Source organism: Providencia sp. PROV129 (genome assembly GCF_028482245.1).
GTDB classification, from domain to species: domain Bacteria; phylum Pseudomonadota; class Gammaproteobacteria; order Enterobacterales; family Enterobacteriaceae; genus Providencia; species Providencia vermicola.
Genome location: NZ_JAMPQD010000008.1, coordinates 1 through 361,619, shown reverse-complemented (window position 1 = coordinate 361,619; position 361,619 = coordinate 1). Strand labels below are relative to the sequence as shown.

The following is a 361,619-nucleotide window of genomic DNA, read 5'->3' as shown; positions in this document are numbered from 1 at the left end:
GCTCCTCAAAATTAAAAATTTCAGCAACCTTTAAATTTCGCACTATTGAAGATAGAGACAGGCTCCTCGCAGATGATTTTGACGATAATATACCGGGTATACCGAGGTTTCCTTTTGATAATATAGATTTATATATAGATGCGGTTAATAAGCGAGCTGACCGCGATGCTAGAAATCAATTGCTCGAAATTAAGAGACAACATAAAAGTATTACGGATAAAATTCAGTTTAATGTAAATGAATTAAATAAGCTGAAAATAGCCCAAAGTAGTGTATTTGCTGTTCCCACACCGAATGTTCCTACATTACCTCATGGCGTTGCTTCAAATTCACAAGTAACACAAACGGCAAATAGCAATATTGTAAAAGGCATCGAAAAGACATTAGGCAATATTCGCGATGGCTTAGCTGAAACGTTTGATTGCTCTTTTGGCATGAGTTGCTCAAATGATATAGATAAAGCAGCAAAAAATCCAAATATGGGAATGGAGTTATCTAATTCAGAAAAAGCAAAATTAGGTGGTAGTACTTCTGGTACACCGGATGGTTGGGAGCCAGAGGATGAGGAACATGCTCGCCATAAGGAACAGCAACAAAAGAATTTTGAAGAATTAGCGAGGGTTTATGATAAAGACTCGCCTTCTCAGACTATAACTATTGACGGTCAAACAATTAAACAAGGTGTAGGAGGAAATCGTTATTCAACGAGGATTTATGATAGTCAAAACTTAACAGACCAACAGATATATAATTATGCTGAACAATTAGCTGCTCAACCCCTAACTAAGGTAAAAGATGGTATTTATACTGCCAAACTAACTGATGGTACAATGATAACCCTTAGGAGCGTATCTAGCTCGGCAGAACAAACAGGTGCTCGCTGGACAGTCCAAATAAGAAATAATCCAACTTTACGCCAAGTAGAGAACGGTCTTGGAAGAAACGCAGAGATCAAGTTTAGGTAATAAATAAGATGATATCAAATATTGAATATAAAACTATTGCTGAATACGCTGAAACCCAAGCCCTTGATGGGTTATGGGCGTATCTCACGCCAGATATGCTTCCTTCGCTCCATGCCATGTATGATAATTTTCCTTTTCAGGAAAGGAAAAAAATATTTTTTTGGTTCTTAGACAAGTTACTACGTGATGGAAAGTTAAAATTAGCTAAGTATGGTAAATTTTTAAGTGGTTCAATAGATGAACAATTACAGTGCTTCTATACTGCATTTCCAGAAACAGAAGAGCAATTAATTGATCAGTTTTGGTTTTTTGATGAAGAATGCCCTGGCGGAGCCGTTTGGATACTTAAAGATGGGACAGTAGAATGGACGTAGAACTATCAAGGGCAGATTCTATCTATGGAATGTTTAATTCCAGAACGGCTCCAAGCGAGCATTGATGAGTTAATACAGAAAAGCATCACCGTAATTTCACAAAGTGAAACCTTTGGGCGACTGGTTGATAGAGAAATTAAAGTCGTGGAAGGCTAGTTTTGAGGCTGCAATTAACCAGTTATCCTTTAATATGGAAAAAGTTGTGCATTTTGATGAAATTATTAGTGATGCAAAAGGGCTATGGCTATCAGGGTTGTTTGGTTCAATCGTTGGTTGGAATCCAAACAAATCTTTCTATGAACATAGGATTATATTTTTCTCTATGGTAAAAGCGTTATTAGATGAGCAAGTAATTAAATTTTGTTCTCCAGATGACCCTTTAGGTAGAGTTGTTCCGTATTGGAATGCTAATAGTCAAGAAATTGTTAATTATCTTGAACAGCACTGGCCTGAAAATGCTAAAGCAAAAGATGATGACGACTTGAACTTCTATTTTTATGAAATGCCAGCGATTTTATGGAAAGATGAATCCGGAAAATATATGGGATCCTAAATTTTCTATCTGAGCTGGTTTAAGTTCGTTCCTCTCAATACAAAGAATTGCTTAATTATCCAGATAATCAACTGCCTGTAAGGCATCTTTAATTTATTTAAATTGAATAGCCACCGACTTGATAGACACCTTTAAGTTAGACGATATAGCTCTTCTTTCAGAAAAACCACAGGTACCTAAACTGGGAATTAGTGGTAAAGAAGGAGCTAAAGATGTACCTAGTTGGGCTAAAGGAGAAAAACTATTAGTGGGTGAAAATGGCAATAAATTTGCCGAAAGGTTACTAGATGCTAAATACGGAAAAGGTAATTATTCTAAAGGTGCTAAAAGTGAGTTTAATCAGATCAAGAAATGGGGCGATAGAGCTTTCGTCGATCCTAAATAATATATAGGAGTAAATAATGGTAACAGTTTATATGCTCTACCATATTCGAGATGAAGATACCAAGGATGAAGATATGAAAATCATTGGAATTTATTCAAGTTTTGAACTTGCTCAAAAGGCTCAAGACAAGGTATCTAATCAACCTGGATTCATAGATTACCCTGATGGGTTTAGTATTAGTGAAGAAGTTCTAGATAGAGATGGTTGGGTTGATGGTTTTGTAGTTTAAAGTAATTAAAGAGAGAGTCCAGTTCTGTGCAGGGATCTCCTTAGCCGCTTTACTCCCCCTCAGCCAGCCGTATAATCAACAGTCTGGAGGGGGGAGTGGCTACCTTAGGCAATACGTGATGGCCTAGCGGAAACGTTTGATTGCTCTTTTGGCATGAGTTGCTCAAATGATTTAGATAAAGCAGCAAAAAATCCAAATGTTGGAAAAGAGTTATCAAATTCAGACAAAGTAGAGGTAGGGGGCTCTAGGGCAGGAGGACCGGAGGGGTGGGAACCTGATGAGTTCTCTATAAAAAATAATGGTCTTCCTTCTAAAGAAGAACTAAAGCAAGCAGCATCAGAAATCAATCGTAATGGTTTAACAAATGCTGGCAGATCGCTCCAAAAGCATGGAGGTAGGGAAGGATCTGCATACTCGTATTCCAACCAAAAAGCTTCAGTATTGAATCAGGAAGCTAGAGCATTAATCGATGAAATATTAGATAATCCAAATGTAATAATAAGACCTAGAACTATTTATGAAAATAGGAAAAGAATTGAAGTGATTGATGCTAAATCACCTGATGGTCGGGTATTAAGATTTAGTATAGATGGTAAGAAATTTATTGGTTTTAGAGAGCCATAATGTTTGCAAATGATTGATGGGGGGATTTTATGTTGGAATACAGTGTTGGAAGTTCTTTAAGCCGAGATGATTTATATGCTGAGCTCTCCTTTAATGATGTTCAGTGGGGGGAAATTTCACTTTCTGAAGATAAGAAAGAGGTAAAAATTATTATTTATCCTGACACGGATTTTTTAGAATTTAATTACAGTGAATTTTTATTATTGATAGAGAAAGCTAAAGATCATCTTTTACGTTTAGAACCTTTAGTTTGATTCTCGCATAAGCAGGTTGGTTCCTCCATTTTTAGCGTAGGGTAACCAAAGTGGCAGAGTCATTAATGTGAAAATTAAATGCGGTTGGAGTAATAGGTGACTAGGCTTAATTATAGTATTAGTGATAAACAGACGAGCAAATTTATAAGCTTATTAACTTTAGGTGTATTAACTGCATTAGATAAAAATTTGATATCAATTGATGAAGCGGAAGGATTCATTTTCAAACCGTATTTGGCCAAGTTACTTGAACAAATGGGTTCTGAGGAAAAATTGATAGATATAATAAACCTAGGTTGTGAATTAGATGATGTGGCAAGTTTATATCCAGAAGATCTTCACGTTCAGATAAAAGATCTATTAGACAAAACATTATCAGTAATCTCTCATAGTGAAAATTTAGGACGGTTAATTGATAAAGAAATTAATATTATTGATGACTAACTAAATGTTTAGAACATAAATTGAAACATTTGAAAAGAACATAAATGAAATTAAGAATGGTAAAGGTTAAAATATGAAAATAGAACTGAGTCTACTGGAAGAGGCTATAGTAGCCATTTTCAAAGAAATGAAAGTACAGGGAATGGATAATATAGACTTAGATGCAGATTTTTATTGGAATGTGCCTTCTGAATCTATTTATGATATATACAATGAGCCTACTCAGTTAGATATTGGGCAATTAGAGGCTGATTATGAGATGCTATGTAAAGCTAAAGAAAATGAACTACTTGTAAAATATAACTTAAAGAATATATCAGCCATTCTTCGTTATTTATCAGAAAAACACGCAATATAATTTGATTTGATGACGCTAAAGGTGTAAGCAATAGCTGGTTTTAAGTGAGTCTATAATGGAAAAAACGTTATATTTTAATGAAATTTTGAATGATTCAAAAGGGTTATGGTTATCAGGGCTCTTTGGTTCCATCGTGGGTTGGAATTCAAATAAATCTTTCTATGAACATCGAAGTATATTTTTTTCTATGATAAAAGATTTATTAGATGAGCAAGTAATTAAATTTTGTTCACCAGATGACCCTTTAGGCAAAGTGGTTCCGTACTGGAGTGCGAATAGCCAAGATATTATGAATTATCTTGAACAACACTGGCCTGAAAATGCGAAAGCAGAAGATGATGATGAGTTGAATTTCTACTTTTATGAAATGCCAGCAATTTTATGGCGAGATGAATCAGGAAAATATGTGGGTTCCTAAATTTTTATCTAAATTGGGTTAGAACAATACAATATTACTCTGTAAATAGTTCTGTATATTTACAGAGTCAATGTATTAGCCATTCTTCGTTATTTATCAGAAAAACACGCAATATGATCTGACTTGATGATGCTAAAGGTGTAGGCAAATGTTGGTTTGGCTATTGTTTACACCTTATCTGCATCTACTAACTTTCAATCATTCGTGTAAGCTAAAATAAAATAATACATATCAATAAGAAAGCGCTATGGAACTAAAACCCACTGCAATTTTAATTCATGTACCTGATGTTCAAGCGGGTTTGGCTTGGTACCAACAAGCCTTTCCACATGCTAGGGCGGAGTACCTGCCTGATTTTGATTTCACCTTATTACATGTCGGGGATTTCACCATTGAGGTGGTACAAGCGGATGCCAAAGTGAGCGAGGGTAAAAAAGGGACGGTATTGTATTGGCAGGTCGATAATTTTGATTTGGCTTTTGGGCATTTCACTCAGCTAGGGGCTAAGTTGTATCGTGGACCGATGTTAATCGATGGTAACAAGCAAATGTGTCAGTTCGTTGATCCCTTCGGAAACTTGCTTGGAATAAAAGGTCAATAAAATCAATTAAATCCTTTAAGTTTATAAAAACCAATCGCAATGATTTACCTTATCAATTAGTAATGTAAATAAAATTGCGATAATAAATATAATTTGTGATACCTGAGGGAAAAAGCCACAAAAGAGGGTGCTTTACTCAGTAAAATGCATTATAAAAAGTATGGTTTTTTCAGCTTTTTATGATGATTTATAGTCTCTTAAGCTAAAAAATAACCCGTAATTAAGTGTTAAGGCATGAAGTTAGTAGATAAATGTTACTTTCTTGTGAATGAATTAACATTACGTTTAAATTCTGCTATGCTGAGAGCCCGAAGCTGGGCATAATTTTACCGCCATTGAGATTATGCGAGCAAATTCCTCTGACCTGGCACCGGATGATAATTTTGTCAATAAGGTGCAGACAGCCGGGTATATAAATAACAAAGAAGCGAGGAGAACGTCGTGCTAGAAGAATACCGTAAGCACGTAGCCGAGCGTGCCGCTCAAGGGATTGTCCCTAAGCCATTAGATGCGTCACAAGTAGCTGCACTGGTAGAGTTACTGAAAAACCCACCCAAAGGTGAAGAAGATTTCTTGTTAGACCTGCTGACCAACCGCGTCCCCCCTGGTGTTGACGAAGCAGCGTACGTAAAAGCTGGATTTTTAGCCGCTATCGCAAAAGGCGAAACTTCCTCCCCTCTGATCTCCCCTGAAAAAGCGATTGAACTGCTTGGTACTATGCAGGGTGGATATAATATCCATGCACTGATTGAAGCGCTGGATGATGCTAAATTAGCTCCTATCGCGGCAAAAGCCCTTTCCCACACTTTATTAATGTTCGATAACTTCTACGATGTAGAAGAAAAAGCGAAAGCTGGGAATGCACACGCGAAACAAGTTATTGAATCATGGGCAGATGCCGAGTGGTTTAAACAACGCCCTGCGTTAGCCGAAAAAATGACTGTCACAGTGTTTAAAGTGACAGGCGAAACCAATACCGATGATTTATCACCTGCACCAGATGCATGGTCACGCCCAGATATCCCTCTGCACGCGTTAGCGATGCTGAAAAATGCGCGCGATGGTATTGAACCAGATGACGCAGGTAACGTTGGACCAATCAAACAAATCGAAGCGCTGAGCAAAAAAGGCTTCCCACTGGCGTATGTCGGTGATGTTGTGGGTACGGGCTCTTCACGTAAATCTGCAACTAACTCCGTATTGTGGTTTATGGGCGATGATATTCCATTCGTGCCGAACAAACGCGGTGGCGGTGTGGTATTAGGTGGCAAAATTGCGCCTATCTTCTTTAATACAATGGAAGATGCGGGTGCGCTACCAATAGAAGTGGATGTGTCTAAACTAAATATGGGGGATGTCATTGATATCTATCCATTTAAAGGTGAAGTTCGCAACCACGAAACCAATGAGTTACTCGAAACGTTTGAATTAAAAACTGACGTGCTGATTGATGAAGTGCGTGCAGGTGGTCGTATTCCACTGATTATCGGTCGTGGTTTAACTAGCAAAGCGCGTGAGTCATTAGGGTTAGAAGCAACCGACGTCTTCCGTCATGCGAAATCTGTTGCACAAAGCAATCGTGGTTTCTCATTAGCACAGAAAATGGTGGGTCGTGCTTGCGGTCGTCCGGGTATTCGCCCTGGTGAATACTGTGAGCCAAAAATGACCTCTGTGGGTTCACAAGATACAACAGGCCCAATGACCCGTGATGAGCTCAAAGACTTAGCTTGCCTTGGTTTCTCAGCGGATCTGGTTATGCAGTCATTCTGTCACACGGCGGCGTATCCAAAACCCGTTGACGTAACAACTCACCACACATTACCTGATTTTATCATGAACCGTGGTGGTGTTTCTCTGCGTCCAGGCGATGGTATTATCCACTCATGGTTAAACCGTATGCTGTTACCAGATACCGTTGGTACAGGTGGTGACTCCCATACACGTTTTCCAATCGGTATTTCGTTCCCAGCGGGTTCTGGTTTGGTGGCGTTTGCTGCGGCAACAGGGGTTATGCCTCTGGATATGCCAGAATCTGTATTGGTGCGCTTTAAAGGTGAAATGCAGCCAGGTATCACGTTACGTGACCTTGTACATGCTATCCCATTATATGCGATTAAAGATGGCCTTCTGACGGTTGAGAAAAAAGGGAAGAAAAACATTTTCTCTGGTCGTATTTTAGAAATCGAAGGTCTGCCAGAACTGAAAGTTGAACAAGCGTTTGAATTAGCGGATGCATCCGCTGAGCGTTCAGCCGCAGGTTGTACGATCAAACTGGATAAAGCGCCAATCACAGAATACCTGCAATCTAACATCGTCCTGTTAAAATGGATGATCGCAGAAGGCTACGGCGACCGTCGTACTATCGAACGTCGTATTAAAGGGATGGAAAGTTGGTTAGCGGACCCGCAACTGCTTGAAGGTGATGCAGATGCGGAATATGCAGCTGTAATTGAAATCGACTTAAATGATATCAAAGAGCCAATTCTGTGTGCACCAAATGACCCTGATGATGCGCGTTTGCTGTCTGATGTTCAGAACGAGAAAATCGATGAAGTGTTTATCGGTTCTTGCATGACTAACATTGGTCACTTCCGTGCCGCAGGTAAGTTATTAGACTCGCATAAAGGCCAATTACCAACACGTTTATGGGTTGCTCCACCAACGAAGATGGACGCCGCACAATTAACGGAAGAAGGTTATTACAGCGTATTTGGTAAGAGTGGGGCACGTATTGAAGTCCCAGGCTGTTCACTGTGTATGGGTAACCAAGCACGTGTGGCAGATGGCGCTACCGTCGTTTCGACCTCAACACGTAACTTCCCTAACCGTTTAGGGACTGGGGCGAATGTGTATCTTGCATCCGCTGAGTTGGCCGCTGTTGCGTCATTGTTAGGTCGTTTACCAACGCCTGCGGAATACCTGCAATATATGGACAAGGTGGATGAAACTGCGGCAGATACCTACCGCTATCTGAACTTTGACCAGTTATCACAATATACGGAAAAAGCTGACGGTGTGATTTTCCAAACCGCAGTGTAATCTGTTATTTTGTTAACGATGAGGCCTCTACTGACTAGAGGCCTTTTTTATTGTCTAAAGATATTCCGAAATTTCAATCAGATTTAAATCCACATCACGTAAATAAATAGACAGAATGGGGCCCATTGCCCCTGTTCGTCTAACGGGCCCTTCAATAATCTCGATCCCTTGCTGCTGAATATGCGCCTGAACTTCAGTGAGAGGGATGTCACTGATAAAACACAAATCTAACGCACCGGGTACAGGCAAGTGTGCTTTGGGTTCAAACTCTTTACCATACTGATGAATATTGATTTTTTGCTGGCCAAATTGTAGGGCATAACGCTGTTCACCAAAGGTTATTACCTGCATTTTTAAAACGCGCTGGTAAAAATCAAGGCAGGCGTCTAATTGTGTTGTCGTCAGGACGATATGGTCTAAGCGATTGATCATTGCCGCTCCTATTCATTGCATTCATATCATTTGCATTAATTTTAAGCGAATTTTATCGAGGCGGCGTTGAAATTGATGCCTTTCTTTAAATATCGTGCAATAGGCGTTAATACCGCTCAACAAATCGAATTGTCTCGCGTTATACTGAGCCATAATGACGCAAGAGTAGAGGTATTGCATATGGACTACCAATTTTTCCAAGACATAACAGGCGCTATTTCCGCAAAATTCTCGATGGATCATGAGGCGATTGGATATTGGCTAAATGAAGAGGTTAAAAACGACCTTAGTCTGCTCGATACTATCGAAGAAAATTACGAAAAAATAAAAGGCAGCGAAAATCAGTGGGAGCTGATTGGCCATGAATACACGCTGCTACTTGATGATGAAGAAGTGATGATTAAAGCCAATCAGTTGTCGTTTGAAACTGAGGGGCTTGAAGAGGGAATGAGCTACTATGATAATGAAAGCGTTGCCTTTTGTGGTATTGACGACTTCCTCTTAATGTTAAAGGATTATCGTGTTTTTGTTATCGAAAATCGATAAATGCATTTTTTTTAGTGATAAGTTTTGTATTTTAACAAATTATCATTATTATTTGCAGTGTGAAACTAGCGGTTTAACGCTTTAGTTAAGATAAGCTAGCGGAAATTTATTTTTTGATAACAAAAGCGAAAGGAACACACATATGAATACTGATGATGTTACAGGTGCGTTGAATGATGCAACGAACTGGTTTGTCGCAAACCAAGATCTGTTAGTCCAGTATGTGGTGAATATTGTTTCTGCCATTGTCATCCTGATTGTCGGTATGATGATTGCGAAATGGGTTGGTCGCGGTTTACACCGTGTGATGACCCTAAAAGGTATTGATAGCACTGTTAGTGACTTTTTATCGGCAATTGCGCGTTATACCATTGTTGCATTTACCTTAATTGCTGTTTTAGGCAAGATTGGCGTTCAAACGGCTTCTGTTATTGCGGTGATGGGTGCAGCTGGTTTAGCGGTTGGTTTAGCATTACAAAATTCACTGGGTAACTTTGCTGCAGGCGTATTACTGGTGGTGTTTAGACCACTGAAAGCGGGAGAATATGTGTCTATTGGTGCAGTGGAAGGTACAGTGCAAAATGTCCAGATTTTTTCCACTACACTGAAAACAGCCGATGACCGAATTATTGTTATTCCGAACGGTAAGATAATCGCAGATAATATCATCAACACAACTCGAGAGCCTAACCGTCGTCAAGATATTATTATTGGTGTGGCTTATGATTCTGATATTGATGTGGTGAAAAAAGTTTTAGGTGACATTGTTGCTGCTGATGGCCGTATTCAACACGGTAAAGGTGTGACTATTCGTTTGCATGATATGGCTCCATCGTCATTAAATTATTTAGTTCGTTTTTGGACAACAAATGGTGATGCGTGGCCTGTCTATTGGGATTTGTTAGAAGAATTCAAACGTGCATTAGATAAGCACAACATTGGTATTCCATTCCCACAAATGGATGTACATGTACATAAACAAGGTTCTGAAACCCACAAAATTCAATAAAAGAATTTTTAATTAGACTCAATAAAATAGCGCTATTTATAGCGCTATTTTTGTCTCTGTATTCCCATTCTATTATATAAGCCTAGCTTATGACCTATTAGAGTTAATCATTTCCACTAATAATTTTTTCTCGTTACTATTTGCGTGTACAAACTGAATAATTATTAGGATTTTTTGCATGTTTACAACTTATATCCAGGGTGCACTTCTTGGTGCAGCGATGATTTTACCGCTAGGGCCACAAAATGCCTTTATTTTACAACAAGGCAGTCGTAAACAGTTTCATATGATGAGTGCATTTCTATGCGCTTTAAGTGATACCATGTTAATTATTGGTGGGGTATTTGGTGGCAGCGCTCTATTGAGCCAATCCGAAATATTGATGCAGTTAATTACATGGGCAGGGGTTATTTTTCTGGTGTGGTATGGCTATGGTGCGTTCCGTACTGCACTCAGCCCAGATGATGTTGTTTTACAAGCTGAAAATAAAGTGATTACTCGCTGGAAAGTGATAGTTACGCTATTTGCCGTCACATGGCTAAATCCGCATGTTTACTTGGACACATTCGTGGTGCTTGGTAGCGTGGGAGGGCAATTAGAAAGCCAATTACGGCCTTGGTTTACGGCAGGCGCGCTGACAGCATCATTTGTGTGGTTTTTTGCATTAGCGATTTTGGCTGCTTGGTTCTCGCCTGTATTGAATAAGCCAGCGTCACAGCGAATTATTAATATCTTTGTAGGAAGTGTGATGTGGTTTATTGCATTTCAACTTGCAATACAAGGGCTTAAAGGATTGGGGCTAGTATCCTAATAACAACATAACCTCAACAGAATGATAAATACTATGAATTTCTTATTATTCTGATCTGCACTTTTTTTATGATGTGTTACTGTTAATTTGTACTCGGGATAGTTTATGGTGAACTGTCCCTTTTTTAGCGACAAATTATTGTATTGGGAGGTTCTGTGAAATTAAAATCTTTAGTTCTCGCTGCCATGGTGGCAGGTGCAGCGGTTCCTACCCTGTCTCTGGCCGATGCGCTACCAAATGGCCCGCACATTACCACATCGGGTAATTCTGTTGTGAAAGCAACACCTGATATGGCGACATTGAATATCGTTGTGGAAGTGACAGCAAAAGATGCTGCGGCTGCGAAGGCTGCGGTAGACAAGCGTGTTGCCGAGTATTTCGAATTCTTAAAGAAAAACGGAATCGAGAAACAAGACATTAACGCCGCCAATGTGCGTACGCAGCCAAAATATGATTACAGCAGCGTGAAGCAAAAATCGACGATTGAAGGTTATACCGCAATCCGTTCAGTTGAAGTGAAAGTCACTAAACTTGACCAACTAAACACCCTATTAGACGGTGCGTTAGCCGCAGGTTTAAATGATATTAATTCTGTGCAATTTGGGGTGTTAAAACCTGAGCAATACCGTGATGCCGCTCGTGCGCAAGCTATCAAAAATGCGACAGAGCAAGCGACTGAAGTTGCAAAAGGGTTTAATGCACAGTTGGGCCCAGTGTATAGCATTAGTTACAATGCACCTGCGGCAGTGCCTTATCCAATAGCGGCAAGAGCTTATGGTGGTAAAATGAAAGCCGCTGCTCAAGATCTCAATATTGATGAGACCTATGAACAGCAAAGTATTGATTTTAATGACCAAGTTGATGTTGTATTTGAACTGAAACGTTAACTTTCAGTCTCATTTTCGTCTTCTTGTTTTAGCATCTGACGCCCAGTTTTTAAGAGGGCGTCAGTCACTCTCTTCATGGTACGGCTTTCGGGTGCAAAACGGTGCCAGTACAGCATACGACGTTGGCATAGCCCCGGTGTTAAGTCGACTAACTCACCATTTTTCAATTCTTCGGCAATTTGTAAATGAGGGATCATACAACAGGTAGAACCCTGCTTAGCTAATTGCACAAAGGCTTCTGACGAATTAACAATATGGCAAGGAACGCTGCCCGGCGATAAGCCAAAGTTTTGCTGAACAAAAGCTTGGTGCATATCATCCAAGTGGTCAAATGCGACTGCGGGGGCTTTTAATAGGGATGAGCGAGTGACGCCATCAGGGAAATATTTTGCGGCGAAATCAGGAGAAGCAACAAAGATATAGTCCAAGGCGCCTAGTTTATCTACTAAACAGCCGGGTAACGCTTGTGGCTGGATACTTATTGCACCCACCACTTCACCGCGTCTTAAACGTTCTTGAGTGCGAGTTTCGTCTTCCACTTGGATATTCAACCGAATAGGGCTATTGCCTAGAACTGGATTGAGCGCAGGGAGAAACCACGTTGCTAAACTGTCGGCGTTAACTGCAAGGGAAAGTAATAGAGGTGTTGACCCTGTATTTTCATCTCCAAGCCACTGTTCTTCCAATAATTCAACTTGATGAAGCAGTGCTAACAGTTTTTGCCCTTGTTCAGTCGGATGTGGCGGAACGGTTCGCACAAGTAAAGGTTGCCCGAACAGGTTCTCTAACTGTTTTATCCGTTGTGAAACAGCAGATTGTGTGATGCAAAGCTTTTGAGCTGCACGCTCAAAGCCGCGTTCACGGATAACAGCATCCAGTGCTTGTAATGCGCGGTAGTCAGGGCGCTTCATCAAAAAGTCTCCTTGTTGTTATTCTGCTAAGCACTATGCCATATTTTTATTGATAACACCTGCAATTATTGCGAGCTTCCGACAAATCGCAAGAAGTAACGCACAAATGCAGCGAACAACACTGCAACTTATTTTCGGTTCGGTATATACTCATTCACAATTACGTCTCAATTAAATAGCAAAAGGCATGAGCATGACGCAGGATGAATTAAAAAAAGCGGTGGGTTGGGCAGCACTAGAATACGTCAAACCAGGCACAATTGTCGGTGTAGGTACAGGGTCTACTGCATCGCACTTTATTGATGCTTTAGCGACAATGAAAGGGCAAATTGAAGGCGCTGTTTCTAGCTCTGAAGCGTCAACTCAAAAACTTAAATCATTAGGTATTCCTGTTTTTGATTGTAATGAAGTGGATTCATTAGATGTATACGTTGATGGTGCGGATGAAGTCGATCACCATATGAACATGATCAAGGGCGGTGGTGCTGCGTTAACACGTGAAAAAATCGTTTCTGCGATCGCGAAAACCTTTGTGTGTATTGTTGACCAATCAAAACTGGTTGATGTATTAGGTAAGTTCCCTCTGCCTGTTGAAGTTATCCCAATGGCACGTAGTTATGTGGCACGTGAATTGGTTAAACTGGGCGGTACACCAGAATACCGTCAAAATGTGATCACTGATAACGGCAATGTGATCTTAGATGTTCACAATTTAAGCATTGTTGATCCTGTCGCGTTAGAAAATACCATTAATGGTATTGCGGGCGTTGTCACCGTTGGTTTATTTGCTAATCGCGGTGCTGATGTTGTCCTGATGGGAACAACAGATGAAGGTGTTAAAACGATCAAATTATAATCGCTAATTATTTTGGTGAATTAATTGACCTAATTTATAGGCCAGCAAACTGTTTAGTTGCTGGCTTTTTTATAAGGTAAAAAAGGAATTAACGTATTTAGTTAGTGGGTAGATAGGAAAATAATTGACCAGTTTTATAAATATCATTAATTTGAAATTTATTTCATTATTTTTATTATTCCGCGATTTTGGTGATATATCTCACACTAATATGTATTGTGCAGGAAAAATCCTTATTTTGTGTTACTGCTCCTGATTTTCTACCATTTAACTTCTTTTTCTTCGCGCTTTTTAGCACCTCTTAAGCAAACGGTTGTATTGATACTGCGCGGAATTTTGCTATGTTGGTATACTCTTTTCAGATTTCAAGGTAGATGAATGTGCTGGTATGGATATGCCTTGAATTATGTTGAGCAAAACCATGAGTCAAACAAGCAAATTCATCTGTCACAAATTTAAAACGTTCACGATAGGGTAGGGAAATGGTCAAGGTATCTTTGCATAAAGACAAAATAAAATTTTTACTGCTAGAAGGTGTTCACCAGAGCGCTGTTGATAACCTAAAAGCGGCGGGTTATACCAATATTGAATACCATAAAAGCGCATTATCTGATGAAGAATTAAAAGAAGCGATCAAAGATGCGCGCTTTGTCGGTATCCGTTCCCGCACTCATTTATCTGAAGAGATTTTCGCCGCTGCTGAAAAATTAGTGGCGGTGGGTTGTTTCTGTATCGGAACCAACCAAGTGGATTTGGACGCTGCGGCAAAACGCGGTATCCCTGTCTTTAATGCACCATTCTCAAATACCCGTTCCGTTGCTGAGATGGTATTAGGTCAACTATTACTGCTGTTACGTCGTATTCCTGAAGCGAATATGCAAGCACACCGTGGCATTTGGGAAAAACAAGCAAAAGGCTGTTTTGAAGCACGTGGTAAGCGTCTTGGTATCGTTGGATACGGCCATATCGGTACCCAGCTGGGGATCTTGGCTGAAGGTATTGGTATGAATGTTTTCTTCTATGATATTGAAAATAAATTGCCTTTAGGAAATGCAACACAAGTGCGTTCTTTGACTGAGTTACTCAATATGAGTGATGTCGTCAGCCTCCATGTCCCAGAAACAGCTAGCACGAAAAACATGTTTGCTAAAGAACAGTTTGACCGCATGAAACCAGGTTCAATCTTTATTAATGCGTCACGTGGTACTGTGGTGGATATTCCTGCATTGGCAGCTGCGCTGGAAAGTAAGCATTTATCAGGTGCAGCAGTTGACGTATTCCCAAGTGAGCCTGCGGCAAATAATGATCCGAATGATCCATTTATTTCTGAACTGATTAAATTCGATAATGTGATCTTAACCCCTCACATCGGGGGCTCTACAGAAGAAGCGCAAGAAAATATTGGATTAGAAGTCGCAAGTAAGCTGGCGAAATACTCAGATAACGGTTCAACGCTCTCTGCGGTTAACTTCCCAGAAGTTTCTCTGCCAGTGCATACTGAAGATACTAACCGTTTCTTGCATATCCATGAAAACCGCCCTGGTATCTTGAATAGCATTAACCAAGTGTTTACTGAAAGTAACATTAACGTGGTGGGTCAGTATTTGCGGACATCTGGCAATGTTGGTTACGTCGTTATTGACGTATTGATGCAAACACCAAATCAAACAGATGAAGCGTTACAAAAACTGAAAGACTTACCAGGCACTATTCGTGCACGTCTGTTATTCTAATTTCGTATAACCCGTTTTATTTCTAATGCGATGGCGCAGGTATTGATTACCAGCGCCATATTTTTTTCGGGGTAATAATTTCAGGTAATGGAATATCCCAATGAGCAACAGGCAACTGTTCAACATGTTGGCAATCATGGGCCAGACCGATGGGGTAAAACCCACTTTTCTGCCAATTCGCTAACGTTCTATCGTAAAAACCGCCACCCATTCCTAAGCGTTGTCCTTGGCTATCAAAGGCCACTAGCGGAATTAACATCACATCAAGTTGCTCGGGTGGTAAAACATCACGCACATCTAATGGCGGCTCCGCAATATTAAAGCGATTTTTCACTAGCTGTGAATCTGGGTGATAGTGAAGAAATAGCAAATGGTGGGCACTAAAAGGGTGTAAAACAGGTAAGTAAATCTGTTTATTTTGTTGCCATAAGGCATCAATAAGCGGTTGGGTATTAATTTCACCATCAAACGATAAAAACAGGGCGATATTTTTTGCTTGTGCAATTTTAGGGTGCTGCAACGCATTGAGTTTAGCTTGTTCAGCCGCAATTTTTTGCTGCTCAGGGGTTAACTGACGGCGAGCTTGACGAATGGTTTGGCGAATTTGTTGGCGCTGGGTAGAAAGTGTGTCTTGCATATCAATAACCTACTGTGAACGGCGATAGGAAATAGCAATATTCAAAATAGTATATCGTAAGGTCAGAAATAGTGCAGGTTAATAAATTGGGCTTGAGGGATTAAACAATTGAAAGTACAACAGAAAAAATTGAGGGTCTCCAAGATGCCGTTGTAGGCTGTAACCCTTGAACCCTTGGTTCAAGGTGAACGCAGTTTAGCAACCTTTAGGCTTCCTGAACGAATCAGGCATGCTCACCAGCGCAATAACCGCATTCTTTTTAGTTGAAATATCGGCTCAGGGGACTCGCCCACTCACGCGCATCTCAGAGAAATTTGGTTTGAGAACTTATCGTTACTCAGTGATTTCATTGTACGAAACTAGATTTAAAATGCAACCCTAATTTTGTATATTTTTTTTTACTAGTGTCTGATTAATAAGCAGATTTACTCTAAGGGCAATACTTGCCTCTCAGTGATTTTCACCTGATCGTGCAAGGCTTGTTCAATCGTATGTTGCAACATTTTTATCTTCTCTTCCATATTATAAGCATAATCACGCGTTTTTGTCTTTTCTTGTGCTAATTCGTGACAGACGTTCAATGCTACGATAAAAATAAGTTGTTCCATATTGGTAACACCGCTTTTATCTTTCAGATTTTGCAAGCGTTGTTCTAATTCTTTAGCCGACTCAAGAAGGGCCTCTTTTTGTTCTGATGGGCAATTAACGCGCATTGAACGCCCAAAAATCTGAATGTCGACAGGTTGTGCGGACATGAAACCTCCATACTGAATAATACTCGCCATAAATACATCATATTTGGCGCAATTAATAGATAAGACAAAAGCATACTGGTTAGCGACTACCCTTGATGGTAGCATATCACGAATCATAAGCTAACATGACGAATTCAGATGTCTATACAAAAATCTTTACCAAACTATGAATCACTGGACAAACTGCTGCAACAGCACTCAATAGCACTTACCGCGGCGGAAATCCATGGTTTAATTACGGGCTTAATCTGTGGTGGAAGCCGTGATCATGGCTGGCAAACACTTGTCCATGACCTTGCTAACGATGGTCTTGCATTCCCGCAAACTGTCGCTCAACCTCTGCGTGAATTGTTCGATACCACATTTGAAGCGCTTGATGACAGTGAATTTGCATTTACCATGCTATTCCCTGATGAAGAGGCGTCGATATTTGACCACGCAGACGCATTAGCGGGCTGGGTTAATCACTTTCTATTAGGCGTGGGTGTCGCACAACCGAAATTAGCTGATAAAAAAGAAATCAGTGAAGTCATTACGGATCTGCGTAATATCGGGATGCTTGGTTACGATGAAGATGAAGACCAAGAAGAACTAGAACAGGCACTAGAAGAAGTGGTTGAATACGTGAGAGTGGCTGTGCAGTTATGTTATATCGCGTTAGTTGAGCCGAAAAAAGGCCCAACTGTTGTTGAGAATAACAAGCCGATCCTTCACTAATCCCGACTTGTTTATGACTAAAAACACGCCACTTTGTTTTATCGAAAGGTAGAACGAAGCGGCTTTGGGTCGATTTTAATCAGTGTTAAGTCATTATCGTCGCGCATATTGGCACCAACAATATGTTAGCAACCTAATAATTCAGATAATAAGGCAAAAACGGTATGAATAAACAGGAATTTGTTGCTCGTCGCAATGCATTATTGGCAAAAATGGACGCGGGAAGTGCAGCTGTGGTTTTTTCTGCACCAACTGCGCAGCGTAATGCCGATTGTGAATACCCGTATCGTCAACACAGTGATTTTCTTTATTTGACAGGGTTTAGTGAGCCAGAAGCGGTATTAGTACTGATTAAAAGTGATGAAAAGCATAGCCATACTGTTCTTTTTAACCGCGTTCGTGATTTAACGGCTGAAATTTGGTTTGGTCGTCGCCTTGGTCAAGAAGCCGCCCCTCAAAAACTGGGGATTGATAAAGCATTGCCCTTTGATGAAATTGAAGAACAACTTTACCAATTACTGAATGGATTGGATGTGGTTTATCATGCTCAGGGGGAATTTGCGTATGCAGATAAGCTGGTATTTGATGCGCTGGAAACCTTGCGTAAAGGCAGTCGCCGTAATCTACGTGCACCGCAAGCGGTTATCGATTGGCGTCCAATCGTCCATGAAATGCGCTTGTTTAAATCTGAGGCCGAACTGAATACCATGCGTGAGGCAGGGCGAATTTCCGCTTTAGCACATATTCGTGCGATGGAAACCTGCCGACCAAATATGTATGAATATCAACTCTGTGGCGAGTTAGAACACGAGTTCACTCGTCATGGAGCACGTTTCCCATCGTATAACTCGATTGTGGGTAGCGGCGAAAATGCCTGTATTTTGCATTACACCGAAAATGAATGCCAAATGAAAGATGGCGAGTTAGTGTTGATTGACGCAGGCGCCGAGTTTGACGGCTATGCAGGGGACATCACCCGCACTTTCCCAGTGAACGGTAAGTTTAGTCAAGCACAGCGTGAAATTTATGACATTGTTCTTAAAGCGCTGGATACTGCATTAACGCTGTATCGCCCAGGTACCAGTATCCATGAAGTGACACGTGAAATTGTGCGGATTAAGACTGAAGGGTTAGTTGCACTCGGAATTTTACAGGGCGACGTCGATCAATTGATCGAAAACAAAGCATATCAAGCTTTCTTTATGCATGGTTTAAGTCATTGGTTAGGGTTAGATGTGCACGATGTTGGTTTCTATGGTACAGACCGTGACCGTACACTAGAAGTAGGAATGGTTCTGACGGTTGAACCTGGTTTATATATTGCGCCAGATGCTGACGTACCGCCACAATACCGTGGCATCGGTATTCGTATTGAAGATGATATTGTGATCACTGAAAACGGGAATGAAAACTTAACGGATTTAGTAGTCAAAGACCCTGATGAAATAGAAGCCCTAATGGCGGCTGCAAAGCAGCGTTTAGGGTAGAGGTTATTAACGGTAAAAGGTTAATCATAAAAAGGTAATAAACAACCCATGAATGTGATCATCGTGGGTGGAGGAATGGCTGGGGCGACATTAGCCTTGGCAATTTCTTCACTTAGCCAAGGAAAATTATCGGTTTCATTAATCGAGGCCTCTTTACCAGAAGGTAAACACCCTGGATTCGACGCGCGTGCTATCGCATTAGCCCATGGTACGTGCCAATATTTAGCGAAAATAGGGGTATGGCCAGCGTTTGCCGATTGTGTAACGCCGATTACTCACGTTCATGTTTCTGACCGTGGGCACGCAGGTTTTGTGAATATCAACGCAAAAGACTATCATATTCCTGCTCTTGGCAATGTGATTGAGTTGCACGAAGCGGGTGCTCGTCTTTTTTCGCTATTACGAAAGGCGCCTGGCGTCACGTTATATTGCCCTGCAAAAGTTGACAGTATTCGCCGCGAACAAGATTCAGTCACCGTGACATTAGATACGGGGAAAACGGTGAGTGGTGAACTATTGATTGCTGCAGATGGTAGTCGTTCTTTAGTTGGTCAAGCCTGCAATATGCAGTGGCAGCAGGATGATTATGGCCAAGTCGCCATTATTGCTAATGTGAAAACGGCCATTGACCCGAAAGGCCAAGCTTTTGAACGCTTTACTGAGTTTGGGCCACTGGCTTTATTACCTATGTCAGAGGGGCGCAGCTCGCTAGTTTGGTGTCATCATCAAGAACATGCGGAGGCGATTAATGCATGGGATGATGCAACCTTTATTAACAAATTGCAGACCGCATTTGGTTGGCGTCTAGGGAAAATAGAAATGGCGGGTAAACGCCATTGCTACCCGCTGGCACTTCGCAAAGCACTGAACCCAGTGAGTCACCGTGTCGTTTTAGTCGGTAATGCAGCTCAAACATTACACCCTATCGCGGGGCAAGGGTTTAACCTTGGTATTCGTGATGTGATGCAATTGGCACAAATTGTGGTTAAGGCTCATGAAAATCAGCAAGATATTGGCAGTTATTCCCTATTAAGCCAGTATCAACAGGCTCGTGCAATTGACCGAGAAAAAACCGTGACCATGACTGATGGTTTGGTTCGCGTATTTGCAAATCGCTGTATCCCATTAATTGTGGGAAGAAATTTAGGTTTAATGGCAATGGAGATGTTGCCGCCTGTCCGCGATGTTTTGGCTCGTCAAACATTGGGCTGGGTTGTTCACCAATAACCACGATATAAAGAGGAAAAAAGTATGCAATCGTTTGATGTGGTTATCGCTGGTGGTGGCATGGTGGGGCTTGCCCTTGCATGTGGCCTTGAAGGAAGCGGCCTGCGCGTTGCTGTGGTGGAAAATCATCCACCGAAAAAGACATTTTCTGCGTCGGAGCCTTATGCATTACGAGTATCCGCGATTAATGCGGCAAGTGAAAAACTGTTGACCCATTTGGGCGTTTGGCCAGCGATTAAAAGTATGAGAGCTGCCGCCTATAACGGTATGGAAGTGTGGGACAACAACAGTTTTGGGCGTATCACATTTTCAGCACAAGAGCGCAATCTGACTCATTTAGGCCATATTGTCGAAAATAATGTGGTACGCGATGCATTGTGGCAAAAGGCTTCTGAACTGCGTGATGTGACATTATTGGCACCTGCAACCATTAAAAAAGTCGTATGGGGTGAGAATGATGTGTTTATCACGTTAGATGATGAAAACATGTTGACTGCAAGGCTGATTGTAGGTGCTGATGGCGCGAATTCGTGGTTACGCAGCCATGCCGATATCCCACTGACGTTTTGGGATTACGAACATACCGCGCTGGTGGCAACTATTCGCACAGAAAAACCGCACGAAGGTGTTGCTCGCCAATCTTTTGATGGCGAAGGCATTTTAGCCTTTCTACCATTAGCTGATCCGCATCTTTGCTCCATTGTTTGGTCACAGCCGGCAACAGAAGCCGCAAGGCGCCAAGCGTTGGATAAAGCCGATTTTGATAAAGAACTTGCTGTTGCGTTCGATGTTCAGCTTGGCCTTTGCCAAGTCGAAAGTGACCGTATGACCATTCCGCTCACAGGGCGTTATGCACGGCAGTTTGCGGCGCAGCGATTAGCCTTATTGGGTGATGCAGCCCATACCATTCACCCATTGGCTGGGCAAGGGGTTAACCTTGGTTTCATGGATGTGGCGATGTTAATCGGTGAAATTAAGCGTTTACATCGTGAAGGTAAGGATTTTGGCCAGTATTTTTATTTGCGCGATTATGAGCGTAGTCGTAAACATAGCGCTGCATTGATGTTAGCAGGGATGCAAGGTTTTCGTGAGTTGTTCGATGGCAATAACCCAGCGAAAAAACTCTTGCGTGATATAGGCTTAGTATTGGCAGATAGCCTACCAGGTGTAAAACCCCAATTATTGAACCACGCGATGGGGTTGTTTGATATGCCTAAGTGGTTGGAACAGCTACAAGTTGATGAAGTAGTATAAATTCCTTTCTCAGAAGGCATAATATAAATTATGCCTTCTCAAATGATTAAAACCTTCCAATTTTCCACTATCAGTGACCTATTTTTTCATAACATCAATTGCCAATTTAAATAATTGAGTCATTCATCTTTTTATCTTTTGTCGCCATTGATGATCATTTCTGAGTTAATTTTGCTCTGTTATTATTTCCATCAATGACTGAAAAAAACTAATTATATCAAGTTTTCGCATTAGTTTTTCTAATTTAATGGGCTTTTAATTAATTAAATCATTCATGTGTTTTTAGAGCTACCTGACGATATTTTGAGCTAAATAAGCAGTGTTGGGCTGTTTTTGAGTGATCATTCTCAATTATTTAACAAAAATTACTGGTAAAAGTAGGGGGTAATCAGTAATACAGAGGGAGATATCGCCCTATTTTTTTTTATAGAGTCAGAAGGCAAACAGTGGTAGTTTTTTAACAGAAGTTATCGTTTGCGTTAGGTTAAAAATGCCCATTTAATAATGACCAATTGATATTTTTAACCCGTAAACATTCCAAAATATCTTAATCGAACAAAGAGGGTATTCATGGTAAAGCAGACAACACTGTATGACGAGCATATTGCTTGTGGTGCAAAGATGGTGGATTTTCATGGTTGGATGATGCCATTGCATTATGGTTCGCAAATTAATGAACATAATGTTGTTCGAACGGATGCAGGGATGTTTGATGTTTCCCATATGACCATTGTCGATTTGCATGGCGGTGGCTGCCGTGACTTCCTTCGTTACCTTTTAGCGAATGATATCAATAAACTCACCGAGCAAGGCAAAGCACTGTATACCGGTATGTTGAATGCATCAGGTGGTGTGATTGATGACTTGATTGTGTATTACTTTGCTGATGATTTTTATCGTCTCGTGGTTAACTCGGCAACACGGGAAAAAGACCTTGCATGGATTGAGCAACACGCTGCAGGCTATGCCGTCGATATCCAAGTACGTGATGATTTAGCTCTTCTTGCTGTTCAAGGCCCTAAAGCGCCAGAGAAAGTCCATTCATTATTGAGCCCAGAGCAAAAGCATGCCATTGAGGGTATGAAGCCATTTTATGGCGTTCAAACTGGCGATTTGTTTATCGCAACAACGGGTTATACTGGCGAAAAAGGCTATGAAATTGCAATGCCAAAAGAACAGGTTGTTGATTTTTGGCATAAATTATTGAAAGCAGGTGTTCATCCTGCAGGCTTAGGTGCCCGTGATACATTACGTTTAGAGGCAGGGATGAACCTATACGGCCAAGATATGGATGAAACAATTTCTCCTCTTGCTGCAAATATGGGTTGGACGATTGCGTGGAAACCTGAAGACCGCCAGTTTATTGGCCGTGAAGCGCTCGAAAAATTACGTGAGCAAGGAACAGAAAAACTTGTCGGTATTGTGATGCGCGATAAGGGTATACTGCGTGCAGGGCAAGTGATTCGCTTCACTGATGATTTGGGTGAATTGAAAGAAGGCGTCATTACCAGTGGTTCTTTCTCACCCACTTTAGGCTTTAGTATTGCGTTGGCACGTGTCCCGAACGGAATTCAAGACAAAGCGATTGTTGAAATTCGACAGCGAGAAATGCCTGTTGAAGTGGTTAAACCGGGCTTTGTCCGCGAAGGTAACCGCTTAGTGTAATTTGGGCTAACCCAATCAATAAATTTAAAATGAGAGGCTAATGATGAGCAATACACCTAAAGAGTTAATGTATACCCGTGAACATGAGTGGCTGCGTGATGAAGGCAATGGTGAATATACCGTTGGTATCACTGAACATGCGCAAGAAACGTTAGGGGACATGGTGTTTGTTGATTTACCTGAGGTGGGAAATGTCGTCAGTGCAGGTGATGATGTTGCTGTGGTTGAATCTGTAAAAGCCGCGTCTGATATCTATGCACCACTGAGCGGCGAAATTGTGGCAGTAAACAGCGAACTGAGCGATTCTCCTGAGCTGGTAAATGAACAACCATACCAAGAAGGTTGGATTTTCCGTATTAAAGCATCGGATACCGCAGAGCTGGCGGATTTGATTGATGCGGCGGGGTATACCTCTATGATTGAAGCTGAAGAATAGTTTATTCGTCATATTTTGTGTTGTGGCGGTGTTGGCTGCACTCGACAACTTGGCTCACATACTTGTGTATGCTCCCCAAGATTGTCTTCGTTTGCCGCCTAGCCACAACTCAAGCTATTTAGAATAAAATCCTCGTCATATTTCATCTTGTGGCGGTGTTGGCTTCGCTCACTCGCCCTTGTCACATACTTGTGTATGCTCCTAAGGGCTCATTTGCTTGCCGCCTAGCCACAAGTTGAACTATTTAGAGGATTGATAAAATATAATTCGTTAGAAACAAGAAACAAATCGCTACATCACTGATTTTGAGTGTTATCTCGCAAGTTCCGTAATAACCGCCCGACAACTTATGCATAGCAGACAAAGGATGGGAACACAGATATGTCGATGTCACTGAGTCAATTAGAAAACCGTTCAGAATTTATCTCGCGCCACATTGGATCTTCAGAACAACAAATAAAAACCATGTTAGATACCGTGGGGGCGTCATCGCTCGATAACTTAATGGATAAAATTGTGCCGAAGGCCATTTTACTTCCAGAGCCGCCAAGAGTAGGCGGCGGAGCCACCGAACAAGAAGCATTGGCTGAGTTAAAAGCCATTGCATCGTTGAATAAACGCTATAAAAGCTACATTGGGATGGGCTATGCACCTGCTGTATTGCCACCTGTTATCTTACGTAACTTACTGGAAAACCCAGGTTGGTATACGGCTTATACCCCATATCAACCCGAAGTATCCCAAGGCCGCTTAGAATCTCTGCTTAATTTCCAGCAACTGACTATTGACCTAACAGGGTTAGACCTTGCTTCTGCATCATTATTGGATGAAGCCACTGCCGCGGCAGAAGCGATGGCGATGGCGAAGCGCATTAGTAAATTAAAAAATGCGGAGCGTTTCTTTGTGGCGGATGACGTTCACCCACAAACGCTTGATGTAGTGCGCACGCGTGCAGGGACTTTCGGCTTTGAAATTATTGTCGATAGCGCTGAAAAAGTTTTAGATCATGAAGGCGTATTTGGTGTGTTGTTACAACAAGTTGGCACAACAGGCAATGTTCATGATTACACTGAGCTGCTCGCCCAATTAAAAGAGCGTCAAATTGTCAGCTGTGTTGCGGCAGAAATGATGGCGCTCGTATTATTAACGGCCCCAGGTAAACAAGGGGCGGACATTGTTTTTGGTTCCGCTCAGCGCTTTGGTGTACCGATGGGCTATGGTGGGCCTCACGCAGCATTCTTTGCATGCCGCGATGAGTTTAAACGGGCTATGCCAGGTCGCATTATTGGTGTTTCACGTGATGCAGCGGGTAATACGGCATTACGCATGGCAATGCAAACCCGTGAACAACATATTCGCCGTGAAAAAGCGAACTCGAATATTTGTACATCCCAAGTGTTACTGGCTAATATTGCTGCCATGTACGCGGTGTATCATGGCCCTGAAGGGCTTAAATTGATTGCAGGGCGTATCCACCGCTTTACATCAATTTTGGCGAAAGCGTTAGCAGATGCAGGTTTTGTATCACGTCACAAAACATGGTTTGATACTTTAGCGATTGAGGTGGCAGACAAAACTGCGGTATTAGCGCGTGCAGAAAAAGCAAAAATCAACTTACGTACTGATATTCATGGCGCTGTAGGTGTCACACTAAGTGAAACAACCACTCGCCAAGATATCAATCAATTATTTGCAGTAATCACTGGCTCAGACGAAAAACTAAATTTTGAAAAGCTAGATCAGCAAGTTGCTGAAATTGAACAAGCCATCCCCACTGCATTACAGCGTAAAGACGAAATCTTAGCGCATCCTAATTTTCACCGTTACCACAGCGAAACGGAAATGATGCGTTATATGCATAGCTTAGAGCGCAAAGACTTAGCGCTGAACCAAGCCATGATCCCGCTAGGTTCTTGCACCATGAAGCTCAATGCTGCCGCGGAAATGATCCCAATTACGTGGCCAGAGTTTGGCGAGCTACACCCATTCTGTCCAGCGGATCAAGCTCAAGGCTATCACCAAATGATTGAGCAGCTCTCTCACTGGTTGGTGCAATTAACGGGTTATGATGCGGTTTGTATGCAGCCAAACTCAGGTGCACAAGGGGAATATGCTGGTCTGTTAGCTATTCGCCGTTACCATGAAAGCCGCAATGAAGGTGCGCGTAATATTTGTTTGATCCCTGCTTCTGCGCATGGTACTAACCCTGCATCTGCCCATATGGCAGGAATGGAAGTCGTGGTGGTGCGTTGTGATGATGAAGGTAATATCGACTTAACGGATTTGCGTGAAAAAGCACAGCAGCATAGCGATGATTTATCCTGTGTGATGGTCACTTATCCATCCACCCATGGAGTGTATGAAGAAAGCATTCGCGAAGTGTGTGAAATCATTCACCAGCACGGTGGGCAAGTGTACCTTGATGGTGCCAATATGAATGCGCAGGTTGGGTTGACGACACCTGGCTTCATTGGCGCGGATGTTTCTCATCTTAATTTACATAAAACTTTCTGTATTCCACATGGCGGCGGCGGTCCAGGTATGGGGCCTATTGGTGTGAAAAAGCATCTCGCACCATTTGTGCCAGGGCATAGTGTGGTTGAATTAGATATGGTTACTGACCAAGGCGCGGTTTCCGCTGCTCCGTTTGGTAGTGCGTCAATCTTACCTATCAGCTGGATGTATATTCGCATGATGGGCTCATATGGCTTAAGAAAGGCTAGTCAAGTGGCGATTTTGAATGCGAACTACATCGCTAAGCGCCTTGCGGGTCGTTATGACATTCTGTACACGGGGCAAGAGGGTTATGTGGCTCACGAATGTATCGTCGATTTGCGTCCTATTAAGAAAGATACTGGGATCAGCGAATTAGATATTGCTAAGCGTCTGATTGACTATGGCTTCCATGCGCCAACGATGTCTTTCCCTGTGGCGGGAACATTGATGATTGAGCCAACTGAGTCTGAAAGTATCACAGAAATCAATCGTTTTATCGATGCGATGTTAGCGATACGTGATGAAATTGACCAAGTGGTTGAAGGGAAATGGACATTAGAAGATAACCCGTTAGTGAATTCCCCTCACGTGCAAACTGAACTGGCAAGTGAGTGGCCACACGCTTATAGCCGCGAGCTGGCAGTATTCCCAACGGAACAAACCAAAGCGAACAAATATTGGCCAGCAGTAAAACGCCTTGATGATGTCTATGGCGACCGTCATTTACATTGTTCATGTGTGCCGATTGAAGACTATATGTAATTGATTAATCGGGTAAACTAGATGTATTTAGTTAGATAAATATTAGGCTTGCTTCCTTTTTCATTTTCATTGGGGCAAGCCTTTTTATTCTTCTATCGTTTAACCAGAATATTGGTCAATACCTGTATAACTGTTGCCTTGGTAAATTTTTTCAACCTCACCCGTTGTTATATTAGCTTGATAAACGCCGCCACGGAGATCGGCGACATACATCAGTTGTGTCGATTTATCATAAGTTAGGCCTATTGTTTCTTTGAATCCTCGGCTGATCACGCGGTGATTCGTGAGCCCGTGAAGGGTGACATTGGCACAATTTAGGCTATTACCATCAGGTTCAGCCCCTCTATCAGTCCAATATAAAATATTCGCTTCTTCATCGAGTAACAAATCGATAGGCTCAGGTAAATCAGCCAAGAGTAACTGAATATCACTGCGGCTTTCTGGAGATTGCGGATTTTTGGGTCTTAATGGTGCTCTAAAAATGCGTCCTAAGTTCCCCTTAGGCGTTCCTTTTTGCGTCCAGTAAATCCAATTGTTTTTTAGATCAAGGGCAAAGCCTACACATTGTTCGAGTATGTCAACTTGATCATTTTTATCTCGCGGCCTTGCAATGTGGGTCATTAGATCAGAACCATTAATGCTGCAGGAGCAAACCATTCCACCTTCACGATCGCACCAATATAACCGTTGATTGAGCAGATCGAGTTGTAATTGTTTGGGGGTTCTTATTGCTCCTTTGCCTAATAGCATTTTTCTATTGCTACCATCAAAATGCATAACATTGATTGAGCCATCATTTTCATCAAAATTATCCCCCATGTTGCTCCAATAGATTAAGCGATTATCAGGATCAACTGCAATACCGTCAGGTGTACCCCCGAGTCCTTCAATTAGAGGCATTAGGTGATGAGTTGACTTATTGAACTGAACAATAGAAGGGGAATGAATATCAAGCAATAACAAATAAGGGGAAGCATTTTTATTGTCTTTTGGCATATCTAACCTCATTGACAGCGAATCAAAACTACATAAAAGATAAATTACTAGGTAATTATTTATCTAAGTATAGTGTAATTTGATTTAATAAATGGCTATTAATTAGGCTAGTTTTATTTAAGGAGGAGGTAAGTGAAGAGATGCTTTCTGGATTAGGCTAAAGCGACAGAAAAGCCGCTTTAGCCGATTAATTAAAGCAACCAACCTTTTTGTTGAGCAAGCTCTAATTGTTGCTTAAGTTGTTGGTAGAACTCAGGAAGTATTTGCTCAATGTAATCACATTTACTGAGTACTTGTTCGAGGCGAATATGATTTTCGACCCAACTTTGACCTTGATTATGCAAGTTCATCAGCATTGGCATGGCTCTATCAATCGCATTCGCATAGAGCGACTCAGGGGTTTCTAATGCGTCGTATTCGTTCCACAGTGCTAACAATGTTGTATTTTGTGGGCTTGGTAAAAGATTAAAAATACGGTTTGCGGCTTTGACTTCTTCTGCATGAATAGCATCACGAGCTGCATTATCGAAAACCAATACATCGCCCGCATCAATTTCAACAATATCATGCACGAGAGCCAGTTTAATTGCATGTTCTATATTCACGCCTTGAACATAAGGCGCAAAACTCATTGCGGCAACGGCAAATTGCCAGCTGTGCTCCGCGGTATTTTCATGGCGTTCACGGTTGAGTAGCTTATTTTTACGATAAATACTTTTAAGCTTATCGAGCTCCATTAAAAATTGGACGACTTCAGTAAAAGCCCCAAAATTAACCACCTCAATGGGCTTGTTACTTAATGCAGATGACATAAAAACCTCAATTAATGTTCTTCTTCTAATGAATAAGGTAAAGCAGCAATGGTTAAATGGCTTTGTTCATCAGCCATGACACGAAAAATGCTGTCGGCTTCCATATCGTTATTCATAATGATTTGCACATAAATTTCACCATTACCTAGGCGAACAGCGGCAAGAACAGTTCCTGTGCGGCGCCACTTGTCACCCAATTGCCATTCTACACCTTCGCCAATAGCTGGAAGTGTTGTGGCAGAGCCTTTTAATAAATACATCGCACGTTTATTGGCACCACGGAATTTTGCTCGAGCGACCATTTCTTGGCCAGTATAGCAGCCTTTTTTAAAGCTGATCCCGTGAGGAAGTGCTTGCAGATTAGTTGCTTGCGGCAGGTGCTGTGCGCTGTTTTCTTGGTCGATAACTGCGAAACCCGCTTCGAGATCTAACGCGAGCCATTGGTCATCATTGACTTGAGTAGCACCTAATGTTTCAGCCATTTTTTGTGCAACGTCCTCAGTGGCTAATACTAAAAAACGTTCAGCAGGTAATGAAAAATACAACAACGTAGCATCACCCTCAGAGACAACTTGGTTTTGCTCATCAGGTAACGTGGTAAATAACGTTGCGAGTGCTTCTCTTGCCCCTTTTCCTGCAACACCGAGTAATTTTATCTCGGTTTTTTTCTCAAAAGTTACCTTGGAGAAAACAGCGTATTTTTTAAGCTCAGCTAATTGCGAGTCTGCAACACTGCGCCTAAGCAAATAAGAAAAACCCTCTAAATGATGAAATAAGCGTAGGTCACTCCACATTTTTCCTTTTGGGTCACAATGTGCTGTTAAAGTATGAGCTTGTCCCAGTGTGGTGATATCTGCAGTTACTTGTCCTTGCAGATATTTTTCTGCATCGAGGCCTGCAAGATGAATAAGTTCCCAGTTTTCCAGTGAAATCAAAACGAGTGGTAAAGACTGAGATTCAAGGGGAAATTGCTGTGTACTATCAATGTGGGTAGTCATGATTTCACCTGTTGTTCTTGGATAGATTAAAGGTGCTTAATGGTAAAATAGCTAGATAACATTGCAAGTAGTTATTATGATGCAGCTTGCATTATCTCGGATTTTTTTATCATCTGTTTGTAGAAAAACGGCATTTTACTACTAAAATTACAACAATGTAGTCTATGACATGTTTTCTTCGCAGATAATCTGTTAGAGTATTGAAAATAATCAATCTTATCAGTTAACTGCAACAAAAGGTCGTAGTGGAATGGATATTGAGAATAAAGCACGAATTCATTGGGCTTGTCGTCGTGGAATGCGTGAGCTAGATATTTCAATCATGCCTTTTTTTGAGTATGAATACGATAGCTTAACGGTACACGACAAACAAATTTTTGTTCGTTTATTAGAGTGTGCGGATCCAGACTTATTCAATTGGTTAATGAATCACGGTCGTCCTGAGGATGACGAGTTGTTCCGTATGGTCAAACTTATTCAGGAAAAAAATAAAAATCGTGGTCCTGTGGAAATCTAATCTCTCCATTTCATGGAAGACACAATTTTTTTCTACCTGTGTTCATGGTGTCGTTGGCATATTTTTGCTATTGGCTCCATGGTCACAAGGTAATTCTGTGTTTTGGCTGCCATTACTCGTTGTTGTGGTGGCTAGTTGGGCTAAAAGCCAAAAAAATATCAGCAAAATAAAAGGTGTTGCTGTACTGGTAAACGGTAATAAAGTTCAATGGAAGAAAAACGAATGGAATATCGTGAAAACGCCGTGGCTGAGCCGCTATGGTATATTACTGACACTGGAAGCTCTGCAAGGAAAGGCGCAGAAGATTCATTTGTGGGTTGCCAGAGATTCAGTTTCAGAAGAAAACTGGCGGAATCTCAATCAGTTATTGCTCCAATACCCAGATATTTAAAAGTGAGTTCAATCCATAGTTAAGTAGGAACAATATTTACCGCCAGAATTGCGTCTTAAAGGGACGCTTCAATTTCTTGTAAAATTTGTACGCACCATTGGGCAATGCGTTCATCAGTTTGTTCAAATTGGTGCACTTCATCAAGCGCAAGCCCCACAAACATATCGCCTGTTTCATTTAAAGGTTTTGGGCTATCAAAAGTATATCCTTCGGTTGGCCAAAAACCGATAAACTGCACGCCCGTCGGTTTAAGTTGATGGTATAGCAACCCTAATGCATCGAGGAACCACTCACTATAATCTATTTGATCGCCTAACCCGTACATAGCAACAATTTTGCCCGTTAAGTTAAGGTTGGGAAGTGCGTCCCAAATTTCTAGCCAGTCTTCCTGTATTTCACCGAAATCCCAGGTGGGTATTCCCAAAATTAGAATATCATACTGTTCCATTTCACTGGGGGGAGTATCATTAACATTATTCAGTGTGACGAAATCATCACCGAGAATATCACGTATTTTTTCAGCAACCATTTCGGTATAACAGGTGCTAGAACCGTAAAAAAGGCCTATTTTCATATATATTATTACTACGTCCAGCTATGGTTTTGATGACAAGAGGGGTATTGTAACAGAAGCCCCCCCTTTCAGGCATAATAGAATCGTGTGGTATTATTCAAAGGAAACGAATTAGCTGTGGAAACAAAACACCTTAATCCATTAATTGAGCAATTTCTTGATACAATCTGGCTTGAACAGGATTTAGCGGAAAACACATTAGCATCGTATCGTAATGACCTTCAATCACTAGATAGATGGCTTGATGCGCATCATTTACATTTAGAGAGTGTTCAATCAATTGATTTGCAATCTTTTCTCGCTGAACGTATTGATGGTGGTTATAAGGCCGCTAGCTCTGCTCGTTTATTAAGCGCGATGCGTCGTCTATTTCAATACTTATATCGAGAAAAGTTGCGTAGCGATGATCCTTCAGCTGTCATTGCAGCACCTAAAATACCGCAGCGATTACCAAAAGACCTCAGTGAACAACAAGTCGATGATTTATTAAATGCGCCTGCAACAGAAGACTCCCTAGAATTGCGGGATAAAGCCATGCTAGAGGTTTTATATGCCTGCGGTTTACGTGTTTCTGAACTGATTGGTTTAACGTTTTCTGACATTAGTTTGCGCCAAGGCGTCATTCGTGTTGTCGGTAAAGGCGATAAAGAAAGATTGATTCCTTTGGGGGAAGAGGCAATATATTGGCTGGAAAAATATATTGATGAAGGTCGCCCTGATTTATTAAAGGGTAAAACTAGTGATATTTTGTTTCCGAGTAAACGTGGAACAAAAATGACCCGGCAGACATTTTGGCATCGAATAAAGTACTACGCGGTGCTGGCACAAATTGATGCAGAATCACTCTCGCCTCACGTCCTTAGACATGCCTTTGCAACACATTTATTGAACCATGGGGCAGATTTACGTGTCGTACAGATGTTATTAGGCCACAGCGATTTATCAACAACGCAAATTTATACCCATGTTGCGACTGAACGATTACGCGCGCTACATGAACAACATCATCCAAGAGGATGACAATTAAAGGATTATTAATGAAACGCAAATTGCTATTACTGGCGGTGGCTTGTTTTGCTGCGATTACCGCGAACGCATACAGTGCAACGGAAGAGATAGTCATTCGTGATACATTGGCAAAATACGATATGACAGTGGAGTCAATTAAACCTTCACCTATCGTTGGGTTGAATGTGGTCGAAACGACGACGGGTATCGTCTACATTACGGATGATGGTAAGTATTTACTTCAAGGGCCAATTTACGATATGAGTGGAAAAAACCCCGTGAATATTAGTAACCAGCCGCTAATGAAAAAGGTTGAAGCCCTTAAAAATGAAATGATTTATTTTAAAGCGCCACAAGAAAAATACGTGGTCACTGTCTTCACTGATATTAGTTGCGGATATTGCAAAAAGCTCCATGAAACTGTCGGCGAACTTAATAGTAAAGGTGTGACGGTGCGTTACCTTGCTTACCCTCGTCAAGGGGCCCAAAGTGATGTAGGTAAAAAGATGGCGTCTATTTGGTGTAATGGCTTACCACAAAATGCGTTAACACAAGCGTTTAAGGGGGAAGAAATCGCTATGATAGACAACTGTAAAATTGATCTAAGTAAGCATATGAATGTAGCTAATTTATTTAAAGTGACTGGCACCCCCGCGATTATTTTACCTAATGGTCAAATGTTACCTGGCTTCCTAAAACCTGATGCACTTATTCAATTACTCGACGAAAAATAGTTAATTATTGTGAATGTAGAAACTTTTTTACGACAACGGCACGTTGATGGTGAGTCTGCTCAACTTCCAGGGCTCCCTGAATTATTGCAGCGTATTTACTTGCATCGTGGTATTACGGATATGGCTCAGCTGGAGCGTAAAGCCACAAATTTGCTGGATTATCGTTCGCTATCAGGCATTGAGAATGCACTTGCCTTACTTTACCGAGCACTGACTGAGCACGAATCCATTACCATTGTAGGGGATTTTGATGCGGACGGTGCAACAAGTACAGCACTGGCTATTCGTGCATTAAAATCGATGGGTTATGCCAATTTAAATTATATCGTACCGAATCGTTTTGAAAATGGTTATGGTTTAACACCGCTGGTGGTTGAAGAAGCACACAAGCGGGGGGCAAATTTAATTATCACCGTGGATAATGGTATTTCATCTCATGAAGGTGTAGTCGTTGCAAAGCAATATGGGATTAATGTCATTATTACCGATCACCATTTGCCAGGAGAAACGCTGCCTGAAGCCGACGCTATTATTAATCCAAACCTCAATGAGTGTCACTTTGGCTCAAAATCATTAGCAGGCGTCGGGGTGACATTTTATTTAATGTCAGCACTGCGCGCACATTTACGTCAAAAAGAATGGTTTATCCAACAAGGGTTAAGCGAACCTAATTTAGCCGAATATCTTGATTTGGTGGCATTAGGCACTGTGGCGGACGTGGTACCTCTTGATACCAACAATCGGATACTGGTTCACCAAGGATTAAACCGTGTTAGAGCAGGGCGTTGCTGCGCAGGTATTAAGGCACTCGTTGAGGTGTCAAAGCGTGATTTACCAAGGCTAGTTGCCAATGATTTTGGTTTTGCCCTTGGCCCACGGTTGAATGCGGCGGGTCGGTTGGATGATATGTCTGTGAGTATTGAATTACTGCTGACTGATGATATGGCTTATGCGAGGGAGCTTGCTAACGAATTAGATGGGTTAAATCAAACTCGTCGTGAAATTGAACAGGGAATGCAGCACGAAGCGTCGGTGCTTTTTAACAAATTTGAGTACAGTGATAATCAACTACCCAATGGCCTTGCCATTTATCACCCTGAGTGGCATCAAGGGGTTGTTGGGATTTTAGCATCTCGAATTAAAGAGCAATATCATCGGCCTGTGATTGCATTTGCTCCCGCAGGGGATGGCGTACTCAAAGGTTCTGGGCGTTCAGTTCAAGGTGTGCATATGCGTGATGCCCTTGAACGTTTAAATACCTTGCAACCTGGATTAATGCAAAAGTTTGGTGGCCACGCGATGGCTGCGGGTTTGACTTTAGACGAAAGTAAATTTGAGGATTTTAAGCATCATTTTGAGCGTTTAATGGGGGAGCTCATTAAACCAGAACAATTAGCGGGTGTTGTTTGGAGCGATGGTGAGCTGTCTCGCAACGAGTTTTGCCTAGAAACCGCAGAATTAATTCGTGAAAGCGGGCCATGGGGGCAATCATTCCCCGAACCCGTGTTTGACGGACACTTTTTATTATTACAGCAACGGTTAGTGGGAGAGCGCCACCTTAAACTGATGGTAGAACCTGCCAATGGTGGTCCAATGCTGGATGCAATTATGTTTAACATTGATGTGCGCAGATGGCCAGATAACAGCATTAAGAAAGCTAAAATTGCGTTTAAACTCGATGTAAATGAATACCGAGGGCAACGAAGCGTACAATTAATGGTTGAGCATATTTGGCCTGATTAAACACAAATATTATCGATGAGTATGGGATGAAATAGCGTTTTAGGGTGCTATAAACCTGAGATAAATTCCGTTATACTAATCGGTTTGTAAATAAAAATTATTTTGACCAACCATAAGATATTGAAAATGACGTTTGAAATAAACCCAGTAAAAAGTAAGATTCAGGACCTGTCTGATCGGACATCGGTTCTGAGGGGGTATCTTTGACTATGATGCCAAGAAAGAACGCTTAGAAGAAGTCAACGCAGAGCTAGAGCAACCCGATGTCTGGAATGAGCCAGAAAGAGCGCAAGCTCTTGGTAAAGAACGCTCATCTCTTGAGGCGATAGTTGAAACAATCGATCAACTAACACAAGGTCTTGAGGATGTTGAAGGTTTATTGGAGTTGGCCGTTGAGGCTGACGATGAAGATACCTTCAATGAAGCGGGGGCGGAGCTTGAATTACTACAAGGCAAATTAGAGCAATTGGAATTTCGCCGCATGTTTTCGGGTGAATACGACAGCGCTGATTGCTATATCGACTTACAAGCGGGTTCTGGTGGTACTGAAGCTCAGGATTGGGCAAGTATGTTATTACGTATGTACTTGCGTTGGGCGGAGTCGAAGGGCTTTAAAACCGAGATTATTGAAGAATCTGATGGTGATGTCGCGGGTCTAAAATCAGCGACAGTGAAAATTATTGGCGACTACGCTTACGGCTGGTTAAGAACAGAGACTGGGGTTCACCGTTTAGTTCGTAAGAGTCCATTTGACTCGGGCGGGCGTCGTCATACTTCGTTTAGCTCAGCCTTTATTTACCCTGAAGTTGATGACGATATTGATATCGAAATTAACCCAGCGGACTTACGTATTGATGTGTACCGCGCTTCAGGTGCGGGTGGTCAGCACGTAAACAAAACGGAGTCAGCGGTACGTATTACTCATATTCCAACGAATATTGTGACGCAGTGCCAGAACGACCGTTCGCAGCATAAAAATAAAGACCAAGCAATGCGCCAGTTAAAAGCGAAGCTATATGAACTGGAAATGCAAAAGAAAAATGCGGACAAGCAAGCGATGGAAGAGAACAAATCAGATATTGGCTGGGGAAGCCAAATTCGTTCTTATGTCCTTGATGATGCAAGAATAAAAGATTTACGTACTGGTGTGGAAACGCGTAACACGCAAGCCGTACTGGATGGTGATTTGGATAAATTCATTGAAGCTAGTTTAAAAGCTGGCCTGTGAGGGAAAAATGTCTCAAGAGCAACAGGGTGCAGAACAGGCTCCCGATTTGAATAACGAACTTAAAACCCGTAAAGAAAAACTTGCGGCGTTGCGTGAAAAAGGAATTCCATTCCCAAATGATTTTCGTCGTGAAGATCTTTCAGACAAAATCCATGCTCAGTATGGTGAAAAGTCATCGGAAGAGCTGGAAGACTTGAATATTGAAGTCTCTATCGCGGGTCGTATGATGACGCGCCGTATCATGGGTAAAGCTTCATTTGCAACATTGCAAGATGTTGGTGGCCGTATTCAAATCTACGTATCACGTGATGACTTAGCGGAAGGCGTTTATAACGAACAGTTCAAAAAATGGGACTTGGGTGACATTTTAGGTGCGAAAGGGCGTTTATTTAAAACGAAAACGGGTGAACTCACTGTTCATTGTCATGAAGTACGTTTGTTAACCAAAGCCTTGCGTCCATTGCCAGATAAATTTCACGGTTTATCAGACCAAGAAACACGTTATCGTCAGCGTTATTTGGATTTGATTGCAAATGATGAATCACGTAACACCTTCATTGTGCGCTCTAAAATCTTAGCTGAAGTCCGTAACTTCATGGTTGGTCGTGATTTTATGGAAGTGGAAACCCCAATGATGCAAGTTATTCCAGGTGGCGCATCAGCACGTCCATTTATCACGCACCATAACGCGTTAGATATCGATATGTATTTGCGTATCGCACCAGAACTGTACTTAAAACGGTTAGTGGTCGGTGGTTTCGAACGCGTTTTTGAAATTAACCGTAACTTCCGTAATGAAGGTTTATCGCCTCGTCATAACCCTGAGTTCACTATGATGGAACTCTATATGGCGTATGCAGATTACCGTGATTTGATTGAATTAACGGAAGATTTATTCCGTACACTGACACAAAAAGTGTTAGGCAACACAGTCGTTCAGTATGGCGACCAACAGTTTGATTTTGGTCAGCCGTTCACTAAATTGACCATGAAGCAAGCTATCTGTAAATATCGTCCAGAAACCAATGTGGCTGATTTAGACGATATGGATAAGGCCGTTGAGATTGCAAAATCATTAGGTATTAAGATTGAGAAAAGTTGGGGCTTAGGTCGTGTCCAGTGTGAAATCTTTGAGGAAGTCGCTGAAAGCCACTTAATTCAACCAACATTTATCACTGAATACCCTGCTGAAGTTTCACCTTTAGCACGTCGTAATGATGACAATCCATTTATTACTGACCGTTTTGAGTTCTTTATTGGTGGTCGTGAAATTGGTAATGGTTTCTCGGAATTAAATGATGCAGAAGACCAAGCAGAACGTTTTGCTGAGCAAGTTCGTCAAAAAGACGAAGGTGATGATGAAGCAATGTTCTATGACGAAGACTATGTTACTGCTTTAGAACATGGTTTACCGCCAACTGCAGGTCTTGGTATTGGTATCGACCGTATGGTGATGTTATTCACTAACAGTCATACCATTCGTGATGTTATTTTATTCCCAGCATTACGTCCGACAAAATAGCCGATGTTGTTTTTGTGCCCAGATAATACTGGGCACATCATTTTACTCTTAATATGTTCAAACTTTCCTTGTTTTTTATTCTACGTATCTTGCGACTCCTCAAGCCTATCAATCTAATATCAACATAATATGTGCCAGTCTTTTTTTTGTTCGTATTCGCTAATTAGCAGAAAGTAGTCTATATAATAATGTTAAAAATAAATTTGAGTTACGAATAGTATCAATTTAGTATAAGTAATTATTCCAAAGAGTTGGTATAATTACACAAGTGCTACGTATGGTATATGTTGGTTTTTTGAAATATAACCTATTGAGAATGCATGAAATTTATTGTTCGCTGTCTTTTTTATAAATGAATTCCAAGTAAGTTACTTGTTTTTGAGTTTTTAAGTAAAGTGGTTGCACTGAAATGTTTTTAAAGCAGTACAGATACTGTGAGAGTGCTTAAAACACTCTTCTTGTGTAACAAAAAACTATTTTATTTGTTAGTAAGTGTTACAACAGGAAGATAAAAAAGAACGCGGGTTTTGTGTTATTGAGCTGTTATGTTTATGGTTACATAAACTAGTAAAATAATGTTTGGATAACATAATATAATTAAATAGCACCTTAAATGTGTTAATTTATGACTGTCTTGGTGTATTAATAAGAATAAGCTCATAAAAGTTACGAAAGGGTAGCGATTAAATAAGTTTAAAACTAAAATTATTTTAATCTAAATTTATGAGATGACTCTATTTCTACATTCGGACTTATAGAAAATAGCTAACTTTTAGCTTACACTAGGTTTCTTGGACATCATTATAATAGCGAAGAAAAGTACTGGTAAGGTAACCATATGTTTTTAAAAAATAAATTTCATGTTGCATCTTTGCTTATAGCAGGTACGGCTCTTCTTTCTGGCTGTACATTTGGCTCAGACACATACAATACAGCAACACCGAATACCCCAAGTAAACAAACCGTAACAGCAAATACCGCCCCTGCTGCTGAGCAACCATCAGCAAGTGCGACCCAAGCTGATGATTCTTATCCAGAATCACAAAAAGTTTTAAATAGCGCTATTAATCGTACACCAATAGCGTCAACAACTTATGGACAAAGTGGCGCTGATCAACAAACATTTGCTCACCTAAATACGTGTGTTAAGGAATTAAACGCACTAAAAACACTTTCGCCAAAGGATTACAACCGTTTAGTAGGTTCATTCAAAGAGGTTAGTGAAATCAATCGTCTCTACAGAGAAGTTGAAGGCACTGCTAGCCCTGACACAATTGAATTACTGCAAATGGCGATTGAATCTAAAACGAAAGTACTCTGTGCAAAAGTTCGCTATAACTCAGTATTGTCTACCGAATCAACATTGAAGAAAATTAGTGGATTATGAGAATAAACCTTAGGCTTTGTGTGTCGCTGGCACTTGTTACGACATTTTTTAGTCATGCTCCAAAAGCAGACAAATTTAATAGCGTTATTGATGATTTTGACACTTACCTCCAATTGGAAAGCGAAGGCAAAGTAAAAGAGCAAAAACAACAACAACAGCCAGTTAATACACAAGCTCAAGGTTACGATATTTTCTCTTCACTCTCGACAGTGCCTGCGCCAAAGGAAAAACAAAAGTCTGCGGCAGCGAATAAAGGAACCAAAGGGAAAACTACGGGTAAAAGAAAGTCTGGCGTAGCATCGGCAAGCCAAGTTGATTCGGCTAAAGTGACGCCAACAGAACCAGAAAAAACGATTTTTTCTGATGTCTGTGCGGTGACAACAGATAACGCGTCTGCGCCAATTTTACTCTCATCCTATCCATACTTTTTTCAAAGTAACCAATGGAGCCCTGAATATTTAGCAAGGGACTTTGCTAAATATCAGTTAGTTCTCGATCCTCTTGGGTTGTATTCTTCTAAATTTGCCAGACCCTCAGGAATAGATACCTCAGCCTATCTTGAACAACTTGCAAAATTAATTGAACGCCAGCAGCTAACCAATTTGTATAAATTTGGTATTGCACAAGGTGTAGGACAACTTATTTCGTATAACAATTTGTTAAATGATGAACAACTTGTCGCTGAGCTAATTAACCACAATAAGAGTATCGCGCAATTAACACAGACAATTGCAGAAAAAGAATTTGAAATTAATCAGCTTAATGACGATGTTAAACAAAATAAAAATCAAATTGCGCAATTACAAGCACTATTAAATTCATCTTCAGATGATCAATCGTTAATTGATACGCTAAATCGTAAACTGGCAGAAGCGGAAAAAACGATTGAACAGAAACAGAATAATTTAACGCAGCTTAGCCAAGAGAATCAGCAAACCCAAGAAACGATTGCTCAACTTGAAAAACAATTAAATGAAAGTGCAATTGAACAATCTAAAATCAAACAACAACTTGCTGAGAAAGAGGAGCTGTATGCCTCTGCAAATTTAAAAATTGAGCAGTTAACGGCAGATATTGCAAAATTAGAGCTGGATGCTAAAAACCAATTACAGCTTGCAGGAAATTCAGATGAGCAAGTGAAATTAGTGACCAATGAACTTTTGCAGCAAAAAGAATTACTCAAACAAAAAGAAATTGAACTAAATACTGCAAAAAATGAAAAAGATGTTGCCCAGTCGGCTTTGAGTGCTCAGCAAGCAGACGCCAAACAATTAGAGCAGCAAAATCAACAATTGTTAGCTCAGTTAGCAGAGAAAGAACAGCTAGCGGAAAAAATCCAGGCGTCTTTAACTGAAAAAACAGCACAAGCAGAGCAAAAAGTTGTATTAGAGAAAGCGTTAAAAGAGTCACAAACAGCACAAAATGCGCTGATGGCCCAGTTAGCTTCAAGTGAAAAACAGCAGGCTGAGCTGCAAGCGAAACTAAGCCAAAATGAACAAAATTATGCCACTGCCCAGGCTCAGTTGAAGCAAGCCGATGCGGATTTACAGCAGTTACGTAAAGATGTTGAAAAGCAAACGGCATTACTAAATCAAGCCAGTGATGCACAAGTGAAAGCAATAACGGCTGATTTAAATAAACAGATAGCGTTGCTGAAACAAAAAGAAGATGGGTTGAAAAAAGCGCAAGCAGATAGCGAATCAACCCGCGATGCGCTGGCCAAACAGCAAGCTGCAGCCAAAGAGCTTGAGCAGAAAAATCAGCAATTAGCCGCGCAACTAACAGAAAAATCACAACAGGCCGATAAAATTCAAGCTGCATTAGCTGAACAAACGGCGAAGGCTGCGGATAAAGCCGCGTTAGAAACAGAATTAGCGGCAGCGAAGAAACAGTTAGCTGAACATGAATCACAGCAAAATACGCTGGCGAAACAGCTGGCAAGCAGTGAAAAACAGCAGGCTGAGCTACAAGCGAAACTAAGCCAAAATGAACAAAATTTTACAACGGCTAAAGGGCAGTTGGACAAAGCTAATGCAGACCTGCTAAAACTGCAAAAAGACGTTGAAAAACAAACTGCATTAATGGAGCAAGCGAACGATAAACAAATCAAAGCATTAACGCTTGATCTTAATAAGCAAGTTGCGCGACTTCAAGAGAAAGAAGCCGATTTGAAAAAAGCCCAAGTAGAAAGCCAATCAACCCGTGATGCGCTCGCCAAACAGCAAGCTGCAGCCAAAGAGCTTGAGCAAAAAAACCAACAATTAGCCGCACAATTGAGTGAAAAAGCTCAGCAAGCAGATAAAATTCAAGCATTATTGTCTGCTCAAACAGTTAAAGCGGAAGGCAAAGTTAGCTTGGCAAGTGAGTTAGCATTGGCGCAAAAACAATTGGTTGAACACCAAAATGCACAGAATGCGTTAGCTAAACAAGTGGCTGATAGTGAAAAACAGCAGGCTGAGTTGCAAGCCAAATTAAGCCAAAATGAACAAAATTATGTTGCTGCGCAAGAGCAATTAAACAAAGCTAACTTAGAGCTTAAAACGTTAAAAGCGAATATAGAAACCAAAACTGCATTAATGAACCAAGCTACGGATCAGCAAATTAAAGCATTAACTGTCGATTTAAATAAACAAATTGCATTGTTAAAGCAAAAAGAAGATGGCTTGAAGAAAGCAGAGACAGATAGCCGTTTAGCGAAAGAGGCATTGACGAAACAGCAAGTAACATCGAAAGAATTAGAGCAAAAAAATCAGCAACTTTCTGCTCAATTGAAAGAAAAAACACTGCAAGCAGATAAAATCCAAGCGTCACTCGTTGAGCAATCGGCTAAAGTTGCTCAAAAAATTACGCTAGAATCTGAGCTTGCACTGGCTAAACAGCAATTAAAAGAGCATCAAGTAGCTGAAAATACGCTTTCTAAACAATATACAGAAAGCCAGAAACAGCTGCAGAAACTCCAGGCCACACTAACTCAAAATGAGCAAAATTATGTGTCGGCTCAGAAGCAGTTGACTCAAGCTAATGATAACTTGCAAAAACTGCAAAAAGACGTTGAAAAACAAACGGCATTAATTGGTCAAGCAAGTGACCAGCAAGTAAAAGAATTAACGGCAGATTTGAATAAGCAGTTAGCGTTGTTGAAGCAAAAAGAAGATGCTTTGGGTAAACTTGATTCAGAGAAAAAAGCGATTCAAGATGCACTTATGGCACAAGAAAGTGAAAGAAAAAAACTCGAATTACAAAATTCACAATTTGCAAAACAAACAAAAGAACAAGAATCGCAAATTAGCAAGCTTGAAAATGAAATAGCGGCTAAGGCTAAAAAACAAGCAGAGGTTGAGTCACAACTGGCTGATGCAAATAAACAAATTAGTGCTTTGAAATTAGATACTCAAAAATTGGATTCTGCAACTAAAGCACAAAAAGAATTAGCTTCTGCGCAAGAGCAATTGAAAAAACTACAGGCTGAGTTAGAGAAGCAAAAATCATTCTCAAGTGATGAGGTACTTAAATCACAAATTATGGATTTAAATCGTCGTATAACTTTGTTGCAAGACGAAAATAATGCATTAAAAGCGAAAGGTAACACTGGCTCGAACGCAGGTCTAGCAGGACGCGTGCCACCAAGTAAAGATATCAAGGTCGTTGCCGCAGAAAATGCTAAGAAAAATCAGAAAATAATTCAAGATATTACGGCACAAAAATACAGTAAGCTGGATAATAATACATACTATAAAATTATTCAGCGTGGTACGCCGATTAACGATGTTAAAAAGAAAGACATCACATTTATTATGAGAGAGCAGTTAACGGATGGAACGGTTACTGTCATGTATACGGATAAAAACCCTGTGACGCTGCCTTATAATGAATTACCGACACCATTAAATTCGTTTGTTGAACGTGCAGGGGAAGGCGGGATGGTGAAAGTTTATATTAAGCCAGAAGGTGGTTATGGGGTAGAGGGAGTTCCAGGTGAAATACCACCAAACTCTATGTCTATCATTGACTTGAAGATCATGAAAGTCAAATAACCAAAGAATTCGTTTAGGTTTTTGAAAGGGTGATTTGTCATTCAGGCAAATTGCCTTTTTTTATGGCGAGTAATTGGAGATGAAAAATAGTTAAAAGTGAAATAAAGGAAGGGACTTTGGGTTGCCTTTCTGCCAGATTATAGTTAAATCATAAATTACTATAACTGACAGGGCATGTGTTCAAAATAAAAGCATAACCATTTGTTAATTAATGATTTTATTTGTTCGGTGTCCTCGATTTGTCCACGTTCGACCATTATTGACTTTAGTCCCTCTCTATGAGGGACTTTACTTACTAATTAAATCAGTCTTTAATTTATCTCAAATTCAACAAGAGGATAGATATAGATAATGCCTAGAACATTTTTTGATAATGTAAAAAACACTTTGAGCAGTAACTTTATGGCTCAAACAAAAAAACTTTTAATTTGCTCTGTGTTTTCTGCATTTGCACTAGTAGCGGGTATCAGTTCAGCGTTTGCTGCAACGTATCTAAAATCAAGCGATGATTGCACAAAGCAAAATGAAGTTTATGCAACAATGAATGATGCAATGGAATATTTCAGTGATTATTATCCTGAAAATAACTCACTCGAAATTATCAGTGAGTCACCGTTAAAGGTTAGATTATCTCCGCAAGCAGTTAGCGGCGACTTCACTGATGTAAAAGAATTATTAGCTAAACGTGCTGTTGTTTATGGTGTTTATCGCAGCTTGATTAACACGCCAAATGATTCCGTCACCGTAACTTCTTATCTAATTTCAGATAAAAAGAAATTAAGCGGCAGCCCTGAATATACCGTGACGATTACAAAACCTCAGTTATTAGAAATCACTAAAAAATATATCCCCATTAATGAGCTGAGCGATATTACTGATGAGAGCTGCTCTTTTTCTAATCAGTTTAACGAGCTGCGATATGACGACAGCGGCAAGAAAGGCTTTGACAAGTTTTTTGATGAATTATTGAAAGCAAATAAATAAGTAAACGCCCTCAAATGAGGGCATTTTTTATAATGCTAATGTGGTTTGGTGATATTTCGTTGGGTGGGGATCAACGTAGTTTTCGATTGTTGGACGGCAGACAATTTTATTCACCGATTCATGACTTGTGAATGTGCAGCCACAGTTAATATTTTGGCATTGGTTGTAACGTTCTTTCGTTTCAGAAGAGACTTGATAGGAGCTACGAGTATGTGCAGCAAAACCACAAAGAGGGCAATTCATCATGATGTTGTACCTTTTGTCATGATGTTGATATTAAAGAGAGTATAACATGGGTTTTTATACAGTGTTAGTTTTCTGCATCCTCAATATCCAAATCTGAAATCTTAACCTCCAACTCTAAAGCTGAAGTAAAGCCACTATCATTCAATGAATGGACGATTCGCGTTAATGTCCAATCTGCATTATCAATTTCAGGTTTAAACCCACTGACTGTGATCGGCATTTCTGGGTATAGTTCCGCACGGCCTACCGCCAGTTGAATTGAGAATGAGGCCACACCACGTTGGATTTTTTCCCACTGGGCTTTTGCTGCGCGAGCGGCATTCTCTTTAGTGGCATAAGTGTGGGATAGTGTTAAGACGTTCCCTTGCTCCCCCGCTAAATATTCCCCTTGTTTTTCTTTGGGTTCTGTTGGCTTCGCAGGCTTTTTACTTTTTCGTTTTCGCTTTACAATGACTTCTTTTTTCTTTTGGGGTTCTCGGGTGTTTAGCCAATTAGCCACAACGCCAGTGTATGCACCACGGTCTGCCAGTGAAAAGCGGTGTCCGTCGCCCACTGAACGGGTAATGTGCATGGCCTGAATAGGCTGACCACTGGCAGTTAAGCCTTGGCCTTGCTTCATAAACAGTAAATTTCCATTTTTAACCGCAACGATTGCCCCCTCTGATTTCGCTACTCGCGTTAGAAATGAGCCGTCCGATTCGTTGGTTTGGTCAATATGGGCAAGCTTGATTTTATCTAATTTTTCATCAATGACAGGTTTCAGCTTATTGCGCTCAGCCAACGTTCGCACGATATCGCCAAGCGTTTTCTGGTGATAGGACTGCTCTCGCTTGACGTTTAAGGTGTCTCGAAAATCCGCACTGCGCCCACGAATGGTGAGTTTATCAGGCACGCCGCTATGCTCAACCTCATCAACGGTAAATGTTCCTTTGTAAATCAACGGTGAGTTTTTCCAGCCAAGGTGTAATGACAGGGTTTCACCTCGCTTGGGTAAGGCGAGTTGTCCGTCGCTATCATCCAGCTCAATATCTAACTGGTCAGCTTCAAAGCCGCGATTGTCTGTCATGGTTAATGACATTAAACGCCCTTGAATTTGGGCGTTAATATTTTCACCGCCTGCTGCAAGGGCGAAAGCGGGGGTTAGCTCATCTTTGGTTAAAAAACTCATAGTGGCAGCGCCCCACGAATATCATTTAATTGTTGATTTAAATCCCCAAGCATTTCAGACAGTGATTCATCCGTACGCTTAAGCTTTAAGGTGAAATCAATTTTTCTGGGAGCTCCATCAACAAAAAACTCACTTTTTGACTGCGTGATTTCTTCAATCACATACATACCGTAAATATTTCCCGTTCCATCAATTAGCGACCATGCACGGCCTGTTTCTGCCATTTGCTCTAATACGAGCAATGATAATCTGCCGCCCGTCAGTGACGGCAATAAGGTGCCACTGAGGGTGATATCGTCGTTATCAAGGCCAATAAATTGAACCGCAGGGCGCTTCCCGAAACGGTTATTCGCCCCATAGCGGTATTTTTGGTTAATCTGCATCATTTGGTAGGGGGTTGTATTGAGCTGAAAAACGAACAAGCCTAGCGCTGCCATTGCCATAATTAATCGTCCTCACTGTCTTGGTAGCGGCTTAATTGCCTTGCTTGCTCTCGCCGTTGGTTTTGTGCCAATTGTTTGGCAACTTCACGCGCAATATCGTTTGCTGACTGGTTAGGTAATGGGTAAACATTGATAGTCACTGGTGCCGCATTTGCCCTGTGACTATTTTGATTTACGGTGACTGAAGCGGACTGATATTCGCTGGCAGGCAATGCGTAAGGGTGGATAGGTTTAGCAATGGCAGTCATTGAGCCGAAAGTCAGCGCGGCGGCTGCAAGGGCGGCAGTGCTTTTTCGACTGGTAATATGCGCAGGCCCATTGACAATTTCAGGGCCATATTCCCCCGCAATGCCAAATTGACCACGGGGAATAAACCCGCCACTGTCGAACATGCCCGCATTCTTCATGCCTGCTTGAATGACGGTGACTTGTGACATGGCACGAACCGCCTTGGTTTCATCTGAAAGCATCCAATCGGGCAAAATATTCGTGGCCATTTGCTTAAGTTCGGCAAATTGGGCTTTCAGTGCATCCCATTTTTCAAGTATGCCATTTTTCAAACTATCGATAATTTCGCCGCCGATTTGCTTGAAGCGTTCGGGCAGGCCTTGTACGTCAGCAACAATCTGATCCCATTTATCCGAAATGGTTTTCTTAACCAGCGCGCACATACGGACTGTAATGGACACAATGCTATCCCAATGCTTATAAATCCACCCTGCTGGCGTCCAATTTAAAATGAGTGATTTTATCGCCTCAAATGCATCCTTAAAAATAGTCGTGACTAAATTCCACAGCCCTTTCGCGTAAGGAACAATATCATCCCAATATTTATAAATGAGGTAGGCCGCACCAGCGATAGCCGTGATAATTAAGATAATCGGGTTAGCTAATAAGGCCTTACCCAGCATCATAAATGCCGCCCCAACGAGCTTAATCGGCTTAATCAGCAAGGCAAGAAATCCGCTGCCCTTGATACCCAAAACAGACAGGCTTAATTTCGCCATGGCAAGTGGCCCTATTAATGCCGCAATCATGAGTGAGATACTTCCGCCAACGGCTAACACGGCACCCAAACCTAAAGTGATTAAGGTAATTTGTTTAACCAGCTCAGGGTTTTTCTTCGCCCATTGACCGAATTTTGAAATCAAATCTGTCACGCGTTTGGTGATATCCCGCAACGGGCTATCTGCACCACCGAAAACCTGTATCCCCACATCTTCATAGGCAGAGGTTAGGTTTTTTAAATCGCCGTCAAGGTTATCTGTCATGGTTTTGGCGACTTTTGCCGCTTCCCCTTTAGCGGCTTTAACTTCTGCGATTAAAGTTTGTAATTGCCCGCTTCCCGCTTGGTCAACAAGTACCGTTAGGGCTGCAAATGCCTCTTCTCCCGCAATGTGCTTGAATAATCCTGCACGTTCTGCATTACCCATTTTTTTTGTTTTTTTATCTAGTTCAACAAGTATATCGGTAAATTGGCGCAAGTTACCCTTTGAATCACGGGTTTTAATTTTCAGTTTATCAAGGGCTTCACCTGCCATTTTTGGTGGCTCAGCCAAACGACCTAATATGGATTTTAATCCTGTACCCGCCATGCTAGCCTGAATACCTGCATCACCCAGCTTTCCCGCGGCTGCGGCTGCTGTTTCTATATCAACGCCCAGACCTGACGCCACGGGCGCCACGTACTTCATGGTATCACCGAGCATCGTGAGGTTGACGTTTGAGCGGGTAAAGGTGGCAACAAGGGCGTCACTCACACGGTTCATTTCGTTAGAGTTCAACTTAAAGCCCGTCAAAATATTTGAGCCGATATCTGCCGTGGTGGCTAAGTCGATATCACCCGCCAGTGACATGGATAATGTCCCCGACATGGCATTTTTAATTTGCTCAGGTTTAAAGCCAGCCATGGCATAGAATGCTTGGCCTTGAGCAACTTCATTAGACGTAAACGCCGTGGTTGCCCCTAATTCGCGGGCTTGCTCTCTCAGCATTTTATAGTCAGCTGAATCTCTATTAAGGCGAGTTAAGGCCTGCACTTTTGACATGCCGATTTCAAAGTCATAGCCTGGTACTAATACTTTTTTAGCGGCATAGCCTAAGCCCACGCCTGATGCGAGCATTCCTGCGCCGCCACCCGCTATTTTATTGCGCATGCCCATGGTATTTTGATAGCTGTTTTTTGCTGCAGACATGCGTTTTTCTTGGCTTGCAACCCGTTTTAGTTGCTGCTCTTGCTGCTGCAATCGCCGACTGGTGCTGGCAATGTCGCTATTTAATTTTACTTGGGCTTGGCTTAATTGCCGTGTAGAAATCCCGCTACCTTTTAACGCTTCCCGTTGGCGTTGCAATGAGGTACTCAATACGCCCGTTTCGGCTTTCAGTTTAGCAGCGGCAGCTTTTGCGCGGTCAAACTCCCGTGATTGGGCTTTTGTTGGGTTTTGAATGGTGGATAATTCACGCGCAAGCCGACTGACTTTTGCTGTTGCTTGTTGGTAGGCGTTATTAGCAGCATCAAGGGATTGTTTGGTTTTCTTAAACCCGTCAATTTGCTTGGCTTGGTTATTCAGCTCTTTAAGTTGCTGGCGAGATTGGCGGAGGGTTTCCGCCAGTTTTTTATTCGAGGCTTGGGCGCTCTTAAATGGTTTTGTGAATTTATCAACGGCGCTTAAAATCACCTGTAAACGCAAATCTTTACTCATCTTCTGCACCGCTACGTTTAAGGGCGTGATAACGCCATTCTAATAATTCGGTTAGGGAAAATTCATCTGTGACAGTCGGTGACCAGTGAAAAATAGTGGCAATATCTGCCACTAAATCATTCACGGTTAGTCGTTCTGGAAATCCATAGTCACCGACTTCGGCAACAAAAAAAGCACTAACTCTTTGGTTAAATTGACCATGTCAGCGGGAGCCATCATAAGCAGTTCGGCTTTGGTCAGCGCTGGCGCGGTGACGCGTGGTAGCACTAAGATTGCAGAGTCCACATCCATTTCCATCAGCGCCGCTAAGCGAACGCCGCGTAACGCACCAGAATTGGGCTTGCGTACCACAACCTCTGTTACCGCGGTTGTTCCTCGCGTGATAGGTTCATCTAGTGTGATAGTGATTTGATTTTTCTCTACTTGTTCAGTCATTTACTTTTCCTATAACCCTAATGCGGCACGTTGTTCTGCTAGACGGTCAACACCGTCAACGTTTTCAACCATATTGATCAAATCAATCTCAATGAGCGTTTCGCCATCCCAAATAAGTTTGTAATAGGTGGCATTAAAGGGGGTTTTTACTTGGGTATTTTCGCCCGCTTTGCCATTGCCTGAATCAATTTCACTGAATCGACCACGCAGCACCACCTCAACGGCAGTCACTTCTGCGGTATCTTCACGTTGATATGCGCCATTAAAACGCAACATCACACCATCGATTTGCGTAATGCCCCATTGCTTATAGAGCTGCGCTTCTAGCCCACCAAAAGTAATTTCCGATGAAAGCGCATCCGCCTCTAACCCCATATCCACTTTAACGGCACCATTCATGCCGCCGCCGCGATACTCTTCAAATTTACGGGTGATTTTTGGGAGGGTCATTTCTTCGACGCGGCCTAAGTAACTTTGCCCGTCGTTGAATAAATTCATGTTTTTAAGCTTGCGTGGTAAGGCCATGGTTACCCCTTAATTTTTGAGCCAAAATCTAATAAATAGCGGTCTGTAATACGCTGGCGTAATAGCAGGTTTTCCAGTGGTGGCACTGCCGTATAGTCATAATCAATGTATAACTTGCCGCTCTTCAGCTCTTCTTTGGTGTTCACGTCTGGGTCGAACCAACATTCACCGCCTAACAAATAGCCTTGCGTTGTCATGCTGCGCAGTTTTGCATTGATACTTTCAATAATATCGCGAGCCAGTGAGGGATTGAGCGTACCGTCAATTGACCAGTCTAACCCCTCGGCGATAGTGTCAGATAACACCTGCGCGGTGCGGGTGTAGGACTCAAAGGCAAACAACGGATCATCTGAGCAAGTACGGGAGCCCCAAAACTTAAAGCCGTTATTGCGAATTAGCGTGGTAATGTCGTTTTCGTTGAGTAGACCAGCATCGGTGGCAGGGTCTTGTAAATCCCATGACACATCGGCAGAAATGCCCGTGACGCCATTAACGCCAACGTTTGATATGGTTTTATGCCAGCCAATATCATTATCAATTTTGGCACGTAAGCCCAAGGCACACGCGGTGGCGTAGATATTACTTTCTGCGTTAGTGACCGTGTCCCAACTTTGGAGCTCAGGCCAAATTAACATTAATTCACGTTGACTGAAGTTTTTGCGGTAATCAATCGCATCCGAAATGGTTTTGCTACCATAAGCGCTGACATAGGCCATGGCTCGCATTTTTTGTGCGATACCCGCAAGCGTTGAGGAAACGGCCTGTGTATCGTGAGCGGGCACGGCTAAAATGCGAGGTTTAACACCTAAGCGGCTTTGCGCAACAGTCAATGCCTGCAAGCCTGTTTTGCGTCCATCAGGCGTGGTGCCACCAATGATATTAGACGTGGTTTCTGCTTCGCTTTCGCCTTGCTCAACACGAATAACGACGGTGACAGGTTTTGATTGGTTACCAATGGCATCCAATGAACGCGCTAGCGTGCCTGTTTCACCTGCTTTGCCCGCGGCATTTTTAACATCAGTAATTAAAACGGGGGTATTGAGTGGAAAGGCTTTTTCGTCTGCATCATCGGCAGTACACACCATTCCCACGATTGCGGTGCTGATGGTGCGAATAGGTCGCGTGCCTTCATTGAGTTCAATCACTCGCACGCCGTGGTGATAATCTTGAGCCATTACTTAGCGTCCTCTATTTTGCAATGGCTTAATTTTGGGTTGGGGTTAAGGCAAATGCACGAAATGGGGATTGTGTGAGAGATGGAACAAAGCCCCGTTGATTGGGGCTCTTATCAAAAATCTAATCTAAAAATTACGGGTTTTGCTTAACGTGACACTTGCCCCATCGCCAATGACTTCAAATAGCTTTGTATTTTCACTTTCAATTTTAGCACTGTTAACATGAATTCTTGCTGTCGTTCCCTCTTGTTGACTGATACAACAGTAAACCGAGTTAGTGATCTCTCGACCATCTAAATAACAATTATCATACCAAGCCTCACTTGATTGATCTTGACCGCTAATACAAGCATATTTACCAGCGTATGGTTTACCTGACAATGTATCCGCTGGTTTAGCATTACAGTTATAATGCCAAACTTTTGCACCATAAGCTGGAACCGATGTAGCTGCATAGTTATAATTCATTTCACTATTTACAACATAACCAATACACCCCTCGTGGTGGCTAATCCCATCATCACCGTTATGACTCATCACACAGTCTTTGATTAAGCTAGTTCCTGAATAATGATAATTAAACCCGTCATTTTTATGTGATCTTGCGGTGCTCATAATACATTCAGAATGAATATTATTAATTGCAAAAGCCCCCGAACCTCCCGCCGAAATACCTGCACTACATTGATAAAAGCCTGCAAACTTAGACTCACTAAATTTATCAGGTTGCACCTTCACTGTATCTGATTTAGACGCGTAAAACTTACAACCTGCTGCATAAACAGTTGATGTTGCGTTAATGACATTATCAACTTCACACACATAAAGGTATGCACTCCCATTACTTTTGCCCCAGTTAAAGTACATTTTTTTAGTACTATGCTCATAATAATAAGCATTTTCAGTACGTTTCACGGCCTCAACTGACACAACATTTTTTAAGGCATAAGAAACAACCGAATTAGTTTTACTTTCCGGCACTAAAGCCGCTAAAAAGGGCTGTTTTGTCCCATTTCGAATTGCAGCCTCATGATTTGCATCATAATCATAAATTGCGGAATACATTTTTAAGCCATTATAGTCACCCTCACTCACCCAAGCAGAGGGGATCAACTCAACACCGCCTAAAATAACGGCATTGTGGCCTAATAAGTAATAGTCTTTTTTTAAACTGAGAGCGACGACTCGGCGATATGTCGAGTGCGGCTTATCTCCCTCAAAATACTGCGCATCAAATTGAGGAAAAACCTCATTCCAACGGAGGTTCAATTCTAGCCCCCACTCTTGAGCTGAAATATTATCACGACTCCCATCAGGCCAAGCCGTCATAAAGTTATTCCCATTAAACAAGGATTCTTTTCCAAGCTGCATGTTTACGCCAAAATCAAAGCCTAGCCCTGTACTTTTTGCCCTTAGCACACTAGCTCCACTCCATAACTTCTTAGGGGGGAGTTTATTAAATGGAATAAAAGCGATCCTTTTACCATTTTGAAACGCTGCAAATTTTTTAATTTCAAAAGATTCAATTGCATCAATGCCTAGCCGAACCCCTGCTGAACCAAATCCCGTCAATAATGCGGCTTTTGGAAGCGTAATTGTTAGCATATTTCCATCATATGACGTTATATGTGAACGCATGTTCCAGTTTTCACGTAATAAGCCATCGCAAACACCAGCAACTGCAAACGCTTCTTTTTCGCTCTCTCTGCCTTGGCTAAAATCATATTGGCTTTCTAGTCCTGAAACTTGTACTTTAAAAATCAAATCATACTCAGGGGATGCTGGAACCGTTAAGTCTACTGACTGTAAGAGCGTACTTGGATTAATCGCTAACTCTGTTTTTTCTCGAATATATCGAGACGCGACAAAAGCAAAATCATGCCGCTGTGCGATTGGATTGCGATTTTTTAATGCATTCACGGAGAAATCGGCTAATGGTTTAACTTCTTCGTTATCAGCCTTACTTTTTAATTCCTCTTGTATTTCTTCATTATTTTTACCAATTTGAGTATCTAAATAATCTCGTGTTGCTAAGACAACCGATGGATCGGTTTTTAGCTCAATACACTCTGTTGATTTAACAACAATCATCATTCGAATAATTTGAGTACGCCCAGAGCCTTCAACCATTTTAGGTTTATAAGTTTCTGGGCAATTTCCGACAGCAATTAAATTTCCCTCGGAATCAAACAAACCGATCTCTCTAACATACCAACCACCCTCTGTTTCAGGAATGATATGTTCAGCAATAATGATATTCGGGTTATTTTTATCAATTTCCAGAGAATTAACCGCAGCGCGGCGCTTTTCATTGATTAGTTTTGTTTGCGCAGGGTCTGGTGCGGGCAATTTTCCATTCCCATCACCTACGGCCATTGTTGTTAAATCTAACTTAGTGCCTAATGCGGTTGCTTTAGCGACTAAGTTCTCGCCTATATTAGTTAAAATAGAATAATACGGTTTAGACATTAGAGATCTCCATAACGTCAGCATGATATAAAGCAACAGCACTATATGAATGCGTTGAGGCAATAATTTCAGGAGGTTGCGGTGGATAAATAGATAAAATATCGCCACCAAATAAGGAAACAGCCACATTCATAGCGGCGTTTAAATAAATACACTCGGGCGAATAAGGGTAAATAGTTGTAGAACTACCATCCACAACTAAAGCGCCTACATTGATGACACCCTCGGTTTCTAAGTGCATCGTAATATTTGATAATTTTCGACTTACGGGTTTTGTATCATTGATGATATTCGTCAATTCAATGTGTGTTTCTTCATTGATACCCGTTTCTTTTAATGCAATATCAAGTTTGAATGTCCCCACTTCTGAGTCATCTTCAAACCATTCATCGACATTAATTAGCGTACCAATAGGTGCAACAGCACGGCGTAAGGCACCAATCGTGCCCTTATGCTTATGAATAAACATCGCGGCCTTGATAGCGTTTCGTTTCGCGCTTTCCGCCCAGTCTTTATCCCATCGGTCAACACTGAACGCCCACGCCAAATATGGCAGTAAATGCACAGGGCATAAATCAGGGTTCCAGAGTTTACGAATGGGTATAGGGACTCGCTCAATCTGAGCCAGTGATTCAGCTGCAGCGAGCTCTAATGGTGATGAACCGACGGGCAATAAACGATTATTCATCTGAGCCCCCTAATGCCACATTTATTTGTGTGCAGAAGCTCGCCTGTGTTTTATCCAACTTAATATCTGCGGTTGGCTTTTTCAGTTCGACACGTTGTACGCCTTGAACATGCAATGCGGCATATATCGCACTGAGCACAATGTCACGGCCTAAGCGGTGTTGCTGTGTCGCATAGCGTTTCACTTGCTCCTCTGCCGCCGCCATAATAGGTTCGTACTCTGGGGATGGGTAGCAGTAGATCACCGCGTCGATTTCATAGTTAACGATAGTTGCTGATTGTACGGTCACACGATCAGCCACGGGTCTAACATCTTCATCGTTTAATGCAACATTCACTTTTTCGATTAAATCCGCTGGCGCACTGCCGTTCCCTTCACGAGATAAAACGGTGACCGTGACGTAAGCAGGTAATGGGCTAATGACAGAAGCGTCTGAAACTCGACCATCAGCAGAACGGGCATGATATTCATAACTGCCAATCGGGCCTGCTACGCTTAACGCCTCAAAAGCCGCGGGGATACGCAAGCGTAAATTGGCATCAGACTCATACACTGGCGCAATCGGTGGAATAGCGTTTTCATCGCCCACTGATAACACCAAGCGTTTCACGTTATTATTGGCGGCGAGCTGGTCAAGGTCTGCACCCGTAGCAAAGGCCGTCATACTTGCGCGAGCCGCTTCATTGACACGTTGACGTAAAATCAGTTCTCTATAACAGTTTTCTTGCAATAATTTGGTGAGCGGCTCAGATTCTAATTCTAATGTACGGGCGATAGCTTCCCGCTGTTCTTCTGGCATTGCAGCGATTAATGCGGTTTTGCGCTCGGCAAATAGCACATCAAAATCTAATAGTTCGACCACATCGGGTGCGGGCAATAAACTTAAATCAATACTCGCTGCCATGCTACTACCTCACATTAACCGAAAAATTAAATGACTGGTTGGTGTCTTGGTTTGTGGCTTCAATATCAATCACCATTTGCGCGGCTTCGGTGCTGCTTAAATTAATGCGCGTTAGCAAAATGCGAGGCTCCCATTTTATAAGCGCGGTATAACAGGCTGACATTAGCTGTAATTTCAGTGCGGGATTTTGCGGCTGGTCGATAAGCTCTGATAATAGCGAGCCATAATTTCGCCGTGCGATGCGTGAGCCAATAGGTGTGATCAAGATATCGCGCACGGATTGGCGTATGTGCTCAATATCAGAAAGGCTTTTTCCATCCATTCGGTTCATGCCGCAATATCTCATTGAGGACCATCCGTGCGGCTTCTGCCACGCTCAACACCACCATGATCGTGATCATCCAGAACAACCCCATTTGATGAAAATGTTCCGTTTTTATGAATAACATCTCCTGTCATTTCGCCGCCCTCGGTGACATTGAGTGTGGCGCAGGTCAGATTTTCTGAACAAATCACCGTTGGTGTGGTGAGCTTAATTTGCTTGCTGGCATTGACGACAACCACTTTTGTGGCGGCATTGATTTGCTCACTGGCCTCAATCGTTGCCGTTTTAATCCCTGTTGCTTTCAGTGCGCCAGTGGCGGGCTCATACTCAATGATTGCTCCGTCTGAATACGTGCAATGGTCTGCTGTCAGTGAATCGGTCGGTTCGGCATGCTCATTGGAGAAAATGCCCGTCAGGACAAATGCCGTGGTAAGCTCACCGCCAATCGCTAAAATAATCACTTGCTCTCCCACGCTAGGGGCATTCATTGTTCGCGTGCTGCCAGCGCGTAAAGTGAGCCAATTTAGCCAGTCGGTTTCTAGGTTTCCAATTTGTACGCGACAGCCTTTTTTGGCATCGACGGCGGTCACTATGCCAATACGGATCAGGTTTTTAATTAGGCGGCGAATCTCGGCAGACATTAAATATCAAGCCTCACTGCTAATAGCTGATAAAATTGTTTTTCTAAACCAGTACTGATAAGCAAACCAGATTACGAGCAATGGAATAGAAATCCATTGTTTAGTCACAATTAATAGGAATGCAGCGATAACGTTTAATACAATGACCAACCAGTAAATATTTAGATTAAAAGGAATTAAACTTTTCGTTATTCCTTTTAATGTACAAAAATGATGACCACTTTCTAAATTAGGGCTAAAAGAGAAAAATAATGTTATTACGTAGATATTTATAAGAATTCTAACAACCTCTGCACCTACAACGACTTTATAGCCAGTGTTGCTAATGGCCAGAATTGAAATAAAGATAAAAAGCAGCACAGGTAAAAGCGGAATGTATTTGCGCATAGCAACCTCAAAAAATAATTTTCTTAAGCGTGCCATTGATAGCGCATTGATTGCAGCCACTGCCTTTTGTGCAGTCTTTGATACAAATTATCGTGAGAGAAAATCAATGATCTGGCTTTCAATATGCCTGATTTCTTGCGGCGTCAGCCCTAACAACTGGCGTGATGGGTATGTAATTTTTGCATTTCCAATACGCTCTGTTAATCCAAATTGATGCACGCCAGCAATATTTCCCGCTGAAGGTAAAAAATAAATCGCTGCTTCTTTATCGCTGCTATATGTTCGTAAAAAACGGGCAGTGGCGAGTTTTTTAAACATGCGCGTTTGCTTGGTTTTACGCGCGGTGCTGATTTTATCTTTCTTGATGCTGATATAACGCTGAATATCTGACTTGCGAAATGAGCGCTGGGCTTTTTTATTCGCGTCTTGCCCCGTGATTGTTTTGCTGTTGCCGCGCCAGTTTCGTAAGGTGCGTTTTTGACCGTGCCACATAAATTGAATTTCGCGCTGCACAGTGACAAAGCTGGCCTTGCGTTTGGTGTATGGGCTACCATCGGGGTTTTTCTGCTGTTGAATACGCCTAATTTGAGAACGACGTAAATCGCGGGTAATTTCTTTGGCAAGCTGCCTGCGCTGGCCTTGTGACATTTGATTTAATAAATGTGTTAACTCACTGTCAAGCTGTCGCAATGTGTCGTCATTCATTGTGTTGTTTGCCATTCATCAAAGGGATCCACTGGCTCAGGCGTTGCCTCAATCACATATTTACCGTCTTTATCAATAGCAAGCACACGCTCAGTAAGATTTAATTCAATACTGATATGGGCTGTAGTGTTATCTAAAATCACCGCTTCAAATTTAAAGTCTTGTTGGCGCTTTGTCGGGTTTGCTGAAATATCGGATTGATTTTTTCTTAGCCAATCATTTACTACAGCAATTAACACATTTTGGTCACCGCTGTAGTGTTCGATAATAATATTGGCGGTGTATTCATATTCAAAGCTGGGCGTTTCTTCCAACGTGGAAATAATCCGCCCATTTTCAACAAATAAATACAGGTTTTCGGGGTTATCTTTGAGAAAAGGGACTTTGCTATCTAAGTAAGCCCTCAAGCTAGTGAGTTTTTTCACCGTTCCGTTCCTCATCAAATCGCTCAATCGCACCCAGTTGAATATTGGTGGTTTCTAAAGCCGCGAGTAAAGGGTCAACCATCAATGCTAAATCGCAATAGGTTAGAACCCGTCTGGTAGAGGCGGTGGGACTTGTTGCGTTAAGGTTTTCGGGATGGGTACGCATTGCGTTTGCACGGATACGGTAGGCGTTGTTGAGCACCCGATCAGCAAGATACTTAGGCACAGGTAAATCACACGTTGGCTCATTTTTAAGAATGGTTCTATATTCAATTTTTCTATCCTCGGCGGCGGCACGCTGAATAATGCCGCGGCGATAGGCATCACCCGCGATTTGATTCGCACGGTGAAAACTTAAAGATTGGTCAGTGATCAGCGCGGATTTTTTATCCACGTCTAACAACAGCTGTTTGTTGTCTGCGGTTAATGTACCGACCCTTTCATTAAGCCTTTCTATTTCTTTGATACCTTGCCAGCCTGCAATAAACAGGCTGGCAACAAGGAAAATTGCGGTTCCTATCGCCCATTTTTTCATATTAAACACTGGCCTTTAGCATTGCATCGTTTAACTTTGGCATTACAAAAGCCCCCACGCTTTTTCGAACATGGCATCACTGTATGGCTGCTGACCATTTTCAACATGCACAATCGCTTTCGCAATTTTGAATGCGGTTTCTTTGTCATAGACATCAAGGCAATCACGGCGACCAAAGCCCGTCTCTTTACAGACACGATTAATATATCCCTCTGTATTATTACGGTCTTTTGCGGGTGCCCACCGTTCGATGATTTCCTCCACCGTATCAATTTTGCCGCAACCAACCCCCTGTTTTCCCGCGTAGGTTGAATAGGTTCGCAAAAGCTTAAATAATGCGCGAATACCGTATTCAGGCTGTATAAAACGGCTGTGCCGCGGCTCAATGCTGGGGTCAAACGCTAACTCCCCTTGCCATGGATTTCTCGGGTTATAATCAATATTGCCCGGGTTATTGTTGCGTATACCGCGCGGTAGGTTAGACATGTTTTCCCCCTGTAAAACGTGACCATAAATAAGAAAGCCCAATACTCCCCATTGCACCGAATACGCCAGTGGTAAACAGGGTGATATAAATACTTTGATTGCCCTCAATACAAAGCAATCCGCCTAATAACCCGACAAAGCCAGAAACGACCATTTGCATAAAAGCTGCAAACCAGCTCCACGGGGCATTATTCGTTTTAACATCAATGATGTATCTCACAACACCTCCCCACATTGAAATGAAGAGCATCAATAACCACTGTGCGATACCGAAACTGTTCGGATCTTTATCAAACATGTATCAATCCCATAATTGTATAAGTGGCTGTGCTGGCTCTTCGGTGACTTCAGGTAATTCAATCAATAGCCCTGCTGGCATGACTGCCCCCTGTTCTGCAAGGTTGGGATTCGCCAACAAAACGGCCTCAGTCATGCCCGTGGTTCTGCCATAAAATCGCCAACATATTCCATCCACGGTGTCACCTTTCATCGTTCGGATTTTCATATCAGCTCAACAATGTTATGTGTCGTTCCCTTGATACGCTGGATAGCCCAAATCGCATCGCGCTGTAAATCATCAATATTGGACTCAAGGGCATCAGCTTTTTTGCTGCCGTTTGGCGTGGTGTCAATATCGCGGTAACGCTCGGTTAAATTTGCTTTGGCGCTGCTGAATACCGCGCGGCGATAAAGGATCACTAATTCCGATACGTCAATCTCCCCGTGAGTTATTTTACTGGCAGGGACGGCCTCTAAGGTCGGATAACCTAAGTGGATTTCTTGCTGTTGAAAGCTGGACAGTTCACTATTGGTTTCAATGATGGCGTTTTTTAACGCTTCAATTAATCGGCTTTGGGTGACAGTGCCGTCAACTCGCATTGACTCGCGAAATGCACGGGTATTAATCTCAGGCCAAAACGCATCACTAGTGAGTGTCTCGTCTTTTTCGTTGGCGGGTTCGGGTGAAACAAAATCCATAAAGGCACCTTTAAAATAGGTAGGCGGTGGGCGAGAGTCCGAAAATAAATTTCTTATCTCGCGCCGCCTTGCGCGTTGGCACATTCTTTATTCGTCAGCGCGGTTTTTCACTGACAAAAACTTTTCAATATTCTTAATGTCCTGCTTAACACCGCAGCGTTCATTAAGCTCAAGGGCACGCATTAATTCGCATAGGGCTGGCTGTGGAAAAATCGTTGTCTCGCAAGCTGTAACCGAGCCATTTATGCAGTTCACCACGCACTTTATCGGGCATATCTTCATGCTCAATCAATGACATGGTGCGCTGCAATATATCCAATGGAATGGGATTTTTTGCGGTATAGGCTTCTTTAGCTCTATCGCCCATTTCCTCGGCAATGGCGCACCCCGTTGTGCGAGATTGACCTGCGGGCATATTAAGATTGTGCTGAAGGGCATATTCCGCAATATCGAGCCCTTGCACATAAACACCCGCATCAAAACTCCACAACATCAGGTACATCAGTACATCATCTTGAACGCCCGAATTCCCCTTAAGGGTTTCTGTGATCCACGTTTCGTAAAGCGGTAATGCTTTTCGCTTATAGACTGCTTTACGTTCAAATGACTGCGTTTTACTGAGGTCTCGCATGTGCTGGCGTAGCATCAATTTAACTTGCGTTGCTGCCGAGGGGTCAGCAAGAACGCCATAGGCACTGACGTTCTTGGCTTCCACTTGCATGCGCTTTTTTTCCCACAAGTTCACGACTTACCCCTTATGCGCCTTTGTTCTCTTTACCTGTTTTTTCGGGTTCTGCACCTTTCGGTTGCTCAGCGCCGTTTTTCAGCGCGTCCAGTTCCGCTTTCAATGCTTCGTTTTCTTCCAATGTCGCGAGCATCTTTGCTTTTTGCTCTGCATCATCACCCGTCGGTGCATCTGGCTCTTGCTTGCCTTTTGTAAGCTCAATGTTTTCAATCAGCGCTACGCAGTCGTAATCTTCAATGATGTAATCTTCATTCACGGATTCGTAGTTTTCGATACGGTCACGTTTTGCATTATCAACCACTTGGCGGCGGCGTGATTCGATTTGCCAGTAAATGGATAAATTATCTAATCGCGTAATAAGCATTCCATTTTTTGGGAAATAAGGCACGCGCACTGCGGGCAAGCCACCGAGGCGTTTTTGGCTGATAATCACATCCGCAGCTAACGCCTCGGTATTGGCCTGATCACGGTTGACGATAGGGAAATATTTATCGGCTAATAATGAACGACCACAGATAACCACTAAATCAGTATCATCGGCATAGACCTCAGAAATGGCGTGGTCGACGGCTTGCATAACCAATGCATCGAGGTTTTCATAATCTTCACCTTTCCCCACTTTGATGGGTTCGGGAGTGATTTTGTTGGTGTCTTTATCCGTGGATGAACCCAAAACATGATCAGGGGCTTCAAGGCGGATTTTATGTAACCAACCGACATTAACGTCTTGTAGTAGCTTGTTGACTTTGCGGTCTGACGTTGCCGCGCGGCTCGTACCGTTAAAGCCAATCATGATGCGGTCAAGGGCTTGACGCTGAATAATGGCATCGCGGATACGGCGCTGGAAATCTTCAAACATTGCCCACATGTCCAGTTTTTCGTAACGGATAGCGGTATCGAAATTCGTTTGACGACAGTGATAACCTTGTTTGGTTAATTCTGTTGGATCTGTCGGCTCGCGGTCTTGTTTCGTGGTGTCTGTCGTGCCTGCCACCGTCGAACCAATGCCAATGCCAATTTTTTCACCCACTTGGTCTTTCACTGGCACCATATTAATTTTGGTCAGAAAGACGGCGCTTAACTGAATGTTACTTTCCAGTTTTTGGGCTGCTGAGGGTTCGATTTCTACTTTCGATACTGCGAACTCTTGTGGCTCAACACCATAAACACGGCCTAGTTGGGTCATGTAACCGTTAAATTTAACTTTTGTTTCTTTTCTCATTATCGTTCCCGTTTAGCAATCAGTCAGGTTTTCAGTGTTAGTCGTGTTACCACCAAAAGACGTGGGACGATGTTGCCCATTATCCTGCTGGCTTAAGTCTTTTTTGAGCTGATCCAACTCGCTGCGCAGGGTTTCATTTTCTTGCTTGATACCCGATAACGTTTTGACTTGCGATTGAAGCTGGCTGACCTTTTCCGCAGTTTCGGTCTGCTCTTCGGCACAAAGCTCAACGGCTTGATGAATATCATTCAACTCTGCATCGTTGCGTTTACGTTCACGGCTAAACATTGCCATGACGCGTTCTTTCAAACTGGTTTTTTCTGGCTTGTTTTCTTCCTCAGTAAATTCAATGGAAGTTTCTTCTGCCGCTGTAAAGACGTTGTCTTTATCTTGCTTGCGCTCTGAGAATGCGGTCGGTTTATCTGCGCCAGCGCTAAATTCAAGCATGCTCGTACCAAGACTCGCTGGGTTATCTGTGACCGCCAAGCCGACCAAATAAGCGCTGTTCATATCAGAGAAATTCGGGTTTATTTCGACAGAGGTATAGACTTTCTGGCGTTTTTTATTCATTTCGATTAATGAATCGGTAGGCGTTAATACCCCATACAAAGCCAGTTTGCCTTTTAATGCTCCCTCGCTGATTTCTTCGGTATAGACCGACTCCACATCGCCGTAACGTGGCATCCATGAGTAATTCATGTGCTCCATATTGATGCGGGCACCGTAGACATTTTTGTCATAATTTTTTTCGATATCCGTTAACCATTGGCGCTGTACTTTGCGTCCATCGGTAGTGGCTCCCTCAACACAAAGGCGCACGGGTTTGGATTTTTTTGTCATTGCTCAGGCTCCAGCAATTAAATTGATGTGAATATAAAAATTGTGAGCCTATGTTTTCAGGGATGGGGGTTAAGAAACAATGCTTTGCCATTGTGTGGGAAATGGCACAACGGCGACACAGGGCGAGAGGTCGAGTGAGTCAGTAATCTGGCGACATGAAAACATTACACGATTTTGCCCCAAGAAAACGCGCGATGCACATGTACTTTAGTGGGTATCGCATCGCGCGTATTGCCGAGGCTCTCAAGGAAAAAGCCGCAACAATTCACAGTTGGAAGCGCCGCGATAAATGGGATGAAATCACCCCCGTTGAGCGCGTGGAAATGACGCTGGAAATGCGACTTTGTACGCTAATTAGTAAAGAAAATAAAGAGGGTAAAGACTTTAAAGAGATTGACTTGCTTTACCGCCAAGTTGAACGACACGCCAAAATTCACAAGTATCAAAACGGTGGCAATGAGGTGGATTTAAATCCAAAACTTGCCAATCGAAACAGTGGTGAGCGCCGCGCCCCTGAAAAGAATCTGTTTAGTGAAGAGCAGATCGAAAAGCTGGAAGAAATTTTTCGTGAAAATATGTTTGCCTACCAAAAGGTTTGGTATGGCGCAGGCCATAAACACCGCATTCGTAACATCTTAAAATCACGTCAAATCGGGGCAACTTACTTTTTTGCACGTGAGGCGTTTATGGATGCACTCACCACAGGCCGAAACCAAATATTTTTATCAGCGAGTAAAGCCCAAGCGCACGTATTCAAAGGCTACATTATTGACATGGCGCGGGAAGTGGATGTGGATTTAAAAGGCGACCCGATAGTTTTGCCCAATGGGGCGACAATGTATTTTCTTGGCACCAATGCCCGCACCGCACAAAGTTATCACGGTAATTTGTACCTTGATGAATATTTTTGGATCCCCAAATTCCAAGAGTTACGCAAAGTGGCGTCAGGTATGGCGATGCACAAGAAATGGCGGCAAACCTACTTTTCAACCCCATCAGCACTGACCCACAGCGCATATCCGTTTTGGTCAGGCAAATTATTTAATCGTGGTCGCCGCAAAGGGGATCACGTTGAGGTGGATATCAGTCACCAAGCGTTAGTAAATGGCATGATGTGCGGTGATGGTCAGTGGCGGCAAATTGTCACCATCGAAGATGCCATGCGGGGCGGGTGTAATTTATTTGATATCGACCAGCTCTATTTAGAATACAGCCCTGATGAATTCGAAAACTTGCTGATGTGTGAGTTTGTCGACGATATCGCGTCCATTTTCAACTTGCAGTTAATGCAAAAATGTATGGTGGACAGCTGGGAAATATGGGACGACGTTCAACCGTTAATGATACGCCCCTATGCTTTCCATCCTGTTTGGATTGGTTATGACCCCGCGAAAGGCACGCAAAATGGCGACAGCGCAGGTTGCGTGGTTATTGCGCCACCGCTACATAAAGGCGGTAAGTTTCGCATACTTGAACATCACCAATGGCGCGGCATGGATTTTCGCGCGCAATCGGATGCAATAAAAGAACTCACTGAGCGCTACAACGTGCAATACATCGGGATTGACTCTACGGGTATTGGTCACGGAGTCCTACAAAACGTGCGGGAATTCTTCCCCGCCGCAAAAGAATTTGTCTATAACCCTGCGTTAAAAAATGCCTTAGTGCTTAAGGCCTATGACGTCATTAGCCATGATCGCCTTGAATATGACGCGGGAAGCAATGATATCACCCAATCTTTCATGGCTATTCGCCGTGCAACCACTGCCAGTGGCAACCGCCCAACCTATGAAGCAGACCGCAGCGAAGAGGCCAGCCATGCTGACTTAGCGTGGGCAACCATGCACGCCCTTTATAATGAGCCAATCACTGGTGAAAATCACAATCAACACAATATTGTCGAGGTATTTTAATGAGCCGTAAAAATAAAAAACGCCAGCCGCAAACACTGGCACAAGCCCCAGAACATGCCCCCGCAGAAGCGTTTACCTTTGGCAGCCCAATACCCGTGTTAGACAAGCGTGAGATTTTTGATTACCTCGAATGTGTGCAAATTGATAATTACTATGAGCCGCCAATCAGTTTTAATGGTCTTGCGCGCACGTTCCGCGCAGCCCCACACCATAGCAGTGCGATTTATGTAAAACGAAATATTCTCACCAGTACCTTTATCCCCAATAAATATCTAAGCCGTCAGGCGTTTGATAGTTGGGCGTTGGATTTTTTACTGTTTGGTAACGGCTATCTTGAATTGCGTAATAACCGATTAGGGCAATCATTGAACTTTAAGCACACCCCCGCAAAGTTTACCCGCCGCGGCGTTGACCTTGAAACTTACTGGTTTGTGCAATATGGGTACGATATCAAACCGTATGAATTTCAAACGGGAAAAGTGTTTCACTTAATTGAGCCTGATATTAATCAGGAGCTGTACGGTCTGCCTGAATACTTAGCCGCCATTCCCTCAGTACTCTTGAACGAGGCCGCAACACTATTTCGCCGCAAGTATTATCTAAATGGTTCGCACGCGGGTTATATCTTGTATATCAGTGATGCGGCACAGAAAACGGATGATGTGGATAAAATCCGTGAAGCCCTGAAAAGCAGCAAGGGGCTGGGTAATTTCCGCAATTTATTTTTGTATGCACCAGGGGGGAAGAAAGACGGCATCCAAACAATCCCACTTTCTGAAGCGGCGGCAAAAGATGAATTCCTCAATATCAAGAATGTGAGCCGTGACGATATGTTAGCGGCACACCGTGTGCCACCACAAATCATGGGGATCATTCCTGAAAATGTGGGCGGCTTTGGTGATGTGGAAAAAGCCGCAAAGGTGTTTGTGCGTAATGAGTTGATGCCGTTACAAAGCAAGATGATGCAATTGAATGATTGGTTTGGCGGGGAGATTATTAAGTTTAATAAATACTCGCTGGATTTAGACGATGAATAATATTTCACACTAGTTAAATGATACCGCCCATTAAGGCGGTATATTTTTACCTGTAGGTAGGTGATCTCGATGCTCTAAATAATAATAAGACCCCACTGTATTATATCAAACCTATCTCACCAAGACGAATTTGCCAGAAATCAGGCCCATCAAATAGTGGTTTAAACGCACCATACGGCACCACAACGCACGTAAAAATAATTGCTATCTAGTTATAGAAAATTGAATTTAACGCCGTGACGGCTCGGAGATTTTGCGGACGGATATTTAACAATAAACACCTCGCCGCGCAATCGTGACCCCGCCACGCCTGCCCACTAAATAGGTTGGTTTTCATGCACCTGCAAGAGATCGTCTGAACCGCGCCAGTGGAGGGGCTTTACGTGGATTACGCTCCTTTTTTGGTCATGCGGATTGGGGCGGGGAATTGCACATTTAGCAAATGGTTTCTTGACTGAAAAGCTATATTAAATAATGTGTTATCTCTTAGATAGTAGGCTGATAATAAATGGTGCAATTTAGGTGGTGAATTTTAATATAAAAAAAAGTTGCCTGAGGGGAAACTCTTGTGTATGATACGAAACATGGTCAAACGAGTTCGTTTGCACTTTGCTCTTTAAAAACCTTAGTGGACGGTAAGGACTAGTAAAACAGTCATCTATATTTTCATCACAATATGGAATCTCCCCCTCCCATTACGCATGACGTACGATGTAGCTAGACGAGTTAAGAAATCGGCGGCTCATAGTAGGCATAATTGGCATTGTTTAATGCGAAAGTAATGGCAGGTATCTGAAATATTTCAGTGGGTATTGGCTGGTGCTATCTACGATGTGCAACACGATCCACAGAACATCTATGGCAGGGGATGCGAAAGCATCGTGTTGTAATAATGTTAATGAGGTTTTTATGAACAATGTTTTGGACGCATTAAAACGCGTACGTAATGAGAGCAAACACATCGTAGATAAAAGTACATTAGATGAATTAGACAAAGCTATTAAGTCTATTGAAGAAGAGATTAAAGATAAGAATAGTGGTAAACCACCTTTTAAGGTTATTTCCTATGCTGTAAAAATACTTTCATTAATTAAGTATTTGACTAGCGATTCTTCCGATTAATCTCATAGTAAGGAGACGATTATGCTTTTTATAACTCAAAAGATGACTACACCAGCCATATTAATCCCATCATAGAGTAGAGGTGAACATGCTTAATATCGGTCTTGCAATGAAACAATGCAGGGACGCTAAAAATTTAACTTTACAAGAAATGGCAGAAAAATCAGGCTTAACGAAGTCTTATCTATCAAGAATTGAAAATTCACAAAGAGATCCAACTATTTCTGCTTTAGAAAAAATATCACTCGCATTAGATATCCCCCTGAATATACTTATATTGCTATCTGAAGTTGAAGATGAAAAAGATAATCGTTTTAATGACATTAATGAAATATTAAAGTCAACTATCATGGATGTTCTTCATAATGGAAAAAAATTGGAGTTATAATAATAGAAATCTAGCAAAAAAATCCTCTTTATTGAGCTTATTAGGTATAAATGAAAATGAATTACTATATGTAATTAACAATAAATCATTGTTTTATATAAAAAACAAACCAAAGAAAGGAAAAAATGGTAAAATAAGAGTTACTTTTAAAGTCATCGGCTTGTTAAAAAAAATACAGAAAAATATAAAAGATAAAATACTACAAAATATTTCTCTTCCAAACTGTATTGTCGGTGGAGTTAAAGGGAATTCATATTTATCCGAATGTAAGGAACATACAAGTCAGAATATTATAATATCAGAAGATATTAAGGATTTTTATCCAACCATCTCTCAGCTAATAATCAAAGATGCCTTACAGTATTATTTTGATTTTGGCCCCGAAGTTTCTACTATACTATCTGAATTAGTTACATTTAATGATGGTTTAGTTCAAGGTAGCTCATTAAGTACAGATATTGCTAATATTATTTTTTTAGAAAAAGAAAGCTTTGTTTTCCATGAACTAAGTCGGTTAGGTTGTACTTATAGTAGATATATTGACGATATTACAGTTAGTTGTGATAGAGAGCTATCTAATGAAGATATAACTAAAATTAAAGTTCTTGTATATGGAATGATTAGAAGCAAAGGACTTTTAGTTAATAAAAAGAAGTCTCATATCATGAGGTCTGGTGATAGAAAAATAGTGCATAATGTAAAGGTAAATAACGCTATTAAACCACTTGATAAAAGAAAAAGTGCATTAAGAATGGAGATCTTTATTTTTGAAAAAAAAGCACAAGATTCTATAGATATACTAGATATATTAAAAACATATAAAAGAATTAAAGGTTTAATAAATACATTAAAGCAACAGGGAGATAAAAATACAGAAAAATACATTTCTAGTTTAAATGATAAATTAAAGTTAATTGATAGTGCAAAATCTAAAAGAGCTATACGACGTGAAATAAGAAAATGCAAATCGCTACCTGAATTACAGAAAATAAAATCAAAATTAATAGTGTTATCTAAAGTAAACGCATCTTTCAGGGTTATTTTAGACTCAGAGTACAAAACAAAAAAGTTCAAGTTAGTTAGTAAAAAATAAGTATTTCTATTATAAACTATTTGAAATTTTGTTGTTAATTTCGAGCTAATAACAATAATCTATTCACTATCAATCCTATGTATAGTCATCATCTTTGATGGCTATACATTTAATAAATATGCTGGACATATTTTCTGCTGGCATATCAGCCTCTATTTTTTGTATAAAAATGGACATTTTTTGTCTTAATGTGCTTTCCTTTTCACTCAATTCAATGCTTGAAATCTGTCTTTGTTGATTTCCCTGTGATATTTCGCTCCCAGCGGCGTTCTGAGCATCCGTTTCTATAAACGCGAAACCATATTCCTGAATGTTGCATACTTCACCTGAGCCGTGCTCAGGCTCGTAAAATTGCACATCTGATAGATTGGATGTGATCCGCGATCTACAGTTATTGACAGGACTCCGAGTCGCTCCGCTGTCGCTCTTTAAAAGATTAGAATCAACGTCAACGGCGCTTTTCTTGACGATTTGATATTTTCTTTCACGGGTTTTAAGTACTGGGGCATCGGTTTTGAGTTGATGGTAAACACCCACAACCTTTTGAACTTCTTCACCATAAACATTCACGTCACTGACTTCACGGGCAACACGGATGGTTTCTTCTCTTCGGCGAATACATGGGCCACCTTGTGACATGATGTATTCATCAAATTTGCCTTGGTCTGCGGCAGCTCTGACACGCTCGGCAACATCACCAAGCTTGTCAGCAATAGATACACCACGAGGCAAGCGGCGGCATTCACGGTACGCGCCTTTAGAGGGAAGCTTATAGAATTGAAATTGTGGAATGCGCCACGTAGACGCCCATGCAGTCACGGCTGCCGCCATGCTTTTTAAATCTTTGCCTGTTTCGTGGTCTACTTCACCATCAAGGGCATACCCATCGATATTTTTTGCAATATATTTCGCGATGTAACCCACGGCACCGCCGCGGTTCATATGTTTACACTCAAATCGGTATTTTTGTGCGCCTGCTTCGTTACCATCTTCTTTCAGGGCACGTTTACGCATAATATCAATGGCTCTTGCACGACTGGCTTTATCAACAAAAAGTAACATGTGCCAGTGTGGTGTGCCGTCATGATGCGGCTCAACAACACGAACACCGTAAATATTGATATTGTTATCATTGAAAGCGGAACGAATGCGCGACCACACTTTGACTAAATAACGCTGCCCGTCTTTTGGGGTGTAAGCCTCATCTTTCCATTTATGATTGAGCACAGCGTGCAAATCGCTTTTATTTTTACCTTTGCGTTGCTTTGTCGGGTGGTACTTTGACGGGCACGTTAACGTGATAAACATCCCGATATCGCCACGCTCTTTCGCTACGCGCTCAATCCCTGCCATTTGCGCCATTAATTCCATGCGGCGAATTTCAGGGTTTGACACACTCGCCATGACTTTTTCAAACAGATCAAAACGCTCACCCGTTTCAACATCTTGAATATCCATGCCCTGTAAATATTGCATGTTGGATAAACGCTGCGCTTGAACGGCGCGGATCGCTTGCTTGCTGGCGTATGGGTGGCGATTAATGCACACATCCATATTGGCAATCATGATTGCCTCAATCCATTGTGTTCTATGGGCTTTTAGCTTGCGATGCCAATAATCTGCATTTACAAGGCGGGAAACAGCCGCAATCACTTGGCGCGTGGTTAAATCCTTTTTTCCTCTGCGGCGGTTACGGTTTTTTAAGACTTTGAGATAGCTTTGATAATAAAGTGGGGCAACATGTAAACCACAAGACAATTCAGCCAGCGCCCCGTAAATTTGGGTCTGTGCCGAATCTTCATAAATGATTTCGCGGTCACCGCCGTTTTGCTCAGCTAACTGGTCGCAATAGGCTTCATACAATGTGAAAAAGCCACTAGAAATGTGTTCAGCAAGCTTTTTTATTGGCTTGTCATAAAGATCAAACAGGCGGTTAAATTGGCTGATTTCAGGTGTAAAACGAGTTGATAGCGTCAATAACGCTTTCGTATCTAATTCATACCGTGCATTAACTGCCGTAATCCGCGGAAATATCCGCTTATAAAAATCAGAGCGCAAAAACTCATAGGCTTTATATTCGCCAGACTCTTTAATGATGTATTCATAATGTTTCTGAATGCGGTAACGTAAAATACGGGGTAAAGTTTCAATCTCACCTAAAATCGCTTGCGCATGAATTTGTTGTTCATGAGTAAGAGATTTTTCAAGCGCGTCAATATCGGCTTTGTAATAGTTATTTTCTTCTGGCTTATTCCACGGATACGGAAAAACCATATCCGCGGTATAAGTTAGCGGCTGAACGGTAAAATCTAATATTTTAGACATTTAACGCACCACCCAAGGTTTCAGGTCGCAACGCGTTAATTGCCGTTTCACAACGGCGTGAAATGATATCGACTGTTTCACGATAAACATCAAGTGTCTTGATGCCTTTACCTCTAACACGATTAACGTGATAAGAGGTTAATTCAATTGCAAGCAGCCACGGGTCAGAATGGCAGCAAACCAATTCATAACAACGAGCTAATTTATTGATTTGCAATAGTCGCCATTGAACCGCTTTTGAATCTTCGTCAACATGACGCTGAATAGCAAAAGCCGTCCCGCTGATATAAACACCGTCTTTAGGGTCGAGAGTCATTAATTAACCCCCGCTAAAACAGCGATAATTTCTTTAGCTGGTGTACGCTTTCCTTTTCCTGCGATGCTGCGTGGGGCTTCGATTTCATGGATAGTAAAACCGAGGTCAGCGTAAAGCTCTTTTGCTTCTGGTGAGTTGGAAACAGTGATCGGATTGCCTTGGATATCATTAATATCTTTTAGTGCAATCGCTAATGTTTCATGGTCTGCATCAGTGAAATCTGTCGCGTGATATCGGGTAAAGTTGTCGCCCATATAAGGTGGATCACAATAAACACCGTCGCCATAATCGACTAAAGAAAGTGTGTCTTGCCATTCAAGACAAACGATACTTGCATCTTGTGACTTTTCTGAAAAAGCAATAATTTCATTTATTGGATAGTATGCATTTTTATAATGTCCATAGGGTACATTGAATTCCCCTCTTGAATTATAACGACATAACCCATTGAAACAGTGACGATTTAAATATAAAAAACGAAATGGATGATTAAAACTATCTTTATTCAAAGTATTAAATAAAATACGTTGCGCTTTATAGTTGAATTCAGTATTTAAACTAGGCCATTCAAGTTCTTTTTTTAAAAAATACTCGGTATCGTCTTGTATCATTAAATACAAGTTAATTAAATTGTCGTTAACATCCGCAATTAAATACCGCTCATAGTTAGTATTCATCATCACGGCACATGAGCCAGCAAACGGCTCAACTAGGCTTTTAGTCTTAGGTAAGTGCGGGCGTAGTTGCTCCATAATGCGAACTTTAGAGCCAGCCCATTTGAGAATAGTTTTATTCGCCACGTCACACGCTCCGATAATGTTTACTTTTAAGCTCAAAAATCGTTTGGCAGTCAATACAACGAATGCAGCCCTGAGATGCGATGCGGCGCTCTTCTGGAATCGGTTTGTCGCAGTCTTCACATTCAAAAGCGGAAACACTGACTAAACGGTTAGTAATGGTTTTTATTTGCTGTTCACGCATAAGCATTTCGTGCTCGCTAGCGCGGTCAATTTCTTTAGACATGATCTAACTCCGCAGCCAGATTTGAAAAATGAATAGATTCGCTCACCAATAACTGGTGAATTTGTTCATCATTTAATTTTTCATTGATGAATTTGCACGCAATGGCATCAAGGCGAGAGGAGAATTTATCCAGCATTGTTTTGCGTTCATCTTCACGAATCGCCTTAATGCTGATAGTGACAGCGGAATAATCAGGTTCACTGGTTGCAGCATCAACACCGATCAAAATTGGCTTTATCTCTTTATTTTTCATTATCAAACCCTCAAATTTAGAATGTAGAAATCCCTGACGCGCTAACGTCATTAATTTGTTTTTTTACCTTAAATAGGCATGGCGATATGTTTTGGTAATAGCGCCGCGAGTGCTTTAATTTGATTTACTGCTGAAATAATGGACTGCTTTTCCTCTTTATTAAATTCATCGAAGCCTAAGTGATGTTGATTGCTTTTTATTTCCGCTAAATAAAAAATCATATTTAGCATCCGTTCATCGCTTAACCTTAAATATTCAATAAAACCAGCTAGCTCTCTATTATCTGGATTTTCCTTATCAGAATGGAATACTGATGTTCTTAACTTTGCGGCTTGATTTAGTCCATTGACTCGGCTTTCAAAGGTTGCCCCTTGGTTCTGATAAAGCTTGATATTCGCTTGGTCAGCGATTGCATCGGCTGGCCTTACGTCTTGCTTTACGTTACCTAGCAACTGAATTAACTGTTTAGTTTTCACTAATACAGCCGCGGAATTACCCATTACTTTTATCTAATAGAAACTGAGAACAAATATAAGAAGAACAAAATACCACCGACTAATAATATTTTATCCATCAAAGGTAATTGGCGTTTTTTATTGCTTTTAAACTTATTCACAGATGAGCCTGTTAATTTGTATTTATATTTTTGTTTGTCATATGTATTCATTTTTTATTCCTATTTTTGCGTGTTCTAAATTAAAATACACTATGGTATCTTTGGCTTCAGCCAAGAAAATAAAGGATTAAATTATGTACGAAACCCCCATTCAGCTCACCATCCGTAAAGAGTTAGAGCCTCTGTTAGAGACAATTAACAATTTAGAATTTCAAGTTAACCTACAACACCGACTTATAATCGCACTAATGAGTGAATTACCTGATGGTGCATTGAAAGGCTTTACCCCCTTTGATATGGCCATAAGGGATTACATAAAACACTTTCCAGTAAACTCTGATCAACACTATGATGTAATTACAACTATCAATCAAAGCATTGAATTAGCTGAAAATTATAAAAACACATCTCCTGTTGAATAATATTCTCCCTCGTTAAAATCCTCGCCATCAGATATATGTATCAAAACTTCTTTTATATCGATGGCATTGTATTTTTTTCCATTTTTTAAAATTAAACATATGTAACCCATTGAAGTTACAGGATAGTTTGCTGCAATCATTTGAGGGTTAATTAAATGATTTTTCCCGTTAGCTCTAAACATTAAGTATTTCAATTTCTATCCCTCAGATAGAGCTTATTTATATAGAGGGTCGCTTCGTTCATAGAATCAAATAACCCGTAAGAATCATTATCATGTTGAACATGAAAGCGGGTTACTGGACTTATAGCTTTAGCGGGCAGCTTAACAATTAGAAAGCCACGATATTTAAAGCTATGAGTTGAAATTTGTTCGACTTTCATATTACAGCCCCACCCAAAGCAACCAAGCATCGCGCTGTTCTTTTGGCCTATTTTGGAAAGCATCACGCATTGCTCGGTTGAATTCAGGTATATAAACCCAGTTTTCAGCGCGAGAACCTGGTTTATCAGGATTTCTCCACTGTATAAGTGGAAGTTTATTGTTATTGACCATATTGTTTACCGCGGAAGGTGTTTTACCTATCAATTCTGCAAACTTTTCATGTGGCACGGCATCAACAGGATAATAAACCTGCATATATCCGTCCTCGTTCTTCTCCAACATATGGCATAATCTCCTCTGGTTGCTTATAGAGGCTTTAGGAAACATCTATAAGCTTTTTAAAGTATGTTAGGCACATCTGACCAACTGAGAGGAATATTAGACAGATATGACCAACACGTCAAGCCTTGGATCTAAAATTCGTTTAATTCGTGAAGCTGAGGGATTAAATAGGAAGGAATTATCAGAGTTACTGGATATTCCATATGGAACATTAAACAACTATGAAACTAAAGGTATACAGTTAACGGAGGAGCCAATATTGAAATTTATCAATCATCCTCGTTTTGAAAAATATGCTCTGTGGTTTCTAACGGATAAGACAAATGAAGCCTTAGGACAAATCAGTCCGCCTCTCTCCCCTGATGGGCAAGACAAGGAAACCTCATCCCGCTCAGAGCGGAAAACTGGCTAGACCTGCATTATGCTTTTATAGATTGGATTGAATATCAATCACTTTGCCACATCGAGGAGGCTAATCATGCCTATTAAGAAACTCGATGATGGTCGTTATATGGTGGACATTAGACCTCTTGGGCGAAACGGAAATCGCATCAGGAGAACATTTGACAGAAAGACAGAGGCTGTTGCTTTTGAGCGTTACACAATAGCAAATGCTAAAAGTGTTGGAACAAAATCGGATCGGCGCAGTTTAGAAATGTTACTTGAATTATGGTGGCTATATCATGGACAAACGCTGAATAACGGTGAAACAGAGCGCAGGCAACTAAGAAAAACATTAAATTTCTTGGGAGATATGCCTATTAATCGTTTGAATAAACAAGTTTTGTTAGAGCACAGAAGCGGAAGATTACTATCTGGTATTAGTGCATCAACTATAAATCGAGATATGTATCGCTTATCGGGCATGCTTTCTATCTTGAAAAAGTTAGAAATTTACACTGGTGATAATCCTATTACAGGGCTTCCACCCCTAAAAGAAACTCCGCCTGAAATGACTTTTCTGACGCATGAGGAAATTGATAGTTTATTAACTACATTAACCAGAGATGAAAAGCGGATAGCGCTTTTATGTTTAAGCACAGGCGCGAGATGGGGGGAGGCTTCACGGCTAAAAGGTGAGCAAGTACAAAACTGCCGTGTAACATTCCTGAAAACAAAAAATGGAAAGATGCGTACCGTTCCTATATCGGAAGAGCTTGAGAAAGTGATCAAAACAAAACCATCAGGGCAATTGTTTAAGGTTAACTATGAAGACTTCCGACAGAGTTTAAGGCGGATTAAGCCTGATTTACCTGAGGGACAAGCAACTCACGTGTTGCGACATACATTTGCAAGTCATTTTATGATGAACGGTGGGAATATTATTGCCCTACAACAAATATTGGGGCATGCCAATATTCAGCAAACAATGGCTTACGCGCATTTAGCACCCGATTACTTGCAGTTCGCAATTACGTTAAATCCATTAAAGGGAGGGGTAGGGAATTAAGCGTCTACAGGCATCCTGACTGTCCTCATACTGTCCACACCTTGGAGAGTTTTAGATATATTAGGAAGCTTTTGTGAATTTCTAATTGATTGAAAGCAAAGGGAATTGTTTTCAATTTAATTAGATGGCGGAGATAGGAAATCGCCGTAAAAGACAGGGCATGTGTCTATGCTCGGTTTTATTGAGTAATTAAGCAGTTGTTCTTGATTTACTCGGGGTGTAACCAAATCGCTTTCGATAACTCTGTGTGAAATAAGATTGGCTAGAGAAGCCAGCTTCCATTGAAATTTCAACAATGCTCATTGCTGTATTTACCAATAATTGGTGTGCATACATAATTCGTTTTTCACTGATCCATGAACGGGGTGATGTTGCATAAACGGTATTAAATAGTTCCTTAAATGTTGTTAAACCCATTCCAAATGCACGAGCGAATTCACTTAGCTTCCATTCCTTCAAATAATTATTTTCCATGAATAATTGCAATCGTTGGGCTTGACGGTTACTTAATTGCCTAAAGTTAGAAAGTAAAATAGCACCTTGTTCACTGTAGGATAATAACAGCAATAATTCGCTTATTCGTAATGATACGATAGCTTCAGGATAATCGTGGTCAATGATTGAATTTAAGCTATTTTTAATGTCTTTAATTAATGGAAATGAGGTAAACTTGATGACATCAGATGATGTATCTTCAAATCGCTCGATCTCACTCAGTTGTGAACCGTGTAGAGTAATAAACTCACGTAGAAAGTCATCGTTTAAACCTACCCAGAGTAACTGGCAATCTGTTGTTAAATCAGCAGACTGAAATGAGTAAGAGCCTTGTTTATGGTATAAAATATCACCTTCATTTAAAGTTTGTACATTGGCAGGGGTTTCCAGTAATAGTGTGCCTTTTTCTACAATAATGACGCCTTTGGATGTTAAATCGATAATGGTATGTGCTACCTCGTTATCAATAGTCATTTTTTTTATAACGGTCTGATTTAAATTGCTTTTAACTTGCATTATAGCCACCTAAGTAATCGTATTCATACTATTTAAATATCAAAATTAAATATCAAAAAAAGAAATGACGTTGATATAAAAGTTCGACATTACCTGTATGGTTGAAATTATATAAATCGATTATTTATGTGTCATTTTGTTATTTTAAATATAAATAAATGTTTCAAAATATAGTTTTCCCGAGTTAATCACCATTATAACTCGTATTTACCATTGCTATTAAATTTGCCATTTTATAATGTTCTATTGTTATGGGTAACATGTGGTTTATTGTTCTATTTTTAACATTCTGTCTGGTTGTAAATTTTTTGTTGTTTTTTACCCTTTAATCGTGTTTTTTTTCTATTTTTGTATAGGGTCGTCAATATTCGTGCAGTAATCGGTTTTATTACTATGCTAATTATTGAGTGAATATTCGTAAAAAATATCAATAATAAATAATTTTTATGTATTTATTAATTGTTCACATGAGTTATTTATTTAATTTATCATTATGATTGATTTTTTTTATTTAAGTGGCATTTAATTGCATAATAATGAGACATATGTCTCTATTTTCAATTGATAGGTGGTGTTAATGGTTTTAATAGGTAATCTAAATATAGATTTTTGTAATTAGTTATTTTGGGTTACTATTTTTTATAAGGGCATGTTTCAGTCATAAATAGTCAGTGTTAAGGTGATGGATTCCAGGATTTCTCATTTTTATGTTTACGCATAAAAGGTGTTTTTTCAGAAAAATATAAATATATCAGTTGGATATTGATAATTTCTTAATGGTGAGAGTATATTGAAAGAATAAGACTACCTTATGTAAATAAGCATAAAAAATGTAGCTTACGCTTATGTGGATTATGCTGTAATATTTCTGCCCTTAAGTTAATTCTACTTATTTATGTCTTGGTTCTGCGCTGCGCGCTTATTAACTTTAGCTGGAAGTTTGGGCACTGGCTTACGGTCATCAAGTAGGTGTCGAATTGCGAGTATTGGATGGTGTAACAGCATTTTAGGGCCAGCCCAGCGCATCACTGCCTTCATTTGTTCTCGCATTTTCGGTTGGTAGCAATGAATAGGGCATTGTTTGCAGGCAGGCTTTGCTTCCCCATAACGACATTTCTCTAAGCGATTAACGGCATAAGTGAAAAGCTTTTGATAATAATCTGGTATGTCATTGGGGGCTGAGTGCGCTTTCTCATAGATGTTGATCATTTTTTCAATCGTTTTAATTTCCCGATTTATTCGTTTACCAACCATGATTGTCTCTGCTTAAAATAAAACATGCATTTAATATACATTTTAATGGTTTCAATAGAAAGCTTATGAGAGCTTAACGATGGATTCTTTGATAGAGTTCAATAAATTTGGGGATAATGAAAAAGAGGGCTAACCAGTGGGCCACCCTCTTTTACTGAAACCACTTGGATATTCAATAAAAAGATAAACTCATCGAGCCTATCTTTAATAGGCTACAGACTAGATTGCATTATTTTTTGCATTTCATCTTTAAGATGTAATTTTTCTTTTTTTAGTTTGGCTACGTGCTCGTTATAACCAGCGCCAGATGGGCCTTCGAGTTTACTGATTTCTTTATCGAGTCGATGATGCTTTTCATATAACGTTTGAAAACGGGGATGTGTGGATACTAATTTTGAAACTAAATCTTGATCTGCTGATAACATACTACCTCCTCAGAATGTATTAAGCCTCAAATTTAGTATAATCAGTGCGCATATTTTGTGCATTAAATTAGCGGGTAATTTACATAATTTTTATCATTTTTATGATCCTTATACTAAAATTAAGTACTATTACGTCTATCTACTGTGAAAAACCTATATTTTTGTAATTAAGAATCATCTATAGTGATAATTACAGTGTAATTGACTTACTATGTAGTGGAACTTAGAGTTTTTAATTGATTTTCTCTTTTGAAATAGGAATAAATGATGAAAAAAGCGATTTTATCTGTAATGGCAGCGGCACTTGTCTCATCTTGTGCAGTAGCAACGGAGGACTTGGAAAAGATCGCACCATATCCAAAAGCAGAATCAGGTATGACTCGTCATGTGATTCAACTTGCAAACCAGCAAAATGAAAATAACTTTATGGTTGAGCTGGTCATTGGTAAAACAATTAAAGCAGATTGTAACCATCAGTGGTTTATGGGGGATCTTGATAAGAAAACCTTAGAGGGTTGGGGTTACGACTACTATAAATTGGATGAAATTAAAGGGCCTGCATCAACAATGATGGCCTGTACTAAGCCAGCTGAAGATCGTTTTATCACAACTCAATTAGGTGATGATGCGTTTGTTCGTTATAACAGCAAGCTCCCTATTGTTGTTTATGCGCCTGCAGATATGGATGTTAAATATCGTATTTGGTCAACAGACGATAAGCTAATTGATTCCACCAAAAAATAAATAAAAAATGCCGCTAATTGAAGGTGACCCCCATAAATTTGCGGCATTTTTTTATCTATTATTTTAGCGGATCACAAAGACCGATGTTTTTGCATGACGAACAATAGCTGACGCTGTTGAACCTAATAAATAAGTTGAGGTACTTGGATGGTGTGAGCCCACCATGATTAAATCCGCATCAATCTCTTGTGCGTAATCTAAGATTTCATCTTTCGCTGAGCCAATGCTGACTTTGCAATTAATCTGAGCATCTGGCACTTTTATATCTTTAATTATTTCTTCCAGTGCACGCATCGCTAAAACAGAGCGTTCCGCAGAGTTTTTTTGACTCTCGGGCAATGCGGCGATTTCAATACCAAAAAATAATTCAACACTCGGAATGACGGATAAAAAATGAATTTCAGGTGCCCCCAACATGGCTAAGGCTTCAACGTGTTTTATGATGTCCTGATTCAGCTCATCTTCTAGTAAATCAATAGGAACTAGAATTTTTTTATACATAGCCACCTCATTCATATGTTATTTGAAATCGATTATAGCAATTCACTATTTATATACTATAAGTTAAATAAGATAGAAGAAATGCTATTAAGTGCGCATTTATCGCTATTTTAAATAATGAACGCATTTGTAATCAAAAATAAAGAATAACCATTTTCATCCAAGCTAACTGGTTACAAATTATCATGAGACATTTAACATTTAATGTGCGAGTATTGGCAGGGTATTTATTTAACTTATTGATTTAAAAAGTTTATTTAAATGATAATTATTTTGTTTTTCATTAAAGAAATGATGGTATGAATAAAAATGAAGCGGTAGGGCAGCCAAGCAAGGAATTTGTCGTTCAGCAGGCTAAATTTAAGGCGGCGAAAAAAAGCACATTGATTAGTGTGTTGGTCAATACGCTGCTATCTATTTGGCAGATCATTATTGGTATTTTTTCTCACTCGTCAGGTTTAATCGCTGATGGGATCCACACATTATCCGATTTAATCGCGGATTTTGTTGTTCTGATCGCCAATAAAAAGAGCCACAAAAAACCAGATGAAGACCACCCTTATGGACATTTTCGTTATGAAAATGGGGCATCATTGATTTTGGGGATTATTTTATTGATTGTTGGAGTGGGAATGGTGTGGTCTGCCATTGAAAAGCTACTCAATCCTGATTTGATCCCTGAAGTTCATATGATTGCATTAGTGGCAGCGTTGGTTGCATTAGTCGCAAAAGAGGGATTATTCCGTTATATGTTGTATGTAGCAAAGAAAGTGAATTCCAGCATGTTAGTTGCAAATGCATGGCACGCACGTTCTGATGCGGCATCTTCTTTGGTTGTGGCTATTGGTATTGTGGGGAATTTATGTGGACTGCGTATTTTTGATCCACTTGCTGCAATGATTGTGGGGACATTTGTTTTCAGAATGGGTTTTAAATTTACCAATCAATCTATGCAAGATTTAATGGATAAAGGCGCTGATGAGGAGACACTACAAGAAATCCGCGATGTACTAGATAGCATCGACGAATTATCGGGTTATCATGATTTAAAAACCCGCAAATCAGGGGATTTTTTATTAGTTGATGTGCATTTAGAGCTTGATGGAAATATGAGTATTACACAAGGGCATGATATTGCTGTTAATACACGTAAAAAACTCATGGAAAACCCACAAATTTTAGATGTGATGACTCACTTAGACCCTTACGACAAACACATCAAGCATTAATAAAATGGTTACCAATATGTTTTCAAAATAACCGAATTTTGTGTCTTATTCGGTTATTTTTTTGTCACATTAAAACAATATCAGCCAATAAGTTATTGCACTCAATAGGCAACCAGTGGAAAATCAACTTGTTGTTGCAGGATGGAACAATTTTTTTGTTCACGCGGAAGGGGCGGTTGAGCAAATGTTAATATTTTACCCCTTCAGCTGAATAGATTACTGTCGAATATTGAGGGAAAAATGCGGTTTACTCAAGAACAGCGTCACGCTATCCGATCGCCAAAAGTTATTGCACTGACTAATCAAAATGGAATGAAAGTTTTACTCACAAGTTTAGGTGCCAGCTGGGTTAGCTGTATATTGCCTTTACCAAGTGGGAAGCGAGATGTGGTTTTAGGGTCACCCAACATGGCGAAGCAGATGGAGCAGGGTGTTTATCTCGGTGCGACCATCGGGCGAGTTGCAAACCGCATTTGTGGCTCACGATTTACGTTAAATGGCCATCAATATACTGTTTCCAATAATCAAGATATCCACTGTTTACATGGTGGAAAAAGCAATTTTAGCTATCGAATTTGGGGGATCATTCAGCCTAGTCCATCCAAAGCGGTTTTTTCTTTAGTTTCGCCTGCGGGGGATCAAGGCTTTCCAGGGACATTATTGGTTGAGGTTAGCTATGAACTAACTGAAGATAATCAAGTGGTTATTGATTATAAATACCAATCAACAGAAGATTGTCCAGTGAACCTGACGAATCACACCTATTTTAACCTTGCGGGGGAAGATTCAGCTCGAACCGTATTTGAGCATGACTTGCAGATAGCGGCTGATACATTTTTACCGACAACCGCGGAAGGGCTGCCAACAGGGGAGTGGCGGGATGTCACAGATACGAACTTTGATTTTCGAGCGAGCAAACGCATTGGCCGAGATTTTTTACAAGATGATGTACAAGCGGCGGTTGGTGGGTATGACCATACGTTCATCTTTAATAGCGGTATGGCGGATGGGCTGCAAACGGTGGCAACATTAGGTGCGCCTGATGGTGATGTACAGATGAAAATTAGCACAACAATGCCTGCGATGCAGCTTTATAGTGGTAATCAGTTGTTTGCTATTGCAGGAAAAAGCCAAATTTATACCGCATATTCAGGAGTGGCTTTAAAAACACAGTTTCCACCTGATGCGGTTAATCACCCTGAATGGGGGGAGCTATATACGGGTATTGCTGAATCACAGCGGATTTATTCCAGTCAAACCCGCTATCAATTTATTTTTTAATTTATTGATGCTAAAAAATAGCAACGCCGCAGTATCGAATATATAGCGGCGTTTTGTCATTATTAAAGGTGGGGCGAACTTAAATCACAAATAAATCCATATATTCATTTACGGACATTTTTTCTAACATGGGTTTATCGAGTGATGCTTGAAGAATACGCAGCTGCTGCGCTTCAGGAAACTGCCTTGCTAAGTTAATTCTAAATTTCTTCAATAACAACGGCATCCCTTCTTTACGGCGGCGTTTATGGCCTACAGGGTATTCAATCACCACTTCATCCAACACGTGACCATCATTTAGCGTAATGGTTAATCCATTAGAAATTGAACGTTTATCTGGGTCATGGTAGTCGGCGGTAAATTGCGTGTCTTCATGGCAATGTATTTTGGCACGAAGCGCATCAATACGGCTATCTTGCGCAATGTTATCTTCATAGTCAGCGGCGGTGAGTCGACCAAAAATTAGTGGCACAGCCACCATGTATTGTATGCAATGGTCACGGTCAGCAGGGTTATTGAGTGGGCCTTTCTTATCAATAATGCGAATACAGGCTTCATGGGTGCGAATTGTAATTGATGCAATATCATCGGCACTTTTACCCATTGCGGCTAATGTTCTATGTAATTGTAATGCAGCTTCGACGGCGGTTTGAGAGTGAAACTCAGCGGGGAAAGCGATTTTAAACAATACGTTTTCCATAACATAGGAACCATAAGGGCGTTGGAAGCGAAGCGGCTGCCCCTTAAATAAAACGTCATAAAACCCCCATGTTTTGGCAGTCAATGCCGTTGGGTAGCCCATTTCGCCTTTTTGCGCCATCAATGCGAGCCTAACTGCACGGGAGGTTGCATCTCCTGCTGCCCATGATTTTCTTGAACCTGTATTCGGCGCATGGCGGTAAGTACGTAAGCTGTGGCCATCAATCCACGCTAGGGAAATAGCATTGAGGATCTGTTCGCGGTTTAAACCTAACATTTGTGAGACAACAGCTGTTGAGGCGACTTTGACTAAAATAACATGGTCGAGCCCGACTTTGTTAAAGGCATTTTCAAGGGCGATGCACCCTTGAATTTCGTGTGCTTTAATCATAGCCGTTAATACATCTTTAATGATTAACGGTTTTTTGCCTTTAGCTAGATTTTCCCTCGATAACCAATCGGCGGTAGCAAGGATGCCACCTAAGTTATCTGAAGGGTGGCCCCATTCAGCGGCGAGCCAAGTATCATTAAAATCAAGCCAGCGGCACATTGTGCCAATATTAAAAGCACCTTGAACAGGGTCTAATTGAAATTGGGTGCCAGGAATTTTAGTGCCATTGGGAACAATTGTTCCTGGTACTATTGGGCCTAACAGTTTTTTACAGGCTGGGTATTCTAACGATTCCATGCCGCAGCCTAGCGTATCGAGCAGGCAATGATAGGCGGTATCGTAAGCTAGTTCAGAAACAATTGGGTAATCCATTACATAATCAACAATGTCACTGATAACTTTATCAAATTCAATTTTTTGAGAACTCACGGTTTGTGTTGTCATTATTTTACCTTTATTAACGCTGTTCTATTGGAGTGAATAATTGATTTTCTGGCCCAATATAATTGGCCGATGGACGAATAATTTTATTGTCTTGTCTTTGTTCGAGAATATGGGCAGACCAACCTGCAGTCCGCGCCATGACAAATAGCGGGGTAAACATGGCGGTTGGTACCCCCATTAAGTGATAGGCCACTGCAGAGAACCAATCCAAATTTGGAAACATGCCTTTTTCACGTTTCATTACCGTTTCGATACGGTCAGCAACGCTGTATAAATGGCGATTCAAATTTTGTTCTGAAAGCTGCAATGCCACGGATTTAATGATGGGATGGCGTGGATCAGCAAGGGTGTACACTGGGTGGCCAAAGCCAATAATGACTTCTTTATTATGAATACGAGCCGTGATATCTCGTTCGGCTTCATCCATTGAGGCATAGCGCTGCTGGATTTCTAATGAAACCTCATTTGCGCCGCCATGTTTTGGTCCTCGTAAGGCGGCTATTGCGCCTGTTATTGCTGAATAAAAATCGGTACCTGTGCCTGCAATGACGCGAGCGGCAAATGTTGAGGCATTAAACTCATGTTCTGCATATAAAATTGCAGCAATATGCATGAATTTTTCCCATTGAGCTGGCGGTTTTTTGCCATGCAATAAATGCAAAAAATGGGCACCTATTGAGTCGTCATCGGTTTGCGTTTCGATACGACGACCATGGTGACTAAAGTGATACCAGTACAGTAACATTGAGCCTAATGAGGCTAACAATCGGTCAGCAATGTCTCTGGCACCTGAAAATGGGTGTGAATCTTTTTCGGGGAGTACACAGCCCATCATCGAAACCCCTGTTCGTAAGACATCCATAGGGTGTGCATTTGCGGGAACAGATTCTAAAGTTTGTTTCACACTTGCAGGTAGCCCGCGATAGGTTTGTAGTTTTGCTTTATAGGCGATGAGCTCAGTTTGTGTGGGGAGCTTATCGTGTATCAGTAAGTGTGCAACTTCTTCGAATTCGCATTGAGTGGCTAAGTCATGAATATCAAAACCACGATAGTGCAGATCATTCCCGTTACGTCCTACGGTACAAAGTGCAGTATTTCCCGCTGGAACACCTGAAAGTGCCACCGATTTTTTGGGCTTAAATTGTGGTGATACGGTGTTACTAAGTTGTTCATTCATCGTAATTTCCTTGTAAGGGATAGAGGAGACTCAACTTGGTGCCGCCTGTGTGTCTATGGTTTTTTTTGTGAAAATAGGGCATCCAGTTTTTGTTCGTAATCGTAGTAATGAATGCTTTGGTAAAGTTCATCACGTGTTTGCATCAAAGGAATAACGTTTTTCTGTGTACCTTCATGGCGTATTGCAGTGTAGACCTGTTCTGCGGCTTTATTCATCGCACGAAAAGCTGACAGCGGATAGAGTGCGATAGCGATACCGACACTACGAAGCTCATCTAACGTAAACAATGGGGTTTGGCCAAATTCTGTAAGATTAGCAAGAACAGGTGCGGGGGTGTTTTGGGTAAATTGTTGGTACATAGATAGTTCAGTAATAGCCTCAGGGAATAACATGTCTGCACCTGCATCGAGATAGGCTTGAGCTCGTTCAAGTGCAGCATCTAGGCCTTCGACGGCGAGTGCATCTGTGCGAGCCATAATCACAAAACTATCATCAGTACGGGCATCTACCGCGGCTTTGATTCTATCTACCATTTCTTGTGTTGAGACAATCTCTTTATTAGGTCGGTGACCACAGCGTTTCGCACCGACTTGGTCTTCAAGGTGTAATCCCGCCGCACCTGCTTTGCAAAATGACTTGACGGTGCGAGCGACATTAAAAGCTGAAGGGCCAAAGCCAATATCGGCATCAACCATCAGGGGTAAATCACAGACATCAGTAATGCGACGAATATCAATTAACACATCCTCTAGAGTGGAGATCCCTAAGTCAGGCATACCTAATGATCCTGCCGCGACGCCACCACCAGATAAATAAATCGCTTTATAGCCTGCTTGTTGGGCAAGAAGGGCATGATTGGCATTAATCGTCCCAACTAACTGAAGGGGGGATTCTTGAGCGACAGCATCGCGGAATTTTTGTCCAGCAGGAATAGATGTCATAGAAGCCTCTTAATTGTTAATAAATTGTTTTTATTTAAGGTCACTATAATCATATAGCAATTGGCATGCCAACTAGCCTAAAGGTGGGTTATTTGAAATAAATCTTTATAAATTAATTGGTTGGGTGTTGTGTGGGTTTGTGATAAAGAAAACAAATTTCTAATCTGTGATTAGCATGTTTCATTGAAACACGCTATTGTTAATTGAAACATTTTTTGAAACATAACTGTGAGGGAGTGAAATAGATGGAAAAACCGATTATTTGGACAGTGTCTGTTTCACGGCTATATACACTTTTTCGCGATATAAGCCCCGAATTTAGTGAACAAGCAGACATTACACCGTTAAATCTGGGATTTGAACAGGCGGCGGAAGAGGTACGAGAGAGGCTAAAGCAAGGGCATTGTGATGCTATCATTAGTGCTGGCTCAAACGGTGCTTACCTCAAAAGTCATGTTTCTGTGCCTGTTATCATCGTTAATATCAACGGATTTGACGTAATGCAAGCACTTGCGAAGGGGCGAGAAATCAGTGATAAGATCGGTATTATTAATTATAAAAATACCATTCCATCATTAACCGATTTTCAGCAACGTTTTGCATTGCAAATTGAACAACGTAGCTATGTTACCGCCGAAGATGCACGAGAACAACTTAAGGCTTTGAAATCGATGGGGATTTCAGTGGTTGTCGGCGCTGGGTTGATTATGGACTTAGCGGATGAAATGGGAATGACAGGCATTTTTGTCTATTCAACTCAAACCATACGGCAGGCATTTTCCGATGCTATTGAGTTAAGCCGAATGTCTCACCGTAATCGCCATTCATCAGATAAATATCGACCAGTTACCCCGCCAAAAGTCCGCCATACAATCAATGATTTAATTGGTTCATCATTGTCAATGGAACGGGTAAGACAGACGATTATGTTATATGCACGCTCAGAGGCTACTGTATTGATCCAAGGCGAAAGTGGAACAGGGAAAGAAATGGTGGCACAAGCGATTCACCATGAATTTACATTATTTAATCAGCACAAACGCAGTAAGCAGCAAATGCCTTTTGTCGCGGTTAATTGTGGCGCGATCCCTGAAACATTATTAGAAGCTGAATTATTTGGTTATGAAGAGGGGGCATTTACAGGGTCACGGCGTGGGGGAAGAGCAGGGTTGTTTGAACTAGCTCATGGTGGCACATTATTTTTAGATGAAATTGGCGAAATGCCATTAGCGTTGCAAACGCGACTTTTGCGGGTGCTGGAAGAGCGCTCTGTGGTACGGATTGGTGGTTATAAACCTTTGCAAGTCAATGTGCGTGTGATTTGTGCGACCCATTGCCATTTAGATGATTGGGTGAAAAATGGGCATTTTCGTGCTGACCTATTCTACCGTTTAGGGGTACTTCGGATGCAAGTACCTGCGCTTAATGAGCGAGGTGAAGACATTCTTTTTCTCGCACAGAGGCTTTTAAAATTGGCTTTTGCTGGTTTGGTTTTACCGCTCCCTGCGTTTCGGGTACAGCAGCTTTTAAGCTGTCGTCATTTTTTTCTAAATTATGCATGGCCAGGAAATGTGCGTGAGCTGCGAAACTTAATGGAGCGAGTTGCACTTTATTGTAGTGCATACCCTGAAAAGGCCATTACTGAAGAGATGCTGATCAGTTTATCTCCCGAACGCCAGTGGATAGTAAATGACAATGATGTTGTTATTGATAGAGGTAAGGAATCACTTACTGACATAATGGCAAGGTTTAATGGTGATCGTAAAGCGGTAGCTCAATACCTAGGGATTAGCAGAACAACACTTTGGCGCCGCCTTTGTGCATTAGAAAAATGCTAGTTGGTAAACTATGCGGAAAGAAATTATTAAATCGTATGTCCTATTAAGTATTTTTGACTAAAAACGAAATGAATTAAATAGGGCATTATAGAAGTATAAATTAAGTTACTTTCATTTCTCTTGCCAGCAAAAAAGGTATTTTGCATTGGGCGTGATAGAACGATTAAATAATAAATAAATTATTTTACCATTGAGTACTCTTATGGCCTTTTCCATTTGGCTTAAGTTGTGTCAATCTGTAACAAAAAAAGAAAAGTGATTGTTTTTTTATCGGTATGAATTTAAAGGGTTTTGTTTGTTTTAATGGTCGATATTGATTTAAATTCTCTTTCGGAAAAAACGTGATTTTTCTCACATAAATTATTTTACTAGTCACCATTAGATTTTCTCATTTTAACTTACCGATTTAACGTTCTATATTGCGCTCAAATCAGTCTTATTTTTATATTTTACTCCTGCACTAATCGCCGAAATGTGTTCCTTTTTTGAGATCACAGCCTTGTCGTATTCTACGATGTAGTTGCAGCGCATATTATTTATTTTTATTTGTTGGAGAGTGGGGCGTGAATCAGTCCACTACTATCATGCGCAAACGCGATAATGCATTCGTTCCTGTTGCAGGGTTAACGATTTTTGCTATTGCATCGGGTTATTTAATGAGCTTAATCCCATTATCAATGGGGAGCTTCGGAATTGATACGCAGTACGCAGGTTGGTTAGCAAGTGCCTACTACATTGGCTTATTAATTGGTTCAATGCTAATTGAGCCCGTGATTGCCAAAATTGGTCATCGCCTCGCTTTTATTGGTTTTTTATTAATGCTAGCCGCAACGGTTGTGGTTTTGCCGTGGGCACCTTCGATTGAAGCTTGGCTTCCAAACCGTTTAATTGCAGGTATCGCGGTTGCGGGTATCTTTGTGGTGGTTGAATCCTGGCTGCTGATTGGTGACAGCCCGAAAGAGCGAGCTAAGCGATTAAGCTTTTATATGACGTCATTATATGGCGGGACAACGTTAGGGCAACTCGCGATTGGCGTTATCGGAACCCAAGGTGCTTATCCTTTTATGGTTGTATTGGGCTTATTGTTATTAGCTGTAATGCCCCCATTATTCGTTCGCCAAGGGCAACCAGATAGCGGGTCACACCAAAAATTATCGCTGAAAAAAATTGCACGATTAAGTAAACCTGCAATTATTGGGTGTATGGTTTCAGGTATCACTATGGGTACGATTTATGGGTTGATGCCACTATCACTGAAGAAAGAACAATTTACGACTGACCAAGTTGGGGTTTTGATGGCTTCAATTATTTTGGGTGGTATGTTGATCCAGCCTGTTGTCAGTAAGTTGTCAATTTTGATGAGCAAAACCTTGTTATTAGCGATGGTTTCCTTATTAGGGGTATTCGCGATGGGGGTTATTTATATTTCTAGCGACTACTTAGTGATGATTGTTGCATTAGCGTTGTTAGGAATGTCTTCATTTGCGTTATACCCGGTTGCGATTACTTTAGCGTGTGACAACTTGGATTCATCCTATATTGTTGCTGCAACACAAGTGATGTTATTTAGTTATAGCATTGGTTCAGCAATGGGCCCAATCGCGGCGGGCGCATTATTAAGTCAGCATAATGGGTTAGTGGATTTCTTCTTTATTGTGTTGCTCGTGACGGCAATTTATATGTTAATAGCCAGCTTGCGTCGTAAAGCGAGTGTGCTGGCGAATTAACTGTTTAAGTTAATATGGTTTATAAAGGCTCTGTGAATTCACAGGGCCTTTTTTCTATTCGTTACTTTTTCTTATTCACGGAGATAGTTGATAAGGCACCTTCGAGAGGCACATAGCCCGCAGATTGGGTTATGCGTTGTTCCCAATGCTCCCCTAATTTAAAGTCCCACGACAATGGTGATATTTCTGTTCTACCTGCATTAGGGGCAAACGTGAGTTCACTAAAATACAAGGTGTTTTCATCAGACATCAAAAAGTCTGCACGGCAATAATCGAATGGTGTGACGAGAATTTCAGCCAAGCGTAGCATTTCTTTAAAGAGAGGTGGCTCAGATACTGGCTCTAACATATTTGGGTAGCCAAAAGTGACGGGTTGCAATTGCCAGTTAATATCATAGATATTGATAAACTCTTCACCTGACTCATCAGTATAATCGATTTCTGCATAGACAGGCTTACCTGAAAAACAATGTATACGGCAAGTTTCAGGAACGAGTTTTCTATTTTTATTGGCGAATAAGTCAATATATTTTTCACAAATAATTTGTGGTGAAATATTTTTATAATGACGTTCGCGAGTAATGTAATAAAGATTTTTGAATAAATGAAATGACAATTTATCTTTGGCATGTTGCCAATCAAATTTTTCTTTGTTTCGGCAAATTACACTGCTGCCGCTATCATGATTACATTTGAGGACAAATTGTTCAGGAAGTGTATCGATATTAATTTCATCTACATGACGATAGGTGGCTAAGATAGGAACTAAATACTCATCGCCAATGGTTCGACTGATGTAGCTCCTGACGGCTAGCTTATCAGCAAGCTGTGTATACAGTGGGTTTTTATCACGCAGCATTCTAAAATTCACCTTTTCATTGAAGCTTTTAGGTGTTTTAAAATCAGGGCGATAATTTAGTTTTTTTGCAAATTTATTAGTAAGATAAAGCTTATCACTAATAATAAATGTGCGTAGTTTTTTTATAATGTACTCTGCTTTTTTCATGCGAGTGTCAACCATTCTATAAAATGTAGTGTGTAAATTAGAAATATTATTTTTTATGAAGTATATTTTGGATAACTTAAATGAAGTATCAATGAATGCAATAGTGAATTTAATAATTCCTTAATAAATGAAAATTAAACAAGTGATAAATGAATGTTAAAATAATTAATATTATGGTTTTTTGATTGAATTTATATCAATAATTAAATCAATTGTTTTAATTATTCACCAAAAATAATATGGGTATAGGTTATTTAGTAGGATACCATATGGTTGGTTAATGAACCTTAAGCATTTATTTTAATGTCTAATAAATGCTTAAATAATTAGTTTGTTGAGTAACTGTTTAAATAGAAAAATGACCTCACTGTATTAATAGAATATGCATACAGTGAGACGACATTTAGTGTGGTTTTTCACCCATTTTTTTTAAGAAGCGAATTTGTGCTGCGACCAATTCATTATAACGAATGCAGCGGTAAGGCATGTTGTGTTGCGTCGCTAACTCACCCAAAATCTTTGCCAAGGCAGGGTAGTGGCGATGGTGCCAATTGGGGAAAAGGTGATGGGTGAGATGATAATTAAGTCCGCCAGTTAAACGCCATAGACAATGTGGTGTTGGTATCCAATCACAGGCAGTAACAAAATTATGATGGTACCAACCATGCTTAATTTGTTTGTCTTCTGGTGCAGTAAAAAATTCAGTTTCAGCCCAATGCGTCCCCAAAAGCAAATAAATGACAAAAATAGATGCAATCATTTGGCTTAAAATATAAGTGACAAAAATAGCGGTTAAACTTATTCCATGTTCATGAGCAAAAAGTAAAGGGAAGCCTAGCATCAGTAGTAAATGACCAATTTTGCTAGTAATAAAAAGTGCCCAACCTTTTTTTCCCGCTAAAACCTTTTTATCTTTCAGGCGTGTTTTCCCTGTTCTATCCGACCAGTCAAAAACCAGTGCTATCCATGTTAAAGAAAAAGACGCAATAAATGGCCAGTAGATGTGTTGATACTTCATGAAAGGTCGCCATTTTTGAAAAGGCGTTTGGCGAAAGATGCCATTTTCTTCTGTGTCTAAGTCATAATCTTCAATATTGGCAAAATGGTGGTGGTAGTGAACATGGCGGGTTCGCCAAAATTCAGGCTCTAACCCTAAAGGTAAGGTGACTAAACGTCCAAATACCCGGTTTTTCCAACTATTTTTAAATAACGTATTATGGCAAGCATCGTGTTGCCCAATGACATTGAGGAACATGATGAGCAGAACAAAAATAAAATAGGATAAACTGTAAGTTAATACGGATGAGGTAAACAGCGTAGGTAGGTAGCATAATATTGCGATACTGAATAAGATGATGACTACTGCAATATCGGTTTTACTCGCATATACGTGATCGTGTTTGCTTTGTAGATAATCTTGGCTGGCTTGTTTTAAGGCTGTATGAAAATGTTGTTCGTCAGCGCTGGCAAATGTGAGCTCGAATTTAGTTGAGTGCATGGTTACTCTCTTTAGTATTACCTTTGGCTAGAGTATATCTTTGCCCATAAAGAGACTGCAAAAAATATATGAAAATAAGGGGGGATTTAAACTTATTCCTATAGGTTTAAGTAAATACAAATTAAATGAATTTTTTTATTTTTAGATAAAAATAATTTTGTGCTATTTGTGTTTAATAAATATTTTAAAAAATTAAGCTAAAAGACAAGGTTTAATTGAATAAATTGAAGTATCTGTTTGAAAAGCGGCCTAGTGCTTATGACCGTTCGAAGTAAGAAGTGTCTACATCCGTGTAGAGAAAAGTCCATGAGAGTAAGGTAACAAGGAAAATTATGTCTGTCTGTAATAAATTATCATAAAAAGTGATCAGACCTGTTTGGTGTCTTAACTATAAATATATGTTATCATTTATCCTGCTTTATAATGTGACTATTTTAGATTTAATTGTTATCTTAAGCTAAATTAGGAGCTTGCTTATATTAATAAAATATAAAAGTGATGAAATAGATAAAATTTAATTTATTTTTTATATTTGGAGAATTAAATGAAAAAGATAATGCTAATTATTTTATCAACACTATTTATTCCATTATCTTCCCAAGCGGGTTCTAATTACTCTGGTTGTGATAATAAAATTTACCAACTTGAAAAACAGCTAAAATACGCAAAAGCACATGGGAACCGTCATCGAGTCGCTGGGTTACAACGTGCTATTTCTAATGTACAAAACCGTTGTTATGATCATTACTCTGGGGCTACAGGGCCAACAAAACTGAACAGTAAATATTATTCAGATGAAAGTCGTCAGTTAGAACGCGAAATTGATGCATTACGTGATGAAATTAAACGGTTAGAATCGTTAAAAAGCTAGTGTTTTAATTCAAGCTAAGTAGAGAACCGAATAGGCGGTTTTCTACTGTATCTCGACCTTTCTCTTATGTGTAATCTCCTTTCTTATTCAACATAACAGTATGTCAATTTAATAAAATTAAAAATGTCGGTAATGATTGCGCTATTTTCATGTTTATTTCTTTTCGTATTGCGGTAATATGATGCATATTGCAGTATTTTGCGAGATTTTGCGGTTATGCATAAACAAGCGAGACAGAATTATATTATTGAAATAATAGCAAAAAATGGTCAGGTGAGTGTTGCAGACTTATCTAATCAGTTGCATGTTTCTGCTGATACTATCCGGCGTGATTTAACTGAACTAGAAAACCAAGGTTTGGCACAAAAAAACCATGGCGGCGCTGTGGGGTTCAATGTGCCAGTTATGAGCCGTCGCGGGCGAAATATTTTATTGCCTGAGGTTAAAAAACAATTAGGGCAACAGGTTGCTAAATTGATTCCGAAGAGCTCAACACTTTTCCTTGATTCTGGCAGTACGGTAATGGCTGTTGCTAGCTTTATCCAAGGCCCGATGAAAATCATTACCATATCCTTGGACATCGCGACCCACTTCAGTGACCGCACCGATATCCAGTTAATTTTGCTCGGTGGTGAGTGGGATCCTCAGCAAAGGTTATTTTCTGGAAGTGCCACATTATCTATGCTGGCGAGGTATAGAGCGGATATTGCCATTTTAGGCGCTTGTGCACTGCACTCCACGCTGGGGCTAAGTGCCTCAGAGGAAGCGGATTGTGATGTAAAGCGCGCCATGATTGCCAATAGTCAAATGCATTGGGTGGTTGCAGACAGCACGAAATTAAACCTATGTCAGCCTTATTTAGTTGCTAATTTAGACGAAATTGACCAATTATTTTTAGATTGTGATTGGGATGAACTCAGTCCTAATAGCAAGGTGACTGTAAATTCTCTTAGTATTTAATGAACAGGTAAGATTATGAGCAAAGAAATTAATGTTGCACTGATTGGCTATGGGTTTGTGGGTAAAACATTCCATGCACCTTTAATTAGGTCTGTTGATGGGTTGAATCTTGCTGTCGTCGCTTCAAGTGATGAAGAAAAAGTAAAACGTGATATTCCAAACACCACGGTGATAGCATCACCCGAGGAGGCTATTCTTCGTTCTGATATTGACTTAGTGGTGATAGCAAGCCCAAATGCGACTCATGCACCATTGGCAAAGTTAGCAATTGAAGCGGGTAAAAATGTGGTGGTTGATAAGCCATTTACGTTGGATATGCAAGAAGCAAGAGAGTTGATTGAACTTGCGAAAGCCCACAATATTTTATTATCTGTATTTCATAATCGCCGCTGGGACAGCGATTACCTTGCTATTAAAAATGTGATTGAACAAAAACAGATAGGTGAAATAAAGCACTTTGAATCTCACATCGACCGCTTTCGCCCTGAAGTAAGAGTACGTTGGCGTGAACAAAACTTACCAGGTAGTGGCTTATGGTTTGATTTAGGCCCACATTTAATTGACCAAGCACTACAACTGTTTGGTCTGCCGCAGTCTGTGCAAGGTAATATTGCGACGTTAAGGAATAATGGTCAAATTAATGATTGGGCACATGTGTTATTAAACTACCCAACCCATAAAGTGATTTTACATTGCAGCATGTTAGCCGCGGGTGGATTTACGCGTTTCACTGTGCATGGTGATAAAGGGAGTGCTGTAAAATCTCAGCCAGATCAACAAGAAAAACAATTACTGCAAGGGATCACTCCTCAAGATAAAGAATGGGGATTGGATAATGATTCCATTATTTTAATCGATGAGACGTTGGTACCTAAGCAGCAGCAAACACCAAAAGGTGACCAAAGCCAGTATTATGTGGGCATCCGTAATGCATTGAATGGCCATGCATCTAATCCCGTAACACCATTGCAAGCGCTGGCGGTTATGGCAGTTCTGGAAGCTGCGGTAAAATCGGCTGAGACTGGCAGTACGCAACCCTTAATGCTAACTGAAAACGAAATAGCACAATGGAATAAATAATATAGAAAAAATAGCTGCTCTGGAGAGTGTCCATCAGCTATTTTTTATCTTTAGATGAAATTAATAGGAAACTGTTAATCAATTATGGCCTATAGATTATCAGTTTGATAAATGAAATAATAAGTTTTATGTCGTTTTGCTAAATTATTATTGATTACATTATGGTCATTCGCCCGCATCAACACTGGTTTTTTCGGTTGTTCGATTGGCACGGTTCCGTGCTGTCAAAAATCACCTTTCGCTTATCTCTTAATATCATGATTTCGATTGTTGCCGTATTGAGTTACCAATGGTACGAACAATTAGGTATTCATTTAACTATTGCGCCTTTTAGTTTATTAGGGATAGCCATCGCTATCTTTTTAGGTTTTCGTAATAACGCGTGTTATAGCCGTTTAATTGAAGCGAGAACACTTTGGGCTAATTTGTTGATTAATCAACGCAATATATTAAGAAATATTAAAGGGTTATTACCAAATGACAAAGCTGCGCAAAAAGAATTCGCTCACTTATTGATTGCATTTGGTTGGAGCTTAAAACATGAGCTAAGAAAAACCAGTCCCATTGTTGATTTATATCGGCTGCTGCCGCGCGCTATTTTTGATGAAGTCATTCATAGTCCATTTCCAAGTAGCCGTATTTTAATGCAGATTGGCCTGAAGGTCGGGGAATTGCGTGATAATAAAGTGATTAGCGATGTATTATTCCAAGCAATCAATAAAGATATTAATGCGTTATCTGACGTTTTAGGTGGTTGTGAACGTATTTCGAATACCCCTATTCCTTTTGCTTATACCTTGATTTTGCAGCGCACTGTGTATTTATTTTGTACGTTATTGCCGTTTGCGTTAGTGGTTGATTTACACTATATGACCCCATTTGTTTCGGTATTTATTTCATATACCTTTTTAGCGTGGGACTCATTAGCGGAAGAATTGGAAGATCCTTTTGGGACTTCTGCGAATGACCTGCCATTAAATGCGATTTGCAATAGTATCGAGCGAAATGCAATGGACATGCTGGATCTCAAACCGCTTCCCCCTGTCAATAAACCTGATAAATACTTTAATTTGTTGTAATTCCTATTGTTATATCTCCATAACTGGCAAAGTGAAACAGAGCTCACTTTGCCATTTTTTCTTTTTTTGTGCTTTAAATAAGTAAATTAAATAGTGTCATTCTGTACTGATAGCAATATAGATACTATACTCCCCCTATGTATATGAAAGGGGCTCAAAGATGCCACATTCACCAAAAGAAAAAAAAGCGGTACTGACTCGGGTTCGTAAACTTAAAGGGCAACTTTTAGCTCTTGAATCCGCCCTAGAGGATGAAGTGGAGTGTGCTGCAGTTTTACAGCAAATTGCTGCCATTCGTGGTGCTGTTAATGGATTAATGGCGGGGGTACTAGAAAGTCATTTACGCGAGGGGCTCCAAGAGTCAGCCACCACACAGCATCAAAAAGAGTCCGTTGATGATGCTATTTCACTTATTCGCACTTATTTGCGTTAAATAAAAAAGGAACAACGATGAAATCACGTGCAGCAGTTGCATTTGCTCCTGGGGAGCCACTGAAAATTGTTGAGCTCGACGTTATGCCGCCAAAAGCGGGTGAAGTTTTGGTTAAAATCAGCCATACAGGTGTTTGCCACACGGATGCATTCACACTTTCAGGGGATGACCCAGAAGGGCTATTTCCAGTTGTGTTAGGCCATGAAGGCGCAGGTATTGTGGTTGAGGTCGGTGAGGGTGTGACGAGTGTCAGCGTAGGTGACCACGTTATTCCATTGTATACCGCTGAATGTGGGAAGTGTGTTTTCTGCGAATCAGGTAAAACGAACTTATGTGTGTCTGTCCGTGCGACGCAAGGAAAAGGTGTGATGCCTGATGGTACAACGCGTTTTTCTTATAATGGTGAGCCTGTTTATCACTATATGGGCTGCTCAACATTTAGTGAGTATACCGTCGTCGCTGAAGTTTCCCTCGCTAAAATTAATCCTGAAGCGAACCATGAAGAAGTATGCTTATTAGGTTGTGGTGTGACAACGGGTATTGGTGCAGTACATAATACAGCGAAAGTACAAGAAGGGGACTCAGTTGCGGTCTTCGGGTTAGGCGGTATTGGGTTGGCGGTTATTCAAGGTGCTAGACAAGCCAAAGCGGGTCGTATTATTGCTATTGATACGAATCCCTCAAAATTCGAATTAGCCCGCCAATTCGGTGCAACAGAGTGCTTAAATCCAAAGGACTTTGATAAGCCGATTCAACAAGTATTGATTGAAATGACCGAATGGGGTGTCGATCACACCTTTGAATGTATTGGTAACGTGAATGTCATGCGTGCGGCATTGGAAAGCGCACATCGTGGCTGGGGGCAGTCGATCATTATTGGTGTTGCAGGTGCGGGACAGGAAATTTCAACTCGCCCATTCCAATTGGTGACTGGTCGCTCATGGCGTGGAACCGCATTTGGCGGTGTGAAAGGGCGCAGCCAACTGCCAAAAATGGTTGAAGATGCAATGAAAGGTGATATAGAACTCGCGCCGTTTGTGACTCACACATTACCCCTTGATAGCATCAATGAAGCCTTTGATTTAATGCATGAAGGCAAGTCTATCCGCACCGTCATTCACTACGAATAAGGAGTCTTTGATGGAGAGAATTGAGCGCCACGCTTGCTTTGGTGGCTGGCAGGATGTTTATCAACATCAATCAACGGTGCTAGGTTGTGAAATGAAATTTGCAGCGTATTTGCCGCCGCAGGCACAAACGCAGCCTTGCCCTGTGATTTATTGGTTGTCAGGACTGACATGTAACGAGCAAAACTTCATCACTAAAGCAGCGGCGCAACAATTTGCCGCAGAACAGGGCGTGGTTCTGATTGCACCAGATACCAGCCCAAGGGGCGAAGGCGTGGCAGATGATGCAGCCTATGACCTGGGGCAAGGGGCTGGTTTTTACGTCAATGCATCACAAGAACCGTGGAAACGTCATTATCAAATGTATGATTATATCGTTTCAGAGTTACCCGCTTTAGTCGAAAATTATTTACCCGTAACTGACAAACGAGCAATTTCAGGGCATTCTATGGGGGGGCACGGGGCGTTAATGATTGGTTTGCGTAATACTGAGCGTTATTGCAGTCTATCTGCTTTTGCGCCGATTATTGCGCCGACACAAGTACCATGGGGGCAAAAAGCCTTTACCGCGTATTTGGGGGACAATACAGCACAATGGCGACAGTATGACACGCTTGAGTTACTGGGCAAAGCCAAAAAAACGCCACCAATGTTAGTGGATGTAGGCACGGCAGATCCCTTTTATTATGAGCAATTAAAGCCTGAGTTACTCGCAAAAATAAGTGAGCAAAAACAGTTTGATTGCACACTGCATTTACGTGATGGCTATGACCATAGCTACTATTTTATTAGCAGCTTTATCGGTGAACATATTGCTTTTCACGCACGTCATTTAAAGCAGGCGTAATAAATATAGAGAAGGGTAGGATTATAATTAATTTTACCCTTCTATTTCCTTCTAGTTATCACAATTGTGAATAAGTTATTTGTCTTATTCATTATCATGATTTAAAAGCTTACTCACAGCTTTAATCGCGCTGATAGCCACATCACGATTCGGATCATTACAAAGTTCTAGCAGCCGGCTCATGGTATTCATTTGGTTTATTGGCAACTTGCAATCACCAAGCGCTGAAATTGCCGCTATTTTGACATCGTCATTTTTTCTATTGGTTAAATCGAGCAGTGTGTTGATGACTTGTGTATCCATTATCTATCCTACGAAATCATGTTATAAATACTAAGGTAGTTAAATATACTGATATTTAATATATATCAGTATTTAAATCCAATGATACTAATATTATCAAAATTATTTATTTAAAAATATAAAAAAAAGTGGATGAAATGAGATGAGATGTAATTTATTGGTTTTGATGATAAAAATGACAGGACGGCAGAGAGTGTACCGTACCTACCTGAGTTTTTGATTTAGTAAGAAAAAGTGTGGGGAGGAGGCTAAAAAACGAGCGAAAATATCAATGGATTCGTTAACAAATTAACTTAATCGAAGGCAAAGGTTTTTATTCAAAATGTTCAGATAACTTACTTAGTGCTTTAATCGCGGATACAGCCACATCTTTATTTGGGTCTTTGCATAAATCGAGTAGACGATGAACTGCGGTTTGTTGTTCGACTGTCGCTCGATAATCCCCTAACGCAGAAATTGCGGCAATTTTCACATCATCATTGCCACGATGCGTCAATTCAATCAATGTTTGGATAATATTGTTTTCCATTTTCTGCCTTGTTAGTCCATTTGCGTATTTAGGCGTATTCTAGGGGAAAATTCTTAATATTTATCTTCAAATTTCAAATGACTATCAATAGATTGTACCAACTTCACACCTTTTTAGGGATGTAAGTGAATGATTGATTTATCGCGAAAGTTTAGGTGCTATAAGATAATTGTGAAATGAATAGCTCAAAGAAAACAAATGAGTAGAATGTTTTAGTCGATATGAAGAAAGAGCACGACGTTTGTGTGCTCTTATGAGGTATAAATTGAACTTAACGATTAATGGCGCAAATAGACATGAGGTGTATCATTTTCAGGGTGTTTGCTTACCCCTAAGTCTGCTTGGTACCAGCGAGTGAGATTTTCTGCTGTTAACACGTCTGCAGGAGTACCGCTAGCGGCTAATTTCCCTTCGTGAATTAAAAAAATGCGATCGGCATATAATGCAGTTAGGTTTAAATCATGAAGTACGCAGCACACGCCAATTGGGCGTTCACGGGTGAGCTGGTGAAGTAAGCGCAAGCTATGTTGCTGGTGGTATAAATCCAGAGCCGACGTGGGTTCATCTAAAAATAGACAAGCGCTTTGAGGTGTGGGTTGCCATAACTGCGCTAACACACGTGCTAATTGAACACGTTGTTGTTCACCGCCAGAAAGTTGCCGATAATCACGGTGGCGCAACATTTGGCAATGGGTCAGGGATAATGCTTCTTCAATAGCAACTTGCTTGTGTTCCGAACCATAAGGGGTACGTCCCATGGCTACAACGTCTTCAACAGTAAAAGCAAATTGCAAATGACTATGTTGCTTCATTACTGCTCGTTTACGTGCTAACTCATTACCTTGCCACTCTTTTAAAGAGCGCCCCTCTAACAAGCAGGTACCTTGTGTGGGGGAATTATAGCCCGTTAACAGTTTTAGTAGACTGGATTTTCCTGCACCATTAGGGCCAATAATGACCACCATTTCATGTTGTTTAATCGAGAGACTAACATTGTTAATCAATACTTTATCATCTATTTGATAAATGAGATTTTGTGCCTCTAATAAAATAGATTTATCTTGCATTGCTTACATTCTCCCCGCAGGCTGGCGTAAAATAAGCCATAAGAAGTATGGCCCACCAATTAGCCCTGTAAGCAGACCCACAGGGATTTCAGCAGGGGCGACCGCGGTACGGGCAATGGTGTCGGCGATTAATAACAGGGCAGCGCCCACAATGGCTGCCCCTGGTATTAACCAACGATGGTCGGGGCCTAATGTCATGCGGATTAAGTGTGGAACCACTAACCCAACAAAGCCAATTACGCCACTCATCGCCACCGCACACCCGACTAATAAGGCACTGAGAAACAGCAAGGTAAATTTAGCCCGTTCAACATTCAAACCAAGGTAATGAGCATCTTCATCCCCTAATTGGAGGATATTTAGCTTGTTTCCCTGCCATAAGCACACTAGGGTGACAGGTAAAATGACCGTAGCGGCAATGGCTAGAGACATCCAATCCACATTTCCCAGTGTACCCATCATCCAGAGACTAAAGGTTCTGAGTTGTTGGTCATTACTGATATAACTGAGTACGCCGATAAATGACATACACAGTGCATTTATCGCGATACCAGCCAGGAGTAGACGCGCCAAATTACCGTTGGATGAACGATTTAAGCTAAAAATAATTAAGGAGACAACTAAGCTACCAATAAAAGCTGCTGCGATATGGCCATAGTTTTGCATTACTGCTGGTAATGAAAATGATAAAACGATAAAAGCGGCAACGGCTAATGCTGCACCACTACTAATGCCCAGTAAACTAGGGTCAGCGAGTGGATTACGAAAAAGCCCCTGCATAATGGCGCCAGACACGGCCAGCGCTAACCCCACTAAAATGGCAATTAAGACGCGTGGCAAACGAATATTTAGCCAAATTTGCCAGTCAGGGTCAGTGGCAGAAGCCTGCCACAGTGTATTGAACGAAAAATTTATCGGCCCTGCGTTGGATGCAATAAACGTCAAGCCACAAAGCACGAATAATAAAATAAGAATAACGAAAAAAGGGCGCTTAAAACGGATCATTGGGACTTCTCTAATGCCTCTCGTAGCTGCTGCATAACTTTTGGCGTGCCTAAACTGAATGTCAGCATGCCCACATCATCAACGACGGCGAGTGCTTTATTTTTCCCCGCAGGGGTCATAGCGATACCAGGCAAGTTCCACACGCGATCAACGCCACCTAATGATTTAATGCCTTCTTCAGTGAAAACAATTAAGTCTGGTTGGCTGGACAATAAACCTTCCGAGGAAAGCGGGCGATAGCTATCAAAATTGGCCATTGCATTTTTTGCGCCAATTGCGGTTATCATGCTATCAACCGCGGTTTTTTTCCCCGCAGCAAGGGGAAGTACGCCACCGTGGCTCATGATAAATAAAACTTTTTTATCAATTGGCGCGGTGTTGACTTGGCTAAGTGATTGATTAAATTTATCCACCAATTGCTTACCTTGCTCAGGTTTGTTAACCGCAGTGGCAATGGTGGTGATTTTTTCTGGAATGGCTTCTAAACTCGGCTTTCCCGTGACTTTGATGATTTTAACGCCGCTTTTTTCTATTTGCGTTAACGCCATGGATGGTTTTGCTAATTCACTGGCAAGGACCAATGTTGGGCGCATTGAAAGCACGCCTTCTGCATTAAGCATTCGCATGTAGCCCACATCAGGAAGCTTAGTCGCTTGCTCTGGGTGCAAGCTGGTGCTATCACGGGCCACAAGTTGTTCTTGAGCGCCAAGTTCATAAACTATTTCTGTCACATCGCCACCGAGGGTGACAATGCGCTGGGTAGCATAAGAACTGAATGAGATAAACAGGACCGATAAGGTTAGAAGCCATTGTTTCATAATAAATTTACCTAAATTTTAAATGCGGGGTAACGCAGTGACTTGCTGGCGCCATTGTTCTTGCTCTGGCGTACCTTCAGTGCGTTGACCGTACATTTGTGCGATTTGATTCCCTTCAATATCGAAAACTTCAAGGCTAGTCACAAAGCCATCTTGCGTTGGTTTGCGTGTTACCCAGCACTCATGAATACCATTTTCAATCATGTGTAAGGTAAAATCAGGATTGAAAATGTTAAGCCATTTCAAGTCTGAACCTTCACTCTGATATGGCATGATTTTTTTGATTTCACCAGTGAAAATTTGCACACATCCGCGGTTGCCCACAAAAATCATGATTTCGTTCTGATCATTGAACGCAGTGTTAATCAGCTGATTGAAGGAATCATTCGGCACTTTCCAGGCTAAATCATCACTCACAGCGGCGAAAACTTGCTGGCGGCTCAAATTATTCTTTTTCAATAACACAAAAAATTGGTGCACATCGGTCATGTTGCGCCATTCTTGTTCTAATTGCTGTTTTAGTTCATCACTAACAGGTTGGTTAGTGAATGGCGTAGCGGGTACATGGGCTAATTCACGGTTATTTTCGGCAGTGTATTTTTCAATCAGTGCTTGCCATGCCGTCATGTCAGTTTCATCTGTGGTGTAGACTTTATGCAGCGCATCACCTTGTTTATCAAAGAACTGGATACTGTGGCGTTCACCGTGTTTGGTGTCTTCTGTCAGTGCGAAAATCGCATCCCAATGGGAAAAAAACATGCGCAAATCAAGCGCGCGAGGGTTTAAAATCAAACCACCGTGAGGGCTGAATGTTGCATTGTCATAACGACCCACTTGTTCATGCACCACATATTCATTGCGGGTAATGGCTTTGACTTGCCCAACTGCCGCTAATTCAGTCAACAAGGTTGGCGCGTCAACTTCTAAACGCGCGGCTTTATCATGACCCACACGGCTGTGCAGTAGCTGTGCTTCAGAAATATTCAGGTAAGCGGCAAGATCACGAGCGTATTTGGCTTTGTTATCTGCTTTGGCTTGTTGGTAACGCTCGAAAATGGTTGGATTCACGTCTATCTCCTTAGTATTGTATGAATTACCACTGGAAGCTGACCAGTAGCTTGGCATTACGTCCATCTTGAGGAATGCCTTGTGATGAGTAATATTCTTTGTCGAAGGCATTGCCTAACACCACGCTCGTGCCTAAACCTTTGAGTTCACCGTCGCCTTGGTAGCTAACGTAGAAATCATGGACGGCATAGCCAGCTTGTTGCTTAGCTTTAGAGGCCTTATTAAAGTCGGTGTGGCGGGTAAATTCCCCTAACCAGCCCACAGAGAAACCGCTATTAGCGACAGGAATCGACAGGTTACTGGTTAATGACTCTGGCTTGATTGACGTAATTGATTTGCCGTCATATTCGTTCTTGCCTGTTGTACGGTTGTAGGCTAGGTTCCACGTGAAATAGTCTGTTGTATAATCCAGTGATGCATCTACACCCCAAATTTTGGCGCGTTTATCATTAACAGATGTGGTATAACCTTCAGCAAAGTTAACGCTTGTATTGATATAATCCTTGGCTTTTGTATCAAAATAGCTGGCTTTAAATTGCAGGTTATCTCTTTCCATCAATAAATCATCAAAACGTAATCCCATCCCATATTCAGTAGTTTGGGCTGTTTCTGGTTTTAAGTTTGGGTTTGGTCGCCACCTGTTGTATTTGTTGGGCCCCATAGGGAAATGAATTGCATCGTTATACATTTCCATCATTGTCGGCGCACGGAAAGCCTCAGAGTAGGATGCAAATAGCATGGACCAATCTGTTGGCGTAATGCTTACCGCACCTTTTGATGACCATTTATCTGCTTTAACGTCCTCATTGCCTTTTGCTTTTGCTTTATAGTGGTCATAACGTGTCCCCACAATAAATGACACGGGTAAGTCTTTTAGGGCAATTTCGTCTTGCAAGAAGCCAGAAGCAAAGGTGATATCCGCATCAGGGAATTGGGTTGTGTTTGCGTAAGGGGTTTGCTTTTGCTTATAAGCTTCGCTGCCATAGGTGAGGTTATGAGCCGCCAGCGGTAAATCATAAACGTTAGAACGGTTATCTGCTTTTAAGCCGTAGGTTTTTTGTGTGCGGCCTTCATAAGGGGTTCCAATCCCTTTTGCTGTAATATTGACCTCAGAATAGTAAGGGGTAACTTTTAGGTTTAACCAATCTTGTGATGCAGGGTTGAGCTGGTAAGTTGCCTGTGCATCACGTTGGCGTGTGGTGCGGTTAACTTGTAGGTTATCTTTACCGACATTCAATGCCTGTGGATTTTTAGGTTCATGGGCGTCGTTATTATAGTAACGAACCTGACCTGCAAGCTTCTGTGCATCATCTATTTGCCATGTGCCTTTGGCTAGCAGGTTGGCAATAGTTTCTTTGTTATCCATGTCATCGCCGTTACTGAGTCGAATATCACCCACTTCTTTTGTTACAAAGCTAAAAACACCATCAAGGTTATCGGTACGCCCGAACGTTGTGCCACCAAAACCAAAGCTATGGTCACCTGTCGCAGCTTGGGAAAATACGCGAAAACCTTGGTTTTGCCCATCGCGTAGTAGGTCTTTAGCATCAACGGTTTCCCATGCGATGACTCCCCCCATTGCACCGCTACCATAAAGCAGGGCGGATGGGCCTCGAATGATTTCAACTTGTTTAATCAGAGCAGGGTCAATAAATGTGCCATTCACATGGCCTGTGTCGGTGCCTTGGCGAACGCCATCTACTAGGGTCAAGATCCCTTGGCGGTCAAAGCCACGCATAGAGACATCTTGCCCATTTGAACGGCCTGTGCCTGCCACGTTAATGCCGGGAACTTTGCGTAGGATGTCATTAACCGTGCTTGCCGTTTGGGTTTCAGGTGAGTCATTTTTAATCACGCTTACCATCATGGGCGCATCAAAGCTATCACGTTCAGTCCCTGTTGCATAAACAGTCATGACGTCATTGCTTTTTTTAGTCGTTGAGGGTTCAGCCGCTTGTGCATGAGCGCTGGCGATGACACTTAGGATCGCACTGGTCAACACGGATATCCGTAAAACATGAGACATAATGGTGATACTCCGTAAAAATTTCATTTTTTGCTAGGCTAACTAGCGAAAATAAAAGGCTATTTATGTAATGGTGAAAATGCATATAGACAGGCGGATTGCCCATCAGGAGGATAGGAAATAGGCATTACATGGGGAGCTTCGAATGTAAGATGCGCAGGAATATCGCAAAGTGTGCGAGTGATGATTGCGAATTTTACGCGGTCGGAGTATGACCTTTTTGCTTGCTTTTTGGATGAAAAATCAGCAAATACAGACGACAGTTTAAACTCCATAGAAACCGATTCCTATGTTTTAGATTAAGCTGGCTGCCTGGATGAGTGACCTAGGTGGCTTGCGAATAAAATTTTTGTTGGAACGTTACTTCGTTAAAATCAATTTACCTGTACGTGTTTGCCTTAACTGGTAAAGCTCGCCATTGTGCTGTATGGAAACCTTTCCTGTCGGCCCCAAGAGCTGTTGGCTCTCTACGACGTCAGTTTTGATTGTTTGCTTGGCCGTTTCGGCGATATTTTCTGCAACTGGCGCTGTCATATTATTTACCATGCTAACTACACTGATAACAGAAATGATATTGAGAATGATTATCTTTATAATTATGGCCAATATCAAGTGATTTTCACAATCAAACAACAAAAGAGCTACAAGCTGCAAATTTTGAATTAAAAACAACTTAGTTATTGTATTAAAGTTATAATACAACTATTTTGTTGTAATTTTTAATTTAAACAATCTGCAGGTTGTTTTTTTGTTTGTACAATATTTAGTTGTATTTTGAAGTTTTACAATGTTAAAGTTGTATTATTGAGTAATAAACATCACTTAAGTTGTAATTTGAGGTGGGTATGGACGAGATTAAAAAAATAGCGAGCACATTGATTAAACAACGCAAAAATTTAGGTCTTGAGCAAAAAGATATGTACATGCGTATTGGTATGAAGCAGCAACAATACCAACGTGTTGAAGCAGGTAACGATATTAAATTATCAACATTTCTTCGTGTGCTTGAAGGGTTAGACTTAGCGCTTTCAATTGTACAGAAAGATTCGCATAAAACATCATTACAATTTAATGCTGAAAAAACACACCTGCCAGATGACCAGGAAGATTTACAAACCTCACAGAGTGATGATTTAGATTTTTGGACAAATATCACGAGGACGAAATGAGTAAACAAACTGAAAATGTTGAAGGACTCAGGATCCAGTTATATGGTTTAGAGGTTGCCATTGTTGTTCATTATGTAGGGGGAAGGAATATACTCGTTTTTCATCCTGACTTTGTGGGTATGTCAGTGCTAGAGCGTCCAGTGTTCACATTGCGGCAGTTAATGGACACAGATTATCTTGATAGCCCATTAATGAGTCGAATAAAGCTCCCTCCTATTTTATCCAATTTGTTACCTGAAGGGGCTTTAAGGGAACACACTGCAAAAATGATTAAATGTCAGATAGACAATGAATTTGCGCTCTTGGCATATTTAGGACGTAATTTATCTGGGGCATTATATGTAGAACCAATTCGTGCTGGAAAAGTGCCTGATTGGGCTTTGCAATATCGAACTTCGACTGAACCACAACAAATTGATGTTAAGCATTCAGATAACAAATTTTCATTAGCGGGCGTTCAAATAAAATTTTCGTCTTCTTATTTAGATGGACGCTACTATATTAATCAAGAAATTTCAGAGGATATGTGGATTGTTAAAACGCCTTCCACATTGCACCAGGGTGTTCCAGTCAATGAATATACCTGCATGAGATTAGCTGAAAGTGCAGGGGCAGACATCCCCGAAATACGGTTAATTAAGTTAGCAGAGCTTGAGGATCTTCCAGATATAAAGTTGGCTGATGAGGAATATGCTTATGGGATTAAACGGTTTGATCGTAGCCCAGAAGGCCGAATTCATACGGAGGATTTTGCTCAAATATTTGGTTTATATCCCACTGATAAGTATCAAAAAGCAAATTATGAAATTTTAGGAAGCACGCTTTATTATTCAAGTTCAGAAAAATATAAAGATATTCAACAAATGGCGAGGAGATTGTTAATTAATATTTTATTAGGTAATGGAGATACCCATTTAAAAAATTGGTCACTAATCTACCGAGATAAAATATCTCCTTGCCTATCACCATTATATGATGTGGTTTTCACGAGTCCTTACATTGCGAACGATAAACTTGCATTAAAATTTGTTGGTACAAAACAATGGAATGAGATTACGTTGGCGCATTTTGAACAGTGGGCACAAAAAGTTGGTGTTCCTTGGCTTGTCATCAAGCCTCATTTATTAGATGTTATGCAACATGCGAGAGCGTATTGGCCCTTGATGCTAAAGGAGTTGCCTATGTTCCAAGAACAGAAAGAACAATTAATTAGACACTGGGCTCAGTTAAGTGATGATTTTCGGATTGGTTAAAATAACTTTCTATATTCAGTGCATTGATACGGATATTTTTTGAGTCCGCATTATTGGCCTTATTTCTAATTTATGAGGATTATCCATGAAAATATTACTAATAGGTGCAACAGGGTTAGTGGGTAGTCATGTGTTAGAGCAAGCGCTTGCAGACTCTCGAATTAGCCAAATTGTTGCTCCTGTACGCCATGCATTACCTGAGCACTCCAAATTATTCGCACCGATTGTTAATTTTGAACAGCTTCCCGATGATGCGATGATATGGGAAGTGGATGCGGTGATTTGCACTTTAGGGTCAACAATGAAAGTGGCGGGTTCAAAATCTGCGTTTCGCCAAGTTGATTACACTTATCCCTTAGCGTGCGCAAAACTTGCCAAAAAATGGGGGTGTCCAACTTATGCGTTAACCTCTGCATTAGGTGCTAATGCAAACTCACCATTCTTCTACAGCCGAATAAAAGGGGAGCTTGAACGAAGCTTAATCGCCTTGAATTTTGAGTCATTGACATTAGTGCGTCCTAATGTCATTAGTGGTCATCGCAATCAAGAGCGCCTTGGTGAAGTTATTGTTATTCGTCTTATTTCTTGTTTATCCCGAATATTACCTGCGAGTTGCCAAATTAGCCCTGCAAAAAATATTGCTAGCGCTTTGCTAAATTCAGCTATTCATTCAGAAAAAGGGGTGAGAATTATTTCATCGAAACAACTTGCATAACAATTTACTGAGCACTTTTATTTTAGTGTTATAGATAAAATAAGAAAAAATGCATTATTTGATGCATACAACATTTTGAAACAAAAACGTAACAAAAATGTAATATTTAAGTGTATTCACTTATTGCTGCTGCATGTTTATTGTCATATTTTTGCCTGCTTGTACTTTTAGACGGGGTTAAATATGTCAATATTTAAGGAACAACCAGATATACCAGTCACAATGTCGAAATCTGAAATCGACGCTAAATACAAATACTGGCGATTACATTTAATGATTGTGAGCTACATTGGCTACGCAGTTTTTTATTTCACACGCAAAAGCTTTAACTTCGTGATGCCAGAGATGCTCACTGACTTAGGGATCACTAAGGCTGACATCGGTATGGTAGGTACCGCGTTCTACCTAACTTATGGCGCATCTAAATTCCTTTCTGGTATTATCGGTGATAGGTCTAATCCGCGCTATTTTATGGGAATTGGTTTAATCGCAACGGGCGTTGTGAATATTCTATTCGGTTTAACCTCTTCAATATCGATGTTTATTTTCTTATGGATGGTGAATGCCTTCTTCCAAGGTTGGGGGTGGCCGCCTTGTGCCAAAATTCTCAATACGTGGTATTCGCGTAATGAGCGTGGTCTTTGGTGGGCGATTTGGAATACTTCCCATAATATTGGTGGGGCAATAATTCCCATCTTATCAGGGGGAGTTGCACTCGCGTTAGGTTGGCGCTATGGGATGATCATTCCTGGTATCATTGCCATTGTGATTGGTATTGGGTTATGTATTCTTTTGCGTGATAGGCCTCGTACCATGGGGTTACCCACTGTGGGTGAGTGGCGTAATGACCTTGAGGAATTAAAGTATGAAGCTAAAGGGGCTGGTTTGCCTTTAGGTAAAATTCTGAACGAATACATCTTCAAAAATAAAGTCCTTTGGGTTCTCGCGATTTCCTATGCGGTTATTTATATCGTCAGAACAGGTATTAATGACTGGGCTAATTTATATTTAATCGAAGAACATGGCTTTAATTTGCTTTCGGCTAATGCTGTTGTCATGATGTTTGAGATTGGCGGTTTCTTCGGTGCAATTGTTGCAGGATGGGGTTCTGATTTAATCTTTAAAGGAAACCGTGCGCAAATGAACGTAATTTACGCATTGGGTATTATTATCACATCATTCTGTTTATGGATTGTACCTGTTGATAATGAATATGTCTTTTCGTTCTTATTTTTTATGACGGGTTTCTTTATTTTTGGCCCACAGTTCTTAATTGCTATGGCTGCTGCTGAAAACTCCCATAAAAATGCTGCTGGTGCATCGACTGGTTTCGTGAGCTTATTTGCCTATATAGGTGCATCAATTGCAGGTTATCCATTATCCATTGTGATTGAAAAATACCAGTGGAACGGTTTCTATTCTTTACTATTAACTTTATCTATTTTCTTAATTTTATTGTTGATCATTGCAATGGTAATGACCAAAAAGAAAGTGATAATAGAAGATTAATATGTTTAACATATTGAAAAGCCCACTATTGTGGGCTTTTTTTGGTAAAGTGATTAACCTTGTATTTGGGCTAATGAGCCATATAAATTATAAAGCTCTTCATATTCATCTTGTTGATAAAACTGAATGCGCCCCCAACAAAATTGCTTAGCGACTTCCACCGTAAAACGCGTTGCATCAATGAGTTCACTTTCATAACTTGCACCAGTATCACTCCCTGGAACGATGGTTTTAGCGGTAATGGCTAAACCAACAACAGGGGCAGGGCTGGCGACATGCGGTTGCATGATTGAATTAAAGTGATAAACCCCGTTGTCATAAGGGGAAATATCTTGCGTTGTAATTGGGAATGTTTTGGCCACATCGCCTGTTGCGTACTCCAACAAACGCACTAAGTCAGGGGATACGCGTAAAATATACCCCTGTTTTGCGGTTGGTGAAATAGCAATACCTCGGTGCTTAATGATGCTATTTCCTTTCGATGTGTCGATTGACAAAATCGCATCCATTTGTTCATCAACCTCATAGGTATTCATTGTTGATGAAGAAACAGGCATCCCCATAAAGTCGACAGGGTCATGGGGGGTGATTGATACATGAGTGGCGATATGTGAGGAAATAATTACATCACCTTTTAAGCGGTTACCTTTAGTTGCCATATCCAGTAGTTTCATGGCGCTGGCAAACGCAACAATCGAGCCATCCGCATCTGATACTAACCCCATTCTATTGGGTTGTGCTTGTTGAGCACCTAAACGGCCGATGATGCCTAATGTGGGGTAGCTGCCACCCGAAAGCTTACCTTCAGTACCCTTAAGTGTTACTTTAATAAAATGACACAGTTGGCTAGGATCTTCAGGTGCTTCATAGGGAATAGACGTGACTTGAATATTGGCGTGTTCTACCCCCACTGAACGCAGCAATTCTGCCATTTTGGCACCATCAACTTGGGGGGTATCAAGTAAGTCATACACTTGACTGATATAATTAAGTGACATTAGTTGGCTCCTTTAATCATATCTAAGCGAAATGGATGATTTGCCGAAATCTCTTCAATCTCATTTGGCCCTCTCAACCAAAGTGCATTCTGGTCACCTAAAATAGTACCTTGTTCATTTTCAATGAATAGAGCTGTACCTTCATATAAGGCAATTAATTCTTCACTCGGATTAATCGTTAAAAATTCATTTAAGCGCTCTTCGCGGCTTTCACCATTATGGCCGACAGGTTTGCCAGAAATAAAATGTGGATTGATTTGAAAAGGGGCGATATTCAGGGCATGAAAAGACGGAGGCTGAACAATCGGCATGTCATTGGTTGTTCGTATGCTTGGTGTTGCGACATTACTACCTGCGCTCCACCCCATATAAGGTGTTGCTTCGTGTTTGACGCGTTGTGAAATTAGCTCAACAATTTTGGCATCGTATAAGCGTTTTAGGAGTGCGAATGTGTTTCCACCCCCAATAGCAATGGCTTGTGCATGTTTAACAGCTGAAACTGGGTCATTAAAACGATGAATTGATTTTAAATTGTACCCTAAAGCGTTAAAGACAGGTTGAACAATAGCTTCAAAATCATCAAAGCTAAATGTCACAGCAGCGTAAGGGATAAATAAAATTTCTTGTTCTTTATGTTGTAATAAACGGTGAATTTGTTCATCTGCATGTTCTAAATAATTCATATTTCCCATACGTGAACTGCTCATTAATAGTGCCTTTGTCATTTTTTATATTCCTTAATTATTTCTTGAAGAGCGGTTATTAATCTGTCAATTTCATTTTCGTTATTAAAATAATGCAGGGAGATACGTGCCATTTTTTCTATGTGATAAAATTCTAAAATAGCAGTTGCCATAAAATGGCCTGACTCAATGATGATATTTTTGGTTTCTAATTTCTGCATTAATAAATCAGAGTGAATCTCGCGAATATTAAATGGAATAATACCTATTCGCTGGTGGCTATTATCAGGGCCGTAAATTTCAATACCAGATAATAAGGCAAGTTTTTTCATCGCATAGGTAGTTAATTCGCGATTTCGTTCCTCTATCTGCAAGATGCCTAACTGATTTGCATAGTCTAATGCGGTATTTAAACTGATAATCGCAGGCACATTAGGGCAGCCAGCTTCGAACCGTTTGGCTGTGTTAGGCAGAACAATATGGCCTGTATTACTATCAATGCTGCTATTCCACCACCCCGCTAACATCGGTATCATCGAAGTAATCTTATCTTCTTTAACAAAAAGAATGCCACTGCCTTCGATGGCTCTTAATCCTTTGCGTCCACAAGAGGACATAAAATCACATTGCCAATCATTAACATTAACTTGATACATACCAAGTGCTTGTGAAGCACTGACGTGACTGAGCACGTTGTGCTGTTTTGCGATTTCACAAATAGCTTTAACAGGTTGCATAACGCCTGTGATATTCGAAAGTGCGACAAAGCTTAGCAGTTTGGTTTTGTGTGTAATGGCTTCTTTGATTGATATCGGGTCGATAACGCCTTGGTTATCTGCCTGAACAGTAACAACCTTTATGCCTTTTTCGTCAGCCAATAATTGCCAAATAGCGATATTGCTGAGCATTTCAGTATCTGGGATGATCACTTCATCTCCAGGCTGCCATGTGATCCCGCGGGCAATTAAACTGATGGATTCTGTCCCATTTTTGGTAAAAGCAATTTCGGTTTCTTTCGCACCGATAAAGGCCGCCATTTTCTGACGGCAGATTTCAACTTGTTGGTATGTTTCTTTTCGAAAACTGGGTAGATAGATACCTAGCTCTGCAGTTTTATCAAGGTAATTTTTTACAGCATCAATGACCTGTTTTGGTGGAGGCGCCGCTGCTCCAGTGTCAAAATACGCAAAATGTTGTGAAACCAAAGTATCGTTTGCGACGTGAGACCATTTGTTCGTCATTATTTATTTCCTCTCATCAAATTAGCGAGTCCATAAAGCGAGCAGCTTGGCTTTTATGGTGGGTAAGAAGGCTTTTGCTGTTGAATACAGCGCATCGCCTGCAATCAAACCGCCTGCAAAGGTTGATATTTTGTCGGAGCTAACATGAAAGAAGCGCTCAATGATTATCCGCACGGCTAACGCGACGAGGACTGTCCAGCCCGCGATGGGGTAGTTGATCATCAAGCCTGTGGAAAATAGAACGCCAATTTGGTGTTTTGCACCGCCAATTAATTGGATCACTGCACCAGGGATAGCCCACAGGAGCAGCATCATGGCGACATCAGACGAGCTTCCCGCTTGAATAGTGGCAGCGTATAAACGAGAGGCAGGGACAATTTTGTCTTGTTGAAAATAGAAATCATAAGTGAGCGCAACCACAATCAATGCGCAGGTAAAACCAATAATGGAGGCAAAGTATTGTTGTTTACGGCCAAAACGTTCCGCACTTTGGTTTTTGCCATACCCGCGGATCATAAAGCCCGTTTTTAGGTCGAACCCCATATCGGCAAAGGCGGGGCCTGTGGCGACACAAAAACCGACAAGCACAGCAAGCGCCTCTGGCGGAAAGCCAAGTAAAATACCAATCATGAGTGAGATAAGTGCAGCTGCGGTGGCGGGAAACCAGCCAGAGTGCATGGCGGCCATGCCGACTATCATTTCTTGAATTAAGGCAGCTAGCGTGGCAAAAATCAGAAAGCCAATTAACTGCGGTAATGTCATAGTGACAAATATTTGGCTAATGAATGTTAGTGCTAATGCCGTTAAGAAATAAAAGATGGCACCTTTCATTAACGTTGACTTAATGCGGCGGCTACTTTGAGCGAGTTCTTCGCTTTCTTCTTGTATTGGGTCGTCATTTTTTTTCTGACGAAAAACAATCGCACCAATTTGAATTAATGCAACAATGCCTGCACCAATCATCACCCCATGAGGGACATAGTTTTCATATAAATTATAAGTAATTAAGCCTGACTCAGAAAACCCTCGAATGAGTAAACCAATTGCAAACATGAATAAGGCAAAGATACTACCAATTAGGGCAATCCCCGCAGATGCCATCGGGATGCCGAATCCTGCACCAACTGCACCCGCAGTAAATCCAGCAAGTAATGCGCCTAGCCGTTTTCCACCTTTATTCCCTGCCCATAGTGTTTCTGCCGTAGCAACACCCGCTGGCCATGATGCACTTGCTGGGTAAGCTTTAGTATTAAATAGACCGTATAACATTGTGCCATCAATGATAATGGCAAAAAAAGCCCCTGCCATCATAGGGTAAATCAGTTCTGGAAGGCCGAGTACCCAAGGTACACCGATAGCAACCATCAGGCCATTAGCGGCGGCGAAGGTGGCAGCAGAAATACTGGTTTGAATTAAATTTTGTGCATCTATAAACTTAAATGAAGCAAATATACCAATAGGTAACCGAGATAATAAAATAGCTAATACGGCACCTATAATGGATGTATTTGCAGATATTCCGAGTGTGACAATAATTTGAATGCCAATAATGGCACCCACAAAAGATAATATAACAATAGCAATTAATATTGCTGGTGAGAAAATAGATACACGTACCTCAGTATCATTTTTATCATGAGATAGATTCATAGAGTTACCTATTTTAATTAATTATTATTTAATTTTTATAATTTATATTTCCATATTTAGAATATGGCGGATAACTTACTGGCTGTAGATTTTAATAATGGGTAATATTCAGTTAAATTTTTACTTTGGCTTGATGCAGCAATGCAAAGTGAACCTAAAACGCCTTTTTCAAATGAAAAAATGGGAACGGATAATCCTTGTGTGCCCACTAAATAAGCTTCTTTGGAATAAGCGTAGCCTTCATCAGAATACAGTTTTAATTGTTTCTTCAATGTTTCATTGTCTTGTAAATCATGTTTTTCAAGATACTCATCAATATAGGAGACATCCATCGAGCTGAGAATAATTTGGGTAAAAGGTGCTTCATGCAATGATAATGCTTCACCTTCTTTTGAAGTAAAACGAATAAGGTGCTCACTTTCTAAAATAAAATTGCAAATAGCAATGTCATTATAACGACGATAGATAAAAATAGTCTCATGGGTTTTATCCGCAAGGGGACGTAAGTAGTCATTTGCTAATTGCGAAAATTGTCGTGTGTTATTCGCAAGGTGACCAATTTCAATACAGCGCAAACCTAATAAATACTCTTTATTTTTATTTTTTTGGAGAAAGCCTTGTTCTTCTAAAATATTAAAGCCACGTTGGACAACAGAAGGGCTCTTATCAATATGGCGTGCGAGTTCTCGCACTCCCCATATTGGTTTGCTAATTGAGAAATAATCAAGCAGAGCGAGGACAAAACCCGCAGATTGTAGTCGATTATTCATAAATTTCCCCTATGCGTTAACGTGAGAATGCGATTTTATTGTTATCTCTATCGTTCCTTTTTGAGGAACAGTGTTCCTATATCTAGTAAAGATATAATTAGATTAAATGGCTGGTGAAGTAAATGGATTGTTGCTGCAGTGTTAATTGGATCACTTAATTAATCAGTTTTTTATATTTGAAATTTCAATGTCTATTATAATGAATTGAATTTTAATGATTTTATTTTTTTTAGTGTGTTCCTACTAGCGACACAATCCAAACGAGAGAATGCTTTCATTGAGCTAAATAAATAGTGTGGTTTTCCTTCACTCTTATTTTTTGGTTATTTTCAGGGAGCCTTTATATTTTTTGTGTAAACGTTTACACTAAGTCGAGGTTGATCACAGAAGCGGGCAATGACTCATTGTTATACTCCGCAGTAATGGCAAGTTTAAAGATTAAAAAACGTGTAGAGGTGAAAAATGCAACTGACTGAAGTGTTGGTCACAGGTGGGTTAGGGTATATCGGCAGCCATACTTGTATTCAACTAATAAAAGCAGGGTTTTCACCTGTTATCGTTGATAATTTGTATAACGCAAAGCGGGAAGTCCTTAATCGCATTGAAAAATTAACGGGGGTTCGGCCTGTATTTTACCCATGTGATGTTCGTGACGAGCAAGCACTCAATGAGATCTTTGCCTCCCACCAATTTTATTCAGTGATCCATTTTGCAGGGTTAAAGGCAGTCGGTGAGTCAGTCGAAAAACCGATTGAATATTATGATGTTAACCTCAATGGAACCTTAGTATTAGTGCGCTGCATGCAAAAAGTGAACGTAAAGCGTTTGATTTTTAGTTCTTCCGCAACAGTATACGGACAGCCTCATACATTACCTATTACTGAAGATTTCCCGACAGGGAATACTCAGAGCCCCTATGGCACAAGTAAATACATGGTTGAACGTTGTCTTGGGGATCTCTATCAAGCAGATAACACTTGGTCGATATCGGTGTTGCGCTATTTTAACCCCGTTGGCGCACACTCTTCAGGATTACTTGGTGAAGACCCTCAGGGTATCCCAAATAACTTAACACCTTATATTACACAGGTCGCTGTTGGAAAAAGGGAAAAACTGGCTATTTATGGAAACGATTACCCAACCATTGATGGAACAGGGGTTCGTGATTATATCCATGTGATGGATTTGGCGGATGGACATGTCGCTGCATTACAGGGTGTCGGCCATAAAGCGGGGCTGCACACCTATAATTTAGGATCGGGCTGCGGTGTCAGTGTGCTACAAGTATTGCAGGCTTTTGAAAAAGCCGTAGGAAAACCCATCCCTTATGTGTTTGAACCACGTCGTGCGGGGGATATTGCCGAATATTGGTCAACCCCTGAAAAAGCGTATCGCGAACTTGGTTGGAAAACGTGCCGTACCATTGATGATATGGCGATAGATAGCTGGCGTTGGCAATCAAATAATCCCAATGGTTACGGTGAATAGGAGAGTAATTGGATGAACACAATGCAATTTAACCCCTCAGACTGCCCTCATCGCCGTTATAACCCACTCACTGGGCAATGGGTGTTAGTTTCCCCTCACAGAGCCAAACGCCCTTGGAGTGGTAGGGATGAAAAGCCTGCGGTAGAAAACTTACCCCATTATGATGCTGATTGTTTTCTTTGCCCAACCAATACACGGGTTTCAGGGGAAGTGAACCCTAACTATCAAGGAACGTATGTTTTTCAAAATGACCATGGTGCTTTATTGGCAGATGCCTGTGCGCAACCGAAAAACCAGTCTGAATTATTTCAAACTCAATCAGTGAGCGGCGTTAGCCGAGTGATCTGTTTTTCGCCAGATCACAGTAAAACCTTACCTGAACTTTCATTGTCTGAAATTGGCGGCGTGATAGACACATGGCAGCAGCAGATTAGTGAACTAAGTAAGTGTTATACATGGGTTCAGGTATTTGAAAACAAAGGTGAAATTATGGGGTGTTCACAGCCACATCCCCATGGGCAAATTTGGGCGAGTGACTTTTTGCCTAATGAAATTGAGCGTAAAAACCATTTTTTATCTGAATATTATCAACGCAATGGCACTAACTTACTGATGGATTATGTTAACGCAGAGCGACTGGATGGCTCTCGTATAGTGGTTGAAACTGAGCACTGGGTAGCACTGGTGCCATATTGGGCTGCTTGGCCATTTGAAACCTTATTATTGCCAAAACAACACATTAAACGCATGGATGAGATGAGCGATGCCATTCGTTTGGACTTGAGTGTTGCGCTGAAAAAACTGACCTGTCGTTACGACAACCTATTTGAATGTTCTTTTCCTTATTCAATGGGATGGCACTTCGCCCCTTATTTTAAAGAACCTAAAAACATTGAACATTGGCAGTTACATGCGTTGTTCTACCCGCCATTACTGCGTTCTGCAACCGTGAAAAAATTTATGGTGGGCTATGAAATGCTGGCAGAAACACAGCGTGATTTAACCCCTGAGCAGGCGGCTCAACGACTAAGAGATGTGAGTGAACAGCACTATAAACAGTGCTAATCCTACAGAAACACACCTAATTAATATTTGTTTGGTTTTTATTTTCCGAGCAAATCAATTTTATGATTAAGGAACACGATAATGGAATTACTAAAACAGAAGGTTGCTAGTTCGTTTGAAAAAACATTTGGTTACCCCGCTGATATCTATGTTCAAGCGCCTGGACGGGTCAATTTAATTGGTGAACATACCGATTATAACGACGGCTTTGTTTTACCTTGTGCCATTGATTACCAAACCATGACAGCGGCATCAAAACGCGGAGATCGTGTTATTCGTGTTGTTGCTGCTGATTATGATAATGACAGTGATGAATTCAGCTTAGACGACGAAATTACATTTTTACCTGAAAAAATGTGGGCGAACTATATTCGTGGTGTGATTAAGTTCTTATTAGAACGCGGTTTTTCATTTAATGGTTGTGATATAGCAGTTAGTGGAAATGTCCCTCAAGGCGCAGGTTTGAGCTCTTCGGCCTCATTAGAAGTGGTGATAGGTCAGACTCTTAAGAGTTTGTATCAATTAGATATTAGCCAACAAGAAATTGCGCTTAATGGTCAACAGGCGGAAAACCAATTTGTTGGCTGTAATTGCGGCATTATGGACCAGCTTATTTCTGCGTGTGGGGACGAAGGGCACGCCTTATTGATTGATTGCCGTAGCTTAGAACTGTTCCCTATTTCCATCCCTGATGATTTAGTTGTGATGATAATCAACTCAAATAAACAACGAGGGCTGGTTGGGAGTGAGTACAACACGCGTCGCCAGCAATGTGAGGAAGCCGCGAAAACCTTTGGCGTTAAAGCATTACGAGACGTGAGCTATGAAGACTTTTTACAGAAACAACACTTGTTGTCCCCCCTTGTTGCTCAGCGTGCAAAGCATGTCATTAGCGAAAATGAGCGCACATTATCAGCGGCCAAAGCGCTGACAGAAAATGATTTATTGTTACTTGGCCAGTTAATGGAACAATCGCATATTTCTATGCGTGATGATTTTGAAATCACAGTTAAAGAAATTGATACGTTAGTGGACATCGTGAAATCGGTTCTAGGCTCTCAAGGTGGTGTCCGCATGACAGGGGGCGGTTTTGGCGGCTGTGTGGTCGCACTAATGCAACAGCAGTTTGTTCAGCCTGTCATCAATGCAGTTGAAGCCCAATATGCGAATAAAACAGGTTTACATGCGGATATTTATGTGTGCCAACCAAGCCAAGGTGCAGGCGTTATATAATTCAGGGCAAAGGATTGTTTATGCAAGAGAGAGACTCCGTTTCATCTGAACCCACGGTGGTAACCTTAACCAATCGACGAGGAATGACAATTATCCTGACAAACCTAGGTGCGAGCTGGTTAAGTTGTATTTTACCCCTCGCAAATGGGCAACGTGATGTTGTTTTAGGCTCCCCTAATATGACCAAACAAAAGGAGCAGGAGGTATATTTAGGGGCAACGGTCGGTAGAGTGGCAAACCGCATTAAAAATGCACAATTTTCAGTTAATGGAATACAGTACAACGTGACAAATAACCAAGGTGTTCATTGCTTGCATGGTGGAAAAGATAATTTCAGTTATCGAATATGGAATATTTCCCAGCAAAATGCACATCAAGTCACTTTTTCGCTAATTTCACCTGATGGCGACCAAGGCTTTCCTGGGGAGCTAAAGGTTGAGGTGAATTATGAATTAACGGAAGAAAACCAAGTGGTTATTCGTTATCAACACCAAACAACACAGATATGCCCAGTCAACCTAACAAACCATACGTATTTTAATCTTGCAGGGGAAGGGGCGGGAGAAACCGTATTAGGCCATGAGTTAGAAATCCAGAGCGGCTATTACCTACCAACTGATTTAGACGGTATTCCGACGGGAGAATGGAAAAACGTAGCGAATACACATTTTGACTTTCGTTGTGTAAAAACAATTGGCCGCGACTTTTTACAAGATGCAGACCAAAAAGCGGCTCGAGGTTACGACCACACATTTATTCTTGATGATACATTGAATAATGCTCGGCAACCCATTGCATCACTGCGTTCTCCTAACGGGGATGTACAAATGAATGTTTTAACGACAATGCCATCAATGCAATTATATACAGGAAATTATTTAATCTCAGTTGCAGGAAAGACAGGGGAATATGCCCCCTATTCAGGCGTCGCATTTGAAACGCAATTTCCCCCTAATGCAGTAAACCACCCTGAGTGGGGGGCGCAGTTTAGCCCGATTTCACAGCCTGAACAGATTTACATCAGTGAAACGTGCTACCAATTTATTTTCTAAACTTATTGTTTTGTATGTTCAACACCGCGATTTAGCGGTGTTTTCTTTTGATTTAAACAATTTTATTATGCGTAATGCCATTGTTTTTAATCCTAGCACATTGTTTAATAAGCCATCCTAATTGTAGAGGTGCACGATGGCGACAATCAAAGATGTAGCGAAAGAAGCAGGCGTTTCCGTTGCAACTGTTTCACGGGTGATAAATAAGTCACCAAAGGCGAGCCTAGCCTCGATTGAATCCGTAAAAAAAGCCATGAATAAACTTGGCTACCGCCCAAATGCTGCTGCACGTGCCCTTGTTAATCAGAGCTCAAATACTATTGGCGTACTAGTCAACGATGTTTCAGACCCCTTCTTTGGCGTCATGGTCAAAGCTGTTGATGCAGTAGCCCACAAAAATGGTAAACATATTTTAATTTGTAATGGTTACCACAATGCGAAAGAAGAACGGCAATCAATAGAGTTGCTGATCAATAACCGATGTGATGCGTTGATTATCCATTCTAAAGCGCTGTCTGATGATGAACTGATTGAATATGCGAAAGAAGTTCCCAGTATGGTACTGATAAATCGCCATATTGAAGCAATCGGTAATCGCTGTATTTCACTGAATAATTACAAAGGCGCGTATTTAGCGACGGAACATCTTATTCGCCATGGCCATACGAAAATTGCTTACATTTCGTCCAATCATCAAATTGAGGATGCGGTACAGCGTCTGTTAGGCTACCGTGATGCCTTAAAAAACAATGGGATAACGCTTTCGGATAGCTATATTGAATATGGGGTGCCTTATGGTGAAGGTGGTGAACAAGCGATGACAAATTTGCTTACCAAATCTTTGGCGATAACGGCGGTTGTAGGCTACAACGATTTTATGGCAGCAGGTGCTATTGCTGTACTTGATGAAAATGAAATTAATGCCCCAGACCAAGTTTCTGTGATTGGGTTTGATGATGTATTAATCGCACGTTATATTCATCCCCGTTTAACCACTATTCGCTATCCGATTCAAATGATGGCAGAAAAAGCCACGCAATTGGCACTCTCTTTAGCTCGAGGTGAAACTATCGCTGGCGATAATTTAATCTATTCTCCCACTTTAGTTCAACGAAACTCTGTTCGTCCACTGTATTCTTAATCGTTCTATCTCAATAAAAACCACAAAGCATAATGTCAAATGATAACGTTTACATTTTGTTTTTGAGGTTTGTCACGTATTTAACATGTTTTCTTATTTTTTTAGTCAAAATCTTGCTTTTACTTATTTTTAATACGTTGAATTTGCATTGTTAGTGCAATTTCTGTGGGATTAATAGGCATAAGTAAAAAAATGGTGAAAATATGTGATTCAAGTAACGGAGTTATTTTGTGGTAACGTTTACACTTGCTTCGTTATCACTTGGCGAAGGAAATTTATTATGCAGACAGAAGGTGTTGGATTAAGCACTTTAGACTACGGGATATTTATCTTGTATGTGCTAATCATTATTACCGTCGGGCTTTGGGTATCTCGAGATAAAAATGGGCAAAAAAAAGGAACAAAAGACTACTTCTTAGCAGGAAAAACACTGCCTTGGTGGGCAATCGGTTCATCTTTAATTGCAGCAAATATCTCCGCAGAACAGTTTATTGGTATGTCTGGCTCCGGCTTTTCTATCGGACTAGCCATTGCTTCTTATGAGTGGATGGCCGCATTGACGCTAATTATCGTTGCTAAGTATTTTATGCCTGTATTTATAGATAAAGGCATATTCACCATTCCTGAGTTTGTTGAAAAACGCTTTAATAAAACATTAAAAACGATCTTAGCTGTATTTTGGCTGGCTTTATTTATCTTTGTTAACTTAACCTCAGTACTCTATCTAGGTGCATTGGCATTACAAACCATCCTTGGTATTCCAATGCATTACGCTATTTTTGGTTTAGCACTGTTTGCTGTTATTTACTCCCTTTATGGTGGTTTATCGGCAGTTGCATGGACCGATGTTGTGCAAGTTTTCTTCCTAATCCTCGGTGGCTTCTTAACCACGATTATGGCTGTGAATTATATTGGTGGCGATGCGGGTTTGTTTGCAGGTATGAGCAGAATGGCGAGCGAGGCTCCAGCTCACTTTGAGATGATATTGAGCCAAGATAACCCGCAATTCAGTAACTTACCTGGTATCGCAGTACTGATTGGTGGCCTATGGGTTGCAAACTTATATTATTGGGGCTTTAACCAGTACATTATTCAGCGTGCATTGGCCGCTAAATCCATTGGCGAAGCACAAAAAGGTCTAGTGTTTGCGGCATTCTTAAAACTCATTGTCCCTATTCTTGTTGTCGTCCCTGGGATTGCTGCATTTGTGATTGTCTCTGACCCTGCATTACTGGCTGGCTTAGGGACAATGGCTTCTGAACATATGCCAACCTTGGCGCAAGCTGATAAAGCCTATCCATGGTTAACTCAGTTCTTACCTGTTGGTGCGAAAGGTGTCGTGTTTGCTGCATTGGCCGCTGCGATTGTTTCTTCTTTAGCCTCCATGTTGAACTCTGTGGCAACCATTTTCACTATGGATATTTATAAAGAATATATTGCTCCAGCAACTGCCGATCATAAATTAGTGAATGTTGGGCGGGTTAGTGCAGTTATTGCGTTAATTATTGCTTGCTTTATTGCGCCACTGCTGGGGAATATTGGCCAAGCATTCCAGTATATTCAAGAATATACTGGCTTAGTGAGCCCTGGTATTTTAGCGGTATTCCTGCTTGGTCTGTTCTGGAAAAAAACCAATGCGAAAGGTGCTATTATCGGTGTGCTGCTTTCCATTCCATTTGCATTATTTTTAAAGTTAATGCCTCTTGGAATGCCATTCCTCGACCAAATGATGTACACCTTCTTCTTCACTGCGGTAGTGATTGGCTTAATTAGCCTGACAACAGCAAAAGAGGATGATAGCAATGGCGCGATTATCTTGACGTCTGAAACGTTTAAAACATCAACAGGGTTCAATATTGCGTCCTATGCAATTATGGTTATCTTGTGTGTGTTGTATGCTTTGTTTTGGTAATCAGCAAGTGTGTTGATATAAATAAAATGACAAAACCCACAAAAGTGGGTTTTGTCATTTATTGCTAGATTTTATTTTGGGTCAGATATCAGCTTACTTCGATAACGATTTTTCCAAATGCCCCTTGATTGAGTAGTGCCAGTGCCTCTGGCAGTTGGTCAAAGCGGAATAATTTATCGATTACTGGTTTTAACTTGACTGAGTCGACAGCCCTGACAAAATCTTGAAGTGCTCGGCGATGACCAACACCAATTCCTTGAATCGTGGGTGTCCATCATACCAATCATAGCTGTTTCAATATGAGGTATAACAATATCACTTTTAGTGAACTTAGATGCAAAGCGGTAACATATTTCAGAGTATGCGTTTATTGATAGGGTTGATTTATATAGGCGATCGTATGGACATGAGCCCAGTGAGAGTTTTTTGCTGAAACCGTGGCGTTGATAAATAATTAATCATAGATGTTGAATTTTAAAAAAATTCAACTGTCTAACGTAGATTGCATACCGCAAAGATGAAGTGTTGATAAATATCATGTACACCAAAAATTTATTTTCTATAAAGTTGCTCCATCCTAAATATGCTATGACATGGTTAGGAATTGTATTTTTATTTTTATTGGTTAAATTTCCTTATAAATGGCAAGTTAAGCTTGGTGCTTTTTTGGGCGAAAACTCGAAGTATTTTATTAGAAGAAGAGTTTCAATTATAAAAAGAAATTTAGAGTTATGTTTCCCAAATAAAAGTACCAAAGAGATAGATGACCTCGTTACTGAAAACTTAAGGTCGTTAGGTATTGCATTATTTGAAACAGGGATTGCGTGGTTTTGGAGTGATAATAAAATAAAAAAATTATTTCAAGTCAAAGGAATGTCTAATTATCAAGATGTTATTAGCAAAAATAAAGGGGTCATCATAGTTGGTGTTCACTTTATGTCTTTAGAGCTGGGCGGTAGGATCATGGGGCTTTGTTTTCCTGTTAATGCGATGTATAGGCCACATAACAATAAAGCGATGGAGTATATTCAAACAAAAGGACGATGCCGATCAGGAAAAGGGATGATAAACCGAAAAAACTTACGATTCATGGTACAAGAATTGAAGAGCGGTAAAGCCATCTGGTTTGCACCAGACCAAGATTTTGGCAGAAAAGGGACTGTATTTGCCCCATTTTTTTCAGTTAAAAATACATCTACCTCAAAAGGCACATCAACGCTTGCTCAACTGTCTCAATCACCAACACTGACGGTGACATTATTACGTAATAGTAATGGTATTAATTATGATTTAGTACTAGGAAAAGAAATTATTAATTATCCGACTAATGATGCTTTACAAGACGCCACTATTATTAATTCCATATTAGAAAAGGAAATAATAAAAGCACCTGAACAGTATTTATGGGCTCATAGACGATTTAAAACTAGGCCAGATGGAGAGGCTTCCTTATATATTTAGCGACAATAAAATATGCGTGTTTTTCTGATTATAGGGCTAATAAGGGTCTTTAAGACAAGAAGTGCAAGCAAGAGAATACTAAAAAAATAAATATTCTAGGCAATGTTATTGTTGTAATTAAAAAACGTTTTATCAAACTATTTCTACAATAGCGCCTCTCGAGTCGTTATGTTTTGCATGTGGTACTGATACACAAAGCAATCAGGTCCCCAGCCATAGATAGCTGGGAAGCTGATAAAAGCGATAATATTTCTAAGCAGCCTCAATCATGTATAATCGTCATACACATAGATCTCTTGGTGTTTTTATAATCAATTTTATTATTTTTACTGTTCTATGAATAGACAAGAGGACTATTATTTTAGCTTTAGCTGCCCAAACCTACCTGATTTTATGAGATAATCTTTTCCAAATCTATTTTGTATATATTATCGGCAGTTAGCGTAAAAATAATCAACACTAACTCAGCCCTACCCGCGCTTTCCGATAATAACTGATAAGAAAAGAGAATCTATCGACATGGCTAAATCACCCGCGAAAAAACCAACCAAAGGCTTTGAAGAAACCCTTTGGGATACCGCTAATCAACTGCGTGGTAGCGTTGAATCCTCCGAGTATAAGCACGTGGTGCTTAGTTTGGTGTTTCTGAAATTTATCAGTGACAAATTCGAAGCCAAACGTAGCCAATTAATCAAAAATGGTCAGGAAGCCTTTGTTGATATGGATGTTTTCTATCAACAAGATAACGTTTTCTTTTTGCCACAACAGTCCCGTTGGTCTTATGTGCAAGAGCGTGCGAAACAAGATGATATCGCGGTGATTATTGATACTGCACTATCCACCATCGAAAAAAGCAACGCATCCTTGACGGGCGCATTACCCGATAACTATTTTTCTCGCCAAGGGCTTGAGCCGAAAAGGCTCGCATCACTTATCGACAGCATTGAAAATATCAATACCCTTGCGACCGAATGTGGAGTAGGGGAAGAAGATCTGGTTGGTCGTGTTTACGAGTACTTTTTAGGGCGCTTTGCCGCCAGCGAAGGTAAGGGCGGGGGTGAGTTCTATACCCCGAAATCGGTCGTGACATTGCTGGCTGAAATGCTCGAACCTTATCAAGGCAAAGTGTATGACCCGTGCTGCGGCTCGGGCGGTATGTTTGTGCAGTCACTAAAGTTTGTGGAAAGCCACCAAGGGAAAAGCAAAGATATTGCAATTTATGGGCAGGAATTGACCAGTACCACCTATAAACTGGCTAAAATGAACTTAGCGGTGAGAGGGTTAACTGGCAACTTAGGGGAACGCCCTGCGGATACTTTTTTTGCCGACCAACACCCTGATCTAAAAGCCGACTTCATTATGGCGAATCCGCCGTTTAACTTAAAAGATTGGCGTAATGAAGCGGAGTTAACCAACGACCCGCGTTTTGCTGGTTTCCGTACTCCACCGACAGGCAACGCTAACTATGCGTGGATTTTGCATATGTTGTCTAAACTCAGCGAAGACGGGGTTGCGGGGTTTGTATTAGCCAATGGTTCGATGAGCTCGAATACCAGCGGGGAAGGGGAAATTCGCCAAAAACTCATCGAAGATGACCGTATTGAGTGCATGATTGCACTGCCTGGTCAGCTATTTTTTACTACGCAAATCCCAGTTTGCCTGTGGTTTATCAGTAAAAGTAAACACGCTAGCGCCAAATATGGCTACCGTGACCGCCAAGGGGAAACCTTGTTTATCGACGCCCGCAATCTTGGCACGATGATCAGCCGTACCCAAAAAGAGTTAACGGCGGATGACATTGCCACTATCGCCGATACTTTCCACGCATGGCGCAGTAGCGAAAGCGAATTGAAACGCCGTGTCAGCGCTAAAGAAATCAGTGTTGAGCAGTATCAAGATCAGGCGGGCTTTTGCAAGGTTGCCTCTCTTGAAGAGATCAAGGCCAATGATTTTGTGTTAACACCGGGGCGTTATGTGGGCGCTGCGGAGGTTGAAGATGATGGTGTGGTGTTTGAAACTAAGATGCAGGAATTGACCCAAACTCTTTATCGCCAGATGGATGAAGCGGCTGAGTTAGATAAAGCGATCCGTAAAAATATGGAGGCGTTGGGTTATGGGGAGTGAGTGGAAAACAACTAAATTACTTGAACATTATGAGCTTCGTTCTGGTTTATCTAAACCTGCAAAGGACTTTGGGAGTGGATATCCATTTTTGACGTTCAAAGATGTTTTTTATAATTATTTCACTCCTGATAAACTCGGTGATCTAGTACAGTCTAATGATAAAGAACGTGAAAATTGTTCAGTTAAACGTGGTGATGTATTTTTAACGAGAACTAGCGAAACAATGCATGAACTAGGGATGAGCTCTGTAGCTCTTAAAGACTATGAAAACGCAACGTTCAATGGTTTTTGTAAACGTCTTCGTCCAACTCAGCAAAGTGAATTATTACCAGAATATGTAGGGTATTACCTGCGTAGTTCTATATTTAGACAAGCGATGCTAGCATTTTCAACTATGTCAACACGCGCAAGCCTCAATAATGAAATGATCGGTAGGCTTGAAATATCTTACCCACCAAAAATGGAACAGGTAAAGATCGCTACCATTTTGAAAAATATCGATGACAAGATCACTCTCAACCGCCAAATCAACCAAACCTTAGAGCAAATGGCGCAAACCCTATTTAAATCATGGTTTGTGGATTTTGATCCTGTTATCGATAACGCTTTGGATGCTGGCTTTTTTGAGCAGGATTTAGCCTTTTCTGATGAATTACTGCGTCGGGTTGAAGCGCGTAAAGCTGTACGTGAAAGTGATGATTTTAAACCGTTATCAGAGGAGATTTGTCAGTTATTTCCTGATGCATTTGAAGAGTGTGCAGAGCCTTCGTTAGGGCTTGGGGGGTGGATACCTAAGGGGTGGACTATTTCTGCCTTAGATAAGATTGCAAATTTTCAAAATGGATTGGCTTTACAAAAATTCAGACCTGATAGTGAAAATGACGAATATCTACCTGTTCTTAAAATCGCCCAGTTAAGGCAAGGTTATTGTGATGCTAATGAAAAAGCAAAGATTGATATTATAGAATCATGCAGAGTATATAATGGTGACATGATTTTTTCTTGGTCAGGGACTTTGATGATTGATATTTGGACTGGTGGTGATGCGGCATTAAATCAACATTTATTCAAGGTAACATCTAAAAACTATCCACTATCATTTTATTATCATTGGACGAATCATCATTTAGCTCGATTTCAGCATATTGCTGCCGCAAAAGCAGTGACTATGGGGCATATAAAAAAGGGTGATCTCAGCAGTTCATATTGTGTTGTGCCAACTACACAAGTGTTATCTTATTTTGACAGTATAACTGGTTCATATTTGGAGCAAGCAAAGAGTGTTAGGTTACAATGTAATACACTAACCAACCTTCGCGACACACTCCTCCCCAAACTAATCTCCGGCGAGCTGTCTTTAGACGATATCAAAATAGACACTCCAGAAGAAACACTCATCTAATTTATTCGACCGCTTCACATTTTTCTTATTGTGAGGCGGTTTTTGTTATCTAATCAATTAAACTATCTTAATTAAAATAACCCGATAAAAACTAATAAATAGAAGCCACTGACATGAGCCATATCTTCACTGAAGCTAAACTGGAACAGGCAATTATTGAACTGCTAGGACAACATGCAAATAATGTGGGGCAAACCTGCTATCCGCATTATCTCGGCATTACTATCCCGCGCAAAGACAACAGTGAAGTATTGATAGTGGATGATTTGCGCCAGTATCTCGCAAGGCAATATCAGGCGGATGCCATCACTGACGGCGAAATTAACTCTATTATCCATCAGCTTCAAGTGCTGCCTGCCAGTGACCTCTACCAAAGTAACAAAACATTTTGCCATTGGCTCAGTAACGGCTTCTTACTTAAACGCGAAGATCGCAACCAAAAAGACCTGTATATCGAATTGATCGATACTCAAACCTTGCCAGAGCAATTAGCGAGGTTATTTGCAGGGGAAGACATCATATCGGCGGCAGATAATAACTGCTATCGGTTAGTTAACCAGTTAGAAATAGAAGGGCAAGCCAGAGACGGCGGGGTGCAATTGCGCATCCCTGACGCCATTTTATACGTCAATGGGTTACCGCTGGTGGTCTTCGAATTCAAATCGGCGGTGCGTGGGGAAGAGGCCACGCTATTTGATGCATGGACACAGCTTTGCGTGCGTTACCGTCGCGATATTCCCAAGCTGTTTGTTTATAACGCCCTGTGTATTCTCAGCGATGGTGTGAATAACAAAATGGGTAACCTATTTGCCCCTTATGAATTCTATTATGCATGGCGCAAAATCAACGGGAACGAATCAACGGAAAAACAGGGCATCAATGGCCTGTACACCTTGATTGAAGGGCTATTCCATCCCGTTCGTTTATTGGACGTACTGAAAAACTATATTTTCTTCCCAGATACTAGTAAGCATGAAGTGAAAGTGTGCTGCCGTTATCCCCAGTATTACGCGGCTCGTAAGCTGTATTACAACATCGAGAAAGAGCGTAAACAGATAAACGCGAGTGGTGAAAATGTCGGTGGTAGTGGTAAAGGGGGCACCTACTTTGGTGCGACAGGTTGCGGTAAAAGCTACACCATGCAGTTTTTAGCGCGTTTGTTAATGAAAAGCGTTGATTTTGCCAGCCCGACGATTATTTTAATCACTGACCGTACCGATCTTGATGAACAACTCGCAAAACAGTTTTGCAATGCAAAAGCCTTTATTGGCGATGAAATTATTATGCCAGTCACCAGTCGCCAAGATTTACGCGACAAGCTAGCAGGGCGTGCTAGTGGTGGGGTATTCCTCACCACCATTCATAAATTTACCGAAGATATTCAACTACTTTCTGAGCGTAGTAATATTATCTGTATCTCGGATGAAGCTCACCGCAGTCAAATCAACCTCGACCAAAAAATCAGTATCAACCAAGAAGACGGTGCGGTTAAAAAGACCTATGGCTTTGCCAAATACCTGCATGATTCACTGCCGAATGCCACCTATGTAGGCTTTACGGGGACGCCTATTGATGCCACCTTAGATGTATTCGGTGAAACAATCGATAGCTACACCATGACCGAATCGGTGAATGATGAAATCACAGTGCGCATTGTGTACGAAGGGCGTGCGGCTAAAATCGCGCTTGATAACAGCAAATTAGAAGAAATAGAACGCTACTATCAAGAGTGTGAAGCCCAAGGCACCAGTGAGTATCAGATAGAAGAAAGTAAGAAAGCCACGGCTAACATGAACTCCATTTTAGGTGATCCTGACCGTATTGATGCGCTAGCGAAAGATTTTGCGCAACATTATGAAAAGCGAGTGGAAGAAGGTTCAACCATTAAAGGCAAAGCGATGGTGGTTTGCGCCAGCCGTGAAATTGCCTATGCCTTTTATCAGAGCCTGAGATTACAACGGCCTGAGTGGTTTGAAGCGAAACTGACAATTGATGGTGTGGAACTCACCGAGCAAGAGAAAAGTGAATTGATGCGTTTGCCGATGGTCAATATGGTGATGACCCGCGGGAAAGATGACCATGAGGCGATGTACAATTTGCTGGGAACGAAAGATTACCGCAGGGAGTTAGATAAGCAATTTAAGAACCCAAAATCTAACTTCAAAATAGCCATCGTGGTGGATATGTGGCTAACGGGTTTTGACGTGCCAGAGTTGGATACCATCTATATCGATAAGCCATTGCAAAAGCATAATCTTATTCAAACTATATCCCGCGTGAATCGCCGTTTTGAAGGAAAAGAAAAAGGGTTAGTTGTTGACTACATTGGTATTAAGAGCCGTATGAACATGGCGCTCGCCATGTATTCAAAAGCCGATAAGTCTAATTTTGAAGATGTTCAGCAATCCATTGTTGAGGTACGTAATCACCTCAATTTGCTTTCACAGGTATTCCATAAATTTGATAGCCGTGATTACTTTTCAGGTTCGCCAACGCTACAACTAGATTGCCTCAATCGGGCGGCTGAATTTATTCTGCAAACCAAGAAAGTTGAACTGCGCTTTATGGGCTTAGTGAAGCGGTTGAAAGCCGCTTATGATGTGTGTGTGGGCAGCGAAGATATCACCCAAGATGAACGTGAGCACATTCATTTTTACCTCGCAGTACGTTCTATCGTCTACAAATTAACTAAAGGCGATGCACCCGACACGGCGCAGATGAACCAAAAAGTACGCGAGATGATAGCCGAAGCGCTTAAAGCGGAAGGCGTGGAAGAGATTTTCACATTAGGCGATGACAAAGCGGAAACTATTGATATTTTTGATGATGAATATATGGCGCGCATCAATAAGATCAAGCTGCCGAATACCAAAATGCAACTGCTGCAAAAGATGCTCCAAAAAGCCATTAGTGATTTTCAAAAGGTCAACCAACTCCAAGGGATCAACTTCTCCAAGCGTTTTCAAGCCTTAGTCGAGCAGTATAATCAACGCAAAGAGAATGATGTGCTCAATGGCGAAGAATTCGACGATTTCACTGCGCAAATGGCGGATATGATTTATGACATCAAAACTGAAATGATGTCGTTTAAGGATATCGGTATCGATATGGAAGAAAAAGCCTTCCTCGATATTTTGCAGCATATGTGCCAGAAATACGATTTCACCTACGATGATGACAAAATGCTGGCGCTTGCTAAGGATATGAAGCTAATTGTTGATGACAGCACACAATACCCTGACTGGAGCAACCGAGAGGATATTAAAGCGAAGCTGAAGGTAGATCTTATTTTATTATTACACCGCTATGGTTTCCCTCCAGTGGCAAATGATGAGGTGTATAAAAGCGTTCTGGAACAAGCCGAAAACTTTAAAAAATATCAGTTGGTGTGATTTGATGTCGCAACCTTTTCTTCATGTAGCAGAACTTTGCTGGTCACCTAAAGAATTAGAAGTTATGGCCCGTGCTATTGAATCTAGTTTTTTGCAATACCAAATAAAAGGAGAGGTTGTCGGTTATGATGAAGGTGCAACATTTACACTCTTTAAAATCGAACTGGGCAGAGGTATAAAAGCCTCTCAAGTGACAGCGGTAGTGCCAGAATTGTGTCGTTCCCTTAGTGTCATTGATATAAAAGTTATTGATTTTATTGCTGGTACACCTTATATCGGATTGCGGGTGACCAACACCTATCGTAGAGCGGTGCCTTTTGTTGAATGCTTTAATCAATGGTACGGAAGCAATGGGTTGTCTTCCCTTTCAGTCATGTTAGGAGAAAACATTATAGGAGAGCCAGTTGGTTGTGATCTGGCTCAAATGCCGCATTTACTTATTACAGGCGTGACGCGCTCAGGTAAGTCAATGTTAATGCATTCCTTGGTAATGAGCATTTTATACAGAAACTCGCCAGATAAAGTTCGCTTTGTGATGTTTGATACAAGCCAGCTTGAACTCAGTTTATATAACGATATACCCCACTTATTATTTCCATCCGCTTCTGATTCCGTTGAATCAATAAAGCCATTAACGTTTTTGGTTAATGAATCAAGGCGTAGACAAAAATTATTTGGAGCATTAAATCAACGTAATTTGAGTGGATACAATAAGGTCATATCAAGTGCGAAAGAGTTAGGTAGGCCTATACCTGATCCCTTCTGGCGCCCTAATGAGAATGATAGTGAGCATCCTTATTTAGGCTATGAGCCTGAAATTGTTATTTGTGTCGATGATTACGTCCAACTCATTGGCGAGTATAAACAAATAGGGGAAATGTTGGTTCTATTGAGCCAGCAAGGTCACGCGGTTGGTATTCATCTCATTCTGACGACTCGTAGCCCTTTATCCACCAGTATCGGTTCACAGCTTCGAATTAATATCCCTACGCGTATTGCTCTTTCTGTATCATCTAGGGCTGACTCTAATTTAATCCTTGATCAGTATGGTGCAGAATCACTATTTGGTTTGGGGGATATGCTATTCGCATCACCGAGTTTATCTGAACCGACTAGGATCCAAGGTACTTATGTGAGTGATTCAGATATCAGGGATACAGTCGATTATTGTAAACGATGGGGAAGCGCGAGTTATCTTAATTTTTATGGGGATGCCCAGAATGGAGATGTGGCAGAGGAAGAACTTGACCCATTATTTGATCAAGCAACTGAGTATGTTGTAGAAAAACAGCGCGTTTCTATTTCAGGGATCCAGCGGCAGTTCCGAATCGGTTACAACAGAGCCGCAATGATTGTAGAGCAGTTAGAATTACAAGGCATAGTCAGTGAACAAGACTACAATGGTCATCGTGAGGTATTAGCTCCACCGTATGAGTAACCACGAATATCCCCAAATGAAGAAGTTGATGGTATAACACTCAAAAACTGCACACAGTATTTACCAGTTACTTGGCGTTCTTGGCCTACACTTTGATGCGAGTTGGGGCGGTATTAACGGTGGTATCACGATTCCATGCGGTATTAATCAGCTACCACTTGTGTATGCCCTTTATGATGTACTTGAAAAGGGCAAGCCACATTCATTCGATGGCCGTATTGTTGAACCTGATGAAGACGGAGACATTGTTCTATACACGACTTATCGTAAGCATGATTTACCCCAGAACAACATTCAATATGAGCGATTCAAGCTTTACCCTGAGTTTTTGCGTGATGCTACAGAGGGCGAGGAATCAATACCGGGCTTTGACGGAAAAGTTGAATTAACACCAGGAGAGCCTTGCGATATTCCAGTGGGTCACTGGGTTGATGTTCGTGTAAACATGCCGTCCAATTCTATCTACAATCAAAAGCAAGCTGAAGCTGAGAGACTCGCTAAGCTAGAAGCAGAGCGATTAGCGCAAGAAGAAGCTAAACGTGCAGCAGAGGAAGAGGAAAGGGCAGCGCAGGAAACTATTATTGATGAAAATGATACAGCGCTGCAGCAGTAAATAAAAAAGCCCACCGAAGCGGACTTTTAGTGAACTTAATAATCCGCGTACGATTTGCGTTTCATTTGTAGTCCTATTTGTGTCAGTGCGTAGTCCAACTAATTTTGCTAACTTCCTGTTTTTAAACCTGTTGTCCTATCACTGACCCACCAAATTTGGGCTGGCGGAGTCTGAATTGGTTATTTAATTATCTGTATTTAATGAATATTTATTAATTTTAATAATTGATGAGTGCCATAACGAGTGCCATTAAGTTGGAGTAATAGATGTGGTTATATCTAAGTATTTAGCAACCAAAGAAGCATACAAATAAAAATAATGTATTGAATAAAAATATGCGTCACAAGTGTCACTCACGTCATGCTATTTAATATCAATATGTTAGATTACTTTCTTGAGTCACACTTTATGGCAAGAGTAATTTTAATGTCACATTTAATGTTGTAATAAAATTTTATATAGGGGGGAGGGGCTGGACTAGTGACTTTTGAGTACCTAGCTAATACCTTGGGTAAATAGGACGGAAGTGGGTTAAAATTTTTTAGAAAAAAATCGAATACAATTCGATTACTAACATATGATATGGCCTCACTCCAACTCGCTGTATTAGCCAACGGTGTGCTAATCAGCCTGTAATAGATTCGTGATAAACCTAGCCAGAATACCACTGACAGGTAAAGAAAGTGTTCTTATATTCCCCCTTGATTTTTGTAATTAGCCAACTAGAGCGTACATACTATATGTACGCTCTAGTTGTAGATTAAAGTTATTCTTCGTATTCTTTAGAATGTTTATTGCTAATATATAACATGCTCCCTGAGAAAATCACTTTTATCATTTGAGTAATAATCAGCAGAGTTACCAGTTATCTCTCGAAGTACTTCTGTTACTAGGTTATTAATCATTTCTTTAAGTTTAAGAAACTCTTCATATGAACTAGCACTTTCAAATATTTTTCTGGTGCGGTTTGGAACATCTAGTTGCATTGCAATATCGCGGTTATGGGCTAAGTAATTTAGCCAGCGATGAGTCTCAACTAGCACAGCAAGTTCGTAGTATGTACTATGCTTGAGGTTGTTAACATCTGCGTGGTACATCAGTGAAGCAATATCGTAACTACTCAGCTCAATATTCAAACCTTCTTCTTTGCTATCCGCTTTGAGGTTTTTAAGCAGGCGGATGGATTTTCTTAATCCACCGTTGCATTGAGCACATTTGTCCTTGATAAGCTGCATATGAAGGAAAGGTTCATTGAAGATACGTTCTCGTTTATTTTTATCGATAATAGTAATTCCACGATCTTTTTCTTTTTTTGTTAGCTGATACTCTTTTGTATCCCACCAGATGCTTGGTACTACATCAACTTCTCTTTGAAGACTTCCCCCTGTTATTCTTAAAGACTTGGAGTTATTGTCGTCAACATGAGCAGTAGGGAATGCTATTTCTAAAGCATCTCGAGCTGTATGCCTAAGTTCAAGGATAACGTCTCGGCTATCTTTATCGGTCGGGATATAGTTGCCAATGCCTTCACTATCATATGTAAGTATCTGATTATCAATTATCAAAAGGTCTACATCACTAAACCCTTTGATATGAATATCTAGGGGAACAGAACCTTGTACTCGAAAGTCTAGGTTTAAGGAAAGTTTCTTAATTAGTTGGTTTTCAATACGTTGTGCTGTTTCGAAGGAGATCTCTGTGTAGCGAGCATCAACCGGTTGCATAGCACCAATAGCATAGCGAGTAGAAGAATCGTCTTTTCCTCTGAATTCCCAACTTTCATTAAGGTTAAGAGCTCCTTCCAGCCTAGCATACTCTTCAAGGCCATCATATCGATGGTCTCTCATTGACTCTGTGGCTATGCGTAACTGATCAGAAGTTCCTTTGCGTCGTGACTTCATACGTTCAATACGCGAACTATATAATGTATTAGGCATTCTTTGTCCTTGTAATTGTCATTGTACCGAAAGTGCCACGGCCTTGGCCGTTAAAATATTGTCCTTCAGCTGAATTAAGCTCTTTATCGAAACGAAATTCAGCGAATCCGACATGTGGAGTTAAATGCTCTTCACCAGTTTTGGGTTGGTTCTGATAGTTATATAACAGTTGATATCCAATCCCTTCATCATGGATGATGGATGCTGTCACACTATCAGAATGGGAGGTTTTCGTTTTCAAATGTATTCTGACCTTGTCCCATGACTGAACAATTGTCAACTTTCCTTCCCATTTCATTCCCCCGTTAGATTTAGTATGACCAGCAACATCCCAGCTCCCCTCAAGATTAGGAACACAAAGTAATTTCCCTAAGCGATTATTTTTCCATAGGTATTTATCAAAGCATGCGTACAGGAGAATATAGATACCTCCTGCACTTATTAGTGAAAAAACTGAGGCGGGGATATGACTGTTGATATGAAAGTTTTTTAGCCATTCAATTATCGTCAGAGCTATAAATATCAGCACAAACGATATAACTGAAGCAATGATGGCAATATACCGGCCAACCTTACTACGATTTAGACCACAAATCACAATATATTCGTGACTTTTCATTCTAGAGTAATCCTTTAAGCAATTAAATCAGATAAAAACTATATAGTTCTTCATTCTTTCAAATTAAATGTATTGTAAATGTTTTTACTTGCTAAAGCTTACATGAGTAAAAATATATATCACAAATATAACCTTACCATATTGGTTAGCTTTTTAAGAAGTAACATTGATAGATTTTCTCATACAATATGAGAAGCTAACCCCAAAAAGTAACTAAAGCCAGTAATAATTATTTATTAATGAAGGAGGGAAAGAGTGGTATTCAATATGGATAACCTTATAAAGTAGTATTTACAAGGTAGGAGATAAAAATTTTAGCATAAAAATGGCTAAAAGTTGCATATTCCCTAGGAGAACAGATGGTAGTGAGATTCTGAATATTTGATAAATAGTATTGTTTTCGTTGCAAAAGCCGAAGCATTCAGATTATTTTTTAAGAGAGAAACTGTTTTTAGCCTCATCTTAACAGTTACCATTCTCTATAAATTTGCTATCATATAGTCTATGTCAATTAACGTTAAATTTTGGGTGGAATATGTCCAATTTACTGAGAGAACAGGAAGTTAAGGTTGCTCTTATCAATTGGTTATATGAAAATGACCATCTGAATGGTGCTACTATCATAAATGAAATGGTCGTTGCAAATTGGGCTAGGCGCGCTGATTTGACTATAGCTAATGGTAAGTTGCATGCATTTGAAATAAAAAGTGATTTTGATTCCCTGAAAAGGTTAGATGGGCAATTATCTATTTTTATGGCTAGATTTGAGAAGGTCAGTGTTGTTTGCTCAACTCGCTTTACTGATGAAATAAAAAACTCAGTTAGCCCTAATGTAGAAGTGATAGAATTTGAATCAAATGATGATAATGTTTGTTTTAAAATTGTAAAAAAAGGAAAGCAAAATATTATAAAAGACAAAACTATCTTTTTCGATTTTTTACTAAAAAATGAAATAAAAAATTTATTGAATATTCATGGGGTTGATTATAAAAACACTAATTCGCGAGATGAAATGGAGGTTATTGCTAGTGAATTACCTTTGTCGACAATACGGGAATACACAATAGAAACTTTAAAGCATAGGTATTTAACTACATCTAGTGCGTATTTGAATTTACTGAATAAAAATAAAAAGGTTAGTATAAAACATTTAGATTTACTTAGTAAAAGAAAGCAAAGAAAAAATAAGCCAGTAGTAAAAAAAGTATTGACTAAAAAACTATTAAATAGTGAAAATGTTTATCTAGTAGATACAAAAAAAATCGCAGAAAAATATGGTTACTCTAGTTTAGATATTCCAAAGGAAGTAATAAAAAGAACTGTAGTAAAGGAGGCTTAATAGCCTCCTTGTGTAATTAAAATTCTACTTCATCATCTTCATCGCTGTAAATTATCTCAGATGATTCGATCTGTTTTGATAAATGCAGATTTACACGTACAGCAATCCATTTGGAAGGCGAACCCATTCTATCTGTATTACCATTAGCTGCATTTCTTATCATTTGAGCACCCCAAGTTTGCTCATTGTAGTAATTGGGAAATTTATGTAGGATGGCTTTAGCTGCCTCAACATATCCTTTAGAGTCATATCCTGGTCTTCTTTCAAAATACCATGCATCATCTAAAGCAACATCTATTCTAGGTACATAGCGGCCCATTGAATCGTCATAGACTACAGAGTGAATAGAGCTATGATCACCATATATAGATACTGATTGCCCCCCGATTGATTGATAAAAATCTCTTTCCATTAAGTCAATAAAACCCCGTTGCCCACTTTCATTACAGAAGCTTGTTACACTGCTTGGAAAGCTAGTGGTCATTACACTTATAATAGTTTCGGGTATTTCTGTTCTAAGTTGATTAATGGCATTAACCGCAGCCGCAGTAGCTGCTGGAAAGTTCCCTCTGATGTAGTTTAAATCTATGAATACAATTGCATTTTCTGGATTATCTAAGGAAGCTAAGCAGCTTATAACTTTATTTATATCTGTGCTTAAATTTCTTATTCTAAAGGCAACTAATCTATGCTGTTGTTCTAATAATTTAGCTTGTATAACAATATCTCTAAGTTTTGCCGCTTGAGAAATTTGTATCGTAGGAATTATATTTTCATATGAATTACAGAATTCTAACCAATTCTTAAATCCATTATCAGGCGATAGTAAATTTAAGCTAGTACCACAATGATGTTTGTTTTCTTGAGTGACATCTACGATAAAGGGGTTTCCATCCATAGCATCAAGTGTTTTATCAACGGATATCCTAATATCTTCTGAACGAGGCCATTTGCCTAATGTTATCAATGGTATTATTTTTTTCTTGTTTTCTGAACTAAGTTGTTTTAGTCCTTGTATTTCAGAAGCCCGAGTTCTTAATGCGGGGTAGTATTTATAGTTTTCAAGCTTAATATTATTCACTTTATGCTCCTGAGAATTCATTATTTGATTTATTGTCCCTAGGTTTTGCGGTAGGAGGGATAGAAGGGTTTTGAGTAGCTAAGTAAGCTGCGATACTTTCAATGTTTCTTTTCTGATGTTCTATGTTGGAAAGTTCATTTGAAACCTGATTATTTTTATCTATAAGAGAATCAACTTGAGTCACTAAACGTTTAAAAATAAAGTAATTAAATAACCCAATAAGAAAAGCTGCTAGCCAGCCAGAACATACAAAAATCCATTGGGAAATTTTTTTATCTTGGATAAAGCTAGTAATCAATGCAATTAACGTTCCTGTTATGCCTACTACTCCGTATATGTGATTGATCATCTTTTACCCTTTGGTTGCTAAAGTATAATTGATTTTCTACTAAAAAATATCATAACTAAACTAATCAAAAAATTATAATTCGTACTATATCAGTATGATTTGTAGGTAGTAAGCTGATAATTTAACCAGTGTTTTAGTAGAATCGTAATATTTTTGACTATAATAGCAATATAACTTGTGAGTTATATTGCTTGTATTATTAAAATAATTAACAGTATAATATTAAAAATATTAATATTATACTGTTATAAGGAATGCCTAATGTCGTCACTTGATGCATATTCTAGAGAAGTTACTCACCATGAATTTGCTTTGGATACAGCACTTAGAACTCAAAAGCTGAGTGATGATGAAAAGGAAACGTGCAATTGTCCTATACCAAATTTATTGAGTTTAGTTGATTTGATAATGAAGGAAAAAGATTTTTCAGCTCCTTACTTAGATAATACCTTAGAGTTTACATTGCAGGATGTCATTAAATACCCAGTTAATAGCGAAACTCCTACACATTTATGTCTTTTATTTAATGTAATTGATAAAAATGGAGCTGCGACAGTACTAAAAAATCGAAAACGAAAAAAAAGAACTGAAATTAAACCCGACCATAAAGATGGAGAAGGATATGAATTTTCTTCTCATATATTAATCTCATTAAATGGTTATAAACGCGTCTACAAAGCAGTGATTTCTCGAGCACCTAAAATATCAACTAATTTAATAGAATTATTTTTTAATAAAGTTTTATTTCAAATAGCAAGAAAAAACTCTGAAAGATTTTCAGTAAATAGCAAAACAAATGTTACAGATATATCAACGGGAAAAACTAAAAAAATATTATTTAAACCAGTAGTTGGCCTTCGAGGTACTTTAGATATAGAATTGTTTAACAAAATGAACTCAGGTGGACTTGCAGAGGTAACATTAGTAAAATATGAAAAGTCTGTTATTAACGTGCCTGATATGAATGGTGCTATTATTCCTATAGAGAGTACTTTAAAAATAAAACCAAATGAATCTAATGATGTTCTTGGATGGTTAAGAAAAGTGGGTGGTTATTTTACCAAAAAAGAAAATGGATACTATAAAAATATTAAAGTTAAATATAATGATGAAAATAATAAATCAAGAACTGTGACGTTACAAACGAATAATATTAAGCTTGAAGCTATTGAAAAAACTTTTATTAAAAAAAGTATAATTAGTGGATTTGATTTTCGTTTAAGTAGTTCATATGATAAAATTAATATCGAAATTGTAGATAAGCTCAATGAGATTATATAGGATGCAATATGTATATACTACATCAATTATTTCGACCTTTTGGTTATTTGAGTATCAAAGGTGTTAGTGGAAAACAAGCTTATGATTGGTGGATTCCATTATTTTTTTCGGTTTTATCGATGGTATACTTCATTTTTATAGTAAAAGACCAAGTGGCTATATTCGGAACTGAAGGCTTTTTGAAAAACACAATATCATTTATATCAATTCTTCCTGGTTTCTATATAGCTGCTTTAGCTGCAATAGCTACATTTAACAGAAAACAAATAGATGAACCTTTAATAAGTGATAATGAAACACCATATATTTATGTTAAAGGTGTAAAAGAAAATGGAGCAAAATTTCGCACAAAAGAAGACATGACTAGGCGGTTATTTCTTTGCATGCTATTCTCTTTTTTAACAGCAGAGAGTATTGTATTGATTATGTTGTATAATTTTGTGGTGCCAATACTTTCTACAATGAATAGTTGTTTCTTTTTAGGAACATATTTATTTTTGTTTTTATTGATTCTGTGGCAGCTATTAGTAACAACATTTTTTGGACTTTACTATCTTGGAGATAGAATACATATGAATAATTAATACTATAAATTGTCTTTGTACAGTTTGATTATAAAACCAACTTATAGCCTAAGTAAGATTTGATGCTATGTAGTTAATCTTTCTGTTTTATTCTTTTTCTGCAAATATGATTGTAGTCAAGATACTAGTTTGTAAGATTTTCGGTAGTTTATTAAATTTTTTTACAACATGTGCTAATTGGTCATCTTGGGTATAAAAGTATGCTAGTGGTACATCTAGGGCATCAGCTAACTTTTGAGCCGTGCCAATATCTACCTCATGAACACCTTTTTCATAACGATTGATACGTGTACTAGCTACAAACTCGTCGATCCCCGCTGCGATACCTAAGTTCTTTTGTGATAATCCCGCCGCTAGTCGGGCTTCTTTTAAGCGTTTGCAAAAGATATCTTTGTGATTTTCAATAGGATTCATAATAACTCTCAGTAATATAGAGTTACGAGAATCGTAGTTTTGGCTTGTCTTGGATACTACGAATAACGTAGTATTGTGTGAGTGTAATAATTTATAAGGAGTTTTACATGAAACCGTTACTGTTAACTATTGTCGCCATAATGTTAAGCGGGTGCATTAGTTATACAAATGATAAAGGGCAAAGCTGTATTGCGGATGCCGACCCAATTTCAGCGGCTGTATCAGGAAGTTTTGTTAGGTGTTATGGCGTTCCTGATGAAAATAAATCAGAGGATTGATAATTATAGCTTTTATATGGAGATGTCACTAAATGATTAATTTTTTTAGATGGGTAGGGCTCCTTCCTATAGCTTGAATAGCCACCAATTCAGTAGACACTCACTAATTTTTCTTTATACCGTTTTTCATACTCTACAGGCGACTGTTGATTATTGGAACCGTGCCTGCGTTTAACGTTGTAGAACATTTCGATATACTCAAAAATATCCATTCGCGCTTCTTCTCGTGTTGAGTAGACCCTTCGCTTAATTCTTTCCCTTTTTAATAATTGAAAAAACTCTCAGCAACCGCATTATCATGACAATTCCCTCTGCGACTCATGCTGGCTATCAGCCCATGTTGTTTTAAAAAAGCATTCCAATCGTCACTGGTATATTGGCTTCCTTGGTCAGAGTGTACAAGTACATTCTTTACTGGTGAACGCCGCCATATCGCCATTAGAAGTGCACCTAAAACAAGCTCTTTCGTCATTCTACTTTTCATTGACCAACCGATCACACGTCTAGAAAATAGGTCAACGATAACGGCAAGATATAACCATCCCTCATGGGTTTTTATATACGTGATATCCGTCACCCAAGATTGATTCGGGGCTGTTGGGTTAAATTCTCTTGCTAGCCTATTTGCCACGATGACATTTTCAGTACCCACTTTCGGTCTGGGTTTTCGATAACCTCTTTGTGACTGTATTCCTTCTTGTTTCATCAATCGATGAACTTGATTGATACCGCAAGTCATCCCTTCTTCTCGTAGGTCGCTGTATATCTTCCGATAGCCATACACGCCGCCTGATTCTAACCAAAACTGTTTAATGAACCCGAGAATATAATGACGGCGTTTTTCTTGTTTGCTAACAGGGTGTTTGAGCCATGCATAATAGCCACTCGGATGAATACTAAAAATTTTACACATGCGCCGAACAGGCCAAACATGTTGATTGGCTTTAATAAAGGCATACTTCAGTCGGACTGGCTTGCAAAGTACACCGCGGCTTTTTTTAATATATCTCGCTCTTCAGTGACTCTTTGTAACTCTTTCTTTAGGCGACGAATTTCGTCATTTTCATTGGATATCGTTTGCTGCTCATAAACACCTCTCTTTTTGCTATTTTGTCTAACTTAAAGGTGTCTATCAAGTCGGTGGCTATTCAGTCATCATATGTACATGGGAGGTATATCTTTTATAAAGATATACCTATGTTTATATTTCATTATTAATCTTCAATACCAAGTGATAGCTATGAACATCGATTTCAGCTTGTTTGATGAAGAGATCGAAAGGGAGATAGCACGCCGTAGTTTGCATGAATTCATTCAGTACATAAACCCTGAATACATCACAAGCCATTTCTCTCAAACGGTATGTGATGCGCTCGACCAATTCTTGGTTGAGATGAACGGCATATTTCACGATATCACCGAAGCAGTAGGGGAATTACAAAGCTTTGGTTTCCCTAAGTGGGCTGCAGAAGGCAAACCTTATCCCATTCGCGCCATTGTTTATCATAAAAATAAGACGTGGCAGTCGAAAATTGAAAATAACAATGTTGAACCTGTCTTAGGTACAGCATGGCAGGAACTGAAAGCCGATTTAAGCGCCAGTGATATCAATGTTTATACCAAAACGGAGTCTGACAAGCGTTTTCAGCCATTAGGCAACTATCAGCCTGCTGGTTACAGCTACTCTAAAGCCGAATCTGACACCAATTATCAACCCAAAGGTAACTATGCCCCCGCAGGCAACTACGCACTTAAAGGTGAAAGCTACACGAAGGCAGAAGGGGATACACGATATCAGCCAAAAGGCAGCTATCAACCATCAGGGGACTATGCCTTAAAAGGGGATAGTTATACCAAGGCTGAGACCGATGGTAAGTATCAACCTAAAGGCAGCTATCAATCGGCAGGTTACAGTTATTCGAAAGCGGAATCTGATACCAACTATCAACCGAAAGGCAATTATGCCCCTGCAGGGAATTACGCACTCAAAGGCGAGAGCTACACCAAAGCGGAAGGGGATACACGGTACCAAGCTAAGGGAAGTTATCAGCCGTCGGGGGATTATGCTTTAAAAGGAGATAGTTATACCAAAGCTGAAACCGATAATAAGTATCAGCCCAAAGGCAGCTATCAAGCGGCGGGTTACAGCTATTCGAAAGCGGAGTCTGATACTAAATATCAACTGAAAGGTAATTATGCACCTGTTGGGAATTATGCGCTTAAAGGTGAAAGCTACACGAAAGCCGAAGGGGATACACGGTACCAACCAAAAGGGAACTATCAACCTGCAGGTAACTATGCGCCTGCGGGTAATTATGCCTTTAAAGGCGATAGTTACACAAAGAATGAGGGCGATACACGGTACTTATCTAAGCAAGACTTCAATAATAAAAAGTATGCTTTGCGGCAACTTGTGGAGGTAAATAAAGGAGGAAATATCACCGTTGACTTACCAGAATCACTAACAGGTAAGTTACTAGCAATCACCAATACTAACCATAATAATACATTATCAAATGCCGCGATTATTCCTAGTGACGGCATTTGGTTTATTGTTCAAGGCTCTGGTGATAACTATATTCACGCTACTATGTCCAATGGAGGTAAAAGATTTAATGTTCAAAAAATAAATCAATTTATCCTCGGTAAAGTTTACACTTGGGATATCAAGTAAATAGATGAAAATTTCTTATGCTTTAATTAATCATGATATAGTGATAAATACTTATATCGAAAGATATTTCTGGTTAATTTAAGTCGGATTAAGAATGACAACCTCAACAGACTACATATTTAGATGGAAAAAAGCACACGAAGAATACCTCATGGATAATAAGGTATTCTTAATGCAAGGCGGTAAATCTAAGAAAGTTAAAGGGGTATATTCAAGGCGCAACCTTCTACTTTTTAAACGCGGTGAGAAAATAAGGATCTCGGGTGACATCTGTGTAGAGGAGTATGCCATGATGCCATACCGAGGTTTTTGTTCTGTTGGTGCATTTTCAGAGCCTGCATGCTATTTTTCAAATGATGTTGTAATAGGTCGTTATTGCAGTATTTCTAGTGGCGTAAAAGTTATGGGGGGACAGCATCCCTATGATAGGTTTACGACTAGCAGACTGACGTATAAAAAAGAATTTGAGGATATTGCCAAATCTCAAGGTGATCATTGGGATGTTAAGCCATATAACACGAATATTGGGGCTCCAGTGATTGGTAATGATGTATGGATTGCGGATGGCGCTGTTATTAAAGGTAGTATTACAATTGGTGATGGTGCGGTTATAGCTGCAAACTCGGTTGTGACTAAGGATGTTCCTCCCTACGCTATAGTTGCAGGTGTTCCTGCAAAGGTGATTAAATATCGTTTTCCTGAAGAGGTTATTATTAAGCTCTTAAAGCTAAAATGGTGGGATTATAAGTTTACAGACCTACCGGATAACTCGCATTGCGATGATATAAATTATTTTATCGATCATCTTTCGTTAAGTATTGAACGAGGCGATATAAAGCCAATTATTTATAAAAAATTCAATATAGGGAAAGAGTTGAGTGAGATTTGAGAGAGTCATCACAACGTCAATGAAGCCGCAGGGATGCGGCTAGGGTTCTTCTTTTTCATTGGGCTGCATTTTAGAATTGGATTTAATGCGACGGACCATTTTATTCATATAATACTTTATCAGAAGCTTCCAGCTGAATTTTTTTGTTAAGTCATTTGTCCAGAAATGTCGTGGAGGTTTATGATTGGTGGGGTTGTCGCTATCGGCGGTAATGAAGTTAATCCTATCAAGTAATTGCTGTTGTCCAAACGACATATCTTGGTTAAAGTGTTCTGTCCTAATCATGAATTCTGCTGCCACGTCATATACTTCAAGGTATGATTTGCCGAGATATTCATTTTTATATATTTCTGTAATATCAACCCACTCATCATTGTTTTGAACAAATTCATAGATATCTGATGGGATAGTATTTTTTGAATCATTTTTTGATATTTTTACATTTAGAGATTCAAAGGCACGGGCAGCAAGCTCGGAACAAAATGAAGAGTGCCAATACTGTTTAATTAGAAAGTGAAAGTTATAGTGTTGTCCAGAATAAGATAGAAGTTCGTATCGTATTTTCTCTAGTAATTCATTGCTCTGGATATTTTTATTTCGATATACAACAAAATCCCCTTTGACATCAGCTAAAATGCTTTTAATGCTTTCTATTTGTACCCCATTTTTAGGCATAGCATGTATAGCACAATATTGATCAGTTGATATAGCAACATGAGAGTGTAGGGCTGTCTTGAGCCTTAAAACTGATTGTGCAATTCGATTGAGATTTTTATTAGGAGTGGATATTAGAATTAAATCTCCTGGTAGAGCAGGTAAGTAAACGCTCATTTTGAAGAGTCCTTTTTTATTTTCTAGAAAAAATAAGCCGTACTAGTTTAACGATATAATAATACTTATGAACAGAACATCACGCCAAATTGTTTTTGGGCTAATTGATATGCCTGTATAGTAGACGATTTGGTGAAATATATAGTTATACTTTTTTAAATAGAAAACCCCAAGGGGTGACCCTCGGGGTTTTAGTAACTTTCAAATGCGCGTGCATTTCACGTGCACTTTCTAGTCTTAATGTTGCCAGTGTCTAGTCCAACTGATTTTGCTAACTTCCTGTTTTTAAACCTGTTGTCCTATCACTGACCCACCAAATTTGGTGGAGCTGGCGGGAGTTGAACCCGCGTCCGAAATTTCTACATCCTCGGTACTACATGCTTAGTCTAGTCTTTAAATTCATTTGCCAACTGCGGACAGACACGCCATCAACAAACTATCCTGATTAAATTTAACGCTGCAACCCCAGGCAAGGCATTCACGCGATCTCTTTTGGGTTTGACCTCTCTTGATCCCCGTCCTAAGAGCGGAGGCTAGGGAGAGAGGGCTTTAAGCAGGTTATTAAGCTGCTAAAGCGTAGTTTTCGTCGTTTGCGACTATTTTTTTGCGGCTTTTTACGAGGCCAACCGCCCCTCGGCATGCACCTTGGGTTTCGCAAATCCCGTCGAATCCAGAATCAGCCCCAAGTTGTTGAACGCAGTATAACAGAAAATTATCCTATAAAGCTAGGACTTAGCGATTAGAATGTTTCATTATACGTGCTTTATCAAGTTGCCATTCACGTTCTTTGATATCAGAACGCTTATCGTGGGCTTTTTTACCCTTTGCAACACCGATTTTTACTTTACACCATGCATTTTTCCAATAGAGTGAAAGTGCGATGACGGTGTAACCTTCACGGTTGACTTTACCATAAAGGGTGTCTAATTCACGTTGGTTTAACAATAGTTTACGGCTACGTGTTGGATCACAAACAACATGAGTAGAAGCAACGTTAAGAGGCGTAAAGTTAGCACCAAATAAATAGGCTTCGCCATCTCTCAGTAATACGTAACTATCACCGATGTTTGCTTTGCCAGCACGCAGTGATTTAACTTCCCAACCTTGTAGGGACAAACCCGCCTCGAACTCCTCTTCGATAGAATATTCGTGGCGAGCACGCTTGTTCATAGCAATTGTTGCTGAACCGGGTTTATATGGTTTTTTCTTTGTCATAGTGCAATCATTATACTGTAAGCTGAGTCGAAAGAAATCTTTCTGCGTTGATATTTTTTTGATTGTGCATTTCTTGCCCTGTATGGGTTTTGTTTTTTGTTTAACCAATCAATAGTGCTATTATATGCCCAGTTTTTAGGGATAGGAATTGATATGCCACAGATTAGTCGCTCTGCGTTAGTCCCTTTTAGCGCAGAACAAATGTATAAACTCGTAAATGATGTAATTTCATACCCAAGCTTTTTACCTGGGTGTGTGGGGAGTCGTATTATCAGTCATAGTGCTGAGGAAATGACGGCTTCTGTTGAGGTATCCAAAGCGGGAATTAGCAAAACGTTCATCACTAAAAATGTGCTTGAAGACAACAAATGCATACATATGCAATTAGTAGAAGGGCCGTTTAGTAAGTTGTCTGGCGGGTGGAGGTTTATTCCTCTCAGTGCGGATGCTTGTAAAATTGAGTTTCATCTTGATTTTGAATTTACCAATAAACTGATAGAACTAGCATTTGGCAAAATATTTAAAGAACTTGCTAATAATATGGTTCAGGCTTTTACATTAAGAGCTAAGGATGTTTATAGTGTCTGATATTAATGTTGAAGTGGTGTATGCACTGCCAGAGAAACAATATTTACTATCCGTAAAGCTTACTGAAGGTGTAACAATAGAAGAGGCAATTATCGCCTCAGGTATTCTTTCACTGCGTGACGATATTGATTTAAAAAAAAATAAAGTAGGGATATATAGTCGTCCTGCAAAACTTTCTGATACTGTACAGGATGGGGAGCGGATTGAAATCTATCGCCCTTTGCTTGCAGATCCGAAAGAATTACGCCGTAAGCGTGCTGAAAAATCGAAAGAATCGAAAAGTAATTAAACTTCAGTTAATTGATAAACCGAGCTATTTGCTCGGTTTTTTGTTTATATCAGCGGTGACTTTATAGCTCAGAAGGCATTATCAGACATTTATAAAAACACACGTCTACCTGCCAAGGCCCAGTTATAGGTAGCTATATTTGTAGTTCTATATCAATGCATATGCATTATTAGTCAGCTGTTTTAGTCTCAGCAGCTTCCATCGATTCCTGAGCTGCAAGGTTCTTCTCATTTTTGATGTCAGTAAGAATACCATTGCGATCAAAAATAAGTGTCAGAGTTTCTTGTTTGACTGGATCATGCCCCAGCTCTTGACGGAATACATAATACCAGGTTTGAGTACCAAACGGGTCGGATAACATTGGTGTGCCCAAAGTATAAGCGACCTGTTGCTGTGTCATTCCTTTTTGGATCTTAGCAACATCTTTCGCTGTGAGGTAATTACCTTGGTTAATGTCTGGGTGATAGACAAGACGTTCCATCATTGAACAGCCCGTAGACATTAATGCGAGTGATAGTGCAGCAGCAGTTAACAATTTATAACACATGGATATCTCATTCCTTTTGGAGTCAGAACATCAATGATAATCGACATTGATACATTTTAAAACCTTCCTTATCGACTCTAAGACCACATGAGCGCAAAAAAGTTGTCAAAAATTACGCCGCAAGCAATTCTTTTGCATTTGCCAACGTATTTTTTGTGACTTCAGAACCTGCTAGAAGCCTTGCAAGTTCTTGTAATCTTGCTTTTTTGTCTAATAATTGCATGTGAGTTTCAGTTTCAATGCCATTTGTTTCTTTGCTCACATAAAAATGATGATGACCACATCCCGCAACTTGTGGTAAATGCGTTACACACATCACTTGCGTCGATTCGCCGAGTTCACGTAATAATTTACCCACAATGGCAGCGGTAGGGCCACTAATACCAACATCAACCTCATCGAAAATTAATGCGGGGGTATCCATTTTTTTCGCAGTAATCACTTGGATAGCAAGAGCTATACGTGAAAGTTCGCCACCTGAAGCGACTTTTGCTAGTGCTTGATGTGGCTGTCCTGGATTGGTTGTAACATTGAATTCAATTTTACAAGCGCCATCAATTTGGAGTTGTTCTGGTATAAATTTTACATCAATAGTGAATAAGCCATGAGGCATTGATAATTGGTGCATGCTATTTGTAATAAGTGTGCTGAGTTCTTGTGCATAATGTAAACGAACATGGTGCAAGCGTTCTGCGCAAGCGAGTGCTTTTTGGTGGTCAGCAAAGACTTGCGCGTTTAGTGCCTCACAATCTTCGTTTTGGTTGGCAATTTGCGCTTGTTCAGATGAAAGCTGTTGAAATAATTCAGGTAGAGCCTCGGGAGCAATGCGATGCTTGCGGGCTAAGCTAATTTGCTTAGAAATGCGCTGTTCAAGTTCAAACAAGCGATTAGGATCGAGCTCATATTGGTCGCAATAATGTTTTATTTCATCGCTGACTTCACTGACTTGTATTGATGCTTCTTCGAGCATATCAAGTAACCCTGAGAATTTAGGGTTTAGTGCAACAAGGTCGGTTAATTCATTTTTTGCCATGTTTAGCAGGCTGATAACATTGGCACCATCATCTTCAGACAAAATTTGTGCTGTATTTTGCCCAATCGTTAAAAATTGACCATGATTGGCGAGTTGTTTGTATTCTTGGTCAATTTCCTCAAATTCACCTTGGACAGGAAGAAACTCATTGAGCTCTTTTAAATGGTAATCCAACAGTTGCTGACGTGATTCACGTTCTTGCATTTGCTTTTGAAATACGGCGAGTTGCTGACAGGAATCATGCCATGATTGCCATGCTTTTTTCATTTGTACAAGCAATTCTTGCTGATTTGCATAGGCATCAAGTAGGGATTTTTGATGAATATTATCAAGCAACAGTTGGTGAGCATGTTGGCCATGAATTTGGATTAATAGGGTGCCTAATTCTCTGAGTTGAGATAAGGGAACCGATATGCCATTAATAAAGCCCCTTGAGCGCCCATCAGAGGCAATAGTACGGCGTAATAAACATTCGTTTTGGTTATCAAGTTGCTGTTCTACTAACCAATTTGCGGCCATTTTTGCATCAGATAGCGAGAAGCGGGCACAGAGATCAGCCCGTTGAGCACCAGGACGAACCATATTGGCTTCACCACGGTTACCTAAACACAGGCCAAGCGCATCAATTGCAATAGATTTACCCGCACCAGTTTCACCAGTGATGGCTGTCATACCGCTACGAAAATCAATTTCTAATTCACGAACGATAGCAAAATTATTGATAGTTAATTGAGTAAGCATCTGCGCTCTCCTGTAAAAATACACACCTGTGTTTTCATACAGTTTATCCTGTTTTTTTATACAGTAAAGAGGCAAAGTAAAATAATTAGAAAGTTTTTTTTGCCCACCCTAGTTTTGAGCTTAACGTATTGAAGTAATTATAATCTTTAGGGTGAACTAAATTTAGATTTTTATTACTACGTTTTACAATAACCTCTTCACCATCTTGAATTGGTAGCATAATTTGGCTATCACAACTGACTTCATAATCAATATTTGTACGTAAGAATTTCAAGCGTATGCTACTGTCGCTGCTGATGACTAAAGGACGAGAAGATAGTGTGTGCGGGAACATGGGAACTAAGACAATGGCATCCAGATTAGGGGTTAAAATAGGGCCTCCTGCCGATAGAGAGTAGGCTGTTGAGCCTGTTGGTGTGGCAATAATTAACCCATCAGAACGTTGTGAAAATGCAAATTTATCATCAATATAAACTTCAAACTCAATCATATGAGCGACTTTCCCAGGGTGGAGTACGATTTCATTTATCGCACTGCTCTTACGCGCCTTTTGATTAGCCTTGATCACTTGAGCTTCAAGCAGAAAACGTTGTTCTTCACGATATTCGCCTTCAAGCACGCGTGAAAGTTGCTGTAAGGCATTATCGGGGTCAAGATCAGTTAGAAAACCTAAATTTCCACGATTCACACCAATAACTTTATTGTTATAGCGAGATAATATACGGGCTGCACCTAACATGTTACCGTCCCCCCCCACGACGATGACTAAATCGGCTTGTTGGCCAATTTCAGTTAATGTGCCGGTTGTCGCATTCATTAACTTCAAGTCTTTAGCAACTTGTTTGTCGATAATGGCATGGTAATTTTTTGAAATTAACCAGTGATAAATCAGTTCATGAGTTGCTAACGCTTCAGGATGCCTTGGGTGCCCGACAATGCCTATCGTTTTGAAGTGAGAATGTGCTGTAATATTGTCCTTTTGCATACTTTTTTGGCCTCTCATTGTATGACTTCCCTTGAATCCCTGTATTAGATCCCCATAATACTCTCATATATGGGATTAATGCTAAATACGCGGAGATATTCATGAGTAGTAAAGACCAAAACATGCATGATGAGCAAGCTTCTGAGTTAAATGAATCACAAAAAGTTCAAGCAGAGCAAGAAGTGAACTCCCAGCAAGTAGAAGATGCACAAGCAAACGAACAAGCGTTAGCAGCGCGTATTGCTGAGCTTGAAGAGCAATTAGCTGCTTCACAAAAGACCGAACGAGAAGCAATGTTACGCGCTCATGCTGAAATCGAAAATATTCGTCGCCGTACAGAGCAAGACATTGAAAAAGCACATAAATTTGCACTTGAGAAATTCTCAAATGAACTTTTACCTGTGATTGATAATTTGGAGCGTGCGATCGATGCTGCTGATCGCGATAATGAGCAATCTAAAGCCATGTTAGAAGGGCTAGATTTAACGCTGAAAACGTTCTTAGATGCTGTCGCTAAGTTTGGTATCGAACCTGTGGGGGATGCGAATGTGCCATTTAACCCTGAAGTTCACCAAGCAATGACAATGATTGAATCACCTGACCACCAACCTAATCATGTGATTAACGTGATGCAAAAAGGGTATACGTTAAATAACCGATTACTCAGACCTGCAATGGTTATTGTTTCGAAATAATTGTTTAAATGGGATACATGTGTATCCCATTTTTTTGCTTACCTATAATATGCAGCTATTCGTTAATAACTGGGTTCCAGTCAATTGGTGCTTTACCTTGCTGAGTTAAAATTTCATTAGTCTGTGAAAAATGACCACAACCTAAAAAGCCACGATGCGCAGAAAGCGGGGAGGGATGAGGTGCTTTTAAAACATAATGGCGTTTGGTATCAATGATTTTCCCTTTTTTCTGCGCATGTGAACCCCAGAGTAAAAAGACCACGCCTTCCGTATTTTCATTAATTGCTTCAATGACTTTATCTGTAAATGTTTCCCATCCTAAATGTGCATGAGAATGCGCATGGGCTTGTTCAACAGTGAGTACAGTATTGAGTAGTAATACACCTTGCTGAGCCCAACTCAGTAGATAACCATGTGATGGTCGCGTAAACCCTGCGATGTCTTTTTCGAGTTCTTTATACATGTTTACTAGGGAAGGTGGTGGCTTAATACCAGGTAAAACTGAAAAAGACAATCCATGGGCTTGGCCTGGACCATGGTAAGGGTCTTGACCTAAAATAACGACTTTAATATCAGCAAGTTCGGTATAGCGAAAAGCATTAAAAACATCATCTTGCGGGGGATAGATGATTTTACCTGCTTGGCGCTGTTGCGCGACATAGGCTAATGTTTCTTTAAAATACGGTTTTACTTTTTCGGGGCCAATGACGTCGTGCCATGTAATGGTATTTGACATGAAATTTTCCATAACAATGAATGTTGGCTGGCGCAATTTATAACTGAACCAAATGATGGTAATAAGCTTACTGGTTCGTTGGGCAGAGATAAAGCCCTGATCTTTATAATTACGCTTCAAATTAATTTGAAAGTTTATAAAAATAATTAAGATTTCATTATGGTGAATATTGATTTAAATCATAAAGTTGAATGGGTTTGATTAATTGCTATACGGAATAATTGATAAATATCAAAGAAAGTGACCTATTGAGCTGGTATAAAATACCTATAGACATTGGTTAGACCAAATATCCAATTGCAAATTTACATAAGATTGATGGTTAATGCAGCTTTGATTGATATAAAAAATCGGGCGCAATCAAGTTCGAACGTGGAGGTCGACATGATTACAGGTATTCAAATTACTAAAACTGATAATGCAGCATTACTGAATTCTTTCTGGTTACTGGATAACGAGAAAAATGAAGCTCGCTGTGTTTGTGCTAAAGCAGATTATAATGAAGGCCAAATCGTTGATAAAGATGAATTAGGTGCTTTTGAGTATCGTGAAGTACCACTGGAAATGAAGCCAACTGTACGTGTAGAAGGTGGGCAGCACTTAAACGTTAACGTATTAAGCCGTGAAACGTTAGAAGATGCAGTGAAAAACCCAGAAAAATACCCACAATTAACTATCCGTGTTTCTGGTTATGCGGTTCGTTTTAACTCATTAACCCCTGAACAACAACGTGATGTTATTACTCGTACTTTCACTGAAAGCCTGTAATAAAGTTTAAACACTATTACATCTAGTACAGTATAATAAATTCTAAAGCCATTGATATCAATGGCTTTTTATTTACCTCTAATAAAGTTGATTATTTCTCTTCACCGCTATTTAGCTTCCAATACTCTTCCAACATACGCATTTGTTAGGGAGAATTTATGCCTTTTTCAATACAACCAACACTTAGTTCAGTGGATGGCCTTTCTCTTGCTAGAGAAGGCTTAGACATTTATTTACAAAATCGCAGTTTAGATATTTCATTATGTGAAAGAGAACATTGGCCAAAAAATACGATAAAAGAACACTTTTTTGGCCAAGATGCACAAAAAAAAGACTTTGTTTTAGCCATGTTATCGTATGGGGCTTACCATACAGATTGGCAACAGATGTTAGGTGTAGAGAGATTAAATACCACTCAACTTAATGCATTAGGTATTGATGCGGAGTTACTTGGTGATGTGACATCAGGATTTCAAGCCAATATATGCCGATATAATGATTTATATATTCTCTGTTTTGCAGGCTCAAACGATATTGTGGATTTTTATGCCAACATCCGTCAAGGCTTAGGGCAGTATGAACCTCAGTATTATCAATCTGTTGGTTTGACAAATATTTTATTTAATGCAGTAAGAGGAAATCTGATTTGTACGGGGCACTCATTAGGTGGTGGCCTTGCGTCAATTGCCGCATTGGCGAGCCATAGCCCTGCAGTTGTGTTTAGCCCCGCAGGGCTGGCAAGGAATACGGTAAATAAGATCGGGCTTGATTATGATGTTGCGGAACGAATGGCGAACGAAGGGCTGATACGATTTTATACTGTGCAATATGACTGGCTTGATTCTCTACAAAATACTTTACCTATCCCTTCAGCGCTGGGAACGCGTATTAAAATGGCTTATAGCGAACAGAGTTCTTGGAAAAATTGGTTACCACACCGGTTATTAACAAGAAGTTTTATTGCACATACGATGGTTAAAATTATTAAGGTGATGTGTAAACATAAACCGTGGAATAATTGGAATGCGATTACTGGGGAATATGATAAAGCCGTCGAGCTCCCGCTAAAAGTGTTCCCAATCATCGAAGAGCAACAAAAAATTAATTGGCAAGAAAGTTGTAAAAGTGCCATTAAAAAAGGCAATGTTGTTGAGTTTTCAAATCTTTTAGAATGCCACAATAAAGCATGTGACCTTGATTTTTTAGCGAATCAATCAGCGCGGGCTATGAATGGGCAGTTTATGCAAATTCTACTCGATTCACAGTATGGGCAAGCCATTAAAAATACACAACTCATCCAGCAAAAAAGTATTTTACATTTAGCGGCTCAAAGTGGCCGAGTGATGCAGTCTAAAATATTGTTAGATAATGGTTTAATGGTTGATATAAAAGATAATTTAGGAAATACACCACTCCATGATGCTTTAAATAGTCATGCTTTGGATGTTGCTGAATTGTTGTTAGTCAATGGGGCTGATTGGCGGGCAAAAAACAACCAAGGTCTTGATTGCAAAGATATCATTAATAATCATATTATTAAATATGATGCATTAACGCAAGAAGGGAAAAAAATGCGAGAAAAAATCATTCATATGATGAATTAAATAAAAAACGGGCCGAAACCCGTTTGAGTGATTATTGGTTTTTATCGCTAATCGCTGATGCTGTTGGACTGACTGGAGTACGACGTTTCCCTATATTTTTCTTATCGCGATGGCGTACTTTTTCTTTTTTCTTCGTTTGTTCTTCTTTCTTTTTCTCTTTGCGCTTTGCCAGCACTTTCTTCGATGGTTTTGGCTTATTTAACATCGCTTCAGATGGCGCTTTTGTTGTTGGGCGCAAGGCATCTATAACACGCACTTTAATAGGGTCTTCAATGTAGCGTGTAATTTTACCTAGTAACGGAAAGTCATGTGCTTCAACTAAGGAAATTGCCGTACCTTTGCGACCTGCACGGCCAGTACGGCCTATGCGATGTAAGTAAACGTCAGCAGTTCTTGGTAAGTCGAAGTTAAAAACATGACTGACGTTATCGATGTCTAAACCCCGTGATGCTACATCCGTCGCAACAAGGACTTTAACTTGCCCGTCGACAAGGCGACGTACCGCTTCGTTACGTTTCGCTTGAGGCATTTCACCTTCCAGATAACAAGGCTCAATACCTGCTTCACGTAGCCACTGAACAAGCTCGCGTAAGCGTTCACGTTTGCGTACGAACACAATCGCTTTTGTCACTTCTTCTTGTTTCAGTAAGTGGCATAGTAGTGCAGTTTTGTGTTCAACGGTATCCGCACGGTAATGAAATTGCTGAATTTTTTTACGTTCACGACGAGATGGATCCGCATCAATTTCAACGGGATCTTCTAGCAAGCGCTCTGCAAAGTCACGGATGGCTTCACCTTCAAGCGTCGCTGAAAATAGCATGGTTTGTTTGCGCCAGCGCGTTTCGCCTGCAATAGTTTCAATGTCGTTTGCAAACCCCATATCTAACATACGGTCAGCTTCATCTAGGATCAAAATCTCAACCGCGCGGCAGTCAAAGTTTTCTTCTTTAATGTACTGTAATAAGCGACCTGTTGTGGCGACAACGATATCTTGGTTTTCGCTGAAAATTTCAGCGTGGTTCATATAAGCAACACCACCTGTGATTGTTGCAATGTCTAGGTGATTATGTGCGCATAATTCTTTTGCTTGGTCAGCAACCTGCATAGCTAATTCACGGGTAGGCGTGACAATCAGAACGCGTGGTGGCCCTGATTTTTTTCTTGGGAAATCAAGTAAATGTTGAATTGCTGGCAGTAGGAATGCCGCTGTTTTACCTGTCCCTGTTGGTGCTGAACCTAACACATCACGACCATCCATTGCAGCTGGAATAGCCGCAGCTTGGATAGCAGTGGGACGTTGATAGCCTTTATCTGACAGCGCGTCAATTAGGCTTTCATCAAGATCAAGTTCAGAAAAAGTGGATGCAGTCATTATATACCTCTATTTGGGGCGCTGATTATAAACAGGTTAGCAAAATTGTTCACCTGAAAAAATCCGCTTTTCACAAGTGTAACTGTTTTCAGGTTAGACAGGGAGCGATAACTCGAGGAAAAGTTAGCGAAATGACAAAAGAATTCAGGAGAGCCGAAACTCTCCTGGACTAGATATTTATTAGCTAAGCATATTAATCAGCCAAGTATGGTATGGGATACCCACTAAGTCGATGAGTACTGCGCCACTTAATGGCACAATCATAAACGCTTTCATGGAAACTTGTTTGTAACGTTCACAAACGGATGACATATTCGCCATCGCATTTGGTGTCGCGCCTAAGCCATGTCCCATCAAACCTGCACACATTACCGCGGCATCATAGTTTTTCCCTAACAACCTAAAAATAACAAATACGACGAGCAGAATTAAAACGACAACTTGCGCCAATAAAATTGTGAAGAGCGGAAGAGCCACAGCCTTTAATTCCCAAATCTTCAGTGACATCATGGCCATAGTTAAGAAAAGACCGAGGGACACTTCAGAAATAAGATCGATAGATTTTTGGTTGATGCGGAACAATTCGACCTGATCATTAATATTACGGATGACAATTGCAATGATCATCGCGCCAACGTAGCTCGGTAGTGAAAAACCAGTGGCTTTAGTGAATTGCGCAGAGGCAAATTGACCAATGACCATGATCCCTAAGATCAAGGCAAGCATTTTCAAGAAAGCATGTGCATCGATAGACTCAATTTTCCCTGCAATAGTTTCAGGAACTTGAATTTTTTCAACTTTTTCGTCTGCTTGAATACGGACATTGAATTTTTTAATCAAATAGGTAGCGATTGGGCCTCCCAATAAGCTTCCCGTAATTAACCCAAAGGTGGCGGCAGCGATCGCAGCAACTGTCGCTGATTGTACGCCAAGTCCTTCAGCCATACCGCCAAAGGCAGCAGCTCCGCCATGGCCACCCGTGAGTGATACACCCCCAGCCATAATACCAATGACAGGTTCGATGCCTAATAGATGCGCTAACCCTGCCCCAAAGGTATCTTGGAAAATCACCACAAACCAGCAAATAAACAGGTACATAAATAATAAGCGACCACCTGTTTTGAGAATTCGGAAACTGCCATCAATACCTATTGTGGTGAAGAATGCGACCATCAAGAAGGTTTGTAAACTGGTATCAAAATTTATTTCAGCGAGGTTGAACGATTTCAGTCCCCAAATGATTAAACTCACTAAAAATCCGCCAATGACAGGAGATGGAATACAAAATCGTTGTAACCACTCAATGCGTTTTTTTAAGTGGATGCCCATGAGGAGGCAGATGACGGTAAGGAATAAGGTGGATAGTGCGTCTAGGTGTAGAATCATAAGTTTCCCTTTTTTAACTGTTATCTTTCAAGCTACAGCGTTGTTGGCCGCACTCAGCTACTGTAGTCACATACTTTTGTATGCTCCTACAGCTATCTTCGTTAGCCGCCTAGCTGTAACTCGAAATCTAATAGTTAAAATATTTATGATGAAAAACATTATAATTTAGCGAGTTACAGCTAAGTTGATATTTTTTCGAACCTATTTTTATTGTGGTATTCGAATAGAAGCTATCTCAACAGATTGAAGCGAACAGTTTATTTATCAGTCGAATTGTTGTGTTGTTTTATTAGAATAAATATTGGTAAATCAAATAAGCCGCAAGCTTGGCGGTATGGTTGTCAATATCAAATTCAGGGTTGCACTCCGCAATATCGAAGAGGGCGATTTTTTTGCTGCCTTTAATAACGGTAAAAAGTTCATCAAATGTTTCGGTAGAGATACCTTTAGGTGCAGGGGCGCTGACACCAGGGGCAATAGCGGCAGAGAATACATCTAAATCCACAGTGACATACAAATAATCAACGCCATCAATGAATGCTTGAAGTTGTTTAACTGCTTGTGGAAGTTGCGAAAAGCTTAGCTGTTTATCACGAAGGTATTGGCAGCCTAATCGGTCTGCAGTATCAAATAATACCTTGGTGTTGCCATGATCAGCGATACCTAAACACAAGTAGTGGAAAGGACGCTGGTGCTTCTGACATAACTGCGCAGATTGTAAAAAAGGCGTGCCAGAAGTCGCTTCAGGGGCTTCACGTAAATCAAAATGGGCATCAAAATTGATGATCCCAATCGTTTTTCCTGATTGATTTTGTTCGACATAATCAAATAACCCTTGAAAGCTAGCAAAGGCCACTTCATGGCCACCACCTAATATAATCGGGCGCTCATTTGCAGTTAAACTTTCAATAATTTTGTCGGATAAGCGGCGTTGTGCAGATTCAAGATCACCATCATCACAACTTACGGTTCCTAGATCTTTAATGGCTAGCGGTTGGTGGATAGGTAACCCAGCAAGTTGGCGACGAATAGCATCAGGCCCTGCTTTAGCCCCTTGTCGGCCTTTATTGCGTCTTACGCCCTCATCAGAGGCAAAGCCTATCAACGTAAATTGTGCGGGTGATACTTTGTTAATCACTTGATGAATACGCAAATGTTCTTGTGTTTCACCATCCGTGCGCCCTTGCCATTGGAAAGGTTGTGTCATAGTTACTCCAAATTAATCAATTTAGTGATGTTATCTGCCGCTTGACGTGTATGCATAATTAACTCGTCAACACGGTGAGTTGAGCGAAATTCAGGGGCCATAACGGAGACGACGGCCAGTACATCATTTCCTTTAAAAATCGGGGCGGAAACGCCAAAGACCCCCTCATCAATCTCACTGGTTGATGTGCCGTAGCCTTGTTTGCGGATCTGCTGTAAGTCTTGTTGTAATTTCAGCTTATCTACGTCAGAAATAAGCTGTTTTGCATGTATCTCAGACACGTGTTCTTGGTATTGTGTTTGATGAAAAGCTAACAATGTTTTGGCACTGGCCCCTTTGATTAGGGTATTACCGCGGCCAATGATAAATGAGCAACGTAGGGCTTGTTCGCTTTCTATCATGTCTACACAAATCGTTTCTCGCAGGTTTGAGGTGATAATCGCTGCGGTTTCTCGTGTTTTTTTCGCTAATGATTGAAGCTCTGATTTTGTGGCTTCCATCAATAAGCTGTGGTGATAGTATTTTTCGTGATTTTTGATACTCTGCGAGCCGACACAATAAGTACCATACTGCTTTGCATGAGACACAAATTCCCATTCTATGAGAATTGTCAGTAAGCGATAAACCGTTGATAATGGAATATCCAGTGCAGTTGAGATAACCTGTGGCGTCACTGGGGATGCGCAACTCGTGATGTAGGACAAGACATCTAAGGTTCTATTAATGCTGTTCATCGCATCTCCTTTTTTTCGAACTTAGCAGTAAATTTTTTGTGCCTCAAATATAATTCTCATATTATAAGAATTATATTGTAGCGAATAGGTTAAACGATGACTTTTATTTGCTCAATATGAGAAAATGGTCAGCTTCAGGTAAGTAGAGTGTGTGGATGAGCAATCAGAAAAAAAACTACCGAAAAGGTGGGTTTACATTTAAACAGTTTTTTGTGGCCCATGACCAATGTGCAATGAAAGTGGGCACTGATGGCGTATTATTAGGGGCATGGGCACCTATTGGTCATGTTCAATTTGCATTGGATATCGGTAGTGGGAGTGGGTTAGTCGCGCTAATGTTGGCACAGCGACAACAAAATGCACAAATTGATGCTGTTGAATTGGATGTTCAAGCAGCGCAGCAAGCTCAATGTAATTTTGTGGAGTCACCTTGGGCGAAACGGTTACATATCATCAATCAGGATATTATTCACTATAGTCAGCATTCACCCACTCAATATGATTTGATTGTAAGCAATCCGCCTTATTTTGAGCCTGCGGTGGCGTGTCGAGATGAGCAACGTGACCAAGCTCGCTACACAAGCGCACTAACCCATGACGTACTATTAGAATGTGCCCAGCGTTGTTTAACGGAAAATGGGTTATTTTGTTTAGTGCTACCGTATGAAGTTGGTGAGAAAGTGCAGGCAATGGCTGAAAGTAGGGGGTGGTTTACGGCGTTGAGAGTCAATGTTAGTGACAAACCAACAACACCATTTCACCGTATGTTATTGGGTTTGCGATTAGTGAAATCTCACACTCAGGTAAGCAATTTAGCTCTAAAAGCACAGAGCGGTGAGTATACTGGGGATTTTCGCGCATTGATCCAGCCGTTTTACCTTAAATATTAAAACCAACGGAACAGTTATTCCGTTGGTTTCGTGGCTTTATTCAGGTTTCAGGACAGTTGGACCTGAATTTTCTAACATATCTGGATAGTCTAATGTGTAGTGTAGCCCACGGCTTTCTTTGCGCGCCAAAGCGCATCGCACCATTAGCTCCGCGACTTGTACAAGGTTTCGTAACTCTAGTAAGTTATTGGAAATACGGAAGTTAGCATAATAGTCATGAATTTCTTGCTGTAATAAATGAATACGTCGGAGTGCCCGTTCGAGGCGCTTAGTGGTTCTCACAATCCCCATGTAGTCCCACATAAATAAACGTAATTCATGCCAGTTATGTTGGATTACAACTTGTTCATCGGAGTTATGTACTCGGCTTTCATCCCATTCAGGTAAATGTGGTACTTCACCAATATTTTGCAGTGTCGATTTGATGTTTTCTGCGGCTGACCAGCCATATACAAGGCATTCTAACAATGAATTAGATGCCATACGGTTCGCTCCGTGTAGGCCAGTATAACTAACCTCACCAATGGCATATAAGTGCGCAATATCAGTCATACCTGTTTGATCGACAATCACCCCGCCACAGGTATAATGTGCAGCGGGCACGATAGGAATAGGCTCTTTGGTGATATCTAACCCTAACGTCATTAATTTGGCATAAATAGTTGGGAAATGATGTTGCACAAAATCTGTTGGCTTATGGCTGATATCAAGGTACATACAGTCTGCGCCAAGACGTTTCATTTCGTGGTCAATGGCTCGTGCAACAATATCACGAGGTGCAAGTTCTTCTCGTTCGTCATAATCAGGCATAAAGCGGCTGCCATCAGGGCGTTTTAAATACGCACCTTCACCCCGTAATGCTTCGGTAAGTAAAAAGTTTCGTGCTTGTGGGTGGAATAAGCAAGTGGGGTGAAATTGGTTGAACTCTAAGTTAGCAACACGGCAACCTGCCCGCCATGCCATTGCAATGCCATCCCCTGACGAAATATCGGGGTTAGTGGTATATTGATAGACTTTTGCCGCGCCACCTGTGGCTAAAATAACGGTTTTGGCGCGGATCGTTTCAACTTGCTCTTTTTTCCGATTCCAAACGTAAGCACCCAAAATACGTGAGGGTGCCTTGTCTTCGGATAGAATTAAGTCAACAGCATTATAGCGTTCTTTTATATGGATATTTGGGTGAGCAAAAGCGAGGTCAACAAGCGTAGTTTCAACTTCTTTTCCTGTCGCATCAGCATGGTGAAGTATGCGACGATGGCTGTGACCACCTTCTCGCGTTAAGTGGTACTGAGTCTCGCCACTTTCTGTGATTTCAGTATCGAATAAAACACCTTGGTCAATAAGCCACTGCACGCATTCTTTTGCATTAGAGGCGATAAATTCAACCGCACCTTTATGACAAATGCCTGCTCCAGCAATGAGGGTATCTTCAACATGGGATTCGATGCTGTCGGTATCATCAAATACGGCGGCAATACCACCTTGAGCATAATAAGAAGCGCCTTCACTCAAGCTGCTTTTACTCAAAATAGTCACTTGGTGGAAAGGAGCAAGGCGTAAGGCGGCGGATAGCCCTGCGACACCACTGCCAATGATTAAAATATCAGTGTAATGCTGTGTGGATCCGTTCATGAGTGTTTGCTGTATATAATAGTATGTAGTGTGTTTTTTTATGTTAGCCTATCAGATTGTCGATTACTATTGCTGGATAGATGTTTACAGTCACTATTTTGACCCAGGTCTATTTACTTATTCGCATCGAATAAATGTGATAGCTATAGCATTCATTTGCAAAATCCGTATGCTGTGTTCTTGACCTTTAAGGTATTTGTATGCAACTGTTTTAATAAGGATCTTTGGGATCTTAGAAAATGAAAATCCAGCACTTTTGTAAATTTTTGACTATTTTTTTAGATTAAATTGAACTTCAATGGTTTCTATAACTCAAAGTAGTGCTTGCTTTAGGATGGGAGAACATGAACAAGTCAACATATTATCAGCCTGAGTTCGGGAGATGCTTCCCGAAATGAGCGAGCAATTAACAGACCAATTATTGGTTGAAAAGGTACAAAAAGGCGATCAACAAGCTTTCAACTTACTGGTAATTAAATACCAGCACAAAGTTGCAAGTTTAGTATCCCGTTATGTGCCGCAAGCGGATGTGCCTGATGTAGCACAAGAATCATTTATAAAAGCGTATCGTGCTATCGGTTCGTTTCGTGGTGACAGCGCATTTTATACTTGGCTTTATCGTATTGCGGTCAATACGGCTAAAAATTATTTAGTCGCACAAGATAGACGCCCTCCTGCGTCAGATCTTGAAGCGAGTGATGCTGAAAACTTTGAAACCGCTGGTGCTTTAAAAGAAATTTCGAACCCAGAGAACTTAATGTTGTCTGAAGAATTAAAGAAAGTTGTTTTCAAAACCATCGAATCCTTGCCTGAAGACTTACGAATGGCAATCACACTTCGTGAACTTGATGGTTTGAGCTATGAAGAAATCGCTGAAATTATGGATTGCCCAGTAGGTACTGTACGTTCCCGTATTTTTAGGGCAAGGGAAGCGATTGATAATAAAGTACAACCTCTGATTCAACAGCACTAACGCTATTAAATCAGCAGATTAATTATAATTGTGATGCAATTAACTGAAGGTAATTGGGCATGCAAAGAGAGAAACTTTCCGCAATGATGGATGGCGAAGCTCTAGATTTAGAGCTTGTAAATGCCATTTCATGTGATTCAACGTTAAAGCAACGTTGGGAGAGCTATCATCTTATTCGTGATACTCTACGTAATGATACTGGCAATGTCATACATTTTGATATTGCAAGTAACGTTGCGGCAGCATTAGAGAATGAAGCTGTGCGTATTAATCCTCAGGTAGTTGTCGAATCGCAGCCTGAACCTGCGACTTGGGGTGCTTTCCCATTCTGGGGTAAAATCCGTCCTTGGGCGAGCCAAATAACTCAAATTGGTGTTGCAGCATGTGTTTCATTAGCCGTTATTGTGGGGGTACAGCAGTACAACCAAAGTAATGCTGTTGATTCCACCGTTGATGAGCCAATGTTTAATACCATTCCTGTTGGAAGTGGTGCGCCTGTAAGCCTGAATATTTCTGATAACCAATTATTTGGTAATGAACAACAACTTCAACAGGTTGAACAACAAAATCAACGTATTAATGCGATGCTGCAACAATATGAAATTGAAAGACGCTCGATGTTGAACCAGCAATATCAACAATCTGAACAACCTGCATCTGCGGCAGGAGTTAAGCTGAAATAATGAAAAAATGGTTATCCGTCATCTGCCTGACGGGCAGCCTGATTATTTCTAATCAAGCTTCGGCATCTGAACAGGGTGCCGATGTCCTTTTTAAAGAAATGGGGAATGCTGCCCAAAACCTTTCTTATGAAATGTCATTTATGACATTCAGCCCGCAAACAATTACACCTGTAAGATATCGCCACGCAATTATTGATGGTATTCCTGTTTCACAAATGATTCAGATGGATTCATCACGCCGAGAGATTGTTCAAAAAGGTGATAGGATTAGTTACTTTGAGCCAGGCTTCGATGCGTTTAGTTTGAATGGTCAAAATATCGTTGATAATTTACCTTCTGTTTTATTTACAAATTATGAACAGATAAAGCCTTACTACAATTTTATTGATGCGGGGCGCACACATATTGGTGATCGACCTGCTTTGGTGATCCGCATAATATCGAAAGACAATTCCCGATTTAATTATGTACTATTAATCGATGAGGAAACGAAACTGCCGCTACGTATTGATTTGTTGGATAATAACAGCCAAACGTTAGAGCAATTTCGGGTTATCTCTACAGTGCTAGATAGTAAAACAGTTAATGATTCATTACTTGCATTGAGTAAGGTGAATATGCCGCCGTTATTGGTATATCCGAAAAATACGGCACCATCCTTCAAATGGCAAGTGGGGATGCTTCCTCCAGGCTTTGAAGAAACATCGCGTTCTGTACGTAAATTAAGTGAAGATGACGTTGTGGAAAGTGCAATGTTCAGCGATGGGTTATTTACCTTCTCAGTGAATGTGACAAAATCGGTGAAAGGCCCGTTGTTAGATCAACCAATGCAAAATGGGCGTCGTTCAATTTATACTATGACACAAAAGCAAAATGTCATTACAGTAATTGGCGAATTACCTTTGCCAACGGCACAAGTTATCGCAGGTAGTGTTCAGTTTCGGGAGTAGGTTATGGTAAAAGAGTGGGCAACTGTCATTCGTTGGCAAAACGGAAGGGCACTGCTACGTTATGGCTCTTCATCAGGATGTGGAAGTTGCGGTGCTCGTAAAACGTGTGGCTCTTATGCACTCAGCAAAATAGGGCCAAACACGGAACATGAATTAGAAATTGCTATTGAACAACCTTTAGTCGTAGGACAAAAAATCGAGGTTGGTATTCCCGAAGGGAGTTTAATTCGTTCGGCTATGCTGGTGTACTTAACTCCAATTTTAGGGTTGTTTATTTTTGCTGGGTTAGCTCAATCGTTTGATTTTAGCCAATTTTTGGTAGCGACTTCTGGTGTATTAGGGGGTGTGGTTGGTTTTTATACTGCACGGAAATTAGCTTCTCATTGGCGTGATGATGACGCATTTCAGCCTGTCGTCTTGCAAATAGGTTTACCACCTTCCGAACTTTCAGTACAGGTTAACTGCTAAATATCAATAGATTGTATTCAATTCATTATTTGATACCATGATAAAAAAGGGGAAAACGTGATGTTTTCCTTTTGTAGTTTATTGGTTTAAATAATCAATTAATTGATTTTTCAGTCTCTTTTGAGATAAAAATCAAAATAGGCTTGTTATTATTCGTAATAAATGAGTATTTAGAGGGTTAAATTAGCGCTAAATTAGTGCTCTAACTCATTAACCTTTAGCAAGTTTACAGTTGTTTTACATTGAATCTTTGTGTTAGCGGGGTCTTATATGTAAAATGCAGCTAATTAACAATCTTGTGATAATCATAGCATTTTAGTTTTGTCGCGATATTTGCACAAAACTGATTTTGTAAGGCAATTTAAAAGAAGATATTACCTTGAAAATCAATAATATAAGAAACTTTTCTATCATTGCTCATATCGACCATGGCAAATCCACGTTATCTGATCGTATTATTCAGATTTGTGGTGGTTTAACGGATCGCGAAATGGCAGCGCAGGTTTTAGATTCAATGGATCTGGAACGTGAGCGTGGAATTACCATCAAAGCACAGAGCGTTACGCTCGATTATAAAGCCTCTGACGGTGAAACTTACCAATTAAACTTTATCGACACACCAGGCCACGTTGACTTCTCTTATGAAGTTTCGCGTTCTCTTGCGGCGTGTGAAGGGGCACTGTTAGTTGTCGATGCAGGGCAAGGTGTTGAAGCTCAAACATTAGCTAACTGCTATACAGCGATTGAAATGGATTTAGAAGTCGTTCCTGTTTTAAACAAGATTGACTTGCCAGCGGCAGACCCAGAGCGAGTTGCTGATGAAATTGAAGACATTGTAGGCCTTGACGCCCACGATGCCGTTCGCTGTTCTGCAAAAACGGGTATTGGTGTTCAGGATGTGATTGAACGCCTTGTTAAGGAGATCCCACCACCAGTTGGTGATGTGGATGCCCCATTACAAGCACTGATTATTGACTCTTGGTTTGATAACTATTTAGGCGTTGTTTCGTTGATCCGTATTAAAAACGGGTCACTGAAAAAAGGCGATAAAATTAAAGTCATGAGTACAGGGCAGGTGTATAACGCTGATCGCCTTGGTATTTTCACACCTAAACAAATCGACCGTGATGTACTTAGTTGTGGTGAAGTAGGCTGGTTAGTCTGCGCAATTAAAGACATCACAGGTGCGCCAGTAGGGGATACCTTAACGGGCGCTCGTAATCCTGCGGAAAAAGCACTACCAGGCTTTAAAAAAGTAAAACCACAGGTTTATGCGGGTTTATTCCCTGTCAGTTCCGATGACTATGAAGGTTTCCGTGATGCGCTAGGTAAACTTAGCTTAAACGATGCCTCTCTATTCTATGAGCCTGAAACATCGACTGCTTTAGGTTTCGGTTTCCGTTGTGGTTTCCTTGGCTTATTGCATATGGAAATCATTCAAGAACGTTTAGAACGTGAATACGATCTTGACCTGATCACTACAGCACCAACGGTTGTATATGAAGTTCAGCAAACCAACGGTGAGATTGTTTATGTGGATAGCCCATCAAAGCTGCCAGCATTAAACAATATTGAAGAACTGCGTGAGCCAATTGCAGAATGCCACATGTTAATGCCTAAAGAATACTTAGGTAACGTGATTACACTTTGTATTGAGAAACGTGGCGTTCAAACCAATATGGTCTATCATGGTAATCAAGTTTCGTTGACATATGACATTCCTATGTCTGAAGTCGTACTGGATTTCTTCGACCGTTTGAAATCAACATCTCGTGGTTATGCATCATTGGATTATGCATTTAAGCGTTTTCAGCCGTCAGACATGGTTAGGGTTGATGTGCTTATCAACAACGAACGTGTTGATGCATTAGCATTGATTACACACCGCGCAAACTCACAATATCGTGGTCGTGAATTAGTCGAGAAAATGAAAGAACTGATCCCACGCCAGCAGTTTGATATTGCTATCCAGGCCGCGATTGGTAACCATATTATTGCTCGTTCTACAGTTAAACAGTTGCGTAAAAACGTACTTGCCAAATGTTATGGCGGTGACGTTAGCCGTAAGAAGAAACTGTTGCAGAAGCAAAAGGATGGTAAGAAACGTATGAAACAAGTGGGTAACGTTGAGCTACCACAAGAAGCGTTCCTTGCTATATTGCATGTTGGTAAAGACAACTAAGTTTACAAGGAGTCTCAATGGCTAACACCTTTGCCTTGATCCTAACACTGGCAACTTTAATCACTGGGATTATATGGTGTTTAGATAAGTTTAAATTTGCGCCTGCGCGTAAAGCAAAACTGAAGCAGTTACAGGATGCAACAAATGGTGCAGTGAGCGAAGCGGATGTGGCGAATGCTGTCCGCCGCCCTTCATGGCTAGAAACAGGGACATCAATTTTTCCTGTGTTAGCTATTGTACTGATTGTACGGTCATTTATTTATGAGCCGTTTCAAATTCCATCAGGGTCAATGATGCCAACGTTATTAGTTGGTGACTTCATGTTGGTTGAGAAATTTGCATACGGTTTAAAAGACCCTATTACACAAACGACACTGATCGAAACAGGTAAACCAAAACGCGGTGATATTGCTGTATTTAAATACCCTCGTGACACAAATGTCGATTTTGTTAAACGTGTAATAGGTTTGCCAGGTGATAAAATTGTTTATAATCCAGATGCCAAGGAACTGACGATTTATCCAAATTGTGCGGATAACAAATGCACAGAAAATTTGCCGATTACTTACGGGCCATTAGCCCCAAGTGAATGGACAATGTTTTTTGATGTAGCCTCTGTTGTTGATAGTCAAAAAGGGAATTATGAAGTTCCATTAGATCAAGAGTTGCCACGTAATGCATTGCGTCAATATGAGCGTAGCGAAAAACTCGATACAGTTGAACATCAAATTCTAATTATTCGCCAAGCCGTCACCGAAGCAAAATACTTGCAACCAGGAATGCCATTAAATGAGTGGATTGTTCCTGAAAAACAATATTTTATGATGGGTGATAATCGGGACAATAGCTCTGACAGCCGTATGTGGGGTTTTGTTCCTGAGCAAAATTTAGTGGGTCGCGCTGTGTTTATTTGGTTAAGCCTCGATAAGCAAGAAAACGAATGGCCAACAGGCATTCGCTTTAGTCGAATTGGTCCACTATAATTTCATTGATTGGATATGCCAACAGTGAAGGTGCGGGTTTTCATTTGAAAATCCGCATTAACCGAAGCATTATTATTTTACCCAGTGTACAATATAATTTAATTAATATTATTGGCTCCCCAATTATAACTCCTTTCTTTTGTAACTCACTGTAACTAATAATATTTATCTCATTAGTTCTACTGAGCTACAAAAAATGTGGGTAGGTAAGGAGTCAGTGCAAACGCAACAGTTTTGTAAAATACATTATTTTACAGGTCTGTTGCGTGTGCTTTTTTTATCAAATAAAAATGGTTGGGCGCACATGAACCCCTCTTTAGTAGAAAGATTACAACGTAAGCTTGGTTATCAATTCAAACAACATGATTTGCTGATTCAAGCTTTAACTCACAGAAGTGCCAGCAGTAAACATAATGAACGCCTAGAGTTTTTAGGGGATTCAATCTTAAGTTTTGTGATTGCAAATGACCTGTATCACCGTTTTCCTAAAGTGGATGAGGGGGATATGAGCCGGATGCGGGCAACACTTGTTCGTGGAAATACATTGGCAGAAATTGCCCGTGAGTTTGAACTGGGTGAGTGCTTACGCTTAGGTCCAGGTGAGTTAAAAAGCGGTGGATTTCGTCGAGAATCAATTCTTGCAGATACAGTGGAAGCACTGATAGGTGGCATTTTCTTAGACAGCGATATCCAAACGATTGAACGAATTATTTTAGATTGGTATCAAAGCCGATTAATTGAAATTAGTCCGGGTGATAAACAAAAAGACCCGAAAACACGGTTACAAGAATATCTGCAAGGGCGTCACTTACCATTACCGAACTATTTAGTTGTTCAAGTAAAAGGTGAGGCTCATGATCAGGAGTTTACGATCCACTGCCAAGTAAGTGGCATCGAACAACCCATCCATGGTGTTGGTTCAAGTCGTCGTAAAGCAGAGCAAGCCGCAGCAGAGCAAGCATTGAAAATTTTGGAGCTTGAATGAGTGAATTACAATCCCACTGTGGTTTCGTTGCCATAGTTGGACGGCCGAATGTCGGTAAATCGACATTATTAAATCAATTACTGGGGCAAAAAGTCTCGATCACCTCGAGAAAGCCACAGACGACTCGCCATCGTATTATGGGGATCCACACAGAAGATAATTATCAAATTATCTATGTTGATACCCCAGGGTTACATATTGAAGAAAAACGTGCAATTAACCGCTTAATGAACCGTGCAGCATCAAGTTCTATTGGTGATGTTGAACTGGTCATTTTTGTCGTTGAAGGTACCAACTGGACCGCTGATGATGAAATGGTTCTAACTAAGCTATCAAGCTTACGTTGCCCTGTCATTTTAGCAATCAATAAGATTGATAACGTGACCGATAAGACGGTTTTATTGCCACATATTGGCATGATCAGCCAAAAAATGAATTTTTTAGATGTTGTGCCAATCAGTGCTGAAAAAGGTACTGGCGTGGATACAATCGCTAAAATTGTGAGGCAACATATCCCTGAAGCAACACATCATTTCCCTGAAGACTATATTACAGATCGTTCTCAACGTTTTATGGCGTCAGAAATGATCCGTGAAAAGCTGATGCGCTTTTTGGGCGATGAGTTACCTTATTCTGTTACCGTTGAAATTGAACAATTTAAAGTAACCGAAACAGGTATTTACCATATCAATGGTTTAATTCTTGTTGAACGTGAAGGCCAGAAAAAAATGGTCATTGGTAACAAAGGTAGCAAACTGAAAACTATTGGTACGGAAGCGCGTATCGACATGGAACGCATGTTTGATAACAAAGTTCACCTTGAGCTTTGGGTCAAAGTTAAATCAGGCTGGGCGGATGATGAAAGAGCATTACGCAGTCTGGGTTATGTTGACGATCTAAAATAGTAGGTGGCGGAGTGAGTGGTTGGCAACGCGCATTTGTGCTCCATTCAAGGCCTTACAGTGAAACAAGTTTATTACTTGACTTCTTTACTGAAGGTGAAGGGAAAATTCGCTTACTGGCTAAAGGTGCTCGCCGCAATCGCTCCCCTTTAAGAGGCTGTTTACAGCCTTTCACACCTTTGCTAATCCGTTGGAGTGGCAAAGGTGAAATTAAAACCTTGATTAGTGCAGACCCTGTTTCGTTAGCACTTCCTCTAAGTGGTACTGTTCTTTATAGTGGTCTGTACCTTAATGAACTCACGGCTCGTGTGATTGAGTTTGGGACGCCTTACTCCGCGTTATTTTTTGATTACCTTTCTTGTTTGCAAGTCCTTGCCGCAAGCGAGCGTACCCCTGAATTTGCCTTGCGCCAGTTTGAATTAGCGCTATTATCCTACCTTGGTTATGGCGTGGATTTTTTACATTGCGCAGGCAGTGGGGAGCCTGTTTCTGACACAATGACTTATCGCTACCGTGAGGAAAAAGGTTTTATAGGCAGTTTAATTGTTGACCAACTTAGTTTTACGGGTAAACAATTAAAAGCACTTGCAAGCCGTGATTTCCCTGATGCTGACACCCTAAAGGCTGCAAAGCGTTTCACTCGTATGGCGTTAAAACCTTATTTAGGTGGCAAGCCATTAAAAAGTAGAGAGTTGTTTAGGCAATTTGTCGTATCACCTACCCCTGCGAACAAACCAAGCTAATAGTTCATTATTGATTTTATTTATGTATTAACTGCTATGTTTTGTTTTATTCCTCTTTTTATCTCTTTCTAACTTATCTTTTTCAGCTCTGTATTGGTTGTACCTCATTTTATGGTGTTAAACCACTAAGTTTGGGGCCTCATCATAAAGTTTACGAAGCGCTTCGCAAAAATTTTATCCTTCATATGTAATAGCGTTGTTGTTTTGGAATTTGCCTCGAATGATACAAGATTTATTCCCTGAACTTTGAAAATTACAGTAGGATAGTGGCATTGAAGTATCCGTTACCGTTTATTGAAGGGAGTATAAAATGGCAGAGCTTTTATTAGGCGTTAATATTGATCATATTGCGACAGTCAGAAATGCACGAGGGACGCAATACCCTGACCCTGTGCAGGCCGCATTTGTTGCTGAACAAGCAGGTGCAGACGGCATCACAGTACATTTACGTGAAGACCGCCGTCATATTACGGATAGAGATGTTGAGCTACTCAACAAAACAATACAAACGCGTATGAACCTTGAAATGGCAGTAACGGATGAAATGGTTGATATTGCTTGCCGTATTAAACCTGCATTTTGTTGTCTTGTTCCTGAAAAGCGCGAAGAAGTGACCACTGAAGGTGGTTTGGATGTTGCAGGTCAAAAGCAAAAAGTGGCAGATGCAGTGAAGCGCTTAACTGAAGCCGGTATTTTAGTATCTCTATTTATTGATGCTGACCACACACAAATTGATGCTGCTCAGGAATGTGGGGCGCCATTTATTGAGATCCACACTGGAGCATATGCGGATGCAAAAACGGAGCAGGAACAAGAGTTAGAGTTTCGCCGTATCCGTGATGGCGTCACTTACGCGGCAGGTAAAGGTATCAAGGTGAATGCAGGGCATGGTTTGACTTACCATAATGTTCAACGTATTGCACAATTACCTGAAATTTATGAGTTAAACATTGGCCATGCAATTATTGGGCGTGCATTGTTTAGCGGGCTCGCACAAGCGGTTGCTGATATGAAAAAAATCTTATTAGAAGCGCGTAAATAATGGCAATTGTTGGGCTAGGAACAGATATCGTTGAAATAACGCGTATTGAATCTGTTATTGAACGTACAGGCGACAGCTTAGCCAAGCGAATTCTGACTGAGAAAGAGTTCTTGCAATACCAGCAGCAAGCAAAGCCCGCTCGTTTTTTGGCGAAACGATTCGCAGTTAAAGAAGCGGCAGCTAAAGCCTTGGGAACGGGCATCCGTAATGGTCTAGCATTTAATCAGTTTGAAGTGACGAATGATGAACTGGGTAAACCATTGCTGAATTTAAAGGGGGAAGCATTAAAGTTGGCTGAAAGCTTAAACGCAACCCGTTTCCACGTTTCAATAACGGATGAACGGCATTATGCGTCAGCTACCGTGATTATTGAACGCCTTAGTGATTGAATTTGCTTCTGATAGGCTGAATATAAAGCTGCCAGTCATATCTGGCGGCTTTACAAATAAAGTTATCGTGAGTGGGATTAAAGTTAGATTTTATCTGCGTGATGGATAGCGACAAATTTATCCCACAACTGTTCTTCAGTTTCTATGTGGTTAGGGTCAGTAATAATGGTGTTAGTAATAGGGCAAACCGACTGGCAAGTCGGTTTGTCATAGTGGCCAACGCACTCTGTGCATAAGCTTGAGTCAATTTCATAAATTTCAGCGCCCATAAAAATTGCATCATTAGGGCATTCGGGTTCACACATATCACAATTGATACATTTTTTGGTAATTAACAGTGCCATTTATAATAACTTGCATTCAATTAAGTTAAAAATCAGTAACTTATATCTTGCACCTATTCGTTACTTCCAGTTTGGGTTTTACTTAAGTTATATTTCGTATTGAAAAACAAAAGGTTGTAATATAGAAGCACTGCACTTTACATATAACATATGTATCAGTGAGTGTATCTAGATTCTGTCGTTATAAAACTATTTTAAACGCCCTGAGCTGTGGAGTCGAATAAATTACACCAGTACTCATTTTTATCCATGATTAATATCATGATAACAAGAGACTACAGATAGAGTGATGTTATAAAGCATTGCACTAATCTAGTTTCTGAAGTTGATAAATCATCAAAAAATTTTTTTTGTATAATTATCTATTTTGAAAGAAATTTCATTTTATAAACTCTGTGGTTAACGAAATCCAAGTCGGATCCTTTTGAGGGTGACATAACCTATTGTTTTTAATATTTAAACCAAAATAATGATAGTGTTCACAAATAACGAAATCTATGGTAGTAATAATAAAAAATATAAAGGGATGCAAACATGTTTGAAACTCTCGGGGTTCTTAATTTCTGGACTTATCTTGCTGGATTGGTCTTCATTATTATTGTACCAGGGCCTAATTCGATTTATGTACTCAAAACGAGTACTTCCAGTGGTGCTCGGTATGGCTATCGAGCTGCACTAGGCGTTTTTACAGGTGATGCCATATTGGTTTTTTTATCTTTTATCGGCGTCGCATCTGTGATTAAAGCATCTCCAACCCTTTTTATGATTGTTCGCTATCTTGGTGCGGCTTACCTTTTATATCTCGGTTGTAAAATCTTATACGGTACATTAAAGCGCAAGCCACAGGTTGAGGGAGAAGAGGTTGCGGTGACAGTCAAGTCAGAAAACCATTTTGTTCGCGCTTTAGCGTTAAGTCTTACGAATCCAAAAGCGATTTTATTTTATATTTCGTTTTTTATTCAGTTTGTTGATTTTAACTACGCGAATGCGTGGGTACCATACCTTGTTCTGGCGACAATCTTAGAGTTAGTCAGCTTTTTATATTTAAGCATACTGATTTTTAGTGGCTATTTGATTGCTAAATTTTTACGTGAGAAAAAAATTCTCGCAAAATTGGGTAATTGCACTGTTGGGGCCTTCTTTATGGGCTTTGCAGCAAAACTGGCATTGAGCAATTAGTTTGTCGGGTGAAGAATCTCAAGATTAAGATTTAAAATTGCAGTCACTCTGACATTTGGTAATAATTAGCTTTCGAGTTAAGCGCCCAGAGGTAAGAGTGACACAAATAGAAATTGATGAATATTGGATGAAGCAAGCCCTTGAACTTGCTTTAAAAGCACAAGATGTAGGTGAAATCCCAGTAGGTGCATTATTAGTTAAAGATAATCAGTTAATCGCCTCTGGTTGGAATCGTTCGATTCTCGACCATAACCCGACCGCCCATGCTGAAATTATGGCACTGCAACAAGCAGGGCAAACACTGAGTAATTATCGTCTGCTTGATACCACGTTATACGTTACTTTAGAGCCTTGCATAATGTGTGCAGGCGCGATGATCCATAGCCGTATTAGGCGCGTTGTTTATGGTGCGAAAGATTTTAAAACAGGCGCCTGTGGTTCTTATATCAACATCATGGAGCAAGCAGGGCTAAACCATTATGTGGAAGTCACGGGGGGAATTTTAGCAGAAGAATGCTCCTCGATGCTGAGTGCTTTTTTTAAAATGCGTAGAACACAGAAAAAAGAACAAAAGCGCCAACAGAATTAACGCTTTGTGAATTGATGCAAAAAATCTGATTAAGGTGTTGAATTAGGTGTTTTAAGAGGGGAAATGAACACAGGGCTTTGTTCTGATTCAGTTTCTTTGGGTTCAGGATGCAATGCAATGAAATGAGGTATTGGCCGAGTGATGTTTTCGTGTTTTCATTGTTATCTTGAGACAGCTTTGATGAGTTCAATCCCCCTAAATAGGGAATATGATTATTGTCAGGGATTGGTGATTGGTTTTCAACAGTTTTAGCCTCTTTCGTTTTTAAGTTCTCAGGCAAAATTAAATAGGTTAAAGACTGTTGGGCAATATCCAAAGCATGCTGCTTACGCTCTTGTGTTTGAAGGTATCCCACTAAGCTTTGATGGTATCGGCGGATATTTTCTACATAACGATAAGCTTCATGCCCACGTGCATAACCATAAGTGAGCTGTGAGTAATATTTCTTCTGGGTTAACAGTGGAAGCCGTGCTTTAACATCAAGCCACCTGTCTGGGTCACCACCAAGCATCTGAGTTAATTTTCGTACATCCAACATATGTCCATAGCCCATATTATAAGCAGAAAGTGCAAACCAAATACGGTCATCTTCCGCAATAGTTTCTGGTAACCTTTCCATTATATAAGCAATATAGGCTGCGCCACCTTTAATGCTTTCTTCTGCATCTAACCTGTCTGAGATACCCATCGTCGCAGCCGTAGGTTTAGTTAACATCATTAAACCACGTACACCTGTTGGCGAAGTCGCAAGGGGGTCCCAATGAGACTCTTGCCACGCAATTGCGGCGAGGAGTTTCCAATCAATCACTTCAGCGTATTTTTCAAATAATGGTTGATATTCAGGTAGTTTATTATCGATTGCTTTAATAAATGCCATCGTATCGAAATAATCGAACGATTCCACATGGCTAAAATATTTCTCATTCAAGCGAGCCAAAAGCTCCGTTTCGTTGCCTTGGTTGAAAAAATCAAGTAGGGCAGCATCTAAACTATTTTCTTCACCACGTCGCATATACCAGGTGACAGCATGATCATCGAGTAAATCAAAGGCGACGGCTATCTGTGGGTGAATGCGCTGTTGTAATGCAACGGCGATAGAGTCTTCTAGGGTATAGTCGATTTCACCATCAGCAAGCATTTCAAGGATCTGATTTGTATTGTATTTAGAGGTCTCTTCCCATTTTAAGTTTGGGTATTCTTTGGCAAGCTCTTTTAAGGTGCTTGCATGGGCTGTGCCAGAAGTGACAAGCAGTTTACCATTGATATCATTAAACGATTTAGGACGTGTTGAACCTTTACGATAGACCAATTGCTGAGTCACCGTCAGGTAGCTTGGGCCAGTTTTGGTCTTAGTTAATCGGTCTTTATTGTAGAGTAGCCCAGCAACAGCGATATCAGCATCACCATTTTCGAGGTCGACAAAAATCTGCTCGAATGTCGGGCGGATAGTAATTTTAAGTTTGACTCCTAGGTACGAAGCAAAGCCTTGAGCAAGCTCGTAGTCAAAACCACGAAGCTGTTTTTGCTCATCTATATAGATAAGTGGCGAGCTGACGGCACTAATACGTAATTCACCTTGTGACAGTATTTTATTAATTTGTGAATCTTGCGTATTGGGCCAGCGGATATTAAAGCCGATGACCATTGAAGCCAGTAGCGCGATAACCACGATGATTAAGTAGTTAACTTTTAAGTTATTCAAATAATAATTTCTCGTGCAGTCACTGGTGTTGTGTGGTGTCTAAAAAAGAGTATGGCTAAGTAATGGTTATAATTCCAGTGGTTGGGTATTTTGCTCAACAATTATGATCGGTGCAACCTATATTATCGTATTTAGCACATAATAATATTTAACTAATCGCTTTATTTTTAATCACGCAAACGGTTTCGTATTGATGAACATTGCTCTATAATGGGCTCCAGTTTCCCTGCTTTCATGTTCAGGGCTGGCGTTTAAAAGAGAGAAATTAAGACTATGGAAATTTTGCGTGGTTCACCTGCTCTATCAGCATTTCGTATTACCCGCCTTTTGGCGTTGTTTGCAGAAAAACAACTACCTGTAACAGATATCTATGCTGAATATATGCACTTTGCTGATTTATCAGCGCCGTTAAGTGATAGTGAGCAAGGCAAACTGAGCAGTTTGTTAAAATATGGTCCTTCCCTAACTGAGCACGACCCATTTGGTAAATTGATTTTAGTTACTCCACGCCCAGGTACAATTTCTCCTTGGTCATCTAAAGCAACGGATATTGCTCACAACTGTGGTCTTACCCAAGTTAAACGCATTGAACGCGGTATTGCCTACTACGTTCAGGGAAATGCATTAACGCAAGCACAGTGGCATGAAGTGATTGCACTGTTACATGACCGTATGATGGAAACAATTTTTTCTTCTTTTGAACAAGCAGGTGCCTTGTTTGCACACCAACAACCTGCACCGATGAAAACCATCGATATTATCAAAGGTGGACGCCAAGCACTGGCAACAGCAAATACAGAAATGGGGTTAGCGTTGGCGGATGACGAAATTGATTATCTGCAAGCGGCCTTCACGGGGTTAAAACGTAACCCAACAGACGTTGAGTTGTATATGTTTGCACAAGCGAACTCAGAACATTGCCGCCATAAGATTTTTAATGCGGATTGGGTCATTGATGGCCAAGAACAGCCTAAATCGCTGTTTAAGATGATCAAAAACACGTTCGAAAAAACACCTGATCACGTGCTATCTGCTTATAAAGACAATGCTGCAGTAATGGAAGGCTCTGTCGTTGGGCGTTTCTTCCCAGAGCCAGAAGGTCGCACATATCGTTATCACCAAGAAGACACCCACATTTTAATGAAAGTGGAAACCCATAACCACCCAACGGCTATTTCACCATGGCCTGGTGCAGCAACGGGTTCTGGTGGGGAAATTCGTGATGAAGGTGCGACAGGGCGCGGGGCAAAGCCCAAAGCGGGCTTAGTGGGCTTTTCAGTGTCTAATTTACGTATCCCTGGGTTTGAACAGCCTTGGGAAGAGGATTTTGGTAAGCCAGAACGCATTGTGAACGCACTGGATATCATGATGGAAGGCCCGCTTGGAGGGGCTGCGTTCAATAACGAATTTGGTCGTCCTGCATTATTAGGCTACTTCCGCACATATGAAGAGAAAGTGAACAGCCACAATGGTGAAGAATTGCGTGGCTACCACAAGCCAATTATGTTAGCGGGTGGTATTGGTAATATTCGTGCAGATCACGTACAAAAAGGTGAGATCACCGTGGGGGCGAAATTGATCGTACTCGGTGGCCCATCAATGAATATCGGCTTAGGTGGTGGTGCGGCGTCATCGATGGCATCAGGCCAGTCAGATGCAGACTTAGATTTTGCGTCAGTTCAGCGGGATAACGCCGAAATGGAGCGACGTTGCCAAGAAGTGATCGACAGATGTTGGCAGCTTGGTGATGATAACCCAATTTTATTTATTCACGATGTGGGTGCTGGGGGGTTATCCAATGCGATGCCCGAACTCGTCAGTGATGGCGGTCGTGGTGGCCGTTTTGAATTACGTAAGATTTTGAACGACGAACCTGGTATGAGCCCATTAGAGGTGTGGTGTAACGAATCTCAAGAGCGTTATGTGATGGCAGTGGCCCCTGAGAATCTGGCTGAGTTTACAGCGATTTGTGAGCGTGAACGTGCGCCATTTGCGGTGATTGGTGAAGCGACAGAAGAACGCCATTTAACCTTAAATGATGCGCATTTTGATAATCAACCGATTGATATGCCATTGGATGTATTACTGGGTAAAACACCCAAAATGCTACGTGATGTGAAAACCCTCAAAGCAGAGCCTGATGCATTAGACAGAACAGCGATTAATTTAAATGAAGCCGTCAAACGTGTTTTACACTTACCAGCGGTTGCAGAAAAAACATTCTTGATCACGATAGGTGACCGTACGGTAACGGGAATGGTTGCTCGTGATCAAATGGTAGGGCCTTGGCAAATCCCAGTAGCTGATTGTGCGGTCACTACGGCGAGCTTAGATAGTTACTACGGTGAGTCCATGTCAATTGGTGAAAGAACGCCAGTGGCATTAGTGGATTTTGCGGCATCGGCTCGTATGGCGGTAGGGGAAGCACTCACTAACCTTGCTTGTTCTTATGTGCAAGACCTTAAACGTGTGAAATTATCTGCAAACTGGATGGCAGCAGCAGGTCATCCAGGGGAAGATGCAGGGCTATATGAAGCAGTAAAAGCTGTCGGTGAAGAACTTTGTCCTGCATTGGGCTTAACTATCCCAGTGGGCAAAGACTCCATGTCGATGAAAACGCGTTGGCAGCAAAATGGTGAAGATCGTGAAATGACATCACCACTGTCATTGGTGATCACGGCGTTTGGTCGCGTTGAAGATGTACGTTTAACAGTAACGCCTGAATTAAAAACAGTAGAAGATAACGCGCTGTTATTGATTGACTTGGGTGAAGGTCAAAACGCGTTAGGCGGTTCAGCGCTTGCACAGGTTTATCGTCAACTAGGAAATAAAGCACCAGATGTACATAGCCCTGAGCGTTTACTCGGTTTCTTCAATACCATTCAAAAATTGTTATCAGAGCAAAAATTGCTGGCTTACCACGACCGGTCAGACGGTGGTCTATTCGTCACCTTAGCAGAAATGGCATTTGCAGGCCATTGTGGAATTAATGTCGACATCAGCTCATTTGATGAAGACACCTTAGCTGCATTGTTCAACGAAGAATTAGGTGCTGTGATCCAAATCAGTGGTGCAGATAGAGCTTATGTTGAGGCCTGCTTTGCAGAGGCGGGTTTAGCGAATTGTGTGCATTATTTAGGCTCTGCAATTCATGACGATGTCGTGATTATTAACAGCCGTGATACGGTCGTTTACCGTGAATCACGCAGCTTGCTGCGCCAATGGTGGGCAGAAACTACATGGCAGATGCAACGCCTGCGTGATAACGAAGTGTGTGCAGACGAAGAACACGCAATAAAGCAAGATAACCAAGACCCAGGCTTAAATGCTCATTTAACTTACGATATTGACGATGACATTGCTGCGCCGTTTATCTTATCTGGGGTGCGTCCTAAAGTTGCCGTGCTGCGTGAGCAAGGGGTTAATTCCCATGTTGAGATGGCCGCTGCTTTTGACCGAGCAGGCTTTGATGCGGTTGATGTACATATGAGTGATTTGTTAGCGGGGAATTTATCCCTTGAACAATTCCAAACTCTGGTAGCGTGTGGTGGATTCTCCTACGGTGATGTACTGGGCGCGGGTGAAGGTTGGGCAAAATCGATTTTGTTTAATAACCAAGTGCGTGATGAGTTTGCTGCGTTCTTTAATCGTCCTGACACCTTATCTCTGGGTGTATGTAATGGTTGTCAAATGATGTCCAACTTACATGAGTTGATCCCAGGAGCTGAGTTCTGGCCTCGTTTTGTTCGTAACCGTTCAGAGCGCTTTGAAGCCCGCTTTAGCTTAGTGGAAATCGCCAACAGCCCATCGTTATTACTGCAAGATATGGTAGGTTCTCGTATGGCGATAGCGGTTTCTCATGGGGAAGGGCAAGTGGAAACCCGTGCAGCCGCACATTTACAGCAATTAGAAGATAATGGGCTGGTGGCAATGCGCTTCGTGAATAACTACGGTCAGGTAACTGAGCAATATCCAGCTAACCCGAATGGGTCAGTTAATGGTATTACGTCGGTGACCTCGAAAGATGGCCGAGCAACGATCATGATGCCGCACCCTGAGCGTGTTTTCCGCACTGTGAGCAATTCATGGCACCCAGAAACATGGGGCGAGGACAGCCCATGGATGCGTATTTTCCGTAATGCGCGTAAACAGCTAGGCTAAAAAACTCAGTATTTCAGTAAGAACGGCACTCTATCGTTAGGAATTGAAACATAACGGTGGAGTGTTTTTTTATGGACACCTATTAACTTTAATATAAATATGGTTATCTAAAGTATTTTCTGAACCATGGTAATGGGACTCGTCTAATTTATGTTTGTTTTAAATGAATGGCTTAAAAATAGAACACTAATATAACTATTATAAAGTTAATTTTTTTTGTATTTTTTTTATCAATAAACAAGGTGATATATCAGATTAACTTTTTTTAAAAAACAAAAAATAACATGTTAAATTCCACTGGGGAATTGAGGTGGCTGTATTAAAACCTCAATTTTATTAATGAAATTTTACAGGGGAATAGATTTTGAGTTTATCTGATATGTTAAAAAAAAAACATGTTTTCAAGTGATATTTATACTGAAAACTTAAAGCAAGATGAAACAGTGAGTTTTTTATTTAGGGAGAATTATGTTAATTTTTCAAAAACTATAAATGACAATAAAAATAATTTTTTAATGGAGGATGTTGCCATTCCAATATATATCAACTTAATGAATAAGAATATAAAGTTAAGCAATACAGAGTGCTATGAGGTTAGGTTGAAAGATGTCAGTAATGTAATACTCCATGGGCAGACTAAATCTAAAGTTTTATTAAAGGGAAATAAGAGGGCTAATATTTTAGATGCAGGTTTAATCAAAACTAAAATTAATGGATATGATGGAGATGATCATCTTATTTTTAGGGCAGGAGTTGCAAGAGGGGGAAATGGGGATGACAGTTATTATTTACGCCGTTTTCAATGGGAAAATACGAAAAGCAAACCAATAACTAAACTGAGCGCAAGGATTGTTGAAACATCAAAAGGGAAAAGTAAAATTCATTTAGGCTATTCTTTAGATGAGATAACAGACGTTAAATTGGCGGGTAATGACCTAGCGCTAACGATTAGCGCAAAATCACCGTATAATCCCTCAGAAACTTTAAAATTAAACGTCACATTAAAAAATGTTTATCAGGACTTAGATGAGGGAAAAGTATTAAATCATGATTATCAACTTTATACACGGGATGGGTTTAGATTAGATCCCATTTTAACAAATGATAGTTATAAGAAGAGTATAGAGAAATTTTACGAAGTAAGCTACTTACAAAATAGGGATTACCTTCCAAGGGATCAAAGTGGTCGCGTTATTATTAATAAAGAGAAAAAGCACATTATAGTGAATAACCATGGATATCACGCTCCTATGTGGGGGGATTTCAACTTAAATGGAGATATTAAAAATTTAAGATTTACAGGTAGCAGCCAAGATGATTTAGTCACTATGATTAATAAAAATAGCTATATTATGGTTACGAAAGGAAATGACATTTATCAATTAAAAGAAGATAACTTTATCATTTCTGAAGTAACATTTGATTTTTCAGAACTGCATGGAAATCATACAGGGAAAGAAAGTGTAATTATTAAAGTTTCTGATGGGCTTGGCAAGGATTTGATGGTGGATGGTCAGTCGATATATTTTAAAAATATATTTAATGATAAAAAATCAAGAATTAAATTTATTAATTATGAACATAATCGACTGAATCTTGTGTATCTAAAAGATGCAAATGGAAATATATATCAAATTAAACTCGATCCTAAAGGGCATAAGGTTATTGTGGGTAATCCAGTGAGTGAGCTTACCCAACAGTCTGATGACATTTATCTTCTTAGGGGGCAAGCTTGCCCTGAGGGAGTTTTCGACACATTAGCAGGTGATGATAAAATTAAAGATTTCAGTGGTGGGGGGATCATTATTAATGCAGGGGATGGGAATGATAACGTTAAGGCATTAAAAGGTATAAACGTTCTTTACGGTGGAAACGGTGATGATGTTATAGACGGTGGGAGCCAAGGGGATTTGCTACTTTCAGATTTAGGTAATGACCTTTTAAAGGGGGGATGGGGGAATGACGAATACATTGTTGATGGCTCAATTGGTATGGGAACTACAATTATAGATGATGACAATGGTATTAATAATATACATTTAATGCACTTTAATAAAGCATATACAATAGTCGAAGAAGAAAACTCACAGTATCAAGTTTATACGTCAAAATCGCAGCTTCGTGAGGTGAAAATAAAATATTTCCCAGAAAATGAGGGAAGTAAAAATAATATTCACCACTATGATAGCCTTCCTCAACATATCCCTAATGACGTAAAAGAAAGTATGAGCTATATGGTCAGATATTTAGCAGAACATCAGCAGTATTGGAAAAGGGAAAAACCATTATTGCCTTGGCAACCAATGTATGCATTTAAGGGCTTTTTCAAAAATACTTCACATGATTTCATTGATATGTCTAAGGAGAATATTATCATTAATCAGGGTGAGTCATTTGGTGAGCTTGTGCTTAACATAAATGGTAAATCTTCTGTTTTAATGGACGAAAGTGGTCATGGTCGATATTTTAAAGTTGACGTTGAAAAGGGTTCTATTTCATTGTCTAAAAATAAATTGAGTAATAATGTGTTTGATGCTAGAGGAGGAACTGCGAGTTTGCATGGTGGTGCCGGCGATGACGTATTTATTATCAATGGGCATAATGGGGAAATACACGATAAAAAAGGAGATAATGTTTTTATTATAGATGGTGGTGTTAGGGGAGAAAGCACCATTGATTATGGCAATGGAACGAATGAGATATACCTAATTAGCTTTAATGAAACTCCAGTTATTTTAAAAGAAAATAATGAAAACAAAATAACACAATATATTTATCAATCTGAGTCAGGCTATAAAGTAACTATTAATCAGGCAGATGGAGTGGAAGCCCCAATAATTATTCATCGTAATTTATTGCCTGGTATGCGGGAATATACAACTCAACAAAAACTTGAATACTTGGGAAATGCATTGGCAACAATGCGCTTACAGGACGAATATAATAGTCATGGTGTTAATAATATAAAGTCCGAATGGAACCCAGCGAGCCTTGTAAGAGTTTTTATGGATAAAGGAACGGCAATTTAATAATTAAGCGAGTCACAGAGATATTTATTTTATGTATTTAGTGACAATCTAAAAATAACTTGCCCTAAAAATGAATATTATTTTAGGGCAAACTATAGGTGGTACATCAAATAGCTTATTTCCAGAAACGATTAATTTGCTCACGCAACGCTTCCGCGGTTTTTTTGCCTTTTTCACCCACTAAGGCACGACCAGCAATAAAGGCTTTGGCTTTAATGCCATTAAATAGGTGAATATCTTCAGGCACGATGCCACCAGTTATTGATAGTGCTAGCCCTAAACTAGATAACTTACGCATCTTTTCGATATCTTCATCGGTCCAGCCAATACCAGCGAGCTCGGCATCACGGGAACGGTGGTAAATAGCTTGAGTGATACCTAAATCTACCCAATTTTGTGCATCGTCAAATGTCCAATTGCCGTAAATTTCAATTTGAATTTCACGCTTAAATTCGTCAGCGACTTTTTTACAGGCTGCAATGGTGGCAATATGCGCTGCCGCTGACACCGTGATCCAATCTGCACCTGCCTCAAATGCCATTTTCGAAAGAATTGCGCCACCGTCAGTGGTTTTCATATCGCAAACTAGAATGTGATCTGGATATCTTTGGCGTAACGTCGACACTGCATTCATACCATCAGCAAACGCTAAAATTGTGCCTACTTCAATGATATCAACAAAAGTGTGTACATTTTCAGCAACTTCCAGTGCCGCAGGTAAGTTAGTTTGGTCTAACGCGATTTGGATCAACGGTTTAGTCATGGTTTTATCCTTGAATTTTTTCTCGTATCAAACGGGCGAGCCCATCGTGATTGTTATCGGTGGCACAGATAGCATTGGCTTGCGCTTTGACTGCGTCATCAGCGTGAGGCATCGCAACACCCAGCCCTGCGTATTGGATCATGGAAATATCATTATGGTTATCGCCGACGGCAATCACTTGCTCAGGCTCGAGGCCGAGTTGGTTAACGTATTGCGCTAAGCGCATGCCTTTGTTGTTGCCTTTACAGGCGATATCAATGCGGTTGACCCATGAACGTTCGGCAGTGAATTTGTCATTCACCCACGAGACATCCATTAATTGTTCAATGGCATTAGGGTCACCTTCAACAACAAATTTCCAAACGTAATCGGTATCACGAACCTGTTCTTCAAATGAATCAATACGGTAGATTTTAGGGGGATGAGCAAGGCTTGGATCCGCTGCCCACTGTTCCATATCTTTCATGTAGTCAATCGGTTGTGATTTTGAATAGGTCATTTCATTGGTGGTATATAGCACCAATTTAAATTGTTTTTTTTGTGCCAATTCAATAAAGGCTAAGGCATCGTCTTTGGCAATTGATGTTTGTGTGAGCACCTTTTCGTTTTGATAATCATAGATATAGGTACCATTACAGCAAATAACTGGCGTGGTTAACCCCAGTTCATCGTAATAAGGGCGCGCAGCGGTGTGGTGACGTCCCGTGACAATCATTACGTGGCAGTGTTTCGCCGCATGTTGAATAGCAGACCTCACTTCTGGGTGGATTGTGTGTTGAGCTGTCAGAACCGTCCCATCTAAATCTAATGCGAGCACTTTATACATATCAATGAATCCTTTTAAGCATTTTTCGCGAGTGCCTCATCAATCACGCGATATACATCGTCGGCTGTGTGGCATTGGCGTAGTTTGTTAAGATCGACACCCGTTTCACTATCTTCATCGTCAAGTACTTGGGTGACCTCCATCAATCCTTCCATATGTTCGTCCGAAGAGCTACCCGCAAGTGTAATTAAAACGTCGACAGGTTCATCTTCCCCATCAAAAATAACGGGTTTTTCTAAGGTAACTAAGGCAAAAGCAGTGCGAATAACGCCATCTTCAGGCCGCGCGTGGGGTAGGGCTAGATGCGGGGCGATGCAGATATACGGGCCCAGTTTTTCAACACTGCTGATGATGGCGTCATGGTAAGTCGGTTTGATTGCACCAGAGGCAACCAGCATATCTGTGCCAATTTTAACAGCATCGCGCCAATGGGCTGCATTGGCATGGAGTTGAATAGAATTATTGTCGATTAATGATTGTTTGAATCCCATTATGACTTCCTCTTGGGTGATAATTGCCTCGATAGCTATGGGGGGACGTTTATCGAGGCATCAACATGATTAATTACGAATAAAATTGGTGTGAATGATATTTAGCAACTCGTCACCGAATGAATTAGGATTGAGCATGTTTTGTACGCCAAGGACGAACTTACCTTCACCTGGGTCCATTTCTGAACTTAAATGTTTTGACGAGACGATAATGTCTGTTGCTGTTAATTTCGATTTATAGTCGGATACCGCACAGGAATCCATAACGTGTGGGATACCTTTTTTCTCAAGGTATTGGCCAATTTTCATTTTCATCATCATAGAGGAACCTTGCCCATTACCACATACTGCTAAGATGCGCACCGGTTTAGCACCACTGTGTTCAAGTGGGGCTGATTCAACGTCTTCTTCTATTGTTTCAATGGCCGCTTCAAGGGCACCTTCGGCATCCTCTTCTGCTCGCAGTTTTTTCGCGGCAAAGTACATGTAGACAAGGGCAAGAGCGACAATGACAAAGAAGAACATTTTTGAGAATGACAAGCCTTGCATAATCACTGGGAACGCTAATGCCCAGTCGGCCATACCCATCCAGCCACTAAAATCCGTGCCTTGGCGGTTGATTAAGTCAATCGCCCATGCAGATCCTAAAATTTCGATGACGCCCATCACAAAACAGACTTTCATCACGGCTTTCCAACCGCCAAAGTGGTTAGCGAAAATACCGATGGTCGCATTGGAGAAGAACATCGGAATAAATCCTGGGATGATCATAATGGGTGAGTTGAAGGCTAACATACCCAATACAGCAGCAAACTGGCCGATTGCACCCCACATAAAGCCGAAGACCATCGCATTTGGCGAGAACGCATAGATAGCGGCACAGTCGATGGCGAGCACGGCATTAGGAATAACGCGCTCGGAAATGCCTTTAAATGCTTCAGACAGTTCTGCAACAAACATTCGCACACCTGTCACGATGATTTGAATAGCAACGGCAAATTTCAGTCCTGTTTCAATAATGTAGATAGTCCAATGCGTGGTGCCTGCCATGGTTTGCAGGTTAGTCAGACCAAAAGAAATCAAAATAACGCCAAAAAAGAGCGTCATTACAATGGCCGTCGCGGAGATGCTATCGTGGAAAATATGCAGCCATTTTGGCAATTTTAAGTTATCAACACTGTCTTTTTTATCACCAAGTTTTGGGGCAACCTTAGTGGCTATCCAGGAGGCAAACTGCTGCTGGTGACCGATAGAAAAACCAGCACCGCCAGTCACTTCTTGCGTTGGCTTAAACATAATATTGGAGGAGATCCCCCAGTACAGCGCCATCAAGACTGCAGAGTACAAAATAGTTTCCCACATGCTTGAACCTAGCACAAAATAGAAAACAGCAATCAAACCAGCTTGCTGGAACATGATATGGCCTGTCAACATGATGGTACGAATACCCGTGATGCGGCGAAAGAGCACTAAAAGAATATTAATCGCGAGAGCTAACAACACGGTATAGCCGACCCACGAATAGTTATCACCCATGGTTTCCATGGTTGCCATCATTGAGGTGTATGGGTCGATAACTGAACCTGTGAGGCCATGATATTCAGACATTTTTTCAATAACAGGTTTAAAGCTAGATACCAAGGTGCTGGCTCCGACACCCACTAACATAAAGCCAACAATCGTTTTGATTGTTCCCTTGAGAATTGTTGTTCCATCGCGCTTTAGCAACCAGTAACCAATAAAAGTGACTAAGCCGAGTAACAGAGGCGCTTTAGTCATTACTTGGCTGTAAAAAATATAGAAAGCGTCGTATAAAAAATCCATATTTTTACCTCTAATCAAATTGTATTTGTAATTTATAGGGGTCAGAGATTAATCATATTGATCGTATCTGGTGTTATTGCGATATAATCATTTAAAATGGATAAACGGTCGCGCAAAAATCAATTATGATCAAATGTAATCACGAATTGCTCTTTTATGATTGTTTGCATTTGTCTGTTTTTTTACCAGTAAAAAAATAAATAAATGGCGACTTGATCACGTAAAATTTAAAATAATGTTTTAAATCAATATGATAATTTTATTTATATCAAATATCAATTTTTTGCTTAGGCAAAGGTTGACAATATTGGATGAGATAAATAGAATCAAAACTAATCACCAATAATCATTTTCAATCATAATTTGTCATTGATGTGATTATTTCTTAATAAGGCGATAGTTATGAATGAAGTGCAAAGACACAATGAAATCTTGTCGTTATTAGAAACGCAGCGGGTGATTAACGTTTCTCATATTACCGAACAGTTTAATGTGTCTCCTGCTACTGCGCGTCGTGATATTTCAAAGCTTGACGAGCAGGGTAAGTTACGGAAAGTCCGTAATGGTGCAGAACGAATTGAAACGAAAAAGCGTAAGTGGACACCACTCAATATTAATAGTGCTGATCATTACGAGGAAAAATCAGAAATCGCGATTAAAGCGGCTGAACTTTGCCTACCAGGGGAAAGTGCAGTGATTAACTGTGGTTCAACCGCCTTTATGTTAGGGCAGCAGCTTTGTGGTAAAAACGTACAGATTGTGACTAATTATTTTCCACTGGCCAGTTATTTGATTGATGAAGACCATGAAGACGTCATTTTAATTGGTGGGCAGTATAATAAGGCACAAAACATCTTTTTAAACCCAGCCCTCAATACGCTGATGGGCTACGCAGGTAACTGGATGTTCACGTCAGGGAAGGGGCTAACAGAAGCGGGTTTATATAAAGCTGATATGTTAACCGCTGTGGCAGAGCAACAGATGCTAGATCAAATAGACAAGTTAGTGGTGGTTGTTGACAGTTCCAAAGTGGGGCATCGAACGGGAATGTTATTTTGCCCAGCTAATAAAATTGATGTTCTTATCACGGGAAGAAATGCCAATCCTGAGGTGATTAAAGGAATTCAAGCGCAAGGGACGCGAGTGATACTCGTTTAATCCCATCCACTACCTGATTTATTGAATTTAAACCAATTTGCCTTCATGCCTTAATTCTCTCATTAAGGCATCGGGCTCCCGACATCTAAAATTCTGGAAAAAGGTATTATCACTATGAGCAAAGTCAATGAAATTACACGTGAATCTTGGATTTTAAGCACGTTTCCTGAGTGGGGAACTTGGCTAAATGAAGAAATTGAAAAAACGGTTGTTGAGCCGAATACATTTTCAATGTGGTGGTTAGGTTGCACAGGTATTTGGTTGAAAAGCGCAGGTAATACGAATATTTCCATCGATTTTTGGTGTGGAACAGGGAAAAAAACGCAAAAAAATCCACTCATGAACAAGCAGCATCAAATGATGCGTATGGGCGGAGTAGAAGCATTGCAACCCAACTTACGTACAGCAATTTTCCCTCTTGACCCATTTGCGATTAAAGAAGTCGATGCCATTTTAGCGTCCCATGACCATGCTGATCATATCGACGTGAACGTGGCGGCGGCCGTACTGCAAAACTGCGGTGATCATGTTAAGTTTATTGGCCCACAAGCGTGCGTGGATTTATGGACAAAATGGGGAGTGCCCGCTGAGCGCTGTATTGTCGCCAAAGTCGGTGATGTACTCGAAGTGGGGGACATGAAAATCCGCGTATTAGATTCGTTCGACCGCACGGCGCTAGTGACACTACCTCAAGGGGTCTCTTCTTATGATAAGGACATTTTGGATGGCATGGATTCACGGGCGGTCAACTATTTAATTGAAACCACCGGCGGCTCGGTTTATCACTCAGGTGATTCACACTATTCAAACTATTATGCGGCACACGGTAATCGTTACAATATTGATGTCGCACTGCTTTCTTTTGGTGAAAACCCGCGTGGTGTGACCGATAAAATGACCTCATCGGATATTTTACGTGCAGCTGAATCATTAGATTGTGAACGGGTTATTCCATTCCACCATGATATTTGGGCAAACTTCCAAAATGACCCGCGGGAAATTGAAGTGCTGTGGAATATGAAAAAAGAGCGCTTACAATATAAATTTGCCCCATTTTTCTGGCAAGTTGGTGGAAAATACACTTATCCAACAGATAAAGACCGCATGCACTACCAACACTTCCGTGGCTTTAGTGACATTTTTAAAAATGAACCTGAATTACCATATAAAGCATTTTTATAATTAATCCCATAATTAAAAAAACAGCGTTTAAGGAAACTTAGGCGCTGTTTTTTTGATACTATAAATTTAAAATATATAGATGTTTAAATAATATAATTATCAACATTTTTATTGTTCACATGCTTTCATTTTTTACTCCTTCATTGATGTTGACTTACTTTATTTAATGGTTTTTAATTTTGAAGTTATCAATGTGGATAACTTCAAAATTAATTTATTTTAGGTGGAATTATGAATAATGACATAGTGTTGCATGATTTAACTGAACGTATATCGTCTATTAGCGAAGAAATTGCAATGTACAATGAGGATGAAGAAATTGAATTAGATGAATAAATATTAAATTAATGCCGCTATAGGCGGCATTATAAAAGGACAAATAGATATGCACAATGTAATAACAAAGCCAATAATAAAACGTTCTCATCATATTATTGATTCTGATAATGGAAATATTTGTATAGGTGAAATTCCCGGTAAGGCTAAAATAATAAAATCTCCCCCTGAATGGGTAAGAGTCGTATTATCTAAATTAGATGGTGAACATACATTACCGAGAATAATAAAGGAGCTGTTAAATAGAAAATTAAATGTTGAAGAACACGAAGTTATCGCGTTTATTCACAAATTGATATCATGTGGCTTAGTTGAAGATAATATTATTTCATCTGAAATACTGACTTCTAGAGAGATCGAACGGTACGACCGCCAATTACTCCAATTTTCTTTAGTCGATAATGATAATTTATCATCGATAACGTATCAGGAACGTTTGAAAAAAAGTAGAGTGCTTGTTCTAGGAATGGGCGGTTGGGGTACATGGTGTTCATTACAACTTGCGTTAATGGGCGTTGGTACACTAAGAATTGTTGATGGTGACATTGTCGAATTATCAAATTTAAATAGGCAAGTCCTATACACTGAGGATGATATAGGTAAAAGTAAAGTTGATTCAGCTGAAAATGGAATACATCGACATAATAAACATACAAAAATAGAAAAATATTTTGAGTTTTTAATACCGAATGAAAATAGGATCAACGATTTACTTGATAATGTTGATATGGTTTTGCTTGCATGGGCAAGTTTAGGCTACTACAAAAAAAACACAGTAGAGGAGATAATACATAAAGTTGCTATTGATAAATCAATACCTATCATTGAGCTTGGGGGGGATCCCCATGAGATTTCTATAGGTCCTATTTATTTAAATAATCAAATAGGGAAAACATACTTTGATGCAAAGCATAAAATAAAAAAAATATTCTATAGTGAAGACTCGACAGTGAGAGAGTTTCAAGAAGCAAGAATGAAGCAGCAGTTTTTAAATGGCGTAAGAACAGTGAATGCTTGGCAAAGTTCACCATCACTAGCTGCAATGTCAGGGCTGGTAGTTGACCAAGTCATCAAAGTTATCACCAAGTATGACGCTATCTCATTGGAGGGAAGAAAAGTCAAAATATCACTTAGGGACTTTAGATTTGCGGAAGAGGATCTGTTCAATGGGGATAAATAGACATAAAAAAGAATTTTTAACGAATGGTTATACTCATTTTCCAATAAATGATTTTTTTCCTGACTTTGAAATTAACTTCAGATTGCTCAATAACATTGAAGACGATAAGTGGAGCTTTATTATAAAAAATAGGCGAGGGGTAAAAGATCTCTATCTTTCTGACACCAATATAGATAGTATTAATTATGAAAAAACAATAGCATTTGAAGATAGAGATAATGGGGAGTTTTCATTTTCATTTAAAAGAATATGTTTTAATGCAATTAAAATAGTTTATGGTGATTTAATTTCTGTTGTCAATAATGTTAAGTTTAAATATTTTTTAGAGAGAATAACAGGAAGGGAAATCAATGTCATATCAAATATGTATTTAAGCAAGTTTGATAAAGATGATTTTTTAACTACACATTGTGACTCCGATGATGGTATAGGTATTGTGATTAGCCTAACGATGGGATGGGATGCAAATCATGGCGGATTAACGATGATATTAGATAACCAGAGAAAGACAATTTTAGAAACATTGATACCATCCTATCTAAATATTTTAATTTTTGATACGAAAAAAAGGGAAATCCCACATTTCGTTTCTACAGTAACATCTAATAAAACAAGTAAACGAATGGCATTAGTTGTGAGATATAATGAATAAAATTAAAGTGCTTATATGTGCTGTTTTAATATCATTAATATGGGGAAGTGCATTTCCTATATCAAAACTAGCGATTGACCAAGTAGGTGTTTGGGCTTTTAGAATCTACTCACTAATTATCTCAGTTGTTTTTTTGTGTTTTGTTTTTTTCTTTTTTAGTCGGTGTCGGTTTAATTTGCGAGATTTTGTAAAAAGTATTCCACTTGGTTTTTTAAATGTTTTTTTAGTTCCTATATTAAACAATTTGGCGCTAAAGCATACGGATGCGGTAAAGGCATCTGTACTTGTTTATACCATGCCAGTAATGGCAACAGTTGTATTGGGTGTAATGAATAAACATATTGAAACTAGGTCAGTATTTGTATCTTTGTTATGCATTAGTGGTATTTTTATCTTTATATCACCAGTTGGTATAAGTATTGGTGAAGTGATAATTTTATTAAGTGCATTTATGTGGGCACTAGGAACCATTTTATCTGAAAGAATCATTTTGAAAATAAATTTAACATCAAAAGTCTTTTATCAAAATATAGTCGCATTGCTTTTGCTTTTTTTATTCATTCCATTTTTAAATGTTGATGTAAAAATACTGAGTAATATACACTCTGAATTTTTATTGACTGTATATATCCCAATTATTTATATTGGGCTAGCAAATGGCGTGATTGTTTATGTTCTGTGGTATTATATGATAGAGCACGGAGGAGTTAAGCTATCATCATACTCAATTCTTATTTCGCCTATCATTAGTGTAATGACCTCATTCTTCCTTTTAGATGAGTCGATGACAATCTCAATGATAATCGGTATGTTATTTATTCTTTTAAGTATGTTAATTGTTTTTTTAGGAAAAAATAAAGTTTGATTTGAAGGATTGAGGCCTGCGCTAAGTGCTCCGTTTTCATCTCAAGTGCATACTCCTCCAGCACTTAAGTGAGGAGGAGTATGTATATTCACAAACATCAAGTTATTCAGCTGTAGGTTAGCTTTTATTTAACTTAGTTACTTCTCTGCTATTTAAAGGCATTTAATTATTCAAGAATAAACATGCCGTAAGGGTGGATCTGCAAATAAAGGTTTTCTCCAACAGTAGGTTGTAACTGTATTGCATTGATCTGTAGCAACATGGATTGGCCATGCCAATCAACAGTAACTTCGTATTGAGGCCCCATATAAGCAACGTGAGTAACCGTACAACGTTGGCTATCTTCACCCTGTAAACTCAAGGTAATGGCTTCAGGGCGAACACCCACAGTGACTTGCGTTTGTGTTGAGGTAATTTGCGCAGGACGAGGCAAGCGATAATTAAAGATATCCACAGAATCCGCGGTCAATGTTGCAGGGAAAATATTGGCATCCCCCATAAAGCTCGCCATAAATTTCGACGCTGGCTGGCGGTAGAGCTCTTGCGGTGAGCCCAATTGCATGATTTTCCCTTTGTTCATCACCAACACCATATCAGACACCGCAAAGGCTTCACTTTGGTCATGGGTAACGTACAAGGAGGTGATGTTAAATTGCTGCTGTAGCTCGCGAATTTTCTCACGCATGCTACGGCGTAAGTTGGCATCCAAGTTACTTAACGGCTCATCAAATAACAGCACTTTTGGCTTGAGGATCAACGCTCGAGCTAAGGCGACACGCTGCTGTTGTCCTCCCGAAATTTGGTCAACAAAGCGGTCGGCAAAGCCAGCTAAATCCACCAGCTCTAATGCTTCATCAACGCGTTTTTTGATCTCAGCTTTCGGTAACCCTAACATTTTCAAGCCATAGCCTACGTTATCCCCTAAAGACATATGGGGGAACAAAGCGTAGGACTGGAACACCATACAAATATCGCGCTGTTGTATTGAACGGTCGGTTACATCTTCCCCATCAATAAACATACGGCCTTCGGTCGGCTTTTCGAGCCCTGCCACTAAACGTAAAACGGTAGTTTTTCCGCAACCCGATGGACCTAATAAGGTCACCATGCTGCCTTGGGGAATGGACAAACTTAAATCATCGATAACCGTGTTGCTACCAAAGCGTTTAGTCACATTTTTTAATTCAACAAAACTAGTTGTTTCACAAGAATTCGGTTGTGTCATGTCAGTTACTCCATGATTACTGTGCATTTTTGGCTTTGGAACGTGAAACACGGGCTTCGCCAATCAAATAGTCAAATAAGAAGATAATTGCGAGCATGACCACAATTAAAATGGAGCCATAAGCAATCGCAACACCATACTCACCATCCTCAACACGGTTAAGAATGTAAGCGGTGGCTACGCGTGTATCAGGAGTAACCAAGAACACAATTGCACTAACAGTGGTAATCGCTCGTACAAAACTGTAAATCAGCGCGGATAAAATCGCAGGGCGCAAGAGCGGCAGTAAGATAAAGAAAATAGTACGCATAGAACCTGCTCGTAAGCTTAGCGACGCTTCATCTAATGATTTATCAATTTGGCCTAATCCTGCGATGCCAGCACGGATCCCCACAGGAACGTTACGCATAGTCATCGAAATAATTACGATGGCCGCTGTACCTGTTAAATAGAACGGTGTGTCGTTAAAGGCTAAGATGTATGACACACCCGCAACTGTACCAGGTACGGCGAAACATAACATGGTGGTGAATTCGATGGTTTTCTTACCGCGGAAATCTTGGCGCACCACGATATAGGCAATTAATAGACCCAGAATTGCGGTGATCGGTGCGGCAATTCCTGCATACAGAAGGGTATCGAGCAATGAAGGCCATGCGCCATCACTCATACCTTGACCGAATAACTTAATAAAGTTATCTAACGTTAAGGTGTAATCCACACCCCAGTTCACCGTAAAGCTTCCGTAGAAAATGCTACCGTATAACAGAACGTTAAAGGCGACCCAAATCGCTAAGAATGTCGTGACAGTGGCAATTAAAGACGATGGTAAGGGTTGGACATCACCACGATAAGATTTACCCGAAACCGTGACGTACGAACGTTTACCAATCCACATATATTGCACACAGAATACCAACAGAGAGAAGACTAACAAGGAAGCGCCCAAGGTACTGGCTGCTTGGTAATCTAACTGAGAACCTGTGATATAGAAATAAATTTGCGTCGCTAATACATCGAAGTTACCGCCTAACACTAATGGGTTACTAAAGTCGGCCAGTGACTGAACAATAACAATTAAAAATGCGTTAGCTAATGCAGGTTTCAATAATGGCATAAACACATTAAAGAAGGTTTGGTAACGATTAGCGCGCAGGGTATAAGAGGCTTCTTCCAATGATGGGTGAATGGTTTTAATCGCACCATCCAAAATCATAAATGACATTGGGGTAAAGGCCAGAACCTGTGCGAGCCAAATTCCCGTAAAGCCATACAGCCAGTTGGTATTTTCTAACCCCATGTAAGTCGCCAGAAATTCAGTAATATAACCTGAGCGACCCATCATCAAGGTGACACCAAGGCCCACAACAAAAGGTGGTGTAACGATAGGTAGGATAGAAAATACGCGACCAATAATGGCAGAACGTTTCGCAATACGTGTGGTGTAGATAGCTAAAATTAACCCAAAGAAGGTACAGCCAGCTCCCACGGCTAAAGAGAGAAATACCGAGTTAATGATAACCTGAACAATATGGGATTGCGTTAAAATTGCCACAAAGGCAAATGGCGCGAAATCCCCATTACCATCGGTAAACATGGGGATAAAAATCGCTACACTTGGGAAGACGATAAACAACGTGATCAGTGCGATAACGGTGATAAGCGACCCAATGACGAATTGGTCGCCACCCAGCCACTCAAGGCGGGTTAACGCGTGCGTCATCACCATACCTAGGGCAATAAACAGCACAATGGCGGAATAACCAAGGCCCTTACCATCAAAGTAAGCCGTGATGATCACCACAACGGCAGTGATAGCCGCGACAGCAATATCGAAGTAATGGCGTGTTTTATGATAACGATCCGCTGGTGTTAACGGGCGAATAAACAGTACAGATGGCAAGAGATACCAAAGCCAACTAATGTTTATGCTGCTCCAACCATAAGCGGCGAGAATTTCATCTTGTGTTGAGTCAAGTAAGCCATAATCAAGGCTCCAAGACGGTAACAAGGCGAAACCAACCCATGCCAATAGCAGCCAAAAAAAGGTGCTATCTCGCTTTTTAGGTGGTGTCAGAGCTAGGGTTTGAGACATAGATCCCCCTAAGCTCGTCATATTTTGCGCTGTCACGGTGTTGGCTGCGCTCTGTTATCCTAGTCACATACTTGTGTATGCTCCTAGGAATAACGTCACTTACCGCCTTGTGACAACCCAAACTATTTAGAGCTTAATGATAATAGTTAGAATTTTTATCTAGTTATATTTTGCGCTGTCACGGTATTGGCTTTGCTTTGTTATCCTAGTCACATGCTTGTGTATGTTCCTCGGAATAAGGTCGCTTGCCACCTTGTGACAACCCAATCTATTTAGAGCTTAATTAAATTAATTTTTATTTTAGTTAAGTAAGTGCTCAGTGCGGCGCGTTCACGCCGCACAGGGTGGTTATTTGCTCATTTTGACTTCAGTAACCCACTTGTTGATTAAATTCTTACGGACATCGGCATCACCGTATTTGTCCATATCGTAATTAATCAGGTTCAGGTCGTTCAGTTTTAACGAAATTGGGGACGATTCCGCCGTAGTATTGGTGAGGATTTGGTAAGATTTACCTTCTTTCCAGCTCAGCTCTTGGGCTTCTTTAGACAACACGAAATCCACGAACAGTTTAGCATTATCCATGTTACGGGCATTTTTCAGGATACTGATCCCGCCAATTTCATAGCCCGTACCTTCACATGGTGCGATTAATTCTAATGGTGCGCCATTTTCCACTTCTAATGAATAATCATGTAAGAAGCCGATACCAATTGCAGACTCACCACGTGCGGCATTACGTGCTGGGGCAATACCTGATTTGGTGTATTGAGAGATGTTAGAGTTTAATTTTTTCAGGTAATCAAAGGCTTGCTCGTTACCCCAAAGTTGGTCAAATGTTGCTAGTGCGGTATACGCAGTTCCTGAGCTTTGTGGGTCAGCGATTTGAATTTCACCTTTATACTCAGGTTTGGTTAAATCTTTCCAGCAAGTTGGAATAGGTAAGCCTTTTTCTTTTAAGCGATCTTTATTCACTCCAAAGCCTAAAATTCCGATGTAAACCGCAGAGGAATAGTTACCTTTGCGTTTTGCAGGGTCTTGGAATTGAGGCATAATTTCATCGAGTTTTGGTGATTTGTATGGCTCAAGTAAATCCATTTCTCCTGCTTGTGAATGTGGGTCTAATGTACCGCCATACCACACGTCTGCTTGTGGGTTACGTTTTTCAGCTTCGATTTTAGCTAAAGTACTGCCTGAGCCGTTACGTACAAACGTAGTTTTCACATCATATTTTTTAGCGAATGCTTGGGTTTCTGTTTCGCACATCGCGTTGGTTGCACTACAGTAAACCACAAGGCGACCCGCCGCACTTGCAGTGGTCGAAATTGCGGCGAGGGATAAGCCTGCTGCGATTAGAGTAGAGAGAGTTTTCAGTTTCATTTTCAATCCTTTATCAGATTTTAATTATCAGAGGGTGAAACAGATCCTGCCATGTGCTCTCGTTTGCTGACATTCGCAATCAAAAGCGGCATAAGCAGTAGCCCCATCAAGGCAGCGGCACTGGCTAGTAAGGTAAACATCCCTGACCAACCGTAATGTGCGATGACTTGAGAGAGCGGCCACCCTGCAATTGCAGCCCCTAGATAGGCATACAACCCAAGGTAACCCGTTACCGCGCCCGCTGCTTTTTTATGACAATATTCTGTTGCAGCGAGACCGATTAACATTTGTGGTCCAAAAACAAAAAAGCCGATAGCAAAAAAACACACTGCGAGTAAAGCGTAATGATGAATAGGGGTAAGCCACAAAGCACTGACTGAGATACACAACCCCAATGAAAACAGCAAAATCATTGGTGCCCGCTGCCCGCGAAACAAAATATCAGAGCCCCATCCTGAGCACAGTGCGCCAAGTAGCCCACCTAATTCAAATAACGACAATGTTGCGTTGGCACTGAGTAAATTGGTGCCGTGTGTTTCTGTTAACCAGAGATTTCCCCAGTCGTTTATCGCCATACGAATGAGATAAACCAAAATATAGGAGAAACCTAATAACCAAATCATGCGGTTGAAAACAATCGCGTCTTTTAAAATCACCCACATTGGCATCGGGGGGGATAAACGCTCTTGGCGTAGCTCCAGCACATCTTGGCGCCATTGCCCAACACTGGGTAGTTGCTCTTCTTGTGGTGTTCCTCGCAGCTGGCGACATAACCAAAGCCCAACCCCCACACCAATCAACCCAGGCACTATCAATGCCATTTGCCAACTGTATTGCGTTGCTAACAGCGCAGTGAGCAAAGGCAACAGCATGCCGCCGAGATTGATGGAGATATTCCACAACCCCCACCAGAAACCACGTTCATTACGTGAGTACCAGTGAGTGAGAATTCGTGCACAAGGTGGCCATCCCCAACCTTGGAAAAATCCGTTTAGCGTCCATACCAACAAAAGGGCAGGGAACGATAAACAATAGGCAAAAATGATATTCAGTAGCCCCGTCATCACAAGACCTGCACCCATAAACCAGCGGTAGCCTGTGATATCGTGGAAAATACCCGATAAAAACTTGGAAATGCCATAAGTCAGGTAAAATGCCGTGGCAATCCAGCCAATATCACTTTTGTCGAGCAGCAATTCGCTCTGCATGACAGGCATGACAAAATTGAAGCTTTTTCGCGTCAGATAAAAGGTGGCATAACCCACTATCATGAATAACATCAGTCGGCGGCGCCAAAAGCGATAAGTGCTATCCAAATCCAATGTATGTTGACCTGTCATGATGGTATTTCTCGTGTTTGGCAAAATGTAATCAAGTTTTTAACAAAAGGGATGAGAGAAGGTATTAGAGGACTAGGAATAATTCCTATTTTTGTGATGTTTTATCTTAAAATGTGGGCAAGTTAACAATTATTTGCGTACCGTTTTGTGTGATGAGAGTCCAATCTCCCCCTAAAGCTCTAACGCGTTCTTCAATACCGCGTAAACCAAAGCCACTCGTGCGTTTGCTAAAGGGAATACCCACGCCATTATCATCAACAACAAGCTGGATCGAGTCACCTATTTGCGCTAGTGAAATGTGGATTTGTGTGGCTTTCGCGTGTTTGCTGATATTGTTAAGTAATTCCTGAACAAGGCGGTACAACGTAAATAGAACGGTTTCATTGACGGGGGTTTCTTGTAGCGCATAGCGAAAATGGCATTGAATATTATTTTCAGGAAAGGAAAATTCTGCGATTAAATGGGTGAGCGCATTCTCGAGGGACATCTCATCCAATACAGGCGGACGCAATTGGCGCAACAGTTGCCGAGTCGATTGGTGAATTTGCTGAGCAAGCTCATTAATTTGGCTTGCCGCTTGGTGGCTTAATGAGTCTGGCGCTGTTTTCTTGACTAACATGGATTGAATCTGAATGGCGGTAATATTTTGCCCAATTTCATCATGCAATTCGCGGGCGATGGCTTTTTTGATATCTTCTTCAGTATGAACTAATTGGCGCATCAGATCACGTCGTGCTTTTAGCTCTTGTTCTAAGCGTTGTCGATAACGTTGTAGGTTATTGGCTAGCTGTTTTTGGCGGCTAATGGCAATCCCCAGCCCAATACCGATTAAGGCTTGAGTGCTGAGAAACATTTCCAGTTCTTCTAAGTCTGCAAAAGCACCGTGAAATTGCCGCGCAAAAGTAATAATTAAACTGCCTAATAATGCGGAAAGCACCCCTCCTTGCCAGCCATAGCGGTAAGCCATAAACACATTTGGAATAAACACCAGTAAAACAATCAAACGTTCGATTTCAGGTGCGAAAAAGACTTGGGCACTTAATCCCACTACACAAAATAAAAAACACCAAACAATCAAAGAAGTACGTAATTGTTTGTCTGGAGTTCCATAGTCAAGCAACATTTGGTAGTGCTGCTCATGCAGGTATTCATAGATAAGGTAAACAAATGGGGAGAGTAATATCCCCCCAGTGAATGTCGTTAAAAAGAGTTGGCTAATGGAATAGGATGATAGCCAGCCAAACAGCAATGCATGAAGCACACTGTTTGCAGCGACACCAGCTAGCAACAATAATAAACGTTGCCAATATAAAGTATAGCGCCACCAAATATCTTGAATAACAAAAGCCACACCAAGGCTTAATAGTGGAGATAGCAGTAAAATCGGTTGGAAAAGCAGTTGCTCCCCAGATAACCAAAAATTCAAAATACCTTCGCTAAGTAGCAAAGTAGGCCAATAGCGCCGCCAGAGAATGATCATTAAGGCAAGGCGCAGCCCTTGCGGTAAAAATAAGGTTGCCTGAAAGCTGTTTTCACTTAAATAAAAACCAATGATCCACAACCCAATCCACAGTAATGAGTAGGTAAAGAGTAGAAAAATAGATTGAAGTGTTAAACGCAGGTTTTTACTCATGCCATTAAGACCTTGAAATAAGGTTGTGCTCTAGTGCGTAGTGTACGAGGTCAATGGTGTTTTCGCATTGCAATTTACCGAGCACATTAGCGCGATGGACATGCACTGTTTTATGGCTAAGCTCGAGTTGTTCTGCAATCACTTTAACGCTGAGGCCTGCTACGAGTAAATCAAAAATCTCCCGCTCCCGAGGCGTTAATTCTTGCATCCCTTGATGTTGTTGCGGTGAATGGCGTAGCGCTCGCATGGCGTCTGCGCATAAATAGCATCCCCCTTGGTGAACAGAACGTACTGCTTGTACCAGCTCTTCTGGCCCGCAGCGTTTGGTTAAATAAGCGCTGGCCCCTGCGTCTAAGGCGCTTTGTACAAAAGCAGGGGTATCGTAAATACTGAGAATAATAGTTTTGAAGTCTGGTTTTTTTTGGCGAAGTCGTGATAACAACTGCAAACCATTTTCATCTGGCATGGAGATATCCATAATAGCGACATCAATCTCTAAATTAAGAAGCTTTGGCAATGCTTCTTGGGCGCTAGCATACTGTCCGACAACGGAAATATCGGGTTCTAGGGTCAGCAACTGTGCGAAACCAGAGCGCACAACGACGTGGTCATCAACTAAGGCGATTTTTATCATGTTGTTATATTCTGTGATGAATAGGGTATTGAGAAATCTTATATCAAGATGAGAAAGGATAAGCTAGGAAGAAGGTTGAGAATTCTGAAGTGTATCAGAAATGTCGGTGGTTTTATTCAATGAATAAAATGCCTACCTATCACTTGTACCCTAAGGTCGGCATTCATTGGTTTAATCAAATTATATAGGTATAGCTTCAAGAATATGAATATGACAATGGGTATCGATTATTCTGTTAAGTTTAAGATCCGCATTGCTTAATAATGTCTCAAACTCACTGATAGTATGTTCGCCACCTTCGGGTGAAAGGCTTAAACAAATTAAGTCTATATCGTTACCAATATTTACTTTGTTATCATCAGCGACGATGCAATCAATGAGCAAGAGTTTTGATGTTGTTTTCATCGCACGGCGAATGGTTTTTAAAATATTAATTACACTGTCTTCTGGCCAGTCATGAGTAATGTATTTGAGTAAATAAATATCAGCTTCAGGGCATTTTTCGAAGAATGAACCGGGGTAGGTGGTCCAGCGCGAATCGTCACCGAGTAGAGGTAATATTGTTTGTTTTAATACATGAGGCTGATCAAATAGAATGCCTTTAGTGGTGGGGTTTCTTTTTAATACCTCAAAAAGTAATGCTCCTAAGCCTCCAGCAATATCTGCAATCACAATATTTTCTGGGAATTGATATGCATTAATAACGTATTCATTTTCAATGCGTGACATAGATGACATGCCGACATCAAAGTTGTCAGGTAAGTGAACATTTTTCTGCCAGTATTCAAAGAATGTCCCTCCAAACATATTTTTAAATACAGGTTTGCCAAGAATAATTTCATCAAGATTATGTATAGGCATCCAGAAAGTCTTATCTGTTAGCATGAGTATCGCTTGACGTAATGAATAAGGATGGTCAGGAAGTAAAAACTCAGCTTCGGGGGTTAAGGCAAAGTGCAAATCATCCTGTATTTTAAAAATACCTTGAGTTGTTAATATACGTAGTGTTTTATGGATAACTTTTGGTTTGCCATTAATAATTTCTGCTAACTCTTGTGACGTTTTAGGCCCATCTTTTAAATATTCTGCAATGTTTAATTTAACTGCTGCCCGTAATGCTGCTTGAAACATGTAACCCGTCACTTTTTCAATGACTCGGACGGCAATGTCAATATTTTCTGCTTTGTTTGAAGTTTCTGAAGTAGGATTCATACAATCTCCAATTATTAATTTCAAAGTGAGAACATGCATCGATTATCAATATTAAGTATTGTTTAAATTTATTAAAGTGTAAAGGTAAATAGTTATTGAATTGCTTTATTTGAATTTAATTGATTAACTTAGTGTATTATTTTGATTTTTATGTTTTTTTTATTGTGAATTTTAAGATTGAGGTGGGAAGTGTTTTTTGTGAAACTATAAATATTATTAATTATTTCTTGGTGAAAAGATAAAATAAGCAGCGTAGAGTTAGCGTTTTTTCCCCGTTGTCTAAAATTAGCGACAACACCCCATATGTACTGTCGCCAAAAGGAGACATTTATCTCTATGATAAATAAAGTTTTTATAAATTGAGCTTTTGAGTGTCTTAAATTAGCGACAAACTGAAGGTTCGGATAAACCGTTTCAGCGTATTCAGAAAGAGTTAAAAGAAGTAATAAATTTAATTTGCTTATTTTTTAATGGGTTATATATTTACTTGAAAAGTTGGCATGGGTTGTGCATAATAATATGCAGTTGCTCATTCAATTCATTATGTCGGTCCAAAAATAGTTGGGAACATACCACATAAAGCCAGAATGACGCCAAAGTAAGGTGCCTACCGTCCAACAGCACAGATACTCGCCTTCGGGCCTTATCAAACACAGGGCGACACGTGGAGTGAGGCACCACCTATATGATTATCTTTAATGTAAAGACATAATCCTATACAAGCAGTAAATCATCGCTGGCGGAGTTAAGGTCGATCCTTATCTCCGCCTTCCTATGTCTGTTATACTTCGAACCACAACGTCGTTACCCGCACTCAGCTGCAATCCGAATTATTTAGAGGATATTAATAAATACTCTAAAATATTCCCTCTTAGGGTATACCTCACTGAAAATACTCATTTTTATACAAAAATTGGCACGTTCATTGCAGCGACTCAGTCATAGTTAGTCTGATTTTTATGCTATGGAACTCAGAACCCGAATTCACCTTTTCGCACGGGAGAGAGTTCTGCTACCATTGAAATACGTTTAATGGGTATGAGATGAATGTATTGAGCAAATGGCGTTTTTTCCCGCGTTCCTTGCGCCAACTGGTTGTGATGGCATTTTGGCTCGTCTTGTTGCCTTTATTAGTTTTGGCATATCAAGCGTATCAAAGCTTAGAACAACTGAGTAACCAAGCCGCAAATATCAATAAAACTACTTTACTGGATGCCAGACGCAGTGAGGTAATGAGCAGTCTCGCATTGGAAATGGAGCGAAGCTATCGTCAATATTGCGTATTACAAGATGCAGCTTTGCAAACTCAATACCAAAAACAATTTGCCGATTATGAACAAATGTTTGAAAGGCAAAAAACCATTTTGCCTCAAACATCTGACACCTCAAAGCTCACTGCAACATTAGCACAACTTAAAATAGTGGCATGTGAAAATAATGAACCTACCGCGAAAGTCACTCAAGCCTTGGAGCAATTTTCAGCAGAAAATACCGCACTTGTACAGGAAACTCGCGATGTGATTTTTAGCCGTGGGGAACAGTTGCAAAAAGCAATTGCAAATAAAGGGCAATTATTCGGTTGGCAAAGTTTGATCTTGTTCTTACTCAGTGCACTATTAGTGACTTTATTTACTCGAATGATTATTGGGCCAGTGAAAGTCATTGAGCGAATGATCAATCGCCTTGGTACTGGCCGAACTCTAGCCAGTAACATTGAACGCTTTAAAGGACCAAGAGAGCTTCGTACAATCGCTCAGCGTATTATTTGGCTAAGTGAGCGCTTGGCTTGGCTTGAGTCTCAACGACATGAGTTTCTACGTCATATTTCCCATGAGTTAAAAACACCACTCGCCAGTATGCGAGAAGGCACTGAATTACTTGCTGATGAAGTCGCAGGGCCATTAACTGACTCTCAAAGGGAGGTTGTTGAAATTCTTGATCATAGCAGTAAGCATCTTCAGCAACTTATTGAGCAGTTACTCGATTATAATCGTAAATTGGTTGATGACCCACCAGAAGCCCAATTAGTTGACCTAAATAAATTGATTGAAGATATTGTTAATGCACATAATTTACCTGCTAGAGCCAAAAATATTAAAACGGAAGTCCGTTTAAAAGTCGAAAGCTGTTTAGCGGAACCCACTTTACTTGGGCGAGTTATTGATAATATCTACTCCAATGCGGTGCACTATGGTGGCGAATCAGGTAATATTTGGATCACGAGTCGTCAAACAGGCAATAAACTGCTGATTGAAGTTGCAAATACAGGTACGCCAATTCCCGAATCTGAGCAAAGCATGATTTTTGAGCCTTTTTACCAAGGGTCCTTGCAAAGAAAAGGTGCGGTGAAAGGGAGTGGATTGGGGTTAAGTATTGCACAAGATTGTATAAAACAAATGGGCGGAGAACTCTCACTAGTCCCATATAAATCAGCAGATGTCTGTTTTAGAATTGAACTGCCTCTAACAGCAGAGAATGAATAATGGTCAATCGGTCTACAGATTTTTTGGCAATGCTTTATCGTAAAGCACTGCCAAATAAACTTAATCAAATAAGCCCATTCGTGATGAGACGAACAGGGGGCAGCTTTGGGGCGGTATTCTTTACCCTTATCCTAAGCGGGTGCGTAGCAAAAAATGGTCAATCGCCACTGGAAACGCTGGCACAAGTGGTTGTGCCTGAAGTGAAAGTGACTGATTATCGTTATGCATCATGCGATACAATTTGGGAAAATGACCAGCCTGCTGCTCGTGAAAATGCGCTATTTTGGTTGCGTATGATGGATTGTGCAGATCGCACAGAAACTTCACAAGCACGTGAAAATGCAAGCAAAATAGAGGTTACAAATTGGTCAGATGCATTTCAACAAAATATACTGTTAAATTCAGCTGACCCAACGATTGCCGAGCGGCGAAAAATGCTCGACAGCATTAATACATATAGCCTCAGTTTTCCAACTGCGGTACGCCCTTTATTACAGTTATGGCGTGAGCAACAAGTGCAAATTATTAACCTTTCAGATGCAGGTGCGCGCTATAAACGCTTACAGCAAGAAATGGATACTAAGCTTGATCGCTTAAAAGAAGACAACGCTAAGTTAGCTTTTGAACTGAACACAACATCGCGCAAACTCGAAAACTTAACAGACATTGAGCGTCAACTTTCCTCACGGAAAAAAAGCACTAATGAAACGGAAAAAGAAGTCGAAAGCGTTGTTGAAGGCGATAAAGAAACCTCATCTGACGCAACAAAACCCGCAGAGCCTCCTGTAGAACAACCTTCATCGGAGAACGCGAAATAATGACAAACCGTAAGTCGGCAAGTTTACTGCTCGTTGATGACGACCCTAGCTTACTTAAGTTACTTGGGATGCGGTTAAGCAGTGAAGGGTTTAAAGTGACCACTGCGGAAAGTGGCCCTGAAGCACTTAAAATCTTACAGAAAGAAAAGTTAGATTTGGTGATAAGTGACTTACGCATGGATGAGATGGACGGAATGGCGCTGTTTGATGAAATTCAAAAAGCGCATCCTAATATGCCAGTTATCATCTTAACGGCACACGGTTCAATCCCTGATGCCGTTGCTGCGACACAACGTGGCGTGTTCAGCTTTTTAACGAAACCTGTTGATAAAGATGCTTTATATAAAGCTATTGATGAAGCACTTGCTTTATCTTCTTCACCGATGAGTGATGAAGAGTGGAGTTCGGGGATAGTCACCCGCAGCCCTTTAATGATACGTCTTCTTGAACAAGCCCATATGGTGGCACAATCAGACGTTAGTGTACTGATTAACGGCCAAAGTGGAACGGGTAAAGAAGTGTTAGCGCAGGCCATTCATAAAGCAAGTCCGCGCGCCCGTAAACCCTTTATTGCTATCAATTGTGGCGCATTGCCAGAACAACTTTTAGAATCTGAACTATTTGGTCATGCAAAAGGTGCCTTTACGGGGGCAGTGAGTAACCGCGAGGGGCTGTTTTTTGCCGCAAGTGGTGGCACACTGTTTCTTGATGAAATTGGCGATATGCCAATGCCCTTGCAGGTAAAACTATTGCGGGTGTTACAAGAACGCAAAGTTCGCCCATTAGGGAGCAATCGCGACTTAGACATCGATGTGCGTATTTTATCTGCAACACACCGTAATTTACCCAAAGCGATGGAAAAAAATGAGTTTCGTGAAGATCTCTATTATCGCCTGAATGTGGTTAATTTACGTATTCCTGCATTAAATGAACGTGCAGAAGATATTCCATTATTAGCAAATCATTTATTGAGAGAATCTGCGTCTCGGCATAAGCCCTTTGTTCGCAGTTTTTCAAGTGATGCGATGAAATGCCTGATGACAGCAACTTGGCCAGGTAATGTACGCCAGTTGGTTAACGTGATTGAACAATGTGTAGCGTTAACAACATCTCCTGTTATTAGTGAAGCCCTTGTTAGCCAGGCGTTACAAGGTGAAAATACTGCCTTGCCAACCTTTGTTGAAGCACGTAATCAATTTGAATTGAATTATTTACGCAAGTTATTGCAGATGACGAAAGGCAATGTCACACAAGCCGCACGCATGGCTGGACGAAATCGCACAGAATTTTATAAATTACTTGGCCGCCACGATTTGGAAGCTAATGACTTTAAAGAATAATTAACTATTATTCACCTATATAATCTACGTGGACAAGGTAAACCGTATTCACGCTTCGGGAGAAGAAACACGTTATGAGCCGTAAGCTTAATATTTCACTCGCACAACTTAACTGGTTAGTCGGTGACATCGAAGGTAATTGCGATCGCATGTTACAAGTCGTGAGTGAACAAGCCTCACAAACCGATATTGTGATGTTTTCAGAACTGTCTCTGACAGGCTACCCGCCTGAGGATTTAATTTTCCGTGCAGATTTTGAAGACAGATGTGAAGCTCAGCTTGAACGTTTGCAAAAGGCGAGTGCAGAAACGGCAATTATTGTCGGCCACCCTTGCTATGAAGGGGACGAAATTTTCAATGCACTTTCTTTCTTCTATCAAGGGAAATTGCATGCTCGCTATTTTAAACAAGAACTACCAAACTACGGTGTTTTTGATGAACCGCGCTATTTCAGCGCAGCTGAAAAAACCTGCGTGGTAGAATTCAAAGGCTATCAATTAGGTTTATTGATTTGTGAAGACATTTGGTATGACGAGCCTGTTGATGCGGTGAAAGGTGCTGGAGCCGAGTTATTACTAACTATCAATGCATCACCGTATGATATTCACAAGGAACATATCCGTAGCGACTTACTGGTTGACCATTGCCAACGCACTCACATGCCTATCGTTTACCTCAACCAAGTGGGTGGACAAGACGAGTTGGTATTTGATGGTGGCTCGAAAGTCATTGCAAATAAAGGCAAACAAACCTTTAAATTACCCGAATTCAAAGAACAAGTTGTTACGGTACAATTTGATGAGCTGGAATTGGTAAGTGAAGGTAGTGTGTTTATTGAAAATGATCCTGTCGCGCAGGTATATCAAGCCTTAGTGATGTCGACTCGCGATTATATCAATAAAAACGGTTTCAATGGTGCAATCCTTGGGTTATCTGGAGGGATCGACTCTGGTTTAACAGTGGCTATCGCGGTAGATGCTATCGGTAAAGAACGTGTGCAAGCGGTGATGATGCCGTTCCGTTATACCTCAGAAATGAGCATTCATGATGCCAAAGAACAAGCTGAGTTGTTAGGTGTGGAATTTGATATTGTCTCTATCGAACCGATGTTTGATTCATTCATGGCGCAATTAAGTCCAATGTTTGAAGGAACTGCGGTTGATACCACCGAAGAAAACTTACAAGCTCGCTGCCGTGCTGTTATTTTAATGGCGATGTCCAATAAACGCCGCCGTTTAGTCCTGACGACCAGTAATAAGAGTGAGTCTGCAGTGGGTTATTCAACACTGTATGGTGATATGGCTGGCGGCTTTGATGTGTTAAAAGATGTGCCAAAAACATTGGTTTTTGAACTGGCAAAATATCGCAATACACTTTCACCCGCTATTCCACAGCGTGTGATTGATAGGCCGCCATCTGCAGAACTGGCTCCAGGGCAGTTAGACCAAGATAGCTTGCCGCCTTACGATATATTAGATGCTATCTTAGAAGGTTATGTTGAAAAAGACTTATCCGTGAATGACCTTATCAAGCTAGGTTTTGATAAAGAAGTTGTCCGTAAAGTGGTGCGCTTGGTTGATCTGAATGAATATAAACGCCGACAAGCACCTGTTGGGCCGCGTATTACCATGCGGAATTTTGGTAAAGACCGCCGTTATCCGATCACCTCAGGTTTTGGCCGTAAAAATTGGTCATAACAGGAACTATTTATGAAAAAAATTGATGCAATTATAAAGCCATTTAAACTTGATGATGTACGTGAAGCACTGGCGGAAGTCGGGATCACAGGGATGACGGTTACGGAAGTGAAAGGGTTTGGTCGTCAAAAAGGGCACACCGAACTGTATCGTGGTGCGGAATATATGGTGGACTTTTTACCGAAAGTCAAAATTGAAATAGTTGTCCCTGACGATATTGTAGAAAACTGCGTTGAAACTATTATGCAAACAGCGCAAACAGGTAAAATTGGTGACGGTAAAATCTTCGTTTATGATGTTGCACGTGTGATCCGTATTCGTACGGGTGAGCAAGATGAGGAAGCAATTTAACTTTAGGGTTAAAAGGCGGTAACGGTAAATACACAGGAATGGGATTAGAACAGTGTATTTTTTATGCGGCCCGTTACCGCTAAGCTGTGAAAAAACTTCAAACACCAAGCCATTAGAACAGTTTCTTTTGGCTGATACGTTTCAGGAAATGCTCTTCTAAGCCGAAGAGCATTTTTTTATCTATTAATTCAGGGACAGCACTTTATGTGGGCCAAAGCACTCATAATGGATAGCATCGGCATCAACACCCATCGAAATTAATTGTTGACCCACATGTTGCATAAAGCCTACTGGACCACAGAAATAGAATTGCATATTCGGTTGGTCAATCCATTCACGTACTTTTTGTAAATCCATTAATCCTTCATATTGGTAATCAAAGCCGAGGCGGTCATTGCCTCGAGGCTGGTTAAACCAAATGGCAGAATGCCCCATTTTTTGTTTGGCCATCAATTGCTGAATTTCGTGGTTAAACGCATGAACAGCTCCATTTTCAGCCGCATGTAGCCAGTTGATCGTTGCTTCATGGCCTTGTTGCGTCAGGTGGCTTAGCATGCTTAACATTGGCGTCAGGCCAACGCCTGCTGAGATGAGTGTGACGGGCGTTTGGTTATCAACATCGATAAAGAAATCACCACATGGTGGTGCTAAATAAATACTATCCCCTTCATTGATGTGCTGATGCAAGAAATTAGACACAGCGCCTTGGTCTTCGCGTTTTACTGCGATACGGTAACTTTGGCCATTAGGTGCTGTCGTTAAGGAGTATTGGCGGATCTCTTGGTTCTCGAATCCATCATGATTAATATAAATTGTGATGTATTGACCTGGGCGATAGCCTGCGACGGGTTTTCCATCAACAGGGACGAACTCAAAGCTAGTAATAACATCGCTTTGTGGCTGTTTTTGTTTCAGTTTAAATTCGCGTAAACCTTCCCAACCCCCATTTTTATCGGCATTTTCTTGGTAAATTGAGGCTTCACGACCAATAAAGATATCGGCTAATACCCCGTAGGCTTTGCCCCATGCATCAAGCACTTCTTGACCAGGATTGAGGAGCTCATCAATGGCAGCCAGTAGGTTTTCGCCGACGATAGGGTAATGTTCAGGCTTAATATTTAAACTAACGTGTTTTTGCGCAATCTTTTCAACGGCAGAAATTAATGCTTCAGGGGTTTCAATATGCACAGCATAAGCGCAGATTGCATTAAATAATGCTTCACGTTGCGCACCATTAGCTTGGTGAGTCATATTGAAAATATCTTTTAATTCAGGATGTTGGTTGAACATTCTGTCATAGAAATGTGCGGTAAGTTTTGGTCCAGTGGCTGCGATAGCAGGAATGGTTGATTTAACGATAGCGATAGTTTGGCTGTCTAACATACAGGTGCTCCTGAATTTTTTTCATGTTCTCTGTTAGGAAGAGTTTGGCATTTTTTCTGAACCATCCAAAAATATAGCACTTAATTTTCAGTGGGATAGCTGAATTTTGTGCCGAAAATCTTCACTTTTATGAGAGACATAAAGTTTATTTATAAACATGTATTTTAAATACAACTTATAATATTTAAGGGTATCTGTAAAGATGCAAATAGACAAAATAGGGCAAAAATAGGCACATAATGAGAAGGGACTCGCAATACCAGATATTCCTCCGTCAAAATTTAAAATTTGAGCTATTTTATAATGAGGCTGAAAGTGGTAAATGACGTGAAAAAAATTAATGCAATCGTTTGCGTATATTTTTTCTTTAGGGCTATCTCAAGAACGAAAAAGAGTTTACACTGTGTGCTATTGCGATGAATTGATTGTCAACCTATTGAATTGCTGAGGCAGGAGAAGCGAATGTTAAAGCGTGAAATGAATATTGCAGACTATGATCCAAAATTATGGGAAGCAATGGAGCAAGAAGTACAACGTCAAGAAGAACACATTGAATTAATTGCTTCTGAAAACTATACCAGTCCACGAGTCATGCAGGCTCAAGGTTCTCAGCTAACCAATAAATATGCAGAAGGGTATCCAGGCAAACGCTATTACGGCGGTTGTGAGTATGTTGATGTCGTTGAGCAATTAGCGATTGACCGCGCAAAAGAATTATTTGGTGCAGACTACGCAAACGTGCAGCCACACTCTGGTTCACAAGCGAATGCGGCAGTTTACATGGCATTGCTACAACCAGGTGATACTGTGCTGGGTATGAATTTGGCGCACGGCGGCCACTTAACTCACGGTTCCCCAGTTAACTTCTCTGGTAAATTGTACAATATCGTTCCTTATGGCATCGATGAAAGCGGTAAGATTGACTACGACGATATCAAAGCGCAAGCTGAAAAACATAAACCAAAAATGATTATCGGTGGTTTCTCTGCGTATTCAGGCGTGGTTGATTGGGCTAAAATGCGTGAAATCGCAGATGCTATCAATGCTTACTTATTCGTTGATATGGCACACGTTGCGGGTCTGATTGCGGCAGGTGTTTATCCAAACCCAGTTCCACATGCTCACGTTGTGACAACCACAACTCACAAAACATTAGCGGGTCCTCGTGGTGGTTTGATCCTCGCGAAAGGCGGCGATGAAGAGCTGTACAAAAAAATCAACTCAGCCGTATTCCCTGGTTCGCAAGGCGGTCCTTTAATGCATGTTATTGCAGGTAAAGCCGTAGCACTTAAAGAAGCCATGGAACCTGAGTTCAAAGTCTACCAACAACAAGTTGCGAAAAATGCGAAAGCAATGGTCGACGTTTTCCAACAACGCGGCTATAAAGTTGTTTCTGGTGGAACTGAAAACCACCTGTTCTTAGTTGATTTAGTTGACAAAAATATCACGGGTAAAGATGCTGATGCTGCATTAGGTCGTGCGAATATCACCGTAAACAAAAACAGTGTACCAAACGATCCGAAGAGCCCATTTGTCACTTCAGGTGTGCGTATTGGTTCTCCAGCAATTACGCGTCGTGGCTTTAAAGAAGCTGAAGCGCGCGAGCTAGCGGGCTGGATGTGTGATATTCTAGACAACCTCAATGACGAAGCGACCATTGAGAGCGTGAAACAAAAAGTATTAGCAATCTGCAAAAAATACCCAGTTTACGCATAATATAACGACTTTTAGTTACCTAAACCCGCTTCTACTGTTAAGTATGAGCGGGTTTTTTGCATTGAAAAATGGAGGGATGATGGTCATTCCATCAACGCACTGGCTAGCAATTGATTATTTTACCTACTTTTTTGCATACAGTATTTTTTTGCCGTTTTGGTCTGTTTGGCTACAGGGTGAGGGCATTGATGCCGAAATGATCGGTGTTTTGCTTGGTGTAGGCCTTGCGGCTCGTTTTCTTGGGGCGATGTTTATCACTCCATTAGTTAAAGAGCCGTCAAAATTAATTACTGCATTGCGGTTGTTGGCTGCATCATCCTTAATTTTTTCCATTGGCTTTGCTTTTGGTTCCCATTGGGCATGGCTGCTTTTTGTGATGATTGGTTTTAACTTATTTTTCGCTCCAATGGTTCCATTAGGGGATTCATTGGCAGGAACATGGCAGAAACAATTTACGTTTGATTATGGCAAAATCCGTGTTTGGGGCTCGATAGCCTTTATTATTGGTTCTTCATTAATGGGTTATCTAGCTGGGGTTTGGGGCCATAAATCAATTATGGTTGCTTTGATTATCAGCTGCTTAGCTTTATTGTTGGGGGCGATGTTGAGGCCTACAATAATGCCTGCGGGGGCGGCAAAAGCAGATAATGGTAATAAAGTTACTTTTAAACAACTGATTGCTGATAAAAATGTGGTCAGATTTCTGATTTGCGTGACTTTATTGCAAGGTGCTCACGCAGCTTACTATGGTTTTGCCTCGCTGTTCTGGAAGGAAGCGGGATATTCAGACTTAGTGATTGGTAACTTATGGTCATTGGGTGTTGTCGCAGAAGTTATTGTCTTTATGTTGAGTCACCGTTTATTTAGGCGCTGGAGTGCACGTAACTTACTGTTGTTATCTGCATTCTGTGGAATAATCCGTTGGGGGATGATGGGGGCATTTACCGCATTACCTATGCTTATTATCGTGCAAATTTTACACAGTGGAACGTTCACTGTTTGTCATCTTGCGGCAATGCGTTTTATCAGCGCGCGTAAAGAAAATGAAATTATCCCATTACAGGGTGTCTATTCGGCACTGGCGACGGGTGGTGGTCTAGCGGTATTAACAATTATTGTCGGTTATATTTATGAGCGTGTTCCTGCTCATCATGGCGTGGTCTTTTATTTGATGGCGCTACTTGCTGTACCTGCGTTATTTATTCGCCCTAAAGTGACTGCACAGTCATAATCTTCCCATCAAAGAGCTATAAATGCAGTGAAACACCTTCATTTATAGCTTGGTTTGATGCTCAATTTGCTGCCCAGTATCATCAATATAAATCACGGTAATATTTTCTCCATTAACCACTTTTTTCCCCGAGGGGATTGTCTGAGTCGAAAATGGTGCGATCATTAAACTTTTAGCAATAAGCTCATTGGCGTTATTTGCTGTGTAGATATTGGCAATGCTGAGAAAATAAGGTGTTGGGTTATTCACGGCTAATAGCCCGTTATCGGCATAAAATTTAGCGCTATCCAATAATGTATCTGGAAGGGGTAACAGCGAAATAGGGCGGTAAAACACTTTAATTCGAGTTTGGATGGCAAACTGGAGCGTATTCATACCCTGGGTGTTTTTAGGCTTGGGTGCGATATCCAAAACATTTAAATAATAAACAGACTCTCTATCCATGGGTAAGTTATTACCAAGAAAACGGATGCGGAGCTGAACGCCTTCATTAGCGGCTATTTTGTTGATAGGCGGCGTGACAATAAATGGCGCATTGGTTGTTTCGGGTGTCGAATTAATATTCCCTTCATCTATCCAACTTTGGATTAACGTCGGCTGTTCACTGTAATTAGTCATCTGAATGCCAACCATTTTTTTATCACTCGGAAAAATAACCCGAGTTCCTTGTAAAACAAGGCTTGCTTGTGTTTGTAAACTTATCAGTAATAAGGCAATTCCTCCTAAGTATTTCATCATCGCTCCTTTTTTAGTTGTAAGACATTACGACGGTTGCCGTACCAGATACCGCCCCTTGAGTGACAATATTGGGGTTATAGGGATAATAATAAGCCCCTAAATTGACGGAAAAGGATGGTGAAATGGGATTGCCTTTTGGGACGAAAAAAATACTTGTGGCAGTATTTTGTGCCGTTACACTGTCTGAAAGGAATAAAGGGGCAGTGAGGTTATCCGTTTTGACGAGCCGAAAACCGACACCTTTAGCACCTTGGGTTAGGGTATTGTTTATCGTGGTTTTATCATTTGCCAGTAAGCTACCGCTGGATAAAAACATAGACACATCGCGAGAAGCGGTGCTACCCGCGAGGAAATCTTGGCACGTGAAATTCAATGTGAATGGCGTGTAGCCAGCTCGAGTCACATTTTTGACAGTGTTGATACTGACAGGCGGAAGCGAAACGACTAATCCTTGATTAGTAAAATTACAGGTTGTTAGGATTGGGTTATAGGTTAACTGCATCGGTTGGTAAAACATATCCTCAGCATGTGTTGGCCATTGCAGGGTTAACAGAAACGTGACTAAGTCTGAGAGAAGGCGCAGTAGCCAAGGGATAAGACCTAATGCCGTTACATCCGTTGCCATCATTACTGGGCTGATTAACACACTGTTACCTGCAACTTCTTTATAATTATTTGCGGGTGGGCTGCTGAGTAATTTAAATTGAATCGTAAAATTTGTATCTAGATTAGAGGCGGGGTAGGTACCTGGGGGAATATTAGTCACGCTTGATTGACTAATACCGCTGACCGAGATAGAAACCACTTGTTTCCCACCATTAAAGCCAATCGCAACTGTTGATTGGCGAAATGGGCTGTCAATGCCCACTGTATTTGATTGAAGTAGCCCTGGTGCTACACAGGTATATTGACCTGTAAATTTTGTTCGGGTTGATTTGTTCACGGTGGTTGATGTGCTTGTGAGTTCCGTGGATATATCAAAATTCAGTGGCGGTGCATTTTTTTCTCCCGCATTACTGCAACTGGCAGCAACATCATAGCTTGCGAGTAATAATGCGGGTAAGAGAAGTGCCAGTAGCGTCTTTTTCATCATAACGTCCTTTATCGACAAAAATTATGGTTTTTATCCATGGTATTAACGGGGTCTTTAATTACGCACTCTGATTTTTCCTTAGAATTGAGCTTGATGTACAAAATGGAAGGCCATTGATCGCTCTTAATGTAGATCACTCCAGATTGCCCCACATAACCAATATTTTGTTTTTGTTCATTATTTACCTCAGTACCAAATGGCAGACTTTCCCCATTGGCCAGTGAGGCTCTAAATATGTAAGTTTGACGCGTGTCTGTTTCGAGTTTGATATAATTCACGGCACCTTGATACGGGCTCACATTAGCCATATTGCCAAGGACTTCTGCGCCTGATGTTTTGTCAGTATCAGAAAGGGTATAGGTATTTGTTCGATAAGGTGTTGAATTCGCAACCAATACGACACCTTGCTGATTGGTGAGGGTGGTTTTATCTGAATTGACCATCATGTTATTAGCCAACGGCGCTTCGATAATGGTGTAGGTTTGGCCTGTTTCTCCTGAAAAAACGATATGTTCAGGAATGGCGACCACCGTTCCTCTTGCCCCTAAACCCGCTTGGCGGTAGTTATTGGCTTCAGTATATGAACCTGACAGGGTCGTCGATGGCAGTTGATAGCTGGCATTTGCCCCCACTAAATTATTCCCGCCACTTTGGTTGGTCGCTGTCACTGTGTAATTGACTTGATCATTTTTACCCGCAATGCCGCTAACGCTCAACGCTGTTTGTTGGTAATGTGAATCGGTAAAGTAACTGCCGAGATTAATATTGGCGCGTTTTTCAAACAAAGAGAATGGCACGCTGACATTCGCATACACCCGTGTTTCTTCTTTATTATCATAATTACGAATACGAGAAACCGATACACTGTAGGACACATCATTGTAGTTATTGGCATAGCCCGCTTGGTATTCACGGCTGCTGCCATGGGTATTCCAATAATCGCGATGGGTGCCAGAAACAAAGACCGAACCGTAACCATCGGCGAGTTGTTGATTCAAATTCAACGTAAAGGTATTTTTTGCACGAGACCCGCGCAGGGCATCAAAATTAGTTAATGATAAGTCGGAAGGTGCATCATTCCCCAGTTGTTGGGAAAGGTCATCTTGATAAGATTTCCACGCGCGATAGTTATCTTGGGCGTAGATAGTATCCATAAAGCTATAATAACCGCTCGTTGAGTAACGGTAAGACGCCAACGTTAAATTGGTTGAGGTTGAATTAATGTATTTGCTGTAAGTCAGTCGGTAACTTTGCCCACTCTGAGAGCCAGCGTCTAGTTTTGCATTTGCGTGTGTCACATCAGCGGAAATAGCACCAAAACTGAAGTTCCAACCACTCCCCACAACGCCGGAATAATATTTCTCACTGAACAACATACCTGCATAGAGAGTGACGAGGTTATTCAGGCCGTAGTGTATTTCACCTTGTGTAAAATTAGGCTGGTAGTGTGTGCTTTCAATGTTTGTTTTTCCAGCAAGAAGGTTGTAGGTATAAATGCCTTCTTTAAGCATATCAGGAACCGCAGAATAGGGGACGGTGAAGGTTTCTTTGCGGCCATCCGCCTCTTGTACAACGACAAATAAATCCCCCCCGCCTGCGCTGGGTTGAAGGTCGTTAAAGGAGAACTCACCTGGTGGGACGTTTTCTTGGTAAACTAAGTTATTATTTTGATAGACGCTGACCAATGCGTTGGTCTGAGCCACGCCGCGAATGATAGGAACAAAATTTTGGCTCGAGTTGGGATACATCCCCATTTCGGTCGCCAGCGCAATCCCACGAATACGCAGGCTGTTAAATAGCGCCGCAGGGGTGTAAAAATCACCGATTTTAACACCTGATTTTATTTGGCTAATGGGACGATAGGCATAACGCGTATTATTTTTCCATTTTGATGAACCATGGGAACTGTTGCGATAACTTGATTCATCCCTAAATTGCCACGCCCCTAAATTGACACCCGAATTGAGTGTTGCATAAAAATTATCGCTACTGGTTTTGGCATTTTTCTTTTCTTTATAGCTGTAATAATTTGTATTATAAGAAAAAATAATTGCAGGTTCACCGTAGTTCCATAAGCTTGGGTCGACATAGTTGGCCTCAGATTGTTTTAATGCCACTTGGGGCACCGTCATGTCGAGTCGTAATTCATTAATATTGAATTTGTAATGAACATTTGGCACTAAAGAATCAATAGGGATAACATCTTGCTGTTGAATTTTTTCAATCACACTTGGCGATAAGTTTAAATTTAACTTTTTAACATCGTTAGAGGAAAGGCTGATGACTTTACCGTCATGATCAATCTCAATTTCAAATTGGCCTTTCCAATTATTATTTACATAAAGATCTGCTAGTTGTTTTCCTGAAGGAATTTTACTGTCCGTATAAAATCGTGAAATATCACCCTGTGCGGATTTACCGACTAATAGGGATGTCTCAAATTCATCTGCTACCGCGTTTTTGAGACAGCTTTGCAGTCCTAATAAAATTAGGAAATAGAGATAGTTTTCTTTTTTCACGATGATATCTTCTTTTAAAGTTTAATATTGTGAGATTTGAAAACGCCATAATCATCGACATAAACTAAAACAAGGTCACGATTTTTTAATACCTGTTTTAACGGAAACTCAAGAGAAGACATTGGAGATATCATTCCTGAATCAATCAGTGAGTTTTTTTTATCATTGGTTGTTGTCAATGCAGCAACCGTAAAGTGATATTGCGAGTTATTTTTTATTAATAGGGTGTTATTGTTTAATTGGTAATTAATTTTATTAATTACATCGTCAGGTGATTCGGTTAATTCCACAGGACGATAAAAAATTTTTATTCGAGATCGCGTGGCTAACTGAATCGTATTTTTACCTTTAGCGGTATCGGGTGTTTTAGGAATATCCAGTACATTTAAATAAAATACACTTTCAATATGGTTAGGTAGAGTTTTATCTATTTTTTTTATTTTAAGTTGCTGTCCTTGTGAGCCTTCTATTTTTACAATAGGTGGCGAGAGATAAAAGGGTGCATCTGAATTCTCAGGGGTCGAATTTTCATCTCCACTATCAATCCATGACTGAACAAGAGAAGCTGTTTTACTATTGTTTGATAATTGTACTGCCATACTCTCAGCATCTGAAGGATAGATAATTCGAGTTCCCGTAATAATGACATTGGCAAATAAATTATTGGAAAATAAAATAACGAATAATAGGAGTGCTTTTTTCATCATAATATCCCTGTAAAGCCAGGCTAATAAAAGCCTGGCTTAGACGCTATTTATAAGTAGGAAACAGTGTAAATGACGTTAGATTGCAAAGCACCAACTTGGGCTGCGGTTGTATTCGTTTTATAATAACTTGCAATAAGGTTTAATGTTGCACCTGTTGCTCCAGTTGTATTTGCTGCGGTTAGGGCAGTATCAAATGTTGTATTTAACGGGATAGCAACAGTTGGCGATGTGGTTTGTGACAAGCTAAAACCCACATTACGAGCAACCGTTGGGTCGTTTTCATTCACGGTGGTATTCACCAGATATAGACCAGAAGGCGAGATATTACTGGAAGAAAAGTGCAGTTTTAACGTACCAGTAGGCGTACCCCCTCCAACTTGAGCACAATTCGAAAATGTTAATGCAAATGTCTTTTGGTTTTTGGTTATTACTGTATTTGCCGTTGTTCCAGCGTCAGTTGCAATAATTGGATCTAAGGCAATAGACATATCAGCACTATTACCACCATTAATAGTACAGGTAGTATCACTTATAGCGCCTGAGATTGAAATAATACCTCCAGGGCTGTTTGTTACTGCGAGTGCTGAACCTGATACAACAGATAAAGAAAGTAAAGACAGAGGTAGTATATATCTAGACATAGTTAACCCCATTAAGGTCAAGTAGAATAAAGTTATATAACTTTGAATGGCCGCCTGTTAATAATTAGCTGCCTTATTTCATGCTAGATATAGTTCTTATATTTTTCAAATATAAATTTAAAAAATAAAAAAATGAGATTGCCGTCTTTTGTATATTAATGAAAATAATGAAAATGTATTTTTAATTATAGATTAAAAAATACACTAAATAAGTGTTTTTTATGAATATTAAGATATTAATGTGAATGTTTCAGATGTTTTTGTCATTAGCGTGATTGTTTTTTTAGGGAGTTAAGAGCTAAGTTTAAAATAAATTCACGAAATTTTTAAATAGTGTAACTGTGTTACTTTGAAATTAATAATTCTGATTATTTTGATTTTAATTAATCTATAAAAATTATAAATGTAAAAAATGGTGGCTAGAATTATATCTAGCTACCATTTTAGAGGCGTTGTAAATTATAAACTAGGTAAAAAAGTGGTGAAGAATGGCATGAATGTAACTAATAATAAAACCACAATTAAGGCAAAGAAGAGTGGCATAACTTCACGGATAAAGTCGGCAATGCGTACACCTGTAATTGAAGTTGCAACAAACATGACTGTGCCCATTGGTGGTGTTAAACAACCAATTGCGAGATTGAGTATCATGACGATCCCAAAGTGAATAGGGTCAATTCCCAATAGTTTAACAGTAGGCATTAATAATGGAACAAGTACAATAATGGCGGCATTCCCTTCAATAAACATCCCTAAAATTAATAAAACGGCATTAACAATCATTAAAAATACGTAAGGATTATCAGAGAAGCTCGTCATCATTCTGGCGACATCTTGTGCGACTTGCTCGTTAGTTAACACCCATGCTAAAGCAGAGCAAGTCATGATAATTAGCATAATACTTGCGGTTGAACGGGCAGTTTCTAAGAATGAAGCTGCAATATCTTTTAATTTCATTTCACGATAAAAGAACGTGCCAATAATGATGACGTATAATACTGCGATAGCACCCGCTTCGGTTGGGGTGAAAATGCCAAATCGAATGCCACCGATAATGACTAATACTAATAAAAAGGCAGACATTGCCCCTTTACCTGTTTGATAAACTTCAGCAAAAGTCGGTGCTTTATCACGAGCAGGTTTATAACCTCGTTTTTTAGCAATAAGATAAATTGCAACCATTAATGCGACACAACACATTAAGCCAGGAATAATGGCAGCCATAAACATTTTGCCAATAGAAACATCGGCAACAAAACCATAAATAATTAGGGCAATCCCTGGGGGGATAATTGGGGTAATAAGTGAGCCAGCCGCGGTCACTGCGGCAGAAAAGCTTTTTCCATAGCCTAATTTGGTCATTTCTGGCACTAACATTTTAGACAGCATAGCGCAGTCCGCAAGGTTAGATGCAGAAAGCCCGCCCATCATCGTGCTGAGCAAAACGTTTGATTGCGCCAAACCGCCAGGATAGTGGCCAGATAATGTGCCAGTAAACTTCAACATTCGGCTTGTTATTCCAGTGTAATTTAACAAGTTACCTAGCAAAATAAAAAATGGGATTGCGAGTAAAGTAACGTTCTCACCAGCACCAATAATACGCTGTACAGCGATGAGTGGCGAAATATCCCCAGCGGAAAAGAAATATGTTAATAACGCGATTAATACACTTAAGAAAATTGGAACATTAATTAAAAAACAAAAAATTAAGACAATACAGGCGATAACTACTGACATGGTTTATCCCCTTTAATCAGTTTGCTCATATCTTCCAATAAATGCTGAACGGAAAATAACACCATAATGGATGCACCAATAGGAACGGAGAGGTCGATGTAATAATAAGAAACGCCGATTATTGGAGTGATCTTATCTTCGGCGATTAGAGAGAGTTCATAGCCAAGGTAGCCAAAAATAGATAACGCAACGATGGCCATAATATGCGTTATTACGGCGATAGATAATTGTATTTTTTGAGGAAAAAGAGATGTAATTGCATCAATGCTAACATGCATCCTTTTTCCAGCAGCTGAAGCAGCGCCGATCATGACTAACCATATGTAGCAAATGATGAGAACCTCTTCACTCCACATTAGCGGATCATTCAGCAGCCAGCGCATGAATACAGCAAGAATTGTGATAATGACAATCGCAGCGACAGCTAACGATGAAACAATATCACTTAGTTTCCCTAGAAATTTAAACATAAAAGATCCTTGCGAAAGTCATAAATAACCATTTATTAATTTAAAAATATTGGCGGTTTAACCGCCAATATAGATGGTTAGTTATTAATAATATCTTGTGTTTGTTGATATAAATTCGCAGACCATTCAGGGAATTCGTTATAGAATGGTTTTGATTTTTCTTTGAAAAGGGTACGGTCAACTTCAACAACAGTGACACCTTCACTTTTCATTTTCTCAATAATTTCTTTTTCTTCTTTCAGGACTAATTCGGTGAGGTATTGACCAGCTTCATTCCCCGATTCAACCAAGGCGAGTTGGATATTTTCAGGTAATTTATTATATGTTTTGCTACCCATAACTAAGTTAGTAACGTTTTCAACGTGGCCAGTTAAAATTAAGTATTTCGCTGCTTCATGGTGTTTTTGACCGTATAACACAGGAATTGGATTCTCTGCACCATCAATAATTTTAAGATTAAGTGCAGTATAAACTTCAGCTAATGGCAATGGTGTCGGTGTAGCTCCCATTGCTTCTAATCCTTTAATTTGGATTTTGTTGTTCGGTACGCGAATTTTTAGACCTTTTAGATCATCTGGAGTTTGCACCATTTTATTTGCTAAAATATGACGAGACCCATACAACCAATCTTTAGAAACAACATGCAACCCTTTTTTGTCTAGCTGCTGTTCCAGCGAGCTATACCAAGGAGAGGCATTTAATTTAAAAATGTCCTTATATGACAGGCCTAGATATGGGCCGAACATGATGCCGTAGTCAGGAACATAATCTGAAAAGAAAGCACCATCTGCGAGAGTGATAAGTGGACTACCTAATTTCATCTGCTCAATGACATCTTTTTTCGAACCTAATTGTGAGCTTGGGTAAGGAATAAGTTCACCTTCACCATTGGTTTTTTCATTGAATTTTTTTGCCCATTCATGAATAGCGAGATCAAAAGGTTCTCCAGGGTTATTTTCGTAAGCGACTTTAAGCTTATACTTTGCTTCTGCAAAAGCGGTTCCTGCCATACTGCCCATTAAAAACATGGCGCTGAGTGTTAAGCCTAGAATATTCTTCCCGTTTAATGTGCTCAGTTTCATAAGTGTATCTCCTGTAGGGGGACTTATTGTTTTAAATAGTTATTGTTTATTTGGTGTATCGTGCTTCAAGTATTGCTTGAGTGCCACTGCGTAAAATATGTGTAACCTTTAAGGCGATATCCTCAGTTAACGAATCAATTTGATTGAGATCTATTTCCCATAAATCTGACATGGCGAGCACATTGTAAGTGAGCTGCGTAATATCGGTATCATAGAGTTCGTCCCAAACCTTAAATCGTTCCAGTAAATATTCATCATCCTTCAATGGAATAGTCAGATGGTTGAATTTGCCACGATAAAAGACAATTAAAGCTGCAAGTGAAAATGAAATACAATAGGGGATAGCATTACGTTGTTGAGAATACGAAATTAACTGGGGTAATAACCGCGTTTTAAATTTAGTGAGCGAATTAAGGGAAATGGAAAGTAATTCATGCTCAATGTAGGGATTATTAAAGCGATCAATAACATCTGCAGCAAACTGATTTAACTCAGAGGGTTGTTGGGATAAAACAGGGATAACTTCATGAGTGATAAGCTCATTAACATAGGCCAAAAAGGTTGGGTTGGAAGTCACCTCTCTGACGGTTTTTATGCCAGCTAAGTAAGCAACAGGCACCATTGAGGTATGAGCACCATTAAGAATAGCAACCTTACGTTCTTTATAGGGTTTAATGTCATCAACAATTTTGATATTTAATGGAAGAGAATTAAGCTTCAATTTTTCCTCTAAGATCTTTGGACCTTGTATGACGAATAGATAAAAATATTCAGCAGTAACGAGAAAATCGTCTTTGTAGCCTAATTCGCTTTCTAATTTTTCAATTTCGTTTTTTGGGTAACCAGTGACTATTCTATCCACTAATGTGGAGCAAAAGGTATTGTGTTCATTTAGCCAAGTAACAAACTCATCTGGCAGATCCCAATCTTGTGCATGTTGAAGAACAAATTCTTTAAGCTTTTCACCATTATAATCAATGAGTTCACAAGGTATAATAAATAAACCTTTATCTTTATCCCCTTTAAAATATTGGTAACGATGGAACAAAAACTGGGTCAATTTGCCTGGGAAGCTCTTTGCTGGTTTTTCTTCAAAACAGACATCATGATGATACACAATGCCAGCTTCAGTGGTGTTAGAAAATATCCATTGCAGTTCAGGATTTTCTGCACATTTTATAAATTCATCATATTCAGAATAAATAAGTATTTCTCTATTAACTGAATTTATAATTCTAATATCAGCAACTTGTTGCTGTTGTTCGTTAAGTCCCCTGGTGATGGCAGTGTATAGGCCATCTTGTTTATTGATTGATGGGTGAGCAGAGTCAATGGGCCTCACAAGTGTAATGCCGCTATTGAAATCTGTTTTTTCATTAAGTTGGTCAACCATCCAATCAATAAATGCACGTAAAAAATTACCTTCCCCAAATTGAAGAATTTTTTCAGGGTATTGCTTTGTCACCATTGACTTTCGGTTCAGGTAATAATTCATAGCCATTCCTCTAGTTATTATGCGTATATATGTTCTGGTGTGGACTCAGACTAGAAGTATTTAGAGAAAGGCACTATTAATTGCATCAATTTTGTGGATTAAATGGCTTTTTCATGCTTTTAATCTGTTTTTTATGAGTAAAAAACAGTTTTTAATTTAAAGTTGATTGGGGGTGTTTGTTTAATTTATTGATATTAAATTGATTTTTCTTTATTTCGCTTTGTTTTTAAATGTTATTTATAGTTTATTTGGTTTTTTTAAGGAAAAATCCAGATAAAAACAAAATAATGAAAATAAGAGTAGATGAGAAAAATCAATTGTTTCCCTATGGTGATATAACAAATTATTTATGGTTCGATTTACTCGTAAGTTTGTTGAATAGAATTGATCATAGTTCGTTTAGCGGTGTCTAAATGGTGGCGAAGCTCATTCATTGCCACAAGGTCATTACGACTAATTAGTGCACTGAGAATGGTCATATGTTCTTCAATTGCAAGCACATTTCGCTCTTTTAGGTCTGATTCATCCCACTGATATTGGAAGTGGAAAATAACAGTAATTATTTCAAGTGACTGATTAAAGAAAGGGTTATTAGCACCTGATAAAATTAAACTGTGTAATTCATAGTCAAGTTGAGAGAAGTCCCGGTAATTGATTGTGACGGTTTCCCTCAGGGCGCGATGTTTTAAAAGTAACTCTTTCGCTAAAATCCAGCGGTGGTCATCCGCGGGTAAGTTTAAAAAGTGTGTTAGTGCATTGGTTTCAAGTAATTCTCTGAATTCAAATAATTTTTCTGCATACTCGCGGGAAAATTTCATCATGTGCCAGTTGCCGCGATGGGTGTTTTTAATCAGACCATAACGTGAAAACTCAACTAAAAACTCACGTACTACACTGGAATTCACATGGCTTTTTTTAGCTAATTGAAGTTCAGTAAATGTGTCACCTGGCATCAATTCCTTTTCTTTTATCATTTGATAAAAGGCTTTTTCGAATAAAACGATTTGTTGATCGGGGAGGCTAGACTCAACGGGGAAGAAATCATTTTTGTTAGGGTATCGGGAAACATGATATTCACTCCCTTGTTTTTCAATGATTTTCTTTTCTAGTAAATATTCTATCGTATGTCTTACCGTCGTACGACTGATATTAAACATCTCCGCTAAAGATGATTGTGAAGGAAATGGCGAAGACAGTAGATTTTTATGAATAGCGTCTAGGAATTCATTAATTGAACTGTAACGTAAGTTTTTACTTCTTACCATCTTCAGTATCCCTCTATGATTTTTATGTTTAAAAAACCGATTTAATACCGATTTGAAAACATTTAATCACAAAAATTAGTTGTTTAATACCTAATTTATGTTTTTTAAATTAAAAAAGACGGATTAATTGATGGAGGGTGATATGAAGCAATTGATTTGTCAGGAACCAAAAAAATTAGTTTACCAGCAAGTGGAAGAACCTGTTGTTAAGGCTGGGCGAGTCAAAATAAAGATACATGCGGTAGGAATTTGTGGAACAGATATTCATGCGTGGGGAGGGAATCAGCCCTTTTTTCAGTACCCACGTGTCTTAGGGCATGAAATTTCGGGGACTATTTGTGCAGTTGCTGATGATGTAAAACAATGGAAAGTGGGGCAGCGTGTTGCTGTAATGCCTTATGTGGCATGCTATGAATGTGGTGCATGTAAAAGCGGGAAAACCAATTGTTGTGAAAAAATTTCAGTGATTGGTGTGCACGAAGATGGTGGGTTTTGTGAATATCTGAATGTCCCTGAAAAAAATATATTAGCCATTGAAGACAGCGTGTCTGATATCGATGGGGCGTTAATTGAACCTTTCGCTATTAGTGCCCACGCGGTGAGACGAGCACAAATTAAACCAAATGATGCCATTCTTGTAGTCGGTGCGGGGCCTATTGGTCTTGGCGTTGCAGCTATTGCAAAAGCAGATGGAGCAAATGTTCTTGTTGCTGATACTAGCTTGGCAAGACGCCAACATGTTGAAAAAGTATTGGGTGTAAAAACCTGTGATCCTGCTTCTGAGGACTATCTGGCCGTCATTGAAGCCTATTTTGGCGGGATGTTAGCCGAAAAATTGATTGATGCCACGGGTAACCCGCATGCGATGAATAATACCGTTAATTTAATTCGTCATGGTGGGCAAGTTATTTTTGTGGGGTTATTCAAAGGCAACCTTTCATTCTCTGATCCTGATTTTCATAAAAAAGAAACCACAATGATGGGCAGTCGTAATGCGACCCCTGAAGACTTTAATAAAGTTGCTAGACTGATGGCTGAAGGTAAAATATCAAGTGAAATGATGCTTACTCACCAGTTTGATTTTGATTCCATTGGCGAGCGTTATGAGCAAGATGTTATCAATAATCGTGACTTAATCAAAGGTGTTATTTTATTTTAAAATGGCCACAAAAAAGCCCACATATGAAGTGGGCTTTAACGAAAAGAGAAATTAACGTTTTAACGCTTCAGATAATTCATCTTTCATGATGGACAGCATATCGCGAACAACGCGTGGGCTACCTGCAACTAAGTTACCAGAAGCTAAATAGTTATGGCCACCGATAAAGTCAGTCATAATCCCACCAGCTTCACGCATGATGAGCTCGCCGCCTAAAAAATCCCATGGTTTTAAACCGATTTCAAAATACGCATCGACACGGCCAGCAGCCACATAGCATAAGTCTAATGCAGCAGAACCTGTACGACGGAAATCCGCACATTTATCAAACATCGCTGTCATGATGTTCATAAATACAGGGGCGTGTTGTTTTTGTTTGAATGGGAAGCCTGTTGCAACGATAGCACCATCAAGGTCACGTTTCTCATCAATACGGACGCGGTAACCGTTCAATTGCGCGCCTTGTCCACGAACTGCACTGAATAATTCATTGCGCATTGGATCGTAAACCACAGCAACTTCAGTACGGCCTTTAACGCGTACAGCGATAGAAACAGAGAAGTGAGGGAGACGTTTTGTGAAGTTGGTAGTGCCATCCAGTGGATCGATTACCCATTGAACATCATCATCTTTACCTAATAATTCACCACTTTCTTCAGTGATAATTGTGTGGTCTGGATAAGACTTACGGATGATTTCAATAATTAATTGCTCAGATTCTTGGTCAACGTTAGTAACGAAATCGTTCGTTCCTTTCTGAGTGACTTTAATATTGCTAGGCATTTCATAGTTTTTAGCTATGTGATTACCGGCCTTACGTGCGGCACGTATGGCGATGTTAAGCATCGGATGCATGGGCTTTTTCCACTGGAATGTTAAAGAACAAAAAACTTGAGAGCAGAAGTATATAGATGTTCGTCACAATAAGCAATTTTGTGTTAAGCTATGCCGATAATTTTTTCATTAAACGTATAAACCATGCTAGAAAATATTCGTATCGTTCTTGTTGAGACCTCACACACAGGCAATATGGGTTCCACCGCCCGTGCAATGAAAACCATGGGGCTTTCAAATCTGTACCTCGTCAATCCTCTTGTTGAACCTGACTCGCATTCAATCGCACTTTCTGCAGGGGCGAGCGATGTTATTGGTAACGCGACTATCGTCAAAACGTTAGATGAAGCCCTTGAAGGATGTAAGTTGGTGATTGGTACCAGCGCACGTTCGCGGACGTTGTCTTGGCCGATGGTTGAGCCACGGGAATGTGGTGTAAAATCTGTTGAGCAATCAAAAGAATCGCCAGTCGCGATTGTTTTTGGTCGTGAACGTGTTGGTTTGACCAACGAAGAATTGCAAAAATGCCAGTATCACTTGTATATCCCAACTAACCCTGAGTATGGTTCTTTAAACCTTGCTATGGCGGTACAATTGGTCAGTTATGAGATCCGTATGGCGTATTTAGCCATGGATGAAAAAAATCCCGTGACCTCAAATGATGATGAGGTAGAATATCCCCCCTCTGAAGATGTTGAACGTTTTTATGTGCACCTTGAAAGCGTATTAAATGAATCGGGCTTTATTCGCAAAGCGCATCCAGGCTTAATTATGAATAAGTTACGTCGTTTATTTACTCGTGCGCACATTGAAACCCAAGAGCTACACATTCTGCGCGGTATCTTAACGTCGATGGAAAAATGGGCGAAAAAGTGAGGCGAAATCCGTGGTGAAAGTCAGTGAATAATACTTGAGTAAAATAGTCAGGTAAATAGTTGACTAAATTACTCAGGAATGTCACAATTCAGCCATATTTTACCACGGAGTAATATGTTATGAGACTCACTTCCAAAGGACGTTACGCAGTAACTGCGATGTTAGATGTCGCGTTACACTCTCAGTCTGGTCCAGTACCTTTAGCTGATATTTCTGAACGTCAGGGAATTTCCCTCTCTTATCTTGAGCAACTTTTCTCTCGTTTACGTAAAAACGAGCTAGTTTCTAGCGTTCGCGGTCCGGGCGGTGGTTATTTGCTTGGTAGAGACGCTGACCAAATTTTTGTTGCTGAGGTAATCGCTGCGGTTGATGAATCGGTTGATGCAACCCGTTGCCAAGGTAATAAAGAAGGTTGTCAAAACGGCGACCGCTGTTTAACGCATGCATTATGGCGTGACTTAAGTGACAGAATCACCAGTTTCCTTAGCAGCATCAGTCTTGATGAGCTCGTGAAAAATCAAGAAGTGATGGTTGTGGCTGATAGACAAGATAATGAACAACGTAAAAGCATGCCAAACGGCATCACGCCTGAATCCATTATCAATGTACGTGCTTAAAATATTATATTAAAAATTGCAGTCGATACCGAGTAGTGAGTGCCTAGACGAAGAGCTAAGTTCCGCCATCGGTGTCTTTAAAAAATTAAAGGCAAGTTAGCTTGTCCTTTGGAGTATGTGAGCAATGAAATTACCAATCTATCTTGATTATTCAGCAACAACACCGGTTGACCCGCGTGTGGCTGAAAAAATGATGCAATGCTTAACAATGGATGGGAACTTCGGTAACCCTGCATCCCGTTCTCATCGCTTTGGCTGGCAAGCCGAAGAGGCGGTTGATATTGCACGCAACCAAATCGCTGAATTAGTGGGTGCTGACCCGCGTGAAATCGTCTTTACGTCAGGCGCAACGGAGTCTGATAACTTAGCCATTAAAGGCGCAGCGAATTTCTATAAAAAGAAAGGCAACCACATTATTACCTGTAAAACGGAACATAAAGCCGTTTTAGACACTTGTCGCCAATTAGAACGTGAAGGCTTTGAAGTGACCTATTTGTCACCACAAAGCAATGGCTTAATTGCGATGCAAGACCTAATTGACGCTATTCGCGAAGAAACCATTCTGATTTCTATCATGCATGTGAACAACGAAATCGGTGTGGTTCAGGATATCGAGGCTATCGGTGAATTATGCCGTAGCAAAGGCATCGTTTTCCACGTGGATGCAACACAAAGCGTGGGTAAATTACCTATCGACTTAAGTGCGTTAAAAGTGGATTTAATGTCATTCTCTGCACACAAATTGTATGGCCCTATGGGTATCGGTGCGCTGTATGTTCGCCGTAAACCGCGTATTCGCCTTGAAGCACAACAACACGGTGGCGGTCATGAGCGCGGTATGCGTTCAGGGACATTACCTGTACATCAAATCGTGGGCATGGGTGAAGCTTATCGTATCGCTAAAGAAGAAATGGCAGCGGAATCTGAACGTCTGCGTGGCCTGCGTTTACGTCTGTGGAATGGCATTAAAGATATCGAAGAAGTTTACCTCAATGGTGATTTGGAACACGGTGCGCCGCACATTCTGAACGTCAGCTTCAACTATGTTGAAGGTGAATCACTGATGATGTCATTAAAAGATTTGGCTGTATCTTCAGGCTCTGCATGTACTTCTGCAAGCTTAGAACCTTCTTATGTACTGCGCGCTTTAGGGATGAATGATGAGCTAGCACACAGCTCAATCCGTTTCTCTTTAGGTCGTTTCACGACAGAAGAAGAAATTGACTATGCAATCAAAATGATTCATGGCGCAATTGGCCACTTACGCGAGCTGTCTCCTTTATGGGAAATGTTTAAAGACGGCGTAGATCTTAACAGCATCGAATGGTCTCACCATTAATCAGACGGTTTCAGGAGTTTAAAAATGGCTTACAGTGAAAAAGTTATCGATCATTATGAAAACCCACGCAACGTTGGTTCATTCGACAACAGTGACCCAAGTGTCGGCAGTGGGATGGTAGGTGCACCTGCTTGTGGTGACGTCATGAAGCTGCAAATCAAAGTTAGCGATGACGGCATTATTGAAGATGCACGCTTTAAAACTTACGGTTGCGGCTCAGCAATTGCATCAAGTTCACTGGTGACTGAGTGGATGAAAGGCAAAAGCTTAGACGAAGCGGAGTCAATCAAAAATACAGCGATTGCAGAAGAGTTAGAATTGCCGCCAGTGAAAATTCACTGCTCAATTTTGGCAGAAGATGCAATTAAAGCTGCTATTGCAGATTACAAAAGCAAACGCCAAAGCAAATAAGGTTTAAATCAGTTTATAGGGCAACCCATATTAATAAATAACAAAAAGTTACCGCCCTATATCTGGTCAAAATATCGCTCATCCAACATGTTGAATATCGCTAAGTAAGTGATTACTTATCAACGGGGTGAAAGGTATAAAAATAATTTGAAGGCGGATGCGACAATTGTGTAGCATCTGCCTTGTTTGTTTCTAAAGTGAGGTTTGCAATGTCTATTTCTCTTACAGAAAGTGCAGCGCTGCGTATTCAATCTTTCCTGCAAAATCGCGGTAAAGGTGAAGGCTTGCGTTTAGGTGTAAGAACTTCAGGTTGTTCAGGAATGGCATATGTTCTTGAGTTCGCTGATATAATCAATGAAGAAGACACAGTTTTCGAAGATAAAGGTGTAAAAGTCATTGTCGATGGTAAAAGCATCGTTTATCTAGATGGTACCGAGCTGGATTTCGTCAAAGAAGGCTTAAACGAAGGGTTTAAATTCAATAACCCTAACGTCAATAGCGAATGCGGATGCGGTGAAAGTTTTCACGTATAATGCCTTCATAAACGCATGATTTTCGACCAATGTAGCTGATACTGTTAAACAACGTGTTTGTTGCATTGGTAACCGGTTCGAGACACTAAGCACTTATGGATTATTTTACTCTCTTTGGGTTAACCCAAAATTACGCAATTGATAGCGAACAACTCACACAGCGCTTTCAAGATTTACAGCGTCAATACCACCCTGATCGTTTTGCTGCCTCCTCTGAGCAGGAAAAAATGCAAGCCCTTCAAAAAGCCGCCACGATCAACGCGGCTTACCAATCTTTACGTCATCCGCTAAAACGCGCGGAATACCTGCTTTCATTGCATGGTTTCGATATTAATAATGAACAACATACTATGCATGATACTGTATTTTTGATGGAACAACTTGAGCTACGTGAAGAGCTCGACAATATCGAAAACAATGCCAATTCGCTTGACTTATTGGCGGTGTTTATAAAGAACGTCAAAAAAATGCAGCAAGATAGAAACTTGCTAATGGTCAACGAATTAGATGCGATGCAGTGGGAAAAAGCCGCTGATACTGTGCGTAAGCTGCGTTTTCTCGATAAGTTACAGCAACAAGCTGAGCAGCTCGAAGAACGGTTACTGGACGAATTTTAAGAGAAAACGATTATGGCCTTATTACAAATCAGTGAACCAGGTATGACCGCTGCGCCGCACCAACGCAAATTGGCGGCGGGTATCGACTTAGGTACGACGCACTCGTTGATCGCCACGGTACGTAGTGGTGAAGCAGCTGCACTACCAGATAGCCAAGGGCGTGTTTTGCTGCCCTCTATCGTCAATTACCAAACTACGGATAAGCGTGTAGGTTGGGATGCAAAGCAACTTGCAGAACAAGACCCCGTGAATACCATTATTTCTGTAAAAAGAATGATGGGACGTTCATTGGCTGATATTCAAAAACGCTACCCTGATTTGCCTTATCAATTAACCGCGAGTGAAAACGGATTACCGTTCATCCATACAGCGACAGGGCAAGTTGACCCTATTCAAGTGTCGTCCGATATCTTAAAAACACTGGCAAAACGCGCAGAAAACACCCTTGGCGGAGAAATGGATGGCGTGGTGATCACGGTGCCCGCTTATTTTGATGATGCGCAGCGTCAAGGAACCAAAGATGCGGCTCGCCTTGCGGGGCTGCATGTGTTGCGCTTGCTTAATGAGCCGACCGCCGCTGCAATTGCCTATGGTTTAGATTCAGGGCAAGAAGGGGTAATCGCAGTTTATGATCTCGGTGGCGGCACATTTGACGTGTCTATCTTACGTTTAAGTCGTGGTGTGTTTGAAGTATTAGCCACGGGAGGCGATACAGCGCTTGGTGGTGATGATTTTGACCACGTTCTTGCGCAGTGGATTGCCGACCAAGCCGGTGTTTCACTGCAAGGTGACCACCATTTAAATCGCCAGTTATTGAATATTGCCACTGACGTAAAAATTGCATTGAGTGATGCAGACACAGCCACTATTGAGCTGGCTAGTTGGCAGGGGAAAATTCATCGCGAACAATTTGAAGCATTGATTGAAACGCATATTAAGCGCACGTTAATGGCATCCCGTCGTGCATTAAAAGACGCGGGCGTAGAAGCGGATGAAGTGCTAAATGTCGTGATGGTCGGTGGTTCGACGCGTGTGCCACTTGTGCGTCAAAAAGTGGGGGCGTTTTTTGGTAAAACACCACTGACCTCCATCGACCCTGATAAAGTTGTCGCCATTGGCGCGGCTATCCAAGCCGATATTTTAGTGGGTAATAAGCCTGACAGTGACATGCTGCTTCTGGATGTGACCCCACTTTCCCTTGGTTTAGAAACCATGGGGGGGTTAGTGGAAAAAGTTATACCACGCAATACCACTATCCCAGTTGCCCGCGCACAAGAGTTCACAACATTCAAAGATGGTCAAACTGCAATGAGTGTTCATGTGGTACAAGGTGAGCGTGAAATGGTGGCAGATTGCCGTTCTTTAGCGCGTTTTACTCTGCGTGATATCCCCGCTATGGCGGCAGGTGGTGCGCATATTCGTGTCACATTCCAAGTGGACGCCGATGGCCTGCTCAGCGTGAGCGCCATGGAAAAATCCACGGGAGTAGAAGCCTCAATTCAAGTTAAGCCATCCTATGGTTTAACAGACAATGAAATTTCAAACATGATTAAAGATTCAATGACTAACGCGCAAGATGATTTAACTGCGCGCCGCCTAGCGGAGCAAAAAGTTGAAGCGGCAAGAGTGCTTGAAAGTTTAACGAGCGCATTAGCCCAAGATGCAAATTTACTGACGCCAAACGAAGAGTCAGAAATTGATAATGCGGTCAATGAGTTAATTAAAGCGGTTGAGGGTACTGACCCCATCGCAATTGAAAATGCCATTAAACAACTGGATAAGCAATCGCAGGATTTTGCTGCGCGTCGAATGGATGCATCTATTCGCCAAGCGTTGTCAGGCCATTCTGTGGATGAGATATAATTATGCCTAAAATAGTTTTTTTACCTCATAGTGATTTATGTCCAGACGGTGCTGTAGTTGAAGCACAAGAGGGTGAGTCGATTTTAAACGTGGCACTGCGTAGCGGTATCGAACTGGAACATGCCTGCGAGAAATCCTGTGCCTGCACAACCTGCCATTGTATAGTGCGCGAAGGCTTTGATTCTCTAGAAGAAAGCAGTGAATTAGAAGACGACATGCTGGATAAAGCATGGGGCCTAGAACCTGAAAGCCGACTGAGTTGCCAAGCAATGGTAGCGGATGAGGACTTAGTGGTGGAGCTGCCTAAATATACTATCAATCACGCCCGCGAACACTGATTTTTGTCATACTTCACGCCGTAGCGTTGTTGGCTTCTTTCGCTAATCCCTAGTCACATACTTTTGTATGCTCCTAGGGATTAGCGCAATTTGCCGCCTAGCTACAACGTGAATTATCTAAAAAATCGAAATGCTCGTCATATTTCGCGTTGTAGGGGTGTTGGCTTCTTTCAAGTACTCGGGTCACATACTTTTGTATGCTCCCCGAGATACCCTCAATCGCCGCCTACCTACAACACGAACTATCTAGAGCATTGAATAGTTAGTCATATTTTGCGTTGTAGGGGTGCTGGATACACGTGAACTATTTCGAACGTTGGATTGTGGGTTATATTTGGGGCTAACGAAAGCTTAATAATCAAATTGGTGAGAGAACATGAGTTTAAAATGGTCAAATAGCCGTGAAATCGGCGAAGCACTGTATGACGCGTTTCCAGATGTCGACCCTAAAACAGTTCGTTTTACGGATATGCACCAATGGATTTGCGACTTAGAAGAGTTTGATGATGACCCGCAAAAGTCGAATGAAAAAATCCTAGAAGCTATCTTGTTAGTTTGGCTGGATGAGTTCGAATAATTAGCAATTAATATTAAAGGCCGAGCAATCATTAGAAAATGTGCTCGGTTTTTTATTTTATATCAGCACTATAATGATATCGCTAACGCTATTTATCGGTTAAGGTAAAGGCATCTGCCGATAGATTATTGGGCTTTTGCTGTCGGTAAAAATAGACAAAGTGAGAAAAACGATGACAAAACAAATTATGCCAGTAATGATTTCTTGTGAGCCAGCAGCACCTTGTTGGGGCGAGGGCGCATTGTTAAGCTCTGGCGATAAAGGAATGACAATCCACCTGAAGCACGCTGGTAAACTTTGTGCAGTGCAAAGTGCGGGTCGCAAATTAGACGGCCAGGGTATCCGCAATGTTGCACTGACTGGCGAGGGTTGGGATTTAGAAAAAAGTTGGGCATTTTGGCAAGGTTTTCGTGCACCCAAAGGGGCAAGAACCATTGAATGGCCTGTATTGCCAGAGGATGACCGTAAAGAATTAGAAAACCGCATTCGCACCGTGGATTGGGTGCGCGATGTGATTAATGCGCCCGCAGAAGAACTCGGCCCTGAACAATTGGCTCAACGTGCTATCGATTTACTCTGTACCGTTGGTGCGCAAGATATTAGCTATCGTATTGTAAAAGGTGATGATTTATTAGAACAAGGTTATGCAGGTATTCATACCGTCGGTCGTGGCTCTAGCCGCCCACCTGTATTCTTAGCATTAGATTATAATCCAGGAGCAAGCCCTGATGCGCCCGTATTTGCGGCATTAGTGGGTAAAGGAATTACATTCGATTCAGGTGGTTATAGCATCAAGCCATCCTCTTCTATGAACTCTATGAAAGCGGATATGGGCGGGGCAGCAACACTAGCTGGCGCACTAGCATTAGCCATTTCACGCGGCTTGAAAAAACGTGTCAAAATGTTCTTGTGCCTAGCAGACAACATGGTCAGCGGCAATGCATTTAAATTAGGCGATATTATTCGTTACCGTAATGGTAAGTCCGTTGAAATTATGAACACGGATGCGGAAGGTCGTTTAGTCCTTGCGGACGGTTTGATTGATGCAAGCAAAGAAAAACCAACACTTATCATTGATGCAGCAACCTTAACGGGCGCAGCAAAAACAGCCGTAGGTGGCGATTACCACAGCGTTTTAAGCTTTGATGATAAATTAGTTGCCGATTTAATGAGTGCTTCTGATGCAGAGTTTGAACTATTTTGGCGCTTGCCACTAGCAGAATTCCATCGTCAACAGTTGCCATCAGGCTTTGCCGATTTAAATAACATTGCAGCGCCATCACACACCGCAGGTGCGAGCACCGCCGCAGCATTTTTATCCCACTTTGTTGAAAACTACCGTCAAAATTGGGTACATATTGACTGCTCTGCAACGTACCGTAAATCGCCAGTCAGCCTATGGGCTGAGGGCGCAACAGGTATAGGTGTGAGAACATTAGCGAATTTATTAATCAGTAAAGCAAAATAAATTGCGATTATTGATATCAGGCACGAAGGGGAAACTTTCCGTGCCTATTTTTTATCTCAACAATTTTTTACCTCAACAAAAGTACGCGTATAATAAACGATTATTTTTTCATGGTAGGGGATGAGCATGTCGCAGCAATCGAACAATCATAATGCGAACCAAGAAACTGAGATCCAATTTACAGAGTTAACGGTGCCGAAAGGTTCCTCGTTGAAATTAAGTGTGTTAGATGAAGAGCCACAAGCGATTGTCGATGCGCTGACTGAGTTTTTTAAGCAACATAAGGTCGTCAGACGGGCTTTTATGGTGTCAGCGCTTGAAGATGAAGAGGGTGACGAAAACCCTATTTTAATGATTGCATTGGAATTTACCACTGGCGCAGAGAATATCGATACAATTATTCATGAAGCAGGTACATTAGCTTGTGAGTATTTAAATGATGATGAATCGATTGATTTTTGTGTGGTCAATGAACATGAAAAAGGTATTAGTCATTTTATTACTCAACATGTTCAGCCGTTTTATCAGCGCCGTTTAGGCAGTTTTTTACGTGACACTATCCCTGTAAAAAATACCTGATAAAATCACGTATTGAGTGGGGAAACTGTATTTTCTCACTCATAAACAGATTATTGATAATTAATTATACGTATATTTCACTTCCTATTTATAAAATATCTCGCATTCCCACTGTTTTAGCCTCTGATAGTTTTTTCCGTTTTGTCTGATAGGTCTTTTGATCACATTCTGTTAAATTATGTTGATGAATGAAACAAAAATCTATCGTTTTCATTTATGCATAATCTAAAGCCATTCTAAATGCATAATGGGTTTTAACTTCCTGTTAATACCTTAAAAAAACAGAATATTTCTAACTAATTAAAGGGCGGGCGGTAATGAAACAACAATCTAGTTGGGCTTCATTGGCGGGTCTAAAAACGAAAAAACGCTATATTGCAATCGCATTAGCATCGGTCGTGGCATTATCTGGTTGTGATGACACCGCGAAAGAGCCAACCACAAAAGAAAACAATGTTGCATCGTCGACAGAAAATCAAACCAAAACGGCACCCGTTGCGGAGCAAAAAAAAACAGCACCAAAACTTTCCACTGAAGAGTTAGTTAAAAAATACGCAGGGAAAGATTTAACGGTACTGGATGCGTCTGAATTGCAGCTTGATGGTGCAAGTGCGATGGTCATTACCTTCTCTGTTCCGCTACAAGCAAATCAAGATTTCGGGCAGTTTGTGAACCTGATTGATGTGAAGTCAGGGAAATTAGATGGTGCTTGGGAACTGTCTGATAATCAAATGGAACTGCGTTTTCGCCATTTACCGCCGTCAAAAGAATTAAACCTTACTATTAATCCAGGTATTAAAGCGGTTAATGAGCGCACTATTTCTGAAACGTTCGATAAAAAGTTCACCACGGCGCAAATCATTCCTACCGTTGGCTTTGCAAGTAAAGGTTCTTTATTACCAAGTAAAGTGGCACAAGGCTTGCCTGTTATTGCGCTGAATGTCGATAAAGTGGATGTGAATTTCTTCCGTGTGGATGAAAAACAGTTACCGCAATTTTTAGCTCAGTGGCAATACCGCAGTAACTACGAGTATTGGTACTCCGAAGAATTTCTTGATAAGGTTGAACTGGCCTATACAGGGCGTTTTGATTTAAATCCAGATAAAAATACCCGCCAGACCATTTTATTGCCACTGAAAGACATCAAAGAACTTCAGCAAGATGGCGTGTACCTTGCAATCATGCAAAAAGCGGGTTCATACAGCTATCAATTCCCTGCAACAGTATTCACTTTAAGTGATATTGGCGTATCGCTGCACAGCTACCAAGACCGTGTGGATATTTTCACTCAGTCATTAGCTAAAGGTTCCGCAATTAAAGGCGTGGAATTGCGTATTTTGGATGAAAAAGGCCAATTAGTGACCAAAGGTACCACTGATGGTGACGGTCATGCGCAATTAGATAAATTGGCTGGCGGCAAGTTGTTACTGGCAACCCATGATGGGCAAACCAGTATGATCGATTTAACACAACCTGCGTTGGACCTTTCTGAATTCGATATTTCAGGGCCTGAAGGTTTTGCAAAACAATTCTTTACCTTTGGCCCTCGTGATTTGTATCGTCCTGGTGAATTATTGCTAGTAAATGGTTTGCTGCGTGATGGTGATGGTAACCCTGTTAAATCTCAGCCTGTTAAAGTTGACATCTTGAAAACCGATGGGCAAGTGGTGCGCAGCTTTGTTTGGCAACCTGAGGAAAACCAAAATGGGTTATATCAATACCAATTTGAAATTCCAAAAAATGCCGAAACTGGTGGCTGGTCATTACGCTTTGATTTAGGGGATGGCTCACCTCAGCGTTACTATAAGTTCAATGTTGAAGATTTTATGCCAGAACGCATGGCATTAGAAATCGTTGGCAGTGATGTGCCGCGTTTAACCACTCAGTCTGTTGATTTTGATATTCAAGGTCGTTATTTGTATGGTGCACCAGCGGCGAGCAATGAGCTGCAAGGGCAAATACTCCTGAAAGCGAACCGTGAAGCTGTCGCAAAATTGCCAGGTTTTGAATTTGGTGCCGTCAATGAAGAAGGCTTACCACGTAAGTTGGATGAATTTGACCTAACACTCGATAGCAATGGTGAAACGGTTATTTCTATCCCAAATAGCAATTGGAGTTCGACTCGTTCACCAATTTCTGCGGTTTTACAGGCCAGCTTATTAGAAGCGGGTGGTCGCCCTGTGACGCGCCGTGCGGAACAAGCGATTTGGCCAGCGGAAAAACTGGTGGGTATTCGCCCATTATTCGCGAAAAAAGAAATCTATGATTATCGCACCGACCGTTATGTGAAACGCCATAATGTGGACGAAAATTCACTGGCGGAGTTCGAATTAGTTATGGCGGATGCGGCGGGTAATAAACTAGCTGCTGACAACTTAACCGTGCGTTTAGTGTATGAGCGTCGCGATTATTACTGGAGTTGGTCTGAAAGTGGTGGTTGGTCATCCAATTACGACCAAAAAGATTTAGTGATGGCGAATGAAAATATCGCGATTGCAAAAGACGGTACTGCCAAAGTCTCGTTCCCTGTGGATTGGGGCGCGTTTCGCATTGAAGTGCTGAATCCAGAAAACCAGTTAGTCTCTAGCCTGCAATTCTGGGCGGGCTATTCATGGCAAGATAACACTGGCGGAAGCGGTTCTGTACGCCCTGACCAAGTGAAATTAAGCCTGAACAAACCCGCTTATTTACCAGGTGAAAAGGCGAAAGTTCGCATTGAATCACCAAAAGCAGGTAAAGGTTACGTTCTACTTGAATCGAGCAATGGCCCTCTATGGTGGGAAGAGATAGATGTGCCTGAAAAAGGCTTAGACGTTGAAGTGCCTGTGAATAAAGAGTGGGCACGTCATGATTTATATATTTCAGCTGTTGTCGTTCGCCCAGGTGATGACTCGAAAGAAGCCACCGTTAAACGTGCTGTAGGTGTGCTGCATCTGCCGATTGCGGATGAAAACCGTAAAATTGCTTTAGCGTTAACGTCGCCAGATAAAATGCGCCCGAACCAAGACTTAACGGTGAAGATTAAAGCGACAGCGCAAGATGGCAAGCCACTTCCTGAAAAAGTGAATGTGCTGTTATCTGCGGTGGATACGGGTGTACTGAATATCACCGATTTCAAAACGCCAGACCCATACGACGCATTCTTTGGTCGTAAGCGTTACAGTGTTGACCAATATGACGTTTATGGTCATCTGATTGAAGGGCAAGGTAAAGTTGCGAACCTGCGTTTTGGTGGTGATAGCGAAGAGGCTGCGCTGGAACGGGGTGGCATGAAGCCACTGACAGAAGTACAGATTATCGCTGAGCAAGCCAAGCCTGTCACATTGGATAAAAATGGGGAAGGGGAAGTCTCCCTCGCAATCCCTGATTTTAATGGTGAACTGCGTGTGATGGCACAAGCGTGGAATGAAAAAGATTTCGGCCATGCAGATAGCAAAGTGATTGTTGCCGCACCGTTAGTGACGCAAATGTCGATGCCACGTTTTATGGCAGGTGGTGATAAATCCTATTTCGCCCTCGACCTGACTAACATGACAGACAACACGCAAAACCTGACCGTGAATTTCAAAGCGTCAGGCATGGTGAAGTTGGATGGTGTGACGAGCCGTGAATTAGCGCTGCCAAAAGGTAAGCGCACGACAATCAATTTACCTGTCAAAGCTGACTATGGTTTTGGTCAAGGTGAAGTGTCGATGACCATTAATGGCATGAAGATTGACGGGGAAGCGAACAAAGATTACAGCAACAGCTGGAAAGTGGGCGTGCGTCCTGCTCAACCTGCGGAAACTGTAGCGTTTGCAACCGCAATTGAACCAGGTACAGTGTGGTCATTACCAACGAATCAAATAGCGGCATTGAACCCTGAAACTCTGGAAGGGCAAGTCCTGTTAACTAGCCGTCCACCGTTAGATATTTCTCGTTATATTCGCGAGCTATTTGCGTATCCGTACGGTTGTCTTGAGCAAACTATCAGTGGTCTGTATCCGTCATTGTTCTCCACACAAGCGGAGCTGAACAAGCTAGGGATTAAAACGCAAACAGATGCGGATCGCCATAAAGCGATTGAAATTGGTATTCCACACCTGTTAAGCATGCAACGCGGCGATGGTGGCTTCTCTTTATGGGATAGAAACGGCCGTGAAGAATACTGGTTAACGGCTTATGCCGCAGATTTCTTAAACAAAGCGAATCAACGTGGCTTCACTGTTCCGCAAGATGCACTGAGCAACGCCAATACGCGTCTGTTAAGTTACTTGCAAGATGGTAATCAAATCAATTACCCATACACTGACAACCAGCCAGCTGCACGTTTTGCGACACAGGCGTATGCAGGTTTAGTGTTAGCATCACAGCAAAAAGCACCATTAGGGGCATTGCGCCAACTGTATAGCCAAAGTAACAATGCAATCAGCGGGTTACCATTGGTTCAGTTAGGGGTGGCATTAAATCTGATGGGGGATAAATCCCGTGGTGAAAGTGCGATTATTGAGGGCTTGAAAAAACAACGTACTGGTTATAACTATATTGGTGATTACGGCTCAACCATTCGTGATGATGCGATGATCATTGCGTTATTAAATGAATATAATTTGATGCCGAAATCCCGTGACCAAAAACTGCAAACGCTGTCAAATAACCTGACTTCGCAACGTTATTTCTCAACTCAAGAAAGCAATGCATTGTTCTTAGCAGGGCGTTTCTACTTGAATGAGTCTGAAGCGCCGTGGAAAGCGTTAATTAACGGGCAAGAACCGCCGATGATTTCGGACAAACCTGTTAGTGAGTTCTTAAGTAAAGGCCAAATTCAAAACGGCTATAGCATTGAAAACAGTGGCACAAACACATTGTATACGCGCCTGAATGTGGTGGGTTATCCACAACGTTCACCGAAACCAATGTCGAATGTACTAGGAATTCAACGCAGTTACTTTGATATGAAAGGTAACCGTATTTCACTGGATAGATTAAGAAGCGGTGAAATGGTGGTGGTGAAACTGGAAGTTCAAGCATCGCAAAGCGTGCCAGATGCACTAGTCGTAGATTTGCTGCCTGCGGGCTTAGAGTTGGAAAACCAAAACTTAGCCAATAGCAGCGCGAATTTAAGTGAATCAGCACCGAATTTGCAAGAACTGATTGATGACATGCAACAATCACAAATTCGTCATATGGAATACCGTGACGATCGCTTTGTGGCTGCCGTTGAGGTTCAGCAGTATCGCCCAACAACCTTGGTTTACTTAGCGCGTGCCGTGACACCAGGTGTGTATAGCATCCCTGTCCCACAAGTTGAGTCAATGTATGTCCCTGATTGGCGTGCAACTGGCTACTCAGAAGGGCAAGTCGAAATCGTTCGCTAATTATCACCTTAGGCCCTTATGTTGTGGAATATAAGGGCTTTTCTTTACTTCTTTTTCGGTACACCCATCAATGAAAAAATGGTTACGTCGCACAGGCATTACGTTCGTGTCTTTGGTCATTTTGCTGCCGTTATTATTTTTAGCAGCAGATAAAATTTGGCCTTTGCCAATCAAACAGATCGAAATGGCACGAACCGTTGTGGCCGCTGATGGCACACCACTGTGGCGTTTTGCGGATAAAGACGGAATTTGGCGTTTTCCTGTCAAAATTGATGAGGTTTCCCCTGATTTTATCGAAGCGCTATTAACTTACGAAGACCGTCATTTTTATCGTCACCCTGGCGTGAACCCATTTTCATTAGTGCGTGCGGCAGGGCAGTTTGTTAGCTCAGGGCGAATTGTATCTGGTGGTAGTACCATTTCCATGCAAGTGGCACGGCTTATCGACCCCCATGAACGTACTCTGGGGGGAAAATTAAAGCAATTGTGGCGAACGGCTCAACTGGAATATCATTATTCGAAAGATGATATTCTCGAAATGTATTTAAACCGTGCGCCTTATGGGGGCACGATAGAAGGTATTGGTGCGGCAAGCTGGGTGTATTTGAATAAATCCCCTGCCAAGCTTACTGCCAGTGAAGCGGCATTATTTGCAGTGCTACCACAAGCACCAAGCCGCTTACGACCAGACCGCTATCCAGAAAGGGCACAAGCGGCGCGAGATAAAGTGCTGGATAGACTTGAAGAATACCAAGTCTGGAGCCACGAAAAAGTGGCGGATATTAAGCAAGAGCAAATTTGGCTCGCACCACGTAAAAACCCACATTCTGCCCCGCTGTTGGCTCGACGAGTGACCAAAGATGCTCAAGAGTCGATCATTGACACGACCATTGATGCCAGTTTACAGAGTCAACTGGAAGACATGGCAATGAACTGGAAAAACCAACTTCCCAAGCAAACTTCCTTGGGGATTTTAGTGGTCGATCACACTGATATGGCGGTGAAAGCCTATATAGGTTCGATAGATTTCCAAGATAATAGCCGTTTTGGTCATGTAGATATGGTCAGCGCTTGGCGTTCTCCAGGCTCGACATTAAAACCGTTTTTATATGCGCTAGCGATGGATGATGGCCTGATCCACGCTGAATCATTGCTACAGGACGTGCCTAGGCGTTTTAATGATTACCGACCAGGTAACTTTGATAGCGGTTTTAACGGCCCTGTGAGCGTGAGTGATGCGCTGGTGCGCTCATTAAACTTGCCCGTAGTGCAACTATTAGATGTGTATGGCAGCAAACGCTTTACCGCACAATTGCGTAACGTGGGTACTGAATTACGTTTCCCTATGGGCAGTGAGCCAAATTTGTCGTTGATTTTAGGCGGTACAGCAACGCGGATGGAAGACTTGGTGTCAGCTTATAGTGCGTTTGCACGCAAAGGTAATGTATCGCCGCTGCGTTTTAAACCGACGGATGAAATTCGCGATAGGGCATTGATGTCGCCAGGAGCTGCATGGATTGTCCGTCGTATTATGGGAGGAGAGGCACGTCCAGTTCCAGAGGCTAATTTATCAGGGCAACTGAACTTGGCTTGGAAAACAGGGACAAGTTACGGTTACCGAGATGCATGGGCGATAGGTGTCAATCCGCGATATACCATCGGGGTTTGGGTTGGAAGACCTGATGCCACACCCGTCGCGGGGCAATTAGGCGTTGCAACGGCCATCCCGATTATGAACCAAGTCAATGGCATGTTATTGAGCCGAATTTACCTCTCTCATGAGACGCTACCAAAAGATACTAAGCCCGCAAGTGTTAGCCAAGCGGTGATTTGTTGGCCAGGGGGGACAGCGTTATTAAAAGACGATAACAATTGCCGTCAGCGGCGTTTAAGTTGGGTTTTGGATAACACCATCCCGCCAACATTAATGGCACGTGATCAAGAATCATTATTAGGACTAAGGCAAAAAATTTGGGTCAATGACCAAGGTTTACAAGTAGCAGCAGATTGTCCAAAGGCTCAAGAAAAAGAGGTGCATTTGTGGCCAATTACGGTTGAGTCTTGGTTGCCTTCAAGTGAAAAACGTGAAAATCGTCTACCAAAAGCCGATTTAAGCTGCCCGCCATTGAAATTAGAAATGCCACCGTTATTGATTTCGGGTGTGCGTGATGGGGAAGTTTTACAGCGCTTGCCAGGGAAAACTAGCTTGGATTTACGCTTAGTCACACAAGGTGGGCAAGGGCAGAAATGGTGGTTCTTAAATGGTGAACAAGTGAACTCCACTGAGCAAAATGGCTCTATTTTGCTCACGCTCGAAAAAAGCGGAAATTACCAAATATCTGTTTTAGATTTAAGCGGGCAAGTCACCGCGCTAAACTTTAGAGTTAAGTAACAGAGGAAAAACGTGACTTACCCGAAAAAATAGTGTTTTTTGCTATAAAAACTTTAACAAAATGTTGTTGTGACTGTAGGAAATTGTAATCAGAGCCCCTATAATCAACGCCTTATTTTTCTTTTTCCTAGGTGCGCTGATTTTTAGAGGCAAAAACCCTAATATCCGAATTAGAAATAATATAAAAAACTACAACATGCCCCTATTTTACGTTCTTGCATCCTAACTTACAGGGAAGAGCAAAGAATAAAGGCCTAATAAATCGCTAAGAGGTTATTTATGACTGTTCAACGTACATTTTCTATTATTAAACCAAACGCTGTGAAGAAAAACGTGATTGGTGCTATCTACAACCGTTTCGAAAGCGCGGGCTTCAAAATCATTGCTGCTAAAATGATGCATTTAACGCGTGAACAAGCTGAAGGCTTCTACGCTGAACACAAAGGCCGTCCTTTCTTTGATGGTCTGGTTGAATTCATGACTTCTGGCCCAATCATGCTGCAAGTGTTAGAAGGCGAAAATGCAATTCAACGTCACCGTGACCTGATGGGCGCAACTAATCCAGACAACGCATTAGCGGGTACTTTACGCGCTGACTACGCAGACAGTTTCACAGAGAACGCAACTCACGGTTCAGATTCTGAAGAGTCTGCCGCACGTGAAATCGCGTATTTTTTCACTGCTGATGAAATCTGCCCACGTTAATAAACGTGCATTAGCATTATTGTTGTAAAGTTTGTACAATGCCACGCCCTGCTATAATTTAGCAGGGCGCTTATATTTTTAAGACTACTCAAAATCTACGTCGTGCTGAACTCAGCACTGCCGAAAGTGTAACAACGAGGCAATACACATGTCCGATATGACGACTGATGCACAATGTGCAACATCTTCCGCTATTTCTGTCACACCAGAAAAAACGAATCAAAAAGTTAACTTACTCGATTTAAATCGCAAGCAAATGCGTGAATTTTTCGCACAAATGGGTGAGAAACCGTTCCGTGCCGATCAGGTTATGAAATGGATTTACCACTACTGCTACGATGATTTCGAGCAAATGACGGATATCAACAAAGTCCTTCGTGCCAAGTTACAAGAAGTGGCTGAAATTCGCGCTCCTGAAGTGGCAGATGAACAACGTTCATCGGATGGCACCATCAAATGGGCGATTAAAGTTGGCGATCAACTGGTTGAAACGGTATACATTCCAGAGGCTGATCGTGCAACATTGTGTGTCTCATCCCAAGTGGGTTGTGCGCTGGAATGTAAATTCTGTTCGACAGCGCAACAAGGTTTCAACCGTAATCTGCGTGTTTCCGAAATTATCGGTCAAGTTTGGCGTGCCGCAAAAATTATTGGTTCACTAAAATCCAGTGGACGCCGCCCAATTACAAACGTTGTGATGATGGGAATGGGTGAACCATTACTTAACTTAAACAATGTTGTTCCTGCGATGGAAATCATGTTAGACGATTTTGGTTTTGGTTTATCAAAACGCCGAGTCACGATTTCAACGTCAGGTGTCGTTCCTGCGCTGGATAAACTCGGTGATATGATTGATGTGGCATTGGCGATTTCACTGCATGCACCAACTGATGATATTCGTGATGATATTGTTCCAATTAATAAAAAATACAATATCGAAACCTTCCTCAATAGTGTGAATCGCTACCTGACAAAATCGAATGCGAATGCAGGCCGTGTCACTGTTGAGTATGTGATGCTCGATCACGTGAATGATAGCGTAGAACAAGCGCACCAGTTGGCCGAATGTTTAAAAAACACACCAAGCAAAATTAACTTGATCCCATGGAACCCATTCCCAGGAGCACCATATGGTCGAAGTTCGAACAGTCGTATCGATCGTTTTTCTAAAGTGTTGATGGAATACGGGTTTACGACTATAGTTCGTAAGACTCGTGGTGATGATATCGACGCAGCTTGCGGTCAATTAGCTGGCGATGTGATCGATAGAACCAAGCGAACGTTGAAAAAACGCTTAGCAGGGGAACCTATCCAAGTAAAATCAGTCTGATTTATAGATATTATCCAATAAGTGAGTTAGGTAATGTTTCAAGGCGTTTTTACGTTAGGCAAAACGCCTTTGTTCACCTACAATAGTGAAGCAATAAGATAAATTTAATTGTTGTTTCAGAACTATGATAAATTCTGACGAATAGAGCTTATAAATATTTGCTTTATATTTTTTAACTTGGAAATAGTGTTGCCAGCAAATGACTATCGAAAATAATACCGAACAAACTACAGTCACTGTAGGACAATTATTAGCGCAGGCACGTCAGCGCATGGGGCTAACGCAAGATATTGTTGCAGAACGATTATGCCTTAAAACCAGTACGGTAAAAGAGATAGAAGAAGACATTGCTCCTGCTGGTGTTGAACCCACTTTTTTACGTGGTTATATTCGTTTATATGCGCGGATGGTTGGCGTACCAGAAAGTGATATTAAGGCACTCATGAAAGTGGAAGAGCCTATCCCTCTGGCGAAAGTATCACCAATGCAAAGCTACTCGTTGGGTAAAAAACGCAAAAAACGCGAAGGTTGGTTAATGAAACTGACGTGGTTGATTGTGATTATCTTGATAGCAATGGTAGGTATTTGGTGGTGGCAAGACCACAACGCGCAAAAAGATGAATTAGTCTCGATGGCAAATCAAAGTGATTTGGTTTTGTCTCAACAAGACAACAACACAACACCTGTTGAATTACCGAATCCAATCGATGATCCTTCAATTACAGTGGGAACAGCGGTGTTGGAAAATACGTCAGAAACATTGGCTCCAGAAGGTGCTGTATCAAATAGTGCTTCTGAACAAGCAAACGTGAGAACCATTCCATTACCGAATGCACCTCAATCGACTGTTTCACAAGATCGAACGCAAAATACGCAAACGGAAGAACCTGCACCAGTTAGTAGCAGTGCATTAGTTCTGAATTTTACAGGGCAGTGCTGGTTAGAAGTTCGTGATGCGAATAATAAAATTTTATTCAGTGGCGCTAAAAATAATGGTGATAAACTGGAATTGGATGGCACAGCGCCTTACCGCTTGAATATTGGTGCACCTGCTAATGTCACCGTTCAATTCCAAGGTAATCCCGTTGATTTAAGCCGTTTTATCAAAGCGAAGCGCCCTGCGAAATTCAAGCTGCCAGAAGCTTAAAAAATATTGTAAAGAAGAAGCAAACTATATCCGAAAACATCTTTTTTGATAGGTTATAGTTTGCTTTCTTGTGTATAGTGGAACGCATAGAAGCAATAGTTAACACTATACCACGGTAACAAAGAGCACATGGACGTTCGGAGAATTAAAGAAAAATGCATAACGAATCACCGATAAAAAGACGCAAATCCACCCGTATCAATGTAGGTAGCGTGCCAATAGGCGACGGTGCCCCCATCGCTGTTCAGTCAATGACGAATACCCGCACTACTGATGTCGAAGCCACTGTCCGCCAAATTAAAGCCCTCGAACGTGTAGGTGCTGATATTGTGCGTGTTTCTGTTCCGACGATGGACGCTGCGGAAGCCTTTAAACTGATTAAACAGCAAGTTAACTTGCCATTAGTGGCAGATATTCACTTTGATTATCGCATCGCGTTGAAAGTTGCTGAATATGGCGTGGATTGCTTACGGATTAACCCTGGCAACATCGGTAGTGAAGAACGTATTCGCCAAGTTGTTGATTGTGCTCGTCATTATGGCATTCCTATTCGTATTGGTGTGAATGGCGGTTCATTGGAAAAAGATATTCAAGAAAAATATCGTGAGCCAACGCCTGAAGCGTTAGTCGAATCCGCGATGCGTCATGTTGATATCTTGGATAGACTGAATTTCGATCAGTTTAAAGTCAGCGTTAAAGCATCCGACGTATTTTTGGCCGTTGGCTCATACCGCTTACTGGCAAATAAAATCGACCAGCCGCTGCATTTAGGGATCACCGAAGCGGGGGGCGCGCGTGCGGGTTCAGTTAAATCCGCGATTGGCCTTGGTATGTTACTGTCAGAAGGAATTGGCGACACCTTGCGTATTTCATTAGCAGCGGATCCTGTCGAAGAAATTAAAGTTGGGTTTGATATCCTAAAATCACTGCGTATTCGTTCTCGTGGCATAAACTTTATTGCTTGTCCAACCTGTTCACGCCAAGAATTTGACGTGATTGGTACGGTGAATGAACTTGAACAGCGTTTAGAAGACCTGATTACACCGATGGATGTCTCGATTATTGGCTGTGTGGTTAATGGCCCAGGTGAGGCTGAAGTGTCAACGTTAGGTGTAGCAGGCGCAAAAACCAAAAGCGGTTTTTATGAAGATGGCAAGCGCCAAAAAGAACGTTTTGATAATGATAAAATTATCGACCAGTTAGAAGCGAAGATTCGTGCTAAAGCTGCCATGATGGACGAAAGTAACCGAATTGAGATTAATTTAAAAAGCTAAATTTGCTCATGTCATTTCAAGCTACACAGTTATCTGTTGTAGCTTGAAATTTTTAGTGCACAATTCAAATTATTATCTGTGTTTGCAGTTGAAATTGGTCAAGTACTGTGCAAATCCACGGATAAATCTCGATTCGTATCAGGATTTGCTGTTTGTTGATTGAACCTGATGATATTTCGCTCTTATAATCAAACTAATGTCATTCTGAAAATAGAGAAAGAAAGTGGGAAAAAATATCCAAGCCATTCGAGGCATGAATGATTACTTGCCAGCTGATACACGTGTATGGCAGAAAATCGAAGCAACATTAAAAAATATTTTACAGGGTTATGGTTTTAGTGAAATACGTACCCCGATTGTAGAGCAGACCCCGCTATTTCGCAGAGCGATTGGTGAAGTGACGGATGTTGTTGAAAAAGAAATGTATACCTTCAATGACCGTAACGAAGAAAGTCTGACATTACGCCCTGAAAATACCGCTGGCTGCGTCCGTGCGGGTATTGAGCATGGCCTGCTGTACAATCAGGAACAGCGTTTATGGTATTTAGGACCAATGTTTCGCTATGAGCGCCCACAAAAAGGCCGTTACCGTCAATTTCACCAATTAGGTGCAGAAGTGTTTGGCTTAGCAGGGCCAGATATCGATGCTGAAGTCATTTTAATGACCGCGCGCTGGTGGAAAGCACTCGGGATTAGCGAGCATGTCACCCTAGAACTGAACTCTATTGGTTCTTTAGAGGCGCGTGCCAATTACCGCGAAGCACTCGTTGCATTCTTAGAACAGCACAAAGATAAATTGGATGAAGATTGTAAACGCCGTATGTATACCAATCCATTACGCGTTTTAGATTCCAAAAATCAAGATATTCAAGCTTTATTGAATGATGCACCGGAACTGTTTGACTACCTTGATGTCGAATCACGTGAGCACTTTGATGGCTTATGCAAATTATTGGATAATGCGGGGGTTAAATATCGCGTTAACCAGCGTTTAGTCCGTGGTCTTGACTACTATAATCGCACCGTTTTTGAGTGGGTAACGACAGCGTTAGGCTCACAAGGTACTGTGTGTGCGGGTGGTCGTTATGATGGCTTAGTTGAACAACTGGGTGGTCGTGGAACACCTGCGGTTGGCTTTGCGATGGGCATGGAGCGCATGGTGTTATTAGTTCAGGAAGTGAACCCTGAATTTACGGCAGACACTTCAGTTGCTGATGTCTATTTGGCCTCTTTTGGCGATAACAGCCAACAAGCTGCGCTGCTGGTTGCAGAAAAAGTACGTGACGAATTACCTACACTGCGGTTAATGACTAACCACGGTGGTGGAAACTTCAAGAAACAGTTAGCAAGAGCCGACAAACAAGGCGCAAAAATTGCCCTGATCTTGGGGGAAGATGAAATTAATCATAGCCAAGTTACCCTAAAAGATTTACGGACTGGCGCGCAAGAAACTATTTCACAGCAACTAATGGCATCACGTATCACTGAGCTATTAGGTTAAGGAGAGACAAGTGGAAGTCTATACAAACGAAAATGATCAAGTTGACGCGATTAAACGCTTTTTCGCGAATTATGGCGCGCCATTAGTCATTGGTCTCGTCATTGGTGTGGGTGGGGTCTTCGGTTGGAACTATTGGCAGTCTCATAAAGTCAATGTCCTGCAAGAAAGCGCGCAGAAATATGAAACCATCAACACCCAATTACGCTCAGGTTCAGAGCAAGGTGTGATTGCTGCACAAAAATTTGCAGCTGAAACGGATGATGTTTACAGTGCCATGATGGGGCTGGAACTCGCACAAATCGCTGTCGATAAAGGTGATTTAGCGAACGCTCAAACGGCATTAAGCAATGCTCTGGCTAAAGCGAAAACGGTTGAAATGCAAGATCTTATCAACTTGCGCTTAGCGCGTGTACAGCTTGCACAAGGTAATGCTGATGCGGCAATTGCTTCTGTCGCGAACATTAAAGGTAAGTCATGGCAAGCAACGGCACAGGATGTCCGTGGTGATGCTCTGCTCCATAAGGGCGATAAAGCAGGCGCGAAAGCTGCTTACGCACAGGGGTTAGAAAGTGAAGGTTCTCAATCTCTTAGAGGTATTTTGACTCTGAAATTGAACAACGTATCTAATTCATAAGAAGAAAGGAAACGACAAACATGCAGTTGCGCAAAACTCTTTTGATAGGCCTAGTCGCTTCAGCTTTACTTGCCGGTTGTTCCAGCGAAACTGATTCTATCATTATGGCGCCACTTCCACAGGTTGAGAATCAATTCACTCCATCAATTGTTTGGGATAAATCTGTTGGTAATGGTGTTGAACAATTTTACTCTGAATTAGCGCCAGCTTGGGATGGTTCAGCCGTCTACGCGGCTGATCGTAAAGGTTTAGTAAAAGCACTTGAGCTCGATAGTGGCAAAGAAATTTGGTCTGTTGATCTCTCAAAGCGTACAGGCTTCCTTTCTGCTAATTTGTCTGCGCTGCTGTCTGGTGGTTTAACTATCGATGGTGACAAAATCTTTATTGGTACCGAACGTGGCACTGTGATTGCGTTGAACAAAGAAGATGGCCAAGTTGTTTGGGATGTAGAAGTTGCTGGTGAAGCGCTATCTAAGCCAACCGTTAGTAACGACTTAGTGATGATTCACACCAGTAATGGCCAGTTGCAGGCGCTAGATGTAAACAGCGGTGAAATTAAATGGACCGTGAATATGGATACGCCATCACTGTCTTTACGTGGTGAATCAGCGCCAGCAGTGGCCTTTGGCGCCGCAATTGTGGGTGGTGATAACGGTCGTGTCAGTGCTGTGTTATTATCTCAAGGCCAGCTGATTTGGCAGCAACGTATTTCACAAGTGACCAGCTCAACTGAAATTGGTCGTTTGAATGATGTGGACATGTCGCCAATCATTGATGATGGTAAAGTGTATGCAATTGCCTATAACGGCACATTAGCTGCGTTAGATATGCGCTCTGGCCAAATTCTGTGGAAACGCGAATTAGGTTCTGTGAATAACATGGTTTTATCGGGTGAAAACTTATATCTGGTAGACCAAAATGATCGTGTATTATCTGTGCGTAAAAGTGATGGCGTGACTCTGTGGACGCAAGAAGAGCTGCTAAACCGTGGGTTATCTGCACCAGAAATGTATAATGGCTACCTCGTTGTTGGTGATAAAGAAGGTTATTTACACTGGTTAGATATGAACACTGGCGGCTTTGTTGCACAAAACAAATTGAATAGCTCTGGTATTCATGCTCGACCTGTTGTGGCGAGTGATAAGCTGATGGTTCAGGCGAAAAACGGAACAGTTTATCTGTTAACGCGTTAATTTCCTGACAAACCGCCATTTTACCGATAAAATAAACGGTTCCTGATAACAGGAGCCGTTTCGTTTTTTTGTTTTCTGAGTTTAAGCCTCAGAATTCCTTAGTTAATTAAAGTTGTGAGGCATCTAAGAATGATACCCGTCGTAGCGCTGGTAGGGCGTCCAAACGTAGGAAAATCCACGTTATTTAACCGTTTAACCCGTACCCGTGACGCATTAGTAGCGGACTTTCCTGGTCTGACTCGTGACCGTAAATATGGGCGTGCTGAAGTTGAAGGGCATGAATTCATTATTATCGACACGGGGGGTATCGATGGGACTGAAGAAGGTGTGGAAACACACATGGCGGCGCAGTCCTTGCAAGCCATTGAAGAAGCAGACATCGTACTCTTTATGGTAGATGCTCGCTCAGGCTTAATGCCTGCGGATGAAGGCATCGCTAAACACTTACGTAGCCGTAAGAAAAAAACCTATTTAGTTGCCAATAAAACGGATGGTATTGATGTTACCACGGCAATTGGTGATTTTTATTCTCTTGGCTTAGGTGAAATCCATCCCATTGCGGCATCCCATGGACGTGGTGTCACTCAATTAATCGAACAATCATTGAAACCGTTTATTGGTGAAGATAAAGAAGACGTTGAGTTAACGGAAGAAGAGGAAAATGCGGCTTATTGGGCGGCGTTAGAAGCCGAAGGTGAGCTCGCAGAAGACGAAGAAGATGATTTTGACCCAACAACGTTACCAATTAAATTAGCAATTGTTGGTCGCCCAAATGTCGGTAAATCAACGTTAACAAACCGTATTTTAGGTGAAGAACGTGTGGTTGTATTCGACATGCCTGGCACTACGCGTGATAGTATCTATATCCCAATGGAACGCGATGAGCGCGAATATATTCTCATTGATACGGCTGGTGTACGTAAGCGCGGAAAAGTGACGGAAACGGTTGAAAAATTCTCTGTCATCAAAACCTTGCAGGCCATTGAAGATGCTAACGTCGTTTTATTAGTCATTGATGCACGTGAAGGTATTTCTGACCAAGATTTGTCTTTACTGGGCTTTATCTTGAATGCGGGGCGTTCATTGGTGATTGCGGTTAACAAATGGGATGGCATGAAGCCTGAAGATCGTGAACATGTAAAGGATATGCTTGAACTGCGTCTGGGTTTTGTTGATTTTGCGCGTATTCACTTTATTTCTGCGCTACATGGCAGTGGTGTGGGTAATTTATTTGAATCTGTTCAAGAAGCGTATGAATCCGCAACTCGTCGTGTTGGTACCGCGCTACTGACCCGTATCATGAAAATGGCAGAAGATGAGCATCAACCGCCGTTGATCCGTGGCCGTCGCGTGAAAATGAAGTATGCTCATGCAGGGGGGCATAACCCACCAATTGTAGTGATCCACGGGAACCAAGTATCTGATTTACCAGACAGCTATAAACGTTATTTGATGAACTATTTCCGCCGTTCATTACAAGTAATGGGAACACCAATCCGTATTCTGTTTAAAGAGGGTGAAAACCCTTATGCGGATAAGAAAAATAAGCTGACAGCAACACAATTACGTAAGCGTAAGCGTTTGATGCAGCATTTGAAAAAACGTTAGTCTGTCATTAAGGCATTTTAGCCTTAATGGACGTTAAAGCCGTAACACATCAACCTGTTACGGCTTTTTGTTATATTACTTTTTGACAAATTTAGCGATTAAAGCGCAAACCCGTGTGGCCAATAACGCATAATCATGGCGTCGGCGGGGCATAAATGATTGAGGGAATTTATGGATACTCGTTCTTCTACGCGTCTAAACAAATATATTAGCGAAAGTGGTATTTGCTCAAGGCGCGAAGCCGACCGTTATATTGAGCAAGGTAATGTATTTATTAATGGGAAACGCGCAGGTATTGGTGACCAAGTTTTTGCAGGTGATGTGGTCAAGGTGAATGGTCAATTGATTGAGCCGCGTAATGAAGATGACTTAATTCTTATTGCCCTCAATAAACCCGTGGGGATCGTCAGTACCACAGAAAGTGGTGAGAAAGATAATATTGTTGATTATGTGAATCACAGTACGCGTATTTTCCCGATTGGGCGATTAGATAAAGATTCTCAAGGGCTGATTTTTTTGACCAACCATGGGGACCTGGTTAATAAAATTTTGCGTGCGGGTAACTCCCATGAGAAAGAGTACCTTGTGACGGTCAACAAACCTGTTACCGATGAGTTTATCCGTGGCATGGGGGCAGGTGTTCCTATCTTAGGGACAATGACCAAAAAGTGTAAGGTCAAAAAGGAAGCACCATTTGTTTTTCGCATTACCCTTGTGCAAGGGCTTAACCGTCAAATTCGCCGTATGTGCGAGCACTTTGGTTTTGAAGTGACTAAGCTTGAACGTATTCGTATTATGAATGTGGGACTAGCAGGAATACCTGTAGGTGAATGGCGGGATTTAACCGATGATGAGCTTATCGAACTATTTGATATGATGGAGAAATCAGAATCAGATATTAAGCCAAAAAAAATACAAAAAGCACAAGCAAGTAGTAAGAGCAATAATGGGGCGAAGCAAAACGTAGGGAGTAAACCCAAGGCAAAACCAGAAAACCCTACACGTAAAAAATTTACACAACCGGGTCGTAAAAAGAAAAAACGTTAACGTGTGGGCTTAGTTAAAAATAGACTGCAATATAAGGCTGAATATTGGGCATTGAATTCGCTTAAACATCGGCCTTTTTATGTAAATAACGTAAAACTAATGGGTAACTAACTGTATTTTAATGCGTTACTGTGCTGTGAGCGATTCATTATTATCGAGTATCAGACCAACATCTTCCCAGCTCTTTTGTGTTTGTAAGGCAACTTTTTCGCCAAATAGCTTACGTGCATTATTCACTGTGGCTGTTGCAAACTGTTTGAAGTTAGACTTTGCCGTAATCACAGGATCAGAAACGGTTGCGATCCATATTTTCCCTGCAACATCCCAAGTATTCCCACCTAACTCAGTGGCTAATAAATAGAATGCACGATTTGGAATACCTGAATTGATATGTACTCCTCCGTTATCAACGGTATAAGGTAAGTCCTTGTAATCTTGCATATGAGCAACTTGTGGGTCTTTATTGTATTTTGAAAAATAATAGGCAGTGCCAGGTTTAGACATAGAACGAAGGGCAGGTGCTTTCACTTTATTAATGAAAAGGTTTTCCCCGAGTAGCCAGTTGGATGTGGTGGCACTTTCATTGTTGACGTATTGTTTGACCATGATACCAATAACGTCAGCGACAGATTCATTAAGTGCACCAGATTGAAAAATATAGTTAAAGTTAGCTTCTGAGCTAATGTAACCATGAGCCAGTTCGTGTGCGATTATGTCAATGTCATTGTAGAATGGGCCAAAAGTTTTTCCATCTCCATCCCCAAAGAAAATAGCTTGAGAATCCCAGAATGCATTGGAGTAGTTTGTTCCAAAATGAATAATCGCATTGATATTAGCAGCACAGCCAAACATTTGACCAATATTTAATTTCTCCTTAAAAAATGTACGAATAGTCCCGATGGAATCAAAAACATGCCCTGCAGATTTTGATGGCGCTTTGGCATCCCCTTCGCTCATTACAACTTTATAGTCGTCATAGAGCATGTGCTCATCATCTGACAGTTCATCTAGTTGGCAAATTGGGAGATCAGAGTGTGTGTGGCTGCTGTGTGCAACAAGTTGTTGGGCATCGCGAATAACACGCTTATAGTGACTATCAGCACTCATTTTACAATGGGATAGCAAGTTACGTTGGCGTTGGACTTCTTCATCGGTATAGACACGGGTCATCATATCATTGATATGTATCAGTGTTGATTTCAGCTCAGCCGAATCATTTTCAGTGATGAGATTAGAAACTAAACATGGGGATAATAATGAACGGGCAAGGATATGACTCATGATATAACTCCATTTCAATTGGGTGAGATGGAATCATAATCGGTTATGTTTTAATTGTAACTATATGATATCTAAGGAACTAAGTTAATGACTGCTGCATTTTGTTAGAAAGGTAAAATATAATTTTTCTACCTTTCTCTATAAGTGAATATTATTAATTATGGTGATAACCACTCTTTACCTGAAATTAAAAAGTCAGTATAGAGCTTTTCTTCAGGACTATTTGGTTCAGGATGATAGTCATACTCCCAGCGAACAAGTGGAGGCATTGACATTAAAATTGATTCAGTTCGACCACCACTTTGTAAACCAAATAATGTACCTCTATCCCAAACAAGGTTAAATTCTACATAGCGGCCACGACGATATAACTGAAACTGCCTCTCTTGTTCAGCCCATGAATAGTTTCTTCGTTTTTCAACAATTGGCACATAAGCGTGTAAAAAACCATCGCCAACAGCTTGGGTAAAGTTGAAACAGTGCTCGAAACCACCCTGATTGAGATCGTCATAGAATAAACCGCCAATACCTCTAGGCTCATTTCTATGTTTTAAAAAGAAATATTCATCGCACCAATGCTTGTATTTTGGGTAAACATCTTCACCAAAGGGAAGACATAAGTCGCGTGCAACAGTATGCCAATGAACAACATCTTCAGTAAAACCATAATATGGCGTTAAATCAAACCCGCCACCAAACCACCAAACAGGGGCTTCCCCCTCTTTTTCCGCCATAAAAAAGCGCACATTGGCGTGAGTGGTTGGTATATACGGGTTTAATGGGTGAATAACAAGCGAAACTCCCATGGCTTGGTAGCTACGACCAGCAAGTTCAGGACGGTGTGCTGATGCTGAGGTTGGAAGTTGCTCGCCTTTTATGTGCGAAAAGTTTACACCAGCTTGTTCGAAGAGGGCGCCATTTGTTAAAACACGGCTACGACCACCACCGCCTTCAGCGCGCTCCCATGTTTGTTCTAGAAAGGTTTCCTTACCATCTAGCTCAGTGATTTTTTTGCAAATAGTCTCTTGTAAGTTTTGCAAATAGGTTTTTACACGATCAATATCAGGGTAATTCATTGTTTTTTAATAAAACCAAAGGGAAAAAATAATGCCTAAAGTATACTCCTTTAAGCTAAAAAAGGCATATTGAATATTGATTGTGTTGTAAAACCAGTGATAATGGCAGGAAGATTAGTTTAAACGGGCAAATGTTATGGAAATACGGATCTTCCGCCAAGGTGATTATGAAGAGGTGCTGACATTATGGGAGCGCTGTTCTCTTAATGAATTTTCAGGCGATCCTGAACTCGACATCGAACGTAAATTACAATGTGGTGCAGACTTGTTTTTAGTTGCTGAAGTAACTGGGGAAGTGGTCGGCACTATTATGGGCGGTTATGATGGTATTCGTGGCACCGCCGTTTATCTTGCCGTACACCCTGATTACCGTGGTCGTGGCATTGCAAATGCGTTAGTGAGTCGTCTCGAAAAGAAATTGATTGCCCGTGGATGCGGTAGAATAGAATTATTAGTGAGTGAAGAATTTGATGCTGCTATCTATATGTTTGAAAAAATGCAGTATGAAGAAGAACAACCTGAACGTCTGATTTACTCGAAAAAATTAACCCACGAAATGGATTTCTAAGTTAATTGCTATTTGTTGGTTCATTGGTTTGAATGTTTCGGCAAATAGATTGTCACAATATGCATTATGCGACGAATTAAAGAGGATGATATGTCCCAACATGCAAATCTAAATAGCCAGACATGGCTTGCCCCAGTATTAAAAGTTTCCCTTTTAGGTACGGTATTAATGTTATCTGGCTGTGCCGGGTTCAAAGTTTTTTCGCCATCAACATGGTTTAGTAGCCCACTAATGGTGTCCAGTTCTGGTCTTGGACAAGTGACTAATTTTACACCCATGCAGGCTGATACCATTAAACAACAACTGAATGACCGTTATTTCATCCGTAATGGGATGCAAATGGAAAATGGCGAGGTCGTCACGGTTTTTCAAGGTATTGATGACGATAAAGTCAAAGTTGAAATTATTGGCCCTGAGCATGGTTATGTTTCACGGATTGTGGTGAGTGATCCGAATGTGGTGACGGAATGGGGGCCAAAAATTGGTACACCATTTAGCGATATTTATGAAAAAGCCTTTGGTGTCTGTGGGTTAGGTGAGCGCATAGACAACGTCCCTACCGTGGAATGTAATTCGCCACAATCTAGCCAAGTGGTGTATCGTTTTACAGGTAAATGGCAGGGGCCTGAGGATTTAATGCCATCAGATAACGACCTAAAAGAGTGGGAAATCTCTCAAATCCTTTGGCATAAATAATCTTTTTTCTAAAAATGCCGTAAGTGGCTAAATCATTTACGGTATTTTTTTATCTCTCAGGTATTTTTTCTACTAAGTTTCTTAAAGAAATTTCCCCTTTGTTAAATTATCTTTCTTATAATAGAGAACGAAACCTATAAAGCCTTGCGTTAAAACAAGGTGAAGAACATGACGATAAGGTAGGATAGCGATATCGTCCTAGATAACAGATAGGTTAGATAACATATTCATTTTACGAGGTTTACCGTATGTCTCATTCTCAAAGTGGTATTTTGAAAGAACATAGTCGTTTCGGTATTTTTATTGAAGCATTGATGCAAGAAGGTTCGCTGGATGAAGTGAAAGCGGGTTGCAAAAACTTTATCGACGCTTTAACAAAATTACAAGCACAATACCCAGATGATCGCCTTGGTGCAGTGATTGCATTCGGCTCTGATGCGTGGAAGCAAATGGGGCGTGCAGGTAGTGCACCTGAATTAAAGCCATTTCGGCCTTTAGGTAAAGGTTTAGCACCTGCAACTCAACGAGATATGTTCATTCATATTCAATCCCTGCGTCATGATATCAACTTTTCTTTAGCGCAAGCGGCATTGAAAGCATTTGGTAAGTCCATCAACGTAGTTGAAGAAATTCATGGTTTCCGTTGGGTTGACGATCGTGATTTAAGCGGCTTTATTGATGGTACTGAAAATCCACAAGGTGAAGAGATCGCTGAAGTCACTCTTATTGATGAAGGAAATGATAAAGGCGGAAGCTACGTTTTAGTTCAACGCTATGAGCACGATTTAAGAAAGTGGGATCGTTTTTCTGAACATGAACAAGAAAAAATGATTGGCCGCACGAAGAAAGATAGCGTCGAACTGGATGAAGATGCACGAAACATCACTTCCCACGTTTCTCGTGTAGTGATTGAAGAAGACGGTGAAGAGCTTGAAGTGATGCGCCATAGCTTGCCATATGGTACAGCAAGCGGTAAGCACGGGCTATTTTTCATCGCCTATTGCGCAAAATTACACAATATTGAACAGCAACTGTTAAGTATGTTCGGTGAAAAAGACGGTAAATACGATGATCTTCTACGTATGACTAAAGCGGTTTCTGGTAGCTATTACTATGCGCCTTCAATTGAAACATTGCTTGCATTATAGATGACTCCTTGCCGCACGGATGCGGCGATTTCCTTTTCTTTAGTTTTACTTCCATCATTGAACAGGTTTCATGTATTTAACTCTTTGATAGCTAATAATGTTTTAGTGCTTATTTCCTCTATTTCTTTGTTATTCCAATTTGATATATAAAAAACTGATTGATAGCTACCCAGTTATAACCAAAACCGCTACAGTGGAGTCATACAGATATTTTGGTTTAGTGACGAATGGGAATGACATGAAAACAACTTTTTTTAAGAAAACAGCTTTAGCCAGCTTAGCGACCGTGTCTTTGTTAGGAAGTCCGCACCTATTCGCTGCTGAACTCCTTAACAGTTCATATGATATTGCTCGTGAATTGTTTGTAGCGTTGAATCCAACGTTTGAAAAACAATGGAATGAGGCTCACCCAGATGACAAATTAACTATCAAGCAGTCGCATGCTGGCTCATCAAAACAAGCCCTGGCGATTTTGCAGGGGTTAAGAGCAGATGTGGTGACCTATAACCAAGTGACTGATGTACAAATTTTGCATGATAAAGGGAATTTGATCCCTGTAGATTGGCAGTCTCGCTTACCGAATAACAGCTCACCCTACTATTCCACAATGGCTTTTTTAGTGCGTAAAGATAATCCGAAAGGGATTAAAACGTGGGATGACCTTGTCCGCAGTGATGTGAAATTAATTTTTCCAAATCCTAAAACATCTGGAAATGGCCGTTATACCTACCTTGCCGCTTGGGGGGCATTTAACCAAGAAAATAAAGGGGATACAGCAAAAACACGCGAACAGATGAAACAGTTCCTCAAAAATGTGGAAGTGTTTGATACAGGTGGTCGTGGCGCGACAACCTCATTTATTGAGCGTGGTCTTGGGGATGTGCTGATAAGTTTTGAATCCGAAGTTAACAATATCCGTTCACAATACGGTGAATCCGATTATGAAGTTATTGTGCCACCACTGGATATTCTGGCGGAGTTCCCAGTGGCTTGGGTGGATAAAAATGTGCAAAAAAATGGTACGGAAGATGTCGCTAAAGCCTATTTGAATTATTTATACAGCCCGCAAGCGCAGGAAATTATTACTAACTTTAATTATCGTGTGAATGACAAAGCGGTGATGGAAGCGAACAAAAGCAAATTCCCAGAAACAAAATTATTTACCGTTGAATCCCAATTTGAGAGCTGGCCAAAAGTCATGGATATACATTTCTCAACGGGAGGAGAGTTTGACGAACTAATGGCACAAGGGCGCCGTTAATGAATCAATCTGGGAAGCGATTTTTGCCAGGCTTTGGCCTGACGTTGGGTAGCAGCTTATTTTATACCTGTTTGATTTTGCTGCTACCCATGAGTGCGTTAGTGATCCAACTGTCGGAGATGACATGGCAACAATATTGGTCGGTGATTAGCTATCCACAAGTGGTTGCAGCTTATAAAGTGACATTATTGTCTGCTTTAGTGGCAAGCTTATTTAATGCGGTATTTGGCCTGTTATTGGCATGGATTTTAACGCGCTATCGCTTTCCAGGCAGAACATTATTAGACGGTTTAGTCGACTTACCCTTTGCATTGCCAACCGCAGTAGCAGGGTTAACATTGGCGACCTTGTTTGCGACATCAGGTTGGTATGGCCAATATCTCCACCAGTTTGATATCAAAGTCGTGAATACTTGGCTGGGGATTGCTGTTGCTATGGCATTTACCAGTATCCCTTTTGTTGTGCGTACCGTTCAGCCTGTATTGGAAGAACTGGGGCCAGAATATGAAGAGGCGGCACAAACACTGGGAGCCAGTCGCTGGCAAACTTTCCGTCGTGTGATCATGCCAGAGCTTTCCCCTGCATTGCTTGCAGGAACCGTTTTGTCATTCACACGTAGCCTAGGTGAATTTGGTGCAATTATCTTTATCGCAGGAAATATTGCTTGGCAAACAGAAGTGGTTTCTTTAATGATTTTCAGCCAATTACAGCAATTTGATTACCCTGCGGCAAGCGCGGTTGCATCGGTTATTTTAGCGGTTTCACTACTCTTGTTATTCAGCGTTAATTTAGTACAAAGTCGTTTTGGTAAGCGACTGGGGGGGAAATAATGGCGCAAATCACTCCGCTACAAACCGCCCAACGGTCACCCGTTAATTGGGGTAAATGGTTTCTCATCGCTGCAGGTGTTTTCTTTGCCATCTTATTGCTGGTGATCCCCATTATTTGGATTTTTATTACGGCGTTTCAAAAAGGGGTTGGTGAAGTTCTACTTAATTTATCTAACCCAGATATGCTTCATGCGATTGGATTAACTGTATTAATTGCGTTGATCACGGTTCCTGTTAATTTGATTTTTGGCACGATGATGGCGTGGTTAGTGACACGCTTTCAATTCCCAGGGCGGCAATTATTACTCACACTAGTGGATATCCCTTTTGCGGTTTCACCTGTGGTAGCGGGGCTATTATATCTACTGTTTTATGGTTCAAACAGTTGGTTTGGTGGATGGCTTGAAGGTTTTGATATTCAAGTGATGTTTTCATGGCCAGGTATGGCATTAGTCACCATATTTGTGACTTGTCCATTTGTGGTGAGAGAGTTGGTTCCATTGATGCTAAGCCAAGGCAGCCAAGAAGATGAAGCTGCGGTATTGCTTGGTGCATCAGGCTGGAAAATGTTTTGGCGCGTCACATTACCAAATATTCGCTGGGCGCTGTTATACGGTGTTGTGTTAACCAACGCGAGGGCGATTGGTGAATTTGGTGCGGTATCCGTCGTTTCAGGTGCTATTCGCGGTGAAACTTATACGTTACCGTTACAAGTTGAATTATTGCATCAGGACTATAACACGGTCGGTGCATTTACTGCTGCGGCTATTCTTGCGCTCATGGCCATTATTACGCTAATTCTTAAAAGCGCATTGCAGTGGCATTTAAGTCGTCAGCAGTCTGAATCAGGAGTCCATTAAACATGAGTATTGAAATTGAAAAAATCGGCAAGTTCTTTGGGAAAACCCAAGTACTCAACGATATTTCACTGGATATTGCATCGGGTGAAATGGTGGCCTTATTAGGCCCTTCAGGTTCAGGAAAAACCACCTTACTGCGAATTATTGCTGGGCTTGAGCAGCAAAGTGGGGGCGTACTACGTTTTCACGGGCAAGATGTGAGTCAAATTCATGCGAAAGACAGGCATGTTGGTTTTGTTTTTCAACACTACGCGTTATTTCGCCATATGACTGTATTCGATAATGTGGCATTTGGTTTAACGGTGTTGCCACGCAAGCAAAGACCCTCATCCCAAGCGATTAAGCAAAAGGTGATGCAATTACTGGAGATGGTGCAATTAGCCCATCTATCTTCGCGTTATCCTGCGCAACTTTCTGGTGGGCAAAAACAGCGTGTTGCGTTAGCGCGTGCATTAGCGGTTGACCCGCAAATTTTACTATTAGACGAGCCTTTTGGCGCGTTAGATGCACAGGTGCGTATTGAACTGCGCCGCTGGTTACGTCAATTACATGATGAGCTTAAATTTACCAGTGTGTTTGTAACGCATGACCAAGAAGAAGCTATGGAAGTTGCGGATAGAATTGTGGTCATGAGTCAAGGGCACATTGAGCAGGTCGGCACACCAAATGATATTTGGCAGCGCCCAGAAACCCGTTTTGTACTGGAGTTTATGGGGGAAGTTAATCAGATTTCTGCACAGATAAAAGGCTCGGTCTTAGCGATTGATGGTTACGAATTTTCGTTAAATCATACTAGCGCCCATCAAGGTGAGGTGGATGTCTTTTTACGCCCATGGGATGTTTCATTGAGACCTGAAGTGGATGTACAGCATCGTTTGCCAGTTAGGGTGACCGAATCAGGTCCAAGAGGGCACTTTTGGCAATTGACGGTACAACCGATAGGGTGGGGGAATGGCCCATTATCTGTGATTTGGCAATCCAATTCGACAATTCCTAAGCGTGGTGAACACTATTTTCTTGGCAGCCAAGAAGCGAAAATATATCAAGGTGATACTGAATTAGTTTTTCCACAATTAGCACAAAGCGCGTGAATATAGCTTTCCATTATTTATAACGCCAATAAGTTAAACATTATTGGTGTTATTTTCTATTATTTTTGCCATGTATATCGCCCTCCACTAGCCCATTCTTTGATTATTGGCAATGGGTTTCACCTATCGTATTTTAATTTTAATTAATTGATATATAAGTATTTTATTTATCATTAAAATAAGAGATATAGCTGACAATTCTATAAACTTATTGTAATATAATATATCAATTAGCTATATCATTATGGGTAATAAAGATAATCTATTTTTCTAATAATAATATGAAGAGAATTCATGTTCACTCATAGGCTTATTGGGGTAATATCTTATTTCTATTAATTCTAAGTGATAAATAAAAATTATAAGGATGCAAAAGTGTCAACTCTGGAACAATTTATTGGCCACACCCCATTAGTAAAACTTCAGCGTTTGACGCAAGGGATTGATACTGAAATTTGGGTAAAACTCGAAGGCAACAACCCTGCTGGCTCCGTAAAAGACAGAGCGGCTTTTTCCATGATCAGCGAAGCTGAAAAACGTGGTGAAATTAAGCCAGGTGATACATTAATTGAAGCCACAAGTGGCAATACAGGTATTGCATTGGCAATGATTGCTGCGGTAAAGGGATATAAATTAAAGCTGTTAATGCCTGAAAATATGAGTAAAGAGCGCCAAGCATCGATGCAAGCTTACGGCGCGGAGTTAATTTTGGTCAGCACCACCATTGGAATGGAAGGGGCGCGAGATCTTGCGAAAGAGATGGAAAAAAACGGGGAAGGGAAGGTATTAGACCAATTTAATAACCCAGATAACCCACTTGCTCATTTTAAAACAACAGGCCCTGAAATTTGGCAACAAACGCACGGTAAAATTACTCATTTTGTGTCAAGTATGGGAACAACGGGTACGATTACAGGTGTAAGCCGCTATTTGAAATCACAATCAAAAGACGTACATATTGTCGGCTTACAGCCTGCCGAAAAAAGCCAAATACCAGGTATTCGCCGCTGGTCACCTGGTTATCTTCCTGGGATTTTTGATGGCGAATTAGTGGATAGCGTACTGGATGTTAATCAGCAAGATGCAGAAGAGACGATGAGAGCGCTAGCAAGGTTTGAAGGTATTTTCTGTGGAGTGAGCTCAGGCGGTGCGGTATCGGGGGCTTTACGCGTGGCGAAAGAAAATCCAGGAGCGGTGATCGTTGCCATTATTTGCGACAGAGGTGACCGTTATTTATCAACGGGGGTTTTTGATTCTTAACACGTTGTTTTTAGGTGGCAGTCAGGCTATCACAAGGAAACAATAGAATGAATTAAACCATCAGGTTATCAACCTGATGGTTTTTCAGTTATTATGCGTAGTAATTATTTCTTGATACGCATAATGACAGTTTCACCCACTGTCACTGACCCTGTTAGTTTATTTAACTCTTTGATTTCGTCCATGTTCGAAATCACAACGGGGGTCAGAACGGATTTTGCTTTTTCTTCTAACAAAGCTAAATCAAATTCAATGACTAAATCGCCTTTTTTGACAGCTTGGCCTTCTTCAGCGATACGTTTGAAACCTTCACCTTTGAGCTCAACGGTATCAATACCGAAGTGAACAAACAGTTCAATACCATCGTCTGACTCAATAGAAAACGCATGGTTGGTTTCAAATATTTTACCGATTGTACCGTCTACTGGAGCAACAATTTTATTGCCAGCAGGTTTGATGGCGATACCGTCACCGACAATTTTCTCTGCAAACACAACGTCTGGAACATCTTCAATATTGACGATTTCGCCTGATAATGGGGCGATAATTTCAATACTGCCACTGCTACTTTTGTCTTCCGAAACTAGTGATTTCAGTTTGTCAAACAGACCCATGGACCTTCTCCTAATCGTTTTATATGGGACCGAACTAATGTGCTGTTCTTAGCATAACGTTTTTTCTTGGATAAAGGTATCTACAAGTTTCATCAATTCATCTGCGGTTGGTTGAGCAAGTGCTTGTTCAGCCAAGGCCTGAGTATCAGCAAAGTTCGCATTGCGAATTAATTTTTTGATACGCGGAATTGAGATTGCGCTCATACTAAATTCATCCAGCCCCATGCCTAGTAGCAATAAGGTTGCACGTTCATCACCCGCTAACTCGCCACACATGCCTGTCCATTTCCCTTCCGCATGTGATGCATCGATCACTTGTTTGATAAGGTTTAGAACAGCAGGTGACATTGGGTTATAAAGGTGAGAAATCAGTTCATTACCACGGTCAACCGCTAAAGTGTATTGAGTGAGATCGTTCGTCCCAATACTAAAGAAATCAACTTCTTTCGCCAAATGGCGCGCAATCACAGCGGCAGCTGGGGTTTCTACCATCACACCGACTTCGATTGTTTCGTCAAAGGCTTTACCTTCTTCACGTAACTGAGCTTTTAGCATTTCTAGCTCTGCTTTTAGTTCACGAACTTCTTCAACGGAAATAACCATTGGGAACATAATACGCAGTTTACCAAAATTTGACGCTCTTAAAATAGCCCTTAATTGTGAGTGTAAGATTTCTTTGCGATCAAGACAAATACGAATAGCACGCCAACCGAGGAATGGGTTCTCTTCTTTCGGTAAATTCATATAAGGCAGGTCTTTATCGCCACCGATATCCATGGTACGGACGATAACGGCTTGGCTGCCCATTGCTTCGGCAACCGCTTTGTAAGCTTGGAATTGCTCTTCTTCGGTAGGGAAGGCATCTCTATCCATAAATAAAAACTCGGTACGATAGAGACCGACCCCTTCAGCGCCATTACGTTCAGCACCTGCGACATCACGCACAGTTCCGATATTGGCACAAACTTCAACTTGATGACCATCGAGAGTCACAGCAGGTAAATCTTTTAATTTAGCCAGTTCTTCTTTTTCTTGCAGATAGTCATCACGGAATGCTTTGAGTTTATCAATTTCTGCATCAGATGGGTTCAGGTGAATGGTATTATTCACGCCATCTAAGACAATAAAATCACCATTTTTAATTTTGCTGGTGGCATCGCTAGTCCCTACAATTGCAGGTAACTCCAATGAGCGAGCCATAATGGAGGTATGGGAGGTACGGCCACCTAAATCGGTAATAAAGCCTAAGACTTTATCTAAGTTTAATTGCGCGGTTTCTGACGGGGTTAAGTCAGCGGCAACTAAAATAACTTCTTGGTTGATAGCGCTTAAATCAACAATGGGAATATTTAAGATATTCTTTAATAAGCGTTTGCCGATGTCACGTACGTCAGCCGCGCGCTCTTTAAGGTATTCGTCATCAAGAGATTCAAGCGCTTGAGCTTGGTCTTCAATCACAGAATAGGCTGCGGCATCCGCTGTTTTTTTATCGCCTTTGATTAAAGAGACAATTTCTTGCTCAAGTTCTTCATCTTCCAGCAGCATGATATGACCTTCAAAAATCTCAGCTTTTTCGGCTCCTAGATTTTTTTCGGCTTTTTCTTTAATGAGACTAAGTTGTTCGGCGGATTTATTACGCCCCTCAATGAAGCGTTGAATTTCTTTTTCGACCTGATCGTCTGCGATTTTTTTTGTGCTAACAACGATAGGGTCTTCTTTGAGGATCAAAGCCTGACCAAAAGCAAAACCTGGGGATACTAAAATTCCTGAAATCATAATATTACCTTACTGCTGTTAGTGCTGGGAGTTCTGATGTTGTAGAGACTGCGGCGCGTTTTATTGATTATGCAAATATCCCCGAATGAAATCATTCAGGGACAGCGAATGAGATCGATGAAACGCGTTCTCTTGCGTGCGAAATTATTCCAGTTCGCCCATCAGTTTAACTAAATATTCAACCGCTTCTTTTTCATCTTCGCCTTCTGCGGAGATGGTCACAACAGTACCTTGCGTTAAACCTAAGGTTTGTAATTTGAACAGGCTTTTTGCACTCGCAGATTTACCGCCAGAAATCAAAGAAATATCAGAAGTGAATGCTTTTGCTTCTTTCACAAATTGCGCGGCAGGACGAGTATGTAAACCGTTTGGTGCTGTAATAGTGACTTCTTGCTGGAACATAGTATTTCCTCAATATCTTTAGTTTTTTTAATTACCCAGCCAATTGTAGATGAAATAGACTAGGTTTGCGTATAAGTTAGATTATTAACTTGTAAAAAGGTTTCCTACTTTGTGCGGTATCAATCCTTTTTACTTTTCATCCTCAAAATAACGATGATTAGGTTAGTCGAAAAACATCTAAATAGGCACGTTCATTTGACTAAAATTTGATTAATTTTGAGGTGCGAAATAATTACTATGTTTAATACTAAACCCCAGATTAGAAATCATCCCTATCCGTGCTAAACTTTGATCAGTGCCACAAAAAAAGCACCTTTGAGGTGCTTTTTTAACGATTGTGTAACGAAAGTATGCTACTCGGCAGAGATATCCGCGAACAAGACAGTAGAGAGATAACGCTCACCAGAAGACGGTAAAATCACGACAATATTCTTGTTTGTGTAAGCAGGGTCTGCGGCAATTTTTGTTGCTGCTGCAATCGCTGCACCTGAAGAAATCCCTGCGAGAATACCTTCTTTTTCCATTAACTCACGTGCAGTTTTAATTGCTTCATCATCGCTGATTTGAATCACTTTATCTAGCAGTGTGAGGTCTAAGTTACCAGGGATAAAACCTGCGCCGATACCTTGAATTTTGTGTGGGCCTGGTTTGATTTCTTCACCTGCTAGCGCTTGAGTAATCACTGGAGAAGTTTCAGGTTCAACGGCAACGATGGTCACATCTTTACCCTTGGTCTTTTTCAGATAGCGTGCAATACCTGTGATAGTTCCGCCTGTACCAACGCCTGCGATGATGACATCGACATTGCCATCCGTGTCTTCCCAAATTTCTGGACCCGTGGTTTTTTCATGGATCTCAGGGTTGGCAGGGTTATTAAATTGTTGTAACAGAAGATATTTTTTGGGATTGCTATTGACGATTTCTTCTGCTTTAGCAATCGCCCCTTTCATCCCTTTAGCGCCCTCGGTCAGCACGAGATTAGCGCCTAATGCTTTTAATAGCTTACGGCGCTCTATACTCATTGTTTCAGGCATCGTTAAGGTTAATTTGTAACCTCTTGCTGCTGCAACATAAGCGAGAGCAATCCCCGTGTTACCACTGGTTGGCTCTACTAGCTCTTTGTCTTTATTCAGGATACCTTTTTTCTCTGCATCCCAAATCATGTTTGCCCCGATACGGCACTTAACGCTGAAACTTGGGTTACGAGATTCCACTTTTGCCAAAATATTGCCATTACCAAAATGTTTTAAACGAACAAGTGGGGTGTGGCCAATGGTCAACGAATTATCTTCATAAATTTTGCTCATGGGGTATCCTTTTAAAATCGGTTAGCCAGTAAACAGTATTTGGCGTTCACTATAAAATAGGGTATGGATTCAACATACGTGAAGAACAGATTAATGCAAATATGATTTAGGTCTAAGCTTATAACAAAAGGCTATTTTAGATCCAATAGTTCTAAAGAATGGGCAACAAGGCAGAATAGCGTAAGAAAATAGGTAACTGCGCAGGCGATTAAACCTGCGCAAAGAGAGATTAATAACGTGCGTAGCGGCTACGATAGCGGTCAACCCACATTAATGTTGCACCACAAACGGCAACAGGCATGATGACTAAGTTGATAAACGGCACCATCATCAGCAAGCTGACCACACCTCCGAATTGAATGTTTTTTATGCGATCTTTAGCAAGAGCTTGCTTCATTTCACTAAAACCAACACGGTGGTTATCAAAAGGGTAGTCGCAGTACTGGATTGACATCATCCATGCACCAAATAGGAACCATAAGATGGGGGCAACAGTTTGGCCAATACCAGGTATTAAAAATAAAATTAATAAGCCAATTGCCCGTGGTAAATAGTAACCAATACGCACAAACTCACGTTTGATCATCCGCGGAACATCTTTTAATAACTCAGCCATACCAGTGTCTGGCGCGGGTTTCCCCGTAAGTTCTGCCTCGAGTTTTTCGGATAACCAACCATTAAATGGTGCTGCAATGATATTGGCAATGGTGCTAAAAAAATAGGTGAATACCAATAAAATAGAAATCAAAGCAACAGGCCAAATAAGATAATTAAGCCATTGTAACCAATCAGGAACATAGCTCATCACTTGGTCAATCCAGCCACCAAGCTTACTGTATAACCACCAAAATGCGCCTCCTAAGAAAAGAATGTTTGCTAATAGGGGCAAAATCACAAAACGTTTAATGCCAGGACGTGTAACGAGTCGCCACCCTTGTGTAAAATAATAAAAACCAGAGTGGTCTTTTTGTGGCGAAAATGTCGATTGGGTCATACTTCTTGTTCTCTCCTTTTCGGTTGACCTTGTATCATATAGATATGAATTTAGGCTGACTAGCCATTATTTGCTTAAAAAAGCAGCAAACGAAAGCGGAATATTCTCTTTCTTGTAAGAAAATCGTTCTGAGGGTTGCACTTAGAGCAATTGAGAAATAATCTTAAGGTAGTTTCCGCCGTGATGGCACTTTCATTCATCAACTAGAGATAGCAGCGATGCAGGATTTGCGTCTAATATTAGTGGTCGTAGGTGCGATAGCGATTGTCGCTTTATTACTGCATGGTTTATGGACCAGCCGTAAAGAGCGCTCAAAGTTATTTCGCGATAGACCTGTAAAACGTAGAAAAAATGATACGCAGGAGAATTCATCGAATTATGATGATTCTGCATTATTTACTGAAAATCAATCAACTCAGCAGGTACCTGTTCAACCCGCTGCGACTGAGCCTGTATATCCGGTAAAAAATGAGTCTCAAGTTGAACCTAATATACAGCCATTACCGTCGGTTGAACCTGAAATTAAAATGAGTGCTACGTCAGAGCAGCCTGTTCATGATGAGCCTGTTGTTCAGCGTATTCAAGAGCCGCATGTGCCAGAGCAGCTCACCATCAACATGAATGATGATATTGTGGCTGAGCCTGAAATACATACTCAACCCGTGCACCATAATGCATCGGAGCCGCATATTGACACCCACAATCTACAAGAAGAGACACAACCGATACATCATGAACAGACACCGCCGCACACTGAGACGAAAACTGAGCCACAGAAAAATTCTGCTACAACAAATAGCAAGGAGACAGTCCTGGTACTTCATGTAGCGGCGCATCAGGGGCAAGAATTACAAGGTGAGCTCTTGCTACAAAGTATTCTTCAAGCGGGATTCCAATTCGGTGAAATGAAAATATTCCACCGTCATGTGAACCCGTCAGGTACTGGGCCTGTGCTGTTTAGTTTAGCGAATATGGTAAAACCAGGTTCTTTTGACCCTGAAACCATGGCTGATTTCTCTACACCAGGTATTTCCATGTTTATGATGGTGCCATCCTACGGTGATGCGAGCCAAAACTTTAAACTGATGTTACAAGCGGCGCAGCGCATTGCATCCGATGCAGGCGGGGTGGTGCTAGATGATGAGCGTAAGATGCTGACACCGCAAAAAATAGAGGTGTATCATGCGCGGATCAGAAACACACTAAATTAAACAAGCGTTTTACAAAGCCCCCTTGATTGGGGGTTTTTTATCTTTACGAGTGGATCATGACTACCAAAAACGAAATCGACCAATTAAAAAAACAGCTGCGTCATCACGAATATCAATACCATGTATTGGACGCCCCAGAAATTCCTGATGCGGAATATGACAAATTAATGCAACGCTTGAAGGCACTGGAAGAAATGAACCCAGAGCTTATCACCAGCGATTCCCCCACTCAGCGTGTCGGTGCTGCACCTTTGTCAGCATTTGAAACGGTGCGCCATGAAATTCCGATGCTGTCTTTGGATAACGTTTTTGATGAAGAGAGTTACTTGGCTTTTGATAAGCGGGTTAGAGATCGCTTAAAAAACCATAATGAACTCACATTTTGCTGTGAATTGAAGCTTGATGGTTTGGCGGTTAGTTTGTTGTATGAGAATGGTGAATTTGTGCAAGCTGCTACTCGTGGTGATGGAACGGTGGGGGAAAATATTACCGCAAATGTACGTACTATTCGTGCAATTCCACTGCGTTTAATGGGGGATAATATTCCTGCTCGTGTGGAAATTCGTGGCGAAGTGTTTATGCCACAAAAAGGGTTTGAAGCACTAAATGAAGAAGCGCGTAGAACCGACGGTAAAGTTTTTGCTAACCCACGTAACGCTGCTGCGGGCTCTTTGCGACAGCTTGACCCGCGTATTACCGCTAAAAGGCCACTGACATTCTATTGTTATGGCGTTGGGCTAGTTGAAGGCGGTACATTGCCAGATACACATTATGAACGTTTACAGCTGTTTAAAGCGTGGGGACTCCCTGTCAGTGACTATGTACAACTGCGCCAAGGCCACCAAGCTGTACTGGATTTTTATCACCAAATCGAACAAATTCGTCCAGAATTAGGGTTTGATATCGATGGGGTGGTGATCAAGGTGAATTCAATTGCGATTCAAGAGGAATTAGGTTTCGTTTCCCGCGCACCGCGCTGGGCTACAGCCTTCAAATTCCCAGCACAAGAGCAAATTACTCTATTGAAAGACGTTGAGTTCCAAGTTGGGCGAACAGGGGCGATTACCCCCGTAGCACGTCTTGAGCCTGTCCAAGTGGCGGGGGTTATGGTCAGTAATGCGACATTGCATAATGCAGATGAAATCGAGCGTCTTGGCGTGCATATTGGCGATACAGTGATTATTCGTCGTGCTGGGGATGTCATCCCGCAGATTGTCAGTGTGGTGGCGGATAAACGTCCTGCGGATAGTCGTGAAATTGTCTTTCCAACCCAGTGCCCTGTTTGTGGTTCAGACATTGAACGTATTGAAGGTGAAGCCGTTGCCCGTTGTACTGGTGGCTTAATTTGTGGGGCGCAGCGTAAAGAAGCACTCAAACACTTTGTGTCTCGCCGTGCAATGGATGTTGATGGCATGGGCGATAAAATTATCGATCAACTTGTCGAAAAAGAATATGTGAAAACGCCAGCCGATCTTTATCAATTAAGCGCAGGTAAATTGACGGGTTTGGATAGAATGGGGCCAAAATCTGCGCAAAAGCTGATTGATGCGCTCGAAAAGTCTAAACAAACTACGTTAGCGCGCTTTATTTATGCATTAGGGATCCGTGAAGTTGGGGAGGCGACCGCGGCTAATTTAGCGGCACATTATGCAACGCTAGATGCGGTCATGGCTGCGGATGAAGAGTCTTTAAAAACGGTGCAAGATATCGGCCATGTGGTTGCGAAACATGTGGTGAATTTTTTCCACGAAGCGCATAACCAGGCAGTTATTAACGATTTAATCACGAAAGCGAATATTCATTGGCCAGAAGTCAAAGTGATTAATAGTGCAGAAATCGATAGTCCATTTGCAGGTAAAACTGTGGTTTTAACAGGTTCGATGAGTATTTTAACCCGTGATGAGGCGAAAGATAAGCTGGTGGCTTTGGGGGCAAAAGTCGCAGGTAGTGTTTCGAAGAAAACCGATATGGTGATTGCGGGTGAAGCTGCGGGTTCGAAATTAGCAAAAGCGAATGAGTTAGGTATTCCAGTTATTGATGAGGATGAGTTGATTCGTTTGCTGAATACTAAATAGTGAACTATATTCTATTTGGCTTAGTTATTTCACTTAGGTGAGGTGACTAAGTCACTGATAGGTTGTTAGACCTAAATTAAATTTTGAATTTAATTTCTATGCAGAAAAGGTCATCTGTCTCTTTTTTGCTATTTAAAACGTGATCCTCTTCTTCTTTCTGCAAAATACACCCACTCTGTTTTCATATTAATGTGATGTCTGTCTCATTTAAATGTTGTCTATTACATAGAATATGCACATAGACTGATTCTTAAATTTGTTGGAGTCGCATATGACCTCGATCCTGCATTTCGTTTTATCTTTAGTAGTAATCGCCGCTCTTGCTATTTTAGCAAGTAGTAACCGTAAGGGGATCCGTCCTCGTTATGTTGTTCAACTACTTGTTATCCAAATTGCATTAGCATATCTGTTCTTAAAATCGAATATCGGTGAATCTTTTGTTCTCGGTGTGGCGGGGGTGTTTACTCACTTACTCGGTTACGCAGCAGAAGGGACAAAATTTATCTTTGGTGGCATGATTGAAGGGAATTTAGCGTTCTTCTTCTTACAAGTTCTGTGCCCAATCATCTTTATTTCTGCGTTAATTGGTATTTTACAGCACGTTAAAATTCTACCGATCGTTATTCGTATCATCGGTACGGTGTTATCTAAAGTTAACGGAATGGGTAAACTGGAATCATTCAACGCAGTAAGTTCATTGCTGCTAGGTCAGTCTGAAAACTTTATCGCTTATAAAGACCAGCTTAACCGCATGTCTGATCGCAGAATGTACACCATGGCAGCGACAGCTATGTCGACTGTTTCCATGTCAATCGTGGGGGCATATATGACGATGCTGGAACCGCGTTTTGTGGTTGCAGCATTAGTTCTGAATATGTTTGGTACTTTCGTGGTGCTGTCTTTAATCAACCCGTACCCACCAGAAGGTGAAGAAGACATTCAAATGAGCAACCTGCATGAAGGCCAAAGCTTCTTTGAAATGTTAGGTGAATATATTCTTGCAGGGTTTAAAGTTGCGATTATTGTTTCTGCCATGCTGATTGGTTTTATCGCTCTGATTGCCATGATTAACGGTATTTTCTCTGCGATTTTCGGTATCGATTTCCAAACTATGTTGGGCTATGTATTTTATCCATTTGCTTGGATCTTAGGTATCCCAGCGGATGAAGCCCTACAAGTGGGTGGGATCATGGCAGTTAAAATGGTAACAAATGAATTCGTTGCAATGGATGGCTTACAAGCTATTGCAAGTGGTTTATCTGAGCGTTCTGTCGGTATCTTATCTGTGTTCTTAGTGTCATTTGCTAACTTCTCTTCAATTGGTATCATCGCTGGTGCTATCAAAGGGTTAGATGAAAAACAAGGTAACACAGTAGCACGTTTCGGCCTGAAATTACTGTACGGTTCAACTTTAGTCAGCTTCTTATCCGCTGCGGTTGTCGGATTAGTATTGTAATTCGCAAAAAAGTGTTAAATTAAGAGCGGCGTTCATTAGGACGCCGTTTTTTTATGGGAGCAAGAATGGAAAAGCAAGATCTTATCGATATGGCAAATACCTATATGCCATTTGGTAAATATAAAGGCTGTATCTTGATTGATTTGCCTGAGGAATACCTTCTTTGGTTTTATAAGAAAGGAGAGTTCCCACCAGGGCGTCTTGGCCAATTAATGGAAATGGCCCTTGGGTTAAAAATTGAAGGGTTAGAAGGGCTTGTAAAGCCATTAAAACGGGCTAAGTGATCAGATCACTCATGCCCTAAAGCGGCAGTAATTTTTTTGCTCAGTTGAATAAAGATATCTTGTTCTTGCTGCGTTAATGCGGCTTTAACTTTTAATGCATTTTCTGCTCGCCCTGTTGCTGCACGCTGTAAAAAATGAGCCCCTTTTTCTGTTAAGTGGGTGATCAATTCCCGCTTATCTTCTTCAGACTGATATTGTTCGACAAACTCAAAAGATTTTAATACCCGCAAAAACTTCGATAAATTTTGCCGTGAAATTCCCAGTGATTGACTTAGCTGGCTTGGTGTTAAGTCACCTTTAAGCCTCAATATCTCCAGTACATCGTATTGTCCCCATGTAATTTGCTCAGGTGTGAAACTGACACGGCGAGCAACAAGTGTGCATTGCAATAATGATAATGCGTCTTCAAGGGTACTAGGCATAAAATTCTTCCTTATTATTCAACAGTTGAAGTATACCTTGGCGCTAGGCAGAAAACGAGGCATTGATTAACCAAAGTTAATCAATTATAGTTAACTAAAGTTAATTATAATTGAGGCGGCTATGCAACAATTCACAAATCAAATCGCATTGGTAACAGGGGCATCTACAGGTGTCGGTTTTGGAATTGCACAAAAACTACACTCATTGGGTGCGACAGTCGTAATGACAGGACGTCATGAAGATGCACTAACGCAGGCAGCCCAGGAAATTACACCAACAGGGGAGCGTATTAGTGTAATAAAAATGGATGTGGCAAGCGCAAAGGATTTTCAATCAACGATTGAGCAGGTAGAAATGAAATATGGTGCACTGCATTTCTTAGTCAACAACGCGGGGGTGACAGGTCCACATGGTGTGAATATCGAAGATTATCCATTAGAAGCATGGCATGAGGTGATTGACACCGATATAACAGGAACATTTCATGGTTTGAAGTACAGTATTCCTGCGATTTTGCGCAGTGGTGGGGGAGCTATCGTGAATTTATCAGCTTGCAATGGGGTAACAGGGATCGCGGGTATAGCACCTTACACCGCAGCAAAGCATGCGGTACTGGGATTAACGCGTTCAGCAGCCTTAGAAAACGCTCAAAAAGGTATCCGTATTAATGCGGTTGGCCCTGGCTATGTAGAAACACCGAATATTGCGATGTTACCGCAGGATACTCAAAATTGGATGGCATCAACGCACCCGATGGGGAGGATGGCAAAAACAGAGGAAATCGCCAATGTAGTGGCTTTTTTATTATCAACAGACAGCAGTTTTATAACGGGGGCGTTTATTCCTATTGATGGTGGTTATACCGCGCAGTGATGCAAAATAATCAAGGTTTGGCGTCAGCCACAAAATGAGGGAAGACGCCAAAATTACTACCAGTCTACGAGCCTGCTTTGCATCCCTTGGTGGCTAGGGAAATGCGGTAAAACCTCTTCAGCCATTTCTTGTAGTACCTCTAAAGCTGGGCGCTCAGAGTATTGAATTCCAATCGCGGCATGGTTAACTCCCGCTGCTTGCCATTCTTCGAGTAGTTGAATCAAACCGTTACGGCCTGTTCGTAGAGTGAATCCTCCTCGTAATGGAGTGCGAGGGAAATCAGGATCATCGACAAGGTCAATCCATTCATTTGTCATATGTGGCCTAAAATCATGTTCAGGGATGAGGGCGCGCCAGGCCGCAATTTTCTCAGCTAAACGAAGAGCGCCTTCTGGATAACTGGTAGCTTCAGGATAGGATAACCAACCATCGGAATAATCAGCAATCCACTGTTTGGATTGGCCTGATCCTCCTGTGACGATTAATGGTATTTGCCCAGTAATTGGTTTCGGGAGTAGCTGCGCTCGATTTAACTCACCTAGTGGGGATTGAATATTCAGTAACCCATCAGCCATTAATTGCCTAAAGTAATCAACAACCTGTGCAAATCTTTTTGCACGTTGCTCATAATTAATACCATAAGCAGGAAACTCAATAGCTCTATCTCCTGAGGCGATACCCATTACTAGCCGGTTACCTGAAAGTTGGTCAATTGTGGTGGCCGCTTTGGCTAAATCAATCGGGTGTCGTAATGAAAAAATCGAGCTTCCTGTAACCAATGCAACATTTTTTGTTCTGGCAGCAATAAAGGACAAATAGGTCAGAGGATCAAATAACTGGCCTGCATCACCAAACAACGGGTCGAATAAGGGAATATCTCGCACCCAAACTGCAGCAAAATTATATTCATCAATCTGTTCGATTAACTTTATTTGCCTCTTTAATATCTGAGCATCTCCTTGATAGAAGCGTAAGGGCAGGAAAATTCCGACAGTAAGTTTGTTAGGAGAAAACATACGACTATAGCCAACATGAGATGCAAAGGACGATGATGGCTGTGCTTTTTGTTTAGGGAAAAATGGAGATGTATTCATGTCATTGTCCAATATTAGGCTTCTGTAGCAGGGGCCGGTAGAGTGACTCCTTTCATGACAGCGGGTCTCAAGGCGACTCGGTCATACCATTTCGTTAAATGTGTGTGTTGGCTAAAATCGAATGCAATAACCTGAGCAATGTGTAACCAGCCGAAATTAGCGATATCTGCGATGGAGTAATCAGAGCCTGCAAGATAAGGTGCATTTTCGAGTTGTTTGTCTAATACCGCGAGTGCCTTGTGGGTCATATTAAAATAGCGTTCCACAATATCTGGTTTTGGTGATTTATCGAAAATAGCGAAGTTTACCCATTGACCTATAATCGGCCCTAAACTGGCAGAATGGAATTGTAGCCATTTAATAGTTTCCCATTTCTGTTTAGGGTCAGCAGGAAGAAGTTGGCCTGTTTTTTCAGCAAGATATAATAAAATTGTGGCTGATTCAAAGAGAGTAATCTCTGTTTGTGGATCATAAATAACAGGAATACGTCCATGAGGATTTAACTGTAAAAAAGCGGGTTGCTGATGGTCACCACGAGAAATTTGTATATGATTAAGGTGGTATGGAAGGTTTAGTTCCTCTAATGCTATTGTTATTTTAAATCCATTTGGTGAGCTATCAGTATAAAGTTCAAGCATAGTTGTATTCGTTTCTCTATATCATTAAGATTGAATTGGTACCTTGATTATTGGTTTTCTACTAAAGAAAATAAAACCATATTAACTCAACATAAATTTAGAAAAACTAAACTATGAATCCAGTTCTCCCATTACTTGCTTTACGAGCTTTCACCGAAGTGGCGAAACATAAAAGTATTAAGCGCGCCGCACACTTTCTTGGTGTCACATCAGGTGCGGTTAGCCAGCAAATTCGTTTATTAGAAGAACGGGTAGGTATGCCATTGTTTGTACGCAGCCATCACAGCATGGAATTAACACATGCAGGGCAGCGTGTTTACCCTGTGTTGTTGCAGGCATTCGAACAAATCGAAGGTTCAATGTATGTGCTAGAAAATATTCGTAAAGAAAAAACGATTAACATCAGTACCGTTCCTTCATTTGCCGCCTCATGGCTCGTACCCCGTTTAGGGCGGTTCACGCAGTCACATCCTGAAATTGAGGTGCATATTGGAGCTTCTTCAACATTAGTTAATTTGCATCAACAGCGGGTCGATATAGCTATTCGCCATGGTTTAGGGCATTACCCAAATTTAGTGAGTGAGCGGTTAATTACCCCTGTTTTATTACCAGTGATGAGTCCAAATTTTCCAATTAATAGTCCGATTATCACCCCAGCAGATTGCCTTAATTATCCACTTTTACAAGATAATGACAGAATGGACTGGTCATTATGGTTAGCTGCACATGGTATTGAACATGGTAAGCAAGCAACACGAGGTAGTGCATTTGATGATGATTATTTATTGATCCGTGCAGCGATTGCAGGGCAAGGTTTAGCCTTAGTTCCAAAAGAGTATGCGATACAGGAAATCGAAGAAGGACGGCTAGTGCAAGTGATTGATAAGCCATGGCCAGCGAGGTTCGCGTATTATTTAGTGATGTTACCGGAATCTATTGAAAAACCAGAAGTTTTAGCATTTTTAAATTGGATTAAATCGGAAGCTAAACAGGCTGAAAGTGTAGAAAGTTAATGGTGGAGCTAAGCGGGATCGAACCGCTGACCTCTTGCATGCCATGCAAGCGCTCTCCCAGCTGAGCTATAGCCCCAAATCGATAGACTTTGTTATTTAGAGCCATCTAACAGGGAATTAGATGGTGGAGCTAAGCGGGATCGAACCGCTGACCTCTTGCATGCCATGCAAGCGCTCTCCCAGCTGAGCTATAGCCCCAATCAAAATCTTTTGGACGGGAGGCATCATATTCAAGCTCGGTAGGAGTGTCAATAAAATAATCGGCTTTTCCGTTTAATTGCTGAAATATAGAGCATTTTGCAATCAACGCAAGGATAGAAATAAGAGAGAAAAAACTGCCCCCAAGAAATGAGGGCAGAAATGGCATAAATTATTGTGCAGAAGCTTCGCGTTCAGCAATAAATGCTAAGGCTTTTTCAATGCGTGCAATAGAACGTGCTTGACCAATGGCGTGGACGGTCACATCGAGGCCTGGGGACTGGCCAGCACCCGTCACAGCAACACGTAACGGCATACCCACTTTACCCATCCCCACGTCTAATTCAGCGGCAGTGGCTTCAATTGCTTGGTGGACATTTTCTGCGGTCCAATCGGTGATTGCGGTTAATTTTTCTTTAACCACTTCTAATGGTTGGCGAGCAACAGGGCGTAGGTGTTTTTTCGCTGCGTCTGCATCGAACTCTTCAAAGTCTTGATAGAAATAATGACAAGATTCAGCCATTTCTTTCAGTGTCTTACAACGTTCGCCAAGTAACTTAATTAGCTCAACTAATTGAGGGCCATTGCGGGTATCAATATGTTGTTGCTCAATATGCCATGCAAGGTACACAGCCACCTCTTCAGCAGGCAATGCATTGATATAATGGTGATTTAGCCATTGCAGTTTTTCAGTGTTAAATGCACTTGCTGATTTGCTGATTGCATCAAGGCTGAAAAATTCTTTCATTTCGTCAACGGTGAAAATTTCTTGGTCACCGTGAGACCAACCTAGACGGACTAAATAGTTCAGTAGCGCTTGTGGCAAATAACCATCATCACGGTATTGCATGACACTTACAGCACCATGGCGTTTAGACAGTTTTTTACCGTCATCACCTAAAATCATGGAAACGTGCGCATACACAGGTACTGGTGCGCCTAGTGCTTTTAGAATGTTGATTTGACGAGGTGTATTGTTGATATGGTCTTCACCGCGGATAACGTGAGTAATTTCCATATCCCAGTCATCAATAACAACACAGAAGTTATAAGTTGGTGAGCCATCAGTGCGACGAATAATTAAATCGTCTAACTCTTGGTTACTAAATTCAATTGGGCCGCGGATTTTATCGTCAAAAATCACAGAACCGTCTTGCGGGTTACGGAAACGAACAACATGCGGTTCATCAGCGGTGTGGTTATGCGCATGGTCGCGGCAGCAACCGTCATAGCGAGGTTTTTCATTGTTCGCCATTTGCTCTTCACGCAGAGCTTCCAAACGTTCTTTTGAGCAGAAACAACGATAAGCGGTGCCAGCTTCTAACATTTGGTCAATCACTGCGTTATAACGATCAAAACGCTTGGTCTGATAATAAGGGCCTTCATCCCAATTTAAATTCAACCAGTTCATACCGTCCATAATGGCATCGATAGCTTCCTGAGTTGAACGTTCTAAGTCGGTATCTTCAATGCGCAGGACAAATTCGCCCTGGTTGTGGCGACTAAATAACCAGGAATAAAGAGCGGTACGCGCACCACCAACGTGTAAATAGCCAGTTGGGCTTGGTGCAAAACGGGTTTTGATTTTACTCATCGAGATTGCCTTAATTGCAAAACATTGTTTTTGAAGTGCTTAAGAGTTCACGGCTGAATAAATAGAAGGCTAATGTATGCAACACATTACAATAGATAATAGTGCCGTATGAAGCTTTAAACGCGTGAAGTCTGTCAGCATTGCTAAAATGTGCCTCTATTCTATCATCCTGTGGTGATTCCTCAATCAAGTTATGAAGATACAAGAAAAGAAAATAGAAAAGTGAGGCAAAAAATGAAATTGAAGCTGAAGTGAAAATTTATTTTCTGTTTATGAAAGAATATAAACGCTAAATTATATAGGTAATTGATTAAAAAGGCAGCTTTTCTGGCGAATATTGAAACATCTTGATTAATTTTGCAACGAACGAAAAAAATCTATCGAAAAAGCGTTGACTCTGAACTCCGTATCCCTATAATGCACCTCCATCGACGACGGGGCGATTAGCTCAGTTGGTAGAGCACCTCCCTTACAAGGAGGGGGTCAGTGGTTCGAGCCCGCTATCGCCCACCACCGTTGACGATGAAAAATAAATGATTGGGCGATTAGCTCAGTTGGTAGAGCACCTCCCTTACAAGGAGGGGGTCAGTGGTTCGAGCCCGCTATCGCCCACCAATCATTTATAATGTGGAACAAGTTATGAAGTGGGCGATTAGCTCAGTTGGTAGAGCATCTCCCTTACAAGGAGGGGGTCAGTGGTTCGAGCCCGCTATCGCCCACCACTTCATTAACTACTCACATTAAAACACAAATCTAGATGGGTCGTTAGCTCAGTCGGTAGAGCAGTTGACTTTTAATCAATTGGTCGCAGGTTCGAATCCTGCACGACCCACCATCTCAAGCCACACATCACAGTATCCAACACGCATTCAAGTCGATATTCAATCGGTTTCCATACCTCGATAAGCTGGTTGCAGGTTCAGGCCGAAGGCTAAATCCGAAGGATTTAAATCCTGCACGACCCACCATCTTAAGCCATCATCTCAGCTTCCAATAGTGTATAACAGAACATAGTGCTTAAAGGTTGAAGGACTATTTCTATATATTTCATGTTCTGAAAGGTCATCTACTCATTGAAAATCAATATAAGCGATACCTTTTCCTGACTGCTGCTATGATTGAGGATATAGGGGGGTTTTTAGTATTGTTATCAATAACTTACAAATAATGAATTATAAAGTAAAGAGAATTACTTTATAACGTTAGATTAGAATGTGTTCATAATAAATATGGATGTTTAACGTTAAAAAGGGTGTTTGAGTATTTTTGGGGCTAAATTTTAATAATTTGTAAATTTTGAGGGTTTAATATCGCCACTTTCATTCGAAGATAAAATTATCAATATTAAAATAAGATAATCTAATAGTATTAGTTTGTCATATTTTTGTGATGTTCATCAAGTAAAGTGAATAATAAACTTCCTTAACGTTATGGTTTTGTTATGTTGAGCACTGTTATTTGGTAAATATTTACCATGCTACTTTAAAAATTTAGCGTTTCATTAATTGTAACAGAATATTCATTCCTATATGTTATTGATATTTAATGTTGCCAAAGGTTTTTAGAGGTAAAACTTATTATTTTTACCATTGTTTACAGATATAAATGATATCTGATTGTTTTTTATTCGTTAAATGATTGTACATTCTTAAAATCATTAATATTGTTACAGTGTTAAATTATTCTATTTATTTCCTTTGTTTTTAGGTGATACATCGGATAAAACTTGTTATTTTAGTGTAATATTCCGTTGTATTCATTGTGATACAAGTAATATGGGTAAGAGTGGGAGTTGCCTTACTAATCATAATAGTATGATATTTATGGGATAATTATTGTTTTTTTATAGGGTAAATGGCTTGTAATATCTCGTTACATAAATGTAACATCATTTTAAGATTAGTTGAAACTAATTAGATTGCTAGTATATCATTCCCATCGATATATGCTGAATCGTCAGCAATACTATCAAAGTTCTACTTATTATATAAAACATAAAAAATAAAAAAATGGCAGCTACTTATCTGCTAATTTTTATTTCATTAATATAAATTGAAGCGAGAATGTTTATGAATACAAAATATCCTGTCGCTTGTGCAGTTGGACAAAAAATTAAAACGCTAAGAAAGGCTCAAGGCTATACTGTGTTTCAGTTAGCTAAAGAGATAGATATTAGTGAACAACAATTATTTCGTTATGAGCGCGGTGTAAATCGTATTGATATTGATTGTTTAGTTCGCGTATTAAAAGTCTTAGGCGTTAATATGGGTGAGTTTTTTAGTGAAGTGCTGCAAGATGATACTCAACCAGAAGAAAGAAGGGATACTAAAGGGATCGATGATTCTATTTATTCTTTAGTATAATATAAATAATTATTTTGTCTCATAATGAAACCTAACTTGATTTTAACTTCTAATTGTTTCAATTAAGGACTTAAATTAAGTTTGATCACCATTTTAAATTCATTAAAAAGAATAAACACATTATTTATCTCTCATACTGTGTAACTTTAAAAATAAAAGCCTGTAATGGGCTTTTATTTTTTTATTATATAAATATACCTGAAACTAACTTTAAATTAAACAGAGATTAATTACAGGATAAATAGTCAAGCTTTAGATTCGCTACTAGGTGAGCTAAATTGAAACCGCGAAAATAGAAAAATAAAGTTGATAACGCAACGCTATCAACTTTAAGAATCATCAATGAAAACGCGCTTTTCTGGCAAGGTAGTCGCCAATAAATTGCATCCCTTGGACAATGATGATTAATGTCACAACAGTAATGGCCATTGCCACATTATCAAAGCGTTGATAGCCATAGTTCAAAGCAAGATCGCCAACACCACCACCGCCTACTGCTCCTGCCATAGCTGTCGCACCGACTAAAGTAATACTTGCTGCAGTCAAACTTAAAATAAGAGAAGATTTAGCTTCTGGTAAAATGAAATGCCAAACAATTTGCCAATTTGTTGCACCCATAGAATCTGCCGCTTCAATGATCCCTGAATGTACGCTTAAAAGAGAATTTTCCACTAAGCGGGCAGTGTAGGGAGCAATAAAAATCACTAATGGCACTATTGCCGCGGTTGTTCCTATCGATGTTCCGACCATAAAACGGGTTAGTGGGATCATCGCCACTAATAAGATAATGAATGGTAAAGAGCGAATGATATTGATAATTGGGTTAACAATTCGGTATATGTATTTGTTTTCCCAAATCCCTTCAGGTCTCGTTATAACGAGTAATATACCCAGTAAAATACCAAACAAGGAACCGAGTACTAAGGCAATACTCACCATGGTGAATGTTTCTGACATAGCGAGTAAAAATTGTTTACTTGTTAAGGCTGTTTCAAATAACTCTGTCATAATGCCCCCTGGCTAACCGCTACGCCACGCAGGCGTAAAAACTGTATAGCTTCTTCAATCTGTGCTTTATCACCCACAATCTGCACAAACATGCTGCCGAGTACTACCCCACTGATTTCTTTCATATTGGCAAAGAGAATATTTATTTTGACGATTTTTTTTAAAATTAGCTCATTAACAACAGGCTCTTGAGCTGATGACCCGAGGAATTCAAGGCGATAAACATCTTGCTGGTGGTCTAAATTGTGCAGCACACGCTCTGGTATTTCTTCATTTAAAACAGTCCCAACAAACTTTTGGGTCGTTGAATGTTTAGGATTTGCAAAAATATCTAATACAGTGCCTTCTTCCACGACTTTACCCGCTTCCATCACCGCAACACGGTTACAGACTTGCTCTATAACTTCCATTTCGTGTGTCACAAGTAAGATGGTAATATTTTGTTCTCGACTGATTTTTTTTAATAGCTGTAAGATAGAGCGTGTCGTTTGCGGGTCAAGGGCAGATGTGGCTTCATCACACAGCAGAATTTGTGGGTTATTGATAAGGGCACGGGCAATACCCACGCGTTGTTTTTGCCCACCAGATAATTGACCTGGATATTGATTTTTTTTATCACTCAGCTCTACATATTCAAGAATGCTATCAACACGTTGACTGATTTCGTTTTTATCAAGTCCTAGCAAGACCAAGGGCATTGCAATATTTTGAGCGACAGTTTTGGTTTCCAGTAAATTAAAATGCTGGAAAATCATTCCTATACTTCTCTTATGGGCCCGAATTTCAGCGGGAGTTTGATGAGCAATATTTTGCCCATCAATAATCACAGCACCACTGGAGGGCTTTTCTAATTGATTGACCAAACGAATAAGTGAGCTTTTTCCTGCTCCGCTATAGCCAATAAATCCAAAGATATCTCCTTTATTGATATGCAAGTTAATATCTTGCAATGCAACTAAAGATTGCCCATCTTTTTCATATACTTTTTGGACATTTTGAAATGTAATCATAGTTTACTCTACATTATCAGTTAGCTGCATACGTTCTGAAGGCAAGGCTGCTGGTTGCCATTCATCACCTAATAATTCAAATTCTTGGCTTGTTTTCACTAATTCGAGGTGTTCTTCTCTATGAGCGAGGTACAATTGAGCGGCAATATGATCAGCTAAACGCTCTGCACCTGTATTGGTACCAGGGATCAAACCAATAACAGGGCCCATGCTAAGTGAAGCACTTAAATTGAAACAATAAAATTGTTTTAACTTTTCAGTGTCAGCCGTTTTTTTGCCTTGTAATTCAAAATGCGAGCCTAAATAAGGGTGTGCGCCGAGTTCACTATTCGCTTCGTTGATTGGTGGAGTATAAACATCAGCCCACGTTTTAATTAGAGGGGTAATTTGGTTAAATGCAGGATGTTTGAACCAATTAATTTTATATCCTGTCGCGAGGATCAAATAATCTAACGTGAATTGTTCAGTTGTCGTCGAAATATGTAGTTTTTTATCTTTTAATTCAATCTGTTTAATTTGAGTATTAAAATTAAAAAAAGCATTTGGATGACAAGAAACTCGTAAAGTACTGCCATGAGGGGCAGGGGTTTTAGCTTCAGCAACATACGCTGAATAATGCCATTTTTGTGCATCTGTAAAATAGGCATAAGCATTAGTAAAACCCGCGCTTCCTGCAACTTTACCTCTGTTTACCCGTGGCATATCTGTGGCACGGATTAAAATTTCCACACTCTTAGCCCCGTTCTCTAAGGCTGTTGCAGAACTATCCATTGCACCTGCGCTATAGCCAACAACACCAATGTCTAACCCTTTAAAGCGGCTGTAATCAGTGCCTGCATACGAATGCTCCCAATAGTTTTGTGGAATATTATCCATAAAACTGGGAATATTCGGTTCACTAAAGGATTCCATACCTGTGGCTAAAATAACATGCTGTGCGATGTAATTTGTTGTTCCTTCAGGTGTTTTAAAAATTAACTTGCTACCATTATCGGTTAAATGTAGGTCAATCAGTTCGTATTGATTAAATACTTTTGGCGCAGTAATCGCTTTAAACCACTGCAAATACTCTCCCCACTGAAGGCGAGGAATTTTATCTAACTCTTCCCATTTTTCATCGCCAAACTGCGCTTTGAACCACGCTTGAAAGGTCAATGAGGGGGAAGCTAAAGCGGGCCCTACAACCTGTTTTGGCGAACGTAGTGTTTCCATGAGAGCAGGTTTTTGCCAAGGCCCTTCACTTCCAGTAATGGCTTTATCAAATACGACGGCATTAATACCACGTAACTTGAGTGCAAATGCAGCCGTGACACCTGACATACCAGCACCAATAATGGCAACGTCAATATGTTGTTTGTTGATATTATTATCTGATAATGCCCATGATGTGATTGGGAGATTAAGATATTGCAAATCTTGTGCAATGTGCGCTTCTAAAGCCGCTAAGCCAATGATCCTATCCATGAAATTATTCCTTATCCTCCATAATTTCAAATGGCTCACCGAGGGAAAGCATTAAGCGGTTTGCCCATGAGAAAAACGCAGTAGACTGAATTAAATCAAGCAATTCGAGTTCAGATAGTCCCAGTTGGCGTAGTGTTGCGACTTGAGATATTGTTGCTTGAATCGGTGTTGCTGATAAAGACGCCACGAGATCGGTGATTGCTAACAATCTATCGTCAAAGCCATCCGCAAGAATCTCACCTGTCGGCGTTGCTAATAGCTTATCGACATCACTACGGCGTTCTTTGGCATACTGGCTGGCTTTGCGTGCATGAACAGAAGCACAGTAAATGCAACCATTCACTTTACTGACAGCGGCGGCTGCAAACTCACGTTCCCAGCGTGGTAGGCCGCCAGCGGTGTAAAAGACACCACGATCGATTAAGGTTCTAATTTCTAAAATCTTGCTTTGGTGAGCGAGCAGAAGAAAGTATTCAGAGGTTAATTGACCAAATTTTTTCATCACCTGAGTTTCTTCATCGCTTAGCGTTTCTGCTTTTCTAGCTGTTATCCAAGCTTCCCAACCTAAATTATCTTGTGTAAAGGAGGTAGGGGATGGGCGTCCCTGGCGAGTGAAAGGTTGATGATTCCATTTGCCCGCGACTATTTTCGCGACATCCCGTGGATCATTTTTAGATGTCGTTAAGAGCTCAATTCCTTCGACTAAACGAGCTTGATAGGTGACAAAGGTAATTAACTGAGCGAGCAAAACGATGTCGCTATTTTCCCAGCCTTGTGTAATTAAGGTTTCGATGAGTGAAAACTGAGTATCTTTAGGAGATAACGTTAATATTTGCAGATATTCCGCAGCAGATTGCAGAGCAGGTGAAAGATTTTCTATTTTTAGTGCTGGTGCTTGTTGAAAATAAAAATCTGCTAATGTTTGGCTGCCAGTCAATTTTGCAACCTGATGCGCAAAACCATAACGAACATCAATAGGAAATTGTGTTGATGGTACAGAGAAAATTTCGCTGTATGCGGCTTGGGTATTTAAGGTTGCGGCTGATCGGTCTTGGCGGATTAATGCTAAATCGGAATCTGGTGGCAAGTGTGTCAGGGTGTTAATTAAATCATTATTGAAAATAGTCATAAAGCAACTCACTTTTTTTAAACGTTTTTTATCTCCTTCATTACATATCAATCACATCATTTATCGAACGATCTATTTGTTATATCCATATAACTTAAAGGAATTAAAACCTATTCTTATATCACTAATTAACTAAGTTATAATTATCTGATCTAAGAACAACCAAATTAATATGATTATACTGGCTGAAATATTTTCACAGGGTTGTTACATATGTTAAAACAAAAATTAATAAATTTATCTTTAATCGCATCAGCTGTTTTTGTGCTTTCAGCATGTGGTGATAACAATGAAAAAGATAATCCAAATAAAAAACAGATTACGATAGGTTTTGGAGTTGGTAATTATATCGATCAAGTAGATAAAGGAATCGTCCCTATTTTAGAGAAAAAAGGTTATAAGGTAACTTTGCGTCAATTTTCACAAAATAGGCAAATTAATCCTGCATTTGAAGAAGGTTCTATTGATGCATCGGTGAACCAAAGCCGCGCATATATGGATGCATATAACAAAAAGAATAATATTAATATGGTCGCATTGACAGATTCACTAAGCGCGCCACAAAGTTTACGTTCAAATAAACACAAATCAATTGATGATGTAAAAGATGGCATGATTGTCGCTTTATCTAACGACCCTGTAAATGCAGAAAGAGGGGCGCGGATCTTAGAACAACTAGGCTGGATTAAAATTAAACCGAATGTCAGCACATTGAGTTTTAGTGTTAATGATATTTCATCAGGAAAATATCATTTAGATGTGCGTGAAACGGACGCAGCTCAAGGATTAAGATTACTTGATGATGTTGATTTTGTTGTGGTAAATGGCAATTATGTCGCAAGTGCAGGCCAGCGTATTGCCGATGGATTAGTTGTTGAAAACTCACCATTAGAACACCGTGTTATTGTCACTGTCATGCAAAAAGATCTTGATTCTCAATGGGCTAAGGATTTAAAAGAGGCTTTTGAGTCTAAAGAATATGCGGATTATATTCGTTCTCAGCGTATTTATGATGGTTTTATCGAACCAGAAAGCTGGAATAAATACCCTAAATAAAATCCTAGTCTAATTTTTATTTTTTATTCTTACCTAGCCACTTATTATTAAATTAATAAGTGGCTTTTTTAAAACTTAATATGAAATTTATTCTTATTAAATTCCTAGACAACACAATATTTTTACTGCTATTAAATAGATAAGTAACACAACAAAAAATACAACGTCATAAAAACACTGAACAAAATCAACCTGACAGGGGAAGAATATGAGTCACGAACTGATTGATGCATTTAATATTATAAAGAGCAAGAAATGGGTTGATTTAACTCACAGCTTTGATGGGAATTCACCGCATTTTTTTATGTTTGATGCTGCTGAGTTTAAAACCTTATTTGGCTATGCAGAAGGTTTCTTTGCTCAGCAATTTACCTTCCCAGGGCAATATGGCACGCACATTGATGCGCCATGTCATTTTGTTGAAGGTAAACGTTTTCTGCATGAGCTAGAGCTAAAAGAACTCGTTTTACCTTTAATTGTTATTGATCAATCCGAAAGAGCAAAACAAGATCCAAACTTTGCATTTTCTCTTAATGATGTACTGACTTTTGAGGAACAGCATGGAAAAATTGAACCTGACAGTTTTGTTGCACTAAGAACAGATTGGAGCAAACGTTGGCCATCACAAGAGCTTATGGATAATAAAGACGAAGAAGGTAATAACCAAATACCTGGCTGGGGGATGGATGCCTTAAAGTTCTTATTTGAAGAACGGGGTATTAAAGCAATTGGACATGAAACGTTTGATACAGATGCGGCAAAAGATTTCCGTAAAAATAATGCGTTACTTGGGGAGTATTACGTTTTAGATCAAGATACTTACCAAGTGGAACTGCTGGCAAACTTGGATAAAGTACCGACTCGTGGGGCAGTGATCTTTAATATTGTCGCTAAACCAAATAATGCGAGTGGGTTTCCTGTGCGTTCATTTGCTATTCTTCCCTAAATATTGAAATTTTATTACCAGCCATTTACTTAGCGTGGCTGGTAATAAATTGCAATTATTCTTACAAGACTAATACTATCCATATTGCCGCTAATATCATACATAACGCGGCAACAACACCACCCGATTTTGCAAACTCACTAAACGATATTTTTACGCCATAAGCCGCGGCTTGTTCAACAACAATAATACCTGCAAGGCTGCCAAATACTAATAAATTGCTGGAAAACCCTGAGCCTAGCACTAATGCTGCACCAAGGGCATCAGCATTTCCATCAGGGGTTAAAAATGGAACGAGTAGCATTACCGAAGGGTTATTTCCCACAATTGTGCTGAGAACTCCAGTCACTAAGAATAAAGCGAATGGATTATTTAAATCAACGCCATGGGTGCGTAAATCATCGAGGAGTTGCTGGGGAATACCTGTTGAGGCAAACGCGGCATTGACGACAAACAGTCCCATAATTAAGAGTAACAAATTCCCATCAACTAACTTAAGCATATCGCTTGATGCGATTGAGCGGTTTAATAATAAGAATCCGGCAGCAGTAAGGGCAATTAATTCCCTTGGGATATCACTTACAATAAACGCAATAATAACGGCAAGCGTAATAACTCCTGCTTTAGTCGTTTCCCACACATTGAGGTTTTCTTGCATTGTCGATACTGTAGTTTGCGTTTCGTCCTTAGCTATGTACCAACGCTTGCGGTACAGCCAAACTAAGACGAACCACGTGATAGGTAATGACAGTAAGGCAGGGATTGCGGAAGCTTCTAATAAACCGACAAAGGAAATATCGAGCCCTTGAGCTGCAATCATATTCTGTGGGCTACCAATTAATGAGCCTGCAGCACCGTTATTTGCGGCAAAACAAAAGCCTAATAAAAATGGAATAGGGTTTAAACCGCGAGATAAGCTAATAGAAACTAATAATGGTGTCATGGCTACAACGACAACATCATTGGTTAATAAAGCGGAAAGAATTCCGCCAACACCGATTAATACGGCTAAAAGTGCTGGAGGAGAAACTTTTAGCATCGCAACACGGTTCGCTGTCCAACTATAAAAACCAGATACAACAAATGATGCAGATACGACCATTAAGCCGAACAGCATCCCAATTGTCCGATAATCAATGGCATTCCATGCATGTGGTGGGGTAATGCTATCAGCTGCCATCATGGCCAAGGCACCAATAATAGCGGCTCCCGTTCTATCTACTTTAAAACCAGGTAACTTACCAAAGCCCATGGCAACGTAAACCAAAAGAAAAACAATAATGGTTAAAGTCATTATATTCACATTTTAATGAAGAGGTTTAAGAATAATTTATCGGTGAACATCTTTTGAATCAAGGCTAAATATTCTATGGATAATAATAAGTTGCAGTTAATCCTATTAACGATATCGCAAAAAGATAGAAAATACAAAATGAGATGAGTGCTAAGCCTGTATTTTCAACTTTATATCCATTTCATAGGTGCTTTTTTGAAATAAGTAACGAGTGAAAATTAATTACAAAATAAAATCTACTAGCTATAAAAAGGTTAATCGAGTTTTTAATGGAGTTAAAAAAGGTGAATATGAAAATAATTTGTGATCAGGATCTCTTTTCTGAAAATTAAGGTAAGTATTTTTATGTGATATTAATCTCGTTTTTTTGCTTTTTTTATGTGAAAAAACGTCTTTGTAGTAAAACTACACTATTTATTTGTGAGCATGATCAATATTTAGGTGGGGGGATGAGGGGGGTTTAGGTGACTTCCGTCACATAAGGCCCGCGTGGTACGCATCTGATAAAGGCCATGTTAGAGTGAAAGCGTCTAAATATTCACTAACGTTATTTGGCGATAACGTTGCAATCTTATCGTTCTCGTACCACGGGGTTCTATCATGGTAACATCAAATATCAAATTAAAGGTACAGAATTTTGGGCGTTTCCTCAGTAATATGGTTATGCCTAATATTGGTGCTTTCATTGCGTGGGGCTTAATTACCGCGCTCTTTATCCCTACGGGGTGGTGGCCAAATGAAACGTTGGCACAGCTTGTAGGTCCAATGATCACCTATTTATTACCACTGCTAATTGGTTATACGGGCGGTCGTCTTATTGGTGGTGAAAGAGGCGGTATTGTTGGGGCCATTACAACAATGGGGGTAATTGTTGGTGCCGATATGCCAATGTTTATGGGCGCAATGATTGCAGGGCCATTAGGTGGTTATGCTATTAAACGTTTTGATAGCTGGATAGATGGTAAAGTCAAAACGGGCTTTGAAATGCTAGTAAATAACTTTTCATCTGGCATTATTGGTATGCTTTTGGCGATACTTGCTTACCTTGCTATTGGGCCTCTCGTTGCTGGCTTATCAAAAGTGTTGGCGGCGGGTGTAAATGTGATGGTAGAAAATAATCTACTGCCCTTAACTTCGATTTTTGTTGAGCCAGCTAAAATACTCTTTTTGAATAATGCCATTAACCACGGAATCTTTTCCCCATTAGGTATTCAACAAGCGACTGAAACAGGCGCGTCTATTTTTTTCTTAATAGAAGCTAACCCAGGTCCAGGTTTGGGTGTGTTATTGGCATACATGTTTTTTGGTAAAGGGAATGCTAAACAGTCTGCTCCTGGTGCTGCAATTATTCACTTTTTCGGCGGGATCCACGAAATTTATTTCCCATACGTTTTAATGAATCCGCGGTTAATTCTTGCAGTTATTCTTGGCGGCATGACAGGTGTGTTTGTGATGAACCTATTTCATGCTGGTTTAGTCTCTCCTGCATCACCAGGCTCTATTTTTGCAGTTTTACTGATGACACCAAAATCATCTTTAATTGGCGTTATTCTGTCTGTGATTAGTGCAACACTTGTTTCTTTCTTAGTTTCTGCAATTTTATTAAAAAGAACCCGTGTGGGCGATGATGATGAATTAGATAATGCGACGAAAAAAATGCGTGATATGAAAGCGCAATCTAAATCATCGAGCAAGGAAGTAACGAATAACAATTCAACAGTTAATTTTGCAAATGTGCGTAATATTATTGTTGCTTGTGATGCGGGAATGGGCTCCAGTGCGATGGGGGCAGGTGTATTAGCGAAAAAGATTCGTGATGCGGGGTTGCTTGATATTTATGTCACGAACATGGCTATCAATGACCTTCCTACGAGTGTTGATATTGTGATAACGCACAAAGACCTCACTGAAAGAGCTAAAACATTTGCACCTAATGCAATGCACATTTCTTTAGCGAATTTCTTAGATGGTCAAATATATAATGATTTAGTGACTAATTTAATCGCGAAAAAACATCCTACTGCTGCAAATGATGGACGCTTAATCAAGCAAACAATTGTTGCTGCAAATGATGAATCTTTTGATATTGAAGATAAAGATGAAGCGTTGTTTACACTTAGCGCCAAGCATATTTACTTAAATTTATCAGCGAAGAATAAAACGCAAGCAATTCAATTTGCGGGACAAAAATTAGTTGAGGGTGGGTATGTAGAACCTGATTATATTGAAGCGATGTTAGCGAGAGAAAAATTAACCTCAACTTATCTTGGTGAATCAATTGCAGTCCCACATGGAACTATTGAAGCGAAAGATCGTGTTTTAAAAACGGGTATTGTTATTTGCCAATATCCTGAAGGTGTTCAATTCGGAGATGAACCCGATGAAATTGCACGTCTTGTTATTGGCATCGCGGCACAAAATAATGAGCATATTGAAGTGATTACACGAATCACCTCTGCACTAGATGAAGATGGGGTGATAGATAAATTGTGTAATACCCAAAGTATTCAAGAAGTGCTCGAAATTTTAGCATCGCAAAGTGCAGCGTGAGGAGAATAACAATGAAAGTCATTCATTTTGGTGCAGGTAATATCGGTCGTGGTTTTATTGGTAAATTACTTTCTGATGCGAATTCACAACTCACATTTACCGATGTTAATCAGCCATTAATTGATCAGCTAGAGCATCAGCAGTCATATCAGGTTCATGTTGTTGGGCAAGAAAGTAGCATAGAAAAAGTACAAAATGTGCACGCAATTAATTCTAATGATCCAAAGACAATAGAATATATAGCCTCTGCAGATATGGTGACAACCGCAGTAGGCCCACAAATTCTCGAAAAAATAGCAGGGACTTTAGCGCAAGGTATTGCTTTAAGATGTAAATTAAATAACCAAAAGCCCCTCAATATTATTGCGTGTGAAAATATGGTTAGAGGAACAAGCCAATTAAAACGGCATATTCTTGCTCAATTACCTGTAGAAACACACGGATGGGTTGAACAATATGTTGGTTTTGTTGACTCCGCCGTTGACCGGATTGTTCCTCCAATGGATGCAGCGAATGATGACCCTCTTTCTGTAACTGTCGAATCATTCAGTGAATGGATTGTCGACAAAACACAATTTATTGGCAATATTCCGACAATCGACGGTATGGAGTTGACGGATAATTTAATGGCATTTGTTGAGCGCAAACTATTCACGTTAAATACAGGCCATGCGATTACTGCATATCTAGGCCAATTATATGGCTACCAAACAATCAGAGATGCCATTAATGACCCTAAGATTCTCGCTATCGTAAAAGCTGCAATGGAAGAAAGTGGGCAAGTTTTAATTCAACGGTATGGGTTTAATGCAGATAAGCACCAGCAATATATTGAAAAAATATTAAGCCGCTTTGCTAACCCTTATTTAAAGGATGATGTGAGTCGAGTAGGGCGCCAACCTATTCGTAAACTCAGCCCTGAAGATAGATTGATTAAGCCACTATTGGGGACATTAGAGTATGAACTCCCTAATAAGAATTTGATAATGGGTATTGCAGCTGCGCTTCATTTTAGATGCACTAGTGACCCTCAATCTATTGAAATGACAGCTCTAATTGAAGATAAAGGTCTATATCAAGCTATAGTTGAATTAAGTGGACTTCAACATCACCCTGTCATTATTAATAAAATTTGTGCGCAGTATGAGCTAATGAAGTAGAGTAATAGGTAATATTACGGATAATGAGTTAATTGGTGAGGTTTAATCACTTTATGGTTAGTTGCGAATAAATATCAAGCTGCTGGCCATAAAGTGACAAAAGAAATTATTATGGAAAATAAACAAGACATTGAAAATCAAATTCTTGAACGGCTAAATCAGCGGCCAGAATTACATTTGTTTGTTCAAGAGGCTATTATTCTTATTTCACAAGCTATTGATAAGTTGATGTTAAAAGTGTTTAGAAAGGATGATTATGCCGTAAAATATGCGGTTGAACCTCTTTTAACAGGAAATGGCCCATTAGGTGATTTATCTGTACGTTTAAAATTGTTATTTGCTTTGGGAGCTATAACACGCGAAACCTATGAAGATATTGAATTATTTTTAGCATTAAATGACTCGTTATCTCACCAAGAATTAAAATTAGATTATACCGATGATGAAATAATAGGCAGTATTAAAACGCTTCACTGTATAGGGCCATTACCTGAAATGATGCGGTTTGATCAACCTGAGGACATGGTTGACCAGCAGCTAATGAGTTTACAGAAACAACGCTATCAACAAATGGTCAAATCGTCTTTAGTGTTATCTGTTGCCGATTTAATTGCTCAAATATTAGAAACCGATGTTTTTTAATGAGTCACCGCATTTTATTTTTTCTTTATAAATCTTACTCACCTATTTACTTTATCATATAAATATGTTCGAAATACCAATACGTATAACCAGAATGAATATAATTGAATATGAATATTGTTATTACACATGAAGTAAGTCCAGAAGATCGTGATGAATTACTGGCGGGGCTTCGTAGTTTTAATGTACAGTTTTTAGATGCCTCTCGATTCGGTCAACTAGGGGTATATTTTAAAGATGATGATGGTGTAATGCAGGGGGGCTTGATTGCAACAATCAGAGCCAATTGGTTATGTATTGATTATTTATGGGTAAGTGAATCTGCGAGAAATGAAGGAATAGGGAGGCAATTAATGCAAGCAGCTGAGCATGAGGCTTCAAAAGTAGGCTGCCTTCATTCTTTAGTCGATACATTTAGTTTTCAAGCATTACCATTCTACCAAAAATTAGGTTATATCCAGCAAATGTCACTGCCAGATTTTCCTGAAACGGGAATGCAATCTCATTATTTGACTAAAATGAATTTAAAATAGTGAAATTAATTGTCTTCATTACGTACATTCGAAAAACAATTGACCCCATTTGTTATTGCATTTTCATTTGCAATAGCAGATGGATTAACAGGTAAGTTTAATTGATTTACCCAGCATGCTAGGCTCTGTTCTGCATTTAATCCTACCCTTGTACTTTCATCATGAATTGAACGAATATTTATTGTTGAGTATTCCATCAATTTATTATCAATAAAGATAAACACATGATCCGCTTTCTGACTTGGCAGATTGGTTAATATTTGATCCGAATAAAATAACAAATCATACTGAGCTTGAGAGGCAGAGCTAATCGGTATCCCTTCAATTTTAATGACATCAGCTTTGCTCATTCCAGAAATAACGGCTAATTTTCGCTCTTTCTTTGTGCAGGCTAAAAGTAAAAGTGGTAAAAAAAGAATAATGATAAAATTTTTCATTGATAGATTATCTCAGTGAATACGCGCAGTAGAGTTGATAATAGAAAGTTCTATTCTTGATAAAAATGTTCAGATGAAAAATAGGATTTTTCTATTTAGACTGATAAACGAACTGCCAGCACTGTTTTTCCCTAAGAGAGCAGATTATTCATAGTAACAGGAAAGTTTCAGTTGTTGGCTAACTAAGCAAGAGCCTCTAACTTGTATTCCTAATATATTGTGTATGCTCTGCCTACCGTTAATTGCCATATGAGTGCTCAAGTGGTACAAGTATGATTAGTTAGCTATATTGATGTAAACTTTTAATTGGTAATTAAAATGAATGAATCAAGTAGTCTGATAATTGCAGAAACGATAATTAATGTTAATAGTATCATGTTTTCAGATAACGCATTTTTTCTGCCTGTGTATATCTATAGAGTAGTAAATATTATTTATCAGGTGAATTTATTAATGTGATTTAGGCTAATATTGAAAGAAAACAAATTGATGTTACTAGCTGAGGGGGCTAAAACAGCCTGATATTCCTGAACAGGTAAATTGGGGTGAGATGCTTCAGTGATTCGCTGATGCCATAAGCGCTTAGCAAAATGCAACTTGGACAAGAAATTCATTCGAGAGATTGAAAGGGCTAGGGGGAAATTCAACATTCAACATTCAGCTAGATGGTGATTGCGAAAGCGACAAGAGCTACATAGATAGCAGATAAGACCAAGGACACACCGATGATTGTCCTAGCGAAAAGACATAAAACACTACTTGGTGGTGATTTTGGAAATAGTGCTGAAAAGCTCCAATAAGCAAGCCACAGGAGTAAAAAGGCAGCAAATAAAAGATAAATAACGGTGAATGTCACTACATATATTCCAATATTTACGTTAGATAGATGATTGCTATGATGCAACGTACGCTATGATCATTCCAAGCATGCACATGGTGGCTATCAGGCATATTCCAGCGATAACTCGAATAAAAGACCAGAAAGTATTGGTTCTGTCTATATTCCAAAAGCAAAAAAACACTGCAATCCCTAATATGATTTCATAAGTAATCAGTTCAGCCATGACGATACATACATCCGTATGATTAAGTGATTAACAATATACATAAGTCAAATATCAATAGCCATCAATTAAAGACTAATGTTCTCTCCACCATGTGTTCATGCCAGTTTAGCGTGGTATAGTTCGGCATAACATGAATAGTTGCTATGATTTTTTGTGAGGATTGGGAATAGGTTGGTTTCGTTTGTACTGGTGTCCCCTGCAGGAATCGACTATTTAATTCAATGCATTGATATTTAATAAATATTATTTTTTTATTTTATTTTCTATACACATTGCTATACATAAACTCTTTGCTATAGAACATCAATTCATATATTTGTTTTAGAGTAAATATTATACAAATCATTTATGATTTATTTTAGATTTTTCCCTGAAATTTAAATATGTTAAATTTCAATGCGTTATATTTTACTTGCGTAAAATTACAAATAATTAAAATTCTTTACAAAAGAGAGTTATTTAACCGTTTGTTAAATTCTCAATTTTATATTGGGAGCGATTAGTTATGAATGATAATGACTAGTAATACGGATAATTATTTGTTGCTATTTGAGGTGTTTAAAAATTAGACATAGATAATAATTCTCAAAATCACGCCTTAGCCTCTCTCTTTACCATTCTTAATGTCTGTGTAAATATAAAGACATCCAACGACATCTAGTAACATCTAATAAAATTCAAAAATAGAATTTAATTATAAGGGAATAACTATGAGCTTATTACCTTTGGGGGAACTTAACACCGAAAATAGGTTGTTAAGGCTACCAGAAGTAACTTTATTAACAGGTCTACCAACTTCCACAATTTATTTAAAGATGAAATCGAACGATTTTCCTAAGCAAATGAAAATAGGGCCACGTTCTGTTGCATGGTTAGAGTCTGAAATAAATGAATGGATAATCAATAATGCAAGGAGAAGATAATGACCGAAAATATATCTTTCTATAAAGATGAGTCATTAAGTTTTGTTTTAAATTATAAATCAATCCCATTTGAAGCTAACGGTAAAGATACAGGGTTTATTATCCGTGCTATAGAAATAAACCATCTATTTATGTTAAGAAATAAAATTAATACATTATCTGAAATCATAGGGTTTAACTTTGATAATTCAATGCCAACAGCAAAAGAAGTGAAGCTACTCATTGATAAAGGTAATCAACTGTTAGAAAAATATACAGCAGATTGTGATGTACAGGTTCAGCAGCTAAAGGATGCGGAAACCTACTTGGAAAACCTAAGTGAAGGGCGATTGAAAAAGCCAAGTAACTATAGAACTGCGCATGCATGGGCATCTGACTCCTACGATAAAGTTGAAAGAGCGAGAGGATGCTTAGGTAATGCTCAAGACAAGTTAAGTAAGATTAGTGGGGTATATGGACTGTTAAGGCCAGTGGTTGAACAGTTATTAAAAGAAAACGTAACTGGTTATAAATCGGAATTTTTAATTTCAATACCGAACGAGAAAATAACAACTCATTCATTAAGGTCTAATTTTAATTGGGCTTATTCAAATGAATGTAATTTAATATTAGATGAGTGTGAGAACTTAAAAAATCACATAAATAAAATCGTTGGTGATTGTCATCTATCAACTGATAAATATGTGAGAAGAAACACCTCTGATAATCAACTAAATTATTATAAAGAGTATTATGATATTAATAATAAGTCAGTGAATACAGTATTAACTGCTGATGAATATGTTTCTAAAATGGTTTCTATTCAAAAAAGAATTCAAAATAAATTAGATCTAATGTAATAAATATAAAAGGAATATATTATGTATGCTACTACAGTACCAAATGTGGCAAGGGATTTTCACGCCAATTTTACACGCGGCGCAAATTACTTTTCTAAAAATAGTAAAACATTTTCAATTACTAATGCATCTGAAACTTTATTGCGCGTAGCAATATCAGACTCAAATTGGTTCTTAAATAAATTAACAATAGCTGATGTGAGTGAAATCAAAGGGGATACAGTTAACCTTGGTGATAGTAGCCTTCATACTGGTCGCTCAATTGAGGAGCGTTTTCATAAGCGTTTAAGTATGGATGCTATTTCTTATACGCTAGAGGAAACGGATACCTGTACGGCTCTTACCTACGAACAGCTTGCGATAATTGCAAATAGCCGTAGTGGTGATGATGAGCACTTTACTAAGGTGATGTCTGATTTGTTCTCTAAAACAGTATCGTTAGACATGATACGTGTCGGCTTTAATGGCGAGTTTTGTGGGTTTCCAACAAAGCCAGAAAAATATAAACGAGGGCAAGATGTTAACTGTGGTTGGCATACCATAGCAAAATCATTTAATAACGGCTCTCAAATTGTAACGGATAAAATTGTTTTAGGTAAAGACGGTGATTTCCCTAACTTAGATGCCATGGCCAACTTTCTTATTATCAAAAAAATACCCGAAGAGTTCCGTGAAGACCCTAGATTAGTCGTATTGGTTGGCTCAGAACTTGCTGCGTTATACCGTGAAAAACTATTTAGAGGGGCAGATAACGCCGCAGATATTCAGGCAAGTCAAATGGCTTTAAGTACGGTTGCAGGACGCTTCGCTATTATTCCACCATTTATGCCTGGTCGTCGCTTAGTGGTTACCACATTAGATAATTTGCATATTTATACCCAGAAAAATACCCGTCGTTTTCGTGCCGAGTTTGTGGATGACAGAAAAGTCTATGAGCACAGTTATATTAGAAATGAAGGTTATGGCCTTGGTGATGGAAATCTCTATGCTGCCATTGATGAAAATGCCATCCAAATTGAAGACGGGGTATTTTCATTATGAGTGATCCTCAATTAATAACTAATTGGATTTGTGTTGCTACAGAAGGGCAAACAGTCGATGAGCGTACGATTAAACCTGAGTGGCTACAGGAAATGGCTGATACCTATGACCCTAAGTATTACACGGCTTTAATTTGGGAAGAACATAACCGTAATCTTGAGAATTTAGGTGAGGTTATCGATGCAAAAGCCGACATGATGAATGGTAAAATGCAGCTATTTTTGCGATTAAAACCAACCAAGAAACTGATTAAATACAATGAAGAAGGTCAGAAATTATTTTGCTCAATTGAGGTAGAAGAGGACTTTCAAGGAACAAGTATTTTTTACCTTGGTGGATTAGCGGTGACGGATAACCCAGCAAGCATAGGTACGGATAGATTACGCTTAAGAATTAGCAATTTATATTTTGCTAATAAAAAATGTAGGTATTTATTTAGTTCACCAATGCATTTTAATCTATCAGGTGGTTTAACCAAATCTAAAAATAACTGGTTTTCTGCTATCTCTGCGGGGTAAACCGTATGCCCAGATTGCTCTGGGCATAGCCTCAAATATCTATTCTTCCCAATTTAAGACATGTTAATTATGAAAATAAAAGGGTTGCATCCGTCTAAACGGTTGGGCTATATTGATCGCACGTTAGCAAAATCTAACGTCGGGATTGGCGTCCTGAATCAGTTACTGGCGACACATGACGCGCCTTGCGTCTTTTTTTGTGTCTATGCCTACGCGCACCCATTAAATGCGGTTTTGTATCGCCCTGATTCTATGGTGGCGTTGGCGGGGCAGCCTTCGGGCTGGCTGGATTCCAGTAACTCCAGTTACGCCAACCCTGTCAACGTCACCACCCCCGAAATTGGCGTTTCAGGTGGTGACTCCTTAACTAAGTTACTGGAGATCATCGTCATGATGGCAACCCCTACCCAAACTCAATTTAAATTCTTATTCTTGAGCATTAAACGTGCTGATATCACTGCAAAACCTTGCCGTCGGGCTGCTATTGCGTCAACTGAATATGATGCACGCATGCTACTTGCTCATGATTTCATCTTGCTTTTTGCAGGTCGCTTACCTGTAAGTCAAACAGGGGAGTGCTAATCATGAAAAATACAAATCATATCAATACAGTCATTTCTGCATCGGGCGAAAAACAATTATTAAGAGCCGCACAAATGACGAGCTTTCTATCTGAATTACTTATTGCTAGTTCTATTAATGGTCAGCGCCATGTCTCAAGTGAGGGAATGGCGGCAATGATGGAATGTTTAGCGGAGCAGGTTGAATTTGTGATCAGCGAAAGTAGCTTAATGAATAAGGACATAAAACAATGAGTTTTCTAAACAGTTCTAATTCATTAACTGCCTCCACTCAATTGCCATCCGTTACGGATATTATGCGCTCTGCAAATGGGCGTTGGCACTATATTTTAACGAGTTTGGGTGTTTGCGTTCCTGATAATCATAAACATGGCGCTTGCCCGAAATGTGGTGGTAAAGACCGTTTTCGTTTTGATGATAAAAATGGAAAAGGTACATGGTTTTGTAACCACTGTGGCAGTGGTGATGGGTTGGATTTGCTCAAACTAGTGACAGGAAAAGATACGAAAACCGCTTGTTTTGAAATCAATAAAATATTGCTTCTACCAGAGTTTAGTATGGTCATGCCTACCAAAATAAAAAAAGTCAATGTGATTCGGGGCATCGAATTATTTGAAAAATTGAAAGCGTCGTCATACCTAGGGGAAAGCCAATACTTAACAAATAAGGGCTTAATTAACCATCAATGTTTAATTACCCAGAATTCCTATAAACAAGGTGAATTAAGTTTCCCAATCGGCTCAATATTGTTGCCATTGGTCGATAATCAATTTCAGGTTAAAGGTGGGCAACTTATCAGCCCAGAAGGTGATAAGGCATTATTATCTGGTTCTGGGCTTTCAGGTTCATTTATTGTTGTGTCAGGGGAACCACAAGACACACTTGAACAAATTGTGATTACTGAGGGCTTTGCTACGGGGTTAAGCCTATCAAAGGTAATTGATACCTTTATTGTGGCCGCGGTTGCGGCTACTAACCTTGTGAAAGTCGCCCAGCAGCTACGGGAACGTTATCCATCGGTAAAAATCATTATTGCGGGTGATAATGATTTTATAGACGGTAAAGAAAATACGGGTAAGGTTTGGGCGGAGAAAGCCGCCAAAGCAGTTGATGGTTGGATCACCTTACCACCAACTCATTACAAAGCAGATTGGGATGATTACCGACAAGAAAACAATACTGTCAAAGTCAAAGAAGCATTCTTTGAGGAAATGACATACTGCGGTAAGGATAAAGCCTATTTACCCCAAGGCTTTAGGCTGACCCAAGAATATTTGTGGTATGACAAATTAGTCAATAAATCGGATGGTGACACCGAGGTCAGAAATATCAAAATCAGCAGCCCGATAAAAGTCACCGCGATCACCTGCGATGCAGACGGCAGTAATTACGGTCGTTTATTGGAATGGGATGATACCTACGGAAATTGCCGTAAATGGGCAATGCCAATGGAAATGTTAAGCGGTAGCGGTGAAGAATTACGTCGTGTACTTTTGGTGAACGGGCTTTCATATATCAACATTTCGGGACAGGCTCGCGCTCATTTAATGGAATACATTTCATTGTGCCGACCAGAGAAAAAAGTCACTTGCGTAAATAAAACGGGCTGGCATGGCAATGTGTATGTGTTGCAGGATGAAGTTGTTGGAACAGGGGCAGATTCTGTTATTTTGCAAACTTCCAGTGTGCAAGGCAAAGATTTTAGGGTAGCAGGGACTAGTGACGAATGGCGGGAGCACATTGGTAAATATTGCGTGGGAAACGCTAGGCTGGCGTTTTCCGTAAGCCTTGCCTTTGCGTCATCATTATTAAAGTTAGTCGGTGTGGGTGGCGGTGGTTACCATTTAAAAGGTGAATCAACAGACGGTAAGACGACCACAATGAAAGTGGCCGCTTCTGTTTGTGGTGGTACCGATTACTGGTACACATGGCGGGCAACAGGTAATGCGCTTGAGGGAACAGCTTGCCGTCGTAATGACGCTACGCTAATGCTGGATGAAATCCGCGAAGTGGACGGACGCGAAGCGGGCAACATTGCTTACATGTTGGCAAATGGCCAAGGTAAAGCCCGTGCAAAAACGGATGGCAGCGTCAGGGAAACGAATCGATGGAATTTACTGTTTCTCTCAACGGGTGAATTGTCATTGGTTGAACATGCGGCCAATGCAGGCGAACGCACCTATGCAGGGGTTGAAGTCCGTATGATACAAATCCCAAGTGATTCAGGTAAACACGGTGTATTTGAGGACTTACATCAATTTGCTAGCGGCAAGGCCTTAGCGGAATACCTAGAGCATGCAGTCACTAAATACCACGGCACCCCTTTCCGTGACTGGCTGAAATATCTTACAAATGATCTCACTTTCATCTCAGGTACAGCAAAAGCGTTATTAAAAGAGTACACCGCCAAAATGATGCCCGAAAATGCAGGTAATCAAGTTGGGCGGGCTATCACCCGTTTTGCCCTTGTCGCGATGGCGGGAGAGATTGCCACAATTGCAGGGATCACTGGCTGGCAGGAGGGCGAAGCCTATATTGCGGCTGAAAAGTGCCTAGCGGCTTGGATGAAAGAGCGGGGGCATACAGCAAATCAGGAAGATATCACCGCCTTAGAGCAAGTGACTGATTTTATCTCACGTAATCAATTTAGCCGTTTTGCGGATTGGTATGATGAGAATAGCCGACCGCTCAATATGATGGGCTTTCGTCGTGTTGAAAAAGGTACGAATAGCCAAGAACCTACGGTGCAGTTTTATGTTCTATCTTCCGCATGGAAAGAAATATGTAAAGGTTATGACTCAAGGAAGGTTGCGCGTTTATGTATTGATAAAGGTTGGTTAGAAGCAGGCAAGGACGGTAGGTCACAAAATAGCATTCGCCTACCAGAAATAGGGCTTAAACGTGTTTATTTGTTCAATAGTGACGTGCTGGGCTCTGCCGAATGATAGTAATGAAACTAACCATCTTATATTTAGAGTGTAACAGTGGTAACAAAGGTAACAGCTAGGGTTATCAAGGCTTATAGCTGTTACCAGTAAATTAATGTGAGTGGTAACACGAGGTAACGAAAATAGGGTGTTACCTTGCGTTACACGTAATTTTGCAGAAAAGGTAACAAGTTAAATTATTAAAAATCAATGATGTAACCAGTGTTACCTCTGTTACCAGTGAAATTGGAAATGGATGTATTTAATAAGCTTTATTCTGGAAGGCATATAAGACAATGAGGATTAGCAATGCGAGTAATGAAAATATACTGCCCTGAGTGTGCTCAGGAAGCCAAAATTCAGAAAATTGATAGGCAGGGTAGGGATAATACTCATTATATTTATTGTTCGTGCTCTGATTTTGAATGTGGCCACACTTATAGGCTAACGCTGACGTTTTCACATTCTATTTATCATAAAAAGCCCGAAGATCAGCCAAAGCAACTATGTTTTGACATTATCGAAAATAGAGCATAATCAAAAGTAAATTAAGGCGAATGGTATAAAGGTAATTTTGGCATGTAACCAAGTGGCGATTATTACTAATGGTAATTAAATATGTTTAATGAAAAACGCAATATTCGAATAGAAGTGAGTGACAATAAAAAAGTTATAGAGCTAAGGGGATATACAGAAAAAGAAGCCCACCGTTTGATTGATACGTGGTTAAATAAATATTCATTAGTTCAAAAAACAAACACTAAAATAAAAAAGTAATTCGTTCATATTCCAGTTTTCTATTTCCTCTCAACCCGCATAGATGCTGGCTTTTCAGTTTTTATGCGGCTCATACTCTTAAGTTAAAATCTCACGTAAAATAGAAAAGTTATTTATATTCAAGTGATTATAAATTAATTCGCTAGGAGTGCTTCACTTGGAAACTGAAATTCATTGAAAATCTTTTCACACATTTCAGTTTGAGATTTTCGAGTACGCCCTAGTATTGGTACGGCTTGGCGATATGTTTTGTAAAATTTTAAAACTGAAATAATTTTATGATCCAAATTGTGCAGGCGGGTGCGGTGTAGTGCATTTTACGTGGTAGAGAACTTTATTTCGCAAGGGGAACTACGTATGTTATTTCTTCCTAATTTTACTTTTAGAGGGTTAGATATGAGGTAAGCTATATTAGCTCGTTGGTAATAATTAAACATTAAGGATAGTAGAATGCATAGGATGAATTATTCCCCTCAATTTCCACAATTAAAAAATGAAATCAGTGACTATAAAGAATCTATGTTTGAATGGTGGAACTCGATAGACGAGTCAAATATTGGTGAATGGACATTTGTGCTTAGTTTAGCTTGTTGGGGGGTCTCAGATGATGTATTTCAGTTGGTGGCTTTCACAATTGCATTACTTTTCTTTAGTGAGCGTTTTATCATGATTGCCAAAGCATCAACATTTACAACAAAAAAAGAATCTGAACTATTTAAAAAAATACGTGCGGCCAGAGTATCGGATAATGAGTTTTATGAGCTTATTAGGCAGCTTAAAAGTGTCATAAGAAATAGAAGCCTTTTTAAGTCTTGCTTAGTCATAAAGAGAACGTGGAAGTTTATATTATCTTATGCATTTTTATTCTTCTCATTTTGGTATGTAATTGAAACGTACTTCAAACAATAGAACAAAAAACTCAACTGGTAAGGTTGAGTTTTTTGTATATGCAATGCTTGCATGAAAGTCCGATATTTCAAAGCTAACGATATAAGTTTAATCTTTTCAGTCGGATATCTCAACCAATAACGGGCTGACACTTTTAAGGGGAAGTGGACAAGTGCGGTGTAATGAATTTTACGTGTTAATTATTTTTGTATTACTAAATGTATAGTAGTACGCTATATTGCAAACTAAGGTGTTGAATATTTCGTTTTTTTTGTTATTCTAGTTGAACCTTTACGCGTAGGATAACTCATTTTATCCTTGTCGGGCGTTTCGCCAGACACTAACTTATTGTGAACATTTAGGGTTGCGCTTCAGCACTTTCAGCCAGATCCTGAATTTCACTAGCGTTACATTCAGGAGCTGTCTGAAAGTCTAAAGCGCATCCTTTAGGTGAAGGAACAAAAGGTGGCTATATGCCACCTTTTTAATATAAGAGGGGTTCCTTGATGTGAGTGATTCTGCTTACATGAATTCATTAGAAGAACAGTTTGGTGATTTGAGCTATTCAAACTTTATTGTTCAATTTATGCCACCGATAATTTTTGTTTGTGGTGGGCCAATTAATGCTAACCCGATAAGTGTGAGAGATTATTTTTTCTCTCATGTTGCCCAACATAATCCAAAATTGTTTGATTCTCTTGTTTTGGCTGAAGATTTCAAAGACTATTTTAAAGATGGTGCCTATTCTGATTTAATGAGTTTTGAGGATGATATAGCTAATATTTCGACTTTAGTCATCATATGCTTAGAAAGTGCGGGTTCTTTAGTTGAATTAGGCCTATTTGTTAATAGAAAAAATCTAGCTCAAAAATTACACGTTGTTGCTCCACTTGAAGAAATAGAAGGAACACCGAATAAAAATATGACACCAAGATCTTCATTTATCTATTTAGGGCCTTTAGAATATTTAAAAAGTTTAGAGCAAAATTCAGTTTCAGTTTTTCCTTGGCCAGATAAAAATCGTTTAAAATATGACGAAATAGAACTTATTTATGATGATGTAAGTGCTAGATTAAAAAATGTAAAAAAAACAGAAAAATATAATAGTGAAAATACAGGGCACTTGGCTATTTTAATTTATGAAATTATTTTATTATCAGAACCAATAAAAAAAACAGAAATTGAATGGGCATTATATTGTATTGACATTGATGTTTCTCAAAAATTAATATCTAGATTACTTTATCTTTTAACTAAAATGAAACTTATTTCTTCAATATCATATAGTCGTACAGATTATTATTATGTTATTGGGCATCGAGAGAGTAAAATTAAGTTTGGCTTAAGTAATAAGGGGAAAATAAAAGACTCTATGAATATAAAAATAGCAATTAGACAGTCTTATTTAAGCATGGATGCAAAAAAGTCTGATGAAACTGCAAGAAAGAGAGAGAATGCTTTAAAGCATATAAATATAATCAGAGGGAATGTAATATGAATTTATTACAATTTATAGCAAATGGCCTTTATCTAACCGAAGATGAGGCGATGCGCTACATCACTACGATCCCTAGAAGATATAAAAAGTTTCATATAAAAAAAAGGAATAGTACGGAGTACAGGTTAATTGCACAGCCTGCAAGGCAGGTTAAATCGTTGCAGAAGGCTGTATTGAAGCGTATGGAACAGTATTTTTATATACATGAAAATGCTTTTGCTTATCAGCATGGAAAAGATATAAGAAAAAATGCACTATTACATAGTAATAATAAGTTTATATTGAAAATGGATTTTAAAAATTTCTTTTTAAGTATAAAACCTATTCACTTAAAAAGATTTTTAGTAAATACAGGTAGGGAATTAAGTGAGAAAGATATTTCAGTTATGGAGAATTTATTTTTCTGGAAACTAAGAAGAAATAGCCCATTAAGATTGAGTATTGGTGCTCCATCTTCACCAATGATATCCAATGTTATTATGTATTTTTTTGATTGTGAAATATCTATTAAATGTCAAAGGTTAGGGATTAAATACTCTAGATATGCAGATGATTTAACTTTTAGCTCTAATATAAATGGGGTATTATTTAGTGTACCTAAAATAGTTAGAGAAACGCTAAATTCTGTTGATTTAAATGATATAAAAATAAACCATAAAAAAACGGTTTTTTCATCAAAAAAATTCAATCGGCATGTAACGGGAGTAACAATTACTAATGATGAAAAATTATCTTTAGGACGAGAAAAGAAAAGATTACTCAGAAGTAAAATTCATCATTATACTTTAGGAGTTCTTTCTGAATCTGAAATTTTGAAATTAAGAGGGGAACTTGGGTATGCAAAATTCATTGAGCCTAGATTTTTTGAATCCATGACCTGTAAATATGGATACGATGTAATCGATTCAATAGCTAAGTATGGTAATTGCCCATGAATATAATTTTGGCATAAAAAGTTAACATTCCTTTTCTTTGTTCTAAATATTGTGCATGGTTATAAATGCCTCTAATCGAATTTTTATCAACATGAGCTAATTGAAGCTCAATCCACGCGCTATCAAAGCCTTTTTCATGCAAGATTGTGCTCATCATGTGCCTAAACCCATGACCTGTCAGTCTACCTTTATAGCCAATTTTGGCGATGACCTTATTTATACTCGCATCACTGATTGGTTTTCGTGCATCATTACGCCCAGGGAAGAGTAGTGAATAATTACCTGAGATAACTTTTAGCTTATCAAGGATCTCTAATACCTGTGGTGAGAGAGGAACTAAATGAGGGCGACGCTTTTTCATTCGTTCTTTAGGTATTTCCCAAAGTGCATTTTCAAAATCAAATTCTGACCATTCCGCGAATCTTAGCTCAACAGTTCTAACACCTGTTAGCATTAATAGCTGGGTGGCATATTTTGTGATTTTACTACCTTGGTAGTTATTAAGCGCTTTTACAAAATCAGGAATTTCACTTTCTTGCAAGAATGGGAAATGTTTGGTTTCAGGCTTATTCATTGCACCAGACAAATCGGGGGCAGGGTTATATTTTGCTCGGCCTGTAATAACTGCATACCTAAACACTTCACCACAACGACGGCGAATTTTACTTGCTTGTTCTAATGCCCCACGTTTTTCTATCTTCTGCAATACGGCAAGTAATTCCAATGGCGCTAATTGGTCAATAGGTCGACTACCAATGAAAGGGAAAACATCATTTTCAAAACACCGCAATATTTCGCTCGCATAGCCTTTTGACCATGTAGAGCATTTTGATGCATGCCATTCTATCGCAACGGCTTTAAACGTATTTTCAGCAGCGTATTTTTGTGTGATCTTTTCCGATTTGCGAGCATCACTTGGGTCTATGCCATCTGAAAGCTGTTTTTTTGCTTTATCTCTTTTTCTTCGGGCATCGGCTAAAGAAATTTGTCCATACACGCCAAATGAAATCATTTTAGGTTTACCCGCAAAGCGATAACGAAATCGCCACCCCTTGGAACCATTGGGTTCAATGAGAAGGGATAAGCCATTGCCATCATTTAGGGTGTAAACCTTATCTTTAGGCTTAGCTTTACGAATTTGGATATCAGTGAGCAGCATAATGTGTATAGTTTTTTTATCGAACCTAGACCTATACACAATACTATACACATTAGCACTTAGATTCCACTAGAAGTTACTAGACCTTCTTGGAAGTCAAAATAATTAATTTGTTGTTTTTGTTTGAAAAATTGGAAGTCTTGAGAGGTCTTTAGAAGTCGTACTGGTGTCCCCTGCAGGAATCGAACCTGCAACTAGCCCTTAGGAGGGGCTCGTTATATCCATTTAACTAAGGGGACGTTGAGTTTATTACTAAGCAGGGTTTGCATTTTACTGTCCACATCCAATGGAATCAAGTTGTTACATAGAATTAATTCAATTTATTGAAAATAACGCTTTTTTGTCTGTTTTTTCACCTTAGTTTTATCTAACAATTATTCCAGTTGCTGATTTTATTTTACTGTGTGTATAATCCAAAGGCTCAAGAAATTTAACATAAATTTAACGTGTTATAAAAAGTGTTAAGTGCAAGATAGGCTTAATTATTAGTAATTATTGGGTTTTGGAGTAGAAAAATGCCAGAAATCGCTACGCTATTTGCTTTTGGTCTAATTGCTCTAGGTATGGTATTAACGCCAGGGCCGAATATGATTTATTTAATTTCACGGTCAATCAGCCAAGGGCGACAAGCTGGGTTTGTTTCTCTTGCGGGGGTTGCACTCGGATTTGTTTTTTATATGTTATGTGCTGCGTTTGGTATCACGGCTTTTATCTTTGCTATTCCTTATGCATATGATGTGTTGCGAATTGCAGGGGCAATGTACTTACTCTATTTGGCGTGGCAGGCAGTTAAGCCAAATGGGCGTTCAGCTTTCCAACTTCAAACACTGGATGTCGATAGCCCTAGAAAACTTTTTATGATGGGTTTTTTAACGAATATTGCTAATCCTAAAATTGCGATTATGTATTTATCGTTACTACCACAATTTATTACACCAGATCATGGCAGTGTGTTAGTGCAATCAATGATATTAGGGACAACCCAAATCTTGATTAGCTTAACTGTCAATGGCCTTATTGTGATTGCAGCCGGAGCTATTTCATTATTACTGGCGCGTCGTCCGACGTGGCAGCTAATTCAACGGTGGTTAATGGGGACAGTTTTGGCGGGGTTAGCCATCAAGATACTGGTGGAATCCAAAAAGTAATTATAAGAAAAACAGGTTCTGTGGCTTGTTATTTTATGTCATTTCTGTTTAATCACGATGTTAGCTTTTTCTTTCTATTTCTCATTATATTAAAATAATATTTAAATGGTTTTGTGGTAGTTGGCCATAATTCTTATAATAATGGCATGATTAGCTAGGGAATAATTAAAGATTCATCTGTATAATCACTCAAAACGGTTAACAAAAATATTTTTTTCATCTTATTATTATCAAATTCGTGAATATTTTGGAAAGTGCCATAGCAGAACGGTGCAGGGAATGGAGAGGGTGTTATGAAGTTTCGCATGACTAGCGTTTTTTTAGCGGGCGTGTTAATTGCAGGTTGTGCAAGTAATATTGACCCAGATACGCAAGAACGTTCAGACCCATTAGAGGGTTTTAACCGAGCAATGTTTAATTTCAACTACAATGTTTTAGACCCTTATGTTTTAAGACCCGTTGCTGTTGCTTGGAATGATTATGTTCCTATGCCTGCGCGTAATGGCTTATCCAATTTTTTTGTTAACCTCGAAGAACCCGCAAGTATGCTGAACAGTTTCTTACGTGGGGAAGTGACTCAAGGTTTTAAACACTTTAACCGTTTCTTCCTCAATACTGTCTTTGGTATGGGGGGATTGATTGATGTTGCAACAATGGCAAATCCGCAGTTAGCCAAAGAAGATCCTAAACGTTTTGGTAATACACTCGGTTACTATGATGTCGGTTATGGTCCGTATGTCGTTTTACCAGGGTATGGGAGTGCAACACCACGCGAGGAAGGCGGAGATTTAGCAGATGGTTTATACCCAATGCTGAGCTATCTGACATTCTGGATGTCTGCTGGTAAATGGGCACTTGAAGGAATAGAAACAAGAGCAAGACTACTGGATTCCGATGGGTTACTTAAAAACTCTTCAGACCCATACTTAATGATGCGTGAAGCTTACTTCCAGCGTAATGATTTCTTATCAAATGGCGGCGTATTGAAAGCAACTGAAAACCCAAATGCAGCTGCAATTGAAGGGGATCTGGATTCGATTGATTAATTTAGTGAATTGACTCAGGAAGGTTTATCACTCTCTTGTCTAGATTAAAACGTGAGAGTGATAAATTAACAGCTAGTCATTGTCTCGCTTTCCTCGTTGGGTAACGGTGTCAATCAAGGCTATCACCCCTAACACCCCAATAAATCCGACTGTAAATAATGTTCCCATAAAACCCCCTACGTTTTTGTCATTGTTGCCTCTTTTTGCATTTTCTCGGCTATAAGCCAATCTTAAGATATAGCGCGATTAATACAGTTTGATGAAGGATCACGTATTATTTGTGTCTTACCAGTATAAAATACGCATTTAGTTGGTGCTTGCAAATAAGAACATTCAGAGAATAAATTGTAATCTAATGAATAATAAAGTGATTTATCTGAAAAGCACTGAAAGTAAGAAAGTTGATGGTTAGTGAATCAATTGATGGTTAATTAGAATGCTTAACATTTAATTTACATATGATATAAGTAGGGGTCAAGAAAAAATTAGTATTAAAGTCATGTTTCTTTTAGTGGGTAATATCAAGGGGAAATTCCCCTTGATATTCATTAGGTTCAATAAATTAGAAGGTGTAGTTAAAGTTCACACCATATAACCAAGCAGAGCCTTCAGATTTGAAATGAGTCATTGTGCTTGGGTCGTCTTCTTTTAATCTCTCATTAATATTGACTTTTTTACCATACATATACGCAATACCAACATCAACAGACGCATTTTCATTAAATGCGTAGGTTGTACCTGCACTTAACCAATAACGGTCTTGGTCTGGAATAGAAATAGAACGATATTTGGAAGGCACTGGGCTTTCATCGTAGGCAATACCTGTGCGGAAAGTCCAATTGTCATCATAGAAATAAGTGGTTCCCAGCGCTAAACGCCATGCATCTTTAAAGTGTTCTGGTTTATGGAATAACTCTTTGCCATCACTTTTTTGGTAGGCGGTTAAGTCTTTAAATGTACTCCAGCCAGTATAGGAAGCACTGTAGTGAAGAGCCCATTTAGGTGCCACTTTATGGTAACCGGAAAATTCCCAGATATCAGGTAAATTCAGATCTAACGTGCCTTTAACGGTTTCTCCACCCATTGGATTAAGGGGTTTTAACAGAGGATGTTTTGGAATGTCATTAGTATATTTGCCGTTTTCAAATTTAACTTTAACTTTTGAACGGTAAGTGAAGCTTAAGCGGTTGTCTTGGTTGATTTCATATAAAAGACCCGCATTCCAACCATAGCCCCAATCATCCCCTTTTAATTTAGCGGCGGTTGAGCTTGGTGTCACACCGAAAGGTGCAAGTGGTTTTGCAGCAATCCCCATATGGCGTGTGATTTCGGCGTCTGCATAGACTGCATTAGCGCCCAGACCAAAACTAAAATTGTCATTTAAACGATATGCACCGCTTAAATTTAAGTTAACGGTTTTTAAATCTGTTTTCCCGCCAACAAGCCCACCAGCGTAGTCTTTAGGGAAATCAGTCGCTAAACCGAAGTTGGTGGTCATTGACGTCCCGACCGCCCATTTTTCATTAATTGGGAAAATAAAGTGAGCATTTGGAACTAGTGCATTTGGCGCTATGTTGTTCGAAGTGAACATAGCTTGATCACGTCCTTTAATATCAACAGTCGGATCGATATAAACTGCACCCACAGAAAGAGATGGTCGGTCAAATAGCATCATCGCAGCAGGGTTACGGCTTCCCTCACTTGCGTTGTCGCCCATCGCACCTGCCCCAGAAAACGCACGTCCCAGTGCGGATGTTGAATATTCATTGAGCAAAAAGCCAGCCGCGCCGGCGTTGGATGATACAATTGCCACTGCTATTGCTAAAGCTGACTTAGAAAACAGGTTTTTCTGGCTCATGACCAAAACCCTCTTATGTTTTATTTTAAATAAAGCGACTTCTATCGCAAGAAGCGCAGAATTGTAGGGTCCATTGTCGCCATGACAAATCAGACCAGTTACTAGAGTATAGGTCTGACCACCCAATATGTTGCAAGTCTGTTTTGTGTTTATTGCGACTTCGTTTTCAAAAATGCGATGCATTTAACAAAATAGCAACATAAAGTGACGAAATGGGAGCAATAAATAATCAGATACGGGGTAAGATCAAACTTATGTTTAATTATTAGCAATAAGTTTTGATTCACACTGGTTTTTACCACTTTTTCAGCGTTATGATAGCCACTTAACAGTTTGTTTATTTGGAGAATAAAATGACTGATGCGATTAACCGTTGTAGTGCGGATGAAACAGCAGCTTGCTGCTGTGTAGATGTAGGCACAGTGCTGGACAATAAAGACTGTACTGCGTCGTATCAGCATGTTTTTGCCACACAAGGTGAAGCGGAATCCATGTTGAAGATGCTCACAGAAAAAGCGAAGTCTGTTGAGTCTGAACCCTGTGCGATTAACCATACTTTTAAACAAGTTAATGGTGGTGTTGAACTGAGCGCAGAATTTAGTTTTAGCTGTGAAGCAGAAAGCCTGATTTTTCAGCTAGGCCTTCGTTAATCAAACGTTTGAATCTATTAGGTGAACCCTTCTACTGTGATAGCGCACTTTTATTAGGTGGCTAAGCGTTAGAAGGGTTTTTGATATTAGCTAGACCCATTCCTTTCTGTTTCGCACTATTTTTATGCTAACTTGCGTGCGCGCTCCCATTTTTTAGTCAATGCAATTGATAATTGTGAAAATTATGTTAACAATAATTACAGGTCAGACCTCTTTCGGCCAGTCATGAAAAAATTAACAATAATTTTTTATTTATGCTTTTGCAGGAGCGACCATGAATCAACATTCCCACCATGGTGACAGTACATATTCAACAAAAGAGCGTATTGCTATTGTCAGTGGTTTACGTTTACCGTTTGCAAAGCAATCAACAGCATATCAAGGTGTTGCTGCTGTAGATTTAGGCAAAGCAGTAGTCGCTGAATTATTAGTTCGTAATGATTTAGATAACCAGTTGATTGAGCAACTTGTATTTGGCCAAGTGGTTCAAATGCCTGAAGCACCCAATATTGCACGGGAAATTGTGCTTGGAACGGGGATGAGCGTTTCAACAGATGCTTACAGCGTTTCAAGGGCGTGCGCGACAAGTTTTCAAGCCATTGTGAATGTGGCTCAAAGTATGATGGTTGGGGATATTACTGTTGGTGTTGCAGGAGGGGCAGATTCCTCTTCCGTTTTACCGATTGGTGTTTCGAAAAAATTAGCAGCAACATTACTTGCTTTGAGTAAGGCAAAGTCGGTTGGACAAAAATTATCGCTTATCGCGAAATTACGCTTGAAAGACTTAATGCCAGTCGCACCTGGTGTTGCTGAATACTCAACAGGGCTTCGCATGGGGGATACCGCGGAGCAAATGGCTAAAAGTTACCACATTACGAGAGAACAACAAGATGAGCTAGCACATCGTTCACACGTCCTTGCTGCAAAAGCGTGGGATGGAGGCCTACTAAACGATGAGGTCATGACTGCGTATTTGCCGCCTTTTAAGCACGCTTTTTCGCAGGACAATAATGTACGAGGAAATTCAGTATTGTCCTCTTATGCTAAATTAAAACCCGCATTTGACCGTAAATATGGCAGTGTAACAGCCGCAAATAGTACACCTTTAACCGATGGTGCAGCAGCGGTATTAATGATGACAGAGTCAAGGGCAAAAGCATTGGGTTATACCCCGCTGGGTTATATTCGTAGTTACGCTTTTAGCGCGATTGATGTGTGGGAAGACATGCTATTGGGGCCATCCTATGCAACGCCCATAGCCTTGAAGCGCGCAGGGTTATCTTTACAAGATCTCACTTTAATTGATATGCACGAGGCTTTCGCCGCTCAAACATTGGCAAACATCAAAATGTTTGGTAGTCGCCAATTTGCACAAGATAAATTAGGTTTAACACAAGCCATTGGCGAGATAGACATGGACAAATTTAATGTTCTCGGTGGTTCTATCGCTTACGGGCATCCATTTGCGGCGACAGGCGCCAGAATGGTGACACAAACATTAAATGAACTTCGTCGTCGTGGTGGTGGTTTTGGTTTAACAACAGCTTGTGCTGCAGGCGGGTTAGGTGTAGCTATGATTTTAGAGGTGGAATAATGACACAAAATTCTACTACAGAATTAGTAATGGATAAGCTGCCGCAGGCTTTCTCATTAGAAATTTATGACGAGAACGTAGGGGTGATTTTCATTGATGTGCCAAATGAAAAGGTCAATACGCTTAAAGCTGAATTTGCGCAGCAGTTTCTAACCATCTTACAAAAAGCGCAATCCACCTCGGGTTTAAAAGGGCTAGTTATTACCTCAGGTAAAAAAGATAACTTTATTGCGGGTGCGGATATCAGCATGATTGCGCACTGTGAATCGAAAGCGCAAGCCAGTGAGTTATCAAAGGAAGGGCATTTATTATTCGACAAAATAGATAATTATCCGTTGCCGATTATTGCTGCTATCCATGGCGCATGCTTAGGTGGAGGGTTGGAGTTAGCATTAGCTTGTCATGCGAGGGTTTGCTCAAATGATGATAAAACCCGCTTAGGTTTGCCAGAAGTACAGTTAGGCTTGTTGCCAGGGTCTGGTGGAACTCAACGTTTACCACGTTTGATTGGCATTCCACATGCACTTGATCTAATGCTGACAGGACGTCAGCTAAAGGGCAAACAAGCACTTAAATTAGGGCTTGTGGATGATGTTGTTCCAGAGTCAATTTTATTAGATGTCGCCGTTAAAATGGTGAAAAAAGGTGGCGTAAAACGACCTGCTATTCATTGGCAACAGCGCTTATTGAGTTGTAAATTATTGCGTAATCAAGTGTTTAATAGTGCAAGGCAAAAAGTATTGGGTAAAACCAAAGGGCATTATCCCGCTCCTGAAAAAATTATTCATACAGTAAAAATAGGGATGAACAAAGGAGTACAGGCTGGGTATGCAGAAGAAGCTAAAGCATTTGGCGAGTTAGTTATGACGCCTGAATCAGCGGCTTTACGTAATTTATTTTTTGCAGTCACAGCATTAAAAAATGAAACAGGTGCACAAGCTAAGCCGTTGAATATCAAGCAAGTTGGTGTACTAGGTGGCGGGCTAATGGGCGGCGGGATCGCCTATGTGAGCGCAACTCAAGGAAAGGTACCTGTTCGTATTAAAGATATTTCAGAAAAAGGCATTGCTCAGGCCTTGAAATATAGCTGGGATTTATTAACCCAACGCGTCAGCAAACGTCGGTTATTGGCACGTGAACGCGATGCAACAATGGCTAAAATTTCAGGGACATTGAATTACAAAGGGTTAGAAACCGCAGATCTGGTTATTGAAGCTGTTTTTGAAGATTTGGCGCTAAAAAGAAAAATGGTTTCTGATGTTGAAAAAATGACGAGGAAGGACGTTATTTTTGCGTCGAATACATCTTCGTTACCTATTCACCAGATAGCCGCCAATGCGCAACATCCAGAACGGGTTATTGGTTTACATTATTTTAGTCCTGTCGATAAAATGCCATTGGTTGAAGTTATTCCACATAAACAAACAGATGAGACAACGATTTCTACTGTTGTGGAGTTTGCTAAACGACAAGGTAAAACAGCCATTGTGGTTGGCGATGATGCGGGCTTTTATGTTAACCGAATACTGGCACCTTTTTTATGTGAGGCTGCGCAATGCCTTATTGAAGGAGAATCTATTGACCATATTGACAGTGCATTGGTTGGGTTTGGTTTTCCTGTTGGGCCATTTAATCTACTCGATGAAGTTGGTATCGATGTTGGCATTAAAATTTTACCTATTTTAGTTGAACGGTTTGGGGAAAGATTTAAAGCTCCTGATGTCTTGGATAAAGTTGTTAAAGATGACCGTAAGGGTAAGAAAAACGGTAAAGGTTTTTATGAATACGGGCATTCTTCGGGTAAGTTACTATTTTGGAAAAAAACTAAAAAACGGCAGGTGGATAAAACAGTTTATTCCCTTATTGATATCACGCCAGAAAACAAGTTGAGTAAAACGGATATTGCTCAACGTTGTGTGATGATGATGTTAAATGAAGCGGCCCGTTGCCTTGATGAGAAAATTATTCGTAGCGCAAGGGATGGTGATGTGGGTGCCGTTTTTGGTATCGGTTTCCCACCGTTTTTTGGCGGCCCGTTCAGGTATATGGATAATTTTGGTATCACGAAAACGGTAGAGACGTTAAAAACACTTGCTGCACGTCATGGTGATAAATTCCAACCCTGTGACTTATTATGCAGAATGGCTCAGAATAACCAGACGTTTTATGCTGTTGATGACCAAGAATAGCGAAAGTGGGTTAAACACTATTTTTGTTAGTTAGAGAGGGTTATGCGATAAGCTATAAATGCAATTGAATACCCTGAAAAATAAAGCCTGAGCTGAATATTGGCTATTCAGTATTCAGGCTTTTTTAATCGATTGATTTAATAAGTCTTGGTAAAGAACACTAAAAAATCAACAAAAAGTCACTTAAATCATTTTAATTGTTGATTATTTAATGCAGAATCACTTTTTACCCCAACTGATGGTTACTTTTACAATAATTATCTTAACAAAAAGAATAGCCACTTTAAGTCAGTAGGCTACTCAGATGGTGGATTATGCAAGTTTATATTATGCGTCACGGCGATGCAGCGTTACATGCGGCAAGCGATGCCGAGAGGCCATTAACACAAAAGGGAATAGATGAGTCAATATTAATGGCTAAATGGTTGAAAAACCGAGATATTGAAATTGACACTGTATTAGTAAGCCCTTACCTAAGAGCATTACAAACGGAAAAAATAGTAGGTGAACACCTTAAACTTCCATTGCAAAATGAGGTTTTAGCGCAATTAACGCCAGGTGGAAACGCGGCTTTTGTTGCCGATCATATACGCGATTTAGCGGTGACAGGTGCAAAGGCAATATTGGTTGTATCCCATTTACCTTTAGTTGGCTATTTAGTTTCACAACTCTGCCCACAGAAAGAACCGCCGATGTTTGCAACATCAACGATTGCATGTATTGAATTGGATTTGGCTTTTCAAAAAAGTGATGTTGAATGGATGTTGAGTCCGTCACAGTTACTATTCGCTAAATAAACCATCCAGTAATAAGAGCACTTAACGGCGAGTGCTCTCGTTGGTTTCAATCAAAAGTAGCAACGCTGCATTGCCACCCCATTCTTTAGGTGCTTGATGAAATGCAATAATATCAGGATGTTGTGCAAGCCATAGTGGTGTTTGTTGCTTTAATATATGTTTACCATGTCCATGCATAATGCACGCACAATACACATTTTCGCGTTTGCAAGCAGCTATTAGCGCCCCAATTTCTTGCTTAGCTTCCATTTGAGTCAATCCATGTAAATCAAGAAATAATTCAGGCGTATAGTCCCCACGACGTAATTTCTTTAACTCATAAGGATTGGAATCAGGTTTTAAATAACGAGTTGGGCCTTCATTTTCAAGCTGTGGCTGAAATTCATCAGAAAAGTAGAAAGAAGCATCAACTTGTTCCTGTTTCATTTTTTTGTCAGAAGGTTTTGTGACTTTCACTCGCACAGGCGTATGTAGGACTTGATCCTGATTAATTTTTTTTGCGCCACGAATTGCTTCTTTAAATAGATGAATTTCATCATCTTTAAGTCCAAATTTATTTTTCGTCATTTTACTAATGTGTATATAGTCATTTTCGCTGGCCTTTAGTGTAACCTATTTTAAAGGGGGATGGAGACAAAAGCATTTTTTAGCGTGACGTAACAAAATTGTCACCTTTTGAGCGGCAGAGATTGACAAACTGGTTATAACTAGTCTAATTGTATATACATATCTATACCATTATTTTTCAAACTAATAAATCAACCTACTACGACAATAGGAAAACTGATGCTATTTAAAACGCTGCCACAAGATGTGATCTGGCGTCATGGTCGTATTGCGACAATGGATTCAGATCGAATTGAGCCTTATGGGCTTATCGAAAATCATGATCTTGTCGTTCGTGATAATCAAATTATTGCAATTTTACCGCCAGAGAAAATTGAACAAAACCAATGTCAGATTATTGATGTAAAAGGAAAACTAATTACTCCAGGATTAATTGATTGCCATACCCATTTAGTTTTTGGCGGTGACCGAGCTACTGAGTGGGAGCAGCGTATGAATGGTGTTTCATATGAAACCATCAGTGCACAGGGTGGGGGAATTAACTCAACAGTTCGTGCAACCAGGCAAATGAGCGAAGCTGAGTTATTTGAAAAAGCACAGCCAAGGTTAGATGTATTAATTCGTGAAGGTGTAACGAGCATTGAAATGAAATCGGGTTATGGCCTTGATTATCAAAACGAAGAAAAGCAATTACGAGTCGCAAAAAGATTACTTGCAGAATATCCTATTTCAATTTCTTCAACTTTGCTATCCGCTCATACGGTGCCTCCTGAATTTAAAGGAAAACCAGATGAATATATTGACCTTATTTGTCAAAAAATCATGCCAGAACTATGGAATAAAGGGCTATTTGATGCTGTTGATGTATTTTGTGAAAGTGTGGGCTTTTCTCTTAAGCAAAGTGAAAAATTGTTTGCGGCTGCCCAACAATTAGGGATCCCCGTTAAAGGCCATGTTGAGCAATTATCTAATCTTGGTGGTAGTGAGTTAGTGGCACGCTATCATGGTTTATCGGTTGACCATATTGAATACTTAGATTTGGCTGGAATTAAAGCGCTTAAAGAAAGTGGGACAGTGGCTGTGTTGTTACCTGGTGCATTTTATTTCTTACGGGAAACGAAGTTACCACCGATTGACTTATTACGTGAACATCAAGTACCAATGGCAATATCAACGGATTTTAATCCAGGAACAAGTCCATTTGCATCATTACGTTTGATCATGAACATGGCGGCGGTATTATTTAAATTAACCCCAGAGGAAATATGGGCTGGAGTGACGCGCCATGCGGCAAAAGCTTTAGGTAAAGAGCACACTCATGGCCAGTTAAAAGTTGGGTTTACCGCAGATTTTATCGTTTGGAATGCCAAAGACCCTGTAGAGATGATTTATGAGCAGGGCAGTAATCCGATGCATATGCGTGTCTATCAAGGGCAAATTACACACCATAACCAATAATATTGATAACCGTTAGCATAAAAAAAGACATTTAAATTGGCGTGATAATCGCCATAATTAATTAATAAAGTTCTTATTGCCGTATATAGTGTAAGTGGTCACTATATATGGCAGTATTTTGTTTTCTGTTTTTTATTAAGCATCATTGTTTAATTACACAATTAACGCGTTTTAAATATGATGGATTTTATTCGCGACTGTCATGATGACGATATCCGATAGCACTAAGGCCGCGTTGCGTAACGTAATGACGATTAAAACAGCATACGCATATTCAAGATTTTAATGACTAATTTGGAATGAACAGTGACAGCCGAACAAAAAAATAAACAAGGAACGCCAGTTCCACTCTATTTGCAAGTTAAGCAATCCATTATTGAAAAAATACACACTGCAAAGTGGCGTGCGAATGATCGCATCCCCTCTGAATCTGAACTTGTTTCTCAATTTCAATGTAGCCGAATGACGGCTAACCGTGCTTTAAGAGAATTAACAGCGGAAGGGTTACTTGTTCGTTTACAGGGGGTCGGAACATTTGTTGCTGAACCGAAAGGGCAGTCTGCATTATTTGAAATTCACAGTATTGAAGCGGAAATTATTGCAAGAAACCATAAATACAGCTGTCGGATTATTAAATTAGAAGAAATACAGGCGTCAACATCACTAGCAAGTGAACTGAATATTCCTCCAGAAACCCCAGTATTCCATTCGATTATTATACATATGGAAAATGATGTTCCAGTTCAAATTGAAGACCGTTATGTCAATGCGTTGGCTGCACCGGACTACCTTAAGCAGAATTTTTTAGCCGTCACGCCTCATGATTACTTATCTCAAGTAGCACCTCTGACTCAAGGTGAGCATATTGTTGAAGCGGTTGAGGCAGATGAGCGCTCAGCGAAGTTGTTACAAATCAATGCGGGGGCATCTTGTTTGCTAATTACTCGTCGCACGTGGTCACAAGCATTTATTGTTACCAGTACTAAATTATTGTTTCCTGGAAATCGTTATAAACTTAAAGGTAGCTTTTCTTCCTAACGCCATTATTTATAAACGGAATCTTGCTTAAGGTGATTTTCCGTTTTGCCATTCTCTAAATATCATTCCCCTTTTTGTTTTCGACTAACTTAGTGTAAACGCATTGTGAAATAAATGTGATCTCACAGGCAAATTTAGAAGAAAAAAACAGCGGTTATAAAAAAAGCAGAATACCTATCTCAATGTTTTATCAAACGAAAAAACCTTTTTATATCAAATTTTTTTAATTTTTATGTTAAAAAATGGATTGATCATACATGTCTATACAACTATATCTATATAAACATAAATGGTATCCAATGATTCGATAAAAGAGGGTATATAAGTGACTGCACTAAATAATAAATACAGAAATATCGAAATTAGAGCACCGCATGGGAATACATTAACGGCAAAAAGTTGGCTGACGGAAGCACCATTGCGTATGTTAATGAATAACCTTGATCCAGATGTTGCTGAAAATCCTCATGAACTGGTGGTGTATGGCGGAATTGGTCGTGCTGCACGTAATTGGCAATGCTATGACCAAATCATTGAATCACTAAAACAACTTGAAAACGATGAAACACTGCTTGTGCAATCAGGTAAACCCGTTGGTGTATTTAAAACTCATTCGAATGCACCACGGGTATTAATTGCTAATTCAAACTTAGTCCCACACTGGGCAAATTGGGAGCATTTCAATGAGCTCGACGCTAAGGGGTTAGCGATGTACGGGCAAATGACTGCGGGAAGTTGGATTTACATCGGTAGCCAAGGGATCGTGCAAGGCACATATGAAACGTTTGTAGAAGCTGCCCGCCAGCATTTTAAGGGGGATTTAACGGGACGCTGGGTATTAACCGCAGGGCTAGGTGGTATGGGGGGAGCTCAGCCATTAGCTGCCACATTAGCAGGAGCTTGTTCACTCAATATTGAATGCCAACAAAGCCGCATCGATTTTCGCTTAAGAACTCACTATGTTGACGAGCAAGCTATTGATCTTGATGACGCGCTTGCCCGTATCAAAAAATATACCGCCCAAGGTAAAGCTATTTCCATTGCACTGTGTGCAAATGCTGCGGAAGTCCTGCCTGAACTGGTTAAACGCGGTGTGAAACCAGATATGGTGACCGACCAAACCAGTGCCCATGACCCATTAAATGGTTATTTACCCGTTGGAATGACATGGGATGAATACCGCGAGCAAAGCGTAAAAGACCCGCAAGGTACCGCGCTTGCCGCGAAAAAATCTATGGCTGAACATGTTAAAGCAATGTTAGCGTTTAAACAGCAAGGTATTCCAACGTTTGATTATGGCAATAATATTCGCCAAATGGCACTGGAAATGGGCGTCGAAAATGCATTTGATTTCCCTGGTTTTGTTCCCGCTTATATTCGCCCGTTATTTTGTCGTGGAATTGGCCCATTCCGCTGGGTTGCTTTGTCGGGAGATCCTGAAGACATTTATAAAACAGATGCCAAAGTTAAAGAATTACTGCCAGATGACAAGCACTTACACCGCTGGTTAGATATGGCTCGTGAGCGTATTAGCTTCCAAGGGTTACCTGCGCGTATCTGTTGGGTTGGGTTGGGGGATAGAGCAAAACTCGGCTTAGCATTTAATGAGATGGTCAGAAGTGGCGAGGTTTCAGCGCCAATCGTGATTGGTCGTGACCATTTAGATTCAGGCTCAGTTGCTAGCCCTAATCGTGAAACTGAAGCCATGAAAGATGGCTCTGATGCGGTATCAGATTGGCCACTACTCAATGCGTTATTGAACACTGCAAGTGGTGCGACGTGGGTATCACTGCACCACGGTGGCGGTGTGGGGATGGGCTTTTCACAACATTCAGGTGTGGTCATTGTGTGTGATGGCACTGATGAAGCCGCTGAGCGGATTGCTAGAGTGCTTCACAATGACCCTGCTACAGGTGTTATGCGTCATGCTGATGCAGGATATGACATTGCAATTGATTGCGCGAAAGAAAAAAACCTTAATTTACCTATGATTAAAGCTCGCTAAGGAGTGCCATTAATGACTAAATTAACGATCCATCCAGGAAAAATGACACTCGATGAGTTACGTATTGTTTTCCAACAAACGGTGACGATTTCTCTTGATAAACGCGCACAAGCTGCAATTGAGAAAAGCGTTGCAACCGTCAATAAAATCATCGCGGAAGATAAAACTGCATATGGTATCAATACTGGGTTTGGTTTACTGGCAAACACCCGTATTGCCACGAAAGATTTGCAGTCGTTACAACGTTCTATTGTGATGTCCCATGCTGCAGGGGTTGGCGACCCACTTGATGATGAACTTGTTCGTTTAATTATGGTTTTAAAGATTAATAGCTTAGCGAGAGGGTTTTCGGGTATTCGTCTGGAAGTCATTAATGCACTGATAGCATTGGTCAACGCACAGGTTTATCCATTCATTCCTGCTAAAGGTTCCGTTGGCGCTTCTGGGGATTTAGCTCCTTTAGCTCATATGAGCTTGATTTTATTAGGAGAAGGTAAAGCACGCTTTGAAGGAAAATGGATTTCAGCAAAGAAAGCGCTGGAAAAAGCTGGACTGACCCCATTGAAATTAGAAGCAAAAGAAGGTTTAGCGTTATTAAATGGAACACAAACCTCAACGGCATTTGCACTTAAGGGGTTGTTTGAGGCGGAAAAATTACTACTTTCGGGTATTGTCTGTGGTGCATTAAGTGTTGAAGCTACATTAGGCTCTCGCAAGCCATTTGACTCTCGAGTGCAAGAGGTTCGAGGGCAAAAAGGGCAAATTGATGTGGCAGCATTGTTCCGTGAAATTTTATCGCCAACAAGTGAATTAGCCAAATCACACGAAAACTGCGTAAAAGTACAAGACCCATATTCACTACGCTGTCAACCGCAAGTGATGGGGGCGTGTTTAACGCAAATTCGTCAAGCGGCAGAAGTGATTCTCATTGAGTCGAATGCAGTGTCAGATAATCCACTGGTCTTTACAGATAACGGTGACATTATTTCTGGTGGGAACTTCCATGCAGAGCCTGTAGCAATGGCTTCGGATAATATTGCGCTTGCATTGGCTGAAATTGGTGCGCTGTCAGAACGCCGCATTGCATTATTGATGGATACGCATATGTCCCAGTTACCACCATTCCTTGTTAATAATGGCGGTGTAAATTCAGGCTTTATGATTGCGCAGGTTACAGCTGCTGCGTTAGCCAGTGAGAATAAAGCGTTAGCTCATCCTTCTAGTGTTGATAGCTTACCAACCTCGGCAAATCAGGAAGATCATGTTTCGATGGCGCCTGCGGCGGGGCGTCGTTTATGGGAAATGGCGAAAAACGTTACGGGTATTCTAGCGATAGAGTGGTTATCCGCTTGTCAAGGAATGGATTTTAGAGAAGGATTAAAATCGAGTGAGGCCCTTGAAAAGGCACGCAAAATACTGCGTGAACAAGTGACTTACTATGATAAGGATCGCTATTTTGCCCCTGATATTGAAGCGGCAATTAACCTTATTAATCAACACAAGCTCTCAACACTGTTTACGGTAGGGACAGTCTTCCCTAAATAGCACATCAAGCAAATAAAAGGTGGCCGACAATGTATCGGCCGCCTGAAGTATTTATCTGCACGACTAATAAAATAATACGAAGGATAAATCATGCAAAGCACATCACAACTTGCGCGAGGGCTTTCTGCGCGCCACATCCGATTTATGGCTCTTGGTTCTGCGATTGGTACAGGGCTATTTTACGGTTCAGCAAAAGCGATTGAAACAGCAGGTCCGGCGGTCCTGCTGGCATATATTATCGGGGGAGCAGCAGTATTTATGGTCATGCGAGCACTCGGTGAAATGGCCGTTCATCGCCCACTTGCGGGGTCTTTTTCCCAGTATGCAAGTCACTATTTAGGTGCTAGGGCGGGTTTTTTTGCTGGCTGGACCTATGTATTTGAAATGCTAATTGTCTGCCTCGCAGATGTCACAGCGTTCGGCGTGTATATGAAACTGTGGTTTCCAGAAGTTGAACAATGGATTTGGGTTCTGAGCATTATATTTTTTATTGGGGCGATTAACTTATGCCACGTAAAAACGTTTGGAGAAATGGAATTTTGGCTTTCCATCATCAAAGTCGTGGCGATTATCGCGATGATTGTGGGCGGTGCAGCAATCATGTTGTTTGGCTTTGGTCAGGCAGCAGATCATGCGGTGGGTGTGTCGAACTTATTTATTCATGATGGGTTTATGCCAAATGGAATAGGGGGAGTGATTGCGTCATTTGCTGTGGTAATGTTTGCATTCGGGGGGATTGAGGTCATTGGTATTACAGCAAGTGAAGCGAAAAACCCTGAAACGACGATCCCAAGAGCTATAAATGCCGTACCAATTCGCATCTTACTCTTTTATGTCCTGACCTTATTTGTGTTGATGTGTATTTACCCGTGGAACCAAATTGGTCAACAAGGTAGCCCATTCGTCCAAATTTTTGATAGTTTAGGGATCCAGTCCGCAGCAAATATTTTGAATGTGGTGGTGATCACTGCTGCGATATCAGCGATCAATAGCGATATTTTTGGTGCAGGGCGTATGATGTATGGGATGGCGCATGAAGGGCAAGCCCCAAAAGCATTCACTAAGCTAACAAAAAATGGTGTGCCATGGATGACCGTACTTGTTATGGTGGTTGTACTGCTAGTGGGCGTCGTCTTGAATTATGTCATTCCTGATGATGTGTTTGTCGTGATTGCATCCATTGCGACATTTGCCACTATTTGGGTGTGGCTAATGATTTTACTGTCACAATTTGCGATGCGCAAAAAAATGTCTCCTGAAGAAATTAGCAAATTGAAATTCCCTGTACCAATGTGGCCTGTCGCACCAATCCTCGCGATTGCTTTTATGGTATTTATTTTTGGCGTGCTTGGTTATTTCGAAAGCACACGAATTGCCTTATATGTCGGTATTGTTTGGTTGGCGTTATTAACTATCGCCTATGCGTTATGGGTTAAAAAGCCAGCAAAAGAAACTAAAGATCTCCTCCAAAGTGAAAATTAATCTCGCCATTTTTCTCTGATTGTTTTGGTATCTTCATTCATGCCCTTTAAGAACTTAAAGGGCATTTTTGCATCAAATCGCTATTTAAAGGAGTGGTTTGGTTACTTTGTTAATTATTTTATTGCATTAATCTGCTGATTTGTCTTTCACTTCGTGGCAAACTTTACTAATTCATATATTCCCTTTTAAAAATCACGTTGGAGAAAACCTTCTTGGAAAAGATCTTCGTTGATGAAGCCGTCGCAGAACTTCATACCATTCAGGATATTTTACGTTGGACAATGAGCCGCTTTAATGCCGCCAATGTATATTATGGCCACGGAACTGATAATCCATGGGATGAGGCGCTGCAATTAGTGTTGCCAACGCTTTATTTACCTTTAGATCTGCCAGATGAACTTCTCACATCACGTTTAACGCCAACTGAGCGCCACCGTATTATTGAGCGTGTTTTGCGACGAATCAATGACCGAATCCCAGTAGCGTACCTAACAAATCGTTCATGGTTCTGTGGTCATGAATTTTATGTGGATGAGCGCGTGCTGATCCCTCGTTCACCAATTGGTGAGCTTATTAATAACCACTTTGTTGGGTTATTAGCAGATGAACCGCAAACGATTTTAGATTTGTGTACGGGCAGCGGCTGTATTGCCATTGCGTGTGCTTACGAATTTCCTGATGCAGAAGTGGACGCCGTTGATATTTCGAGTGATGTTCTCGCGGTTGCTGAGGAAAATATCGCTAATCATGGTTTAGAGCACCGTGTCGTCCCTATTCGTTCAGATTTATTCCGTGATATGCCTGAGGTGAAATATGACCTCATCGTCACGAATCCTCCGTACGTAGATGCAGAGGATATGGATGACTTACCTGAAGAATTCCGTGTTGAACCAGAATTGGCTCTTGCCGCAGGAAGCGATGGTTTGAAACTGGTTCGTCGAATTTTGGCGAATGCGCCGCGTTTCCTTACTGAAGAAGGCATTTTAGTCTGCGAAGTGGGTAATAGTATGGTGCATCTCATTGAACAATATCCTGAAATTCCATTTATTTGGTTAGATTTCGAATACGGTGGTGATGGCGTATTTATGTTAACGCGTGAGCAGCTAGTTGAGCATCATGCCCATTTTGATTTATACATTGATTAATCAATAGTTGCACGATGGGTTAGGATCGGGTAATCAATAAGAACAACATAACGACATCATAATTATTAACCACATTCTTGGTATTCAAGAACGGCTTAAAATAGGAAACTCCGATGGCTGGAAATTCAATTGGGCAACTGTTCCGTGTGACGACATTTGGTGAGTCACATGGCGTGGCATTAGGTTGCATCGTCGATGGCGTACCTCCGGGGTTAGCACTGACAGAAGCTGATTTACAAATCGATTTAGACCGTCGTCGCCCAGGCACATCACGCTATACAACAGCGCGCCGTGAACCCGATCAGGTCAAAATTCTTTCAGGTGTGTTTAATGGCATCACAACGGGGACAAGCATTGGTCTATTGATTGAAAATACAGACCAACGTTCGCAAGACTATGGTGCGATTAAAGATGTCTTCAGACCAGGGCATGCGGATTACACCTATGAGCAAAAATATGGCCAGCGTGATTATCGAGGTGGCGGGCGTTCATCTGCCCGTGAAACGGCAATGCGCGTGGCGGCAGGGGCAATTGCGAAAAAATACCTGCAAGAAAAATTAGGTATTCAGATTCGAGGGTGTTTAACCCAAATGGGTCCTGTTGAGTGCGAAATTAAAGATTGGTCAATCGTTGAAGAGAACCCATTCTTTTGCCCTGATCCGAATAAATTAGATGCCCTTGATGAGTTACTGCGTGGGTTGAAAAAAGAAGGTGACTCTATCGGTGCCAAAATCACCGTTGTTGCAGAGCACGTCCCCGCTGGATTGGGGGAACCTGTTTTTGACCGCTTAGATGCTGATATTGCTCACGCACTAATGAGTATTAATGCAGTTAAAGGCGTGGAAATTGGTGATGGCTTTGGTGTTATTGGGCTTAAAGGCAGTGAAAACCGAGATGAAATTACCCGCTCAGGTTTTGCATCTAACCATGCAGGGGGGATTTTAGGGGGAATTAGCAGCAGCCAACCCATAATAGCCCATATTGCCTTAAAACCGACATCGAGCATTACAGTTACAGGTAAAACATTAAATCGTGATGGTGACGAAGTGGAGATGATCACGAAAGGTCGCCATGACCCTTGTGTAGGCATTCGCGCCGTGCCTATTGCAGAAGCGATGCTGGCGATTGTGCTAATGGATCATTACTTGCGTCACCGCGGCCAGTGTGCTGATGTAACTCCTGCTATGCAACCATTTGAATAATAGTAAAAACTAGTTAATGTTATAGAAAGAGCGAAGCGGTTAGTCGCTCTTTTAATATGGAGGTTTGGATGACGCCTCCTTAAAAACACCTCATCTGGGTTGTGATATTGCAACGCAAGGTTGCGATAGATTACGTACCAACATCATGATATTTCTCATTTTGGATTGAAAAATGGATTGGCTGACCGCCGTTGCACCCGAAGTTTATGCTTTACTTTTCTTTGTTGCACTTTTCGCTGGATTTATCGATTCCATTGCGGGTGGGGGCGGTTTATTAACAATCCCAGCGCTATTATCCGTTGGGATCACCCCTGTTGAAGCGTTAGCAACCAATAAGCTCCAAGCGGTTGGTGGTTCCTTTTCTTCTACCTTATATTTTGTCAGGCGTAAAGCGATTGACTTACGTGAGCAAATTTTCCCCTTCATTATGACAATGATTGGTGCGATGCTCGGTGCGATTGTTATTCAAATGATTGATACTGCCTTCCTAAAGCAATTACTCCCAGTATTAGTTATCTGTGTTGGTCTCTATTTTTTATTAACTCCATCAATCGGTGTACAAGATAGACAGCAACGTGTCAGTATGCCATTTTTTGGCGTTGCAATCGGTATGACTCTAGGCTTCTATGATGGGGCTTTTGGGCCAGGTACGGGGTCATTTTTGGCATTAGGCTATGTGTTATTGCTCGGTTATAATCTGGCTAAAGCGACTGCCCATGCCAAATTACTTAATTTTGCCTCCAATTTTGGTTCTTTAGTGTTCTTTATTATCGGAGGTCATGTTCTTTGGGTGCTTGGTTTTGTTATGCTGGCGGGCCAAATGATCGGTGCACGGTTAGGTGCTCGTTTGGTATTAACTAAAGGACAAAAACTGATCAGGCCAATGATTGTGGTGATTTCGTTGTTAATGAGTATTAAGTTACTCCACGATAGCCATGGTGATGTCATTAAAGCTTGGTTCCTTTCATTATTTTAAGATGATTTAAATTATTCATGAGTAAATATAATTATCAGGATTTGATTGATATTTTTGATGGATGCTTTGGTGAAACCTATAACACCAAACTGGTAAAAGGGGACGATGAGCCTATTTATTTACCAGCTGATGAGGTCGTTCCTTATCATCAAATTGTGTTCGCTCATGGTTTTTTTACCAGCGGGCTACATGAGATTTCTCATTGGTGTATTGCAGGGGATGCAAGACGCCAACAAGTGGATTACGGCTATTGGTATTGTCCAGATGGGCGTGATGAAAAAACACAATGTGAGTTTGAAGTCGTTGAAATTAAACCTCAAGCCCTCGATTGGCTATTTTGTGTTGCAGTGGGGATCCCCTTTAATGTCAGTTGCGATAATTTAGAAGGGGATTTTGAACCCGATCGCATTGCATTTATGCGCAAAGTTCATGCACAAGTGATGATTTATTTGCAAAATGGCATTCCTGAGCGCCCATTACGCTTTATTAATGCGTTACAATCGTTTTACAATACGCCTCCACTTTGTGCAGAAGACTTCCCGTATCCGGAAGATATTTTTGCCTAATTGACTCACCTAAAGTAAGGATTAAGCATGCTTGCGGATTTAGAAACACGCATACTGACAAAAATTGATGATATGGTTGAACATGCTAGCGATGATGAACTATTCGCAGGCGGTTACCTGCGTGGTCACTTAACCCTTGCTGTGGCTGAGCTTGAAGAAGAAAACGAAACCAGCTCAGAAGCGCTGTATCAACGCGTAGAAGATAGCATTCAAACCGCCATTAAAGCAGGTGAGTTAACACCCCCTGACCAAATTTTGGTTCTAGGTATGTGGAAAAACTTATTAAATAACGCAATTTAATTTTCTGTGTTATGAATTGAAAGCGGGGATACCCGCTTTTTTGTTAGCTAAATTTTGTGATGAGTAAAAATTATGGCGCATATTCGTTTAGCGATACCGACAGATGCCAAACACCTTCCTGCCGTTGAAGCCTCTGCTGGTCAGGCATTCACGAGTATTGAAAAATATAAATGGCTTGCTGAAGGCGATGGACAAACCGAGCAAGACCATCTTGATTGTATTGCCGAGCAATTAGAATGGGTGGCGGTGAATGATAGCGGTGAACCGATTGGTTTTATTAATGCTGAAAGCCATCATGATAGCCTGCATATTTGTGAGGTTTCTGTCAGCCAGCAATGGCAAGGGCAGGGGCTAGGTAAGCAATTGATTAAACAGGTTCTGGATGCGGCTCGAGCTCGTAATATCATGGCTGTGACCTTGACCACTTGCCGTGATGTACCTTGGAATGCCCCTTATTACCAGCGATTAGGTTTTGAAATACTGAATGAAAGCGAGTTAACCGAAGTCCTGCGTGATATTTTGCAATATGAAATCAACGCAGGGTTCGCTGCAAAAGACCGTTGTGCAATGGTTATTAAACTGACCTAAATCAGGCTTCGTATTTCTGATGCTGCCAGTTGATTGTTAGTACGGTATTTTTACAGGGCGACCTAACCGCAATTTTCTCACCCAAAAGCGGTTAGGGTTCAATTCAGCCAAGGTTTCATCATCCAATGGTAAAGGCTGGCCAAAAATCTGCGAGGCAAGAATTTCTGCACACAATGGGGCGGTCGAGAGTCCCCTTGAGCCTAAGGCACCAAAGATATACAAGTTTTGGTAAACAGGGGCATCATCAATTGGCTGATTTTTGGCAATTCTTGTCTGCAAATCATGATAAGCCGCTAAATGTTGCTCATAATTTGGCACATTTCCCAAGAGTGGAAAATGGTCACGTATAACGCAACGAATACCTTGGCGCGATTGTTTGTGTGAAATATCAATCTCATGAGGCCATGAAGCATCTGGTAAGTTATCAATGAGCTTTTGGCGGTTAGCTTGCTGCTCTTCTTCGTTATAATCTAAATCAAGGTGATCCCGTTGATAGCTGGCACCTAAGCAATGTTGTTTTCCGGTATTGTCCACGGGGGTTAAATAACCTTCAAAACACAACACATTTTTAAGTTTTTGTAAGGTAGGGGTCGTTGGTATATGGCTGACTTGCCCCCGGACAGGGTTAATGGGTAAATTAACAGTTTGTGAATATTGGCGTAGTTTATGGCCATTAGCAATAATGACGGTAGAGTGTACACGTGTTAGCTCTTTTTTTTCAGAAGTGCTTATTTGTAATTTCCAGAGGCTATTGGCTTGCTCTAATGCCGTGACGTTATGATTAAAATAAAATTGAACGCCACTATTTTTCAAGTAGCAATATAGCCCTTCACAAAGTTCAGCAGGGCATAACCAGCCACCTGATGGATAATGAATACCATCGTAATTGACATCAACACCACAAATATCATTAAGCTGCTGATGGGTTTTACCCAGAGCAAAATCTTCAGGCCAATTGGTGCCTAACATACCTGCAATTTTACGGGCAACTTTCTCGTTATAAGCCAATTGAGTAACACCGCACCACTGACCATCAAAGGGAATTCCCATAGTTTCAAGCTGATGATAAAAGCGTTTGGCAAAGGGGAAAGCACTTACAAAAAAACGTTCGAGCGGGTCATTTACACCTGTGAGTAACGGGTAAATAGCCCCTTGGCGATTACCCGAAGCATTTTGGGCAACGTCAGTATCTTGGCAGTACAATGTGACGTTGGCACCACGTCTCATGAGTGAGTACGCTGCTGTTAAGCTGGCAAGCCCCCCGCCAATAATAGCAACATCATTTGGGTTATCTGCGGGGTATCTTTTGCTCCAAGGTGCTGTGTGTTGGTGATTGTTTTCGGCTAATACCCCAGTTAGCATTTCTCGTTTTTGCCCAAATCCTTTGACTTTTTTCAGTGTAAACCCAGCTTGTTGTAACCCTCGCTTAACAAAACCTGCTACGGTAAATGTGGCAAATGTCGCGTCTTTTCGTGCCAGTTTTGCCATTGTAGCGAACAAGTGTTCGCTCCACATTTGTGGGTTTTTAGATGGTGCAAATCCATCAAGAAACCAAGCGTCTATCTTATTGTTTAAATTGTCTTTAAGAAGAGATATTTGCTCATTAACATCACCAAACCACAAATCTAATGTGATATTGCTATTATCCAAAATGATTCTTTGATTACCCGCTAATGCAGGTGGCCAGTTTTCACATAATGCTGCTGATAATGCTGAAAGCTCAGGCCAACAGCGATGTGCGGCAATTAAGTCTGTTTTTGTCAGGGGGAATTGCTCAAAGCTAATGAAATGCAGTCGCTTGAGAGTGGATTGTGGATTTTGCGCTTTGAACTGTATAAAAGACTGCCATAAAACGAGAAAATTCAAACCAGTACCAAATCCTGTCTCTGCAATTACACAGGTTTCATCAGAATGTGTCTTGAAACGCCCAGGAAAATGATTTCCTTGTAAAAAAACATGACGGGACTCTTCTAACCCATTTTGGTTAGAGAAATAGATATCTGCAAATTGCTCAGACATGGGAGTGCCTTCATCATTCCAGCTAAGGCGTGCAGTTTGTACTGTGCTCTTTTTCACAATAAAGCCTATGATCACTAAATAATGACTAAATTTTAACGCTGATAGCGATGTAAGGCTACCGTCATAAAAAAGTCTTATTTGTGCTACAAAGAAAAAAATACAAATATTTACCCTGATCGGACTTGTTCAGCGTACAAGTGTAAGCTAAAGTGACAACCTGTAATCCCGCAATCATATAATTATAGTCATGAGGTAACGAATGAAGCGTGCAGTCATCACTGGTCTAGGTATTGTTTCCAGCCTTGGTAATAACCAGGAAGAAGTACTGGCTTCTCTGAAGGAAGGTCGTTCCGGGATCACTTTCTCAGAAGAATTCAAAGAGGCAGGGCTACGTAGCCATGTCTGGGGTAATGTCAAAAATTTAGATCCTAAAGACCTGATTGACCGTAAAATGTATCGTTTTATGAGTGATTGCTCCGCGTATGCTTACTTGTCTATGGAGCAGGCGATTGCGGATTCAGGTTTAACTGAAGAACAAGTTTCGAATTTACGCACAGGTATTGTTGTCGGCTCAGGTGGTGGTTCTCCACGTAACCAAGTTGCAGGTTCCGACGGTATGCGTGCTAAAGGTTTACGTGGCGTGGGTCCCTATATGGTAACCCGTGCAATGGCATCAGGTATTTCTGCTTGTTTAGCGACACCTTTCAAAATTAAAGGTGTTAACTATTCAATCAGTTCAGCGTGTTCTACATCAGCACACTGTATTGGTCACGCGGTTGAATTGATCCAATTAGGCAAACAAGATGTTGTTTTCGCAGGGGGTGGCGAAGAGCTGAGTTGGGAAATGACCTGTGAGTTCGACGCAATGGGTGCATTGTCTACCAAGTACAATGAAACCCCAGATAAGGCATCAAGAACTTATGACAAAGACCGTGATGGTTTTGTTATCGCTGGTGGCGGTGGTATCGTTGTTGTTGAAGAATTAGAACATGCGCTAGCTCGCGGTGCGCATATCTACGCTGAAATTGTTGGTTATGGTGCAACATCTGACGGTGCTGATATGGTTGCTCCATCGGGTGAAGGCGCAGTCCGTTGTATGCAAATGGCAATGCAAGGTATTGATAAAATTGATTACATCAATACGCACGGGACTTCAACGCCAGTCGGTGATACTAAAGAGCTAGAAGCTATCCAAGAAGTGTTTGGCGATCACTCTCCTGCTATATCTGCAACGAAAGCCATGAGTGGTCACTCACTGGGTGCTGCGGGTGTACACGAAGCAATTTATAGCTTACTGATGTTAGAGCACGGCTTTATTGCACCAAGCATTAACGTTGAAAATCTAGACGAGAAAGCAGCGGGCTTGAATATAGTGACTGAACCAACCGAACAAGCATTAGAGACAGTTATGTCAAATAGCTTCGGTTTTGGTGGAACTAACGCCACATTAGTGATGAGCAAATATAAAGCGTAATTTATATCGTTCATATAAGTGAATTATTGATAAGCGAGGTCTTCGGATCTCGCTTTTTTATTTTATAAAACAATATATTGTCTCCTCTTTTTTTGAAAGACGCTCTTTGTCGGGTGAGCTATAAATACCACTCACTTTTATTATTAAGACAAGGAATGTAGATGAGTCTTTCTTTAATTGGCCACCAATTACACAATGGTATACGCAATAATAGGGCTGAGATTGCTTCAGGTCTGGTCATGCTTCCTGTATATGTAGGCTTAATTACTGTTGGGATCGCTGCGGCTTTAATGGGCGTTAATACGGAATTATCAGGTTGTGGTCACTGTTTTCCTTTATTAGAAACAAAAAACAAGTGCGCAACCTCTGCAAAAGTGATTAAAGCGATTGAGCAACCAACAGAAGGTAATGTTTCAAAGGCATTTGCTTCGCAAATTAATAAAATCCATCAATTGGATGTGAATGATAACAGTATAGAAAAATATGAAAAAAGGTTGTCAGCTATTTATTCGTCTTATATGAAACATGTATTTCCTGAGACTCAAAATATCAACTCCCCCGTTATGTTTTCTATATCTCCAGAAAGTCATACATTGAAAGTTCACTTCAATGAGGGGATAAGCTCTGACATTAGTGAAAAAATAAAGGACAAAATAAATAGGGATACATTATCTACAAAAGCAGATAACCCAAACAATAGAATCAAATTAAGGTTTGATTTTTAGAGTAAGCAAAATAAATGGCAGTTCATTTTCTGCCATTGATTGAATTAATCACCACCACCGCCATCTCCTCCACCTGAATCTGATGAAGAACAGTCTGAACTTGTGCTATCAGTGGAACAAAAATGGCTATTTGAACGAGGGTTATCATCACTGGATGAGCTGCCATAGCCATAATTGGAAGGCACATAACTTGAGTTTGAATGGCTAGAATTGGCTTGTTTAGGTGTGTCTTTCACATTCTTACGTACTTCAAAGATTTGGCTTTTCCCTTTTGCCCAACCAATAGTTACTGAACAGGTATTTTTTCTCACGCTGACATGCAGCATTTTCCCGCAATAAATAAACATTTTTCCAAATGATTTTATTTGAATATAACCACTGTCTTTTTCAGTGATGATAACGGGGTTTTGGCTGTGGATTACGTAAGTTTCATTACACACCTCAACAGTGCGAATATGCGCTAACGGTTTGGGCTTGATATTAAATAGAACAAAAAATAACCTATCAAACATAAGGCTTATTACTTTAATGAATGGGGTTTATAAGCTAATTGATACCTGTTATTTCGCCAATCGTCTTTATCTGATTAAACATTTACATCTAACGATTCGAATAATAAAACCTCACTTTATGACATTATTATTATTGAGTGAATGCGATAATACTCACGTAAATAAAGTTAACCAAAGGGGCTAATATGGATTTCACACGATGCAAAATTTGGAAAAATGACTTAAAAATTTTAGGTAGTGCTTTAATAAACAGCATTAAAAGCCTATTCGCAGTTAAAATTAAATGTGTATCTAACAATAATAAGCCGCTTCCGCTGTTTATTAAACACCCTAAAACACCACTGCCTATGCCAATTCCAGAGTCAAAGTATGTATATTACGGCGAAAGCGCACACAATAAAAATGTGATATTGCTGAGTTGCATAAAGCTTCCTGTTTTTGATAAGCAAAAAAAATGCCCCGAAAGCAACCTGGGGCAAAGTTTTACAGAGAAGGTACTCGCAGGGCGAGCTAAGAGAGAGTGTGTTGCTGCTTACGTTTGCGAATGTGTTTAATAATCGGTGGCAGTACCAGGACTAACACCGCAAGGATCAATAAGCTTTGTGAAATGGTACTGCTCCAGAGGATATCGAAATTACCATTGCTGATAGATAACGAACGGCGCAGGTTTTGCTCCAACATTTCACCGAGTACAAAGCCTAAAATCAGCGGGGAAAGGGGGAAGTTCATTTTTCGCAAAATAAAGCCAAATACCCCAAGCCCCATCATCAACAGTAAGTCAAATGTGGTGCTGTGAACCGCATAAACCCCTACCGCAGAAACACAAGCGATGGCAGGAACTAAAAACCACAGGGGCACAGTCAACATACGGGTGAATAAGCCAATTAACGGGATATTCATAATTAGCAACACCACGTTGGCAATCAGTAGGGCGGCAATCAACCCCCAGACGATGTCAGGTTGTTCAGTGAACATACCAGGTCCAGGTGTGATGTTATACAGGGTTAATGCGCCCATCATGACGGCGGTTGTCCCTGAACCTGGTACCCCAAGGGTTAACATCGGAATGAACGAACCACACGCAGAAGCATTATTGGCTGCCTCTGGTGCGGCAACACCTCGTACATCACCATTACCAAAGTCACCTTTTTCACCACTGATTTTTTTCTCAGTCATGTAAGTGATGGCACTGGCAATCGTGGCACCAGCGCCAGGTAATACCCCAACGAAGAAACCAATAAATGACGAACGCAGGGCAGGGCCAGCACAGGCTTTGGCTTCTTTACGGTTAAACAACATTCGGCCTGTTTTACGAATTAGGCCTTGCCCAGTCGCCGTGCTTTCTAACATCAATAGAATTTCACTGACAGAAAACAAACCAATCACGACAACGATAAATTGCACGCCATCCGATAAATGCACGCTATCAAATGTAAAACGGTATTCCCCAGAGTTGGCATCTACCCCAACAGTGGCAAGAGATAAACCAATTAGCGCAGCGAGTAGCGATTTAATTGGGTTTTGGCTCATCATGCTACCTAGGCAGGCGATGGCAAATACCATCAATGCAAAGTATTCGGCTGGCCCAAAGGCGAGTGACCACTGGGCAAGTAGTGGGGCGAACAAAATGATACCGACGATGGCAATGGTTGAACCAATAAAGGAACTGACTGCGGAAATGGACAGTGCCACGCCACCTCGACCTTGTTTTGCCATCGGGTAACCATCTAACGTGGTCATTATCGCGGCGGCATCACCAGGTACATTCAGTAAAATAGAGGAGATTCGTCCGCCATATTCACAACCTAAATAAACGGTGGCGAGCAAGATCAGTGCAGACTCGGCAGGGAGCTTCAAGGCAAAGGCCAGTGGCAGCAAAATCGCCACGCCATTAATGGGACCTAAACCAGGTAACATACCCACTACGGTACCAATAAAACAGCCTATCAAGGCAATCAAGATATTTTGAGGAACAAGGGCAACCTCAAAACCTTGTGATAGATACATCCAAGTTTCCATGTTGTCGCTCCTTAACTCAGTAGGCTGCCAATGGGCAGAGTCACATCCAACAGCTTATCAAAGGCATAGAAGAGGAAAATGCCAAGAATAGGCCCTGAAATCACCGCAGCGATGGGGGTTGCGCCAAATAACAACGCGACACTGATGGTCAATAAACTGGTGGCGATTGGAAAACCAAGCCACTCAAACGCCCATGCATAAATCACTAAGGATAAAATTAATAGAGCAAGGCGGCGCAGTACATAAGGTTTTGGCCACTCAACGGCTTCTTGCTTACCAAACAGTAAGGCAAGCGCACAAATCGCCATTAAGGAGAGTATGGCAACCGGAAATGGGCGGGGGCCCAATGGTTCATAAGAGAACTCACTTTGGATCCCCCAGCCAATATAAATTCCGATGACACACAATATCAGCCAGACTAGAGCAAATATGCGTTGGCTCATCGTCGGCTCCGTTATTTGGCTAAACCAAATGCACGGGCTTGCTCACGATATTGCTCGATTTCTTTTTTCACATAGCTATCGAGTTCTTGCCCTGTTAAGTTGTATTCAAATAACCCGCGCAGTTCGCGTTGCTTTTTGAATTCGTCGGTTTGTTGCAGTTTTTGGAATGCTTCAACCCATTGGTTGTAATCTGCATCGGAAACTTTTGGCCCCATATAAAACCCGCGAATAATCGGCCAAACAATGTCATAGCCTTGTTCTTTTGCGGTTGGAATATCCGCTAAACCGTCACCAAGACGTTTGTCTGCATACACGGCAAGAATGCGAATTTTGCCTTCATTGATATACGGGGTCATTTCGCTGATATCCCCCGATAACACTTGAATATGGTTACCTAATAATGCGGTTAAAGTTTCCCCACCACCTTCAAAGGCGACATAGCGCATTTTTCGCGGGTCAATATCAATGGCTTTAGCGAGTAACGCGGTTTTCATCCAGTCTTGGCTTCCAATGGAGCCGCCTGCACCAAAAACAATGCTATTGGGGTCTTTTTTAAAGGTATCCATTAAATCTTTGAGGGATTTATACGGGGAGTCAGCACGCACGGCTATCATGCCGTAATCGCTGCCCACACTAGCAAGCCAACGAACATCATTTTCGTTATAGCGACCAAATTTACCTTGAGCGAGATTGAGTAGCGAACCGCCAGAAAAAGCGACAATCGTACCTGGTTCAGCAGGGCGCTGTGCCACGATGGCATTGTAGGCAACCGCACCAATTCCGCCAGGCATGTAGGTCACTCGCATCGGTTTTTCAATTTCTTTGGTTTCCAACATGGAAACTTGGACGAGCTTACAAGTTAAATCAAACCCACCCCCCGGTTTGGCAGGGGCGATACATTCAGTCCGCTCAGGGAGCGCGACTGCTGAGTTCATACCAACTAAAAATATTGCTGTTGCTAAGGTGTTTAATGTGAACTTTTTCATTCTTTATTTCCTTACTAAGCCAATAATTAGAGGAACAACTTGTAGATTTCTTATTGTGTTTGCGAGCTCATGATTGGCCGAGGAAGCTTTCATTTACCTTTCATTAACAAATAATATTATTTTTATGTGATATATATCAGATTGTTTTATATTTTTGCTTCTTCATTATGTTAATTTAATGTTAATTTAATGCCATTAACATACTTGCAACGTCATAGTTGTGATGAATACAGTAAAAATGATGACAACTGCTTTTCATTCATGATGGGTAATGCCAACGTATACCAATAAATAATAATAATGAGTGTGCGTATGAGAATTTTATTGGTTGAAGATCATGATGAATTGTCGTTGTGGTTACAAAAGGCTTTAACATCCTCTGGTTTTGCCGTGGATGTTGCACCTGATGGTGCGATTGCGGATCAGCTGTTACAGACAGAAAATTATACTTTAGTTGTTCTGGATGTATCACTTCCACGAATGAGTGGGCTTGAAGTTTTGGCGCAAATGCGCAAACGTCACCAAGAAACGCCAGTTTTACTGTTAACGGCAAACTCTGACGTGGCAGATCGCGTGCAGGGATTGAATGCAGGGGCGGATGATTACCTCACCAAACCGTTTGATATCGCTGAGCTAGAAGCGCGAATTCGTGCACTTTTAAGGCGCAGCCAAGGGCAGGTTAATGAACCTCAGCGTTTTGGCTCTTTGTGTTACCATGAGGAAGGTTATTTTTTATTGCGCCAAGAGCCATTAGGGCTTACGCCAAGGGAATATGCGGTGTTAAACACGTTATTCCATCGACGAGGGCGTCCTGTTTCAAAAACACAACTATTTGAGCAGGTTTTTTCGTTGTCAGATGAAGCCAATTTACAAAGTATTGAATTATATGTGCACCGCGTGAGAAAAAAATTAGCTGGTTCAGATGTTAATATCAATACGTTACGCGGATTGGGATACCGACTAGAGCAGTGTAGTGTATGAAATTAGTCTCTCATCCACGCTCTCTCTTTCATCAGTTGCTGCTCTTTTTCGGTATCCCGCTCATTTTATTGGGTAGTTTTTCAGTGTATACCCACTATTATAGTGCGAAATATGCCGCGAATTTGGCCTACGATCGCACGCTTTTGGCTTCTGCAAGAACGGTTGCGGAAAGGTTACAAGTCATTGATAATCATCTGTCGGTGAGTGTACCTTATGTTGTTCTCGACAGTTTTGAATTAAACAATAACGACAGAATTTTTTACCAAGTGATTTCCCCCAATGGTGAAACTATTTCGGGTTATGATGACCTACCTCCCATTCCCCCTTATTGGATGCGTTCTCAGCATTATACTGCATTGGTTTATTTCTATGATGCTGAATATAAAGGTTTACCTATTCGGATTGCGACATTTTTTCAGCCTATTAATGAAGGTGGGATCACGGGAATGGTGGAAATTCGCGTGGCAGAAACGGTCTATTCACGGCAAGATTTAGCTAATCAATTATTAATATCGGCATTAATGAGCCAAGGAACAGTGGTGTTTTTAACTCTGTTACTTGCCTATATCTTATTAAGTAAGCTTTTGACCCCCCTAAAGAAACTATCGAATTTGATGTTAGGGCGTTCAGCAAATGATTTGACGCCATTACCTGATTTATTGCCATGGTCTGATTTATCACCATTAATTGAGGCGCTCAACCGTTATATTTCACGGTTAAAACGCATGGTTAGGCGGCAAGAACGCTTTAGTGCAGATGCTTCCCATCAATTAAAAACCCCACTGACGGTGTTAAAAACGCAAGTGTCGGTTGCCATTAATAGCGGTGATGAAAGTCAACGCCAGCAAAGTTTACAAGCGATTAATCAAACATTGGATAGCACCATTGTGCTGACAGACAGACTTTTGCAATTGTCCCGCTTAAAAGCGCATGAAAAATCGGCGGTTAGCCAATACAGGGCGATTAACTTAGTGGAGATTGTTCATCAGGCGTGTTTTACCCGACTCGGGCAAGCGGAAAGTCAGCGAATTGACTTAGGCTATGAAGGTCTTGATAGCGCTTGGATTAAAGGCGAACCTATTTTGCTAGCCGAGATGTGCGCTAATTTAATTGATAATGCCATTAAATATACCCCTGAAGGCGGTGTGGTGACGGTGCGTGTAGTGAATAATGAAAGTACTCAGCAGCTTGTTTTAGAAATTGAGGATTCAGGTCCTGGTATCCCCGATGCGAAAATTAGCCGTTCTATGGAGGCGTTCACACGATTGAATAATGCATTGGGTAAAGAGGGCGCTGGGCTTGGTTTGGCGTTAGTAAAAGATATTGCCAGTTACCACGATTCGGAACCGCAATTACTCAAAAGTGAATTATTGGGTGGGTTGCTTGTGCGTATTGCTTTTACAGCGAGTTATGCGCCAACTCGTTAAAAAATAAGGGCGCTATTGATTGCGCGCCCTTGATGTTGTTGACAAAGCAGGATAAAAACGTGGTTTTTCCTGCTTTGTGTTATTAGCCGAAAATCAATAAATTGATTTTCCTAGTTTATTTTTAAAACATCTCCAACCTACAGCCAAACCTAATCGGTTTTTCCGCAGTTTGAAGGGCGCTATTGATTGAGCGCCCTTATTTTTATCATCTATTTTTTCAGTGCACTAAAATCCCATTTTTTTAAGGCATTGATGGAGTCTTTATCTTGGTATTTAGCCCCTAATTCAAGGTAGTCGTGGGCTTTTTGCAGATCTTCTTTACTTTTGCTACCAACCCAGCCGTTATAGTACATATAGGCAAGTTTGTATTTTGCCATGGCATGGTGGGCACCTTGCTCTAAATTGGTCATATCGTAGTATTTGGCTGCTCGGTCGTAATCTTTTGGCATACCTTGCCCAAAGTACAGCATATCTCCCGCTAGGTGCGCAGTATTACTATCATTTTGCTGGGCGCCTAAATCAAAATAATACAGGGCTTTTACGAAGTCCTTTTCTATTCCGCGCTCATTGTCTTTGCGATAGAGATTGCCAAGAATATTGTAGGCTCTAGGGTAACCATTTTTTCCTGCAAGCTCATAATAGTAAATCATTTTTTGCGTATCTTCGGGAACCATTTCACCTCGGGCATAGTTGATCCCTAAGGAGAACGCGGCCATTTTGTCGCCTGCTTCTGCTTTAACCCGCTTAGCTTCAATCTCCTTTGCAAAACGGCCATATTTTTGGAAGTCTTGCTCTTCTTTAAAGCGTTTATCAACATTTTGTTTATCTTCTGCTGACAGTTTATTCATCAACTCAATATTGTCAGTATCTTTTTCCAATCTTAAGGCGATGTAATACGCTTGTTTGGCATCATTTTTACGGGTATAGGCATCATAAAGACTACCAAGGGCGTATTTATCATGGTATTTCAAGGATATTTCAAACCATTCAATGGCTTTATCAAGATCTTGCTCAACATCACATTCCCCCTTAAGGTAGAGGTCACCCATGGCACGAGACAAATCTTCAGGTTCTTGAATAAAGGTTCTATCGGTGTTTTTTTCGAACTTGCCTTTTTCTAACCACTCTTTCAGATAGGCACCTGCCTTATCCATGTCAGTATTACGACTATTGGAACAGTAGCGCCCAGGAGAGTTAATTTCATAGAGCATTTTGATTGCGCCCATATCGCCTTTTTTATAGGCTTGCTCCAGATATTCTAAGGCTTTTTGTGGATCACTACTGGCGTAATAGGAATACAAACGCTTGAGAGCATCAGGGCGGTTTTGGGCTTCACTTTCAAGTAAAGAAAAGTATTTTTTATCATCTTTGCTGCGATTTAGATCATTTTTTTCACTGCGGATACCGTTTTGGTACAAATTTGCTAAGGAATTGAACGCCTGTTTTGAAAGCGCCTCATCAGTCGATTTCATCCCTTCCTGCAAGTATTGGATCGCAGCGTTGTATTCGTCAGACTCTAAGGTGATGCTGCTATCGTACAAGTAATCGCCTGCAAGTTGCACCTTAGAGAACAGATCGCCTTTCGCGGTGCCATCAAGGTAGTTTTGGCGTTTGGCTTGGCTATTTTCTGTCACTTTATCCAGTGATGGATAAACGGCGAGGTTACCGCCAGCAATGGCTTTTTTGTACCAAAGCTGCGCAGCAGGGGCGTGACCGCGGGATTTATACCAATCCCCTAATTTTTCAGCCGCCTCTGCATCACCATTTTGTGCAGGTACCACGGTGGTGTCATACAGTTTTGTGTATTCTTCAACACGGCTTGGGTTGGAATGTTTCCTCAGATAAACAATGGCTTCATCCCAATTGGGTTCAACAACTAACGTTTTCTTATCTGCGGAGAGTTCGCCCAAATACAGCATTTCACTGTAGAGGATTATTGCGTTATCGTTATTGTCGTCACTGGCCATTTTCAAGTATTTCATGGCTTGCTGGCGGTCTTCTTTCACTCCATTACCATATAAATAGGCGCGGCCCACTTTGTATTTTGCAACCGCACTTTCATTTAGCGTTTGCATGCCAATGTCAAAATCGTCCATATACTTGATGTATTGATTGCCCCAACTACCTGCTTTTAGGTAGTATTCTCGGGCTTTTTGACGATCAACATCAACTAATTGGCTGCCATTTAAATATTGGTGTGCCAGTTCACGGGTATAGTTTTTGCTACCAAGGGCAGCTAATTGGTTGTAATAACCAATAATTTTGCTTTTGTTTGCACGTTGAAGTTCTTCATTTTCATTATAATAATCAATTAACTCTTCAAGTGCTGTTTCATTATTCAGCTTGGCGCTTTTCTCTAGGTATTCTTGCCATTTTTGCTTATCGACCTTCTGCCCATAATTACCGAATTTATAGGCATTGGCGAGGGTGCGAATGGCATCAGGATCATTGTTTTTTGCATTCGCCTGAATGGTAATAAACGAGGCTCTCGCTTTTTCAATTTCTCTTTTGCGTGATTTTAAAAAGCTGAAATCAGGGTCGGATATTTTGTTGTAATATTCCATGGCGAGATCATAGTTAGCATCTTCCCCATAATTGCCTTTTTGGTAAATTTCACCCAACTCATATAAACAGCGGTTGCTGCCTAATGCTGCACAGCGCTTATACTGCGGAACGAGGTCATTAGACGTTAACCCAGAGATGGCTTGGAAGCGGTCTTTATAATAGGCTTTATCATTGATGTAATTCACGCCATCAAGGTTTTGTGCAATATATAAAATCGCGGAGGTACTTCCTAAATCTGCGGCTTTTAAAATAGTGTCATAATAAGGCTTGAGTTCGTCATTCGTTAGGGCACTTACATTTTTTAAGTTTGTAAGTTGCGTAATACCATACTGATAAGTAATATCTGCGTCTGTACCAATCAGTGGCTCAATTAATTTTTGTGCTTCGGTATTTTTCTCATTGGCCGCTAATCTAACCAGTATGGCCTTCGTATCTCTGCGGTTTAAGCCTGCTTTAAATAAAACATCATAGGCGGTGGCGAGTTCTTCGGGGGTTAACTCTGATTTGGCTCGAGGCGAGTCTAATAAATCGACAAGTATATTGGCGATGGTATTGGTTTCAGTGGGTTGATATTTGAGCAGGGCAGCAGCGTAATAGACACGGCCGTTATAGTCGTATTTGCTTGCTTTCTCATACAGTTCAAAGGCTAATTTTTTATTGTTTTCTGCATCTTGGCGTAGTAAATAGTCTGCATAATAATGGGCTAATGCGTCATTATCGCGTTCAATAACGTCTTTTTTTAAGATATCAACAATCGTTTTTTCATCCACAAATGCTTTAATATCATAACGATAGTATAAATGAACTAACATGCGTTCTGCGGTGGATGGGTAGCCCCGTGAATCTAAGTTATCTTTCAGTATTTGTGTGGCTTTTTCGAGGTTTTTTTCTGTTCCAAAGCCATTAATATAGCCGCGAGCAAGTTGCATTTGTGTTTCATAACTTGGCTGAATGCGGTTTGCTTTTTCTGTCGCCTCAAAAGATTTTTCTGGGGAATATAATACACTGCCTTTAGTACCATAAACTTGGCTGGCAAGAATTTGTGCCTTTGCTGAGTTTGGGTACTTCTTCATTAATTCTGGCAGATATTTTGCCACGGTTTCATTGAGTTTTTTAGTGGGAAAATTATAGTCAGAAATGGCGCGTTGGGTGATGGTTATAAGCGCTTCTTGGTGCCCCAAATCCGCCGCTGAGATTAAGTATTTATTGGCTAAAGCGTCATTCCGTTCAACTGAATTGAAAATAGTACCTGAATAAGCACGATAAGCTTCATACATCGCGTCTGGATATTGTTGGTCCGCAGCCTCAGTTAGCGCTTTAATTTTGCTATTGTCTGCAAGATAACTGAGGTACAGTGCCTTAGGTTTCTTTTGTTGTATTAGAGGGCGCAAATACGCCATTGCGCGTAATTCACTGCGTTTGACGTCTTCTCCTACACTGTATTTGTGATATAACGTGTAAATAGCGTATTCTTCGCCTTTACTGGCTCGTTCTTCAAGGTTGGCAATAATTTGTTGTTTTTCTTCAGCAGTTTGCGAACCATACAATGATAAAGGTGCTGGCTCCCTGTCATTGCTTTGGGAAAGATAATCGAACGTAGAGGAGTATGACATGCGTTCGTATTTTTTGGCTAACGCAGGGTTTGGTGCGATCCCATCGCCACCTTGTTCATAAATCGTGGCCAGCAACATGGCAGGGAATGGAAAATCTTTGCTAGCTAGCGGTGTTAAGATTTCAACTGCCTTTTTATTGTCCTTGTCAAATTGATGGGCGATATAACCCAGTGCAAATTTTGATATTTTGGAGCCTTGCTCAGCGGCTAATGTAAAGTAGTGGCGCGCTAGCTTGATGTCTTGGGGAATTTCGTCGTATCTATCCTCCATGTACACACTGCCCACTAACTCTTGTGCTTCTATTACACCTAAATCAGCTGCTTTTGTGAGGGAAACGAGACCGCTTCTATCGTTTGGGGTATCATCCATCTCACGGTTATAACGGTAATAACCTAGGTTATAGAGTGCATTTTTATTATTAGCTTCAGCGGCTTTGATCAAATAACGCTGCGCTGCTTCATCATCAGGCTCAATACCAATTCCATCTTTATACATCATGGCTAAGGCATAGGCAGATTGAGGATCTTTATCGGCATTTTTTTGAAATTGCTCAACAGCGGCTTTAGTATCACCTTGTTGATATAAGTCATACCCAGCTTGAGCTGAGTTGGATTGGCTTGATGCATTGATAAAATAAATGCCACCTGCGATAGCAATTATTATCAATACAAACAATACCATCTTAAACTGTTTAGTCATGGTTTTTCCTTGTCATGGCTTATCAGGTTATTTGCCACGCTCCTGTGTTCAATGGGCACTCTGAGTTAATACTACTAAAGAGGTATTTAATTTGGCTTAAGTCTAATTGCTTATGAAGAAGTTTCAATCGGATTTTGTCTACAATGGGCAATAAGATGGTTTTGAGATTACCAATGGTAGGAAAATAATGAATAACTGAGTGATTTTAAAATGTCACAAAGCATTAATGTTGATAAAAAAGAGACGAAAAAAGTAAAAAAGAGAGAGAAATATAGGGATTCTTTTGTGAGGGACTTTCAAACATAGCCCCACAATGTGGGGCATATGAGTGACGACATTGCTTTATTGCTTTTGTAATTCTATTCTACTGACAAGTATCCTTTTGAACCACCTTTTTTTCACGGCGGAACATGTGTGTGAGTGGAGTACGTAGTTGCTGCGCTAACATAACACCCAGTAATACCACGCCTCCGCCGATTAAATGATAGCTTTTTAGCTCTTCACCTAAGGCGAAAATAGCGATAATTGCAGTGAATACAGGCGCGAGATTCATAAATATAGATGTAGTATTTGCGCCTAAACGCATCACCCCTTGGATCCATAAAGCTGGAGCAATAATGGAGGCGGCAATCCCTGCAAACATGACTAACCCAATATTGTGACTATTCAGTGCCACGTCATCGGCCATTAAGAAGTTTGGTAACAGTAAAATCACCCCAAAGAAGATTTGCACATAGAGTGAGTCCCAACTAGAGAGCTGAATTGCCCAACGTTTTGTCAGCACGCCATAGAGTGCATAAGCCGCAGAGGCAACAATCATCATTAACTCGCCTTGGCCTAACCCGTGGGATAGCAACGTACTTGGATTGCCTTGACTGACTAGCCACAATAAACCAAACAGCGACAAAGCCGAACCCAGAACGATACCGACTGTTGGGATTACGCGCAGTACAAAAATACTGATGATCACGGTAAGTAATGGAATTAATGAGTTCATTATTCCCATAAATGTTGCACTAACACTATGGGCGGCATAATAGGCTAAGCTTTGGTATAGCATCATCCCGAGCGCTCCTAAAATGGCCAATTGCCACCAATGTTTCATCACTACTTTGTGGTGGCGCAGTACTGAGCGCAGAACAAAGGGGGTCATAACGACTAATGCAAGTGCCCAACGGTAAAAGGAAATCGCTGCGGGGTCAATGGCAGTGGACGCGGCTTTGTTCACAATGGCATTGATTGACCACAATAAAACCGCAATTAGCGGAAAAAGCAAATTCTTCATTAAAACATTCTCCCATATCGAATGTGATCCAGTATACATCTGACCGATTTTTTAGATATACTGATAATCAGACAATCGATAACGCTTTTCAGACAGGTATCATGGGAAATTCAAAATTAGATATTTGGCACATTAGTGAATGCAATATAATTGAGCCTGAACTTATTGCATTTCGTCACGAACAAACCGCTGCACTCACTGAGTACAAATCACACTCACATCCATTTGGGCAGATGCTGTATGTCGTGTGCGGTATTATGGAAATGGAAGTGGCTGGCAAGCACTACTTGGCACCGCCTGAATTTTGTATTTGGATCCCCGCGAATATTCCCCATGCTAGCTTTAATAAAGAAAGTGTCAAATTTCGCATCGTGGATTTCTCGCATGAATATAATGATGTATTAGCTCAGCGTCCGTGCGTGGTTCGTTTAAGTACGATATTTCAATCTATTATGACGGATATGTACCAGCGGGGTGTTGTTCAACCCGAAACAGAACAAGACTTGCGCCTTGCCCATGTTTTGATTGACCAATTCTCCCTCTCCCCATGCCAAGACACTTATTTACCTGCCACCAAGGACAAATTTTTAGCCCCGATTTTGCAAGAGCTGCAAAACGACCCCGCAGATAACACGACACTGGCCCAATGGGCAAAACGTTCTTATACCTCAGAGCGTACGCTATCAAGGCGCTGCCAACAAGAGCTCGGTATGTCGTTTAGTGAATGGCGGCAACGTTTACGTTATTTACATGCGGTTGCAGGCTTGGAAAGAGGAAAAAGTGTGCATGAAGTGGCGTTGGATGTGGGATATAGTTCGGCATCTGCATTTATTGCGATGTTCCAACAAATTTCAGGGGTGACACCTGACCGGTTCCGTGTGAAAGAATTTGCGATGGATGATAACTTTGGTCTGGAGCGCTAACTCTCGTAGGCATCTAGATTAAACCGTGGCAAAATATTGTGATACAGAGATAAATTGTCAATCATTGGGACATACCGCGTGAAAATTTTAGTTGATGAAAATATGCCTTACGCTCAGGCACTGTTTAGTGAGCTAGGTGACGTTAAGGCCGTACCAGGACGCCCGATCCCTGAACAAGAACTCATTGATGCAGATGCATTAATGGTTCGTTCCATCACCAAAGTCAATGAATCACTTTTGAATAAGACACCTGTTAAATTTGTCGGTACCGCAACCGCAGGATTTGACCATGTGGATACGGCATGGTTGTCCACTGCCAATATTGGTTTTTCTTCTGCACCAGGGTGTAATGCCATTGCTGTGGTGGAATATGTGATTTCGTCTTTATTACTGCTTGCACAGCGCGATAACTTTGATTTACGGGATAAAACCGTTGGGATCGTGGGCGTCGGTAATGTGGGTGGCCGTTTAGCCACGCGCTTGAACGCATGGGGTGTGAAAACCGTGTTATGCGATCCACCACGCGCAGCAAAAGGTGAAGAAGGGCCATTTGTGGCTTTTGATGAGTTGCTTACTCAGGCCGATGTGCTGACTTTCCATACACCACTGAATATGGCAGGGGAAGACCAAACCTTCCATTTGATGGACAAAACCCGCTTAGAGAACTTGCGTGAAGGGACTATTTTAATCAATGCTAGCCGTGGTGAGGTCGTTGATAATCAAGCGTTACTCGCAGTACTTCAACAAGGAAAAAAAATCAGTGTCGTACTGGATGTTTGGGAGCCAGAGCCTGATTTGAATACCGACTTACTCCATTTAGTCGATATCGGTACGCCACATATTGCAGGTTATACCTTAGAGGGGAAAGCGCGTGGAACGACACAAGTTTATGAAGCTTATTGCCAATTTCTCGGTAAATCGGCGCACGTTTCCCTCTCATCGCTACTGCCAAAACCTGATATCAGCGAATTAGCGCTTAATGGTAAATTAACGCAAAACCAGCTCAAAAGGTTAGTGCATCTAGTGTATGATGTGCGCCGTGATGATGCAGCACTTAGAGCTGTTGCTGGTATCAAAGGTGAATTTGATAAATTGCGCAAAAATTACCAAGAACGCCGTGAGTGGTCATCCCTGAATGTGATTTGTGATGACCCGCAAACAGCCACTTTACTCACTGAGCTCGGTTTTAAGGCGAACTTAATTCACCAATCATAGATTTCAGTAAGATGAACATCTGATTAAATGACTTCAATTATTGAGGTCATTTAATTTTTTATTTTTTAGAGGAATAGCCATGACTGAAGGTTGGAATATTGCAGTATTGGGTGCAACCGGTGCTGTGGGTGAAGCAATAATTTCACTATTACAAGAAAGAGAATTCCCAGTCGGCGAGCTGTATTTACTGGCCAGTGAACGCAGTGCGGGGGAGAGCGTACGTGTTAATGGTAAAAGTATTCAAGTAAACGATGCCAAAGACTTCGATTGGTCACAAGCCCAAATGGCTTTCTTCGCGGCAGGCGAAGCGGCAACGCTGCAATACGCAGAGTCCGCGGCACAAGATGGCTGCATTGTGATTGATACCAGCGGTGTGTTTGCTCAAGAACCTGATGTGCCATTAATTGTACCTGCCGTGAACCCGCAAGTATTAGCGGATTACCGTAATCGCAATATTATTTCGTTAGCAGATAGCGCAGTTAGCCAATTATTGACAGCAATTAAACCGTTAGTGGATGCCGCGGGTTTAGGCCGTATCACATTAACCAATATGCTATCAGTTTCAAGCTACGGTAAAGCGGCGGTAGATGAACTGGCAGGGCAAAGCGCACGTTTATTGAATGGTATTCCAGCGGAAGAAGGGCGCTTTAGTAAGCAATTAGCCTTTAATATGCTGCCGCTATTGGCGGATATGGAAGGCAGTGTCATACATGAGCGCCGCTTAGTTGAACAGGTGCGTAAAGTGTTGCAGGACGATGGCTTACCTGTTGCAGTCAGTTTTATCCAATCCCCTGTTTTTTATGGTAATGCACAAGTTGTCCATTTAGAAACACTGCGCCCGATTAGCGCTGAAGAAGCGAACGATGAATTTGAACGTTTTGATGATATTCAGGTCTCAGAAGAGGGTGATTATCCAACACAAGTGACAGATGCGTCAGGTAACGACCTGCTCAGTATTGGCTGTGTGCGCAATGACTACGGGATCCCCGAGATTTTACAGTTTTGGTCAGTCGCGGACAACGTGCGTTTCGGTGGTGCATTAATGGCAGTTGAAACAGCGGAAAAACTCGCTCAGGAGCTGTTTTACTGATGTCCGAGTCAACAAAGTTGCATCGTATCGCGTTAGGTATTGAATACAACGGCAGTCGGTATTTTGGTTGGCAACGCCAGCAAGAAGTGAAAAGTGTACAAGGTTGTCTTGAGGAAGCCTTGTCGAAAATCGCCGCAGAGCCGATTGGCGTGTTTTGCGCGGGTCGGACAGACGCAGGTGTTCACGCAACAGGGCAAGTTGTGCATTTCGAAACGTCAGTTGAGCGTAAAGAAGCCGCTTGGACGATGGGTGTTAACACGCATTTACCGCCAGATATTGCGGTACGTTGGTGCCAACCTGTGGGTGATGAGTTCCATGCGCGTTTTAGTGCAACGGCGCGTCGTTATCGCTACGTGATTTTTAATCACCGCTATCGGCCTGCCATCTTATCCAATGGCGTGACGCATTTTCATTATCCACTGGATGAAAAACGGATGCACAAAGCGGCACAAGCACTGATAGGCGAGCGTGATTTCACGTCATTCAGAGCAGTCCAGTGTCAGTCTAGAACACCTTGGCGTAATGTTATGCACGTCAATGTGAGCCGCCACGGCAATTATGTGGTGGTGGATATTAAAGCCAATGCGTTTGTACACCATATGGTGAGAAACATTGTTGGTAGTTTGTTGGAGATTGGCTGTGGCAATCAAGACATTGATTGGATGGCTCATCTTCTTGAATTAAAAGACCGAACTAAAGCTGCCGCCACGGCAAAAGCGGAAGGGCTTTATTTGGTCAGTGTGGATTATCCAGAGAAATTTGCGCTCCCCAGTCATGTCATGGGGCCTCTTTTTCTCGAAGATGAACTGATGTAAATCGACGCTAACTTTATCTCATAATTACTGCAAATAGCACGGATGCTATTATTAATGAGGATTATATGGAATTTATCAGTTTTATTATCGACTTTATTTTACATATTGATGTGCACCTCGCTGAACTGGTCAGAGATTATGGCACGTGGGTATATGGTATTCTGTTCCTGATCCTATTTTGCGAAACAGGGTTAGTGGTCACACCATTTTTGCCAGGAGATTCGTTATTATTTGTTGCGGGCGCTATTTCCTCCTTGGACAGTAATGAACTCAACGTGCACTTGATGGTGGCGTTAATGATTACCGCAGCAATTATTGGCGATGCGGTAAACTATACGATTGGGCGTATTTTTGGTGAAAGATTATTTAAAAATCCGGATTCAAAGATTTTTCGTCGTGTTTATTTAGATAAAACCCATGCGTTTTATGAAAAACACGGTGGCAAGGCAATTATACTGGCGCGTTTCGTGCCGATAGTCAGAACTTTTGCACCTTTCGTTGCAGGAATGGGCAAAATGTCTTATCGTCACTTTGCATTTTATAATGTGACGGGCGCATTTATTTGGGTATTATTATTCACTTATGCAGGGTATTTCTTCGGTGAATTACCGTTCGTACAAAAGAATTTGAAATTACTGATAGTCGCGATTATCTTTGTTTCAATTCTGCCGGGGGTGGTTGAAATTATTCGTCATCGTCGGATTGCTGCAAAAGAAAAGCGTGCGGCAGCGCAAAAAATCGATAACCACTAAGTGGTTTAAAAAGTTTTTATCTACAGTGAGATATCATTGTGGTTTAATGGCAAAAAATTACATACTGGTGATAACCAGAGTGAAACAGACAAAAAGGTCCATTAATGAGCTGGATTGAAAAAATTTTAAAGAAAGGTAACTTGACCCAATCACACAAAGCCAACATCCCTGAAGGGGTTTGGACTAAATGCGATAGCTGTGGACAAGTTTTATACGGTGCTGAGTTAGAACGCAATTTATCTGTGTGTCCAAAATGTGACCACCATATGCGTATCCATGCCCGTCAGCGCTTAGAAACTTTCCTTGATGAAAATTCTACGACAGAACTCGGTAGCGAACTTGAGCCAAAAGATATTCTCAAGTTTAAGGATTCCAAAAAATATAAAGACCGCATTACAGCAGCGCAGAAAGAAACGGGTGAAAAAGATGCGATGGTCGTGATGAAAGGTACATTGAAAGGGATGCCTGTTGTTGCCGCTGCGTTTGAATTCTCTTTTATGGGTGGTTCAATGGCCTCCGTCGTTGGAGCGCGTTTTGTCCGTGCGGTAGAACAAGCGTTGGAAGATAATTGCCCACTCGTGTGTTTCTCATCAAGTGGTGGCGCGCGTATGCAAGAAGCGTTGTTATCGTTGATGCAAATGGCGAAAACCAGTGCCGCTTTAGCAAAAATGCAAGAGCGCGGTTTACCATACATTTCAGTGCTAACTGACCCAACCATGGGTGGTGTTTCAGCAAGTTTAGCGATGCTGGGTGATATCAACGTGGCAGAACCTAAAGCGCTGATCGGCTTCGCAGGCCCTCGTGTTATCGAACAAACCGTGCGTGAAAAGTTACCACAAGGTTTCCAGCGTAGTGAATTCTTACTGGAAAAAGGCGCCATTGATATGATCGTGCGACGCCCTGAAATGCGTGATCGCCTGGCTGAAATTTTGGCGATGTTAACGAATAAGCCAAGTTTTAATGAAACGCCAATCATTGTGGCAGAAACAGTAGAAATCGACCTGAATGCTATTGATGAGATCAGTGCCGAAGAACCAGCAAAGGATTCTGCAAAGCATAAAAAAGATGATGAGTAATCTAATCATTCCTACAGCCAAGTCTCCTTTGGAGGCTTGGCTTTCTTATCTCACTGACCTGCATAGTCAAAACATTGACATGGGGTTGGAACGAGTCGGCCAAGTTGCTCGGCACATGAATCTGACGCAACCAGCTCCTCGCGTTATTACCGTCACAGGTACCAACGGAAAAGGCACCACTTGCCATACGCTAGAATCAATTTTGATAGCAGCGGGGCTAAAAGTGGGGGTTTACAGCTCGCCACATTTGGTGCGCTACACTGAACGTGTACGTATTCAAGGGCAGGAGCTTTCCGAGTCTGATTTCTGTGAGGCTTTCGCAACCATTGAAGCACAACGTAAAAATATTTCTCTTACGTACTTTGAATATGGCACATTGGCTGCACTACAATTATTTAAGCAAGCTCATTTAGATATCGTTATCTTAGAAGTGGGCTTAGGTGGGCGTTTAGATGCGACCAATGTGGTGGATGCAGACATCGCTGCGATTACCAGTATTGCTCTCGACCACACGGATTGGCTGGGGTCTGATCGTGAACATATCGGTCATGAAAAAGCAGGTATTTTCCGCCAAGGACATTATGGTGTGGTGGGTGAACCCGATATGCCAGAGTCGATTGGGAAATATGCAGACAACATTGGCACCCATTTATTCCGTCGTGGTGTAGATTGGCAATACAGCGAACAAGCAACGAGTTGGTCTTGGCAGAGCTCACAACGTGAATGGCATGATCTTCCATTACCGAATGTGCCACTGGCGAATGCGGCAACGGCATTAGGCGTAATTAGCTGTTTACTGCAAATTGATGCAGATATTGCAAAAAAAGTCACGGATGCTGCCATTTATCAAGGTTTAAAATCAGCTCAATTGCCAGGACGTTTCCAAATTATTGGTGAGAAACCATTAATGATTTTGGATGTGGCACATAATCCTCATGCTGCAGGGTATTTAGTGAGTAAATTAGCTGGCTTACCTGCGGTTGATAGTCGTCGCATTCGTGCGGTTGTTGGGATGCTCGGTGATAAAGACATTCAAGGCACGCTTGAGTGTTTATCGCAGCAGGTGACTGACTGGTATCTCGCACCATTAACTGAGTTTCGAGGGGCTGATGTGGCTCAATTGAGCCAGCATATACAGCAAGCTAATGTGTTTGATTGTGTTGAAAAAGCATGGCAGCAAGCTTGTGTTGAGGCGCAAGAACAAGACGTGATTGTAGTTTGTGGGTCATTCCACACAGTCGCTCATGTCATGATGTTATTAGAAAACCAAAAAGGATAGTGCTGGTGGCTAGTAAATTTCAAAATCGTCTTGCTGGCGTCATTGTACTGGTTGCGGCAGGGGTCATCGTGCTTCCTGCACTTCTTGATGGCGATAAGAAATATAATGAAAGTGAATTTGCGGCCATTCCTATTATCCCAAAGCCAGGTGATGAAGAAGATATCGAAGCAATTGCACCGTTAGCACATAATAGCGCGAGCGCCTCTTCGGAAGGGGCTTCTGAGGCTATGTTATCAGAAGCAATTACCCAGCAGCAAAATGAACAAGTCGCGGCAAACGTCCCAGCGACAGTTGAGCCAATAAAACCAGAACCTAAGCCTGAGCCTAAGCCAGAACCCAAGCCTGAGCCAAAACCACAGCCGAAGCCTGAACCAAAACCCGAGGTTAAACCTGAGCCGCAAGGCAAAGCATTTGTTGTTCAAGTCATTGCTCTAAACAATGCCAGCAAGGTTGAGGAGATTGTCGCGAAGCTGCGGTTATCGGGTTACCAAGTGTATACCGTTCCAGCAAGACCGGTGAACAATAAACTCACGCGTATTTATGTTGGGCCAGAGGCATCACGGCAGAAGCTAGAAGCCGCGCTTCCTGAACTTAACGCGATAACAGGAACAAAAGGGATAATTCAAACATTCAAACCCTAATAAATAGAATCAATAATCCCTAAAAGGTAAGGGGATTTAGTAACTTACTGCGGCGATTATGATTTTTTCTTTTCGCCGCTATTTTTTGTAAATTGATAGAAAAATGGTTACGCAAACGTTTTCGTTTTCTGTTAGAATGCACTTCGCTGATGTCGTGAGTGCGAATTTTGGATGAAATATGGTCTGGATAGATTACGCAATTATCGCCATTATTGGCTTCTCGGCACTGGTTAGTTTGATCCGTGGTTTTGTTCGTGAAGCACTATCACTGGTGACATGGGGCTGTGCTTTTTTTGTCGCAAGTACATTTTACCCTTATTTAGCGGACTATTTTACCCGCTTTGAGGACGTACTGGTGCGAAATGGCATTGCAATCGCCGCATTATTCATTGCCACATTAATTGTGGGCGCGGTGGTGAACTATGTGATCAGCTCTTTAGTGCAAAAAACTGGGTTATCAGGCACAGATCGTGTTCTGGGGATTTGCTTCGGTGCGCTGCGTGGTGTGTTGATTGTATCGGCCTTGCTGTTTTTTCTCGATACCTTTACACCGCTTCCTCAAAGTGAGGATTGGCAGCGTTCAGAATTTATTCCACAGTTCAGTCATATTATCAGGTGGTTTTTTGACTACCTGCAAAATGCGTCAAGTTTCCTACCGGAGAACATTTCTCCGTCTGGCTGATGAGGAAAGACCAAATGTGCGGTATTGTCGGGATCGCTGGTGTTACACCAGTTAACCAATCAATTTATGATGCTTTAACAGTGCTTCAGCACCGTGGGCAGGATGCAGCAGGTATTGCCACTATTGATGGCAAAAATAATATTCGTTTACGTAAAGCAAATGGCCTTGTGAAAGATGTGTTTGAAACTCGCCATATGCTTCGGTTACAAGGTTGTATGGGATTAGGGCATGTCCGTTATCCAACAGCAGGCAGCTCCAGTGCCTCGGAAGCACAGCCTTTTTACGTAAATTCACCATTTGGTATCACACTTGCTCATAATGGTAATCTGACAAACGCACACGAACTTACGCGAAGTTTGTTTGAAACTGCACGTCGCCATGTTAATACGACCTCGGATTCTGAGATTTTACTCAATGTGCTGGCATATGAATTAGACAGATTTGACCATTTCCCCCTTGAACCCGATAACGTCTTCAGTGCAGTGGCTGCGATGCACAAAAAACTGCGTGGTGCTTACGCATGTGTCGCTCTGATTATTGGCCATGGTATGTTAGCGTTCCGTGATCCACATGGTATTCGTCCGTTAGTGTTAGGACGCCGTATTACAGAGAGTGGTGAACATGAGTATATGGTCGCTTCTGAAAGTGTTGCACTCGATACATTAGGTTTTGAATTTTTACGTGATGTGGCACCTGGCGAAGCGGTATATGTCACTGAAAAAGGTCAATTATTCACACGCCAATGTTCTGACAACCCTCAATTGACGCCATGTATTTTTGAATACGTCTATTTTGCTCGCCAAGATTCATTTATCGACAAAGTATCGGTCTATAACGCAAGGTTGCGTATGGGCCAAAAGCTCGGTGCAAAAATTGCGCGTGAGTGGGAAGACTTAAATATCGATGTCGTTATCCCAATTCCAGAAACGTCTTGCGATATTGCGTTAGAAATCGCCCATATATTAAATAAACCGTATCGCCAAGGTTTTGTGAAAAATCGTTATGTTGGCCGTACGTTTATCATGCCGGGTCAGCAAGAGCGGCGTAAATCTGTTCGCCGTAAACTGAATGCCAACCGTGCTGAGTTTCGTGATAAAAACGTGTTACTAATTGACGATTCCATTGTTCGTGGCACAACCTCAGAGCAAATTGTTGAACTAGCGCGCGAAGCTGGCGCAAAGAATGTCTATTTCGCCTCTGCGGCGCCTGAAGTTCGCTTCCCGAACGTCTATGGTATTGATATGCCAAATGCGAACGAGTTGATTGCTCATGGTCGTGAAGTGGATGAAATTCGCAAATTAATTGGTGCTGATGGGTTAATTTTCCAAGATTTATCAGATTTAGTTGATGCTGTTCGTGAAGAAAATCCAGAAATTACTGAGTTTGAATGTTCCGTATTTGATGGGATTTATGTTACCAAAGACATTGACCAAGGTTATTTAGATTATTTGGAAAATTTGCGAAAAGACGACGAGCTGAAGTTAAAAGATAAGAGTGAAGTCGAGGATTTGGAAATTTATAACGAAGGCTAAAATCTTCGTTCATAGTTTGAGTGACAGCGTTGTTGGCATCATTTAGCTAACAAGTACATACTTTTGTATGCGCTTTGGGATAGTTTCTTTGCCACTAGGCTGTTACTCAAACTCGTTAGAACATTGACTCCACATAGGCTTACGTTATTTTTTCTATCATTGCTTTAAATAAACGAATAAGTTGCAGTTATATCTGATTTAAAATTCGAAAAAATCAAGTAGGCTAGAAAGAAATTAACAACCTATTTGGAGCTAAGTATGGCTGATTTCGATTCTCTTCCTGATGTCATAAAACCCTTCATAGATAAAATCAAAGCAACGAAAAAAAACCTTGTTGAAATGACCTTAACACCGATAGAAGAATATGTGTGGTGGGAAAGTCGTGTGGGTGGAATGCCGTACTTACCTCTGAACGAACCTTACCCCATCGATAGCGAGGGAATTCCATTAAAACTGCTCGCACAAATCAACTTTGCACAAATGCCTAAATTGGCAAACTACCCAGAAAAAGGGTTGTTACAATTTTTTATTGGCGGTGATGATTTATATGGGGCTAATTTCGAAGACCGCCAAAAACAAGCGGACTTTAGGATTATCTACCGTGAAAATATTATTGAAGATACAGCGAAATTAACCCAAGACTTTTCCGCTGTTATTGCAGCGCACTCAGATGACTATTACACGCCCGTTGACCAAACCTGTGCTATCGAGTATACGCCGACAGAGCAGTATATCAGTATCGATGATTTTCAATTCGGGCAAAAAATATTGGGCGTTGATAACCTCTATGACTACGAAGACCAGTTTGAAGGCGAAGATTTTTATGATGACTGGGTTGAACCATACAGTGATGCCTTTGCGTCAGGTGCGCATTGTATTGGTGGCTATCCATTCTTTACGCAATCAGATCCAAGAGAGTACGAAGAAGATATTCAGCAATATGAGTTGCTCCTACAAATAAACAGCGACTATGAAGTCGGGGTCCTGTGGGGAGACATTGGCGTAGGGAATTTCTTTATTCATCCCGAAGATTTGAAGAAAAGGGATTTTAGCAGGGTGGTGTATAACTGGGATTGTGGCTGATCTCCCTAAAATCCTCGTCATCTTTTAGGCTGTCGCGGTGTTGGCTGCGCTCAGCCACCCAAGTCACATACTACTGTATGCTCCTTGGGATGACTTCTCTTGCCGCCTAGCGACAACCTAAAATCTTTAGAGGATGAGATTGGTGTCTTTAGGCTGCCTCGGTGTTGGCTGCGCTCAGCCACCCAAGTCACATACTACTGTATGCTCCTTGGGATGACATCTCTTGCCGCTAAGCTGTTGTTCAAGCTATTTAGAGAATTGTTTTCGTCAGTGTGTTTTTATCAGTATTGGTGGCAACCTGACATCCTCAGAATGTTGATTATTCGGTTAGGGCAAACAACGGCGCGTAATATAGTATATAATCTTTAAAAATTACCGTGGATTGGGCAGAGAAATGAAAAAACTGATAATTGGGTTAACTGGAGCAAGTGGGGCGATATATGGCGTCAGATTGCTTGAGGTACTAAAACCCGTTACACAGGTTGAAACCCATTTGGTGATGAGTGCGGCTGCCCGCCAAACATTAGCGCTGGAAACACAATACAGCGTGAAAGACGTACAGCAACTTGCTGATTTTAATTACGATAGCCGCGATATTGCAGCGGCCATTTCGTCAGGCTCCTTTCGTACTGCCGGCATGGTAATAATGCCTTGTACCATGAAAACCCTTTCAGGTATTGTTCACAGCTATACCGATACCTTAGTGACAAGGGCGGCAGATGTGGTACTTAAAGAAGGGAAAAAATTAGTCCTCGGGGTACGTGAAACACCATTGCATGTTGGGCATTTGAAGTTGATGGTACAAGCAGCTGAAATAGGAGCTGTGATTATGCCACCCATGCCAGCGTTTTATCATCAACCTCAATCCATTCAAGATATTGTCAATCAAACGGTTAACCGTATACTCGACCAATTTGATATTGAACTTGAACAGGATTTATTTCATCGCTGGCAAGGGGCCAAATAAATTAAGATAGTATTTATACTTGGTTATTAAGTGTCCTTGTGCCAAACATAACGCTAGGGTCAGTATTAAGGTTAAAATTACCCATAGAAATATCAGGTGCCACAGGATAAATATTGCCTTTTTTATCAATAAAAATGTCCTCATCCGTTTTTTTCAATAGCGCTAGGTTACTTTGTATAACCTGATGAAGGATGGGGGTAGCAATGTTCGATGAATAGATGGTCTTTTGCTTATCGTTATTGGATTTCGTGTAATGAAACGCTAATGTCACAAGATGGCTTTTCGTGTCAAAATTACGATGAACAATGCGGTAAGTTTTATTTTTTGGTATCAAGTTTTTGAATGATTTTCTTTTAAATTTTACCTCAAAGTTATCTAATGCAAGCAATTTGTTTATTTTTAAATTACTATCAAAAACTTTTTTTTATTATGATTATTTGAAGTTGGGTTTATCCTATTAAGTTTAACGAATGAAAGTTGATAATTAGAATCGCTATCTTTTATAAACTCGTATTCCTTATGTTTATCCATAAAGCTTCTTAGAAAATAAGTGAAATCATCAAAGTTATCAGATTGATAAATACCTTCATTTGGGTCAAAAAACTGATAGGATTCAATTTGTTTGTTTTTCTTTATATTAATTGCACAAGCATGATTGGGGCTTAAAAATATATAATTTTGATTGTCATCTTTGCATTCTCTAATTGCATCCATAAAATCATTTAATTTTGTTATTTCTTCATATTCATCTTGTATTTTTATACTGGGAGTTAAGTTTTGTTGGCTGTTTGTATCTAGCCAGCTTTTTTCTATGTTTTCGCTTGTGGAAATTAGCATTAAATCTAATAGGCTATTAATTCTCATTTGATGTGTTTTTTTGTTAATCGCTGATTCAATAATGCCGCATGCTTCTTTTTGTGTGTCAGTATCTGGACTTGAAATTTTACTTGAATTCAATGAATATATTTTTTTTGTACATTTGATATTGTCAGAAATTAATGGTGCTATCGTAATTTTAAACATTCTATATTCCTTATCTACACACCATTTAATGTTTTCATCTAAGGCTAGTTCTATTAATTTCAAAAGACTTTTTTCTTTAAAGATAGGTGAGGATAATGGAATGTGTAGTGATAAATTATAATTATTTGTTGAATTGTATCGTAATTTTTGTATATCAAATATCTCTTTGAGAAGTTGATTTCCTTGTTTAATGATATGTTTTTTTTCTGTGTATTTTTTATAATCTGAAACGGATGCCATCGCCAAATCACTGCGTTTTTTTGCTATCATTGTGTCGTTAGTTTTAACATCATCGAAGTATTTATTGTAAATATTGATATAGTCTTGTTCTAAACCTTTATCACTATAGTGTAAGAATTTGACAGATGCACCATAACAAAAACCGAGGAAAGGTTCTTTTGAGTTTGTAATTTTCAAAATGTTTTCTTGGAAAAATTTAGAATTATCTTTTTGTAAAAAATTTAAAAATTTTGAATGGGTAAAGGGGATTTTATTCAATGAATTTATTTGGGTAGGCATTATGGCATCCTTAATTTATCTAATAAATAGATACCATAATGATGTTTTCTATTTGTATCTTTCAAATATCAATGATTTTGTATTTAATATATGTAGTGGATATAATTAAATATGATTCTCACAAGCATTTTCATAGGAATGCGTGGAAACCATCCCGTTATATTTATATCACGAGATGGTAGAGATATGAGGCTATTAGGAGCATTAAAAGGGGGTTAGTTTTCCTTGGGAACCAATAAGTCCTCTAATGCAATTTTTAACTCGATAAATTCGAATTCAAATCCAGCTTCTTCTAAACGTTTAGGAATCGCTTGCTGCCCACCCAATACTAAGGCTGCAGATTCGCCTAAAATGGCTTTGATCACAAAAGCGGGAGTGCGAACAAAAGAAGGGCGGTTGAGGACATCCCCTAAAATAGCCGTGAATTGGTCATTATGCACAGGATAAGGTGCTGTCATATTGAAAGGGCCTGAAAGCACAGGCGTCATGAGTAAAAAATAAATAGCATTGACCATATCGTTGATATGTATCCAAGGCATGTATTGCTTACCATGACCTATTGGCCCACCTGCACCCATTTTGAAAATAGGCAAAATTTTACCCAAGACTCCACCATTAGGGGACAATACAAGCCCTGTACGCAGTAAACACACACGTGTTTTATCGGAAGCTGCATTTTCTGCAAGCGCTTCCCAATGCTGGGCAAGTTGATGGGTAAATTCATCATGAGGTTGTTCGTCTTCAGTGACAACAATTTGGCCTTGGTCACCATAGTAGCCAACAGCAGAGCCCGATAAAAAGACAGACGGTGGCTTTTCACTGGCTATAATGAGTTCGGTCAGTCGTTGGGTGATTTTCCAACGGCTATCACAAAGGCGCTTTTTCTGCTCATCAGTCCAACGTTTTTCGGCAATGGGCTCACCAGCTAAGTTGATAACAGCATCGAAGCCGTTGAGGTTATTGATGTCGTTTAAAGATGTCCAGCATTCGACAGCTTTACAGAAATGACTGTACACTTTTTGTGGTGAACGGCTCAATACGGTGACTTTATGGTCAAGGGAGATTAACTTTTGGACTAAAGGGGTACCGATTAGCCCTGTGCCGCCTGTTATGAGTATTTTCATTGCCATCCCCGTCATATTTCAAAATCCCCGTCATATTTCAAACCGCAGCGTTGTTGTCTGCACTCAGTTACCTTAGTCACATACTTATGTATGCTCCTAAGGATGCCTTCGTTTGAT

Annotated in this window: 336 protein-coding genes, 7 tRNA genes, 2 other RNA genes and 2 pseudogenes; 206 read left to right on the top strand and 141 right to left on the bottom strand. The window is 40.6% G+C overall.

Features of this window, described 5'->3' with window-relative positions; translation table 11 throughout:
* The 13 genes from PSF27_RS06760 to acnB form a co-directional block, all read left to right on the top strand.
* Nucleotides 1–965 (top strand): hypothetical protein (locus PSF27_RS06760; protein ID WP_272681147.1); only part of this gene is annotated, 965 nt, incomplete at its 5' end.
* Nucleotides 966–973: 8 nt separating this feature from the next.
* Nucleotides 974–1,339 carry a DUF596 domain-containing protein gene (locus PSF27_RS06755; RefSeq protein ID WP_094962980.1) on the top strand — a complete coding sequence of 122 codons (366 nt, stop codon included), beginning with the start codon at nucleotides 974–976 and terminating at the stop codon, nucleotides 1,337–1,339.
* 24 nt (nucleotides 1,340–1,363) lie between these two features.
* Nucleotides 1,364–1,495: a hypothetical protein gene (locus tag PSF27_RS06750; RefSeq protein WP_255254425.1), complete on the top strand. Its 132-nt coding sequence runs from the start codon at nucleotides 1,364–1,366 to the stop codon at nucleotides 1,493–1,495.
* Entirely contained in the window at nucleotides 1,464–1,892 is a 429-nt protein-coding gene (locus tag PSF27_RS06745) for a hypothetical protein (protein ID WP_272681146.1), read from the top strand. The genes PSF27_RS06750 and PSF27_RS06745 overlap by 32 nt, the downstream gene beginning before the upstream one ends.
* Before the next feature lie 118 nt (nucleotides 1,893–2,010).
* Entirely contained in the window at nucleotides 2,011–2,277 is a 267-nt protein-coding gene (locus tag PSF27_RS06740) for a hypothetical protein (protein ID WP_272681145.1), read from the top strand.
* Nucleotides 2,278–2,293: 16 nt separating this feature from the next.
* Nucleotides 2,294–2,506, top strand: a complete 213-nt coding sequence (locus PSF27_RS06735) for a DUF7336 domain-containing protein (RefSeq protein ID WP_210837173.1) — start codon at nucleotides 2,294–2,296, stop codon at nucleotides 2,504–2,506.
* 153 nt (nucleotides 2,507–2,659) lie between these two features.
* Nucleotides 2,660–3,130 (top strand): hypothetical protein, encoded by a 471-nt coding sequence (locus PSF27_RS06730; protein WP_136135330.1) that lies wholly within the window; start codon nucleotides 2,660–2,662, stop codon nucleotides 3,128–3,130.
* 29 nt (nucleotides 3,131–3,159) lie between these two features.
* Nucleotides 3,160–3,384, top strand: coding sequence for a hypothetical protein (locus PSF27_RS06725; protein ID WP_272681144.1), 225 nt, complete (start codon nucleotides 3,160–3,162; stop codon nucleotides 3,382–3,384).
* Nucleotides 3,385–3,480: 96 nt separating this feature from the next.
* Nucleotides 3,481–3,828, top strand: a complete 348-nt coding sequence (locus PSF27_RS06720) for a DUF3969 family protein (RefSeq protein WP_206082669.1) — start codon at nucleotides 3,481–3,483, stop codon at nucleotides 3,826–3,828.
* 73 nt (nucleotides 3,829–3,901) lie between these two features.
* Nucleotides 3,902–4,186 carry a hypothetical protein gene (locus tag PSF27_RS06715; RefSeq protein WP_206082668.1) on the top strand — a complete coding sequence of 95 codons (285 nt, stop codon included), beginning with the start codon at nucleotides 3,902–3,904 and terminating at the stop codon, nucleotides 4,184–4,186.
* Between the two features lie 55 nt (nucleotides 4,187–4,241).
* Complete coding sequence (locus PSF27_RS06710; RefSeq protein WP_206082667.1) at nucleotides 4,242–4,604, top strand: hypothetical protein; 363 nt, start codon at nucleotides 4,242–4,244, stop codon at nucleotides 4,602–4,604.
* A 247-nt stretch (nucleotides 4,605–4,851) separates the two neighbouring features.
* Complete coding sequence (locus PSF27_RS06705; protein ID WP_206082666.1) at nucleotides 4,852–5,205, top strand: VOC family protein; 354 nt, start codon at nucleotides 4,852–4,854, stop codon at nucleotides 5,203–5,205.
* A gap of 441 nt (nucleotides 5,206–5,646) precedes the next feature.
* The gene (gene acnB, locus PSF27_RS06700; RefSeq protein ID WP_272681143.1) at nucleotides 5,647–8,244 is read left to right on the top strand and encodes a bifunctional aconitate hydratase 2/2-methylisocitrate dehydratase; all 2,598 of its coding nucleotides are present in this window, start codon (nucleotides 5,647–5,649) and stop codon (nucleotides 8,242–8,244) included.
* Between the two features lie 54 nt (nucleotides 8,245–8,298).
* On the opposite strand, the gene PSF27_RS06695 is transcribed toward acnB, so the two are convergent.
* Nucleotides 8,299–8,676: a VOC family protein gene (locus tag PSF27_RS06695; RefSeq protein ID WP_206082665.1), complete on the bottom strand. Its 378-nt coding sequence runs from the start codon at nucleotides 8,674–8,676 to the stop codon at nucleotides 8,299–8,301.
* Nucleotides 8,677–8,856: 180 nt separating this feature from the next.
* Between PSF27_RS06695 and PSF27_RS06690 the strand changes: the two genes are divergently transcribed.
* From PSF27_RS06690 to PSF27_RS06675, 4 genes are all read left to right on the top strand, one after another.
* Nucleotides 8,857–9,222, top strand: coding sequence for a YacL family protein (locus tag PSF27_RS06690; RefSeq protein ID WP_206082664.1), 366 nt, complete (start codon nucleotides 8,857–8,859; stop codon nucleotides 9,220–9,222).
* A gap of 142 nt (nucleotides 9,223–9,364) precedes the next feature.
* Entirely contained in the window at nucleotides 9,365–10,231 is an 867-nt protein-coding gene (gene mscS / locus PSF27_RS06685) for a small-conductance mechanosensitive channel MscS (protein ID WP_206082663.1), read from the top strand.
* A gap of 178 nt (nucleotides 10,232–10,409) precedes the next feature.
* Entirely contained in the window at nucleotides 10,410–11,042 is a 633-nt protein-coding gene (gene argO, locus PSF27_RS06680) for an arginine exporter ArgO (protein WP_272681142.1), read from the top strand.
* Nucleotides 11,043–11,197: 155 nt separating this feature from the next.
* Entirely contained in the window at nucleotides 11,198–11,929 is a 732-nt protein-coding gene (locus PSF27_RS06675) for an oxidative stress defense protein (protein ID WP_206082661.1), read from the top strand.
* On the opposite strand, the gene PSF27_RS06670 is transcribed toward PSF27_RS06675, so the two are convergent.
* Nucleotides 11,926–12,840 carry a LysR family transcriptional regulator ArgP gene (locus PSF27_RS06670; RefSeq protein ID WP_206082660.1) on the bottom strand — a complete coding sequence of 305 codons (915 nt, stop codon included), beginning with the start codon at nucleotides 12,838–12,840 and terminating at the stop codon, nucleotides 11,926–11,928. The two genes, PSF27_RS06675 and PSF27_RS06670, sit on opposite strands and share 4 nt — an antisense overlap.
* Before the next feature lie 193 nt (nucleotides 12,841–13,033).
* On the opposite strand from PSF27_RS06670, the gene rpiA reads away from it, so the two are divergent.
* Nucleotides 13,034–13,696, top strand: coding sequence for a ribose-5-phosphate isomerase RpiA (gene rpiA / locus PSF27_RS06665; protein WP_206082659.1), 663 nt, complete (start codon nucleotides 13,034–13,036; stop codon nucleotides 13,694–13,696).
* 482 nt (nucleotides 13,697–14,178) lie between these two features.
* Nucleotides 14,179–15,429, top strand: a complete 1,251-nt coding sequence (serA, locus tag PSF27_RS06660; RefSeq protein WP_206082658.1) for a phosphoglycerate dehydrogenase — start codon at nucleotides 14,179–14,181, stop codon at nucleotides 15,427–15,429.
* Nucleotides 15,430–15,475: 46 nt separating this feature from the next.
* Here serA and PSF27_RS06655 read toward each other — a convergent pair whose 3' ends face one another.
* The 3 genes from PSF27_RS06655 to zapA form a co-directional block, all read right to left on the bottom strand.
* Complete coding sequence (locus PSF27_RS06655; protein WP_272539125.1) at nucleotides 15,476–16,066, bottom strand: 5-formyltetrahydrofolate cyclo-ligase; 591 nt, start codon at nucleotides 16,064–16,066, stop codon at nucleotides 15,476–15,478.
* A 132-nt stretch (nucleotides 16,067–16,198) separates the two neighbouring features.
* Nucleotides 16,199–16,380, bottom strand: a non-coding RNA gene (ssrS, locus tag PSF27_RS06650) — 6S RNA.
* A gap of 111 nt (nucleotides 16,381–16,491) precedes the next feature.
* The gene (zapA, locus tag PSF27_RS06645; RefSeq protein ID WP_047756767.1) at nucleotides 16,492–16,821 is read right to left on the bottom strand and encodes a cell division protein ZapA; all 330 of its coding nucleotides are present in this window, start codon (nucleotides 16,819–16,821) and stop codon (nucleotides 16,492–16,494) included.
* 138 nt (nucleotides 16,822–16,959) lie between these two features.
* Here zapA and PSF27_RS06640 point away from each other — a divergent pair, with 138 nt between their 5' ends.
* From PSF27_RS06640 to gcvP, 7 genes are all read left to right on the top strand, one after another.
* Entirely contained in the window at nucleotides 16,960–17,538 is a 579-nt protein-coding gene (locus tag PSF27_RS06640) for a YecA/YgfB family protein (RefSeq protein ID WP_206082656.1), read from the top strand.
* A 164-nt stretch (nucleotides 17,539–17,702) separates the two neighbouring features.
* A complete protein-coding gene (pepP, locus tag PSF27_RS06635) occupies nucleotides 17,703–19,025 on the top strand; it encodes a Xaa-Pro aminopeptidase (protein ID WP_272539126.1) in 1,323 nt (440 codons plus the stop codon).
* A 48-nt stretch (nucleotides 19,026–19,073) separates the two neighbouring features.
* The gene (gene ubiH, locus PSF27_RS06630) at nucleotides 19,074–20,252 is read left to right on the top strand and encodes a 2-octaprenyl-6-methoxyphenyl hydroxylase (RefSeq protein ID WP_272573506.1); all 1,179 of its coding nucleotides are present in this window, start codon (nucleotides 19,074–19,076) and stop codon (nucleotides 20,250–20,252) included.
* Nucleotides 20,253–20,276: 24 nt separating this feature from the next.
* Nucleotides 20,277–21,506 carry an FAD-dependent 2-octaprenylphenol hydroxylase gene (gene ubiI / locus PSF27_RS06625; RefSeq protein ID WP_272539128.1) on the top strand — a complete coding sequence of 410 codons (1,230 nt, stop codon included), beginning with the start codon at nucleotides 20,277–20,279 and terminating at the stop codon, nucleotides 21,504–21,506.
* A gap of 570 nt (nucleotides 21,507–22,076) precedes the next feature.
* Nucleotides 22,077–23,171, top strand: a complete 1,095-nt coding sequence (gene gcvT, locus PSF27_RS06620) for a glycine cleavage system aminomethyltransferase GcvT (protein ID WP_206082652.1) — start codon at nucleotides 22,077–22,079, stop codon at nucleotides 23,169–23,171.
* A gap of 43 nt (nucleotides 23,172–23,214) precedes the next feature.
* Nucleotides 23,215–23,607, top strand: coding sequence for a glycine cleavage system protein GcvH (gene gcvH / locus PSF27_RS06615; protein ID WP_047756761.1), 393 nt, complete (start codon nucleotides 23,215–23,217; stop codon nucleotides 23,605–23,607).
* Between the two features lie 381 nt (nucleotides 23,608–23,988).
* Complete coding sequence (gcvP, locus tag PSF27_RS06610; protein WP_272573508.1) at nucleotides 23,989–26,865, top strand: aminomethyl-transferring glycine dehydrogenase; 2,877 nt, start codon at nucleotides 23,989–23,991, stop codon at nucleotides 26,863–26,865.
* 99 nt (nucleotides 26,866–26,964) lie between these two features.
* Here the strand turns inward: gcvP and PSF27_RS06605 are convergent, their stop codons facing one another.
* From PSF27_RS06605 to ygfZ, 3 genes are all read right to left on the bottom strand, one after another.
* Entirely contained in the window at nucleotides 26,965–27,861 is an 897-nt protein-coding gene (locus PSF27_RS06605) for a YncE family protein (RefSeq protein WP_272681141.1), read from the bottom strand.
* Nucleotides 27,862–28,052: 191 nt separating this feature from the next.
* The gene (locus PSF27_RS06600; RefSeq protein WP_206082649.1) at nucleotides 28,053–28,673 is read right to left on the bottom strand and encodes an HD domain-containing protein; all 621 of its coding nucleotides are present in this window, start codon (nucleotides 28,671–28,673) and stop codon (nucleotides 28,053–28,055) included.
* 11 nt (nucleotides 28,674–28,684) lie between these two features.
* Nucleotides 28,685–29,671, bottom strand: coding sequence for a tRNA-modifying protein YgfZ (gene ygfZ / locus PSF27_RS06595; RefSeq protein ID WP_272681140.1), 987 nt, complete (start codon nucleotides 29,669–29,671; stop codon nucleotides 28,685–28,687).
* Nucleotides 29,672–29,921: 250 nt separating this feature from the next.
* On the opposite strand from ygfZ, the gene sdhE reads away from it, so the two are divergent.
* Both sdhE and PSF27_RS06585 read left to right on the top strand, forming a co-directional pair.
* Complete coding sequence (gene sdhE / locus PSF27_RS06590; RefSeq protein ID WP_206082647.1) at nucleotides 29,922–30,188, top strand: FAD assembly factor SdhE; 267 nt, start codon at nucleotides 29,922–29,924, stop codon at nucleotides 30,186–30,188.
* A complete protein-coding gene (locus PSF27_RS06585) occupies nucleotides 30,118–30,579 on the top strand; it encodes a protein YgfX (RefSeq protein WP_272681139.1) in 462 nt (153 codons plus the stop codon). The genes sdhE and PSF27_RS06585 overlap by 71 nt, the downstream gene beginning before the upstream one ends.
* Before the next feature lie 55 nt (nucleotides 30,580–30,634).
* Here PSF27_RS06585 and fldB read toward each other — a convergent pair whose 3' ends face one another.
* Nucleotides 30,635–31,153: a flavodoxin FldB gene (fldB, locus tag PSF27_RS06580; protein ID WP_206082645.1), complete on the bottom strand. Its 519-nt coding sequence runs from the start codon at nucleotides 31,151–31,153 to the stop codon at nucleotides 30,635–30,637.
* A gap of 117 nt (nucleotides 31,154–31,270) precedes the next feature.
* On the opposite strand from fldB, the gene xerD reads away from it, so the two are divergent.
* The 8 genes from xerD (at nucleotide 31,271) to PSF27_RS06540 (ending at nucleotide 43,793) form a co-directional block, all read left to right on the top strand.
* On the top strand, nucleotides 31,271–32,173 hold the full coding sequence (gene xerD, locus PSF27_RS06575; protein WP_206082644.1) for a site-specific tyrosine recombinase XerD: 903 nt from the start codon (nucleotides 31,271–31,273) through the stop codon (nucleotides 32,171–32,173).
* 17 nt (nucleotides 32,174–32,190) lie between these two features.
* Nucleotides 32,191–32,895 carry a bifunctional protein-disulfide isomerase/oxidoreductase DsbC gene (gene dsbC, locus PSF27_RS06570; protein WP_206082643.1) on the top strand — a complete coding sequence of 235 codons (705 nt, stop codon included), beginning with the start codon at nucleotides 32,191–32,193 and terminating at the stop codon, nucleotides 32,893–32,895.
* A 9-nt stretch (nucleotides 32,896–32,904) separates the two neighbouring features.
* A complete protein-coding gene (gene recJ / locus PSF27_RS06565; protein WP_272539131.1) occupies nucleotides 32,905–34,638 on the top strand; it encodes a single-stranded-DNA-specific exonuclease RecJ in 1,734 nt (577 codons plus the stop codon).
* A gap of 126 nt (nucleotides 34,639–34,764) precedes the next feature.
* A protein-coding gene (gene prfB, locus PSF27_RS06560) for a peptide chain release factor 2 (RefSeq protein WP_206082641.1) occupies nucleotides 34,765–35,866 on the top strand; the annotation gives its coding sequence in 2 pieces (ribosomal slippage) (nucleotides 34,765–34,842 and nucleotides 34,844–35,866; 1,101 coding nt in all).
* Nucleotides 35,867–35,873: 7 nt separating this feature from the next.
* A complete protein-coding gene (lysS, locus tag PSF27_RS06555) occupies nucleotides 35,874–37,388 on the top strand; it encodes a lysine--tRNA ligase (protein ID WP_206082640.1) in 1,515 nt (504 codons plus the stop codon).
* Between the two features lie 838 nt (nucleotides 37,389–38,226).
* Entirely contained in the window at nucleotides 38,227–38,775 is a 549-nt protein-coding gene (locus PSF27_RS06550; RefSeq protein WP_272539132.1) for a hypothetical protein, read from the top strand.
* A gap of 20 nt (nucleotides 38,776–38,795) precedes the next feature.
* Nucleotides 38,796–42,809: a hypothetical protein gene (locus PSF27_RS06545; RefSeq protein ID WP_272681138.1), complete on the top strand. Its 4,014-nt coding sequence runs from the start codon at nucleotides 38,796–38,798 to the stop codon at nucleotides 42,807–42,809.
* A 351-nt stretch (nucleotides 42,810–43,160) separates the two neighbouring features.
* Nucleotides 43,161–43,793 carry a hypothetical protein gene (locus PSF27_RS06540; RefSeq protein WP_272681137.1) on the top strand — a complete coding sequence of 211 codons (633 nt, stop codon included), beginning with the start codon at nucleotides 43,161–43,163 and terminating at the stop codon, nucleotides 43,791–43,793.
* 27 nt (nucleotides 43,794–43,820) lie between these two features.
* Here PSF27_RS06540 and PSF27_RS06535 read toward each other — a convergent pair whose 3' ends face one another.
* From PSF27_RS06535 to PSF27_RS06420, 24 genes are all read right to left on the bottom strand, one after another.
* Entirely contained in the window at nucleotides 43,821–44,039 is a 219-nt protein-coding gene (locus PSF27_RS06535) for an ogr/Delta-like zinc finger family protein (protein ID WP_272681136.1), read from the bottom strand.
* Between the two features lie 64 nt (nucleotides 44,040–44,103).
* Nucleotides 44,104–45,207, bottom strand: coding sequence for a phage late control D family protein (locus PSF27_RS06530; RefSeq protein WP_272681135.1), 1,104 nt, complete (start codon nucleotides 45,205–45,207; stop codon nucleotides 44,104–44,106).
* Nucleotides 45,204–45,650: a phage tail protein gene (locus tag PSF27_RS06525; RefSeq protein ID WP_272681134.1), complete on the bottom strand. Its 447-nt coding sequence runs from the start codon at nucleotides 45,648–45,650 to the stop codon at nucleotides 45,204–45,206. The genes PSF27_RS06530 and PSF27_RS06525 overlap by 4 nt, the downstream gene beginning before the upstream one ends.
* A gap of 2 nt (nucleotides 45,651–45,652) precedes the next feature.
* Nucleotides 45,653–48,352 carry a phage tail tape measure protein gene (locus tag PSF27_RS06520; RefSeq protein WP_272681133.1) on the bottom strand — a complete coding sequence of 900 codons (2,700 nt, stop codon included), beginning with the start codon at nucleotides 48,350–48,352 and terminating at the stop codon, nucleotides 45,653–45,655.
* Nucleotides 48,345–48,464, bottom strand: coding sequence for a GpE family phage tail protein (locus tag PSF27_RS06515; RefSeq protein WP_217008467.1), 120 nt, complete (start codon nucleotides 48,462–48,464; stop codon nucleotides 48,345–48,347). Before PSF27_RS06515 ends, PSF27_RS06520 begins: the two co-directional genes overlap by 8 nt.
* Before the next feature lie 14 nt (nucleotides 48,465–48,478).
* Nucleotides 48,479–48,787: a phage tail assembly protein gene (locus tag PSF27_RS06510; RefSeq protein ID WP_272681132.1), complete on the bottom strand. Its 309-nt coding sequence runs from the start codon at nucleotides 48,785–48,787 to the stop codon at nucleotides 48,479–48,481.
* A 9-nt stretch (nucleotides 48,788–48,796) separates the two neighbouring features.
* Entirely contained in the window at nucleotides 48,797–49,312 is a 516-nt protein-coding gene (locus PSF27_RS06505; RefSeq protein ID WP_272681131.1) for a phage major tail tube protein, read from the bottom strand.
* Nucleotides 49,313–49,314: 2 nt separating this feature from the next.
* Complete coding sequence (locus tag PSF27_RS06500; protein ID WP_272681130.1) at nucleotides 49,315–50,487, bottom strand: phage tail sheath protein; 1,173 nt, start codon at nucleotides 50,485–50,487, stop codon at nucleotides 49,315–49,317.
* A gap of 126 nt (nucleotides 50,488–50,613) precedes the next feature.
* A complete protein-coding gene (locus PSF27_RS21200) occupies nucleotides 50,614–52,956 on the bottom strand; it encodes a phage tail-collar fiber domain-containing protein (RefSeq protein WP_442958942.1) in 2,343 nt (780 codons plus the stop codon).
* Nucleotides 52,949–53,644, bottom strand: a complete 696-nt coding sequence (locus tag PSF27_RS06490) for a phage tail protein I (protein WP_272681129.1) — start codon at nucleotides 53,642–53,644, stop codon at nucleotides 52,949–52,951. Before PSF27_RS06490 ends, PSF27_RS21200 begins: the two co-directional genes overlap by 8 nt.
* Nucleotides 53,637–54,548, bottom strand: coding sequence for a baseplate assembly protein (locus tag PSF27_RS06485; protein ID WP_272681128.1), 912 nt, complete (start codon nucleotides 54,546–54,548; stop codon nucleotides 53,637–53,639). The genes PSF27_RS06490 and PSF27_RS06485 overlap by 8 nt, the downstream gene beginning before the upstream one ends.
* A gap of 4 nt (nucleotides 54,549–54,552) precedes the next feature.
* Nucleotides 54,553–54,894: a GPW/gp25 family protein gene (locus tag PSF27_RS06480; RefSeq protein ID WP_272681127.1), complete on the bottom strand. Its 342-nt coding sequence runs from the start codon at nucleotides 54,892–54,894 to the stop codon at nucleotides 54,553–54,555.
* Entirely contained in the window at nucleotides 54,891–55,514 is a 624-nt protein-coding gene (locus PSF27_RS06475; protein WP_272681126.1) for a phage baseplate assembly protein V, read from the bottom strand. The genes PSF27_RS06480 and PSF27_RS06475 overlap by 4 nt, the downstream gene beginning before the upstream one ends.
* A 6-nt stretch (nucleotides 55,515–55,520) precedes the next feature.
* On the bottom strand, nucleotides 55,521–55,961 hold the full coding sequence (locus PSF27_RS21025; RefSeq protein WP_272681125.1) for a hypothetical protein: 441 nt from the start codon (nucleotides 55,959–55,961) through the stop codon (nucleotides 55,521–55,523).
* 27 nt (nucleotides 55,962–55,988) lie between these two features.
* Nucleotides 55,989–56,621 carry a phage virion morphogenesis protein gene (locus tag PSF27_RS06465; protein WP_272681124.1) on the bottom strand — a complete coding sequence of 211 codons (633 nt, stop codon included), beginning with the start codon at nucleotides 56,619–56,621 and terminating at the stop codon, nucleotides 55,989–55,991.
* A complete protein-coding gene (locus tag PSF27_RS06460; protein WP_272681123.1) occupies nucleotides 56,603–57,031 on the bottom strand; it encodes a phage tail protein in 429 nt (142 codons plus the stop codon). The genes PSF27_RS06465 and PSF27_RS06460 overlap by 19 nt, the downstream gene beginning before the upstream one ends.
* Nucleotides 57,015–57,566, bottom strand: coding sequence for a DUF2570 domain-containing protein (locus tag PSF27_RS06455; RefSeq protein ID WP_272681122.1), 552 nt, complete (start codon nucleotides 57,564–57,566; stop codon nucleotides 57,015–57,017). Before PSF27_RS06455 ends, PSF27_RS06460 begins: the two co-directional genes overlap by 17 nt.
* 42 nt (nucleotides 57,567–57,608) lie before the next feature.
* On the bottom strand, nucleotides 57,609–58,052 hold the full coding sequence (locus PSF27_RS06450; protein WP_272681121.1) for a structural protein: 444 nt from the start codon (nucleotides 58,050–58,052) through the stop codon (nucleotides 57,609–57,611).
* Nucleotides 58,045–58,350, bottom strand: coding sequence for a phage holin family protein (locus tag PSF27_RS06445; protein WP_036962068.1), 306 nt, complete (start codon nucleotides 58,348–58,350; stop codon nucleotides 58,045–58,047). The genes PSF27_RS06450 and PSF27_RS06445 overlap by 8 nt, the downstream gene beginning before the upstream one ends.
* A gap of 3 nt (nucleotides 58,351–58,353) precedes the next feature.
* Entirely contained in the window at nucleotides 58,354–58,557 is a 204-nt protein-coding gene (locus PSF27_RS06440) for a tail protein X (protein ID WP_272681120.1), read from the bottom strand.
* A complete protein-coding gene (locus tag PSF27_RS06435; protein WP_272681119.1) occupies nucleotides 58,554–59,030 on the bottom strand; it encodes a head completion/stabilization protein in 477 nt (158 codons plus the stop codon). Before PSF27_RS06435 ends, PSF27_RS06440 begins: the two co-directional genes overlap by 4 nt.
* A gap of 169 nt (nucleotides 59,031–59,199) precedes the next feature.
* Nucleotides 59,200–59,775, bottom strand: coding sequence for a phage terminase small subunit (gene gpM / locus PSF27_RS06430; RefSeq protein WP_272681118.1), 576 nt, complete (start codon nucleotides 59,773–59,775; stop codon nucleotides 59,200–59,202).
* Between the two features lie 10 nt (nucleotides 59,776–59,785).
* Entirely contained in the window at nucleotides 59,786–60,997 is a 1,212-nt protein-coding gene (locus PSF27_RS06425) for a phage major capsid protein, P2 family (RefSeq protein WP_272681117.1), read from the bottom strand.
* A gap of 12 nt (nucleotides 60,998–61,009) precedes the next feature.
* On the bottom strand, nucleotides 61,010–61,837 hold the full coding sequence (locus tag PSF27_RS06420; RefSeq protein WP_272681116.1) for a GPO family capsid scaffolding protein: 828 nt from the start codon (nucleotides 61,835–61,837) through the stop codon (nucleotides 61,010–61,012).
* 155 nt (nucleotides 61,838–61,992) lie between these two features.
* On the opposite strand from PSF27_RS06420, the gene PSF27_RS06415 reads away from it, so the two are divergent.
* From PSF27_RS06415 to PSF27_RS06395, 5 genes are all read left to right on the top strand, one after another.
* Complete coding sequence (locus PSF27_RS06415; protein ID WP_272681115.1) at nucleotides 61,993–63,750, top strand: terminase ATPase subunit family protein; 1,758 nt, start codon at nucleotides 61,993–61,995, stop codon at nucleotides 63,748–63,750.
* Entirely contained in the window at nucleotides 63,750–64,787 is a 1,038-nt protein-coding gene (locus PSF27_RS06410; RefSeq protein WP_272681114.1) for a phage portal protein, read from the top strand. Before PSF27_RS06415 ends, PSF27_RS06410 begins: the two co-directional genes overlap by 1 nt.
* An 858-nt stretch (nucleotides 64,788–65,645) precedes the next feature.
* A complete protein-coding gene (locus PSF27_RS06405) occupies nucleotides 65,646–65,909 on the top strand; it encodes a hypothetical protein (protein WP_272681113.1) in 264 nt (87 codons plus the stop codon).
* A gap of 88 nt (nucleotides 65,910–65,997) precedes the next feature.
* A complete protein-coding gene (locus PSF27_RS06400) occupies nucleotides 65,998–66,297 on the top strand; it encodes a helix-turn-helix domain-containing protein (RefSeq protein WP_272681112.1) in 300 nt (99 codons plus the stop codon).
* Nucleotides 66,275–67,390 carry a reverse transcriptase family protein gene (locus tag PSF27_RS06395; RefSeq protein WP_272681111.1) on the top strand — a complete coding sequence of 372 codons (1,116 nt, stop codon included), beginning with the start codon at nucleotides 66,275–66,277 and terminating at the stop codon, nucleotides 67,388–67,390. The genes PSF27_RS06400 and PSF27_RS06395 overlap by 23 nt, the downstream gene beginning before the upstream one ends.
* A 75-nt stretch (nucleotides 67,391–67,465) precedes the next feature.
* Here PSF27_RS06395 and PSF27_RS06390 read toward each other — a convergent pair whose 3' ends face one another.
* The 7 genes from PSF27_RS06390 to PSF27_RS06360 form a co-directional block, all read right to left on the bottom strand.
* The gene (locus PSF27_RS06390) at nucleotides 67,466–69,715 is read right to left on the bottom strand and encodes a replication endonuclease (RefSeq protein ID WP_272681110.1); all 2,250 of its coding nucleotides are present in this window, start codon (nucleotides 69,713–69,715) and stop codon (nucleotides 67,466–67,468) included.
* Nucleotides 69,708–70,031 (bottom strand): DUF5405 family protein, encoded by a 324-nt coding sequence (locus PSF27_RS06385; RefSeq protein ID WP_217008262.1) that lies wholly within the window; start codon nucleotides 70,029–70,031, stop codon nucleotides 69,708–69,710. Before PSF27_RS06385 ends, PSF27_RS06390 begins: the two co-directional genes overlap by 8 nt.
* A complete protein-coding gene (locus tag PSF27_RS06380; protein WP_272681109.1) occupies nucleotides 70,031–70,831 on the bottom strand; it encodes a DNA adenine methylase in 801 nt (266 codons plus the stop codon). The genes PSF27_RS06385 and PSF27_RS06380 overlap by 1 nt, the downstream gene beginning before the upstream one ends.
* A 1-nt stretch (nucleotide 70,832) precedes the next feature.
* A complete protein-coding gene (locus tag PSF27_RS06375) occupies nucleotides 70,833–71,054 on the bottom strand; it encodes a TraR/DksA family transcriptional regulator (protein WP_272681108.1) in 222 nt (73 codons plus the stop codon).
* Nucleotides 71,047–71,307 carry a DUF2732 family protein gene (locus tag PSF27_RS06370; RefSeq protein WP_272681107.1) on the bottom strand — a complete coding sequence of 87 codons (261 nt, stop codon included), beginning with the start codon at nucleotides 71,305–71,307 and terminating at the stop codon, nucleotides 71,047–71,049. The genes PSF27_RS06375 and PSF27_RS06370 overlap by 8 nt, the downstream gene beginning before the upstream one ends.
* Nucleotides 71,308–71,375: 68 nt before the next feature.
* Nucleotides 71,376–71,807 carry a DUF5347 family protein gene (locus PSF27_RS06365; RefSeq protein WP_272681106.1) on the bottom strand — a complete coding sequence of 144 codons (432 nt, stop codon included), beginning with the start codon at nucleotides 71,805–71,807 and terminating at the stop codon, nucleotides 71,376–71,378.
* 5 nt (nucleotides 71,808–71,812) lie between these two features.
* Complete coding sequence (locus PSF27_RS06360) at nucleotides 71,813–71,974, bottom strand: TetR family transcriptional regulator (protein WP_272681105.1); 162 nt, start codon at nucleotides 71,972–71,974, stop codon at nucleotides 71,813–71,815.
* Nucleotides 71,975–72,057: 83 nt separating this feature from the next.
* On the opposite strand from PSF27_RS06360, the gene PSF27_RS06355 reads away from it, so the two are divergent.
* Nucleotides 72,058–72,345, top strand: coding sequence for a hypothetical protein (locus PSF27_RS06355; RefSeq protein ID WP_272681104.1), 288 nt, complete (start codon nucleotides 72,058–72,060; stop codon nucleotides 72,343–72,345).
* Here PSF27_RS06355 and PSF27_RS06350 read toward each other — a convergent pair.
* Together PSF27_RS06350 and PSF27_RS06345 are read right to left on the bottom strand one after the other, a co-directional pair.
* Nucleotides 72,318–72,539: a hypothetical protein gene (locus PSF27_RS06350; RefSeq protein ID WP_272681103.1), complete on the bottom strand. Its 222-nt coding sequence runs from the start codon at nucleotides 72,537–72,539 to the stop codon at nucleotides 72,318–72,320. The two genes, PSF27_RS06355 and PSF27_RS06350, sit on opposite strands and share 28 nt — an antisense overlap.
* A gap of 189 nt (nucleotides 72,540–72,728) precedes the next feature.
* A complete protein-coding gene (locus PSF27_RS06345; protein WP_272681102.1) occupies nucleotides 72,729–73,010 on the bottom strand; it encodes a Cox family DNA-binding protein in 282 nt (93 codons plus the stop codon).
* A gap of 106 nt (nucleotides 73,011–73,116) precedes the next feature.
* Here PSF27_RS06345 and PSF27_RS06340 point away from each other — a divergent pair, with 106 nt between their 5' ends.
* Both PSF27_RS06340 and PSF27_RS06335 read left to right on the top strand, forming a co-directional pair.
* Entirely contained in the window at nucleotides 73,117–73,422 is a 306-nt protein-coding gene (locus PSF27_RS06340) for a helix-turn-helix domain-containing protein (protein ID WP_272681101.1), read from the top strand.
* A gap of 66 nt (nucleotides 73,423–73,488) precedes the next feature.
* Nucleotides 73,489–74,460 (top strand): phage integrase, encoded by a 972-nt coding sequence (locus PSF27_RS06335; RefSeq protein WP_272681100.1) that lies wholly within the window; start codon nucleotides 73,489–73,491, stop codon nucleotides 74,458–74,460.
* A 189-nt stretch (nucleotides 74,461–74,649) separates the two neighbouring features.
* On the opposite strand, the gene PSF27_RS06330 is transcribed toward PSF27_RS06335, so the two are convergent.
* The 3 genes from PSF27_RS06330 to PSF27_RS06320 all read right to left on the bottom strand — a co-directional run bounded on the left by PSF27_RS06330 (nucleotide 74,650) and on the right by PSF27_RS06320 (nucleotide 77,150).
* Nucleotides 74,650–75,471: a helix-turn-helix transcriptional regulator gene (locus tag PSF27_RS06330; RefSeq protein ID WP_272681099.1), complete on the bottom strand. Its 822-nt coding sequence runs from the start codon at nucleotides 75,469–75,471 to the stop codon at nucleotides 74,650–74,652.
* A gap of 885 nt (nucleotides 75,472–76,356) precedes the next feature.
* Nucleotides 76,357–76,725: a nitrous oxide-stimulated promoter family protein gene (locus PSF27_RS06325; RefSeq protein ID WP_272573511.1), complete on the bottom strand. Its 369-nt coding sequence runs from the start codon at nucleotides 76,723–76,725 to the stop codon at nucleotides 76,357–76,359.
* 212 nt (nucleotides 76,726–76,937) lie between these two features.
* The gene (locus PSF27_RS06320; RefSeq protein ID WP_206082636.1) at nucleotides 76,938–77,150 is read right to left on the bottom strand and encodes a DUF465 domain-containing protein; all 213 of its coding nucleotides are present in this window, start codon (nucleotides 77,148–77,150) and stop codon (nucleotides 76,938–76,940) included.
* Nucleotides 77,151–77,417: 267 nt separating this feature from the next.
* On the opposite strand from PSF27_RS06320, the gene eco reads away from it, so the two are divergent.
* Nucleotides 77,418–77,894, top strand: coding sequence for a serine protease inhibitor ecotin (eco, locus tag PSF27_RS06315; RefSeq protein WP_206082635.1), 477 nt, complete (start codon nucleotides 77,418–77,420; stop codon nucleotides 77,892–77,894).
* A 63-nt stretch (nucleotides 77,895–77,957) separates the two neighbouring features.
* Here eco and PSF27_RS06310 read toward each other — a convergent pair whose 3' ends face one another.
* Nucleotides 77,958–78,395 (bottom strand): universal stress protein, encoded by a 438-nt coding sequence (locus PSF27_RS06310; protein WP_206082634.1) that lies wholly within the window; start codon nucleotides 78,393–78,395, stop codon nucleotides 77,958–77,960.
* 299 nt (nucleotides 78,396–78,694) lie between these two features.
* On the opposite strand from PSF27_RS06310, the gene PSF27_RS06305 reads away from it, so the two are divergent.
* Nucleotides 78,695–79,624: a cation diffusion facilitator family transporter gene (locus tag PSF27_RS06305; protein ID WP_206082633.1), complete on the top strand. Its 930-nt coding sequence runs from the start codon at nucleotides 78,695–78,697 to the stop codon at nucleotides 79,622–79,624.
* Nucleotides 79,625–79,864: 240 nt separating this feature from the next.
* The gene (locus tag PSF27_RS06300; RefSeq protein WP_272681098.1) at nucleotides 79,865–80,905 is read left to right on the top strand and encodes a galactose-1-epimerase; all 1,041 of its coding nucleotides are present in this window, start codon (nucleotides 79,865–79,867) and stop codon (nucleotides 80,903–80,905) included.
* A gap of 79 nt (nucleotides 80,906–80,984) precedes the next feature.
* Here PSF27_RS06300 and PSF27_RS06295 read toward each other — a convergent pair whose 3' ends face one another.
* The 3 genes from PSF27_RS06295 to prpB are packed head-to-tail and all read right to left on the bottom strand — an operon-like array spanning nucleotide 80,985 to nucleotide 84,557.
* Nucleotides 80,985–82,439: a bifunctional 2-methylcitrate dehydratase/aconitate hydratase gene (locus PSF27_RS06295; RefSeq protein ID WP_206082631.1), complete on the bottom strand. Its 1,455-nt coding sequence runs from the start codon at nucleotides 82,437–82,439 to the stop codon at nucleotides 80,985–80,987.
* 13 nt (nucleotides 82,440–82,452) lie between these two features.
* Complete coding sequence (prpC, locus tag PSF27_RS06290) at nucleotides 82,453–83,616, bottom strand: bifunctional 2-methylcitrate synthase/citrate synthase (RefSeq protein WP_206082630.1); 1,164 nt, start codon at nucleotides 83,614–83,616, stop codon at nucleotides 82,453–82,455.
* A gap of 53 nt (nucleotides 83,617–83,669) precedes the next feature.
* A complete protein-coding gene (gene prpB / locus PSF27_RS06285) occupies nucleotides 83,670–84,557 on the bottom strand; it encodes a methylisocitrate lyase (RefSeq protein ID WP_206082629.1) in 888 nt (295 codons plus the stop codon).
* 245 nt (nucleotides 84,558–84,802) lie between these two features.
* On the opposite strand from prpB, the gene prpR reads away from it, so the two are divergent.
* Together prpR and PSF27_RS06275 are read left to right on the top strand one after the other, a co-directional pair.
* On the top strand, nucleotides 84,803–86,395 hold the full coding sequence (gene prpR / locus PSF27_RS06280; protein WP_272681097.1) for a propionate catabolism operon regulatory protein PrpR: 1,593 nt from the start codon (nucleotides 84,803–84,805) through the stop codon (nucleotides 86,393–86,395).
* 584 nt (nucleotides 86,396–86,979) lie between these two features.
* Nucleotides 86,980–88,122, top strand: coding sequence for an MFS transporter (locus PSF27_RS06275; protein ID WP_206083018.1), 1,143 nt, complete (start codon nucleotides 86,980–86,982; stop codon nucleotides 88,120–88,122).
* 61 nt (nucleotides 88,123–88,183) lie between these two features.
* Here PSF27_RS06275 and PSF27_RS06270 read toward each other — a convergent pair whose 3' ends face one another.
* Together PSF27_RS06270 and PSF27_RS06265 are read right to left on the bottom strand one after the other, a co-directional pair.
* Complete coding sequence (locus PSF27_RS06270) at nucleotides 88,184–89,128, bottom strand: ATP-grasp fold amidoligase family protein (protein WP_272681096.1); 945 nt, start codon at nucleotides 89,126–89,128, stop codon at nucleotides 88,184–88,186.
* 403 nt (nucleotides 89,129–89,531) lie between these two features.
* The gene (locus PSF27_RS06265) at nucleotides 89,532–90,626 is read right to left on the bottom strand and encodes a fatty acid desaturase family protein (RefSeq protein ID WP_272681095.1); all 1,095 of its coding nucleotides are present in this window, start codon (nucleotides 90,624–90,626) and stop codon (nucleotides 89,532–89,534) included.
* Nucleotides 90,627–91,170: 544 nt separating this feature from the next.
* On the opposite strand from PSF27_RS06265, the gene PSF27_RS06260 reads away from it, so the two are divergent.
* The 7 genes from PSF27_RS06260 to fghA all read left to right on the top strand — a co-directional run bounded on the left by PSF27_RS06260 (nucleotide 91,171) and on the right by fghA (nucleotide 97,023).
* Nucleotides 91,171–91,497 carry a DUF1090 family protein gene (locus tag PSF27_RS06260; RefSeq protein ID WP_206082625.1) on the top strand — a complete coding sequence of 109 codons (327 nt, stop codon included), beginning with the start codon at nucleotides 91,171–91,173 and terminating at the stop codon, nucleotides 91,495–91,497.
* A gap of 216 nt (nucleotides 91,498–91,713) precedes the next feature.
* On the top strand, nucleotides 91,714–92,457 hold the full coding sequence (locus PSF27_RS06255; RefSeq protein ID WP_272681094.1) for a DeoR/GlpR family DNA-binding transcription regulator: 744 nt from the start codon (nucleotides 91,714–91,716) through the stop codon (nucleotides 92,455–92,457).
* Nucleotides 92,458–92,472: 15 nt separating this feature from the next.
* Nucleotides 92,473–93,537 (top strand): oxidoreductase, encoded by a 1,065-nt coding sequence (locus tag PSF27_RS06250; RefSeq protein ID WP_272539143.1) that lies wholly within the window; start codon nucleotides 92,473–92,475, stop codon nucleotides 93,535–93,537.
* 161 nt (nucleotides 93,538–93,698) lie between these two features.
* Nucleotides 93,699–94,616 carry a bestrophin family protein gene (locus PSF27_RS06245; protein ID WP_206082622.1) on the top strand — a complete coding sequence of 306 codons (918 nt, stop codon included), beginning with the start codon at nucleotides 93,699–93,701 and terminating at the stop codon, nucleotides 94,614–94,616.
* 160 nt (nucleotides 94,617–94,776) lie between these two features.
* On the top strand, nucleotides 94,777–95,049 hold the full coding sequence (gene frmR / locus PSF27_RS06240) for a formaldehyde-responsive transcriptional repressor FrmR (protein WP_206082621.1): 273 nt from the start codon (nucleotides 94,777–94,779) through the stop codon (nucleotides 95,047–95,049).
* A gap of 17 nt (nucleotides 95,050–95,066) precedes the next feature.
* Complete coding sequence (locus PSF27_RS06235; protein WP_206082620.1) at nucleotides 95,067–96,179, top strand: S-(hydroxymethyl)glutathione dehydrogenase/class III alcohol dehydrogenase; 1,113 nt, start codon at nucleotides 95,067–95,069, stop codon at nucleotides 96,177–96,179.
* Between the two features lie 10 nt (nucleotides 96,180–96,189).
* Entirely contained in the window at nucleotides 96,190–97,023 is an 834-nt protein-coding gene (fghA, locus tag PSF27_RS06230; RefSeq protein ID WP_272539144.1) for an S-formylglutathione hydrolase, read from the top strand.
* Between the two features lie 84 nt (nucleotides 97,024–97,107).
* Here fghA and PSF27_RS06225 read toward each other — a convergent pair whose 3' ends face one another.
* The 9 genes from PSF27_RS06225 to hemP all read right to left on the bottom strand — a co-directional run bounded on the left by PSF27_RS06225 (nucleotide 97,108) and on the right by hemP (nucleotide 104,373).
* Complete coding sequence (locus tag PSF27_RS06225; protein WP_206082618.1) at nucleotides 97,108–97,326, bottom strand: HEAT repeat domain-containing protein; 219 nt, start codon at nucleotides 97,324–97,326, stop codon at nucleotides 97,108–97,110.
* A gap of 313 nt (nucleotides 97,327–97,639) precedes the next feature.
* Entirely contained in the window at nucleotides 97,640–97,855 is a 216-nt protein-coding gene (locus PSF27_RS06220; protein ID WP_206082617.1) for a HEAT repeat domain-containing protein, read from the bottom strand.
* Between the two features lie 278 nt (nucleotides 97,856–98,133).
* Complete coding sequence (locus PSF27_RS06215; RefSeq protein ID WP_272681093.1) at nucleotides 98,134–98,922, bottom strand: heme ABC transporter ATP-binding protein; 789 nt, start codon at nucleotides 98,920–98,922, stop codon at nucleotides 98,134–98,136.
* Between the two features lie 3 nt (nucleotides 98,923–98,925).
* Nucleotides 98,926–99,927 (bottom strand): FecCD family ABC transporter permease, encoded by a 1,002-nt coding sequence (locus PSF27_RS06210; RefSeq protein ID WP_206082615.1) that lies wholly within the window; start codon nucleotides 99,925–99,927, stop codon nucleotides 98,926–98,928.
* Nucleotides 99,924–100,745, bottom strand: coding sequence for a heme/hemin ABC transporter substrate-binding protein (locus PSF27_RS06205; RefSeq protein WP_272681092.1), 822 nt, complete (start codon nucleotides 100,743–100,745; stop codon nucleotides 99,924–99,926). The genes PSF27_RS06210 and PSF27_RS06205 overlap by 4 nt, the downstream gene beginning before the upstream one ends.
* Before the next feature lie 18 nt (nucleotides 100,746–100,763).
* Nucleotides 100,764–101,813 (bottom strand): hemin-degrading factor, encoded by a 1,050-nt coding sequence (locus PSF27_RS06200; protein WP_272681091.1) that lies wholly within the window; start codon nucleotides 101,811–101,813, stop codon nucleotides 100,764–100,766.
* A gap of 25 nt (nucleotides 101,814–101,838) precedes the next feature.
* Nucleotides 101,839–103,839: a TonB-dependent hemoglobin/transferrin/lactoferrin family receptor gene (locus tag PSF27_RS06195; protein WP_272681090.1), complete on the bottom strand. Its 2,001-nt coding sequence runs from the start codon at nucleotides 103,837–103,839 to the stop codon at nucleotides 101,839–101,841.
* A 59-nt stretch (nucleotides 103,840–103,898) separates the two neighbouring features.
* Nucleotides 103,899–104,114 (bottom strand): hypothetical protein, encoded by a 216-nt coding sequence (locus PSF27_RS06190; protein ID WP_206082611.1) that lies wholly within the window; start codon nucleotides 104,112–104,114, stop codon nucleotides 103,899–103,901.
* Nucleotides 104,115–104,199: 85 nt separating this feature from the next.
* On the bottom strand, nucleotides 104,200–104,373 hold the full coding sequence (gene hemP / locus PSF27_RS06185; protein WP_225819117.1) for a hemin uptake protein HemP: 174 nt from the start codon (nucleotides 104,371–104,373) through the stop codon (nucleotides 104,200–104,202).
* Nucleotides 104,374–104,684: 311 nt separating this feature from the next.
* On the opposite strand from hemP, the gene PSF27_RS06180 reads away from it, so the two are divergent.
* The 4 genes from PSF27_RS06180 (at nucleotide 104,685) to uhpC (PSF27_RS06165) (ending at nucleotide 108,485) form a co-directional block, all read left to right on the top strand.
* The gene (locus tag PSF27_RS06180) at nucleotides 104,685–105,008 is read left to right on the top strand and encodes a helix-turn-helix domain-containing protein (protein WP_206082609.1); all 324 of its coding nucleotides are present in this window, start codon (nucleotides 104,685–104,687) and stop codon (nucleotides 105,006–105,008) included.
* Nucleotides 105,005–106,261 carry a type II toxin-antitoxin system HipA family toxin gene (locus PSF27_RS06175; RefSeq protein WP_272681089.1) on the top strand — a complete coding sequence of 419 codons (1,257 nt, stop codon included), beginning with the start codon at nucleotides 105,005–105,007 and terminating at the stop codon, nucleotides 106,259–106,261. Before PSF27_RS06180 ends, PSF27_RS06175 begins: the two co-directional genes overlap by 4 nt.
* An 85-nt stretch (nucleotides 106,262–106,346) precedes the next feature.
* On the top strand, nucleotides 106,347–106,976 hold the full coding sequence (locus PSF27_RS06170; RefSeq protein WP_272681088.1) for an NAD-dependent dehydratase: 630 nt from the start codon (nucleotides 106,347–106,349) through the stop codon (nucleotides 106,974–106,976).
* Between the two features lie 183 nt (nucleotides 106,977–107,159).
* Entirely contained in the window at nucleotides 107,160–108,485 is a 1,326-nt protein-coding gene (gene uhpC / locus PSF27_RS06165; RefSeq protein ID WP_206082606.1) for an MFS transporter family glucose-6-phosphate receptor UhpC, read from the top strand.
* Nucleotides 108,486–108,538: 53 nt separating this feature from the next.
* On the opposite strand, the gene PSF27_RS06160 is transcribed toward uhpC (PSF27_RS06165), so the two are convergent.
* Genes PSF27_RS06160 through PSF27_RS06140 form a run of 5 tightly spaced genes read right to left on the bottom strand, consistent with a single transcriptional unit; the run spans nucleotide 108,539 to nucleotide 113,827 of the window.
* Nucleotides 108,539–109,483, bottom strand: a complete 945-nt coding sequence (locus PSF27_RS06160) for a DUF1177 domain-containing protein (RefSeq protein ID WP_272539149.1) — start codon at nucleotides 109,481–109,483, stop codon at nucleotides 108,539–108,541.
* Entirely contained in the window at nucleotides 109,483–110,208 is a 726-nt protein-coding gene (gene pepE, locus PSF27_RS06155) for a dipeptidase PepE (protein ID WP_206082604.1), read from the bottom strand. Before pepE ends, PSF27_RS06160 begins: the two co-directional genes overlap by 1 nt.
* Nucleotides 110,205–111,407, bottom strand: coding sequence for an aminotransferase class V-fold PLP-dependent enzyme (locus tag PSF27_RS06150; RefSeq protein ID WP_272539151.1), 1,203 nt, complete (start codon nucleotides 111,405–111,407; stop codon nucleotides 110,205–110,207). Before PSF27_RS06150 ends, pepE begins: the two co-directional genes overlap by 4 nt.
* Before the next feature lie 21 nt (nucleotides 111,408–111,428).
* The gene (locus tag PSF27_RS06145) at nucleotides 111,429–113,057 is read right to left on the bottom strand and encodes an OPT/YSL family transporter (RefSeq protein WP_206082602.1); all 1,629 of its coding nucleotides are present in this window, start codon (nucleotides 113,055–113,057) and stop codon (nucleotides 111,429–111,431) included.
* A gap of 56 nt (nucleotides 113,058–113,113) precedes the next feature.
* A complete protein-coding gene (locus PSF27_RS06140) occupies nucleotides 113,114–113,827 on the bottom strand; it encodes an IclR family transcriptional regulator (RefSeq protein WP_206082601.1) in 714 nt (237 codons plus the stop codon).
* A gap of 462 nt (nucleotides 113,828–114,289) precedes the next feature.
* Between PSF27_RS06140 and galE the strand changes: the two genes are divergently transcribed.
* From galE to PSF27_RS06110, 6 genes are all read left to right on the top strand, one after another.
* Entirely contained in the window at nucleotides 114,290–115,315 is a 1,026-nt protein-coding gene (gene galE / locus PSF27_RS06135; RefSeq protein ID WP_272681087.1) for a UDP-glucose 4-epimerase GalE, read from the top strand.
* Nucleotides 115,316–115,327: 12 nt separating this feature from the next.
* Nucleotides 115,328–116,380, top strand: coding sequence for a UDP-glucose--hexose-1-phosphate uridylyltransferase (locus PSF27_RS06130; RefSeq protein ID WP_206082599.1), 1,053 nt, complete (start codon nucleotides 115,328–115,330; stop codon nucleotides 116,378–116,380).
* Nucleotides 116,381–116,461: 81 nt separating this feature from the next.
* Nucleotides 116,462–117,613 carry a galactokinase gene (galK, locus tag PSF27_RS06125; protein WP_272681086.1) on the top strand — a complete coding sequence of 384 codons (1,152 nt, stop codon included), beginning with the start codon at nucleotides 116,462–116,464 and terminating at the stop codon, nucleotides 117,611–117,613.
* 20 nt (nucleotides 117,614–117,633) lie between these two features.
* Nucleotides 117,634–118,665, top strand: coding sequence for a galactose-1-epimerase (gene galM, locus PSF27_RS06120; RefSeq protein ID WP_206082597.1), 1,032 nt, complete (start codon nucleotides 117,634–117,636; stop codon nucleotides 118,663–118,665).
* 136 nt (nucleotides 118,666–118,801) lie between these two features.
* Nucleotides 118,802–119,806: a substrate-binding domain-containing protein gene (locus PSF27_RS06115; RefSeq protein WP_272681085.1), complete on the top strand. Its 1,005-nt coding sequence runs from the start codon at nucleotides 118,802–118,804 to the stop codon at nucleotides 119,804–119,806.
* A 280-nt stretch (nucleotides 119,807–120,086) separates the two neighbouring features.
* Nucleotides 120,087–121,718, top strand: a complete 1,632-nt coding sequence (locus PSF27_RS06110; RefSeq protein WP_206082595.1) for a sodium/sugar symporter — start codon at nucleotides 120,087–120,089, stop codon at nucleotides 121,716–121,718.
* Nucleotides 121,719–121,806: 88 nt separating this feature from the next.
* On the opposite strand, the pseudogene PSF27_RS06105 reads toward PSF27_RS06110, so the two are convergent.
* Nucleotides 121,807–121,989, bottom strand: a pseudogene (locus PSF27_RS06105) (zinc-binding dehydrogenase); the annotation flags it as partial.
* Nucleotides 121,990–122,255: 266 nt separating this feature from the next.
* Here PSF27_RS06105 and lpxL point away from each other — a divergent pair.
* From lpxL to PSF27_RS06075, 6 genes are all read left to right on the top strand, one after another.
* Complete coding sequence (lpxL, locus tag PSF27_RS06100) at nucleotides 122,256–123,179, top strand: LpxL/LpxP family Kdo(2)-lipid IV(A) lauroyl/palmitoleoyl acyltransferase (protein WP_206082594.1); 924 nt, start codon at nucleotides 122,256–122,258, stop codon at nucleotides 123,177–123,179.
* A gap of 519 nt (nucleotides 123,180–123,698) precedes the next feature.
* The gene (locus PSF27_RS06095; protein WP_272681084.1) at nucleotides 123,699–125,303 is read left to right on the top strand and encodes a class I SAM-dependent DNA methyltransferase; all 1,605 of its coding nucleotides are present in this window, start codon (nucleotides 123,699–123,701) and stop codon (nucleotides 125,301–125,303) included.
* Nucleotides 125,293–126,705 carry a restriction endonuclease subunit S gene (locus PSF27_RS06090; protein WP_272681083.1) on the top strand — a complete coding sequence of 471 codons (1,413 nt, stop codon included), beginning with the start codon at nucleotides 125,293–125,295 and terminating at the stop codon, nucleotides 126,703–126,705. Before PSF27_RS06095 ends, PSF27_RS06090 begins: the two co-directional genes overlap by 11 nt.
* 113 nt (nucleotides 126,706–126,818) lie before the next feature.
* On the top strand, nucleotides 126,819–130,097 hold the full coding sequence (locus tag PSF27_RS06085; protein ID WP_272681082.1) for a type I restriction endonuclease subunit R: 3,279 nt from the start codon (nucleotides 126,819–126,821) through the stop codon (nucleotides 130,095–130,097).
* Between the two features lie 4 nt (nucleotides 130,098–130,101).
* On the top strand, nucleotides 130,102–131,535 hold the full coding sequence (locus PSF27_RS06080; RefSeq protein WP_272681150.1) for a DNA translocase FtsK: 1,434 nt from the start codon (nucleotides 130,102–130,104) through the stop codon (nucleotides 131,533–131,535).
* Between the two features lie 58 nt (nucleotides 131,536–131,593).
* Complete coding sequence (locus PSF27_RS06075) at nucleotides 131,594–132,148, top strand: phage tail fiber protein (protein ID WP_442958943.1); 555 nt, start codon at nucleotides 131,594–131,596, stop codon at nucleotides 132,146–132,148.
* Between the two features lie 797 nt (nucleotides 132,149–132,945).
* Here the strand turns inward: PSF27_RS06075 and PSF27_RS06070 are convergent.
* Together PSF27_RS06070 and PSF27_RS06065 are read right to left on the bottom strand one after the other, a co-directional pair.
* Complete coding sequence (locus PSF27_RS06070) at nucleotides 132,946–134,085, bottom strand: hypothetical protein (protein ID WP_272681080.1); 1,140 nt, start codon at nucleotides 134,083–134,085, stop codon at nucleotides 132,946–132,948.
* Nucleotides 134,078–134,704 carry a Cap15 family CBASS effector gene (locus PSF27_RS06065; RefSeq protein WP_272681079.1) on the bottom strand — a complete coding sequence of 209 codons (627 nt, stop codon included), beginning with the start codon at nucleotides 134,702–134,704 and terminating at the stop codon, nucleotides 134,078–134,080. Before PSF27_RS06065 ends, PSF27_RS06070 begins: the two co-directional genes overlap by 8 nt.
* 535 nt (nucleotides 134,705–135,239) lie before the next feature.
* Here PSF27_RS06065 and PSF27_RS06060 point away from each other — a divergent pair.
* Nucleotides 135,240–136,043, top strand: a complete 804-nt coding sequence (locus tag PSF27_RS06060; protein ID WP_272681078.1) for a sce7726 family protein — start codon at nucleotides 135,240–135,242, stop codon at nucleotides 136,041–136,043.
* A gap of 16 nt (nucleotides 136,044–136,059) precedes the next feature.
* Here the strand turns inward: PSF27_RS06060 and PSF27_RS06055 are convergent, their stop codons facing one another.
* Entirely contained in the window at nucleotides 136,060–137,124 is a 1,065-nt protein-coding gene (locus PSF27_RS06055) for a beta family protein (protein WP_272681077.1), read from the bottom strand.
* A gap of 1 nt (nucleotide 137,125) precedes the next feature.
* Nucleotides 137,126–137,473, bottom strand: a complete 348-nt coding sequence (locus PSF27_RS06050; RefSeq protein ID WP_272681076.1) for a protein gop — start codon at nucleotides 137,471–137,473, stop codon at nucleotides 137,126–137,128.
* Between the two features lie 261 nt (nucleotides 137,474–137,734).
* On the opposite strand from PSF27_RS06050, the gene PSF27_RS06045 reads away from it, so the two are divergent.
* Together PSF27_RS06045 and PSF27_RS06040 are read left to right on the top strand one after the other, a co-directional pair.
* Complete coding sequence (locus PSF27_RS06045; protein ID WP_272681075.1) at nucleotides 137,735–138,754, top strand: hypothetical protein; 1,020 nt, start codon at nucleotides 137,735–137,737, stop codon at nucleotides 138,752–138,754.
* Nucleotides 138,755–138,762: 8 nt separating this feature from the next.
* On the top strand, nucleotides 138,763–139,338 hold the full coding sequence (locus tag PSF27_RS06040) for a hypothetical protein (RefSeq protein WP_272681074.1): 576 nt from the start codon (nucleotides 138,763–138,765) through the stop codon (nucleotides 139,336–139,338).
* Between the two features lie 87 nt (nucleotides 139,339–139,425).
* Here PSF27_RS06040 and PSF27_RS06035 read toward each other — a convergent pair whose 3' ends face one another.
* Nucleotides 139,426–139,752 carry a helix-turn-helix domain-containing protein gene (locus PSF27_RS06035; protein WP_272681073.1) on the bottom strand — a complete coding sequence of 109 codons (327 nt, stop codon included), beginning with the start codon at nucleotides 139,750–139,752 and terminating at the stop codon, nucleotides 139,426–139,428.
* A 107-nt stretch (nucleotides 139,753–139,859) separates the two neighbouring features.
* Here PSF27_RS06035 and PSF27_RS06030 point away from each other — a divergent pair, with 107 nt between their 5' ends.
* Nucleotides 139,860–140,030 carry a hypothetical protein gene (locus PSF27_RS06030; RefSeq protein WP_156171085.1) on the top strand — a complete coding sequence of 57 codons (171 nt, stop codon included), beginning with the start codon at nucleotides 139,860–139,862 and terminating at the stop codon, nucleotides 140,028–140,030.
* 89 nt (nucleotides 140,031–140,119) lie between these two features.
* On the opposite strand, the pseudogene PSF27_RS06025 reads toward PSF27_RS06030, so the two are convergent.
* Nucleotides 140,120–141,116: pseudogene (locus tag PSF27_RS06025) on the bottom strand (IS3 family transposase); the annotation flags it as partial.
* 154 nt (nucleotides 141,117–141,270) lie between these two features.
* Between PSF27_RS06025 and PSF27_RS06020 the strand changes: the two are divergent.
* On the top strand, nucleotides 141,271–142,704 hold the full coding sequence (locus PSF27_RS06020) for a hypothetical protein (protein ID WP_272681072.1): 1,434 nt from the start codon (nucleotides 141,271–141,273) through the stop codon (nucleotides 142,702–142,704).
* Nucleotides 142,705–142,798: 94 nt separating this feature from the next.
* Entirely contained in the window at nucleotides 142,799–143,593 is a 795-nt protein-coding gene (locus tag PSF27_RS06015) for a CatB-related O-acetyltransferase (RefSeq protein WP_272681071.1), read from the top strand.
* A gap of 39 nt (nucleotides 143,594–143,632) precedes the next feature.
* Here the strand turns inward: PSF27_RS06015 and PSF27_RS06010 are convergent, their stop codons facing one another.
* The 3 genes from PSF27_RS06010 to smpB form a co-directional block, all read right to left on the bottom strand.
* Nucleotides 143,633–144,424 carry a YiiX/YebB-like N1pC/P60 family cysteine hydrolase gene (locus PSF27_RS06010; RefSeq protein ID WP_272681070.1) on the bottom strand — a complete coding sequence of 264 codons (792 nt, stop codon included), beginning with the start codon at nucleotides 144,422–144,424 and terminating at the stop codon, nucleotides 143,633–143,635.
* A 320-nt stretch (nucleotides 144,425–144,744) separates the two neighbouring features.
* Nucleotides 144,745–145,108: a transfer-messenger RNA gene (ssrA, locus tag PSF27_RS06005) on the bottom strand.
* 48 nt (nucleotides 145,109–145,156) lie between these two features.
* Nucleotides 145,157–145,639 (bottom strand): SsrA-binding protein SmpB, encoded by a 483-nt coding sequence (gene smpB, locus PSF27_RS06000; RefSeq protein ID WP_206082532.1) that lies wholly within the window; start codon nucleotides 145,637–145,639, stop codon nucleotides 145,157–145,159.
* Between the two features lie 153 nt (nucleotides 145,640–145,792).
* On the opposite strand from smpB, the gene PSF27_RS05995 reads away from it, so the two are divergent.
* Together PSF27_RS05995 and PSF27_RS05990 are read left to right on the top strand one after the other, a co-directional pair.
* Entirely contained in the window at nucleotides 145,793–146,227 is a 435-nt protein-coding gene (locus PSF27_RS05995) for a type II toxin-antitoxin system RatA family toxin (protein ID WP_206082531.1), read from the top strand.
* Nucleotides 146,220–146,516, top strand: coding sequence for an RnfH family protein (locus PSF27_RS05990; protein ID WP_206082530.1), 297 nt, complete (start codon nucleotides 146,220–146,222; stop codon nucleotides 146,514–146,516). Before PSF27_RS05995 ends, PSF27_RS05990 begins: the two co-directional genes overlap by 8 nt.
* A 169-nt stretch (nucleotides 146,517–146,685) precedes the next feature.
* On the opposite strand, the gene bamE is transcribed toward PSF27_RS05990, so the two are convergent.
* The 3 genes from bamE to nadK form a co-directional block, all read right to left on the bottom strand.
* Nucleotides 146,686–147,063 (bottom strand): outer membrane protein assembly factor BamE, encoded by a 378-nt coding sequence (gene bamE / locus PSF27_RS05985; RefSeq protein ID WP_272681069.1) that lies wholly within the window; start codon nucleotides 147,061–147,063, stop codon nucleotides 146,686–146,688.
* Between the two features lie 112 nt (nucleotides 147,064–147,175).
* Complete coding sequence (recN, locus tag PSF27_RS05980) at nucleotides 147,176–148,837, bottom strand: DNA repair protein RecN (protein ID WP_272681068.1); 1,662 nt, start codon at nucleotides 148,835–148,837, stop codon at nucleotides 147,176–147,178.
* 85 nt (nucleotides 148,838–148,922) lie between these two features.
* A complete protein-coding gene (nadK, locus tag PSF27_RS05975) occupies nucleotides 148,923–149,822 on the bottom strand; it encodes an NAD(+) kinase (RefSeq protein WP_206083010.1) in 900 nt (299 codons plus the stop codon).
* Between the two features lie 101 nt (nucleotides 149,823–149,923).
* On the opposite strand from nadK, the gene grpE reads away from it, so the two are divergent.
* Complete coding sequence (gene grpE, locus PSF27_RS05970; RefSeq protein WP_206082527.1) at nucleotides 149,924–150,517, top strand: nucleotide exchange factor GrpE; 594 nt, start codon at nucleotides 149,924–149,926, stop codon at nucleotides 150,515–150,517.
* A gap of 55 nt (nucleotides 150,518–150,572) precedes the next feature.
* On the opposite strand, the gene ung is transcribed toward grpE, so the two are convergent.
* Entirely contained in the window at nucleotides 150,573–151,253 is a 681-nt protein-coding gene (gene ung / locus PSF27_RS05965; protein ID WP_272539176.1) for a uracil-DNA glycosylase, read from the bottom strand.
* 384 nt (nucleotides 151,254–151,637) lie between these two features.
* Here ung and grcA point away from each other — a divergent pair, with 384 nt between their 5' ends.
* Nucleotides 151,638–152,021 (top strand): autonomous glycyl radical cofactor GrcA, encoded by a 384-nt coding sequence (gene grcA / locus PSF27_RS05960; protein WP_206082525.1) that lies wholly within the window; start codon nucleotides 151,638–151,640, stop codon nucleotides 152,019–152,021.
* A 158-nt stretch (nucleotides 152,022–152,179) separates the two neighbouring features.
* Complete coding sequence (locus tag PSF27_RS05955; protein ID WP_206082524.1) at nucleotides 152,180–153,625, top strand: ankyrin repeat domain-containing protein; 1,446 nt, start codon at nucleotides 152,180–152,182, stop codon at nucleotides 153,623–153,625.
* A 31-nt stretch (nucleotides 153,626–153,656) separates the two neighbouring features.
* On the opposite strand, the gene srmB is transcribed toward PSF27_RS05955, so the two are convergent.
* The 4 genes from srmB to PSF27_RS05935 all read right to left on the bottom strand — a co-directional run bounded on the left by srmB (nucleotide 153,657) and on the right by PSF27_RS05935 (nucleotide 158,324).
* Complete coding sequence (srmB, locus tag PSF27_RS05950; protein ID WP_206082523.1) at nucleotides 153,657–154,997, bottom strand: ATP-dependent RNA helicase SrmB; 1,341 nt, start codon at nucleotides 154,995–154,997, stop codon at nucleotides 153,657–153,659.
* Between the two features lie 180 nt (nucleotides 154,998–155,177).
* Nucleotides 155,178–156,383 carry a sodium/glutamate symporter gene (gltS, locus tag PSF27_RS05945; protein WP_206082522.1) on the bottom strand — a complete coding sequence of 402 codons (1,206 nt, stop codon included), beginning with the start codon at nucleotides 156,381–156,383 and terminating at the stop codon, nucleotides 155,178–155,180.
* 289 nt (nucleotides 156,384–156,672) lie between these two features.
* A complete protein-coding gene (gene hutG / locus PSF27_RS05940) occupies nucleotides 156,673–157,590 on the bottom strand; it encodes a formimidoylglutamase (protein WP_272539178.1) in 918 nt (305 codons plus the stop codon).
* 2 nt (nucleotides 157,591–157,592) lie between these two features.
* A complete protein-coding gene (locus tag PSF27_RS05935; protein ID WP_272681067.1) occupies nucleotides 157,593–158,324 on the bottom strand; it encodes an IclR family transcriptional regulator in 732 nt (243 codons plus the stop codon).
* A gap of 155 nt (nucleotides 158,325–158,479) precedes the next feature.
* Between PSF27_RS05935 and trmN the strand changes: the two genes are divergently transcribed.
* Nucleotides 158,480–159,214 (top strand): tRNA(1)(Val) (adenine(37)-N(6))-methyltransferase TrmN, encoded by a 735-nt coding sequence (gene trmN, locus PSF27_RS05930; RefSeq protein ID WP_272681066.1) that lies wholly within the window; start codon nucleotides 158,480–158,482, stop codon nucleotides 159,212–159,214.
* Between the two features lie 36 nt (nucleotides 159,215–159,250).
* Here trmN and nadB read toward each other — a convergent pair whose 3' ends face one another.
* Nucleotides 159,251–160,846 carry an L-aspartate oxidase gene (gene nadB, locus PSF27_RS05925; RefSeq protein WP_206082518.1) on the bottom strand — a complete coding sequence of 532 codons (1,596 nt, stop codon included), beginning with the start codon at nucleotides 160,844–160,846 and terminating at the stop codon, nucleotides 159,251–159,253.
* A gap of 394 nt (nucleotides 160,847–161,240) precedes the next feature.
* Between nadB and rpoE the strand changes: the two genes are divergently transcribed.
* The 11 genes from rpoE (at nucleotide 161,241) to acpS (ending at nucleotide 171,146) form a co-directional block, all read left to right on the top strand.
* Nucleotides 161,241–161,819: an RNA polymerase sigma factor RpoE gene (gene rpoE / locus PSF27_RS05920; protein WP_206082517.1), complete on the top strand. Its 579-nt coding sequence runs from the start codon at nucleotides 161,241–161,243 to the stop codon at nucleotides 161,817–161,819.
* Between the two features lie 59 nt (nucleotides 161,820–161,878).
* On the top strand, nucleotides 161,879–162,502 hold the full coding sequence (gene rseA, locus PSF27_RS05915; RefSeq protein ID WP_206082516.1) for an anti-sigma-E factor RseA: 624 nt from the start codon (nucleotides 161,879–161,881) through the stop codon (nucleotides 162,500–162,502).
* The gene (gene rseB, locus PSF27_RS05910) at nucleotides 162,502–163,452 is read left to right on the top strand and encodes a sigma-E factor regulatory protein RseB (protein ID WP_206082515.1); all 951 of its coding nucleotides are present in this window, start codon (nucleotides 162,502–162,504) and stop codon (nucleotides 163,450–163,452) included. The genes rseA and rseB overlap by 1 nt, the downstream gene beginning before the upstream one ends.
* A gap of 3 nt (nucleotides 163,453–163,455) precedes the next feature.
* The gene (gene rseC / locus PSF27_RS05905; RefSeq protein WP_206082514.1) at nucleotides 163,456–163,920 is read left to right on the top strand and encodes a SoxR-reducing system protein RseC; all 465 of its coding nucleotides are present in this window, start codon (nucleotides 163,456–163,458) and stop codon (nucleotides 163,918–163,920) included.
* A gap of 385 nt (nucleotides 163,921–164,305) precedes the next feature.
* A complete protein-coding gene (gene lepA / locus PSF27_RS05900; RefSeq protein ID WP_206083009.1) occupies nucleotides 164,306–166,102 on the top strand; it encodes a translation elongation factor 4 in 1,797 nt (598 codons plus the stop codon).
* A 17-nt stretch (nucleotides 166,103–166,119) separates the two neighbouring features.
* Nucleotides 166,120–167,085, top strand: a complete 966-nt coding sequence (lepB, locus tag PSF27_RS05895) for a signal peptidase I (RefSeq protein ID WP_206082512.1) — start codon at nucleotides 166,120–166,122, stop codon at nucleotides 167,083–167,085.
* A 304-nt stretch (nucleotides 167,086–167,389) separates the two neighbouring features.
* Nucleotides 167,390–168,070, top strand: coding sequence for a ribonuclease III (rnc, locus tag PSF27_RS05890; RefSeq protein WP_206082511.1), 681 nt, complete (start codon nucleotides 167,390–167,392; stop codon nucleotides 168,068–168,070).
* A complete protein-coding gene (gene era, locus PSF27_RS05885; RefSeq protein WP_272681065.1) occupies nucleotides 168,067–168,975 on the top strand; it encodes a GTPase Era in 909 nt (302 codons plus the stop codon). Before rnc ends, era begins: the two co-directional genes overlap by 4 nt.
* A gap of 11 nt (nucleotides 168,976–168,986) precedes the next feature.
* Entirely contained in the window at nucleotides 168,987–169,715 is a 729-nt protein-coding gene (gene recO, locus PSF27_RS05880; RefSeq protein WP_272539181.1) for a DNA repair protein RecO, read from the top strand.
* A gap of 310 nt (nucleotides 169,716–170,025) precedes the next feature.
* Entirely contained in the window at nucleotides 170,026–170,757 is a 732-nt protein-coding gene (gene pdxJ / locus PSF27_RS05875) for a pyridoxine 5'-phosphate synthase (protein ID WP_206082508.1), read from the top strand.
* Nucleotides 170,757–171,146, top strand: a complete 390-nt coding sequence (acpS, locus tag PSF27_RS05870) for a holo-ACP synthase (RefSeq protein WP_206082507.1) — start codon at nucleotides 170,757–170,759, stop codon at nucleotides 171,144–171,146. The genes pdxJ and acpS overlap by 1 nt, the downstream gene beginning before the upstream one ends.
* 83 nt (nucleotides 171,147–171,229) lie before the next feature.
* Here acpS and PSF27_RS05865 read toward each other — a convergent pair whose 3' ends face one another.
* The gene (locus PSF27_RS05865) at nucleotides 171,230–171,490 is read right to left on the bottom strand and encodes a YfhL family 4Fe-4S dicluster ferredoxin (RefSeq protein WP_206082506.1); all 261 of its coding nucleotides are present in this window, start codon (nucleotides 171,488–171,490) and stop codon (nucleotides 171,230–171,232) included.
* A gap of 534 nt (nucleotides 171,491–172,024) precedes the next feature.
* Between PSF27_RS05865 and leuE the strand changes: the two genes are divergently transcribed.
* Nucleotides 172,025–172,669, top strand: coding sequence for a leucine efflux protein LeuE (leuE, locus tag PSF27_RS05860; RefSeq protein WP_206082505.1), 645 nt, complete (start codon nucleotides 172,025–172,027; stop codon nucleotides 172,667–172,669).
* Between the two features lie 97 nt (nucleotides 172,670–172,766).
* Nucleotides 172,767–173,258, top strand: a complete 492-nt coding sequence (gene tadA, locus PSF27_RS05855) for a tRNA adenosine(34) deaminase TadA (protein WP_206082504.1) — start codon at nucleotides 172,767–172,769, stop codon at nucleotides 173,256–173,258.
* Here tadA and mltF read toward each other — a convergent pair.
* Entirely contained in the window at nucleotides 173,209–174,960 is a 1,752-nt protein-coding gene (gene mltF / locus PSF27_RS05850; RefSeq protein ID WP_272681064.1) for a membrane-bound lytic murein transglycosylase MltF, read from the bottom strand. The two genes, tadA and mltF, sit on opposite strands and share 50 nt — an antisense overlap.
* 273 nt (nucleotides 174,961–175,233) lie before the next feature.
* On the opposite strand from mltF, the gene purL reads away from it, so the two are divergent.
* Together purL and PSF27_RS05840 are read left to right on the top strand one after the other, a co-directional pair.
* On the top strand, nucleotides 175,234–179,121 hold the full coding sequence (gene purL, locus PSF27_RS05845; protein ID WP_272681063.1) for a phosphoribosylformylglycinamidine synthase: 3,888 nt from the start codon (nucleotides 175,234–175,236) through the stop codon (nucleotides 179,119–179,121).
* 395 nt (nucleotides 179,122–179,516) lie between these two features.
* Nucleotides 179,517–182,150, top strand: a complete 2,634-nt coding sequence (locus PSF27_RS05840) for a calcium-binding protein (RefSeq protein ID WP_272681062.1) — start codon at nucleotides 179,517–179,519, stop codon at nucleotides 182,148–182,150.
* A gap of 115 nt (nucleotides 182,151–182,265) precedes the next feature.
* Here PSF27_RS05840 and PSF27_RS05835 read toward each other — a convergent pair whose 3' ends face one another.
* The 4 genes from PSF27_RS05835 to PSF27_RS05820 form a co-directional block, all read right to left on the bottom strand.
* A complete protein-coding gene (locus PSF27_RS05835) occupies nucleotides 182,266–182,913 on the bottom strand; it encodes a 3-keto-L-gulonate-6-phosphate decarboxylase UlaD (protein WP_206082500.1) in 648 nt (215 codons plus the stop codon).
* 4 nt (nucleotides 182,914–182,917) lie between these two features.
* On the bottom strand, nucleotides 182,918–183,739 hold the full coding sequence (locus PSF27_RS05830; RefSeq protein ID WP_272539185.1) for a Cof-type HAD-IIB family hydrolase: 822 nt from the start codon (nucleotides 183,737–183,739) through the stop codon (nucleotides 182,918–182,920).
* Nucleotides 183,740–183,753: 14 nt separating this feature from the next.
* A complete protein-coding gene (locus PSF27_RS05825; protein ID WP_206082498.1) occupies nucleotides 183,754–184,230 on the bottom strand; it encodes a PTS sugar transporter subunit IIA in 477 nt (158 codons plus the stop codon).
* A gap of 69 nt (nucleotides 184,231–184,299) precedes the next feature.
* On the bottom strand, nucleotides 184,300–186,054 hold the full coding sequence (locus PSF27_RS05820; RefSeq protein ID WP_206082497.1) for a PTS ascorbate-specific subunit IIBC: 1,755 nt from the start codon (nucleotides 186,052–186,054) through the stop codon (nucleotides 184,300–184,302).
* A gap of 402 nt (nucleotides 186,055–186,456) precedes the next feature.
* Here PSF27_RS05820 and ulaR point away from each other — a divergent pair, with 402 nt between their 5' ends.
* The 6 genes from ulaR (at nucleotide 186,457) to PSF27_RS05790 (ending at nucleotide 191,427) form a co-directional block, all read left to right on the top strand.
* Nucleotides 186,457–187,212: an HTH-type transcriptional regulator UlaR gene (ulaR, locus tag PSF27_RS05815; RefSeq protein WP_206082496.1), complete on the top strand. Its 756-nt coding sequence runs from the start codon at nucleotides 186,457–186,459 to the stop codon at nucleotides 187,210–187,212.
* Nucleotides 187,213–187,326: 114 nt separating this feature from the next.
* On the top strand, nucleotides 187,327–188,394 hold the full coding sequence (gene ulaG, locus PSF27_RS05810; RefSeq protein WP_272681061.1) for an L-ascorbate 6-phosphate lactonase: 1,068 nt from the start codon (nucleotides 187,327–187,329) through the stop codon (nucleotides 188,392–188,394).
* Between the two features lie 231 nt (nucleotides 188,395–188,625).
* Nucleotides 188,626–188,730, top strand: a complete 105-nt coding sequence (locus tag PSF27_RS05805; RefSeq protein ID WP_272681060.1) for a pantocin A family RiPP — start codon at nucleotides 188,626–188,628, stop codon at nucleotides 188,728–188,730.
* Between the two features lie 49 nt (nucleotides 188,731–188,779).
* Nucleotides 188,780–189,910: a ThiF family adenylyltransferase gene (locus PSF27_RS05800; protein WP_272681059.1), complete on the top strand. Its 1,131-nt coding sequence runs from the start codon at nucleotides 188,780–188,782 to the stop codon at nucleotides 189,908–189,910.
* On the top strand, nucleotides 189,897–190,562 hold the full coding sequence (locus tag PSF27_RS05795; protein WP_272681058.1) for a 2OG-Fe(II) oxygenase family protein: 666 nt from the start codon (nucleotides 189,897–189,899) through the stop codon (nucleotides 190,560–190,562). The genes PSF27_RS05800 and PSF27_RS05795 overlap by 14 nt, the downstream gene beginning before the upstream one ends.
* Nucleotides 190,555–191,427, top strand: a complete 873-nt coding sequence (locus PSF27_RS05790; RefSeq protein ID WP_272681057.1) for a DMT family transporter — start codon at nucleotides 190,555–190,557, stop codon at nucleotides 191,425–191,427. The genes PSF27_RS05795 and PSF27_RS05790 overlap by 8 nt, the downstream gene beginning before the upstream one ends.
* Nucleotides 191,428–191,593: 166 nt before the next feature.
* On the opposite strand, the gene fbpC is transcribed toward PSF27_RS05790, so the two are convergent.
* The 7 genes from fbpC to PSF27_RS05755 all read right to left on the bottom strand — a co-directional run bounded on the left by fbpC (nucleotide 191,594) and on the right by PSF27_RS05755 (nucleotide 200,946).
* Nucleotides 191,594–192,679 carry a ferric ABC transporter ATP-binding protein gene (gene fbpC, locus PSF27_RS05785; protein WP_206082492.1) on the bottom strand — a complete coding sequence of 362 codons (1,086 nt, stop codon included), beginning with the start codon at nucleotides 192,677–192,679 and terminating at the stop codon, nucleotides 191,594–191,596.
* Nucleotides 192,669–194,747: an ABC transporter permease gene (locus PSF27_RS05780; RefSeq protein WP_206082491.1), complete on the bottom strand. Its 2,079-nt coding sequence runs from the start codon at nucleotides 194,745–194,747 to the stop codon at nucleotides 192,669–192,671. Before PSF27_RS05780 ends, fbpC begins: the two co-directional genes overlap by 11 nt.
* Before the next feature lie 348 nt (nucleotides 194,748–195,095).
* Nucleotides 195,096–196,127, bottom strand: coding sequence for an ABC transporter substrate-binding protein (locus tag PSF27_RS05775; protein ID WP_272539189.1), 1,032 nt, complete (start codon nucleotides 196,125–196,127; stop codon nucleotides 195,096–195,098).
* A 20-nt stretch (nucleotides 196,128–196,147) separates the two neighbouring features.
* A complete protein-coding gene (gene uhpC, locus PSF27_RS05770; protein WP_206082489.1) occupies nucleotides 196,148–197,467 on the bottom strand; it encodes an MFS transporter family glucose-6-phosphate receptor UhpC in 1,320 nt (439 codons plus the stop codon).
* Nucleotides 197,468–197,573: 106 nt separating this feature from the next.
* Complete coding sequence (locus PSF27_RS05765; RefSeq protein ID WP_272681056.1) at nucleotides 197,574–199,100, bottom strand: MASE1 domain-containing sensor histidine kinase; 1,527 nt, start codon at nucleotides 199,098–199,100, stop codon at nucleotides 197,574–197,576.
* A gap of 4 nt (nucleotides 199,101–199,104) precedes the next feature.
* Nucleotides 199,105–199,734, bottom strand: coding sequence for a response regulator transcription factor (locus tag PSF27_RS05760; RefSeq protein ID WP_206082487.1), 630 nt, complete (start codon nucleotides 199,732–199,734; stop codon nucleotides 199,105–199,107).
* A 180-nt stretch (nucleotides 199,735–199,914) separates the two neighbouring features.
* The gene (locus PSF27_RS05755) at nucleotides 199,915–200,946 is read right to left on the bottom strand and encodes a methyltransferase (protein WP_272539190.1); all 1,032 of its coding nucleotides are present in this window, start codon (nucleotides 200,944–200,946) and stop codon (nucleotides 199,915–199,917) included.
* Between the two features lie 1,043 nt (nucleotides 200,947–201,989).
* Here PSF27_RS05755 and PSF27_RS05750 point away from each other — a divergent pair.
* The 5 genes from PSF27_RS05750 to glnB all read left to right on the top strand — a co-directional run bounded on the left by PSF27_RS05750 (nucleotide 201,990) and on the right by glnB (nucleotide 207,635).
* Nucleotides 201,990–203,429, top strand: coding sequence for a sensor histidine kinase (locus tag PSF27_RS05750; protein ID WP_272573544.1), 1,440 nt, complete (start codon nucleotides 201,990–201,992; stop codon nucleotides 203,427–203,429).
* Nucleotides 203,429–204,247, top strand: coding sequence for a two-component system QseEF-associated lipoprotein QseG (qseG, locus tag PSF27_RS05745; RefSeq protein ID WP_272681055.1), 819 nt, complete (start codon nucleotides 203,429–203,431; stop codon nucleotides 204,245–204,247). Before PSF27_RS05750 ends, qseG begins: the two co-directional genes overlap by 1 nt.
* Entirely contained in the window at nucleotides 204,247–205,587 is a 1,341-nt protein-coding gene (glrR, locus tag PSF27_RS05740; protein WP_206082483.1) for a two-component system response regulator GlrR, read from the top strand. The genes qseG and glrR overlap by 1 nt, the downstream gene beginning before the upstream one ends.
* 74 nt (nucleotides 205,588–205,661) lie before the next feature.
* Nucleotides 205,662–207,284 (top strand): NAD+ synthase, encoded by a 1,623-nt coding sequence (locus PSF27_RS05735; RefSeq protein WP_206082482.1) that lies wholly within the window; start codon nucleotides 205,662–205,664, stop codon nucleotides 207,282–207,284.
* Nucleotides 207,285–207,296: 12 nt separating this feature from the next.
* Nucleotides 207,297–207,635, top strand: coding sequence for a nitrogen regulatory protein P-II (glnB, locus tag PSF27_RS05730; RefSeq protein WP_004912721.1), 339 nt, complete (start codon nucleotides 207,297–207,299; stop codon nucleotides 207,633–207,635).
* 183 nt (nucleotides 207,636–207,818) lie between these two features.
* Here glnB and hmpA read toward each other — a convergent pair whose 3' ends face one another.
* Nucleotides 207,819–209,018 (bottom strand): NO-inducible flavohemoprotein, encoded by a 1,200-nt coding sequence (hmpA, locus tag PSF27_RS05725; RefSeq protein ID WP_272681054.1) that lies wholly within the window; start codon nucleotides 209,016–209,018, stop codon nucleotides 207,819–207,821.
* A gap of 462 nt (nucleotides 209,019–209,480) precedes the next feature.
* On the opposite strand from hmpA, the gene glyA reads away from it, so the two are divergent.
* Nucleotides 209,481–210,734: a serine hydroxymethyltransferase gene (gene glyA, locus PSF27_RS05720; protein WP_206082480.1), complete on the top strand. Its 1,254-nt coding sequence runs from the start codon at nucleotides 209,481–209,483 to the stop codon at nucleotides 210,732–210,734.
* 79 nt (nucleotides 210,735–210,813) lie between these two features.
* Entirely contained in the window at nucleotides 210,814–211,965 is a 1,152-nt protein-coding gene (locus tag PSF27_RS05715; protein WP_272681149.1) for a 3-phenylpropionate MFS transporter, read from the top strand.
* Between the two features lie 42 nt (nucleotides 211,966–212,007).
* On the opposite strand, the gene PSF27_RS05710 is transcribed toward PSF27_RS05715, so the two are convergent.
* From PSF27_RS05710 to PSF27_RS05665, 10 genes are all read right to left on the bottom strand, one after another.
* On the bottom strand, nucleotides 212,008–212,700 hold the full coding sequence (locus PSF27_RS05710; RefSeq protein WP_272681053.1) for a fimbrial biogenesis chaperone: 693 nt from the start codon (nucleotides 212,698–212,700) through the stop codon (nucleotides 212,008–212,010).
* A gap of 13 nt (nucleotides 212,701–212,713) precedes the next feature.
* Entirely contained in the window at nucleotides 212,714–213,796 is a 1,083-nt protein-coding gene (locus PSF27_RS05705) for a fimbrial protein (protein ID WP_336431869.1), read from the bottom strand.
* 8 nt (nucleotides 213,797–213,804) lie between these two features.
* Nucleotides 213,805–216,315, bottom strand: a complete 2,511-nt coding sequence (locus PSF27_RS05700; RefSeq protein WP_206082476.1) for a fimbria/pilus outer membrane usher protein — start codon at nucleotides 216,313–216,315, stop codon at nucleotides 213,805–213,807.
* 14 nt (nucleotides 216,316–216,329) lie between these two features.
* Entirely contained in the window at nucleotides 216,330–217,022 is a 693-nt protein-coding gene (locus PSF27_RS05695; RefSeq protein ID WP_206082475.1) for a fimbrial biogenesis chaperone, read from the bottom strand.
* Between the two features lie 47 nt (nucleotides 217,023–217,069).
* Nucleotides 217,070–217,663, bottom strand: coding sequence for a fimbrial protein (locus tag PSF27_RS05690; RefSeq protein ID WP_206082474.1), 594 nt, complete (start codon nucleotides 217,661–217,663; stop codon nucleotides 217,070–217,072).
* 459 nt (nucleotides 217,664–218,122) lie between these two features.
* Nucleotides 218,123–219,400, bottom strand: a complete 1,278-nt coding sequence (locus PSF27_RS05685) for a TRAP transporter large permease (RefSeq protein ID WP_206082473.1) — start codon at nucleotides 219,398–219,400, stop codon at nucleotides 218,123–218,125.
* Nucleotides 219,391–219,870 carry a TRAP transporter small permease gene (locus PSF27_RS05680; protein ID WP_206082472.1) on the bottom strand — a complete coding sequence of 160 codons (480 nt, stop codon included), beginning with the start codon at nucleotides 219,868–219,870 and terminating at the stop codon, nucleotides 219,391–219,393. Before PSF27_RS05680 ends, PSF27_RS05685 begins: the two co-directional genes overlap by 10 nt.
* Nucleotides 219,871–219,947: 77 nt before the next feature.
* The gene (locus PSF27_RS05675) at nucleotides 219,948–220,952 is read right to left on the bottom strand and encodes a C4-dicarboxylate TRAP transporter substrate-binding protein (RefSeq protein WP_206082471.1); all 1,005 of its coding nucleotides are present in this window, start codon (nucleotides 220,950–220,952) and stop codon (nucleotides 219,948–219,950) included.
* 46 nt (nucleotides 220,953–220,998) lie between these two features.
* Nucleotides 220,999–222,447, bottom strand: coding sequence for a tagaturonate reductase (locus tag PSF27_RS05670; protein WP_442958940.1), 1,449 nt, complete (start codon nucleotides 222,445–222,447; stop codon nucleotides 220,999–221,001).
* 359 nt (nucleotides 222,448–222,806) lie between these two features.
* The gene (locus PSF27_RS05665; protein WP_206082469.1) at nucleotides 222,807–223,712 is read right to left on the bottom strand and encodes a GntR family transcriptional regulator; all 906 of its coding nucleotides are present in this window, start codon (nucleotides 223,710–223,712) and stop codon (nucleotides 222,807–222,809) included.
* Between the two features lie 142 nt (nucleotides 223,713–223,854).
* Here PSF27_RS05665 and PSF27_RS05660 point away from each other — a divergent pair, with 142 nt between their 5' ends.
* Complete coding sequence (locus tag PSF27_RS05660; RefSeq protein WP_241016771.1) at nucleotides 223,855–224,871, top strand: zinc-binding alcohol dehydrogenase family protein; 1,017 nt, start codon at nucleotides 223,855–223,857, stop codon at nucleotides 224,869–224,871.
* A 51-nt stretch (nucleotides 224,872–224,922) separates the two neighbouring features.
* Here the strand turns inward: PSF27_RS05660 and suhB are convergent, their stop codons facing one another.
* Nucleotides 224,923–225,726 carry an inositol-1-monophosphatase gene (gene suhB, locus PSF27_RS05655; protein ID WP_206082467.1) on the bottom strand — a complete coding sequence of 268 codons (804 nt, stop codon included), beginning with the start codon at nucleotides 225,724–225,726 and terminating at the stop codon, nucleotides 224,923–224,925.
* Nucleotides 225,727–225,849: 123 nt separating this feature from the next.
* Here suhB and trmJ point away from each other — a divergent pair, with 123 nt between their 5' ends.
* From trmJ to rluF, 22 genes are all read left to right on the top strand, one after another.
* Complete coding sequence (gene trmJ, locus PSF27_RS05650; protein WP_206082466.1) at nucleotides 225,850–226,581, top strand: tRNA (cytosine(32)/uridine(32)-2'-O)-methyltransferase TrmJ; 732 nt, start codon at nucleotides 225,850–225,852, stop codon at nucleotides 226,579–226,581.
* 119 nt (nucleotides 226,582–226,700) lie between these two features.
* Nucleotides 226,701–227,198, top strand: coding sequence for a Fe-S cluster assembly transcriptional regulator IscR (gene iscR / locus PSF27_RS05645; protein WP_206082465.1), 498 nt, complete (start codon nucleotides 226,701–226,703; stop codon nucleotides 227,196–227,198).
* Between the two features lie 124 nt (nucleotides 227,199–227,322).
* Entirely contained in the window at nucleotides 227,323–228,537 is a 1,215-nt protein-coding gene (locus PSF27_RS05640) for an IscS subfamily cysteine desulfurase (protein ID WP_225819018.1), read from the top strand.
* 24 nt (nucleotides 228,538–228,561) lie between these two features.
* Nucleotides 228,562–228,948, top strand: coding sequence for a Fe-S cluster assembly scaffold IscU (gene iscU, locus PSF27_RS05635; RefSeq protein ID WP_206082463.1), 387 nt, complete (start codon nucleotides 228,562–228,564; stop codon nucleotides 228,946–228,948).
* Between the two features lie 209 nt (nucleotides 228,949–229,157).
* Nucleotides 229,158–229,481, top strand: coding sequence for an iron-sulfur cluster assembly protein IscA (gene iscA, locus PSF27_RS05630; protein ID WP_047756461.1), 324 nt, complete (start codon nucleotides 229,158–229,160; stop codon nucleotides 229,479–229,481).
* Nucleotides 229,482–229,576: 95 nt separating this feature from the next.
* Nucleotides 229,577–230,098 (top strand): co-chaperone HscB, encoded by a 522-nt coding sequence (hscB, locus tag PSF27_RS05625; protein WP_272681051.1) that lies wholly within the window; start codon nucleotides 229,577–229,579, stop codon nucleotides 230,096–230,098.
* Nucleotides 230,099–230,110: 12 nt separating this feature from the next.
* Nucleotides 230,111–231,961, top strand: a complete 1,851-nt coding sequence (hscA, locus tag PSF27_RS05620; protein ID WP_272681050.1) for a Fe-S protein assembly chaperone HscA — start codon at nucleotides 230,111–230,113, stop codon at nucleotides 231,959–231,961.
* Nucleotides 231,962–231,963: 2 nt separating this feature from the next.
* Entirely contained in the window at nucleotides 231,964–232,299 is a 336-nt protein-coding gene (gene fdx / locus PSF27_RS05615) for an ISC system 2Fe-2S type ferredoxin (RefSeq protein ID WP_206082460.1), read from the top strand.
* A gap of 376 nt (nucleotides 232,300–232,675) precedes the next feature.
* A complete protein-coding gene (gene iscX / locus PSF27_RS05610) occupies nucleotides 232,676–232,876 on the top strand; it encodes a Fe-S cluster assembly protein IscX (protein ID WP_004912658.1) in 201 nt (66 codons plus the stop codon).
* A gap of 172 nt (nucleotides 232,877–233,048) precedes the next feature.
* Nucleotides 233,049–234,344: an aminopeptidase PepB gene (gene pepB / locus PSF27_RS05605; protein ID WP_206082457.1), complete on the top strand. Its 1,296-nt coding sequence runs from the start codon at nucleotides 233,049–233,051 to the stop codon at nucleotides 234,342–234,344.
* 126 nt (nucleotides 234,345–234,470) lie between these two features.
* On the top strand, nucleotides 234,471–234,923 hold the full coding sequence (locus tag PSF27_RS05600; RefSeq protein WP_225819013.1) for an enhanced serine sensitivity protein SseB C-terminal domain-containing protein: 453 nt from the start codon (nucleotides 234,471–234,473) through the stop codon (nucleotides 234,921–234,923).
* 317 nt (nucleotides 234,924–235,240) lie between these two features.
* Nucleotides 235,241–240,280: an alpha-2-macroglobulin family protein gene (locus PSF27_RS05595; protein WP_272681049.1), complete on the top strand. Its 5,040-nt coding sequence runs from the start codon at nucleotides 235,241–235,243 to the stop codon at nucleotides 240,278–240,280.
* Between the two features lie 70 nt (nucleotides 240,281–240,350).
* Complete coding sequence (gene pbpC, locus PSF27_RS05590) at nucleotides 240,351–242,672, top strand: peptidoglycan glycosyltransferase PbpC (protein WP_272681048.1); 2,322 nt, start codon at nucleotides 240,351–240,353, stop codon at nucleotides 242,670–242,672.
* A 279-nt stretch (nucleotides 242,673–242,951) separates the two neighbouring features.
* Nucleotides 242,952–243,377: a nucleoside-diphosphate kinase gene (gene ndk, locus PSF27_RS05585; protein WP_206082453.1), complete on the top strand. Its 426-nt coding sequence runs from the start codon at nucleotides 242,952–242,954 to the stop codon at nucleotides 243,375–243,377.
* Nucleotides 243,378–243,525: 148 nt separating this feature from the next.
* Nucleotides 243,526–244,707 carry a bifunctional tRNA (adenosine(37)-C2)-methyltransferase TrmG/ribosomal RNA large subunit methyltransferase RlmN gene (locus PSF27_RS05580; RefSeq protein ID WP_206082452.1) on the top strand — a complete coding sequence of 394 codons (1,182 nt, stop codon included), beginning with the start codon at nucleotides 243,526–243,528 and terminating at the stop codon, nucleotides 244,705–244,707.
* A 199-nt stretch (nucleotides 244,708–244,906) separates the two neighbouring features.
* Nucleotides 244,907–245,854 carry a cytoskeleton protein RodZ gene (gene rodZ, locus PSF27_RS05575; RefSeq protein ID WP_206082451.1) on the top strand — a complete coding sequence of 316 codons (948 nt, stop codon included), beginning with the start codon at nucleotides 244,907–244,909 and terminating at the stop codon, nucleotides 245,852–245,854.
* A 155-nt stretch (nucleotides 245,855–246,009) separates the two neighbouring features.
* The gene (ispG, locus tag PSF27_RS05570; RefSeq protein WP_206082450.1) at nucleotides 246,010–247,128 is read left to right on the top strand and encodes a flavodoxin-dependent (E)-4-hydroxy-3-methylbut-2-enyl-diphosphate synthase; all 1,119 of its coding nucleotides are present in this window, start codon (nucleotides 246,010–246,012) and stop codon (nucleotides 247,126–247,128) included.
* Between the two features lie 223 nt (nucleotides 247,129–247,351).
* On the top strand, nucleotides 247,352–248,629 hold the full coding sequence (hisS, locus tag PSF27_RS05565) for a histidine--tRNA ligase (protein ID WP_206082449.1): 1,278 nt from the start codon (nucleotides 247,352–247,354) through the stop codon (nucleotides 248,627–248,629).
* A gap of 10 nt (nucleotides 248,630–248,639) precedes the next feature.
* On the top strand, nucleotides 248,640–249,263 hold the full coding sequence (locus PSF27_RS05560; protein ID WP_225819008.1) for a YfgM family protein: 624 nt from the start codon (nucleotides 248,640–248,642) through the stop codon (nucleotides 249,261–249,263).
* Nucleotides 249,264–249,283: 20 nt separating this feature from the next.
* Nucleotides 249,284–250,456, top strand: coding sequence for an outer membrane protein assembly factor BamB (bamB, locus tag PSF27_RS05555; RefSeq protein ID WP_206082447.1), 1,173 nt, complete (start codon nucleotides 249,284–249,286; stop codon nucleotides 250,454–250,456).
* A gap of 129 nt (nucleotides 250,457–250,585) precedes the next feature.
* Complete coding sequence (gene der / locus PSF27_RS05550) at nucleotides 250,586–252,064, top strand: ribosome biogenesis GTPase Der (RefSeq protein WP_272681047.1); 1,479 nt, start codon at nucleotides 250,586–250,588, stop codon at nucleotides 252,062–252,064.
* Between the two features lie 171 nt (nucleotides 252,065–252,235).
* Entirely contained in the window at nucleotides 252,236–253,111 is an 876-nt protein-coding gene (gene rluF, locus PSF27_RS05545; protein ID WP_206082446.1) for a 23S rRNA pseudouridine(2604) synthase RluF, read from the top strand.
* 126 nt (nucleotides 253,112–253,237) lie between these two features.
* Here rluF and PSF27_RS05540 read toward each other — a convergent pair whose 3' ends face one another.
* On the bottom strand, nucleotides 253,238–254,392 hold the full coding sequence (locus tag PSF27_RS05540; RefSeq protein WP_272681046.1) for a M4 family metallopeptidase: 1,155 nt from the start codon (nucleotides 254,390–254,392) through the stop codon (nucleotides 253,238–253,240).
* Between the two features lie 158 nt (nucleotides 254,393–254,550).
* The gene (gene hemF / locus PSF27_RS05535) at nucleotides 254,551–255,468 is read right to left on the bottom strand and encodes an oxygen-dependent coproporphyrinogen oxidase (protein WP_206082444.1); all 918 of its coding nucleotides are present in this window, start codon (nucleotides 255,466–255,468) and stop codon (nucleotides 254,551–254,553) included.
* A 136-nt stretch (nucleotides 255,469–255,604) separates the two neighbouring features.
* Here hemF and PSF27_RS05530 point away from each other — a divergent pair, with 136 nt between their 5' ends.
* The 8 genes from PSF27_RS05530 to cysM all read left to right on the top strand — a co-directional run bounded on the left by PSF27_RS05530 (nucleotide 255,605) and on the right by cysM (nucleotide 263,182).
* Nucleotides 255,605–256,036, top strand: a complete 432-nt coding sequence (locus PSF27_RS05530; protein WP_272573561.1) for a GNAT family acetyltransferase — start codon at nucleotides 255,605–255,607, stop codon at nucleotides 256,034–256,036.
* Between the two features lie 90 nt (nucleotides 256,037–256,126).
* Nucleotides 256,127–256,732, top strand: a complete 606-nt coding sequence (locus PSF27_RS05525; RefSeq protein ID WP_272681045.1) for an RpoE-regulated lipoprotein — start codon at nucleotides 256,127–256,129, stop codon at nucleotides 256,730–256,732.
* Between the two features lie 248 nt (nucleotides 256,733–256,980).
* Complete coding sequence (locus PSF27_RS05520; protein ID WP_272573562.1) at nucleotides 256,981–257,880, top strand: Dyp-type peroxidase; 900 nt, start codon at nucleotides 256,981–256,983, stop codon at nucleotides 257,878–257,880.
* A gap of 238 nt (nucleotides 257,881–258,118) precedes the next feature.
* Nucleotides 258,119–259,141, top strand: a complete 1,023-nt coding sequence (locus tag PSF27_RS05515) for a sulfate ABC transporter substrate-binding protein (RefSeq protein WP_272681044.1) — start codon at nucleotides 258,119–258,121, stop codon at nucleotides 259,139–259,141.
* On the top strand, nucleotides 259,141–259,971 hold the full coding sequence (cysT, locus tag PSF27_RS05510; RefSeq protein WP_206082439.1) for a sulfate/thiosulfate ABC transporter permease CysT: 831 nt from the start codon (nucleotides 259,141–259,143) through the stop codon (nucleotides 259,969–259,971). Before PSF27_RS05515 ends, cysT begins: the two co-directional genes overlap by 1 nt.
* Complete coding sequence (gene cysW, locus PSF27_RS05505; RefSeq protein WP_272681043.1) at nucleotides 259,971–260,831, top strand: sulfate/thiosulfate ABC transporter permease CysW; 861 nt, start codon at nucleotides 259,971–259,973, stop codon at nucleotides 260,829–260,831. The genes cysT and cysW overlap by 1 nt, the downstream gene beginning before the upstream one ends.
* Nucleotides 260,832–260,833: 2 nt before the next feature.
* Nucleotides 260,834–261,922: a sulfate/thiosulfate ABC transporter ATP-binding protein CysA gene (cysA, locus tag PSF27_RS05500; protein ID WP_272539201.1), complete on the top strand. Its 1,089-nt coding sequence runs from the start codon at nucleotides 260,834–260,836 to the stop codon at nucleotides 261,920–261,922.
* 375 nt (nucleotides 261,923–262,297) lie between these two features.
* Nucleotides 262,298–263,182 (top strand): cysteine synthase CysM, encoded by an 885-nt coding sequence (gene cysM, locus PSF27_RS05495; protein ID WP_206082436.1) that lies wholly within the window; start codon nucleotides 262,298–262,300, stop codon nucleotides 263,180–263,182.
* A 104-nt stretch (nucleotides 263,183–263,286) separates the two neighbouring features.
* Here cysM and crr read toward each other — a convergent pair whose 3' ends face one another.
* The 5 genes from crr to cysZ form a co-directional block, all read right to left on the bottom strand.
* Entirely contained in the window at nucleotides 263,287–263,796 is a 510-nt protein-coding gene (gene crr / locus PSF27_RS05490; RefSeq protein ID WP_206082435.1) for a PTS glucose transporter subunit IIA, read from the bottom strand.
* Between the two features lie 48 nt (nucleotides 263,797–263,844).
* Nucleotides 263,845–265,572: a phosphoenolpyruvate-protein phosphotransferase PtsI gene (gene ptsI, locus PSF27_RS05485; RefSeq protein WP_206082434.1), complete on the bottom strand. Its 1,728-nt coding sequence runs from the start codon at nucleotides 265,570–265,572 to the stop codon at nucleotides 263,845–263,847.
* 144 nt (nucleotides 265,573–265,716) lie between these two features.
* A complete protein-coding gene (ptsH, locus tag PSF27_RS05480) occupies nucleotides 265,717–265,974 on the bottom strand; it encodes a phosphocarrier protein Hpr (RefSeq protein WP_047756382.1) in 258 nt (85 codons plus the stop codon).
* 353 nt (nucleotides 265,975–266,327) lie between these two features.
* Entirely contained in the window at nucleotides 266,328–267,281 is a 954-nt protein-coding gene (gene cysK / locus PSF27_RS05475) for a cysteine synthase A (RefSeq protein ID WP_206082433.1), read from the bottom strand.
* Between the two features lie 229 nt (nucleotides 267,282–267,510).
* The gene (gene cysZ / locus PSF27_RS05470; protein WP_206082432.1) at nucleotides 267,511–268,275 is read right to left on the bottom strand and encodes a sulfate transporter CysZ; all 765 of its coding nucleotides are present in this window, start codon (nucleotides 268,273–268,275) and stop codon (nucleotides 267,511–267,513) included.
* 218 nt (nucleotides 268,276–268,493) lie between these two features.
* On the opposite strand from cysZ, the gene zipA reads away from it, so the two are divergent.
* From zipA to PSF27_RS05450, 4 genes are all read left to right on the top strand, one after another.
* On the top strand, nucleotides 268,494–269,486 hold the full coding sequence (zipA, locus tag PSF27_RS05465; protein WP_206082431.1) for a cell division protein ZipA: 993 nt from the start codon (nucleotides 268,494–268,496) through the stop codon (nucleotides 269,484–269,486).
* 56 nt (nucleotides 269,487–269,542) lie between these two features.
* Entirely contained in the window at nucleotides 269,543–271,561 is a 2,019-nt protein-coding gene (gene ligA, locus PSF27_RS05460; protein ID WP_206082430.1) for an NAD-dependent DNA ligase LigA, read from the top strand.
* Nucleotides 271,562–271,832: 271 nt separating this feature from the next.
* Entirely contained in the window at nucleotides 271,833–273,017 is a 1,185-nt protein-coding gene (locus PSF27_RS05455; RefSeq protein WP_206082429.1) for a NupC/NupG family nucleoside CNT transporter, read from the top strand.
* A 65-nt stretch (nucleotides 273,018–273,082) separates the two neighbouring features.
* On the top strand, nucleotides 273,083–273,301 hold the full coding sequence (locus PSF27_RS05450) for a DUF3820 family protein (RefSeq protein WP_206082428.1): 219 nt from the start codon (nucleotides 273,083–273,085) through the stop codon (nucleotides 273,299–273,301).
* A 5-nt stretch (nucleotides 273,302–273,306) separates the two neighbouring features.
* On the opposite strand, the gene PSF27_RS05445 is transcribed toward PSF27_RS05450, so the two are convergent.
* Nucleotides 273,307–273,723 carry a MarR family transcriptional regulator gene (locus PSF27_RS05445; RefSeq protein WP_206082427.1) on the bottom strand — a complete coding sequence of 139 codons (417 nt, stop codon included), beginning with the start codon at nucleotides 273,721–273,723 and terminating at the stop codon, nucleotides 273,307–273,309.
* A 121-nt stretch (nucleotides 273,724–273,844) separates the two neighbouring features.
* Between PSF27_RS05445 and PSF27_RS05440 the strand changes: the two genes are divergently transcribed.
* Complete coding sequence (locus tag PSF27_RS05440; RefSeq protein WP_272681042.1) at nucleotides 273,845–274,597, top strand: SDR family NAD(P)-dependent oxidoreductase; 753 nt, start codon at nucleotides 273,845–273,847, stop codon at nucleotides 274,595–274,597.
* A 56-nt stretch (nucleotides 274,598–274,653) separates the two neighbouring features.
* On the opposite strand, the gene PSF27_RS05435 is transcribed toward PSF27_RS05440, so the two are convergent.
* Together PSF27_RS05435 and PSF27_RS05430 are read right to left on the bottom strand one after the other, a co-directional pair.
* On the bottom strand, nucleotides 274,654–275,691 hold the full coding sequence (locus PSF27_RS05435) for an LLM class oxidoreductase (protein WP_272681041.1): 1,038 nt from the start codon (nucleotides 275,689–275,691) through the stop codon (nucleotides 274,654–274,656).
* 14 nt (nucleotides 275,692–275,705) lie between these two features.
* Nucleotides 275,706–276,329 (bottom strand): glutathione S-transferase family protein, encoded by a 624-nt coding sequence (locus tag PSF27_RS05430; protein ID WP_272681040.1) that lies wholly within the window; start codon nucleotides 276,327–276,329, stop codon nucleotides 275,706–275,708.
* A gap of 113 nt (nucleotides 276,330–276,442) precedes the next feature.
* On the opposite strand from PSF27_RS05430, the gene PSF27_RS05425 reads away from it, so the two are divergent.
* On the top strand, nucleotides 276,443–277,342 hold the full coding sequence (locus tag PSF27_RS05425) for a LysR substrate-binding domain-containing protein (RefSeq protein WP_272681039.1): 900 nt from the start codon (nucleotides 276,443–276,445) through the stop codon (nucleotides 277,340–277,342).
* Here the strand turns inward: PSF27_RS05425 and PSF27_RS05420 are convergent.
* The 3 genes from PSF27_RS05420 to gltX all read right to left on the bottom strand — a co-directional run bounded on the left by PSF27_RS05420 (nucleotide 277,343) and on the right by gltX (nucleotide 279,134).
* Nucleotides 277,343–277,418: transfer RNA gene (locus tag PSF27_RS05420), tRNA-Ala, on the bottom strand. It abuts the gene before it with no gap.
* A gap of 46 nt (nucleotides 277,419–277,464) precedes the next feature.
* Nucleotides 277,465–277,540, bottom strand: a tRNA-Ala gene (locus tag PSF27_RS05415).
* Between the two features lie 172 nt (nucleotides 277,541–277,712).
* Entirely contained in the window at nucleotides 277,713–279,134 is a 1,422-nt protein-coding gene (gene gltX, locus PSF27_RS05410) for a glutamate--tRNA ligase (RefSeq protein WP_272539205.1), read from the bottom strand.
* Between the two features lie 437 nt (nucleotides 279,135–279,571).
* Between gltX and PSF27_RS05405 the strand changes: the two genes are divergently transcribed.
* The 5 genes from PSF27_RS05405 (at nucleotide 279,572) to PSF27_RS05385 (ending at nucleotide 281,497) form a co-directional block, all read left to right on the top strand.
* Nucleotides 279,572–279,647: transfer RNA gene (locus PSF27_RS05405), tRNA-Val, on the top strand.
* 26 nt (nucleotides 279,648–279,673) lie between these two features.
* Nucleotides 279,674–279,749, top strand: a tRNA-Val gene (locus PSF27_RS05400).
* 31 nt (nucleotides 279,750–279,780) lie between these two features.
* A tRNA-Val gene (locus tag PSF27_RS05395) sits at nucleotides 279,781–279,856 on the top strand.
* Nucleotides 279,857–279,893: 37 nt separating this feature from the next.
* Nucleotides 279,894–279,969 (top strand) — tRNA-Lys (locus PSF27_RS05390).
* Nucleotides 279,970–281,203: 1,234 nt separating this feature from the next.
* Complete coding sequence (locus PSF27_RS05385) at nucleotides 281,204–281,497, top strand: helix-turn-helix domain-containing protein (RefSeq protein ID WP_206082424.1); 294 nt, start codon at nucleotides 281,204–281,206, stop codon at nucleotides 281,495–281,497.
* Nucleotides 281,498–281,836: 339 nt separating this feature from the next.
* On the opposite strand, the gene PSF27_RS05380 is transcribed toward PSF27_RS05385, so the two are convergent.
* The 4 genes from PSF27_RS05380 to PSF27_RS05365 are packed head-to-tail and all read right to left on the bottom strand — an operon-like array spanning nucleotide 281,837 to nucleotide 286,108.
* Nucleotides 281,837–282,505, bottom strand: a complete 669-nt coding sequence (locus PSF27_RS05380; RefSeq protein ID WP_206082423.1) for a methionine ABC transporter permease — start codon at nucleotides 282,503–282,505, stop codon at nucleotides 281,837–281,839.
* Nucleotides 282,502–283,515, bottom strand: a complete 1,014-nt coding sequence (locus PSF27_RS05375) for a methionine ABC transporter ATP-binding protein (protein WP_206082422.1) — start codon at nucleotides 283,513–283,515, stop codon at nucleotides 282,502–282,504. Before PSF27_RS05375 ends, PSF27_RS05380 begins: the two co-directional genes overlap by 4 nt.
* A gap of 3 nt (nucleotides 283,516–283,518) precedes the next feature.
* Complete coding sequence (locus tag PSF27_RS05370) at nucleotides 283,519–284,979, bottom strand: flavin-containing monooxygenase (protein ID WP_272681038.1); 1,461 nt, start codon at nucleotides 284,977–284,979, stop codon at nucleotides 283,519–283,521.
* Between the two features lie 4 nt (nucleotides 284,980–284,983).
* Nucleotides 284,984–286,108, bottom strand: a complete 1,125-nt coding sequence (locus tag PSF27_RS05365; RefSeq protein ID WP_272681037.1) for a CMD domain-containing protein — start codon at nucleotides 286,106–286,108, stop codon at nucleotides 284,984–284,986.
* Nucleotides 286,109–286,321: 213 nt separating this feature from the next.
* Between PSF27_RS05365 and PSF27_RS05360 the strand changes: the two genes are divergently transcribed.
* Both PSF27_RS05360 and PSF27_RS05355 read left to right on the top strand, forming a co-directional pair.
* Complete coding sequence (locus tag PSF27_RS05360; RefSeq protein WP_272681036.1) at nucleotides 286,322–287,164, top strand: MetQ/NlpA family ABC transporter substrate-binding protein; 843 nt, start codon at nucleotides 286,322–286,324, stop codon at nucleotides 287,162–287,164.
* 208 nt (nucleotides 287,165–287,372) lie between these two features.
* On the top strand, nucleotides 287,373–288,110 hold the full coding sequence (locus PSF27_RS05355) for a cyclase family protein (protein WP_206082418.1): 738 nt from the start codon (nucleotides 287,373–287,375) through the stop codon (nucleotides 288,108–288,110).
* A gap of 61 nt (nucleotides 288,111–288,171) precedes the next feature.
* Here PSF27_RS05355 and PSF27_RS05350 read toward each other — a convergent pair whose 3' ends face one another.
* Nucleotides 288,172–289,404 carry an SLC13 family permease gene (locus PSF27_RS05350; RefSeq protein ID WP_206082417.1) on the bottom strand — a complete coding sequence of 411 codons (1,233 nt, stop codon included), beginning with the start codon at nucleotides 289,402–289,404 and terminating at the stop codon, nucleotides 288,172–288,174.
* Nucleotides 289,405–290,004: 600 nt separating this feature from the next.
* Here PSF27_RS05350 and PSF27_RS05345 point away from each other — a divergent pair.
* From PSF27_RS05345 to PSF27_RS05330, 4 genes are all read left to right on the top strand, one after another.
* Complete coding sequence (locus tag PSF27_RS05345) at nucleotides 290,005–291,954, top strand: PTS mannitol transporter subunit IICBA (RefSeq protein ID WP_272681035.1); 1,950 nt, start codon at nucleotides 290,005–290,007, stop codon at nucleotides 291,952–291,954.
* 11 nt (nucleotides 291,955–291,965) lie between these two features.
* Nucleotides 291,966–293,114: a mannitol-1-phosphate 5-dehydrogenase gene (locus PSF27_RS05340; protein ID WP_206082415.1), complete on the top strand. Its 1,149-nt coding sequence runs from the start codon at nucleotides 291,966–291,968 to the stop codon at nucleotides 293,112–293,114.
* A 111-nt stretch (nucleotides 293,115–293,225) separates the two neighbouring features.
* Entirely contained in the window at nucleotides 293,226–293,756 is a 531-nt protein-coding gene (locus tag PSF27_RS05335; protein ID WP_206082414.1) for an MltR family transcriptional regulator, read from the top strand.
* 110 nt (nucleotides 293,757–293,866) lie between these two features.
* Nucleotides 293,867–294,289: a GNAT family N-acetyltransferase gene (locus PSF27_RS05330; protein ID WP_206082413.1), complete on the top strand. Its 423-nt coding sequence runs from the start codon at nucleotides 293,867–293,869 to the stop codon at nucleotides 294,287–294,289.
* Between the two features lie 5 nt (nucleotides 294,290–294,294).
* Here PSF27_RS05330 and PSF27_RS05325 read toward each other — a convergent pair whose 3' ends face one another.
* Complete coding sequence (locus PSF27_RS05325) at nucleotides 294,295–294,726, bottom strand: hypothetical protein (protein ID WP_272681034.1); 432 nt, start codon at nucleotides 294,724–294,726, stop codon at nucleotides 294,295–294,297.
* A gap of 1,777 nt (nucleotides 294,727–296,503) precedes the next feature.
* Between PSF27_RS05325 and PSF27_RS05320 the strand changes: the two genes are divergently transcribed.
* From PSF27_RS05320 to PSF27_RS05265, 12 genes are all read left to right on the top strand, one after another.
* Nucleotides 296,504–296,716: an AlpA family transcriptional regulator gene (locus PSF27_RS05320; RefSeq protein WP_150375684.1), complete on the top strand. Its 213-nt coding sequence runs from the start codon at nucleotides 296,504–296,506 to the stop codon at nucleotides 296,714–296,716.
* Nucleotides 296,716–297,555 carry a hypothetical protein gene (locus PSF27_RS05315; protein WP_272681033.1) on the top strand — a complete coding sequence of 280 codons (840 nt, stop codon included), beginning with the start codon at nucleotides 296,716–296,718 and terminating at the stop codon, nucleotides 297,553–297,555. The genes PSF27_RS05320 and PSF27_RS05315 overlap by 1 nt, the downstream gene beginning before the upstream one ends.
* A 21-nt stretch (nucleotides 297,556–297,576) precedes the next feature.
* Nucleotides 297,577–298,596 carry a P2 family phage major capsid protein gene (locus PSF27_RS05310; protein WP_272525595.1) on the top strand — a complete coding sequence of 340 codons (1,020 nt, stop codon included), beginning with the start codon at nucleotides 297,577–297,579 and terminating at the stop codon, nucleotides 298,594–298,596.
* Nucleotides 298,593–299,114, top strand: coding sequence for a GPO family capsid scaffolding protein (locus PSF27_RS05305; RefSeq protein ID WP_272525596.1), 522 nt, complete (start codon nucleotides 298,593–298,595; stop codon nucleotides 299,112–299,114). Before PSF27_RS05310 ends, PSF27_RS05305 begins: the two co-directional genes overlap by 4 nt.
* A 69-nt stretch (nucleotides 299,115–299,183) precedes the next feature.
* Nucleotides 299,184–299,696 carry a host cell division inhibitor Icd-like protein gene (locus PSF27_RS05300; RefSeq protein ID WP_210846747.1) on the top strand — a complete coding sequence of 171 codons (513 nt, stop codon included), beginning with the start codon at nucleotides 299,184–299,186 and terminating at the stop codon, nucleotides 299,694–299,696.
* Between the two features lie 2 nt (nucleotides 299,697–299,698).
* Nucleotides 299,699–299,929 carry a hypothetical protein gene (locus tag PSF27_RS05295; protein WP_150375674.1) on the top strand — a complete coding sequence of 77 codons (231 nt, stop codon included), beginning with the start codon at nucleotides 299,699–299,701 and terminating at the stop codon, nucleotides 299,927–299,929.
* On the top strand, nucleotides 299,926–302,640 hold the full coding sequence (locus PSF27_RS05290) for a DUF927 domain-containing protein (protein WP_272525597.1): 2,715 nt from the start codon (nucleotides 299,926–299,928) through the stop codon (nucleotides 302,638–302,640). The genes PSF27_RS05295 and PSF27_RS05290 overlap by 4 nt, the downstream gene beginning before the upstream one ends.
* Nucleotides 302,641–302,931: 291 nt before the next feature.
* The gene (locus PSF27_RS05285) at nucleotides 302,932–303,159 is read left to right on the top strand and encodes an ogr/Delta-like zinc finger family protein (protein WP_306803709.1); all 228 of its coding nucleotides are present in this window, start codon (nucleotides 302,932–302,934) and stop codon (nucleotides 303,157–303,159) included.
* Nucleotides 303,160–303,240: 81 nt separating this feature from the next.
* Complete coding sequence (locus PSF27_RS05280) at nucleotides 303,241–303,399, top strand: hypothetical protein (RefSeq protein ID WP_228677314.1); 159 nt, start codon at nucleotides 303,241–303,243, stop codon at nucleotides 303,397–303,399.
* 450 nt (nucleotides 303,400–303,849) lie between these two features.
* Complete coding sequence (locus tag PSF27_RS21020) at nucleotides 303,850–304,308, top strand: hypothetical protein (RefSeq protein ID WP_272681032.1); 459 nt, start codon at nucleotides 303,850–303,852, stop codon at nucleotides 304,306–304,308.
* Between the two features lie 487 nt (nucleotides 304,309–304,795).
* A complete protein-coding gene (locus tag PSF27_RS05270; RefSeq protein ID WP_272681031.1) occupies nucleotides 304,796–305,785 on the top strand; it encodes a retron St85 family effector protein in 990 nt (329 codons plus the stop codon).
* Nucleotides 305,782–306,720, top strand: coding sequence for a retron St85 family RNA-directed DNA polymerase (locus PSF27_RS05265; RefSeq protein ID WP_272681030.1), 939 nt, complete (start codon nucleotides 305,782–305,784; stop codon nucleotides 306,718–306,720). Before PSF27_RS05270 ends, PSF27_RS05265 begins: the two co-directional genes overlap by 4 nt.
* Here PSF27_RS05265 and PSF27_RS05260 read toward each other — a convergent pair.
* Together PSF27_RS05260 and PSF27_RS05255 are read right to left on the bottom strand one after the other, a co-directional pair.
* The gene (locus PSF27_RS05260; protein WP_272681029.1) at nucleotides 306,698–307,879 is read right to left on the bottom strand and encodes a tyrosine-type recombinase/integrase; all 1,182 of its coding nucleotides are present in this window, start codon (nucleotides 307,877–307,879) and stop codon (nucleotides 306,698–306,700) included. The two genes, PSF27_RS05265 and PSF27_RS05260, sit on opposite strands and share 23 nt — an antisense overlap.
* 164 nt (nucleotides 307,880–308,043) lie before the next feature.
* Nucleotides 308,044–308,118 (bottom strand) — tRNA-Arg (locus PSF27_RS05255).
* 276 nt (nucleotides 308,119–308,394) lie between these two features.
* Here PSF27_RS05255 and PSF27_RS05250 point away from each other — a divergent pair.
* Both PSF27_RS05250 and mlaA read left to right on the top strand, forming a co-directional pair.
* Nucleotides 308,395–309,027 (top strand): LysE family translocator, encoded by a 633-nt coding sequence (locus PSF27_RS05250; RefSeq protein ID WP_272681028.1) that lies wholly within the window; start codon nucleotides 308,395–308,397, stop codon nucleotides 309,025–309,027.
* A 293-nt stretch (nucleotides 309,028–309,320) separates the two neighbouring features.
* Nucleotides 309,321–310,073, top strand: a complete 753-nt coding sequence (gene mlaA, locus PSF27_RS05245) for a phospholipid-binding lipoprotein MlaA (protein ID WP_206082411.1) — start codon at nucleotides 309,321–309,323, stop codon at nucleotides 310,071–310,073.
* A gap of 562 nt (nucleotides 310,074–310,635) precedes the next feature.
* On the opposite strand, the gene fadL is transcribed toward mlaA, so the two are convergent.
* Nucleotides 310,636–311,931 (bottom strand): long-chain fatty acid transporter FadL, encoded by a 1,296-nt coding sequence (gene fadL, locus PSF27_RS05240; RefSeq protein ID WP_272681027.1) that lies wholly within the window; start codon nucleotides 311,929–311,931, stop codon nucleotides 310,636–310,638.
* A 353-nt stretch (nucleotides 311,932–312,284) separates the two neighbouring features.
* Between fadL and PSF27_RS05235 the strand changes: the two genes are divergently transcribed.
* From PSF27_RS05235 to sixA, 4 genes are all read left to right on the top strand, one after another.
* On the top strand, nucleotides 312,285–312,581 hold the full coding sequence (locus tag PSF27_RS05235) for a YfcZ/YiiS family protein (RefSeq protein WP_206082409.1): 297 nt from the start codon (nucleotides 312,285–312,287) through the stop codon (nucleotides 312,579–312,581).
* A gap of 274 nt (nucleotides 312,582–312,855) precedes the next feature.
* A complete protein-coding gene (fadI, locus tag PSF27_RS05230) occupies nucleotides 312,856–314,175 on the top strand; it encodes an acetyl-CoA C-acyltransferase FadI (protein WP_272681026.1) in 1,320 nt (439 codons plus the stop codon).
* Nucleotides 314,175–316,364: a fatty acid oxidation complex subunit alpha FadJ gene (gene fadJ, locus PSF27_RS05225; RefSeq protein WP_206082407.1), complete on the top strand. Its 2,190-nt coding sequence runs from the start codon at nucleotides 314,175–314,177 to the stop codon at nucleotides 316,362–316,364. The genes fadI and fadJ overlap by 1 nt, the downstream gene beginning before the upstream one ends.
* Before the next feature lie 314 nt (nucleotides 316,365–316,678).
* On the top strand, nucleotides 316,679–317,161 hold the full coding sequence (gene sixA, locus PSF27_RS05220; RefSeq protein WP_272681025.1) for a phosphohistidine phosphatase SixA: 483 nt from the start codon (nucleotides 316,679–316,681) through the stop codon (nucleotides 317,159–317,161).
* Nucleotides 317,162–317,182: 21 nt separating this feature from the next.
* Here the strand turns inward: sixA and smrB are convergent, their stop codons facing one another.
* Entirely contained in the window at nucleotides 317,183–317,728 is a 546-nt protein-coding gene (gene smrB, locus PSF27_RS05215) for an endonuclease SmrB (protein WP_272681024.1), read from the bottom strand.
* A gap of 219 nt (nucleotides 317,729–317,947) precedes the next feature.
* On the opposite strand from smrB, the gene hutI reads away from it, so the two are divergent.
* The 11 genes from hutI (at nucleotide 317,948) to PSF27_RS05160 (ending at nucleotide 330,033) form a co-directional block, all read left to right on the top strand.
* Nucleotides 317,948–319,186, top strand: a complete 1,239-nt coding sequence (hutI, locus tag PSF27_RS05210) for an imidazolonepropionase (protein ID WP_206082404.1) — start codon at nucleotides 317,948–317,950, stop codon at nucleotides 319,184–319,186.
* Between the two features lie 306 nt (nucleotides 319,187–319,492).
* Nucleotides 319,493–320,224 (top strand): histidine utilization repressor, encoded by a 732-nt coding sequence (hutC, locus tag PSF27_RS05205; protein ID WP_206082403.1) that lies wholly within the window; start codon nucleotides 319,493–319,495, stop codon nucleotides 320,222–320,224.
* 325 nt (nucleotides 320,225–320,549) lie between these two features.
* Entirely contained in the window at nucleotides 320,550–322,229 is a 1,680-nt protein-coding gene (hutU, locus tag PSF27_RS05200; protein WP_206082402.1) for a urocanate hydratase, read from the top strand.
* 12 nt (nucleotides 322,230–322,241) lie between these two features.
* Complete coding sequence (gene hutH / locus PSF27_RS05195; protein ID WP_272681023.1) at nucleotides 322,242–323,774, top strand: histidine ammonia-lyase; 1,533 nt, start codon at nucleotides 322,242–322,244, stop codon at nucleotides 323,772–323,774.
* Nucleotides 323,775–323,864: 90 nt separating this feature from the next.
* Nucleotides 323,865–325,256, top strand: a complete 1,392-nt coding sequence (locus PSF27_RS05190; protein WP_225818951.1) for an amino acid permease — start codon at nucleotides 323,865–323,867, stop codon at nucleotides 325,254–325,256.
* A gap of 212 nt (nucleotides 325,257–325,468) precedes the next feature.
* Nucleotides 325,469–326,401 carry a 50S ribosomal protein L3 N(5)-glutamine methyltransferase gene (gene prmB, locus PSF27_RS05185; RefSeq protein WP_206082399.1) on the top strand — a complete coding sequence of 311 codons (933 nt, stop codon included), beginning with the start codon at nucleotides 325,469–325,471 and terminating at the stop codon, nucleotides 326,399–326,401.
* A 113-nt stretch (nucleotides 326,402–326,514) separates the two neighbouring features.
* Nucleotides 326,515–327,603, top strand: a complete 1,089-nt coding sequence (gene aroC / locus PSF27_RS05180) for a chorismate synthase (RefSeq protein ID WP_272681022.1) — start codon at nucleotides 326,515–326,517, stop codon at nucleotides 327,601–327,603.
* 172 nt (nucleotides 327,604–327,775) lie between these two features.
* Complete coding sequence (locus PSF27_RS05175) at nucleotides 327,776–328,579, top strand: TSUP family transporter (protein ID WP_206082397.1); 804 nt, start codon at nucleotides 327,776–327,778, stop codon at nucleotides 328,577–328,579.
* 17 nt (nucleotides 328,580–328,596) lie between these two features.
* Complete coding sequence (locus PSF27_RS05170) at nucleotides 328,597–329,145, top strand: elongation factor P hydroxylase (protein WP_206082396.1); 549 nt, start codon at nucleotides 328,597–328,599, stop codon at nucleotides 329,143–329,145.
* A gap of 27 nt (nucleotides 329,146–329,172) precedes the next feature.
* Nucleotides 329,173–329,445 carry a YfcL family protein gene (locus PSF27_RS05165; RefSeq protein WP_047756281.1) on the top strand — a complete coding sequence of 91 codons (273 nt, stop codon included), beginning with the start codon at nucleotides 329,173–329,175 and terminating at the stop codon, nucleotides 329,443–329,445.
* A 72-nt stretch (nucleotides 329,446–329,517) separates the two neighbouring features.
* Nucleotides 329,518–330,033, top strand: coding sequence for a GNAT family N-acetyltransferase (locus tag PSF27_RS05160; protein WP_272539902.1), 516 nt, complete (start codon nucleotides 329,518–329,520; stop codon nucleotides 330,031–330,033).
* A 36-nt stretch (nucleotides 330,034–330,069) separates the two neighbouring features.
* On the opposite strand, the gene mnmC is transcribed toward PSF27_RS05160, so the two are convergent.
* Nucleotides 330,070–332,109, bottom strand: a complete 2,040-nt coding sequence (gene mnmC / locus PSF27_RS05155; protein ID WP_272681021.1) for a bifunctional tRNA (5-methylaminomethyl-2-thiouridine)(34)-methyltransferase MnmD/FAD-dependent 5-carboxymethylaminomethyl-2-thiouridine(34) oxidoreductase MnmC — start codon at nucleotides 332,107–332,109, stop codon at nucleotides 330,070–330,072.
* A 202-nt stretch (nucleotides 332,110–332,311) separates the two neighbouring features.
* On the opposite strand from mnmC, the gene fabB reads away from it, so the two are divergent.
* Complete coding sequence (gene fabB, locus PSF27_RS05150) at nucleotides 332,312–333,526, top strand: beta-ketoacyl-ACP synthase I (protein ID WP_272681020.1); 1,215 nt, start codon at nucleotides 332,312–332,314, stop codon at nucleotides 333,524–333,526.
* Nucleotides 333,527–333,687: 161 nt separating this feature from the next.
* Nucleotides 333,688–334,251, top strand: coding sequence for a hypothetical protein (locus tag PSF27_RS05145; protein ID WP_272681019.1), 564 nt, complete (start codon nucleotides 333,688–333,690; stop codon nucleotides 334,249–334,251).
* A gap of 44 nt (nucleotides 334,252–334,295) precedes the next feature.
* Here PSF27_RS05145 and PSF27_RS05140 read toward each other — a convergent pair whose 3' ends face one another.
* The gene (locus PSF27_RS05140; protein WP_272681018.1) at nucleotides 334,296–334,763 is read right to left on the bottom strand and encodes a hypothetical protein; all 468 of its coding nucleotides are present in this window, start codon (nucleotides 334,761–334,763) and stop codon (nucleotides 334,296–334,298) included.
* A gap of 185 nt (nucleotides 334,764–334,948) precedes the next feature.
* Between PSF27_RS05140 and PSF27_RS05135 the strand changes: the two genes are divergently transcribed.
* The gene (locus PSF27_RS05135) at nucleotides 334,949–335,317 is read left to right on the top strand and encodes a hypothetical protein (RefSeq protein ID WP_272681017.1); all 369 of its coding nucleotides are present in this window, start codon (nucleotides 334,949–334,951) and stop codon (nucleotides 335,315–335,317) included.
* On the opposite strand, the gene PSF27_RS05130 is transcribed toward PSF27_RS05135, so the two are convergent.
* The 3 genes from PSF27_RS05130 to PSF27_RS05120 are packed head-to-tail and all read right to left on the bottom strand — an operon-like array spanning nucleotide 335,274 to nucleotide 338,211.
* On the bottom strand, nucleotides 335,274–336,782 hold the full coding sequence (locus PSF27_RS05130; RefSeq protein ID WP_272681016.1) for a tripartite tricarboxylate transporter permease: 1,509 nt from the start codon (nucleotides 336,780–336,782) through the stop codon (nucleotides 335,274–335,276). The two genes, PSF27_RS05135 and PSF27_RS05130, sit on opposite strands and share 44 nt — an antisense overlap.
* 11 nt (nucleotides 336,783–336,793) lie before the next feature.
* Nucleotides 336,794–337,225 carry a tripartite tricarboxylate transporter TctB family protein gene (locus PSF27_RS05125; RefSeq protein ID WP_206082388.1) on the bottom strand — a complete coding sequence of 144 codons (432 nt, stop codon included), beginning with the start codon at nucleotides 337,223–337,225 and terminating at the stop codon, nucleotides 336,794–336,796.
* A gap of 11 nt (nucleotides 337,226–337,236) precedes the next feature.
* Nucleotides 337,237–338,211: a Bug family tripartite tricarboxylate transporter substrate binding protein gene (locus PSF27_RS05120; protein WP_272681015.1), complete on the bottom strand. Its 975-nt coding sequence runs from the start codon at nucleotides 338,209–338,211 to the stop codon at nucleotides 337,237–337,239.
* 312 nt (nucleotides 338,212–338,523) lie between these two features.
* Between PSF27_RS05120 and tctD the strand changes: the two genes are divergently transcribed.
* Nucleotides 338,524–339,192, top strand: a complete 669-nt coding sequence (tctD, locus tag PSF27_RS05115; protein ID WP_206082386.1) for a transcriptional regulator TctD — start codon at nucleotides 338,524–338,526, stop codon at nucleotides 339,190–339,192.
* Nucleotides 339,189–340,619, top strand: a complete 1,431-nt coding sequence (locus tag PSF27_RS05110; RefSeq protein ID WP_272539896.1) for a sensor histidine kinase — start codon at nucleotides 339,189–339,191, stop codon at nucleotides 340,617–340,619. The genes tctD and PSF27_RS05110 overlap by 4 nt, the downstream gene beginning before the upstream one ends.
* 209 nt (nucleotides 340,620–340,828) lie before the next feature.
* Here the strand turns inward: PSF27_RS05110 and PSF27_RS05105 are convergent, their stop codons facing one another.
* Complete coding sequence (locus tag PSF27_RS05105) at nucleotides 340,829–345,496, bottom strand: tetratricopeptide repeat protein (RefSeq protein WP_272681014.1); 4,668 nt, start codon at nucleotides 345,494–345,496, stop codon at nucleotides 340,829–340,831.
* Between the two features lie 364 nt (nucleotides 345,497–345,860).
* Complete coding sequence (locus tag PSF27_RS05100; protein WP_206082383.1) at nucleotides 345,861–346,781, bottom strand: DMT family transporter; 921 nt, start codon at nucleotides 346,779–346,781, stop codon at nucleotides 345,861–345,863.
* Nucleotides 346,782–346,882: 101 nt separating this feature from the next.
* Here PSF27_RS05100 and PSF27_RS05095 point away from each other — a divergent pair, with 101 nt between their 5' ends.
* The 12 genes from PSF27_RS05095 (at nucleotide 346,883) to PSF27_RS05040 (ending at nucleotide 358,836) form a co-directional block, all read left to right on the top strand.
* A complete protein-coding gene (locus PSF27_RS05095) occupies nucleotides 346,883–347,704 on the top strand; it encodes a helix-turn-helix transcriptional regulator (RefSeq protein ID WP_225818938.1) in 822 nt (273 codons plus the stop codon).
* 78 nt (nucleotides 347,705–347,782) lie between these two features.
* Nucleotides 347,783–348,919, top strand: coding sequence for a 4-phosphoerythronate dehydrogenase PdxB (gene pdxB / locus PSF27_RS05090; RefSeq protein ID WP_206082381.1), 1,137 nt, complete (start codon nucleotides 347,783–347,785; stop codon nucleotides 348,917–348,919).
* A 79-nt stretch (nucleotides 348,920–348,998) separates the two neighbouring features.
* Nucleotides 348,999–350,009 carry an aspartate-semialdehyde dehydrogenase gene (locus PSF27_RS05085; RefSeq protein WP_206082380.1) on the top strand — a complete coding sequence of 337 codons (1,011 nt, stop codon included), beginning with the start codon at nucleotides 348,999–349,001 and terminating at the stop codon, nucleotides 350,007–350,009.
* The gene (gene truA / locus PSF27_RS05080; RefSeq protein WP_206082379.1) at nucleotides 350,009–350,824 is read left to right on the top strand and encodes a tRNA pseudouridine(38-40) synthase TruA; all 816 of its coding nucleotides are present in this window, start codon (nucleotides 350,009–350,011) and stop codon (nucleotides 350,822–350,824) included. Before PSF27_RS05085 ends, truA begins: the two co-directional genes overlap by 1 nt.
* Before the next feature lie 65 nt (nucleotides 350,825–350,889).
* On the top strand, nucleotides 350,890–351,576 hold the full coding sequence (locus tag PSF27_RS05075; protein WP_206082378.1) for a DedA family protein: 687 nt from the start codon (nucleotides 350,890–350,892) through the stop codon (nucleotides 351,574–351,576).
* Nucleotides 351,577–351,680: 104 nt separating this feature from the next.
* Nucleotides 351,681–352,652, top strand: coding sequence for an acetyl-CoA carboxylase, carboxyltransferase subunit beta (gene accD / locus PSF27_RS05070; protein ID WP_272681013.1), 972 nt, complete (start codon nucleotides 351,681–351,683; stop codon nucleotides 352,650–352,652).
* Nucleotides 352,642–353,931 (top strand): bifunctional tetrahydrofolate synthase/dihydrofolate synthase, encoded by a 1,290-nt coding sequence (gene folC / locus PSF27_RS05065; RefSeq protein ID WP_272681012.1) that lies wholly within the window; start codon nucleotides 352,642–352,644, stop codon nucleotides 353,929–353,931. The genes accD and folC overlap by 11 nt, the downstream gene beginning before the upstream one ends.
* 5 nt (nucleotides 353,932–353,936) lie before the next feature.
* Nucleotides 353,937–354,572 (top strand): cell division protein DedD, encoded by a 636-nt coding sequence (gene dedD / locus PSF27_RS05060; protein ID WP_206082375.1) that lies wholly within the window; start codon nucleotides 353,937–353,939, stop codon nucleotides 354,570–354,572.
* Nucleotides 354,573–354,750: 178 nt separating this feature from the next.
* Nucleotides 354,751–355,254: a colicin V production protein gene (gene cvpA / locus PSF27_RS05055; RefSeq protein ID WP_206082374.1), complete on the top strand. Its 504-nt coding sequence runs from the start codon at nucleotides 354,751–354,753 to the stop codon at nucleotides 355,252–355,254.
* Nucleotides 355,255–355,268: 14 nt separating this feature from the next.
* On the top strand, nucleotides 355,269–356,786 hold the full coding sequence (gene purF / locus PSF27_RS05050) for an amidophosphoribosyltransferase (protein WP_206082373.1): 1,518 nt from the start codon (nucleotides 355,269–355,271) through the stop codon (nucleotides 356,784–356,786).
* Nucleotides 356,787–357,044: 258 nt separating this feature from the next.
* On the top strand, nucleotides 357,045–357,869 hold the full coding sequence (locus PSF27_RS05045; protein ID WP_272681011.1) for a YwqG family protein: 825 nt from the start codon (nucleotides 357,045–357,047) through the stop codon (nucleotides 357,867–357,869).
* A 394-nt stretch (nucleotides 357,870–358,263) separates the two neighbouring features.
* Complete coding sequence (locus PSF27_RS05040; protein ID WP_272681010.1) at nucleotides 358,264–358,836, top strand: UbiX family flavin prenyltransferase; 573 nt, start codon at nucleotides 358,264–358,266, stop codon at nucleotides 358,834–358,836.
* A gap of 399 nt (nucleotides 358,837–359,235) precedes the next feature.
* Here PSF27_RS05040 and PSF27_RS05035 read toward each other — a convergent pair whose 3' ends face one another.
* A complete protein-coding gene (locus tag PSF27_RS05035) occupies nucleotides 359,236–360,378 on the bottom strand; it encodes a hypothetical protein (protein WP_272681009.1) in 1,143 nt (380 codons plus the stop codon).
* A 215-nt stretch (nucleotides 360,379–360,593) separates the two neighbouring features.
* Nucleotides 360,594–361,502, bottom strand: coding sequence for a TIGR01777 family oxidoreductase (locus PSF27_RS05030; RefSeq protein ID WP_272574095.1), 909 nt, complete (start codon nucleotides 361,500–361,502; stop codon nucleotides 360,594–360,596).
* Nucleotides 361,503–361,619: the final 117 nt, after the last annotated feature.

Coding starts and splice junctions, on each gene's coding strand:
- iscX (WP_004912658.1), top strand. CDS start 232,676: ATGAGTTTAAAATGGTCAAATAGCCGTGAAATCGGCGAAGCACTGTAT.
- rseA (WP_206082516.1), top strand. CDS start 161,879: ATGCAAAGAGAGAAACTTTCCGCAATGATGGATGGCGAAGCTCTAGAT.
- PSF27_RS06730 (WP_136135330.1), top strand. CDS start 2,660: ATGAGTTGCTCAAATGATTTAGATAAAGCAGCAAAAAATCCAAATGTT.
- suhB (WP_206082467.1), bottom strand. CDS start 225,726: ATGCATCCGATGCTTAACATCGCCATACGTGCCGCACGTAAGGCCGGT.
- PSF27_RS06300 (WP_272681098.1), top strand. CDS start 79,865: ATGCGGTTTACTCAAGAACAGCGTCACGCTATCCGATCGCCAAAAGTT.
- PSF27_RS06375 (WP_272681108.1), bottom strand. CDS start 71,054: ATGTCTAAAGAAATTGACCGCGCTAGCGAGCACGAAATGCTTATGCGT.
- purL (WP_272681063.1), top strand. CDS start 175,234: ATGGAAATTTTGCGTGGTTCACCTGCTCTATCAGCATTTCGTATTACC.
- trmJ (WP_206082466.1), top strand. CDS start 225,850: ATGCTAGAAAATATTCGTATCGTTCTTGTTGAGACCTCACACACAGGC.
- PSF27_RS06670 (WP_206082660.1), bottom strand. CDS start 12,840: ATGAAGCGCCCTGACTACCGCGCATTACAAGCACTGGATGCTGTTATC.
- cysZ (WP_206082432.1), bottom strand. CDS start 268,275: ATGACCCAATCGACATTTTCGCCACAAAAAGACCACTCTGGTTTTTAT.
- PSF27_RS06070 (WP_272681080.1), bottom strand. CDS start 134,085: ATGCCTAATACATTATATAGTTCGCGTATTGAACGTATGAAGTCACGA.
- PSF27_RS06415 (WP_272681115.1), top strand. CDS start 61,993: ATGAAAACATTACACGATTTTGCCCCAAGAAAACGCGCGATGCACATG.
- PSF27_RS05365 (WP_272681037.1), bottom strand. CDS start 286,108: ATGACTATTTTCAATAATGATTTAATTAACACCCTGACACACTTGCCA.
- PSF27_RS05175 (WP_206082397.1), top strand. CDS start 327,776: ATGGATTGGCTGACCGCCGTTGCACCCGAAGTTTATGCTTTACTTTTC.
- PSF27_RS06750 (WP_255254425.1), top strand. CDS start 1,364: ATGGAATGTTTAATTCCAGAACGGCTCCAAGCGAGCATTGATGAGTTA.
- PSF27_RS06420 (WP_272681116.1), bottom strand. CDS start 61,837: ATGACAAAAAAATCCAAACCCGTGCGCCTTTGTGTTGAGGGAGCCACT.
- era (WP_272681065.1), top strand. CDS start 168,067: ATGAGTGAATTACAATCCCACTGTGGTTTCGTTGCCATAGTTGGACGG.
- rodZ (WP_206082451.1), top strand. CDS start 244,907: ATGACTATCGAAAATAATACCGAACAAACTACAGTCACTGTAGGACAA.
- ligA (WP_206082430.1), top strand. CDS start 269,543: ATGACTACCAAAAACGAAATCGACCAATTAAAAAAACAGCTGCGTCAT.
- PSF27_RS06340 (WP_272681101.1), top strand. CDS start 73,117: ATGACCAACACGTCAAGCCTTGGATCTAAAATTCGTTTAATTCGTGAA.
- PSF27_RS06190 (WP_206082611.1), bottom strand. CDS start 104,114: ATGGAGTTTAAACTGTCGTCTGTATTTGCTGATTTTTCATCCAAAAAG.
- cysT (WP_206082439.1), top strand. CDS start 259,141: ATGAATCAATCTGGGAAGCGATTTTTGCCAGGCTTTGGCCTGACGTTG.
- hutG (WP_272539178.1), bottom strand. CDS start 157,590: ATGACACAACCTTTCCAATGGCAAGGGCGCACGGATGGTGAAACACAA.
- PSF27_RS05665 (WP_206082469.1), bottom strand. CDS start 223,712: ATGGTAAGAAGTAAAAACTTACGTTACAGTTCAATTAATGAATTCCTA.
- iscU (WP_206082463.1), top strand. CDS start 228,562: ATGGCTTACAGTGAAAAAGTTATCGATCATTATGAAAACCCACGCAAC.
- PSF27_RS05035 (WP_272681009.1), bottom strand. CDS start 360,378: ATGCCTACCCAAATAAATTCATTGAATAAAATCCCCTTTACCCATTCA.
- grcA (WP_206082525.1), top strand. CDS start 151,638: ATGATTACAGGTATTCAAATTACTAAAACTGATAATGCAGCATTACTG.
- PSF27_RS05315 (WP_272681033.1), top strand. CDS start 296,716: ATGACCGAAAATATATCTTTCTATAAAGATGAGTCATTAAGTTTTGTT.
- gltS (WP_206082522.1), bottom strand. CDS start 156,383: ATGATTCTACACCTAGACGCACTATCCACCTTATTCCTTACCGTCATC.
- PSF27_RS06600 (WP_206082649.1), bottom strand. CDS start 28,673: ATGTCATCTGCATTAAGTAACAAGCCCATTGAGGTGGTTAATTTTGGG.
- PSF27_RS05105 (WP_272681014.1), bottom strand. CDS start 345,496: ATGACTAAACAGTTTAAGATGGTATTGTTTGTATTGATAATAATTGCT.
- prpC (WP_206082630.1), bottom strand. CDS start 83,616: ATGAATGAACAACTTAGTAACACCGTATCACCACAATTTAAGCCCAAA.
- PSF27_RS06400 (WP_272681112.1), top strand. CDS start 65,998: ATGCTTAATATCGGTCTTGCAATGAAACAATGCAGGGACGCTAAAAAT.
- PSF27_RS05335 (WP_206082414.1), top strand. CDS start 293,226: ATGGAAAATAAACAAGACATTGAAAATCAAATTCTTGAACGGCTAAAT.
- PSF27_RS06045 (WP_272681075.1), top strand. CDS start 137,735: ATGTCGTCACTTGATGCATATTCTAGAGAAGTTACTCACCATGAATTT.
- PSF27_RS06085 (WP_272681082.1), top strand. CDS start 126,819: ATGAGCCATATCTTCACTGAAGCTAAACTGGAACAGGCAATTATTGAA.
- hemF (WP_206082444.1), bottom strand. CDS start 255,468: ATGAATTACCCTGATATTGATCGTGTAAAAACCTATTTGCAAAACTTA.
- PSF27_RS05835 (WP_206082500.1), bottom strand. CDS start 182,913: ATGACTAAACCGTTGATCCAAATCGCGTTAGACCAAACTAACTTACCT.
- ptsI (WP_206082434.1), bottom strand. CDS start 265,572: ATGATTTCAGGAATTTTAGTATCCCCAGGTTTTGCTTTTGGTCAGGCT.
- PSF27_RS05310 (WP_272525595.1), top strand. CDS start 297,577: ATGTATGCTACTACAGTACCAAATGTGGCAAGGGATTTTCACGCCAAT.
- PSF27_RS05520 (WP_272573562.1), top strand. CDS start 256,981: ATGTCTCATTCTCAAAGTGGTATTTTGAAAGAACATAGTCGTTTCGGT.
- glnB (WP_004912721.1), top strand. CDS start 207,297: ATGAAAAAAATTGATGCAATTATAAAGCCATTTAAACTTGATGATGTA.
- PSF27_RS05640 (WP_225819018.1), top strand. CDS start 227,323: ATGAAATTACCAATCTATCTTGATTATTCAGCAACAACACCGGTTGAC.
- PSF27_RS06435 (WP_272681119.1), bottom strand. CDS start 59,030: ATGGATTTTGTTTCACCCGAACCCGCCAACGAAAAAGACGAGACACTC.
- PSF27_RS06500 (WP_272681130.1), bottom strand. CDS start 50,487: ATGGCTCAAGATTATCACCACGGCGTGCGAGTGATTGAACTCAATGAA.
- PSF27_RS06525 (WP_272681134.1), bottom strand. CDS start 45,650: ATGGCAATGGCAGCGCTAGGCTTGTTCGTTTTTCAGCTCAATACAACC.
- PSF27_RS05040 (WP_272681010.1), top strand. CDS start 358,264: ATGAAAAAACTGATAATTGGGTTAACTGGAGCAAGTGGGGCGATATAT.
- PSF27_RS05285 (WP_306803709.1), top strand. CDS start 302,932: ATGCGAGTAATGAAAATATACTGCCCTGAGTGTGCTCAGGAAGCCAAA.
- PSF27_RS05525 (WP_272681045.1), top strand. CDS start 256,127: ATGTCCCAACATGCAAATCTAAATAGCCAGACATGGCTTGCCCCAGTA.
- hscA (WP_272681050.1), top strand. CDS start 230,111: ATGGCCTTATTACAAATCAGTGAACCAGGTATGACCGCTGCGCCGCAC.
- PSF27_RS06360 (WP_272681105.1), bottom strand. CDS start 71,974: ATGAATACATATGACAAACAAAAATATAAATACAAATTAACAGGCTCA.
- hutH (WP_272681023.1), top strand. CDS start 322,242: ATGACTAAATTAACGATCCATCCAGGAAAAATGACACTCGATGAGTTA.
- PSF27_RS05800 (WP_272681059.1), top strand. CDS start 188,780: ATGCACAATGTAATAACAAAGCCAATAATAAAACGTTCTCATCATATT.
- rnc (WP_206082511.1), top strand. CDS start 167,390: ATGAACCCCTCTTTAGTAGAAAGATTACAACGTAAGCTTGGTTATCAA.
- PSF27_RS05120 (WP_272681015.1), bottom strand. CDS start 338,211: ATGAAAAAGTTCACATTAAACACCTTAGCAACAGCAATATTTTTAGTT.
- serA (WP_206082658.1), top strand. CDS start 14,179: ATGGTCAAGGTATCTTTGCATAAAGACAAAATAAAATTTTTACTGCTA.
- recN (WP_272681068.1), bottom strand. CDS start 148,837: ATGCTTACTCAATTAACTATCAATAATTTTGCTATCGTTCGTGAATTA.
- PSF27_RS06330 (WP_272681099.1), bottom strand. CDS start 75,471: ATGCAAGTTAAAAGCAATTTAAATCAGACCGTTATAAAAAAAATGACT.
- PSF27_RS06060 (WP_272681078.1), top strand. CDS start 135,240: ATGTCCAATTTACTGAGAGAACAGGAAGTTAAGGTTGCTCTTATCAAT.
- PSF27_RS05530 (WP_272573561.1), top strand. CDS start 255,605: ATGGAAATACGGATCTTCCGCCAAGGTGATTATGAAGAGGTGCTGACA.
- PSF27_RS06225 (WP_206082618.1), bottom strand. CDS start 97,326: ATGGATACACAAGTCATCAACACACTGCTCGATTTAACCAATAGAAAA.
- PSF27_RS06160 (WP_272539149.1), bottom strand. CDS start 109,483: ATGTCACTTAATTATATCAGTCAAGTGTATGACTTACTTGATACCCCC.
- fdx (WP_206082460.1), top strand. CDS start 231,964: ATGCCTAAAATAGTTTTTTTACCTCATAGTGATTTATGTCCAGACGGT.
- PSF27_RS05125 (WP_206082388.1), bottom strand. CDS start 337,225: ATGAGCCAACGCATATTTGCTCTAGTCTGGCTGATATTGTGTGTCATC.
- PSF27_RS05675 (WP_206082471.1), bottom strand. CDS start 220,952: ATGAAACTGAGCACATTAAACGGGAAGAATATTCTAGGCTTAACACTC.
- ulaR (WP_206082496.1), top strand. CDS start 186,457: ATGAATGAAGTGCAAAGACACAATGAAATCTTGTCGTTATTAGAAACG.
- sixA (WP_272681025.1), top strand. CDS start 316,679: ATGCAAGTTTATATTATGCGTCACGGCGATGCAGCGTTACATGCGGCA.
- PSF27_RS06030 (WP_156171085.1), top strand. CDS start 139,860: ATGAAACCGTTACTGTTAACTATTGTCGCCATAATGTTAAGCGGGTGC.
- smrB (WP_272681024.1), bottom strand. CDS start 317,728: ATGACGAAAAATAAATTTGGACTTAAAGATGATGAAATTCATCTATTT.
- PSF27_RS05840 (WP_272681062.1), top strand. CDS start 179,517: ATGTTTTCAAGTGATATTTATACTGAAAACTTAAAGCAAGATGAAACA.
- PSF27_RS06475 (WP_272681126.1), bottom strand. CDS start 55,514: ATGTCTGCCGAGATTCGCCGCCTAATTAAAAACCTGATCCGTATTGGC.
- ulaG (WP_272681061.1), top strand. CDS start 187,327: ATGAGCAAAGTCAATGAAATTACACGTGAATCTTGGATTTTAAGCACG.
- PSF27_RS05790 (WP_272681057.1), top strand. CDS start 190,555: ATGAATAAAATTAAAGTGCTTATATGTGCTGTTTTAATATCATTAATA.
- PSF27_RS05680 (WP_206082472.1), bottom strand. CDS start 219,870: ATGTTTAAATTTCTAGGGAAACTAAGTGATATTGTTTCATCGTTAGCT.
- PSF27_RS06010 (WP_272681070.1), bottom strand. CDS start 144,424: ATGAGCGTTTACTTACCTGCTCTACCAGGAGATTTAATTCTAATATCC.
- fabB (WP_272681020.1), top strand. CDS start 332,312: ATGAAGCGTGCAGTCATCACTGGTCTAGGTATTGTTTCCAGCCTTGGT.
- fbpC (WP_206082492.1), bottom strand. CDS start 192,679: ATGCACAGTAATCATGGAGTAACTGACATGACACAACCGAATTCTTGT.
- PSF27_RS05360 (WP_272681036.1), top strand. CDS start 286,322: ATGTTAAAACAAAAATTAATAAATTTATCTTTAATCGCATCAGCTGTT.
- aroC (WP_272681022.1), top strand. CDS start 326,515: ATGGCTGGAAATTCAATTGGGCAACTGTTCCGTGTGACGACATTTGGT.
- truA (WP_206082379.1), top strand. CDS start 350,009: ATGTCCGAGTCAACAAAGTTGCATCGTATCGCGTTAGGTATTGAATAC.
- PSF27_RS05375 (WP_206082422.1), bottom strand. CDS start 283,515: ATGATTACATTTCAAAATGTCCAAAAAGTATATGAAAAAGATGGGCAA.
- fadL (WP_272681027.1), bottom strand. CDS start 311,931: ATGAGCCAGAAAAACCTGTTTTCTAAGTCAGCTTTAGCAATAGCAGTG.
- zipA (WP_206082431.1), top strand. CDS start 268,494: ATGCAGGATTTGCGTCTAATATTAGTGGTCGTAGGTGCGATAGCGATT.
- rpiA (WP_206082659.1), top strand. CDS start 13,034: ATGACGCAGGATGAATTAAAAAAAGCGGTGGGTTGGGCAGCACTAGAA.
- PSF27_RS06695 (WP_206082665.1), bottom strand. CDS start 8,676: ATGATCAATCGCTTAGACCATATCGTCCTGACGACAACACAATTAGAC.
- PSF27_RS06180 (WP_206082609.1), top strand. CDS start 104,685: ATGGACGAGATTAAAAAAATAGCGAGCACATTGATTAAACAACGCAAA.
- ung (WP_272539176.1), bottom strand. CDS start 151,253: ATGTCAAATACCATTACATGGCACGACGTCATTGGCCCCGAAAAAGTA.
- ubiH (WP_272573506.1), top strand. CDS start 19,074: ATGAATGTGATCATCGTGGGTGGAGGAATGGCTGGGGCGACATTAGCC.
- PSF27_RS06140 (WP_206082601.1), bottom strand. CDS start 113,827: ATGAATAATCGACTACAATCTGCGGGTTTTGTCCTCGCTCTGCTTGAT.
- PSF27_RS06215 (WP_272681093.1), bottom strand. CDS start 98,922: ATGCAAGATAAATCTATTTTATTAGAGGCACAAAATCTCATTTATCAA.
- rseB (WP_206082515.1), top strand. CDS start 162,502: ATGAAAAAATGGTTATCCGTCATCTGCCTGACGGGCAGCCTGATTATT.
- PSF27_RS05325 (WP_272681034.1), bottom strand. CDS start 294,726: ATGAAAAATTTTATCATTATTCTTTTTTTACCACTTTTACTTTTAGCC.
- hscB (WP_272681051.1), top strand. CDS start 229,577: ATGGATTATTTTACTCTCTTTGGGTTAACCCAAAATTACGCAATTGAT.
- glrR (WP_206082483.1), top strand. CDS start 204,247: ATGACAAACCGTAAGTCGGCAAGTTTACTGCTCGTTGATGACGACCCT.
- PSF27_RS05265 (WP_272681030.1), top strand. CDS start 305,782: ATGAATTTATTACAATTTATAGCAAATGGCCTTTATCTAACCGAAGAT.
- iscR (WP_206082465.1), top strand. CDS start 226,701: ATGAGACTCACTTCCAAAGGACGTTACGCAGTAACTGCGATGTTAGAT.
- PSF27_RS05170 (WP_206082396.1), top strand. CDS start 328,597: ATGAGTAAATATAATTATCAGGATTTGATTGATATTTTTGATGGATGC.
- crr (WP_206082435.1), bottom strand. CDS start 263,796: ATGGGTCTGTTTGACAAACTGAAATCACTAGTTTCGGAAGACAAAAGT.
- PSF27_RS06455 (WP_272681122.1), bottom strand. CDS start 57,566: ATGAAAAAATGGGCGATAGGAACCGCAATTTTCCTTGTTGCCAGCCTG.
- PSF27_RS05345 (WP_272681035.1), top strand. CDS start 290,005: ATGGTAACATCAAATATCAAATTAAAGGTACAGAATTTTGGGCGTTTC.
- PSF27_RS06175 (WP_272681089.1), top strand. CDS start 105,005: ATGAGTAAACAAACTGAAAATGTTGAAGGACTCAGGATCCAGTTATAT.
- hutI (WP_206082404.1), top strand. CDS start 317,948: ATGCTATTTAAAACGCTGCCACAAGATGTGATCTGGCGTCATGGTCGT.
- PSF27_RS06370 (WP_272681107.1), bottom strand. CDS start 71,307: ATGAAAAATAAAGAGATAAAGCCAATTTTGATCGGTGTTGATGCTGCA.
- PSF27_RS05820 (WP_206082497.1), bottom strand. CDS start 186,054: ATGGATTTTTTATACGACGCTTTCTATATTTTTTACAGCCAAGTAATG.
- PSF27_RS05190 (WP_225818951.1), top strand. CDS start 323,865: ATGCAAAGCACATCACAACTTGCGCGAGGGCTTTCTGCGCGCCACATC.
- PSF27_RS06550 (WP_272539132.1), top strand. CDS start 38,227: ATGTTTTTAAAAAATAAATTTCATGTTGCATCTTTGCTTATAGCAGGT.
- PSF27_RS05030 (WP_272574095.1), bottom strand. CDS start 361,502: ATGAAAATACTCATAACAGGCGGCACAGGGCTAATCGGTACCCCTTTA.
- fldB (WP_206082645.1), bottom strand. CDS start 31,153: ATGAAAATAGGCCTTTTTTACGGTTCTAGCACCTGTTATACCGAAATG.
- lepB (WP_206082512.1), top strand. CDS start 166,120: ATGGCTAACACCTTTGCCTTGATCCTAACACTGGCAACTTTAATCACT.
- PSF27_RS06195 (WP_272681090.1), bottom strand. CDS start 103,839: ATGTCTCATGTTTTACGGATATCCGTGTTGACCAGTGCGATCCTAAGT.
- PSF27_RS05825 (WP_206082498.1), bottom strand. CDS start 184,230: ATGGGATTCAAACAATCATTAATCGACAATAATTCTATTCAACTCCAT.
- PSF27_RS05380 (WP_206082423.1), bottom strand. CDS start 282,505: ATGACAGAGTTATTTGAAACAGCCTTAACAAGTAAACAATTTTTACTC.
- galK (WP_272681086.1), top strand. CDS start 116,462: ATGGAATTACTAAAACAGAAGGTTGCTAGTTCGTTTGAAAAAACATTT.
- PSF27_RS05330 (WP_206082413.1), top strand. CDS start 293,867: ATGAATATTGTTATTACACATGAAGTAAGTCCAGAAGATCGTGATGAA.
- PSF27_RS06535 (WP_272681136.1), bottom strand. CDS start 44,039: ATGATGAATTGCCCTCTTTGTGGTTTTGCTGCACATACTCGTAGCTCC.
- PSF27_RS06050 (WP_272681076.1), bottom strand. CDS start 137,473: ATGATCAATCACATATACGGAGTAGTAGGCATAACAGGAACGTTAATT.
- PSF27_RS05600 (WP_225819013.1), top strand. CDS start 234,471: ATGTCGCAGCAATCGAACAATCATAATGCGAACCAAGAAACTGAGATC.
- pepE (WP_206082604.1), bottom strand. CDS start 110,208: ATGACAAAGGCACTATTAATGAGCAGTTCACGTATGGGAAATATGAAT.
- PSF27_RS06255 (WP_272681094.1), top strand. CDS start 91,714: ATGCATAAACAAGCGAGACAGAATTATATTATTGAAATAATAGCAAAA.
- ptsH (WP_047756382.1), bottom strand. CDS start 265,974: ATGTTCCAGCAAGAAGTCACTATTACAGCACCAAACGGTTTACATACT.
- PSF27_RS05250 (WP_272681028.1), top strand. CDS start 308,395: ATGCCAGAAATCGCTACGCTATTTGCTTTTGGTCTAATTGCTCTAGGT.
- PSF27_RS05755 (WP_272539190.1), bottom strand. CDS start 200,946: ATGAATCCTACTTCAGAAACTTCAAACAAAGCAGAAAATATTGACATT.
- PSF27_RS05100 (WP_206082383.1), bottom strand. CDS start 346,781: ATGAAGAATTTGCTTTTTCCGCTAATTGCGGTTTTATTGTGGTCAATC.
- PSF27_RS06260 (WP_206082625.1), top strand. CDS start 91,171: ATGAAAAAGATAATGCTAATTATTTTATCAACACTATTTATTCCATTA.
- uhpC (WP_206082606.1), top strand. CDS start 107,160: ATGTCAATATTTAAGGAACAACCAGATATACCAGTCACAATGTCGAAA.
- PSF27_RS05865 (WP_206082506.1), bottom strand. CDS start 171,490: ATGGCACTGTTAATTACCAAAAAATGTATCAATTGTGATATGTGTGAA.
- zapA (WP_047756767.1), bottom strand. CDS start 16,821: ATGTCCGCACAACCTGTCGACATTCAGATTTTTGGGCGTTCAATGCGC.
- argO (WP_272681142.1), top strand. CDS start 10,410: ATGTTTACAACTTATATCCAGGGTGCACTTCTTGGTGCAGCGATGATT.
- sdhE (WP_206082647.1), top strand. CDS start 29,922: ATGGATATTGAGAATAAAGCACGAATTCATTGGGCTTGTCGTCGTGGA.
- PSF27_RS05280 (WP_228677314.1), top strand. CDS start 303,241: ATGTTTAATGAAAAACGCAATATTCGAATAGAAGTGAGTGACAATAAA.
- srmB (WP_206082523.1), bottom strand. CDS start 154,997: ATGACTGCATCCACTTTTTCTGAACTTGATCTTGATGAAAGCCTAATT.
- PSF27_RS06605 (WP_272681141.1), bottom strand. CDS start 27,861: ATGCCAAAAGACAATAAAAATGCTTCCCCTTATTTGTTATTGCTTGAT.
- PSF27_RS05450 (WP_206082428.1), top strand. CDS start 273,083: ATGGAAAAGCAAGATCTTATCGATATGGCAAATACCTATATGCCATTT.
- PSF27_RS05425 (WP_272681039.1), top strand. CDS start 276,443: ATGAATCCAGTTCTCCCATTACTTGCTTTACGAGCTTTCACCGAAGTG.
- PSF27_RS05660 (WP_241016771.1), top strand. CDS start 223,855: ATGAAGCAATTGATTTGTCAGGAACCAAAAAAATTAGTTTACCAGCAA.
- PSF27_RS05760 (WP_206082487.1), bottom strand. CDS start 199,734: ATGATAAAAATCGCCTTAGTTGATGACCACGTCGTTGTGCGCTCTGGT.
- PSF27_RS06210 (WP_206082615.1), bottom strand. CDS start 99,927: ATGATCCGTTTTAAGCGCCCTTTTTTCGTTATTCTTATTTTATTATTC.
- galE (WP_272681087.1), top strand. CDS start 114,290: ATGCAACTGACTGAAGTGTTGGTCACAGGTGGGTTAGGGTATATCGGC.
- ispG (WP_206082450.1), top strand. CDS start 246,010: ATGCATAACGAATCACCGATAAAAAGACGCAAATCCACCCGTATCAAT.
- cysK (WP_206082433.1), bottom strand. CDS start 267,281: ATGAGCAAAATTTATGAAGATAATTCGTTGACCATTGGCCACACCCCA.
- PSF27_RS05085 (WP_206082380.1), top strand. CDS start 348,999: ATGACTGAAGGTTGGAATATTGCAGTATTGGGTGCAACCGGTGCTGTG.
- PSF27_RS06440 (WP_272681120.1), bottom strand. CDS start 58,557: ATGAAAATCCGAACGATGAAAGGTGACACCGTGGATGGAATATGTTGG.
- PSF27_RS05140 (WP_272681018.1), bottom strand. CDS start 334,763: ATGTTTGATAGGTTATTTTTTGTTCTATTTAATATCAAGCCCAAACCG.
- trmN (WP_272681066.1), top strand. CDS start 158,480: ATGAGCAATCAGAAAAAAAACTACCGAAAAGGTGGGTTTACATTTAAA.
- PSF27_RS06485 (WP_272681128.1), bottom strand. CDS start 54,548: ATGGCAGCGAGTATTGATTTAAGTTTATTGCCCGCACCCGATGTGGTC.
- PSF27_RS05095 (WP_225818938.1), top strand. CDS start 346,883: ATGGGAAATTCAAAATTAGATATTTGGCACATTAGTGAATGCAATATA.
- PSF27_RS05995 (WP_206082531.1), top strand. CDS start 145,793: ATGCCACAGATTAGTCGCTCTGCGTTAGTCCCTTTTAGCGCAGAACAA.
- glyA (WP_206082480.1), top strand. CDS start 209,481: ATGTTAAAGCGTGAAATGAATATTGCAGACTATGATCCAAAATTATGG.
- PSF27_RS21200 (WP_442958942.1), bottom strand. CDS start 52,956: ATGTCTAAACCGTATTATTCTATTTTAACTAATATAGGCGAGAACTTA.
- gcvT (WP_206082652.1), top strand. CDS start 22,077: ATGGTAAAGCAGACAACACTGTATGACGAGCATATTGCTTGTGGTGCA.
- acpS (WP_206082507.1), top strand. CDS start 170,757: ATGGCAATTGTTGGGCTAGGAACAGATATCGTTGAAATAACGCGTATT.
- PSF27_RS06715 (WP_206082668.1), top strand. CDS start 3,902: ATGAAAATAGAACTGAGTCTACTGGAAGAGGCTATAGTAGCCATTTTC.
- PSF27_RS06305 (WP_206082633.1), top strand. CDS start 78,695: ATGAATAAAAATGAAGCGGTAGGGCAGCCAAGCAAGGAATTTGTCGTT.
- PSF27_RS05430 (WP_272681040.1), bottom strand. CDS start 276,329: ATGCTTGAACTTTATACTGATAGCTCACCAAATGGATTTAAAATAACA.
- gcvP (WP_272573508.1), top strand. CDS start 23,989: ATGTCGATGTCACTGAGTCAATTAGAAAACCGTTCAGAATTTATCTCG.
- smpB (WP_206082532.1), bottom strand. CDS start 145,639: ATGACAAAGAAAAAACCATATAAACCCGGTTCAGCAACAATTGCTATG.
- PSF27_RS06445 (WP_036962068.1), bottom strand. CDS start 58,350: ATGTTTGATAAAGATCCGAACAGTTTCGGTATCGCACAGTGGTTATTG.
- PSF27_RS06295 (WP_206082631.1), bottom strand. CDS start 82,439: ATGACAACACAAACCGTGAGTTCTCAAAAAATTGAATTTGATAAAGTT.
- frmR (WP_206082621.1), top strand. CDS start 94,777: ATGCCACATTCACCAAAAGAAAAAAAAGCGGTACTGACTCGGGTTCGT.
- nadK (WP_206083010.1), bottom strand. CDS start 149,822: ATGCAAAAGGACAATATTACAGCACATTCTCACTTCAAAACGATAGGC.
- PSF27_RS06220 (WP_206082617.1), bottom strand. CDS start 97,855: ATGGAAAACAATATTATCCAAACATTGATTGAATTGACGCATCGTGGC.
- PSF27_RS05435 (WP_272681041.1), bottom strand. CDS start 275,691: ATGAATACATCTCCATTTTTCCCTAAACAAAAAGCACAGCCATCATCG.
- PSF27_RS06355 (WP_272681104.1), top strand. CDS start 72,058: ATGTACGAAACCCCCATTCAGCTCACCATCCGTAAAGAGTTAGAGCCT.
- PSF27_RS06345 (WP_272681102.1), bottom strand. CDS start 73,010: ATGTTGGAGAAGAACGAGGACGGATATATGCAGGTTTATTATCCTGTT.
- mlaA (WP_206082411.1), top strand. CDS start 309,321: ATGAAGTTTCGCATGACTAGCGTTTTTTTAGCGGGCGTGTTAATTGCA.
- PSF27_RS06275 (WP_206083018.1), top strand. CDS start 86,980: ATGCGCAAACGCGATAATGCATTCGTTCCTGTTGCAGGGTTAACGATT.
- PSF27_RS05750 (WP_272573544.1), top strand. CDS start 201,990: ATGAATGTATTGAGCAAATGGCGTTTTTTCCCGCGTTCCTTGCGCCAA.
- pepP (WP_272539126.1), top strand. CDS start 17,703: ATGAATAAACAGGAATTTGTTGCTCGTCGCAATGCATTATTGGCAAAA.
- PSF27_RS05775 (WP_272539189.1), bottom strand. CDS start 196,127: ATGAAACTGAAAACTCTCTCTACTCTAATCGCAGCAGGCTTATCCCTC.
- PSF27_RS05355 (WP_206082418.1), top strand. CDS start 287,373: ATGAGTCACGAACTGATTGATGCATTTAATATTATAAAGAGCAAGAAA.
- prpR (WP_272681097.1), top strand. CDS start 84,803: ATGGAAAAACCGATTATTTGGACAGTGTCTGTTTCACGGCTATATACA.
- PSF27_RS05455 (WP_206082429.1), top strand. CDS start 271,833: ATGACCTCGATCCTGCATTTCGTTTTATCTTTAGTAGTAATCGCCGCT.
- PSF27_RS05160 (WP_272539902.1), top strand. CDS start 329,518: ATGGCGCATATTCGTTTAGCGATACCGACAGATGCCAAACACCTTCCT.
- ubiI (WP_272539128.1), top strand. CDS start 20,277: ATGCAATCGTTTGATGTGGTTATCGCTGGTGGTGGCATGGTGGGGCTT.
- PSF27_RS06425 (WP_272681117.1), bottom strand. CDS start 60,997: ATGAGAAAAGAAACAAAAGTTAAATTTAACGGTTACATGACCCAACTA.
- PSF27_RS05715 (WP_272681149.1), top strand. CDS start 210,814: ATGGTCATTCCATCAACGCACTGGCTAGCAATTGATTATTTTACCTAC.
- PSF27_RS06390 (WP_272681110.1), bottom strand. CDS start 69,715: ATGTCTAAAATATTAGATTTTACCGTTCAGCCGCTAACTTATACCGCG.
- PSF27_RS06080 (WP_272681150.1), top strand. CDS start 130,102: ATGTCGCAACCTTTTCTTCATGTAGCAGAACTTTGCTGGTCACCTAAA.
- PSF27_RS06510 (WP_272681132.1), bottom strand. CDS start 48,787: ATGACTGAACAAGTAGAGAAAAATCAAATCACTATCACACTAGATGAA.
- PSF27_RS06530 (WP_272681135.1), bottom strand. CDS start 45,207: ATGAGTTTTTTAACCAAAGATGAGCTAACCCCCGCTTTCGCCCTTGCA.
- PSF27_RS06520 (WP_272681133.1), bottom strand. CDS start 48,352: ATGAGTAAAGATTTGCGTTTACAGGTGATTTTAAGCGCCGTTGATAAA.
- PSF27_RS05130 (WP_272681016.1), bottom strand. CDS start 336,782: ATGGAAACTTGGATGTATCTATCACAAGGTTTTGAGGTTGCCCTTGTT.
- PSF27_RS05805 (WP_272681060.1), top strand. CDS start 188,626: ATGAATAATGACATAGTGTTGCATGATTTAACTGAACGTATATCGTCT.
- PSF27_RS05780 (WP_206082491.1), bottom strand. CDS start 194,747: ATGTCTCAAACCCTAGCTCTGACACCACCTAAAAAGCGAGATAGCACC.
- PSF27_RS06490 (WP_272681129.1), bottom strand. CDS start 53,644: ATGAATAATCGTTTATTGCCCGTCGGTTCATCACCATTAGAGCTCGCT.
- PSF27_RS06735 (WP_210837173.1), top strand. CDS start 2,294: ATGGTAACAGTTTATATGCTCTACCATATTCGAGATGAAGATACCAAG.
- PSF27_RS06115 (WP_272681085.1), top strand. CDS start 118,802: ATGGCGACAATCAAAGATGTAGCGAAAGAAGCAGGCGTTTCCGTTGCA.
- PSF27_RS05290 (WP_272525597.1), top strand. CDS start 299,926: ATGAGTTTTCTAAACAGTTCTAATTCATTAACTGCCTCCACTCAATTG.
- PSF27_RS06130 (WP_206082599.1), top strand. CDS start 115,328: ATGAACACAATGCAATTTAACCCCTCAGACTGCCCTCATCGCCGTTAT.
- PSF27_RS06755 (WP_094962980.1), top strand. CDS start 974: ATGATATCAAATATTGAATATAAAACTATTGCTGAATACGCTGAAACC.
- PSF27_RS06640 (WP_206082656.1), top strand. CDS start 16,960: ATGTCTATACAAAAATCTTTACCAAACTATGAATCACTGGACAAACTG.
- PSF27_RS06170 (WP_272681088.1), top strand. CDS start 106,347: ATGAAAATATTACTAATAGGTGCAACAGGGTTAGTGGGTAGTCATGTG.
- PSF27_RS06325 (WP_272573511.1), bottom strand. CDS start 76,725: ATGGTTGGTAAACGAATAAATCGGGAAATTAAAACGATTGAAAAAATG.
- PSF27_RS05075 (WP_206082378.1), top strand. CDS start 350,890: ATGGAATTTATCAGTTTTATTATCGACTTTATTTTACATATTGATGTG.
- tctD (WP_206082386.1), top strand. CDS start 338,524: ATGAGAATTTTATTGGTTGAAGATCATGATGAATTGTCGTTGTGGTTA.
- PSF27_RS06585 (WP_272681139.1), top strand. CDS start 30,118: ATGACGAGTTGTTCCGTATGGTCAAACTTATTCAGGAAAAAAATAAAA.
- folC (WP_272681012.1), top strand. CDS start 352,642: ATGATGAGTAATCTAATCATTCCTACAGCCAAGTCTCCTTTGGAGGCT.
- pdxJ (WP_206082508.1), top strand. CDS start 170,026: ATGGCAGAGCTTTTATTAGGCGTTAATATTGATCATATTGCGACAGTC.
- nadB (WP_206082518.1), bottom strand. CDS start 160,846: ATGAACGGATCCACACAGCATTACACTGATATTTTAATCATTGGCAGT.
- rpoE (WP_206082517.1), top strand. CDS start 161,241: ATGAGCGAGCAATTAACAGACCAATTATTGGTTGAAAAGGTACAAAAA.
- lpxL (WP_206082594.1), top strand. CDS start 122,256: ATGTACACCAAAAATTTATTTTCTATAAAGTTGCTCCATCCTAAATAT.
- PSF27_RS06265 (WP_272681095.1), bottom strand. CDS start 90,626: ATGCACTCAACTAAATTCGAGCTCACATTTGCCAGCGCTGACGAACAA.
- PSF27_RS05765 (WP_272681056.1), bottom strand. CDS start 199,100: ATGAGTAAAAACCTGCGTTTAACACTTCAATCTATTTTTCTACTCTTT.
- uhpC (WP_206082489.1), bottom strand. CDS start 197,467: ATGACAGGTCAACATACATTGGATTTGGATAGCACTTATCGCTTTTGG.
- PSF27_RS05440 (WP_272681042.1), top strand. CDS start 273,845: ATGCAACAATTCACAAATCAAATCGCATTGGTAACAGGGGCATCTACA.
- PSF27_RS05110 (WP_272539896.1), top strand. CDS start 339,189: ATGAAATTAGTCTCTCATCCACGCTCTCTCTTTCATCAGTTGCTGCTC.
- rseC (WP_206082514.1), top strand. CDS start 163,456: ATGGTAAAAGAGTGGGCAACTGTCATTCGTTGGCAAAACGGAAGGGCA.
- bamE (WP_272681069.1), bottom strand. CDS start 147,063: ATGTGTTATAAATTGTTAACTGCTGCTGCACTATCACTCGCATTAATG.
- PSF27_RS05350 (WP_206082417.1), bottom strand. CDS start 289,404: ATGACTTTAACCATTATTGTTTTTCTTTTGGTTTACGTTGCCATGGGC.
- PSF27_RS06090 (WP_272681083.1), top strand. CDS start 125,293: ATGGGGAGTGAGTGGAAAACAACTAAATTACTTGAACATTATGAGCTT.
- fghA (WP_272539144.1), top strand. CDS start 96,190: ATGGAGAGAATTGAGCGCCACGCTTGCTTTGGTGGCTGGCAGGATGTT.
- rluF (WP_206082446.1), top strand. CDS start 252,236: ATGGATACTCGTTCTTCTACGCGTCTAAACAAATATATTAGCGAAAGT.
- PSF27_RS06365 (WP_272681106.1), bottom strand. CDS start 71,807: ATGGGTAATTCCGCGGCTGTATTAGTGAAAACTAAACAGTTAATTCAG.
- PSF27_RS06250 (WP_272539143.1), top strand. CDS start 92,473: ATGAGCAAAGAAATTAATGTTGCACTGATTGGCTATGGGTTTGTGGGT.
- PSF27_RS06405 (WP_272681113.1), top strand. CDS start 65,646: ATGGCAGGGGATGCGAAAGCATCGTGTTGTAATAATGTTAATGAGGTT.
- PSF27_RS06410 (WP_272681114.1), top strand. CDS start 63,750: ATGAGCCGTAAAAATAAAAAACGCCAGCCGCAAACACTGGCACAAGCC.
- qseG (WP_272681055.1), top strand. CDS start 203,429: ATGGTCAATCGGTCTACAGATTTTTTGGCAATGCTTTATCGTAAAGCA.
- PSF27_RS05710 (WP_272681053.1), bottom strand. CDS start 212,700: ATGAAATACTTAGGAGGAATTGCCTTATTACTGATAAGTTTACAAACA.
- PSF27_RS05580 (WP_206082452.1), top strand. CDS start 243,526: ATGTCCGATATGACGACTGATGCACAATGTGCAACATCTTCCGCTATT.
- accD (WP_272681013.1), top strand. CDS start 351,681: ATGAGCTGGATTGAAAAAATTTTAAAGAAAGGTAACTTGACCCAATCA.
- PSF27_RS05165 (WP_047756281.1), top strand. CDS start 329,173: ATGCTTGCGGATTTAGAAACACGCATACTGACAAAAATTGATGATATG.
- PSF27_RS05685 (WP_206082473.1), bottom strand. CDS start 219,400: ATGTCAGTAGTTATCGCCTGTATTGTCTTAATTTTTTGTTTTTTAATT.
- PSF27_RS06110 (WP_206082595.1), top strand. CDS start 120,087: ATGCAGACAGAAGGTGTTGGATTAAGCACTTTAGACTACGGGATATTT.
- PSF27_RS21020 (WP_272681032.1), top strand. CDS start 303,850: ATGCATAGGATGAATTATTCCCCTCAATTTCCACAATTAAAAAATGAA.
- PSF27_RS05235 (WP_206082409.1), top strand. CDS start 312,285: ATGACTGATGCGATTAACCGTTGTAGTGCGGATGAAACAGCAGCTTGC.
- PSF27_RS06245 (WP_206082622.1), top strand. CDS start 93,699: ATGGTCATTCGCCCGCATCAACACTGGTTTTTTCGGTTGTTCGATTGG.
- bamB (WP_206082447.1), top strand. CDS start 249,284: ATGCAGTTGCGCAAAACTCTTTTGATAGGCCTAGTCGCTTCAGCTTTA.
- cvpA (WP_206082374.1), top strand. CDS start 354,751: ATGGTCTGGATAGATTACGCAATTATCGCCATTATTGGCTTCTCGGCA.
- PSF27_RS05795 (WP_272681058.1), top strand. CDS start 189,897: ATGGGGATAAATAGACATAAAAAAGAATTTTTAACGAATGGTTATACT.
- PSF27_RS06690 (WP_206082664.1), top strand. CDS start 8,857: ATGGACTACCAATTTTTCCAAGACATAACAGGCGCTATTTCCGCAAAA.
- der (WP_272681047.1), top strand. CDS start 250,586: ATGATACCCGTCGTAGCGCTGGTAGGGCGTCCAAACGTAGGAAAATCC.
- PSF27_RS06505 (WP_272681131.1), bottom strand. CDS start 49,312: ATGGCCTTACCACGCAAGCTTAAAAACATGAATTTATTCAACGACGGG.
- hemP (WP_225819117.1), bottom strand. CDS start 104,373: ATGACAGCGCCAGTTGCAGAAAATATCGCCGAAACGGCCAAGCAAACA.
- PSF27_RS05955 (WP_206082524.1), top strand. CDS start 152,180: ATGCCTTTTTCAATACAACCAACACTTAGTTCAGTGGATGGCCTTTCT.
- PSF27_RS05735 (WP_206082482.1), top strand. CDS start 205,662: ATGAGCCGTAAGCTTAATATTTCACTCGCACAACTTAACTGGTTAGTC.
- PSF27_RS05670 (WP_442958940.1), bottom strand. CDS start 222,447: ATGAATTATTACCTGAACCGAAAGTCAATGGTGACAAAGCAATACCCT.
- PSF27_RS05135 (WP_272681017.1), top strand. CDS start 334,949: ATGGATTTCACACGATGCAAAATTTGGAAAAATGACTTAAAAATTTTA.
- PSF27_RS05690 (WP_206082474.1), bottom strand. CDS start 217,663: ATGTCTAGATATATACTACCTCTGTCTTTACTTTCTTTATCTGTTGTA.
- PSF27_RS06020 (WP_272681072.1), top strand. CDS start 141,271: ATGAACATCGATTTCAGCTTGTTTGATGAAGAGATCGAAAGGGAGATA.
- PSF27_RS05045 (WP_272681011.1), top strand. CDS start 357,045: ATGGCTGATTTCGATTCTCTTCCTGATGTCATAAAACCCTTCATAGAT.
- PSF27_RS05540 (WP_272681046.1), bottom strand. CDS start 254,392: ATGAGTCATATCCTTGCCCGTTCATTATTATCCCCATGTTTAGTTTCT.
- grpE (WP_206082527.1), top strand. CDS start 149,924: ATGAGTAGTAAAGACCAAAACATGCATGATGAGCAAGCTTCTGAGTTA.
- PSF27_RS06710 (WP_206082667.1), top strand. CDS start 4,242: ATGGAAAAAACGTTATATTTTAATGAAATTTTGAATGATTCAAAAGGG.
- galM (WP_206082597.1), top strand. CDS start 117,634: ATGCAAGAGAGAGACTCCGTTTCATCTGAACCCACGGTGGTAACCTTA.
- PSF27_RS06725 (WP_272681144.1), top strand. CDS start 3,160: ATGTTGGAATACAGTGTTGGAAGTTCTTTAAGCCGAGATGATTTATAT.
- PSF27_RS06540 (WP_272681137.1), top strand. CDS start 43,161: ATGCCTAGAACATTTTTTGATAATGTAAAAAACACTTTGAGCAGTAAC.
- PSF27_RS05695 (WP_206082475.1), bottom strand. CDS start 217,022: ATGATGAAAAAAGCACTCCTATTATTCGTTATTTTATTTTCCAATAAT.
- PSF27_RS06385 (WP_217008262.1), bottom strand. CDS start 70,031: ATGACTCTCGACCCTAAAGACGGTGTTTATATCAGCGGGACGGCTTTT.
- PSF27_RS06480 (WP_272681127.1), bottom strand. CDS start 54,894: ATGAGATATTGCGGCATGAACCGAATGGATGGAAAAAGCCTTTCTGAT.
- ygfZ (WP_272681140.1), bottom strand. CDS start 29,671: ATGACTACCCACATTGATAGTACACAGCAATTTCCCCTTGAATCTCAG.
- PSF27_RS05260 (WP_272681029.1), bottom strand. CDS start 307,879: ATGCTGCTCACTGATATCCAAATTCGTAAAGCTAAGCCTAAAGATAAG.
- PSF27_RS06015 (WP_272681071.1), top strand. CDS start 142,799: ATGACAACCTCAACAGACTACATATTTAGATGGAAAAAAGCACACGAA.
- PSF27_RS05445 (WP_206082427.1), bottom strand. CDS start 273,723: ATGCCTAGTACCCTTGAAGACGCATTATCATTATTGCAATGCACACTT.
- iscA (WP_047756461.1), top strand. CDS start 229,158: ATGTCTATTTCTCTTACAGAAAGTGCAGCGCTGCGTATTCAATCTTTC.
- mscS (WP_206082663.1), top strand. CDS start 9,365: ATGAATACTGATGATGTTACAGGTGCGTTGAATGATGCAACGAACTGG.
- PSF27_RS05320 (WP_150375684.1), top strand. CDS start 296,504: ATGAGCTTATTACCTTTGGGGGAACTTAACACCGAAAATAGGTTGTTA.
- ndk (WP_206082453.1), top strand. CDS start 242,952: ATGACTGTTCAACGTACATTTTCTATTATTAAACCAAACGCTGTGAAG.
- PSF27_RS05295 (WP_150375674.1), top strand. CDS start 299,699: ATGAAAAATACAAATCATATCAATACAGTCATTTCTGCATCGGGCGAA.
- hmpA (WP_272681054.1), bottom strand. CDS start 209,018: ATGTTAGACAGCCAAACTATCGCTATCGTTAAATCAACCATTCCTGCT.
- PSF27_RS06150 (WP_272539151.1), bottom strand. CDS start 111,407: ATGACGAACAAATGGTCTCACGTCGCAAACGATACTTTGGTTTCACAA.
- PSF27_RS06450 (WP_272681121.1), bottom strand. CDS start 58,052: ATGTCTAACCTACCGCGCGGTATACGCAACAATAACCCGGGCAATATT.
- PSF27_RS06705 (WP_206082666.1), top strand. CDS start 4,852: ATGGAACTAAAACCCACTGCAATTTTAATTCATGTACCTGATGTTCAA.
- PSF27_RS06065 (WP_272681079.1), bottom strand. CDS start 134,704: ATGAAAAGTCACGAATATATTGTGATTTGTGGTCTAAATCGTAGTAAG.
- dsbC (WP_206082643.1), top strand. CDS start 32,191: ATGAAACGCAAATTGCTATTACTGGCGGTGGCTTGTTTTGCTGCGATT.
- PSF27_RS05305 (WP_272525596.1), top strand. CDS start 298,593: ATGAGTGATCCTCAATTAATAACTAATTGGATTTGTGTTGCTACAGAA.
- purF (WP_206082373.1), top strand. CDS start 355,269: ATGTGCGGTATTGTCGGGATCGCTGGTGTTACACCAGTTAACCAATCA.
- PSF27_RS06335 (WP_272681100.1), top strand. CDS start 73,489: ATGCCTATTAAGAAACTCGATGATGGTCGTTATATGGTGGACATTAGA.
- gcvH (WP_047756761.1), top strand. CDS start 23,215: ATGAGCAATACACCTAAAGAGTTAATGTATACCCGTGAACATGAGTGG.
- PSF27_RS06235 (WP_206082620.1), top strand. CDS start 95,067: ATGAAATCACGTGCAGCAGTTGCATTTGCTCCTGGGGAGCCACTGAAA.
- cysA (WP_272539201.1), top strand. CDS start 260,834: ATGAGTATTGAAATTGAAAAAATCGGCAAGTTCTTTGGGAAAACCCAA.
- PSF27_RS06655 (WP_272539125.1), bottom strand. CDS start 16,066: ATGCAAGACACACTTTCTACCCAGCGCCAACAAATTCGCCAAACCATT.
- PSF27_RS05145 (WP_272681019.1), top strand. CDS start 333,688: ATGAGTCTTTCTTTAATTGGCCACCAATTACACAATGGTATACGCAAT.
- PSF27_RS06395 (WP_272681111.1), top strand. CDS start 66,275: ATGGAAAAAAATTGGAGTTATAATAATAGAAATCTAGCAAAAAAATCC.
- PSF27_RS06095 (WP_272681084.1), top strand. CDS start 123,699: ATGGCTAAATCACCCGCGAAAAAACCAACCAAAGGCTTTGAAGAAACC.
- PSF27_RS06035 (WP_272681073.1), bottom strand. CDS start 139,752: ATGAATCCTATTGAAAATCACAAAGATATCTTTTGCAAACGCTTAAAA.
- cysW (WP_272681043.1), top strand. CDS start 259,971: ATGGCGCAAATCACTCCGCTACAAACCGCCCAACGGTCACCCGTTAAT.
- PSF27_RS06145 (WP_206082602.1), bottom strand. CDS start 113,057: ATGAATCTATCTCATGATAAAAATGATACTGAGGTACGTGTATCTATT.
- PSF27_RS06205 (WP_272681092.1), bottom strand. CDS start 100,745: ATGAAACAATGGCTTCTAACCTTATCGGTCCTGTTTATCTCATTCAGT.
- PSF27_RS05830 (WP_272539185.1), bottom strand. CDS start 183,739: ATGTATAAAGTGCTCGCATTAGATTTAGATGGGACGGTTCTGACAGCT.
- PSF27_RS05515 (WP_272681044.1), top strand. CDS start 258,119: ATGAAAACAACTTTTTTTAAGAAAACAGCTTTAGCCAGCTTAGCGACC.
- lysS (WP_206082640.1), top strand. CDS start 35,874: ATGTCTCAAGAGCAACAGGGTGCAGAACAGGCTCCCGATTTGAATAAC.
- gltX (WP_272539205.1), bottom strand. CDS start 279,134: ATGAGTAAAATCAAAACCCGTTTTGCACCAAGCCCAACTGGCTATTTA.
- PSF27_RS06310 (WP_206082634.1), bottom strand. CDS start 78,395: ATGTATAAAAAAATTCTAGTTCCTATTGATTTACTAGAAGATGAGCTG.
- pepB (WP_206082457.1), top strand. CDS start 233,049: ATGACAAAACAAATTATGCCAGTAATGATTTCTTGTGAGCCAGCAGCA.
- PSF27_RS05595 (WP_272681049.1), top strand. CDS start 235,241: ATGAAACAACAATCTAGTTGGGCTTCATTGGCGGGTCTAAAAACGAAA.
- PSF27_RS05340 (WP_206082415.1), top strand. CDS start 291,966: ATGAAAGTCATTCATTTTGGTGCAGGTAATATCGGTCGTGGTTTTATT.
- PSF27_RS05935 (WP_272681067.1), bottom strand. CDS start 158,324: ATGAACAGCATTAATAGAACCTTAGATGTCTTGTCCTACATCACGAGT.
- PSF27_RS05705 (WP_336431869.1), bottom strand. CDS start 213,796: ATGATGAAAAAGACGCTACTGGCACTTCTCTTACCCGCATTATTACTC.
- eco (WP_206082635.1), top strand. CDS start 77,418: ATGAAAAAAGCGATTTTATCTGTAATGGCAGCGGCACTTGTCTCATCT.
- leuE (WP_206082505.1), top strand. CDS start 172,025: ATGTTTGAAACTCTCGGGGTTCTTAATTTCTGGACTTATCTTGCTGGA.
- PSF27_RS06270 (WP_272681096.1), bottom strand. CDS start 89,128: ATGAAAAAAGCAGAGTACATTATAAAAAAACTACGCACATTTATTATT.
- fadI (WP_272681026.1), top strand. CDS start 312,856: ATGAATCAACATTCCCACCATGGTGACAGTACATATTCAACAAAAGAG.
- PSF27_RS05385 (WP_206082424.1), top strand. CDS start 281,204: ATGAATACAAAATATCCTGTCGCTTGTGCAGTTGGACAAAAAATTAAA.
- PSF27_RS05300 (WP_210846747.1), top strand. CDS start 299,184: ATGAAAATAAAAGGGTTGCATCCGTCTAAACGGTTGGGCTATATTGAT.
- PSF27_RS06465 (WP_272681124.1), bottom strand. CDS start 56,621: ATGGCAAACAACACAATGAATGACGACACATTGCGACAGCTTGACAGT.
- prpB (WP_206082629.1), bottom strand. CDS start 84,557: ATGACATCTATTCCTGCTGGACAAAAATTCCGCGATGCTGTCGCTCAA.
- pbpC (WP_272681048.1), top strand. CDS start 240,351: ATGAAAAAATGGTTACGTCGCACAGGCATTACGTTCGTGTCTTTGGTC.
- PSF27_RS06320 (WP_206082636.1), bottom strand. CDS start 77,150: ATGTTATCAGCAGATCAAGATTTAGTTTCAAAATTAGTATCCACACAT.
- PSF27_RS05370 (WP_272681038.1), bottom strand. CDS start 284,979: ATGGATAGGATCATTGGCTTAGCGGCTTTAGAAGCGCACATTGCACAA.
- fadJ (WP_206082407.1), top strand. CDS start 314,175: ATGACACAAAATTCTACTACAGAATTAGTAATGGATAAGCTGCCGCAG.
- PSF27_RS06040 (WP_272681074.1), top strand. CDS start 138,763: ATGTATATACTACATCAATTATTTCGACCTTTTGGTTATTTGAGTATC.